Source organism: Pontibacter arcticus, assembly GCF_003284895.1.
GTDB lineage: Bacteria > Bacteroidota > Bacteroidia > Cytophagales > Hymenobacteraceae > Pontibacter > Pontibacter arcticus.
Window position 1 is genome coordinate 288,358 of the sequence record NZ_QMDV01000002.1, and the last position, 461,373, is coordinate 749,730.

Sequence of the window (461,373 nt, forward strand, 5' to 3'; positions counted from 1 at the left end):
TTTTGCAGGTGGAATAACTTTTACGCCTGTTTTAACAAACATGGGCGATGTAACCTTCAACTATAAAGTTAGAGATAATGATGGCGCTGAAAGTTCTGTGGCTACGATAACTATTCCAATTAATGGAGAACCGGTTGCCAATAATATTATAACTAACCCAATTCCAGGTAAACCTGTAACAGCTCCTATAAGCCCTTTAACAGCAAGTGATCCTGATGGAAGTATTGTGAGCTATACGCTTTCTACTTTGCCTGGTAACTGGCTAGGAACATTGTTTGTGAACGGCGTTGAAGCAACAGTAGGACAGGTGCTTACGCCAGCTCAGGCAGCTCAGTTAAGTTTCAGGCCGGCCATTAATTATAAGGAGAGTGTTACTTTTACATTTACAGCGACAGATACTGAAGGAGCAAGCGATTCATCTCCGGCTGTTTATACTATTCCGGTTGAACTTGATATTGACTTAACTGTTACACATACCATACTTACTTCAGCCCCGTATGTAAACGGGCAGGATATAGTTATAAGAATTACAGCAAGCAATATCAGCAATTATGATGTGTACGATGGCGCACAGGTAGTAAATCTGCTGCCGGCTGGCTTAACGTATGTTAGACATCAAACAGATAATCAACTAAATAACAATGCTCAAACGTATACCAATGGTGCCTGGCAACCAAACTGGGGAGTTATAAGGAATGGCACTTCCTTTTATATAGATATTACAGCCAGAATCAATACGACAAATGATATCACACAAACTGTTACAATCCAGTCACCTAACCAAATTGATTTTAACAGCACAAATAATAGTACCACCTATACTTTAAGAGTAAACATTGCGCCTGTTGCAGCTAATATTACAACGGCTGCTATGCCAAGTTCTGCTCCTGCTACAAGCATTTTTAATCTGAGCGCCACCGATGCCAAAGGAGACGTAACAGGTTTCAAATTTGTATCGCTGCCTTTAAGCACACAAGGTGTTTTAGCAGTTAACGGTGTGGCTGCTGATGTTAATAAGATTTATACATTGGCTGAAGTTAACAACTTACTTACTTTCGACCCTAGCGGAAACTCTTATGGTAACTTTACCTTCAGTTATGTAGCGGTAGATAGTGATGGGTCGGATAGTAACACAGCCACTTATACCATACCGGTTACCAATGTAGGGCCGGTAGCCGTAGCCGTAACAAACGCGCTGTTACTTAATACCGCTCCAGCAACCCTGCTTTCTTCGCTGAATGCTTCCGATACCGACGGGCCCATCTCGAAGTTCAAAATTAAAACCCTGCCAGCTGCTGCTGCAGGTGTACTAACTGTGAATGGTAATCCGGCTAATACAAGTACAGAGTATGATTGGGCAGATAGAGAAAAAATAAGCTTCGATCCGGCTTTCGCTAATAGTGCAGATGCTGTATTTACGTATTCTGTTATTGATAACGGTGGTCTTGAAAGTGCCGCAGTTAATTTTACCATACCTATTAATGTGGTGCCTATTGCGGTAAATATGATCAATAACAAAATGCAGAATACCTTTGGCAACACCTTGCTTTCAACAAATATCTTCGGTATCACTGACCCAGATGGTAGTATTGTTAGCTTTAGAATAACACATATACCTTCTGAAGCTCAAGGTAAACTCACGATAGGAGGAGTTGAAGTAGTTTTGAATACAGATTATCAGAATAACCAATCAGGTGCTGGAAGATTTGATCCGGATGTAAATAACTTTGATGATGTGATTATTCGCTATGTAATTAAAGACAACGAGGGGGCATTAAGTGAAGAAGCAACGATCACGATTCCGATTAACGGTACGCCAACAGCAAGTGCACGCACTAATGCCACAACGCTATTAGATACAGATGGACCCATACTTCTGGATGCCATCCAAGGCCAGGATTCTGACTCAGATCCAAAGTATGGCGGGTTTGTTTCTTCCTTTAAATTAAGTGTTTTACCAACATCTGGGCAATTAACTATAAATGGCGTAAATGCTAACTTAACTACGGATTACCCTTGGAGTTCGGCTTCCCTTATAAGGTTTGACCCGGCACCAGGTGTATCAGCTAATCAGACTTTCAGGTATACAGTTAAGGATAACGAGGGAGCTGTTAGTAATGCCGCTACGTTTACTATTCCGATTAACGCTGTGCCAGTTGCACAAAATATTATATATGAACCTGCTATACTTATGCCGGCAGGAGCGGCCATCTACACAACCTTAAATCCGTTAGCTGCTACCGATGATGTAACTACGACTACTTTTACTTTCAGCTTAAGCAACCTTTCTGCTTCCAGAGGTACCTGGATGGTAGGGAACGCCCTTGCTACGGAGGGACAGAGCTACCCTTGGTCAGCACGTAGTACTATAAAATTCAAACCTAATTCAGGCGATTTAACAGATGTAGTGTTTAACTATACAGTGAAGGACTCTGAAGGTGCTGTAAGCAATGTGGCTACTTATACAATTCCGCTTAATGATGAGCCCGTTGCGCAGAATGTAACCAATGCGAAACCCTTATCAAGTTCGGCTGGCAAAACTTTATTAAGCACATTAGCGGGTACTGATTCGGATGGCACTATACGGCAGTTCCAGTTTAAAACCCTGCCACCAGCATCACAGGGTATCTTATATGTAGGACCGGAAGTAGCTGTTATCAATAAAGATTATTCCTGGATGATAGGCTCGACTGTTTTGCAATTCGACCCGGCGTATGGCAATGAAAATAATGTGGTATTCACTTTCACTGTTAAAGATAACGACGATGCCTACGATGCGACACCAGCTACCTTCACTATTCCGATTATACTGGATTACGACGTAGATGGAATTGCAGATAACGTTGACCTGGATGATGATAACGATGGTATTCCGGATTCGGTAGAAGGCACCGGCGACAAAGACGGCGACGGCATACCTAACCACCTGGACCTTGACTCTGACGGAGATGGTATACTGGATGCAGTTGAAGCCAACAGTGGTATTGTGCCAGCTAACTTCAATATGGCAACAGGCAGATTCAGTGGTTCGGCCAACGCAAATGGCGTTGTATTTACCTTTACCAATATCCCTGACACAGATGGGGACGGCTTAGCTGACTACCTGGATATTGACTCCGATAATGATGGTATCTTGGATAACCTCGAAGCGCAGACTACCGGAAGCAGGCTTATGGCGAAGGGTACTGACACCAACCCGGATCGTAAAGATGGTATAGACGACAGCTTTAAAGGCACTAATGCAATTACACCAGTTGATACAGACGGTGATGGCATCGCTGATTACCTGGATCTGGATAGCGATGGTGACCTGATTTCAGATACGGCAGAAGCGTATGACCTGAACGGAGACAAATTCTCTGTAGACGATCTGAAAGCGTTGGTGAACAGTTTCATCAGCAGAGCAAACCTGGCCGGTGAAAGTCTGGTAGCTGGCTACTATAACTTAGCCGATGCAAACAAGAATTATACGCCGGACATGTTCGAAGACCCTAACACTACTAACAGGTTCAACTTCCTGACAAAAGGAAACAGTTATTACAGAGATAGCAATAACAATGGTTTGGTTGATCTTTTTGACACAAATACCAGAGGAGAAGATAACTCTTCCAGACTTAGTTACACTTTCCGTGATAAAGGCGTTGTCACACCACTACCGGTAACCCTGATCCGTTTTACAGCTACTGCACAGGGAGCAGCTGTAAGTATAAATTGGGAAACGGCTACAGAAGTAAACAACGACTACTTTATGGTAGAGCGCAGCCTGGATGGCAGTACATTCCGTGAAGTTGCAAAGGTGAAAGGTGCAGGTAACAGCAGCCAGAAACTAGCATACGCACACCTGGATAAGCAGGCACCTGCCGGCATCTTATACTACAGGTTAAAGCAGGTAGACTTTAACGGCACGTACAAATACAGCCAGATAGCGTCTGTAGAAAAAACGGAAGCGACTACTGCAAATGTGCTGCTTTATCCGAATCCTGCAACTGCTTATATTAAGCTTAACCTGGCCGGGATGCCGAATACTGCTTACCAGATCAGGTTACTGAGCATGGATGGTAGGTTGATACAAACGATTTCAACAAAAGACAATGCAGAACTTGAGATCAATGTGCAATCGTTAGCTACCGGCAAGTATATCTTCCAGATACAAAGCGAAAAAGTTTTAAAAACAGCGAGCTTCATTAAAAAGTAACTGCTTGCAAGTATAAATCTAAAAAGGCTCCTGTTTCAGGAGCCTTTTTTTCGTTTTGCGCAAACCTGGTTTATACTTTAGGAAGTAAAGAGGGAGTGCTGATATTACATTCACAAAGTATAATTCTAAAATTTATACGCTGCATTTCAGTCAAGTATAAAGCGTCTACATGCAGTTGGAACCGATAAGCTTTATGTTGTTGTTGGTGCTTTCAACTGCAACATAGCTACAAGCTCATTTTAGTATAAAGCCAAAGCTATACCCATCCATAAAGCCGTACACTTGGTAATATCGAAGTATGGTTAAGTTTACATAATAACTAAACTGTTGGCGAGGGTAAAGTATAAATTGAACCGAAGAAAAAAATATACGACCTTTGTCATCCTATGCAATTGTCAATCACCTCCTTAAACTCAGGTAGCAACGGAAACTGCTATTACATCGGCAACGACCGGGAAGCGGTGCTGGTAGATGCCGGTATTTCGTGCCGCGAAACCGAAAGCCGCATGAAACGCCTGGGCCTTTCCATGGCAAAGGTAAAAGCGATCTTTGTCTCGCATGAGCATTCCGATCACATCCGGGGCATTGCAGTACTGGCCAAAAAATACAGTTTGCCGGTTTACATTACGCCCATCACACTGCAAAGCTGCAACCTGCGCTTCGAGAATTTGGAGTTTATACCTTTTCAGGCCTACGAGCCTGTCCAGATTGGGAAACTAAGTGTAACAGCTTTTCCGAAGTGGCACGATGCCTCAGACCCGCATAGTTTTATAGTCGAAAATGAAGCGTTTAAAGTTGGCGTTTTCACGGATATTGGCTTGCCCTGCGAACATGTGATCCGGCAGTTTGAACAGTGCCATGCCGCCTTTCTGGAAGCTAATTACGACGAAGACCTGCTGGCACGCGGGCGTTATCCGTATCATCTCAAAAACCGCATAAAAGGGGGGAAGGGGCATTTATCGAACAGGCAGGCACTTGCTTTATTTGCAACTTATAAACCTGAATTTATGAGCCACCTGCTGCTATCGCATTTGTCAAAAGATAACAACTGCCCGAAGTTGGTGAAAGCGCTGTTTACCACCCACGCCAACGAAACCGAAGTAATAGTTGCCTCACGCTACCAGGAAACCCCTGTTTATACTTTAGGGCAGGTAAAACAAAAGCAACTGACGCTCTGGTAAAGTATAAGTACTATTCGTAAACAATCCGGCTGATCTTCACCTGCTCTTCCTGGCGGCCCAGGCGCAGCGTAACTATTTCGCCTGGCTTTTTTCCGGATACGGCACGTGCAATTGGTGCCACAAAGGCAATTTTACCTGCTTCCACAGAGGCCTCATCCACGCCCACAATCTGAAAAATACGCTGCTTTACTTTTGCAGCTTTATCCAAACTTGTAAGTGTAACGGTAGCGCCAAAGCGTACTTCGTCGGGTGGTTGGTTGCGTGGGTCTACGGGTTTAGCACTGGCAATACGCTGGTTAAGCGCATTTAATCTGCTGTTGATAATGGATAACTGGCGCGTACGGTTTGCCTCATCGTCGTGGTTGGCATCGGTTCTGGTACGTTCCGCTTCCAGATCTTCCAGCTCAGTGCGCAGGTCGGCCAGGCCTTGGGGCGTTACATAATTTGGTGTTCCGGGTGGCAACGCGGCACGGGATGGGATAATAGGCGGTTCGCCTGCGTCATCTTCTTTTACAAAAGCTCTGCTCATAAAATGAATTAACGCAGCTATTTATATGCAGGTTTTATGGACTTTATCCGGATGATGCAGGTGCGTTTATACTTTGGAAATAGGCCACTAAAGTATAAATGGACAAATTTGTAGCGTTAATTGCTGATTTCCAGAATAAAAGTGGTACCCTCGCCGGGTTTGCTGTCTACGGTAATTTTCCAGGCCATGGCTTTGGCCTGTTCCTTTACCAGGTATAATCCAATGCCGCGGCCCTCCACGTGGCTATGAAACCGCTTGTAGATTTTAAACAACTGCCCGTTTGTATCGGGCAGGTTCATGCCTACACCGTTGTCTGTAAAAAGTATACGTGTCGCGTCTTTCCCATTTTCCAGGCTTACGGTTACATGCAGCTTACGCTCCGGCGACCTGTACTTAATGGCATTGCTGAGTAAATTATGGAAGATGCTGTACACATACGCTTTGGTGGCCTGGGTTTCAAATGCAGGATCTATCAGGTTATCAACCAGGCTTCCGGAACTGTCTATTTGCTCGGTCTGGCTTTGCACGACTAGCTCCAATGCCTCCGACAGGCGTATGGTTTCGTTTAACCTGGCATGCCGTCCGTCCCTGACAGAAAGTATCTCGTTCAGGTCTTTTATCACCTTATCGAGTTGCAGTGTAGAGGTGGTAAGCAATGATAAGGCATGGTCGAACTGTGCTTTTGCTTTGCTGTCGCGCAGCAAGCCTGTAAGCCCCAGAATATTGGCAACCGGCGCACGCATGTTATGGGAAACAATATAGGCAAACTGCTGCAGGTCGCGGTTCTGATAAAAGAGGTCCCTGGAAAGTTGCTCCATTTCCTCTTCTTTCTTTTTCAGTTCGGTGCTGTCTTTAACCACACAAATAAAGTTAGTGAGGTTTGTGTCCTGATCGAAAGTAGGAGTAACATCCAGTATAAACCATACTTTGGTGCCATCCTTTTTATAAAGCAGCAGCTCTTCCGAAAACGGTAAGGTACTGCGCAGGTGTTGTTTGATACGGGCCAGCACGGCCGGGTTTGTTTCGGAGCCGGCCAGCAGGCTGGTTGGTTTTTTGCCAAGTATATCTTCACGATTATGGCCGATCAGGTTTACAAAACTGTCATTTACCCATTCCAGGTTGCCTTTCGGGTCCAGGATAAGAATGCCGTTTACCGTTTTGCTGGCAACAAGCGAAAGTTTTCTGAGTTCAAGTTCAGTTTCTTTTTGCTTTGTAACATCCGTAAAAAATACGGTGACGCCTTCCTGGCACTGAAAAATATTGTAGTTCAGGATCACATTATGGGAAGGGATGAATTCATCGAATTGTGCCGGCACGCCAGTGCGGGCCACTTCAAAACAATGCTCCTGAAACTTACTGCCAACAGATTCCGGGAACAACTCCCACACACACTGCCCGATATAACTTAACCTATCCTGGCCAACCTCTTCTGCAAAGGCTTTGTTTACAAATACATAACGCCATTGTTTATCAAGCACGAAAAAAGGCTGTGTTATACTTTCAAAAATATCAGAAAGCATCTCAGACTGTACCTTAATCTTCTGGTTGGCATCCCTGATCTGGGTAATATCCTTGCCGATGATCTGTATCCCTTTCACCACATCACCCAGCATGATCGGGATAACCGTAAAATTCATGTAAAAAGGTATTCCGCTTTTGTTTTGAATTTCGCCTTCTATTCTGGCAGTGCTGTTTTTATTGATGTTCTTGAAAACCTGCAGAATCTCCTGGTGAAAAGCCGGATGTATTAAATCCGAATAATGCCGGCCTATTATTTCAGGTCCGTAACCTGTTATGGTGGTAAAGCTCTCGTTTATTTTTTCGAACCGGCCATCCAGGCTCAGCGAAAAAACGGCATCGGGATGGTATAGAAAAAGGGATTTATACTGCGCTTCGTTTTCTTCGAGTTGCTGTTTGGCCTCAATCAGTTCGGTTACTTCTCTTGATATGGCTACAATGCCTTTAATATCGGGATCGTCTAACAGATTACTTGCTCTCACATCCATCCATATCCAGTTGCCTTCTTTTGATTTATAGCGGAAGGGGGGCGAGTGAAAGGTGGCTTCTGCCGTAAAATTCCGGAACGCAGCATTGGTCATTTCCAGGTCATCAGGATGTACAAAGTCAAAAGAGCTCTTCCCGATAAGTTCTTCTGGCTCAAAGCTAAGTATGGAAGTAACAGCGGGGTTTACATAGATATAAATTCCGTTGCTGTCCAGAATGGAGATCATATCTGAACATTTATAAACCAGCGAGCGGTAATTTTCTGATGAGTGGAAAAGCTCTGACATGTAGATGTTGCCGTAATGCACGACGTTTGGCCATACTTAGTTGCACGTTTTTGTATGCATGGCAAAGTATAAAATACACCTTATTAAGGATTACCACCCTAACACTTACATTTATGGCTTTACTAGCAACATTAACTTTAGAAATTTACTTATTTATAATGAATACTGGAAATTTGGACACAAAAGATAATACAGATTTTACAAAAAAAATATTTTAATGTAGTAACTACTTGTAATACTTGCTGATATAGTATAGAGGGATAGGGGGTTAGTAAAATCAAAGTTTATACTTTAACCTCATTATGATTTTATTGAAAGGTGATTTCAAGCAGGTGGATGCTCTTTAAGCAAAAATATATAAGTTAGAATTGCCAAGGTGCTTGCCGCTACTGGTGGATGATAGAATTTTACTGTTAAAGGTAGTGCTGCAGCATGGAAATCAGCCTATGGCAAAAGCAAAAAAGCCGTTAAGCAAAGCCAACCAAACAGGCCCGCACTTAACGGCTTTAGCTAAATCAGTTGGAAATTATCTTACATCGCTCATCCATTTCCGGATCAGCGGACTCAGCAACATCAGTACAACCCCTATCGCTAACGAGTAAAACCCGATCTGGCTGATGATGTCGGCATAATACGGCAACGATAGGACGGGATTTTCGACCACATCGGCAGGTACGCTCATCAGCGATCCGATCTTACCAGCCAGAAACTCCCCAATTGCGCTTGCAAAAAACCAGATACCCATCATCATAGAAACAATTTTAGCAGGCGATAACTTGGTAACCATGGATAAGCCGATCGGGGAGAGGCACAATTCCCCGCAGATGATAAAAAAATACCCGAACACAAACGCCGTAAGCGAAATAAGGCCGGAGCCGGCATCTGCCTGGCAAGCCAGGTAAAAAACGCAGAAACCAATACCTAAAAGTATAAACGACAGTCCGAATTTAAGTGGTGTAGAGGGTTCCCAACCTCTGCGGTTAAGGGCAGGCCAGAGCCAGGCAAAGAAAAAGCTAAGTATGATTACCCAGGCTGGCGGCAGGAAATTGTTTACCGATAAGGCCGGCAACTCATATCCGGCCACATGCATATCCACGTTGCGCATGGCAAACAGGTTAAGCGAGCCGGCATTCTGCTCATAAAATGCCCAGAACAACGTAGAAAACACGATCAGGACAAGCGCGGCAAACAGTTTGTACCGCGCCTCATGCTCTAACTGGAAAGCGATGTATAAGATATATCCCAGCGATAAAGCACCTAACCCGAACATGATATAATCCATCAGCTCATACTCATGAAACAATGCCACCACAGCCGGCACAACCAGTAATGTAGCACCATAAATAAAATATTCTGTCGGGATGCCTGCAAAGACAGGTTTTCTGAGCGCTTCCGGGTTTGGTGGCAAGCCACGGTGCTCCAACGATTTTTTGCCGAAGTAGAAAACCACCAGGCCCAACACCATAAATATACCAGCCAGCCCGAAGCCATAATGCCAGTCGATGCGCTGGCCCACGTAGCCGCATAGCAAGCCACCTAAAGCCGCCCCTACATTTATGCCCATATAAAAAATAGAAAAGCCACTGTCTTTGCGCGGGTCGTTATCGGCGTAAAGCGTACCTACCAGACTGGAGATATTGGGTTTAAAGAACCCGTTACCACAGATGATAAAAGCCATCCCGTAAAAAAAGCTCCAGTCTTCAGGCACAGCCAGTACCAGGTGCCCCACCGTCATCAGTATACCGCCAAACATCACAGCTTTCCGGTAACCCAGAAAACGATCGGCCATAATACCGCCAAACATCGGCATGGTATACACCAGTGCAGCATAAGAGCCAAGTATAGCGTAGCCTTTCGGTTCGTCAAACTTAAGCTGCGTCACCATGTAGGCCAGCAATAGGGCTTTCATGCCATAGAAAGAGAAGCGTTCCCACATCTCAGCAAAAAACAGCATATAGAGTTGCTTTGGGTGGCCCTGTTGCGCAGGGAGCTCTGGTGTTTTAGGTTCGGTCAGGTCCATGTAAGGTAAAGGGGTTTAATAAATAAAAACTGTAACGATTTGGTTTTCCTACAGCCCGGCTAAAGTAATAAATATATTACACTGCACCCCAACCTCCCGGTATTTTCCCGAGAACGCGCAGGCGCTGCAAGTATAAATCAGGTGGTGATAGGATTAGGTAAAGGTGGGTAATGTAGTGCAATACTTTTTAAAGGTATATGTGCTTCAGAATCAATGGTTTTAACTGGAATAGTTCTGAATTACACACTTTGTGGAAATATTTTTTCAGTTACTGAAATATGATTCTGGCAGGCAAAGCAGCGTTAAATAAGCTTATACTTGGTTTTGCAGTTTGATAATGTATTGATTTTTAAGGAATAGGGTTTCCGAAATATGATCCGAACCTAAAATATATTCCGAATCTGTATAACCAAAAAAGGCCGTTAAAGTATAAGTACTCAGTTTAAATCAGTACAAGTTTTTACGTTGATGTTCTTAACCTTTTACGCACTTGCTTCAGTAAACTAAAGCTGGCGCAGAATTTTTACAGCTCGCACCACTTTCAAACCTGGAAACGGAAACGAGGCTTCCTGAAAATTCAAGACTAAGTATGACTGAAACAGCCCACCCTTCACCTGCTTTCCTGCCTAACCGGAAAGTATCGAGAACAACAGCTTCCCCACAAACAACTTCACAATTTTTGATAATATAAACTGGCAGCACCGTATAAAAACAGCTGTTAATGTACAGGTTAGCTTAAAAACTCAGCCCGGTCAACATCTTCTAAACCCAATTATATGAAAACAACTTTTACTCTTTCACATTTCATTTTCAACGCCAACGCTTTAAAAAACAGGTTACACTACTTCGTGTTAGCCTTCGTGCTGGTAGCTGCAACTTATACAGGTGCGCAGGCGCAGACCAAACTATGGGATAAAACCTATGGCGGCAACGATTACGATGACCTCCAGAAAATGGTAGCCTTGCCAGACGGTGGTTTTTTGCTTGCCGGCGATTCATACTCCGGTAAAAGTGGTGATAAAACACAGCCGTTGATGGCCCCTTGCAGCGAGTACGAAGGTTGTAAAAACGATTTCTGGATCATCAGGACAGATGCCAACGGCAAAAAGCTGTGGGATAAAACCATCGGCACAACCAATTTCGAAAGCTTCACTTATGATAACCTAACCACTGTAGTAGCCACTCCCGACGGAGGCTTTCTGCTGGGCGGTTCCACCCAATACGACTGGTACGATTCCAATTACCTGGTTATTAAGATCGATGCAAACGGCAACAAGCTGTGGGAAAAGCAATATGGCGGCACAGATACAGATGAGCTTCGTGCCATTGTCGCTACGCCGGATGGCGGATTTATGCTGGCAGGTTCTTCGGTATCAAGTATAGGCCGCGATAAAACAGCCAACAACAAAAGCGGGGTATGCGACTCTTTTGATGGTAACTGCCCTTTTGATAACTGGTTGGTGAAGATAGATGCGAAAGGAAACAAAGTATGGGATAAAACTATTGGGGGCGCAAACAGCGACGATCTGGCAACGATTGTGGCTACCCCGGATGGCGGTTACCTGTTAGGAGGAACATCGGGCTCCTCTAAATCAGGAGATAAATCGGAAGCACGTGTGGGCGGCGCCTGCGACGAATATGGCAATTGTCCCCTCGATTATTGGGTGGTGAAAGTAGATGCGACCGGCAAAAAAGTATGGGATAAAACCATTGGCAGTACGAATAATGATAACCTGAATGCGCTTACACTGGCAACTGACGGTAGTTTTTTAGTAAGCGGAACATCAACTACAGGTAAAGGCGAAAGTATAACCCATACCATCTGGACAGTTAAGTTAACCAATACAGGAGCCAAAGTATGGGAGCAGCATTTTAAGAAAGAAGCAGGTGCTAAATTTGCAGCGCAAGTGGCTACAAAGGATGGCGGCTACCTTTTAGGCGGCTCTTATTATACAACGGAGTGTGAAGACTACACCGAATTTTGCAGCGACGATTACTGGGTTATAAAGCTATCTGCAACGGGAGCGAAGCAGTGGGAAAAAGCCATAAAAGGTAATTCAGGCGACATACTTTCTACGATGATCGCTACCAACGATGGGCATTATCTTTTAGGAGGCCGGTCGGTATCTGGTGCAGGCAATGACAAATCTGAAACGAATAGGGGCCAGGCCGATTACTGGGTTGTAAAACTTAGCGGTACTGTTACTGAGCCGGCTCCGCAAATCGCTTCTTTCTCGCCGGGCGCGGGTTTGCCTGGTGCTAAAGTGACCATTACAGGAGCTAATCTGGGATCGGCCACTTCGGTATTATTTAATGGCGTAGCTGCTAAGTTTAAAGTTATCAGCAAGACCACCTTAGAAACACTGGTTCCGGCAACAGCCAAATCAGGTAGAATTCAGGTTAAAACGGCAGGTGGCAGTAGCATCAGTAAAAATACCTTTACCGTATTGCAGCCAAGCATTGTGAAAATTAACCCGATGGCAGCTAAAGTGGGCAGTACCGTGTTAGTTACAGGCACGCATTTAAATACAGCCAAAGAAGTTTCGATTAATGGGACTTTAGCTAAAAGCTTTACGGTTTACAAAAATAATGTACTTAAAATTACTGTGCCTAAGGGTGCTACTACAGGTAAGGTAAGTATAATCTTGGCCGGCGGCGCAAAAGTAACCAGCACACGCGATCTGAAAATCATCAAAGCCACTGTAAATGCGCTGGCTGTTACCACCGAGCCTACCGAAATTGTTGCTTATCCAAATCCGTTTAGTACAAGCGTAACCATATGCTTAACCCTCGTAAAACCTGAAAATGTGCATATGGTTGTGTACAACAGCGCAGGGCATATTATAAGATCGGTTGCGTTTGGTAAGCTGGAAGCAGGTTCGCAACGCCTCCTTTGGGACGGTACCAATAACCAGGGCAACCTGGTAACAGACGGAATTTATTTTTATAAGCTCACGGCTAACGGCAACGTAACAACCGGAAGGCTTTTAAAAAGTAATTCGGCCAGGTAACAAAGTATAAATTCTCGATTAAAACTGAAAGTCCGGGGCATGCTATATACGTAGTGTGCCCCGGACTTTTTATACTTTAGAGCCAGAGTAAAAGGAAAGAATAAAACAGTAGAGAGCTGGGGTAAAGTTGTTTTATACTAAAGCTGTGAACTATAATAAAGTATACTTCACAGCTTTATTTCTGAATGTATAGCTGTTGTTAAACCGAATGTAGCAGCAAAATCTTCGGTTTCGCATACCTGGCCGGGCTCCAGCTTGTCCAGGATTATACTTCCGATGCGCACGCGTATTAACCGCAGGGTCGGGAAGCCAACCGAGGCTGTCATTTTACGAACCTGCCTGTTTTTTCCTTCTGTTAACGTAATCGAAACCCAGCTGGTGGGCCCATGCCGGTCGTCGCGTATTTTGCGGCTCCGCTCCGGAAAGTCAGGGGCCTGATCCAGCTTAAAAGCCTTGCACTGCCTGGTGTTATACTTAATGCCTTCAAAGCCAATTTCGACGCTTTTTTGCAATTGCTCAATCGCTTCCGGCGTTATAATCCCGTCTACCTGTGCGTAGTATTCTTTCTCCACTTTATTGCTCCGCACCAGTTCGCTTAATTTGCCATTGGTGGTAAGCAGGAGTAAGCCTTCGCTGTCTTCATCCAATCTCCCAATCGCCATCGTGCCTTCCGGAAAAGCATACAGGTCGCCAAGTAGCTTCTTTCTTTTTACATTGGTAACAAACTGGCTGATGTACCCATAGGGCTTATGAAGTATAAAATGTCTGTGCATCTGGTAACAAGTAATGTGGTGGCAAATCAGTGGGTGTAGCGGTAGCCTTTCAATTTAAAAACCAGCTTAAAATTAATTATTTAAAGTATAACCCGCCGCTAAACCGGTTATAAAAGCGATTTATTTCTGCCTGAGATTAAAGAGCTAAGCTATAACCTGTGGTTAAACTTTAATAGAATAACCCTAAAGTATACTTTACTGTTAAATTGTATAATTTTATATATTTGTTATTTAAAATATAGATGTTAAAATATGATTTTGCTGGATTAGCAAGTACCTTTGTCACAATAAGAAATTGCACTATAAATCAAAATAATGGATACGATTGCTACACTAGCGGAGCCGCGTTTTAAAATTGTAACATATGATGAAGCTACGCCGGAGGTAAAAGCTATTTACGAAGATACGATGCAGTCGCTGCAACTGCCATTCATACTTAACTGGTTTAAATGCCAGGGTAGCAACGCTACTTTGTTGCGCGGCAACTGGGCTAAGCTAAAGTCCACTTTGCTGGAGGGCCAGGTTCCTAACATCCTGAAGCAACTTATCATCTACAACGTATCCAAGCAACGCGGCTGTAATTATTGCGCACAGGCGCACGGCATTTTTGCAGATAGCATGAGTTCGTTAATAAGCAGCGAAGAAAACTTCAGGGTTACGCAGCACATGGATTCAGCCGTATTGCCAAACAGCTACAAAACTGCTATCCGTATGGCCTCTAAAGCAGCCCTGGATACAGCCTCTATCACAAACGAAGATTTTCAGGAGCTGAGCGAAGTTGGTTTTTCCGATGCCGAAATTCAGGAGTTAATGGCGCAGGCCGATCTGGTGAACATGTTGAATACGATCGCGACCGTATCGGGCATCAGACTGGATAACGAGCTACTGGAAGCAGAATTTTAATCTCTGCTTACAACAACAGCTGCCGTGCTCAACTCCGAAGATCAGGTTAACAGAATTACATACGAGGCTTTTTCCAAGTTCTCGAATGCACTTATCCGTTGCCGGTCCTTTGAAGAAGTAGGAGAGTGCCTGAAACTTAACCTGAAGTATTTGTTTAACTTCCATGTGTTAAGAGCCAGTTATACGCGCGGAAGCCAGCATGTACATATTACTGTAAAGGCCAACCATGCTGCCATCTGCCTGATAGGTAAGCCTGATTTGCTGGCATATGAAAAAACGCTGCTCGCAAAGGGAATCCCCTTGTATTGGAAAGCAGGAGAACTACCTGCGTTGCCGGCAGTTTTTGATTTGCCAGCCCAGGAACAGGCAGAACTCTGGGGCTGGCTTTTTAAAAGTGATGGCCGTCAGATTGTGGTATCCTTGCTGGCAGGCAATAGCAAGCCCTTTACACGCCGCGAAGTTACGTTTGTAAAGCTGGTAGCCGAAACACTGGAATCGAAATTACTGGAGCTTTGCCTGTACCGCGAACTGGATGAGAAAAATGCGATGATCTTATCCATTAACCAGCACCAACAGGAAATAATTACCAGCAGAACACGCGAAATCGCCGATAAAAATAAAAAGCTATTGGATATCTCGATTCTGAATGCGCATGATGTGCGGGAACCGTTAAGCAGAATTATGGGGTTATTGTCTTTGGTAGATCATGTAAAATCTCCGGACTACCTTAAAGCAGAAATACTGCCTCGCCTTAAAACATCTTCCTCTGACCTGGATGCGGCTCTGAAAGATGTTATAGCGCAGGCAACTAACGATTTACTTGACCTAAAAGCATAGCGCTTAGCTATACAAGTATGATAAACAAAATTGTATTGGTTGATGATATGGAAATCAGCAACTTTATTACTTCCAGTATTGCCAAAACCATAGACCCCAGTCTTTCTGTTTATGAGTTTACTGATGCAGAAGTTGCACTAAACGAAATAACTGACATTAACCCTGATGTGGTGTTGCTGGACCTGAACATGCCAGGTATGGACGGGTGGGAGTTTCTGGATGAAATGTCGGCTCGTAACCTGAATTTTAAAGTATTTATACTTACCTCTTCTACCAGCGAACTGGATAAACGCCGCTCTACGGCATACGCGCAGGTTGCTGGATTCCTGGTAAAACCAATGGAAGAAGAAGTATTAACACAGCTTTTACAAAGCGCTTAAGTAGAGTTTCTTGTTTTTCTAAGCTTAAAACTATCAGGAAAATATCCATCAGAACTTCGGCTGCGCTTACTGCAATTTTTAACGGCAAGCTGCCGCAGGTACAAGTAATAAAAAGGGGAAAGCGAAGTATAAACGCTTTCCCCTTTTTATTAAGTATACTTTTCAGTAATCTAAAGATTTACGATTTAGCAAGTATAGCTGCAATCAGAATACCTACAACAGCAGGTTAAATTATATAAAGCAAACTATTAGGCTGCCAAGTATAGAGCAGCATTTATAAAGCCTTTGGCTTTCTTAACATAGTTCCCGCACGTTCTTTACTGAACTGTTCGCCTTCTTTCACAATTTGCCCATTCACAATTACATACATGAAGCCGGTGGCAAGTTGCTGGGCGTTTTCGAACGTAGCGTTTTCCTTTATTTCTGCCGGATCAAAAATCAGAAGATCAGCTTTGAAACCATCCTGTATTTTGCCTCGGTCGGTTATGCCAATGGTGTCTGCGGGCAATCCGGTCATCTTTCGGATTCCTTCTTCAAGTGGCAACAACTGTTTTTTCAGCACATACGTCTCAATCATTTTAGCAAAGGAGCCGAAGCTGCGCGGGTGGTTCATGGCGGGGCTTCCGTCGGTGCAAAGCATGGTATGCGGGTCCAGCAGCAGGGTTTCCTGCAGGTCGTCGTCCATGATAAAGTAAGCGCCAAATGCTCCGTATGGCCCGATATCTTCCAGCAGTACCTCCTCAAAAGGTTTATTCAGTTCCTCGGAAAGTTGTTTAAGTGTTTTGCTTTTGTAAGGGCCTGTTCCGATCATGGTAGCATCCGGCCCGTTGCGGTGCTCTATTTTGTTTTTCAGGAAGGTTAGTAATTCGTCGCGCCTTGTTTGTTTTACTTCCTCGTAATTGTTCGGTTTTTTTGCCCACTCCGGAAACAGGATCTCAATGGAAGTATAACTGGCAGAGTAGGGGTAAAAGTCGGCTGTTACTTGTATACCCTTTGCCCGGGCATCGTTTAACTGTTTTCTGATTTCTTCGCCACGCGCTTTGCCTTTGCCATACACCACTTTTATATGCGATATCTGAACCGGACAGTGTTTGCCCTGCGTGAGCAATTCTGCAATGGCTGGTTGTATGGTGGCATCGTCTTCGCTGCGCATGTGGCTCATGATTAAACCATTGGCAGCGCCTACGGTTTTGGCCAATCTTTCCAGTTCTGCTGAATGTGTATGGAGTCCGGGATTATACTCGAGTCCGGTGGTCATGCCGAAGCAGCCATTCTCCATATCCAGCTTCAGCAGCCGCTCCATTTCGAGCAGGTTTTCTTCTGTTGGGATGGGTTCGTACCTGGTCCCGGAAAGCATCCGGATGGTGTTGTGGCCGGCAAACATGGCAATGTTCACATCTGGCCTGATCGCCTCTACCTGCGTCATCCATTCCTGCAAGGGCTGGCCGGATTGGTAAGAATCTTCACCCAGATCGGGGGCAAAACCATCCTGGCCCAGGCAAATGGTGGTTACACCCATCGCCAAGAAATTCTTGAATTCCGGGTTTTTAAGCGGTTCTCCGTGGGCGTGTGCATCTATAAAACCCGGGGTTACAACCAGTCCGGTTGCGTCAATGGTTCTGTGGGCAGTTGCTTGTTCTTTGGGGATTTCGCCTTTGTCTATGGTGATCGTGTTCGCTGCTACCCAGATATCAGCCTGAAAAGGAGCAGCACCGGTACCATCTATGATAAGAGCGTTTTGTATATGTAAATCGTAAGTCATCTAGGATCAAAGTATAAATCAGGTTTGGTACAGCAAATAAGCGCTTTTTTCAGAACTTCAATAAAAAAACTGGCTATACCTGCAGTACCAAAGCATAAAGTTATACGAATGGCGATAAGGGGAGTAAAGATGTGTTTGTAAGATAAAGTTGCTGATTTCCAGATACTTTATACTTGCTAAAGCCATCGGTTTTAATTATTGGTTTGAACGATAAACCCCATTAGCCAAGCAGTTACCTTTTCGTTTACAAAGTATAAATTGTTAATCTACTTCCACATACTTTTTATCTTCGTTCATCCGTACGATTTTTGGATAGAACGTACCCACTACTTCTACCAGATCTTTTTGATACGCCATTACCTGGTGGATGTCTTTATAAGCCCGTGGAGCTTCGTCTAATCCGGCCCCGATCAGGGCTACATTTGCCTGCTTTAAGTAGTCGCTCATTTCGTGCTGCGAGAGCGTTTTTATTGCCTGTGTTCTGGACATGGTTCTGCCAGCCCCATGTGAGGCAGAATTAAGCGAGGCAATTTCGCCTTTGCCTCTTACAATAAAGCCGGGTGTTGCCATTGTGCCGGGTATAATCCCCATCACGCCTTTGCCAGCCGGTGTGGCGCCTTTCCGGTGTACGATCACTTCCTTGCCTGTTGCATCTTTTTCTTTCCAGGCAAAATTGTGGTGGTTTTCGATGCGGGCAAGGGGCGCTTCTCCGAGTTTGGCAGCCAGGCGTTCGTGTATCTGGTGGTGGCAGGCAGAGGCGTAATCACCGGCCAGGTTCATGGCCAGCCAGTATTCCTGACCGGCTTCGGTATCGAGGCCGAGCCATGCCAGGTGTTTGGCCTCCTGTGGCAGCGGGCACGCATCCATTGCTACTTTTGTATAGTAACCGGCAATGTTGGCACCTAACCTCCTGGAGCCCGAGTGCGAAAGTATGGCCAGGTAACTTCCGGGTTTCAATCCAAATTCATTATCGGCACCGTGCAGCTCCACTTCCCCGAACTCAACAAAATGATTGCCACCGCCCGAACTGCCTAATTGCATGTAAGCGCGTTCCTTCAGTTCGCGCACCACCGGTATTTCAGAAAACTCGGGCCGGCTCATTATTTCATGGTCCATTGGTTTCTTAAAGGCATTGTTGCCAAACCGGGTACTGTCGGTAAGCATTTTAATCAGTTTGTCGCGGTTGGCTTCAAGATAGCTGGTGTTGATCGCAAAGATGCTCATGCTCATACGGCAGCCAATATCCACCCCTACGCCATACGGAATAACAGCATGGTGTGTGGCCAGCACGCCGCCTACGGGTAACCCGTAACCCTGGTGGGCATCGGGCATTAAGGCGCCGCCTTGCGTTACAGGCAGCTGCATGGCAATATCCATCTGGCTTAAAGCGCCTTGTTCTATCCCTTCCGCACCGTAAATAGTATATGGTAACTTGGTTTCGTTCAGGCTGATAGGCGCACTTTCTTTGCGGTGCAGTATGGCCTGGGCAAGTGGCGCCAGGGTAGCGTGCAACTGGTATTGGTCCGGCGCAGCGAGTACATCCTGCAGCAGTTCGATCTGATGAAGGCGGGGCAGTTCCGTAAAATAAGTATGAATGATGTTGAGTGCAGTACCTGTGGGCTTGCCCGACGGAAAGCCGAGTTTTACCAGATCCTGTGCAGTCAGCTTACCGGTAAGGTTAGGCCGTCCTTTTTTAATTTTTTTCTGTTTCATAGTGATACCTGTTAAGCGAAGTATACTTTACGGTACCGGCTAACGACAAGGACATACCTTTTTTTTAAGATCTGAACAACAAACCTTAGAAGAAAAATGAAATTATAGGTGCGGTAAAAAAGTTATGTACATATTGCTACCAGAAATTTAAAAAAGCCATGACTGAAGAAGAATTTGCCCACCGTTACGTACATGCCCTGGATACGGTGCTGGAAGCGCTGGCCGAAAATGAAGAAATTGCTCCTGAAAAATTTTACAGTGTGGCTTGTCTTATAGAAAATCTGCGGTTCTTTAGCCCGGTGCTCTATGCCACTCTCCTTAAAAAATAAGCGGTTTGCCCGCATTATTATTTGTATTGAAAGTATGAAATCAAAGTATAAAACAGGATTAAAACCTGCCGTTGTTGGTGTTTTTACCGCCAACTATACGTTAGCCTGATGGGGGTGCTTGCCAGTGAAAACACACAGCTATGGCAGCCGGAATAGTTTTCTTTATCGCTGTCAACTTTAAAGTATCAACGTAGCGTCTTAAGTTCTTTTAACTGCCCAGCCAGTTAATGGCTTCATCCTTATCATTAAAATTCTGGACGTTGCAAATGCCTTGCAGCGCTTCTGCTACTTTTTCAGCAGCATACTCCCGGAAACCCTGTCCGGTAGTCAGGCGTGCAAACCTTTCGAGGCGTGTATCCATCAGGTCTTTTGTAAACTGATCTAAAATCATTTCGTATTCAGCTGGATCAAGCGTTACAACTGATTTTGTAGAATCAGCGAGGACTTTCTTCACATCGTAGCTCCGGATCGTGTTGATTACTTCGCCAAGTATAAACTTAAGTTCGGGAGAGCTGAATTCATAAATATCAGGCCACTCTACGTACAAAATATCTGTTGCCGGGTTATACTCCAGCTTTAAAAATTTACTAGGTATAATCATTTAGATTTATCCTGTTTAATGGATGCCTGTAAATATAGTAAAAACAGTAGTATGAAGGTTATTGGAGTAGCAAAAGCCAACTGACCGAAACTATTTTAAGCACTAACGAAGTATAAATCAGCTTGTATATAAAAAATAGGATATTTGCTTTAGCTGAAATTATGTAGCAGAATGCCATGTTTTTTTTCAAAAAATGTATCTTGCATGTACGAAATTAGCTTTGTGTTACTTTAACCGGGATTGCGGTAGTATAAGCGGCAATTGTTTTACCCTCAATTATATCCGAAAACTCTATTTTGGAAAGTATATAAAGTTTGTGAAAGTATAAACAATAGCATGTTTGTACAGGTTATAATTCGTAAAGCAATGGTTCTTGTACTTTGATCGTTGTACAGGATACAACTTTATTACCACATTAATTAGTAAAGCAGTGCAGGCTTTTTTATCGTTGATTCTTACCCAGTTCCGGTAGCCGTTTGGTTAATCAGAGATTGTAAAGCAACCCAGAAATTTAGAAGATAGAACGCCTTCCGGGCAATACAATTTCAGAGAAAGAATGGAGCAGAAGACAGCACCCCTAAACGTAACCATCGAAAAGAATTACGATTCCGAATTATGCGGAAGCATTCCTTTACACTTAGTTAATCTTATTCAGCCGCATGGCATGTTGCTGGTACTTGATAAAGTTGATTATACCATTATCCAGGTAAGTGAAAATGCTGACAGGTTTCTGCACCTGCAGGCGGAGCAATTGCTGTCGCAGCCGCTTTCCGTTTTTATACCTGAGAACCAGTACCGCGAGGTGCTTCGTAAAATAAAATCACAGGGCATACACGATAAGATTCCGTTTACATTAACCTTTAATGTAGGTGGCAACGATGTGGTTTTCACGACGCTTATACTGGTGCATGAAAATTATATCCTGGTTGAAATGGAACTGAGCGACCCGTCGGAGCAGGAATCATTCACCAGCTTTTACCAGCACATCAAATACATCACAACACTTTTAAAACAAGCCGTTTCTATAAAGGAAGTGGCACAGGTGGCAACCGACGAACTCAAGAAGTTTACCAGCTTTGATAAAGTAATGGTCTACCAGTTCGACCCAAACTGGAACGGCATCGTGATCGGGCAGGCCAAAGAAGACGATATGGATGATTACATGGACCTTCGGTTTCCGGCCTCCGATGTGCCTAAGCAGGCACGCGAACTATACTTTAAAAACCCGTACCGCCTGATCCCGACGCGCAGTTACACACCGGTACGTTTGGTGCCGATTATCAACCCGAAAACACAACGCTTTACCGATCTTTCGGATTGCAGCCTCCGCAGCGTAGCCAATGTGCACCTGGAGTACCTGGCCAACATGAAAGTAGATGCTTCCATGTCGTTGCCTATTATTATCGATAACAAGCTTTGGGGTTTGATCTCGTGCCACCATAAAACGGCCAAGTATACCAGCTACGAAATGCGCTCCGCTATGGAACTGGTATCAGGTATACTTTCGGCCCAACTGGAAGCACGCCAGAAAGAAGAGAACATGGGCCTCCGGGTAAAGTTACGAAGTATACATGCCTCCTTAATGGAGCAATTGTACAGCAGTTCAAGCTTCGCGGATGGCCTTCTGGAAGGGAATGTAGACATACAGCAACTGCTGGATTTAAGCGGTGCCGCTGTTATGTTTGAAGGAAATATCTGGACGAGTGGCGATACCCCCACCGATCAGGAAATTAAGGAGCTTGTATCTTGGTTGCGGCGCAACAAAGCAAACGGGCAGTTTGCCACGGCATCGCTTCCAACGGTGTACCCGCACAGCAAACGCTACATGGATAAGGCAAGCGGCCTGATCGCGATGCCTATTAACGCCGAGCAGGGAGAATTTATACTTGGCTTCCGGCCGGAAGTGCAGCAGACGCTGCAATGGGGGGGCGACCCGAATAACGCCATCCAAATGGAGCAGGACGGAAAAAGTTATCATCCGAGAAACTCCTTTGCCACTTACATCGAGACTGTGAAGTATACTTCTCTTCCCTGGCAGCAGGAAGAAGAGGATGCAGCCGAAACATTACGCAGCGCTGTCCTGGAAAAAATTATCAAGGAAAGATAACAGCAGGTATAACCCGCTAGGTTAACGCAGCCATTGCCGTATGAATACAGAACAGGAATTAGTACAGATGCCAAAAGATTCTCCTTCGGAAACTGAAAAAATAAAGCCCACCGATCATTATTTAGTTGGGATCGGGGCTTCTGCAGGTGGTTTGGAGGCGATCCATATGTTGTTCGACCACTTCCCGAATAACTCCACTTTTTCATTTGTTATCATCCAGCACCTTTCTCCGGACCATAAAAGCCTGATGGCCGAGCTGCTTTCGAAACATACCAGCATGCAGGTGCTGGAAGCGGAAGATAAAATGTTTACCCGGCCCAACTGTGTGTATGTTATGCCAAGCGGCAAACAGCTTACCATAGAACATGGCCGCCTGCGCTTAGCCGATAAAACCCGGAACCGCGAACCTAATTTTGCGATCGACCTGTTTTTTGAGTCGATGGCTAGAAGCAGGGGAAGGTATGCCATTGGTGTGGTACTTTCCGGAACCGGAACAGATGGCACCAGAGGAACGATGGCCATAAAACGGGCAGGCGGCATGGTAGTGGTGCAAGACCCCGAAACAGCTAAGTTTGACGGGATGCCCCGGAGCGCCATTAATGCAGGTTACGCAGATTATATACTTGCGCCGGAGCTGATGCCCGATGAAATAATTGAGTTTACGCGTAAGATTCCGTTGGTAAAATCTTTAATAGAGCAAAGCAAGGAGCTGGAAGAAGACCTTATTTTGAAAGATATCCTGGATCTGGTTTGTACCCACACCCAAACGGATTTTACAGACTATAAAAAAGCCACGATCAACCGCAGGATCAGGAAACGAATAGATTTTCTGCTACTGAACGACCTGGGTGATTACCTGAACTACCTTCATGAGAACCCTGCAGAAATAAAGATCCTTTGCCAGGAGTTTTTCATTAACGTTACCAACTTTTTCAGGGACCCCGATGCCTTTGAATTGCTGGAAACGAAGGTGGTACCCGAACTGATCGAGGAAAAAACGGACAAGGATACCATAAAAGTATGGGTAGCTGCCTGCAGCACCGGCGAGGAAGTATATTCTATTGCCATGTTGTTTTGCGAGGCTTACGAGCGCAATGGCCTGCAACCCAATGTAAAGCTGTTTGCAACCGATATCGATCAGCAGGCCATTACACAGGCATCCAAAGCGAGTTACCCGCTTACCATCACAAAAGATGTTTCGGCAGATCGGTTAAACCGTTTTTTTATATTGAAGGGAAACCGGTATCATATTAAAGAAGACCTCCGGAAGCTGGTGGTTTTTGCCCAGCACGACCTTCAGAAAGACCCGCCTTACAGCCGCATCGACCTGATTACGTGCCGTAACATGCTCATCTACCTGAACGCTGAGCTGCAGAACAAAGTAATCTCCTTATTCCCGTACGCGCTTAATATGGGTGGCTACCTGATGCTGGGCCCAAGCGAACATATAGGAGATTTTAAGTCCTTTTTTTTAGAGGAAAACCGCAAATGGAAATTGTTCCGGAAAATAAAAGAGGGAAGAGGCATCAGCAGGCAGCAGATGTACGGTATTTCTGATTTAAGTATTAGCCTGAACCAGTTAAGCCAGTCTACGATCCAGAAAAACTTCTCGCTTAGCAAGTATAACGAGTCGTTTATGGATGCGATGGCCGAAGATTATAAGGTTACCGCCCTGTATGTGGATGAACAATACCAGTTGCTGCACGGAATCGGTGATATTAACCGTTACCTTAAATTTCCGGATAAGCGCCTGCACTTTAATCTGATTAAGATGGTGCCCGAAGAACTGGCTGTAACCCTGAGTGTAGGCATCCGGAAAGCAGTGAAGCAGAACCGCAAAGTAGTGGCCAGGCAGGTAACTGTTAAACTGGGTAAAAAAGATAAGCTGGTACACGTTTCCATCAGGCCCATAACCCTCGATAAAGGGCAGGAGAAAGTTATCCTGATCCTGTTCCAGGAAATGGGCGAAGTAACGCCTTTGCCAAAATTATCAGACCTGTCGTACGTATCGGACTCTGATTACTACCAGCAGCTGACAGCCCTGGAGATGGAGCTGAAAGATGCCCGTGAAAGCCTGCATTTAACTGTACAGGACCTGAGCACCTCCAACGAAGAACTGCAGTCGAGTAACGAAGAGCTGATGTCGTCTAATGAGGAGTTGCAGAGCTCAAACGAAGAAATGCAATCCCTGAACGAGGAGCTGCACACCGTAAATACAGAGCATCAGCTTAAGATAAAAGAACTGCAGGAACTGAACGAGGACCTGGATAATTACATCCGGAGCTCTAACATCGGGCAGTTGTTCATCGATCATAACCTGTCTATCCGCAAGTATACGCCAGCTATCAAAGGGCTTATTAATATTATTGAAAGCGATATGGGTAGGCCTATTCACCATTTATCGCACAACATCATTTACAATTCGCTGATTGAAGACATCAAACTTGTAAACAACACGTCGGCTGATATTGAGAAAGAAGTTGAAACGCTGGAAGGTAAATTTTACCTGATGCGCATTATTCCATACCTCAAGCACAACGGCAACAAAGACGGCGTTGTGATCAGTTTTGTAGAAGTAACTACCCTTAAAACCTTAAGCAATGTAGTGCAGGGCGTTCTCAATAGCTCCCTTAACTGCATTATGGCTTTTAAAACTGTTCGCGATAAAAAACACGAGATTGTAGACTTTGCCTGGACACTGGTAAACAAAAAAACAGAGGCTATACTGGGCAGTACGGAAGCAGAATTATTAGACACCAGTGTTTTACAGGAAATGCCTTTCATGAAGAAAAGCGGTATTTTCAGGAAGCTGGTTAAAGTAGTGGAAGATGGGGAGCCTTTCCATATCGAGCAGCAGTTAGAACTGAAAGGCAATAAGGCCTGGTACGAAATAGCCGCTGTAAAAATGGGGGATGGCGTGACCATTACCATGGATGACATCACCGAGAAAAAGAACAGCGACGACCGGGTACTGATGGCCTACGAAGAGCTCAAAGTTGTGGAAGAAGACCTGATCAAACTTAACAACGAGCTTGAAAAGAGGGTTTCGGAACGTACGCAGGCGCTTGCTGCCAGCGAAGAACGGTTCAGGTTAGTTTCGATGGCGACAAACGATGTGATCTGGGACCTGGACCTGGTTACAAATGAGATATGGTGGAGCGATAGTCTGCGGGCAATGCTCAACTATAACCTCGAGGATATGGGCAAGGGCATAAACGGCTGGGCAGACCTGATACACCCCGATGAAAAAGAGCAAATTCTGGATGGCCTGAACAAAGCGATCAACTTCGGGAAAGACCAGTGGACAGCGGAGTACAGGTTACGAAGAAAAGACGGCACCTATGCTTACGTATCCAACCGGGCCTACATCATGCACAACGAGTACCAGATGCCGTACCGAGTGCTGGGCTCTTTTATCGACCTGACGGCTTTAAAGCAAACGCAGGAAAAACTGCTTGAAACAAACGAACACCTGCTGCGCGTGATCGAGGACCTGGATACCTTTGTTTATACGGCTTCCCACGACCTTAAATCTCCGATCGGAAACATTGAAGGGTTAACGCTGTTGCTGGAAGACCAGATAGCAGGAGCCGGGCCAATACCGGGAGAGCCGACCGAGCCTGTTTTTGAAATGATAAAAGGCGCGATCGGCCGCTTTAAAAGCGTGATCCAGGATTTAACGGATATTGCCAAAGTGCAGCGCAACATCGACGGGGAAGCCGAATATGTGAACGTGCAGGAAGTATTTGATGAAGTCAAGAACAACAACCAGGAGCTGATCACAAACGGCAACACAACCATTACCGTTGATTTTAAGGACGCGCCACTGGTTAGTTTCTCAAAGAAAAACCTGTATAGTATACTTTATAACCTTGTCAGCAATGCCATTAAGTATAAAGCTCTAGACCGGGAACCCGTTATTTCACTTAAAACCAGGAAAGGGGATGGGTATGTAATCTTAACGATTGCAGACAATGGCCTTGGCATCAGCGAAGACAACCAGGCCAAGCTTTATACTTTGTTTAAGCGTTTCCATACGCACGTAGATGGTACTGGCATGGGGCTTTACATTGTGAAGCGCCTGATTGATAATGCCAATGGTTTAATTGAAGTGCAGAGCGAACTGGGCAAAGGAACTACATTTGAATTATACTTTAAAGAACCAGAAAATTAAAGGTTGTACATAAAAAGAAGCGATTCCCCGGTCATACTTTATAAAGGCCGGGGAATCGCTTTTTTGTTTTAAGATAAAGCAGATGGCTTTATACCTTACAGCTTCCGGAAGTATATTTTGTCTTCGTTTTCCCAGACGCACAGTGTTGCTTTGTCGGCCAGTTCTACGGTTTCTATGTAGCTGCCTTTGCCAAGTGTGGTTTCTTTGCCAGTGTTCAGAAATTTTACTTTAAGCATTTTGTTATTGTCCCGCCAGGCAATTACCGGATTTTTGGTTCCGCTAAGCCGGCAGTTTCGGCCTTGCCCGATTTCGGTTTCCGTTGCCCCAGGAGTTACGTGGTAAATTTTACCATCGCGCTGCCACACGGTCTGTATTTTATTATGCTGATCGATGGTCAGGCCGCCGCCATCCATGGGGCAGCCTTTTAGTTGCCAGGTTCCTTTTCCGAGTTTTTGGGCCTTCGAAAAAGTTTTGCCACCGTCTTTTGATGTTGTCAGGTAAAAATCTCTGCTGCCATCTATCCAGTTCCGGAACATCAGCGTAACCTGTTTTCCCTGTACCGTTATACTTGGTTTGCAGCATTCGCACACGGTTTCGTCCGGTGACTGGTACACTACTTTATTATCAGACCAGCTGGCCGCATTTTTTGAAGCAGAAGCCAGTACGATCTTGTTTTGCTTGGTATCCCGCACATCAAGCCAGACTGCGTAAAACGTGTCTTTCTCATCGGCAGCGAGGCTCATCAGCCCTTCCGGAGCAGAGCCTGTTACATTGTTTACCGTAGCTGCTTTTGTCCATTTATTTGTTTTATGCTGCAGGCTGTAGGAGTGAATATTTCCGCCTTTATCAATCGCTGTCACTACTGAGTATAGCGCAGAACTGGCAATTTGCGGCCCCATCGACATGCCAAGGTATAAACCGCTTAGGTGGGCTACCAGCACAGGTTCGGAAAAAGTATGGCCGTTATCAGTAGAGGTAGCACAGTAAATATTTTCGGACTGGCCGTACACAATTCGTATCGTTCCGGCTATGTCTGTGGCTACCTGGGGTTGCCGGCCCGCAGCAAGCAAAGTTGGGGCGGCAATAGGATCAGCTACTGCAACTGTCAGGCAAAAAGCTGCAAGTATAGAAAGTATAAATCGTTGTAAAACAGTGCGCATAGCCAGGCTAATTGGTTTTCCTTAAATCTGTGCCGAAGGTACTTGTAAAAGCTGAGTTCTCTGCCTGAAAACAGGAATTCATACACTGGGAAAAATGCTTGCAGTAACCAATTACCGGAAACTACAGTTAGTAAACCTTTATCAGATTTATTACTATGGATACGACAAGTTTAATTGAATGGGGCGGTTTCCTTTTAATCGTTATACTGATATTTGCCGAAACAGGCTTGTTAATAGGGTTAGTTGTGCCGGGCGGCGAAACGCTGGTTTTTACGGCAGGGCTTTTGGTGAGTACTGGCACGCTGAAGATTCCGTTGGCAGTACTGTTGGTTGCTCTGATCATAGCCAGTATAATCGGAGATAGTTCGGGTTATTATATCGGCAAGAAATTCGGGAAGAAACTGTATAATAAAGAAGATACTTGGTATTTCAAGAAAAAGTACCTGCACCTGGCTACAGATTATTTTAGCAAACACAGCAAAGCGGCTATCATTTTCGGTAAGTTTCTGCCTATCATCAGGCCATTCAGCCCGGTAGTTTCAGGTACCACGGACATAAAGTTTACTAACTTTATGTTCCTGACAGTTACCGCCAGTATACTTTATATGTGCACCTTTGCTTTAGCAGGTTATTTGTTGGGCAGCCAGTTTCCGGCTATTAAAGATTACCTGGGCTGGATCCTCCCGATCAGTATCATAGTAGCCTTGATTCCGGTAATAAAACAGGTAAGAAAAGCGAAAGACGAATAGCTTTTAAAAGTATAGCCAGCTTCACAGATCAGCATAAAAAAAGCCTTCCCTGGGTTTATACTTCCAGGGAAGGCTTTTTAAGTTTAGTTGTATTTTGAATATGAAAGGCTTTACTCCGTAACCGCTTTCTTTTTAAATAACGGACGTACCAACGTTACAATCTTATCGATTACAAAGCCCAAGAGCAAGCCGCCGATCATGCACGAAAAGGCTTTTGCAAACCAGGCAAGCGCCGGTATATCAGCCAGGGCATGTTCCAGGTTGTGCAGCAAATGGCTTGTAAACGGAATGTTGTGAGCAATTATTTCGGCACCTACCCATAGCATAGCTGCCGTACCAATATAACCAAGCCACTTCAGGAAATGCGGCATGAATTTCACAATTCCCCTGCCTATACCCTGTACGTTACGATGAAACCTATCTTTAGCCAGGTGTACACCAAAATCATCCGCCTTCACGATCAGGCCGACAAAACCGTAAACAGCAACCGTAATAAAAATTGCCACACTGATCATTACCGCAATCTGGGTTAACAGTGGCTGGTCGGCTACAGTGGAGTAGGTGATGGCTACAATTTCAGCAGACAGGATCATATCTGTGCGAACGGCACCTTGAATCCTTTCTTTTTCAAGCTCCTCCGGTGTAATAATTTTTATGCCTTCCCCGCTTTCCGGATCTGCTACATCATGCGACTTGCTGAACATTGAATGTACTTTTTCATACCCTTCGAAGCATAAATAAGCGCCACCCAGCATCAGAATAGGCGGAATGGCCCAGGGCGCAAAAAAACCAAGTATAAGCGCTGCCGGACTTAAAATAAGTAACTTGTTGAGCGCTGACTTTTTAGCGATCTGAAAAATAATAGAAAGCTCCCGCGATGGATCGAGGCCTACAACATACTTAGGCGTAACGGCTGTATCATCAATCACGATACCTGAAACCTTGCCTGTCGTTTTCGCTACTTGTGCCGGAACATCGTCCAGGCTTGCCGCACTTACTTTTACAAGTGCCGCCACATCATCCAATAAAGCCAGTAATCCTGAAGCCATTTAGTTTGCTATTGTATAAGTATGAATTCGTTTTTAAGGCAGCAGGCGGCGTTACTTTGGAAAGTAAAATGCAGAGCCACCGCTTGCTTTGGTAAATAACGCGAAAACCAGTGTATCAAAGCAAATCTATAAAGAGAATGCGCTGCTTCTTTTTACATAAATGCTTCGGTTTATACTTTCTGTTTTTGATAAAGGCAGTAACGTATACTTTTTGCCGCAGTTCATCACTTCAAAGGCTACTTCCGTCACAAATAGTTTTGCATGTAAGCCCGCCGCTTTATACTTGCGCTACCTAAAAGTTTGAAACTAAGATAAGCTATGTATAAACAAAACCAGGCTTCCGGGCCAGAGAGCAACCGGACCCAACGTACAAAGTATACTTTCCGGAAAAGTAAGTGGCTGCTGCTGGTAGTAAGTATGGCTTTTGGCTGCCAGCCTTATGCAAGTACAGATTTTCAGAAAGAACAAAAAACTACAGAATCTGAAATGCCAGCCACCGCGTTTTTCAAAAGTATAGGTAACCTGATAGATGCCTTTGCAGGGTTATAAACACCAACTGCAAATACATTGTAAGCGCCTAATTATTAAAGTATAGCTAACTAGCGCATCAGGAATTTAAACTTATCGATGTTTTTCAGGGCTACACCTGTACCCTTGATCACAGCCAGTAAAGGGCCCTCTACCACATGCACCGGCAACCTGGTTTTAGCAGCCAGCCTGTTATCGAGTCCGCGCAGCAGTGCACCGCCACCGGTTAAGTAAATGCCCGATTGGTGAATATCTGATGAAAGTTCGGGTGGCGTTAACTCCAGCGTGACCAGAATGGCGTCTTCAATTTTAGTTATGGACTTATCGAGGCAGGAAGCTATATCTTGATAAGTGACCGTTACTTGTTTAGGCAACCCCGTCATCAGGTCCCGTCCCTTTACGGCATAGGGCTCAGGCGCTTCCGGCAGATCGTAAACAGCAGCGCCAACCTCAAGCTTAATTTTTTCGGCTGTACTTTGCCCGATCAGGATGTTGTGTTGCTTGCGCATGTACTGCATGATATCGTCATCAAAAACATTACCTGCCACACGTACTGTTTGTTTGCATACAATACCACTCAGAGCAATTACGGCAATCTCGGTAATACCGCTTCCGATGTCGATGATCATGTGCCCGTTTGGTTCCTGCACGTCCAGGCCAATGCCAATGGCGGCTGCAACCGGCTCGTGTATCAGGTATACTTCTTTGGCGCCCGCTATAACGGCAGAATCGCGGATAGCTCTTTTCTCAACTTCGGTAATACCAGCCGGCACACACACCACCATGCGGTAAGAAGGAGAGAAGCCACGTCGCTCCGGAAATGCTAATTTCAGCATACCCTTGATCATGTGCTCTGCCGCATGGAAATCTGCGATCACGCCATTCTTAAGGGGGCGGATGGTGCGGATGTTTTCGTGCTCTTTGCCTTCCATCTGTTCGGCTTTGCTGCCCACAGCCAGTACCTGGCCGGTGGCACGGTTAAAAGCGATGATAGAAGGTTCGTCCAGTATTATTTTACCATCCTGTAGCACCAGGAAATTTGCCGTTCCTATGTCTATTGCGATGCCTTGTGTCAGGAAGTTAAAGAGACCCATAGTAAAAAGTATATTGGTGAATAGCTGCTGTTTAAAACAGCATGGTTTGTAAATGTATCTGAAATTAAGAACTGAAGAAGTTACCAGAACTGTAAAGTGCTTTACCTGGCTTTCGTACTACAGGTTTAAAGCTAAAAGCAAACTGTGGTAATAATTGTGTGGTGAGTTGCCGGTTGTACGGCTTACCTGTTAAAGGCTTTCGGTACCGATAGAAAGTACAGGCGGTAACCTGTAAGTTCATCGCAGAGCGTAACATGGTGAGATGATGCTACAAAACCAGTAACCGGCTTTAAACAAGAAAAAGGAAGTATAGCTGGTGGCAACAAGGTAATTTATAATGTTAAGTTGTAAAGTTCGTGAATAGGGGCCTGAATAGCAACCTAAAGTATAAACCACGGCCTATGCTGGCATTATCAGGCACGTTTTATACATTGCTAAGATCTCTCCCAGATGGATTATTTACTGATCAGGAAAACTTTTATACTAAATTATATGTATATACATTAAATGTACATACATTTGTAATATTATCACGAATCATTAAAACGTTAACATAAAAAATCATGGCAACAATTAACTGGGCAGTAGACCCAACCCACAGCGAAGTTCAGTTTAAAGTAAAGCACCTGATGATCACGACCGTGACGGGGTATTTCAAAAATTTTAATATTGAGGCTGTTACCGCGGACGAAGATTTTACCAAAGCAGAGCGCGTTGTTTTTACGGCTGATGTAAACTCGATCAGCACCAACAACGAGCAACGTGATACGCACCTTAAATCGCCGGACTTTTTCGATGCAGAAAAGTATAGCGAAGTTCGTTTTGAAGCGTCGCGTTATGAGGCAGCAGGTGGTAACGATTATAAGCTGCACGGCAACCTGACAATCCGGGATGTGACCAAGCCTGTAACCGTGAATGTAGAATTTGGCGGTATTGTAGTAGACCCTTATGGGCAGACCAAAGCAGGTTTTACCGTTAATACAAAGATCAGTCGCAAAGAATTTGGCCTTACCTGGAACGCCGTGACCGAGGCGGGCAGCGTAGTAGTAAGCGACGAAATAAAGCTGCAGGCAGAAATACAGTTAGTAAAACAAGCCTGAGGTAGCTGCGGTCCCGGTTTCGAAGTATAAACTGGTAACGGATATAGCAATATAAAGTATGATCAATATGGAAAACAGAATAGAAGGCTTGCACCACATCACTGCCATTGCAAGTATGGCCAAGCGCAATCTCGATTTTTATACCAAAATACTAGGCCTGCGCCTGCTTAAAAAAACGGTAAACTTTGATGATCCGGGCACATACCATTTATACTTTGGGGATGAGCGCGGAAGTGCCGGCACCATCCTGACCTTTTTCCCATACGAAGGTGCACGCAGAGGCAGCTCGGGAACCGGTATGGTTACCAATATTGCTTATTCGGTGCCGGAAGGCAGCTTTGATTTCTGGATAGAGCGGTTCGAAAAGCATAACGTGATTTACAACAAGCCTTCCGAAAAATTCGGCGAAAAGTTCCTGACCTTTCTGGACCCGGATGGGTTGAAGCTGGAGTTAGTTATACCGAAGAACGGCGATAGCAGAACTCCCTGGGAAACCGAAGAAGTAAAAGCAGCAGTGGCTACCAAAGGCTTTCATGGCGTTACCTTAACCCTGCAAAACCAGAAAGAAACAGCCCGCATTTTAACAGATATTTTTGGCTATACCCTGGAGGAGCAAAGCGGAAACCGTTACCGTTATGTTACAGAAGCGGTAACTTCTGCTAATATCGTAGACCTGGTGGAATTACCAAACGAGGCGCGTGGCATAGGCGGTGCCGGTACCAACCACCACATTGCTTTCCGGGTGAAGAACGAAGAGGTACTGATGCAGTTTCATGATAAGATTGCGAGCCTTGGCTACAACATCACCAACAAAATAGACCGCAATTATTTTTATTCGCTCTATTTCCGGGAGCCGGGCGGTGTGCTGTTCGAGATCGCTACCGATAATCCTGGTTTTGGAATTGATGAGCCATGGGATAAGTTGGGCTCAAGCTTGCTGCTGCCACCTCAGTACGAATCGCGCAGAGCACAAATAGAAGCTGTGTTGCCCAAAGTAGACTAAGCAATTATAAAACCTGAGGCATACATTTTATACTTTTATAATTACCGATAAATGTATACGCATACTACAAACGTGATAAGCAGCGGTAAACCGTTAGCAGAAACAGGAAAAGCCCTTATTCTGGTACATGGTCGCGGCGCTTCGGCGCAAAGTATACTCGACCTGGCCAATTACCTGCCTGTTCAGGACTATACTTTGTTTGCACCGCAGGCTACGACAAACAGCTGGTACCCCTACAGTTTTATGGCGCCGGAAGTACAAAACCAACCGGCACTGGATTCGGCGCTGGAGCAGCTGGATGCCTTGGTTAAAAGTATACTTGACCAAGGCGTTAAAACTGAGAATTTATACTTAGGCGGGTTCTCGCAAGGGGCTTGTCTTACTTCAGAATATGCTGCTCGTAATGCCACTAAATATGGCGGACTGCTGCTATTTACCGGCGGTCTTATTGGGGAGCAGCTGGTCGCAACCAGGTATAAAGGCGACTTTGCCGGAACGCCCGTACTTATCACCACCGGCGATCCGGATGCGCATGTGCCGGTTAGCAGGGTAGAAGAAACTGTAGCGGTCATGGAAAAGCTCGGCGCTGTCGTTACTAAAAAGATATACCCTGGCAGGCCGCATACCATTTTGCAGGAAGAACTCGATCTGGCCAGTAAGCTCTTTCAGTAAATTAATACCAGCTAATTTATTGTTTTGCTATCGGCAAAGAAAAGAGTAGTGGAAACAATCAGATCATAAAAAAGGCATCTATCGTGTTTATAGATGCCTTTTTTATGATCTGATCAGCAAATTGGTTTGTGCAGCCTTTATCTGAAATTGCTGAGGCTTGTTTGTGGCAGCTATTTCTATACTTTGTTTATAAAAATCGAGGTAATTTCAGATGATAACTTATCACCTAGTATTGTACTTACTGCGTGATATACGTAAGCTTTGTTACAAATCCGTAAATAATTGTATAAACCCGGTAATTACAAATGCTGCGCTACATAATTAAAACCAACTATCGTACATAGTTAGACAATACTTTTTATGGAATGCAGCTCGTAGAAGGTATTTCATTACCCAACTGGTACGAGCGGAACCTCCCTTATTAGGTGCTGAGGATGGTTCCGCTCGTTTTGGTGCTTACTGGTTTCTCAGTTAGTTTTTATACTTTGAAAGTTAGTTGTCATTGAATCATATTAAAATCATCAGCTCAGAAAATACAAATGGAAGAAATCAAACACGTTAGGGTTATCATTACAGAGGATCATATGATCTTACGGCAAGGCCTTAGAATGTTGCTTTCCGAAGACAGCGAGATTGATGTAGTAGGGGAGGCCGGCAATGGTGTTGAGTTACTGGAGCTGCTTGCCCAGACACCTGCCGATGTGGTACTGATGGATATTAATATGCCGGAAATGGATGGTTTTGAAGCTACAACGCGCGTGGTGTCAGCATTCCCGGATACAAGGGTTATTGCACTCTCGATGCTGAACAGTTTGCCTTATGTGCAAAAAATCATGCAGTGCGGCGCTTCGGGTTATCTCCTCAAAACAACGGGCAAAGATGAGTTGCGCTCTGCCATAAAACTGGTTGCCGGCGGCACCACCTACATCTGCAGCGAACTAGCTGTAAATATGCTGTCTAACGCGATGGCACCGGCACAGCCGGCTAACGATTCGATAACACATGTGGGGTTATCGAAGCGCGAAGTGGAAGTTTTAGCATTGATTGCCGAAGGCTACACAAATGCCCAGATAGCAGACAAGCTTTTCAACAGCAAACGAACCATCGAAACCCACCGCCAGAATATTCTGGAAAAAACTGGCGCAAAAAATACAGCCAATCTTATCAAATATGCCATCCGCCATAAGATTATTGATCTGGGCGCATCAGACTAAAAGCGCTTATTCCTGCGTCTTGTTTTGTGCCATACGCTCCAGCGTTCCCTGTGTATTCAGTAAGCTTTTCAAGGTAAGGTATTCGGGTGAGTTGTGTACAATAACCTTGGTATCGGAGAGGAATATTTCAAAGGTCAAAAGTAACTCAGTACTTAAATCTATACGTTGGGAAGCTGATGCAAGACCGGGTTCCGGCTTAATATGCAGGCTATCAGTAAAAATCTGAACTGTAAAGGTTTCAATCTCACCTGCTTCCTGCTTTTGCTCAAATTCCTGAAGCAACAGCTGCACTTTTTCTATCATCTAATCCCTTTTATATAGTTTGCCTGAAATTGGCGGTTACTTTGCCTATATAAAAGTACGGAGATTGAATAGCATTTTCAAGCGTAACAATACGTAAATAAGCTAAGTATAAACAGCAAGTTAACTATTCTGGATTTTGCATACAGAAAGCTCTTTGCCTGTATGCCGGCCAGGTTAAGAAAGCAGGCAGAGCCAGGTCGTAACAGCTGGAATAAAGGAAGCTACTGCCCGGATCAGATAACGTATAACCGAGCAGTAATTTGTTTTTATTTTATAGCGAGGCTCGGGTTAAACGAGATCTCTATTCTGCAGCCTTTACCTGGGGCTGTCTGGATGTCAAACTTTCCATCCAGCAGGTTTACCCGGTTCTTTATACTTTTTAGACCGACACCGTCTTGCTTCTGAAGGTCATCCTCGGCTATGCCTTTACCGTTATCCTGTACTCTCAGAAGTATATTTTCGCTTTCCTGAGTTAGTGCTATTGTTGCTCTGGTGGCACCCGAATGCTTTACAACATTGTTAAGCAACTCCTGTATGATCCGGTACAAGGAGAGGGATGTATTATAGTTTAGCGTCGCTTCAGGAATCGCGAAAGAGGACGTAATTTTCAGGTGCGGGTTCTTGAAGCGGGCGAATATTTCTTCCAGCGCTACTTTCAATCCAAATTCCTTCAGTACGGAGGGTGTGAGCTCAAAAGAAATATTACGGGTAATCTGGATGCCTTCTTTCAGGAATTGGTCCACGCTTTCTTTTACCTTTTTCTGCTGAACTGTAGCTGGTGCCAGGTTATCGAGCCTGAGCTTTGCTGCATACAATATCTGGCCCAGGCCGTTGTGCAGCGCCTCAGATATCCTGCTCCGCTCTTCTTCCTGTGTCTGAAGTATGGTATTAAGGGTGCCGCGCTGCTGCGATAGGTTAAGTCTTATAGTAGCCTGTTCTGCGTCTTTCTGATCCTGTATGTCTGTAGCCGTCCCGATCCAGAGGGTTATTTCACCGTTATCATTCTTTACAGGTACATCTTTTATCAAATGCAGGCGGTACTTGTTATCAGCTTTACGAAGGAGGCGCGCCTGTGCATTGTGTACTTTACCGGTTGCAAGGCAATGTTTGAAATCAGGCATAATTTTTTTCAGATCATCTGGGTGAAAAACCTTCTGCCAGCCCCAGCCTTCCGACTCTTTTTCCGAAAGGCCCGTGTAATCATACCATAATTTATTAAAGGAATTGTTCTCACCGTTGGGTTTATTTGTCCAGGTAATATGCGGTACAGCTTCCAGTAATTCTTTAAACCTGTCAGCGCTTTCACGCAGCTCTTCCTGTTGTGTCAGTAAAGCCTGTTCATTCAGCTTACGATCGGTTATATCCTGCAGGGTAAGCACCAGGCCATCGCCAAACTTAACGGCCGTTACATGTAACCATACCTGCTTCTGGTTTATCTCCTGCAACATTTCCAGATCAATAGCCTTTCCAGAGTTTACAACCTCTACCATCTCCTCAAACATGCCTTGTTCCATTAACTTAGGGTAGGTATTCCAGAGGGTGCGGTCATTCAGTTTACTTTGGGGTTTATCAAACAGGTCTTGTGCTTTCTGATTTACCGTACTGATGCCGAAATCTATCACCTGGTTAATAGCAGACCTGACCGATTTTAACGCAAGTATGGCATTGGGCGAGCTCTGAAAGATACCGGCATGCAGCAGGTGCATGGTCTTAAGTTCGTTTATCTGAACAAAAATGATGATGGCTCCGTCAATTTTACGATCCTGGGTAATATAGGGCAGCATGCGCATCTGGTACCAGACGCCGTTCTTATCCTGCAGTTCTCTTTCTATTACCTGGTTGTTGTTTATAACCAGCTTTATATCATCCGTTAATTTGTCGTAACGCAGGTTGTTGGATATATGGTCGATTGAACGCCCTATGTCGCTTTCTATCAGGTTGATGAGACGTGTGGCGGAAGGAGTGTACTTTCGGATAATCAGTCTGCGGTCAACAAAAATCTGCCCGATATCGGTACTCCTGAAATAATTGTTCAGGTCATCATCGAGCTCAATCAGCGCTTTAATTTTGTACTGATGCTCGGTGTTGATGGTGTGCAGTTCCTCGTTCAGCGACTGTAGTTCTTCGTTGGTACTTTGCAGCTCTTCGTTCGAGGAAAGCAGTTCTTCGTTAGTACTTTGCAGTTCCTCGTTTGATGTTTCAAGTTCTTCCACTACAGCTTGCAGGTCGTCTTTGGTATACTGCAGTTCCTGCTCCAGCTCATCCACGCGGCTCTTGTACTGGCCTTCGCTCACGATCACGACCTGTTCCGGCTTCAGCGGAATGCGTGGTTGCTCTTCCGAAAACAAAACAAGTATATAACGCTGCAACTGCTTTTTCTCTACCAGATACGGCTTCACCACCACATTTATATACCGGAGTTGATTTTCCTGGTGCACCTGAATGTTATGCGCTACTACTTTTTCTTTTTCGGTGATGGCTTTGCGCAGCATGGCACCCAGGCTAACGGCCAGGTCCTGGGGTACAAGTTTCAGGAGGTTAAAGGTAAAGCTCTGTTCAGGCAGGTCCAGAAATTTTTTGAACTTGCCGGCAGCGTGCAGCACATCAAAGCTCTCATCTACATAAACAGCCGCATAGCCATACTCTTCCAGCACCGTTTCGCTTAGCAGTTCGTTAAAACTATGCTGTAAGATCTGCTTCGCCGTCAGGTCCCTGGATTGAGAAGGAAGTGATGTTACAAGCGGCCGCTTGCTCAGGTTACCGGTAAACGATTCTGAAAGCCCCAACGACCGTGCAGGTTCAGCGCTCCGGAAGACCTTCCATTTCTTGTTTACTTCTTCAAAGCTTTTCAGGTCGCCCACACTTTCGCTGGAACCCAGGAAAAGGTAACCATGCAGCGATAAGGCGTAATGGAATTTCCCGATCACTCTTTTCTGTAGCATCGGATTGAGGTAGATGAGCATGTTGCGGCAGCTTACCAGGTCAATTCTGCTGAAAGGTGGATCGTTGGTAACATTGTGCGGCGAGAATATCACCAAGCGGCGCACGCGCTGTGCAACTCTGTACTTGCCTTCTTCTCTCACAAAATAATCATGGAGCCTGTCTTCCGAAACATCTGTTAAACTGCTTTTGGTGTATAAACCTTTACTGGCAAAGTCCAGCGCTTCGCGGTCTATGTCGGAGGCAAATATCTTAACTTCGAGCTCCTTTTTTACTTTATCCATATACTCCCGCACCAATATGGCAATAGAGTATGCTTCCTCGCCGGTAGAGCAGCCGGCCACCCAAATGCGCAACTGGTCGTTGGCCCGTTTGCGGTCGATAAGGTCCGGTAAAATAGTGCTGTCCAGAAAGGAGTAGGCTTCCTCATCCCTGAAAAATTTGGTAACCCCGATCAGAAATTCCTTGCCAAGCGTTTCCACTTCTTCGGCGTTCATGTTCAGATAATCCAGGTAATCGCTGAAATTATTGATGCCTTTAATGTTCATGCGCCGGCTGATGCGCCGTATAATAGTAGGTTGTTTGTAGTTGCTGAAATCAATGCCGGTCTGCCCGTTAACCAGGTCCAGAATCTGGAAAAAAGTAGCTTCGGCTTCGCTGTCTGCCAGTTCTATTAGTTTGCCGTTAAAAGGGCCTAGTTTTATGTAATCCAATATTTCTGCGGACATCAGTTCTGGTGGGAGAATATAATCGACATAACCCGAGTTGATGGCACTGCGTGGCATCCCATCGAACCGGGCTGTGGTAGGGTCTTGCACAAGCACAAGGCCTCCTTCTTTTTTAATGGCTTCAATGCCTTTTGTGCCATCGGTACCGGTACCCGAAAGTATAACACCAATAGCACGCTGCTTTTTATCCTGTGCCAGCGACATAAAAAAAGTATCGACCGTCTGGGTGCGGTTCAGGTTTGTTTTATCCTTTAAACTGAACCGGTTATTTTCGATGGTAAGTTCTTTTGTGCTTGGAATAACGTAAACGCGATTTGGTAAAAGGGGCGCATCGTGTTCTGCTTCCTGTACTTTCAGGGCCGAGTATTGTTCCAGTATTTCCGTTAACAGACTGCGGTATTCCGAGGAAATATGCTGTACGATAACGTAGGCTACATTATCCTGCGGAATAGTACTAAACATGGCTTCGAGGGCTTGCAAGCCGCCGGCAGAGGCTCCGATGCCGATCACGTATAATCTATTATCCCTACTTTTTGCCTCCTGTTTTTCCGAACCTCTATCGTTCGTTTTTTTAGTTGCTTTTGCCATGCCCTGCCTTTAACCCAATTACATTTTATAGCTGCCAATTTACCAAATTATACTATACAAAAATGGGCGGGCCACCAGGTAGCTGAAGTACTTTACGGATTAATACGTAGCCATTTTGGTTTAACACTTCATTTTAAAGCCCGTACACTAGTGAACTTTCCACTAAACTGGTGCTGCTACAGGTAAACTAATAGCGAAGTATGAAAGAACACAAACCAAAGATTATTGTTGTAGGAACATCAGCGGGAGGGATGCAGGCTTTACTTAAGTTATTTGCTCCATTACCCCAAAACCTGCCTGCTTCCATTTTTATAGTGCAGCACATCAGTTTAGATTCATCTGCTCCATTTCTGGTAGATCGCCTGAACAAACACACAAAGCTTACCTGCAAAGTGGCTGTGCATGAAGAAGAGTTCGAGCCGGGCACCGTTTACTTTGCACCTCCAGATAAGCATCTGTTGCTAAACGGTACCAGGATGCTGGTTGTAAAAGGGCCACGAGAGAACCAGTTCAGGCCTGCTATCGATCCTTTATTCCGTTCTGCGGCGGCACACCACGGGGCCAATGTAATGGGCATTATTTTAACGGGCTTTATGAGTGATGGCGTAATTGGGATGGAATGTGTGAAGAGGTGTGGCGGCCTGACCATAGTACAGCACCCCGACGATGCCGAGTTTCCTGTATTGCCTGAAAATGTGATCCGGCAGGTAGAACTGGACTATGTAGTGCCCGTAAGCGAAATGGGAATAATAGTGGAAGAATTGGCAAGCCAGCCTTTACAGGAATCGTTAACAGTGCCGGCAGATATACGGCAGGAGGCTTTAATTGCAGAACGAGTTATGAGCAGCGCAACACAAACCAGCATAGAAGATTTAGATAAAGCAGGAAGCCGCACAGCCTACAGTTGCCCTGATTGTGGGGGCGGTTTGTGGGAGCTATCCCAGGAAGGTACTATTGTGCGGTACAGATGCCACTCCGGCCACGCTTATTCCCAGGAATCCCTGTTAACGGGTATGTCTAATTCGTTGGAAGAAACGCTTTGGGTTGCCTTAAGAACCCTGGAAGAGCGACGGAATATTTTACAGAAAATGAGCCAGAATGAATTTCTGAAAAATAACCAACGATGGAGTGCGATGCAGGACGAACGCATTGATGAAATGAAGGTGCACATTGAGCGCTTACGGCAACTGCTTTCCAGGTCTGCTGAAGAAGATGAAGAACATCTGACTGAGCTGGGCTAAATAGTATAAAAGTAAAAATGACAAACTATATAAGTTGCCAGGTACTACGTATTTTTTTCAGGGAAGAAGTAGTAATACGTGTTTAATGCGTAAAACCCTCAAATCTGCGTTTTATGTGGGTATTTATAAACCGTAGGTTGGTTGAGAAGTATAGCTGTGCGTATATCATAAAGCATTGCATCAGGCGAAGTATAATTTTGGCAGAAGGGAAATATATAAAATATTTTCATGCCGGAATCTGAAGCTGTTCATGCAAATGGAATTTATTCCAAAACGCCATATAACGGTAATTATAGCTACATCATGGATACCTGCCGCACCCAGCTTTTAAAGGAGTTGCACCAATTGTCTCTAGCATTTTGTGATAACAACACACTTTTGCTTAAAAAAACTGAGGGCGTGTTACACTGCCAGTTTTTGTATCATGGGCTTGCAAATACAACCGTCACGGTTAAATCAAGTGTGCTGGCTCAGGCACTCTGGCATATCAGCAGCCTTGGTATTATTGAAGGTGCCGACTATCTTGTTGTTAAAAACGGATTCAGTAAATTTTGCCTGCATGTTAAAACGCTGCAGCTTTACGCAGAACTTAGCTCTCATCATCCTGCTCTTACACTTGCACCACAAAACCTGCTGGTAGCATAAGGATTTATACTTAACTAGTTAGATTTGGCCAGCGAAAGTAAAAAGGTTGCCTCCATCAGGAAACAACCTTCTCATATTTTTTAAATTACGCACGCTTATTTTTACTTGTGCATACTAGAGATACCCAGACCTGCCAACACACGGCTTCTTACATTTAAAGCACCTATAATACGGTTAACAGGGGTAGGCATCATTCTGATCAAGGTAGGAATAGCTATAATTCCAGCTTCTTCGGCTTTTTCCGGATATTCTTGTATATCAATGATTTCCAGGTCATAATTGTCATTTAAATTTTCTTTACAGATCTTAAGTAGGGTGTCCACGGCCTCAACAGAATTGGGGGTGTGTCCGTTTATAAAGAGCTGAAATACATGCATGCTCATTTTTTGTTTTGGCTAATAGTGCCGGCACCTGCCGGAAAGTTTAAGGATGAGCTAAAAGGAATATTATTCAAGTTTAATGAGCATCGGGTTGCCTGTCAGGATGCCGCTGATACCTTCAAATTGGTTGCCGATTTCGGCGCCGCTATCTGTAATACAAAATTTACGGATCGAGGTATCGTGTTTGGAGCCGCGCATTTTAAGTACGGCTATACTTCGCTGCATTTCCCCGGACATTTCTACATAACGCAGCAAAATGATGGTATCCGTGATGGGAGAGATGTTGCCTTCCGTATCCGAAGTTCCGCCTGCCAACAACGGCGTATTTGAAGTAAACATGCCTGTAATCTGCTGGTGTTTTAAGTAGGCGGTAAAGGCAATAATAAACTCCCGGAAACCTTTATCAGACGATGTGCGCGATAAAGCAGAAAGGCTGTCGATGGCAATTCTGTCCGGCTTAAAGGTTTTGACAATGTCTTGTATATTGATAAAATGATCTTCTAAAGAGGAAACTTCCGGGTACACGCAAATAACCTTCAGCAGTCCTTCATCTTCCAGTTGCTTGAAATCGATGCCCCAGCCGGCTGCGTTGCGGAATAATTGCTCGCTGCTTTCCTCGAAGGCCATAAGCAGGCAGCGTTCATTATTCTCGCGGATACCGTTTACAAAGTTGGCAACCATCAGCGTTTTACCAGCGCCTATGGCTCCTGATACCAAGTTAATAGAACCTTTAAAGAAACCGCCATTTATCATCTTATTAAGTGCAGCAATGCCGGAAGTTACACGCTCATCAGATGATGTATGCTTCAGGTTCATGGCTGACAATGGGATGATAACGATAGCTTTTTCCACGTTGATTGAGAATGGGTTTTCGCCTTTCTCGTGGTTGCTTCCTCTGAACTTTAATATCTCGATGGTTCTGCGGCGCTTTTCGTTATGCAGCACATTCCGAAGTAAAACCACGTTGTCGGTTAAAAATTCTTCTACCCCAAAACGTGTTATTTTGCCATACTCTTCCAGTCTTTCGGCCGTGATAATAGAAGTGGCGCCTAATCGCGACAAAGTTAAGGCAACCTGGATCAGTTCGCGGCGGATAGTGTGTATCTCTTCATGAAACTGCGTAAAGATGCTGCCGATCGAGTCGATCACAACCCGCTGCGCATTGCATCGTTTCACGGCTCTCTCCAGTCGTATCCTGAAAGCGCTCAGATCAAAATCGCCTACTGCTATAATAATTTCTTCTTTGGGAGCTGCATCCAAGAATATCCATTTCCCTTCTTTTTCCCAGGTATCGATATCCCAGTTAAAGCTTTTCAGGTTTTTACGGATATCATCTACCTGTTCTTCAAATGTTACAAAAACACCTGCCTGCCCGAACAGTTCTATGCCCATTGCCAGAAACTGTGCTGCAAATAAAGTTTTAGCGCTACCAGAGCTACCAGCCACCAGCGTGGTTCGGCCTAAAGGTAATCCGCCATGCGAGATATGATCGAATGATGTATTTCCGGTTTCTAGTTTTTGAATGGTCATAGGTATTGGTAAGCTGTTTTTTTAAGGAAAGATAGTGGACCGGGAGTTCATGTCGGGTTGTTATTAAGCCAGGCGTTACGAGTCGATATAAAACTTCCGGTTCAAACCTGGCCTGACCGTTATTCGCTATAATTGCTACCCTTGCAGGAAATAGAAATGTATAGAATTTCAGAAGTTGAATATAAAGTATACGTCTGCGTTAAACGCTCATTGTAATGGGCTTAAAGAACGCACAAAGGTGGTAAGTATAAAGTAGGGAATCTTTATAGACTTAATCAGGTATGTTGCAAATGTTACAGGTTTTCGAGCACGCCTTCGTGTTTCTCTTTTAAGTGCCTGTAAAAAGACGGCGATATACCTGTTACCTTTTTAAACTGACTGGATAAATGCGAAACACTACTATAGTGAAGCTGATCGGCAATAGCGGTCAGCGAAAGTTCATCGTAAAATAAGAGCTCTTTGGCTTTCTCTATTTTATGAATGATGATGAATTGCTGTATGGTGATGCCTTTCACTTCTGAAAAAATGCTGGCCAGGTAATTATAATTATAGCCCAGTTTTTCGCTGATGTAAACAGAATAATTTACTTTTGGCTGCTCTTCTGAGGAGCGAATCAGGTCTGTGATAAGCTTTTTGATTTTTTCGATCAGCTGGCGCTTGCTGTCATCCAGCATTTCGAGGCCGGTCTTGCTGAGGTTCTCTTTTAGCTGCTCTAACTGTAGATCGGTTATCTCTTTGTGCAGTTCCACTACGCCGAGGTCTACTACCACATACTCTGCCTGCAATCCCAGCCGGATCAGTTCCTGCTGGACAAGTGCTTTGCAGCGATTACTGACCATGTATTTAATGTATAATTTCATGTAGCGGAATTAATGTATACTCAGAACCGGAAGAATGAAAGGGCATTGCTGCCAAAAAAAGAACCGGTAAAAGGCGTGTGCAGAGAATTAAGTTGCTTAAGTAAAATAAGCTGTTGTATAGATAACTGAAAGACTATAGTTGGCTTGGAATGGTTCAGCTTGTTAAGCAGAGCAATTCCAATAGTTAAAAGGAACCTGCTTAAAAAAACCGGTTTTCTATTTACTCTAATTTACTACTAAAAAATGGTCTTCTCTGTAAATACAACTAATGTTTATATCATAACAAAGAATCAGGCTGTAATCGTACAGTTATAAAGTTAAATTATACTTTCTCAACCAATTCCGAGCACCTTAAGAGATGATATTAAAAGCTGAAAACATTTCCCGAAAAGAGTAATTTTATTTCATTTATCCTTTCAGCAGCCGCCTTATCTTTCTTTTTTAAAAGTATAAATCGGTTAGTTTATCACATTCCATTCTGTAGACTTTAAATAAATTTTGTAGTTTTAAGCATGCTACAGAAAATTAACATCGCAACGTTTAAAGATTTCTTCAGGTCCGGCTCAGCTGGCGGGATTATCTTAATGGCCTGTTTACTTATCTCTTTGCTGATCGCAAACTCTCCTTTAGGCCCCGGATTCGAGAACTTACTGGCCCAGCAGGTTGGCTACGAATCTGACTTTTTGCAACTCCGCTATTCCGTACTTTTATGGATAAACGACGGTTTGATGGCGATTTTCTTTTTGCTTGTCGGGCTCGAAATTAAACGTGAGCTGGTAGAAGGGGAGCTGTCTTCGTTTAAACAGGCAGCACTACCGGTTTTCGCTGCAATAGGGGGTATGCTGGTTCCGGCACTGGTATATGTCCTCTTTAACCAGGGAACGCCTACAGCAGGCGGCTGGGGTATTCCGATGGCAACAGATATTGCTTTTGCCATTGCCGTAATTTCTTTGTTAGGGAAAAAAGTACCACTGTCACTTAAAATTTTCCTGACGGCCCTGGCCATTGTAGATGACCTGGGCGCTATACTGGTCATTGCTTTTTTTTACTCAGCAGAACTGCACCTGAATTACCTGCTTTATGCGGGCGGTGTTTTTGCTTTCCTTATACTTTTAAACCGCTTAGGTGTTAAACAGATCTGGGCGTACCTGATACCGGGTGTTTTTATCTGGTATTTTATACATCACTCGGGTATACACGCTACCATTGCCGGCGTGCTTACAGCCTTAACGTTGCCAACCACACCAGACGAAAAAGAATCGCCGCTGGAAAAACTGGAGCACATGTTAACCAAACCTGTCAATTTCCTGATCATGCCTATTTTTGCGCTGGCCAACACCAATATAAGATTTGAAGCCGGTATGGTGGATGGACTTACAAGCAGCCTGGGGTTAGGGATTATTTTCGGCTTACTGTTAGGCAAGCCAATCGGTATCGTTTTCTTTTCGTGGTTATCGGTTAAGCTCGGCATCAGCTCCTTGCCCATCGGTACCAGATGGATACAAGTAGTAGGGCTGGGCTTGATTGCAGGTATTGGCTTTACAATGTCTATCTTTATCTCCTTGCTTTCTTTTGAGGATGCTGCTTTTCAGACGCAGGCTAAGTTTGCCATCCTGGTAGTTTCGCTTGTAGCTGGTTTAGCAGGCTTTGTTTTCCTGAGAACAGTGGCAAAAGCTAAGCTGCCCGAGAACGAACTTTAAAACTTTATACATAATAAGAACGCCTGCTTAAAACTTTTTAGGCAGGCGTTTTCTTTTTTGGGGTACAGGCAAAGTATGGCTCACCATTAAAAATACCTTAAAGTTGATTGGTAGAAGAGATTTAAACCCTATTTCCTTGAGCGTTTCACTCGTAAGAAGAGGATACTTGCAATTTCGGTCTGATCAATACTATGCTTTTGAAACCGATGCGTTTTAAAATGATTCCGAAAGGTAGTTTTGCCTTAGATCTCCGGAACAAATTCTTGTTACGACCATAATATTACAAATCCTGTCGCCTTTCTGAAGATTACAGATTGGTTACAGATTTGGTTTATAGCTTTAGACCCTATGAAGATCTTGGTGATAGAAGATGAACCCGATATGCTGGATAACATGGTCCGCTCGCTGGAAGAGGAAAAATATGTGGTTGAAGTAGCAACCACGTTTGAAACTGCTTCTGAAAAGATACACCTCTACCAGTATGATTGCATCCTGCTGGATATCGGCCTGCCCGATGGCAATGGCTTAACGATTCTGGAAGAGCTTAAGGTTTTGGATGCGACACAAGGCGTAATCATCGTATCGGCCAGGAACGCGGTGGATGACAGAGTGGCCGGGCTTAACCTGGGGGCTGATGATTACCTGCCCAAACCTTTCCATATGGCAGAACTGCATGCCCGCGTAAAATCGGTGCTGCGGCGCCGTAAGTTTGCCGGAAATCAGCATATAGAACTGGGTAACCTTAAGATCAACCCCGAAGAAAGAAATGTTTTTATTGACGACGAACTGATCACGCTGAACCGCAAAGAGTACGATATACTTTTATACTTTATTTCGAACAAAAACAGGTTAGTCAGCAAAACAGCCCTCGGCGAACATGTGTGGGGAGACCAGGTAGACGAAGCCGATAGCTTTGATTTTATTTATTCGCAGATCAAAAATTTACGCAAAAAACTAAAAGAACACGGCTCCCAACTCGAGATTCAGGCCATTTATGGCATCGGTTATAAACTGGTACAGGCATGAAACTGCTAAACCATACCATTTCGTACCTGGCAGCCATCCTTTTTGTGGTGATAACCGGGTGGGCTGCGCTGCTCTATTATAACCTGCTTGATGAGATCTACGATAGCCTGGATGACGGATTAGGCAACTACAAAATGCTGATCATACAACGCCTGGAACAGGACAGCACCTTGCTGGATAGACAGGGCTTTGGTGAACACAATTATGCCATTAAACCAATTAAAGCACCGCTGGCACTTGCCCAGAAAGATGTGTATGCCGACACGCTCATGTTCATGGAAAACGAGCAGGAACTGGAACCGGTACGCATGCTCCGGACGACGTTCAGGGTGGCAGATGATTTTTATGAGTTGCGGGTCATCAATACCATGATCGAAACAGACGATCTGATCGCCGATCTGCTGTATTCTATACTTTGGTTATACCTAGGTTTGCTGGCCAGCATCCTGGTGCTCAATAATATCCTGCTTAAAAATACCTGGCGTCCGTTTTACCGGCTCGTAGAGCAGCTCAAAAACTTCAGGCTGGAGCGGCAGGAACCTATCACATACGAGAAAACGGCTGTTGTAGAATTTAAGGCCCTGAACCAGGCCGTAGCACGGCTCATTAAAAACAGCACCGACGCTTACCTCAGCCAGAAACAGTTTATCGAGAATGCAGCCCACGAACTACAAACACCACTCGCCATCAGCCTGAACAAACTGGAATTACTGGTAGAAGAAAATAACCTGACCGGAGAACAATTACGCTTGTTGTCGGGCGCTATCAATAACCTCGAGCGGATGGCCCGTCTTAACAAATCGTTGCTGTTGCTATCCAAGATCGAAAACAAACAGTTCAGCGACGAAGAAAAGGTTAATATCAATGCGTTGACCAAACAGCTAACAGAAGATTTTGAAGAGCAGCTTACCTACAAAGAACTGCAGATAACCTTGCAGGAAGAAGGACAGTGCGAAGTACGTATGAATCCCGGATTGGCCAACATACTATTAACAAACCTGATCAAGAATGCGCTTATACATAACCGGCAGGGGGGCTTTGTAAACATAACCATCACACCGGACCAGTTGCTGGTAGCCAATAGCGGAAGCAATAAAACGCTGCATCAGGAGCAAATGTTTTTACGCTTTAAGCACGAAAGTGCAAACAGAAACTCTACCGGGCTTGGCTTACCTATTGTAAAGGCCATCGCGGATCTGTATGATTTTAAAGTGCGGTATTCGTTCGAGGAGCAGCACCATTTTACGGTAGTATTCAACCCTGCATCCACAGAAAAATAATTTCAAATTTTGTTGCTGAACCACTTGATTCCCATTTCTTTCCAGAATCGGACTATACCTTCGTGTTATAAATTAACTATAACACTAACCTAAAAGCTTATGAAATTATTGGCATTATCAGTAATCGCAGCTTCCACATTTTCATTTTTAAATTTTGGTGATCAGGATATACCGCAAAACGAAGTTCCATCCGTTGTTCTGAATGCGTTTACCCAGGCTCACCCTAATGCCGCCCAGGTAGAATGGGAAAAGCAGCATGATATGTTTGAAGCAGAGTTTGAGAAGGATTCTATAGACTATACAGTACAGTTAAACGCTGCAGGAGAGGTATTGCAAACCAAACATGATGTAACTGAAACCGAGCTTCCGCAGCAGATCAGAAAGATGATAGCTGAGTCGTATGCAAAGTATAAAATTGATGATGTAGAGCTGGTTGAGAAGAAAGGCACCCTGTATTACCAGATAGAACTGGACGGCACACTGCAGGACAAACAACTGGTGCTGGATGCAAACGGTAAAGAACAGAAAACTGTGAGCTACTGGGACTAACTTTCTTGTCTGAAAAACGAATATAGCTTACCACTGCAAAAACAACCGAAACAAAACCTGAAATAAATAAAGCTATGAAAAAAAGACTCATCACGAGCTATACGTTGGGGCTGCTGAGTGCTGGCATCCTACTGTTAGGGACAAGTGAAAGCGAAGCCAAAAGCAGCACCGGAGAACTTACCAAACCCACCGCCCAGTGGACACTTCCAGCCGAACTGCGCGAAGTATCGGGCATCGCCTGGCTTGGCAACAACCTGATGGCCTGTGTGCAGGATGAGGAAGGGGTGATTTTTATTTATGACCTGGAGAAAAAAGCGATCAAAGAAAAAATTTCTTTTGCAGGCCCCGGTGATTACGAAGGCATCGTTGTAAACGGAAATACAGCTTATATACTGAGAAGCGATGGCGCCATTCTGGAAGTGGAAGATTACATGAACCAGAAAAAGGTGAGTGTACATGCAACTGTGCTAGCATCCACGCAAAATACGGAAGGGCTGGCATTCGATAAGAAGAACTACCGCCTGCTGATTGCCTGCAAAGGGTATGATGAGGCCTTAGGCGATACCAAAGGTATTTACGCTTTTTCCCTGGATAACAAAACGATGCAGGAAAAACCAGTTATTTCCATTCCGTTGGCGCAACAGCAGCTTACTGCAACAGAGAAGAAGAAAAAATCGAAGTATGATGTGTTGCAGCCTTCCTCTCTCGAAGTGCATCCGAAAACAGGTGAGTTATACTTGCTGGATGCTGTAAATAATAAGCTTCTAATATTGGACGAACAGGGTAAAATTGGGAAAGCGACAAGCTTGGACAAAAGCATCTTTAAGCAGGCAGAAGGCCTGAGCTTCGGGGATGATGGCGCTTTGTACATAGCCAGCGAAGGAGGTAAAAAAGGGAACGGCGTACTGGTTAAATATGACCAGGGATTAAAATAAAGCAATATAAGCAGCTTTTGGATTATACTTATTTGGTAACTTCCGTGTTATCAGGAAAGTAAAAATACCATCTTGTAGCAATGCCATTTTCTGGTTTGGGTTTATACTTCAACAGAAATGACGTTTCTATGAGATGGTATTTTTTTTCGTTAAATTTAAATTGTGTACGTACAAGGAAATAATACCTACATCAAAGTACACGATCAGCCGTCATCTGCTGCTTCATAGGCAGGTATCTATCAGAATTTTGAAATGAACTACTTTATAAATACCAATATTATTCCTGAAAATGATTCGGGTCGGATAGCTAAATTACAAAGCTTGCATGTACTTAATACCCACGAGGAGAATGGTACTTTTAAGCACATCGCGGCGATGGCTTCCCATATGTTTGATGTGCCGATAGCGCTCGTTAATTTTGTTGACAAAGATTTTGTGATCACGAAAGCGCAGATTGGTTTAGATAACAACCCGGTAATAGACAGGGGCATTAGTTTGTGTTCGCTTGCTATTCTTCGTTCTGATGTAACCGTTTTCGAGAATGCGCGCGAAGAGCCGTGCCTGTTGTCTAACCCGATGGTGGCCGGCGGATTTGGTCTTCAGTTTTACGCGGCAGCTCCGCTTGTTACAAAAGATGGTTATAACATAGGTGCTGTTTGTATAGTTGATAAAAAGCCCCGTACTTTTTCGGAAGCAGACCAGAAGATGCTGGAAAACCTGGCTACCATTGTGATGGACGACATAGAAAAGTAAAATTTGGTACTACATCTAACGTATAAATCACTAATTTAAAGTTGATTTTATAGTGACATTAAAATTCATCCCGTGCTAGAAAGAGTCCTTTACCTACAGCCCTATATTACAATTTCTTACGATTTTTTAAATGATGTGATCATCGCTTACTGGAAAGGTGAGCAAACCCTCGAAACTGTAAAGGAAGGATGCGAGCGCATTTTATACCATCTGCAGGACCAGCTCTCCAGTAAAATTTTAAATGATAATTCTGAAGTGGTCAGTGTTTGGGATGATGCTTCGGAATGGGTAGCAAAGGATTGGTTTCCGCGCTTACGTGTGGCCGGTTGCCGCTTGTTTGCCTGGGTAGAATCGCCGGATGTGTTCAGCCAGCTCTCCAAAGAAAAGACGTTAGATTTCGGCGTGCGCCAGATCATTGTAACATCTTTCCAGAACAAGGAGCCCGCTATGGCCTGGCTAAAGGCTATGCGTTAAAAGGATATGCTTTTATATGATAGGTATAAAGATTATTAAACCCTATGCACCTATTGCGCTATGAAAAAAAAGCAGACTTTGGTTGATAACGATTGTGTTACAATCTCATTAAATGAAGAAAAGAATCTCATAGAAACCACCTGGCTCAGGCAACCGACCAGTGCTGAATTCAGAAAGTATATCTCTTTAATAGTAGCCATAGCCATCGAGCACAAATTACCAAGTTTACTGTTTGATATTAGAAAGCGTAATTACATTGGGTTTGCAGATCAGAACTGGTTAATAGATGATATTTTTCCTCAACTGACCGGGACGCTTAAAAAAGTTGCTTACCTGACGGAGGTCGAAAGTTTTAAGCTATTTGACACGATGCGGCTCCAGGAGGTAATGGCCTCTAATTTTGAGTCAAATAGCTTTTTGATCGATCATTTTTTAGACGAAAAGCAGGCATTCGACTGGCTGCTAAGCTGACGTTTAATAAAAAAGCTTAGAACCGAATTTCCTGCCCGGTTTATACTTTGTTAACTCCCTGTACAAAATGGAAGTATAGCTGTAAATAACCGGAGCAAGGGTTTTACCACCCATCCCGATAGCAACGGCAGCAGGTGCCGGAGTAGAATACACCTACCTCAAAAAGATAAGTATGGTCACAGTGCCCGGGGGAGCTTTGCCCTGATCCATGCTTCTCTCTAAAGCCAGCATTGTTACGCATCCCATCCCAGCTTAGAACCAAAGCACCTGTTTATTTAAAGTCTACGCCCATACCTGGTTTTACAAGGGGCACATTTGTATTGATAGTTGTAAATGTTCAGGTATACATAGCAGCTAAGGGTCTGGGGTTTGCGCATTTAACATCCTTTGTTACCAGACAGAACAGTTCGTTTTAGCACCTGTTATGAGCACGTTGCTAAAGTTGGCAATCCGGTTTCCTGTTAAAGCGCGAAACAGCCTTAAAGATTCAAGCGGTTGGGTTAACTCCTGTTAGTAAGTATAAAGCTTTGTCTCGGTTATTTAAGCTGCAACAATTTGCTTTTAAACTTGAACACAGCTGCAAGAAAACGGATAATTTTAATTAAAGATTTACCTTAAATATTTTCACTTTTCAATTAAAGAACCCTCTGGCAGATTTCAGGAAATCAAAAATTTAAATTAAATTTAAATTTTAAATTAAATGCCCGTCTTAATAAGTGCCCTTCGTCCGTCTCTTGTTATAGAAAACCGTTCATGATCAACATTGCAAACAAATTATCAAAAGAAATAGAAGCAGTAAAGCAAATCCCGATGGTGCCCCACATGCTTCATATGCTCTGCCAGACTACCGGTATGGGTTTTTCAGCAGTAGCCCGGGTAACAGAAGATAAATGGATAGCCTGCAGCGTGCACGACCAGGTGCAGTTTGGCCTGGAAGCAGGGGGAGAATTGCCTATCGAAACCACGCTTTGCAATGAAATAAGAGACCATCGCCAGCCTGTAATTATTGATAACGTAGCCGAAGATCCAATTTATAAATACCACCATACACCCCGGATCTACGGCCTGCAAAGTTATATATCGTTTCCGATTATACTGCGGGATGGTTCGTTTTTCGGGACACTCTGCGCCATTGATACGGAAACAGCTAAAGTAAACAATCCAAACACCATTGCCTTGTTTAAAATGTTTGCCGATCTGCTGGCGTTTCATCTGGAGAGCCTCGACCTGCTGGACCAGAGTGAAAAGCTGCAGGCGAAACTGCTCAACCAAAACAAGAACCTGGCAAACGCTAATTTTAACCTCGATAATTTCGTTTACACTGCTTCCCATGATCTGAAATCTCCGGTAAACAACCTGCAGGGCTTACTGGATGTACTGTCCGAGTCTTTTTCGAGAAATGAGATTAACCGGGATGAGATACGGGAAATTATACAGATGATGCAAAGTTCACTGGCTCGTTTCTCGCATACCGTTCAGGACCTGACCACCATTATTATGGTAGAGAAAGATATGGAAGACCACGGCCAGGAACTGAATGTGCTGGAAGTAGTGGATGATGTAAAGCAGGAAATCTCGCATCTGATTGACGAAGCAGCAGCCGTTGTGGAAGTGAAGTATACCGAGGAAATTGTCATCAACTTTTCAAAGAACAACTTTAAAAGTATACTTACCAACCTGCTGACCAATGCCCTGAAGTACCGCTCCTCCGAAAGGCAGCCTAAAGTGGTCGTGAACCTGGAAAAAGTAGCTGAAAAAGTACAGCTTTCAGTTACAGATAACGGCTTAGGTATACCACCCGATAAACAGGATAAAGTTTTTTCTATTTTTAAGCGTTTCCATACGCACATAGAAGGTACCGGGGTCGGTCTCTACATCGTGAAAAGAATTATGGATAATGTAGGCGGAGAAATCCAGTTGGACAGTGAAGTTGACAAAGGCACTACCTTTACCCTGGTTTTTTAGTTTGATTAGCCAGAAGTATAACGCACAGCTTTTTTTAAAGATGAACTCATAGCTGTATCCTTTGGCCATGCCGCAGTTGCTGGTGTTTGCACTGGCAACTTTACTTATCAGAAAGCCCGCTTATTTTCCGGAATAAGCGGGCTTTTAAGTTTTCAGGGAAAGCATAAATTCACCTGTTTTATACTTTTTAACTTAGATAAAAGCAGGTGGTATATAAGTTGATTAACAGCCGCGTACTTCAATAATATTAGCTATTTGAAAGTATAAAATCTGCCGTTACTTAAAATAAAAGCTGTACTTTAAAGTGAAAAGTATACTTTCTTAAAACTTCAGGAATCGGATAATCCTTTACAAACTAAACTATGCGCAAACCTTTGATCCTGCTTTGTACTTTACTTTTACTTGCACAACATATGCTGGCGCAGGTAAGCCCTCCGGAAGTATACCTGCTGCTAAAACCTGACAGGGTATTTGATGGGGAAAAACTACACGACAACTGGCAGGTACTGATTAAAAACAATAAAATAGAAGCGGTTGGTATGCAGCTTCAGGTACCTGCCTCGGCCCAAATTGTAGAACTTAAAGGCACTACTTTATTGCCCGGGCTTATAGAAGGGCACAGTCACTTGTTTTTACATCCTTATAACGAAACTTCCTGGAACGACCAGGTACTGAAAGAATCGCGGGTGGAGCGCGTAGCTCGGGCAACGGTACATGCCAGAAATACCCTGCTGGCTGGTTTTACAACCGTACGAGACCTGGGTACAGAAGGAGCTGGTTACGATGATGTGGGGCTGAAAGAGGCGATCCATAAAAAAATAATCCCAGGCCCGCGCATGCTGATTGCAACCGAAGCTATTGTAGCCACCGGCAGTTACGGCCCTAAAGAGCTGACCTACGATATCCAAACGCCCCTTGGTGCCGCAGCCGCCGATGGTATTGAAGGCTTAACAAAGGAAGTGCGCAAGCAGATAGGCAAAGGAGCCGATATAATTAAAGTATACGCGGATTACCGTTGGGGCCTTAACAGATCCGCAGCACCAACATTTACAGAAGCAGAACTGAGAACCGTTGTGGAGGTGGCAGCCAGTGCAGGCAGACCAGTTGTTGCGCATGCATCTACGGAAGAAGGCATGCGACGCGCGATTATGGCCGGGGTAAGTACCATAGAGCACGGAGATGGCGGTACGCCTGCTATTTTTAAGCTTATGAAAAAAAACAATGTAGCACTGTGCCCTACGGTAGCAGCAGGCGATGCCATTGCGCAATACAGTGGTTGGCAGAAAGGCGCACAACCAGAACCGGAGCGTTTGCAGAATAAACGCAAGAGTTTAAAAGCAGCCCTTGCAGCAGGCGTTACCATTAGCATGGGAGGCGATGCAGGCGTGTATGCGCACGGCGATAATGCCCGCGAAATGGAGTTGTTGGTTGACTATGGTATGAAACCGATTGATGTTTTAAAAGCTGCGACTTCCGTTAACGCAGATGTCTTTAAAATTAACAACGAAGTGGGCCGTATTAAAACAGGTTTGTTAGCCGATCTAATAGCGGTAGAAGGAAACCCACTGGAAAATATAGCGCAGGTCAGGAAAGTAAAGCTGGTCATGAAGGATGGTGTTATTTATAAGCCATAGCCTCCTGTTTTTAAGCCGGTATCTAGATTTATAAAGTATAATTACATGGATGTTAGCTGATTATACTTTCATGAAACGCTTCTGTAAAGGTTATTTGCATCCAAGTGAAGTGGCCTGCCGTTATACTCTGTAATTAGCAGTAAAGCTATGAAGGTAGGCTAATCGGAAAAGATCTGTTAAGCTACCATATACTTCCTAAAATCAATGGCTTATGAAATGGCAAGGCAGAAGAAAAAGCACTAACATAGAAGACCGCAGGGGGCAATCGGCAGGTGGTTTCGGAGGCAGCGGAGGTATCAGCCCGATGCTGCTTATTCCTTTGTTCCGGCTTCTTTTCTCGAAAGTGGGCTTAGTAATTGTAGCCATATTGGTCGTGCTGATGCTTGTAACAGGTATTAACCCGATTGCTTTTATACAGCAGTTTGTGGGGGGCGAGCCGCAGTATGCACAATCCACTACCTACCAGCCCAGCCCCGAAGAACAAAAGCTGGCCGACCAAACAGCTGTAGTGCTGGCCGACACAGAAGATGTCTGGCAAAATATGATACAAGGGTACCGCGAACCTACACTGGTGCTTTTCTCGGGGCAGGTTAGCTCGGCTTGTGGTTCGGCTACGGCTGCATCCGGCCCTTTTTACTGTCCGGGAGACGAAAAACTTTACATCGATCTCAGCTTTTTCGGAGACATGGAACGCAAGTTAGGTGCTGGCGGCGATTTTGCCCAAGCCTATGTGGTAGGCCACGAAGTAGGGCATCATATACAGAACATAACCGGCACCATGGAGCAGGTAAATGCCATGCGGGGTAAATTATCCGAAGTTGAATTTAACAAACTGATGGTGCGTGTAGAACTGCAGGCTGATTTTTACGCCGGCGTGTGGGCACATCATACCCAAAGGGCAAAAAACATCATGGAACCCGGCGACCTGGAAGAAGCCCTGAATGCGGCCAGTGCCATCGGCGACGACCGCCTTCAAAAGCAAGCCACCGGCAGGGTAGTACCAGACTCTTTCACGCACGGCACATCAGCCCAACGGGTGCGCTGGTTTAAAAGAGGCTTCGAAACCGGCGATATGGCCCAGGGCGATACTTTCAATGCTACGCAGTTATAAGGATATGAAATCAAAGTACAGGAAAGCCGCTTCAGAAATGGAGCGGCTTTCTTTTTAAATTTACATTATACAAAGTTTTATCACCGGGGAAGTATAAATCATACTTCCAGAAAGTAAGTCAACTTAAAAGTATAAAATTTAGCTTAAAGAGAAACTTATAATCTTTTGACTGGTTGAAGATTTAGGGTCTTTCAGTTTTAGAATTATTCAGTATTTATAAAAGATGCTGCCATTTGGCTGGCAGGTATAACCAGGACCTGTAACATACTCAAATCAACTACATGCTCTCATTAAAAGTAAACGCGTAACTATGAAAAATGAAAACTTGCTTACCAGAAGAAAAGTAATTACCGGAATCGGGGCGGGGCTGGCGGTAGCAGCTATCGCGCCGGTGCTGTCGGTGCAGGGTGCAGGAGGCGCTCCAGAACAAGCATCGGCTCAGTTGCAGGACCCCACCAGTAAGTATCCGAAACCTCCTTTTAAAGGGCAGTCGCAGCCGTGGCCGGGCCTCGCCAGTAAAATGGACCCGAAACCGGACCACGGTGAAAAAAGCTACAAAGGATCAGGAAGGTTAAAGGGCAGAAAAGCATTGATTACGGGCGGGGATTCCGGCATGGGCCGTGCGGCCGCCATTGCCTATGCCCGTGAAGGCGCGGATGTAGCCATTAATTATCTGGCCGCAGAGGAAGAAGATGCCAAAGAAGTGATCGCTCTGATCAGAGCAGAAGGCCGAAAGGCCATTGCCATACCCGGCGATCTGAGGGAGGAGGCATTTTGCCAGAAACTGGTAGCCGAAGCTGTGCGCGGTCTAGGAGGATTGGATATATTGGTAAATAATGCTGCTCGGCAGCAAACCAGGCCTACCATTACGGAAATATCCTCAGAAGACTTCGACAGTACTATGAAAACCAATGTGTATGCCCCTTTCTGGCTTACCAAAGCAGCACTTCCTCACCTCAAGCCCGGTTCCGCCATCATCAGCACTACTTCCGAGCAGGCTTACGACCCCTCTGCCGAGCTGCATGATTATGCCCAGACCAAAGCGGCCAATATGAGCTACGTAAAGTCTTTAGCAAAGCAGCTGGGCCCTAAAGGCATCAGGGTAAATGGCGTGGCACCAGGCCCTATATGGACCCCGCTGCAAGTGAGTGGTGGCGCAACGCAGGAGAAATTAAAGCAGTTTGGTGGCGATACCCCTTTGGGGCGGCCGGGCCAACCGGTAGAGTTAGCTTCAATTTATGTACAACTTGCCGCCAGCGATGCCAGTTACGCAACAGGCCAGATCTATGGCGCTTCAGGCGGTAGCGGAAATCCGTAAGTATAACCTGAGCGCTAAATGTAAAAGTATAAAAAGTGTATTTATACTTTCATCCACATTAAACTGACATAAAAAAGCGTGAATCTATACTTTAGATTCACGCTTTTTTTGATTAATATATTACTGCTTCGAAACGCGGTAAATTACCCCATTCGTATCATCCGAAACCAGTAGTGAGCCATCTGCATGCACAGCCAAGCCAACCAAACGGCCAAAATGCGATTGGTTTCCGTTAACCAGGAAACCTGTTAGAAAGTCATCAAACCGAACAGGCTGGCCGTTCTCGAAATGTAAACGTACCACCTTATAACCAACCGGCTTGCTTCTGTTCCAGGACCCCCGCATCGCTACAAAGGCATCTCCCTGGTAATCGGCCGGAAACTGGTTGCCCGTATAAAACTCCATTTCCATGGGAGCAGCGTGCGCCTGGTAAGTAAGAACAGGCAAGGTTGTTTTTTGCAGGTATTGCTGGTATGTAGTATCGCCTTTAGGCCTGTCGCCTGGGTTATACTTGCCTTCGCCATAAATATACGGCCAGCCGTAATCAGCGCCTTCCACCAGTTTGTTTACTTCTTCTTTTTGCTCATCATCGCCCAACCAGTCAATGCCATGGTCCATGCCCCACATTTCGCCGGTTTGCGGGTGCCAGCCAAAACCAATTGTGTTGCGCAGTCCTTTGGCAAATACTTTCATATCCGAACCATCCGAATTAACCCGTACAATGGTAGCATTTAAGCGGTTAGGCTCCGGGCACGAATTGCAGGTACTTCCAATGGTGATATAGAGTTTCCCATCAGGGCCAAAAGCAAGGGTACGGTTAGGGTGCTGGCCTCCGTCGGGTAAGTCTTTTATAAGGAGCCGAGGCTGGCCCAGGGTACCATCCATGTTCATATCGGCAACATACACCTCACGAACAGTAGCAATATAGAGCCGGCCATTTTGTATGGCAAGCCCGTGTGCCTGTTTTATGTTTGCTACCGTTTGCTTGTTGTCTGCAACGCCATCTCCGTTTGTATCCACAAGCAGCATCACGGTACCAGCCTCCCGGTCAGTGGCGTATACCTGGCCTGTGCTGTTGGTTACCAGAATGCGGGGCTTGCCCAGGTCTTCGGCAAATTTAGTAACTGTAAAGCCTTCCGGTACTTTTAACTGGTTTACATTGGCATCCGAGGCGGGCATAAGCCCGGGCCTGAATATAAAGCCCTGAAACTGGGCTGAAGTTGGCGTATCGCCTTTTTCGGGTACGGTAGTATCCCACAGATCGTCGTCATCATCGCAACTAACCATGGCAGTTGCCATTACAGTTAAAAGTAAAATTGAAAGTAAGCTCTTTTTCATAGTAGGGTTGTAGGTTTTATGATTTATACTTTACAAGAGATCATCCACTGCGTGAAATGTGATATTGCCATACTTTACCACTTCCGGTTTAGCAAGAAAGAAAGTAATCAGTTTGCTGTAAGCTTCAGTTGAGGCAGACGCTCTTACCAATGTAAATAGTTGCTTACGTATAAGTTTCGCTTTCAGGATAAGCAAAGTATAAAATAACCTTAAACTAATGTGGTAAGGACCAGCTACTTGCCTTGAACTCTGAAACGTAGCTCATTTAGCGTGTACTTTATTTGTAACATTTCCAATAGTCTGATTACACGTGCCTCCGTAAAAGGAAATTTGTTTTAACCGTAACGTATAAAAACTTACCAAAAGCTGCGCCCACATGATAAATGAACTCTGGTATAAAAATGCTATTATCTACAGCCTCGACCTTGAAACATTTATGGATCTGAACGATGACGGCATCGGGGATTTCGAAGGGCTTTCGCGCCGCCTGGATTACCTGCATGCCCTTGGGGTTGATACCGTCTGGCTGGCTCCGTTCCATCCTTCGCCTAACAAAGACAATGGCTATGATATACAGGATTATTATGGCGTAGACCCCCGGCATGGCTCCAGCGGCAATTTTGTTGAGTTTATGCACCAGGCCTCGAAGCGTGGTATTAAAGTAATTATCGATCTGGTTGTAAACCACACTTCAGACCAGCATCCCTGGTTTCAGGATGCCCGCAGCAGCGAAAATGCCAAACACCGGGACTGGTATGCCTGGTCGGATAAAAAGCCGGACGACTGGAACGAGGGAATGGTTTTCCCGAATGTACAGGAGGCCACCTGGACCTACGATAAGAAAGCAAAAGCCTATTACTTTCACCGTTTTTATAAGTTTCAGCCGGATCTAAACATCGATAACCCCGAAGTAAGGGCAGAAATTAAAAGGATCATCGGGTTTTGGCTGGAGCTGGGGGTTGCAGGTTTCCGGGTTGATGCGGTTCCTTTTATACTTGAAAAACAAGGCCCGAACATATCTGACCGGAAACTTAGATTTGAATACCTGCGGGAGATGCGCAGATTTTTACAGTGGAGGAGGGGCGATGCCATTCTGTTAGGCGAAGCCAATGTGCTGCCCAAGGAAACAGAAGAATATTTTGGCGAGGAAGGAGATGGCATCCACCTGATGTTTAATTTCTACGTGAACCAATACCTGTTCTACGCGCTTGCTACAGGCGATACCGAACCGCTGAAAGAGGCTTTGGAAGCTACCCGGATTAAATTTCCAACGTCGCAGTGGGCACATTTCCTGCGGAACCACGACGAACTGGACCTGGCACGCCTCTCGGAAGAGCAGCGCGAAAAAGTGTTTGCCCGTTTCGGTCCGGAAAAGTCTATGCAATTGTATGACCGTGGTATACGGCGACGGCTTTCTCCGATGTTAGGTAACCGCCAGCAAACCGAGCTTGCTTACAGCCTGATGTTTTCACTGCCTGGTACACCTGTGATACGGTACGGCGATGAGATTGGCATGGGTGAAGACCTGAGTCTGAAGGAGCGTGAAGCTGTCAGGACCCCCATGCAATGGACAGATGGCTTCCAGGCCGGGTTCTCTAAATCTGAAAAGCTGGTTCATCCCATTATTTCGGAGGGGCCATACGCCTACAAACATGTAAATGTAGAAGCACAACGCCGCGAACCTCATTCGTTGTTAAACTGGATGTCGACCCTGATCCGGCTGCGGCAGGAATGTGCCGAAATAGGCTGGGGCAACTGGCAACTGCTCGATACAGGCGTACCGCAGGTATTGGGCATGCACTACAACTGGCAGGAGAGCTCCCTGGTTATACTACATAATTTTGACGAAAAGGCGCATGAAGTAAGCCTCAAACTAAAGCAAACACAGGAAACCACCTTAGTCGATCTGATGATCAATTCTGACAGTGTAACCGATACAAAAGGAGTTCATAAAATAACGATTTCGGCTTACGGTTACCGCTGGTTCCGGGCAGGCGACCTGAGCCACCTGTTTCGCAAAAGCTGAGCTGTAAATTTTGTAGAAGGCGCTCATTAACTCCCTAGCTGGTTAACGTTTTAATTAAAAAAGTTTAGGCTGAACTGCTTTGTTCTTCACTGCCAAACGTAGGTTGGCAAAGTTTAATTATGGGTTAAATAACCACTAACGTCGGTTTTTTTGACACTTAAGTCTGAAAAACTGCACAGCTTTAAAGTATAAACAGAAGACAGCTACCAAGTAAGTGTCGTAAAGTATAATAAAAAAACGGGCCCAGTTTTCCGGAAACGTAACGGCCCAAAATAAGACTCTAAATTGCTTATGAAAGAAAATCAGAACCAGTTCATCTGGTGGCAAAAAGGAATAATTTATCAGGTATATCCCAGATCCTACCAGGATAGTAATAATGATGGAGTTGGCGATTTAAAGGGCATCACCTCCAGGCTCGATTACCTGAAATGGCTGGGCGTAGAAGCGCTCTGGATTTCCCCGATCTTTCCGTCGCCAATGGCAGATTTTGGGTACGATATAGCGGATTATTGCGATATACACCCACTTTTTGGTACCATGCAGGATTTTGACAAACTGCTGCAGGAAGTACATGCCAGAGAGATGAAACTGATCCTGGATTTGGTGCCCAATCATACTTCTGACCAGCATCCCTGGTTTCTGGAAGCACGCTCGTCCCGCGATAACCCAAAACGCGATTGGTACATCTGGCACGATGCGAAACCCGATGGAGCTGAGCCCAACAACTGGCTGGCCATGTTTGGCGGCAGTGCCTGGGAGTGGGATGAGAAAACGGAGCAGTATTATTACCACGCCTTCCTGAAAGAGCAACCCGACCTGAACTGGAGAAACCCCGAAGTACAGGAGGCTATGTTTAACGTGATGCGTTTCTGGCTGGATAAGGGCGTGGATGGCTTCAGGGTAGATGTGATGTGGCATATGATCAAAGATGAGCAGCTGCGCAACAACCCGAAAAATCCCGATTACAAACCACACATGGCTACTTACGAGCAACTTATACCTGCTTATTCCACCGACCAGCCAGAGGTGCATGCTATCGTGCAGATGATGCGACAGGTAACTGACAGCTACGAGGAGCGGTTGTTAATTGGTGAAATTTACCTCCCGATAGAAAAACTGGTTACCTATTATGGTACCGAGCAGCAGGAAGCACACCTGCCTTTTAACTTTCAGTTGCTTACTTTACCCTGGGATGCTACTGAAATTGCAGCAGCCATTGATACGTATGAAGGTACATTGCCTCCGGACGGCTGGCCAAACTGGGTACTCGGCAACCATGATCAGCCACGCCTCGCCAGCCGTATTGGGCCAGAACAAGCTAGGGTTGCGGCTATGTTATTACTCTCTTTGCGTGGTACGCCCACCATCTATTATGGCGAAGAAATTGGCATGTGCAATGTAACCATTCCAAAAGAAGAAGTGCAGGACCCGCAAGGCTTGAATATGCCGGACCTTGATTTATCGCGCGACCCATCGCGTACGCCTATGCAATGGGATACAAGTATAAATGCTGGTTTCTCAGACGGTAAGCCCTGGCTCCGGCTAGCTTCCGATCATAAAGAGGTTAATGTAGCACTACAACAGGATGATCCTAAGTCGTTGCTTTCGTTATACAAACGTCTTATAAAACTACGCCAGCAGGAGCCTGCTTTACATATCGGAAAGTATGCGCCGATCCATGCGGACAAGCAAGTACTGGCCTATGTTCGGGAGGCAGCAGAAGGGCAACGGTTCCTGGTAGTACTGAATATGTCGGCTGAGCCGTGTAAGTTCGAGTCAGCACATTTCGAGTTTAATGGCACAATAGAAATTGCCTGCGATCCAGAAAAAGAGCGAGTTGCAGTTAGTAACGCTATAAACCTGGAACGTAATGAAGGCCTGATCATCAGGCTTACTGCATAAGAACTTATACTTTAATTAACGGATTTTTGAGCGGCAGATATTAACCTGATACGTAAAAAAGTTAACTGCTTCCGGATGTTGAACAGCCTGCTAATTATAAAACGGGTTATTGATGAAACGAAGAAGCCTTGTTTCCTTTATATGCCGGTATTAATCAGCGTAGAGTTAATGGCGCGCAAAATACAACCTCGATTAGAAGCTAACTGCAGCATGTTATACAAGAAACTGACTCTTTTTTCCCCAAGATCGCTCACCTACAGGTATAAAGTTGTGGCTATACTTATACTTGTTTTATGTTGGCATACACCTCAGCTACATGCGCAGGAGGCGCCTGCTGATACGGCAGAGATTGTGGTGCCGGTTTGGCCTGAAGACTCGTTAGGACGACGCACGCCGCGCGGAACGGTACAGGGTTTTATATCAGCTGTGGCAGACCAGAATTATAACCGGGCAGCCCATTACCTGAACATGGATACTACCCTGGTTTCTGTGCGAAACGGGCCGGTGCTGGCAAAATCCTTACAGGAACTCATGGACCGGAGCGGAAAGCTGATGCCTTTCTCCTGGATGAATAATACTTACAACGGCTTTGCAGAAGATAATCTGGGCCCCAACCTGGACCGGGTTGGCGCTATCTCGATCAACGCCGAAGAGATCGACCTGATGGTGGAGAGAACAGAAGGCCCTGAAGGAGGACCAATCTGGCTTTTTTCTTCCCAAACAGTACAACGTATCCCGCTTCCGGTAGAAGAAAACATAAAGAGTACCTTAGTAGAGAAAGTATCGCCGGAGGCACTCGAAGATAACAAATGGGGAGGTGTGCCCATCGGGCATTGGTTAAGTATCGTGTTATTGATTATAGTGGCCTACTTGCTGGCCAAAGGGATAACGGCACTCATACTCTTGCTGATTCCGAAGGTATGGGCCAAAGCCCGCCAGGAAACAACAGCCGGTATTATCCGTGCCTTTGCGCTTCCTGTACAGCTCTACCTGGCAATCTGGCTATTTGTTTTTGCCAGCCGCTACGTGGGTATTTCCATCATTGTGCGCATGCGCCTGAGCGAAATAACCGTTATTGTTGGCTTAATTGCCATGCTATTGCTTGTGTGGCAACTGCTTGATTTTCTGTCGAGGTTTTTTGAGCGGAGGCTGGCGCTTCGGGGTAACCAGGCAGGTGTATCGGCAGTGCTTTTTCTGAGGCGTGGTATTAAAGTGGCCTTGCTGGTACTCGGTATTATCTTAGCACTGGATACCTTCGGATTTGATGTGACAGCCGGATTAGCAGCTTTAGGTATTGGAGGTATTGCCTTAGCCCTTGGTGCCCAGAAAACTGTGGAGAACTTTGTAGGGAGCGTTACGCTGATAGCTGATCAGCCCATCAGGGTGGGTGATTTTTGTAAAGTAGGCAGTGTAAGCGGCACAGTAGAACAGATCGGGATGCGCTCTACCCGTATCAGAACCGCAGACCGCACTATCGTTACCATCCCGAACGGGGAATTTTCTTCCCAGCAGATCGAAAACTTTGCTCCCAGAGACCAGTTCCTGCTCAGTTCCATACTTCGTTTGCGGTATAGCACTACCCCCGACCAGATCCGTTATCTCCTGAAAGAGATCAGAGCAGCGCTTCTGGCCCACGAAAAAATTGACTCGAAGCAGGTACGTGTGCGCTTTACGGAATTTGGCCAGGACTCCCTTAATTTGGAGATCTATACTTATATAAATGCAAAGGATTACAACAATTACCTGGAAATTAAGGAAGAATTATTTTTGCAGATAATGGACATCATACAAGCCAGCGGCACAAGTATTTCCCTGCCTTCCCAAATGTTGTACCTCGCCAAAGAGAATGATCAATCTGATGATACCGGGGAGAAAGAAGTATAAGTATGTGCCTATACTTAGAATGCGATGGAGAAGATAAGCATTAATTGAAATTTGCCACTTGGCTGCCAGCTCTTATAACTTTTTGCCTGAGCCTTGGTTTACAAAGTATAAATAGAGTCAAATCTAAACGTATGAAAGCATTTGTAGTAAACAATCCGGGCAGTCCGGAAACCCTGGAATTAACCCAACTCGACCAGCCCTTAATTAAAGCGGATGAAGTACTGGTGAAAGTTAAGGCCATCAGCATCAACCCTGTCGATACCAAAACCCGCGAAGGCAAAGCGTTTTATACTACTTTACAGGAAACGGCACCAGTTGTTATTGGCTGGGATATTTCGGGGGAAGTGGTGGAAACCGGAGCGCAGGTAACCGCTTTTAAGCCAGGCGACGAAGTGTTTGGCATGGTAAATTTCCCGGGCCATGGCAAAGCCTACGCTGAATATGTAGCCGCACCCGAAGCACACCTGACCCACAAACCTGAAAACATAAGCCATCACGAAGCAGCCGCAGCTACATTAGCTGCTTTAACAGCTTGGCAAGTGCTGGTGCATGAAGCTTCCATTAAACCGGGCCAGCGCGTGCTTATACATGCGGCAGCAGGAGGGGTAGGGCATTTTGCAGTGCAGATCGCTAAACATTTTAAGGCATATGTTATAGGTACTGCTTCCAGAGAGAACCATGATTTTATTCGGAGTCTGGGTGCCGACGTGCAGATAGATTACAAAGAACAAAAGGTAGAAGACGAAGCAAAAGATGTGGACATTGTATTGGACTCGCTTGGTGAGGAAAACGCATTACGTTCCTTAAACTGCCTGAAAGAGGGGGGCAAACTGGTATCTATACTGGGTGGCGCAAAAGAAGCCGTGCAGCAGGTAGCGCAGAAGCGTAACATCGAAGCCAAAAATTACCTGGTGCATTCCAGCGGCGAAGACATGGCAAAAATAGCCGGCCTGATGCGTCAGGGAATCATTAAGGCGCATGTGTCCCATACTTTTAAATTCGAAGATATGGCCAAAGCACACGCGCAGGTTGAAACACATAAGACCCGCGGCAAGGTAGTGGTGCAGATAACCTGATCGTAAACGCTAATTTATACTTTGCCAGTTAGTTAAGACTTCGATGTGCGTTTAGCTGATGCCTTATATGGTTTGGACGATCAATTATAAAGTATAGTCTTAATTAGTACGCATCAAAGCCAGAAGAATACCAGATACTTTGTAAAAATGCAGCTTGTTTCACACCTAAAAGTCAACGGATTTTTAGGTGTGAAAATAAATTCAGGGTAAACGTGTACAAGTTTTATAGGAAGCATCTAATTTTGTGCTACAAAACAAAGACTTGTGAAGCGATTTTTATTTTTTCTGCTTATGCTTATTACCTGCTTTAACCTGGCAGGTGGTTATGCTATTGCAGCATCTGTCATATCGCAGGCAAGCAGTAAGGGTTTAGCGATACAGCCTGGTAGCTCAAATCAACAGATCCTTAAAAAGTCGACGGTAGATCTGCAGGTAGTACAGGTAAACAAAGAAGATTCAGAAAATGATGAGTCGCTTTTTCCTGACCTGAGTCACCTGGCAAACTATCAGGTCTATAGTTATATCCCCGATTTTAAATTACTCAATAAGCACTTTCTGTTGCATTATGGTACATCCATAAAAGATAAAGAGCGTGCTGCCTATATCCTGCATCAAAATTTCCGACTATAATTTTTTTTTCCGGTTGCTACTCCTCCTCTAAGCCTGAACCAAGGCTAATGGCAACTATCCATTCCCGCTTTCTTAAGCGCTAAATTCAATTATCAGATTTTTTTTTAGTTAAGGGTTAACTACTTATCCGGGTAGTTAGTCGCACCATTTTTTATGCCTGAACTGGTAATTCCCAAAGGTATAGCTGTTGCCCTGCAAAAGGTAGTCAAGGTTATTGATTTACACAATGCAGCCCCTCCTGTAAAGAAATCACATGTTATGCACCTTGCTGGTTAATGCAGCCGCCATGTGTGTTGCCATCTAATATCCCTTATAAGTTCAACACCTATCTTTTTTAATTTATTATGAAGAGAATATTCATGCTGATGGGCCTTTGTGCCTTGTTGTGCCATACTGGTTGTACATTTTCAAACGGAGAAGAGAAAAAGGAAAAAGAAACTACGTTTTTGGTTAGCAGTCCGATGAAAATGGATACAACCATTATGGAAGATTATGTGAGCCAGATCCAATCCATACGCCACATCGAGTTAAGAGCGCAGGAGAAAGGCTACCTGCAGAAAATTTTTGTAGACGAAGGGCAGCTTGTAAGAAAAGGGCAATTGCTGTTTCAGGTTATGCCGAACCTGTATGAAGCCGAGCTACAGAAAGCACAGGCAGAAGCCAACTTTGCTAAAATCGAATACCAAAATACGGCTTCGTTAGCCCAAAGAAACATCGTAGCTCCAAGTGAACTGGCTATGGCCAAAGCTAAACTTGATAAGGCAAAAGCGGAAGTTTCACTGGCAAAAGTTCATTTGCAGTTTACCGAGATCAGAGCACCTTTTGATGGTATAATTAATCGTTTTCATGTTAGGCTTGGCAGCCTGGTTGAAGAAGGCGAGTTACTTACTGAGTTATCCGATAACAGTAAAATGTGGGTGTACTACAATGTTCCGGAAGCCAATTACCTGGATTATAAAACTTCGGCAAATAAAGAGGAAATAACAAAGGTAAATCTGGTATTGGCAAATAATAAGCCATTTGATTATCCGGGAATAGTAGAAACTATTGAAGCCGATTTTAACAATGAAACCGGGAATATTGCTTTCAGGGCTACATTTCCTAATCCCAAAGGGCTGTTAAGGCACGGCGAAACCGGTAATATACAAATGCGTGTGCCCCTGAAAGACGCCCTTATTATCCCACAGAAAGCCACCTTCGAAGTTTTGGATAAAAAGTATGTCTTTGTTGTAGGGAAAGACAATGTCTTACGATCGAGGGAAATTACGGTAGCAGCTGAAATGCCGCACATTTATGTGGTAAAAAACGGGTTGGCTGAAAATGATAAGATTCTTCTGGAGGGCTTGCGCCTTGTAGGTGAAAACGAAAAAGTGCATACCAAGTACGTGGAGCCCGGCACGCTCATGTCTCAGCTGGATTTATATGCGGAGTAATTTAAAATCTTAAAAAGCAGCAGACATGTTTAGTAAATTTATAAAAAGGCCCGTATTTGCTATTGTCATATCGGTCATGATTGTTTTTGTAGGGAGCCTGGCTATTAAAAAGTTACCTATCTCTCAGTTCCCTGAAATTGCTCCTACCACTGTAAGTATATTTATTGCTTATCCCGGGTCCAGCGCTGATGTATTGGTGCAATCCACACTGATAACTTTAGAGCAGGCCATTAATGGCGTGGAAGGCATGCGTTATATCGCTACAGATGCCACCAGTGCTGGCGAGGCTACCCTTAAAGTAATCTTTGAACCAGGCACAGATCCCAATGATGCCGTGATACGGGTTAAAACGCGGGTAGATCAGGTAATGCCACTTTTACCGGAACTGGTGCAGCGCGAAGGGGTTGTAATTACGCCTATTCAGCCCAGTATGCTGATGTACGTCAACCTTTACTCTGAAAATAAGAGCATGGACGAAAAATTCCTGTTCAATTACGCCACTGTTAAGATGATCCCCGAAATACAACGGACCAAAGGGGTAGCCAGGGCGCAAATTTTAGGTAGCCGGAGATATGCCATGCGTATTTGGTTAAATCCGGATCGTATGCGCGCTTATAACCTCTCCGTTGAAGAAGTTATGAAAGCGTTAGGCGAGCAAAGTATCATAGGTCGTCCGGGCAGGTTGGGCCAAAGCTCAGGCATTGCTGCCCAGTCGCTTGAATATGTGCTTACTTACAAAGGCAGGTACAACAAACCGGAAGAATATGAAAATATTATTGTTCGGGCTAATGAAGCAGGTGAAAGCATCCATCTGCGCGACATCGCTACGGTAGAACTGGGAAGTGAATTTTTTGATATTTATTCTAACCTGGATGGTAAGCCTTCTGCAGCCATTGTTCTGAAGCAGAACTATGGCAGTAATGCCAGCGATGTAATTGCTGAAGTAAAAGCCAAACTGGAGGAGATGAAATCAACGTTCCCTCCGGGCATGGATTACAAAATCAGCTATGATGTATCGCAATTCCTGGATGCTTCTATTGAGCAGGTACTCCATACTTTGCGCGATGCTTTTATACTTGTTGCTATCGTAGTTTTTATATTCTTAGGCGATTGGCGCTCTACGCTCATTCCGATCCTGGCCGTTCCGGTTTCTTTAGTGGGTGCGTTTTTTGTGATCCAGTTCTTTGGGCTTTCCATCAACTTGGTGACACTTTTTGCACTGGTGTTAGCCATAGGTATAGTAGTAGATGATGCCATTGTAGTGGTGGAAGCTGTGCATGCCAAAATGGAAGAAGAACCACACCTTTCACCTTATAATGCAGTTAAAAAAGTATTAGGTGAGATTAGTGGTGCCATTATCGCCATAACCGCTGTGATGGTATCCGTATTTCTTCCGATCTCTTTTATGTCGGGTCCGGTTGGTACATTTTACCGGCAATTCTCTATTACGATGGCCAGTTCCATTGTAATTTCTGCTGTGATAGCCCTTACACTTACTCCGGTGCTGTGTGCCATGTTGTTAAAGAACAATCATGGGAAACAGAAAAAGAAAAACCTGCTGGCCAAAGCTTTAGATAGCTTTAACAGTGGCTTTGATAAACTCACAGGAAAATACGTCGGGCTGTTAAAATTGATTGTGAGTAGAAGATGGCTCACATTCGGCATACTTCTGGCCTTTGGGGCCGGGATATTTTACGAAAACCTGATCCTTCCTTCCGGATTTATACCTAATGAAGACCAGGGCACTATCTATGCAATTATCCAGACCCCTCCGGGCTCTACCCTCGAAAAAACGAACCAGGTATCCCAAAAGCTTCAGAAAATCTGTGAAGAAATTGAAGGGGTAGAATCAGTGTCTTCTTTGGCTGGATACGAAATCATGACCGAAGGCCGGGGATCTAATGCAGGTACATGCCTTATCAACCTAAAAAACTGGTCTGACCGTGACCATACCGTGAAGGAAATCATGGAAGAACTGGAAGAAAAATCGCATGGGCTGGGAGCTGTCGTAGAATTTTTTGAGCCACCGGCTATTCCTGGGTTTGGTTCTTCGGGCGGATTCTCGATGCGTTTGCTGGATAAAAATACCGATACGGATTACCATGAGTTCGATAGAATTAACCAGGAGTTTATGGATAACCTGGCAAAGCGAAAAGAGCTAACGGGCCTGTTTACATTCTTCGCTGCTAATTATCCGCAGTATGAACTGGAAATAGACAATAGCCTGGCCATGCAAAAAGGAGTTTCTATTGGGGCAGCCATGGAAAACCTCAATATTTTAATCGGTAGTACCTATGAACAAGGCTTTATCAAGTTTGGTCAGTTCTTCAAAGTATACGTGCAGTCTGACCCTAAATTCAGAAGGTTGCCTTCCGATATTTTGAAGCTTTACGTCAAAAACGACCAAGGCGAAATGGTGCCTTATTCGGCTTTCATGAAGCTTAAGAAAACGCAAGGGCCAAACGAAATAACACGTTTCAACTTGTACAATTCGGCAGCCATTCAAGGTCTGCCGGCAAAGGGATATACCACAGCAGATGCCATCGAGGCTATAAAGGAAGTGGCAGCCACTACTTTGCCAAAAGGCTATGATATCGCTTGGGAAGGCCTTTCTTATGATGAATCTACCAGAGGCAATGAGTCGCTTTATGTATTCCTGATTGTATTAGTGTTTGTATACTTTGTGTTAGCAGCCCAATACGAGAGTTTCATAATTCCATTGGCGGTGGTTTTCTCGTTGCCTGTTGGTGTCTTTGGTTCGTTTTTATTACTGAAGCTCATGGGGTTGGAGAACAATATCTATGCGCAGGTCGGACTCATTATGTTAATTGGTTTGCTGGGAAAAAATGCTGTTTTGATTGTGGAGTTTGCCGTTATGAAGCGCCAGCAAGGTGCCTCTATTCTTGATGCCGCCATAGAAGGTGCCAGGGTGCGTTTCCGGCCTATTTTGATGACATCTTTTGCCTTTATTGCTGGTTTGATTCCGTTGATTATTGCTACGGGGGCAGGCGCCATTGGTAACCGTACAATCGGAGCTTCTGCTTTAGGAGGGATGTTATTCGGAACAATTTTCGGCGTAATCATCATCCCGGGGCTATACTATATCTTCGCCCATTTGGCAGATGGTCGCCACCTGATCAAAGATGAAGAGGAATCCCCTTTAACCGAAGATTATGTTCATGCCCTCGACAATTTTCCCCTTACAGTAGAAAGTGAAAACCATGTATAAAAACAGCATATTCAATTGGTTGGGGATAGCTTGCATCGCCTTAACCTATACAGCCTGTAGTTTACCTGCTGTAGTTCAAAGATCGGCTAGTGCGGCTGTACCTGCAAGTTACAATCACTCTCAGGACACCACTAATGTGGCAAAGATTACCTGGAAAGCTTATTTTACCGATACGTACCTGACTAGCCTGATCGACTCCGCATTACAGCGCAACCAGGAACTTAATATTACTTTACAGGAAATCCAGGTTGCACAAAGTGAGGTACGAGCCAGAAAGGGGGAGTACTTACCGTCTGTTGGCATCCAGGCCGGAGCTGGCCTTGACAAGGTAGCCAGATACACCAACATAGGTGCCATGGAAGCTACGACCAATATTGACCGCGAAAAAGAAATGCCGGAACCGCTTCCGGATTTTATGGTAGGAGCTTATGCTAAATGGGAAGTAGATATCTGGCACAAACTGCGCAATGCTAAAAAGGCTTCGGTATTACGGTATCTTTCTTCTGTAGAAGGCAAGAATTTTATGGTGACAAACCTGGTTGCCGAAGTTGCTACATCTTATTACGAATTACTGGCACTCGATAACCAGTTGGAGATAGTAAAACAGAACATCGGTATACAAACCAATGCGCTGGAAATAGTAAAGGCCCAAAAAAAAGCGACCCGGGTGAATGAGCTGGCGGTGCGCAGGTTCGAAGCCCAGGTACTTGGCACCAGAAGTTTACAGTATAACATTCAGCAAAGTATAGTCGAAACTGAGAACAAAATTAATTTCCTGTTGGGCAGATACCCGCAGCCTATCCCCAGAAATTCGCAGGCTTTCAATGATTTTGTTCCTGCAGCAACCCATGCCGGTATTCCGGCACAACTGTTAGAGAGCCGGCCAGATATTAAGCAGGCTGAACTGGATCTGGCTGCAGCTAAACTGGATGTAAAAGTGGCCAAAGCAAATTTCTATCCTTCACTGGGTATAACTGCAGGTTTAGGGATTCAAGCTTTTGATCCGTCTTATCTCCTGAAATCACCGGAATCGTTGCTTTATACGTTGGCCGGAGATCTGACAGCACCATTGCTTAACAGGAATGCGATCAAAGCAACGTATTATACTGCCAATGCAAAACAGTTGCAGGCTGTATACAACTACGAACGTACCGTTTTAAAAGCATATTTAGAGGTAGCAAATCAGTTGGCTAATATAAATAACCTTGAGAGAAGTTATGATCTGAAATCGAAGCAGGTGCAGGCGCTCACACAATCCATTACTATCTCAAATGAGTTGTTTAAATCAGCGCGGGCGGATTACATGGAAGTATTGCTGACGCAACGAGAAGCACTCGAATCGAGGTTCGAACTTATCGAAACTAAAATGCAGCAACTAACTGCGCATGTGGCTATGTACCAGGTATTAGGTGGCGGTTGGAATTGATTACATGCAAAGTTTAAGCTAGAAAGATGAACTCTTTATGAGTAGATCTAAAAAGCCATTTTACATTTTTGTAAAATGGCTTTTTAAATCTTAAGGAATGCAAGTAGCCTGAAATAGCTTAAACTACAACATGCTTCATAAGCAACTGAGGGAAACTGCTAATCCGGAAATTTAGAAATTATAACTATTTTCAAGGCCTGTATGGGAAGTTATTATCTTGAAATCCACTTCTGCAAATACATCCTTCTGTCTGGAATATGCTAAAAATGAAACAAAGCCTCACCTATTATATCACCCTTTCAATCCTTAAGCTGAAAGGTATTAAGAATGACTTTAGTAAAGATCCTATAGATTTCGGAAAAATTAGAAAAGCGGATGTTAAACATCCTACAGGTAAAATTTTAAAACAAAACCAGGTTCGGACATTTCAAATAGCAACTACTCTCATCACAGAACTAAAACAAAAGAATACTTCAGGGGAGTTACTGTTATTTATTCCTGGAGGAGCTTTTATAAGCGGACCTGCAAACCATCATTGGGATACCTTGCACCAAATAATAAAGCAGACCAACCACACCGGTTGGATGTGTGATTATCCAAAAGCGCCTGAACATAAGATTCTAGAAATATCACATAACATCGATTTGGTTTACGAGGCTGCACTAAAAATATACCCATCAAAACAGATTACTTTGATTGGTGATTCTGCAGGAGGAACTTTGATAGCGGCATTAACCCAACGATTAATTCGCGACAAGATAGCATTACCCAAACAACTTATACTTGTCTCCCCGGTAATGCACGCTACTATGTCTAATACCCAGATCAAAGAAATTGAACCAGTTGATCCTATGTTGTCCAGAACAGGAGTATTTAGCGCCAAGAAAATGTGCGCAGACAATGGAAATACAGAACACCCCATGATCTCGCCATTAAACTTGGGCTTTGATGGGTTTCCAAGAACAATACTTTTCCTTGCCGAAAACGACATCACTTACCCCGACCAGTTATTATTCATTCAGAAATTACAGGAAGCGAAAGTGGAAGTTAAAACCTATATTGGTAGCAACATGCCTCATATTTGGCCATTACTTCCGGTAATGAAAGAAGCTAAAGTAGCATTAAGCAAATTAATAAATCACCTAAAGACGAACCTCGCCGAAACCCAATTGGCATTATAATACAGTGAAGTTGAGCCGTTACAAACTCTGTTATTATCCTTATTTCAAGATATGTTTATTTTATGATAAGACAAAAAATGGGTGTTTTGATCCGCCAGCTTAAGCTTGAAGTATAGGTGAATGAAGAATAATTTATTAACTGGATCAGTAGTTTATAAACTTAAGTTTCCCATCAAAAAACTGATTTTGATAAAGGTTATTGAACTGCCGAACAGAATAAGCATTATATTTTTATTATTTCTGCTTCTTTGCTCTTGTTATACTTTATGTAAGGGCATTGTTTGAATGCACTATTACTGATCAGAGCTGTCAGAATAGAATTTTTAAGTATAGGACCTCATCAGTTATTAAAAAAGCAACAAAAAGAAGTATAGTACTTTCTCTTTACCGTATCAGGAAGTATTATGTTTGGAGTAAACGACATACCGAAATTCTTTCTGGCCTTCTTCCTGGTGCTTCCGGTTATTTCGTTTATACACGAGGCTGGGCATGTCTTTTTCGCTTGGCTGATGGGTGGAAGGAGCATTAAAGTTACCGTAGGCAGCGGAGATGTACTGTTTAGAGCCGGAATGCTGGAGGTGCGCAAGTACTATTTCTGGTACGGCCAGTGTTCCTTCGATAACCTAAAGCGCAACCACCATTTGGCTAATATTCTCATCTTTTCAGGTGGCGCACTTTTCAATGCTATAACAACTGTAATTGTTATCTACCTGATAGAGAACCAGACCCTGGACCCTAATATGGCCACGTACCAGTTCACCTATTTCTCGCTTTATTATATGTTTTTCGCGCTTCTGCCAATGCCATACCCAGACGGAAGCTATAGCGACGGCAAAATTATACTTGACCTGATCCGAAACAAAAAACAATCAGGGGAGCAAACGTACCGCGTACAGTGGAACGAAGAACAGAAGCAGTGGTGTGTGCTAAACCATGATGGGGAACTGGTACAGACGTTTGAAGAGGAGGAAAAGGCGCTTGCCAAAGCACATGAAGTAGCCCAAAGCAACCGTCCCAGCCGCTTAGTCAACAGTAAAAATGATAAAGAAGTGGAGGTCCGGAACTATCCAAGAATTCCACTGTAATCCTTAACCTTAAAACCTGAAGTTAAGCTTAAGATGTAGTTTAAAATGCTAGCTTCCTGCCATACCGGCTTTGCTAATCCTAAACAAAATTACGCTTCTAAAAACTTATTTCCGTAAAGTTCTATAGAGACTAGATTACAAACTTATACTTCTGTTTATGATTGCAGCTATTTTCAGTTTCCTGGTTATGCTGAACCCTTTTGCGCTTTTCCTATACCTCAAGCCTGTGATGAACGATCTGTCGGATGCAGATTTCCGGTCTGTATTTTTGAAAGCATCCATGATCTCATTCTTTATATTTCTGACTTTTTTGCTTTTTGGCGACATCGTTTTCCAACAGGTGTTTCGCATTAACTTCGAGTCCTTTCGGATCTTTGGCGGAATCGTACTCTTTTCTTTTGCCTATATTTTTATTGTGCAGGGTAAAAAAGGTTTTATTCAGATCAAAGGCGACCTGCATGATCTGGCGTCGGAGATTGCCTTGCCGTTTATGGTGGGTGCAGGCACGATATCGCTTACTGTGCTCATGGCGGAGCAGCTGGTGCTATGGGAAGGTATACTGTCGCTGGCAATCATCATGCTCATTAACGTTGCTATTATCATGGGCATGAAAAACATACGCCGCGGCATGCGTTCCAAAAAGCTACAGATCGCTTTTGACAAGAATATGGAACTCCTGCTGCGCATCAACGGCTTTTTTCTGGGAGCAATAGGTGTAGACATGGTGGTGACAGGAATAGGAAATCTGGTGTCAGCGGGGGTGGTATAAGAGCACTTGACTGTCCTGCTTTTTTCTAATTCCTGTCACAGCTTTGGTTTAACTTATTGAATGGCATCCTCTGAGTACACCAGCCAAAGCGGTACATGGATATCGGTGTTATACAATTCGGTCGGGACACTGCCTAGGCTAAGCGTTGGCAACGGGTTGTTCCCCTTCAGGCCCAGTACCAGCAGGTCGTGATTGCCTTTTTCCAGGTGCAGGATTATACGCTCTGCTATACTCTTATTGGCAGCCCTTACCAAAGTATAAGGAACACTACTCATCTCCTGGTGTCGTTTTTGCAGTTCGGCAAACTTGCTTTTTACCACTTCTTCCGCTTTTTTAACGGCTTTCTCTTGCGATATCAACGGGAAAAACTGCCTTGGCAAGCGATACACATGCATAATCTCCAGCTGAAGCCTTAGTTGGTCCGACAGATTTTTACTTAGCCTGAGCGCATGCTCTGAGGTATCCGAAAAGTCTATCGGCACCAGCACTTTTTGTATGTTGAAACGGGCTGTTTCAGGGAACACAAGCACGCTGCACGGCAGAATACGTAATAATTTTGTACCTAGAGCACCCGTACTTTTGTCGCTCATCTTCTTGCCAAGCACAGTAAGTTTGATTTTGTAGCGCTTTACCAGGTCGGCCAGTATAACTTCTGTGTTCGGCTCTTCGCTAACAAGGATTTCATGCTCGCATCCACCTTCAAAGTGTTCGGCTACAATGTCCTGTATATTGCCCTCAATTTCGCTGGCAAGGTCCACATCTCCGAACCATTCTTTAAAGTCATCGCTCAGCTCGTATACTTTGATGTTGTGTACAAAGTATACTTTCCGTATTTCCATGCGGTCACAGATAGAGCGTGCAAAGGCAACCAGTTTTTCGTCTATGTCGCTAAGGTCAAGGCAGACCATCATGGCATCAATCTTAATCATAGTGCATCAGGGTTAGGGGATGTAGAGTTATCTTTTCTTGCTCCGGTAGTTCCAGTGTCCTGTTTCATGGCACGCTTGGCGAGCATTTCACCAACAAGCTGCTGATATGCTTTCCGTTGTTGTGCTTTGCCTAGTTTTGATTCTTCTGCGGCTTCCTCGTCAAGGCCCCGGTACAGGCTGTAACACATCAGCAAAAGTATGATGGCAAAAGGAAGCCCCGTGATGATAACAGCCGTTTGTAATGCTTGCAAGCCCCCGCCAAGAAGGAGCACAGCAGCAACAGCGCCACCTGCCAATGCCCAGAAAACGCGTAGGCCTACTGATGGGTTGGGGTTACCGCCAGAGGTAAGGCTTACGACAACCAATGAGCCGGAGTCGGAGGAGGTCACAAAAAAACCTGCTACTAAAATTACCCCGACCACGGAAAGTACAGTAGAGAAGGGCAGTTGTTCGAAGAAGACAAACAGGGCAGTAGACATATCCGCAGCTACAGCATTGGCTATTGTTGCATCACCTGCCAGTGTTTCGCGAAGCGCTGTGCTGCCGAAGGCGGTCATCCAAAGGAAGGAGAGAAGCGTCGGGGCGATCAACACGCCAAGTACAAACTCTTTAATGGTCCTGCCTTTGGAAACCCGGGCAATGAAAATACCTACAAACGGAGCCCATGAGATCCACCAGGCCCAGTAGAAAACTGTCCAGGAGCCCTGCCAGTTGTTAGATGAGTAAGCCTCGTTCCAGAAGGAGAGCTGCATGAAGTTACCGATATAGGAGCCGGTGTTCTGCACATAGGAACCAAGTATAAATACCGTCGGCCCCAGCACCAGCACCGCCACCAGTACAAACAGGGCAATGCGAATGTTCCACTCGCTCAAAATGCGTACGCCTTTATCTACACCAGTTACCACTGAGATCGTGGCGATACCCGTGATAACGGCTATAAGTATGATCTGCGTAGTGATATTATTTACGATAGCGGGGAATACGTGATGTAGCCCGGCCGCCACCTGCTGCACCCCAAGTCCCAGCGAGGTAGCCAGACCGAAAAGCGTGGCAATTACAGCCAAGGTATCGATCACGTGCCCAATTACGCCATGAATCCGCTCGCCCAAAAAAGGGTAAAACGCCGAGCGCACAGTTAAAGGCAGCTGACGGTTATATGTAAAGAAAGCCAGCGCCAGCGCCACCAGCGCATAAATAGCCCAGGCGTGCAATCCCCAATGCAGGAATGTGAAGTTCATGGCTTGCCTTGCCGCGGCGGGTGTGCCAGGCTCCCCGAGCGGGGGTGTTTGAAAGTGGTTGATGGGCTCAGCAATACTCCAGAAAAGCAGGCCTATCCCCATACCTGCACTGAAAAGCATGGCAAACCAGGCCGAGGTGGTGAATTCTGGCTTAGCGTCCTTGCCTCCCAAACGAATCGTGCCAAATCTGCTGAAGGCTATGTACAGGCAGAAAGCCACAAAGAGGTTTACGCTAAGTATAAATAGCCAGCCCATACTTGAAGTTACGGCTACTTGCACCTCACTGAAAAATACTTCGGCACTCTCCCGGAAAATAAGTACCAATGCGATGCTGATCACCAGAAATGTAATAGACGACCAAAATACAGGACCATTTACCTCCAGTCCCAACGATTTGTGTGTGTTACTTCTTACTTTACTCATATATATTGTGTTAAAGAATCAGAAATAGTATCCCATGTTTATATTAAAACGCATGTGCCAGTCTGTGTCCCCGGTTGTGCCTGATGCAAGTGCGTTTGCCCACTCGGGGCCAAGCCAGGGTTGGTTGTAGCCAAAAGCCGCATCGGTGTAGATGTACATGGGCCCGGCGGTCCAAAGTGCACCCAGTACATTCATATGCGTGTTCTCAAAACCGCTGACACGCTTGTTGTAGTAGCCATAGTTGTTATAGAAGGTGATCCCCTGCAGCAGGCGCGTGTCGATTGGGACGTGATAGGCTATGTTGGCGGTATACATCTCGCCTCTGTTGGCCACATTGTAATTTGCACCGTAGGCTCCCATCTCCACAAAGTCCAGTTCTGCCCCGGCAGCATATTCAGGATTTATATTGTAGAGCATAGCCTGCAACTTCACGTTCCAGGGGCTGTGGGTAGGTTTATACTCATAGTGTATGGCAGCGGCGTACCTGGTGCCATTACGCTCCGTATCCAGGTTGTAAAGCAGCCCGCCCTGAAGGGAAGCGCCGAGCTCATGGGCAAGGCTATCGTCCAGACGACGAACCAGCTTAAAGTTTAGTTGATTGTTTTCTTTGTTGCGCCCGGTAATATCGTAGGAGTAGCGGTTGGGGCTGGCCTCTTCTGAACTGAACACAAACTCCTCGGCACTTTTATAGTAGGCGGCCTGCCATTGCCATTGACCGCTGTCGTGTATGTACTTTACCCCCATGTCATGGTCATCTTCGAAACCAGCATAATAAGTGATGTTAAAAAACCAGTTGTTGGAGTTGTACTGCTGTATACCGAAGGGCACCTGGTTCAGACCAACCTGTAGCTGCGACCTTTCCGAGAAATCGTACTGGAACCAGCCCTGCTTCAGGAAACCGCCACCAAAAGCCTGCGAATACTGCCTGAATTCGGCAATCAGTTTAATGCCCTTGTACGCCGACTCCACATTAAGCCGGAACATATCATAGCCAAAGTCGCCGCCCCGCTCCACCTGATCATCTTTCCAGGTGGATAGGTTATAGTTAAAGCGCAAGGCCCCGCCTATCTTCAAGGTCGGTTTCTCTTCGGGCTTTTCTTCCGGGTATTGTGCGTAACATAAGGTGCTGATGAAACAGGCAATGAACAGTAAAAGTGTTCTTATCATGTAAATAACGTGGTAACACATCTGGAATCCTTCATAAGTTGGACGGGTTTAAAACTGAAATGTTGCCCAGAGGAAGCATTTCGCTTTTTACTTACATCCACTGGGAGGTAATTTTTTGAGCAAGGTGTAATCCAGGTAGAAAAACCCTTCGCGCTTATAAAGAAATTATCATCAGGCTGTTTTGCATTTAGCTCTTAGGAACAAAATGCCGTACCTATAAGCTTTAAATGAATTTAAACAAGTAGTTAAAGTATGAACAGAATAGCTTTAGTAGTAGGTGTAAGCGGGATAACGGGCAGCAACCTTGCAGAAGAGCTTGTTAAAGAAGGATGGATTACCTATGGGCTGGCCAGAAACCCTAACATTAGCTTGGAAGGTTTACAGCCAGTTGCCGCAGATCTGCTCCGCCCAGAAAGCTTGTCTGTCGCCCTTGCCGATGTTGCTCCTACGCATGTGTTTTTCACCAGCTGGATGCGCATGGAAACGGAAGCAGAAAACATTAAAGTGAATGCGGCAATGGTTCGCAACCTGCTGGATGCTTTGGCTCCGAAGCAATCGGTGCAGCACGTGGCACTTGTAACAGGACTCAAGCATTACCTGGGGCCTTTCGAGGCATATGCCAAAGAAGGGTTTCTGCCTGAAACGCCTCTGCGTGAGGAGCAGCCCCGGCTGGATATAGAGAATTTTTATTATGCACAGGAAGATGAAGTGTACGCCGCTGCCGCCCGTGATGGCTTCACCTGGAGTATTCACCGACCGCACACAGTGATTGGAAAGGCTGTAGGCAACCAAATGAATTTGGGCACTACCCTGGCCGTCTACGCTACTATTTGCAAGGAGACGGATCGTCCTTTTAAGTTTCCAGGGTCTGAGGCACAGTGGAACGGGCTGTCGGATGTGACCGACGTAAGGGTGCTGGCCAAGCACCTGGTGTGGGCAGCAACCACGCAAGAAGCTAAAAACAAGGCTTTCAATGTTGTTAACGGTGAATTCTTTCGATGGAAGTGGCTTTGGCAACGATTGGCCGATTGGTTCAACGTTGAGCCTGTGGGCTTTGATGGCACCATTCATCCTCTTGAAGGCGAAATGGCGCAGGACGGTACTTTGTGGCGTGAGATTGCTGAGCGTTACAAGCTGGTTGAGCCGGACCTGAGCCGACTCGCTTCGCCCTGGCACACTGATCTTGATTTGGGACGGCCTATTGAGGTAATGACCGACATGTCTAAGAGTCGCAAGTTAGGATTCCTGGTTTACCAAAACACCGAAGAGTCATTCTTCGACCTGTTCACGCAACTGCGCCATGATCAGTTGATCCCCTGACACTCTTTTATTACGTAATACTGGTATCAGCATCTAGAAAGAAGGTGGAAAGACTTTGTCCTGTTTTAAATATGGGAAATAGTATAGATTTTTTAGCTGTATTGCTGTAGCAAAGTACAAATAGACTCACAACCTTTATGATCCAACTAAAACCAAAAGAAATAAATTGAGTTTTATCGAATTAAATAAGCCGTTCCATTTTACATGAAGCGGCTTTTTTTATGGAAGACAGAAGGATTGAATTGTCAAACTTTATTCACATTGATTTAACTACTTTGGGTGAGCATTTATAGTTGAGATATTAAAGATATTAAAGAAATAAATGATTGACTATGGGCTGGGCTATTGATAGAAGAAGCTGACCTAGGGGGCATTATAGTAAGTTGTTCTTTCAACTGCTTCTCAGTGGTTATTCTTGTTATGAGAAAAGCGCCGGAAGCTGTTTTAACAATGTATAGCCCCCCATCCAGGCCATTAAGAGCACTACAAATACGCCGAAAATAGTAAGCCAAACCGGATGTTTGTAATCCCCGACAATTTTTGTTTTATGTGCCGCGATAAGAATGGTGCCCAATGTTATCGGTAAAATAAGCCCGTTTAACGAGCCAGCAAGTATAAGCAGCTGTACCGGCCGGCCTATGGTTACAAAGATGATCGTAGACAAAAATATAAAGGCTATGATCACCCAGTTCTCATACCGATCAATATTTTTATTAAAAGACTTGATAAACGAAACCGAAGTATAAGCCGAGCCAATAACGGAGGTAACAGCAGCCGATAACATCACAATGCCAAATAATTTATACCCTACCTTTCCAGCTGCCAATTGAAACACGGAAGCAGGTGGATTGCTTTCATCCAACAAAAGACCTTTCGAAATTATGCCAAGCGCAGCCAGGAAAAGGAAGACCCGGATGATGGAAGCAACTGTGATACCTGATACCGCACTGGTAGTCACTTCTGGTAAAGCAGCTTTCCCTTTTATACCTGCATCGAGCAGGCGATGCCCTCCGGCAAAAGTTATGTAACCGCCTACAGTACCCCCAACTAAAGTAATGATGGCCATCACATCTATTTCTTCGGGTACAAAAGTGCGCAAAACAGCTTCTCCAATAGGAGGGGATGAGCTGATGGCCACATACACTATCAGCAGGATCATGAGCAGGCCCATCACCTGTACAAATCTATCCATCACCTTACCAGCCTCTTTTATCAGGAAAATGCCTACTGAAATACCAGCTGCCAGTATAGCACCAGCCTCAGCTGAAATGCCGAACAATACATTAAAGCCCAGCCCGGCCCCGCCCACATTTCCAATATTAAATGCCAGTCCGCCTAAAACTATAAGTATAGCTATACTTAAACCAAGCCCCGGAAGTACAGCATCGGCGATGTCCTGTGCCCGTTTTTCTGACACTGCAATTACACGCCACACATTTAACTGCACACCTATATCCAGTATAATAGAGATAAGTATAACAAAGCCAAAACTGGCAGCCAGCGTCTGCGTGAATACAGTAGTTTGTGTCAGGAAGCCGGGGCCAACGGCAGAAGTAGCCATCAAAAAAGCAGCACCTAACAGCACGCTCCGGTTTTTAATTTTTTTCATCAGCTTTTGATTGGCTGTACGACTATACTTTCGTTTTCAAGTGTTTGCCGAATAAAGCGGGCAAATGCCAGGGCATGTGGCCCATCACCATGTATGCAAACAGTATCTGCCTGTATGGTAAACTCAGTACCTTGCTGCGAAAGCACTTTACCTTCCTTTACCATTCTGATCACCTGTTTAACCGCCTCATTTTGATCTGTTATCAGTGCGTTGGGTAACCTGCGTGAGGTGAGGGTTCCATCTTGTTGATAGGTTCTGTCAGCAAATACCTCATTGGCAGTTCTCAGTCCTACGTTTTTTCCCGCTTTGGTGAGTGCACTACCAGCCAGTCCATACAGCACAGCCTCGGGGCATACCTTATAAACTGCTTCTGCAATTGCTTCCGAAAGACCTGCACTTAATGCAGCCATATTATAAAGTGCCCCATGTGGTTTTACATGATGTAACTTTCCGCCTGCCGCTTTTACAAATCCATTGAGCGCACCTACCTGGTATACAACCATATCGAAAGCTTCCTGGTGCGTAATCGTCATTTCACGGCGGCCAAAGCCTACGAGGTCAGGTAACCCCGGATGAGCACCAATGGCTACGTTCTTTGCCAAGGCAAGTGCTACCGTTTTTCGCATAATGGCAGGGTTGCCCGCATGGTAGCCACAGGCTATATTTGCTGAAGATACATGATCAAGTATAGCCTCGTCATTTCCTAAAGTATAAATGCCATAACTTTCACCCATATCGCAGTTAAGGTCTACGGTGAGGTGCCCGGTATCTAGTGGTTTATTTTGAATTGCAGTGCCCATTTCAGCTGTTCTATTTTCTGTTCCTGTTCTATGAATAATTGTTGTGCCTTTTCCAGTGTTGTTTCCTCAAATCGGATGAACTTACCCGGTTGTACTTGTGCCAGTTGAGATAGATCAGCTGTAATAACCTGCGCAATGCGCGGGTAGCCGCCGGTGGTCTGGTGATCAGCCATCAGTATGATAAGTTGGCCTTGAGCAGGTACCTGTATTGTACCAAACGTAACAGCACTTGAGAGCATTTCTTTGTTTTCGGTAAGTGAAAGTGGCATGCCCTGCAAGCGGTAACCCATTCGGTCTGATGCTGTTGTTATCATAAACTTCTCGGTCCAGAGGTACTCCTGACTGCTACTGGGAAATAACTCATAGTCTGGGCCTTTTACCGCGCGTATAGTTGAGTTATGTTCATAAGTGGGGTAAAGTTCAGGAGATGGTGACCAGGTAGTTTGAGCATAATCACCAATACCTATAGTTTCCTGTAATTGCTCCCAATGGAGTTTCGGATTTCCTACTGGTTTGCAACATGTCAGTATATCGCCAGTCTGCAACGCTCTGCCTTTAAAACCGCCAATGCCAGCACGTAAATAAGTGGCATAACTTCCCATTATTTCCGGAACATCAAAACCTCCTCCTACTGCTATGTAGGCGCGGCAGCCGCGCACTGGGGCACCAAAGGCAAGAGTGCTGTTTCGCTTCACTAAAGTAGGCCGCCAAAGTTTTACAGGTTTTCCGTTTATACTCGGCGATAGATCAGCACCGGTAATGGCAATCAGGCAATCTGCTTCAAAATATAAGGTTGGTCCAAGTAGGGTAACTTCGAGAGCGGCTGCTTGCTGGTCATTTCCGATTAAAAGGTTAGCAATGCGAATGGCTACTTCGTCCATGGCGCCACTTACCATAATGCCCTCTTTCTGGTAACCGTATCTGCCTGTGTCCTGGATGGTAGAGAGGAGGCCGGGCTTAAGCACTTTAATACTCATGTTGCTGCTCCTTTCGCTGTAGAAATTCTTTTGGAGTAATGGCTGCAAACTTTACCCTATCGCCGGCCTGTAGCAGGCTGGGTTGTTTAATGCTAGGGTTGAAGAGTAAAAGGGGCGTTCTTCCTATAAGTTGCCATCCTCCGGGAGTTTCTATAGAATAAATGCCGGTTTGCTTGCCGGCAATGCCTACTGAGCCTGCAGGAATAACTGCTCGTGGTGTTTCTTTACGAGGTGTTGCAATTTGTTCATCCAGGCCACCTAGGTAAGGGAAACCAGGCGCAAAACCAATCATATATACCTGGTAGCTGCCACTTGTATGTACAGAGATAACTTCTTCCGGAGTTAGTTGATTATGCCTGGCAACAAACGCAAGGTCTGGGCCATAATCTCCTCCATAACACACAGGTATTATTACTTCACGTGAAGTATAAGTCTGCGTAGCAACGCTGCAGAGAAGCAACGCATTTTGTAATATGATCAGGACATGTGCATACGGATCTTGCCTGCCCTGACGGGAGAGTGCTACAGGGTTGTAATAGATAGTTACCGTAGTATAAGCCGGTACATACTCTATTAACCCTGTAAAGGGATGGCACTCCAGGTAATGTGCAAAATTTTGAACCCGAGTATAAGTCGCCAGGTTAATATCGTCTCCAAACTGTACTACAATAGCTGCATCACCGAGCGGGTAAATCTGCAGGTAGTCCAGGTTCAGGTCTTTCATAGGTTAGGCTGGCTTATTCCCAAATCGTTAAGTATAGGCTTGTTTACCCTAACTTACTACATACTTCCTGTTAACCAAAATTTATTATTTATTGATTACAGAGCATTATTCCCAGTGCTCGGCTTAAAGTCTTTTCGGCCTGCTTTGCAACAAACTAATAGGTTGCAGTTTCATCAGCTAGAGGGAGAGAAGTACAATTAAAAGCCACATAAGCGTGATTTCTTCATGCTGCTTTTGTTTGAGAAAGGGAGCAGTTCCCTTACAATCGATTTTAAGAAATAGATGGAAAATAGATCAGCTATTATTTCAATGCTAAGTTAACTTGGAAGCATCATACTGGCAAAGGAGGGAGATTCTTTTATTTTTTTAAATTATTTTTAGCTAAATTAGAACTAAAACTATCTTAAAACCATTTCCCTACTTAAACAACTTAACTACAGATGATGAGATTAAGAACATTTACAATGGCACTGCTTTGCGGTGGAGTTACGTTCCTGACTGTTTCTTGTGAGAATGAGATGGAGCAAATGGACATGAAAGCAACGTCATCGCAGAACAAGGTGAGTCTGGCTACAGGCCATGATAAATTTGCCCTTAAGCTGCCAACGGATGCTGGTCCGATTAGCGAGAACCTCAGAAATGCCATTGTAGGCGAGGCTGTAGCTCCAAGCGAATGCTATAACACCCAATTTGTGGCTGTTCAGCGCAAGTATGCAGCGCCTCTTGTAGCTGATCCGATCGCCTTCGGTAACTATAGCTTGTATACCCAGGTTAATCAACTCTACTCCATATACTTTGATAGGGGAGAGCAGTACTTTGGTGTAGAAGGTGAGTATACCCAATTAGTGAACAAGCGTGAACGTGAGCTTGCAAAGTTCTGGAATATGCCGAACGAAATCACCGTGAATGGCCAGCATGGCGCTACGTTGGATAACCGGGAGGCAATTGCTGATGTTTTTGAAAACTTTGGTGTAGGCGTAACTTCACGTGAGCAGGCATATGCTATTGCTGATGAGTTTCTGGCAGATAATGCCAAATCGCCCCTTCTACCTGAATCGCCCTACTTCTCACTCGATGGCTTCGCTACCTCTTACGATCAGCTGATTGTGATAGGTGATGGTCTGGTACAAATGGTGTCTGAGTCAGGTGTAGAAGCTGACATTGTCTGGACAGGTATTCTGGCGCATGAGTGGGCGCATCAAATCCAGTTTAAAAACAGTGGTAAGTGGTATCCTAATGGCGGCGCTGCAAGCGATCCTTCGGAAGATACCCGTTACACAGAACTGGAAGCCGACTTCCTGGCCGCTTATTACATGACACACAAGCGTGGTGCCACCTATAACAGCAAGCGTGTAGAGCAGTTCTTCAACCTTTTCTTCCAGATTGGTGACTGTGGATTTGCTAGCCCCGGACACCACGGCACGCCTGCACAGCGTATGGCTGCTGCCCAGCTTGGCTTTGGCCTGGCTGACAGTGCCCAGAAGCAAGGCCATATTATGAGCATTGAAGAAGCGCATCAGTACTTTGTAGCTAATGTTGGTAAAATCGTAACTCCTGCTACAGTTTATGTACCCTAGTCTATAGGCAGATATAGAAAAGGCTGGCCTCTAAGGTCAGCCTTTTTTTGTGTCTAAACTTGTCAGTATAATGAAGCGTTTGTAAAAACTGCATGGTTGTTTCCGCTTTTGGGAAACAGGTGCTGAGCCCTGGCAGCAACAGGTTCTCCCTTAAACAGGAACATCAATACTTAAGATAAACAAGGTGCCATATTTGTGCTGCATTAGCACCTGGGTGAAGGTATTAAAAGGTGTTAATCGCTTTGGGAGAGCTGCCTTTCTAGTTTTAGAATTCGTTTTAATGTATAGCAATTGTCTTGTCAGAAACGCACAGTTCTGACAAGACAATTGCTATAAGACTGAGAAGTTATATAACAGATGTATACTGCCTCTTCGGTTTGATAATCTGCTGGTTATAATTAAATAAGTCTTTATAGCTGCTTTGGATATAGCACTTTAAATGCATTTGAAACAGCTTGGTGCATAATGGTGGCATGGTCTTGCTCAGGTAAGTAATCAAAGTACACATTGACACTTTTACTTTTTGTGCTCTTTATCTTTTCTGCTAACAGGTTTGCATCTACTTCCATTACCCTGGGAATTTGCGTGGGTGTCAGCCCTTCCTTACCAACGCCAATATAAATACTAATTGGCTGATTAAAGCTGCCTTGCAGCATCTTTGAATCTTGTTCGAGCAAGGACCCATTGTCCCACCACAAACTCGGGCTGATGATGATGTAATTGTTGAATAAGGATGGCTTTTTGAGTAAGATTTCTGTTACTAGAAGCCCACCCATCGACTGTCCGATTATCGTTTTGGAACTGTTCGTTTTATAGTGCTTCCCGATGTAAGGTTGCAGCTCTGTTTCTAAAAAGGCGATGAATTGATCAGAGTGGCCTGTGGTAGGGTATTTTTTTTGATCATCTGCTATGCGTGTCGGGTAGGTGAAGTCTCTTCTTCTGTCCACAGTGGCGATGCCTACAACAATGGACTTCGGCACCTGCCTGATCCAGTCAAAGCTATTGAATTGAACCAATCCTACGACATGAATAAAATCTTCTTCTGCCGAGCCGTCCAGCAGGTAAATAACAGGATATGTTAGCGTGTCATTTTTGCTGTATCCTTCAGGAAGATAAATGTTCAGTATTCTTTTCTCGCCTAATATTCTGGAGTGAATTTCCTCTATTCGTCCAAGTACAAAAGGCTTGCTGTTATCTTTCAGCTTCTTCCTGCTTATCTGTCCAGAAGCTAACGTAACAGAAAAAGTTAAGAGAATAAGTAGAAGTATTTTTTTCATCTCTTTTATAGTTTTTATCTATTTTTTATATCGTCTTTTCTCTAACGCCCCCATCTGAAAAAGGTAACGGTAGCAGGTAGCCTTTGTGAAACACAGAATCTGTGAGATCTCTTCTACTGAGCGTGTACCTGCCTGAAAGAGCATGTTTGCTGAATAATATTTGTCTATCGCAGGTTTCGTAGAGGGAAAATACAATACATGTAAGAGCTTTTGGAAAGGAAAAAATGGTGAGTAACAATAGGGAATATCTTTTCTGTTACTCAGAAAACAAAAAACCCACTTCGTTAGCTAACGGAGTGGGTTTTTTGTTTTACTGTGTAGTCCGTAGGGGAATCGAACCCCTGTTGCCAGAATGAAAATCTGAAGTCCTAACCCCTAGACGAACGGACCGTACTACTGTTTTGATGCTGCAAATATACAGCCTCTTCTTTGTTTTGCAAATACTAAATCGCTGTTTTTTTGAAGCTATTAGTAAGAAGCTGAAAATCAGCTGAAAATTTTTTGTGTTAATTTAATGCCGGGCCTTTTTAACAAACACCTTATTTATGCGTTATAGAGGTAATTGTTAAACATTAAACAGAGAGGCACTATGGCCAAAGTACAATATGCAGGAATAAGCCCGGAGGCATTTGAGGCTTTTAAAAGCAAAATACAACAAGTGGGCGTATCGCTACAAGGTAATAATGGCAACTTCAGCGAAAAAGGAGTTTCCGGAGCTTATGCTTATAACCCTGAAACGCAAGAGCTTGTTATAGACGAACTAAATGTTGGTTTTCCGGCAAGTATGATGATCGGAACCGATAGCCTGGTACAGCGCATGACAGAGCTGGTGAAGCAAAACGGCGGCCGGATGGCTTAATAAATTTCAATCAGCTTTTTTAATTATATCCCGTATAAACCTAGCAATACATCAACCTTAGATATAAAAAATAAAACAATGGAAAATAATACAAACCAGAACACCGGTAATACAAACGATCAGAAACAGAAGCAGGACACAACCGGAGCGAATGATCAGAAGCAAGGCAAAAAGGATAGCGTATTGCAGGTGTTTCAGCCACACGATATGTCTAAAACAATAGAGTCGGCTATGCATGTATTTCAGGGGCGCCACGAAAAGTTACCTGATCTGATGCAGGATGTAGGAAATATCATACTGAAAGCTGCCAAACGCTTTACAACCACACAGCTTATTATTGGTGCCGGAGCCGTTACGGTTGGCGCTATTCTGTTGGCCAGATACGGAGAAGAACAAGGCTACTGGGATTTCGACGGCGAAGAAGAAGCAGCTTAATAAATAGTTTAGATAAAATTAAAGCCTTTAGCATCAGTTGCTAAGGGCTTTTTTTGTTTTAGGGGCGATGAAAAATCAAAAGGTGGTATAGCATTTGAATAAGCGAATATGAAGGCAATTCTATACTTTTAAATTATCAACCTTACAATGTCAGAAACTATGAAAAAATTATCCCTTATTGCTTTATTCTTTTTTATGATCGGCAACGTATTTGCGCAGCAGCAACCCATGCCTCCGTTAATTAGCGTGAATGGCATCGGAGAAGTAAAAGTAGAGCCAGACCACGTAGTGGTGAACCTGGGCATTGAGATGCGGGATAAAAACCTGGACCAGGCGCGGAAACTAACCGATAAAAAAGCGGCTGCCATTATTGCTTACCTTAAAAAGCAGGGGGTTGATGCCAAGGATATTCAAACCTCTTTTGTAAATGTACAACCCATTTTTAGCAACAACGAGTATGGACAGACCAACCCGGATGCGTATATGGCACTTAAGTCAATGACGATTCTGATCAAAAAACTAGACAAATTCGATCAGTTATTGGCAGGCTTATACGAGGCAGGCGTTAACCGCGTGGATGGTATTTCGTTTCAGGTATCGGATCTGGAGAAACACCAGGCCGAAGCCAGAAAACGTGCCGTTAAAGATGCGAAACAAAAAGCAACTGCCCTTACAGGTGAGCTTAACACAAAGATTGGCCGCGTGTACTCGATCAGCGAAAACTCTTATGGAAACCCTCGCCCGGCCATGTACCAGAAAAGTATGATGGTTGAAATGGCGCAGGATGCAGGCGGTCCGTCAATTGCCGGCGGACAGGTAATGATCAGTTCTAACGTAAGCGTAAGCTTTATTATAGAGCAATAAGTTAAACTTTGATAAACAGAAAAAGCCGGATTAAACGTCCGGCTTTTTCTGTTTTAAGCTGCTATACTTTATACTTTGCTGAAGGTCTGTAGGGGTTTAAAATTGTTCTGCTCATCAACAATAAAACTGAGTGGCTGCGCAGGGTTTTGCAGGATATCTTTTTCGCGGATGCTCCAGGGCTTTAACATTTCTTCCAGCATGTGCGCATAGGCAGTCATTTCCCAGGGGTTAAAAACTTCGGCCGTCACATCATCAATAAGCGTGTCCAGTATCAGTTGTTCGTCTTCTGGTTTGCCGGGTCTTATAAAGTAATCCGGCACGACATTAAAGATATAGGCAGCGTAAAACACACGGGCCTTAAACTCAGCTAACTGTACAGGATGCAATTTCTGGCCTTCGGTAATTTTGTAAAACTTGCCCAGCGCTCTTTTAATAATGCCGTTATCAAGCAAAGTACAAACAATGGCCACCGAACCCAGTTTTATGCTGAAAGCCATAGTGGTCAGTTCGTCCTGGTACTCGAAAGGCAGTTCGTCTTCGGTGGGGTCTATTTCCAGGAAAAAGAGGGAACAAGGCATAAAATCAGAGAATACCATCGGAATACGCAACGATTGCAGCACCATAAAAAAAGACTGGAACTTGCCCTGCATCTTCGGGTTTTCGCTGACAGCGTATTCGGGCATAATCAGTGGGTCGGCTTCTTTGATAAGCTCCATCACCAGCGTGCCGTAAAACATCTTCCCGATCCACTGGAAAAGCTTTTGCTCACTTAAATCTTTGAAACCGGTCATACCTTTTTCGGCGGCCTGCGCTATTTCCTGTTCTAAAGGAATAACGTGGTTAATGTTACAGGAATCGCAGCAGGGGATGGTCAGTTGGCTGAAGGTGCTCACGCTTTTATCCAGCAGCAACAGCTCTTTATGCTGTAAGTTATACTTTGTTTGCAGCCATTCAGCAAAAACGGGCGTGCGTTGGTCTGGTGTTATCGTGGTGCCGCATAGAAAACAATGCGCGTCACTAAACTGCATGTTCTCGAAGGGGTTATAGAGAGTCAGACTTTTCATCTTATACGTTGTAAAATTCTGCGCAAAGATAACAAAACCACCAACAGCGATTACTTGTTTAAACTTCGTTATTTTTGGTAGATGCCGTAGTGAGTGGAAGTATGAATCTATACTTTAAAGTATAAAAGGGGAGTGGAAGTATAAAAATTAACAACAAGCCTGTAAGCCGGGTCCTGTCGCTGGGCCGAAACCCAACGTCTTATCATTTATCTAGGCCTGCACTCGCGCACAGGCTCCATCGACCTACCCACTGACATCGGACGAGCAGCCCTTAACCCCGCCGAAGCAGGATGCTGCCAGCCTATTTGGTCTTTCAACTCCTAAGGTTTACCCAGCCGGACTGGTTGCCCAGCCGCTGGTGCGCTCTTACCGCACCTTTTCACCCTTACCAGCAAGCTGGCGGTTATTTTCTGTGGCACTGGCTGTATCTTTTCTGTCGCCGGAAAAGACCCTTCCCGTTAGGAAGTAGGATGCTCTGCGTTGCCCGGACTTTCCTCTCCTCTAAAAGAGCAGCGATAAGACGGCTTGCTGTTAAATTTTATACGTGCAAAGATAGGTATAATTCCGAAACTGCGTTTCGGAATTGAGTTCTGAGTTACGAATTCTGAGTTCTGAGTTAAAAAAGTATTGTAAAGAGACTCAGAACTCAGAACTTATTATTTTAGTTTAACCAAGGTAGCGCCGTAGCCGAATTTCTCTTTCTTGGCATCTTCGAAGTATTTAATGCCCGGCGTGCGGCTCAGTATTTTCTGAACTTCTTTGCGAAGTATACCATTGCCTGCTCCGTGTATGAACACAATTTCGTGCATGTTGGTGGCAATAGCGCGGTCCAGCGCATCCTGGAAGTGCTGCATCTGCAGTTTCAGCATGGCGCTATTGCTGAGCGTAGCAAAATCTTCGGTCAGTTTTTCGATGTGCAGGTCTACTTCGTGCTCGGGTGCTTTCAGTTTAAAGCTTTCCTGTTGCAACGGCGATGCGGCACCTACTTGCTCCTTTATTTTTTCGGTATCAACAGCAGTCGGTTTAAAATCCAGCTGAAACAGGTAAGCTTCTTTTAACAGAACAGGCGCTGTTTTTTTGCTCTTGTAAAACGAATTGGCTCTGAACTGCACGCGCTTGGTAACCGGTTCAAAAAGGGTAGGAGCGCCAGTGCGGTGCTGTAAAAACTGCACCAGTATACTTGGCCACTTCTCGAAATCCTTTAAATGGTAGTGGCTGATGACACGGGTTGCTTTTGGTGCTAATTTATCGCTTTGCAGGCCACGGTAATTGGTTTCGCGCTCTTCGCCACAGGTATAAAGTATATCATAATCGGTGTTGTTGATCATGGTAGCAGCCAGCAATTCTTCGGACTGATGCACCAGTGCCAGGTAAATACCTTTATCGGCCAGCAACGGAGCAACAGGCTCTCTGCGTGGTACGGCGGATGGTTGTACTTCATCCTGGCGCAGAAATTTGGCTTCATCCGAAGAAATAACCACTACCTCGCGGCGCGCTACCGGAATGGTAAAATCATTATCAATTGCTACTTCAACTATATTGTTATCCAGAATACGGGTGATAATGCCTTCCTCACGGCCCGACATTAATCTAACGCGATCTCCTACGTTCATGGTTTTGTTTGTTAAGGGTAAGGGTGAACTTATACTTTCAGGCTCACTTGCTATACTTTTTAAAGTATAAAGATACAGGTTTTTGACCAGCTGATTTGCTAAAAGTATACCGGGTGCAGCTTAAAGCCTTTGCCTGTTGCATACTCCAGGGTTGGTGCCGGAAATTTGAAGATACTGAGCACGTAAAAAGTGGTGTTCAGCAATTTACTTTTGGTTTTGATGCGGTGCAGGTTCAGGTCGGGGCTCAGGTAAAATTGCCGCCGCATCTGGTAGCCAAGCGCCTCGTTTGTTTCGATGTGGTTGTACACCATTTCCTCGGCTCCATAGCCCACCGACACACCCAGCCATTTCGGCCATTTACTTTCTTCTTTCTGAAAAGCGGCCACATCTACTGTAAGCCAATAAGTTTGTCCGTTATAATCTTTTAAAGCGCGCTCTGCCAGGTTGCTGCCCAGTACGTTTGGCCTAAGCTGCGCATACTTTGTCTTATGAAACGAGAATTTGGGCATAATCCTAACTTCGTTCCAGGCCAGTTCCTGTGCTACCAAAGCGGCAGAGCCAGCTGTATTGGCAACCAAATCACCAACAGATGCTCCATAATCTGCCTGGTACCCATCAAAAACCTCGATGGGTGTTTGCAGCACCACACCCAGCAGGCCGCCGTAAAGTATGGCTTTCCTGTTTGGTACACCGGCCCAGCGCAGCATGTCCACCCCAGCCCGGCTTTGCTGGAAAGCACCCCAGAAATGCCCGGCTTTATCTACTTGTTGCCACTCGCGGTTATCGTTAAAAAAATGGAAGCTTGTTCGTTCGCTGTTGTCGTACCAAGCCTTGTTCAACCCGACAATCATACCGGTATACCCAACCGTAAAACCTGAACCTAAAAGCAACAGCCTTTTTTTGTTTACAGCATCGGGTAAGGTATCATTTTGAGCCTGGCTTTGGCCTATAGCAGGCAAAAACACCATAAAAGACAGCAACAGGCAAAGTATAAATCTGTAGATTAACATGCTCCCAAAGATACACATTTAACTGCAGCAGTTTACAAGCTCAACCTTTACTTAAAGTATGAACAAGCACTTTTAAAGTATAAACCGATTTAAAAACTAAACCAACTTCTTAATTCCTTCAAACAATTTGCACTTTAGTATAATTTTAAGACCATACTTAATTTAATTAACCTGAGGCTATGTTTTTCAAAGTATAAATTCTGATTAACAGAGTGTTATGAAATGTTTAACGGTAACTGCTTAGGTAAGCAAGTATAAAGTAAATTGAATTATAACCTAAATTAGAAAAATACTGTATGAGGAGGGTTTTGAAACCAGGCCGTTTCTAGCGTTAGCTGGGCTCATAACAGCTTCAATGCACCATATAAGGCCGGGTTTCTAAAGTATAAACTCAACTTCCAAGTATAGAAAACAACACTACACCTTACACAGCCTCACTATATGAAAATCAAAAAAGTACTTGTCGCGAACCGTGGAGAAATAGCTATCCGGGTACTGCGGGCCTGCAGCGAACTTGGAATCAAGACGGTAGCCATTTATACCTACGAAGATCGCTACTCGCTGCACCGTTACAAGTCCGATGAAGCTTACCAGATCGGGAAAGACAACCAGCCCTTGCAACCCTACCTCAACATCGATGCAATTATCGCGATTGCGAAAGAGAACGATGTTGATGCCATACACCCAGGCTACGGTTTCCTGTCTGAAAACCAGCATTTTTCACAAAAGTGCGCCGACAACGGCTTGATTTTTATAGGGCCGAAACCAAATGTGATGGCCTCGCTGGGCGATAAGATCGCCGCTAAAAAAGTGGCTTTAAGCTGCGAAGTACCTATTATCCAAAGCAACGACCTGGACCTGAACACCTACGAAACCGCCAAGGAAGAAGCACACCGCATTGGCTATCCGCTGATGCTGAAAGCGGCTGCAGGCGGCGGCGGACGAGGCATGCGCGTGATCCGGGATGACGAGCAACTGGAAAAAGGTTTTTTTGAAGCGAAGAACGAAGCCCTGAAAGCTTTTGGCGATGATACTTTATTTCTGGAAAAGTATGTTGAAAACCCGAAGCACATCGAAGTACAGATCGTAGCCGATAATTACGGGGGCATTACGCACCTGTTCGAGCGCGATTGCTCGGTGCAGCGCCGTTTCCAGAAGGTAGTAGAAGTGGCCCCGGCCATCAGCCTGAACGAGGAAACTCGCCAGAAACTATATGATTACTCCATCCGCATCTGCAAAGCGGTAAATTATAATAACGTGGGCACGGTAGAATTTTTAGTCGAGCCGCACACTAATAAAATATACTTTATAGAGGTAAACCCGCGCATCCAGGTAGAGCATACGGTTACCGAAATGATCACCGGCATCGACCTGATCAAAACGCAGATATTTATTGCAGACGGCTACCCACTCGACCACGAAGAAGTACTGCTGGGCCCTGACCATAAAACGCGTGCGAACGGCGTAGCCATTCAATGCCGCATCACCACAGAAGATCCTGAAAACGACTTTAAACCGGATTACGGAACTGTAATTGCGTACCGCAGCGCCGGAGGTTTTGGTATTCGCCTCGATCAGGGCAGTGTGTACCAGGGCGCCAAGATCAGCCCGTTCTTCGATTCGTTGCTGGTGAAAGTATCGGCCCATGCGCCCACCTTGCGCCACGCCGCCATGAAAATGTCGCGTACGCTCGATGAATTCCGTATCCGTGGTGTAAAGCAAAACATCCAGTTCCTGCAGAATATCATCAACCACCCGCAGTTTTTGTCTTCGGAGTATACCGTTGATTTTATTAAGAGCCATCCGGAGTTGTTTGTGTTTCAGCAGCGCCAGGACAGGGCCACTAAAATGCTGACCTTCCTGGCTGATGTGATCGTGAATGGCAACCCGGATGTGAAGAACCCGGATAAAAGTAAGGTGTTACGCAAGCCGGATTTTACTGGTTTTAATGTACTGAAGCCTTACGAAGAAGGCACAAAAGATATCCTGACGCGCCTTGGCCCGGATGAATTCTCGAAATGGCTCCGCAACGATCCGTTGATTCATTACACCGATACCACTTTCCGTGACGGGCACCAGTCCTTGCTCGCGACGCGCATGCGCACCTTTGATATGATGAAAGTGGCACAGGCTTTTGCAAAGGACCACCCGCAAACCTTTAGTATGGAAGTATGGGGCGGCGCTACGTTTGATGTTTGCCTACGTTTTTTACACGAAGATCCGTGGGAGCGACTGGCTTCTATCCGAAAAGCGGTTCCGAACATACTGCTGCAGATGCTAATCCGTGGCTCGAATGGCGTCGGCTACAAAGCGTATCCGGATAACCTGATCGAGGCTTTTGTAGAGAAATCCTGGGAAACGGGCGTTGATATTTTCCGCATCTTCGACTCACTGAACTGGATGAAAGGCATGGATTCCTGCATCAACTTTGTTCGCAAGCGCACGCAAGGGCTGGCAGAGGGTTCTATTTGCTACACCGGCGATATACTCGATCCATCCAAAACAAAGTATACCTTAGAGTATTACCTGAACTTAGCGAAGCAACTGGAAGATGCCGGCTCTCATATTTTGGCTATTAAAGATATGGCGGGTTTGCTGAAGCCTTACGCAGCCACTTTGCTGGTAGAAGCCTTACGCGACACCGTTAAAATTCCGATCCATTTGCATACCCACGATACTTCATCGGTGCAGTCGGCTACATATCTAAAAGCGATCGAAGCGGGTGTGGATGTGGTGGATGTGGCCTTAGGTGCTATGTCCGGGTTAACGTCGCAGCCAAACTTTAACTCTACTGTGGAGATGATGCGCTTCCAAGAACGCCACCGCGAGTTTGATATGGCCAGCCTGAACCGCCACTCTAATTATTGGGAAACGGTACGCGAATATTATTACCCGTTCGAGTCTGATCTGAAAGCCGGAACAGCTGAAGTATACCGCCACGAGATTCCGGGTGGGCAGTATTCAAACTTACGTCCGCAGGCAAATGCGCTGGGCCTCGGCGACCGCTGGGAACTGATCAAAGAAACGTATGGCGAAGTAAACCAGATGTTCGGGGATGTTGTAAAAGTAACGCCAAGCTCGAAAGTAGTTGGGGATATGGCGCTTTACCTGGTATCGAATAACCTGACGACGGTAGATGTGCTGGAACGCGGCGATCAGATCTCGTTCCCGGAATCAGTGCAGTCGTTCTTTAAAGGGGAACTGGGCCAGCCGGTAGGAGGCTTCCCAAGAAAGCTGCAGAATATTATCCTGAAAGATGAAAAGCCATTTACCGATAAACCGAACGTACACCTGGAGCCGGTAGATTTCGAAAAGGAGTTTGCAGAATTTCAAGAGAAGTTTGGAAAGAACACCAAGTTCACGGATTTCCTGAGCTACCAGCTCTACCCGAAAGTATACGAAGCCTACCACCGCCATTATGAGCAATACAGCGATGTATCCAACATCCCGACGCGCCTGTTCTTTTACGGCATGCAGCCCGGCGAAGAAGCGATCATCGACATTGCAAAAGGTAAATCGATTGTCATTAAGTACCAGTCGTTGGGCCACGTAAACGAAAAAGGATTCAGGACGGTATTCTTTAAACTGAACGGCCAGACGCGTAACATCGAAGTGCGCGATACTTCGATTAAAGTAGAAAGAACGGAGAATGTGAAAGTTGACAAAGCCAACCCGAAACACATTGGCGCACCGCTGCAGGGGATGCTTTCCAAAATACTGGTTACCAAAGAGCAACCGATCAAGAAAAATACGCCGCTCTTTATCATCGAGGCCATGAAAATGGAAACTACGATCACCGCTTCGGAAGATACGCAGGTGGCAAGTATACATTTAACCGAAGGCTCGCTGGTAAACACCGATGACTTGGTACTGACGTTAAGCTAAGTATAAATTGAAAGTATAGCCGACATTAATGTTCTGAAGCCGGCTATACTTTTTTATAAATCAGGAATTGCTTGGAAAGTATAAACTCAACAAGTAATTCCTGATATTTACGTTTACAAAAAGCTGTGTACAGGCAGTACAAAGTATAAGAAAAGATTTTTTAAAGAGAAACGAGTAGCATGTTTATAGCACTGAGTACGTTTACAATTGCCAACGATATGGCCGCCGAGGTAAGAGAGGCTTTCAGAAAAAGGCCGCATATGGTAGATGAGGCAGCAGGGTTTATGAAGCTGGAGGTAATGTATCCCCAGGAAAACGAAAATGAGATCTGGCTGATGACGTACTGGACCGATGAGGAAAGCTACAAAGTATGGTTTGGCAACCATTACAAAGATTCGCATCAGGGCATACCCAAAGGGCTGAAGTTAGTGCCCGGTAGCACCAAAGTACGGTTTCTGGAGCACGTATGCGGATAAAAGTATAAAACAGAAAGGCAGCTGCAACCAGCTGCCTTTCTGTTTTATACTTCTTACCTAAAGTAAAGTATAAACTTTATGCGGGAGTACAGGTTTTTACCTGGCAGCTCAAAAAAACAGGCAAATTGTAAGAATTAGCTTGTTAATATGCTGCATGCATACTATTTTTGAAACAGCTACAAGCGCAGGCTTAATCATCTTCGTAATCCAGGCCCATCATTTTATTGTAGGCTTGTTGTAGCTCAGAAAACGCGTGCATGTTACCTTCCTGGCGGGCGATCAGTATTCCTTTTTTGTAGGTGCTTTCTGCTTTGTCGGGCTGCCCGAGCTCATTGTAAAGACTGGCAGCGTGGTAATAGGTACCCACGTAATTTTCGTGTGCAGCTAAAAGTTTTTCATAATATTCCATTGCCTTCTGCTTATCCTCCGTACGGTATTCAGTAGCGATGGCGTAAAGTGTGAAAGGATCATTGGGATCTTCTTCCAGAAACTGAAAGAGTTGCGCTAATCTGGTTGCATTCATTTCTAATTGCTATATTTTAATTAACTTCGCACAAATCTAAATTTAAAAAAGCTAACATTTCTAACCATGAAAATATTAGTTTGTATCAGTAACGTTCCGGATACGACATCCAAAATCAATTTCACGGGCGATAACAAGTCGTTTGATAAAAACGGCGTACAGTTCGTGATCAACCCTTGGGATGAGTATGCGTTAACCCGCGCCATTGAGCTGAAAGAAGCAAAAGGCGGTACTGTAACCGTATTAAACGTAGGCGAGGCAGATGCCGAACCAAATATCCGTAAAGCACTTGCCATTGGCGCAGACGATGCTATCCGTGTAAACGCAAACCCGACAGATGCGTTCTTTGTTGCCCAGCAGATTGCTGCCGTAGCCAAGGAAAACAACTACGATATGATCCTGATGGGCAAAGAGTCAATCGACTTCAATGGCTCGCAGGTGCATAACATGGTGGGCGAACTGCTTGGCTTGCCAACTGTAGTACCAGCTTCTAAACTGGATATGGTAGACGATGCAACTGCTCGTTTGGAGCGTGAGATCGAAGGCGGCAAAGAAGTAGTAGAAGTAAAACTACCTTTTGTAGCCAGCGCGCAGCAGCCAATGTCTGAGCCTCGTATCCCGAACATGCGCGGCATCATGACGGCCCGTACCAAGCCTTTGGCCGTAAGAGAGCCAGTAGGAGCGGAGGCAAAATCAGCATACGTTAACTTCAGTAAGCCAGAGAAAAAAGGCGGCGTGAAGATGATCGATGCTGAAAATGCCGGAGAGTTGATAACATTATTGAGAAACGAAGCTAAAGTCATCTAACCTATGTCTGTTCTAGTATTTGTAGAAGGTCTTAACGGAGAGATCAAAAAGTCCTCTTTAGAGGCAGCATCGTATGGCAGCCAGGTAGCTCAAACGCTTGGCACTACGGCAACAGCAGTTGCCATCGGCGATGTAAACGAAGAAGCTTTATCTAAATTAGGCGAGCAGGGCATCAGCAAAGTATTGTATGATGGCGACAGCCGCCTGAACCAGTTTGTTGCCGACGCTTATGTAAAAGTAATTGCAAAAGCAGCCCAGCAGGAAAGTGCTAAAGTGCTGGTATTTTCTAACTCTAACATCGGTGCATCTATCGGAGCTAAGCTGGCTGTTCGCCTGAACGGTTCACTTGCCACTAACGTAACAGCCCTGCCAAGTATAAACGGCGCTGATTTTACGGTTACGCGCGGTGTGTTCTCTGGTAAAGCTTTTGCTGATGTGGCGTTAACTGCTGATGTGAAGATAATCGCTGTAAAGAAAAACAGTTATGAAGTTTCAGCCAACGGTGGCACAACAGCTACTGTAGAGAAAATTTCTGCTGATCTGGCTGAATCAGATTTTGCGCTGCTTCCAAAAGAAACGATGATGCAGGATCTCGATGGTGGCGTATTGCTGCCGGAAGCCGAGATCGTGGTATCAGGTGGTCGTGGTTTGAAAGGCCCTGAAAACTGGCATTTAGTAGAGGACCTGGCCAAAGTGTTAGGGGCAGCCACTGCCTGCTCCAAGCCTGTTTCCGACATGGACTGGAGACCGCATCACGAACACGTAGGACAGACAGGTATCACTGTAAGCCCGAACTTATACATCGCCATCGGTATCTCTGGTGCAATCCAGCATTTGGCCGGGGTTAACTCTTCTAAAGTGATTGTCGTTATAAATAAGGATCCGGAAGCGCCGTTCTTCAAAGCTGCTGATTATGGCATTGTAGGAGACGCGAACGAAATTGTTCCTAAAATTATAGAAGCTGCCAGAGCTTTAGACAAATAGACTAAGAAGAAGATACTGTGAAGAAAATTCAGTTAGAGATACTTGGCCTCTCCTCAAGCCAGTCGCAGACAGGTTCGTTTGCGCTTGTGCTGGGCGAACGCGACGGAAACAGAAGACTCCCGATCATTATCGGGATGTTTGAAGCACAATCCATCGCCATTCAGATAGAAAAAATAAATCCGAACCGGCCGTTAACGCACGATTTGTTTAAAACATTTGCCGAACAGATGAATGTGGGCATCAGTGAAATCCTGATATCCGATTTAAAAGAAGGCGTGTTTTATTCTAAGATCGTTTGCTCGGACGGCACCAAGGATTTTGAACTGGATGCACGCCCATCCGATGCCATAGCCATTGGCCTTCGTTTTGGAGTGCCGATCTATACGGTAGAAAGCGTACTTTCGGAAGCTGGTATTATACTGAGCGACCTGGAAGATGAAGACGAAGAAAACGAGGATGTGACGCTTAAGAGTAGCTCCTCCAGCACCTCTACTTCTAAAGAAGCTTTAAACCAGACATCGGTGGATGAGTTAAATAAAATGCTGAACGATGCCCTTGAAAAAGAGGATTACGAGAAGGCAGCCAAGATACGCGACGAGTTAAATAAGCGTAACTGAAATATATAACATATCTTTACAAAAGTCCTGCGCTGGAAGAGGCGCAGGACTTTTTGTTTTATGAGATATTAAGTCTACTTTTGGCAAATTTTTTTCCTGATATATGTTTGATATTCTGAGGGGCGCAATAGGTCTGCTTGTGCTGTTGTCCATTGCTTTTTTATTTTCAAGAAATAGGAAAGCCATTGATTGGAGGCTTGTAGTATATGGCGTATTGCTGCAGATCCTGTTTGGTGTACTGGTTACCAAAGTGCCTTTTGTGGCGGATGGCTTTGCTTTTGTAAGTAAACTATTTGTTAAACTGCTGGGCTTTTCGCAGGAAGGCGCAAAATTTCTGTTCGGTAACCTCGCAGATCCTGCTCAGAATGGTGGCCTTGGCTTTATTTTCGCCTTTTCCGTTTTGCCTACTATCATTTTCTTCTCTACTGTTTCGTCGGGTTTATACTACCTGGGTATACTTCAGAAGATGGTGTACGGTATTGCCTGGATCATGTCGAAAGGCATGCGCTTATCCGGAGCAGAAAGCTTATCTGCAGCAGGAAATATATTTTTAGGCCAGACAGAAGCACCTCTGTTGGTGCGTCCGTTTATTGGCCGCATGACCAAATCAGAACTAATGTGCCTGATGACGGGTGGTATGGCCACATTGGCTGGAGGTGTACTGGCCGCTTATGTTGCTTTTTTAGGTGGAGATGATCCGGCACAGCAGGCCGTTTTTGCCGCACACTTACTAACAGCCTCTGTCATGAACGCACCGGCAGGTATTGTTTTGGCTAAAATTTTAGTACCGGAAACCGAGCAGGATAAAATCAATACAGGCTTGGAAGTGAATAAAGAGCAGTTAGGCGTGAATATTATTGATGCCTTATCGCGTGGTGCTGCCGATGGTTTAAAACTGGCCGTGAATGTGGGAGGGATGCTATTGGCTTTTATCGCAGTAATTGCATTGCTAAACTATATGCTGATCAAATTAGGATCGGTTACAGGCCTGAACGAGATGGTGGTTGCCAGCACAAACGGGCAATTCAGCGGGTTTTCGTTCCAGTACATATTGGGTCAGATCTTTCGGGTATTCGCCTTTATAATGGGGGTGCCGTGGGCTGAAACATTACAGGTAGGAAGTTTGCTTGGCCAGAAAACAGCCATCAACGAGTTTGTTGCTTACCTGGACCTGGCCAACATGAAAGCTAATAACATGCTATCGCCAAAATCAATTGTAATGGCTACGTATGCGCTTTGTGGTTTTTCAAACTTTAGTTCTATTGCCATTCAGGTGGGTGGTATCGGAAGTATGGCACCAAACCAACAGGGCAATATTTCCAAACTAGGACTGCTATCCCTTTTGGGAGCATCCATTGCCTGTATGATGTCTGCTACTATTGCAGGGGCTTTGTTTTCGGTATAAACTAAACAACCTATAAAGTATAAAAGGCCATGTATTCAGTTACATGGCCTTTTATATTTTATAGGTTTATACTTTAAGTCAGCTCAAAGTATAACTTACATACTGCTGTTGTCTTCTACCTTTTTTGCGTCGCGCATCAGCCTGTTCGAGAAGATAAACTCATTCAACTCTTTTACATCTGTATCCAGAATTTCGTCGCGCGTGCCTTCCCAAAGCTTTTTCCCTTCGAACAAGAACATGATCTTATCACCGATCTCAATTACCGAGTTCATATCATGGGTTACAATGATGGTGGTAATGTTATACTCTTGCGTGATCTCCAGAATCAGTTCATCAATCTTGAGTGAAGTTTGCGGGTCCAGGCCGGAGTTAGGTTCGTCGCAGAACAGGTAGGTACAGTTAGGCGCAATGGCCCGGGCAATACCGACACGCTTTTTCATACCACCACTTATCTCGGCTGGCATTTTTTTGTTGGCATTTTCTAAGCCAACACGTTGCAGGCAAAAGTTAACACGGTCCATGCGCTCACTCTTGTTCATGTCGGTCAGCATTTTCAACGGAAACTCCACGTTTTGTTCTACCGTCATGGAGTCGAATAAGGCCGACCCCTGAAATAACATGCCTATTTTACGGCGTATTTCCTGCTTGATATCGAGTTTGCTGTTCGTGAAGTAGGTACCATCAAAGGTAACACTGCCCACATCCGGCTTTATAAGGCCCACAATGCACTTTAGCAGCACACTTTTACCCGTGCCGCTGGCGCCGAGCAGCAGGTTGGTTTTACCTGCTTCAAACACGCCACTTACACCGTCGAGTACCTTCTTATCACCAAAGGTCTTTTGTATGTTATGTATTTCAATCATAAAGTAAAGTATAAAGCTTAAAGCAGCACCTGCGCCAGAATAAAATCAGCGATCAGCACGGCGATAACACTTGTTGTTACCGCGCTGGTACTGGCAGCACCCACTTCTAAAGCGCCCCCTGAAGTATAATATCCTCTGAAAGAAGAAATTGACGAGATCAGGAATGCAAAAACCACTGACTTGATCAGGGCAAATAAGATGTTGTAAGGAACAAAGTCACCACGGATACCCGTGATATACTGAACGGCTGTAATTTCGCCGGATAAAGTACCTGCTACGTAACCGCCTGCGATAGAAAGAAACATGGCAATAATGACCAGCATCGGGAATACAAAAAGCGAGGCAATTACTTTAGGAAGCACCAGGTACGAAGCAGAGTTAATCCCCATTACTTCCAGGGCATCTACCTGTTCGGTAATTTGCATGGTACCCAAACCGCCTGCTATACTGGATCCGACTTTACCAGCCAATACAATGGAGGTAATGGTAGGGGCAAGCTCAAGAATGGTCATTTCGCGAACCATAAACCCGATAGTAGAGCGAGGGATCAGGGCGCTTGTTAAGTTATAAGATACCTGTACACAGGTTACCGCACCTATAAAAGTGGATACGATCGCGACAATGACAATCGAGTTGATCCCGATCAGAATTGCTTCGTCTATGGTTCTGTTAAAGAGGATGCGGGGCGACTCTCCACGAAAGAAGAGACTGGACATAAAAAGGATGTACTTTCCGAATTGTTGCAACATAAGATGCCGTCAGGCCTGTTAAATGAAGGTTTTCGATGTTGTTTAAACTACATTTATAGTATTAATACCTATATTACGGTAAAAATTGCAAAACATATAAATCAATACATATTTATGCAGCGATACATACTGGTAACAGGCGGAACCAAAGGTATTGGCAGGGCAGTAGTAGAGCAATTTGCCAAAGAAGGTTTCCATATTATTACCTGTTCCCGAAACGAAAAGGAATTACAAAAGTTGAAGCTGGATATAGAGCAAAGCTATACTTTTTCTAAAGTTTTTTACCAGGCTGCTGATCTAAGTGATACGAATTCACTTAACGGCTTTATTAAGTATGTTAAAGGTCTTTCTGTAAAGATCGATATACTTGTGAATAACAGCGGGCTTTTTATTCCGGGCAAAATACACGAAGAAAATGACCAGGCGCTCCCTTTCATGATCAATACCAATCTGTACAGCGCCTATTATTTATCCAAGGCATTGATACCGGACATGATCAGGCTACGCGACGGACATATTTTTAACATGTGTTCTACTGCCAGTATCACGCCTTATACCAACGGGGGTTCTTACTGTATATCCAAGTATGCCCTGTATGGCATGACCAAGGTATTGCGCGAAGAATTAAAGGAACATAATGTGCGTGTAACGGCCATACTTCCGGGTGCTACCTTAACGGCCAGCTGGGAAGGGGTAGACTTGCCGCCGGAGCGGTTCATGAAGTCAGAAGACGTTGCCATGGCCATCTGGGGAGCCTGGAATATGTCGCCTAACAGTGTGGTAGAAGAGATTCTGATCAGGCCACAGTTAGGGGATATTTAATAAATTATTAAATCGTTGATTTTCAAATTGTTGAACTGATATAATGTTGTAATCAGAAGTTACTGTTTAACGTTCAACCATACTATATTATAATAATGGAGCTTAAAGATAAAATTGCCATTGTAACAGGCGTAAGTAAAGGAATCGGGTTGGCTACGGTTATAGCCTTACTGGATAAAGGAATGAAAGTAGCGGGCTGGGGTCGTACCGCACCCGATCTGCAACACGACAATTTCCTGTTTATAGAATGCGATGTTCGTTTTGCAGAGTCGGTACAGGCTGCTTTCGACCAGACAATCACGAAATTGGGTACGCATGTTTCGGTACTGGTAAATAATGCCGGCCTGGGTATTTTCGGGAAGCTCGAAGATATGGCGATTGAGGACTGGAAGCTGATGTTTGAAACCAACGTGAACGGCATTTTTTATAGTTCGCGACTCGTAATTCCGGGCATGAAGGAGCTGGAAGAAGGCCATATCATTAACATCTGTTCTATAGCCGGGACGACGGGCGTAGAAGGTATGTCTGGGTATAGCGGCAGCAAGCACGCTGTAAGAGGCATCTCCCAATCGCTTTACAAAGAAGTGCGGGAGTATGGCGTTAAAGTAACCTGCATCTATCCGGGCTCTGTTAAAACCAACTTCTTCGATAACATTGATAGCGTAACGGTAAGCGACAACATGATGCGCCCGGAAGATATTGCATCTACCATTGTGCACGCACTGGAATCGCATGCCAATTACCACCATGTGGATATAGAAGTAAGGCCGCTGATGCCGAAAGGAAGAAAGCAAAAAGAAAGCTAGTTCTTTTAGGGTTAGCTACCAGCCTGAATGAACAATTTGAAGTATAAAAATAAGCAGCTACCAATTTGTCAGTAGAAGTAAAAGATTTAACCAAGACTTTCGGGGCGCAGCATGCTGTAGATAATATTTCGTTTACAGTGGAGCAGGGGCAGATTCTGGGTTTCCTGGGGCCAAACGGTGCCGGTAAATCCACTACCATGAAAATGGCTACCTGCTACCTGCCACCCACTGCCGGAACCATACTTGTAAATGGTTACGATGTAGTGGAGCAACCGCTGGATGTTAGGCGCCATGTAGGCTATCTGCCGGAGCATAACCCGCTTTACCTGGATATGTATGTGCACGAGTATCTGCAGTTTGTGGCCTCGGTGTATGGTATAAAAGGCAGCAAAGCCAGCGCCCGTGTAAAGGAAATGGTAGACCTTTGCGGCCTCACGCTCGAACAAAATAAAAAGATCGGAGCCTTATCTAAAGGGTACCGGCAACGGGTCGGGCTGGCGCAGGCGCTGGTGCACGATCCGCAAGTGCTTATACTGGATGAACCAACCACTGGCCTGGACCCCAACCAGATCGTGGAAATCCGGGCGCTGATAAAACGCATCGGCCAGAATAAAACCGTTATTTTCTCCACGCATATTATGCAGGAAGTTACCGCTATCTGCGATCGGGTGATCATTATTAACCGGGGTAGTTTGGTAGCCAACAGTGATGTGGCCAGCCTGCAGGCCAGTGATAAGAGCGAGAAAGTAACGCTGGTTGAGTTCGAACAAACCATTGACCAGACTGCGCTGCAAAGTATACCGGGCGTGTTAAAGGTAAGTATAGCCGAGAATCATACTTACCGTATCACCTCCGATAAAAATGCCGACATCCGTTCCAGCATTTTCCGGATTGCCGCCGAGTATAACTGGCCGTTGGTTGGCCTGCGCCAGGAAGAAAATTCATTTGAAAAAATATTCCAGGATTTAACAAAAAATTAGAAGCAAAAATTATAGAATATAAATTAAAGTGGGACTGTAGCTGGAGATATAAGCTTAAAAACCCATTCGTAATTCGTAATTCATAATTCGTAATTAAAAAGATGCTTGCGATATTAAAAAAAGAATTTAACGGCTTCCTGAATTCCCTTATTGCTTATATTGTGATCACGGTATTTCTGGTGGCGATCGGGATGTTTATGTGGGTATTTCCGGAGAGCAGTGTGCTGGAGTATGGCTTTGCCGATCTGCAGACCCTGTTTAACATGGCGCCCTGGCTTTTCCTGTTCCTGATTCCGGCTATTACAATGCGCACTTTTGCAGAAGAAAAACGTGAAGGAACCATTGAGCTGCTACTGACTAAACCTATTACAGATCTGCAACTTATACTTGGTAAGTACTTTGCAGCTTTGTTGCTGGCTATTTTTGCCTTGCTGCCTACCTTGCTCTATTATTTTTCGGTTTATAAACTGGGCAACCCTGCCGGTAACATTGATTCTGCTGCAGTGGTAGGTTCATACTTGGGGCTGGTTTTTCTGGCGGGTGTTTTTTGTGCCATCGGTGTTTTTGCGTCCTCCGTTTCAGATAATCAGATAATTTCTTTTGTGATCGCGGTTTTCTTGTGCTACATCATTTATACTGGTTTTGATCTGATCGCGTCCGTTCCGGTGTGGGGCAGTTATAGCTATCTTATCAGCCAGTTAGGTATTGCCTATCATTACGATGCTATCAGCAAAGGTCTTATCGATTCTCGTGATGTTTTATACTTTTTGAGCGTCATCAGCCTTATGATTTTAGGAACCAACCTGGTATTGAGGAGCAGAAAATGGTAACGCAACAAGTAACTCCTGCCAAAAGCAACCGCCAGCGCGACCTGTTAAAATTTGCAGCCTGGATAATTGCCCTTATACTTTTAAATGTAGCGGCGGCTAACTGGTTTTTCAGGCTGGACCTGACCGAAGACAAACGCTATACCATTGCACCTGTAACCAAACAAATGCTGCAAAGCCTGCCCGATGAAGTGGTGGTGGATGTATACCTGGAAGGTGAATTTCCGGCTGGCTTTAAACGGCTGCAGCAATCCGTACGCGAAACACTGGATGAATTCCGGATTTACTCCGGCAATAACGTGCGTTTTAACTTTATCAATCCAAATGATATTACAGACGAAACGCAGCGTAACGAGTTCATCACCACACTGGCCAGAAAAGGTATAACACCAACCAATTTAAGGGCTACCGAAGATGGCAAACAAGTAGAACGACTCGTTTTTCCGGGGGCCGTGGTGCGTTACAAAGACAAAGAAGCTACCGTTAACTTCCTGAAAGGAAATTTATCCGCATCTGCAGAGCAACGCCTGAACCAGTCGGTGGAAGGGATAGAATATGAGCTGGCAACGGGCATCCGGAAAGTGGCTTTCCAGGGAAGTAAAAACATTGGGTACATCATGGGCCATGGCGAACTGGAGATGGAACAGGTGGCTGATCTGGTAGGTTCGCTTGGTCAGTTCTACCGTGTTGCGCGTGGCGATCTGGCTCAGATTCAATCCTTGCAAGGCCTCGATCTGATTATTGTTGCTAAACCGACCACCGCCTTTTCGGAGGCCGACAAGTATAAAATCGACCAGTTTGTCATGAACGGGGGCAAAGCAGTTTTCTTTGTGGATGCCCTGAATGCCAACATGGACAGCGTAGGAGCGGGTGGTATGTTTTCCATACCTTATAACCTGAACCTGGACGACCTGCTGTTCCGGTACGGTGTGCGCCTGAACGCAACCATGATCATGGACCTGAACTCCGGTTTTATACCAGTGGTAACAGGATACATGGGCGAAAAACCACAGACCGAAATGATCAACTGGCGTTTTTACCCGCTGCTCAACAATTTCAGCAAGCACCCCATCACCCGAAACCTGGATGCCGTGTATTCCCGCTTTATCGGCACCATGGATACGGTACGGGCCGATGGCATTCGTAAAACGCCGCTGGTTTATACTTCGCAATATTCGCGTATCATCCAGCCACCCGTACCTTTAGCGCTGGAAGAAGCCCGTCTGGAAGTAAATCCGGCCCTTTTCCAGGCAGGTCCGCAACCGGTAGGCTACCTGCTTGAAGGTAAGTTTACTTCTCTTTTCCGAAATCGTCGGGTGCCTGCAGGTTTGGCTGGTGCTCAGGTAAAGGAGCAGGGAGTTGAATCTAAAATTGCGGTGTTCCCGGATGGTGATCTGGTGCGCAATGATGTTAATGCGCGCACAGGCCAGCCTTATGAACTTGGTTTTGACCGGTACAATAACATTACCTTTGCCAACAAAGAACTGGCTTTAAACACCATTCATTACCTGCTGGATGCGGAAGGCCTGATAAATGTACGGAGCAAAGAAATTCAGTTACGCCCGCTGGATAAAGTGCGTGTAAAAGAAGAAAAGACCTACTGGCAGTTGTTAAACTTAATCATACCGATTGCTTTACTTGGTATATTTGGGTTTGTGCGGTTTTACTGGCGCAAGCGAAAGTATACCCGCTTCTAAAATGGTAAGTTTATACTTGGGCGATTGGTCAGGTTGAGCTGATTTCAGCTGAAATTTTAGAAATAATACATAAAACTGCGAAAAAGCACAGGCCAATCGCGTAGGAGAAATGCGAAAAAGTTATAACTTTGCCTGAATAACGTTATAGGTATACCTAATGAAATTTATCGTCTCTTCTTCTGCTTTACTTAAGCAGTTATCCAGCATAAACGGCGTGGTAACCAACAATCCGGTGGTGCCTATTCTTGAGAACTTCCTGTTCGAGATCAGCGACAGCAAACTGACCATTACGGCCAGCGACCTGGAAACATCCATGATCACGGAACTGGCTGTTGAAGCACGCGAAAACGGCCGCATTGCAGTGCCAGCCCGCATCCTGCTCGACACGCTCAAAAACCTGCCTGACCAGCCGGTAACGTTTACAATTGACGAAGAAACCTATACCATCGAAATCAGCTCTTCGAACGGCCGTTACAAGCTGTCTGGTGAGAACGCAACTGATTTCCCGCGTTTACCGGTCGTAAAAGGTGCCAGCGCAATCGAAATCCCATCGAACGTATTGGCCAGAGCGATCAACAAAACTATTTTTGCAGTAAGCACCGACGAACTTCGCCCTGCCATGACGGGTATTCTGGTGCAATTACGTGCAGATAACGTAACATTTGTAGCCACAGACGGTCACCGCCTGCTGCGTTACAGACGCACCGATATTACGACAAACCAGGAAGCTTCCCTGATCATACCACGTAAAGCGTTTACCTTACTTAAATCTACGTTGCCATCCGAAGCAACGAATGTAAGAGTAGAGTTTAACCAGTCTAACGCTTTCTTCAGCTTCGATAACATCCGTATGATTTGTCGTTTGATTGATGAGCGTTATCCTGATTATGAGAACGTGATCCCGGTTCAGAACCCGAACAAGCTTGTTATCGATCGTGCTGATCTGTTGAGCTCTGTTAAAAGGATTTCGATTTACTCTAACAAAACAACGCACCAGATTCGCTTAAAACTATCTGGTTCTGAGCTTCAGGTTTCTGCAGAAGATCTTGATTTCTCGAACGAAGCAAACGAGCGCCTGGCTTGCCAGTACAACGGCGAAGACATGGAGATTGGTTTTAACGCCCGTTTCCTGAGCGAGATGCTGAACAACATGGATTCTGATGAGATTACCTTCGAGCTATCTACGCCTAACCGTGCCGGCCTTTTAATGCCACTAGCCAACGAAGACAGCGAAAATGTGCTGATGCTGGTGATGCCGGTTATGCTGAACAACTACGTATAGATTCATACTTTATAAAACAGAAACGGCGGACTTTGAGGTCCGCCGTTTCTGTTTACAGGTGATTTGGCTGCGAATTTATACTTTGAAATTCAGCAGAAAGTACAGTTACTTATTTTTTCTGATCTTGATGTATACCGGAAAGTGATCGCTTGGCCCGCCGTAATAAGTGTTACCTGAATATGTTTGGCGCGGTGTGTTCTTAAACTTGCCGTACAGGTATTTTATACTTTCCGGATCGTGGATGTTAGCTGAACCGTGCAGGTACTGAAGGCCTTTGTTTTCGATCAGGGACTTGGAAACCAGAATCTGGTCCGGCATCTGGAAATCTCCCCGGTTATAAAAACTGCCCAGGCCATTTACATAAGCCATATAAAAAGTGTTGAACAGCTCTTTGTTATAATAAGGGTTAGGGCGGCCTGTAGCCAGTAAAACTTCTTCCATCGGTTTAGAGCGCGGTTCAGTTTTAAAATCACCCAGCACAATGATGTTTGCGTTTTTATCGGCAACCTGCATGGCGTTTATTTCTTTACGAAGCGTTACAGCGGCAGCTCTGGCTCTGGTATCGTTCCCGTTACTCCTTCTGCTTGTGTTGCTGGTTGGCCATTGCGTTACAAGTATTGTGACAGGCTCTCCTGAAAGTTCTCCTTTCACCTGCAGTATACCGCTGGATGAAAACCCATTTTCAGTATAGTTAACTTTTATGCTTGTACTGTTCGTTGGCTTAAAATATCGTGGCTTGTACAGAAGGGCTACGCCTAAGCCATTCAGATCGGGCTTATCAAAATGAATGATCTCATACTTCTGGCCGCGTAATTCTTCTGATCTTACCAGATCCTGTACTACTTTCAGGTTTTCCACCTCAGCTAAGCCAATAACTGCAGGACCTTTGCCGCCACCTATACTTTTAATGGTAGTAGCCAGCTTTTCGATTTTGGTAGTATACTTCTCGTCATCCCACTCTAGTTTGCCAGCGGGAGTAAAAGCATCATCAGCTGCACTGGGCGCATTTTGGGTGTCGTAGAGGTTTTCTACATTATAAAAAGCAACCGTCAGGGGGGTGTTGTTAGAGGTTAACGGGACTTTGGCACAACCGGCCAGCAGAGATAAGGTAAAAATTGATAAGAGGGTTTTGATTCCGTAGCGCATCGCGTAACTTTGTATCTATATATTTAATCAGCACTATTACGAGATTCCTATACTATAAAGTTTAACAATTGATAAAATGAAGAAGTCAGAAATATATTTTAGCATAGCTTTAGACGAAAATAAAATACCGGAGGCTATTAGCTGGAGAGCAACAGATGCAGGCGAGAAAATCCACTTTGCAAAAGCCATCAACATTTCGCTTTGGGACCGCGACGAAGCTGGCACCATGAAAATCGACCTTTGGACGAAGGACATGCCGGTAGATGAAATGAAGTATTTCTGTGTGGATACAATAGGAGCGATGGCGCAAAGTATAGCTACCGCTACCAGCGACACTGTAATGGCCCAGAAAATGCGCGACCTGTGCAAAGAACTGATGGACCATATCGAGCAGGACAGGTTGAAGAACGATAAGCAGTAATCTGTACTTACTGGTAAACAAAAAAGCCGCTCCTTATAAAGGAGCGGCTTTTTTGTTTAAGAGGTTTATACTTAGCGGATGCTGGCAGATGCTTCGTTGCCTGCTACCACATTATTTGTTGGAATGCTGGCTTTAGCTACAAACTCACGATCGAAGCTGTTAAAAGCTTTACGGTTTCCGAAGTAGTTGTTATACTGCACTGTGCTTAATACTTTTTCAAGTGCTACATCGCGCTTGCTGCAAACGTTTTTGCAAAGTTCATCAATCTTATTCTGATCTCCTGCATACTGCTCTTCGATCTCCAGCATCTGATCTGCCACTTCCAGATTGATCTCTCTCACTTTATTGGCCTGGAAATTATTAAGGCGTAACTCGCGGATCATCTGATCTGAAAGGTTTTTTGCTCTTTGTTCTGCTGTGATAGAGCTATTTTTTGCAGAAGATACTGTTACGAAACTGAACATTACGAAGGCAATTACTAATAGCTTTTTCATATTATATTTTCTTAGTTTTAGGTTTGGTCTTGTTGCTGTGTACTCTTATATAACGAACCTCAGAGGGTAAAAATTCCATCTGACTGGAAGTCTTTTTATACTTAGTCTTAGTGCATAAATGGTGCCAACTAAAAGGCCGTTCTATAGTCTACTATAAAACGGCCTTAAAAGGTTGCTATATATTTACGTGCTTAGAACTCGTTCTTCCACATCATGGACTCCACTGGTGTAATGGTGCGGTGGTTATACTTGGCGTTGGCTTTGGTATTGTAATAGTTCTCAATCTCGCCGCTTACCTCAAAATAAATCAGTTGCCCGATCGGCATGCCGTAGTAAATACGTACCGGTTGTGTAACGGAAATTTCAAGTGTCCAAGTATTGCAGAAACCCACATCGCCTTTGCCGGCAGTGGCGTGTATATCGATGCCAAGCCTGCCTACACTAGATTTACCTTCCAGGAAAGGAACGTGGGCCAGCGTTTCGGTATATTCTAAAGTTACGCCTAAGTATAAAGTTTCCGGACGCAGCACATAACCTTCTTCCGGTATCTCGAACACGTCAATTTCATTGTGTTTACGCGCATCCAGGATCTCATCTTTGTACGTAGCCAGGTATCGCCCCAAATGTACGTCGTAAGAGTTTGTGCCCAGGCAGGCACGGTTAAAAGGCTCTACGAGGATGGTGCCTTTTTCAATTTCACTTAAAATCTGGTTATCTGTTAGTATCATGGGTATGCTGAAAGGTTAGCAAAAGTACATAAAAGACTTTTGACAGCCAATATAAAAAAGCGGCAGACCTTATTACAGATCTGCCGCCTCGAACTTATACTTGGTTATACTTTTAAAGTATGGATTTACGCAATTTCTAATGCTTCCTGCAGCGCTTCGAAGTTGGCTTGTATATATTGGTCTGCCAGTTCATCGGTAATAGCTGTGGAAATAAACAAAGCTTCGTACTGAGAAGGAGCCAGGTAAATACCACGTTTCAGCATGGCATTAAAGTATTTCCCGAACAGAGCGGTATCAGAAGTTTTAGCACTTTCAAAATCGGTAACAGGCTTATCTGTAAAGAAAATACTGAACATAGAGCCAACGCGGTTGATCGTAAATTTAACTCCCAGTTTCTGCATATTGGCCTCCATACCTGCTACCATGCGTGCAGCAGTTTGTTCCAGTTGCGCGTATACTTCAGGGTTGTTTTTTAGGTGCGATAACATCGCCATACCCGCCGACATTGCGATCGGGTTACCGGATAATGTACCCGCTTGGTAAACAGGGCCAGCCGGCGCCACATAGTTCATAATCTCAGCCTTGCCACCGTAAGCACCAACGGGCATACCACCGCCAATAATTTTACCCAGCGTGGTCATATCCGGGGTTACGCCATACAACTGTTGCGCGCCACCTGAAGCCAATCGGAATCCGGTCATTACTTCGTCAAATATAAGTACGATTCCTTCTTTATCGCAGATGTCGCGGAGACCTTGCAGGAAGCCTTGCTCCGGAACTACAAGGCCCATGTTACCAGCCACAGGCTCCAGAATAATAGCAGCTATTTCGCCTTTGTTCGCATCTACCAGCGTTTGTACCGCATTGAGATCATTATAAGGGGCTGTCAGGGTATCGGCTGCGACGCCAGTGGTTACACCAGGGCTATCAGGTACGCCTAATGTAATGGCACCGCTACCAGCCGAGATCAGGAACGAATCGCCATGCCCGTGGTAGCACCCTTCAAACTTAATAAATTTGCTGCGGCCTGTATACCCTCTAGCCACTCTAACCGCCGACATGGTGGCTTCGGTACCGGAGTTCACCATGCGTACTTTTTCGATGCCGGGCACCATGCTCACGATCAGTTCAGCCATTTCAACCTCTTTGCGGGTAGGTGCACCAAACGAAAGCGAGTTCGGAACAGCCGCCATAACAGCTTCCTGTACCACTGCAGGCGCATGGCCCAGAATCATTGGCCCCCAGGAGTTAATGAATTCAACATACTGGTTGCCATCTTCATCAAACATATAAGGGCCTTTGGCAGAAACCATAAAACGGGGATTGCCACCAACTGCCCGGAAGGCTCTTACTGGAGAATTTACACCGCCCGGAATGGTATGCTGTGCTCTTTCGAAAAGTTCGTTACTTACTGGTGCTTGTATCATAAATAAGAAATGATGCGGATTAACTTTAATTAATAAACAGGATTTACGACCATCAGTTGCAGGTTTTCGAGCTTCGTGATGGGTACATATTGGTTATCTGGACTTATTTGCTGGTTGCGCTGACTCGGATCGTAGTAACCAAAACCTTTGTAAAAAACGACCGGCCGAAGTGCCGTTTGTACCAGCGATTCGCTAAACTGCGGCCCATACTTTTGCAGCAGCGTTCCGAAATAATACACCATCTCAAAACCGGTGTAGGCATACACAGAAGGGGGAAGGTTGTACTGGCTGGTGTAAGCTTTTTTAAATGCAGTAGCAGCCGGAGATTGTTTATCGATGTATTTGGGGTTGATAAAGTATACTTCCAGGTCATCCAGCTGGCGTAACGAAACCTGGTTTATATCCAACCATTTATCATAAGTAATAAGCGGCAGTTTTGGAGCTTTGCTTTGCAGCACGCTGGTTGCGTTTACAGCGGCCGGCATCTTATCCGAAAATACTGCCAGGTGGCCCACATCCTGCAAAATCAGCTTATTAAATGCAGCTGCCGTAGCTGATGCCTGAGCCGGGTTAATTTTCTGATAGGTCTTTACTTTACCACCCAGCTTTACAAACTGCTGCCTGTAATGGTAAGCAAAGGTGGTGTCGTCTTTGGCATTCTCGTAAATTATAACCGCCGTTTTTGGCATGAAATTCTGGTAGGCATAACTTGCCGCCTGTCTTGCCTTTGTTGCTACCGACGACTCAAACAGGAAAACATTGTTAAAGCCCTTTGCCATGTCAGCATCCTCGGAAAGCGGATTTACAAGGGCGATGTTCTGTTGAGCAGCATAACGGGCAGCAATTTTAGCGGGAGCTCTGTAAACCGGGCCGATGATCAGGTTCATTTGCTGCATTTCCGGCAAAGCCAGCGTTTTCTTCACAGCTAGCGTGTCCGTTCCTGAATCATAGGTATAAAGGTTCAGATTGATGCCTTGTTGTTTAAGCGAATCCTGCGCCAGTTTCATACCGGCATACATATCCGTAGCGAAGGTGTTTTTACGGGCTGTTGCCAGCGCATCCGGCGTTAACTGAAAGGGCAGGAGCACCGCCACATGGAAGCCCTGGTTCTGAAAAGCATTTTTGCTTAAATAACGGCTACGGTCCAGGTTAAATTTAGATACTATACTTTCCAGCAGTGGCCTGTCCTGCGGCCTGAACCAGCCAGACAATAATTTATCGGCAAAAGACTGCGCTACCACTTTATCCGAATCATACTTTGCAAGCAGTTTCTCAAAGGCAGCGCGGTCAGCTAATTTTGTTAAATAGAACCGTTTCAGGCCTTCGGCATCAGTCGCTAGTGCGGAGCCTTCCAGTTCCTTTAATTTGCTTAGTGCGCGGTCGTATTCTTTTAGCTCGAACAACGTGTTGGCTAGCAGGTAATCTGCGTCGGCCATGTTCTCCCAATTGCTGTGCTTGTTCTGCAGCTGAAGCAACATTTTATACGCTTCATCAGCCTTGCCTGCTTTAAGGGCAGCCAACGCATAAAAGTAAGATGCCTCCGGCGCAAACGCAGAAGTTGTCGTCAGGGGCAGCAGTTCTGCCATTGCCTGCGGATAACGTTGCTGCTGCACCAGTACTTTGCCGTTGTTGTAGGCCGTGGCGGCATCCTGTACCTGCGCCTGAACCGGAACAGCCAACAGCCCGGCTGCCAGAAGTCCGATCACATTTCTCCAGAAACAACTACTTTTTTTCATTTCAGATAACTTTATAAAAACAGACAAAGGACAAAAGACGACCATTTATACTTGCTCATCTTTCGTCCTCCATCACTTATATCCAGGATATACTTAAAATTATTCCCACTCTATGGTGGCAGGTGGTTTTGAGCTGATATCGTATACTACGCGGTTTACGCCTTTTACCTTGTTAATGATTTCGTTGGATACATCGGCCAGGAATTCATACGGTAAGCGGCTCCAGTCGGCGGTCATGCCATCTATACTTGTAACGGCTCTTAGTGCCACCACATTTTCATAGGTACGCTCGTCACCCATCACACCAACTGTTTGTACCGGTGTCAGGATTGCGCCTGCCTGCCATACTTCGTCGTACAAGCCTGTTTTCTTCAGGTTGCTGATAAAGATATGATCCACGGATTGCAAAATGTTTACTTTCTCCGGCGTTACATCACCTAGAATACGAATCGCAAGACCGGGGCCCGGGAAAGGATGGCGACCAAGAATGGCATCATCTATTTTAAGCGTTTTACCTACCAGACGTACCTCATCTTTAAACAAGGCTTTCAGGGGCTCTACCACTTTCAGTTTCATAAAATCTGGGAGGCCGCCTACGTTGTGATGCGATTTAATGGTAGCAGATGGTCCTTTCACGCTCATGGATTCGATCACATCCGGGTAAATAGTGCCCTGCGCGAGCCATTTCACGTCTTCTATGCGATGCGATTCTTCGTCGAATACCTCAATAAACACGCGGCCAATGGCTTTGCGCTTCAGTTCCGGGTCGGTTAAGCCGGCCAGTGCGGTATAAAATTTAGATTTGGAATCTACGCCTTTAACATTCAGGCCCATATGCTTGTAAGAGTCCAGTACATTTTCGAACTCATCTTTGCGCAGCAGGCCGTTATCTACAAAAATACAGTACAGGTTTTTACCGATTGCGTGATGGATCAGCATGGCAGCCACACTCGAATCCACACCACCTGATAAGCCTAAAACTACTTTATCATCGCCTAATTGTTCTTTTAACGCAGCAACGGTACTTTCAACAAACTGCTCCGAAGTCCAGTCTTGAATGCAGCCGCAGATATGCACCACAAAATTACGCAGCAGGGTTTTGCCTTCGTCAGAGTGCGTTACTTCCGGGTGAAACTGGATGCCGTACGTTTCCTGGCCTTTCAGTTTGTAAGCAGCTACGCGCACACTCTCGGTGCTGGCAATTACTTCAATGTTATCCGGAATCTCCTTAATTGTATCGCCATGCGACATCCATACAACCGAACCAATGGTAAGTTCTTTCAGCAAACGATCGTGGTTGTGGATCTCGTTCAGGCGGGCGCGGCCATACTCACGAATGGTAGAAGGAGTCACTTCGCCACCCAGTTCGTGGGCCATTAACTGCGCGCCATAGCAAACACCTAAAACAGGAATTTTGCCTAAAAACTGGCTGAGATCAATGGTAGGGTGGATTTCGTCGCGAACGGAGCAAGGGCTTCCTGAAAGGATAACGCCTTTTACATCTTCCGTAAGGGCTGGCACATTGTTGTAAGGATAAATCTCACAGTATACATTAAGCTCGCGCACACGTCTTGCGATCAGCTGGGTGTACTGGGAGCCAAAGTCGAGGATGAGTATTTTTTCTGGCATGCGCAAAGGTAAGGCACTTTTGCAGTATTTGGCAATAATAATGCAGGACTTTTAATTTTTATAAGCGGATATATTGTCTTAAAGTACAAACCCTACGCTTTTTATACTTTCAGCCAGCAATTCTGAAATTTATACTTCTGAAAATAAGGCAGCTATACTTTATTGCACCGGATTTCTGAAATTTTATTTGGATGCTGTTTGCACGAAAGATAAAAATGTCTACTTTTGTAACGGCAAATCGGCACGGCCAGCTCCCGCCGAACTCCCCCAGGAACGGAAGTTAGCAAGGGTAGGCGGTTGAGCGGCGCGATGTTGGTTTGCCACTTTTTTTTGCCCCTACCGCAACGGGAGTTTCTTCCCATACTTTCCATCTCACATTTCAAAGTATAAAATCAAGGCCAGATTTGGTACTTATCATACTTTATACTTTCTCCGGTTTATACTTGCTATTATTTGGCGTTTAACTTTTGACTTAGGTCAGATTGGGTTAGCTTTGCAGGTATAATCTACAATTCGCTGCATTATGAAATTCTTTATCGATACTGCAAACCTGCAGGAAATCCAGGAGGCGCAAGACCTCGGTGTATTAGATGGCGTAACCACAAACCCGTCATTGATGGCAAAAGAAGGCATCTTTGGCCACGACAATGTGATGGCGCACTACAAAAAAATCTGTGATATTGTAGATGGCGACATCAGCGCAGAAGTTATTTCTACTGATTTTGAAGGCATGGTGCGTGAGGGAGAGATCCTGGCTGAACTGCACCCGAACATTGTAGTAAAAATCCCGATGATCCGCGAAGGCGTGAAAGCCATCCGCCATTTCAGCGAGCAGGGCATTAAAACAAACTGTACACTGGTATTCTCTGCCGGCCAGGCTATTCTGGCTGCCAAAGCGGGTGCTACTTATGTATCTCCGTTTGTTGGTCGTTTAGATGATATGTCTACCGATGGCTTAGGCCTGATCGAGCAAATGGTTCAGATCTACAGCAACTACGGGTATCAGACACAGATATTGGCAGCTTCGGTTCGCCACGTCATGCACCTGGTACAGTGCGCCGAAATTGGAGCAGATGTAGTAACCTGCCCGCTTTCTGTTATCACCGGCCTGCTGAACCACCCATTAACGGATATCGGTTTACAGAAATTCCTGGCAGACCACGCCAAAGGAAACAAGTAAGTTAATTACGAATTACGAATTAATAATTAAGAATTATTTGTAATGTATGGGCCATTATACTTTCTCCCCATTCGTAATTCGTAATTATTAATTCGTAATTCTCAAAAAATGTACATCATCAAAGTAAAAGGCAAAGCCAAAATTCCGGATTACATCCAGTTGCGTGATGCAAATTTTGTGCTGATTGCCTATTTCCGTGCCGACCGGCCGCTTAAAAACCTCGACCGCTATGGCTTAGATGGAAAAGAGGGGGCGCTGGCTGCTGTAATAGAAGCGCTTGCGTTCGGTAAACTTCAGAAATTAGAGATTTAAGTATACATGAGTTTTTCATCTTCGCCTGTTGTGTCGCTTCGCGATGTGGCTATTTACCAGGATTCCAATACCATTCTCAGCAACGTTAATTTCGATATTGAGAAAGGGGAATTTGTGTACCTAGTGGGACGCACAGGCAGCGGGAAAAGCTCGTTGCTTAAAACCCTGTACGCCGACCTTAGCTTCCTGACGGGAACGGCGTCTGTGGCTGGCTTTATGATCAATAAAATGCCACGCCAGCAGGTACCGTTTCTACGCCGTAAAATCGCGATCATCTTCCAGGATTTCCAGTTGCTGTTTGATCGGAGCGTGGCCGATAACCTGTTTTTTGTGTTGAAAGCGACCGGCTGGAAAGACAAAGCCAAGATGAAACAGCGCGTTTCGGAAGTACTGATGCGCGTAGGCTTGAATGCAGCTGGAAGCAAAATGCCACATCAGCTTTCAGGCGGCGAGCAGCAGCGGATTGTTATTGCGCGCGCTTTATTAAACGAGCCGCTTATACTTTTTGCCGATGAGCCAACCGGTAACCTTGATCCCATGGTTGCCAACGAAATCATGCAGCTTTTCCTGGAGATCAACAACAGCGGAACAGCCGTCTTGATGGCAACACATAACTACGAGATCATCAACCGATACCCTAAACGTATACTTAAATGCGAGAATGGTAAAGTGTTGGATTCCAAAGTAAACGAGTTTAACCTGATCAACGGATTTTAAGCTGTTATCAACATAAAAAAGAAAGCCCGGTATACTTTACCGGGCTTTCTTTTTTAGCAACAAGTCTAAATTTATACTTTAAACGACCAACCCGGCAAGCCAATGGAAGACATAAAAATGACCGCTACCAAAGCTTTTTATGCCAAGCTTAAGCCCGAACTGGATGCTGCCTTTAGCGCTGTAATGGCAAGTATGGGCGAAGGTGCTGATGTGCATTCAAATAGATTGACAGATAACCTGAAATCATACTTTGGGCTGGGGTATGTGCAGCCTTGTGCGAACGCCCGTGATGCATTTCGGGTGATTCTTAAAGCGCTCGGATTGCCAACCGGCGCGGAGGTTATATTGCCTGCTTTTGGGGATAGCTATTTAGCTGAAGAGGTAGTTTTGGCTGGGCTTAAACCCGTATTTGCTGATGTTAATCCCAATACCTTTACGCTGGATGAAGCCTCGGTGGAGCGCGTGATTACACCAGCCACGAAAGTGATGGTACTGGTTCATGTGTTCGGGCAATGTGCCGAGATGGAAGCGCTGCTGTTGTTGGCAGAAAAGTATAACCTGCTAGTGATAGAAGACGCGACGCAGGCTTTTGGTGCAGAAGTAAGTATAAATGGGCGAATGATGAAAGCCGGAAGTATAGGCCACATCGGTATAACCAGCTTTTTCCCGACCAAAGCAACTGCCCACACAGAAGAAGGCGCAGCTATACTTACCCATGATGTTCAGGTTGCAGAAAAACTTATGGCAGCTAAAACCCTAACCCAACTGGATGCTTTACAGGCTGCAATGCTGGCCGTAAAAGTGAAACACATCGATACCTACAATGCAGGGCGTGAACCGGCTGTTAAATATTATAACCAGGCGTTAGCAGGGATTTCCGGATTACAGCTTCCAGTGGCGACAACTGAAGTCCCAAACAACCATCAGCATTTTCCAATTGTAGTGAAGGAAGGGAAGCGGGATGCGCTGCAACAATACCTTGCTTCACATTTTATTCCGAGTGTAATTCCTTTTCCAACTCCGGTTCATCTGCAGGAAAAAATGGGGGAGCTAAAGTATAAAATGGGCGATTTTCCGGTGGCTGAAATGTTGAGCGAAAGTATACTTTTGCTGCCACTACATTCCGAATTAAAAGAAGAACAACTGGCTTATATCTGTCAGCATATCAGGGGCTTCTTTGCGAAAATATAAAGTATAAAATATACGTTGCAGTGAGTAATTTATACTTTAGCGAGTGCTTAGAAATTAACGCGGATGCCGGTATACTTTAGAATGAGTTTCTGAAACCAGGCATTCATTTCGGGGAAAATTTTTAAGCCGATCATCAGGCCGCCGTAAATGAGCACAATCATCAGCGAGCGCACTGCCATGTCCACGTACCTGTTCCAGACAAAAGGCAGCAGGGAAGAAGCACCAAGCGCCACAGCGGCAATAACCAGTATACTTACCGTGCTCCAGGCAAACGGCTGAATCTTGTAAAGCCACTGTACCATAAATAAGCGCAGAAAATTAATCGTCATGTAGGATAACATGGAGGCAAATGCAGCGCCGTTGATGCCGTACAGCGGAATAAAGTAATAATTGGTGCCAATGGTAAGTATGGCCAGGCTGATGTTGAAAAGCAGGTCCCAGCGGTATTTATCGGAAGTGGCCAGTATAATACCGTTCAGGCCGGTTGCCAGATCCACCAAACGCGCCATCGCCAAAAACAAAACCACGTAGCGGCCGTCGCGGTAGCTTTCCGGCATAAAGGAATACAGGCTGTCGAGGTTCGCCCAGATGCCTACAAATAACAGCAGACCGATGATCAGGTTGATAACCGTAGTTTGTTTGTACAGCCCTTCCATGCCGGCCATGTCCTTATCTTTCCAGTAATCGGCCACCTGCGGAAAAGCGATCTTGAAAATAGCCAGACCAGGCGTGATGATGGCGCTCGTCATGAAAAAAGCAGTGGTGTAAATGGCGTTATCGCTGAGGCTGTACGAGCTGATCATGATCTGATCGATGTTCTTGATGAGCGTCACCGAAATATTGCCCATGAACGTGAACAGGCCGTAATACAGCATTTCCTTGATCGGGAAATTCCGCAAGCCCTTAAACGAAGGCCATATAAATAACTGCTTCAACCACAAAGTATAAAGTATCAGTACCAGCGCCAGGGCCGAGTTTATACCAATGTACAACAGCACAAACGTATGGAAGGGCATGCCACCGAACGCATAAGCTGTTATAAGCAGGGTAATAAGAATCCGCTGCAGGAAATCCTGAGCGAAGGAGGAAACAATCGTTTTATAAAGCGAACGCAGGTAGGCCGTGAAAAGCATGAATACCAGCGTGAAAAAAGAAAGCGGGATCAGGTAATAAAAGTAATCGGCTATCAGTGGCGACTCTTGGTAATAATCTAGCACCAGCGGTTTGCCCAGCAGGAACAGCAACGTAATGACTGTAAAACCAAGTATAGGCACAGCCAGCAGCAGAAACAGGAAGCCGTGGTGTTGTTTTTCTTTGTCGCGGAAGTAAGGGAAGTAGCGGCCGCTCATGTTCACAAAGCCCAGCGCCGAAAACTGCGCAAACATGGTTGCAATCGAAATCAGCAGACGCGTCAGGCCTACCTGTTCTTCATCCAGAAAATTAGGGAAAAGCAGTACCGTATTAACGTACCCGATCAGGATGCCGCCATAAGATATTACCGTGTTCCAGATGCCTTCGCGGCGTAATTTACTCATGTGCTGGGTGTGAGAACTGCAAAGGTAGCATAAACGGCCGGATGCTAAAGTTCCAGAAACTGTTCCAGATGCTGCAAGGCCAGTTGCCCGCTTTTTCCGTCGTATGGTATGCCCACAGTGGCGTTATAATATTGCGCGCGCAAGTATACTTCAGGGGTTTGTTGCTGGTTTTCTTGAATCAATTTAACTAATGAAGGATGATCCGGTGCGGTATCAACCAATCCGTTCCGGATGAAGCCGTAATAATCTGCCAGGTTTTCAGAAGGATTCATGTTATAGAAAATAGCCCATACGTTCAGCAAAACCGCCTCCAGGTGTATGCCCGAATTTCCGCTGATCAGCACATCCAGCTCTTTCAGAAAATCAAACGTTTGTACTAAGCGGCTATCAGAAATTTCTACAGTTGTATTATTATGTAAATCAGTTTTGAAATTGCGACTGTCGCGTGGGTGGGGGCGAAGTATGATTCTCAGTTCAGGGAATGCCTGGGAAAGTTTTGTAACCAGATGCGTTATCTCAGCAGTTTCGTCCATCAGGTTGCAGGCTAGCCCAATGGTGGTTACAGACCGCTGCGGTTTCCGGAAAGGTACAAACGCATCTGCTTTCGGCATTCCAATCAATTCAACTTTACCAGGTACAGGGCCGCATTGTTTATACTTTTCCAGCGCATCCTGGCCTTCCAACAGATTCAGATCGAATGCCAAAGGCGGGAAAATAGGGCTTACGCTGGCATGCTGCACATAAACCGTTTTGATGCCGAGCTGTTTGGCTGCCAAAAGCATAGCGCGCGCATCAGCATTATGGTCGTTGGCAAAAACAATACAGCTGGGTTTATACTTCTGAAGCTGGTGCAGGTATACTTCGTAAAAACCGACGGCGTCGTAAAGCACATCGTAAAACCTAATAGCCTGTTTTTTCCTGTTTTGAAGAAAGTATAGAAGCAGCGGAAAGAACTTGTAATAGTAAAGCAGTTTACGCCGGAGTGAAAGGCGGTTTACCATTTTGTTATACTTTCCGATGTCCTTGCTTTGCCCTGCTACGAACGCAGCATCAGATAAATTATTCTGTATAAAACTCAGGCTATCAATATTATTCTGGCTTACCACATAAAGCCATACTTTACCATGCAGATTTTCGGTTTGCTTAACGCCAGAAAAGATATTCCCAACCAGTCGCAGCAACGTATAACCCAGCAATTTAGCTAACCGCAGAAAAGGATTAGTTGGAGATACGGCATTTTTCGCACTTTCCGGTAGGGCATAAAACCCATCTGAAAAGTGCATGTACAGAATGTTTTTGTAAATGCTGATCCACTCCCTCATTTCTTACACCATGTCCCAGGTAATAGGCGTTCCGGCTTTGATTGGTTGCGCGGCAGGTTTTCCCAACAGCGCGTCGTAGTGTTTGGGAGCCAAGCCAAGTCCTGGCCTGATCACGCGGATATTTTCTTTGGTGAGCAGCTCGCCGGCAACAATATCTTTGGCCGCATACACCGACCGCTTGAACAGGCGGCTCTTTTCTTCGGCGCGCTGCACACCATACTGCACCTGCCCCAACGAGAGCCATGCCCGCTCTGATTCTATCACCAAGGCATTCAACTCTTCCGGCTCCAACGAAAAAGCCGAATCCACACCGCCGTCTGCCCGGCGCAGGGTAAAGTGCTTCTCTACCACCGTCGCGCCCAGCGCTACAGCGGCCACCGCAGCGCCTATGCCCATGGTATGATCCGATAAGCCGACCTGCACATTAAACAGCTGGCTCATATGCGGAATGGTGGCAATGTTGGTATTTTTCGGGGTGGAAGGATAGGTGCTGGTGCATTTCAAAAGTATGAGCTGCTCACATCCTGCCTGACGCAACACCCGAACAGCTTCGTCAATCTCAGAAAGGGTAGCGGCGCCGGTACTCATGATAACAGGTTTGTCGGTAGCTGCTACTTTGCGCAAGAGCGGGTGGTCAGTATTTTCAAATGAGGCGATCTTATGCACCGGTGCGCCTAGTTCCTCCAGAAAATCAACAGCAGTCTCATCAAAAGGCGACGAAAAAGCGATCATACCACGCTGTTTGGCGCGCTCGAACAAAGGCTGATGCCAGTCCCAGGGGGTATAGGCTTCTTTATAAAGATCATATAGTTCGCGGCCTTCCCAGAGTGAATTCTTGTCTTCGATCGTGAAAGCCCCGGGTAAGGTCATGGTGTCGGCGGTGTAGGTTTGCAGTTTGATGGCATCTGCTCCTGCATCAGCAGCGGCATCTACGATGGCGAGCGCCCGCTCCAGCGACTGGTTGTGGTTGCCCGACATTTCGGCAATAATAAATGGCTTATGGCTGCGGCCAACCAGGCGACCGGCAATGTTTATATCAGGTACGTTCATTTGTTCATTTCAAGTATAAAACGATGTGCTGTCGGGTAGTGGTCATCCGGAGTGCCGTAAGTGAAACCGGCTTTCTCAAATGCCCGCACCGAAGCGATGTTGTCCGGCTGCACCAGGCCTTCTATTAACCTTACCTCCGGCATCTGCCCCAATAGCTTTTTAACACCTTTTTGTAGTACAGTATGGCCTAGTCCTTTTCCTCTAAACTCTTTGGCTATCAGATAACTAATGGTAGCGGTTTGTTGCGTTACTTCAAACCGGATGTGGGCAGCGGGCTGGGTAGCAATTTCAGCTATGTATAGTTTTGCTGCTTTGTCTTGGAGTCTGGAAGTAAGCCAGCGGGTATGATTTTCTAGCGTGATCGGATCCGGGTTAAAGGAATGAGCGCGTACTTCCGGATCATTGGCCCAATCCAGCAACAAAAGCAGATCGTCTGAAGTTACGTCCCGCAGTTTAAGTTTCTGAGCCAGCTGAAGATTCCTAAACACTGACCGAAAGCGTTCATGGGATTTCCCATCAAAATAAGCTCGTTGCAGCTTCACTTTCTCCTCAAAATGTTGCGGATCAAATGCGATTGCTGCATCCCGGTAAGGCGAAGCAAGTCCGGTTTCGATCAGAAAGTTATATAAGCCTGCCTGGTTTTCTGCAGTTTGTTTGATATACAGGATTCCGCCTATCGCAGCATACTCATAAGCTACACCACTTGCAGATGTTACGGCCACCGGGCAAGCTTGCATCAATTGTGCCATCGCTTCTGCATCCAGATTCTGGTGCAGTTTACAGGCAGGCTGCTGCTTTATAAACTGCTTTAATTCAGATAGATGCCTGTAAGCGCTGCCCACAACAATTTCGAGTGATGTTATACTTTTGTTTTTAGAAAGCTCCTGGGCGATAGCTAAAGTATGATTTTCAGGATCGGCACCGCCTAAATTCAGTAATACTTTCTGTTTTTTATCACTTGAAAACCTGCTTTCAGATTTGGCTGCTTTCAGAAAAGGAGGACGGAGCAACGCATACTTCGGACCAAGTAACAACTTAGTATGAGGCGCTGTTTTATACTTTGCTGCTTGCAAGCCACCAGCCATATTTACGACCACATCTGCAACAAAAGGATAAGCGTGTATATCATCGATGCAAACAAGGCTGCAGCCGCTCGCTTTCAGGTTTTGCTGATAAGTAGTGTTAAAGTGATACCCATCCAGTACCACAATTTCTTCTTCGGATACATAAGCGCTGAGTTCATGTACAAACCGATCTTCTTCGGGAGAAGTAGCGGGGAGCAGAATCGAACCGTGGCAAACTGCTTTGATCTGTTGCTGCAGGTTTTCGTCGGGGGCCTGGATGGCAAAAATGCACTCAAATTCCTCGCGTAGCATTGCAGCCAGTGCCAACGAACGCACCACGTGGCCCAAGCCAATGCGGCTGTTGCCATCTGCCCTGAAAATGATGCGGGATTTTTGTGCCACTATTTATACATTACTAGGTAGAAGTTTATACTTGATCTCGGCCATTTCCCAGTCGGTGAGCGTGTCGATGTCCTGCACCTGCAGTTCGCTGAGCTCTACTGCACCGGTATTATCAGTAAACAAAGCCTGCTTTTGCATGAAGGAATCTACCCGGAAAAAATAAAACTGACCGGCATCGTGGTAAGCGGACGGCAGATCCTGCGAGCGGCTGCTTACGTGTTCGGGCCAGTTCATACTTGCCTTTCCCTCTTCCAGTTTCAGGCTGCGCCAGATGGGGTAGCTATACTTTAAAACCGGGATAACCGTGTCGTAATCTTTATTGGTAAGCAATTCGAAAGCTTTCTGCAACGATGCTGCCTGGAGCAAAGGAGCTGTCGGGTAAATGCAGCAGGCTACTTCATACTTATAGCCTAGTTGTTTATACTTTTCCAGAACTTCTGAAAGCACGGCCGCAGTTGTGGCAAAATCATCTGAGGTTGCAGGACTGCGCATGAAGGGCACACTCGCACCATACTTCCGGGCCAAGGCTGCAATTTCTTCATCATCCGTCGAGACCATTACCTCATCAAACAAGCCCGAATCCAGCGCTGCTTTGATGGAATACGCGATGATGGGCTGACCGCAAAAGTCTTTTATATTCTTGCGCGGGATGCGTTTGCTACCTCCCCGGGCCGGTATAATGGCAAGCCGCTTCACTTCACAAATTCCTTTACCTTGGCGATTACAAATTCCTGTTCTTCAGAAGTTAATGTCGGGTACATAGGCAAGCTCAGGCACTGGCTGTAATATAATTCTGCTTCCGGGAAATCTCCTTTTTTATAACCCAGATTACGGTAATAGGGCATGGTGTGCGCCGGAATGTAATGCACCTGGGCAAAGATATTGTGCTCCCGCAGGAAGTCGTAAAGTCCTTTGCGGTCCTGTACTTTGATCACGTAGAGATGATAGGCATGGCCGGTTTCTCCATCACTGCTTAGCGCCGCTGCATCTGTTCCGAGTACTTCTATACCTTCATAATTCCGGAAGGCTTCGTCATACTGAAGGGCAATTTGCTTTCTGCGGGCCAGGCCTTCGTCAGCACGGCTCAGTTGCGAAAGCCCCAGTGCGCATAGCATATCCGGGATGCGGTAGTTATAACCCAGTTCCTGCATTTCCATGTACCAGCCGCCGTGGTTTTCTTCCAGCAGGGCAGGGTCGCGGGTAATGCCGTGGGTGCGCAGTTTCAAAAGTTCCTGGTACAGCTTTTCATCATTGGTCGTGATCATGCCGCCTTCACCGGTGGCAATGTGCTTCACGGGGTGGAACGAGAAAATCGCCAGATCAGCGTAAGCGCCATTGCCGCATAATTGTTTATTACCTTTACTATCGGTAAAATAACCGCCGGGCGCGTGACAGGCATCTTCAATGATCCACAAGCCAAACTCATCAGCCAGCTTCCGGAAATCCTCTAAATTGACTGGTGCGCCCGCAAAATCTACAGGAATGAGGCCATGGTAATATCCTTTTGGCTTACTTTCGAGCATAGCGCGTACGTTGGCTACATCCAGTAAAGCGGTTTTAGGGTCTATATCAGCAAACTCGACTGTGCCACCGCAGTAGCGTATGCAGTTGGCTGAAGCCACAAACGTAATAGGCGTGGTGATGACACGCGTTTCTTCGTTCACGCCCAAAGCCAAAGCGCACAAGTGTAAGGCAGCCGTTCCGTTACTAACTGCTACGGCATACTTGGCACCTACATAGCGGGCAAAAGCCTGTTCGAACTCGGCCACCTTTGGCCCTTGCGTCAGGAAATCGGATTGCAGGGTTTCCACCACAGCGGCTATATCGGCTTCTGTGATGTGCTGCCTGCCGTACGGTATTGGAGTTTTGAGTTCTGAGTTCTGAGTCATGCGTTAAACTAAAGTATAAACTTAGCTTACAACTGAAAAATTCGGGTCTACGTGCTGGCGGATCTGCTCGCGCAATTGGTCCACAGAAAGCCACTCGGAATTGGTGCCGGAGTTGTATTTAAAACCGATCTCGACCATCTTGCCTTCGTGGGCTTTCAGGAAATCTTCTGTAGACCAGGTAGGCGTGGAAGGAAGGATCACGTAATACTTGTCAAGTTCTACCGTATTCAGCGAGTCGGTTTCGGTGATCATTTCTTCGTGCAGTTTTTCTCCGGGACGGATGCCTACAATTTCCTGCTCGCAGTCCGGAGCGATAGCCTCGGCAATATCGGTGATCACGTAAGAAGGAATCTTCGGTACAAAAATTTCGCCGCCCCAATGGTGCTCCAGCGCATGGAAAACCAACTCTACGCCTTCTTCCAGCGAAATATTAAAGCGCGTCATTTGCGGGTGGGTGATCGGCAATACGCCTTCGTGGCGTTTCTTCAAAAAGAACGGAACCACCGAGCCGCGCGAACCGATCACGTTGCCGTAACGCACCACCGAGAAGCGAATATCGCGCTTGCCTTTCATGTTATTAGCAGCTACAAACAGTTTATCAGAGCACAATTTGGTGGCACCGTACAGGTTGATAGGGGCAGCCGCTTTATCCGTGGAAAGGGCTACCACTTCTTTTACACCACAATCAAGGGCGGCATTTACGATGTTTTCAGCGCCCAGGATATTGGTTTTGATGCACTCCATCGGGTTATACTCGGCAGCGGGCACCTGTTTCATGGCAGCAGCGTGTACGATAATGTCGATGCCTTCGCAGGCGCGCTTGAAACGGTCGCCGTCGCGCACATCGCCGATAAAATAACGGATGGATTTATACTTTTCGTGCGGGAACGTCTGGGCCATTTCGAACTGCTTCAGCTCGTCGCGTGAGTAAATTACGAGGCGTTTTACATCCGGAAAACGGGCGTATACCATCTCTACAAACTTCTTTCCGAACGAACCCGTACCGCCCGTTACCAATATCGACTTATGGTTAAGATCTAATGCCATGCTGTTTTATACTTTATACTTCAGGCCGTGCGGTGCCGCCAGCTTTAGGCTGCAAGATACTTGTTTTTTGATACAAGAAATAGCGCTAAACTTACAAGGCATTAAGTTTAGAAATGGCAAATGAAGCATCTTCCTGTGCAGCGTGTTTTTAAAGTATGAAAGTGTAAGTTTTAAGGGCCCGAATTCAGATTATTTGTACCTTTCCGGTTGTACTGCTCCCTTTTATGCTGAAAAATTTACTGTTCAAGCTTTTATATAGTGCCGGGTATTATTTCCGGTATACTTCTGTTTTGCATCATCCTGCCAAAAAAACAATGGCAACTGCGCAGGTGATAACTTTTACCGAAGCTGAAAAAGCATTCCTGGAAAAATCGGCTCAGAGCTTTAATTATAGTATAGATTATGCGCTGGGTTACCGCCAGAAAGAGCAATACCTGGTCCCGTTGCGCATGGTAACTATACTTGGAAACTCGGGTGCCGTTGTGCTAGATGGAAAGCTGGTCGTTGAATCTGTTTTTGATGTGAGCCGGTTAGCTAAATCGCCGGCCTTTAAGACGCCAGCGTTGCTGCTGCCCAAGTATAAAAAAGGCCTTAATACGTCGGTGTTGCATTTGCCTTGGGCTGCCAACAACAACTACCACTGGTTTTTCGATTGCCTGCCGCGTTTATACTTTGTTTTGCAAACCGAAAAGCGCCCTTTTAACATTATCATGCGCCGCGACCTGCCGGCTTACCAGCACGAAACGCTTCAGTTTATACTTCAGCAGCATCCGCAAGCATGCGTTGTTTACATCGGCAACCATGAAAAGTGGGAGGTAGAAGAGTTTATACTTCCGGGTTTTGTAGCGAGTGCCCAGAGCGGCTACTTACCTGCTGAAATTGGTACATGGCTGCGACAGCAAGTATGGCAAGGCTACCAGGTACAGCAAAGGACACCAAAAAAGCGCATTTACATTAGCCGCAGTGGTGCTAAAACACGACGTGTATTAAACGAAGCTGCGTTATTGCCGCTGCTTGCCAAGTATAACATTGAGACTGTACAGGCCGAAAAGTTGAGTTACGCAGAGCAAGTGCAGCTATTTTATACTTCTGAACTGGTTATGGCTCCGCATGGCGCCGGCTTAACTAACCTGTTGTTTGCCGAACAATGCAAAGTGCTGGAGTTTCATCCGTCCAACCAAATTAAAACGCATTATTTCCTGCTCAGCAAAGGGCTTGGGTTCGATTATGCAGCCGTTATTGGTTCGGAAGGAGATCAGCAGGAAAATTATACAGTTGATGTCGCGGAAGTAGAAGCGTGGTTGGAAGCTAAATTTAGTTAAATGAACAACTATTTTAGCTCAGTTTTTGGCTTTATAGGGCTTATGACTTCATTTTAATTTAATATATTTATTTTTATATATTTTATAGAAATTTAGGCTTAGACTTACGCTTAAAACCATACATTTGTCAATATTGTAGTTCCATTTAAAGAAATACTATAAAATCTTTGATAGTCGCTTTCTTTATTTTAGCAAACTGCAGCGCTATAATACTCCTGGGTGGAAATTTAAATTTGACAAAATATAAAATCTAATATGGCTCGTAACCTACTTCTGGCTATTGCTTTCTTCATATCGTGCAGCATCTCAATTAGTGCGCAGCAATTAAACAGTCCGCAGTTGGATAGTCTGGTTAAGGCGTATGTTGCTGTTAACAAATTTAATGGTACTGCCCTGGTAATTAAAGATGGAAAAAAAGTACATCATAGAAACTATGGCTACCAGCACGCCGCATTTAAAAAAGAGTTTACCAAAAACAATATTTTCTCAATCGGATCGCTAACCAAATCCTTCACGGCGCTGGTTGTATTAAAACTGGCAGAAGAAAATAAACTGTCTATACAAGATCCTGTAAGCAAGTATCTGCCCGACTATCCCAGGGGAAATGACATACAGCTAAAACATCTGCTCTCCAATACAAGCGACATTTACGAGATCTTCAGAAACCCAAAATTCAGTTCTCAGTTATCCTCCGTCCATACTTTCAGCAATGAAGAAAAATTGGCTTTCTTCAAAAATGAACCATTGGATTTTGAACCAGGCACCCAGTTTAGCTACTGCAATTCAGGTTTTATCTTACTGGGAATTATTATAGAAAAAGTAACCGGCATTCCGTATTCTGATGCGGTGAACAACTATATCTTCAAGCCGCTGAAAATGACCAATAGTGGCTTTGACTTTCCTAACCTGGAAAACAAGCGTAAGGTCACGTCTTACTCTTTTGTATCAGCTACAAAGCAAGCTGAAACCAAGCCCTGGAACGCCAGTCTTATTTCATCAACCGGTGGGTTGTATAGCTCAGCAGAGGATCTTCTAAAGTTCTATAAAGGGCTTACTACCTTTAAGATCATCTCTAAACAATCCTATGATTCTGCTACAACACCCGTTTTAGGTGGCTATGGTTATGGCTGGTACATTGATAAAATTCATGATGAAAAAGTTATCAATCATGGTGGAAACGTGGAAGGAGCGACCAGCTACTTTTTAATGCAACCGGAGAAGAATATTTGTATTATACTTTTAAATAATATTACTTCAATCTCTCTTGAAAAACTAGGCAACACCCTGTATGCCGCTTTGCAAAACAAGCCTTACAGCCTTCCTAAGCCGAATATAGAAATTAGCTTGGAAGATCGTATACTTAAAAAGTATACGGGAACCTTTGAGGTTTCCGAAACTTATAAAGTAGAAATCTCGGCTGAGGCAGGTAGGCTCTTTATGAAGGTAAATACTGAAGACAGAATACCTATGTCAGCAGAAAGCGAGCAGGTTTTCTTTACAAATGAAGCAGATATTGTACTTGAGTTTATTTCTGAGAATGAAAAGGTAGTTCAGTTAAAGATCAGGCAGGGATTAGGAACAAAAGTAGCAGATAAAATAGGGTAGATGCTGGTCAGGATCGTTTTGCAAATACATTCTTCGTGATTTAGATATTCCGTATTCTGAAACTATTGACTTTTCTTCTTTATACAAGTTAGCAGAAGGAAAAACCAACAAAAAAGTGATTCCTTACTTTACCCAATCAGTTGCCTATGCAAAACCAGTTGCAATGGTTTCATCAGCTATAACCTGGGGGCTTAGTAGCCGGAATTTTCTTATCTCATAAGAATTGGGCAAGAGTGTTTGCTCAGATCTTGGCTGTGTTTTACCTGTTATTCTTTTGGTACCATATAATCCGTTTGACAATGGTGAATTTAGTGTAGAGCAATTTATCGGTATGCTGATATGGTCTGTTCCAACTATCTTCTTTATCGTGTATATAAACTCAGAAAAGGTAAAGAACCACCTTGCCTAACCACACCCATAAGGCAGCTAAATTGCTATATGGCCATTCCCGTTATACCAACGCTTGAATGAAAACGACTGTCTATTTTCTTACATATTTAGTAATAGTATTAGCGAGTTGTAAAACAACTGTACCGACCATTTCGAAAAGTTACAGCGAAGAAATTAATCCTGAGATAAAGGTAGAAGTACCAGAAGTGTATGAAGCATTGCAAATAGCCTTAAGTCTAACGGATACCTATCAAGCAGATCACAACCTGGTTAATAAAGCCACACCTTATTACAAGGAAGTAATTGGTCAGTTTGGCAACCATGCCCATCATCCGCTAGTATTAAAACTAAACAAAAAACTAAAGAAAGCCGGAGCATATAGCGAAGTAAATACCCTGATTCGGTTTCAGGCCTTAAATTATGATTTAGCAAACGGAAAGCTCGCAAAAAAGCATCGGTACAACATCCCCTTTATTTATAATGTAGCGCCTTATCCGTTGTTCCTTCTCCATAACAATAAGCGTTTGCTAAATTCTTTTGTGCAGCAAACCGCCTTTTCCAGCTTCTACAAGCAACACACAACTTACTACGATTCCCTTTTAGTCAGAAGCAGGCAGTTAAATGACTATGATGGGATGAAGCAATGGCTGGGGCGGGAGTTCCCGCAGGTGCAGAACGAGTCTTTTCTGGTTGTGTTTTCGCCGCTCACAGGAGGCTTACATAACATGAAGGAATTCAAAAGTAAAGACGGAAACCAAAAGCAAACCATACTTTTTGTAAGTGCCCCTAACTATGATACAGGTCCTTGGAAAGAATTGCCGGAACTTGAGAAATCTGCCTATGCATCGCGCATCGTTTTCACGGAAATTAACCACAGTTATGTAAACCCGGCCACTGCCCGGTATTTAGACCAGATAGAAGCAGCTATGGGAAACCTGAATGCCTGGAAAAATGAAAAAGTAACGGGTGGCTACAATTCTATCTCGCTCACATTTAACGAATACATGACGTGGGCTGTGTATACACTCTACGCTTACGATACCTTTCCGGAAGCTATTTTTGAGCGCGTAACAGAACGCCAAGTAGCGTTCATGGTTTCCAAAAAGGGATTCCCAAAGTTCAGGGAGTTTAACACTGAGTTGCTACGGCTTTACAGACAAAAGAAAGCAGCGCAGAGCGTAGCAGAACTTTATCCTGAAATCATCAGATGGATGCAAGCCAATAAAGCTACTGATCAGAATACAGTGCAGCCTTAACTTATACTTTATACTTATGATAAAAGTATAAACTACTTAACCAGCCTCTTTACAACACCTGCCAGTTCTTTCGTTAAGCCTTTGCGGGAGTAGCGCTCGTGGTTGATGAAAGGCAGATCGAGATTCGGGTTGATTTTCCAGGAGCGGCTCATCAGCTGCATGTGGTCGAGCATCAGTTCGTAGGCGGTATAATGGAACAGCCGGCCTGCGCCACATTCGTCAATAATGCGGTCAGTATCGGAGTGCACGGGGCCAAGCGCCACAATCGGTTTATTAGATGCCAAGTACTCGAACAACTTGCCCGGAACATTGGCATACACGCTCGGCACATCGGCAATGGCGAGTAACAGCATCGTACTTTCCATCATGTACTTAACGGCTTCCTGGTGCGGCACGTACGGTATAAATTCTGTCATGCCCAGCACACCCGCTTTCTCAATCCGCTCTTTAACGCCATCCGATACCTTGCCTACAAAACGCAGTTTATAGGTTATCTCGCTGTTAACCGAAGCTAAATGCGCCAGCACTTTCAGAAACACATCAATATTATAGGTCTCCGAAATAGTGCCTGTGTACGTGATCAAAAATGTATCCTGCGGCGGCTGAGACTGTACCTGAAAATCTTCGGCATCATACCCATTCGGAATCACATGAATTTTATCGGGGTCTATACTTACGGGTTTATTTAAGAACAGCCGTTTGGTATCTTCGCTGGTAACAATAATGGCATCGGCCTGCTGCAACACTTGCAATTCATACTTCTGATCGAGGCGTTTAGCTATTGGCGTGTGGTATAGCTGGTCGTAATAATGGATGTTCGTCCAGGGGTCGCGCAGGTCGGCAATCCAGGGCAGGTTATACTTCTTTTTTAACTTCAGGCCGATCAGCTGCGTGGAGTGCGGCGGACTGGACGTCAGGATAACCTGGTATTTTTTAGCATCCAGCAATTCGCTGGCTTTCTTTATAGCGTGCTTGTTCCAGCCAACGCGAGCATCAGGTATAAACAGGTTGCCGCGCAAAAACTTGAACACTTTATCGAGCAGCGAGTCTTTGGCCTGCTGGTTTACAAAACCGCCGTACGGTATCTCTTTTTTGCCTGAAAGCTTTTTATAATATTCAAATGGCTCCGAAGTAGCGGTTCTGTATACTTCCAAACCTTCGGGTATTTCCTTTTCGAAAGTTGGATCGAGCAGGGGGTAAGAGGCCTGTTTCGGGTCAACGGTCAGTACGCCTGCCTGCACGCCGTACACGGGCAAATACCGGCAGAATTTTAAACCACGTTGTACGCCCGGTCCGCCAGAAGGGGGCCAGTAATAAGAAATGTATAAGAGATTAGTCGTGTCGTAGTTTTCCAAGGATCGAGTTGCGGGTTTGCTTCCGTGTCAAATATAGAAATAAATCGTAAACTGAATAAGCTTTACGAAGTGTTACCGGACTAAGATTTTTAAGATTAAATGATTTCAGGATTAACTATTTTTTTGCTCAAGCTGTCAGTACAGCATAATCCATTATTCTATTATATAAACATGGAACCTTTAACTTCACGTAGAAAGGTCAAACCTAAAATCTTTTAATCAGAAAGTTTTAAGTCAGAATCCTTGCCCATCCTTTAATCTTAAGAATCCTAGTCATTATTTACGGAGATTTGTTTATTTTTGTAGGTAAACCCAGAAAAAGAGATGTTTGATAATTTAAGTAACAAGTTAGACCGCGCTTTTAAAACCCTTAAAGGCCAGGGGAGCATTACCGAAATTAACGTTGCACAAACTGTAAAAGAGGTGCGCCGTGCCCTTGTTGATGCCGACGTAAACTATAAAGTTGCCAAATCTGTAACCGATAAGATCAAAGACGAGGCCATGGGCCGCGACGTACTGATTGCAGTATCTCCGGGACAGCTGATGGTGAAGATTGTCTACGAAGAACTGACCCAGCTGATGGGCGGCGAGAAGCAGGATATCAACTTGAAAGGTGATCCGGCTATTATCCTGATTGCTGGTTTGCAGGGTTCCGGTAAAACAACGTTCACGGGCAAGCTGGCTTCTTATCTTAAAAAGCAAAACCGCAACATACTGGTAGCTGCCTGCGACGTGTACCGTCCGGCTGCGATAACCCAGCTGCAAGTTTTGGGCGAGCAGGTTGGCGTGGAAGTATACAGCGAACTGGAAAACAAAAACCCGGTTCAGATTGCACTGAATGCCGTTGAGTACGCTAAGAAAAATAACAAGAAAGTAGTCATCATCGATACCGCCGGTCGTTTGGCCGTGGACGAGGCGATGATGAAAGAAATAGCTGAAGTTAAAGCTGCAATCAAGCCAACGGAAACCCTGTTTGTGGTAGATGCCATGACGGGACAGGATGCTGTAAATACAGCTAAAACCTTTAACGAGCGCATTAACTTCGATGGCGTTGTCCTGACAAAACTGGATGGCGACTCGCGTGGTGGTGCGGCCCTTTCGATCCGTTCTGTTGTAGAAAAGCCAATCAAGTTTATCTCGACCGGCGAGAAAATGGAAGCCCTTGACCTGTTCTACCCGGACAGGATGGCCCAGCGTATTCTGGGTATGGGTGACGTAATCTCGTTAGTAGAGCGTGCCCAGCAGGCCTTTGATGAAGACGAGGCCAAACGTATTAATAAGAAAATACGCAAAAACCAGTTTAACTTCGATGACTTCCTGACGCAGCTGGAGCAGATCAAGAAAATGGGGGATATCAAAGACCTTGTTGGCATGATACCGGGCGTTGGCAAGGCATTAAAAGATGTGGAGATTGATGATAACGCGTTTAAGCCGATCGAAGCGATCATAAAATCCATGACGGCCGCTGAGCGCGAAAACCCGGATATGATCAACGGTAGCCGCCGTGCCCGTATTGCCAAAGGTTCCGGAACCGATATCACGCAGGTAAACAACCTGATGAAGCAGTTTAACGACATGCGCAAAATGATGCGCTCCATGAACAAGATGGCGGGCCAGCGTGGTGGTTTAAGCAACCTTGCCAAAATGATCAAGAAATAAGTAAATTGATATTACATAAAGAGAAAGGCCATACTTTAAAGTATGGCCTTTCTCTTTTACCAGGTTTATACTTCCGTACAAAGTATAAACAGCAAAGTATAAATTACTTATGTAGTACGTTTTACGTGGAGTTGCAATAGTTTGTAAAGGTCTTCGGGCTCGAACGGTTTGGAAAGATATGCATCGGCCCCAACAGACAGGCATTTAGCCGTTTCGCCGGGTGTATGGGCCGTTAGCGCAATAATCGGAATGGAGGAGATGGAAGTATCGGAAGCTCTGATCCTGGTTATCGTTTCATAGCCTCCCATTTCCGGCATCTGGATATCCATCAGCACCACATCATATGTATGCTGGCTCAGGTGTTCTAAAGCAAGCAGGCCATTCTCCACTGTATCAACCGTAAAATTCCAGCTTTCCAGAATCGTATTGATCAGGAATTGGTTTATTTCATTGTCTTCTGCCAGGAGAACACGCAGGTTACCTAGCTCATTTTTCGAAACATCGTTGGGTTGTGCCGGATTGTGTAAAGACGATTCCATGATCAAGTTGTTAGTAGGGGTTGCATGCCGCTGGTTAAGGAACAGCACTAAATAGCTCGAATAACAAGTATAGTAAAGTGTGAATAAAGTGATTTTTTCTGAATATAAAGCCAGATACTTTTAAAAATCGGCCAATACGTTAACAATAGAACTATGCGTGTGCTTTATCCTATAGTCAATCAACTTTATATTCAAAAGTCTTCTAAGCCGCTCACTAAAAAGTGTAATTTAATTGGATAGTAATGTTGCTTTGCCAGCTACTTAAAATTAAATAGCTTATACTCCACTTGTGCGTTTTTAATGCATACTCGGAATATAAGCTATTACTTTATCGGGTGCTTTTGATCTGGTAAATACCTGATTGTATATGAATTTCCTGTAAAAAACTTGCTTATAACAATTTGTACGTGAGGCGCTTAAATTGGTTTATACTTTTAAAGAATAGTACTAAGTTGCTAAAAATCTCGTTTTAAAGTATGAAAAATGGGTTAATCTAAATGGATAGTGGCCCGTATGAATTATTTTGAAACAAAAGAAAAACCAATGAGACGAACATCAAAATTCAGTATGTTGCTTTTATTTTTTGCCTTGATGGTGCTGGGTAGCTGTTCTACTACCAAAGAGTCGGACCCGTTGGTGCAGGACGAACTTAAAGACTTCCGGGATTGGGTAAATACACAAACAAATACTGTAGCCGAAAGAACCTCACAGGACTGGAAAAGGTCGAAAGAAGATTTCCAGATGCGGACTGCCGAACTGGACCATAAGCAGGAAAATTTTTCTGAAGAAGTGCGCGAGGAATACCAAACCCTGAAAGACAACTTTAACAGATTAGCTGAAAAAGAAGCGTCACGCCCTGCACAGGAAGCCGCTTTACCGGAATGGGAAGAACGCCTGCTGAGTACTTATTCCGATTACAGCACTATCACAAAGCAAAATGTGCGCGATGTGTATATTTATTTTATGGAGAATGTCCGCACCCAGCATACCAACTGGTCGAATGACGACTGGGACATGGCCAAGCTTGTTTTAGAAAAATTAAATACCCGCAAAGATGCAATAGACGATGGCCTGGAAACAGATGCTGAAGTAAAAATTAAGGCCCTGGAAATGGAATTCAGGACACTGGAAAACGGTGCTGACCTCAGTGGTAATTAATTGATGATCTGGCTCTGTGTTTTGCTATAATAAAGTATAAAGTGCCTTTAGTTCTTATACAAGGCTAAAAAAACATCAAACGGGAACTAAGTTCCGAGGGGTTGCTCTTAAAAGCACAAAGTTGCTGCCTGCCGGTATTTACACAAGCAGAGCAGCAACTTTGTGTTTATAGCTATAATCAACTCTTTATAGGAGTGGCTTTTTGTTAAAGTATAAACCAGTACGGGACAGCTACCGGTTTATACTTTCAGATCAGTTGGCGGCATACATGCCCGATACGTTATCCATGTATTTTTGTCCGGAGCCTGTATTCAGCAGAAGGATATGCTCATTTGGTGAAATAAAATTGCTGTTAATTAATTTGCGGGCAGCCATCCAGACGGCAGCACCTTCCGGAGCTACAAACAAACCCTCGCGACTGCCTAATTCCTGCATGCCTTCAATCATTTCGGCTTCTGTTATACTAATAGCCGTACCACCCGACTCAGACAAAACACGCAGCATCATCTGTTCCCCTATCGGACGGGGCACAGCCAGCCCGTTTGCAATCGTCGCTTTACCGTTGTATTGTTGCGCATTCAGTTGTCTGCCTTCCAGCGTTTCAACGAGCGGGCAGCAATTGGCAGCTTGTACTGCTACCATGCGGGGCAGTTTTATACTTTCAGGCAGCCAGCCCATTTCCTGCAGTTCTCCGAAAGCTTTCCAGATTCCGATCAGGCCTGTTCCGCCACCGGCCGGGTAAAGTATAACGTCCGGTAGTTGCCAGTTAAGTTGTTCGGCAATCTCGTACCCCATTGTTTTTTTACCTTCCAGGCGATACGGCTCTTTTAACGTAGACACATCCAGCAAGTGCCCATCCGCATTTAGTTGTTTTGCAAAAGCGGCACAGTCGTTTATCAGGCCATCCAATAAATGCAGTTCGGCTCCGTACCATAAACATTCTTCCTGAAAAGCTTTAGGGGTATGGCGCGGCATCACAACCACGGCCCGCATACCGGCTTTAGCGCAATAGGCAGCCATGGCCACACCTGCATTGCCGGCAGTCGGAATTATACAGCCTTCCGTCCCGAATTCTTTAGCTTTGGAAATTGCCATACTTAACCCACGCGCTTTAAATGAGCCGGTTGGGTTAAGCGATTCGTCCTTTAACTGCAGGTTAGACAGGTTATACTTCTGGGCCAGGTTGCTGAGGCTAAGGATGGGAGTGAAGCCCTCGCCAAGCGAAACTTTATGCTTGTTGCTGAATAGAGGTAGTAACTCCTGGTAGCGCCACATGGTAGCTTCGCGTTGCTGCAGCATTTCTTTTGTTAAAGGAATACTTTGCAGGTCGTAGGTGGCGGCTAGAGGCAAGTGGCAGCAAACCGATAACGTATGTGCTTCGTGTGCAGTATACGTTGTGCCGCAATTAGAACAGGCAAGCCCGTTTATGTTGGTAAGGGGTGATGTCAGCGTTTCCATATAAAAATTGTCTACGGCAAATAGGGCAACTGTTATGAGGAAACAAAATAGCAAAACGGAATAGGCTATTCCAGTTTGGAATACTGACGCTTGGTAAATTGAATGAAAGATTTGTACGGCAGGTTGTTTTCGGTGCCCTTGCGTTGAATGAAATTAAAGGTGCGCTTCACTGTCAGGTCCTGTATGGCAACTTCAACCAGTTCACCGGATTCCAGTTCTTTGCGCACCGACTGGCGTGGCAGAAATGAAAGACAGGTGTCCACCCGCACAAAGTTCTTCAGCGCTTCGGTGCCGCCCAACCGTATTTTAATAGGCAAATCGGCCAGCTTGATATTTTTTTTAGCAAGTGCTTCGTCTAAAACAGCCAGCGTACCGGAGCCTTGTTCGCGCAACGCAAGCGGAATATCGTAAAGGTCTTTGAGTTCGAGTTGCTGTTTTTTTAACGGGTTTTTAGAAGAGCAGACAGCAATCACATCATCCGTCAGGAAAGGGCTGTAAGTAACGTTACTCACTTTGTTAATGCCTTCCACAATGCCTAAATCAATTTCATGGTCGAGGAGGGCTTTGAGTATATTTTCTGAGTTACGGTTTTTAAGCGTGAAATGCACATGCGGGTTTTGCTGCAGATAAGCCGATAACACCGGCGGAAGTATGTAGAGCGAAATAGTTGTACTTGCACCAACTACCATCTGTACCTGCGGCGTAAACGATGTGTTTATTACCTGTATTTCCTGGTAAAGCTCTTGTTGCAGTTGCTTGGCTACCAGTAACTTATTGAAAAGTAATTTGCCTGCCTGCGTTAAGTTTATACTATTTCCCAGGCGCTCAAACAGGCCGGTCTTGTAAAATTCTTCGAGGGCTTTAATTTGCTTGCTGATAGCCGACTGGCTGATAAACAAGGTATGGCTGGCCTTGGAAAAACTGAGCAAACGGGCAACCTCAAAAAAGATTTCGTGCTTGTGCGATAGCATTTAAATAAAGCGTTAGCCGTTTTTTGGAATTAAGGCATTTACCTGCGGCATGTGGTGGTCAAAATGATCCTGCAGAAAAGTAAGGGTTTGGTTAATGGTAAGCATGCCCACTCTTGGGTGTCTGAAAATGGCTTTATCTAATACCTGAGCAGGCAGATCGGTGAGCATATCCTCTAACTGATACCGTACCTCATTCCATTTCTGCCGGAGCGTTTGCAGATCTTCTCCATAAGAAGCCAAAGTAGCAATACTGGACGGAGCCTTAAACTTCATCCCCGATTTTAAAGCCAGTTTTAAAAGTATCGTATAAAGTTCGCTGGAAAAAGATGCGGCCTTTAACTCATTTTCTTTTTTTACTTTGTGTTGAATGTAACTTAGCGTCAGTTCATCTACTTGGATCAAGTGGGCAATGATTTCCATAACCGACCATTTGCCTTCTGTTGGTTGTGCGGTCAGTATGGCTTCATCGTACACCTCCAGTTTATCAAGCAGCCGGTTTCTGGATTTTTCAAGTTGCAGATATTTTGCTTCGAGTCTGGGGTTCATAAACAGTGTAAGTTGGTTGTATAAAACGGTACTCATAAGCTAAACTTATACTTTGGGGTATGTTAAAGCTACATAAAAATATTGTGAAAACAAGTTATTGTATTCTGTTTTAAGCACTGCATTACTATAGGTAAGGTAGGTATGCAGGGTATACCGGCAAGTATCTATTTCTTTCAATAGAAGTATATATTATTTAGCTTAATTTTGAGTTGAAATCTGCTTAAAAGCCTAAAATATGTTAGCAAACGACCCAATCGGAACTGCCTTATCTGATTACCTGAAAGAAAAACAGGAAACAGAGATCATCGTTGAAAGTAATCTGACGGAAGATGATGTTATTCCGGTGCCTTACCTTTTCCGTTCCGAAGCCGAAATGCCAGAACTGGAGTTGCTGGCTTTGGATGAATGCCGGGGGAAGATACTGGATGTAGGAGCAGGTTCCGGATGCCACGCACTTGCCCTTCAGAAACGTAAAAAAGAAGTAACTGCACTGGATATTTCGGAAGGAGCCATACAAGTGATGCAGCAACAGGGTGTAAAACAGGTGCTGCACAAAAATATTTACGACCTTACCGATGGCAAGTATGATACACTCTTATTACTGATGAATGGCATTGGTATAGCCGGCACGTTGTTCGGATTGGACAGATTACTGACGCATGCCAAATCTATATTGAAGCCCGGCGGACAAATTTTGCTGGAATCGGCGGATATACTGTATATGTTTGAAGACGAGGACGGCTCTGTTTTACTTGACCTCAACGCGGGCTATTATGGTGAAGTAAAGTATAATATGAAGTATAAAACACACGAAAGCGGCTGGTTTAACTGGCTTTTTATCGATGCTGCCATCCTTCAGGATTATGCTAGCAAACACGGTTATGAGTTTGAAGTACTGTACGAAGGCGAAAACGGGAATTACCTGGCCAGACTTACCTTGACTAAGTAAATCTTTAATTTACAAGGTATAAAAAGTAAAAGGCGGCCCGGTTATGAGTCGCCTTTTACTTTTTATAGAACTAAAGCAATTATGCTTTTTTGTACATCACTTGTTTTACGGCTTCGATGGTACGGGCAACGTTTGGCAACGAAGCCTCGATCAGCGTTGGTGCATACGGAAGCGGCACATCGCGGCAGGTTACACGCTTAACCGGCGCATCCATATAATCAAAAGCGTTGCTCTGGATATGGTAAGCAAGCTCAGCAGAAATTGAGGCAAGCGGCCAGGCTTCTTCCACTACTACCATGCGGTTCGTTTTCTTAACAGACTCTACCAGCGTTTTGTAATCGATAGGGCGAACAGTACGCAGATCAATTACTTCGGCGTTGATACCGTCTTTAGCCAGTTCTTCGGCAGCTGCCAGAACAACTTTCATCATCTTACCGAAAGATACAATGGTAACATCCGTTCCTTCGCGCTTGATATCAGCTACGCCAATTGGAATCAGGTATTCTTCTTCAGGCACTTCGCCTTTGTCGCCGTACATCTGCTCTGATTCCATGAAAATAACAGGATCGTTATCGCGGATAGCAGATTTTAACAGGCCTTTCGCATCATAAGGGTTAGATGGAACTACTACTTTTAAGCCTGGCGTGTTGGCATACCAGTTCTCGAAGTTCTGGGAGTGCTGCGAAGATAACATACCTGCACTGCCTGTAGGGCCTCTGAAAACCATTGGCGCACTGTACTGGCCACCAGACATGGACATTACTTTGGCAGCAGAGTTAATCACCTGGTCAATAGCAACCAGTGAGAAGTTGAAGGTCATAAACTCGATGATCGGGCGTAAACCATTCATGGCAGCGCCAACACCAATACCGGCAAAGCCAAGTTCTGCAATCGGTGTATCGATCACGCGTTCTGCACCAAATTCATCCAGCATACCCTGGCTTACTTTGTAAGCGCCATTGTATTCTGCCACTTCTTCGCCCATCAGAAACACGCTTTTATCGCGGCGCATTTCTTCTGACATCGCTTCGCGCAGGGCTTCTCTAAACTGTATACTTCGCATATAACTATTTATCTCGATTCAGAAGGTAAAATTAAGAGAACTCCGGCAATTTACAAGATTTATAGCGCACGATTACCGAATCAACGCATCCTCGAAAGCCGGTTTTCCTTTGTAGGTCCTGAACTCGAGATCGTTGATGGCTTTCTGGACAAATGTATTATCGGCTTTTATAGCTTTTCGCAGGCTGCTTTCCAGTAAAGCTGCATCATTGGTGTGTGCACCTAGCACAGCAATGGAGTAGTTGGCCAGCGCATCATTTGGTTTTAATTCCAGTGCTTTCCCGTAATAGGCCAGCGCACCCTCGTAATTTTCTTTCAGCAAATAGCTTAAGCCCAGGTTCATGTTGGTCTGGTAACTGTTGCCGGCATATCGCAGACTGGCAATTGCATCATCATACTGGCCGATCTCAATTTCAAGGGCAGCTTTATCCGCGAACGTGCGTTGCAACATTTCCGGCTCGCCCCCTAACCGCAGGGCATAATCATAGTATTGTAAGGCTTCCAGCATTTCGCCGCGAATGTGGTAGGCGCTGGCCAGGCTATAGTAGACAGGCACTGTCGGGTTCCGGAAACCGGCAAAGGTCAGGTTATGGATGGCGCGCGTCAGTAACTCCTGTTTTGCTTTGGGTCTGTATTCTTTGCGTGCCATTTCCATGTAAACAGTGCCCAGGTTATAGTAAGCGGCCCATTTGTCGGTGGTTTTTACAGCTGCCTCGTACAGCTTGCGTTTCTCATTTAATAACGGGGTAAGCGTAGCAGCGTACTGCAGTTCGTCTTCGGTCAGTACGTCGGAGTCGGCTTTCTCTTCTGCAATGCGGCGGGCCAGCAAGTATAACTCGTAATCCGATTTGCGGTTGCGGTTATAATTGATCTCGATGTAGGCAGCGCGCATGCCAGGGTATACATAGTTTTCGAGGTACTCGGCAGCGGCCACTGTTTTAAGCGCAGCTGTTTTCTGAGCGTTATTTTTATCACTTTCAAGTATAGCTACAATCTCCTGCACATCTTTTTTAGGCAAGGCGGTCGCTTTTAACTTCCGGATGAGAATTTCGTCTGCTTTTTCCTGAGTAGGCTGGGTGGTAACGTTTACTTTTTTGCCTGAATAATCTAAAACATTTACGCGGTCGCGGTAATATTGTGCTACTGCCGTGGCGCGTTTCTCGGCCATGTTGGTGCCTGCTTCATCCGGCGATTGGCTACCTGAAACTTTTACTGTTTGCGAGGCTACATTATCCAGGAAATACTGCTCGAGCGTTTGCAGTTTAGAACCGGCATAATTCTGAAGCTTCGCCTGGTTTTCTTCGAAGTAAAAAGTAAGTACAGCAGGTTTGTTTGCCCCTTCGGAGTAGGTTTCAGGTATAAAACTGAAATCGTTGTTGCGTACCAGCAGCAGGGGAGTTGTGTTCAGTCCGATGGCTACTTGTTTTGGCTTACCATACTTTGTTTCGCCGCCTTTTTTAGCAATGGCAAGGCCCTGCACCATCAATTTGCCGTTTTGCTTCTCTGGTAAATACGGGAAAGTAAATACTTTGCTGATGGTAGGCTTTTCCTTTTCAAACAAAAACTCACCGAATTCAAAATTGAGCGAACCCAGGTTTTCACGCTTCTCGTCGTTGTTGTACAAATAAAACACATCCACTTTATAGCGTTGTTTGTCGCGCACGAGGCTGTTTGGTATTTGTCCTTTCAGCTCAAAAGTGATATTTTGGCCATTTGCAACTAGCGGGGAAGGCTCAACAGTTATGATTTGGTTTTTTTCAGCTTGCCGTACCATGCGTTGCAAGGTACAACCGCTGCTAAAAATGCTGCCAACTATTAGCGTAAAAACTAGCTTGTTTGTTTGATTTGTAAGAAATTGCATATCCAGTTGTGAGCCCCGTACGTAAAAGGTATAACAAAAACCACTTTAAAGCGTTATGGCTCTGCTATTTTCTGTTGTAAATTTTGATGGAATCGGTTTTAAAAATACTTTTAAGTTAACTTAACCAGGACAAATGAAAAGGCTCCAGTACTTTATCGAAACCCAGGCTTTTGGTGTATGTGCCATGCTGGGCGAGAAGCTCGGGATTGCCTCGAGCAGCATCCGACTATCTTTTATTTATCTTTCATTTTTAACCATTGGCTCCCCTGTCATCATTTACCTGATGCTTGCCTTCTGGATTAACATGCAGAAAAGCCTGCGCCGCGAACGCAATACAGTCTGGGATTTATAACTCCTGCACGGTTGTTTTCTGGCGCACGAAATACTCCCAAACAATACACCCCCTGAATACACCCGGCATCTCCGGGAAATTGCTTTTATATTGTTGTTCTTTACGCTTCAGCTTCCAGTAAGCGCGTTGCTGCCATACTTCGCGGTGGGCACTCATCACAGCTTTTGCATCCTGTTGCTGGCCGGCAACCAGCATTCTTAAAGCAGCCACCCAGTCAAGTATAATTCTGACCGCCATGGTACTATAAAATGTGTTAGCTGGCAAATTTTTATAAAGCAACGCTAAACCATTCCGGAAATTGAGAAACGTTTTCCTGGGGTTTGATTTGTGCAGGGTTCCGCCACCCACATGATATACTTCGCAGTGGCCGTTATACATTACCTTGTAGCCTGCATTTTTAACTCGCCAGCAAAAGTCGATTTCTTCCATGTGGGCAAAAAAGGCAGGTTCGAGGCCACTCAGCGCATGGTATACTTCAGATCGCACGACCATACAGGCGCCAGTCGCCCAGAAAATTTCCAGCACATCGTTGTACTGGCCCGTATCAGCTTCCAGGGTTTCGAATAAACGGCCGCGGCAATAGGGGTAACCAAACTGATCAATCAAACCGCCAGCCGCGCCGGCATATTCCAGAAACTGCGGGTGCTGCTGTGCTTTGATCTTGGGCTGGCAAACGGCTATACTTTTATCGGCGTGCATCAGATCCAAAATAGGAGCTAACCACCCCGGCGTAACGGCCACATCCGAATTAAGCAAAACGTAATATTCAGCTTCTACTTGCTGCAAAGCCAGGTTATAGCCTTCGCAAAAACCATAGTTCTGCGCATGGCAGATCAGCCGTACCTCCGGGAAATGCTCTTTTAAGAAAACAACCGAAGTATCAGTAGAAGCATTATCCGCTACAATTACTTCGTGGCCCAGGCTATGCGCTAAAACCGTTGGTAAAAACTCCTGTAAGAACCGCAGCCCGTTCCAGTTAAGTATAACAATGGCTGTATGACCTGGTTTATAAGCCAAAGTTGCCAAGGTCTAAGCCCGGGATGTTTGGTAGTAAGCCTTCGGTATGCTTTTTTAATTCCTGTTGTGCTCTTTCGCCGGCAGTAAGCATGGCATTATTCACGGCAGCAACTACCAGGTCGTTTACCATGTCGCGGTCGTTGGTATTCAGGATAGATTCGTCGATCTCTATTTTGAGGAGCTTTTTCTGGCCGTTTACCGTTGCTTTTACCAGCCCAGCACCCGACTCGGCGGTTACGGTTATGTGTTGAAGATTATCCTGGGCTTCTTTCAGTTTTGCCTGAACTTCTTTCATCTTGCCCATCATGCCTAACATATCAAACATAGTTTTCTCTTTTAAGATTGATGTTCCGGAAAGCACATCTGCGCATTTCCAGTCCAAATATAAGCAAATTATAAGTGAGGGATAAAAAGCACTACCGGTTAAGGTACAGAAATTACGCGCGTACTTTAACCGGAAGTATAAAATGATTAGCGGAGAAGTGTAATAGTGCCGGTTTGGCGTTTGGCTACGCCTGCCGCAGTAGTATAAGTAGCATCGTATGTATAAACACCAACCGGTGCGTTCTTCCCTTTAAACGTACCATCCCAGCCAGTTGCCTCGCCATCAGATTGAAAAACCACGTTACCGGAGCGGTTATAAATAGTCAGCTGCAGGTTAAAATATTGCTGGCCTTTCACTTCCAGTATATCATTCAGGCCATCGTTGTTAGGGGTGAAAGCGGTTGGTACAAAAAGTAACAGATTCTGCTCTACAGAAGCTATGTTCGAGTAAGAAACCGAACCATCAGATAAAGTCACTTTGATACGGTACATCACCTGTTCTTCGGGCCGTTGTGGCTTTTCTGAAAGCGATGTACCCGATATTGGCCGCGAACTGATTACCTGTTTGCTGGGGTCAAGTAACTGGAATTCATACTTTTCTTTTCCGTCTGCTTTAACATCCTTAAATAAATTCCAGGTGAAGTCGATATCGGTGCCGCCACTTGGCTCAGCGATAAGCACAACCGGGCAGGACACAGCGCTAACACCTGAAACATTACCGCAAAAGTTGCTTCCGCTGGCCCGGTAACAAACCGGTGCGATGGGGTCCAGGTCGTCGTAGTTAAGCAGGCCTGTAGATGCGGTTATACTTTCGAATGCACTGCCGTTTATACTGCGCTCAAAAAGCACCTGGCTTATGTTTTGCCCTTTCGGGTCGAAGGTTAACTCAACCTGGTTATCATCATTGAAAGTGGAGAACAACGTACCCGGCTTTGGGGCAGGTACATTCGGAATAGTTTCAGAAACTGGCGCAGAAACAGACGTAGAATTAGACATATAGTCCACGCTTATAACGTAAGAGTACGTATCGGTGCAGGTAATATCGGCATCCAGAAACTGGGTATCTGTTTTATCGATATTCGGATTTGTTACGCCGTTTATATCCACCAGAATCCTTCGGATCGACTTTGTATCAATATCCCAGGTCAGTAATACGCCTCTGTCCGTAAATTCTGAATCCAGGAGCACATTGGTAAGGGTCGTAGATACATCGCTGCCAAGCGTACCACATGCATCTTTTGTCCGGATTCTGTACCTGCTTTTACGGGCTGTATTGATGTTATTTAGCACGTAAGTTTCTGTAGCGGCCGTTACGTTTTCGATGGTTGCGATCTGGGTATAAGGAGAACCCTCCGCTATACTTTGCTCAATTACATAAGACAGTCCGGGAATCTTAGTTTCGATGGTAAACTGGAGCTGGCCGCTGGAGGCATTCTGGTTCAGGACACGTAGCCTCCTGAAAACCGGCGCGTCAAAGCCCCGGCGTGCCGATACCTTTAGTTCGGCGGTTCCGGAGCAGGTTGCGCCTGTATAAGATCCGGTGAGTTTGGTAGTGTAATCGAGGCCTTCTTTATAGGTATACGCTATCGTTTGCCCGCTTTTAAGTCCTGTTCTGGGCGTACTTCCGTCCCCGAAATCTAGGGTATAGCTAGTATACTTTGTATCTGTAATCTTAAAATTTACAACCCTGTTTGCGCAGCTTTGTGCTGTATAAGTAGGAGCAGGGGCATCTTTTACTTCGATAGTCAGTTCTTTGTAAACGTTGCCGATCGTGCCTCCCAGGTTTGCCAGCTGGGTTACTGTGTAAGTGCCGGGCTTTGTATAGGTAAAGGACTTTGCTTTCGCTTCGGCTGAAGTATGATCTAAACCGTTGCTTTTGTCATAGTCATAATATTCTTTATCTGCTTCTGCAGCAGGAGACGAGCAATCTTTAAACGTAACTTTCTCGCCCACGCAAAAAACCAGCGATTCTTGGTTTTGCGCGTTGTAAGCCTTGAAACATTGTTGCGCATTAACTGCCAGACCGGAAAGAAGAAGTATGAAAAGTATAAAGTAGAAGCGCATTAGCAGGAAAGTATAGCTTAGCAAAAATATATAGTCAACTGACTATACGTAAGCGTAACATGAAAGTATAAACTCTAACTCAAATTTATTAGGTTGACCAAAACGACACGCCCTTACTAGCTGGCAGTCTGAATTTTGAGTGAAATTTATACTTTGTACAACGCAGTGCAGGCTGTACAAAGTATAAATCTGAGTTTTATAAACCAGATGGCCCTGTTTTATACTGGCGCAGAAACGCGATGCTCTGCATGATATCGAAGTGTAACACCCTGTCTGTTGATACAAACGGAACGGACCCACGATATGCGCTAAAAAGTTGCTCCAATACACCAGAGGTTTTTAGCGGGCGTCTGAATTCGAGTGCTTGAGCTGCATTCATCAGTTCGATGGCGAGTACACGTTCTACATTAAGAACGACGTTATACAATTTAGTAGCAGCATTAGCGCCCATACTGACGTGGTCTTCCTGACCGTTTGATGATGGAATGGTATCAATCGATGCAGGTGTGCAGTATTGTTTTGTCTGGCTTACAATAGAAGCAGCCGTGTACTGACTGATCATAAAACCGGAATTCAGGCCTGGTTCTGCGACTAAAAAATCCGGCAAACCACGCGAGCCTGAGATAAGCTGATACGTTCTTCTTTCTGAGATGCTGCCAAGCTCTGCCACGGCAATAGCCATAAAATCAAGCGCTAAGGCGAGCGGCTGCCCATGGAAGTTTCCGCCGGAAATAATCTCGTCCTCGTCCGGAAAGATATTCGGGTTATCGGTTACAGCATTAATTTCAGTCAGGAAAACTTCTTCCGCGTAGCGGATGGCATCTTTGGAAGCGCCATGCACCTGCGGAATGCAACGGAAAGAGTAGGGGTCTTGTACATGCTTCTTTTCCTGCTGGATCAGTTCGCTGCCATCCAGTAAACTTCTGAAAACTCGCGCCGTTTCCAACTGTCCTTTGTGCGGCCGTACTTTATGGATTAGCTCGTTAAACGGTTCAATTCTTCCGTCAAACGCATCCAAAGCGAGTGCCCCGATCATATCGGCCTGCTTCGACAGCCTTTTGGCCTGCAGCAAAGTATAAACTCCGTAGGCGCTCATAAACTGGGTACCGTTCAGTAACGCAAGGCCTTCTTTTGCTTCCAGCGCCAGTGGTTCCCAGCTAAACATTTCGAGCACGTGCTCGCTTGCCAGTTTAAAATCCTGAAAGTATACTTCGCCCAACCCGATCAGCGGAAGGCAAAGGTGTGCTAAAGGAGCCAGATCGCCGCTTGCACCCAAGGAGCCCTGTTGGTATACCACCGGGTAAATATCGCGGTTATAAAAATCGATGAGGCGTTTTACAGTTTTAAGTTGCACGCCACTGTGCCCGTAAGCCAGCGACTGTACTTTTAAAAGCAGCATCAGTTTCACAACTTCAGCCGGAACTTCGGCGCCGGTACCGCATGCATGCGACATCATCAGATTGCGCTGCAACTGACCCAGATCTTTGTCTGATATCTGGTTTTTGTAAAGTGATCCGAAGCCGGTATTTATGCCATAGATGGAGCGTGATGTACCAGTGATTTTGGCATGCAGGTAGTCATAGCAGTTGGTAATGCGTGTTTCAGCTTCCTCAGAAAGAGCTAACGTATACTTCTCAGAAAGTATAGTTTCAATATGTTCTAAGGTCAGGAATTCGGATGAGATGTAATGTACGCCGGCCATTAGTGCTGCTTCTTGATCTGGGAAATTATTTCTTCAATTGTCTGGTCGGATTGTTCGCCGGTTTTCATGTGGCGTAGCTTCAGTTTGCCTGTCTGCATTTCTTCCGAGCCGATAAGTACCACATACGGGATGTTTTTCTGGTCTGCGTAGCTCATCTGCTTTTTAAGCTTGGCCGCTTCCGGGTACAGCTCTGTCGGGATTCCGGCATCGCGGAGTTGTTGCAACAGGGGCAAAGCATACAGTTCGGAAGCTTTATCGAATTGAACCAGCAATACCTGCGTTCCTACTTCCGCATTGTCCGGGAACAGGTTTAGCTCATCCAGCACATCGTAAATACGATCCACGCCAAACGAGAACCCAACACCAGACACATCCGGCATCCCGAACATTCCGGTCAGGTTATCGTATCGTCCGCCGCCGCTTATACTTCCCATGGCAACGTTGTTCACCTTCACCTCGAAAATACAGCCGGTATAATAAGAGAGGCCGCGTGCGAGTGTAACATCCAGCTGCAGGCGGGCATTACCAGATTCGTTTTGAGTTGTTAGTGCCTGGCTTTGCAAAGCAGCCAGGTATTGCCATACTTCGTGCAGATCTTTCAGGCCGCGTTGTCCTTCGGCAGTTTCGCCAAGTATGGTTTGCAGTTGTTGTAATATCTCTTCGTTTGAGCCGGACAAAGTATAAAGTGGCTCCAGTTTATCTACAGCGCTTTCAGAAATGCCTCTGCCCAGCAGTTCTTTGCGAACGCCTTCTGCACCAATTTTATCCAGCTTATCAATGGCTACGCAAATTTCACCTTCCTTCCCTTTTTCGCCAATTGCTTCGGCAATACCAGCCAGAATGCCGCGGTGATTTATTTTGATGGTGAAATCGGTCAGGCCTAAATTGGTGAGCGTTTCATTGATCATCTGCACAATCTCGGCTTCGCAAAGCAGCGAGTTGGTACCTACCGCATCGGCATCGCACTGGTAAAACTCGCGGTAACGGCCACGCTGCGGACGGTCGGCGCGCCAAACGGGTTGTATCTGGTAGCGCTTAAATGGGAAAGTAATCTCATTGCGGTTCATTACTACGAAACGCGCAAATGGCACCGTTAAATCATAGCGCAACGCTTTCTCTGAGATTTTGCGGATCAGGTTTTTAGAGCCTTCGGCTATATCAGCAGGAGTAGTCTTGGCCAGAAAATCGCCGGAGTTCAGGATTTTAAAGATCAGCTGATCGCCTTCATCGCCATACTTTCCAGTCAGTACAGAAAGCTGCTCCATAGCAGGGGTTTCCAGGGGCAAATAGCCGAACTTCTCGAATGTTCTGCGGATAATGCTGAAAATGTAATTGCGTTTTACCACGATTGCCGGGCCAAAATCGCGGGTTCCTTTCGGTATAGACGGTTTCTCTTTGCTCATAAGTTATACTTTGCGGGCGAAGTTACTAAAAGCAGCCGAAAACCGGGAAAGGAATTGTAAGGGTTTACTTTAAAGTATAAAAAAGGCTGCTAATGAGTTATAAACTAGGAGTGATAAGAAAGATAATATCCTTAAGGATTATACTTTGTGATTTATACTTTGATAAACAGCCTTGCTTTAAAAAGCATGTTCATCGCCATAAATGACATTATAAACAGTGTAATAAATGATTTTCAGATCTAATATAAACGACCAGTTTTCCAGGTAAAAAATATCGAGTTTGATACGGCCTCTGATCTGATATGCTTCAGATGTATCGCCTCTGTAGCCTCTCACTTGAGATAAACCTGTGATACCGGGCTTTACAAAATGGCGAACCATAAATTTATCAACTGTCTGAGAATATTCTTCTGTATGCTTCAGCATGTGCGGCCTGGGTCCTACCACAGACATATGACCTGCGAGAACATTAAAAAACTGAGGTAATTCATCTAAACTGGTTTTGCGCAGGAAAGCACCTACAGGCGTAATGCGTTTGTCGCCTTTGCGTGCCTGGTGCAAGTTTGCCTCGTCGTTCACGTACATGGTGCGAAGTTTCCAGCACTTAAAAACGCTATTATCTAATCCTGAACGCTCCTGTTTAAAGAATATAGGCCCTTTTGAGTCTAGTCTGATTAAAATAGCCAGAATAGGAATCAGCCATGAAAGTATAAAAACAAGCACCAATATCGAAAACACAATATCGAAAGTGCGCTTTATTGTCTTGTTTATTACATCATCAAGCGGCATCGACCGCATGATAAGTACAGGCAAGAGATCGTTAAAGTCTATTTTGAACTTTCCGTCAGGCATACTTCCAACTTCAGGCAAAAACTTCATCCTCACAAAGTGGTTGTCAACAAAATCTATGAGCCTTTCCAATTGAGTTTTTTCTAACTCCATGGGGCAACAATAGATTTCATCTACATCTTCTTTCAGCACAAAGCCATAAATGTCTTCTATAGTACCTACAACTTCCTTTTGGTCTGTGCGGTAATCATCAAAAAAACCAAGAAATCTATACCCGTACTCGGGGTGTTTTTTAAATTGATTCCGAAGTTCGATGCCAGCCTGCCCGTAGCCTGCAATAATAATTCTTCTATAATTGTAGCCTTTCCTGCGAAGTAACTTGATAATTGAAAAAACGACCAGCCGCCAGGCAAGCACAATGAATGCAACAATCGTATAATTTATATTAAGGTATAGGCGAGGAGGGAAATTGCTATGACGCAGGTAATTGCTATCAAATATATTAAGTGTTGCTTCTACAAATAAGATGTACAAGAACAACAACTTCAGCGCATTTAAAATGATTGTGCTTGTATTAATTACCCTGCTAAACCGATAAGTACCCAATAAAGCAGCGCACAAAAACCAGGCGACAAGCGAAAACAGGAAGAACTTGGTGTAAAGTAATGTTAAGAAGCCTGTTAGCTCACCTTGTGCAATATAGTAAGCTGCCATAGCTGAAACAGCAATAGCTACAAAATCTCCTAAAGCATGGGTAAATTTGATGTATTTGGAATAAAGTCCAGGCACAAAGTTTTAATTATAGTCCGATTCTGAATTAAAATAACGGTTACTACGCAAAGATATAAATAACAAAAATACTTTATTTGCTACATTATAATACTGTACTTTAAGAATTATATTTAATACTAAGAACTTCAAGTCGCTAATTAATAAAGATGGTATATACCTGTTTTAACTATGAATTATTTACTACATTTTCATCTATTAGCGCTACCATTTTAAGACGGTTATTTTTAAAATTTCTGAATATTATAAGCCCTGCAAAGAGCGCTACATATTGCACGATCATATATAAAATCAGACCAGTTGTAAGCGATTCAAAGAAATAAAGGCCTATAACCAAAGCAACAACTGTTAAAATTGCTGTAATGATGGATACATGAAGAAAAGGTTCTACTTTAAATGCTCTTAAATAAACAGCTAAATTTCCGTAAATTAACTTAGGTAATTCTGCACATAAAAGTATACTCAATTGAAGTAATGTTAGGAACCTGTAATTAAGGGTGAAAATTGGAAAAATGTAGATATATATTAGCAGAAGTATAATTGAAATAACTATGAAAACAATAATGCTACTGGAGTGAAGAGAATTAAACTTTTGGTCCATTAAACCAAATTCTCTTTTAGATACAAGCATATTAAGCAAAGGCGTCTTTGTAGATATCCAAGCATGTGCAAGATGTAACATAGCAGTGGTTATAGAGATCGAAATTCCTAACCTGCCAGCTTCTTCTGCTCCTAAAAAATACATTGTGATTGGTACAGCGAAATAAAATACAAAATAACTCGATATCCAGCTTAAAGAAAACTTTATTTGAAGAGGCATAATCTCTTTAAACCAACTAAATTTTGTCTTTATTTTAAATTTAGAGATCTGAAAATACAGCGGACCCAGTTGATTTATATAAAGAACAAGCGTTGATATAATCAAAACAAACCCACCAACACTTAGAGCCCAAAGTTTAAGATTGAAATAAAGACTAATCCAAATTGAAAAAACACTGAGAAAACCGGATATAAGATTTATTTTTAGTACTTCTTTTACTTTATCTAAGCCTTGTAGTAATGCTCCCACATACGATACAAGTAAGGTTAATCCTCCTGTGAAGGCATAAACAATCCAAGCTAAAGTAATGGAAGAGTATGCATCATACTTACTAAAAAATAGTACGCCTACAAAAGAAAGTATTATTATTCCTAATGGTATGAGGTACGAATAAACTTTGAAAGTAAATTTAATCAATGAAATTATCTTCTCAAGTGCTTCAGATGATCCGGTTAACCTTTTATTTCTATTTAGTTCGAGATGGGCAAACTCGTGGCTTACGTATTGTGTAATTATTGTAGTAAAACCTAATTCTGCAAACACGGAAAGCGCACCCAGATTGATAAACGTGTACCAATATCCTTGCTCATCAATTGTTAGATACTGCGTTATAAAGTAAAAAGACAAGGGCGTTTTAATAACGCTCCAAAGCTTTAAAGCTATTGAATAAAGTATATCCTGATCAATATTAAGATATCTGCTTAACTTATTTAAATACATTTTTAAATATTAGGGAACGGTACGGCGTCAATAATTTTATATAGAGTATTTTCGGCCGGGAATTAATAATTATTCAAAATCCTTACAGCTTGCTAATCTTATTATTTTTTGATGATAGCATTCAACGGTTGTAAAATTATTATTTAGTAAATGTATTAAATAACCCGTTTTAATAAGATTTTATCTATAAACAAAATAGGGGCTTAAAGAATTTTGTGATTGCACTGTTGTATTTCTAAGCTGATTATTGGTTATTTATTATTAAAGAATCATACATATTTAAACAATCTCTGGCCTAAAATTAGGTAATAGGATTGCAAAGATACTTTAAATTATATTTTTAACTCAACTACATAACATACTATTGTACTAGCAAGCAAATCAATTAACTTTGTATCACATTTAAATAAAAAAGAGTTGTGAAGCGTTAATTATACTTTTAAAATTAAAATTTATTAAATCTGAACTTAAAACAGCTAAATTCCACAACAAGTAAGATCACAAATTTAATCATCAATATTTTGTACTTATTTGTTTTAAATAAAATGAAATGAATGCAGTATTTACCATTGTAGCTAAAAACTATTTATCTCTTGCCCGTACTTTAGGTGATTCTTTAAAAACCCTTCACCCTGATTTAGACTTTTATATTGTTATCGCAGATGCAAATGATGGCTATATTTCTATTGAGAACGAGAAATATAAAATTCTGGAGGCAGATAAATTAGGTGTTCCTAATCTGAAAGATTTAGCTTTTAAATATAATGTAACGGAGTATTGCACTGCTATTAAGCCATTTGTTTTCAGTCATTTATTTGGGCAAGGATATAATAAGCTAATATACTTTGATCCGGATATATATGTCTTTAATAAAATTGATCACATTTTTGAAATCTTAGACAATAATTTCATTGTATTAACACCGCATTTTATAACCCCTGAGCTCAATTATTCAGGTACTGTTCCTGAAGGAGGTATTCTTTTCTTAGGAATGTTCAACCTTGGGTTTGTAGCCATTAAAAATTCTGATGAGGGGAGGTATATAGCAAGTTGGTGGGAGCACAGGCTTATCGATAAATGTTATGCTGATAAGATTGATGGCTTTCATACAGATCAGAAATGGATGGATTTTATACCTGTCCTTTTCGAAAAGGGTGTTCACATTTCCCGAAATTTAGGCCATAATATGGCTTTTTGGAATATACATGAACGTGCTGTTGTAAGAATTAACCAAACTTATAATGTAACTCACAAATTAGATAGTAAGAAAGAAGATAATCCTTTAGTCTTTTTTCATTTCGCAGGTTTTGATCCTAATAACTTAACATATGTGCATAAATATCATCCTGCATTTACGTTAGAAGATTTTCCTGATCTAAAGCCGTTGATGAATCTTTATAGAAATTCTGTATTAGCCAATGGCTTTGAAGAAACAATTAAATGGCCTTATACTTTTGCTCATTTTGATAACGGTAAGAAAATCAATAATTTCCAAAGGCGATTATACCGTAGCTTAACAGAAGAAGGTCTTAAATTTACAGATCCTTTTTCAACTTCTCATGACTCTTTCTTTAATCTTCTAAAGAAAAGCGATTTGATAACATCTGGCAATACAAATATCGACCGTCTAAATGATCGTAACATAGCAGGTTTCGATAGGAAACGGAAAATTCTCAATCGGATGATGAAGACATTGAAGTTAACTTTAGGCTTTGAAAAATATGTCCTGCTGATGAAATTCGCTATGCGCTATGTAAGGCCTGAAAATCAAACCTTCTTAATCAAAGGTTTACATAAAGAAATAGGATTTAAGCACGAAGGTATGCTTAAAAAAAATCAGAAATAAGATTATTGTAGTATTTTAATTATGGCTTTCAAAGTAATTTTAATATCAAAGGCTATGCTGGTAAGTTCTACGCACAGCAAAGCTGAGCTTATCGGGAAGTTTGTTGACTTAACACTGATTACGCCTTTTAAATGGCCTTATTATGTTGAGGAGGAATTAAAGCCCCCTGGTAGTTTTAAGCATATTAAAGTTAGAACCACCCTGGAAGGTAAAAACCACTTACATTTTTATTGGGGAATTGAGAAAATAATAAAAGATATAAATCCTGATATAGTTCATATTGACGAGGAGCCCTTTAGTTTAGTAACCGGCCAGATTCTTAGGATTTGCAAAAAACTGAATATTAAAACCTTATGTTTTACATGGGAAAATCTGTTCCGGAATTATCCATTTCCATTTAATCATCTTAAGCAGTATGTATTAAATAACATAGATTATGTGATTGCTGGTAATGAGGAAGCTGTTGAAATAGTAAAAAAGAAAGGATATAATAAAAATATTTCTGTTATACCTCAGTTTGGAATAGATACTACAACTTTTTATCCGCGCGCAATTAAAAAGTATACAGTTTGTCCTGATTTTAAACTGTCTGTTGGTTTTGTAGGTCGTGTTATTGAAGAGAAAGGAATTCAGACAGTTATTAATGCTATGAAGAATTTACCATCTGTTCATTTAACAATAATAGGAACCGGACCCTATCAAACTGAACTACAAAAAATTTTAAAAAGAAATCATATAGAAAATCAAGTGAAGTTTTTGGGGGGTGTATCTTCTACTGATGTAGCTGAACACATCGCCTCTTTTGACACATTGATTCTCCCTTCATTAACTGGTAAGAAATGGAAAGAGCAGTTTGGAAGAGTATTGCCAGAAGCTATGGCCTGTAAAGTAGCCGTAATTGGATCAAGTTCAGGCGAAATTCCTAACGTAATCGGAAATGCGGGTTTGGTATTTGAGGAAGGCAACGTTGCTGAGTGCAAGAAATGCATAAATTCATTATTAAATAGTGAAACATTACATACTTATCAGGAAAAAGGCTACCAAAGAGCTTTGGCATATTATACACAGGAGTCAATAGTAGACCAGACTATTAAAGTTTATAAAGAGATTGTCTAAAATACATAACACTAATTATATTCTATTCTGTGCGCTGTTGCTTTTGTTCATGGCAAGCGCTCTTGTATTAAATAATACTGGCTTTGCTGTTGTAGGTGCTATATTGGGTCTTTGGACTTTAATATCTGGCATTTATACTTATAAAACTGAAAAAATAGTCAACGTTCCAGATCAACTTTATTTTTTTATATTTTTTACCCTTTACATTCTTATCGCCATAAATTATTGGGAGGTATCCTATGATTATAAAGACATAATTGCTACATACTTGTTTTTTATAATTATACCGTTACTGCTAGTTAGCTTAGATTATACTTATCCAAGCTTTTGCGTTGCAGCTCATCATGCACTTAACGCATTCTTTGTTATTTTCTCGGTTTTAATGTTTGGTCATGCGTTGCTTTATGGAGTAGACTGGGAGCGTTCCTATTTATTTAACAATGGAATGCTACACAAAAACGGAATCTCATCCATTTATGAAATAGTTTACATTTACGTTTTATACTCCAAAGCTAAGACATCTAAAAACCTGCTGTTTTATTCTATCATATTAACTGGTGGTATCTGTTTAATTTTTATTGGGAGTAAAACTTCCATTGTATTAGCTTTTATATTCACACTTGCATTATTTTCTAAAATTCTCTTTTTCTTTTTGCTGATTCTTATCTTAGTTGTACTAACCTATCTTGTTTTTTTTCTTAATGATATTAATACATCTCCGTTTAGAACTGCCTCTTTCAGGGGAATGCTTTGGGAACAGGCATGGGAGGAAATTACTTTTTCCAAAACGAGTCTGCTTTTAGGAAACGGTCCTGGAACTTTCATCTCTAAAATAAAGGAGTACGGACTCTTCAAAATAGAAGGTACACATAATTTTATACTTCAAATCTTACACAATTTCGGTATTGTTGGGTTGGGCCTTTTTTCGAAGTACTTCTATAGAATTGCCAGGCAATTTAAAATTTTTAGCAGTCCTGCTGCTGCTGCATTTTGGATGTTTAATATGCATGCCCTCTTCGACGTGGGTTGGGTAAAAGGAGCAGGTTTTTTTGCAAGTCTTTTTTTTGGTTTGGCAATAGCAGAGGCTAAAAAGCAAGTTAGGCATGAAGAGTTATCTTAATCAAACAAATGTGGAGTAGCCCTCTTGATCATAATGTTGGATAAATGAATAAACAAAAAATATATATCAATGGCCGTTTTCTCACGCAGAGAACTACAGGTGTTCAGCGGGTAGCTATTGGCTTGGTTAAAGCATTAGATGGCATTCTTTCTGAAGATGAATGCCTAAGTAGTAAATATGAAATTATACTTATCTGCCCTAGTTATGCCATATTTACCATGTCTTTTAATAAGGTTAAAATTTTAAAACGAGGTTTTTTAACAGGTCATTTATGGGAGCAATTTGAGTTGCCTTTCTATTCTTATAACTACCTGCTAATTAACCTTTGTAATGTATCTCCTCTAACCAAGAAAAATCAGCTTGCAATAATACATGACAGTGCCGTTTTTGCTTACCCAGCTGCATATAGTTTCATTTTTAGATTATGGTACAAAATAAATTACTTCGTAACATCAAGGAGAAGTAAAGGCATTATAACTGTATCAGAATTTTCTAAAAAGGAATTAGCTAAATTTTTAAGTATAAATGCAGATAGAATTGAGGTAATATATCCTGCATCGGCTTTTAAAAGTATTGAGCGTGTACATCAAAGAAATACAGCACACCAAAAACCTTATGTTTTAGCTGTTAGCAGCTTGAACCCACAGAAGAATGTGAGAGGTATAATTTCTGCCTTTCATCATCTACAGGATATTAACATTAATTTGTTTGTTGTAGGAGGAGATAACACGCAAATATTTAAGAGCATAGGTATAATAGAGGATTTGCCGAATGTAAAATTTTTAGGTTATGTTTCTGATGAGCGTTTAACAGATCTATATCAGAATGCTTTATGTTTTGTCTATCCTTCATTTTATGAAGGCTTCGGATTACCTCCACTTGAAGCAATGGCATATGGATGTCCCGTTATTGTCTCTAATAGAGCCTCGTTACCTGAAGTTTGCGGAGATGCTGCTTTATATTGTAACCCAGATGAACCTGCCAATATTGCAGAAGCAATACGAAAGTTGTATAAAAGTGATGAACTACAAGAGGAACTAATAAAAAATGGCTTCGAACAACTAAAAAATTTCTGCTTCAGGAAAGGTGCCAGCTCTTTGTTAAGTCTAATCAAACAACATACACCAACAGCGTAACTTTGTGAACCAACTAAAGTCCCTTGTTTACAAATACCATAGTTCCGTTTTCTTTTTACTATTGGTAGGTATAAGTATTACGCTTCCTTTCTCAATAAAGTATAATAGCTTGCTAATTATACTATTTGTGCTTTATTGGATTTTGTTTTTGTATAGTTCAAATTCCGTTACTATCAGAAATCCGAAGTTATTTAGTTCGATTTTTTTATTTTTTCTAACTTACATGTACGGTGCACTCATTTCCAGTGATATACAAAGTGCAATAAAAGATATTGAGCAAAAGCTTTCTTTATTTATTTTGCCTTTAGTTTTAGCATCTATACCTGTTCTCTCACGAAAAAAACTACACCTAATTGTCGTTTCATTTATAGTATCGTGTTTTGTTATTTCGATTTTAACATTCAGGAACGGATTAAGTTTTCTTGAAGCTGAACATCGTGTTTGGGCCATGCAAGACCTCATACTCATGCACAGACCTATGTTAGGTTTATATTGTGCATCTTGTATATTCTTTATACTTGCTTTGATATTTAGCATCAGGAAGCTGTACTTACAAATCTTAGGAACTAGCCTGGCTCTATGGTTCTTCTTTTTCTTGATAATTATAAATGCTAAGATGTCGTTTTTGGCTTTTGCTATCAGCTCATTTATAGTATTCCTGATTTACCTGTTTCAGAGAAGAAATAAATGGATTGGTACTGTTGTGATACTTGCTTTTATTGCCAGTTTCTATGTACTATTCTTAGTAAACGATGCTGTAAACAGTTTTATCACAGCTTTAATTAATTTTGAGCCCTTTTCTTACGAGAAGTATAGTTCTATGATGGTTGATAGTTTCAATGTCAGGTTTGGTATCTGGAAATGTTGTAAAGAAGTCTTAAATACTGATTTGACATGGTTAACAGGAACTGGGACAGGTGATTCAAGGCTTTTATTAATTGACTGTTATAACCGTAACAACTATACAGTGCAAGCTCAGGAAATGTTAAATGCACATAACCAGTACTTAGAGTCGTGGTTAACAATGGGACTTATTGGTTTGGTAATATTAATAAGTGTACTTCTATTTGCTATAGTTGATGGTATAAAACAAAAACAGTTTATATTCTATAGCTTTGTAATCCTATACATGATCTGTGCTATCTCAGAATCATTATTTGATACTCAAAAAGGAGTTGTGATTTTTACTCTTTTCTATTCTCTTTTTGCTTTCCATCTGCAGGTCGGCAATAATGTTTATACGGCCAATAAAAATATTAAAATATAAATGGCTTCTTCAACTAATACAGCAATTATTCATGATTGGCTTCCGCTTATTGGGGGAGCCGAGCGAGTGTTGGAAAGTATTCACAGAATATATCCGAGTCCGATTTATACGATAATAAAAAATGAAGAAGCTTTAAGAGGTAGTTATTTTGATACTAAAAGTATAAAAACGAGTTTTATTCAAAATCTTCCTTTTGCTAAAACCAAGTATAGAAATTATCTTCCTTTTTTCCCATTAGCTATCGAACAGTTTGATTTAAGAAAGTATGATATTATAATTTCTTCGTCTTACGCTGTTGCAAAAGGAGTTCTTACTAATGCAAACCAATTACATATTTGTTATTGCCACTCACCTGTTAGGTATGCATGGGATCTTTATCATCAGTACTTAGAAGAGGCGAATCTACAAATAGGGCTGAAAGGACTTTTTGCTAAAGTTATTTTACATTATTTAAGAAACTGGGATGTAGCATCTATTAATAGAGTTGATTATTTTATTGCAAATTCAAATTACATTGCACGCAGAATCAAAAAGCTTTATAACAGAGAAGCAATTGTGATTTACCCTCCGGTGGCAGTAGAAAACTTCAAACTATGTGAAGTGAAAGAAAATTTTTATTTGACTGCTTCTCGGATGGTCCCCTATAAGAAAATTGATCTTATTGTAGAAGCTTTTGCTCTGATGCCTGACAAAGAATTAGTTGTAATTGGTGATGGTCCAGATTTTAGTAAAATAAAGAAAAAGGCAACTGCAAATATAAAAATATTGGGTTATCAGTCTTTTGAAGTACTAAGGGATCATATGCAACGAGCAAAAGCTTTTGTATTTGCCGCAGAAGAAGATTTTGGAATTATCCCTGTTGAAGCACAAGCATGCGGAACTCCAGTAATTGCTTATGGGAGAGGGGGAGCTTTGGAAACAGTAAAGAATAATGAAACTGGATTATTTTTTTATGAGCAAACAACCAGTAGTCTCATTGAAGCAATTAGGGATTTTGAAAAAAAATCATACGATTTCGTTCCTGCTTTGATTCGAAACCACTCTGAGAACTTTAGTACCGAAAAATTCGAAGCTAAGTTTAAAGCTTTCATCGAGGATAAACGTGGGGATTTAAATTTATAGAGTTATTTGCCCTGTTTTAGGAAGTATAATTTATAAGTGTAAGATATTTAAAAACAGTGTATTGAATCTTAACAGAAGATTCAAATTTTTCGCAGAAAGTTTATTATAAAATGTACAAAGAAAAAGAGAATAAGGATAGTTATCCAAAGAAGTATACAAGAGAAGATGAAATTGACATATCCGTTATCTTCAGTAATCTAAGAAGTGCAGCCAATTCAATAAGCCATGGCTTCAAATCGTTTCTTCTTTTAATTGTGAGGAAGTTTATTTTTTTAATAGCTTTTTTTTGTATTGGCTCATTAGCGGGCTACGCAACCTATAGCGTTACCAAACCTTATTATACTTCCTCTATGACCTTGGTATTAGCTGAAATCAGGAATCAATTCGTGGAAGATGAATTAAGCAAGTTTACAGTTATGGTAGATGATGATAACTTCAATGCAATAGCTGATAGATTGGAAATATCTGTAGAGGATGCGAAGCAAATAAAGAAATTAACCTTTTCTAACCTGGATCAGGAGCGGGTGTCAGAGGATAGTATTTTGACTGGGTCACCTTTCAGGATTGAACTGCAACTCTACGACAGAAAACTTTTTGAAAAAATGGAGCCAGCTATCACAAGCTATCTTGAAAACAATAGGTTCTTTGCAAAGCAAAAGCGCATTAAGCAGCGGCAGATTGAAGGAATGATCACTAAGTTGAAAAAAGAAATCTCTTCAATGGATAGTATCAAAGCTGAAATTTCAGCTCCACGCGGTCCTGTTAATGGGTTTGTATACGGTGAACCTCTTGATCCATCAAACTTATTTCGTGAAAGTATAAGTATGTATGAGCAACAGGCAGAGTTGGAGGCTGAATTAGAACAATTGGACAACATGCAGGTTGTAATCGGTTTTTCGCCGCAATCACGGCCTACTGGCCCTAACTTGCTTAAATATCTGGCATTAGGCGGCTTAATCGCTTTTGTAATTGGTTTACTGGTTGCTTTAAGGTTGGAAGCAAAGAGGAAGAGAAAATTAGCTTAAATACCAGGTATAAAAAAGGCCGCTGCTCTATTAAGAACAGCGGCCTTTTTTATACTTTATACTTTTTACTCTTCCTTGCGCATCACCCAACTCAGGTTGTACAAGTCTCGGCGGCGATCTTTCAGGTTGCGGACGCTGCCTGCGGTGTTCAGGTCTTTCAGCAGATCCAGGTCCAGATCGGCTATGAGCGTCATCTCTGTGTTTGGCGTTGCTTCTGCTATCACAGCATCATGCGGAAAAGCAAAGTCAGAAGGAGAGAAGACAGCCGACTGCGAGTATTGGATGTCCATGTTCTCTACTTTTGGCAGGTTACCTACGCTACCGGTTATCGCTACATAACATTCGTTTTCGATGGCACGCGCCTGCGCGCACAATCTAACACGTAAGTATGCGTTTTTGGTATCGGTCCAGAAAGGTACGAACAGAATCTTCATGTCCATGTCAGATAGCATACGAGCCAGCTCCGGGAACTCTACATCGTAGCAGATCAGGATGCCAATCTTTCCGATATCCGTATCAAATATTTTGAGTTTATGGCCGCCACGCATCCCCCAGTAATGCGATTCGTCGGGGGTTACATGCAGTTTGTATTGCTTGTCATAGGTACCATCACGGCGGCACAGGTAACTTACGTTATATAGCTTATTGTCGTAATACTCCGGCATACTACCGGCTATGATATTGATGTTGTACGACAGTGCCAGGTGAATCATGCGCTCGCGGATTTCCTCGGTGTATTCCGCCATACTTCGGATCGCTTCGGAAGGAGAGTCCTCTTTGGTAAGTGCCATCAAGGGGGCGTTGAAAAACTCCGGAAACAAGACCACATCAGATTTATAGGAGCTTACCGTATCCACATAAAACTCGATCTGCTGCATCATATCATCCAGCGATTTTACGGCACGCATCTGCCATTGCACAATCCCTATCCGGACAACCGTTTTCTTGCCGCCAACCAGTTTTTCTTTTTCCTCAAAGTATACATTTATCCACTCGAGGAGGGTAGCGTAGGCTTTGGATTCGGTATCGTCGGGCAAATAACCCTTTAATATCTTACGAACGTGAAAACCGTTACTAAGCTGAAAAGAAAGTACCGGGTCTGACAGCTCTTTGTTCCGAACCATCTCAATATACTTGGCTGGCGTTAACTTATCGGCATAATCCTTATAACCAGGAATTCGGCCACCGGCAATAATGCCACGCAGGTTCAGGTTCTCGCAAATCTCTTTACGTGCATCATACAAACGACGACCCAGGCGCAGGTTTCGGTACTCCGGGTGTACAAAAACATCGATGCCGTATAAGGTGTCGCCGTCCGGGTCATGTGATTTGAACGTACCTTTATCAATGATCTGCTCATAAGTATGTTTGTCGCCGTAGGCCGTGTAATCGATAATCAGGCTCAGGGCAACGGCAATAACGCGGCCTTTGTCTTCGATACAGATCTGGCCTTCCGGAAATTTTTTGAGTAGGTTAGAGAATTCTTTTCTGGTCCAGGCACCGTCTATGTTCGAGTAAACGATGTCCATTATTTCTTTCAGCTCTTTGTAATCTTTTAACTCCAGCTGACGGAGTAATAATCTATGTTCTGTGTGATCGTCGCTTTTTTCACTCATGGTAATCTACATCTTTGTTTGGTAAGGAAGTATACTTGCAAGTCTTTTAGTATAGCTATTGCATCTGGATTGGCCATTGTATACTTTATACGAATTGAAAAAGCGCAGTCTTGGAAACTGCGCCCCCTGGTTTATACTTTTTAATTACGCTTAGAGTTGTACTTCCGGAATTTCTCCTTCCACAATCAGGTGGCCTTCGGTTGCTTTCTGGATGTCTTCCACACTAACGCCCGGTGCGCGCTCCAGTAGTTTAAAACCTTTGTCGGTCACTTCAATTACAGCTAAATCGGTTACGATCTTTTTTACACAGTTAAGGCCAGTAATGGGCAATGTGCAGTTCTTTAACAACTTAGACGACCCATCGCGGGCGGTATGCTGCATGGCAACGATGATGTTCTTTGCTGATGCTACCAAATCCATCGCACCGCCCATGCCTTTTACCATTTTTCCTGGTATTTTCCAGTTGGCTATATCGCCGCGCTCCGAAACCTCCATCGCTCCAAGTATAGTTAAATGCACGTGCTCGCCTCGTATCATCCCAAAGCTATCAGCCGAACTGAAGATGGAAGAACCAGACAATGTTGTAATGGTCTGCTTACCCGCATTAATAAGGTCGGCGTCTACTTCGTCTTCCGTTGGGAAAGGGCCCATGCCCAGCAACCCGTTTTCGGATTGCAGCACTACTTCTATACCTTGTGGCAGGTAATTCGCAACCAGCGTCGGGATACCGATGCCGAGGTTAACGTACATGCCATTTTCTACTTCCTGTGCGATGCGTTTCGCTATGCCGTGTTTATCAAGACTCATTTCTTTCGTAATTTGGGGATTTGGAAATTTGCAGATATGAAGATGTTAAGCTATAAATTTTATCTTCCTGCTTTAGTTTATACTTTGAGCTTATGATGATTTTGTTTTGCTATAGAGAGAAACCCACCCCTAACCCCTCCGAGGAGGGGAATTAATTATTCGTTCTAAAAACTTTACATTCCGCACTAGCAAATCGAATTCCCCTCCTTGGAGGGGTTAGGGGTGGGTATAATAGCGCAGAATATAAATAGTAGCAAACTAAAAATTAGCACATTAAACCGTGCGAACCGTTTTCTGCTCGATGCGCTTTTCATACTTTTCGCCCTGGAAAATGCGCTGCACAAAAATGCCTGGTGTATGAATTTCGTTCGGATCGAGCTCTCCGGCCGGTACTAATTCCTCTACTTCGGCTACAGTTATTTTGCCAGCAGTCGCCATCATCGGGTTAAAATTGCGGGCTGTACCTTTGTAGATCAGGTTGCCCGCCGTATCGCCTTTCCAGGCTTTCACAAAAGCAAAATCTGCTTTCAGCCACGATTCCATTAAATACATTTTTCCGTTAAACTCGCGACTTTCTTTGCCTTCGCCTACTTCGGTGCCATAACCGGCTGGCGTAAAAAAGGCAGGAATTCCAGCGCCGCCGGCACGAATACGCTCTGCCAGTGTGCCCTGTGGGGTTAATTCTACTTCCAGTTCTCCGGATAAAAGCTGGCGCTCAAATTCTGCGTTTTCGCCAACATAGCTGGAAATCATTTTTTTAACCTGGCGCTTCTGCAGGAGAAGGCCAATCCCGAAATCATCAACACCGGCGTTATTCGAAATGCAGGTCAGGTCTTTAACGCCCAAACGCAGCAATTCCTGAATGGCATTTTCCGGGATACCGCACAAACCGAATCCGCCCAGCATCAGGGTCATACCATCTGTTATACCTTGCAGGGCTTCCTGTGCATTTTTTACAGTTTTATTAATCATAGTTGAATATGTATTAGCGAGTAAGTCTTTTTTTAAATGAAAGTATAAAGTATACTTCTAAAGCTAAATTATACAAAAAAAGCCATAATGAAAGTATGGCTTGCTGTTTTGAGGTAGGAAGATGTCGTTTTATACTTTGTTAGTTCTGAAGACTTGGATGGTGGCATCTTTGTCGCGTTGCAGTTGTGCTTTAAGCTGGTCCAGGTTTTCGAATTTCTGCTCGAGGCGCAGCTGCTCTACAAACTCAACCGTTATGCTTTGCCCGTAGATATCCCGGTCAAAATCAAGTATGTTTACCTCCAGGCGAAGCACTTTACCTGCCACTGTGGGGCGCATCCCGATATTCATCATGCCGGTATATTGCTCATCACCAATTTTAACCCGCACGGCATACACGCCATTTCCGGGTATCAGTTTGTGTTTTTCATGTAAGGCTAGGTTGGCGGTAGGGTAGCCGATGGTGCGGCCAATTTTATCGCCTTCTTCTACCACTGAAGTTAAGGTATAAGGCCGCCCCAGGTATTGAGAAGCGGTATGTACTTGGCCGTTTTCCAGCGCCTTCCGGATCTTGGTAGAGCTTACACCGATCTCATCCACATCTTCGCGCGGAATTTCTTCTACTTCAAACCCGTATTGTTGCGAGCGGGCTTTCAGGTGTTCAAAGCTGCCTTCGCGGTTTTTGCCGAACCGATGGTCGTAGCCAATCACCAAAACTTTTGTGCCGATCGCTTTTACAAGGATATCGGTTATAAACGTGCGGGAGCTGGTTCTGGAAAATTCTTTTGTAAATGGAATGATCAGAAGATAATCAATGGCGTAGCTGCGGAGTTGCGCGATGCGTTCCTCGATTGTAGAAAGCAGCTTGAGATTGTTGTCTTCAGGGAAGAGCACCAGGCGCGGATGCGGCCAATAGGTAATCACAACACTTTGCCCGTTACTTTGCTTGGCACGTTCTGTTACACGCTTTAGTATTTTCTGGTGGCCTACGTGCACGCCATCAAACGTGCCGCTGGTAACAACGGCATGGCTCAGTTTCGGGAAATCTGCTATATCACGAATTACTTTCATTCGCGGCCAGTTGTTGTTTTCTTATTTCCTGGATATCCTCAATGCTCAGGGCATCATCTGCTTTAAAATCTCCGATGCGGGTACGGCGGAGCGAGGAAAGATGTGCACCGCAACCTAATACCTGCCCCAGGTCATGGGCTAAACTGCGGATGTATGTCCCTTTCGTGCAGATCACTTTAAAGTATACTTCGGCGCCTTCAATAGCGGTAATATCAAACGCTTTAATTGTTATGGTACGGGCTTTAAGCTCTGCTGATTTGCCTTTGCGGGCCAGGTCGTAGGCCCGTTTGCCATCTACCATCACCGCCGAATAAATAGGAGGGATCTGCTCTATGGTTCCTACAAAAGTTGCGGCGGCGGCTTGTATGGCTTCCGGTGTCAGGTGACTGATATCGCGGGTTTCGGTAACTTCTGTTTCCCGGTCATAAGACGGCGTAACTTCGCCTAAGCGTATACTTCCGGTGTATTCTTTTTCCTGGTTCTGAATTTCTTCGATGCGCTTGGTATACTTGCCGGTGCAAAGTATAAGCAGGCCGGTTGCCAGTGGGTCCAGGGTGCCGGCGTGGCCGATCTTCTTTTCGCGGATGGTGTTGCGTACTTTTTTTACCACATCAAAAGAAGTCCAGTTGAGGGGCTTATCGAGCAATAATATTTCGCCGGCGGCAAAATCGTAGGTTTTCATACTTATACTTTTAAATCAACGCCCATAGCCAGTAAGGCCAGCAAAACAACACCTAACGCAATACGGTAATAGCCAAACATCTTAAAGCCATACTTGGTCAGGAAGCTGATAAAGAACTTTATAGCGAACATCGCCACTACAAAAGCAACAGCATTTCCGATAAGCAACAATTCAATATCGTGGCTCGAGATAGCCATAAAACTCTGCTGAATCTTCTCTAGGTCAAATGTAAGTACATCAGAAATTTCTAACTTAAGCAGGTCTTTCACAAACTTATAACCGGCTGCGGCCAGCATCGTAGGCACCGCCAGGAAAAACGAAAACTCAGCAGCCGTTTTACGATCGATGCCCTGTGCTAAACCTCCGATAATAGAAGCTGCAGAGCGCGATACGCCCGGAACCATGGCCAGGCACTGGAACAGGCCAATAAAGAAAGCGTTTTTATAGGTGATCTCCTGCTTCTCAGCATGTCTGAACCACTTATCTACAAACAAAAGGATAACACCGCCAATAACCAGCATCGTGGCTGTTACGGCCACACTTTCAAGCATGGCATCAATGATATCCATGAGAAAAAAACCAATTAGCACCGTTGGGATGAAAGCGGCCAGTAGCTTTTTGTAAAGATCTATACCTGTAATAAAACGCCTCCAGTATAAAACCACCACCGAAAGTATGGCGCCGAACTGGATGTTTACTTCAAAAATTTTGGTGATCGGTAGCTCGTTTATGCCCATCAGGCTGGCGGCTATGATCATGTGTCCGGTAGAAGAAACCGGTAAAAACTCTGTTAATCCTTCAATAATCGCTAAAATAATAGCTTGCCAAATGCTCATTTATTTCTGCGATTTATCTTTAACCAAAATAGCAAACAACTCTATTCCAAAACCTGCCAACACGACCAACGGGCCAAGTGTGATGCCCATAAAGCCCAGGCCGTATGGTTCCGTATCGAGGGTCATGATAAAGAAACCCACTGCAAGTACAAGTATACCGGCCAGCATCAGGATGTAATTTAATCTACCGAAGGCAAGTTTGTTTTTCTCTTCCATGTTCAGCTTAATTCTGTTTTATAAATTTCAGGTGGTAGCAAGGCACAAATACCTGCTTTGATTTATACTTAATACAACTCGTCTAACGACATGCCCAGGTACTTTCGTACAGCCCGGTAAGAACTTAAAAATCCGATTACGCAGCCAATTACCAGCAAAGCGCCCATTAATAAATAGGTTTGTTCGTCGTTGCGGAGCAGTTGCATTTCGGGTACCTGGATATAAGCGTATTGCAGCAAAGCAAACAGCATCACGGAGGCAATTACGCCACTCATAATGCCCTGCCAGGTGGCACGGTTCAGGAAAGGTTTCTGAATAAAATAGGAGGTAGCGCCCACCAGCTGCATGCTTCTAATTAAAAAGCGCTGCGAATAAAGGGCAAGTTTAACGGTATTGTTTATCAGGATAATAACTACCAGCACCAAGATGGCTGCAAAGCTCACCAACACGATACTGATTTTCTGAATGTTGCTGTTAATGGATTCGATCAGGCTTTCGACATACTGTACTTCGTGTACGCCTTCAATTTTTTCGAGGTCTAGTTTTATACTTTTAAGCTCTGGAGAACTGGAATGGTCTGCGTCGATGCGTAACGTATAGGCATCCCGTAAAGGATTTTCGCCCAGAAAAGCCGTGAAATCTTCGCCGGTTTCATCGATAAACGCTTTGGCTCCTTCCTCTTTCGACACAAAACGTACCTGTGCTGTATCGTTCTGGATGGCTACGTAATCTTTTGCGCCGAAGGCTTTTTTAAGTTTGGCCAGCTCTACTTCCGATAAATTACGGTCCAGGTACACCTGCATTTCGAGGCTTTCTTTTACTTTATCGGATAGTTTACTGGCGTGTATCAGCAGCAAACCAAATAAACCGATCACGAACAGGGCCAGCGAAATGCTGAAAACCACCATCAGATGGGGGTAATTACCTAATTTCTTTTTCTTAACAGACTTCTTTGTATTTGCCATAGCGGATGCTTCCATCACAAAATTAGGAATATATTTTAAATAAGCAGAAAGAGATAGAAAGCAGCACGTTTATACTTTACAATCATACTTTAGGAGTTTAAACTTTTAGCTGCTTAAAATTCGCGCCGCTGCTCTGATTCAAGTATGATGCGCTCTCTTTCCTGCTCTCTTCGCTCGATGCGCCTGTTTCGGCGTTCGCTCCTGAAAAGCTCTGCAAACGTGTCGAATCGTTTGGTATGCAGTAAGCTGGCACTCTGGCTGTTGGTTCTTCTGTTATCAAAACCGCGTAAGGTATTGTATTCCAGCCTGGCCCGTAATTCGCCGCCTTGCGTAATGTAGTATTCCAGAAACCAGTCGCCTTCATAACCGCCGCGATCGAGCCCGGTCGTGGTGCCACCGAACCCGGTCTGGTTTGTAATGCGTAACCGGCCTTCCAGGAAAGTATAACTCAACCTAACCTGTAAAGCTGATAAAGCGTCGCGATCGAAAGTGCCCAGGCCAATATCAATTTCGAGGTTGCTATCGATGCTGTTAAAAAAACTGCTGAGCTGACCTGAAAGTAAGCTGCCCAAACTGCCGCCCACTGCCCCGGCTGCCGCGCCCTCCGTTGAGAATGTACCTACCGGCGATAAACGCTGCAATACCAGTAAACTGAAAACCTGCCTGTTGCGCTCTGCTTCGTCGTTGCGGATGGAGTTGATGATGGCTTCGGTTTCTGGCACCTGTGGTACCTGGTCGAAGTTAATGCCGAGGTCAATTTGTGGTGTAAGCAGCGGGCCTTTTAAGTCTATTACAGCCGTGATCGGGTAACGGCCCTGTAGTGCGGTTGTACTTCCGGTTGCTCCTAAAATATTAGAAAGGGAAGCCATTTGTGTGTAATTTCCGGTCAGAGCCATTTCGCCGGCCAGCGGGTCGCCGTTCCAGGTGATGGTACCGCCGGGCTGCACATTAAATTCACGTGATACCAGGCCTTCCAGCAGATTCAGGTTATAAGCGCCCTGCTCAATCTCGAAAGTTCCATACATGTTAAATTCACCCCGCGTATCAATCGTCATCCGGATATCGCCGTTACCGGAACCTCGAATCACATCACCGGTGGTGCGGTCTATAATGATTTCGAAATAGGCATCGTCGGTTACGTCCAGCTCAAAATTCAGGTTGATACCCGAAAGGTCAACTCTCTCATCTTCAGCGGCTAAAGTTAATTTGGTGCTGTCAATATTTTCAGGGTTGGTGTTCACAAACCGGATATAGTCTTTGCTGGCAACTTCGGTCTGGTTATCAAGCGGAAGTACGATGCGGGTATTTTCGTTGCTGCGCGCATCAATATTTACACGCAGATTGTTGGTGGGGCCTAAGATGCTGGCTGTGCCCGTGGCAAAGGCTGTTCCGTAAAAAAGTTCGTTCTGCTCCTCGGTGGTATTCAAAACCATAAAGTTGCGGTAGCGGGCTTCCATATCCAGTACCATATCCTGAAAACCATCGTGTGCAATACCTCCCGAAACTGTTCCTACATTGCCGTAAATATCTGTTAAGCGGGCACTTCGGAAACTGATGCTGTTCGGGCCCAGGTAAATTCTATCTGAAAAACGGTAGGTTGTATTAAGGTAATCAAAGGTAAACTGGCCGTTATTCACCATCACAGAGCCTTTCAGGATCGGAGAGTCGAGGCGGCCAAGCACACGAATGCGGCCTTCCATTTCACCTTTCAGATCAGACATTATCGTGTTAAGGACGGGCTCTACCAGTTTCAGGTTGGTTTGGTCTAGTACGGCCAGCAGGTCGAGTTGGTCTTCTTCTGCATTTGGGTTGTAGTTGCCCGTTACTGACAATACCTTTTTGTTTTCGCGCTCGATCCCGACATCAACCACCGCCTGTTTAATGGCATTGTTCCAATTGCTTTGGCCGGCAATATTACCGATATAAATCTCATCGAGGTAAAAAGAATCAACCTTCATCCCTGCATTCAGGATCGCTCTGTCGTAAATATCCTGTGCCGAAACCGTGGCATTAAGTGTTCCGCCAATTTTCATGGAAAGCAGCGGGTTCAGGTTGGCCAGGTTAAAATTCTCTGTTTCGAGGTTTAGTATACTGGCCGGGTCATCGGAAACTTCGCCTTTGGCACGGATGGTCTGGTTCTGGTTGGTTATGGCAAAATTCTCGAAGACCAGCGTTTTGCCGGCATCGCTTATATAAAGGGTGTTGCCTGGCGTAAAAGCCCAGGGAGTGTTCTGTAGCGTGATGTTTGATTTATCAAATTTGATCTGAAGCTGATCCTGCAAAAAAGTAAGGTCGCCGGTAATCAGGGTGCGGTTGTTTTGCATTTGCTGGCGCAGGCTGGTTGCAAAATTTATCGTTCGCTCGCTCCAGATGCCTTCCAGGTAAAAGTTTTCGGTCTTCAGATTGTTTGTCAGTTGCTGCTTTTCAGAAGTAAACAGGGTGGCTGCCAGTACATCCGGGTTATTCTGCAGTTTGGAGGTGTTCAGTTCCAGGTTATTATCTTCCAGTAAGTATGCATCATACATTATCGTATCGATGTGCGAGTAAAGTTCCAGGATAACTGTTGGCCCGTGCCGGAAAGATCCCGTAAGGCTGGTATTTTCGGAGATGGATACTTTTGGCTCAAATAGTTGGATAAGCGGATTGGCATCCCGCAAGTTAATGGCATAGGTTAAGCCATACTCCGGACCGTTGGCTGCAGGTTTTCTCTGGTAATATGCTGCTGTTGCGGCTTCGTTGCTCTCGAAGTTCAGTTTGTATTCGTCTATCAGTTTCTGAAGATCGCTGATAAGCGTGGAATAATTAAAGTCGCCGTCAATTTTCAGGTCGAGTGGGGCGGAGCGGAGTGTCAGGTTGCGGCTGCCCGGATTTATACTGGAGTCTATCAGGACCGAATCGAGGGCTATATTTTTGCCTTCGTAGGTCAGGGTTGCACAGTCAAGGCGGGCGGTGCCTACAAAATCATCCAGCTTTAACCCACTGAAGTTTAGATCAGCTCTGGCACTGATGACAACAGGCTTGGCCGTCATTTTTAAAGCCTGCAAGTCGATGCGTTGCACATCAGCAATCAAATTAAAAGCCTTGTTATTATCTGATAAGTTAATGGTGCCGTCTGCTGCCAATTTCATATTCGGGTCGTTGATGGCCACTGTCCCTACAAATACCTGGTTGCTCAGGGTGCCGTCAGCTTTGATGTTTCTGTAGTTATAGCCATTCAGTTGCACCTGGTTAACAGTAACATCTACATCGGTATCGGCATTCTGCAGCGTGAAACCTGAACCGGCAATGCGGCCGCTCATCGAGATTGTCTTTATAATCTTTTCCTGATTGAGGAGGCGCCCTAAGTTAAAGCCATTCGTTTTCAGGAATCCTTTGTACACCGAGCTGCCGGTTCGCTCATTTATTTTCAGGTTGATATCGGATTCCACCTTACCGAGGGCAGTGGCAAACTTACCGTTCGCTACAAAGTCATCATAAAAGCCCAGGAAGCGGCCATCCAGTTTTACAGTACCGAGTCGCGCCACAATGGTATAAGCGTTCTTCGGAAGTATAGCTTTTAAATCTGAGGCGTCAATAGAAGAAGGCTGCAGCCGCAGGTTGATAAATGTTTCTTTCACTTCAGGTAAACCTTCTGCCGAGGCATTCCCTACAATGTGCGTATTTTTACCATAAGTCAGGTCGAGATTGCGGGCCGTAAAGTTACCGACCTTGCCTTTCACATCCCCGGATTTGATAAAGACCGTTTCGTTATATTGGCTGAGGGCAGTGGCAAAGGTGGCTATGTCCTGGGAGTATAGCTTGGAGTCTTTTATACTTGCCGTTACCCGCACACTATCTATAAACTCCGTAAAATTGCCAAACCTGTTGTAATCAAACCGGACGTAATTGGTCAGATTGCTTTTGTTGAGCTGCAAATCCAGATTGTCCCATTCCCAGAAAGTAGGGGCAAATGTAATTTTAGAATCCAGTTTGTGCAGCGCTGTTTTAGAACGGGTTTCGTTGGCGCGCAAGCCTTTTACTTTTACGGCCAGTGTATCTTCCAGCAAAAATTCACTGAAGTGCCCGTAAATGCTATCCACTGTCATGTGCCTGTAATCCATGCTGGCAGAAGCGGGTGCTATATTAAAATCATCGTAAGTAAAGCGGCCATTCTGCAACACTACTTCATCAATCGAAAACTGAAAAGGCTGGGTTGATTTTTTAGTGGTGTCCTGGGTTATCAGCTTTTGAAGGGAAGTGATAAACGTACTCAGGTTAAGCGAATCAGTACCGGCATACTTTACCAGGTTTGCCCGCGGCTGCTGCAATGTAAGCGAACTGATGTATAAGGTATTGGGGTTGAAGATGGAAAAAGTGTTGATATCGGCTTTCAGCTGGCCCACATAAAACAATTCGTTCTTCCGGATATCCAGGACGCGTACTTGATCCAGGACCAGTTCGCTGAAAAAATCGATATCTACTTTGCCAATGGTAACCTGGTGGCCGATGGTGCGGCTCAGGTAAGCGGCTGCCTTCTGGGCTACTTTTGTTTGCACCGCCGGAAACCTGATGGCTACAAAAATTCCTGCAAACAACAGTAAAAGCAACAGGATTAGCCCCAACACTATTTTTAGAAGTGCTTTTCCTATAACTTTGAAATAATTTACTGACTGTTCGTTTTCCAAAGATGATTAACCCTGTAATTTTAGCGATAGAATCTTCCTGCGATGAAACTTCTGCATCTGTGATAAAAGATGGCAAAGTGTTATCCAATATTATTGCCACACAGGCCGTACACGAGCAATATGGTGGTGTTGTACCCGAACTGGCTTCCAGAGCGCATCAACAAAACATTATACCAGTTGTTTCGCAGGCCTTGCTTACGGCAAATGTAACAAAAAGTGAGCTAAGTGCAGTGGCTTTTACACGGGGCCCCGGTCTTTTAGGCGCGCTCCTGATCGGCTGCTCTTTTGCCAAATCTTTTGCATTGGGCCTGGGCATTCCGATTATCGAAGTAAACCACATGCAGGCGCATATCCTGGCACATTTTATTGAAGACCCTAAGCCTGAATTTCCGTTTCTGTGCCTGACTGTCAGTGGTGGCCATACCCAGATCGTGCTTGTAAAAAGCCCTTTGGATATGGAAGTAATAGGCCAGACAACTGACGATGCCGTAGGAGAGGCCTTTGATAAAACGGCTAAAATGCTGGGCCTGCCTTACCCGGGCGGGCCGATGCTGGATAAAGCTGCGGCGCTGGGCAACCCGAAAGCCTTTGCGTTTCCGGTGGGGAACATGCCGGGCTACGATTATTCATTCAGTGGCATTAAAACTTCGGTTTTATACTTCCTGCAGAAACAGGTAAAAGAAAACCCGGCTTTCGTACAGGAAAACATCAATGATATCTGTGCCAGCGTTCAGTTTACACTGATTAAAACGCTGCTGAAAAAGCTGGTGCAGGCTTCCAAAGACTTAAACATTAACCAGATTGCCATTGCAGGCGGCGTTTCGGCCAACTCGGGTTTGCGCCATACTTTGCAGGAGTATGCTAAAAAGTATAACTGGCAGGTGTATATTCCGGCTTTCCAGTACTGTACCGATAATGCAGCCATGATTGCAATGGCCGCACATTTTCAATTTTTGGAAGGCGATTTTGCCACCCAATACGTGAGTCCGGAACCGCGCATGAAAATCTGAGCAGTTAGAACGTTTGGAAGTTAAAAGTTAGAAAGTCGAGTTTTCGGAAGTATACTTTTAGAATTCAGCTTTAACTTATTCTGAAAATTTAAAATTTTATACCTGACGAATGATCAAGCCGGGCGATACCAGGGTTTATTCAAAAATTGTAACAGCAGCCGATTTTGCGCGTTTCGAGGATGGGTTGGTACATGCCGTTTGTTCTACGTTTGCACTGGCGCAGGCTGCTGAATGGGCCGGAAGGTTATTTGTGTTGGAGATGAAAGCGGAAGATGAAGAAGGCATCGGTACGATGCTAATGATCAACCACAAAGCGCCGGCATTTGAAGGTGATACTATTAAGATAACAGCCATACTTGAGAAGTATGAAGGCAATGAAGTTACCTGCAGCTACACCGCTACAGCAGGCGACAGACTAATTGCGGACGGCAGGACAGGCCAGAAGATTTTGAAAAAAGATAAATTAGCCAAAATTTTGGCTCCAAATAAAGTATAAATGGCAAAAGACAAAGACAGGATTCAGAAGCATGTGAACATCGTAAACCGCAGGGCTTCCTTCGAATACCAGTTTCTGGATAAATATACAGCCGGTGTAATGCTGAAAGGCACCGAGATAAAGTCGATCCGCGAGGGCAAAGTGAACATGCAGGACGGCTATTGCATTTTCCAGGATGGCGAGTTGTTTCTGCATAACATGCATATCTCTACCTACACCGAAGGCACGCATTATAACCACGAGCCCATGCGTGCGCGCAAGTTGCTGCTAAACAAACGGGAGTTGCGCAAGCTTGCCAAAGGAGCAGAGGAGCAAGGCGTAACCATTATACCAACGCGGGTTTTTGTAAGCGAGCGCGGCTTTGCCAAAGTAGATATTGCCTTAGCCCGTGGTAAAAAACTCTACGACAAACGCCAGGACATCAAAGAAAAAGACGTGAAACGCGAAATGGAGCGGGGCTACTAAATCTTTAATTAGGAATTAATAATTACGAATTACGAATGTTCTCACAAGTATAAATCATGCAAATTTAACTCACCGCTTATTCTTAATTCTTAATTTCTAATTCTTAATTTAACAAAGTATGGACTACGGAATTTGTCTGCTTGCGCTGGTACCTATGCGGGCCGAAGCTTCTAACAAAGCTGAAATGGTGACGCAGGTGCTTTTCGGGGAATGCTACCAGGTTATTAGCCAAAAAGATAAATGGCTGCAGATACAACTTGCCACCGATAATTACCGCGGCTGGATCGACCTGAACCAGCATAACTCCGTTTCAGTTGCTTATTTTGAAAAGTGGCAAGCCGCAGCACATGCCCGTGTAACAGATCTGCTTTCTTTTGTTGAAAATGAGAATATTCAGATTCCGGTAAGCAGGGGAGCGTATCTGCCATTTTATGAACATGGCACCTTTGCCATCGAAAACAGAAACTATACGTTTGCAGGCAATGTATCTTTACCGGATTCTGAAATAAGTAAAGAAAAGCTTACATCCCTGGCTGTTAACTTCCTTAAAACGCCATACTTATGGGGTGGGAAGTCCGTCTTCGGGATTGATTGCTCAGGCTTTGTGCAACAGCTATACGGGCTTTGCGGGTATCAATTGCCACGCGATGCTTACCAGCAGGTAGAACATGGTCAGGAAGTACATTTTGCAACCCAGACCCAACCCGGCGACCTCGCTTATTTTGCTAACCCCGAGGGCCGCATTATTCATGTGGGCATGCTACTCGAGAACCAGCAGATCATACATGCTGCCGGCGAAGTCCGGATCGATACCCTGGACCATATCGGCATTTACCGCTCCGACCGTAAGGCCTATTCCCATCAACTCCGCATCATTAAAAGAATTAATTAGAAAAGGGCGCAAACCGTTATTTCGCTATATACTTGACTGTCAGATTATCCGTACAAGTATAGCGTTAAAACCGTAAGCACCCATGATAGATAAAGTTCTGATCCTGAACCAAGACTTCAGCGCCATTGCAGTTTGCTCGGTGCCGAAGGCTTTTCTGCTTGTTTACCTCGACAAAGCCGAAATGGTAGCCAAAAGCCCCGGTAATTTCCTGCACACGGTATCTATTGCCTACCCAGTACCCTCCGTTATCCGGTTACAGCATTACGTACGCGTGCCCTACTATGGCATTGCCCTGAGCCGGCACAACGTAATGCGCCGCGACCATTACAGCTGCCAGTACTGCGGTACCGCTAAAAACCTGACCTTAGACCATTTGCTGCCGCGTTGCAGGGGAGGTAAAACAATCTGGCAAAACCTGGTGACAGCCTGCTCACGCTGCAACTCCCGCAAAGGCGACCGCACCCCCGAAGAAGCCGGTCTTAAACTGAGCAAGGCACCCCGCAAACCATCGCTGCAATCTTTCCTGCAACTGCACGTAGATACCCACAACCAGGATTGGCGCAGCTACCTCGGGATGGAAGTATAATGGCATTAAAGCGCTACTAAAAATATTAGCTTATACTTTATACTTAACTAATATTCAATTATATAAAGTATAGGTTGAGTAGCTATACTTTAAGTTTATACTTTAAATGATTTAGCTATACTTTTACTATTACTTACCTGCCTCATAAAGTATAAATCCGGTATTTTACGTTAACTGTTCTATGCAAAATTTCGATGTCATACTTGTCTTTACCAGCTGATTACTGGTTTATACTTTGATTTATAGTAGGATCATCACCATTCGTTAGTATTTGCCGCAGATTATACTTAATTTTGCGGCTCATCCAGGTGGGTGGCCTGTTGCCTGGCAGCAGGAAATGTTAAACTAAATCAAATCAGCTAATTGCTCTAGGCTGGTGGCTAATCAGAGCAACTTATTTATTATGAGTAATTCTCCAGAAAATTTCGATTGGGACAAGTTTGAGTCTCAAGGTTTCGGTGGCGGCTACAGCAAAGAAGACCGCGCTGAAATGGAAAAAATGTATGACGACACCCTGACTACCGTACAGGAGCAGGAGGTTGTTTCAGGAGTTGTTGTGGGTATCACTGAGCGTGACGTGATCCTGAACATCGGCTTCAAATCTGACGGCCTGGTGCCAGTTTCTGAATTCAGAGACCTTCCAGAGCTGAAAATCGGTGACACTGTTGAGGTGTTTATCGAAGACCAGGAAGATCCGAACGGTCAGCTTATCTTATCCCGTAAGAAAGCGAAGATTGTTTCTGCCTGGGCTAAAATTTACGATGCACTTGAGAATGACAACATTCTGGAAGGCGTTGTTAAGAGAAGAACAAAAGGTGGTCTTATCATCGATATTTACGGTGTGGAAGCGTTCTTACCAGGTTCTCAGATCGACGTGAAGCCAATTCGCGATTTCGATGTGTTTGTAGGTAAGCGTATGGAAGTAAAAGTTGTGAAAATCAACGCTGCTTTCGATAACGTAGTAGTATCGCACAAAGTATTGATCGAGAAAGACCTTGAGAAGCAACGTGCTGCCATCCTGAACAACCTTGAAAAAGGTCAGGTACTGGAAGGCGTTATCAAGAACATGACAAACTTCGGTGTGTTCATCGACCTTGGTGGCGTAGACGGTCTGCTTCACATTACAGATATTTCATGGGGACGTATCAACCACCCGGAAGAAGTATTGCAGCTTGATCAGAAAGTGAACATTGTTGTGCTTGACTTTGATGATGACAAGAAGCGTATTTCTCTTGGTATGAAGCAGCTGACACCACATCCGTGGGATGCACTTCCTGCTGAGATCGAGGTTGGTTCACGTGTGAAAGGCAAAATCGTTAACGTAGCAGACTACGGCGCGTTCCTGGAGTTAATGCCAGGCGTTGAAGGTCTGATACACGTTTCTGAAATGAGCTGGTCACAGCACCTGCGTAACCCACAAGACTTTATTAAGCAAGGCGACGAAGTAGAAGCAGTAGTGCTGACACTGGATCGTGCGGAGCGTAAAATGTCTTTAGGCATTAAGCAGCTGACTGAAGACCCTTGGACGAAAGAAGATGTGTTATCGAAATATGCAATTGGCACCAAGCACACTGGCGTAGTTCGTAACCTGACTAACTTCGGCTTGTTCTTAGAGCTTGAAGAAGGTGTTGACGGTTTAGTACACGTTTCTGACCTTTCCTGGACTAAGAAAATCAAGCACCCATCTGAGTTTGTTAAAGTTGGTGAAAACCTTGATGTAATCGTTCTGGAGCTTGATGTTCCGAACAGAAGACTTGCATTAGGCCATAAGCAACTGGAAGAAAACCCTTGGGATACGTTTGAGTCTGTATTCAACATCGGTTCTGTACACAAAGCAACTGTATTAGAGAAATCTGAGCGTGGCGCTGTGTTAGAGTTACCTTACGGTATCGAAGGTTTCGCATTCCCGAAAGGCCTTGCGAAAGAAGATGGTTCTCAGATCGAAGTTGGCGAAAGCATCGACTTCCGTGTAACTGAGTTCTCTAAAGACGACCGTAAGATCATCCTTTCTCATACTTCTACGCACACTGAAACTGCTGATGCTGCCCGTGTAGCCAAAGCAACGAAGAAAGCTGCTCCGGCAGGCGATAAGAAAGAGAAAGCTCCTAAAGTACAGAAAGAAGCAGATCGTTCTACATTAGGCGACCTGGATGCACTTTCTGCGCTGAAAGAGAAGATGATGGGTAGCGAGAAAGAAGCTGGCGAGAAAAAATTAGCTGCAGCTGCTGCTAAAAAATCTCCTGATGCGAACGAAGAAGAGACAAACGAAGGCGAAACTTCTGAAGAAGAAAACGCATAGTTTTAACTTTCATCCATAATGAGAAAGGCCCCAAGCAATTGGGGCCTTTTTTGTTTCAGCAATTATTACAGTTACTTCGCTTAGGTACGCATGTAGGGCTGGCGGTTTACGATCAGCACTTTTTCGTCATCAAGCAGTAAATAACCGTAATCGTAACAAAAATAATACGTATTGCCCTTCTGCGTCCGGAAGAGGTTGGTAAAATACCTGAAATCAAAACCTGCCAGCTCTAATACACTTCGTTTAAGAGTTGTTTTGCCTTCCGGGCTTGTTCGCTGCAATAACAACCTGTTCTGGCGCAATATTTTGTTTACCTGTACCATAAGCTGCTCGCCTGCATCTTTATGCTTTTTCAGATTGCCCGCTCTGGCGCGGCACTGATCGGAACAAAATTTCCTGTCTGCACGGCCATACATAGCAGCACCACATTGCCGGCATTTCATGTTGCTATCCATACGCAAGTATGCTTTAAACTTATCCGAATATATACGGGTATATCCGGACATATACGGGTAATATACGGCTAACAAGTTGGTTACCGGTAATTTAGAGTGTTAAATTACTGCTATGCCTTTTAAAAACGCGTCTACACCGATTGTATACCTGAATACCCTTGATCACGAAGGCAGGAAGTATATCAGGATCTGGTATAAAACAGATAACCGTATCAGCAGCAGGCTGAAAGGATGTGCTTTTGTAAAATACAGCGCCACGTATAAATGTTATGTTACCCATAAAACAGAACAAAGCATAGAATTGCTGCACCAGGCATTTCAGGGTATGGCTATAGTAGATACCCGGTACCTTGACCGGCCAAAGCGGCTGAGGCCTGCAGAAAATACGCCTGTACTTGCCAGAAGCCATGTTTCTGATCCATTGGCCAAACTGCCTGTACTGCCGGTTGTGCGCCTGCAGCCACTTGTGCATGATGGCAAAACGCTGATACAGTTAGCTTTCCAGTTTAACAAAGAGATCTACACTTGTTTATGGCGTTTTAAAGGATGTACCTGGCTTAAAGAACTGAAGTGTTTTGCCATGCCAGCCGAAGGCCGTTATTTTATGGAACTGCTGGATGCCCTGGAAGGAGTGGCGCAAGTATGGCTTGCCCAAACGCTGCAGGTGCGGGACTTAAAACTGCAGATCAGGTTGTGGGAGCAGAGCTATGTGAAAGAGAAGGATTACATAGCTTGCCCACTTGCTTACGTCGAAAAGCTTTTTTTGCTAAACTATTCAAACAACACCATTCGTACCTACCACTCCTTATTGTTGCGTTTCCTGAACGGGCATAAAGCAGATGGCCTGGCTAGTATAGTTAATTTTACAGCAGAAGAAATCAACAAGTACCACAGAGGCATGGTACAGAGCCAGAAATATGCTTACTCCACGATCAGCCAAAGTATAAATGCTGTTAAGTTTTATTACCAGCGTGTGTTAGGCCGGCACAGCGTAAAACCTGAAGACGTGGAAAGGCCTGATAAACCGCGCCGGTTACCGCAGGTATTAAGCAAACAGGAGGGACAGCGTATATTGACTGCAACTGAAAACCTGAAACACCGCTGCCTGATGCAGTTACTTTACTCAGGCGGTTTACGGATAAGTGAAGTCATTAACCTGCGCATCAGTGATGTACGATCAGACCGGAATGTATTGTTTATACAGGGCGGAAAAGGCAAAAAAGACCGCACTACCTTGTTATCGCAGAAACTACTGGAAAATCTGCGATCGTACTTTAAACAGTACAGGCCAAAAGTATGGCTTTTTGAGGGACAAACGGGCGGACAGTATACTGTAGAAAGAATAAGAAGTGTGTTTAGGGCAAGTATGGTGAAGGCAAACATTAAAACAAAAGCAACACCACATACCTTACGCCACTCTTTTGCGACACATTTACTTGAACAGGGCACTGACCTGCGCTATATACAGGCACTATTGGGGCATAGCTCCAGTAAAACAACTGAGATTTACACACATGTAACCAGTTATGCTTTGGATAAAATCACGAGCCCACTAGATTGTTTGTAGAATAATGTTATATTAGAAGAAATAAATATCAGTTGATGGGAAAAGGTAGACCTACAACAATTTATAGGTTGGCTTTGCTAACAAAAGCCCAGTTGACCTTCGGACATAGCGTCAATAACCGTATGTTTACGCTTTTCCAGTAGTTACCTGTCATTTAAAATAATAAATAATGTGGCCTTTAGACGACATCACAGTTTACTCCACCGGTATGGAGATCAAGGACACTCCTTTTGATTGGGAATTCAGAAAAACGGTAAACTTTGTATCAGACTACTACCACAATTCTTTGGAAGGGTATAAGCCTCCAAAAACAGGAAGAATCTGTATCCAGATAAACAAAGATAGCGTTTCGCAGGAGCCTTCCTACTTTGGAGCTATTTGCACACTCTACACTACAATGGATGAAGAGCTCTATCTTCGACTCAGTAAAGTTGGGCAGTACCGATATCTCCTTGACCTGATCCATCATACTGTAATGGAAGCAGCAGATAAGTTAGGCTGGGACAAATCAGTTTTTGAATCAGCTTACCAAACTGTTCTTGGCTCTGACTTTGTGTTTGAGAAGCGCTATAAAGGAAAGAAATCGAGAGACAGGAAAAGCACAGGAGTAGCAATACTGGCAAAAACAGAATGTAGAGCTACCCTAAAAGTAGGTGTAGCAACAGGAGACTCCACAAGAGAAGCGGTTTTGTTCGATAAAAAGAATTGGTGGTGGGGAGACAGCTCGTACGAAATTGCAGCAAAGTGTAAATGGATTGACCAGGATAGTTTCGGTTATGAATCCAAGTCCACAAATAAATTTGCCTATTATTCGGTCACAGAAGATAAAGTGAAAACGAACATGCACTTTGAAGGTTCTGTCTTCTAAATAAGAATAACCAGCAGGTAACAAGGTATACAAGTCACACTTCGGCTACGCCTCGTTCGCCTTTTATACAAGACCGTTAGGTGTAAATGATTAATTTTTTAAACTAGAAAGAATTGTGATTTTAGTTAAGTCCAAGCCAAGTATATTTCTACTTTTCGTTTACTTTGGTCTCCTTATTATCATGGTATCCTGTGGCCCGAACGAAGAAATAGTTTATTATGATAATGGGAACCCGAAGACTGTATCGGAGATGCATCAAGGGAAGCGAGAAGGATTGACAACTAGCTATTATGAAAATGGAAATCTACAGGGCAAGATTCTCTACAGAAATGATGAAGAGAATGGAAGAGCAACCTACTATCATCAGAACGGAAATGTTATGCAGGAAGTTGATTTTGTTGACGGTCAAATTCATGGGTTTCTTATAGAATACTCTGAAGATAATATTGAGAAGATTCTCACTTCTTTCCGAGATGGTGTACCACATGGTAAGTTTGTAAAGTTTTTTCCTAGCTCAGGTAAACCAGCAATGGAAGGAATTCATGAAGAAGGAAAGATGGTTGGCACACTCAGCTATTATGATAGGGAAGGAAGGAAATTAAGAGAGTGTTATTTTGATAAGAATGAAATAAGTACTAGTTGCAAAGACTTATAATTTATCCTAGTCACAAGCAGGTTTATACTTCAATTTTAAAACGTATTCACCTAACCACACCTATAAGGTAGCTATGCCACCTTATAGCCAAGTCCGTTATCTAAAATAAGAAGTTAATGAAGAACCTGTACCTCGTCTTATTCCTAATTTTAGTCTCATGTGAGTCAAAGGAACAAATTGATATTACTGAGTTTAATTTTAAGGAGCCAAGGGATTTATACAAACAAGGTGATAGTACTCCTTACGTTATTGCTACACGTGAGCGAGTAAGGCTCAACAGCGGAGACTGGTACAGAGCAAAAGTATACTGGGTAAATGATAACTTCCCTGCTGAATATTCTGACAGTTCAGTGGTAAAGTACTTGCCTGACAGTGCGTCATATGATGAAGTTCTGAATAATGGTATCAATGCGATAATGATAAAAGATACTGCATATGTTAAATTCAAGGCACATCAAGCTGATTTAGCTTATGGTGATTCTGTCACAAAGTTGTGGACAGCAATCATTCTAAATCCCGCTCAGCCAAAGCATTATCAGTATATTGTACATACAGAATACATTCTATATAAAAAGTAAAATTAAATTAGATAACCACGCCTTTACCATAACTACGTCATGGCAAAGCCAAGACCGTTAGGCTTCATGCAAAGAATATGAACTTCTTTAAAAACTTATTCAAGACAGAAAATAAAAAAGAACACAAAGGAGCATTCTTTGGAGCGACTGAATATGAATTAAGAAATTTACTTTGTGGAGTCGGTAAGTCAAGCATTAATATCTCAACTATTCACATTACCGAATATCCATTTAAGCCTTCAATTGCTTATCCTGAGAAATTGATTGCAGTAGATTTGATAGATGCAGTTTGCTTGGACTCTTATCCTCCTTTTCTTAAAATAGGAAATGAAGCAATTTTTATTTCCAGAGAGCGGTTTCCTGAATTAGAAGATTTTGTCGAAAGAAATCAAATCTCAACTTTTCAGCAGACAAATAATTGGGCTTGGATATTAGAACCATATTTGGATACTGAATATACCGATGAAACGCACAAGAATTTAATTGGCTTGCTTTCAAAGAATGGAATCACAGAAGTTGAAATTAATACTATCAGAGCAGAAGTTAAAGACCAAATGTATAAATACAACTTTGATACTATGTTATGGGAATGGGGCGGACTTGGACTATCAGACGTATTAGCAGCTATGAAAGTAAAATATAATGAAGAGCAGTTCAAGGACTTTTATGAGCGCGCAATGGAAATAGAATTAAGAGAAAATAAAAGCACGAGAGCCTAACAAAGTGCATAATTTAGGTGCGGCTACGCCTTCCCCACATTATAGCACCAGCACGTTAGGGGCAAGAAATCAAAAGAAATAGGTAGATGAACTTCGAATTATTATCATAATGTATCTTGGTTCTATCTTCACTTGTCATCTTTGGCTGTAAAAGTGCTGGAGGGCAGCAGCAGTGTCTAAGAAACTATATCAGCGAACTAAAAGACACACCTGAATATAATTCAATAAGAAGTGCAGCAAGGGATACAGTAGCTCATTGGGCGACCTTAAACATCAAGAATTTCTACGGAATAAACAGAACAAAATGGGAAATCGATAGTGCTATTTTTTTCAATGAAGATAAAAATAAAGCACTATTACTACTCTTGAAAGTTGATACAGTCTCAACGGCAAAGCTGGACTATGTTCAACTAATGGCAGCGGAGAAGAAAGAAGGTATGTGGTATTTCTATGTTCAGACTTTGAACTCTATTATTTATGACCGAGGCAGGTATAATAAAGGAAGACCTTTTACTTTTGAAGAGCTAGCCCAAAATGCAAGGTATGAACTCATTGAAGGAGGCTACTATGATAAATGGTCATGCAATGTTAATTATGCCTATGTTGATGATTGGTTTGATAACCCGTTATCTGACTATCATAGATTCTTCCTCCAGAACCAAAGAGCTAAAACCCCTAACAAGACCTATAAGTTGGCTACGCCACCTTATAGCAGAGACGTTAGCGGTAAGCTTAAATAATAAAATGATACAAGATTCTTTGATTGTCAAGCAACGACACGAACGGTTCATCAAGAAGATTTGCGAAACAGAAATCGTAATCGGACTAGAAAGTAAAGAAGGATTTGCTACCTCCAGCTCAAACAATTACGAAGACGAAGTTGATAATCCTATCCAGATGATTTGCTTTTGGTCAGAAAAGGCATTAGCAAAGGCATGCGTTAAGGACGGATGGTCAAACTATACTCCGACAGAAATTCCACTTTCAGAATTTTTGGAGAATTGGTGTGTAGGAATGAACAATGACGGACTTCTGATAGGGACTAATTTTGACCAGAACATGTTCGGCCATGAAACTGAGCCATTCGACCTAATCCTCGAAATAATAACGGAATTGAAAAACACTGACAAGAAACTCGACTTGCAAAAATTTGAAGGCATAGAAGACCTAGAGAAGCAAGTCAAAGAATTGTAAAAAAGTCTACCGCTAACAAGGCATAAACGTCACCTCGGCCGACGGCCTTCATCGTCGTTTATACTAGTCCGTTAGCTGTAACTCAAATAATAAAACTTATGAAACCAATATTCGACAGGAATGGCCGAACAATAGCTTGGAATAAAGATAAATACATTTATGATTTAACAGACCGACAAGTGTTGGCATTTATAAACAGAGAATCGGTTTTCAATTATCGAGGTAAATATCTTGGACGATTTACTAACGGCTTTTTTAGAGATTTAGAAGGCTATACAGTTGCATTCGTTAAGGGGGCTTCTAACGGGCCTATTAAACCTATAACTCAAATTCCGCCGATTCCTTCAATTCCACCTATCCCACCAATTCCCCCTATCCCACCGATTCCTCCAATAAATAGTCTCTCTTGGTCAAACTTGACTTGGGATAAATATGTAAATTAATAACAGCAAAAATTATGGCTAAGAAAAAAGAATATCAAACTGGAACAGCAACTGCAGCCCAAATTGAAGAAGGCTTCCTAAGCAAGTGGTTAGTTGAACGCTCAAATACGGGCTGGACATTAAAGTCAATTCAAAAATATTTCAGTAAAAAGCATGATGAAGATGAATTCTTGTGGATTCTTGAAAGAGATTATGAACTTAACGAATAAAAAAGCTACACCCAACATTGTGTAAACATCATGCTACGGCCGACGGCATTGCACGCCTTATGCACTAGACGTTGGGCAGCATTAAAATAATGATGAAGAATGAACAGATAAGAAAGAAGCTCATAGAAAAGTGGGGTGCTGAAGGATTGTGGACACCTTTGAATGGAGAATTAGCTACTGATACAATCGACTACTTTGAATTTGATGAATTTGAATCTGCATTCGGACTAGATAATCTCAAACAAATCTTAGAGGAGAGTAAACCTGGACTTGTTTACGAAATAAGCGAAATCAACGAAGATAAAGCCATAACTGTCTCTGAAATTGAAGAATATGAACTAGTAGAAAAATTCTTCACCGACTCTGAGGCAAACTGGGTAATTTACCTATCACACGAAAATACAATTACAATTGCAGGCGCAAAACTTCTTGAAGCTTTAAAAATGAAGTGGAGCGATTATAAGGAATACAACAAACCTTGGGAGAAAAAATAACGCTGCCCAACATTGTTTAAACGGCATCTCGGCCGACGGCCATCGCCGCTGCTTACACGAGTCCGTTGCAATTTAATAATGAAACCTATACATCTGATCCAAATATGTATCGCACTTCTCTTGTGATATAAAGCTGCCCAGAGGCGAGGAGTACCCGATAATTGATTATGTTACAGTAAGTCAGCAATTAGAAACCACTGGGGCTCTGTATGAGATCGACTTAAAAAAGGGAAGCAAGCGATTGCTGTACATCGGGTGCGGCCATACCCGTGATAACGTCCAGTGAATTTACTATTATAAAACGTTATTTAAAGAGCTTCAGCCTCAGGTTATCTTTAATGAAGGCGGCTAAATCCCTGGAGCAGTAACATTTCAGTCCAGAACGAAGCATTTTCTAGGAAAGGAGAAACCGGCCTGCTTATATACTTGTCTGCCGCATCGGACAAGCAACTCTACATACATGCTGTTAAATTTAGCTTAGTGAAGGCTATACTACGAAAAAAATAATACAGTTTTTTCATCAATGCTTAGTGAAAAATCAGGTTTTAGCTTATTTTTCTAAACCGATTCATAAGACCGTCACCTTATCCGATTCACCTGTTAAATACCTTTATCAATGAAAGCCCTTATAACTTCTTTTTTTATACTTCTGGCAACCATGTTTGCTAATGGCCAAAGTATTTACACTAAAACTTTTGGAAACAGTAAAAGCAAACCAGTCATATTTCTTCATGGAGGGCCGGGTTATAATAGTGCAAACTTCGAAGCAACAACTGCCCAAAAGCTTGCAGATGAAGGCTTTTATGTGATAGTTTACGACAGACGCGGCGAAGGCCGTAGCGAAGCTGCTAACGCACAATTCACATTCAAAGAAACATTCGACGATTTAAACGCTATCTATCAGAAGTACGGACTAAAAAAGTCGATGCTGATCGGTCATAGTTTTGGTGGGGTAGTGGCTACGTTATTTGCAGAAAAGCATCCTGAAAAAATTCAATCGATTATCCTGGTTGGAGCACCGGTTTCTTTACAAGAAACGTTTACAACGATCATCGCAAAGTCCAAAGAAATTTATCAGGCAAAAAACGACAAGGTAAATCTTAACTATATTGCCATGCTTGAAAATATGGACAGGGGTTCTATTGAGTACAGTTCTTATAGCTTTATGCATGCCATGCAAAATGGATTTTACACTCCTAAAAACCCTACAGAGGAGGCAAAAGCTATTTATGCAAAATTTAAAACAGATACACTTATAACAAAGCATGCCTCCCAGATGTCGTACCAGGCACCACAGGGCTTCTGGAAAAACGAAAAGTATACGACACTGGATTTAACAGCTAATCTAAAAAACCTGAAAGCAAAAAACATAAAAGTACGAGGCCTGTATGGCAAAGACGATGGACTTTATGCTGTCAGCCAGGTTAAAGCACTACAGAGTGAAATAGGAGAGAGCAACGTAAAATACCTTGATAATTGCTCTCATAATGTTTTTATTGACCAGCAATCTCAGTTTAAAGAAGCAATTAAAACGTGGTCGAAATAAAGAAACTATTCTCATGCTTTTGTAAGGATTGGAGCCTAAAGCAAATAAAAGTTTAATTTTAAAGTTTTGAATTTGGTCACTATCGGTTGTACAACTCAATGTAAGCTTTTTGGCTAGCTGATTCCTAAATAAGATCTATCATTCAGATAGAAAAGCAGGAAGCCCGCTTTATGTTGTCAAAAGGTTAAATAGCTTCACGGATGAGGAATTTTTTATACTTCTAAGTTCTTTAAAGCCAACTGTTTTGAGATCTGGCAACGTAAAAAGTATAAAATATGAAGCTTAAAATTTGACTTAGCTACATCTCTGTGTATATTTGCATTCCCAATCACGGTAACGTGGCCGAGTGGCTAGGCTCAGCTCTGCAAAAGCTGCTACAGCGGTTCGAATCCGCTCGTTACCTCTTCCTGAATCCCGATAGGCTCTAGCTTATCGGGATTTTTGTTTTCATACTTTAAGGTTCCGTTTCTGCTTCCAACAGCAGACATCGTTTTTAGTTTAAAAAAGCAAAAAACCGGCCTATCTCCTCAAAAAGGTATCTTTTATACTTTTTAACCGTATGCTTCGGTTATTAAACCAAACTATACCTGATCTTCACCAGCACAAAGTATACTTATAGGAGCATCTTAAAGCTAACTATTATGCCTGTTATAACCATAGCTGCCATAATAGCGGAGTAGCTTCCTTGCCAGGCAGGGGGCTGCAGCCATACAACTTCTCTCAGAACTACTAACTATACGTTTTAGCGTAACCAACCCATGAAAATCATAGAGCTGCGCGTTATGCGTGGGCCAAATTACTGGTCAGTAAAACACCCTAAAATTATTGTAATTAAACTGGCGCTGGAAGAGCAGAGCCATACCTTAACCAATGCTGATCCTTTGTTTCTGCCCCGTCTGAAGAAGATGTTCCCGGGCATGGTCAGTCACCGTTCTTCGGTGGGCGTAGAGGGCGGCTTTTTTAGCATGGTGGAAGAAGGTACCACGTTTTGCCATGTAGTACAGCATATAGCGCTGGAATTACAAACGCTGGCTGGTATGGAAAGCGGTTACGGCCGTTGCTACGAAACCGCTGAAGAAGGCGTTTACCACATCGTGTTTTCGTACCAAGAAGAGCGTGCCGGCAAATATGCCGCCGAAGCTGCCGTACGCATCACCCAAGCCCTTATCCGAAATACAAAGTATAAAGTAGCGGAAGACATCAGCAGGCTGCACGAGATCAGGGAAGACGAATATTTTGGCCCAAGTACATTCTCTATCGTCAGCGAAGCTGTGAGCCGGGGCATCCCTTACATCCGCCTGAACCGCCATTCGCTGATACAGTTAGGCTACGGCGTAAACCAGAAACGCATACAGGCAACGCTTACCAGTGGTACCGCTTGTTTTGCCGTAGAGATAGCCGGTGATAAAAATGCAACTAAAGAAATGCTGGAAGAAGCTGGCATACCTGTGCCGAGGGGCGCAACTGTTTACTCGCTGGAAGAATTAAGGAAGGCTACCGAGAAACTGGGATTTCCATTAGTAACCAAACCATTGGATGGTAACCACGGAAAGGGGGCCACCATCAACATTCAAAACCTGAAAGATGCCCAGAAAGGTTTTGCAGAAGCGCGTAAATATTCCTCGGCCGTGATGGTGGAGCAATTTATTGAAGGCTTCGATTTCAGGTTACTCGTGATAAACGGCAAGTTTGTAGCTGCTGCCAAACGTACGCCGGCTATGGTTACCGGCGATGGCACATCTACCATACAACAACTGATCGAACGTGAAAACAAAGACCCGCGCAGGGGAGTAGGCCACGAAAAAGTGCTTACCCAGATCAAAATCGACAAGCACACGCAAAGTATACTGAAAAGCCGCAACCTGACCTCTAAATCTATACTGGCACCCGGCGAGATTTTATACTTAAAAAGTACAGCCAACATCAGCACGGGCGGTACTGCCACCGATGTAACCGACTTGGTTGACCCATACAATATTCTGATGGCGGAGCGCATAGCCGGCCTGATCGGGCTGGATATCTGCGGCATCGATGTGATGACGACGGACATTGCCATCCCATTAAACGAAGCCCGTGGCGCGGTGCTGGAAGTAAATGCGGCACCTGGCTTCAGGATGCATATTTCGCCTACTTATGGCCTGGCGCGTAACGTGGCCGAGCCCGTAATTGATATGTTGTTCCCACATGGTACCCCGTCCCGTATTCCGATCATCGCTGTAACAGGCACGAATGGTAAAACAACAACCACCCGCCTGATTGCGCACATGGTAAAAAGCAAAGGCTACCAGGTAGGGTTCACGACAACGGATGGCATTTACATTCAGGATAAGTTACTTGAAAAAGGTGACACCACCGGCTCTTACAGCGCTGAGTTTGTTCTCCGCGATCCGACTGTAAACTTTGCAGTGCTGGAGTGCGCGCGGGGAGGTTTGTTGCGTTCAGGCCTGGGTTTCCAGCAATGTGATATCGGTATCGTAACCAACGTAAGCTCCGACCATTTAGGCCTGAAGGATATCCACACGTTGGAGGATCTGGCAAACGTAAAAGCCGTTATCCCGAAAAGCGTAAGCAAAGATGGTTATGCCGTTTTAAATGCCGATGATGACCTGGTTTACGCGATGGCCGATGAGCTGGAGTGCAAAGTGGCTTTCTTTAGTATGGATGAGAACAATCCGCGCATTTTAAAACACATTGCAAAAGGCGGTTTGGCTGCTGTGTTCGAGAATGGGTTTATCTCTATTTTCAAGAACAGTTACAAGATCCGGATTGATCGTGTGGCGGATATACCGCTTACTTTCGGTGGTAAAGCTAAATTCAATATCGAAAACATTCTGGCGGCAACGTTGGCTGGTTACATTTCTCACTTCGAGATCGAAGATATAAAAACGGCCCTGCGCACCTTCCTGCCATCACCGAGCAAAACGCCGGGACGTATGAACCTGTTTAAGTTTCCGGATTTTGAAGTGCTCGTGGATTATGCCCATAACGTTGGCGGCATGAAAGCGATCGGTACTTTCTTAGAGGAAGTTGAAGCCACGCGCAAAGTAGGGATTATTGCCGGCGTAGGAGACCGCAGAGAAGAAGATTTTTATGAACTGGGCCAGGTTGCCGGGCAAATTTTTGATGAAATCATTATTCGTCTGGATGAAGACCTGCGTGGCAAAACCCCAGAGCAGATAACCGAACCGCTTATACAAGGTATTAAAAGTATAGCGCCAAATAAATCTATCCGGATCATTCCGCAGGAAATGCGCGCGATAGCGTATGCACTGGAGCTGGCCACACCAGGGTCTTTTATTTCCGTGTTCACAGAAGATATGCAGGAAGCCGTTAAAATGGTGGAAAGCTTTAAAGTGATCCAGGACAGAAAAGTACTGGCCGATTAAGCTAAACATTATAACGCAATAAAAAAGCCCTGCCAGCAAACTGGCAGGGCTTTTTTATTGAAAGTATACTTGCTTATTTCAGTGTGAACGATGTTTTCCCGATCAGGAAGCCATCTGCATAAAGCTCTACGGTATGCAGGCCTTTTTTGTAGGCAGCATTTTTATCGTACACAAAATTTAGTTGCTGCTGCGTGTTGTCGAATACAAAATCGCGCTTGGCCGTGTAATACATATCTTCGCCCTCTACCTGGAACGAGCCAGAGCCTGTTGAAAGGTTATAAAGTGCAGCGCCATCCGGCTCGATCATGCGCAGGTAAACCGATTTGGGCTCTTTGGTAGATACTTCGTTTTTAGCCAGCTGGAAAGCCACTCTGATTTTATCTACACGCTTCGCTCTGAATTCGTTATCGTTATCGTCTTTCGTTTTGCCACGCTCGTTAATAATGTTTACGCTGATGTTCTGTGCTTCCAGCCTGGCTGCAACACGTACTTTATCGGAAAGGTCGCGGGTAGCGGTCTTGAACGTTGTTAAACTATCGGCCAGCTTGTTTTGCTTTTCTTTAAGTTCGGTGTTTTCTGTAAATAACACTTCATTATCGGCCTTTAGCTTGGCAATTTCATCGTCTTTTTGCTTTAGCTGTACTTCAAACGCTTTGGCTCTGTCGCGGAAACGGCGCTGGTCAGATAACGTATAGCTGCTCTTACGGAAACCACGCAGTTCGCTCAGATCACTCGAAATGGCTGCAATTTTAGCTTCCAGCGAGTCGTTTTCCAGGCCCATTGCCTGTAGCTCCTGGCTCTGGCGCTCGAAATCAGCTTTCAGGGCTTCGTATACTTTTATCTGGTTTTCGAGTTCGCTGTTCTTCACCTTGATAATTTCGGCCTGCTCCTCCGTTTTTTCCTTTTTCTGATAGTTCATGTAAATCAGAATACCGTTAATACTGGACAGGATCACGATCAGGCCCACAATTAACAGTTTGCGATTGTTTCTATTTTCAGGAGAATTCACTGACATAGTTTTGCGGTTTAGTTTAGTATGTCGATTTGAAAGCGTTAATTTAAAAAATTACCGGATTTAACCACTTTACAAAAATCAAATATAAGACTTTTGCGCTTTAATAACCGAAGTATGAACCAAGAATTTAACGCGGCTTACTGGGAGCAGCGCTACCAAACCAACCAGACCGGCTGGGATACCGGAAGTATAACGACGCCACTGAAAACATATTTCGACCAGCTAACTGATAAAAACCTGCGCCTCCTGATACCCGGATGCGGCAATGGCTACGAAGCAGAATTTCTTTCCCGGAATGGTTTTACGCAAGTATACTTAGCCGATAGTGCCCCGGCGCCGCTTGCAAATTTTAAAAAACGCGTGCCCGGTTTCCCGGAAGAGCAGCTGCTATTGCAGGATTTTTTTACCCTGGACGGCACCTATGATCTGATCGTAGAACAAACTTTTTTCTGTGCGTTGCCACCAGAACTTCGCCCTGCTTATGCCCGCAAATGTGCCGAATTACTGCCTGCTGGCGGAAAGCTGATGGGTTTGTTGTTTGATACAACTTTTGAAAAGGAGGGACCGCCCTTTGGAGGAAACCGGGAAGAGTACCGTTTATACTTTGCGCCATACTTTGATTTCCTGGTATATGAAACGGCAACCAATTCCATTGCGCCACGCCAGGACAAAGAGCTGTTTATACTTTTACAGAAGAAATAGTTTATACTTTCCGGCGCGGCTTTAAAGCAGGGCAACAGTTTATAAAGTATAAATCCGGTTTTCCATCTCCAATATTACCTGTTTTAGTTACCTTTGCCTTGCAAAACAAGTATAGAAATACCATGTTCGATATACCTAAATTAAAACATACAACGTCCGGTAACTTTTTTCTGATGGCCGGTCCCTGCGCGATAGAAGGCGAGGAAATGGCTTTGCAAATTGCTGAGCGACTGGTTGCTATCACCGATCAGTTACAGATTCCCTTTATATTTAAAGGCTCTTACCGCAAAGCAAACCGCTCGCGCCTGGATTCTTTCACCGGCATCGGCGATGAAAAAGCATTGCGTATACTTCAGAAAGTAGGCGAAACGTTTGATGTACCTACCGTTACCGATATTCACGAATCTGATGAAGCGGCGATGGCTGCTGCTTATGTAGATGTGCTGCAGATTCCGGCTTTCTTATGCCGCCAAACTGATTTGCTCGTAGCTGCTGCTAAAACCGGTAAAGTAGTAAATATTAAAAAAGGCCAGTTTTTATCCGGAGAGGCTATGCGTTTTGCTGTAGACAAAGTACGCGAATCCGGAAATGATAAAGTTATTCTAACAGACCGCGGCAACAGCTTTGGCTACTCGGATATGGTCGTGGATTTCAGGAACATACCTGAAATGCAGGCAACCGGTGCACCCGTTGTGATGGATATAACACACTCATTGCAGCAGCCAAACCAAAGTTCCGGCGTTACGGGTGGCAAACCAGCCCTCATCGAAACCATTGCGAAAGCGGCTATTGCCGTAGGTGCAGACGGCCTTTTCATCGAAACACATCCGCAGCCAAGTGTGGCAAAATCGGATGGCGCCAATATGCTGGCCCTGGATCAGATGGAAAATTTATTACGCAAATTAGTTCGTATCCGTCAGGCCATCAGCTAACGTATATACCCTTGCAAGGCACCGCGGCTTGTTGTCTGCGGTGCTTTTTTATGTAAAATTCAGCATGAGCCAACACCATACACCAGCCTGGGAAGTATATTTTTGCCATATAGAAGAGTTTCCTGCATTTGTGAGCACAGATCTGGGCGTTGCAACTGTTGCCCCGCTTAAAGACAAGCCGAACCTGATCGAAGTAGTTGTGGCTTTAAAAACCACTGACGAAACCGGTTTTCCGGAAGCAGAGGAGTGGCACATGCTCGAGAAGATTGAAGATACGCTGGTGCAGTTGCTGGAAGCCAAACTCAATGTCACGTTTGTAGGCAAGACCCTGTATAGCGGAAAGCGCAGTTTTTATTTTTACGGCGACCGCATTTTATTGCTGGATGGTTATGTAAGCGAGGTAATGGAAAAATACCCGGATTACATGCTGTTAGCGCAGGCAACCGAAGATCCGGATTGGAACATCTACTTCGGTTTCCTGTACCCGGATGCCGAAAGTATGCAGCGCATCCGCAACAGCCAGATGTTGCAGCTGATGGAGGAGCAGGGCGACCAGCCTTTTGTGCCGCGTAAAATAACGCATTGGTTATACTTTAAAACGGCTTCGGGCCGCGATGCTACCTGGAAAGCCCTCCAGCAGCAAAACTTTAAACTCGAAGAACGCGCCCAGCGCACCGATACGCAAAAAGGACTGGAGTATAAACTGGTTGTTTACCGCGACGATAAAGCCGATGAAGAATCCATCGAAGAGATCAGTTCCATTTTATGGCAACTGGCTTCTCAGCAAAACGGCGAGTATGATGGGTGGGAAGCGCTTACCATCCCGGAAAATGCCTAAGTTAATAGGCCAGCGTAAAATGCTCTTTAGGCTGCGTTGTCCGGAAAAAAACAAGACCGATAAAGTATAAATCTACGGTTTGGCGCACCTGCGGGTGCTGTTTTATACTTTCCCAGGCTTGTTTCATTTCATCGGACCAGTAAATATCATCCATCACAAAAACGCTGTCTTCGTGGTGCCTGGTCAGGCAGGCTTCAAAATAGCGCATAGTAGGCTCGTAGCGGTGGTTGCCATCAAAAAAAACGAAATCAAGCTGCTTTATAGGTTGCAGTTGTTTAGCTAAGGTATGATCCAGGTTGCCGATAACCTGATTTATATTGGCCAGGTTAAGCTGTTCAAAATTGGCTTTGGCAGTTTGCGCGATAGCCGGGCAACCTTCAAATGTATAAATATTGACTTCTGAGTTTGCTTTAGCCAGATAGGAAGTTGTGATGCCAAGTGAAGTACCCAACTCAAAAACAGTATTTGGTTTAAAATGCTGTACCAACCTGTAAAGCAACTGGCTATACTTGGCTGGCTTGGCTGAGTTGCGCGCAATTTCATTTATACTTCGCTCGCGCTGGTTCGTTACTTTAGAGCCTGCCCCAAAATCGGTTACGTTAATTTTCCGTTTATCCTGCAGCAATTCCTTTCGCAGCGCTTCCACGGAAGTATAACTTTCATACTTTTCCTTATCGAGTATGACGTTTTGGTAAAGCTGGAAAATGAAAGGGGAGTGCACGCCATGCAGTTTTAAGGCACGAAGCCGGTACTGCAAATAATCGAAAGCCTGGCTAAAAACTGACACGTAAGGGAATTGTAAAGGGCGATAGCAGCCATACTTTATACTTTAAAACGAATCGGGCAAAGTATAAAATGCAGGCTTTAGTTTAGTTTATAAGGTACGATCAGGGTGAACTCCGGAATGGTGGCGTCAAACTGTTTTCCGTCCAGCAAGCGCTCCATCAGGTAAGTGCCGCGCATTTTGCCCAGGCCGGTTTTCAGGTTACAACCAGATACGTATTCATGCAGTTCGCCGGGCTCTAAAACGGGCTGTTGCCCTACCACGCCTTCGCCTTCCACTTCTCTCACCACGCCGGTCGCATCATGAATATACCAGTGTCTGCGAAGCAACTTTATGGTAAATTCACTTTTATTTTCTATTTTAATCCTATAAGCAAAAACAAAGTGCTGCTGGATGGGGTTAGAATAATCGGGCAAATAATTCATGGTAACGCTTACCTTTACGCCTTCAGTTGTTGTAGTTTCCATAAATCTGGTATGTTAAAAAAGTAATCGAAACCATTTAATATAGTTAATTTCTGGGTAGTACGTGGTTTCCAAAAAGTATAACTGATTTCCCTACGATGTTATGAATGTAAAGATAGAAGAAAGCTGGCAAACTGTCCTGCATGAGGAGTTCGAAAAGCCTTATTTCAAGAATCTCGTTTCATTTGTTAAAGACGAGTACACTACGCAAAAAGTTTATCCGCCGGGTAACCTGATCTTTAATGCTTTTCAGAAATGCCCGTTTGATAAAGTAAAGGTAGTTATACTTGGTCAGGATCCCTACCACGGACCCAACCAGGCAAACGGGCTGGCTTTTTCTGTGAGTGATGCCGTTCGTATTCCGCCGTCACTTCTCAACATATTCAAAGAGATCAAAAACGACATCGGCAAAGACATGCCCTCCACCGGAAACCTGGAACGTTGGGCCGAGCAGGGCGTACTTTTACTAAATGCTACTTTAACTGTACGGGCAAGCGATGCCGGCTCGCACCAGAAAAAAGGATGGGAGCAGTTTACGGATGCCGTTGTCCAGAAAATTAACGAGGAGAAAGAGCACGTCGTATTTATACTTTGGGGCGCTTATGCCCAAAAGAAAGGCGCTTTTATAGATGAACGCAAGCATTTAGTTTTGAAAGCAGCTCATCCATCCCCTTTTGCAGCCGACCGCGGTTTTTTCGGAACGCATCATTTCAGTAAAGCCAATGCGTATTTAAAAGAACACGGCGAAAAGCCGATTGAATGGTAAGAATGTTTTATAACAAAAAAAGCCGGCAAGTATAGCCGGCTTTTTTGTTAGTGGTAAGTATAAGTTTCTATTCGATCATGTTGAACAGGCGGTTCCAGCGGATGCTGTTTAAGAAACTGCCATTCGCATCCGAAGACATCCAGATCAATACAGCCTTTCCTACGATGTGGTCTTCCGGTACAAATCCCCAATAGCGTGAATCAAGTGAGTTGTGGCGGTTATCGCCCATCATAAAGTAATAGTCCTGCTTAAATGTATACTCCGTAACGTCTTTGTTATTCATATACAACCTGCCATCTCTAACTTCTGCATTTTCGTTGTGCTCATAACCAAGTATAATCTTCTCGTAAAAAGGAAGCGATTCAGGTGTTATGGCTACTGTAACGCCTTCTTTCGGGATATAGAGCGGTCCGAAATTATCTTTGTTCCAGGCATATTTGCTAGGTACCTGCGGAAACACGGCAGGCTCTATTTCGCTTGGCTGAGAGATGTTTGCAATGACCTGCTTTATAAAGTCAAGTTTCTCCAGCTCTGCTGCTTGTGCAGGTGTGGTGTGTACGGCATAACCGCCCTGTATCGGCTGGATCAAGGTGATCTTACGGTCGTCGAAAAACTTGTTGCCCAACTGGCTGTCAGTCACAATTAAGTAGCTGGATTGCATCTCAGTCGGGTTTTCCATTGGTTTCCCGTTAAAGTAAACCTGTGCGTTACGGATGCTGAGTGAATCTCCTGGCAAGCCTACACAACGCTTGATATAATTGGTGCGCAGATCGGCTGGATGATGTTCTTCCGGCGGAAAATTAAATACCACTACATCGCCACGGCTAACTTCCGAAAAGCCCGGCAAGCGGTAAGAAGGTAACTGGATAGCATCCGAATAAGAAGGAATGTTGGTACCCCAGATAGTCTGGTGGGTAAGCGGAACCTGAAGCGGTGTAATAGGCGTACGCGGGCCGTAGTGCAGTTTGCTTACAAACAGAAAATCACCCACCAGCAACGACCGCTCCATGGAAGGAGTAGGGATGGTATAGGCTTCAAATGTAGCCCAACGGATTAAGCTGGCAGCAATTACAGCAAACAGAATGGCATCGCCCCATTCGCGTAAAAATCCTTTTTTCTTTTTCGGTGTTCTGGTTTGGGGGGCTTTCTCCCAAAATTTTACGTTCATCTGCACTAACTTAGGTTACAGGTTTAGCATGTCTTTCATCCCGAATACGCCTTTGCGGTTCTGGATCCACTCGGCTGCCATAACTGCACCTTCAGCAAAACCAGTCCGGCTGTGGGCAATGTGGGCAAGCTCAATTTGGTCTACTTCGGAGCTGTACGTTACAATGTGTGTACCTACTACATCAGGCTCCCGCTCCGAAGCAATGTTCAATTTAGTTTTTTCTTCCGGATTATCTGCAATCCAGCCATCCAGGTTTGGGTAATGCGCTAAAATTCCTTCGGCTGTGGTAATACCGGTGCCGCTTGGCTTATCTACTTTCTGTAGATGGTGTATTTCCCGGATACCAGTCTGGTACTCCTTATAGGCCTGCATGCGGCTGGCAATATATTCATTAAAATGAAAGAACAGGTTTACACCAACGCTGTAGTTGGAAGCGTAAAAGAATGCCCCGCTATGCGCCTGGCAAAGTTTTTCTGCTTCGTTATACTTATCGAGCCAGCCGGTAGAGCCACTCACAACCGGAATACCAGCCTCCAAACAATAGGAAATATTGACAAATGCAGCTTCGGGATGGGTAAATTCAATCGCTGCATCAGTAATAGCAGAAGTATAATTTTGCAGTGTTTCTGCGTTCTGATGGCTGATTTTACCTACGATGGTATGGCCTTTGGCTAAGGCTGTCTGCTCAATGGTTTTGCCCATTTTGCCGTAGCCTATTAGTAAAATTCTCATTTGGTTGTATAAAGCGTAAAGGTGATGCCGGGAACGAGGCCCGTTTTATAAGCAGGGGAAGCATAAACCGGAACCAGCGTAGGCTGCACGTTAAAGCCCAGGTCATCACTCACATCAAAGGTTTTGAGGTGGGCATGTACGTATGCTTCCGCTATATTCAGGCCATAGGCAAGTATAGACAGTAAAACAGTCAGGTCGCGGTTGCGGCGGTAAAAGTCGCGGCTCGAGCGCAGGTTTTCTTTGCCTCTCGGGAAAGTTTCGGAATAGTAAACAGGTGATGCAGCATACTTATCGATCGTGTTCGGGTCGCCGTCGTTTCGGATAAGTAAAGCTTTCCTGAAGTCCTGGTACTTGTTGTTGTTATCGATCAGAAAGTAACCTAAAACGCCGCCTGCTGCATAAATGATCGGTACTTTCCAGATAGCTTTGTTATATACTTGGCCAGCTCCCGGAAGTAACGCAGAGTATAAAGCGGCTTTTGCCGGTCTGTCCCAGGTGCTCAGAAAGAAGCCGCCGGCTGTATCTGCAACAGGTACTTTAGTAGCGAGCGTAAGCGTATCCGGCAGGGTTGTCGTTTGTACCGCAACAGAATCCGGGCCGGCCGTAATAACCTGAGCCTTTCCGGCTATCGGCAACAAATACATGCCTGCACTTATGATTGCTACAACTATGCCCTGTGTCAGCTTCATGTATACTTAGTAATTAAGTAAATCCAGGATTCGGTTAAGCTCATCTACCGATACAAAAGGAATCTTGATCTCGCCTTTGCCGTCGTTATTAGCTTTCACCATAATTTTGGTTCCGAACTGGGAAGAAAGTTTGGTCTCCACGGTTTTCAGTTCCTGATCATACTTGTTAAAGGAAAGCTTTTGCTGGGGATCTGGTTTCTTATTGGCATTCTGGACGTTACGCACCAGTTCCTCTACCTTCCGAACCGACAATTCTTCAGCCACTACCTTTTTATAGATCTCCAGTTGGTTTTCTACGGTATCGATATTGATCAGGGCACGGGCGTGGCCCATAGAGATTACATTGTCGCGCAAACCAATCTGGATAGCAGGCGGCAACTTTAACAGGCGCAGGTAGTTGGTTACGGTCGTTCTTTTCTTGCCAACACGGTCGCCGAGTTCTTCCTGTTTCAGGCTGCATTCGGTTAACAGGCGCTGATAGGATAAAGCGATCTCGATCGCGTTGAGGCTTTCACGCTGGATGTTCTCGATCAGGGCCATTTCCAGCATTTGCTGGTCGTCGGCCTTGCGGATATATGCCGGAATAACCGTAAGCCCGGCCATTTTAGAGGCCTGATAACGACGCTCACCAGATATCAGCTGGTAGGTGTTCTGGTCTAACTGACGAACAGTGATCGGCTGAATAATGCCTTGTATGCGAATGGAATCAGCCAGTTCTTCCAATGCAGCCTGATCGAAATGGGTTCGTGGCTGAAAAGGGTTTGTCTGGATCTGATCAATGGCTATATCTGCGATGGTATTTAAAGCATTTAAGGTTGTCGAATCAATTTTGCCCGTGTATTTGTTGCCTTCCAGTAAAGAGGAAAGGCCACGGCCGAGGCCGCCCGAACGCTTTGCTGCTGAATTGTTTTTGTCAGACATGTAAAAATAAAATTATTTTTCCAGCGCTACTACGCTGTTCTTCTCTGCAATCTCCCTTGCCAGGTTCAGGTAGCTCATGGCACCTTTGCTTTCCGCATCATGCAGAATGGCAGGTAAACCAAAGCTTGGGGATTCGCTCAACTTCACATTTCGGGGTATGATCGTATCAAAAACCATTTGCTGAAAGTGGGTTTTCACTTCTTCCACTACCTGGTTAGATAAACGCAGGCGCACGTCATACATTGTTAACAGGATACCTTCAATTGCCAGATCCGGGTTAAGCCGCGACTGAATGATCTTAATCGTATTCAACAGTTTGCCTAATCCTTCCAAGGCGAAATACTCGCACTGCACCGGTATAGCTACAGAATCTGCTGCTGTTAGTGAGTTTACAGTGATCAAACCAAGCGAAGGAGAGCAGTCGATGATAATGAAATCATACTTCTCGCGCAGCGGAGCCAGGGCTTCGCGCATTTTTTCTTCGCGGTTAGGCAAATTGATCATTTCCACTTCGGCACCAACCAGGTCGATATGCGAAGGAATCAGATCCAGAAATTCGATCGTGGCAGACTGAAGTATAATATCTTCGGCTTTCACGTCTTCTACCATGCATTCGTAAATGCTGCTGGTAATGGTGGCCGGATCGAAGCCAAGGCCGGACGTGGCATTGGCCTGCGGATCAGCATCCACTAAAAGTGTTTTAAATTCGAGGGCTGCTAAACTGGCGGCCAGGTTTATAGCTGTTGTGGTTTTACCCACGCCACCTTTCTGATTAGCAACTGCAATAATTTTTCCCATCTATACTTTATAGGCTTATGGTTTGGCCTATCTCCATCAAAATAAGTTCTTTATCTGCCATTCTGGCTACGTCCTTCACTTCCTCATGGTCAATCTCGATGTAAGGGAAGGTATCATAATGCATTCCGATCACTTTATCTACCTGCACAAAATCTGCTGCGATCATGGCATCCTGTATATCCATGGTAAAGTTATCACCGATAGGAAGCAAGGCAAAATCCAGGTCAAAAATCTCCGGGATCAGCTTCATATCATAAGTAAGCGCGGTATCACCGGCAAAGTAAAAGGTTTTCTCAGGTGATTCTACCACAAAACCGGCTGCAGCGCCCCCGTACGTACCATCCGGCAAAGAATTGGAGTGGATCGCATTTACCATTTTCACGGTTCCGAAAGGCAGGGATACCTTTCCGCCGATGTTCATCGGGTGTGTTTTCTCAACGCCTTTGTTACCAAACCAATCAGCAATTTCGAACGATGCTACTATGGTGGCATTGTTATTTTTTGCAATTTGCTCAGCGTCAGCTACGTGGTCGGTGTGGCCATGTGATAACAGGATATAATCAGCCTTGATGCTGTTAACGTCTATATGCGAGGCAAGCTGGTTGGGCGAAATAAAAGGATCAAATAAAACCTTGTGTTCACCTATTTCAAATAAAAAGCAGGACTGTCCGTAGTACGTTATTTTCATAATCTGTGTAGTTTTAAAGCTCCAAGGTTAGTTATACTTGCACAAAGATACGTTATTTTACCTACTTTACCCGATGCATTCCAGAACCGTTTCTATATTTTTATTCACACTTTCGAGCCTTATTTTTTCCTGTTCTGATGGCAGTAAAGAGCAGGACGGCAAACAGGTTTTCAGGTATAATCAACCTGAAGCTTTGTCTTCGCTTGACCCGGCATTTGCCCGTAACCAGGCCAATATCTGGGCAAGCACGCAACTTTATAACGGACTCGTGGAACTGGACCAGCAACTAAAGACCGGGCCAGGTATTGCCAAAAGCTGGCAGGTATCCGAAGACGGAAAAGTTTATACTTTCAATTTAAGAGACGATGTATACTTTCATGACAGTGAAATATTTAACGGAGGTAAGGGTAGGAGGGTAACTGCCAAGGATTTTGAATACAGCTTTAAACGCATCGTAGATCCGGCTTCCGCCAGCACGGGCGCCTGGATTTTTAACGATAAGGTTTTAAGCGATAAAAATGGCGTGATCTCGGATACGGCTTTCCTGGCGGTAAACGATAGCACGTTTAAAGTATACCTGAACGAGCCATTTATCGCTTTCCTGGAAATACTGACGATGCCATATGCTTTTGTGGTGCCGCAAGAGGCTGTAGCAAAGTATGGCAAAGATTTCCGGGCAAATCCGGTGGGTACGGGGCCGTTTATGTTTAAGCTCTGGGACGAAGGCAACGCCATTGTTCTGCACCGCAACCCGCGCTACTGGAAAAAGGATCAGCAAGGCAAACAATTACCTTACCTGGATGCAGTGCAGATCTCATTTATAACAGACCGTAAATCTGAGTTTCTGACGTTTATGCAGGGCAAACTGGATTTCCTATCGGGAATACGGGAAGGCTCCCGTGATCTGATCCTGAAAAATGACGGCACCGTGCAGGATGATTTTAAAGGAAAGTTTACCGTACAGAAAGTACCCTACTTAAATACCGAGTATATCGGCTTTCAACTCGACCCAGCTAATCTGAAAGAAACTAACCCGGCGCTGCAGAATAAGAAAGTACGGCAAGCCCTCAACTATGCCATCAACAAAAAAGAAATGCTGGCTTACTTTCGGAACAATGTAGGTATTCCCGGCCATTCAGGTATGGTACCGCCGTCATTGCCATCTTTCAGCCAGGAGAATGTGCCCGGCTATACGTATGATCCAAAAAAAGCAGCAGCATTACTGCAGGAAGCGGGTTATACTTCGGCTAAGCCGCTTAAAATGCGCTTAAGTACCGTTACTGATCAGAAAGAACTGGCAGAATACTTACAAAAGAAATGGGCAGAAATAGGAGCACAGGTGCAAATTGACATTAACCAGTCGCCTGCCCACCAGGAAAGCGTGGACAACGGCAGAGCGCCATTCTTTATGAAAAGCTGGCTAGGCGATTACCCGGATGCGGAAAACTACCTGGCTTTATTTTACAGTAAAAACTTTTCGCCGGCAGGGCCAAATAAAACGCATTTCAAAAACGAAACCTTTGACCGCTTATACGAGCAGGCAAACCTGGAACAAGATATTACAAAGCGCTGGAAGCTTTACCAGGAAATGGATAAGATTGTGGTAGAAGAAAGTCCCGTGATCGTGCTTTTTTATGATGAAGTAGTTCGTCTTACGCAAAATAATATTGAGGGCCTGGAAGCAAACCCGATGAATACCCTCAAACTGGAGCGTGTCAGAAAAAAGTAAATAAAACAAAGTATAAAAAAAGGCCAGCAACTATAATTAGCTGCTGGCCTTTTAATTAGATATACTTAATTCAATTAAATATTCTCACCTGGTTTGCGTGGTGGCATATTTTCCGGTCTGCCTGTAGTATCAGTTCTACCTGTATTGTCTGAGTTAGTAGGGTTTGTTTTATCAACCTGCACATCTGTTTTGCGGACAGTGCCACGAACAGTTTCGTTGTGCTCTTCAGTTGTTTTATTTACCCTGATCTCTTCTACAACACGAGCTTCTTTATTTACGATCGGCACTTCTTTGTGCTCCGTAATATTAAGTTCGCCTTCTTTAAAGTTAGCGAAGTCTTTATCCGTAGCAGGGCGGTTTACAGCGTTACGCTCAATGTTAATGTGCTCTTCGCGTAAACGCATGTTTTCCTGAACTGGCTTTTCGATGATGCGGCTTCTGATACGCGCTCCACCGGTTTCAACCTGACGCTTTCCAACCTGCATATTTTCTTCGATAATCGGAATAGACATATCAGAACCTCCGCGCTGATTTGTATTGCCTGGTGTCTGCGTAGTTTGTCTGGATGTCATATCCGTACCTTGTGCAGTAGTTGATTGGCCCATGTACTGTTGTGCGCGCTCATCTACATCTACTGCACCGCTGTTATCTAAGATCTCTGCTACGCGTTCTGCTTCCTGCTTGGTATTGGCATGTACTGTTACTACCCAGCCGCGCCTGGCAACTTCGGTGTGTTTTTTGGCATCGTCGTTGCCACCAAATAGGTTAGAGAAGAAGTTACTTACCCCATCTGTGTTTTCAACAGTACCACTTTGTACTCGGTCGCTGGTTGCAGATGGGTTGGCTATATCTATGTTCTGGCGAGAAATGCTGCTGCTTTCTAATTTCTGTACTGCTGTCTGGGCATCAATGCCTTTTTCAAAAATTCCTATTACTGTCTGTGTCATAGCTTTACTAATTAAATTTAAGTTTGTGTTAAAAAAGGGTTGCGAAATAATTGTGTTACTAAATATTTAAGAATCAGTACGATTAATCTGTACTTCTTCTTTTAAAACGGTAATTCTTTGTGTTTCGTTGGATTGGATTCGCTGTTTGGTCACATGGATTTCTTCCACCACCATCAGTTTTTTTTCTACGACCAATACTTCACGCACGACGGGTATAATCATCGTTTCACCTTCGTGCCTCACGCCTGGAACTGCATCCACATACTGGTTTACCTGTACGCGCTTTACATCAACTTCTTCGTGGGTAGTAGGTATATCAACTAATACTTCTTCCTCGCGCACATTTTTGCTGATATTTACGGTAGCTGATTCAACCACTTCCTTGTCAATAGAAATCTGTTCTTCGATAACAGGGATGGTCATTTCCTTTTCTTCGGAATGTATGGTTTGATGCTGTTCAGCTACCGGACCAGTTTGTTGTACAGGTTCGGTTTTTTGTGTACTTGCCTGAAGCTTTTGCTCAAACTCGGAAAGTTGTATTTTATCAGTTGATTCAGCCATTACATGAATAAATTAGCATTTTAAAATATAGTTTTATTTAGACTATAGTGCTAAGTGTTTTTATTTTTACGGTCGAAATTCCTATAAGTTCGGACTAGGTAGCAATTAAAAGTTCAGTTAACTGCCAGCATACCTGCGTAGTCTTGTATTAAAGCTTAGGCGTACTAAGTTGGGTGAGAAGGGAGAAAAAAAAGATGTTACAGATTAGCTAAATGCAATCTGTAACATCTTTGAGGAAATTAGAGCGAAAGGAAAAGTATAACTATTTTAAATTAAGCCAATCAATTACCTCTTGCTTTTGCCTGAGCTTCCAGTGCTTTCAGTTCATGTTTGGCAGCGCTTAAACGGTCTTTCGCAGCTTTTTCGCGTTGTTCAGCTTCTTCTTTATAGCGTTCGGCTTCTTTTAGTTCCTGTTCCAGGTATTCAACTTGCTGCTGCTGCGCCGCTACAGCCGGATTGTTCGATAGACTGCTACCTCCGCCTAACATGCTGCAACTGCTCATCAAAAGAATAGCTAAAGCAGAAAGACTGGATTTATAAAAGGTGCGTGTAGTAGTTTTCATAGGGTAGCATTTGTTGGTTTCCTTATATTACGGGCATACCAATGCATTAGTTTATAAAGCAATTGGTATTACAACAGGTTGCACCCTGCTTACAGGTTACTTTAAGATGCAATTGATTGGATTAACTAAAGTATAAAAGCGTGCTAAGGCTTAGAAGTATAACTTATAATAGTTGAGAGTGCCAACGCAATTATATAAACGATCAAAAACCAATTAAAAAACTTCTTCCTGTTAACCGATCTTTTCAGGAGAGGGTAAAAAAGGAAAGAAGCTACGCCGATAGCTGCAAAAATATAAACGATCGCTTTTACCACTTTAGTTAAGTTAATCCGGTTTCCTGCAAACCACGAAATATTATGGAAGTTTTACAAATTTGCCATTCTCAAAAACCAACGTTTCGGGTTGACAACCTGTGCACTTGGTGTAGTCAATAGCATAATCGGTTGGGTTGATCGTGAAGACACGGCTGTTTTTGGTAAATGCCGCGCCGTATGTACTCTGAATTTTATCCAGCACTTTGCCGCTTTGTGCATCCATTACATAATGCGTGTGGCAGTTAGTGCCGCAGTTTATACTTACCACCGCGTACTTTCCGGCAAAATTAACGCCTTTTGCTAATCCGGCCTGCAGTTCAGTTTTAAACTGAGCGGCATCTTTATGGCTGGCCACATCTAACACAGCCGTTTTTCCGGAGTATATTTCACCAACGGCATACTGTGTATTGTTTTGATATTCGTCCTGGGTTATGCGGTAGCGGCTGTAAAGGGCCGTGTCTTTCCCGGATTCCGCCGGAATGGTCAGGGAGTCTTTTGCCAGTTGCTCTTCCAGTTTAGGGTGTGTACTGGCGATGGTTTTTCCTTCGTCTGACCCGGATTGGCAGCTGAAAATGCCTAGTAATGGAAGTATGAACAGGTATGAAGTTTTCATTATTTTCATTTGAATAAGCATGTGAATGTAAGTTGATCTGATTTTAAGTATACATTTTCAATTATTTAATCTTATTGTATACTTTAAAAACCATTCATAGATCCTCATACGGCAACATGCATATTTCAGTAAAACAAAAAGCCTTTCCATACTTTGGAAAGGCTTTTTTAAAAGTATAAATGGTGCTTATTTTTTGGCTTTGTTGCGTTTTTGCTGTTCTTTTTCCTGAGCGGCGCGCATCGCTGTCTGCATACGCTCTGAGAAAGACGGGCCACTTGTTGCCTTCTTTTCCTTTATCTTATCTTTGTTGGCATCCAGTTTAGCGCGCACTTTGCCTTCATCCACAAACTTACGGATAATGGCCTGCTGCCCGAAAGATACCATGTTCGATACAAAATAGTAGAACGATAAACCAGCCGGGAAGGAGTTCAGTACAAACAGGAAGATAACCGGCATCAGATAGCTGTAGAACTTCATCGGCCCCTGCATCTGCGCATTCATCTGGTTGTTAGACCAGGTAAAAAGTATGGTAGAAGCCGTCATCAGCAACGTGAACATACTTACGTGGTCTCCATAGAAAGGAATCGTAAACGGCAGTCTGGCAAATACATCGTAGGTCGAAAGGTCGTTTGCCCACAGGAAGGCTTCCTGGCGTAACTCGATCGAGTTTGGGAAGAAATTGAACATCGCAAAAAGGATCGGCATCTGCAACAGCATCGGAATACAGCCACTCAGCGGGTTAACACCCATTTCAGAGTATAGCTTCATGGTTTCCACCTGCGTTTTCTGCATATCGCCGTCGTTGCGCTCTTTTATCGCATCTATCTCCGGCTTCAGCACTTTCATTTTAGCCATCGATAAGTGCGACTTGTAAGTAAGTGGCAACAAAATGGTTTTAATGTAAAATACCAACAGGATAATAATGATACCGTAGCTGGCAAAATAGTTCTCCAGGAAATCAAACGCCGGGATAATGATCCACTTGTTTACATAGCCAAATATGCCCCAGCCCAAGTCCAGGTTCTTGTCAAAATCATGTCCGATCTTGTTCAGGATCTTGTAATCGTTTGGTCCGAAATAGAACATGAACTCCCCTTTACCGGAAAGCACATCCTGCGTCGGAATCAGCATCTGGGAAGAAAGTGTTTTAACAATCAAGCTATCAGCCGGATCAACTTTGGCTTCCAATTTAGCGCCGGCAAAGCTGTTGCTCGCAATGATACCTGCTGTAAAGAAGTTCTGCTTGTTTGCTACCCATTTAACCGGCTCAGCTAAGTTATCTGCCTCCGTTGTTTCAGAGATAGACAGGTAATCGTAACCATCTTCAACTGTAGCGTAGTTGATCGTAGATTTAGCGCGGTTTTGCTTCAGGTCTTTTTCAAGCTGCTTTAACTGGTCGTTCCAGGTCAGGGTAATGTTATCGCCACTGATCTGGTTGTTCAAGCCATTAAAATTAAGTTTATATCCTAACTGAAAGCTCTCGTCAAACAAGGTATAAACCTGCTCAATGTACTGGCCATTGCCAAGTTCGGCACGGAAAGAAATTGTCTGGGCAGTAACTTTATCAGCTTGTGTTTTCTTTACAGCAGAAGGCGTAAAGTATAAATCTGATAAAAGAACATTCTTACCATCGTTCGTTTTAAAAGCTACATCCGTCTGGCTGCTTTCGCTGTCGAATAAGATCAGCGGCTTGCCATCATAGGTTTTGTAGTTTTTTAGTAAAACTTCTTCCACCTGTCCGCCTTTTGTGTTAAAAGTAACTTCCAGGTTTTGGTTATTCAGAGCGATCGTAGAGGCCTGGCCAGTTGCAGCTGCGCCAAAAGAACCTAAAGAGGCAGCTCTGCGCACCTGTGCCAGCGAGTCGTCCGGGGCAGGTGTAGTTGCAGTTGCAGTAGAGCTAAGTTGCTCTGTTTTGGCTTTTTGTGTTGCATCCTGCGCAGGTTGTTCAGGGCTCGCGAAAAAAAACGAGTATGCCAGCAGCAGTACTGCAATCAGGCCAAAGCCAATTGCTTGATTTCTATCCATTTACTTGTTGTGAGAAGTGTATTTATTTCTTGAGTTAGTTTTTTGTGTAATTGATGGCAGCTTTTACAAACTTAACAAAAAGCGGGTGCGGATTAAGAACCGTGCTTTTTAATTCCGGGTGATATTGCGCCGCTACAAACCAAGGGTGGTTGTTCAGTTCGATCACTTCTACCAGCCCGGTGTCCGGGTTAATGCCGGTTGCCATCATGCCTGCGTTCTCAAAATCAGTTAAGTACTTGTTATTGAACTCGTAACGGTGGCGGTGGCGCTCCGAAATACGCGACTTCCCGTAAATAGAATAAGCTTTAGAACCCTTTTTTAGTTCACAGATGTACGCTCCGAGTCGCATGGTGCCACCCATTTGTGTGATCTGCTTCTGGTCGGCCATCATGTCGATGATCGGGTGAGGCGTTTCAGGGTCCATTTCAGTAGAAGCGGCGTTGTCAAGTTTCAGTACGTTGCGGGCAAACTCTACGGCAGCGCATTGCATACCCAGGCAGATGCCCAGGAACGGGATGTTGTTTTCGCGTACATATTTAATGGCCTCCAGTTTCCCTTTAAAGCCACGTTCACCAAAACCAGGGGCAACCAATACACCGTGTTTATCCTGCAGCAAAGAAGCTACGTTTTCTTCGTTGATAGTTTCTGACTGGAACCATTTGATATTTACTTTGCATTCGTTTGCCGAACCAGCATGTACAAAAGCTTCGATGATGGATTTATAAGCATCCGGAAGCTCTACATACTTTCCAACCAAAGCAATGTTCACTTCAGCAGTCGGGTTTTTTAAACGCCCCAGGAAATCTTTCCAGCTATCCAGGTTCGGGTCTGCGCGGTGTGGTAGTTTCAGTTTACCAATTACACGCTCGTCCAGCTTTTCTTTGCGCATCAGCAGCGGTACATCGTAAATAGTATCGGCATCTAAAGATTCTATAACAGAGTTGATCTTTACGTTACAGAACAAGGCGATTTTCTTGCGCAGGTCAGCCGGAATAGGGTACTCGGAGCGGCAAACCAGGATATCAGGCTGCACGCCAGCTTCTGAAAGATCGCGTACCGAGTGTTGTGTTGGCTTGGTCTTGAGTTCGCCGGCAGCTTTCAGGTAAGGTACCAGCGTCAGGTGAATAACGCAGGTTTCGTTTACGCCCAGTTCCCAGCGCAGCTGGCGCACGGCTTCCACAAACGGCAACGACTCAATATCGCCCACGCAACCGCCAATTTCCGTGATGATGATATCAAACTCACCGGATTCGCCTAGCAACAACATACGGCGCTTAATCTCATCGGTAATGTGCGGAATAACCTGTACGGTTTTACCCAGGTAGGCACCTTGTCTTTCCTGTGTGATAACGTGATTATAAATGCGGCCGGTGGTTACGTTGTTTGCCTGCGATGTCGCAACATTCAGGAAACGTTCATAATGGCCAAGATCCAGATCCGTTTCAGCACCGTCTTCGGTTACATAGCATTCGCCATGTTCGTAAGGGTTCAGTGTGCCCGGATCAATGTTAATGTAAGGATCAAATTTTTGAATGGTGACAGAAAAGCCTCTCGCCTGAAGTAATTTAGCAAGGGAAGCAGAAATAATGCCTTTTCCAAGGGATGAGGTAACGCCTCCGGTAACAAATATATATTTAGCAGCCATAAGTTGGGTTAGTCTTATGGGCTGTAAAGTTACAGCGAATTATTTGATTTTCGGTAATAAGAGCGGATTCTTATCTTGATTGGTACACTATAACTTTAAAATAGGGAAGTATAAATCAGGAGGGAAGGAGAGAAATTTATACTTAAAAATCCAGGGTAAGCTGGTAGCCCTGTAGTTTATCGTGGGGGTAAAGCAGGCTCGAAACCGAAATGCCCAGCAACCTGACCGGGTAGTTAGGTAGGTGTGGCGTCCGCAATAACTCCCTGGCAATGGTGTAGATAACGTCGGTTGCGCTGAAGTCGCTCAGGTATGTTTTGCTGCGTGTGTTTTGCGTAAAATCGAAATATTTGATCTTGAGCGTAACCGTTTTGGCCGTAGCCTGCAGCCGTTCCATATCATGGGCCACTTCTTTAGCCAGAAAATCGAGTTGGGCCAGCATTTCTTCTTCTTCTGCAATATCCGTTTCAAAGGTTCGCTCCGAGCCAATGGATTTACGGATGCGGTGCGGCTGCACTTCGCGGTCGTCCTGGGCGCGGGAAATGTGGTAATAGTAATGGCCTGTTTTACCAAAGTGCTGCACCAGTTCCTGTTCGGTACGCTGGCGGAGATCAGCGCCGGTTAAAATGCCCATTCGCTGCATTTTAGCTGCCGTTACTTTACCAATTCCATGAAACTTTTCGATGGCAAGGCTGGCAACCAGCGCTTCGGCTTTATCAGGGGTTACAAGTGTAAAGCCGTCGGGTTTGTTCAGGTCTGACGCAATTTTAGCCAGAAATTTATTGAACGAAACGCCTGCTGAAGCGGTGAGTCCGGTTTCTTCTTTAATGCGTTTCCTGATTTCCTGGGCAATGATGCTGGCCGATGGCATTCCGATCTTGTTCTCGGTCACATCCAGGTAGGCTTCATCCAGCGAGAGTGGCTCTACAAGGTCTGTATAGGCAAAGAATATCTCTCGGATCTGCCTGGAAACGGCGCTGTATACCTCGAAGCGGGGCTTCACAAAAATGAGCTGCGGACAACGCTGCGCAGCGATCTTGGAAGCTAACGCAGAATGCACGCCAAATTTTCGGGCTTCGTAACTGGCAGCCGCCACCACTCCTCTTGCCCTGGAGCCGCCCACAGCCACAGGTTTTCCGCGCAATTCAGGGTTATCCCGCTGCTCCACGGAAGCAAAAAAAGCGTCCATATCAATGTGAATGATCTTGCGAATCGGGTTTTCCAAGTGCTTCCAAAGTATAAATACAAAGATACGAATCTTAATTGAGGAGATTTCTTTCTGATTTGTTATTGCTCTTTTTTAAGGTTAAGTATTAAATAATCAGTTTATTACCATCGCAAAAAGAAGGCTTAGAAGTATAAGTTCAGGTCAGATTTTACAATTTAATAATTTACTTATTTGGAATTAATCTAAATAGTTAATTGCTTTGTCGGATATTTAAAATCATTCTAAATAAGACTATGAAAAAATTATACCTGCAACGCTTTACTGTAAAGCAGCTTGCCCTGATTGTGTGTTGTTTTATACTTTCCGTAACGGTTGCCTTTGCGCAAACCGGCACAATAGAGGGTATCGTGAAAACAAGTGATGGCAAACCAGCCGGGTTTGTGAATGTGGCGCTAACCGAGCTTAACAAGGGAACTATGACAGCCGAGAACGGTACTTTCAGTATCAAAGGTGTGAAGCCCGGAAGTTATACGTTGAAATGCTCTTTTATCGGGCTCGAAAGCCAGGTACAGACTGTTACTATTGAAGCAGGACAGACCGTAAATGCTCAAATAGCCTTACAGGAAAGCGCTTCCGAATTATCCGAAGTGGTTATCACGGGTGCCCGCACGATCAACCGTAAGCCTGTAGAAGTTGGCAAAATAGCTATTAACCCGATCGATCTGCCACAAAGTATAACCATTGTAGGCAACGAAGTGATTACCAACCAACAGGCTTCCCGCATGAGCGATGTGATCAGGAATGTAAACGGTGTAGCGCTGGGGACTACAAGGGGAGGTACGTCCGAAACATTTTTTGCGCGTGGCTACAACCTTGGGGCAAACAGTATGATGAAAAACGGCTCGCGGTCTAACTCAGCAGTAATGCCGGAAGCCAGCACACTGGAGCGTGTAGAAGTTTTGAAAGGAAGTGCAGCCCTGCTTTACGGCAATGTATCGGGTGGAGCGGTTGTGAACATGGTTACCAAAAAGCCTAAGTTTGAGTATGGCGGCGAAGTTTCGATGCGTTTTGGAAGCTATAATCTCTTTAAACCTATTGTCGATCTGTATGGCCCCATCTCTAAGAATCTTGCCTTTAGAGTAGTAGGCACTTATGAGAATGCAGAAAGCTACCGCAACAGCGTTAAAACAGAACGCTTTTATGTTAACCCGTCTTTGCTCTATAAACTAGGTTCTAAAACCGATATTATAGTGCAGGCTGATTACCTGGACCATAGTGCCAATCCTGATTTCGGTATTGGAACTGTAGCCGGAAAAATACCGACTTCAATTGATCGCTCAGCTTATTTTAACACCCCCTGGGCTTTTAATGATGTAAAACAGACTTCCGTTTCGACTGATATCAATCACCAGTTTAACGACAACTGGAAGCTTAACTTTATAGGCTCACGCATGGAGATGAAGCGCGACTATTTCTCTTCAGAAAGAATACAGGCGCAGGAGAATGGTAACTGGCCCCGTTCCTTAACCCGTTCCAGAATTTCAGAAGATTATTATAATGCCCAGCTTAATTTAACCGGTACGTTCCAAACGGGAAGTATAAAACACCAGCTATTGGTTGGCACAGATGGCGAGCGTTACATCAATACAAGCGATGCCTTTAAAATCAACCTTGACCGGGACAAATCTTATATCGTAAAAAATCCAAATGGGACTGAGACACTTTTCTATGACCTCTTTAACGTATTTGACCAAAGCGTAAACCAGGTAAATACTTATCAGCCTGGAGCAGTGCATACCGCAACAACAGAAGCACCCCGCTACCGGTTTGGTGCCTTTGCCCAGAACCTGATCAGCCTGAACGAGAAATTTAAAGTGCTTGCCGGCCTGCGCTGGTCTTATGAGGAAGCTGCATCTCCAACAATAGCTTATACCAGCCCAGAGTTTGTACCTAACACACCGGCAGTTATGGCTGTTCCCAAGTATGATAAAGCATTTTCGCCACGCCTGGGCTTGGTTTACCAGCCTATGGGTAACCTGTCTTTCTTTGCAAGTTACTCCAATAATTTTTCGCCAAACTCAGGGGTTGATATAAACAACCAGGCACTGGAACCCTCTATTATTGATCAGTATGAAATAGGCGTGAAAAGCGATCTGCTCAAAGACAAATTATCGGCAAATGTTACGGTTTATAAAATCATAAATGATAACCTGGCTCAGCAAGCCCTGGATGCCTCCGGTAACCTGATTCCGAATGTACGCGCTTTGGTTGGCGAAACAACCAGCGACGGCGTAGAAGTAGATCTGAGCGGAACCATCGTGAACGGTTTATCTTTTATGGCCGGTTACAGCTACAACGATATGCGTTTTACGAATACACCTGGTGGCAAAGGCAGCAACATAGAAGGGGAGCGCCTGGTAAGTATGCCTGCGCACACGGCTAACGGCACGCTGTTTTATACTTTCAGTTCCTCGTTTCTGAAAGATGTAAAAGTGGGATTCTCCGGGTTTTATACCGGAGAGCGTAATGCCGGCTGGAACAACACTGTAGCGCAGGTTCAGCCTGGTTCGCGCCTGATTCCGGTAAGCGGTTTTGCGACATTCGATATATCGCTTGGCTATACTTACAAAAAACTTGCCCTGCTAGGAAAGATATCCAACATCACAAACGAGCTCAATTACTATGTACACGAAAACTACAGTGTTAACCCGATCCCGCCGCGCCAGTTCGTAACAACGCTTTCGTATAAATTTTAATTTACAATAGCACTTACATCAATTATAATGTAAAAACCAAAAGTCCTGTCGGTAGTAAGCCGGCAGGACTTTTTTATATGAAGATTTTTTAGTTTTAAAAAGTATCCAACTGATGCCCTCGCAGCGTGTTTTCACCTGCAAGCGTACAGGACACCAACAAGGGCATGTAGTTACTAACTAAACAGAGTGACTTTAAAGCTTAGGGCTACCTTTGAGCAAGTATACTTTCAGGTTGATAATTGAACGGCTGCCTGTGATGCTACTTTAAAGTATAAGTCTGTTAGGTTCATTACTAAGCATGAAGTTACACGTAATTACAGTTCAGCAATTCAGGAATAAACAAAGTATACGTATACTTGTTAAATTGATGTACATACATTAAATTGAAGTATAAATTAAAATCGACCCCATGCTCAGAAGTATAAAAAAACTACACAAAGCTATTGCCGCACCGATTGATGACCTGGTAACTTACCGGGCTATCCCCACGCAATCCATCGAATACCTTGATCCGTTTCTTTTCCTAAATCACCACGGTCCGCAAACTTACGGACCAAACAACAGGGGTTTGCCTTTTGGGCCGCATCCGCACAGGGGCTTCGAAACGCTTACTTTTATACTTGCCGGTGATATTATGCACCAGGATACAGGCGGCGGACAAAGTGTGATCGAAGCAGGCGGCGTACAATGGATGACAGCGGGCAGCGGCCTGATCCATGCTGAAATTTCTTCGGATAAATTCAAGAAAACCGGTGGCCCTTTAGAAATTCTGCAGTTGTGGTTTAACCTGCCGGCCAAGTATAAAATGGTAGCACCAACCTACAAAGGCCTTACCAAAGAAGAAATTCCGGTGGTGGAAGAAGACGGAGGCAAGGTAAAAGTGAATGTGGTCTCAGGAAGTTGGGGAGATGTACAGGGCGGCATGCAATCGCTGAGCGATATACACATGGCAAGTATAAACCTGGAAGCAGGCGGCAGCTTCACCACAAGTATAGATGCGGCGCGCACCGTATTTTTTTATGTGGTAAGTGGGCAAGTGCAGGTAAACAATAAAGTTGTTCCTAAGCTTAACCTGGTGGAGTTCGGGAATGATGGTAATGAAATAAAAGTGGAGGCTAGTGAAGATGCGGTTATACTTTTAGGACATGCCTTGCCTTATAACGAGCCGGTCGTGAGCCACGGTCCTTTTGTGATGAATACAGAGCAAGAGATCAGGGAAGCGTTCCGGGATTACCAGTTGGGTAAAATGGGAACATGGGAGGGATGATTATACTTTATAGAACCTATTTGCTGCAAACCTGAGTATAGAGAAGCTTATTTTAGTAAGTACGCTCTAACCAGTTCACATTTTAACCCATTACATGAAAAGTTTAGTTGATTTTATTGGCAATACGCCGCTTATCGAACTTAAAAATATATCACCCAACCCGGCCGTAAAGCTTTTGGCTAAACTCGAAGGCAATAATCCGGGTGGCAGCGTAAAAGACAGAGCCGCTTATAGCATGATAAAAGGTGCGCTGGATAGAGGAGAACTAACACCGGGCACTAAACTGATCGAAGCGACCAGCGGTAACACAGGCATTGCCTTGGCGATGATTGCCAATTTGTTTGACGTTGAGATTGAACTGGTGATGCCGGCCAGTGCTACCAAAGAACGCGTGTTAACCATGGAAGCTTTTGGTGCCAAAGTTACGCTTACACCAGCCGAAGGCTCCATGGAAGCTGCCATTGACTATGTTCATCATAAAGTAGCGCAAGGTGGCTATTTGATGCTGAACCAATTTGCAAACCCGGATAATTACGGAGCACACTACCAGACAACCGGCCCCGAGATCTGGCGCGATACCCAGGGCACGGTAACACACTTTGTTTCGTCGATGGGCACGACCGGTACCATTATGGGCGTATCGCGTTACCTGAAAGAACAGAACATTGCCATACAAATTGTAGGAGCACAGCCTGTAGCCGGTTCTCAGATACCGGGCATCCGCCGTTGGCCCGAAGAATATTTACCTAAGATTTTTGATAAAAGCAGGGTAGACCAGACCATAGATGTGAGCCAGGCGGAAGCCACCGCCATGACGCGCCGGCTTGCCCGCGAAGAAGGCGTTTTTGCCGGCATGAGTAGCGGCGGTGCCGTACATGTTGCTACTAAACTGATAGAAAACTTAGAATCTGGAGTAGTGGTTTGTATTATCTGCGATCGCGGAGACCGCTACCTTTCTTCTGACCTTTTCGGATAAGCAGCTTATACTTTAAAATGAAAAATCCCTCTGTACATAAAGCACAGAGGGATTTTTATGTATAAAACTAACGTGTTATCTTTTCTTGGATGCGCCTCGCTGCGGGCCGGAGGAGCGTCCGGAACCACCTTTAGCAGCCCCGCGGCTGCCGGATGCGCTTTTCGATTTGCTTCTGAAATCGCTGCTTTTACCTGGCTTGGATGTATTACCAAAATCTTTGCTTTTGCCGGAGCTGCTTTTGGTATTGCCTTTCCCGAAAGCACCTGTTTTACTGCCTGTTGCTGTTCTGCGCGGTTTAAAAGCATTGCTTCTGGCTGGTTTGTCAGGAGTATTGCTGGCGGCTTTTTTCTTTCCGATTGAGCCTTCCTCCGTCTTCGTAGATTCGGAAACCATACTATGCAGCACTTCTATTTCAGATTCGGTTAAATAGCGCCACTGGCCCAAAGGCAGTTTGGTAAGCGTGATGTTCATGATCCGGATACGCTGCAAGGCCACTACTTCGTAATTTAGCGCTTCGCACATGCGACGTATCTGGCGGTTCATGCCTTGGGTAAGTATGATCCTGAATTTGAAAGGCGTTTCCTGGGCTACAAAACACTTTTTTGTGTTCACACCAAGTATGGATACGCCGCTTCCCATCTTCGTAATAAAATCCGGGGTAATCGGTTTATCAACTGTTACGATGTACTCTTTTTCGTGCTTGTTGCCAGCCCTTAGGATCTTGTTTACAATGTCGCCGTTGTTGGTCAGGAAAATCAGTCCTTCCGAATCTTTATCAAGTCTGCCGATCGGGAAGATGCGCTCCGGGTAATTTACAAACCGGATAATGTTATCGCGTTGCGAAAGGTCAGTTGTGGTTTCGATACCGGCCGGTTTATTCAGCGCAAGGTAAACAGGCTCCACTTCGTTAATATTGATTTGTTTGCCGTCCACCATCACCTTGTCGCGGTTGGTAACTTTGGAGCCAACTCCCGGAATTTTGCCGTTCACCAGCACACGGCCCTGCTCGATCAGTTTATCGGCTTCGCGACGTGAACAGGTACCGGATTCACTTATAAATTTATTTAATCGGATGGGTTCCATATAGGGCGGCTAGCGTGGTAATGATGTGGGAGCAGGAATAATCTGCGAAACAAGTATAAACTCAAAATTACAAAAATCCGGAGACTTTAGCAGGGAAGTATAACGGATGGTTTTACAAGGATCAGTTAACGAAAACTAAAAGTATAAAACTGATGCTTTTTTAATGATGAAGCTGTTTAGCGTTTTCAATAATAGTAGCTTAACCTGCCGTTGTTGGTGTTTTCACCGACAACTATACTTTCACTAACAGGAGCTTGCTGGTGAAAACACGCAGCAAGGGCAGCAGTAATTTATTTATTTAAATTCTTAACAGCCTCAATATGAAAAACTCAGATTTTATACTTTCGTGCAGTACTTATCTTGGTTTTCTGGATGTGTTTTTCGAAGAAGCACTTCGGTTAGTAGCCGGTTTTGATGCTGTATTTCTGCCCGCCCCTTTCGGCGCATCCTTACTGAACGTTCTTTTGGATTCCGGTTTCGCAGCTGCGTTTCTGGGAGTGCTTTTAGAAGCGCTTGCGGCACGTTTGCTGTTTACTCTTTCCGTTTTTGATTTGGAAGTGGCAGGTTTTCCAGCTGATCTGTTTTTATCGAATGTCTTGGTTCTGGCGGCCAGCTCTCTTCTTCGGGCTTCCGCAAATTCATCCTGGTTTGCTTCCTGCTTGCGGCTGCTTTTACCGGAAACAGTTTCAATCAAAACATCAATTTCAGGCTGAGACAAGGTACGCCAATGCCCGTTAGCCAGTTTAGCCAGCGATATGTTCTGAATACGGGTGCGCTGCAAATGCACCACTTTATACCCCAGCGTTTCGCACAAACTCTTAATATGATGATCAGCATTTGGCTCGAGCAAAATCCTGAACTTTGAAGGGCCTTCTTTGGTAACTGTATGTTTGCGTTGTACTTCGCCTGGTTCCGGCGGACCCATATAACTTATCTTATCCAGAAATTCAGGGGTGATCACCTTATCTACTTTCAGGATATATTCTTTCTGAAGCCTGTTATCGCCTCGCACCAGCTTGCGCACCAACTCCGTATCGTTACTCAGAAAGATAAGACCTTCGCCGTCGCGGTCCAGCTGCCCGATTGGTTGCAGGGAAGCAGGGTAGTTAAGAGCGCGGATAATGTTATTCTTTACCGAATCGTCTGTTTTGGTAGAAATGCCAGCGGGCTTGTTAAAGGCCAGAAAAACCGGAACTTCCTCGCGTACGCGCAGCATCTGGTCATCAATCCGTACTTTATCTTTTGGTGTTACTTTCGTACCGGCATCGGGAAGTTTGTTGTTTACTGTTACGCGGCCTTCCTCAATCAGCCTATCGGCCTCGCGGCGGGAGCAGAACCCGGTGTCGCTTATAAATTTGTTTAATCTCTTCGGTTCCATGTAGTTAGGGCGCCAGGTATAGTTACTATCCTGTAAATACCTGTTTTAGATGCCGCTGGTTTAATTCAAAAATCAAAATTACGTAAAACCGTTGATTTCTCAACCTGAACCCGGTATCTCCTTAAATGAAAAGAGGCTGCCTGTTATGGGCAGCCTCTGAAAAGGTAAGGTATATTTTTAAAGTATAAGGCTAGTATAAGTAACCTAAAGCAGTTTTATCATTTGTATTGAACGGACGATTCTGCCCGGAACCGATACATGCCAACATCCAGGAGTTTGGATCAGCTGATGCTGGTGTTCCCGGGACCTGGATAGCACCCACTGTGCTGGCTCCTTCGTTGGTATAACCGCCACCACAAGAGTAGCTTCTGTCCATGTAATCTGTATGGCGGAAACCAATGCAATGGCCTATCTCATGTGCCAGAATTGTAGCCAGCCAGCTTCTGTTAGGGTTGGTACCAATATGGCGTGTAGCAATTTTAACTTCGTTATGAGGCTGACCAGCAGAAGTAGGGAAGCCAGCTGAAGCTAGGTACTGTGCATTTTTAGGCGCAGCAACAAGGTTAATAGAAGCACCTGATGTAACACGCTGGAATGTAAGCTGAATTCCTTCTGCATTATAACGGGCAAGCGCTTCATCTACCGCAGCAACATAAGACGCAGGCAATTTCGGATCAACTGAAACAGTGATTACCCTTGGCAACCCTGTTACTAAATTTGTGGTGCGGTATTGCTCTGCTTCGCCAACACGCAGTGCCTGCACTTTACCCGCATCCCGCAGATCACTCTCTTTTAATATAATATCACCCTCAACCAGGTAACCCCCTTCAGCACGTTGTACATTTTGTGTACTGAAACCCATTGTTTTTATGGCGTTTATCGTTTGCTCAGATATTTCACTGCTGCTGGTAACTTCTTCTTCATTCTGGCAGGATGTAAGGCTGAATGATGCTGCCATAAAGGCAAATACAAGTACACGGTTAAATTTCATCTGTTTTAAGGTTTAGGGTTTCACATTTGTTCAATGTAGCAATAAATATGGGTAGTAAAAAAATATTAACTAATTATTAATCAGGATATTATAAAATATTAACCACTATCCAGCTATACTTCTGCTTTATTGGTACAGGAGACAATGTTTCTTCTGAAAAAGAATAGAAGAAATGATTTTAAAAATTTTAAGTGCAATAGATGAGGTTGGTAAATTAGATAGGGGATTTAACGAAGTCAGATAACATAGGTTGCACGTAAAATGGGTAATAATGAGAAACATAGCTAAGAGAAATCTGGAAATTATGAAAACGGAGATGAGGCAAATCAATATCACACGGTGCTCTGCTGGATTTTCCAAATAAAATAGCCACTACCCGCAAGGCAGTGGCTATTTATAGAGTACTAGTAAACTTCTAATTAATTGGCATAGGTATCGTCTGTGAGCGTCTGCAGAAAGGCAATAATGGCTTGTATCTCGTCCTCGCGCAGGTTAAGCGGATCAGAAGGAAGTGTCTGGTTTTCCAGTATCAGCCCCATGCCAGCGGCGCCTCCTTTGTTATAGAAGTCCATTACCTGTTCCAAACCAGTATAAGCACCGTTGTGCATGTAAGGTGCGGTTTTAGCTATGTTTCGCACAGTTGGCGTCTTAAAAGAGTAACAGAGTTCGGCCAGCTGGTTCTGGACATACCGCCCTTCATCAGCATCTAGCTTGGGCAAAGCTGCGTTTGGGTTTTGCAGTACACCAATTACTTCCCCTTCGGTATTGTTAAAGGCAGGGGCAGCTGTGCCGTTAAATACAGGCATAAAATGGCAGGTACCACATTTGGCTTTGCCCATAAATAAGTTAAATCCTTTCACCTCTTCTACTGATAAAAGCTCTTTTTCTCCGCGCATGTGCCTGTCGAACCTGGAGTTGAAGGGGGCCAACGACCTTACATAACTGGCCAGTGCTATCATAACGTGCTTTGGCGTTACTTCCGCCTTTATTTCCGGAAAAGCCTCCTGGAAAGCCTGCAAATAGTTTTGCTGTCGGTTCAGTCGGTTGGCAGCTTCCGTTACCGAACCATGCATTTCCTCTTTATTCAGAATAACCGCTTCTGCCTGGCTCTCCAGGGAAGTCGCACGCATGTCATAAAACTGGGCATGTTGCAGACCGGCATAAAGCAGGGTGGGTGCATTGCGCTGCACAACTTTACCTGCCTCTATGGCAGCGCTTTTTGGCATACCATCTGTAAAAGCCAGCTCTGGTCTGTGGCAGGTTCCGCAGGTACGTGTGCCACCCGCTACCACCGGATCAAAGAATAACATTTTACCTAACTTTATTTTAGCAGGAGTGGCCTGAGCTTCTGAGGATCCGGCAAAATAATTTATGTTTACAGCATCCTGATCAAAGAGGGTAGTGGCTATGGGGTTTAGAACAGATTGTGCATCTGCTGCTGGAATGTTTAGCTCTGTCTGCCAGTTTGTTAAGGATCGTGTAATAGGGTTTGCAAAACGCATGATAAATGCCATCCTATCGAAGCTATCGAAATTATGCTGCTGCGAAGTATAAACGATGGCTTCGTATAACAACTTTTCCAGTTCCGGATTTTCTCCAAAAAAGCTTAGCACTTCTTTAACAGCTGTTAATGCTACAGATGCTTCCTGAATGCCGGTAGCTGCAAGCGGTGTGTCAAATCCTGCCATTCCCAGAACCATGATCCGGTAGATTTCCTGTTTGCAGGCACTCAGCAGATGCGCTTCTGTAAATTCTGTACTTTCCAGCACATTGCGGGCGCGACCAAGTATGGAAATGAATTTTTTAATTTCCCGCACCAGCTCTTTGCGGTTACTTTCTTCATAAACCGGATACAAGTGTTCTTCTATCACCTGCAAGCCGGATGGCTCAAACGTTTTTGTTTCTTCTACTTCAATCTCAGGCAGCGCCGCACCATTCAGTTCTTTACTTGCAGTAGGGGCATAATATTCTGTAAAGAGCTCTACCTGCTTATAAGCCATCCGCGTTTCAGCAAATGCTATACGAATAGAGTCTGAAGGACCAGCACTCGCAAGGCGCAGCAACTTGTGTTCGGCAATATGAGCTAAGGTATCCATTTCGGCCAGCACATAAGTTTTCGCTTTTTGCGAAGGGGTGAGAGGGGCATCGGGCGTGCAACACAGCAAGATTAAATTCAAAAGAACTGCAGCGGTAAGTATAAACTTTTTCATTGAGGCAAATCAATTAAACCAGAAAGCAAAGCCCTCCCGAGACCGGTAAGGCTTTGCTTTGATAACGGGTATGAAGTATGAAATTAGCGTGGTACGTTGGTCAGGATTACTGTTTGGCCGCCTTCTTTATTAGAGGAAAGTCCGCTGCCATCGGCATTCAGGAATTTGTTATCCTGCCAGGTATGCGGGTGAATGTTTACGATGAAAGTACCGGGTTTCCCAGTCAGGTCCGAAATATCAACCATGGCCCCATACTCCCAGGAGCTGAGTTTGTTTGAGTTGGCAGTATTATACTTGGCATTGAAAGTAGCATCCTCACGTCGGTGGTTCATTTCCAGCATTGGCTTCAGGGCCTTGGTTCTCAGGTCGTATTGCCAGATGCGGCCATCGTGGTTGTTGGCGTTATAAAAAGAGTCGCCATCTTCCTGGATGTACACATAATTTTCGGTTACGCAGATATTGTCAGGGTTTACAATGCTGTTGCCCGGGTTCTCATTGCCATCAATTAGCGCCGTGATTTTGCCTTTCAGTGGGTTGCTGGCATCCATTTCGAGTTTGTAAACGCGCCCCCACATGGTCAGGCCAGGGGCAGGATTAGTTTTGTCGGGGCTCACGCCAGTAGAGGTAAAGTATAAATTACGGTTATTGGCCGCACTGCCTTTTCCATAATCCAGGTCTTCTACGCGGGCAAACTGGATGGCTTTCTGCTCAATTGTTTGTGCTACTAACTGTGATCCTGTGCTGGATTTCACATCTTTATACTTTACAAATTCAATATCATAGCTTTTGCCAACCTCCATGTCGGTTTCAGTAACGTTGAGGTCTGAGCGGCGCAGCATGTAAAGTTCTCCGTTATTCAGGTCGCCGGGAGTTTGGCCAAGGTACAGGTTTACCTGCCCCATGCTGTTAGCCGGATTGCTCTCATCTTCACCTACAAAAATGACTGTTTTACCAGGATAAGCATTTTTTGGAAGTGGTACGGCATTTTCGGCACTGCACTTACCCAGTGCAGGAAGGGTGCGGTCGTTGCGGCTTCTGTCGCCAATACTTCCAAGCGGATCAATTGCATGGATCATCGATTCGACGCCACTCTCGCCAGCTGTCAGGAAAACCGGCCCGAAACCGTGCTCCTGCGGAGTGGCCAGTGTAGCAGAGCAAAGCCGCCACATACCGCCTGCACCGTTCACAATGTATTCTCCTTTCTTGGGTTTCAGGTTTTTATCTAAATATACCCGCGAAACAGCTTGCAGAATCTCGTGGTTGGTTATCATCAGAAAGCCATCGCTGTTCGGGTCTTTCATCAAACCGGCACCATCAGGCTGCGCGCCATACACAAACTCAGGCGATCCTTCCAGGCGGTCGTCGCTGCTGATGAGCGTGGTAATTTTAACCCCATCAAAACCAGTCAAAGTCTTTACCAAGGAGGGGTTAACAGAATAGTCTTTGATGGCGATTTCCTGAAGATTGCCGTTTTCTAACTGGTCGTCATCATTTTTACAGGATGTAACAAACATAGTGGCAGCCAGCGTAAGGGCCAGTCCAAATGTAGGAAGTTGTGAGTGCTGCATAGCAAAGGTCTTTTTCATGATCCAAAACTAGGGCAGCACTGTTAGTAGAGGGTTAATGAAAAGTTATGATTCCGTTAAGTTGCTTCAAAGCTATACAATACCTATAAAGTATATATATAAATAAAGTATAAATCTCTATTTTAAAGGAGTGAAGTATACATTGTAGAGTAACCTACTGGTAGTTTATCATTTTATTAATCAGGGGAAGTATAAACTAATAAATTACCTGCTGTATCAATCTATAAAGTATGATTACGCCCCTGCTAACTAAGCTAACAGGGGCGTAATCATACTTTATAGGCAGAATTCTGTGTTACTCACAGCCCATCGTTTCACTGCTTCCGATCGGAGCTCCGGGTGGTAAGTCGATTTGTTTGGCAGGTTTGATGTCTTCCGGATTTTCTATTCTGGCTAGAATAAAAGCCAGATGCGCTTTATAAGCTGCATTTCGGGTTCTGCGTTCTTCGCGGCTTGCGAAACTCTTAATAGCCTGTAGCGAAGCATTTGCAACAGCACGGGCCTGGTAAGACGCGTTCGCGTTTTGCGTTAAGCCCATTAAATGGGTAACATACAGCTGCTCCGTCAGGAATTGTAGTTGCCCTTCCATGCCGGATTTGCGGTTCGCTTTAAACGTCTGATCCATTAGTTGCTCAGTTACTTCATGCAGGCTAAGGTTATTGCCTCTTGCGCCCAACTCTACCAAACGAGAAGCTCTTTCAGGATGCAGCAAAAAAGAGAACGTAAAATCTGCAGACGCTTCAGCCGCAGCCAGTGGGTCGAATGTCACACCGGTTCTTTTGGAGAACAGCTCACGGTTATTTCTAAGACCGGGCGCACGGGGCGGAATCAGATTAATAATTTTTTCGGGTAACATCAGTACATCCGGCGAAATGGTTTGCAACAAAGCATCAAGCGCTTGCTGCTGGTCTTTTTTAGGCACAACCTCAGTAACTACCTGCTTATCGCCACGCACGGCATACGTATAATTTACGCCACCTACCAGTTTGGCTGCCGCTTCGGTCTGGTAGCGGTGGTAGTTATAGATCGGTACCAGTACATCTTCCAGCGTACTCATGGCAGCACCTGTTTTGATATTATCCTCTGAAAACTTCTTAAGCGCCTCTTTTCTCACTTTAAGCACATGCAGTAGTTCGTCTGTTGCATTGCTGCCATTGTCCCAGAGGTGAGCTGTTGGGTGCGCACCGCCGGCTGCGCGTGCATCCCTGTCAGAAATAAAAGCTAAGCCACGTTTTCTACCGTCTTCCAGAATCTGGTCTAACGCTTTTTTCTCGTCAGTACGGTTTCCGAAATCCTGGTAACCGTAAGCAACCGCTACTTTGTCCCATTCTCCAATACCGGTGCCGTACGCCTGGCTGAGGTCGATGTTGCCGGCACGATCCAGTTTAACCTGCGGATGCGGGTAATCCATCACAGAAGCATTGTTGTTGGCAGCGTAGTTGTGCATGATACCAAGCGTATGGCCCAGTTCGTGTGCTGAAAGCTGTCTGATGCGCGCAATGGCCATGTCCATCATTGCTTTGTTGCCGGTTTTGTTGTTTCCGTAAGGAGCCAGCAATCCTTCCGCAATCAGATAATCCTGGCGAACGCGCAATGACCCCAACGACACATGCCCTTTAATAATTTCGCCTGTACGTGGGTCCTGCACAGTAGCGCCATACGACCAGCCCCGCGTGCTGCGGTGCACCCACTGAATCATATTATAGCGGATATCCATTGGGTCAGCGGAGTCGGGCAATATTTCTACCTGGAATGCATCTTTGTAACCAGCAGCTTCAAAAGCCTGGTTCCACCAGCGGGCACCGTCCAAAAGGGCAGAGCGGATGGGTTCCGGTGCGCCGTTATCTACATAATAAATAATGGGCTTAACCGCCTCGGATATTTTAGCATTGGGGTTCTTCTTTTGGAGGCGGTGCCGGGCAATAAAGGTTTTGTTGATAGGCTCATCAACAGGCGTGGCATAATCAAAGTAGGAGAGTCCGAAATAACCGGCGCGCGGGTCGGCTACTCTGGGCTTATACTGCGCATCGGGCAACTGCACAAAAGAATGGTGCTGGCGAAGAGTTAACGCCTGCACATCAGGAGCTACTTCGCGCACAAAGTTTCCGGCATCATCGCCTCCGGTAAAGGTAAGTGTGGCTTCAAACTCAGTGTTCTTCGGAAAATTTTTGGTGCGGGGCAAGTATAGCGCAGACCGGCTGGCATCCATTTTATAAGTGCCCTGGCGGCTGCGTTTTATACTTCCGGTTACATCGTGGGCATCGCGCAGCAAAAAATCTGTGGCATCAACCAGCACTTTATTACCGTCGGTAGCTTCGGCTTTAAACCCCCAAAGTATGGATTTGGCAAACGATTCGTCAACAGCTCTTTTTTCGTTTTTATTTTCGGTGATGGCCCGGTAGTCGAGGTTGGGTTGCACCAGCATCACTTTCGGGCCTACTTTTTCGAAGTAAACCAGCCGTTGCCCGCCCAGCTGGCCTCTGTCCAGGCCAATATCATTAGAGCCCAGCCCGCCCGGAAGCGAATTTATATACAGGAAATCCTGGTTAAACTTATCGATCTCGAGCCATACTTTGCCGGCAGCTTCATCCCAGTAAAAAGTATAAAAACCATCGTATTTCTTAAGTCCGGCTGTTTTACTGGCTATGTCGGGGAATTTTTGTGCAAACGCCATGTGCGAAAGTAAAGGCAGCAACAGTAATAGCCAACGCTTCTGGGTAAGGATGGTTTTCATTTATTTCGTTTGTTGAGAGATAAAAATTGTGTTTTGAATAGGGTAAGATAAGAATTTTAAAATATAGTCGTATATAAGTGAAGCTATTAAGTTGAGCAGGAGATCTAACAAGAGTTTCTAATTGGCAGTTGAAATGAAGATTTGTAGCAAGAAATGATTAAGACCGAAATATCACTGGATTTCTAAAATTCTGATAAACTTACTAATAGCAAAAACAAATAAATATAGACGTTAAGTGTTTATATTCATATCTTTAAGATCTGTTAATCTTGTTTAAAAAATGAATAAAAATTTACTACTATTACTGTGTTGTGTTCAGTTTTTGCTAATAGCATGTGAGAAAGAGGATGCTGCTAGCAAAATGAAAATTAAATTTTCTGATCCTCAAGCTATTATTTACAAAGAAGCAGGTGCAAATAGTACTGCTTCTAACAGCACAACTACCAATGCCTCTCAGGCAGATGATGCATCAAAACTATTTCAGATTGATAAGCAAGGTAATGTTACAGCTGTCATTGAGGGAGTAGATGTTTCATTGGTTTATCCCTTTTCTGATGGGTTAATCATTTACCTTAGCTCTGGTGAAATATACAGTGTTTATCTGGACAATTCTTACCTGCAACTACCTTCTAATGTGGGGGACTTCAGTGGAGAGAATGATAACGGCGACTTGTTTTTTTCAAATGGATATTTTTTGAGAAAATCAAGCCATGCGATTGAAAAGGTTCAAACAACTTTAACTATGCCTTATATACAATATGTTACCGGCAACTTTGCTATATTAAGCGGGGACAATATTACACAGGCCTTCAATACGGTTAGCAATGAGCGCTTTAATATTGGTAATTGTTCATCCCAATTAGTTGCCTTAAGTAGAGAACGGGCTTTGGTGAAGGGCTGTGAGGGAACCTCTGTTATGGACATGAAAACCGGAAGTAAGTCTGAGGCAGACATTTTTACAATGAATGGCGAAGCAATTTATACTGGTAATGGTGCTATTGTCCTAACTCCAGAGGCTGCAAATATGGCAAACATTTATGATCAGGGTGTGTACGGCTTAGGGTTTATAGATACAAATGGAAAGATGGTCCTTTTATCAAATGAAGGGTTTAAGCCTGGTTCCATGTCTTGCATGAATTGTGGTGAACCTAACACAGTTTTATTTGCTTCCGGGAATTATTATATTGTTAGAGAGCTTGATAAAGTTTCGGTTGTAAGAAAAGGAGATATTAGCAAAAAAGTAATTCTGACTGGTTATAATGTTACAAGTGTTTCGATAAATAATAATAAAGTTTATTTCATTGCAGAAGATAAGTATGGAGTTAGGATAGCAGGTGTTTATAACCTATTAGACAACTCTACTCAGATGTTGGAAACACAGGAAGAATTTGATCGGGTTTTCACCCTAAAATAAAATATACTGATTAAGTTCTTTTATATAGAATTCCAAATTATTTGATCTTTATGATTATAAGTTCTGAAGGGGATTGTAATTAAAACTGTGTTACTTCACTTTTTTATTTGCTGGTCCTTTTGCTGTTACGGCGTGAGTCCTAATGGCAAAAGGATCAAACCCTGAAGTACTATTCCCTTTAATACCTACCTTCTCGAAGTATACCAGTCGTTGGCCGCTCAACTAGCCTCTGTCCAGGCCAATATCATTGGAGCCCAGCCCGCCCGGCAACGAATTTACATACAGGAAATCCTGGTTAAACTTATCGATCTCGAGCCATACTTTGCCACCGGCCTCATCCCAGTAAAAAGTATAAAAGCCCATATATTTTTTAAATCCTGCCGTTTTACTGGCGATATCTGGTAGTTTCTGTGGCATTGCCTGCACCGTAAGCAGCGGAAATAGCAAGAGCAGCAGCCAATTGTTGTAGCGTAAGACTTTTTTCATTCGTTCAGGTTAGATTATGAGTGGTCTAAGATAATGAAATACCCAGTTGCCCGTACACCCTTTTAACTTTCTTATGCTTTGACCTAAAAAAGTATAAGCGCTCATAGTATAAAATTTATAATGGAGACTCCTAACAAACAGGCAATGAGTTCAGATCAAGAAGCAACATGCATTTTAAAAGAGAACGCCATACTTGGCGAAGGCGCATTGTGGCACCCGATAGCGCAGGTATTATATTGGGTTGATATCGAAGGAAAGGCCCTCCATATCTATGACCCCGAAAAACAGGAAGACAGGCTATATGATGTAAATTCCCGCATCGGAACGGTGGTACCAGTAGAGGAAGGAGGCGCGATTGTAGCTTTGGAAAGCGGCATTCATCACATCGATATCAAAACGGGTAACTTAACATTGCTGACTAACCCACTTAAAAAGCAACCTGGCATCAGGTTTAACGACGGCAAGTGCGGGCCCGATAACAGATTCTGGGTGGGCACCATGGCACTGGATAAACGCGAAGGAGCTGCCGTACTTTACAAAATGGAGGCCGATGGAAGTATAAAACAGATGCTGGATAACCTGACCATATCGAATGGCATTGCCTGGTCTTTGGATGCCAAGACTATGTACCTGTCCGATACGCCCACACAAACCATTTTTGCTTTCGATTTTAATTCTGAAAAAGGGGAGATCAGTAACAGAAGGAAATGTATTGAAATCCCGAAATCTGAAGGCTCTCCTGACGGTATGACTCTGGATGCAGCCGGTAACCTCTGGATCGCTTTGTTTGGTGGAGCTGCCGTAGCCTGTTATGCTCCGGAAACAGGTAAAATGATTTCTAAAGTAAAAGTACCCGCCCCCAACGTAACCTCCTGTGCATTTGGCGGGCCGGAACTTGATGTACTTTATATAACAACAGGCTGGGAAGGCTTAAGCGATGAACAACTGCAAAAGTACCCGGATAGCGGCAATTTATTTTCTGTAAAAACGGGGTCAAAAGGGATAGCAGCCAATTTTTATAAAATGGAGAAACAGGTCTCTTAAACTAATTCTGAAGTATAAATTATAGATTTGCCCCTACTTTATTCAGGCATCCCATAAACATTTAAGGAAACCAGATGTTAACTCCAGCAGTATTTACTTAACGCGGTTCTCCGAATGATAAAATGGTAACTGCTGTTAACTTTAATACTACCTTACTATGAAAAAAATACTGAGTGCCTTAAGCATATGCATCGTTCTTGGTTCTTGTAACAGCAATAAGTCAGAATACGAGAATGTGTATGAAAATAAAAACCAGGCTGCTGCAGAAGTGGAAGCCGAAGTCGAAGTAACTGATAAAGACAATGCCAAAGTTGTAGACGAAGCAACGCCAGTTGTAAATGCCATTGCGAAAGGCGAAAAACTCATCAGCCTATCGGATTGTATGTCGTGCCACAACATTGAAAATAAAATTATAGGCCCCGGCTACAAGGAAGTTGCTCAAAAGTATGAGAACACGCCAGAGAACATCGATTACCTGGCTGGAAAAATAATAACCGGCGGCAAAGGTGTCTGGGGCGAAGTACCCATGACGCCACACCCTGATCTGAGCCGGGAAGATGCCAAGCAGATGGCGCAATACATACTTTCGCTTCGCTAATACAATCCAGCTCAGACGCTTTCCGGATTCAAATATCAACGTATAAATTCTATCATTTCCATATAAAAAGACAAACTATGATACCAGCTAAAGCATACGCAGCTTTTGATGCGACAAGCCCGCTCGCGCCCCATACCCTGGAGCGAAGAGAGGTAGGAGAATTCGATGTTCAGATCGAAATATTGTTTTGCGGTGTATGCCATTCTGATCTGCACCAGGCGCGCAACGAGTGGGGCGGCTCTATGTATCCGCTTGTGCCGGGCCACGAAATTGTAGGCCGTGTGAGCAAAGTAGGAACAAAGGTTTCTAAATTTAAAGAAGGAGACTTTGCCGGTATTGGCTGCTTTGTAGATTCGTGCCGCGAGTGCCATAGCTGCAAAGAAGGCCTGGAGCAATACTGCGAAGTACATAACGTAGGTACTTACAACAGCTATGAACTCGATAATAAAACTATTACCTATGGCGGTTATTCTTCGCAGATTGTGGTGGATGAAAAGTATACGTTAAAGGTATCAGAAAATATGGACCTTTCGCGTGTTGCGCCTTTATTGTGTGCCGGTATTACCACGTATTCGCCTATTATGCAATGGAACATTGAGGCTGGCCACCGGGTAGGAATTGTTGGTTTGGGCGGATTAGGCCACATGGCTGTTAAAATTGCAGCTTCCAAAGGCGCAGATGTAACCGTTCTGAGCACGTCGCCTTCTAAAAAGCAGGATGCCCTGGATTTAGGTGCACACAATTTTGCTGTTACCAAAGATCCGGAAGAGCTAAACAAACTGCGTAACTCCTTCGATTTTATCATCGATACCGTGTCAGCGCCACACGACTATAATTTATACTTATCAATGCTGCGACGCGATGGAACGATGATCTTGCTTGGTGCGCCGCCGGAGCCATCTACCGTTGCTGGTTTCAGTTTAATTGCCCGTCGTAAGCGACTGGTTGGTTCTATGATCGGAGGTATTGCTGAAACACAGGAAATGCTGGATTACTGCGCTGCGCATAACATACTTTCTGATGTGGAAGTTATTCCGATCCAGGAGATCAATACAGCTTATGAGCGCATGCTGAAAAGCGACGTGAAGTATAGATTTGTGATCGATATGGCCAGTCTGAAAGAGTAAGCTGGTTAACTTTTTGACAAAAGAGATTTTGCCTAAGGATTAAAGACAAAGTATAAATATTGTATAAAAAAAGCCCGGCAGGTATACTTGCCGGGCTTTTTTATTGGATGATATTAAAAGTCTTTTGTCAAGAGTTCAAAAATATCTTTTGTCAAAATTAACCAACCACTGGCCTTGCGTAGGCTTTAGCATCCTCAGCCGTAATTTCAGTGCCGCTCATAATAACGAGGCGTTCTACCACATTGCGCAGTTCGCGCACGTTGCCACGCCAGTCCAGGTCCTGTAAATAGGCGAGGGCATCTTTGGTGATGGTTTTCGGTTTGTTACCGTAGTCCTTGGCAATGTCATTCAGAAACTTGCTGACCAGATCCGGAATATCTTCGCGACGTTCGTTTAAAGGCGGCACGTGCACCAGAATAACACCCAGACGGTGGTAAAGGTCTTCGCGGAAAGTGCGGGCTTCAATTTCTTCGAGCAGGTTTTTATTTGTTGCTGCCAGCACACGCACATCTACTTGTATATCCTTATCGCCGCCTACGCGCGTAATCTTATGCTCCTGAAGGGCACGCAAAACTTTTGCCTGCGCCGACAAACTCATGTCGCCTACTTCATCCAGAAACAAGGTACCACCGTGTGCCTGCTCAAACTTACCGATGCGTTGCTTTACTGCCGATGTAAAAGAGCCTTTCTCGTGCCCGAACAATTCACTCTCGATCAACTCGCTTGGGATGGCGGCGCAGTTTACTTCAATTAAAGGTCCGTGGGCGCGGTTGCTTCCTTCGTGCAGGGCGCGGGCAACCAGTTCCTTACCCGATCCGTTGGGGCCTGTTATAAGTACGCGGGCATCAGTCGGAGCCACTTTATCAATAGCCTGTTTCACCCTGGAAAGTGCCGGCGAATTGCCCACCATCTCGTAGGTTTTAGAAATCTTTTTCTTGAGGATCTTGGTTTCCGTTACCAAACTTGCTTTATCTAGAGCATTGCGCACACTGATCAGCAAACGGTTCAGGTCGGGCGGTTTCTGCAGAAAATCATAGGCACCTTTCTTGGTGGCTTCCACAGCGGTATCAATGGTACCGTGCGCCGATATCATAATAAAAGGGGTGTCAGGTACGAGTTCCATTGCTTTTTCGAGCAGTTCGATCCCATCCATGCCCGGCATTTTTATATCGCAAAGCACCACATCATACTTTGATTTACCTAGTTGGTCCAAGCCACGTGCTCCGTCTTCAGCTTCGTCTACCGCATATCCTTCAAATTCAAGAATCTCCTTTAAAGTGCTGCGGATTGCGCGTTCATCATCTACAATTAATATTTTAGGCATAAAGCGCTCTTAGTTTTATCTGTGGCGAAGTATAAACAAAAAACAGCCACTTGTCAAGGTGGCTGCTGATTAGTACGGTAAAACGGAAAAAGTATAACCGGGTTCTGAGATTCTAAATAAGTATACTTTTAACGTTATTTTGTAAAGGTTATTACGCTGTAAAGCTCCGGCTCCAGAAACGGACCGCCCGGGTAAGAGGCGGTATAATCGAAGTTGATCCAAAGGTCGCCGTTGGTTTCGTGGAAGTGAATTTTTCCGCCTGCCACTTCATCCGGGAACAAGGTACGGATGGCATAAGTCACTTTTTCGATATCCTCGGTGGTGCCGACTTTTACTTCGGTGTACATATGCGATGGCGAAACAACCACACGGGCCTCGCCGCCAATCGCCATCACAGAAGACGCCATCAGAATCGCATAATCATCGCAGTCGCCGGCAAGCAAGCCCATACTTTCGGTGGGAGGCGAGTAGTAATCCATGCCCAGCGGGTCGTTCACATACTTCCAGTTAAGCCGGATATGCTTGAATAAGGAAAAGTAGCGCGTCATTTTATTGAACTTGCTGTAATACTCGTCATTAAAGTAGCGTGTAGAGTTCTCGACAGCAAATGCACGCACTTTGGGGTGTGTTGGTTGCATGGCACCTTTCACGCGTTGGTTCTGAAAGTAAGTACCACGAACAGGCTTGAAGTAAGATACATTATGGGCGTTACTGGTCATGTTTACCAGCATGGCGTTATAATCCCCGTAAATGCCATCCAACGTTTTATCTTTCAGGGTGCTGTTATAGAATAGCGTACCTAGTATTCCAAAAAACATGAACACGATCAACTTGCGGCTATACTTGGTTACCAAAACAGAAATGGTCGTAGCCAGCAACAGGCAAAGCAGGAAGTGCATCTCGTACTCCATGGAGTTGTACGGTGGCAGGTAAAAGCTCAGCAATACGGCCATCGGCAATACAATAATGATCTGTATGAACCGAACGGCAAAATTAACAAAAGGCGAAAATTGTAAAGAAGGCGTCATGTAAACCAAAATTAATGGTGGTGGCGCTAAATTTTTCGGCAAATCTTATGATGAAAGATCAGGCAGAAACGCTCTTAGTTGAGTAACGCAAAAGCCTTGCCTTTTAAATCCTTTTCAGCCAAAAAAATATTTATTATTATTTAGCCCTAATCTCAGAATGGTTTAATACCATATTTATACTTTGAACAGGCTAAACAGCGTCTGATTTGTTCTGAAGATACAAAAATTCTACGTCATACTTTGGTTTAATCTTTAAAAGTATGATAGCCTGGTATCGTTAAAAAATCGTTGCTGGTTAAGCATATTTTTGGTCTGGATTTATACCTGGTTTTTAAAAAGTTGTCACTTACAGTAGCTTTATACTTTTAAATCTGTTCATCCGGAAGCTGAAAATCTTAACTTTTGTAAAATCTGAACCGCTTTTCTTCTTAACTTTGTCTTTCGTATAAGATATTTATGAAGAACATTCGCAATTTCTGCATCATCGCCCACATCGACCACGGTAAAAGTACTTTGGCCGACCGCCTGCTTGAGTTTACTAGAACGGTGGCGGAGCGTGAGATGCAACACCAGTTGCTCGATAACATGGACCTGGAGCGCGAGCGCGGCATTACCATCAAGAGCCACGCCATCCAGATGAACTACTTTTACAAAGGCGAAGAGTATGTGCTCAACCTGATCGATACACCAGGCCACGTAGACTTTTCGTATGAGGTTTCCCGCTCGATTGCTGCCTGCGAAGGTGCGCTTCTGATCGTGGATTCGTCGCAGGGAATTGAGGCACAGACCATTTCTAACTTATACTTAGCAATTGGCAACGACCTTGAAATTATCCCGGTTCTGAACAAGATCGACCTCCCGCATGCGATGCCCGAGGAAGTTTCGGACCAGGTAATTGAGCTGATCGGTTGCGACAAAGACGATATCATTCATGCATCAGGTAAAGCAGGTATTGGCATCGAAGAAATTCTGAACGCCATATGCGACCGTATTCCGGCACCGAAAGGCGATCCGGAAGCACCCTTGCAAGCCCTTATATTCGACTCTGTTTTTAACTCTTACAGAGGCATCGAAGTATACTTCCGTATTTTTAACGGTACCCTTAAGAAAGGCGAGAAAGTAAAATTCATTAACTCCGGTAAAACGTATGAAGCCGATGAAATCGGCGTGCTGAAGTTAAACCAGGAGTCCCGTCCTGTGATGGGAGCGGGCAACGTGGGGTATCTGATCTCCGGAATTAAAAATGCCAAAGAAGTAAAGGTTGGCGATACGATTACACACGTAGAGCGTCCCGGCGAATCCATTCAGGGTTTCGAGGATGTGAAGCCGATGGTTTTTGCCGGTATTTATCCGGTTGAAACAACGGAGTACGAAGAACTGCGTGGTGCCATGGAAAAGCTCCAACTTAACGATGCCTCACTGGTATGGGAGCCTGAGACTTCAGCTGCACTCGGCTTTGGTTTCCGTTGCGGCTTCCTGGGTATGCTGCACATGGAAATTGTGCAGGAGCGTTTGGAGCGTGAGTTCGACATGACGGTAATCACAACGGTACCAAGTGTGCAGTTCCATGTGTTTACCACCAAAAACCAGATGATCAAGGTGAGTGCACCTTCCGAGATGCCCGAGCCAAACTACATCGACCACATCGAAGAACCGTTCATCAAAGCGCAGATCATTTCCAAATCAGAGTTTGTTGGCCCGATCATCACACTTTGTATGGATAAGCGCGGTATCCTGAAAAACCAGACCTACTTAACCAGCGATAGGGTAGAGCTAACGTTCGAAATGCCGCTTGCTGAGATCGTTTTCGACTTTTTCGATAAACTGAAGACGATTTCGCGCGGGTATGCTTCCCTGGATTATGAACTGATCGGCTTCCGACAGTCGAATATGGTAAAACTGGATGTGATGCTGAATGGCGAAGCGGTTGATGCACTATCCGCCATCGTGCACCGCGATAAAGCCTACGATTGGGGCAAGCGACTTTGCGAGAAATTACGCGAGCTGCTGCCTCGCCAGATGTTCGAAATTGCGATACAGGCTGCCATTGGTCAGAAAATTATTGCCCGCGAAACAGTGAAGGCACTACGCAAAAACGTATTGGCCAAATGCTACGGAGGTGATATTTCGCGTAAACGCAAGCTCCTCGAGAAACAGAAAAAAGGAAAGAAACGCATGCGCCAGGTAGGCAACGTGGAAATTCCGCAGGAAGCCTTCTTAGCTGTGCTAAAACTAGACTAAAACAACAAGCCCCAATGTGCCCTGCGCGTTGGGGCTTGTTGTTTATCAGACAAAAGATTTTTTTGACGTAGGACAAAAGATAAATATTGAGGTTGTCCTTTAAAATTTCTCAAAGTCCTTTGTCAATCAACCCAATTCGTAATTCATAATTCGTAATTCATAATTAAAAAGATGACCCTTCTTGACGGAAAAAAAACATCCGAAACCATTCAGCAAGAGATTGCTGCTGACGTAGCCGAGATAAAAGCAAATGGAGGCAAGGTGCCGCACCTGGCAGCCATTCTGGTTGGCAATGATGGCGGTTCGGTAACGTATGTAACGAACAAAGTGCTGGCATGCGAACGCGTAGGTTTTGGCTCTACGCTTATTCGCTATGAGGATGATGTAACAGAAGATGAATTGCTGGCTAAGATTGAGGAGTTAAATAACGATGATGAAATTGATGGCTTTATTGTGCAGTTGCCGCTTCCAAAGCACATCAACACAGATAAGGTTCTTGAAGCGGTAGATCCTAAAAAAGACGTAGACGGTTTTCACCCAACGAACGTAGGCCGCATGGTAGCTGGTTTATCTGCTTATTTACCTGCCACGCCGGCAGGTATTCTGCAACTGCTTGCCCGTTACGAGATCGAAACAAAAGGAAAACATTGCGTGGTCGTTGGCAGAAGCAATATAGTAGGCTCGCCTATGAGCATCCTGATGTCGAAACCAAATTACCCGGGCAACTGCACCGTTACCCTTTGCCACCGCAATACCGTTAACCTGGCTTATCATACGTTACAAGCCGATATTATTATTGCAGCCGTTGGCATACCGGGTTTAATTACAGCGGAAATGGTAAAAGAGGGTGCCGTAGTAATTGATGTGGGCACAACGCGCGTAGCGGATGAAACCCGAAAAGCTGGTTACCGGTTACGCGGCGATGTGGATTTTGACAATGTAGCGCCGAAGTGCAGCTTTATTACCCCGGTACCGGGTGGTGTGGGGCCTTTAACGATTGCCATGTTGCTTAAAAATACACTCAGAGCTGCCAAACGCGAAGTATACGCTTAATACAAAAGTATAAATCACAAAAAAGCCTCCTGCTAGCTAAAGTATGGAGGCTTTTTTTATAGATACGATTAGGTCAGGAGCCGGATAGAAATAAGGGAACACAACACACTATAAACTATGTTGCTTTTTTAATTAACTTTGTAAGTTAAAGGCTGATTCAATCTTAAAATTAAGAGTTCAGCTTAATTAACTATTTTTCAGAAGGTTATACTTTTAAAGTAGACCGTAGCAGTACAATTTTGGAAGTAACGAAAGCATACAAAACAGCCTCCATACACCAGGTGCCAAAAGATGGCAGCGAATTACCGTTGATGGAAGCTTTTTATACCATACAAGGCGAAGGGGCAAATACAGGCACAGCCGCTTATTTTATTCGGTTGGGTGGTTGCGATGTAGGTTGCCATTGGTGCGATGTTAAAGAAAGCTGGGACGCCGAGTCTCATCCTTTAACTCCTACAAGCGAGATAGTAAGTATGGCTTCCCCTTTTCCGGGAAAAACGGTGGTGATCACGGGCGGCGAGCCGCTGCTTTACAACCTGCTTCCGCTTACCTCACAGTTGCAGCAACAAGGTATCCGCACCATGATCGAAACCTCAGGAGCGCACCCGGTTAGCGGGCAATGGGACTGGATCTGCTTATCGCCTAAAAAGTTTAAAGCGCCTGATTTATCAGTTTACCCGGTTGCAGATGAACTGAAGGTGATCATCTTCAATAAAAGTGATTTCGCCTGGGCCGAAGAACATGCAGCCAGAGTGGGCGAAAAATGTAAATTATACTTACAACCTGAGTGGAGCAAAGCTACCGAGCTAACCCCACTTATAGTTGAATATGTAAAGAACAACCCGCAATGGCGTGTTTCTTTGCAAACGCATAAATACATGGATATTCCGTAACACTTGCTTATGCTCTACAGATCTTTGCTTTTATGGGTGGCGCTGCTTTTGAGTACGGCCGCTTTTGCACAACAAAACAGCCTATCAACCAAATCTAAAAAAGCAGAGAGCTTATACCACAAAGCTGACGAGTATACACGTGCCCGCGACTTTGACCGCGCTTTGGAGGTGCTGGACGAAGCATTGGCTAAAGATCCGGCCTTTGGCGAAGCCTACCTGCGTGCTGCAAACCTCAACAAGATTTTAGGCCGAAACTCAGTGGCGCAATCTCAGTTGGAGAAAGGCTTAGCACTTTTACCTTATAGCGCAGCGTACACCAACTTTTACTTTGATCTGGCTGAGTTATCGTTTGACAAAGGCAATTACGAGCAGGCAAAAGCAAATTACCAATCCTTTCTGAAAGGCAAAGCAAAAAACACCAAACAGATCGAATGGGCTAATAGGCAGCTTAAAACTATTGAATATGCTTTAGTGGCTATTCAAAAGCCCGTTAACTTTAGCCCTTCTTTGCTACCTGCTACCATCAATAAATTTGGGCTGCAATACTTTCCGTATACCACCGCCGACCAGCGTTCTTTTATTTACACGGCCCGTGCCGGCATCAATCCCACTCAGGACGAGAACATTTTTATCAGCAAAAAGAAAGGCGAAGACTGGCAAAATCCGGTTTCAATTTCCGAAGTGATCAACACATCAGCCAACGAGGGCGCTGCTACTATTTCCGGAGACGGACGAACACTGGTTTTTGCATCCTGTAACCGACCTGACACCCAAGGTGATTGTGATCTTTACATTTCCCTAAAAACCGGTGAGGAGTGGAGCAAGCCAGTAAACATGGGTACAACCGTCAATTCAAAAGCCTGGGATTCGCAGCCAAGTTTGTCCGCTGATGGTCGCACGTTATACTTTACCTCTACCAGAGGTGGTGGCGTGGGCAAAGAAGATATCTGGGTCACATATATGGCTGCTGACGGAATTTGGCTTAAACCCGAAAACCTGGGCCGCAATGTAAATACCACCGCCCGCGACATGGCACCATCTATCCATAGCAGTGGCTCTACGTTATACTTTGTAAGCGATGGCCATTTGGGATTTGGTGGGCTGGATGTTTTTAAAACGACACGTACTAAAGGCAAAAACTGGAGCGAACCGGCCAATATGGGTTATCCGCTTAATACCTTTGCCGATGAAGGTTCTCTGTTCATTTCTCCGGACAATAAAAAAGGCTTTTACTCACGCCAGGTAGGGTCCGATATGGCTACAGCAAGCATACAATTGTACAGCTTTGATGTGCCTGCCGAATGGCGCAGCCTGGAAAACAGCACCTACGCGCAAGGCCGTGTATTTGATGAGGCTACTAAAAAGCCATTAGGCGCAGTGGTACAGCTTTACGATGTTGCTTCTGACTCCTTGATCCAGCAGGTTAGTTCCGATAAAGTATCCGGAGAATATACGGTAGTGCTGACAGAAGGAAAACAATATGCCCTTTATGTAAGTGCGCCTAAGTACCTGGTTAACAGTTTAAGTTTTGATTATACTTCGGCTAAAGCTTTAACTCCTGTTGCGCTGGATGTATACTTAAAACCTGTAAAATCCGGGGCGGCTGTTGTATTGAGTAATCTGTTTTTTGATACAAACAAGTATAAACTCGACCCGAAATCGAAGACAGAACTGGACAAACTGATCAGCTTTATCAAACAGAACCAAAGTATAAAACTGGAGATTTCTGGCCATACAGATGATGTGGGTTCAGACCAGGCCAACCTCGAACTTTCAAGTAAAAGAGCACAGGCAGTAGTAGATTATCTGGTTAGCCAGGGAGTTCCGAAAAACCTGATCGTATCGAAAGGCTACGGCGAAAGCAAACCTGTAAAACCGAACACATCCGAAGAAAACCGACAGCTTAACCGACGAATAGAAATGCGGGTTTTATAGCCAGATTTATACTTTGTAAAAATCAATTTATACTTTAAAACAAGAAAGGCCGGTTACAGTAACCGGCCTTTCTTGTTTTTATACTTTCAGAATTACTATCTGTTAGCGATATCAATATAATCACGCTCCGTAGCACCGGTATAAACCTGACGCGGACGGCCAATTGGCTCTTTCTGCTCACGCATTTCTTTCCACTGTGCGATCCAGCCTGGTAAACGGCCAAGGGCAAACATCACGGTAAACATATCAGTCGGGATGCCGATAGCACGGTAAATGATACCAGAGTAAAAGTCTACGTTCGGGTATAATTTACGATCTACAAAGTATGGATCGTTCAGTGCAGCTTCTTCCAGTTCTTTGGCAATGTTCAGGATCGGATCGTTTACACCAAGGGCAGTTAACACATCGTCAGCTGCTTTCTTAATGATAGTTGCGCGTGGGTCGAAGTTTTTGTAAACGCGGTGTCCGAAGCCCATCAAACGGAACGGATCGTCTTTATCTTTTGCTTTGGCAATGTATTTCTTAGAATCGCCGCCATCAGCTTTAATAGCTTCCAGCATTTCGATTACCGCCTGGTTAGCGCCACCGTGTAGTGGTCCCCAAAGAGCGTTAATACCAGCAGAAACAGAAGAGTAAAGGCTTGCGTTAGCAGAACCTACCAGACGAACCGTAGAAGTAGAGCAGTTTTGCTCGTGATCGGCATGCAGGATAAGCAGTTTGTTTAATGCGCTAACAACAACCGGGTTGATTTCATATTCTTCCGTTGGATAAGCGAACATCATGTGCAGGAAGTTCGAGCAATAATCCAGCTTGTTTTTTGGGTAGTTAACCGGGTGGCCGATCGAGTTTTTATAAGACCAGGCAGCAATCGTAGAAATTTTAGCGATCAAACGGATAATCGAAAGATCAACTTCTTCTTTTGGCTGGTTCGGGTTAAGCGACTCCGGGTAGAAAGCAGTTAAGGAGCTGATCAGGGCAGATAAAATACCCATCGGGTGCGCTGCAGATGGGAAACCGTCTAAAATTTTGCGCATATCTTCGTTTACCAAAGTATGCATTTTGATCTTGTTGCTGAAGTCTTCCAGTTCCTGTATCGTTGGAAGCGAGTCGTAGATCAACAGGTAAGCAACTTCTAAAAAGTTTGATTTTTCAGCTAATTGCTCAATCGGATAGCCTCTGTAGCGTAATATACCCAGTTCGCCATCCAGGAAGGTGATCGCGCTTTGCGTAGCGCCGGTGTTCTTATATCCTGAATCTAATGTGATGTAGCCACTTTCTGAACGAAGATTAGCAATATCAATTGCTTTTTCGTTTTCTGAACCTACTACTACGGGTAGCTTGTAGGATTTTCCCTCTAAAATAATCTCAGCGAAATCTGACATTTTGTATTTGGTTTATGTCTGTTGTTTGTGTCTCGGAAAGCGAAATTATATAAAAAAGTAAAAAAAAGAAATCTATTGTAAGTTAAACTCCTCAATTAACAATTAGATAAACTTGCTTATGCAAAACCTTACTTATTAACGGCTGCTAAATAAAATGTTACAAAAAAATTATAACTAACTAATTACCAGTTTCAAACACCGGTTTTTAAAATTATAATCCTGAAGCGGCCACTATAAGTTTAAGTAAGATTTACCTTAAAAATATACTTTATGTTAAAAATAACCTACACTCAGCAGATAATCGAATAGTAATATTTATTATGCTAATTAAACCGAATGTATGTTTCTGGCTTAAAATCTTAACATCCGGTTCATTTTATACTTTGAGGCTGTTTAGCGTTTAAACAAATAAATTACTGCTGCCCTTGCTGCGTGTTTTCACTAGCAAGCTACAGTTGGTGAAAGTATAGTTGTCGGTGAAAACACCAACAACGGCAGGTAATTTACCGCCTTCATCTTTTAAACATAGCACTCCCTTTTATAAGTGGCTTGTTATTAACAGTAAGCAACTTGGTGTTTAAATTGTTTTTGAAAATTCAGGTTTTGCGAAAATTCTTCGTCGTAACTTTATGATTTCAGGTAATCAGCCTTCATTAAAAGCAGGTTCTTTTACTATCTAAACTTAATTTATACTTTAAAATGTATACAAGAGAACAGGCATCCCAATTAAGGCAGGCTTTCTGGACGGCGTTCGGGCAGTATATAGCCCCGCATCTTTCGGCAGAAGGTATAAAAGTTAGCTGGCTTAATTACAACACGGGGTTCAAGCATGTTTACTTCCGGATGCAGGCCGATAAAAAAACGGCTTCTATCGCCATTGAACTTACGCACCCCGATACCGAAATGCAGCAGTTGTTTTTCGAGCAGTTCGAAGCCCAGAAAAGTATACTGCACGATCAGTTGGGCGAAGCTTGGGAGTGGGACCTGCATACCGAAGACGAAAACGGGAAAACGATCAGCAGAATTTACAAAGAAATAAAACCGGTAAATGTATTCAATAAAGAAGACTGGCCAGCTATAATCTCGTTCCTGAAACCCCGGATTATAGCGCTGGATGAATTCTGGAGTATGGCACAGTATAGTTTTGAAGAACTGAAATAGAAGTATAAAAAAAGCCCTGCCAAACGTAATTGGCAGGGCTTTTTTTAGGATAAGCTGGGCTTAGTTACCAGGCCACGCGTTCCAGGGAATACGGGCAAGTATAAGAATCAGACCGATGCCGTAAAAAATGTAAATGTTACGGAAGCCTTTATTACTTCCGATCGAGCGTTTTGCTCGCGCATAACCAATTGTAATCAGTATAACGGCCAGGATCATCATCAGTGGGTGCTCCAGCATATAAAGTCTGGCTACCGAATCTTTCATGTTTGGCCCTGAAAAATTTGACATCCCAAGCGGAGAAACAAAGTATAAAATCAGGCCGATAACCCATTGCAGGTGCGTCGGGATCAAACCTAACAAAGCCATTTTGCGGTTGCTGTCGGTAAATGGTTTGTTGCCGGAGCTGCCCATAAAGGCACCGATAATGGCAACCAGAAGGCCTGCAATAACCAGATAAGCCAGGTACGAATGCAGATGCTGTAAACCTGTATACATTTTTTAATAGTTTTAAAGGTGAAAGAAGAGTTTCTAAGTCAGGCAAAAATACACCAATTTCCGAATATTACGCCTGTTGCCTGTATTGCTTTGGTAAGAAGTATAAAAACCTTTCCACCCGAATCGGCTTATACTTTATTAAACGCAAGTATAAAATGGCAGAAGAATCAGTAAACCCCGGAGTTGTAACGGTACGTGTGGCAGGCAACAATGCCCTAGTAGCCAATATTGCAGTTGGCAACCAACGTATACAGATAGATGAATCAGTAGAAGGAGTACAGCATGGAAGCTTAAACCCTTACGACCATATTCTGAGTGCCTTGGGTGCCTGCACAGCCATAACGGTACAGATGTATGCGCAACGTAAAAACTGGCCGCTCGAACTGGTAGAAGTATACTTAAGCCACGAACGCCGCCACCCCAATGACTGCGCCAATTGCCAGGACGACAATGCAAAGCTCAGCCATATTAAAAAGCAAATTCGGTTTGTAGGTGATCTTACGCCAGAACAAAAACAGCGTTTAGAACAGATTTCGTCGCGTTGTCCGGTTCAGAAAACATTGCAGGCCGGTATTGCCATTTCATCTGTTTTATTGGATGAAGTATAAAACCGGAATCTTGAAGCCATTCGTATTTCAGCGCAACATTTTCTTATCTTAGCTGCAAATCAAGTATATGTTCCTGCAACCAGACCGGTGTGGGAAACAGCAATTCAGCATGACACACAAAAAACTTTATACCTATTTACTGGCATCCATACTTGCCGGTGGCCTTTATGGCTGCGTTCCGATTGAGCAGCAGGGGCAAAGCAGCAGTGGTGTAGCCCAAGTGCCGCTTCGCTATGAAGATTATACTTATAACCAAAGTATAAAATCGGTACAACTGTATGCAGCCACCGGCGGACAAGAAGAAGTTTTGGAACCAGCCGTGATCTCGATAAGCCAAGAGCGACCTGTCATGCTGGAGTTTGATAGGTTGAACATGGGGCCGCAGCGTTTGGTAGCTAAACTGATTCACTGCAACGCCAACTGGACACCATCGGGCTTAAACGAAACACAATACCTGAACGATTTTAATGAGTTTTTCATCACCGATGTTCAGAATTCAGTGAACACGCGTGTGCCGTTTGTGCACTACCGGTTCAGGTTGCCGCGCGTAAAATTAAGTGGCAATTACCTGGTTCAGGTGCAGGAAGAGGGCGGCGGTTTGTTGCTAACCAAGCGGTTTATGGTCTATGAAAAAGCGGTATCGGTAACAGCCAAACTAGGCGCACCGGTAGGGCCGGGTGGCCGGGAATCTCGCCAGCAGGTAGAGTTTAATATCTTTTATAACGATTACCCGATCGTAAACCCATCGCAGGAAGTGAAAGTAGTGATGCGCCAGAACCACCGCTGGGACAATGCTAAAAACTACCCACGTCCCACTTTTGTACGGGATGCGCAGCGCAGGCTGGAATATGTGTTCTTCGAGCCAAAAGAGAATTTTAAAGGCTTAAGCGAGTTCCGCCCATTCGATACCAGAAGTATACGCTACCGTGGCATTGGCGTAAGCAACGTAAACCTGGAAGTAAACCCGGTGCAGGTAACATTAGAGCAAGACCAGAGCCGCCAGAGCGAGGTATACAGCCAGGACCCGGACATCAACGGCAAGCAGATCTTTGGTAACCGCGAGTATGGCAATGCCATCGTAAATGCAGATTATACCTGGGTTGATTTTGAGTTGAAATCAGAAAGCGAAGCGCCGGGCAGCGTGTATATTTTAGGCGAACTCACCAACTGGCAACTGACAGAAGAAAGCCGTATGAAGTATAACGCAGAATCACAAACTTACAACGGCCGCATGCTCCTGAAACAAGGTTACTACAATTACTATTATACGTTGAAACCAAGCGGCGCTGGCGAAGCCGACGCCAGTTACTTTGAAGGCAGCCATTTCCAGACAGATAATACCTACGATATATTAGTATACTACCGCCCACCCGGAACAAGAGCAGATCTGCTGATCGGGTACGAAGAGTTTTTCTTCAACAGGAAATAGCTGCACGTATAAAATAATTGTCTTAGTTGCCCTTGCTGTGTGTTTTCACCAGCAAGCACCTTTTTGTGATAGCATGGTTGTCGATGAAAACACCAATAACGGCGGGTTTTTCTTCAACAGAAAATAGGAATCAAGTATAAAAGAGAAAAGGCCGGTACTTAAACCAGCCTTTTCTCTTTTATAAAGTATGAGTTATAAACTTACACGTTGAAACGGAAGTGCATGATATCACCATCCTGTACCACGTATTCTTTTCCTTCTACGGCCATTTTACCGGCTTCTTTAATTTTCGCTTCTGATTTGTATTCCTGGTAATCAGCTAGTTTAATAACTTCCGCACGAATAAAGCCTTTCTCAAAATCGGTGTGGATGACGCCGGCAGCTTGTGGAGCTTTCCAGCCTTTTTCAATTGTCCAGGCGCGTACTTCTTTTACACCAGCGGTAAAGTACGTTACCAGGTTAAGCAATTCGTAAGAGGCCCGGATTAGTTTATTTAAGCCAGACTCTTTCAGGCCATACTCTGCCAGAAACATTTCTTTTTCTTCCGGCTCGGTTAGTTCTGCAATCTGTGCTTCGATAGAGGCCGAGATCAGTACTACCTGCGTGTTTTCATTCTTCACGTGTTCGGCAAGCGTTTTAGAAAACTCGTTGCCATCGTTCATCGAGTCTTCGTCTACGTTAGCTGCGTAAATCACTGGTTTTTCAGTCAGTAAGTTCAGGTCGGCAACGGCTTCTTTGTCGTCTTCGGTCACATCCAGGCTGCGCACGTTCAGACCGGCTTCGAGGTGGTTTTTATACTTTTCTAAACTCGCGAATTCTTTTTTTGCTTTGGCATCGCCGGCTTTGGCCGAACGCTGTACTTTTAAAAGCTTTTTCTCTACAGAATCCAGGTCTTTTAACTGCAACTCGGTATCAATAATTTCTTTGTCAGAAATAGGATCAACTTTACCGGCTACGTGTACAATATTCGGGTCTTCGAAGCAGCGCACCACATGTATAATGGCATCAACCTCCCGGATGTTTGCCAGGAATTTGTTGCCCAGGCCTTCGCCTTTGCTTGCGCCTTTTACAAGGCCTGCAATATCCACAAACTCGATGACGGTTGGCAGCACGCGTTCCGGGTGTACCAGTTCTTCCAATATCTGCAAACGCTCATCGGGCACGGTAATAATGCCTACGTTTGGTTCTATGGTGCAAAAAGGATAGTTGGCAGATTCTGCCTTAGCGTTCGAAATAGCGTTAAACAGCGTAGACTTGCCTACATTTGGCAATCCTACAATTCCGCATCTTAGTCCCATTGATATTTAGCGTTAATTTACAGGCCGCAAAGATACGGTTTTTGTTTATTCTTCTAAGTATAAAACCAAAACCTTTCCATCCGAAATCGCCATTCAAAGTATAAAACAGCTTCGAACAAAGTATAAACGGTCATCTATATACTTTGCAGGAAGGGTAGGAGCAAGTATAAATCTGAAACCAGTTGGTTATACTTTGGTACAGCAACTGGAAAGTATAAAACTAAAAAAGCCCATGGTGATACCACAGGCTCCGTATTTATAAGGGATGCGGGAGGGTTATTCCCACTTCAATTCTTCGTTGAAAGAAGTTGCTGGTTCCACTTCCACTTCTTCGCCGATTGGCAGCGGATTTTCTAGCGAGGCGAGGGCTTCTTCCGTTAGCAATTCAGATTTAACGTGCTCCACAGTTTCCTGCAGGGCTTCCAGAAATTTGGCAAAATCTTCTTTGTACAAAAAGATCTTGTGTTTCTCATAAGAGAAAGTCTCATCTTTAAACTTTCGCTTGCTCTCTGTTATGGTCACATAATAGTCGTTTGAGCGAGTTGATTTTACATCAAAGAAATACGTTCTCTTCCCGGCTCTTACTCTTTGGGAATAAATTTCTGCTTTTTCGTTGTTCTCTTCCACCGTTTAATAGACGTTAAATTCAACTTAATGAACCTAAAAGTAGGATATAGTTCTGATATATAAAAATTTTTGAATTTAAAATTGGTTAAATTATTTTCTCTTATATTTGCCGATGTACCAAACTAGTATAGCATGAATTTATGTTCAATTCTATTACTTTTATGGCTTTCGGTAACCGGTAGTTCGGCCAGTTATATAGCAGAGGGCAAGGCCTCTTTTTATTCCGATCGGATGCAGGGACACCGCACCGCAAACGGCGAACGCTACAACAAAACATTGCTTACGGCCGCGCACGCCACCCTTCCTTTCAATACCAAAGTGCGTGTTACCAACCTTAAAAACGGCAAAAGTGTAGTAGTTAAGATCAACGACCGCATGGCCCGCAACCGTCACAACATCATCGACCTTTCCAAAGCAGCAGCCAAACAGATCGATATTATCAGGGCTGGCTACGGCACTGTTAAACTTACACATGCAATAGGAGAGGAAACCGAACAACAAGCTGCGCCGCCAGCCGTTACGGAAGGAGACGCTATTACCAAATAATTTCCTCCGGACATGAAAAAGCCCCTTACCCTTGCCGATGTGCAGCAATTCGAGAACATGGAATTTCTGGCAAAGCAACTGGTAGAGGGCTTTATTACAGGTCTGCACCAATCGCCATACCACGGGTTTTCGGTGGAGTTTTCGGAGCACCGCCTTTATAACAGCGGCGATAGCACCCGCCACATCGACTGGAAAGTTTTTGCCCGCACCGACAAGCTTTTTGTAAAACGCTACGAAGAAGAAACCAACCTGCGCACGCATATTCTGCTGGATGTGTCGGCTTCGATGTATTACCCGACCGAGAATAACGGCAAACTAACTTTTTCGGCACTTTGTTCTGGCGCGTTGGCTACGCTTTTAAGAAGGCAGCGCGATGCCGTAGGCCTGGTTACCTTTGCAGATGCCATTCAATTGCAAACTCCGGTTCGTTCTACTTCCTCACATTTGCATACCTTGTTGTTATTGCTGCAACAGCAATTGGAGCGCCAACCGGTAGCCAGCGATACCAACGTGGCCGACGTAATCCACCAGATCGCGCAGCAAATTCCGAAGCGCTCGCTGGTTATACTTTTCTCGGATATGCTGAGCCACCACGACGACAGCGAAGCCATTTTTGCAGCCCTACAGCACTTAAAACACCAGAAACACGAAGTACTTATTTTCCATGTGATGGACCGCAAAACAGAGGAGGAGTTTGATTTTGCCGAGCGGCCTTATGTATTTGTGGACATGGAAACCGGCCAGGAACTGAAATTGCAACCATCCCAGGTACGCGACCATTACCGAAGTGCCGTTGAGAAGTTTAAACAGGATTTCGCGCTGAAATGCGGCCAGTATAAAATCGATTTTGTACCCGTTGATATCAGCGAACCGTTTGATAAAGTGCTGTATTCCTATTTGGTGAAGCGGGCGAAAGTGAGATAGGCTACCCATGCTATTGCAAATCCAATAACATAATATGCTGCTGCTCTCAGACCAGCTTTTATAAATTCTTTTTCCAATTCATAACTGTTTTCACACCAACAGTACTCGTACATGAGGTGAGCGAGGCTTTCAGCTGAAGCTTTGCTCATGTGCTTTGTTAAGCGATTGTTTTCTACCCTTCTTTTAGAACTTAATAGAATCGAAAATTTTCATCAAAGTGTCTTCATTTTTGATGTCTCTACCATAAAGACTCAATTTGTTCTGGCTATCTACTTGAATGAATACACCTATAATGCCTTTTCCTTTCTCTATAGGTTTTACTATCAAGGCAGGCTTTCCATCAATGGTAGTTGTAATTCGAATATGTGTAGCTGTGGTTTCATTCTTGAAATTATAGGAATACCAACCATAGTCATAGTCTAATTTATCCTTTCCATTCGTTATGCCTCCAGTTTTTGAATCAATACCCTGGCTTGTAAAGCTTTCCCAGTTAGATGGTACATCAATTGTAAACTGCTCAAAGTCTAAGGTCTTACTCAATTCTTCTTTCTTACAACTCAAGAGCAGTAGCGATAGGAGACACACTAACTTTAATTGATTTTTCATAATTATTATCTTTTATAATTACTGAGCCTATATATTAATAACTGGTTGCACTGTAATCTAACTACAGCACAACGGTTAGTATAAAAAACGTGCAAGGCCGTCGGCCGAAGCATGATTTTTATATAATGTTAGCAGTAGGCATTTCTTTTTAGTTTAGTGAGCAAAGACGCCCATTTTCTATTTCTTGATAAGCTGTTGGGAAAGCATAAATTTCTTTTTTCCCTCTGGAGTCATTGCATCTTGGAATTTGTGTCGCTTCCATTTTAGCCATGCGTTTCAGTTTATTCCAGAACTTCTCCGTCGTTTTGTCGGCACCGTTTCCGATTATCCTGTAGTGATTGCCTATCCAACCAAAGTTAGATATAGGAACTTCGCCTTCGTCCGCAATTTTGATTTCAAGGTGAATTACACCAGGATAACCCGCGCCGAAATAAGGAATAGCAGTATTGGCTCCTGGCCTTATTTCTGTCCATCCTGCCCACGGGTCTGTTATTTGTGTGCTTGCTTCTGAATACAAATCCAGAAGTGGTAACGGTCCAGAAGGTACATGCCACAATTTATACTCTACATAGCCCAATCCTGATTTCTGGGAGGCTAAATCTGTACTTATGCCGTGTTCTTTTTTGGCAACCCATTTTCTGTTTCCGTTTGAAATGAGAAATGCCAGCTCCTCTGCTTTATTGAGCCAGTTGTTTAGTAGCTCAACGTCTTGTTGCGCCAAATACATTGGTAACCATGCCATTCTTTTGTTCTTATTGCTTGCTGCCAACTACTGGAAAAGCGTAAACATACGGTTATTGGCATTATATATAGCCTTAAAAGCTTATTATGCCTAATCCTTTTTACTGCAGAAGAAATATAGAAAATTATTCTTAACCCTAAAAGTCTAAATTTCTTACTTCGGCATGTTATCCAAGGACTGCCACAAATATTTGCTGGCAATGGTGCGGTAAGGGCGCCAGTTCTCGGCAATTTCTACCATCTTCAGGCGCAAGGCTTTTCCGGTTTCTTCCAGTTTGTAGTGGCGTTTCATAGCGTTTTGTATACCCAGGTCATCCACTGGGAAAACGTCTGGTCGTTCCAGCGCAAACATCAGCAGCATTTCTACGGTCCAGCGGCCTACGCCTTTAATTTGTGTCAGGTGCTTAATTAAAGGCTCATCTTCGAGCGAGCTGATGGTGGTATGGTCCAGGTTTCCGGCTTGGGCAAAAGCGGCTACGTTACGCACATACCCAATCTTTTGAAACGACAAACCGGCACCGCGAAGCGTCTCATCGGGCGCTTGCAGCAAAAGTTCGGGATGTGGGTAGTTGTCCGGAAATAAAGCTGTAAAACGCTTAAAAATAGTAGCGGCCGCTTTGGTACTCAACTGCTGCGAAACAATAGAACTCAGCAATTGAAAGTATAGATCTTCGGATGCGGAAGAAGTAAGCGGTTTACCGTCCCTGATAATGGAAAGTATTACCGTGTCTTTACTAAGTACTTCCATTATTTCAGGAGAAGAGGTAAACGCCATAGTTATAGATTTATTTGTAGGGACAGGTCGCGACCTGTCCGAATCGTTCCTGATAATTTTCTATCTTTATCAGGGTACCTTCCCCAGGATTTTCAGGATAAAAAAGATACACAGAATTTACCCGAATGTATAATTTATGCTTTGTAAAACAGTCATCGTGCGGACAGGTCGCGACCTATCCCTACAAATGCCATTCTACAGTTTCTTCAACATTTCCAGCGTGCGCTCCAACATGTCATCGGAAATATCGAGGTGCGTTACAAACCGGATCATTTGCGGACCAAAACTTGAAGCGGCTATACCTTGCTGGGCCAGTGCGGCTACAAAAGCGGCATCGGTATACTTCTCATTCAGCTTGAAAATAACAATGTTGGTTTCTACGGAAAGTACGCTCTCTACATAACCAGCTTCCAGCAGCGTTTTTTCTAAAAGCTTTGCTTTCGCATGGTCTTCAGTGAGGCGTTCTACATGATGGTCTAAGGCGTAGATTCCCGCTGCGGCCAGGTAACCGCCCTGACGAATGCCGCCTCCTAAAACCTTACGGATGCGCTTACTTTGCTTGATAAAATCCTTGGTGCCCAACAAAACAGAACCTACCGGCGCTCCCAAACCTTTAGACAGGCAAATGGAAATGCTATCAAAATATAAACCGTAATTTTTTGCGTCCTCACCGGATGCAACCAACGCATTAAAAACACGCGCGCCATCTAAATGCAGCGCCAGGTTATGGCATTTGCATACGTCGGATATGGCTGCAATTTCGGGTAATGTATAAAATGCGCCGCCGCCTTTGTTACAGGTATTTTCAAGGGCCACCAATCTGGTTTCCGGGAAATGGATATTATCCGCCGGGCGAATATGGGCTTCTACCTGCTGTGGTGTTATTTTTCCCCTGTTACCGTGTATCAGCGCTACCGATGCGCCGGAGTTAAAAGAAATGCCACCGCCTTCGTACTGGTAAATATGGGCTGTTACGTCGCAGATCACTTCGGTAAGCGGTTGCGTATGTGCTTTGATGGCGATCTGGTTTGTCATGGTGCCGGAAGGGCAGAAGAGGCCGGCTTCCATCCCGAACATAGCGGCTGCTTTGGCCTCCAGTGCATTAATGGTCGGGTCTTCGCCATACACATCATCGCCCACCTGTGCGGCAAACATGGCCTCCAGCATGGCAGGCGTTGGTTTGGTTACGGTATCGGAGCGGAAATCAATTACGTGTTTCATACTTTAGTTCGTTGAGCCGGTTTAGAAGGTGAGGCAGTATAGCCTCCGGGAACGAAATTTAAACATACTCCCGGAAATACTTTACTTTGTTAAAATAAAAACTTACTTTTGCCCATCAAATTTAAACATTGCACCGATGGGAGTTACTAGACTTAAAAGAAAAGACCGTAAAAATAAGGCAAGAGCAAACAACAGAGTAGCGAGAATTAAGCAATTGTTGTTAACGCCAGTTATCAAAAACGTTGACATGGACGAGCTGCGTGCTCAGTTCGGCGAAGCTCCTAAGAATAAGCAAGTTGAAGAAGAAGCTGCTGCTTAATTCTGTTTTTACGACAAAGTAAAACCATCTGCCTGCCAACGCTGTGAAAGCTTCGGGTGGTGGGTTTTAGAAAGATCTTCAGAAGTATGCTTGTTCCGCAGGCATACTTTTTTTATGCCCTTTTCCCCAGCTCGATTACCTGCAAATCCTGTATCTTGCCGTCGATAATCGAGAAACGCATCATGGTCCGCACCTGATGGAAGCCATGTTTGCCCGCTGCACCCGGGTTCAGATGCAATAAACCGATACTTTTATCCGGCATCACTTTAAGTATGTGTGAGTGGCCGGTGATAAATAATTTCGGAGGATTGTCTTTTATACTTTGCCTTACGTCCGGGTGGTATTTGCCGGGATAACCGCCAATGTGCGTCATCAGCACGTCCAGTCCATTGGCATTAAACCGAAGCACTTTTGGATGAACCACCCGCACATCCTGCCCGTCAATATTGCCATATACGCCACGTACTGGAGCTACCTTACTTAACCTATCCGATACCTCAATCGTCCCGAAATCGCCGGCATGCCATACTTCGTCGCAGCCATCCAGCAGCCTTAAAATCTGGTCGTCGAGGTAAGAATGGGTATCGGAAAGCAAGGCTATTTTCATGTTCAGGACTTTTATTGTTATATGGCTGATTGTTGAAGTATAAACCTAAGTTCTGCAGCAAGTTTTAGCACAGCGGCAACTTGTGGTTGTGTATGGCTAGACGTTTTCAACTTCTTTGCTTTTGCAAAAGCAAGTATGGCAGATGCTTATACTTTAGTTATTGCTCCTGAAGTATAAGAACTGGATTTCCCGTTTCGTCATCCTGAAAGGATCCTGGTAGCAAGTTGCAATACAGCACGACCAAACTCAATAACGATTTCTGCACGCGTAATTTTCTGCTCTGGCAGAAATGTCGCAGATCCCGAAGGATTTCGGAGCAAGTAGAATACTTGCGTAATGCACCACCACAAGTTACCGCTGCGCTCAAACTTGCGGTAGAACTCTATACTTCAACCATTAAGCCTTCAACAATTCCATCATCCATCAAACACCCCAGGTTTCAGGAGATGTACGCCATTTGGCCAAAGCCTCCATTTCAGCTTCTGCAATATATCCGTTCTGCAGCGCAGCTTCGGTAAGGGCATTGTAATTACTCAGGCAGTAAAGCGGAATACCGGCCTTCTTAAAGTTCTCTTCAGCAAGTATAAATCCGTAGGTAAAAATAGCAGCCATCCCGATTACTTCGGCACCCGCAGCACGTACCGCTTCAGCAGCCTTCAGCGAGCTTCCACCCGTCGAGATAAGGTCTTCTACCAGCACCACTTTTTGGCCAGCCAGCAGCTTGCCTTCTATCTGGTTGCCCATGCCATGTTTCTTTGGCTCAGGCCGAACATACAGGAACGGCATTTCCAGCAGATCGGCTACTAATCCGCCTTGTGCAATACCAGCCGTGGCTACACCGGCAATGGCATCGGCCTCCGGGAAATTAGTTTTAATCAACTCAGCCAACTCTTGCTTGATGTAACTGCGTATATATGGGAAGGAGAGGGTAACGCGGTTGTCGCAGTAAATAGGCGAATTCCAGCCGCTGCTCCACTTAAATGGCGTGGCAGGACTAAGTTTAACGGCCTCCGTTTCGAGCAGGAAAGAGGCTACCTGGTGTGCTGTTGTCGTAGAATCCATGGCCGAATTTACAGAAATATTCAGGCTTTTTAAGCTGCTATGTTTTCTTTAACCCGATTTATTTATTCATTTGTGAGATTATTGACTTAACCGAGGCACCCGAACGTATGAACGTTTTCATTAATGACATTCCTTTGATCATCAAAAAAGCCACGGAAAAGGTTTACAAACACGAATACGACCTTATTCTGAAGTCTTCAGATACGTTTACTTCCAAAGACCTGATCGGCGATGTGCTGTTAAAAGACGTTGACAATGCTATGATCGACCGGATCGTGCGGCTGATGGAAGTTAAAAAGCTTAAAAAGCTGAATTCCCTGACCCTTGTTACTGATAAAAACAAAAAGCTGGCAGATCACCTCAAAGATCAGTTCAAGATCGTGAAAGCTGCCGGCGGCCTGGTGGTAAAAGATGGCAAAATCCTGATGATTTACCGCCTGGGCGTTTGGGATTTACCGAAAGGGAAACTCAACAAAAAAGAAGATACAGACCTGGGTGCGCTGCGTGAGGTAGAGGAGGAGTGCAACATTCAGGTAGAGATTCTGGATAAGCTGCCCACTACCTGGCATTCGTATGCTTACAAAGGCAATAAGATTCTGAAGAAAACGAACTGGTTCTTGATGAGCTGCTCCGACGATAGCCTGATGAAGCCGCAAGCCGAGGAGTTTATAGAAGAAGTGCGCTGGATGACACCCGAAGAAGTAGTGGAAGTTTTACCGGATGCTTATACTTCTATCCGATTTGTGGTGCGTCATTACCTTCAATCTCTGAAAACCGGAAAGGTATAAAATCATCCACGTTGCCGCCAAACCGGTGAATTTCACGGATAATAGTGGAGCTGATCGCGGCCAGTAACGGCGAGGTAATGATAAATATACTTTCGAGGTCGGGGTTGAGGTGGCGGTTGGCCTGGGCAATGGTGTTTTCGTATTCGAAATCGGTGGTGTTGCGCAGGCCTCGCAGTAAAAACTGCGCGCCAACTTCCTGGGCAAACGTAGCGGTCAGGCCTTTAAAAGACTGTACTTTGATATTCGGCTGGTCCTGGAAAATGCGGGCGATCACTTTTTCCATTTTATCCACGGGAATATATCTCTGCTTGCTGCTGTTGTTTCCGATCGCTACAATCACTTCATCAAATAGCTTCGCTCCACGCATCACAACATCGTAATGGCCGTTCGTAAACGGATCGAAAGAACCTGGAAAAAGCGCTATTCTTTTCATGTTGATCTGATTTATACTTGGATTATTCGCAAAGGTGCAGGCTGTATAGCTCAAAGTAACGGTGCTCGAACAGATCGTTAAATTTGTAGCTATACTCAATGGCCGTAGGGCGTTCCCCGAATTTTACGTGCCGGATGTACTTTTTAAGGATATTGAAAAGCGCAGAATCATGCATGATGTCGCCCCACACCGTGACCGTTTCCTGCTCCGGGTTTAGCTTCTGTTCCTGCATCACAAACACAATGTAGTAGATAAAATCTTCGGGGCTCAGGTAATGAAAAATATTACAGAACTCCAACCCATCTGTGCCGATCACTAAGATTGTAACATAATTAGTTTCTACAAAAGCATACAGCTGCGGCTGCGTTACTCTGCCCACTGCGTGCAGCATACTTCTTATAAGCGGACTGGTTTGATGTACCAGTTGCAGCGGCGCATCCAGGAAAGCCTGTTGCAAAGCTTGGTAAACAGCACTGTCTACAGCAAAAATGTTAACTGCTCCTAAACTATTATGCCGGTACGATAAGACCAGATCCTGCTTTTGGTTGAGGTTGCTGTGCAGCTTTAAATAATCAGATTGATGCAGCGGATCGTAGAGCGTTTCGGGTACCAGTGTAAAATGCAGGTTGCTAATGGATACCCGAACCAACTGCCAGCGCTGTTCCTGCAGCAAAGGATTTTCTGCCGCGATCAGCCTGATCTGTTCGGCCAGTTGCTGCGGCGTAAAAATGGAGAGCAGCTCATAATCCTCTAATACCACAAACTTGTTGCGCTCCATATCAGCAACTGCCAGCCGGATACTTTTTAGGCTTACAGACAAGTATAAATTACATTTACCGGCCTGCGACAAAGTAAAAGCTTCGTCCTGGATCTGATGTGCTAAGCGGAAATACGTATTGGTCTTGTTCAAGGTACTGGATTATAAGCAGGAAAAAAGCGCTGTTGAAAGTAGCTGCAAGTATAAAAAAAATATGCCAATCGGGCAGCACGAAATCAGTTACTGAAATAATGGCTCATGCCAAACAGATCATCAAAGGAAAATAAATGCTGCAGAATACGGTGCTTGTCGCTGGTTGGTATTTCGCGGAGCTGGGGCAGGGTTAGCAGTTGCACGTTTTCAATCAACTGTTCGTCCTCAGCGGCTTCCGGGTCGGTTCCGGTAATTATTTTTCCGCCCGTAGCCCGCACCTCAAAAAACAGTTCGATGGCGTGCAACGGATTTTCCAGAAATTCATTTACGAACAGGAAACGTACCACTTCTACTTCAATGCCGGTTTCTTCTAAAAACTCCCGTTTCAGGCAATCGTGTACTTTTTCGCCAAACTCCAGTCCGCCGCCCGGAGGTGCCCAGAATGCTTTATTATTAATGGTCTTGCCATGTTTGGCCAGCACAAGCTTCTTATCGATCACGCAGATACCGCTGACACGCACGCGTAACTGATGGGCATATGGGGCAACTGGGGGAGTTAGTTCATTCATAAAATTGTGCACAAAAAGTAAACTGGGTAACTTTGCCTCATGATACAAACGTACAACCCGGATTTTGAAGCCGACATACGCGAGAAATTAGAGCGTCAGGAATTCATGAAGCTCATGGGCTTCGAAGTTACTAAAATAGAAGCAGGAAGAATAGAAGGCCAGTTAATTTTAGAACAAAAGCACCGCCAGCACAAAGGTTTTACGCACGGTGGGGTAATTGCCTCGCTAGCCGATATTGTGGCGGGCTTTGCCGCAGTTAGCCTTGTTCCAAAAGATCACCACGTGGTTACAGCCGAAATCAAAGTATCTTATTTTCATCCGGGGATAGGGGATAAACTGCTGGCAAAAGGCTATGTAATTAAGCAGGGGCGCAAGTTAAATTTCTGCGAAGCCGAAGTATACAGTGTAACAGGTGCAGGCGAACCGCTGTTGATTGCAAAAGCCAGCGCCTCGATGGCGACCATAACCCCGGAAGATATTAAGCGTAGAGGATAATATTGCTTTATTTTAAGGATGCGTGTGTGGCAATCTTCTTTCCAGTAACCGCCCGTACAAATTATTTAAATTTAAAGAGGAAGTCTCAGCAGGATTTTATATTTTTGAATAACTAAATTAATAAAATGAACAAAGGCGTAGTAAAATTTTTTAATGAGAGCAAAGGATTTGGCTTCATTAAAGAGGAAGGTTCTGGAACAGAATATTTCGTACATGTAACTGGTCTGGTAGATCAGATCAGAGAAAACGATGAAGTAACGTTTGAACTGAAAGAAGGAAAAAAAGGTATGAATGCAGTTAACGTTAAACGCGCTTAGTTTAACCTGACTTGTTTTTAAATTTTTAAGCCTTACCTCGTGTAAGGTTTTTTTTTGCCCATTACTGATGCAATCGTTTTATTTATACTTCCGACAATCAAGTATAAAGTATAAATAAGAAAGTCTGTAAAAATGATTTCTCTTACTGACTCATAATTCTTAACTCATAACTCATCCAAATGCGTCCTGCAGAAGCATTAAAAGCTAATTTCCCGTTCGAGCCTACCCAGGACCAGGCCATGCTCTTCTTGAAACTCGACCAGTTTATACTTGAAAAACAGGAAGAAAGGCAGGTTTTTTTATTGAAAGGATACGCCGGTACCGGTAAAACAACGGTTGTAACCTCGCTCGTAAAGATTCTCAACAAGTATAATTACAAGTATGTGCTACTTGCCCCAACAGGTCGTGCAGCCAAAGTAATGGCCAGTTACAGCGGCAAGCCTGCTTTTACCATTCATAAGAAGATTTACCGCCCATCTTCCAACCCCTACGCCGAAGGCCTCGCTTTTACCCGCCAGCCAAATAAAGCAGATAATACGATTTATATTATCGATGAGGCATCCATGATTTCGGATGACAGCGGGTTCGGCCAGAACGGTTTGCTGCAGGATTTACTAAACTTTGTATTCGATAAAAAGAACAACAAACTGTTACTGATAGGTGATACCGCCCAGTTACCGCCTGTCGGGCAAACGCTGAGCCCGTCTTTGGATGCCGGTTACCTGAGCCAGAACTTTAGGAGCTTTGTGCAGGAAATGGAGCTGAAGCACGTCATGCGCCAGGCCGAGCAATCCGGTATTCTGATGAACGCCACCAACCTGCGCAACCAGCTGAAACAAGAACCGCTCAATATCCAACTCATCACCAAAGGCTGGCGCGATATCTACAAAATTACCGGCGAAAAACTGGAAGACGGCTTGCGCTATGCTTACGATAAATTTGGTGTAGAAGGCAGTATCGTTATCTGCCGGTCAAATAAAATGGCCAACCAGTATAACCAGCATATCAGGCGGCGCATCTTTTTTTCGGAAGATGAAATTGGCGTGGGCGATTACCTGATGATCGTGCGGAATAACTATTTCTGGCTGGCAAAAGATTCGGATATCGGGTTTATGGCGAACGGGGATTTTGTGGAGATCACCAAAATTATCCGGTACGAAGACATGTACGGTTTCCGGTTTGCCGATGTGCGGTTGCGCTTTGTTGATTACCCGGATGCGCAGGAAGAAGAAGTAAAGATCATGCTGGATACACTTTACACCGATGCGCCCGCTTTGCCCGCAGATCAGAATAAGAAATTATACGAAGAAGTTTTAAAAGACCATGCTGATATAACGAACAGGCGCGAAAAAGCTAAAGAGATAAAGAAAAGCCCGTACCTGAATGCCCTCCAGGTAAAATTTGCGTATGCCTTAACCTGCCACAAAGCCCAGGGCGGCCAGTGGAAAGCCGTATTCGTAGACCAGGGTTTCCTGAAGGAAGACATGATAAACGAAGAGTTTGCCCGTTGGCTTTACACAGCTTTAACCCGATCATCGGAAGAGCTTTACCTTCTGAACTTTAACCCGCAGTTATTAGTTAATTAAGCAGCTAAAAATGTATATTGCGGCATTAAATTTGAATACGCTTTTCACCATTCATAAAACACATACAAGATCATAAAATGAAAAAAGTTATCCTTTCATTTGCTTTCGCAGCCCTTGTTGCTGGTGGAGCAGCAGCCCAAACTAAACCGGTATCTCAGGTTAGCGAACTGAACAAACAAAAAAGCGGTCCGGCCCTTACGTTTGAAGAAGCCGAGTATAACTTTGGTGATATCGTACAAGGCGATGTGGTAGAACATACGTTCAAATTCAAGAACACAGGAACGCAGCCACTGGTTATTAAGGATGTAATTGTTTCGTGTGGCTGCACTACGCCAAGCTGGACAAAAGAGCCTGTAATGCCAGGTAAAACCGGAACATTGGTTGCTAAATTTGATAGCGCCGGCAAACTGGGCCAGCAGAAAAAAGCAATCACGATTATGTCTAACGCTGCGGAAGGTGCCAAGTATGTGTACATCGTAACCAACATTAATGAGAAAGGTGCTCCTGCATCTGCTAAACAATAAGTTTATACTTTGATACTATAAAAAAGGCTCCTTTAAGAAGGAGCCTTTTTTGTTAGGTAGTACCTGCTTTAAAACTGCTTAAAATAATAAAGCTGTTTAGCGTTTTAAAGTAAACGGTTTTTGCGGCCTTGGTCGCCGTTGTTGGTGTTTTCACCGACAACTATACTTTCACGAAAAGGTGCTTGCTGGTGAAAACACACAGCAAGGGCAGGTTTTGCTTTCAATAGCGCTATTAAAATATATATAGTTTTTATAATGTAAATTTGGTAGTTTAGTTAGCTTAGTATTTACGCTATTAGCCTTCATATTTGCCTTATGAGACCAGCCATACTTTGTTTACTGCTTTTCTTCTTTACACTGAGAGAGGGGGCAAAAGCGCAGGGACTACCTATAGAGCAACCAGAAATCCGACGCCACGAAGTTTCTTTAGGTTATGGTGTGCTGGGCACTCCTCAATTAGTGTCCGGCTTAGGGGATGTTTTTACCTTTTTCATTTTCTCCCAAAACACAGAAAGACATACAACCGGCCCGGCTATATTTGGCTACCATTACCGCCTGAGCCAAAAGGTTAGTCTAGGATTTTCTGCCTCTTATACACAACTCAAATCGAGGTATAGAGATACCGGCGAGAATGCCGGCCAGGTTGATTATTATACTTTTTTGCCACGCTTTTCTTACTACTGGGCAAGAAATCCGGCGGTGGAAGTATACTCTGGCATTGGGCTGGGCGCTAGTTACCTCAACAGAAACAGCAACTATGAACCAGATGAGCCGAACGAATTTGTCTTTACAACACAGCTAACAGCCATGGGTATTAGGGCAGGCCGTAAAACAGGTTTCTTTATGGAACTGGGCCTGGGTATGAATGGACTTCTGAATGCGGGCATGGACAGACGATTTTAAACAAAAAAGGCTCCTTTTAGAAGGAGCCTTTTTTGTTAGAGTACTTTAGAGATGGCGTAGAACAAAGCGCCCCAGCCGGCTATCAGTAAGGCGCCGCCGATGGGCGTAATGGCACCAAGCCAGGTTACTCCCGTAAGGCATAGCGTGTACAAAGAGCCTGAAAAAACGAGTACACCTAATATAAAACACCACGCTGCAACCTGTAAAGCCGGATGCTCGATTTTAAAAAGCAACAAGCCAACAACCAGTAAGGCCAGCGTATGGTACATCTGGTATTTTACCGCGGTTTCATACGTTTCGAGGCGGTTGCTGGCACGCAACATCGGCCCGAGCGCATGTGCCCCGAAGGCACCAAAAACAACTGTTAAAGCACCAAGTAAACTGGCCAGTAAAAGTATGATCTTCTGTGTCATGTAGTTCTAAAGTATAAAAGCTTGAATTAAAATTAAGCTTCTTCCTCGCCGCCTTCCAGCGCTTCCATTACCTGTTCTTCAAACTCCTGCTGGCTATCGTACTGCGTAAATTCAAGTTCTTTGCCTTTGGCTTTCAAAGCATTAACTACTTCCATCGCAATTTCCAGGGGTTCTACTTCTGTGCCTGTTAAATCAGCGTTCCAGTTCGGGCCAACTAAAAGTGCATCGCCATACATACCCACGCACCAGTTTTCCAGAAATTCGACCAACGTAATTGACTCTGGTTTATACTCCTGCCAATCGTCTTCGGCACAGGCTTTCGCACCTTCTTCCATAGACCAGAAAAGTATAACTTCTGTGTCTTCGAACTCAGCAGAGCTCGATGTGGCCCAGGTCTCGTCTTTTGTAAGCCCCCATACTTTGTTTGTTTCTACGATCGTTGAAATAAAAGCAGCGGAGCCATTCTGATTATTTTGGTTATTATCTGTCATGTGATGTATTTCTAAAGTTATGTTTTACTTAGCTATTCTGTTTCAGCAAATATACTACTTCCTGCCCGATAAAGTATAGCAATTGGAAGCTGGCAGGTTTTGTTACAATTAAAGTATTAATGCTTACATTATTAACTTTATACTTTCAAAAAGCTGGGGCAAGTATGAATTTACTTTTGATAGGTGCGTGTTCCGAAAATACCGCTGCCCACGCGTAACAATGTACTGCCTTCTTCCAGGGCCAGTTCCCAGTCCGAGGTCATACCCATCGATAGCTCGCTAAAATCCTGATTGGCAAAAAAGAAGGTCTCTTTTAATTTCTGAAAACAATCACGCAGATACCGGAACTCACCGCGTAATTTGTCCTGATCATCGGTGTTGGTGGCAATGCCCATCACACCAGTTATCCGGATATACTTCATGGCTCTGTATTCTTCTGATTGCAGGAAGGCCACTGCCTCTTCGTAATCCATGCCATACTTAGTTTCTTCATCGGCGATAGAAATCTGCAGCATGCAGTTTATCGGCAACGTACGGTTATGCATTTCGGCGCGCTTGTTAATTTCCTGCAACAACTTCAGGCTGTCCACAGACTGGATGGTATCGATAAACTCGGCGATATACTTAACCTTGTTTGTTTGCAAATGGCCGATGAGATGCCAGGAAATATCATGTGGCAGGACCGGGTATTTTTCAATCAGCTCCTGTACTTTATTTTCCCCGAAAAGGCGGTGGCCGGCTTCATAGGCTTCCATGATCTTGTCGGGAGCGTGTGTTTTAGAAACTGCTACCAGGCGGCAGGGTGTGTTTTTTAATCTTTCATCAAAAAAAAGAATATTGTCTTTTATGCTCATAGTTATAGGTTTGGATAGGCAGGACATTTGTACTTACAGGTTAAAGCGCAAAAGCGTTATGTTCCGGCGATCTTTATACTTCTAAAAGTATGATTTAGCTTAATCTTCCAGCACATTGGTAACGAACGTATTTTTAAGAAACATCCAGAAAAGCAGCAGCAGCAAGGCCCATTTAAGGTAAACCTGGTAAAAATCGCGCGTATCCCGAAAACGCCTGACCGATATTTCGGTTTTTTCGAGGGTGTTGATGCGCTGAAAAACATCTTGTAATGCCGTTTTGCTGTCTGCGCGGTAAAATTTTCCTTCGCCAATTTCGGCTATACTTTTCAGAGAGGTTTCGTCGAGTTCCGTTGTGATATAAACCGTTTTGCCGGTCGAGTCTGGGTCCAAAGCAACCTGCCCGTCTTTGCCAATGCCGATAGAATAAAGTTTTATCGAATAAGCTGCGGCCAGGCGGGCTGCCATTTCCGGGTCTAAACTTCCGGCTGTGTTTTCGCCATCGCTTATTAGGATGATCACTTTACTTTTTGCAGTTGACTCGCGCATTCTGTTAACAGCTACCGCCAGCGCACTCCCGATGGCGGTGCCATCGTTGGGTATCATTTTTAGTTGGATGTTATTTATACTTTCACGCAGCAGTTTATAATCGGTGGTAAGCGGGGCAAGGGAGTAGGCATCTCCGGCAAAAACCACCAACCCGATGCGGTCCTGTACGCGGCCGTTTATAAAATCGAGAGCCACTTCCTTGGCAACTTCCAGGCGGTTGGGTTTAAAATCCTGCAGCTCCATCGAGCCCGAAACATCCAGCACCAGCACAATATCTATTCCTTCGGCAGACTGCTCTATCTGTTCGTTTATGCGTTGCGGACGGGCCAGTGCCACCAATACCAGCATGATGAAAAGTATAAAAACCAGCGTAGGGACAAAGCGCAGCAAACTGCTCCACTGCCAGGCAATGTGGCCTTCGAACATGGCCATATCCAGTTTGTTTCTGGATTTTTGCCTGAGCCAGGTTTTAATTACATAAATCAAAGGCACCAACAGCAATGCATACAGCACCACCGGGTATACCCAGTCGAAGGAGCGGAGTGTGTTGTAACTGAACCATTCCAGGCTCAGCCAATCCCAGGTTTCAGCGCTGCTTTCTAACATTCTTGGTTATCTCTCTTCTTATTTTATAGCGGCTTTTTGCAAACTTGCGTAGCTCCAGCAAGGCCGTATTTGTCTCGGTATCAGGTTCGTTTACCAGGTTGCCGTAAATGGCTTTATCGCATAAACGCAGGGCAGTACTCACGTCTTCATCGTCGTGGTAATATTCTACAATTTCTTTTGTGGTGAAGGAGTTGATAGCACTGCGCTCCAGTTTGGTCAGGTAGTTTTTCCAGAGCGAAATGGCCTTTTCTATACTTTGCGAAGCACCGGATTTTGCAAACCGGTCGATGTGGGCGTTGTAACGGGAAGTAAAGAAAGAATGATCCTGGCGCAGGCGGTACAGTTTATACTTGGTAATAATGCTTTGCCCGAAAATAAACCAGATCAGACTCAGGAAAGTAGCGCCTGCCACAATCCAGATCAAGAGCACAGGCCAGTCGAAGCGCTCTTCAACCGTTGCCAGGCCGGTTTCAGCTTTCACGGCCAGCGGCTCTGTTACTGCGTTTACCAGTTGCTGCACTGCCACCGAGTGTGCTTCCGAGAAAACCTCTATGGTATCTGCATCCTGAAGTATGTAAACAGGCAAAGCCAGTTGCTGCACCGGGTAAGTTTCGAAAGTGCGCACGGTATATACCACGCTGTCGGTGCTGATGCCGGCGCGCGTGGAAGTAGGGTAGAACTCTTTCCGGACAAACTCGAACGGCGCAAAATTATAGCTGGTATCAGGCAAGATAACTTCCTGGGTTGGGGCATGTCGCAATACCAGCGTATAGCGCAGCAACTCACCAATTTTAACCGTATCGGAGCTGAAACTGCCTACCGGTTTCGGAGCCTGTTGCCCTAAAACCAATGTCTGTGCCAGCCAGCAAAGTATAAAAAGTATAAACTTACGCACTCTTTTTTATTGATCTGTTTCGGAGCCTGAACAGGTTAACCAGTTGCGGCACATAATCTTCGTTAGTCTGGATGGCGAGGTAATTTGCCTGGTATTTCTGACACACACGCGTTACCATTTCCTGGTTTTGGGCATATTGGGCCAGGTATTTTTTCTGAAACTCCGCACCCGAAGTGTTCAGCCAAATCGTTTTGCCGGTTTCTTTGTCCAGCACGGGCGCAATGCCCATTGGTGGCAGTTTTCGTTCACGCACATCCAGCAGTTGTAGCACGATCAGGTCGTGGCGGCGGGCCAGCATGGTTAATTCTTTCTCGTAATTCACATCAATAAAATCAGAAATGAGCAGAATAATGCTGCGCCTTTTAATTATATCAAGTGTTAATTTAATGCCGCTTGCCAGGCTGGTTTTAGCTGATTTGGGTTCGAGCTCGCTTAAAGCTTTGATAATAGTATAGGCCTGCTCAATGCCTTTGGCGGGTTTAATGTATTTTTCTTTCTGATCGGAAAAGCAGATGATGCCGATCTGGCTTTGCTGGCGTGCAGCAGATAGTGCCAGTACACCGCAAATCTCTTTGCCCACATCCAGTTTATGTTGCAAACCGGTACCAATACGCTGCGAGGCGCTTACATCCAGCATCAGAAAGACGGATTGTTCTTTTTCTTCGCGGTAGGTTTTTACGAAGGTGCCATGCCCTTTAGCTGATACGTTCCAATCAATGGAGCGCACATCGTCTCCGTACTGATACGCGCGTACGTCGTCGAACTCCAGCCCGGTTCCTTTAAAAACAGAATGGAAATCGCCGTGCATCTGCGACGTAATAGCTTTACGGATGCGTATTTCAAACTTTCGTAGCTTTTGAACGAGCTCTTTCATAGCTTTGCACGTAACCTCAGTTTTAAAATTATCACATATTCCGTTAACATACACCCGTGAAAAGACTTTTCTGCATACTTTTTTGTGTAAGCCTATGGAGTTGCTCCGAAAAGGAAGCTGATAAACCGGCCGGGATGGTGCCACAGGAAAAAATGGTTCAGATTTTAGCAGATGTGCATACGGCTGAGGCTCAGATTGAACAGCGCATAAACTATCCCGATACAGCCATGATGGCCTTTAACGCTGAACAGGCCAAAATCCTGAAAAAGTATGGCGTACAACAAAATGCTTTCCGGGAAACGTATAACTATTATATCAGGAACCTGGCTGAAATGGACAAGCTCTACGAAATTATTGTAGATACGCTTACGGTCCGGGAATCAAAAATGAATGCGAAAGCTGGGATCGAAAACCTGGAAACAGACGAAGGCAGACAGGAAGACCCGTATATCCCGGACGAGTCGGAGCTTGAAATGCAGAACTAGATCAGCTTGCTTCCGTTTGGTACTTTCGAAGCTGGCTGGGCAAGTATAATATCACCGTTCTCATCAGCAAAACCCGTCACCAACACCTCCGACATATAAGTACCAATTTGTTTTTTACCGAGATTGGTTACACACAACACCTGCCTGCCGATTAACTCTTCTGGTGTGTAATGTACCGTTACCTGCGCGCTGGACTTTTTTATTCCCAAAGGCCCCAGGTCAACTACTATTTTATAAGCCGGTTTTCGCGCGCCTATAAAGTCTGTTGCTTCCAGTATAGTGCCAACGCGAATATCTGTTTGCTCGAAATGCTGCCAGGTGATTTGTTCCATTGTATTTTGAGTGATGCGTGCTATTGTAGTTATAGTAACGGTCAGGCTAAAATGCGATTAAATATTTTTTAGTTTGCGTTAGCTGCTCTTATTTTCAAATTAAGTATAAAACCAAATAGGTTGTTAAAATAGCTCCTTTATTTCAACAACCTATCAATGAGAATTAAAAATATTAACCGTAAATCTTTGCTATAAATTGGTTCACGCTGGCTGGCTTTCTTCCTAATAAAGATTCTAAAGTGTTGTCTTCCAGATCCATCATACCTTCGCCTAAAGCAGTGCCCCACATAATAAACATACCTATGTACATTTCCGGAACACCAGCTTTTTCAAGAATGGTTTTAAACGTTTCCACCTCTGGGGTAATATAACTTACTTCTTTACCTAAAGCTTCCGAGATATAGGTAGCTATTTTCTCAAAACCTACCGATGTATTGTTAGTCAAATTATAGGTTCTATTTTCATGCCCTTGTGTTGTTAGTACGTTTACTGCTACTTCAGCAAGTTCTTCACGGAGTACCCAACTCGCTTTACCATTTTGGGCCGGAAATAAAATAGTACCTGTTTCGGCAACTTTATCGCCTACGAAGGCAAGAATCATTTCCTGATAAATACCGTTTTGCAGAATAGTATAGTTTAAACCACTTTCTTTTAAAAACTTTTCTGATGCAACATGAGAATTCTGAAAACCAGCTATAGCAGAGTTTTCATAACCATTCTTCCTTACAAAAGAGGTATAAACAATATGCTTAACGTTAGCTTGTTTAGCAGCTGTAATGGCATTGATGTGGTGTTTTGTACGGTTTTCAATAGCACCCCGGTCATTACTGGAAACTAATAATAGTTTATCCACTCCTGCAAAAGCTTTTACCATAGAATCAATATCAGCATAATCGCCTACTCTAATATTAATCCCTTGTTCTTCTAAGGCTTGGTAATTTTCTTCATTTCTTACCAATGCTGCAATATTGGTTGCGGCTACTCCCTTTTTTAATAAATATGCAATGGCTTTCGAACCATAGTTTCCTGTTGCACCTGTAACTAAAATCATAATTATTTATTTTGGTTAAGTGCCAAAGCTACGGAGCTTACTATACTTTTTATACTTTGTTCTTAATAATAAGTAGTATACTTTTGTATAGTGAATTAGACAAACTGATAAAGATGAGTGATTTTAAGGGAATTATACAGCAAGCAGGAGCAACGGAGCGATGTCCGCAAAACTATGTATTGGCTTTAACAGACACGATGAATGTTATTAGCGGCAAGTGGAAGTTGCCTATTATTGCTTCTTTGTTACGTGGCAAAATCCGGTTTAAAGATTTACTGGATAATATAGAAAAGATTACTCCCCGCATGCTTTCTAAAGAATTAAAAGAACTGGAGATAAATAGTATTGTGGTGCGTAAAGTATACAATCAAACCCCGGTTTTAATTGAATACCAACTAACAGAATCTGGTAGAAGCTTGCTTAATCTTATTGATACTATGATTGACTGGGGGTTGACGCATCGAAGTAATGTATGGTAATAGAAACTTTTGCCGTTCGAAATTTTCTGCTAACGTTCCGCGGCAATGGCGCAGTTTATACTTTTACCTTTTTCTGATTCAGCCTTCTGTTTTTTATGTTGCCTAAGGCTATTTCTATCAAACAGCAATATTATAAGTCATAACCATACTTCAAAAGAAACGCTTTTCTGAGGTTAGCCACTGTTCCGGAAAAACTCCTGTCGTACCAAATGTAGTGCGGCGCACCATCTAAAGTATGAAATTCGAATGTATTGTTCAGTCGCTTCATTTCATTTGAAAAAGCTTTCGCAGAAGTATAAGCTACACTCTGGTCGTTGGTACCGTGAATGATTAATGCCGGAGGAAGGCCAAGTGTAAGCAAATGTTGCGGCGATATCTTTTTAACGAGCGTTTTATCTTTCTGTCCTTTGCTGATCCAGTCTGTGCTTCCGTCAGCATATAAATTATAAACTCCACTATTAACCAGCAACAGGTCAGGCACAGCGCTAATCGCCTGGTTGTCTGTTTTCTCATTTATTTCGCTGGATAAGGCTGCTGACAATACCAGATGCCCGCCAGCAGAATTACCTGAAGCAACTATTCTGCTGGGGTCAATAGTATAAGTTGCTGCATGCTGGCGTAGCCATCTGATCGCACTTCTGGCATCCTTAACAGCTTCAAACGGAGTGGTTTCGTGCCGGTCTGCCACCCTGTATTCTACTGCCACAGCTACCCAGCCTTTTTTAGCGTAGTTCTCACAGTTATAAAAATCCCATTCGGGCGTTCCTTTCGTCCAGCTGCCTCCGCTAAAATAAACCATGACTGGCCTTTTTGTAGTTCTGAAGGCACTGTCAGGCAGGAAAATATGCAGGTCCAGCTCAGAACCGTCTACTGTTTTATAGGTCTTAATTATGTGCCCTTTATAAGTACTGGCACTTGCTGTATAAATGCTGTCTACGGTTTTTTTATACTCTGCATTGGTAGCAGTAGCCAGAAATGATTTAACAGCCTTTTCGGTATTCTTACTTCCCCAATCATCGAGGTGTGCTATTAGGTAATGGTATTGCCAGTATTCCTTGCACGTCTGCTTTTTAAAATATGCAGGAATTAAGCTGAGATATGCGTCTAATCGTTTGTTATCTGATTTTCTGTACTTGGGTTTATTAACTTCTATAGTAGATTGATGTCGTAGGAATGCTTGAACGTAGCCCTTGAAATCGGAACTGGATAAGAGTTCAGGGGTATTAAAATCCTTTACATGCTGGTCTAACCTGGTTTGTTCTGCTTTCGATAATTTTACTTTTCTACCGGTATGGTTTTCATGAAAGTAGGGGTAGTTCACAATGATCTGATCGAAAAAGTAACCGATATCACGTTTTTCATGAAGTATAAAATCAGCATCTACCGATTGAAATCGGGATGAATACTTATCCGTAACAGCAACGAATGGTTTCTTTAAAGCTTCTACTTTCTGAAGAAATGGCTTTTCGGCTAATGAATAAATTTCTGGTCTGTTAAGATAGAATGCTTCTGTAAATACATCACTCGCCACTTTCATTTCTGATAGGTAGGCATTCTTTAAGGAATCAGCTTGCCCACTGGCCTGCCCAAAACAAGTTAAAAAGGAGAAAGTAAACAAAAATGCCAGCAGAACCTTCATAGTTTAATCCCGATTAATATTTTACAAGTAAAGTACAGAAATAAATCAGCCGAATATAGAGAATCTAATGATATTATCATTATTCTAATACTATTCTATACTTTAACGAGCCCGAAATCTGGTTTTAGCAACATAACCAAATACACGCCGTACTCCTAATTCAACATGCTTTAATCCTTATCTGCATGTAATCTAGACACAAACAGCCGCTATAAAACTATGAAAAGAGAATCCGGAGCAAGTTTATCAGTATGGGTGGATGAAGTTAGTATGCCACCAACCACCACCCTTACAGAAAACATAACATGCGATGTGTGCGTGGTAGGGGCCGGTATTGCAGGCCTTACGACAGCCTATCTGTTAGCAAAAGCAGGAAAACGCGTGGTGGTGGTAGAATCGAAACAGATCGGAGCAGGCGAAACAGCTAGAACAACAGCTCACCTTTCCAATGCTTTGGACGACCGGTTCTCTGAACTGATAAGATTATTTGGAAAAGATGGTGCCCGCCTGGCTGCGCAAAGCCACGGACAAGCCATTGACAAAATAGAGGAGATCGTTAAAGACGAAAAAATAGCCTGCGAATTCAAGCGCCTGGACGGCTACCTGTTTGCCAATAACAGCGATCAGGAAACTCAATTGCTGGATGAGTTGGAAGCCCTGCAGCAAATTGGCTGGCACAATGTGGTGCTGCGCAAACGAAGCCTGCTTGATACTATTACCCGGTTTCCGTGTCTGCATTTTCCGAAGCAGGGCCGTTTTCACGCTCTTAAATATTTAGCTGGTTTAAGCGAGGCCTTCATGCAACTTGGCGGTCAGATCTTCACGGCTTCGCACGTAGACGAATTTAAGACCGGCGCTGTAACTACCGTAATCACAAAAGAAGGGCACACAGTGTCTGCAAACCACCTGGTTGTGGCTACCAATACGCCGGTAAATGATATGGTAACGATGCACACCAAACAGGCACCTTACCGTACCTATGTTATAGGCATCGAAGTTCCGAAGGGCTCTGTGCCGGATGCGCTTTATTGGGATATGGAAGACCCGTACCATTATGTGCGCTTGCTGCGCGATACCGCAGATACAGGTGCAGGTGCCGATGATACATACAAACCGGACGGACTGACAGATATCCTGATAGTTGGCGGGGCAGACCATAAAACCGGACAGGATGATACCAACGGAAAACAGTTTATGGAATTAGAACGCTGGACGCGTGAGAAATTCCCGATGGCCGGGGATATAAAGTACCGCTGGTCTGGGCAGGTGATGGAACCTGTGGATGGCTTGGGCTACATAGGCCGAAATCCGGGAGATACCGATAACGTTTATATCGCTACGGGCGACTCAGGGCATGGCATGACGCACGGTACCATTGCCGGTATGCTTATTTCTGATCTGATTCTGGATAAAGTTAATCCGTGGCAGAAACTATATGATCCGGCGCGTGTGAGTTTGAAATCGAGCGGCGAATTTCTGAAAGAAAACATGAACGTGGCTGCCCAGTTCAAAGACTATCTGACAGCCGGCGAAGTAGAAGACCCGCAGGAAGTGCTGCCTGGCACTGGTAAAATCATGCGGAAAGGCTTGAAAAAGGTGGCTGTTTATTGTGATCAGGATGGCGTACGCCACGAATGTTCTGCGGTTTGCACGCACTTAGGCTGTGTTGTAAACTGGAACAACGTCGAAAGCTCCTGGGATTGTCCTTGCCACGGCTCACGATTTGATCCGTTCGGGCGTGTAATAACCGGCCCGGCCACCAAAGACTTGGGTCCGGCAGAGTAGAAGCCAAGTAAGACAACAAAAAGGTCAGGATTTATACTTCATAAAGTATAAATCCTGACCTTTTTTAGTTCAAATCAATTTACTTATAGGCTTCCAATGCTGTTAAGCGCGCTATAATATTTTCTTCCAATGCCGTCTGGGCTTCCAGATCAAGTCCGTGGTTAGATAGCTTGTCAAATTTTTCCTGTTCTGCTTTCCAGTCTTTAAAAGCAGCGGCTACGGTCAGGTTCATTTTATCTTTTACAGTTGTACAGGATGCGCCTATACTCTTCAGATTCTTACGGAGTGTGCGTGCGTGTACTTCCGTCAGATCGAAGTGCAGTTGCTCGTGGTAAAGCAGTTTTGCAGACTTCTTATTTTTTGTCCAGGATTCGGTAGGCAGGAAAACGCAACGCACTTCGTAAACAAAGGTATTGTTCACGCATTTTCCGTTCACGGCCAGGTTAGCGGCAGTAAGGGCGTGGTGTGGGTTGGCAGCATCCGGAACAGCTCTGAAATCGTCCCAGGAAAGGCGTCTGTCAGTTGACCAGCTTAGTTGCTCGCCAATGGTACCGGTTGATTCTTTTTTAGAAGTTTTGCTGCCATCTGTTGGAATAGCAGGGTTTAAGGCGCTAAAACCGGAGGCGATCAGGTTGGCCCACAGCGATAGCAATACAGGAAAAGTAAACATTTATGCTTCGGCTAAAAGTATAAAAAGTAAGTATTCGACTCGGGAACGCATTCCGTTATACTTTAGTGCCACGAGTTGTACTTTTACTTTTAATCTCTGATCAGCTTAGTGCTTAACCACTTGAATCTCAAATACATTAGAACTGCTGCTACTGTTAAGCCTAACAGGAGCCCGGCCCAGATGCCACTTGCTCCGAAGCCAGCTTTAAAGCCCAGTACATAGCCAACAGGCAACCCTACGGCCCAATAAGCCAGCAACGAGATCAAACTAGGTATCTGCACATCTTCCAGCCCACGCAAGGCACCCAGGCCAACCACCTGCACTCCATCCGAGATCTGAAACAAAGCTGCTATAATTAACAGCACGGAGGCAATTTGGATTACTTCCGGATCATCAATGTATAAACCAGGTATAAAATCTTTGGCAACTACCATTAGCAAACCACTAATAATCATAAAAATAATGGCCATTACAAAGCTGCTGATGCCTGCCATGCGCATATCAAAATAGTTGCGCAATCCCTTCAGGTTACTCACCCGGATGGTGGCCGCCGCTGCAATGCCGCTGGCCATCATATAAGTTACTGAGGCAACGTTGATGGCAATCTGGTGTGCAGCGAGTTCTTTTGTTCCGATCCAGCCGATCATGATGGCAGAGAAACTGAAAGCACCCATCTCAAAGATCATCTGACCCGAAATGGGCAGGCCCAACTTAAAGATGCGGTACATGTGCAGAAATGATAAGTGACGCAAGCGCAGGAAATGCCAGAAGATCTCAAACCGTTTGTTGTATAGTACCCAGCCGCCCATCATCAGCGCCATGATCACCCTGGAAATAAGGGTTGCCCAGGCAGCACCCACCATGCCCAGTTCCGGTAAACCGAATATACCCCAGATAAGAACATAGTTTAAGAATACATTAAGCACGTTTGCCACAATACTGATGTACATGGCCTCCCGGGTAAGCGAAAGTCCTTCTGCAAACTGCCTGAAAGCCTGAAAAACCATAAGCGGCACCATCGAGAGGAAAAGTACATTCATGTAAGGTATGGCGAGTGCAACCACATCTTCCGGCTGGTCTAACAAGGTAATGTAAGGAGAAAAGAAGTAGCCAGCGATAAATAAAAATACACCTACCAATACATTTGAAACCAGTCCGTTAAGCAGCAACAGCGAAATGCGCGTGTAATTTTTCCGGCCCTCGGCTGCGGCAATAAGTGGGGTGATGCTAAACGATATTCCCAGGCCAAACACCATCGTAATCATGAAAATACTGTTGCCCAAAGAGGACGCAGCAAGCGGTGTAGTGCCGAGCTGGCCTACCATTAAACTATCAGCTACACTTACCAGAATATGGCCCAGCTGGCTCATTATGACCGGATAAGCCAGGGTAAAATTTTTGGAAAAATGCTCTTTGTATGTGTTTGTATTCATTTGGGAAACTGCAAAGCTAAGGAAATGCAAAATTAGCCTTTTATACTTCAGGTTGCTCTACAAAGTGTGTTGTGTTTTTCAACGAGCAGGTTTGGATGGCTTTTTTGAAGTATAAAATAGTAGTCAAGCATTTATACTTTGGAGTTGGTGGGCTTCTAAACAAAACTGATGCAGGCTATCTTTCCTTCCTTCATGTTTTCACTAGCTAGTATATAGTTGTGAAAGTATAGTTGTCGGTAAAAATACCTACTACAGAGGGAAAGTATATATTGATAAATTGTTAGAATGTAAATAGTTAACTCATCACAGTTATACTTTGAGTTGATCTAAATAACTAAACTTGCTAAAGCAGTTTTTAAACGTATGATGGCTTCTTTCAGATCGGGTTCCTCTATGGCAAAAGAGAGACGCGAAAAACCGGGCGCACCAAAATAATCGCCAGGCGAAAGCTCTAGTTTATACTTTTCTTTCAGGAAATTGCAAAGCGCAATGCTGGTGGTGAACTGTTCTCCGGTTGGTGTTGTGCAGTCGAGGTAGGCGCTGAAATCAGCAAAAATATAATAGGCACCATCCGGATGAAAAAAGTTTAGGCCCGGAATCTGATTTAATCCACCCGCTAGTATACTTCGGTTAGATTTTAAAATAGCCAGCTTGGCAGGTAGATCATCGGCAGCAAACTGTAAGGCCGCCTTGGCACCGTCCTGTACAAACTCGCTGAGCCCGGAAAACGTACTTTTCTGGAAATCGGAACACATAGCAATAACTTGATCAGCCGCTACTATGTACCCGATCCGCCAGCCGGACATGGCAAACGATTTTGAAAAGCCATTGATTACGATGCATCGGTCCGTTTTCCCCTGGCAGGAAAGGAGAGAAGTAACAGGCTCGCCGTAAGTAACAAGGTCATAAATTTCATCGGAGATAATGTATAGGTTTGGGTAACGCGCGGCTACCGCTAATAACGCTTCCAGCTCTTGCCTGGTATAAATACGGCCGGTTGGGTTAGCCGGATTCGAGAGTAACAAAATGCGCGTATTTTCATTTAAAGCTGCTTCTAAGGCTTCCGGAGTCAGGTTATACTTTTCAGTTGATAATGTTTTGATTGTAACCAGTTTACCTTTGCTATACTTCATTAACTCATGAAATCCGAACCAGGCCGGCGTAGGCACCAACAGTTCGTCGGTACCTTTGGTTATGAGCACCGAAAATAAATTGAAAAGCGCCTGTTTTACGCCCGGAGTAACCAATATATGTTCCGGTTTTATACTTGCTTGAGTCTGGTACCTGGCAGCAATGGCTTCTCTTAAGCTTATGGTTCCTGCTACTTCGCTGTACTTTGTTTTGCCTTGCTGCAAAGCCTGTATGGCTGCCTCGGTAGCGGTAGCGGGACTAGCAAAATAACTGGCCCCGGATGCCAGGTTCAAGTACTTCATGCTTACTTAACGGTAAAAAGCACATCCGCAAATTGGCTGGCTTCATCCTGGAAAACTGCTTCTACAGTAAATCCGCATGTCAGCCCCAGTTCCTCTACCTGCTTTAACGAATACTTATGGGAGTTTTCGGTATGGATGGCTTCCCAGGCGTCGAATGAGAAGGTTTTATTTAGCGCTTTGATGTGCACTTCCTGTGCTTTTGTACTAACCAGGTAACTCTTCATGACGCCCTTTTGCGGATGATAAATTGGGGAATGCTGAAAGGCTGTGAGATCGAAATTGGCACCCAGCTCTTGGTTGATGCGTTGCAGCAAGTTCAGGTTAAAAGCTGCCGTTACGCCTGAAGCATCGTTATAAGCCGGCAAGATCACGTCCGGGCTTTTGCGAAGATCGACTCCCATAAAGAGCTTGTCGCCGGTGTTCAGGTAGCTGCGTATTTTTTTCAGGAAATCTATACTTTCATCGTCCTCGAAATTGCCAATGTTGGAGCCCAGAAACAGCACAACTTTGCGTTCGGCTTTATTTTCGTGGAGCCATTCGAGCGCTTTAAAGTATTCGCCCACCACCGCCTGCACTTCGATATTGGGGAGTTCCTGCTGCAAGTTTTCGTTTAACTGGTGCATCGCATCTCCCGATATATCAACAGGTACATAATCAAACTGCTTTTTTTGTTTATCCAGTTCGCGCAGCAAAATTTTGGTTTTAAGTGCATCGCCGGCACCCAGATCAATCAGATGAAAAAAGCTGTCTCCCGCAAATTTTGAAATAATATCCTGCTTGTTACCGGTCAATACTTCGTGTTCGCAGCGCGTAGGATAATACTCGGACAGGTGCATTATTTTCTGGAACAGGCGGCTGCCTTCCTTGTCATAAAAATAGCGGGAAGATAATTTCTTATTGGTTCTGCTCAGGCCTTCCAGCACATCTTTGGCAAATGCAGCTGTATCGGCAGTGCCATCCTGTTTTATACTTAAGTCGATGGGAAGGAGCGTCATAGTAACGGTCATAATTTTAAAGTAGGGCCAGCCTTATTCCAGTGAATTGCCAGCGTTTATCAGGGTGAAAAAAATTACGGTAAGTTGTACGGATATGGGTTTCGGAAGTGGTGCAGGAGCCGCCGCGCAGCACCATTTGGTTCAGCATAAATTTACCGTTGTATTCGCCGATGGCGCCCGGTGCTTTTGTAAACCCAGGGTACGGGTGGTAGGCGCTATAGGTCCATTCCCATACATCGCCATATAGTTGCTGCATCCCTTTTATAGGCAAAGCAGGTTGCGGTGCCAGCAGTTCCCACTCCAGGAAATTGCCTTTTTGCGGTGGATATACCTGTGAAGCAGCTTCCCATTCAAATTCGGTGAGCAGTCGGTTACCGCTCCAGTTGGCGTAAGCATCGGCTTCGTAAAAACTGATGTGGGTAACGGGTGCGTTCCAGTTGATAGACTGGAGTCCGTTTAAAGTATAGTTTTGCCATTCTTCCCCCTGTTTTACCCAATACAAAGGTGCTTCCAGGTTTTGTGTGTTTACCATCGCCCAGCCTTCATCCAGCCAATGCCTGAAATCCTGGTAGCCGCCATCCAGCATAAACTCCAGGTACTCGGCGTTGGTTACCAGCCGGTTCATCACTTTAAAATCATCCAGCAAAACCTGGTGAACGCCCAGCTCATTATCAAAACAGAAATCTTCGCCGGTATGCCCGATGGTGTAAATACCTCCCGGAACATCCAGAAATTCGGCCTCCACTTTAAGAGATTTGGCAGCGTTAGGTTGCTGATCAGAAGTATAAACCGGCATCAGCGGATTGGTGCTGAGAATATACTTGATATCGGTCAGGAGCAGTTCCTGGTGTTGTTGTTCATGTTGCAGGCCAAGTTCCAGTACAGGAGTTAGTTCGGCTAAAGTAGCTTCATCCAGCGCATCGAACAGGTAGTTGAGTTGCTCATCCACATACTTTCTATACTTGTAAATATCGCGTAGCGGCGGGCGTGTAAGTGTGCTGCGTTGGTCGCGGAGTACACGTTTGCCTAATGTGTTGTAATAAGAATTAAAAAGATAAGCGTAATCCGGATGGTAGATTTTATACTTGGGCAAGTAAGGTTGCAGTACAAACGTTTCGAAAAACCAGGTCGTATGGGCCAGATGCCATTTCGGGGGGCTCACATCCACCATGGGTTGCACCACTGTGTCTTCGGGCTCAAGCGGCTGGCAGATCAGCTCGGTACGTGCCCTGATCTTTTGGTAGCGTAACTGGGTAGCTTGTGCAAGGGAAGCAGCAAGTTGGCTCATAGAATTGTTGTAAAGTATAGCTTCGAAAGGCTGGTTATCTACTTAAACTGTTCAGAACTTGTATTGTTTGGCAACAGGTACTCCAGCTCAGCGATACGCAAACAGTTAACTTTCTTCTGGTGTTTTGCTGTCCTTTACGTCAGTTTTACAGATATTGGTTTATATTAGGTCAAAACTTATTAAAATGGCTTTCACGCTTCGTTATACTTCCCATACACTACAATTTAAGTTTGATGCCCGTACCTCACGCGGTGCCATCTCAACGCACCAGGTCTATTATCTGCAGTTGAGCCATACTTCAAAACCAACAGTATCGGGCATAGGAGAGTGCGCCCCGCTGGCTGGTTTAAGTATAGATTTCCGGTCGGACCTTGAGAAAAAAATTGCAGAAGTATGCCAGTTGGTTACTGATTTAAAAATTAAAGAAACAGTTGATATCAGTACACTTAAAGAACTAGCATTAAGCGATTGGCCTGCTTTAAGATTTGCCCTGGAAACAGCTTTTTTAGATTGGCAGAATGGCGGCAAGCGCCTGCTTTACGACAACAGCTTTAGCAGGAGCGAAGCAGGTATCCCGATAAACGGGCTAGTCTGGATGGGCGACAAAACCTTTATGCAGGAACAGATCAGAAAGAAGCTCTCTGAAGGATATGCGTGTCTGAAACTGAAGATCGGAGGGCTTGACTTTAGTTCTGAACTGGAACTCCTGCAGCAGATACGGGAAGCAGCCGGACCGGAAAAGTTAACGATCAGGGTAGATGCCAATGGCGCTTTTAGTGTGCCGGATGCTTTTAAGAAACTGGAGAAACTGGCCCGTTACGAACTGCACTCCATCGAACAACCCATCCGGCAAGGCCAACCCGAAGAGATGGCTCAGCTTTGCGCCTATACGCCCGTACCTATTGCTTTAGACGAAGAACTGATCGGTGTGCAGGATGCTACTGAAAAAGTAAAATTATTAGACCAGATCAAACCCCACTACATCATTCTTAAACCCACACTTGTGGGTGGCCTGCAGGCTAGTGCTGAGTGGATCGAACTGGCCGAAGATCGGAGTATAAAATGGTGGATGACTTCGGCTTTGGAAAGCAACATCGGCTTAAATGCAATCAGCCAGTTTACGGCAAATTACGCAGTGCACATGCCGCAGGGCCTTGGTACCGGGCAATTATACCATAACAATATAGCGTCGCCTTTAACTATAAAACAAGGGGCTTTGTGGTATGATGCGCAACAGGCATGGGAACCTGTAAAGGCATAAAAAAAACAGCCACCTGCATACACAAGTGGCTGTTTTTAATTTGATTAATTACTTCTAGTTGCTGTAATCCTTCATTACATAAAGGGTTTTGATACCCGCTTTTTTAGTCGAGAACAGAATGCTTTTACCATCGTTCAGGAAACCGTAAGCTTCTTCAGTAACATCGTTATCAGTTAGGCGCTCTACATTCGAGCCATCCAAATCCATCAGGTATAATTCTGAACTTTGGTCCGTGCTGTGGTCTTTGTTGCTAGAGAAAAGTATCTTTCTGCCGTCCGGCGAAAATTCAATAGGGGAATTTATACTTTCAAAAGATGTTACCTGCTTAATGTTGGAGCCATCCAGGTTCATGGTAAACACCTGGATCGTTGATTTGTCATTCACCATTACATTGCGGTGAGCCAGAATTGTTTTGCCATCCGGCGAGATAGCTACCGGCGTCATGGTTGCGCCTAACTGGCGTAGGTTGTTTCCATCGATCTGCATGGTATACGTACCACCCAAAACGTTTGTGAACAGAATAACACGCTCATCCGGCGTCAGGTCTTTCAGGGTAGCATCATGGGTTGGCATCAGGTCCGTTTTCTCGTTCAGCCTTACCTCATTTTTGCCATCCGGATCAATTTTCCAGATCGTGTTACAAGAACATTCCCCGGAGTAGTTACCGTGCCTGTTAAAAAGTATTTTTCCGGAGCTCAGGATCATATAAGGCGTTTGCTTGTAGAGTTTTGTATGCTCTAATCTGAATTTTACTTTACCATTTATATCGGTAACGATCATTTCAGATTCGTTGGCATTGTTGTTCTTGTAATTACTTGCAAAAGCCATCATGCTTTGTTTGGTACCAACAACCAGGTTTGAAACCGTACCCTTGGCCGTGATCAGTTTCCTTTCGTTGGAGGCATCATAATTGATAACGCTGATATTAGAAGTTATAGCGGGCTCTGCGCCAGACTTGCTATTGGCAGCAAAATATACTTTAGAACCGTCCTCGGAAATACGCACAGTACTAACATTGATGCCATCTTTTGTAAGCTGCATGATGTTAGTTTTGGTAGTTTTCTGACCATCAGTATCCTTTTCAGGGTCGTTGCTTTCGCAAGCAAAAAGGAATGTCAGTAAGAAGGGGTAGAGTAAAAGGTTTTTTTTCATATCGTGTAAGTTGATGCGAGTTTGTACGTTGGTTGTTATACGCGAGTTATCTACGTACTTGCATAATTTACCCCTTCTTACGCATGATTTTGAATACTGTTAAAATGATATGAAATAAAATGCAAATATATGATCTAAACTATCTAAAATTTATTTGATAAAGCTTAGATAGTCAGCTTTTTACACTTTAATGTTCTCCTGGTTAATACTTAAAATTTTCGAAAGTAGTGCATTTTAAAACTGATAAATGTAGTCGAACTTAATTTGATGGTGCCGTCGAGTTTTATACTTTGCTGCATGCGATGGCATCAAAGTATACAGTATAAACCATCATTCTATCTGCAGCCTTAGAAATTACCGAATGTGATGCCAAAGAAAACTGTTCTCGGTCGTGCCGGGCCATACACGTAATTGCTGTCGCGGTACCGGCCTCTGTCAAAATCCTGCTGGTAGGCATTGAAAATATTCTGGACACCGGCGTGTAGTTGTATATCCTGCTTTATACTTGTCAGGTTGATTTTATAAGCTAGTTTCAGGTTGTTTTCCAGGAACGTTGGCGAAGTATAAAGCTGATCTTCTGTTACGCCTTCCGCACCTCCAAAATGCGGCACCTGCATCGGGCCAGTCAGCACACCGGATAGAGCCGCTGTAAACCGCTTCTCCGGAAATAAGCTCAGTACATAATACCCATACATTTCCGGGTTTCTTAAGTAAGCTTTTGTACCAGGTGCGCTCTCAGACCAGGCAATAGCTTGTTCATATTGGGCACTTTGCAGGGTAATGCCTGTTTCCAGCTGCGCTTTTTTATCGTAGTTAATCCGGCCTTCCAGTGTAATCCCTTTTACGGTAGAGTTGCCGCCATTTTTCCGGAACAGTTGCTGGTTTCCGTTGGCATCAGTCCCTTTTTCTTCCAGCACAAACGCATGATATAAGCGCGTATGAAAAAGGTCGGCTGTAAAGCCATAGATCATCAGCGCGCTGGCTTTGTTATAATCAACCGACAAATTCATACTTTGTGAGGTTTCTGCTTTCAGGTCAGGATCAATTTGGATAAAGGAAATGCCGCCACTGGCAAGGGCAATGTGCATATCCGCTTCAAAAGCCTGTGGCGCTTTAAAACCTTTGGCAAACGAAGCCCGGAGTTGGGTGGTTGTTCCAGCTTTGTACAGCATACTGATGCGAGGCGTAAGTACCGGTTTGGCCATTTTATTATGCTGGTTCAGGCGCACACCAGATAGGAGGGTAAACGCCTGTGTCAGTTCCCAGTCGCTTTGCAGAAATGCCCCGGTCAGGTTGGTTTCCTGATCGATGAGGTAATTATAAGCTGGTATTTCATCGAAAGTGGATTCGTATAAATGCTCTACACCAGTTGTAAAGGTGTTGCTGCCAAGTATAAAATCAGTTGGTGTATAGTTTAGTTGTACCCCTGCCTGCACCGCTTTGTTTAGCGAGTTTCCCCAGCCGTCTGCACCGTCGATACCGGTATAATGCGTGCGGGTGGTGTGCTGCGCTGCGCCGTATACACTATAAGAAAATCTGTTGCCTTTGGAAGTATGGGTATAGTCTAGTCCTCCGATCAGGATGTTGTGCAAACGGTATTCCGCCTGGTCTGCTTTATCGGCCTGCAAGGTTAACTGGTTGCCTCCACGCCGGTTCTCGTAAATGCTCCAGCCATTCACCTGCAGCTTGTCCTGCTCAGTCAGGTGGAAGAATGAATTGAATCCGAAAGAGTTATTCTTAAGCTGCGTTAATTCAGAAAATCCATCTCCGTTCGCGTCATAGGCTTCTTTATCGCGGTGCGAAGCAAAAAAACTGACGCCTGCACTGGCATCTGGATTAACAGCATTGATATTTGCATTTAAACTATGGTCCCAGGCTTGGCCATCAATCAGGGCTGAATTGGTTGCGATGGTGTAGCCACTTATCTCCGGCTCTCTGGTAATGATGTTAACCGTACCCGCAATCGCGCTGGAACCATATAAAACCGACCCGCCGCCTCTCACTACTTCTACCCGCTCAACCATGTTCGCTGGAATCTGCTCCAGGCCATACAAACTTAAAAGCGATGTAAAAACAGGCCGGCTATTGATCAGGATCTGTGAATAGGAGCCACCCAGGCCATTCATCCGGAGTTGCGTGTAGTTGCAGGTCTGGCAGTCGGTTTCGACGCGCAGGCCTGGCTGAAAACACAAGCCCTCTGATAAGGTTGTGGATTGCGTTAAGCTCAGCGTTTTACTATCCAGGATATTTACAGCAACAGGGCTTTCCAGCTTTCTGCGGCTTGTTCTGGTACCCGAAATCACGACCTCATTAAGCGACGACGGCATTTCTTCGAGTTCGATGTTAAACTCTAAAGCGGTATTTGCATCCAGAATTATACTTTGCTCATATCCCCTGAATCCGATAGCTGAGACTTTGATCTGATAGATGCCCGGCGTAACATCCTTAAGTATGAAATTGCCGCTTTTATCAGTTGTAGTGCCCCATTTAGTATTTTTTAACATAACGGTAGCATACCCAACAGGCATTTCCTGTGAGGTAATTGTGCCTTTGATCTGCTGCCCAAAACACGTTATTGGCAACAGCAATAGAAGTATAAATCGAACCATATCTAATTTTTTTTACAAGACTAGTAAATTTTATTTAGATACGGTAGTGTTGGTGATTTAGATTTATCTAAAAAATTATTTAAAGCTGGTATTCTTTATAGGAATTTCGAAATGAGCAAATCTTTTACTTTCATTAAACCTGTAGAAGCCTTTTCTTCGAACAAGTATAAATTCTCGCGTTTTGGAATGGCAGGCAGGTTAGGGTCCACTACAAACAGTGGTACTTCTTCTGAAACATAATCCACCAGTCCAGCAGCCGGGTAAACCACCAATGACGTACCAACCACCATAAAAATATCAGCTTGTAAAGCTTCGTCCATGGCCTTTTCAATCATCGGAACAGGTTCTCCGAACCATACAATGTTAGGTCGTAACTGAGAACCTCGTTCGCATTTATCACCGATATTCAACGCCCAGCCTTCCATTTTATAAACCAGCGAAGGGTCTAAAGTGCTTCTGCTCTCGAAAAGTTTGCCATGCAGGTGCAGCACGCTTTTAGAACCAGCCCGTTCATGCAGGTCGTCTACATTTTGCGTAATAATCTGCACATCAAAGTATGATTCGAGCTCGACCAGAGCAAGGTGACCGGCGTTTGGTTTGGCTTCGTGGGCATTCTTGCGCCGTTTGTTGTAAAAGTCGAGTACCAGTGCCGGGTTTTTACGCCAGCCTTGCGGCGAGGCAACTTCCATCACATCATGGCCTTCCCAAAGTCCGCCACTGTCCCGGAAGGTGGCGACGCCGCTTTCTGCGCTAATGCCGGCGCCGGTTAAAACAACTAAGCGTTTCTTCATGTGTCGTTATTTTGTTGAAATCTATACTTCAAATTAAGGTAAACAAGTATAATTCAGAAGGCAAATTGCTGAAAACAAAAAAGCCATCGGGTTAGGATGGCTTTTTATACTTCTATTTTTTTGCTGTTGCTTTCTTGGCAGCAGCAGCTTTGGTTGGTTTGGCTTTGGCAGCCGTTTTTTTAGCTGCTGTAGTTTTTGCCGTAGTTGCTTTCTTGGCTGGAGCCTTTTTAGCTGCTGGTTTTTTTTCTGCAGCGGCATCGGTTTCTGTTTTCTTCTTAAAACCGCCTCGGCCTTTTTTCTCCGGTGTGGCTTCCGCCAGTTCCAGACATTCCTGCAGGGTCAGTTCGGTTGGCTCTTTTCCTTTCGGGATTTTCACGTTCTTTTTGCCAGCCACAATGTAGGGCCCGAACCTGCCGTTTAATACCTGTATATCCGGGTTCTCCGGGAAAGACTTGATCAGCTTTTCAGCATCGCTTTTCCTTTTTGCCTGGATCAGTTCAACTGCTTCATCCGGCGTTACCAGCATCGGGTCCAGTGTTTTAGGCAAGGAGTAGAATTTGCTGTCGTGGCGGATATAGGGTCCGAAACGGCCGATAGCCGCTGTCATATCTTTCTCTTCAAATACACCAACCACACGCGGAAGCTTAAATAAATCCTGGGCTTCTTCGATTGTTAAATTACCGATAAACTGGCCTTTGCGCAGGCTGGCATATAGTGGTTTTTCACCTGTTTCGGTATTTTCTTCCCCGAGCTGCACATAAGGTCCGAAGCGGCCCAGTTTAGCGATCATTTTCTTACCCGAAACCGGATCAGTACCAAGCTCGCGGGCACCCGAAACATCAGCACGGTTCAATGTTTCGCTGTTCTCAATTTTCTGATGGAAATCACCATAGAAATTTTTCAGCATTGCTTCCCAGCCTTTCTGGCCTTGCGCAATCTCATCAAACTCAGCTTCCACGCGCGCTGTAAACGAATAATCGATCACATTAGGGAAATGATCTACCAGGAAATCATTTACCACCATCGCCGTATCCGTCGGAAAAAGCTTCGCTTTTTCGGCTCCGGTTATTTCTGTTTTGGTTTGAGATGTGATGTTATCGCCTTTCAGCGTCAGCACCTGGTAGGCACGTTCTTTTCCTTCGCGCGTGTCTTTTTCTACATAACCACGTTTCTGTATGGTGGAGATGGTTGGTGCATACGTTGATGGTCTACCGATGCCCAGTTCTTCCAGTTTTTTTACCAGGCTGGCTTCCGTATAGCGGGCTGCAGGGCGGGAGTAACGTTGCGTGGCCAACATCTGGCGTAAGCTGATTTGCTGGCCAACCGATAAGGGAGGCAACATACCTTTTACATCATCGTCTTCCAGTTCTTCGTCATCCTTCGATTCGATGTATACTTTCAGGAAGCCTTCAAACTTGATTACCTCGCCGGTAGCAACCAGCTTTTCAGGTTTTGTTGAGATTCCGATCGTTACAGTTGTCTTTTCAATTTTGGCATCCGCCATCTGGGAGGCAATTGCGCGTTTCCAGATCAGTTCGTACAGGCGTTGTTCGTTCCGGTCATCGCTGGCCGTCATCTTCGAAAAATCCGTCGGGCGGATGGCTTCGTGTGCTTCCTGCGCTGAAGATGATTTCGTTTTGAAACGACGCGTTTTTACAAACTTCTCACCAAACGAAGTTTCAATTTCGCGGCTGGCCCCTTGTATCGCTTCTTCAGAAAGGTTAACGGAGTCGGTACGCATGTAGGAAATCTTACCGGCTTCATACAAGCGCTGTGCAACAGTCATGGTCTGGGCAACAGAAAAGTATAACTTCCTGCTGGCTTCCTGCTGTAAGGTTGAGGTGGTAAAAGGAGGAGCAGGGCTGCGCTTTAACGGTTTCTTTTCGAGGTTATCGATGGTATAATTTGCGCCAATACATTGCTGCAGAAAAGCCTGTGCGTCTTCTTCGGTTTTATACTTGGTTGGCAGTTCGGCTTCCAGTGTTTTGCCTTCTACATCAAAAGCAGCTGTAATTCTGAAACTGGCTTCGGCTTTAAAGTTATTGATTTCACGCTCGCGCTCTACTACCAAACGCACCGCTACAGACTGCACACGGCCGGCAGATAAACCGGTCTTAATTTTTTTCCAGAGCACCGGCGAAAGTTCAAAACCTACCAGCCTATCCAGTACACGGCGTGCCTGCTGGGCGTTTACCAGGTCCATATCAATGCCGCGGGGCGTATCAATCGCGTTCAGGATCGCATTTTTTGTGATCTCCCTGAAAACGATACGGCGCGTTTTAGCATCATTCAGATTTAAGGCTTCGCTCAGGTGCCAGGAGATGGCTTCTCCTTCACGGTCGTCGTCCGATGCCAGCCATACCACTTCAGCTTCTTTGGCTAATTTGCGGAGCTGTGCTACAATATCTTTCTTATCGCTTGATATCACATAGGTAGGTTTAAACCCATTGTTAATATCGATGGCATTATTGTCTTTAGGCAAATCGCGAACGTGCCCGAAACTTGATTTAACGATGAAATCTTTTCCCAGGTAACCTTCTATGGTTTTCGCTTTGGCCGGGGACTCTACTATTACTAAGTTTTTAATCATTCTATATTTTTACAGGCAGTCTGAAGCACTAAATAAACTCATGTATAAAGGCAGCAAGTATAGAAGCCGTTGATTGGAGAGGCTGGTTATAAACTATATAACCAAATTTTTTTGCCAGAAAATTCCTTTAGTATGAGCCGGAAGTATTATATTGGATCCCAAAGTACAAAGTTTTAACAGCGCTTTGGAATTAATTTTCGCTCAAAGTTCAAATTTTTTTTTCAATAATTACAACCTCTTGTTTATAACATAGGTTTAACACCAAAATATTATTTCAAACTCAAACTCCGGAATCTATACTTTAACCTATACGCAAGCATCATAAAAATATGCAACGCACGCTACTTATATGCCGCCACGCCACAACCCAGGAGCCCTTCCCGCTGCAACCTGATTTTGAGCGTGCCCTTTCGTTCGGAGGCATTAAAGAAGCTCATGCAACAGGCCAGTGGATAAGAGAAAATTTCATTAAGATTGATGCGCTTGTAGCTAGCCCGGCCCGCCGAACGACAGCTACAGCACGCATACTTGCCAGCCGCTTATACTTTCCGGAAGAAAAGATCAAGTTTAACCCAACGCTTTATAACGGTCACGAATCGCATTTGCTTAACTGCCTGGGCGAACTGCCTGATGAGGTAAGAACGGTTTTGCTGGTAGCCCATAACCCGGGTGTAACCCGCCTGGCCCGCGAACTTACTTCGCAGCAAATTGCTTACCTCGAGCCGTCTTGCGTGGCTGCCGTATCGCTTAACATCGCTAACTGGCAGGAAATACACGTGGCTACCGGCACTTTGCTGGAGCATAAATTAGAGCGAATTTAATCAGAATTAGCCCATCCCTTCCCGTAATAGCTTTCAGGTTCGTTTTTTTTTAATAGCTTAGTGGCTTCACGGGCTGCTTACGCCTTATAAGCTATACTTTATTTATGAAGACAACAGTTGTAGCCGTTATCAATCAGAAAGGCGGCACAGGTAAAACTACAACAACCATAAACCTGGGAAGTGCGCTTAGCAAATTGGGCAAAAAAGTGCTCTTGCTCGATCTTGATCCTCAAAGTAATTTATCCTATTCTTTGGCAGTACCCACTGATGAAGGCAACTTAGCAGATGCTTTTCAGGAAAACAAAACCTTGGAAGAAGTGCTGGTTGAAAAAGATGGTTTGTGGATAGCGCCCGGCTCCAACGAGCTGGTAGATATTGAAATATCACTTGTAACGCAGCCAGAACGTGAAAGCTTCCTGAAAAAAATGCTGGCAAAAACAAAAGGGTTTGATTACGTTCTGATCGATTGCCCGCCATCCTTATCTGTACTTACGCTAAATGCTTTAACCGCTGCAAATGAAGTCCTGATACCCTTGCAGATGGAAGTGCTTACCTTGCAGGGGCTTGATCAGATCATGAACACAGTTGAAAAAGTAAAAAAGGCCTTTAATCCGAAACTTAAAATTAAAGGAATCGTAGTGGTCATGTTTGATATCAGGCGCAAGCTTAGCCAGGAGGTTTTAAATTATTTGCATGAAAACGTCAAAGAACGAATTTTTAGTAGTCAGATTCGGTTAAATGTAAAACTAGCTGAAGCACCGTCATTCGGAACAAGTGTGTTGGATTATGACGGCTCTTCGAATGGAGCAAAAGATTATAAAGCGCTGGCTCAGGAATTTTTAGACGCATAACAGGGCTTCATAAATAAAAGAACGCATTTTTTGCATTGCTTTTATTTCTTTAAATTGCATTCAGTAGTTTCCAATCATCTATCTACAAAGCGCTTTTAAGCGCTGTTACAGCATGGGATTATTGAGGTACCCAACTCAAGCTAACACATATGGCCTTAGGTAAAAATCTGAAGTTGAGCAAAGACAAGCTCATTAGTGACGTAGAAGCCAAACAAGAAAAAACGGCTGCCCCCCGGGCAAAATCTGATGCCGCACCTGCTGCTTCCATTGTTTTGGAAGACGTAGCACCGGCAACAAAACCTGATGAGCAGGCTGTAGATAACGTTGGCAAAATAACTGCTTCTACAACACCTGTTTCCAAAAACGGTACAAAATCAAAAGACGAAAAAGTGCAGATACTACCTGACAGCCCTACCTATATTGGAGAGCAATTAAATAAGGTGTTATATGCACTCGATGCCTTTAAAAAGGGCGATATCTCGGTTCGCCTGACCAAACAGAACAACGATATTTTCGCTGAGATAGCTGAAGCTTATAACTCGATGGTGGAAATGATCGGTGGTGTGGGTGGCGAAGTATCGCGTATCTCGAAAGTTGCCGGAGTAGAAGGTAACCTGAAAGCCCGTGCATCAGCTGAGAACGCTTCCGGTTTCTGGAAGGATATGATCAACAACATCAACGGTCTGGTAGATTCGATTGCGGTACCGGTACTGGAAGTAGGCAAAGTACTAAAGAACATCTCGCGCGGTAACCTGGATGAAACATTCCAAATCCCTGTTTCCGGTGACTTTAAGGTGATGGCCGAAACAATTAACCGTACCATTGATAACCTGAACCTTTTTGCCGGTGAGGTAACCCGTGTGGCGCTGGAAGTAGGTACGGAAGGTAAACTGGGAGGCCAGGCATCTGTTCCGAACGTAGCCGGTGTGTGGAAAGACCTGACCGACAATGTAAACACCATGGCCGCTAACCTGACACTTCAGGTACGCGACATTTCTAACGTGGCTACCGCTGTTGCAAAAGGTAACCTGACCCAGAAAATTTCGGTGGATGTTCGCGGTGAGTTTGCGCAGCTGAAGGACAATATGAACCAGATGGTGGACTCACTCAATATCTTTGCAGATGAGGTAACCCGTGTGGCACGTGAAGTAGGAACCGAAGGCCGCTTAGGTGGACAGGCGAAAGTGCCGAATGTAGGCGGCGTTTGGAAAGACCTGACTGACAATGTAAACACCATGGCCTCTAACCTGACCTCTCAGGTACGCGATATTGCCAACGTGGCAACTGCGGTGGCGAAAGGTGATCTGGCGCAAAAAATAACAGTAAATGTGAAAGGCGAAATGGCCGAGCTGAAGGATATCATCAACCAGATGGTGGACTCACTTAACATTTTCGCTGGTGAAGTAACCCGCGTTGCACGTGAGGTAGGTACGGAAGGAAAACTGGGCGGACAAGCTGATGTGCCTAATGTTGAAGGAACCTGGAAAGAACTTACCGATAATGTAAACCTGATGGCCGGTAACCTGACCAACCAGGTACGCGATATTGCTAATGTAGCAACAGCCGTTGCGAAAGGTGATTTAACCCAGAAAGTATCTGTTGATGTGAAAGGAGAGCTTGGCGATCTGAAAGACATCCTGAACGAAATGGTGGACAGGCTGAACGTGTTTGGGGCGGAAGTAACCCGTGTGGCACGTGAAGTGGGTACAGAAGGTATTTTGGGCGGACAAGCTGCCGTACCAAACGTAGCCGGTATCTGGAAAGACCTGACCGACAATGTAAACTACATGGCTTCTAACCTGACACTACAGGTTAGGGATATTGCCAACGTTGCAACTGCCGTGGCTAAAGGTGACCTTAGCCAGAAAATATCAGTTAATCTGAAGGGTGAGCTTGCTGACCTGAAGGAGAACCTGAACCAGATGGTAGATTCACTCAACATCTTTGCAGATGAGGTAACCCGAGTAGCACGCGAAGTGGGTACGGAAGGTAAACTGGGAGGCCAGGCTACTGTACCGAATGTGGGCGGTGTTTGGAAAGACCTGACCGACAACGTGAATACAATGGCCAGTAACCTGACCTCTCAGGTACGCGATATTGCTAATGTGGCAACTGCAGTGGCGAAAGGAGATCTGGCTCAGAAAGTATCCGTGGATGTAAAAGGCGAGCTTGGTGAGCTGAAGGAAAACATTAACCGCATGGTGGACTCCCTGAATATATTCGCTGGTGAGGTAACCCGTGTGGCACTGGAAGTAGGTACCGAAGGTCGTTTAGGTGGCCAGGCAACAGTGCCGAATGTAGGCGGTGTTTGGAAAGACCTGACTGATAATGTAAACACCATGGCCAGTAACCTTACTGCGCAGGTGCGTGGTATTGCGAAAGTAGCTACTGGTGTTGCCAAAGGAGACTTAACGCAGAAAATTACGGTTGAGGCCCGCGGCGAAATTGCAGAACTGAAAGAGAACATCAACTTCATGGTGGACTCGCTCAATATATTTGGAGATGAGGTAACCCGTGTGGCACGTGAAGTGGGTACGGAAGGTAAACTAGGCGGACAGGCAAATGTGCCGAACGTAGGAGGCGCCTGGAAAGACCTGACCGAAAACGTAAACTACATGGCGCTTAACCTTACTTCTCAGGTACGCGACATTGCTAAAGTAGCAACTGCGGTTGCGAAAGGTGACTTAACCCAGAAAGTATCCGTGGAAGCACGCGGTGAAATCCTCGATCTGAAGGAGAACCTGAACCAGATGGTGGACTCGCTCAATATATTTGGAGATGAGGTAACCCGTGTGGCGCGTGAAGTAGGAACCGAAGGAAAACTGGGCGGACAGGCTAATGTGCCGAAAGTACGCGGAACCTGGAAAGAACTGACTGACAACGTAAATACTATGGCTTCCAATCTTACCTCCCAGGTAAGAGATATTGCCAAAGTATCAACAGCTGTTGCAAAAGGTGACCTAACCCAGAAAGTATCTGTGGATGTGAAAGGTGAAATGGCTGAGTTAAAGGAAAACATCAACAGAATGGTGGATTCGCTTAACATCTTTGCCGGTGAAGTAACCCGTGTGGCGCTGGAAGTAGGTACCGAAGGTAAGTTAGGTGGACAGGCTGTTGTGCCGAATGTGGCCGGTGTTTGGAAGGACCTGACCGACAATGTAAATACCATGGCGAGTAACCTGACCACACAGGTACGAGGCATCGTAAAAGTAGTAACAGCTGTATCAAAAGGCGATTTAACGCAAAAACTGACTTTAGAAGCTCGCGGTGAAGTTGCTGACCTGGCTGATACGATCAACACCATGGTTGTTGACCTGAACAGACTGGCTGGTGAAGTAAGCCGTGTGGCCAGAGTAGCAGGTGTGGAAGGTAAACTGACTGAAAGAGCAACATTACAAGGCGTTGGTGGCAGCTGGAAAGAACTGGTAGATACGTTGAATGATCTGTTAGAGTCTATTGTAACGCCGGTTCTGGAAGTATCCAGAGTTGTACGTTCGATATCCGAAGGCGATCTGACCCAGAAAGTTGAGATACAGACAGCAGGCGACATACTGGATATGTCGAATGCGCTAAACCTGGCGGTAGATAACCTTAATTCACTGCTAGGAGAAATTAATGATTCATCCCTCATTGTGGGCAGCTCTTCTGAAGAAATGGCCGGACAAGGGTTAGAGATGAATAAAGTTACCCTTGATGTGGCACTTGCTATGCAGCAAATGGCGGAAGGTGCTCAAAACCAGGCATTAAAAACTGACCAGGCCTTTAAGCTGATTGAAGAGATCATGAAAGCGACAAAGGAAACTGCTAATAGGGCACAGGTAGTGAACCGTTCTGCCAACATCGGTGAAGAAACTTCCCAGTTAGGTTTGAAAACAGTAGCCGAAGTGGTAAAGAACATGGAAGAAATTTCAAGCTCTGCAGCCCTTACTGCTAAAACCATTGAAGTATTAAGTACCCGTTCGCAGGAAATATCCAAATCACTTGGTGTAATTACGGACATTGCTTCTCAGACAAACTTACTTGCCCTGAATGCTGCTATTGAAGCAGCTCGTGCAGGTGAGGCCGGTCGGGGATTTGCCGTAGTAGCCGAAGAAATCAGAAAGCTTGCAGAAGGATCACGTAAATCAGCCAGCGAAATCAGTACGCTTGTAGATGATGTGAAGAAAGATACGGCATCTGCTGCAACTGCGATATCTACTATGGAGGGCCGTGTATTGAAAGGAAAAAATGCAACGTTCGAAGCATCAGGTGCCTTTAAAAACATTGCAGCTTCCAGTGGCGAAACACTTCGTACTTCCCAGGATATCTTAACAGCAACAGAAGTTCAGAAACTTTCTATCGGCGACGTGGTTAAGTATGTGGAAGAAGTAGTTGCCATTGCCGAACAAACAGCATCCGGCACGCAGCAGGTAGCAAGTACAGCAAAGCAGCTTTCAGCTTCGATGCAGGAACTTACCTCATCTTCTCAAAACCTGAACAATATTGCTGCTGATCTCCAGATAAGTATATCTGCCTTTAAACTGATTGACGGTAACCTGATTTTCAGTACCGGAAGTGGTAATCGCAGAATCGCAAGTATGCCAGTACAACGTAAGCAGATCAGAAATGCGACTGGTAACAGCCGTTTGTCTTCTGAGTCTATCATAACTAAATCATCTAAATCCGGCGAAGGCAGAACTAAATAATGTCAAAGCAAGGTAAAAAAGAAACAGATAGCGTCATACTTTCACAAGCTGAGAGTGTGGCGTCACCTGCCCTCACTGATCCGAAAGAAAGCCCTGCACCCGAGGCTGCAAAAGTGTCTGCCATTACAGAAATGGTACACCTGATTGTTTTTAAACTGGGCGCAGAAGATTATGCCATCAAGATTGATCAGATTAAGGAGGTTACTGTAACGCCAAGTATAACCCGGATGCCGCGTACACCTGGTTTCGTAAAAGGTGTTGCCAATATCAGGGGGGATATCATAGCGATCATGAACCTCGAGGAAAGGTTTGGTATCAGGCAAGTCGCTGAGCAGGAGGGCGCAGGTTCCGGCGTAACTTATACATTGGTGATTGAAGCCAAAGAATACAGCATTGGCGTTATTGTTAGGGAAATGCCACAATCTTTAAACCTGGCTGTATCCAAAATAGATAAAACGCCAGCTTTCCTGCAGGATATCAATGTGCATGAAAATTACATAGAAGGAATAGCAAAAGTCGATAACCGGCTGATTATTGTGCTTGATATGTATAGAATCCTGACAAGCGATGAAATAAGCCAGCTGTCAGTTTAGGTCTAAAGCGAATGTAACTTTAAGTATACATCATGAAAAAAATATTGATTGTAGATGATTCCTTCTACATGCGCACCATGCTGAAAAATATGCTCACCGATGCCGGGTATGAAGTAGTGGGAGAAGCTCCGAACGGGCAAACAGCACTTGAATTAGCAAAAACAACCAACCCTGATCTTATCACACTGGATGTTATACTTCCCGATAATACTGGTCTGGATGTGCTGAAAGGAATTAAAGCGGATCAGCCTGACATGAAAGTGGTGATCGTGAGTGCTGTTGGACAGGAGGTTATCGTGAACGAAGCGATCGAGTTTGGTGCTCTTGCCTATATTGTTAAGCCTTTTTCAGAAGAAAAAGTACTGGAAGTAGTAAGTAAAGCTCTGGCCGAATAAGCATTCTTTTCTTTAGTATAATTTCTAATAAACCAGAAAGTATTAAGTGCCACACTTGCTGATCAAAGTTCAGGAAGCAGGCCTTTTTATACTTTAATATTATTTAGTGATCAGTTAACGTGCAGCATCAGATAAAGAAGATAGAGGTACTGGTCGCAGACAAATCTAACTATACAAGGTTAGTGCTGGAGGATATACTTTCGAGTGAGCCTGATATTCAGGTTAGCGCACATGCCAGTGATGGCGACCAGCTCATCAGTATACTTCTGAAGCAGAAGTCCGATGTAGTTATAGTAGATTACGATTTGCCTTTAAATAACCAGAACCTTACGTTGAAACGTATTTTCAGCGAAGCTCCAACGCCTGTTATACTTTTAATTCCGAAGGAATTAATAACGCTGGCACTGGTAGCTGAGGTAAATGAGTTAGGCGTTTACGCCATTATTGCTAAACCGGGCCACGGGGATTATACCAATTACAGGTCTGTAGCAGCAGAAGTTATCAGTAAAGTACGCGCTGTAAAAGGTACGTTGATATGGGATGTACAAAATCGGTTGGAAATGCAGCAATTAGTGATGCAAACATCAAAACCGGTTTTACCAAAAAGGTATAAAATAGCTGAAACAGTATTTGTAATAGGCGCATCCACAGGCGGTACGAAAGCAATTGAGTCTATTGTAAGCAATTTGGCTCCGGATTTGAATGCGACCATTTTGATTGCTGTGCATTTACCGCAGAGCTTTACCAGGACCTTTGCAAAAAGACTTCAGGAAATAACAGCCTGGCGCGTTAAAGAAGGCCGTTCAGGCCTGATGCTGAAGCCGAGCAAGATAATTGTAGCGCCTGGCAACCGCAACATGATCGTACATGCTGTAATGGGCGATCCTAACAATATCCGGATAGGTTTTAGTGATGAGCTCACGGGTTTTGATCAGCCGAATATTGACTTGTTAATGCAATCGGTGGCTGCAAGTAAAGTAAAGAATGTAGTTGGTATTTTACTGACTGGCATGGGGAAAGACGGCGCATTAGGTGCCGCCAGGATTCGGGAAAGAGGTGGCTACATAGTGGCGCAAAACGAAGAAACATCTGCCATATTCGGAATAGCAAAAGCTGCTATTGATACCGGAGTTACAAACGAAGTGTTGCCTTTAGCGGAGATACCGCATTTTATTAATAATTACAAAGCGCAGCATCTTTCTGTCAGTGAAGCTGACGAAAAAGTATGAAATCGAGAGAACAGGAATATAAAGAAATATTTATTGCAGAGGCGCTCGAATACTACGATGCGCTCAACAGGCATATCAGCGTACTGGAGAAAAATCCCCAGGATGATCAGGCGCTTGCAGAAACTTTCCGTTTACTGCATAACCTGAAGGCTAATGCCAAGGCAATAGGCTATTTACAGATTTCTGATGTATCGCATAAACTGGAGACAGCCTTTAGCCTTATCCGGAGTAAAGAGTTAAGCTTTAGCCAGGAAGTAGTAGCTGTTCTTTTTGATGGCATCGATTTGTTAGGCGATCTGATCACCAACATTGATAATGATACCTACGGCGAGCCAGACCCGGTGCTGATGCGTAACCTTGATATTATTGTTGATAGTTTATCAGACAGTACCATTGAGCTGGCAAAAGTACAGAAGTATAATACGGCTAAAAGTTTATCATTATCAGACCTCATTTACATCCCGATCAAGAAGCTGGACCACATGCTGAACCTGGTTGGTGAGTTGATGATAGACCGGGACCGTATTATCTCGCTTAGCCGCGAACTGGATAATGATGAGCTCAAAAACGTAAGTTCCCATTTATACCGCATCACCGAGGATCTGCAGTACAGCGTAATGGGGGCCAGGCTGGTAAACATCGGCTCACTTTTTAATAAGTTTCCGAGGATTGTACGCGATATAGCCATCGCCGAAAACAAGGAAGTGAACCTCGTGCTGGAAGGCCAGGATATTCAGATTGACAGAAATATACTTCAGATCATCACCGACTCGTTGTTGCATCTGGTGCGTAACGCTGTAAACCATGGGATAGAAAGTGCTGCCGAACGTGTAAAAAAAGGAAAACCCTCTACAGGGCAGCTTTCTTTAATTGCGCGTAACGACCGTGATAATGTGATTATTACGCTGGAAGATGATGGCAAAGGAATTGACCTGAAACAAGTTCGGGATGCCGCCATCGAGCGTAAACTTATTATGCCGGATGTGGCCAAAGCTTTGCCTGACACCGAGATGCTTTCTTTCTTGTTTGAGCCGGGCTTTTCGCTTGCCAAAGAGGTAACTGAATTTTCTGGCAGAGGAGTTGGTCTGGATGTCGTGAAAAACGCGATAGATTCGATGGGGGGCCGTATAAGTATAAATTCTGTTAAAGGAAAAGGTACTACGTTTATACTGCAGTTACCAACGTCTATTGCCGTTAAAGGCGCGCTGCTATTTGAGGTAGATAATATCTTTTATGCCATTCCACTTATTCATACGGAGCAGGTGGTAGCGATCACAACAGATGAACTGCACGAAGTAGGCGAAGTAATGGTGGCTGATATTAAAGGCGAAACCGTTACAGTAGTTTACCTGCACGAATTATTGAATGCCGAAGAAGCTGACATGCGTTTGGGTGATAAATCAAAGCTAAAAGGTCAGATTCAGAATATAATAGTTGTATCTTACAATAACAGAAAGCTAGGGCTGATTGTAGATAAGTTGTACAGGCAACAGGATATTGTAATTAAACCGCTTAGTAAACCATTGGATACCATTGATTTATATGGCGGCGTTACATTGCTTGGAACTGGTAAAGTATGTTTGGTTTTAGATGTACCAGCCATCACACGATTTTTTATTACTAGAAGGTAAGTGGAGGAAGGGATGGGACATAAAAATGTTAACACGACGACACTCATGACAGAAACTCGTGCATCAGAGTTAGAACTTGATATAATTAAGGAGATACTTAATATAGGCCTGGCCAGAGCTGCAGATTCGTTTGCAACTGTAGCCAAGGACAAAGTGCTTCTTAAAGTTCCTGACATACAGCTGATCAAAGTAGAAGACCTGCTGAAGTTAGTAGCCAAGTATGAAAATACACACACCATTATACAGTCTGATATCAAAGGTGATCTGAATGGCGCTACCCTTATGCTTTTCTCTCAGGAGCACATCGTACGGTTATCAGAAGTATGCCTGAACCTGAAAAATGTTAAAAAAGGTGAGCTGAATAGCATGCAGGAGTCTTTGCTCTTGGAAATCAGCAATATTATTACAGGCGCACTTGTAACGCAGTTAGCCAACATTTTAAAAGCCAATATCTATGGCTCGCCTCCTAAAGCGCCTAAAAACTACGTCGCTGATTCGCTTAAAGATATTCTTGTTCAACACCCTCTTTTCCAGCCTCTTGTATTTACTGTAATTACGCAGTTTACCAATAATTCTAAAGTTATTCAGCTTCCTTTGCTGCTGTTTTTTGATACTTCCACGCTCCTGAAAATCCTGAATATCATTAAAACATTTGAGTTTACGAAGAGTAATTTCCTGGATAAATAATTATCTAACTTATTCGTTCTAAAGTAAATCGCTGGAATATATACTTTTAGTAAGCACATACTTTTAACAATTCCTTTCTTTGTAAATAGGATGTGCTTTAAAGTATAAAAAACCTTGTTTAATGTTCTTTTTCAAATCAGGATTAAAGTATAAACCTCAATTAAGGTAATAATTTTTAGCTTTCTCTTTTCATATTTTCCAGTTCGCCTAATCTAAAGTATACCTTCTTTTATACTTTTGGGCACTTCTATCAGCTATCCCTGCTGCATTTATACTTTGGCAAGCAAGTATAAAATTCTCGCTCAAACCAACTTCCCGTAACAAAGTATAAATATTTAAGTAACTGATAAGCATACTTTTATACTACGGCATACATATCAATTTTTGATTATACCTGTAGTTTCGCTTTTTTTGCATCTTGCTTACTTTTAACTTTTCAAACTCCTTTAATGAACGCTTTAGGAAGACACATTCTAGTTGAATTTTACGAATGCTCGCCAGAGCTGATGAACGATGTTGTTCATATAGAAAACAGTATGGTGGCTGCAGCCGAAACAGCTGGCGCCACTGTTATTAACAGTACCTTTCATCATTTTTCTCCTTATGGCGTATCAGGTGTCGTGGTTATCCAGGAAAGTCACCTGGCTATTCATACCTGGCCGGAATACGGTTATGCTGCAGTAGACCTTTTTACCTGTGGCGATTCCGTTGATCCCTGGGTATCTTATACTTTCCTGAAAGAGGCTTTTGAAGCAGGACATGGCTCTTCGATGGAGCTGCGTCGTGGCCAGCTTAACCTGATGAAGCGCAACGACTTTAATTTGGAAGGTTTACGGGATGTATCTCCGAAACCAAACGAGAAGATCGGGACTATCACACGCGATGTATGGTTCACGGAGCGCGACGAAAATATTGCCCTTTCTCTGAAACACACTGGCGATCAGCTTTATAAAAAAGAATCTCCATACCAGCGTGTAGAAGTAATTGAAACGCTGGCTTACGGCAACATGCTGACACTGGATGGCATGGTGATGTGCACCCAGAAAGACGAATATGTGTACCACGAGATGATTACGCATATTCCGTTGTTCAGCAACCCGAAAACAAAACGTGCGCTTGTAATTGGTGGCGGAGATGGCGGAACGGTACGCGAGCTTTTACGCCACGAGCAACTGGAGGAAGTTACGTTGGTTGAAATAGATGAGCTTGTAATAGAAGCCTGCAAACTGCACTTACCAGAAACTGCTGTTGCTTTTGACAACCCACGCCTTAATTTACTTGTGGAAGACGGCATCAACTATATTAAAGCGTGTGAAGATGGCCGTTACGATCTGATCATTGTTGATTCTGCTGATCCGGTTGGCCCAGGCGAAGGCTTGTTTACCGCTGAATTCTATAAAGAAGTATACCGTTGCCTTACTCCGGATGGCGTAATGGTAACGCAAAGCGAATCCCCGCGCTTCAACAGCGAAGTTTTTGTAGAGATTTACGATACTTATAAGCAGATATTCGGGTCAAATAAAGTGCATTGCTATTTAGCGGCTATCCCTACATACCCGACCGGTACCTGGAGCTTCTCATTCTCCTCAAAAGGAGAGGCTCATCCGTTAAAGTTTGATCAGGAACGCGCCGCAGCTTTCTCGAAAGAGCAAGGCCTGAAATATTATAACGAAGAAATGCATACGGCAGCATTCGCGCTTCCGAACTTTGTAAAAGACCTCTTAAACGGTTCTTCCGAGCAATAATAAGCAGCTTATGAATTCAAAAGAACAGAAAATTGCCAGCTTCGACCCGAATGGCGTTGGCGATATAAACGGTGGTTTGTTTGGCCTGCCTTTCAACATCGAAGAATCTGAAGTTGTCTTGATTCCTGTGCCCTGGGAAGTAACTGTATCTTATAGTGCCGGTACGGCGCAAGGCCCTCAAGCTGTAAAAGAGGCATCCCCGCAACTCGACTTGTTCGAGCCGGCCATTAAAGATGCCTGGAAACTGGGCATTGCCATGGAAGAAATTTCAGAAGAGTGGGCAGCTACCAGCGATGAACTGCGCCAGAAAGCAGAAGCTTATATTAACTGGCTGGAAGAAGGAAGCCCGGAAGCCGGACATGCTGAATTTGCTGATTTACCAACTGAGGTAACAGCAAAAGGACAGGAGCTGCTGCAGTGGCTGAAACAAAAAGCGTTAACCTACTTAGACCAGGGCAAAATGGTGGGCGTTTTAGGCGGCGACCATAGTACACCGCTTGGCCTGATGCATGCACTTGCCGAGAAGCACGAAGAATTTGGTATACTCCAGGTGGATGCGCACGCCGATTTGCGGGATGCGTACGAAGGTTTTGAGTTCTCGCATGCTTCCATTATGTTCAACGCGCTTAAATTGCCACAGGTAAAAAAACTGGTACAGGTTGGTATCCGTGATATTTGCCAGGCAGAAGCAGAGTTAGCAGATCAATCGAATGGGCGTATTGCGATCTTCTACGATGCTGTGCTGAAAGAGAACATGTATGAAGGCGACTCCTGGAAAAAAGAATGCAAAAAGATCATCGCGCAGTTGCCTCAGAAAGTATACATCAGTTTTGATATTGATGGATTGGATCCGAAGCTTTGCCCGGGCACAGGAACACCGGTACCCGGCGGTCTTGAATTTGAGCAAGCTGTTTACCTGATCAAGCAGTTAGTTAAATCCGGGCACGAGATCATCGGTTTCGACCTTTGCGAAGTAGCTCCGGGCGATACCGAATGGAATGGTAACGTCGGGGCCAGGCTTTTATACAAGCTTTGCAACTGGATGGCTGTTTCTCAGAAAAAACTGGAAGTATAAATCCACTAAATCTAACTTTATACTTTACTCACAGCCATGAAAGGATTTTTTATTAAAGTGATCTTAACAGGTGTTGCTGTTATTATTGCGACGTACCTGTTGCCGGGCGTAACAATAACCGGTAGCTTTTTCACAGCTTTTATCTTTGCCTTTGTGCTTGCGCTGCTAAACACATTTGTAAAGCCGGTCCTTACTTTTTTAACCATACCCATTACAATCCTCACTCTTGGGATTTTCCTGATCATTATTAATGTAGGGATGGTGTTGTTAGCAGATTACCTGGTTTCCGGTATCGATATAGCTGGTTTTTTTGCTGCATTGATCTTTGCCATCGTGATCGCCATCCTGACCTGGATTTTAGATCTCATTTTTTAAAGTATTCAAATCATAAAAAAGGCCAGCCTGGAAGTACAACCAGGCTGGCCTTTTTTGTAAAGTATAAATTTAACTGCTTATTTATTCATCCAAGCTTCACAGGCATCCGCGCATTCTTTGCAGATGTCTGCACAATGTTGGCAATGTTCATCATCGTGCTTGCGGCACTCCGCCTCGCAGGCTCTGCAAATCTCGATACATTCCTTCATTACATGTTTGGCATGTTCCGAATTTCTGGCGACGAATCTGGCTGTTAACATACAGATGTCGGCACAATCGCGGTCCAGCATAATGCAGCGCACCATCATTTTTACGTCGTCTTCCTGGAGGCACATGGTTGCACAGGTTTCGCAGGCGGCAATACATTTAATTAATACATGTTCAAGTTCGTTTGTTCGCTCTGATTTCATAGTTCTTAGTTTTAGTTATGCGTGTATATAAGTACGCCACTGGTAGTATCAGGTTATTTTATACTTTGCTAAATGCTGATAACCATACTTCTTGCTGACTTTTATTTTATCTTTGCAAGACGGTACCATATTGAAAAATAAGGTGTACTTTTTAAAACAGTAGCGGGTAAGATGGAAATCAGAGAGGCAAGAGAGGCATTAAAATTATACTTCGGTTATGACCAGTTCCGGCCCATGCAGGAGCAGATCATTTCAGAAGTATTACAGAAAAACGATGTAGTAGTTTTAATGCCAACCGGAGGCGGTAAGTCCATTTGTTTTCAGGTGCCAGCCGTTGTTATGCCAGGTGTCTGCGTAGTTATTTCGCCGCTCATTGCTTTGATGAAAGACCAGGTTGATGCGTTGTTGGAAAACGGCGTGCCTGCTGCCTATATGAACAGTTCGCTTACCGCCGAACAACAGTATACAATCGAAAACCAGTGCCTGGCAAATCAACTGAAGCTACTTTACGTTTCTCCTGAAAAGCTTTTATCCGCTGGTTTTTTATCGTTTCTTAAAAGGCTGAATATTTCTTTATTTGCCATTGATGAAGCGCATTGCATCTCCGCCTGGGGACATGATTTCCGGCCGGAGTATACCCAGTTAAAAGCTCTGAAACAGCAGTTCCCGCAGGTGCCGGTTATTGCCTTAACCGCAACAGCTGACAGGTTAACGAAGAAAGATATTCAGGAGCAACTGTATCTTCGCAATCCAAAAGTCTTTATTTCCTCCTTCGACAGGCCCAACATCAACCTGACCGTAAAACCGGGCCGGGATCGTTTTAATAAAATAACAGAGTTCCTGGAGCGCCACCGTGGCCAACCCGGCATTATCTATTGCCTCAGCCGGAAGGCCACAGAAGCGATGGCATCCAAACTGAAAGCCAACGGTTTTAAAGCTACTTTCTACCACGCCGGTATGCCAGCGCCTCAACGTGCCAAAGCGCAGGAAGAATTTTTGCGGGATAATGTGCAGGTAGTTTGTGCAACAATTGCCTTCGGAATGGGCATTGATAAATCTAATGTGCGCTGGGTGATCCATTATAATCTCCCTAAAAACATTGAAAGTTATTATCAGGAAATTGGTCGAGCGGGTCGTGATGGTGCCGTGGCAGACGCCTTGCTTTTTTATAGTTATGCGGATGTGATGAACATGCGCAGTATGCTAACCGAAAACGAAACCAAAAAAGAGCAGACGGAACTGCAGTTGGTAAAACTGGAGCGCATGCAGCAATTTGCTGAGGCTGCTGCCTGCCGTAGGCGTATACTGCTGCAGTATTTCGGTGAGAGTATGGAGCAAGATTGTGGTAACTGTGATATCTGCCGAAACCCGCCAACTACATTCGATGGCACCCTGATCGTACAGAAAGCGCTTTCGGCCATTGCCCGTACCCAGGAACAGGTAAATATGGGATTGCTGGTAGATGTTTTGCGTGGTTCCAGAAACTCACAGGTACTGGAAGCAGGCTACGACAAAATAAAGACCTACGGTGCCGGCCGCGATACCAGTGTGATGGATTGGCAGCGGTACTTGCACCAGATGCTTAATTCAGGATTGGTGGAGTTGGCTTATGATCAGAATTATACTTTAAAACTGACCGAACACAGCCGCAAGGTTCTTTTCGAGAATCAGAAAGTGGAACTGGTTAAGTTTGAAGAATCCAAAGCACAGGAGACTGAAGTTGTTAAAGCGCGCCCTAAACGCGAGTTGGTAAAAGATGCCTTGTTTGAGCGCCTGCGTGTACTGCGAAAATCGATTGCAGATGCGCATAATGTGCCACCTTACGTTGTTTTTACCGACAGCACGTTACAGGAAATGGCTGCCGAAAAACCCACGAACCGGATTGCCATGCTGGCCATTTCAGGCGTTGGTTCTCAGAAGTATGAACGTTACGGCCATGATTTCATCACCGAGATCATGAATTTCATGACAGAGGAACAGAGCAAAGGCACCAAATTGAAAGGCGCTACACATCTGGTTACGTTGGAAGCACTTCAGAAAGGCTTATCGCCTGACGAAATAGCTATGCAGCGTAATTTAAATCCGGTTACGGTTTACTCGCACATGGCTACGCTGTATGAACAGGGGTATGCTATTGATATCAGTAAATACGTTACAAAGGACGAGTATACCATTATTGCCAAAGCAATAGAAAAGCTCGGAACAGAATCTAAACTGAAAGACCTGTTTGAGCTGCTCGGCGAAAAGTATGAATACTTTAAAATCAGGTTGTCGGTAGCTATCTACAAGAAGCGATCAAACTGGTAAACGAAATCACAAAACACTTAAAAGCAAAACGAGCTGTCAGAATCTGGCAGCTCGTTTTGCTTTTTTAAAGTATAAATTATTATTCCATACTTGCCAACGGATCAGGTTTTGAATCTTTATCATCCGAAACGGTTCCTCTGGAAAAGACTTTTCCGCGCACTAAAAGTATACCGGCAACGTGCGGAGCTGCATAGGATGTACCTGTATGGCCATGCCCAATACCGCCACCTTTGGTGGTAGAAGTTAGGCCAACGCCTGGCGCAGCAAAATCCACGGCGAGGCCGTAGCTGGAGCTTACCCAAAGTTTATCGTATTTATCACTTGCCGACACAGTATAAACGCCATCCGCATCCACACGGGCCGGCGAAGAATCTATACAATCGACAGGTGCGTTACCGGCTGCTATCGAAAATAAAATTCCTTTGGCAGCTGCAGTTGTTACAGCATTATCAAGTGACAAAGAAATACCACTTCCCAGACTCATATTAACAACGTCCCCTGGAGCTGCATTTTTGATCACATGGTTAACTGCCTGCAACGCTCTGGACAACGATCCCTTACCTGCATTATCGAAAACACGCAGAGCCACAACTGTCGCACCCGAAGCAACTCCTAAAACACCGGAACCGTTATTTTTTGCGGCAACTATCCCAGCCACAATTGTACCATGTCCGAAACCATCTTCTACTGAATAAACACCATAAATAAAGGATTTGCTCCTGGCAAGATCAATGTTAAGGTCAGGATGATCGGTATCTATACCTGAATCAATAATCCAGACTGTTTTGCCGGTTCCATCGCCATAGCCCGTCCTGTCTATGTTCCAACTAATTAACTCGCCTTCCAGTGGTATAACTTTGGCATAAGCCGGTACCGGATTCACTATTGGCTCCGGCTCGGGCGTTGGAGCTGGGGCTGGCGTAGGTTCCGGTTCTGGGGCTGGCGTAGGTGCAGGTGCAGGCTCCGGAATTGGTTCCGGTTCTGGGGCAGGAGCAGGTTCGGTAGGAACAGGAGCAGGGGCAGGATTTGTTTCTACAAGCGCGGGTGAAGGAGCAGTCTCACTGGGAGGAGAAGGAGCAGGCGTTGGCAAGCTTTTTCGTTCCCATACCTTCGTAATCCTGTCCGGTATTAGATTAATGGTTCTATCTTTCTCAACATACGCCACATTAGGGTCGCGCTGAAGCCTTTTTACCTGAGCATCAGATAACTTAGCAGCAAATCCGTTAACATGGCCATCCAGTTCTTGTAGCACATCCGACTTTGAAATACCAACGTTGGTTAAAAGCTGTTGTCTTTTCTGGGTTACTGCTTTATAAGTTGCATTAGTTAAATTACCTGTGGCGCTAGCTTTTAAAGCAGCATCAGATTTTAGAATAACTATGAACTGTCCTGGTATAACCTGGCCGTTCTCCATATCGACATGAAGTTGCTGCTGTGCATTATGCTCTTCAAAAATATCTTCCTGCTGGCAACCGGAAGCTACTAATGCTGCTAAAATGAGGATTGAAGAAACAGTAAGCTTTGGCGTAAAAGTAAATTTCATAGAAAAGGGGCAAAAAGGCGAAAAGTTAAAATTGTTCTATAAAGCTATTTTTAATTTCGATGTAACCTTGTTAATATTCTATAAGTTCAAAATAACTTAGTAATATTTTATTTCATTAAGTTAGATCCAATAACAAAAAAAATTAATATTTTTTAAAGTTTGATAAGGTTAAACCTATGTAATTGGCTTATAATTAATATTTTATTGTAATGGATATACTTTAAAATGAATGTACTCGCCTCAATTCATATTTTCAAATATACAGATCAGGTAAAATAAGTACAAATTTAATGATATTGATATAAAATGCTTTAATAGAACATTATAAAGTATTTTCTTGATTATAATATATACATAATTCTATATTTAAGCCAAAAACTAAGATGTTATGCATTTAGAAAAATAAATGCTAATTAAATTAGTTATTATAAAATATTTTAGTAATTTTACAAGGCAGAATATTTGAATTCTGAAGGTTAATTCATACTTCATTAAAAAGTATAGCAGTGCAGACAGTAACATCTAATCTTAGGTATTTGCGCAAAAGCGCGGGCTTTACACAAGCACAGCTTGCTGAGAAGCTCGAAATAAAACGCTCACTAATTGGTGCATATGAGGAGGGAAGGGCAGAACCTAAACTTAGTACACTTATCAATATTGCCCAATTGTTTAATATCACACTTGATAGCCTTATTACCAACGACCTGACTACCGGCATACCGGCTGTTTCGGAAAATAACGGTGGGGCAACTTCCGGTAAATTGCGGGTACTGGCCATTACAGTGGATGAGGATCAGCGCGAAAATATAGAACTGGTGCCTTACAAAGCCAGTGCCGGATACTTAAATGGCTATGCCGACCGTGAATTTATAGAGGAGCTGCCGCGCTTCAGGTTGCCGATGTTAGGTAATACCGGAACGTTTCGTGCCTTTGAGATAAGTGGTGACTCTATGTTGCCGATCGCATCCGGAACCGTCATTGTAGGCCGGTACATTGAAGACTGGAACACCATTAAAGACGGTACGCCCTGTATTATCGTAAGTCAGAAAGAAGGGGTGGTTTTCAAGCGGATTTATAACAAACTGCAACAGCCTTCAACACTTCGCCTGCATTCTGATAACCCGGTTTACTCACCTTATGAACTCCATATGGAGGATATTCTGGAGATATGGGAAGCGAAGTCTTACATCAGTTCAACTTTCCCGATTGCTGATCTATCACTTGATAAGTTATCATCTATCGTTTTGGATCTGCAAAAACAGATGCAGACCTTAAAAAAAGCAGAGTAATTATACTTTTAGTTCGCAGTAAAAGCCCTGATTCATACTTTGGATCAGGGCTTTTTTGTTCTTTTTGATCTATAAGAAATCTCCTTTATTAACAAGATGCCGGATTATGCGTAAAGTCAGCATACAGTATTATTTTTATACTATACCTTAATAAACCCTCGTAACAAGACCCAACGCTATGATCAAAGTCATAAATGCTGCAGAACGGCACCAAGCCAACATAGGAGACTGGCTACAATCTTTTAACTTATTTTCTTTTGCCGATTATTATGATCCGAAGAATGTACAGTTTGGCCCGCTACGTATTTTAAACGATGATTATGTAGGTCCGCAATCCGGCTTCCCTTCCCATCCGCATTCGGATATGGAGGTTGTGACCATGGTTTTGTCAGGCTCTATTACGCATCACGATAGCTTGGGCAATGAAACCGCCGTTACACAAGGCCAGGTTCAGCGCGTTACGGCAGGTACAGGCCTCACGCACTCGCTGCATAACAACACCGACGGCGAAGCGCATCTGCTCAATCTTTGGTTTATTGCCAACCAAAAAGGTCTAGCTCCCTCATATGAGGTAATGGACATGGATTTTACCTCAGCCGATGGCAAGCTCATACCTGTTATCACCGGGCAGAAAGTGCTGGAAGATGTGGCTTTCATGAATTCTAATTCGACTGTATATTATGGCAGCCTGAAAAATGGAAATGAAACAGATTTCCAGACGTTTAAAATTCGAAAAACGTTGGTGTATGTATTAACCGGTAATTTATTAGTTAACAATGTTGAGCTGGAAGCCGGAGACCATGTGCGCCTTGAAAGTATGGATGTGATTTCGTTGCATGGCGCAACAGATGCTACGTTTATATTGGTTGATGTACCTGCTACAGAAGCAAATTACTAATGCAGTTTTATACTTTAACAACATAAAAAAGGAGCTGAATAATATCTTCAGGCTCCTTTTTTTATACTTCAGGAAGTATACTTTACATGGTATACTTTCTGCCTTTGTTTTGTTGTTTTAAATACTCCATTAGCGGTTCAAAGTAAGCTACCATCGCGCGGGCACTTAAGTCTTCTCCTGTTTTTTCTTTCAGCATTTTGCGCCAGTCAGCGGATGCGCCCGGGTACATGATATCACGCAGGAAATTGCCAACTTCTTTATTCCCATAATAATTGGTTGCGTGCGGGTTCTGTTTCAGTATATTTTTAGCAATATGGTCGTGTAATTGAAACAAAATGACATAAGATAAGGCATAATCATAGTATTGTGCCGGGTCATCGTTCACGTGTGTTTTAGTGGCTGCATCGGTAAACTGCTCTCCGCGGGTGGCAGATGGCACAATGCCCTGGTATTTTCTAGTCAGATCCCACCAGCGTTTGTTAAGTTCCTGCTCAGATAAGTTGCTCGCATAAAAATCATGTTCCCACTCGCTCATCGTACCAGCCGCAAAGGGAATAAAAGTAACATAACTCAGCGCTTCTTTTAACAGGCTTTGTACCTGGTCTGTTTTTGCATTCGCATTGACCAGGTTTAGCTCTACTAAAAATGGTTTCTGCATGGCAGCAAGCCCCATTAAACTACCAATTCCTTCATGGAAAGCGCGGTTGGCGCCACCTCGCAACAGAACAGGCACATCCGGGTTAGTATAGCTGATATAGTAATAAATATGGCCAAGCTCATGGTGCGTTGTTTCGTACCATTCCGCGTTAGGTTCAACACTCATCAGGCAGCGCACATCGTTCTCTAAGTTCATATGCCAGGCCGAAGCATGGTTATTTTTCTTATAACTAGCGTTAGCCGGAAGTGGGTATAAGCTTGATTTAGTGTAAAATGTTTCCGGTAATTTCGGGAAGCCAAGGCTTACATAAAAACGCTCGGCCTGCTCGATCATCCACTTATCGCCTTTTGGTTTCAGGGCACCATCCAGGTCAAGTCCTTTCACCTCTACCATCGAACTCCAGTCCTGGCCCCAGCGGTTTGGCAGCCAGTGCGCCGGCAACTGATCCGGTACTTGTTTTATGCCGTATTGCTTGGCCAGCTCATAACGTGCGTAGGTATGCAATTCGCGGTAAAGCGGCCGAAGCTCTTCGTTCAGTTTCGTCATAAGCGCCATCATTTCTTCGCGGCTCATATCGTAATCAGATGCCTGGTACGAAAAATAATCGCTGTAGCCGAGGCTTTGAACCGTTTTGTTGCGCAAGCCGCGCAGGTTTAATAAACCACCTCGAAGTTCTTTACCAACTTCTTTGCTTGCATTCCAGGCTGCCAGGCGTTTCTTTTCATTCTTTTCAGTTTTAAGAATTTTGTCTATATCGTTGGTCGTAACTGATTTGCCGTTCAGCTTAAAATCGTACCCATACAATTTTTCGGTCTGTTCGGTTTCTGCTTTGATGCGGGCATTTACTACTTCACTGATCGTTTGCGGGTTATTGGCAGCTGCGTAAAGTATGGCTTCAAACTGCTTTACCTGGATATCGGTTAATTTATCTTTCTGGCCTAAAAATTTTCGGGCTTTATCAATGTTGGCTATACTCCCTGTAAAAGCTGCAAAAGCTTCGTTTGCACGACGTGTATTGGTTGCATTGGTGGTGTCGCCTTCTACAATTCTTGTATTAGATTGCCATTCTGCTTCCGCAGATCGGGTATAAAGTTCCTGGAATTGTTTTGAGTAACTGTCCAGGAAAGCCTGCGCTTCTTCTGATACGGAAGGCGTCTGAGCTACAGCCGCAGTTGTCGTTTCGGAAGCTGGCGTTGTCGTTTTTTGGCTGGAACAGGAGAAAAGGAGCGCGGCTGTTATACCACTTAAGAGTATTTTTTTCATAGCGTTTTATCGTGATACTGTTAAAATAGATATGAAGCTGTTTAGAGTTTTTAAACAAATAAATTTCTGCAGCCCTTGCTGTGTGTTTTCACCAGCAAGCTCCCAGTAGTGAATGTATAGTTGTCGGTGAAAACACCAACAACGGCGGGTTGAGCCCCTGTAATTGAAAACTCTAAAAAGCTTCTATATGGATATGAATTCCAAAGTATAAATTAAGCACAACAAGTTATACTTTACTGCTTTGTAAAAAAAAATCTTTGAATCTAGCTCAAACCTATACTTCAAAAGTATAAATGAAATGTTAGAAAAGTATGGGCTGATCTATACTTACCAAGTATAACTTATACTTGGTTTTCACCTTCGATTTTGAGGGATTGAGCTTCCAGCAGCAAGGTGTCGTCAATTGATTTGCTTGTTTTAGCGCCCAGCTCTTTTAGAATTTCCACCCTCCGGATCAGGTTGCCTTTGCCTTCGGTGAGTTTATTCATGGCAGCGTTATAGGATGTCTGGCTGTTATCGAGGTGGCGGCCAATGGTTTTAAGGTCATCTACAAAGCCCACAAACTTATCGTATAGCTTGCCGCTTTCTTCGGCGATGCGTAACACGTTGCGTTTCTGGTCTTCCTGGCGCCAAACACCTGCTATGGTACGCAGTGTAGCCAGTAACGTAGATGTTGTTACCAGCACAATATTCTTATCAAATGCATCTGTGAACAGATCATGATCGTGTTGCAACGCCAGGTTAAAGGCGGGCTCGATCGGGATGTACATCAGCACAAAATCCGGCGAGTTGATACCATTAAGGCGATGGTAGTTTTTTCTGCCAAGGTCTGTAAAATGGGTCCGGATAGAATGGATATGCGAGCGTAAGTATGCTTCCAGTTGCAGATCATCTTCGCAACTGCAATAAGCTTCGTACGCTACCAACGACATCTTGGAATCGATCACCAGATGCTTTGTATCCGGCAAGCGTACAATTACATCAGGCCGGTAAATTTTATTATCATCATTCTGCAACACTTCTTCTCTCTCGTAATGCACGCCTTTGCGCAACCCGGATTTTTCAAGCAAACTTTCCAGCAGGTATTCGCCCCAGTTCCCTTGCGTTTTGCTTTCGCCTTTCAGGGCTTTGGTCAGGTTAAGGGCATCTTTACTCATTTGCTGGTTAAGCGAAGCTAGTTGCGTAATCTGTTCTTTCAAACTGACACTTTCCTTCAGCGTTTTTTCATACGTCGAGTCCACTTTGGCTTCAAATTCCTTAATGCGTTCTTTAAGCGGGGCAAGTATAAGTTCGAGGTTATCGGAAGATGCTTTCTTGAAATGCTCGGCATTTGTCATCAGTACCTGGTTGGAAATACTCTGGAACTGCTGCAGAAATTTTTCGCGAAGTTGCTCTAACTCCAGGGCCTGTTCGTTTAATTTCCGCTGAAGGTGTTCGTAGTCTGTTTCGGTTTTGGTGAGGGCATTGGTGAGTTCCAAAGTTTCGGTCTGTGCTTCGCGCAACTGCGATTTAAGTTGCTCGCTTTCATCGCTTTTAAGTTTTGCTTGTCCCTCAAGCACGCCTTGCTTCACGGCAAGCTCGTTTAACGCCTGCTGCAAAGAAGTTTGCTTGCCTTTCAATGCAAAAAAAGCTACTACCAACCCTACCAGAAAAGCCGAAACTGCAATAAGTATCTCCATGTAGTAAAGGTATGGTTTTTTAGTATTTTAAGCTAGATGCTAAGTTTATTAGTTTAAAAACCAGCTTGTTTATACTTTTAAATGGAGTGGCTTTATTAAACTTGCTTAATTAAATAAGTCTTCTTTCAAGCTAAACAACCTATATGTTCCTGTTTATTTTGCAGCTGTTCTTACTATTAAGTCTTTTATTGCGTAAACGTATTCTAGTTACCAAAAAAACCAAGCTATGAACAAGAAGATGATGACAGGGGCTGCGATAGCCTTTTTTAGTTTAACGATCCTTTCAGGATATACCAATAATAACAATAAGACTGTAAAAGACCAAGGTCAAACTACCACAACAGGTACAACAACCGCAGGCGGAACTACATTGGATACAACCAGTGGCACCACCACAATGGGAACAACCACCGGCACTACAAGCGGAACAACGTCTGGCACTACTACCAGAACAACTTCTGGTACAACAAGTGGAACAACAACCAGAACGACCTCCGGTACAACTACCGGCTCAACTACGTCCGGGACGACTACAGTGGGTACAACGACAGGCACTACAACGGGTATGACGACCGGAACAACAACTGGCACTACCAGCGGAGTAACGACCGGTACGACAACATCAGGAGTAACAACAGGAACGACAACAGCTGGTACTACTTCCGGAACAACCACTTCAGGCGTAACGACCACTGGTTCAACCACGATGGGTACCACCACCGGAACTACTACAGGAGGGACTACAGGTACCACTACTGGAAACAGATAATTTTATAACAAAAAAGGCCGCTATACTTTATATAGCGGCCTTTTTGTTTACTTGATTTAGCTTATTCTTTTTCCTGTTTCTGAGCTGCGATAACCCGTTTTTCTTCGAACAGTTTATTTTTTCGGAAAGATTTTAACTCACGTTTCAAGGCCTTCTTTTCTGCTTTGGGCAATTTGCCATCCATCAGTTTGTTCAGGTCTGGCTTTCCGCCATCTACCCAACATGTGAACCAGAAGTTAGAAACCATTTGCGCCGATGCTTCCATGCGTTGTGCTACTGTAGGGCCGAGCAATTCTGCATACTTTTTCGCGAAATCATCTGAATAATATTGGCGCGTTCTGCCGTTACGTTCTACCGTTACAAATTTTGTTTCAGGTGTAAAGCCTTTACTTGCTTCCAGCTCCATGGCCAACACTCCCGGGAAAAGCTTGTGCGAAGCACGCACAACGTCCCAAATGGCAAGCTCCGTATCTATTAAGTAAACAGCTTTTTTGTTTTGTAATTTATACCCCTGCGCCTGCATTTCCGGTACTTTAGATTCCCAAAGGCTGTGCAGCCCTTTCTGGTTGGTCAGTTGCCCGTCGTAGTTAACGGTGGTATGCAACGGTACGTGCGCATCGGCAATATAATGGCCTAAATCGGCTGCATAAAAAAGAATACTGTCAGGGTTCTGCTGCTTGAAAGCGTTAGTTAAACGTGCTTTCATTTTTACAACATGCCACGGCACAATACCATACTTTTCCAGGGTGTCTGCGGTATATTTTGCTGCAGCAGCTTCCCAATCCTGGGGCATGGTATGCACAGCATCCTCACCAAACACATCTATATCTATAAAATGGCGGGGTGCTTCTTTTGGATCTGAGTTACGGCGTTCATCCGGCCGAACAGATTTTTGTACCATGTAATCCTGGTTCTTGTAGAAGAAACCCTGCATCTGTTTAGGTAAGCCATAGATAGCAAGCTGGTGCACGACCTTGTGCCCGAAAAATCCCCAGCCGTAGGAGAGAGCCGAGCACGCAAAAAGTGCCACGACAACTAACGATAATTTTTTCATGTATGAGAGTGAGCTAAAATTGCCCTGCAAATTTATAGAATAGCAATGCTAAAAACGAATAGAGCCTGTTATTTGTGCGTACAAATTTAAGTATACTTCTGATTACTTAACTAGGTGCACTTTATACTTTCTGCCCTTAATTTTGCCTTCAGATAATTTTATCAAGACATGCTGACTTACGGCTTCGGGTACGGCCACAAAACTGCTTCTGTCCTGAATTTCGATCTTCCCGATCTGGTCTGCTTTTAAACCTGCTTCGGCAATAACAGCGCCTACCACATCGCGCGGGCTTAACTTATCTTTTCGGCCACCATTAATGTGCAGCGTTACAAATGCATTGGCCTGAACTGTTTTAGATGCAGCTTTCGCCCTAAAAGAAGAAGCAGAAATCCATTCATCCATCCGGACCTGTTCCCAGCTATCCAGTTTATTTTCGTCGCGGGAGGTAGCCAAAGTATACACTACGCCGCTTTTGCCCGCTCGTCCGGTGCGCCCACTGCGGTGCTGGTACGATGCTTCATCATCAGGCAACTCGTAATGGATAATTGTTTTGAGTGCGGCAATATCAAGGCCTCTGGCAGCCAGGTCAGTTGCAATTAAGATCTGGGTGGTACCGTTCCGGAAAAGCGTCATGGCTTTATCACGGTCGGGCTGCTCCATGCCGCCGTGCAATGCTTTGGCAGATAAACCTTCTTCCTGAAGCTGCGTGGTTAACTCGTTTGCGGTAACGCGGGTATTGGCAAAAACAACGGTACCGGCATGGTTTATACTTTGCAGCAACCTGGTCACCACAGCTGATCTATCTGTATGTTCCACCTTAATCCCGATCATCTTTATCTGGTCCGGGTTTGCAGTTGCGGATGCCTTAACAAAATGGGGGTCTTTCAGCGAGTTTGCGATCAGGCGCTTTACATTATCTGGCATCGTGGCCGAAAAAAGCACTGTTTGCCTTTGCGTTGGAAGTGCATGGATTACCTGGTCGAGTTCTTCTTCAAAACCCATTTCCAGTAACTTGTCTGCTTCATCCAAAACAAGGTGAGCCGTGTTGTGCAGGTCCAGTGTCTTTCTGTTTAAGTGGTCCGTCAGGCGGCCCGGCGTACCAACCAGAATCTGGGGCGGGTGGGCCAGCGAAGCCCGTTCCTGTGAGAAAGCGTGCCCACCATAAAAAGCACTGATCTTCAGGCCTTGTATATGCTTGCCATAAAGCTTCAGTTCCTGCCGCACCTGAACAGCCAGTTCGCGGGTGGGCACAATAACAAGGGCCTGTACCTGCTGCAATGCAGGATCTATACTTTGTAACAGTGGCAAACCAAAAGCAGCTGTTTTACCGCTTCCGGTTTCAGCCTGGCCTGCTACATCTTTGTACTGCAAAAGCAGCGGTATGGCACTTTCCTGGATAGGAGTAGGCGATCTATACTTGAGTTCCTGAAGGCTTTGTAAAAGGGCAGGATGTAAGCGAAGTTCTTTAAAAGAAGGCATAATTACTGTTTTCGAAAGTATAAAGATACGCAGTTTTACGTTCGTACACGAAGTATAAATTACACCCTCTGCCAGCTGGCTATTTTAGCCTGCTTTAAGTAGTCAGTATTGTAAGCACGTTTTTATACTTTCAGTTTCCTACCTTAAAACTTTTTACGCCAAACCGCCTCTGTTACGTTTTCCAAAGTATACTCTTACCATCACCTGCACGCCGGAATTTAATTCCTGTAAAATGTACTGATCGCTTTAAAGTACACGCACTGGTTTTTTGTTTTCGTCGATGGCCACAAACGTAAACTGTCCCGAAACAGCTTTCATTCGGGATTCGGAATACATTTCTTCTACATAAATATCTACCCGCACGTCTAAGCTTTTATTTCCGATCTTGGAGATGATGCCTACCAGTTCGATGATCGTGCCGGCCTGAATGGGCATTTTAAAATCAATACGGTCGGAGGATACGGTAACCATGCGTTTACGGCTGAACCGAGTGGCTGTAATAAAGGCAACTTCATCCATCAGTTGCATGGCGGTGCCGCCAAACAGGGTATCGTAGTGGTTTGTTGTATTAGGGAAAACTGCTTTAAAGATCCGGGTTTCGGATAGCGCCATGCGCTGTTGTAAGTCCGTGAGGGACGTAGCCGTATGGAACTGGTTTTCTTGGTTAGCCTGCATTTACTTTTGATTAAGTTTCCGATAAATTCTGTTTAACAGGAGTTATCGCAGGCAGTAAAACACCAGGAACTGGAAGCAAAGCAAAGCAGGAAAAATAGAAAACCTGCCTTTACCAAAACAACGAAGCCTGATGATACTCTAACCCGCGAAAGTATACATCCGTCCGTTTAAGGCAAGTCTCCTGGCTTGTAACATGGCAACCGTCCTTCTCATCTTCTCAGACAATGGACCTTCTGTTGGCTGCAATTTACTGTTACTTACAGTTGCGCGACAGCCCGTGATTTTAACACGGTTCCTTTTTAAAGCTGGTATTACCCGGCTACCTCAAACGCTGCTGCAAGTATAAGTATAAATGCCCGATGAGCCAAAAGCGATTGCCTTCCGGCAAAGTATAAAGCAGGTAAAACCCGCTTAACTTGTTTGGCCTGCGAACAAAGAGGGCATAAAAAAAGGCTTACATTTCTGCAAGCCCTCTTTTTACGCAACCTTAAAAACTAGTTTCTGCCACCGCCCCAGTTGCCTGGTCGGTTGTTGTTCATAGTGGGTGCTGCACCGCCGTTAAATTTGCGGATGTTGTAGCTGAACGTCAGCATAAAGAAACGCTGTAACACCGTTGACTGCACATCTTCCACATAAGACTCTGTTACGTTACGCTGCACGCTCACATTCTGCTTCAACAGGTCGTTTACGCTTAAGCTGATTTCCCCTTGCTGGTTCTTGAACACTTTTTTACCGATGCTCATGTTCCAAAGCAGGTAGCTGTTATCTACACCCGCCGATAAACCGGAGTTATACTGGTGCTGCAGTTCGGTGCGGTAAACCAGGCCTTTCCAAAGTATCCAGTTATAGCGCAGGTTTGTGTTCTGAGAGAAAAAGTTGTTGTTCTGATTTGTGCTCAGGGTGTTTTCCACTACGGTGTAGCTGGAATTGGTTGAAACCGTGAAATCTATTTTCTCGCTGATGTTACTGCTGATGTTGGCGCCGATACCATAATTGATGTTGTTGGCATAGTTTACAACTTCGTTGATCATCCCTGGTATTCTGCTGTAGCCCACCGAACCGTTAATGCCTATGTTAGAGCTGATGACGTTTAGCGGCTGGCCAAAATGGAAGAACGAGCGTACGTTCCAGTAGCCATCCATGTTAACCGGGCGCGATAACCTTGCGCCAGACTGTAACTGGTAATCAGCTGGCAGATCGGCCGGAACAGAGCCCGCTGTGTAAATACTGTTGGCAATATAATTCTGGGTCATATTACCGAACACGCCGATAAAGAACACGCGGTTTGTTTCAGCATTAAACTTACGGAAACGAACTCTTAACCTGTTATCATAATCCTGGTCAAGTCTGGAGTTACCGATGCTTGGCTGTAATGGGTTCGAAATATCCAGCACATCCTGCAGTTGCTCTACCGAAGGCACATTGGTAGCTGCACGGTAATTAATGTTCAGGTTCGTAGATTCTGAGAACTTGAACTCATATTCTGCAGAAGGCAGGAAGTTGGTAAAGTTACGCTTCAGCGGGAACGTGGTCGGGTAGGTGTTTTCGCTTTCGAGGGTGGCGTACTGGTAGCGCGCATTTGCCTGGAAACGAACTTTCTCGGTTCTGTACTGATAGCTTGGCCCGAAGTTCTGAGCCAGGTAATTGCTTGTAAACGTATTGCTCAGCTGCGGATTTGGTACTAACGTATTGTCTTCTTCAATATCGTTTGCTCTTCTGTCCGAGTCATTTTCCTGGTTGTTGATGTTGTACTCTACCTGCCAGCGCGATTTTTCTCCTAATTTCTGAGAATAATTCAGGTTACCAGACCAAGCCATGTTCGTACGGTCGGTGCTGGTATACTGGTTACGAAGCACGTTACGCTCTGGTCTGCCGATGTTATCGGTGTTCTCGCGTTGGTAACTATCGCCATCCGAATCGTTGTAACTCGTGTTTAAGCTCGCAGTCAGGATGCGACCCGAACTACCAAAACGGTGCGAGTACAAAATATTGTTATTAAAATTAAGCGAGGCGTTATCGAAACGGTTCGAGTTTAACGAGTTCAGCGCAATCGTACCATTTCCGATCGTATTGGCATCGCGTTCGGTCAGGCCGTCGTTGCGTTGCACGGTTATACTTGGCGTAACCAATAACCTGTTGTTGGCATTGATATTATACTGTAAACGAAAGTTTAAGCGGTGGCTCTCGTCGGTGCTGCGGTTGATGCTGTTCTCGGTATAAGTCGTGTCGCTGTTCACGAAATCGCGGAAACGGTACTGGTTATTTACGATATCGCGGTTAGAGTAATTGTAGTTGCCGCTCACTTCCATCTTTTTGCCCCAGGTATCCTGGTAGTTTATTCCGAAGGTGTTGGTGTTAATGATTCCGTTCGGAGATCCGCCTCCCCATCCGCCTCTACGGCCTCGCATACCACCTCCCGGCGTTTCGCCTACCGAGAAATCAAACATGTTGATGTTATTGGTAAGACCAGTTACTGTAATGCGTTGGTTGTTATTAAAGATGTTGAGGGCAGCACCGACCATATAGCGGTCATCGGTACCATAACCAGCTGATACTTTACCCATGTAACCTTGGCGGGCTTCTTTTTTTGTAGTGAAATTCAGGGTTTTCAAACGGTTGCCATCTTCAAAACCACTGAAAGCTGCCTGGTCGCTTTGTCCGTCAAATACCTGCACGCTTTCAATCATATCGGCGGAAAGATTCCGAACAGCTGCATTCACATCCTGGCCGGTATAGCGCTTGCCATCGATCATGATCTGACGTACATCTTCGCCTTGCGCCTGTATGGTTCCGTTGGTAATGGTTACGCCTGGCATTTTAGTTACCAGATCTTCGGCACTGGCATCCGGGGCAGTTTTAAAAGCCTTGGCATTAAACTGCGATGTATCGCCTTTCTGCTCGCCAAGTGGCGCACGGCCTATCACCTGTACTTCCTTAATAGCAGTTGATTCATCTTCAAGAGATAAGGTACCCAGGTTTATAGTTGCACCTGTCATCTCAAATGAACGAGTATACTTTTTAAAGCCGATGTAATTAACTTCGACCGTATAACTGCCTGGTGTTACACGCTCAAAAATAAAGCGGCCTTCCAGATCGGTTGGTACACCTGTTTTAGTGGCTGTAGCTGTTTTAGTAAGTACAACGCTGGCAGCAGGTAAGGCTGAGTTATCAGATAAACTTTTAACAGTACCGGTTACAGTTCCGGTTTGGGCATAGAGTTGGAAAACACTGGCAAACAGAGCCAGTAAAAGGAGCAATTTCCGCATGGGTTAGACAATTTTTATCAATTTCAGAGCTTAGACAAGGAACATTCCTATAAGTTTAACCCGGGTATAATTATTTTTTTAAGAGATAGGAGGCAAGCGCTTATGCCGGTTTGGAAAGTATAAATTTGAGATAACAGCCTTAATTTATACTTTGCTGCTGAACATTATTTTGAGGTTAGGGTTACAAATCTGATCCGGGAGTATAAACGGAAAGAAGTTTCAAATTCTATTCGGTTCCTGCAACTTATCTGGCCTGTTCGGGGTCATAGTGTTACTAATTCATTTAATTAAAGCAGCTGCTTTCACCATCCCAATGCAACGTATACTTCTTGGTTTTTTCAGGAAAAGATTAATCAGGCCGGTCACCAATCTGTTAAGCCAGGGCATGACGCCCCATAAGCTGGCTACTACCGTGGCAGTGGGCACGGTGGTGGGTATTATTCCTACGTTTGGGCTGGCTACTATTCTAGGCACTGCCATTGCCGCACGGTTCAGGCTGAATGTGGCCGCCACTATTTTAATTGTATACTTAGTGCAGCCGCTGCAACTGATCTTTTTTCTTCCGTTTATCAAGGCTGGCATTTATGTATTCGGATTATCAGAACTGAAACTTTCGTTGGATGAGATCACCATGCTTTTTAAAACTGACTGGCTGGAAGCGCTGCAAATGCTCTGGATCGCTGACCTGGTTGGGATTCTGGTGTGGGTGTTTGTTGCGGTGCCGGTGGGCTTTGGTTTATACTTTGTAATGCTGCCGGTTTTAAGAAGAGTGCTTCCCAAGCCAATCGAAGTGGCCTGACCGCTAATTTATACTTGAAAGTATAAACCAAAAAGCCAGCTCCGAAAGAGCTGGCTTTTTGGTTAGGTAAAGTTATACTTGCTTAAGCATTCTCCAGGATCTGGAACAGCTCATCTAATTTAGGAGTAAGTATGATTTCGGTGCGGCGGTTCTTCTGGCGGGCCTCTTTTGTAGTTGCCTGGTCTAAGGGCACATATTTAGAGCGCCCGGAAGGCGTTACGCGCGTCGGATCAACGCCTGTACTGGTTGTCAGGATGCGGGTAATTTCGGTGGCGCGCAGCACACTCAGGTCCCAGTTATCCTGCATGCCCACGGTACCTTTGGCAATCGGAACATCATCGGTATGGCCTTCCACTACTACATTTACATCTTTCTGTTCTTTCAGTACGGCAGCCAGTTTTTTCAGGGCATCCACACCTTTGGGGTCTACTTTGGTAGACCCGGAATTAAACAGCAACTGCTCTGCCAACGACACATATACTTTACCATTACGGATGTTTACGGTCAGGTCTTTATCGTTAAAGCTTAGCAGGGCATTGCTCACTTTACTGCGCAGGTTTTTAACGGCTTTGTCTTTTTCATCGAGTATGCGCTGTAATTCGGCCAGGCGCGCTTCGCGGGCTTTCAGGTCAGCGTTCAGTCTTTCAATCTGCGATTTGCTCATGTTCAGGTTATCGCCCAGCGTTTTTCCTTCGGTCAGCGCTTTCTGCAAACTTGCCTGGTATTCAGCTTTCTGCTTTTCAAGCTCCGCTTTCATGGTTTCGAGGTTAGCCTTTTCTGCTTCTAAAGCTGCTTTCTCTTGCTCCAGGGTTTGCTTTTGCTGCTCCAGGCCAGATTTATCAACTTCCAGTTCGTTTTTACGCGACAGCAAATCTTCGTACTTCTTTTTAGAGACAACACACGACGAAAGTGCCATCGTGCCAGCCAGCAGGTAGACAGAAGCTTGTAGTAAATTCTTTTTCATATTCAAAACTTAACTGATTTCTGAGGTAACTGAACAAATATACTAAAATCCGGAAAGGCGAAAAGGCGGATTTCAGGATTATCAATACATCACAATTTTATGTTCTTTTTGCTATGTAAATTAGCGCAGGAGGCCTACCACAGTATGGTAACCAGCCTGCTTTATACTTTAGCAGAAGGCTTTATAAAAAAACAGCCCCTGTTTTTGGCAGAGGCTATTTCTAATTAATTAGAGGATGTAGTATTAAAGAAGCCCTGTGGGTCGGGCATTTTGGCCATCAGCTCGGTCAGGAAATTATAATCGAACTGCGTCATATCTATCGAGCGGCTTTTGTGCAGGTAATCCCAGGCTTGCGTATAGTCTTCTTCAAAATACTTTACCATTGCCATACTGGATAGGGCGTATGCGTTTGCTGCATCCGTAGCGATAGACTGGCTCAGGTACGTGCTGGCTTTCTTCAGGTCCTTTTTCTTTTTATTGTCCCGGAAGTTTTTCAGGTAAGAGGAAGCCACATCGGTAAGTAACACCGGGTTTTTTGGATCATACACCAGCGCTTTTTCATAAAAGCCAATCGCTTTCTGCTGATCGCCCTGGCTGGCGGTTACCAATCCGAATGCCCAGTAAGTATCCTTGTTATCCGGGTTCAGGAGCCAGGCCAGGTTAAAGCGGTACACAGCTGTATCCAGTTGTCCTTCGTTCAGGTATTCCCAGCCGCGCTCCATAAAAAACTGACTTGCTTCCTGGCGGTTGCTAAAGCTTTTATCACAGCTCGATAAAAATTTCTCGTCTTTGCGCTGCTGTGCTTCCGATTTGGCTTTATTGCCAAACATAGGCTGCACAAGCGGGTTAGGCTCCGGTTTGGCAGCTGCTTTATCCTGGGCAAAGGAGAGAGAGGTAACCAATAAAAAGGCAATTACAAATAACTTCTTCATGATAAGGGTACAATACTAAGTTGGTTGCGATTCCTAAATATAAGCTTGTTCCGGGTAGTTTGCAAGTATGTTGTTTTGCACTGTTATCCAGCAGGTTTTATACTTACTGGCGGTAAATGTGCATCGGGTCTTTCTGTTTTTCGAGCAAAGCCGAAATAAAGACCTTGTCTGCCATCTTCTTATCCTGTTTTATACTTTGGTGCAGGTACTTCCAGGCGTCGCGGTAATTGCTCAGGTAGTAATTATTGATAGCAAGTTTGTAGTAGGTATCGGCCTCGTCGGGTTTTAGCTGCTGTGCTTTTTCGAGTAGCTTTTTACTTTCTACCAGATCCGATACATCTTTTTGCTTGTAGTAACGGCCCAGGTGGCTGGTGGCAATTGCTTTAAGCAGGTGCGGGTTCGCAGCGTCTTTCTCCAGCGCGTGGTAAAGTATAAATAAGGCTTTGTCGAATTTCTTCTGTTTGCCATACACCAGCCCGAACCCCCAGTAAACATCGGTATTCAAGCTATCCAGCTGCCAGGCTTTGCCAAACAGGTAAGTCGCCGAATCAAGTTTGTTCTCGTTTAAGGTGCGCTTGGCCTGAGTTACATAATAGGCTGCCGCGGAAGGTTGGTCTTTAAACCGTTTCAGGTCTTTTTTTATCCTGCTTGCTTCCAATGCTCTGGCTTTTGCGGTGGCGGGTTTTGTAACCGGTATTAATTCTTTAAGTGTAAGCGCAGGTAATTCAGGGTGGGTGTTATCCTGGGTGATTTGTTGGGTAGTACAGGCTGTTATACTTAAAAGCATACTCGCCCCGATAATCCATTTAAACATAAGTTAGTTTGTGTTCGTCGGGTAAGTAACGCCTGTAGCCTTTAAAAAGTACATTATCCCTAAATCAAAAAAGCCGCAGCAACTCTGTCCTTGGTTGCTGCGGCTTAATTTATTTACTATATACTTTATCTGCCTGGCAAATAGATCTGTAAACCAATGCCAACCGATAAACCTGTATCGCCGGATCCAACATCAATGTTAGCGCGCGAACGGGTTAATCTTAAGACACCTTCCAGGGCCACGTTACTTGCTACAAAATGAGCATAACCTGCGCCAACACCATATACCGACGAGAAAACCGAATCATCGTCGCTGTCGCTGATAGAGCTGCCTGCAAAACCTACGCGGGCTTCACCAAACCAACGGTGGGTAGGGGCAGCACCTTCCGGAAAGTAGTAGCGTGCAAAAGGAGTTAAGCCATACAAAAAATTAGTACCGCCATCATAAGCCGTTAAGCCAAGTTGTACCTGGGCACCAATTACTGCATTCTCGCTGATAAAATAACCAGCCTGCGGCATGATCTCAAGATTGAAAAGATCAGATTTAAAGTTGAAACCGATAGAGCCGATGCTGGCACCTACAATCCAGTTTCCTTTCTGAACAGCTTCGCTTGCGACTGCTGCTGTGGTTTGTGGTCTCGTAATTTCTGTTGAACCCTGATCCTGGGCAATGCCATCAAAGGTCAGTGCCAGTAAACTGAGTGATAGTAAAAGTATTTGTTTCATAGCTGTACATTTAAATAGTATAAAATGGAATTAAGTTGTACTATTTAAATTTACGACCTTAGATACTATATGTTTGTTTTTAAACGAAATTTTATTGTTTAAACACGTATATCTATTACTCCTGGCTCATGGCTTACCTAATCGTATTTTGGCTACATACAGGGTTTTAAAACCCATCTATCAACTGGCACATTAACCGCATCAGCGTGTTTTGTAGTCGTCCAGTATTCCTTCGGCAATCCAGTTGGCCAGTGCCTGCCTGTTATCCGGTATTACAAAGCGCTTTTGGTCCAGGTCGTTCTGGATGTTGCCCAGTTCTATAAAAACGGTAGGCGGGTGGGTATACTTTATCACGTACAAACTGCTGCGGTGCGACACATTACCGGAATATTCGCGGTTGGGCTGGTAGCGTTTATACTTTGAGGTAAATTTCTGATGGATCGTTTCTGCCAGTTTCTGGCCGGCGTCGCTGTTTTCGTGGTGGTAAAAAAACACATCGATCTTCTGACCTATGCTTCGGCTGTCTACGTGGATGGCCAGCATGCGCTGATACGCTCCTTTGTGCTTCTTGTAGAGGGTATTGATCGCTTCGGTACGTTGGCGGAGCCGCTGTTTCTGGCTTAGCGATATTTTGGTGTTGGGGTAATGGACTTCATCCGTATCCATTTTAAGAATGGTCTGGTCGCGGATACCGTCATTGGGGTCCTGCACGATCATGTAAACCGTTGCGCCGTGTTCCATCAGGCTCTTTGCTAACCGGATGGTGACATCATAGGCATATTCATCTTCTGCTAAGGTGTGCGGTCCGTAGCGGCCAAGCGCACCCGGGTCGTAACCGCCATGGCCCGGCGATAAATAATAGACCGCGCCTTTCAGCCTCTGACTTTTCATATCCAGGCGTGCATGTTTCTCACCAAATAAAGCTACCGTATTTCCTTTAGAGGGCGAGTTGGGTACGCTTGGATTTGGTTCAGATCTTGTTGTTTCCGGTGGGGTTTCTTTACCGGTGGCAGCTACCTTTGGCGGAAGCATGTACGTTTTTCCGATCAGCAGGCTGTTGTCTTTTCCGAGGTTGTCTTTGTTCAATTCCAGAAAAGGAGCGAGGTGTTCCGAAGGATTCAGGCCGTGGCGGCGCAGTAAAGTAAAAACGCCATCACCGGTTTTAGCAACCACTTTCTTATAAGTAGTTTGGCTATATCCCTGAATTGAAAATAAGATAAGTATGCTAACAAGTAAAAGTGAACGCACGGTTTTTTAAATTAATCAGCAAGATAATCGGTAACAGGTTCTGGTACTAAACTTAAACTTAATTCTGAATCGAAATTTTGATGCTTCACCTAGTAAAGCATAAGATTGCATGTGTTACAAATACTTAAATATCAGCTGTTTATAATAAGTACATAACATAAACAGAGGTGTACTAACAAAACTAAGAATCCTTACCCTAAGTGTTTTTAAAATATAGTTTTGTTTTAAAAGCTTACACTTCTGGCGTCATACTTAATTTTTATGATTTAGTTTTTAAATTTTAGCTAGGCAGTGCTGCCGCATCAAACTTATCCGTACCCGAAAAGCTTTTATATGGCTCTTCGTTAAAACTGTGCCTGACTTTAACCAATGTTCGGCCCGGCCGTAGCGCTTTAAACAGAACGGCTTTTGAGTAATGATCGTGTTTACTGTAGGGGCATTTATATTTTTACCAGGTAACGCAGCAGCAACCCAAGTATGATGGTAATGGTAAAGCTGATGAGTGTTCCGATGAGTACATATTCCGTTTGCTTTCTGGGCTTTTGCTCTGATCTGTCCCCAAACCGAAGTATGGATTTGGCCGCTATCAGGAAACCGATTGCTTCGAATTGGTCTGCTAACACAAAGATCAGCACAAGTACGCGTTCCAGCATGCCGATGTACATGCCCGCCCGGTCGAGGCTGTGTTTTGCGCCGGATGCCTCTACTACCGTTGCTATACTTGTAACAGCCAGCCTTGCTGCGTCTGCGTTAATGGCATCTTCTACTTCCTGGCGCCATCGTTCGGTTGCTTTTCCTATCAGGTAACTCGATGGCCAGATAATAAAAGCGAACCCCACAGTTAGCAGCATATAATCCGTGTTATTCAGCCAACTGCTCAGTACTGGTACCACTTCCCGAAAGCCATCCGTTAAGTATAACCACGCCACGAACAGCACCAGTAAATGCGCCACCTGATCGTAAAGAAAAGTCGCCAGGTTATCTTTTAAGTATAGTTTGCCGGCATCCAGCAGGGTATGGGTAACTGCAATAAACATCGGAACCTGGTAATTTTGCCAGTCGCCGAGGAGCAGGTACGCTACAAGCCCTGTTAAAATGCCATGCAGGTATAAGTACCCCGACCTTACCTTTTCTTCTTTTTTGCTGCGCACCCATTTATCCGGTTGCAGTATAAAATCTGTTATAATATGCGCCAGCACCAGCCGCAGCAATAAGATTATACTTGCTTCCATGCGCTAAAAAGTTTTGTTTATAACGGAAGTATACCTTTGCAGCATAAGCTCGATTGCTTCCCAGCCGGCCACTTTTTTGCGTGCATGTATGGCTGGCTGGCTGATGCCTAATTTTGCAGCGATCTCCACATCTTTCAATCCTTTCAGCAGCCAGAAAACTACTTCCGCAGACGAAGCCGACCATTTATCCAGCAGCACATCCAGAAACCGGCAGGCAACTTCGAATTCTTCGTTTATATCTGTATTATTTGTTCGGATGATAAGTTTCTGACCGTGTTTTTTCATCGTATCCAGTGATCTGCCCGAGAGCCGGTAGGCTTCGCCATCTGCTTCCACAACGCTGCCTTGTTTCCGTTCTGCCTCTCCAATACCAACCGAAAGCCGGATATCTGCAAATGGCTTTCCCGGTACCAGCTGTTTTTTTTTACCCGTAGCCAGCTTCTGAAGTGCTGCTCTTAAAAGGATGGCCAGCCGAAGTGCCTGTTCAGGTTCCGTTACTTCAATCTGGATGCTGTCGCCGCGGTACATTTCAAAGCGTAACCACTGTTTATCAGCAACATCATTTGCTTCAGTAAGCGTTTGCTTTAATGTTTTTATTACTTCCTGCCTTTGTGCCGGTTCGTATTGCGATGAATTTATCAGGTCGCCTGTAATAATCCCTACTTTCATTTATAGTTTGTATAGGATCTAAATATAAGGCTATGAACTTATAAAGTCAAGTAATAAGGCTACAGGCTTATATATTAACAGAAGTTAAAGTAGATATATGGGCATACATCAATAACCTAATCAAAGCTGTAACGAATAATAATACAAGTGCTGATGTATGAAACTACAGCATAAATTATACTTAAACCAAACGCCCCATCCGGTTCTGGATGGGGCGTTTGGTTTAAGTATACGTTAGACAGCGTTATTTTTCCACTACTTTGATCAGCGTTCCTTTCTCGATGCGATCGGACAATTGCATACCGTTCAGGATAGCCATTTCTTCGCGACGTTGCTGCGGCACGTTGTAGTTCTGTAAGATCTGGGCAAGCGTGGAGCCCTGGCCAACCGTTTTAATACGAACGCGTTCAGGTTGTCTGTTTAATTTATCAGGAGCAGTCAGCACCGCAAAATTCTGCATGGTATTGCTAAAAGCAGGCGCATAGGTATTAAAATTTGTTGCCGTACTGATGCCCATGATGTTGTAAATATTAGTGCCATACTTGATCAGGTAGGTCATCAACCGGATAGCAGGCTGCTGTTGCTGTTGCTGCTGCTGGCCTTCCTGTGGTTTTTGGTCGGCTATAAACGCAATGGCCTGCAACCCATTAACCGTTGTATTTTTAGACTCCAGTACCTGCAGGTTGTATTGCTGTACCATTTGCTGTGCGGCTGCCTCCAGTGTTTCGCCGGGCGCCAAAGAGAGCGACATCATGGCTTTGCCATCCTGTGGGGCCATCTGGAATTGCTGCGGCGAGTTCATGTGCTGCCAGTTGGCCGGAATCGGGAAGCTGAACTTTAACTCCGGATGGTAGAAAACGTTATTCTCAACAAAACCTTGTTTCGGGTCTTCGCCATACACAATACCATCAATCATTTTTAAATAATTGTTGCGGTTTACCTGTGGGTTGGCAAGGCTCAGTTTCTGTTTCCATTCGGCAGCCAGCTGGTGTACGGTTTCGTAGCGGTCGCCTGGGTTTGGGTGAGACGATAACATATCCGGAATGCCCTCGCTGCCGCTTGCCTGTTGCTGCCGTTGCAGGGTCTGGAAAAAATCAGCCATTTCAGAAGCATCATAACCGATCTTGCTCGAGTACTCTACGCCCAACCTGTCAGATTCGCGCTCATCATCGCGGCCAAATTTCAAAAATAACAAGCCCAATCCTTGCGAGGCTGCTTCGCCATATTGTGCTAAACCCGGTAAAGCGATCATACCGGCAATAAGACCTACCTGGCCCAGCATTGATTTGGTTTGCTGCTGCACCGAATGGCGTGCCGTGATATGACCGATCTCATGGCCAAGAACACCGGCAAACTGTGCCTCGTTGTTGAAATGAGCCATAATACCGCGCGTAAAGTATACATAGCCGCCCGGCAAAGCAAAGGCATTTATTACCGGAGAGTCTACTACTTTAAATTCATACTCTAAATTACTGCGATGCGACACGGCTGCCATGGCCTGGCCTTTCTGCTGAATAAACGCCTGCATTTTCGGGTCTTGGTACAGGCCAAACTGCGCCAGAACGGCCGGGTCACTTTGGGCACCCAGGGCAATTTCCTGGCTCTCCGACATCAGCACAATATCTTTTTTACCGGTTACCGGGTTGGTAGCACAGGCATTAACCAATAGCAGCGAGGCCACGGTAAAACCTGTTAATATTATTTTTTTCATAGTGTAGCGCGTAAGGTTTTATTTCCTTGCTTTCCGGCAAACATATGCAGAAATCGATGGAAGGAATATGGTTGCTTGAACGAAGCAGGAATACTGATAGTTGCAGGCGGTAAAATTAGCAGAACAACTTAATCATTAAAATATTGCCTAACCTTACCGCGCGCAAATGCCCCGGTACGGGCACCACTGGCACACATCCAGGTCGGTTGTTTTCCGGATCGGGTCATTTACATCCAGCATACGGTGCACAAATGTGCTAAGCAGTTCTTCGGAGGCAGTTACAAAATCTTTTGGCGTTACATTATCTGTTTCGGTAAAATTGAATTCGGAAGTGAGCACGCCCGCATCCAGGTTCCGGAATGAAAGTATACCGGATTTCGGGGTTATACTTTGCACATCAATTTGGCTGCCTTCCGGAAGTATAGTTTGCGGTGATTTGCGTAGAGTCTGCTGCAGAATATACTGGTAGAGCCACAACTGGCGCGCTTTATCATACTTCGAATCAGTGGTGAAATGCAGGGCTACATCTTCTGGCTTTACAACGAGTTGGTTGCGCTCTACTTTGCCGGTTTTGTAATCGATTACGCGCAGCTCATTTTTGGTCATATCGATGCGGTCTGCTTTGCCGGCAACCCGAACCGGTATCAGTTCATCATCAACCTGCACGTGCAGCACGGTATCCAGAGTATCTTCCAGGCGAAGTATAAACAGGGGCAATTCATCCGAATTTTTCAGGTTAAGCAGGTATTTTTCGAGCACCTGGATGGCCACTTTGTAGAGCAGGTAATTCATGCCACGGTCCGGAGTAGCACCGCGCGTAGCCGAGATAAATTCTTTGCGTACCTGGGCCGGCAGGTTCTGCAACATCGCTTCCACATGCTGCTTTTTGATGGGCTCGCCGCTTTGTGCAAACTCTTTAAAAAAATCTTCCAGCACCTGGTGCACCAGCGTCCCGAATTTATCTGTTCCGAGCTGTTCTTCCACTTCATCCATCTCCCGTATCTTCGCAATCCGGCTGAAATAATATTGCAGCGAACAGTTAATATACATATTGATATGCGAAGGATAGAGGCCGCGCTGCAGTTCTTTTTTCAGTTGTTCCAGCGTCTGCGCATCTTTTTGAATCACGATGTCTTCGTTATACTTCCTGGTTTCTTTTTGCTCCACAGCAGCTGTCAGGTCCCGGAATTTTATTTTCGGATTACGAAGTGCCAGATCATTTTGTAACTGAAGTATAAACCTGCTTTTTTCGCCGGAGCCATAGGTATCGGAAGGCAACACATAAAGCAGATTTACGCGCTTGGCTCGCTGCAGCAAACGGTAAAAATTATAGGCCATCGCGCCTTCGGTTTCGGAGTACGTAGGCAAGCCAAACTCACGCAACACATCGTAAGGCATCAGCGACTCGTGGCGTTTCGGGGCGGGCAAGGTATTCTCGTTTACCGACAGTATGATCACGTTTTCGAAGTCTAGGGCACGGGTTTCGAGCATACCCATGATCTGTACTTCCGAGATCGGCTCGCCGCTGAAAGGTAAACGGGTAGAAGCAATCAATTCGTACAAAAACTTCCGGAAACTGCGCACTGATATCTTCTGTTCGCGGCAATCGAAAATCGTATCAAGCCGCTTTACCAACGTATAAAATATGTACAGGTACTCGGTTTCGATGGTGTTGGGCTGGTGGCTGTATACTTCGCGCAGCATTTCGATGAGGCTGTACATGGCCGCAATAATATCATCGCAGTCGCGCCACGTCCGGAAAAGCGTTTCGAAAAGCGGCTGGTGTTCCGATAGCTCCAGCAGGTCCTGCGCTGTGATCAGTACGCGGTTATCTGCTACAATTTTATCGAGTACTTTCTGGATGAAATTGTGGTATTTTGCCTGGTCAGGCTGCTCGTTTAAGTATAGCTCATACTTCCGGATAAAAGGATGCGTGAGCAGTTTAGTTACCGATAAATGATGGTACTGGTATACTTTATAGCCCGATTGCTGCAACTGTGTAACGCCGGAAAGATGCACTTCAAATAACAGATCGATGAGGTTAAAAAGCGGCGTACCTTTAAAACTAAGGCCCATCGTTATGTTGTAGTTCGGCACACTATCGGGTATGGAATGTAGCACAGGCAGGAGCAAGGTTTCGTCGGGAAGTATAATGGCAACCTGCCCGTGTTTGTCCTGGTTTCTTATTTCCTGCAGCAGCTGACCGGCCAGTTTGCCCTGCATGCTGGCGTTGGCCACACCGATTACATTTATCTCTTTTTCGTCGGTTAAAAGTAAGTTTTGCTGCCAGCGCCATTCCGGTAGTTTCCAGGTGCTTTTATACTTGCGCAGAAAGGCGCCGGCACGGTTGGGCGTTGCTTCCTCCATGTAAAAATCATCGCTGTCGAAAAGCACTTCGGCACGGTTATGTTTCAGCAACGATTTGATGATAACTTCTTCGGATGTGGTAAGCGCATTCAGGCCAATGAAAATGTATTGCGCGCAGCCGGGTTCTTTGGCAATGCTTTCGATATCTTCCGCCACTTTCCGGAACGCCATACCGGTGTAAGCCTGTTTGTTTTTTAAAAGACGTTGCTGTAGTTGCTGGTAGGTTTTTTCAATGTTATCCCAAAGGCTGAAGTACTTTTTTAGCGTAGGAGAGAGCGTCTTGCCCAGGTATTGCGGGTCCCAGCGCTCCAGTGCCTTGGCTTCGGTCAGGTAATCGAACAGTTTACTGGTATCTACCATGTTCTGGTCTATCCTGCTGAAATCGTCAAGGAGGGTGCCGGCCCAGGTTACAAACTGATCGAAATCCAGGGTCGGGTCCTGCTCGCGCATCAGGTCATAGAGTTCGAGCTGCAGGTTGATGGGCTCCAGCACATCGGTTTGCGCCAGGCGGCAGATAAAATCCTCCATTCCCGACACTTCCGGCGACCAGATGGGCTCGGGTGCAGCCTGGGCCAGCGCATTTTTAAAGAAGAAACTCGCCCTGCGCGACGGAAGGATCACGCACAGTTCGCTGATGTTCTCTTTATACTTTTCGTAAACGTATTTGGCTGTTAGTTCTAAGAAAGTCTGCACTGGAAATCAAAAATATAAAGTATAATACAGGCTGAAAACCTGAACTTGTTTTAGAATGATGGCTTACTTAATGGATGGAGTCGCTTGTGCTTCCTGCATTATCCAGCGGCAGAAACGGGTTATACGCAATCTCCCAAAGGTTATCATCCGGATCGGCGATATAGCTACTGTAGCCTCCCCAGAAAACTTTCTGCGGTTGCTTTAATACACGAACACCTTTTTCCTCAAGTGCCGCTACCAGTTCGTCTACTTCTTTCTCCGACCGGACATTATGAGCAAGCGAAAATCCCCGGAAACCGTTTCCTTCTGCGGGCACGCCGGCATCATCGGCCAACGACTCCTGCGGAAATAGTGCTAACTGCAGGCCGTTCATCTGGAAAAAAACGATGCTTTCGTTGCTGCTTTCCAGTGGTTGCCAGCCCAGTTTATTCTGATAAAAATCTTTAGAGCGCTGCAGGTTTTTTACACCCAAAGTTATAATGGTAATGCGTTGTTCCATGGTATAAGTTACTTCCAGCTAACCCCCTCCTAAAAACAGGAGAGGGAATTGGATATTAGTTTATAGGTTTTTCTTGATTCATGATTATAAGGCCAGACCGACCTGCATACTTTTTCCGCCGTAATGCCACTCTAAAACCTGCTCCGTATCGAAGTAATAAAGTATACATTTTACCTGCTCGAAACCTAGTTGCTTAAAGCGCACGGCATAATGATCGAGTTTGTTACGGTGCTCTGGTTCGGGTGGCGGCAACTTGAATTCGATGAGCATTACCTGGTTTCCGTCAAAAACGACGCGGTCTGGTTTGTAAAGGTAAGCGCGCGCATCGAGCAGTTCTTTTTCGTGCTCGACCACTACTTTATCAGAGAAATAATGCTGTAGTTTCGGGTGCTGTACAACTTGCTGTACACGTTCCTGAAGCGCAGGCTTTTCTCGGTCGCTGATGATGCCTTCGTAAACCATCTGGCGCAGCACGGTATCCATATTTTCTGCCTTAATAATACGAGCCAGGGCGTAATGCAACTTCTTGTTGAGCGCGCGTTGCTTGGTCTGAGTTTCAAAATCGAACACGTTATTGGCGTGTTGTTTCAGTTGCAGCCGCTTAGCCCAGTCCGAAGTTGTTAAGTAGGTAAGATTAAAAGTATTCTCCGAATTTATACTTGCCTGTTGCTGTTGCAAACCGCCTTTGTGCAGCTGGTAACAAAACTGCCCGGCATTCCAGACTTGGTTGTGCACCAAAAAACGATACAACAGATGGCTAATGTTTTTTGCACTTCCCTCAAGCGCACGCGCTGCTTTTTTATCGTCCTGTAGGTCTTTGCTGTTGCCTATTAAATAGAGTCGGTCTATGGGGCGGGTGAGGGCCACATACAGCATGTTTAGGTTTTCGATAAAAGTCTTCTCGATTTCAGTTTTATACTTTTCAGCAAGTATGGTTTGGTCCAGTTTCGAGCTCACGTTTACGGCTACGCTGCGCAGCTTTCCGGTTACGGTGATATCGTCGGGCAGGTGGCTCCACATCAGGGCGCGTGTCATGGGCTCGGTGCTCCAGTCCGCAAACGGAATGATCACGATGGGGTAGGCCAGGCCTTTGGATTTATGAATGCTGGTAATGGTAATGGCGTTGCGGTCTTTGGGGGTGTTGATGCTCAGCTTCTCTTTCTGCACCTCCCAATACCCCAGGAAATTATTCAGGTTGTTACTGTTCTTTAAACTATACTCCAGCACCAGGTCCAGGAACCGGAAAAGGTATTCGCTTTCGTTGTTATGGTCCAGCAGATCGAAGATGCGGATGAGTTGTTCGGTTAATTCGTAGATGGAAAGGTTGCCGGTTTCGCGTTCCTTTACATCGAAGCCAAACAGGCGCAACTGGTCGTAAAAAGCCTGCGGATCTTTATCATTAGCGATCTGGGCAATGCGCTGCGTGGTTTCCGTATCCGGAATTCTTTCCAGGGCAACGGCGCAAACCAGGTACAAAGCTTCGGATTTTGCCAGCGTATCGTTGGGCCGGTTAAACACCCGGAAAAGCGCAATGATAAAGTTAATCACTTCGGCAAACTGCAAGGATAATGAGTCTTGGGAAATGATATCATACTTGCGCTCTTTCAGGAAATTAGCGATCAGCTTACTTTTAGCATTGGTCCGGCAAAGTATGGCCATATCTTTCAAACTATAACCATCTTCCAAACCCTGATTAACGAGCTGCAGCACCAGTTGCAGCATACTTTCATCGTAGGTCAGGATTTTTTCATGCGCATAGTCTTCGTACAGTTCGGTAGTGCGTGTACAGTCATTCAGGTTATACTTGTAATTGCTATCATCAGGGTGCGTGAACATGATCTGGATATGACCACCCGTGTTGGTGCTGCCTTCCGGTGAAAGCTGCACAAACTTCTCATCATAAATGGAAGTAAACATACCGAATTCCTGGTGCGTGTTGCTGATGTAAGTAAACAGCGCGTTGTTAAAGTCGATGATCTCGGTGCGGCTCCGGTAGTTTTTGTTGAGTTCCTGCGGGCTCAGGGCATGGTCCACGGATTCGTATCGCTCCCGGATCATACTTCCGTGGCGGCGATTTTCGTAAAGTTTCTTGGTGTTGCCTTTGTAGAGGTGCAGAATTTGTTCCATCTCGCCGCCGCGCCACCTGTAAATGGCTTGTTTGGCATCGCCTACCACCATACTAAAATGCCCCGAAGCCAGCGCATTATCAACTAAAGGCAATAAGTTATTCCATTGTAAAACGGAAGTATCCTGAAACTCATCGATCAGGATGTGGTTATACTTTTCGCCGAGCCGCTCATAAATAAAAGGCACCGGTTCCTGCATCACAATATCAATAATGCGCTTGTTAAATTCAGAAATATGAACCGTATTTTTATCGCGTTTAATTTCCTGCAGGCACTTTTCCAGCTCGTTCAAAACCGATACTTTGTACAGGTGCGGAACAATGGAATTTATCAGCGTCAGCGTTTTGCCAAACTGCTCTTTTATACTTTCAAGGTGATAGTACAGTTCTGTTAAAGTTGGCTTTATACTATCCACCTGGCTTTTGGTAAATGCGCTTGCTTTGCCGGCGTACCACTTATCATCTTCTATGGTCTGGCGGGCGTAGTTGTTGCCATAGGTCAGGTCTGTCTCTCTCGAAAACTTTGTAAAATACCCATACAAACCCCGCGTGCTCTGGAAAAAATCAGCAGGAGAGAGGCCGGCATCATTTATACTTGACAGGGCTTGCTGCGCGGCTTCCTGCGTAGCTTCTTCAATCTTCTTTTTTGTATCGAGTAACTCAAACCGGATGGTTTTAAAATCTTCTAAACTAAGGTTCTGGATATCCGTTACTGCTTCGTATACTTGTTCGTTCAGCAGGTTTTTGGCAAAGTCGGAGAGGTCATCAGGTAAGGTATTCCAGCTGCGGCCTTCACGCGCTTTTTCCAAGGCATACTGCTCCAGCGTTTCCGATAACAGATCATCTTTGGAGTTTGATACTTTATCTAACAGCAACTGCACCGCCGTATTTACCAGCGTCTGCGAATCCAGGTCAACTTCAAAATTATAGGGGATGTTAAGCTCGCGGGTAAAAGCCTGCACGATCTTGTTCACAAAACTATCAATGGTACTCACACTAAAATCAGAGTAGTTATAAAGCACCTGCGTAAACAAAGTGGCCGCGCGAAGGCGGATATCTTCAATCTCCAGGTTTTCTTCTGGATAATCTTCCTGTAAATCCTCTGTTATACTTTGCAGCAATTGCTCACTTTTATACTTTGCTTTTTCTGATTGCGTGGTATCGTTAAAGCCACGCAAGGCACCCAGGATACGTTCCTTCATTTCGGCGGCCGCATCATTTGTAAATGTTATGGCCAGTATGGAGCGGTAATAGTCCGGGTCGGGGGTATGAAGTGCGAGCTTCAGGTACTCTTTGGTAAGGTGGTATGTTTTACCGGAGCCGGCAGAAGAAGAATATATTTTGAAGCTGGATGGCATAAGCTGCTGTTATCGTATTGGCACACGAAAGATACAAGCAAACTGCCGGGAATGGAAAAATTATCTAAAGAATCGGAGCCGGAAATGCAAGGAAAACAGTTGATGTGTGCAACTTGATTTACTTACAGCAAAGTATAAAACGCAGGTAAAACCCCGGCCTTTTATAAGACCGGAGTTTAGTATTATATGGTAAGTCAGCCTAAGCTAACGTGTTTTCTTCGTAGCGTTTTTCTACTTTACGGGCAGGTGCCGACACGAAGTCTTTCACGCAAACATGGTACATGATGCGGGCCATCGAAATGGAATATTCCGTAATCATACAATGCTGCTGTTCAGTGCTTACCAGCGCTTTCCCGCCACCCAAAGTAAGTTTGTTCAGTTCGATTACTTCATCAAAATTCTGGCGAAGCATCTTCAGGGCCTTAAAGGATGGCTCATTATAATACATCGGGATAACCTGGCATACGGCATAACTTCCGTTAGCACGCTCCTTGCTGATCATTTTGCAGAGTGCTTCGGTGTTCAGCTTGTCCAGGTCTGAGATGATCACAAAGAAAACTTTTTTCTGTGCGCCGGCAGGTTTGATAGCGGTGCTGCCAAGGAGCATGTTGCGGCTGATTTTGGCATTGGCTATAAAGCTTTCGTCTTTCAATATCTTGTTATGGATCTTAAAAGCAAGCGCGCCAGACGCGATCAGATTAAAGTCTTTGCCCTGAGACGAAATTTTGGAGAAGTGCAACATAGGTCAAGGTGTTGGTTGTGTTTGGTTTATACTATTTACTAAGCTTCATAACAAGTTGCAGGAGCAACCAAAAGTTAAGTCTCATTAGCTTTAATGTTAAGTCTCATTAGCTTTAATAAAGAAGGGCGCGGTAGGTGCAGGGTATTGGTAAACGGTAATCTGGTTGCATATTTAACCAGGTAACTGCGCTAGTATTTATACCACAATTCAATCTGAGTGGATTAAATGATGCAATTACGCCTGATAGTAAAGGAGGTAAAATAGATACCGTCGCTTTGATTCAGCTAATGTCAAATAACGCTTCTGTTTGTTTAAGATGGAGTTAGTAACGCACAATTAGGGTATAAGTTACCTTAATCCAATATTAAATTAAACTATACTGTTTTATTTATACCTTTAATCATAAAATGAGAGAATTATATTAAAATAGTTCTATATTATTAAAAGATCATCACTGTTGCTCCCTTAAAATTAAAAAGGCACTCCTTTTAGTTATATTCCTTATTTATGACTACCTTTGCATTTGATTTGGATCAGTCTGATTTGCTGCATAGAGGTTATCCCTACAGATGGTTACCCTGGGTGTTTAGTGTCGTTCGCTCTCTGGCAATGAGAAATGGTTTTTTAGAGCAGGCTGCCTCCAGATGTAAGTAATATTGTAGATAAGTAATTTAGATGAGCAAAATCAGATTTGACGAACTTTCGCTTTCGCCGGAAGTTCAGCGAGCAATCGCAGACATGGGCTTCGAAGAAGCTTCCCCCATCCAGACACAGGCAATCCCGGTTGTATTAGAAGGAAGAGATATTATAGGCCAGGCCCAGACGGGTACAGGCAAAACGGCCGCGTTCGGTATTCCGGCCATCGAAGGCATTGACCCAGACGACCGTAGTGTACAGGTATTGATCCTTTGCCCTACTCGCGAGCTTGCCATCCAGGTTTCAGGTGAGATTCAGAAACTTTCAAAGTATAAAACAGGCATCAGCGTAGTTCCCATTTATGGTGGACAGCCTTATGAGCGTCAGCTACGTGCTTTAAAGCAGGGTGTACAGATCGTGATCGGTACACCAGGTCGTGTAATGGACCACATCGAGCGTGGCACGCTTAAACTGGATAAAGTTACCAAAATCATATTAGACGAAGCAGACGAAATGCTTGACATGGGTTTCCGTGAAGACATTGAGTATGTTTTGGAGCGTATCCCGGAAGAGCGTCAGACAATCTTCTTCTCAGCTACCATGTCGAAGCCGATCATGGAGATGACTAAGCGTTATCAGAAAGATCCGGTTATCGTGAAAGTGGTACACCAGGAGCTGACTGTCAGTAACATCGAGCAGGTATACTTCGAAGTAAGAAGCAGCGCCAAAATGGAAGTGCTATCCCGCTTACTGGATATGTACAACCTGAAAGCGGTGATCATCTTCTGTAATACCAAGCGTATGGTGGATGACCTGGTAGCAGACCTGCAGGCACGCGGCTATTTTGCTGACGGCTTACACGGCGACATGAACCAGAACCAGCGTTCAAACGTGATGGCCAAGTTCCGTAATGGAACATTAGAAATACTGGTAGCAACAGATGTGGCTGCCCGTGGTATTGATGTAGACAACGTAGAAGCCGTATTTAACTACGACCTTCCGCAGGACGAAGAAGCTTACGTACACCGTGTTGGCCGTACAGGTCGTGCTGGTAAATCAGGTAAAGCTTTCTCGTTTGTAGGTGGCCGTACGGATGGTTTCAAACTGAAAGACATCATGCGCTTTACCAAAGCGAAGATCGTTTTACAATCCGTACCAAGTATGGAAGATGTAAACGAGATCCGTACAAACCTTTTCTTTACAAAAGTGAAGGAAGTACTGGAGAAAGGCGCTTTAACCAAGCATGTAACGCGTATCGAGCGTTTCGTGAACGAAACAGAAGGCTATACACCACTTGATGTTGCTGCAGCGCTCCTTAAAATGAGCATGAAAGAAGCCAAGGTTAAAGAAAAAGGTGCCGAAGCCGAGAAAAACCTGAACCGTACCAAAGAAGGTTTTGATCGTTTGTTTATCACTATCGGTAAAAAAGACCGCGTTCACCCACGCGACCTGATCGATCTTTTAGCCAGCAACAGCAATATACCGGAAGGTAAAGTTGGCGACATCGACCTGTACGATAAGTTTAGCTTCGTGGAAGTACCAACCGAGTACACTGCAGATATCCTAGCGCGTATGGGCCGTATCGAAGTGGAAGGACGTATGGTTATTGTAGAGAAATCTGATAAGAAAAACTCCGAAGGCGCAAGCCAGGAAAGAAAAGGCGAAAACTTTGGCTTTGGCGACAGAGACCGTGGTGATCGTGATAGACGTTCCGGCGGTGGCGGTGAAAGACGCAGCTTCGGTGGCGGCCGTTCTGGTGGCGAGCGCTCTTACGGTGGTGGCGGAGATCGCGACCGTGGAGGTGATCGTGGCGGACGTTCTTTCGGCGGTGATCGCGATAGAGGCGGAGACCGTGGAGGACGCTCATTTGGTAGTGGCGGTGGAGACCGTGACAGAGGTAGCGACCGTGGAGGATTCCGTAAAAGAAGATTCTAGAAACCTGCAACCTCTACAAATGAGGTTCGTATAACCAGGTATACAGTTTGAAGTATAAAAACTTCAATTAATGTTTAGAAAAGGCTGACTTGAAACGTCAGCCTTTTTGCATTTAAGGCCTTTCAAAAAAAGTATAACTGTATACTTTCCTAATCCGTTAAAGAACTTATAAATATAATTAACTGCGAAAGCAGCTGATTTTTAACACGGGTTACATCAGACGGATGTAACCCGTGTTTTTTTATGCAATCCTTTTTCAAGAAGTATAGGCAAAAAAAAAGGAGCCGAAGCTCCTTCCTTTCCAAAGTATAAATTAAGCGTTGCGGGCTGCATCGCGTAAAGAACGGATATGATCGTGTGCATTTTTCACATCATGGTATTGCTGCTGCACAACTTGTTTTATTTGTGCCGGTAATTCTGTGGCTAAGGCTTCTTCGTACGCTTTAACAGCATAGTCTTCGCCACGCTCACATTCTTCCAGCACGCGCTTTCTGTCTCTGGATGTTAAAGCAGATTTCAGATCGATCCAGGCACGGTGTACTGCGCCTTCAATAGAGCTGGATTCGCTATCGGTTTTGCCCAGTTTGTGCAGTTGGTCCTGTAACTCCGTGATCATGCTGTCGCGTTGTACGGCATATTTTCTGAACAGGTCTTTCAGGTCCTGATCTTCTACATCCTCGGCGGCCGTGGCGTATCCTTTAGCGCCATCTTTGCAGCGTTCGATCAAATGATGTATTGTCGGGAATAATTCGGTATTAGATTCCATAGTTATTTAGGTTATGATATGTTCTGTTTAGCCATCATACTATATTTATAACTTTTTGGTTACTGCTCTTTATTTTAGGTTTACAAGAGATGCAGCCATCGCGTTTCCGGCCAGGTAAGCAGTCGTCCAGGCTGCCTGAAAATTAAAGCCTCCGGTTACGCCATCAATATCAAGCACTTCGCCGGCAAAGTATAAACCGGGCACTAGTTTACTTTCCAGGGTTCGCATGTTTACGGAGCTCAGATCTACACCACCGCAGGTTACAAATTCCTCTTTAAAAGTAGTCTTGCCTTTTACTTCTACCTGCGCCCTGATCAGCGCTTCTAATAGTTTATTTGTATTTTTTGCAGGAAGATCTGCCCATTTCACTTCTTCATTAATATCTGCGAGCAAAGTCATGCTGCGCCAAAGCCGTTGCGGCAAACCAAACAAGGGGTTCGTGCTCACCACTTTTCTGGGATGTGCCTGCCTGTACTGCTGTAATTCGGCACGCAACGCTTCTTCCGTAAAATCCGGTATCCAGTTGATGAGCGCTGTAAAGGTATACTGCTGATCGTGAAAACTGCGCGCCCCCCAGGCCGATAACTTAAGCACAGCTGGCCCGGAATAACCCCAATGGGTGATCAGCAACGGCCCTTCATTCTCAAGTTTCTGGCCGGCAATCCGGACTTTAGCGCGTGGCACCGAAATGCCCTGTAGCTCTTTGAATGGGGAAGCAGGTACATTAAACGTGAATAAAGACGGAACAGGCTCCTGTATGGCATGGCCCAGTTCACGCAGCCAGTTATAGTTTTCTGACTTTGGATTACCACCAGCGCACACCAGCACTTTATCAGCCACCAGCGTCGAATTATTGCTCAGCGAAAGTATAAATTGCTGCGAGCCGGAAGCAGCTTTCTCAGGTTGAATTCTGTTTACGCCTACGCCGGTTTTGATCTGTACGCCAGCCTGACGGGCAGCTTTTAATAGGCAGTCGATAATGGTTTCGGAGTTATCTGTTACCGGAAACATGCGGCCGTCTGCTTCGGCTTTTAGCTTTACACCGCGTTGCTCGAACCACGCAACCGTTTCTGCAGCACCAAAAAGTTTAAAGGCTTCTTTTAGTTGCTTGCCACCGCGCGGATAGTTCTGTGCAAACTGCGAAGGCACAAAGCAATGGTGCGTTACGTTACAGCGACCACCACCTGACACGCGCACTTTAGAAAGCAGCTTCGTACTTTTTTCCAGTAGTATAACTTCTGCTTCCGGGGCTTTTTCGGCGCAGGCAATAGCCCCGAAAAAACCGGCTGCGCCGCCACCAATTACAACAATTCTAGACTTTATTTGGGATTCAGGATGCATGTTAAAAGAGCGTAACGAAGCAGAGTGGTAATGGCAAACTATACTTTAAACGGTCAGTTACCGGCTGCAAAGATACTAAAAGAAAGTCATCGGGTCGGGGTATTGAAAAACGAAGGACAGTTCATCTTTCAGTTTCTGGCTGTTGATCAGTTTAAAGTTTGTTTCGGTCATGAGATTAAACTGTGGCGGTTCCAGGCCTGCGGCTAAGGCTGCAGAAGTATAAAAATCTTTGCGTAGCGGATGCTGATCTGAACAGGCATTGTATACCTGACCCCATTTTTCGAGCTCCAGGATTCTTAAAAAGATGGCGATGCAATCATCCAGATGTATCAGATTAACCGGCGCATCGCCGTTGGGCACCTGCTTTTTGCCTGCAAAAAAACGGCCGGGTTGTCTGCCCGGGCCAACCAAACCTGCAAAACGAACTACAGTAGCCAGCCACTCCTCACATTCCTGAAACAGTTTTTCAGCCTGCAGCAACGCGTTTGATGCGTCTTTTTCAGACAGGTAATAACTGTCTTCTTCGGTCACAACGCGGTTCAGGTCAGGGTAAACAGACGTAGATGAAACAAACAGTAGTTTACTTACCGGAGATTTTAAAAGCGCATTTCGTAACAAATGCAGCTGCTCCAGGTAGCCCGCTCCGCCATCAGAACGCAGCTTGGGCGGAATATTTACCAGCAGTAGATCAGCATTCAGAAAATCATCCAAGTCTGCCGGGTTCATATCAGCATCCTGCAGGTTGATCAGGTAAGGATTGATGTTCTTTTCCTCAAGAATTGGTAGTTTTTCGGTCCGGGTAGTGGAGCCTTTTACCTGGTAGCCTTTCTTTACAAGTTCTTCTGCAAATGGCAACCCCAGCCAGCCGCAACCCATTATACTTATATCTGCTTTAGCGCGCATAATTTCTATTTATACTTTATAACAAATGGCCCGGCATCCGGTTAAAGTTTCCTGAAAGAGGATAGCAGCATGATATTACAAAATAACACATAAATGCGGTATGATGTGATCATTATCGGTTCCGGTTTCGGCTCGCTCACAGCTGCTGCGCTTTTATGCAAACAAGGCCTGAAAGTTTGTATCCTGGAACAGGCCAAATACCCCGGAGGTTGCGCCACAGCTTATAACCGTAAAAACTACTGGTTTGAAACGGGAGCCACCACGTTGGTTGGCTTAGATAAACACATGCCGCTAAGTTATTTGCTAAAAGAAACCGGTATTACGCTGCCAAACCTCCGCAAACTCGAAACGCCTATGCAGGTGCATCTTACTAACGGCCAAATAGTAACCCGTTACCAGGATCTGCAGCAATGGATACAGGAAGCTGAGCGTGTTTTCGGGAAAAATAAACAGCGGGAGTTCTGGGAGCATTGTTACCGCATCAGTCAGCAGGTATGGAAAGTATCGCTACAGCAGCAGAATTTTCCTTTTTCTAACCTCAGCGATCTTTTTCAGGCCATTGCAGCTTTCCGGCCCGCTCAATTAAAGCTGATTCCCGGTGCTTTCCGGACAGTGCAGGATTTGTTAAAACGCTACGGCCTGCTTGATAATAAGCTGTTTGTGGATTTTGTGAACGAACAACTTTTAATAACGGCTCAGAACCACATCGGTGAAGTGAACGAGCTTTTCGGAGCGACGGCCTTGTGTTACACGCTTTACTCTAACTATTACATCGATGGCGGTTTGATCAACCTGGTTAGTCCGGTGCTTAACTATTGCTTGCAGAATGACGCAATGATCAAGTATGGCCAGGAAGTAAAATTTATACTTCCGGAAACAGGAAAGTATAAAGTAGTTACGCAGAAAGAGGAGTTTGAAGCCCGGTTTGTGCTAAGTGGCATTCCGCTAAACAACACCCTGGCCATTTTTGAAAGCGAACCGATACGAAAAAAACAGCAGCCTAAAACGCTTAAGTCCGAGCAACTGAACGGAGCGTTTACGATGAGCCTTGTCCTTCAGAAAAAAGAGCAGCTTCCAGTGCTGCACCATCAGCTGCATGTACCTGGCGGATTACCGATCATCGGCAGCAAAAGTATCTTTATCAGTTTTAGCCATACACAAGATACATTGCGTGCACCCGAAGGCGAACAGGTAGCCAGTATCAGTACACACGTTGCAAACCCGGCAGCTACTTTTATTGAGGATAAGGAAGTAATCGAACAAGCCATACTTACCCAATTAAACCAAGCAGGACTTGTACTGCCGGATCAGCTTATTTCCTATCAGTCTGCTACACCGGGGGCCTGGCATTTCTGGACAAAACGGTCGTTTGGGTTTGTAGGTGGCTACCCGCAATACAAGCGCATTAGACCCTGGCAAATGAAAGACGCACGCCTCGACCACAGAGGCGCGTATGTATGCGGCGATACGGTATACCCGGGCCAGGGCATTGTAGGCGTGTGCTTAAGCGGCATAATAGCCGCCCGTAAATTGCTGCAGGACCATTACTAAACACTAAATCAGGTTTCGATCACCAGTGTTTTTAAGCCGGCTATTGTTCCATCAGCTGTCTTCCCAAGTATAAAAACACTGATATTACGCTCGCCTACACGGTATACTTTTACATCAGTCAGCAAATTTTGTAGCGTATTCTGCAGGTTGCGGAATCTCTGTGCCTGCTCTGCTTTTTGGGGTTCTTCTGCATCCGAAAGGTTGGTCATATTCCTGAAAAAATAATCCAGCTCTTCTACTTTCACGCCATAATCGGAGGGCTTGCCGGCAAGCTTTACTATATCATCATGTGTCAGCTCGTTTCCGGCAGGCTGCTCATGAACGAACACTTCAAAAGGTGCATCTGTTTCGCTGAGCATCAGGAGGCCATCACTTGCGCGGTTTAATTCTTGTTCCAGTTGTTCTGTTGTCATAGTTTACAGGATTATTTGAAATTGATTCCGGTTTCAGGTTTATATTCCAATGGATTCTTATCTTTAGAAAAACATGGCGTGTTCGTGTTGTACGTGATCATTCAAAATAAATAAACAAATTATACGATGAATGCAGAACCAATGCTAAGGGAAAATGCCCTGCAAGGCAAAACAATAATTGTAACAGGTGGCGGAACGGGTTTGGGCCGCTCGATGGTAAAATACTTTCTGGAGTTGGGAGCCAATGCCGTTATCTGCAGCCGAAAGATGGATGTGCTGGAACAGGCAGCCCGCGAACTGGAAGCCGAAACAGGCGGACAAGTGTTGCCTTTTGCCTGCGATGTACGCAAGTATGACGAGATAGAAGCGATGCTGAAAGCTACTTTAGCGCGTTTTGGCAGGGTAGATGTGCTGGTAAACAATGCAGCCGGCAACTTTGTAAGCCCAACCGAGCGCCTTAGCCATAAAGCCTTTGATGTAGTAACCGATATTGTTTTGAAAGGAAGTTACAACTGTACCTTAGCGCTGGGCAAGCACTGGATAGCTCAAAAACAGCAAGCTGCCATCCTGAATATTGTTACGACCTACGCCTGGACCGGTTCCGGTTACGTGGTGCCTTCGGCGTGTGCGAAAGCCGGTGTACTCGCACTCACACGTTCGCTGGCATCGGAGTGGGGCAAGTATGGCATCCGTTCGAACGCCATTGCACCGGGCCCGTTCCCGACCGAAGGGGCCTGGACGCGCCTGTTCCCGAAACAACTGGCCGATAAGCTGGACCCGGTAAAGCGTATTCCGGTGGGTAGGTTTGGCGAGCACCAGGAACTGGCAAATTTAGCTGCTTACCTGGTTTCTGATTTTGCATCTTTTGTGAATGGCGAGGTGGTTACCATTGATGGTGGCGAGTGGCTGTACGGTGCCGGTGAGTTTAATGGCTTCGATGAGATCCCGCAGGAAATGTGGGATGGCATGGAAAAACAGATGCGCGGCAAAGGCCAGTAAGTTATACTTTATCTGATACCAAAAAAGCAGAGGCGCTGGCTTCTGCTTTTTTGGTATCATGAAAGTATAGGTTTCGTTTAAATAGTCAGAAAGAAGGACGTTTAAGTATGTAAAATATTGATTATCATTAAACCAACTTGCAAGTTTAATTTTATGCTATCTTAATTCCTGCTACTTAGTTGGCCAGTGCAATAACTAAAGCCAGGTTTACGCCCAAGGCAATTCCCCAGTTTTTCCATACTTTACGGGATTTTATTTTCTTCGCTTCGTTTGCATAGCTGGTGAGGTACGCCGGGTCGTTGAATAGTTCAGGCGAAGGAATGTTAAGATTTGAAGTCTGCGGCTCCGTAGAAGAACAGATCACTGCCGGTACCAGCCCGATAAGCGGCGACAATAAACTAACTGCCAGCGTTCCTGTGCCTGCACCTGTATAGCCTTTATAGTGCAACCTGGCGTCAGCTCCGCCTTTTGCCATCATGTTGAAATAATTGTTTGCGCCTGTTGCTGCTGCAGGCACCGAAGGTGGAACAGAAACGGCAACTTCCTGCGTTTCGAAAGCTTCCGTTGTTTTATCAGCATATGTTATGATCGTTATGTCTGATTTTGCTACCGTATAAAGAGGCCCTTCCTGATTATCGAAGCGCTTGTACTTTACTTCAGAAGGTGTAATTTCTAAAACTTTGGATTGGATGCTTTCTCCTGTCTTTTTTAAGATAACATCCTGTGCCATACTTGTAAAGCTAATTAAAGTACAGAGTGTGCATAAAAGTAGAATTTGTTTCATTTGGCTAAAAAGTAGATTATAGTTTAAGCAAATGTAAATATTCTATCTCTTATATAGCACATACCGTATGTATATATTTTCTGGCTTAAAATATATACATACACAAGGATATAACCTGCTAACCAATTAAACAGCAGATTTGTAGCATTCAAACAGAGCCATCACAAAAAACTGATCATAACAGGTCACAAATTAACGATCAATTCTTCCAGCTTTTTAGCGTTCAGCACGGCATTGCCAAGTATGGTGTTGTTAAAGAATACCCATACTTCTTTTCCGTCTTCGAGGTAATCTTTCAGCATAAAAGCGTAGCGTTCCAGTTGTTCGTCTGTGTAACTGGAGGTATACATTTTTTCGTCGCCGTGCAGCCGCAGGTAAACCAGGTTGCTGGTTACAGCTTCGGCACCCGGGAAGCGCTTGCCCGCACTGGCCATCACAAACGATATTTCATACTTGCGCATCAGGTCCAGTGCTTCATCAGTAAACCAGGAAACGTGTCGGGCCTCCAGGGCAAAAGGCTGTTCGGGATAATGCTCTCTCAGTGTTTTGTAGAAATCCTCCGCCACGATAGGATCGAACCTGAAACTGCCGGCTATCTGTACCAGCACCGGCCCCAGGCGGGTGCCCATTTTTTTATATCTGGACATAAACTTTAGCAGCGGCTCCTCTATATCCACGAATTTGCGTTTGTGCGTAATCTCCTGGTTCAGCTTGGGTGCATACTTAAAATAATCGGGTGTGGTGGTCAGCCATTTCTCAATAGTCTTGGCCATCGTGAAATGGTAAAAACTACTGTTGATCTCGACGGCTTTAAAGTGGGTAGCATAGTAGGCTAAAAACTCCGCAGATTTAAGTTCAGGCGGGTACAAAACTTCCTGCCAGCGGTAGCTCCAACCTGAGGTGCCAACGTATAAATTAGGGATGTGGTGCATAAGTAGCTTTCTATAAAAGCATCTTATACTTTGGCTATCGTGTAAGGTTATATTGGGCTCAGGTAGCCGGTATAAAATCTACTCCGGATAGCTTCGCGGCAACCCGTTTTATACTTCGGCCTGCTCTGCCCTGTATAAAGTATGGTACTAACCCAATTAATAAACCTGAAACACAGATCACATAACTGAGCATAAGCTGCATAAACGAGAGCTGTATACTTACCAGAACTAACCCGAAACCTGCCAGCCAGATTAGCAGCATCTTGAAGGGATTAGTTTGAGGAGCTGGTAAATAAGTAGAAGGAAAACCAGCGAGCGGTAAAAATTTGCCAGCATCAGCAAGCAGCAGTATAAGATTGAGAACCAGTAAACCACTCACCACATACGGCGTGCCTACCCAGTTCTGAGAAACGGTTACCAGTAAAATACTGAGTACCATTGGTACTAATATAATAGCACCCAATGTCCGGTAACGCAGGGTTAAAAGTATAAACCCGGCAATGATCTGGGAATAGGCGATATAGCGCGCAAACAAAGCCAGGCCGTATTCAGCTAACTTATCTTCGAGCCACACCGGACCGATCAGACCAGGAAATTTATGACCGGCGTATACTTTCGCCATGCCTGCCGTAAAAAAGATCAGCCCCAGGAAAATGCTGATGCCGTTCAGGAAAAACTGTTTTTTGTTCATAGTCATGGAGAAGGCGCGTTTGCAAAGTATAACCAAGATACAAAACGCTAAAGATCAATACCATACTAATCTACTAACAGCTTCATTTTATAGATGATGAGGTAATTTATACTTCTGACAATGCAGGTAGTGATTTAAAATAATTTATAAAAAAACAGCCCCGACCAGAAGCCGGGGCTGAAAAAAAACAAAAAACTATCTTAAGAGATTAGGCGTGCGGATTTACATAAGCAGGATCGCCGCCATCATCATTGTCATTTTCAGGTTTATAGTTAGCCTGTAATTCTTGGAGTTTTGCTTTGCCGTAAGCCAGCCTTGTGATAACCACATAAAGCACCGGCACAAAGAAGATAGCCAGGAACGTAGCAGCCAACATACCTCCAATTACCACCCAACCAATTGTCTGGCGCGATACAGCCCCTGCACCGGATGCCAATACCAGCGGCGTTACACCAAGTATAAAGGCAAGCGAAGTCATAATGATCGGGCGCAGACGCAGCTTAACAGCCTCAATGGTTGCAGCCAACAACTCCATACCGCGGTCTACACGCTCTTTTGCAAATTCCACGATCAGGATCGCGTTTTTGGCAGCCAGACCGATCAGCGTAATCATACCAATCTGTGCGTACACGTTGTTATCTAATTTAGGCAGGAACGTAAGCGCCAGAATAGCCCCAAACATCCCCAACGGAATCGCAAACAGAATAGAGAACGGCACCGACCAGCTTTCGTAAAGTGCAGCCAGCAACAGAAGTACCAGTACAATGGATAACGCGAAAATGTAGATCGTGCTGTTACCTGCTGCCAGTTCTTCGCGGCTCAAGCCTGAGAAGTCGAAACCGTAGCCAGCCGGTAAGGTTTGGGCGGCTACTTCTTCCAAGGCTTGCAGCGCCTGTCCGGAACTGTAACCCGGTGCCGCACTACCCGAAATCTCTACGGATCGGAACAAATTGTAATGTGAAATTACAGCTGGGTTCTCAACCACTTTGGTACTTACCACAGCACTAAGCGGAACAGATTCGCCTTGGCGGTTCAGTACGTAAAACTGGTTCAGGCTCTGGATATCCATACGGTACGCGGTATCCGCCTGTGCTACCACACGGTAATTTCGGCCGTAGCGTGTAAAATCGTTGATATACCGGCTACCCATGTACGACGACATTGCTCCGAAAACATCTGTCAGGTTAATGCCAAGTTTCTTCACTTTTTCGCGGTCAACTTCTACGTGGTAACCCGGGGTGCGGGTATTGAAGAAGCTATAGGCCATCGCAATTTCGGGGCGCTGATTAGCGGCACCCAGGAACTGACCCATTACACGCTCCAGCTCTTTAATATCGCCGGCAGTGCGCTGCTCCAGCATAAAGCTAAAACCACCTGACTGGCCCAGACCCGGAATTGCCGGCGGTGCCACCACAATAATATTCGCTTCTTTGATAGCGGCAAAACGCTGGTTTAGTTCAGCCATTACGCCCTGTAATTGCAACGATTCTTCCTGTCGTTCATCCCACGGGTGCATCTGAATAAAGAACGTACCACTGTTCGATTTAAACGAGAAGTTGATCGCATTCAGACCTGAGATGGAAGTTGCATTCCGGATAGCCTTCACATCACCCAGGATACCTGCCATTTGTTCCAGGATAGCCTGCGTTCTGTTTGCAGAGGAGCCTTCCGGTAACTCAACCGAGATAAATAAGCGGCCTTCATCTTCCGTCGGAATAAAGCCTGATGGTTTTTTAGCAAATAAGCCTACTGTACCGATGTAAAGACAAACTAGCAGGATAAGCGCTAACGGTGCCGCTTTTATACTTTTGCGAACTCCAACAGAGTAAGATTCGGTGGTGCGGGCAAACCAGTTGTTAAACTTGAAGAAGAACTTGTTCAGGCCTTTCGAATCCCGGTTCACGTTCATCGGTTTCAGCATGATCGAGCAGAGCGCCGGCGTAAGCGTTAAGGCAACAAAGGCAGAGATTAATACGGAAATAGCAATCGTGATCGCGAACTGCTGGTACAAACGACCCACAATGCCCGGTATGAAACCAACCGGTATAAACACTGCCGCCAGTATAAGTGCAATGGCAATTACCGGAGCCGTAATGTCTTTCATGGCCTTGCGCGTGGCATCTTTGGCCGATAATTTTTCGTGGTCAATGTAATGCTGCACAGCTTCCACCACCACAATGGCATCATCCACCACAATACCAATCGCAAGTACAAATCCGAAAAGGGTAAGTGTATTGATGGTAAAATCGAGCGGAATAAAGAAGATGAAAGTACCAATGATCGACACCGGTATAGCCAGGATAGGAATTAAGGTAGCGCGCCAGCTTTGCAGGAACAGGAATACCACGATGATCACCAGTATCAGCGCTTCCACCAGTGTCCGGATAACTTCATTGATCGAAACCTCTACTACCGATACCGACTCAAATGAAACGATATAGTCCACATCAGCCGGGAAAGAAGCTTTCATTTCAGCTAGCGCGGCATAAATACCATCGGCGGTGGCTACCGCGTTAGAGCCCGGTGCCTGGTAAATCAGCATCATGGAAGCCGGGTTACCGTTGATCGTTGCCTGTCGGCCGTAGTCAAACTGACCGAACTCTACACGCGCTACATCTTTCAGGTACACTAAAGAGCCGTCTTCCGGATTAGTGCGAATGATCACATTCTCAAATTGCTCTTTTGTAGACAGACGGCCGCTTACCGTGATCGGGTACTGGAATGCCTGGGTATCATACTGCGGACGCGCACCAACCGTACCGGCTGCTACCTGCATGTTCTGCTCCTGAATGGCAGCTATCACCTGGTTTGCACTCATACTATACTGCGCCATTTTATCAGGCTGCAGCCACAAACGCATACTAAAATCCTGACCAATTGCGGTTACATCACCTACACCAGGCACACGCAGCAAGGCATCTTTTACATAGATGTTGGTGTAGTTATCCAGGTACTGTACATCGTGTGTTTTCTTTGGTGAGTAAATACCTACCACCATCAGTATACTTGGGTTACGCTTTCGAACGGTTACACCTAAACGTCTAACCTCTTCCGGTAAGCTTGGCTCGGCTACACTGGCACGGTTCTGCACATCCAGCGTCGCGATGTCGATGTCAGTACCAACTTCAAAGGTAACGGTCATGTTCATCTGGCCGGTACTGGTGTTGGTAGAAGTCAGGTAAGCCATACCAGGCGTACCGTTGATCTGCGTCTCGATGGGTGTTGCCACCGTTTGCTCTACCGTCTGCGCATCGGCACCTGTGTAGTTTGCCGAAACCGATACCGTAGGCGGAGAGATCTCCGGGTACTGCGTAACGGGCAGGTTCATCATGGCCAGTGTTCCTACCAACACGATCACAATCGAGATCACGATGGAAGTAATAGGCCTTTTTATAAATATATCCGATATCATACTTGTTCTGAAAAGCTGCTTTTAACGATTGATTATTTTCCTGCTGCCGGTGCAGCGCCCGCTGCCTGTGGGGCACCAACCTGTACTTTGGCTCCCTGGCGCAGCTTCTGAATACCTTCCACTACGATTACCTGGCCGTCTTTCAAGCCTTCGCGGGCCACTATCTTATCCTGGAAACGGGTACCTAACTGTATGTTCTGCTGCTGTACAGAGTCGCCTTGCACTACATAGACAAAATATTCGCCTAACTGTTCTGTTACAGCTTTAAATGGTAAAGTGATCTGTTTGCCGATATCCTGATTCAGCACATTTACGCTCACTGTCATACCGGAAACAAGCATACGGTCCGGGTTAGGGAAGCTTACACGAACCGTAATTGTTCCGGTCTGAGTACCTATGGCGCGGTCGATAGCAGTAAGTTTACCTGTATGCTTATAGGTAGACCCATCCGATAATTTAAGCGTAAAAAGTGAATCGGGCTGGTTGCCTTGCTGCAAGCGGTTAAAACGTGGCAGCTCCTGTTCATTTATCACAAAATCAACTCCGGTAGGGCCGTCAGAAGAGATCGTGTTTAACAGCGTCTGGCCCGGGCTGACCTGGGAACCCACCCTTACCTGCGAAATACCGATTGTACCGCTGAACGGGGCACTGATAACAGAGTAACCCAGATCTGTAGAAGCGCTGGCCACCTGTGCCTGTGCTACGGCTACCTGTGCACGGGCTGTTTCTACATCCGCTCGGGCATAATCTACGCGCTGTCTTGCAATAGCATCCTGCTTCGCCAGGTTCTCGTAACGTACCAAGTCCTGCTGCACACGGTTTAAGTTAGCCTGTGCACTTCTTACATTGGCCTGTGCCTGGTTGTAGGCTGCCTGGTATTTGGTGCGGTCAATTTCATAGAGTTTCTGGCCTTTGGTTACGCGCTGGCCGTCTTTTACAAATATCTGGCTGATGTAGCCACTTACCTGTGGGCGCAGTTCTACTTCGCTAAGCGGAACAACTGTACCCGGATACGAATCGGTACCCACTACATATTCTTGTTTTACAGTATAGGTATTCACGGGAACAGCTGCCGCCATTGGGTTTTGCTGCATTCCCTGGTCTTCGTTGCCGCAGGAAACAAGCAAAGCGCCGGATAAGCTAAGCGCCGCTACGATGGATAAATTTAATTTCATGGTGCTTATGGTTTTCTCTGTTTAGTTATTGGACTGTAATGGTACCCAGTGCGCGCTGCACATCCAGTTTGCTGGAAAGTACATTGTACAAGGCATTGTAATAATTAAGTTGGGCCGTTCTGAGGTCTGTTTCGGCTACGATCAGGTCAAGGTAGGTTTTAATGCCTTCGTTGTACTGCAGCTTGATCACATCATATACTTCCTCTGCTATTTTTACATTGCTTTGCAGCGTCAGCCAGTCGTTGTAATCGCTTTTATAGCTGGCCATGGCTGTCTGGTATTCGGTGTTGATGCGGCGCTCCAGATTCTGCTGTTCCACATCCAGGCTTTGCTGCTGCAACTGCGATATTTTTACATTCTGTATTCTGCGGCCTCCCTGGAAAATAGGAATACCGACCTGTAAACCAACTGCCGAAGTAGGGTAGGACTGGTTGTACAGATCAGAGAACTCGGCACTGAAGAAGGTAGGGTTGTAGTTAATAAAAGCAGAGGCGGTCGGCAGAAATCCCCAGCGGTAATAGCGGGTATTCAAGTCCTGTAGCTGCTTTTGCGTTTGCAACTGACGAAACTCCACGCGGCCGCCATACGCTACTTGCTGGGTGGTATCTACCAGTATATTTTCTTCCATCTGCTTGTAATCGTAGGCCAGCGTGAGGGGAGCACCTAACGGAAGGCCCATCAGTTCCTGCAGGTAAGCGGTGCTTGCCTTAATTGTTTCCTGGGTACGCTTGCGGTCGGCGCGAATGCTGTTAAGCGTAATGCTGGCGCGCTGGTAATCTGTTTTATCTACCAATCCTTGTTCGTATTGCGCGCGGGCATCTCTGTATTGCTTTTCCTGGCGTGAAATGTTCTCGTTCAGGATACGAAGCTGCTCCTGGCTTAACAGAATATTGAAAAATGCTTTGCTTACTTCTACCACCGTATTGATCTGGGTGGCCTGCGTGTTCAGGTCAAGGGCTGTTCTGGTAAACCTGGAAGCACGCGAGGCAAGGAGCAGGTCGTTGCTGTAAAGCGTCTGGTTAGCCTGTAAATTAATGTTGGAGTTATACTTTTGCCCGATCGTGATGACCTGATCGCCGAATACACTTTGCTGGCGCCTGATGTTGTGCGAAAAAGCGTAATTGGCTGCGATCTGCGGTAGCCACCCCGATAAATTTGCTTTGATCTCGCGTTCCCCGATCTCTTCGTTTAAGCGCGCCTGTTGTACAGCGGGCTGGTTTTCCAGCGCAAACTGAATGCATTGTTCCAGCGTGAGGTTTTGCGGGGCTGTGCTGTCTTTTACCTGCGCATGCAATAAAGCGGGGTATAGTAACCCGACGAGCAGCAGCAATCTTATGTGTCGTATAAAATTCATGAAATGGAAAAGGATAGTATAAAGTTGATATAATGTAGTATAACTATTTGAAGTACAATGGTTAAGGAACGTCAAATCCGGTTAGGGGTTTTGCCATTCATACTTTTTAATATTGTTTAAACATCAATACAGGCAAACAGTAAAACCTATACTTTGTTATGAATTAATCTCGCTGGTTTTCTGCGACATCCCGTCCCAGAGAATCTGTACTACCAGTTCCAGGTCGGCAGTGGCCAGGTTTAATTTTCCGATGCCGTATACTTTGGCCAGTGAAATAGCATTGCCATGCGCCAGCATGCTTAAGATCTGGGGGGCAACCGGACGCAGCTGCCCTGAGTTAATACCTTCCTCAAAAAAAGCATGCAGCAGTTCATCCAGCTCCGAAGGAATTGACTTTGCTTTTTCGGCGTAAGGAGAATTCACAAACTGCTCAAAAAAACAAAGTACGCTGGGGTTGCTGGTGTAGTACGTATAAAAGGCAAACCACAGCGCAAAAAACCGTTCCTGATAGGTAGCATCCGGCTTCTGGCTTTCTCTTACCACCTGTATAGCCTGCTGCTTCAGGTAGGAGTAGAGCTCGAAAATCAGACTATCCTTGCTTTCGAAATAATGGTAAATGGTGCCCGCTGCAACGCCTGCTTTTTTGGCTACCATACTCATGGGCGTGCCATGAAAACCATTTACTTTAACCAGCGCAAGGGTACTTTCAAGTATCGCTTTTTTCTTTTCTGCTAAGTTTTCCATCCCACAACCTGTCTTAATTGAATGTTCATTCGGGAGCAAAGGTAGTTTTATTTTAGGATACAGAATCTCTTTTCAGGAAAAATAATGTAGATACACAGGTTGTGTCAGGTTAATTTCTGTGTAAGAAACTGCATGTGAAGGCCAACCGGCAGCTTAAATTTTAGAAATTATGGACTTCAGGGGTAGCGTTTTCCGGAAACAAATGCGTTAACCCGGTAGCTGGCTTGCCCGGAAAAAAAGGCGCAGTAGAAGGATTGCCCGGGTACATAGTGCCGGAATACTGGAGCTTGTGCATTTTGCCATTATGCGATACCAGCAGATCGAGATACCCATTCGTTTTGGTATCCGCAATAATAAAAGGGCCGCCCGAAACCGAAAAATCGCCCAGCACTTTGCCACTGTTATCAATTAAAAGATACGTGCAGCCCCCAGAACCGCAGAAGTATGAACTCTGGAAACCGATCAGGTATTCCATACTTCCATCGTCGTTCAGGTCGGTGGTGGCGTACTGGAATTTGCGTTGCTCGGAGGTCATGTCTTTCAGATCTTCTTTTAGGAGGTTGTTGCGCAGATAGCCTTGCAACTTCTGAATTTCTGCTTCGCGGGCGGCCATACTATCCGCAGGCTGGCTTGCAGCTGAATCAGGAAGTGTAATCGGGTTTTCGGATTCTTCGGGTTGCGCGCCGTTCTCTAGTTTCCGGGAATTATCGCAGCCGGCAAGTATAAACAAGCAAAGGAAGGCAGAAAGTAACTGTTTTTTCATAGTGTGGTGTATGCGGGTAAAGTATAAAGTTAAGCTGAAAGTAATGGTTACGATTTAAAAGTATAGTTGGAAGCTGTATAGCGTTATATAATGCTATTGTTTTAGCTGCCCCTGTTATATGTTATCATCAGCAAGCAATTAAAGGTTAAAGTATAGTTGTCGGTGAAAACACACAGCAACGGCAGGATGTACTTTTTACGATTTAAAAGTATAGGCTTATAGTACTAACTGCTGAAATAACTGGTTGATCTTTTCTTCGGGATCTTCGCAGAGGCCGGGGTGAACCGGTGAAGTTTGCACGATGGTACTGCGGGTAGCCGTTAACCACCTGAAACGCGAGGCAATTGGCAACTGCCCAATGGTGCCACCTTCCGAACGGCCTTTGCAGATACGGTCGAAAGCCTGTAGTCGTTCCTGCAGCTCGTCCATATCCAGTTCCGGAGAAAATGCCTGTACGCGGGCTTCGTTCAGGGTGCATCTGGTTTGCAGAAAGCCTTTGCCTGCACAGTACAATATAACGCCCACGTTCATAAACTCTTCGCGCTCTACCCGGGGTACCACCCGGATAACGGCATACTCAAATAAGTGCTTTTCTTGCATCTTGGGCGGCATTTACAAAAACTTCGGAATGGGAGAGTCGGGTTGTCAGAAAATCGAGGTAAGCCTGGCGATGCTCTTCAGGGGTTTCGAAAGGGGCATCCACCAATAACCAATGGTCCGGAATAAGGGCCACAATGGCTTTCAGTTTCTCCGGCGAAAGTATGGCTTTAAAGGCTTCGTCTGTTTCGGAGAGGGCTTCGGCGCGGGGCAGCAGCACATGGTCTTTTACCTGCGCAAAAGGTTTTTTCGCCTGCTCTACCCAGTTGTGCCAGGAGTGATGAAAGTATAAAGCCGCGCCGTGGTCGATCAGCCAGAGTTCTTTGTGCCACATCAGCATGTTGGTATTGCGGGCGGTGCGGTCTACGTTATTCAGAAAGCAATCGAGCCATACAATGCGCGAAGCCAGTTCGCTGTCTACTTTGGTAACCAGCGCATCAAAGGTAATGGCACCGGAAAGGTAGTGCAATGCTAAATTTAAGCCTTCGCTGGCGCGCAATAGGTCCTGAATTTCTTCGTCGGGTTCGGTGCGGCCAAAGGCTTCATCCAGCGTCATGAACACAATTTCCGGTACTTTAAAGCCCAGCAAGCGCGCCACTTCGCCCCCGATCAGTTCAGCGATCAAAGCCTTTACGCCCTGGCCGGCTCCCCTGAATTTGAGCACATACATAAACGTATCGTCAGCTTCCACGATGGCAGGCAGCGAACCGCCTTCGCGCAGCGGCGTGACATACCGCGTTACATCCACTGTCCGGAGTTCGGGTTGGTTATAGGTCATGAATTGGTCGTACGGATGATTATATAGTTATTGTTGCTTGGTTTTTTGCTGGCTAACATTTTATTTTTCTTGTTTTCTGCAAGTTATTAGCCAGAATTTTTGTGAGGGTCTGTCCCCCATATTCTTGGCAGGTTCCTCTATCTCTTTTAAATCAATTATGCCATACTTGCCAAATTCTTCTTTTATAGAATCTGAATTATATAAGAATAACTGAACACCATGCCTGGTTTCAAATCTGTCCTTGCTTAATTCTACCCCATTCCCATAAGTAGCATCATTTTTTGATATTGTCACAAAAACCATGTACCCATCAGGCTGCAGTTGATTGTAACAATCGGTAATGAGCTTAACCCGCTCTTTTTTATCTAACAGATGGATTAAAGCATAGCAAAAAATCCCATCGTAAAATTCCTGGTCAAATGGCATCGCACTAACAGAACCGTGGTACACTTTTACATTCTTACCATAATGCTTTTGGGCCAGGGCAATGGCGGTTTCTGAAATCTCGATTCCGGTTACGTTGAATCCAGCATCGGTAAATACCTTTGCATTTCTGCCATAACCAAACCCAGGTATTAAAATCTTGTTAAGCCCTTTTTCTCTAAATAAGCTTAGGGTTGCAATAGCAGCATCTGCAGGCTCAAAGCCCCACATAGTGTTTTTATCTCTAAAGCTTAATTCCCAAAATTCTGCCATAATATTTCCTTAAAATTCAAAATAAGAAGATATTTATTTTTGCTTGTAGCTGCTGATGTTCTTCTTACGTTTATTTGACGCATAGACAATTAATGTGTCCTCAAATATATTGTCATTGTATGGAAATTATGAAATATCAGAAATATGACAACTATCGAAATATAAAACCAGCGTCTATAGGGCAGATTTAAATAAAATGAATTTCCGATCAGTCCGATTCCTGTTAACCATAACAATGGGGTGTATGCAGGTGCCATAAAACCAAAGATGTTACTACTCCATCTGCTGTCAGGAAAGTAAATCAAGACAAGCCAAGAGCTAAAGTATAATATTGTCCCGCACACATATAAAATAAGTCCCCGTTTCTGCGTCGATGTTGAAAAGCTTAAAGGCATCAGTAAAGTAAACACGAAAACCAATGTCCTTGAAATATTTTCAGCATATGCTAACAAAGCAGGAATGTCTTTCCAAAATATATCGGGTTGATAGTCTTTGGGCAATTTGTTTGTGAAGGCAATATTCCATATCATAATTGGAAGTATCAAGAGGAAACAGCTATGCAAATATTTATTTATAGCGTCAATATTCATTCTATCGTCAATTATGTCGTGTCTGTTGTGCACGGCTGTTGTTGTCTTACACCTCGCGCTAACGTACTGGGAGAGGTTATCGGCCGAGACTGCAATTTACACAAGTCAGTTAGTCAAAGTTTTTCTATATTTCTAGTTTTAAGTAGCTATAATATTCTTGCTTGGGAATACCGTTTATTTCCAGCACTCTGTCTACAGGAATAATCTGGATTATTATTGAACTTGGCGATTCCCAGTAGAAATCATTAGGTGGTCATTCCTGCTGATTTATCTCAATGAACTTGGATAGGTTCTGTCCATTTTCCTCTATTCTAAATATCTGAATCCCGAGGGGAGTCCCTTCCAGTCCGTATGGCATTGAAAGACTGACTGACATTTTTTTGTCGCGGGAGATATAAGGCCTAGTCCAAGTAGTATCTATTCTGCCTGTTGCTTTGTCAAACAGAGAGCATTCATAATGCTCTCAGAAGTAGCCCTCTACAATAAATTTATTGATTGACTTAATTTGCCCAGCAAACTTGTATTTCCTTATTTCATCATCATCGGATTCGGGGCTGTTCAATTTGTCTTTGAAAGCTGTTAGAGGTTTCCACTTTCCGTTTTTCAAGACTTCAATTATACCGTTTCTCTTCCGTGAATTGAGAGTTTCTGGTGTCAGCGCGTCTGAACTTGCCTTTTAGCCTAATCAAAATCTGCTTTTATCGCCTTATCAACAGAGTACTGATCAGCCGCTTCTTCCTTAACATCGGCTGGATTTTCAATTTCGCTGGTTACCTGAATATTTTCTTCTGCCATTGCAGTTTCAGCTGGTTTGTTACTACAGCTAAATACGAATGTCAATAACAGCAAATGCAGAATTTTTTTATTTTTAAAAGTGTGTTAACAATTAGGCTAAACAACGGGCTAGGACGTCGGCCGAAGAATGGCGATTAGGTGTTGTTGGGCGTAGTACGTTATTTTATAAGGTTGTCATAAACTCTATCCATTATGTCACGAACCAATTGGCCATTTTGATGATTCGACAGTACAACTATAGCAATATCATGTTTTGGAGAATATCTGATTAGTGTTGAGTTTCCAAATGTGTCGCCATCCTTTTGAAAGTATTCTTCAGTAATTTCCCAACCCAAACCAATTCTTTTATTCAAATCATGGTAGTACGTAAGTTGGGTGAGTTCAACCGCTTCACGTATCTCTGAGGCTTGAAGGTGCGCTTTCAAATACTTTAATAAGTCCACAGCATTTGATCTTAATCCCCCTGCAGGATTTACATGATTTAAAATTATATCATCTTGTACCTTGCCTCTCTGGTCATATAATCCTGCTCTATTTTGTTTATTAGAGGCAATTTGAAAAGTTGTGTATGACATGTTGAATGGTTTCAAAATTTCATCCTCAACCAAAAGTTCGTAATCCCGGTGGTTTCTTTTTTCTATTATGAGGCCCATCAGGCTAAAAGCGTAGTTATTATATTGATAAGTACGGTAGCTCGCTAAAGTATCTGTATGTTTTAGAATAGAATAGAGATACTTTTCAGTAACAAACCGATAGGGATTTTTTGAATCCCTTGTAAGTAACTCAGCCAAGTATTTATCACTGCTTAGATTAGGAAGACCTGACTGGTGAGAAACCAAATCGGTAAGTTTAATTCTTTTCTGAAGATTGCAAGCAAGTAATACAGAATCTGGAAGGTATAGATCTAAGAAATCGTCTTTTGAGAAGTGCCCTTTAGCAATTTCTTTTGCTAATAGGAGTCCTGTAAACGTTTTAGTGGCAGAACCTATCTCGAAAATAGTTAAACTATCCAATTTGGCTTTACCGTTTTTATAGCGGTTACCTGATTCATAATATGAATTTTTACCATTTTTAAAGACTCCTACAACTATTCCAGTTTCGGGATATTTTATTTTTGTGACCTTAATAACTGAATCAATGCTATTACCTTGAGAAAAAGCATTTGTCAGTATAGAAATTAGGATAATTGTTAATAGGTAATATTTCATTTTAATATTTTTGGATAGATGGTGTTCTCGGTTCATTCATTATTACATCTAACGTCTAGTAGAAACGAAGCCGTCGGCCGAGGTAAGGTTTATACAGTGTTCTCAGTTGTTATTTTATAAAGTTCGAAGAGATGTAAACTATCAGAATTAGTATTGAGATGATGGTGAGTGTATATTTCCTTTGTCGATGTTTTGTTATGTATCCGTCTTTCTTCATATCCCAGTCACAGAGCATTTCAAGCAGCACATGGTGAAAGTCGAAGATGAAGTCATGCCACTCAAAGGCTTCTTTTGCTCTTCTCTTGGCAGCTATTACCTTTTTCTTTTTGTCATAGCGGTTTAGCACTGCTCCCTTATTATTCACATAATTAACTGGAACATTCCTAATCAACAATTCCTTCTTTGCCTGTTCAACGGCCAATGGGTTCCACTTATCCGGAAAGTTGGCAATCCTGATTAATTCGTCTGTCGCGCGGTCGCTTATTGGAGGTTTGAATTCCATAAATATTACTTACTACAACGGTCTCGGACAGGCAACGGGTGAGGCATTAGCCGAACATGATGCCTGTGCTGTGTTGGCAGATTTAATTTTTAATACGTTTCCAGAAATTCATCCAGCACATCTTCATCGTCAAAGTTCAGCACAGCTTGAGCTATTTTTATTTGTCTTTTTGATGCTGCTAACGCTGACAAGGCTGCTATTGTAAATTCCAAGTCCCATTCTCTTTTCTTTGCTGAATCTACGAGTTCAGGTATTTCATTTAAGGAATCTAAGTATGACTCCACATATTCTTTAGGTATTTGTGGATTCTTCTTGTGCCTTTGAACTTCAATGACCGCTATTAAACCCAACATATTCGCACTAATCATACCTTTGTCTTTAGCTATTCTGATTAAATGAGGAACAGCAAAATAAGAAGCTAAACCAACATTTCCCTGATGATGCAATTCGTCCCATAGCTCTGCAAGTATATCATCTACTTCTTCAGAGCTATTCGTCTCTTCCAGTCTTCTTAGGGCAATAGAAGCGTTGTAAGGCGTTCTGTATCCACCTTCAAGCTCTTTCCACTCTGGGTCATTTAGCTGAATCATTTCTAATAGTTCTTATACCTGCCAACGTACTGGTATAGCAGATGGTAAGGCGTAGCCGAAGCATAACAGCTATACTTTGTTGTGTGTTGTTGTTCTTAGTCCAGTTCCCGATAGTAGACTTTTTCCCTGACAAATCTATCAAAGCTTGGCAGGTTCATACCCAACGGCTCATGATTGTCCTGAAACCAAGCATGCAGTTCCCTTACCTTCTTATTCTCTGGCTCCAACTTCATCATGTGCTGCACCAGAAAATAGGCATCGTCCGTGATGTTGTTCTCATAGCGAAGCTTTGCCAATAGGAACATCGCTGCCACATTTGCAGAATCGGCTCTCAGGCTTCCCCGAAGGAGCATATCATACACATTGTTGTGGGAGTTGTACCTATTCTCAAGAAAGACTGCTAATGGAACAATATCATAAGTGTTAGTATAGTCATAGACAAACTCTCCTACTTCAGCAAGGTACGGTTCATATCCAGGTCCTTCTGACATTCCAGGAGCCACGTCTATTTTGAATATGGCTGGGTATAGTTTCTCCGCTGCTTCAAACTCGTTGTTGAGTACCAGGTTCACAAAGGCTAAGGATGAATCCCTTTTAGCTTCTAACGCCTCGGGCGATGCATAGTCTTGGAAGCAAAAATCAGGAGCTTGCTTTTGTTGAGCAGAACTGCAACCATTCAAAGCAGCAAGAAAAATGATTAGGGTAAGTTTAATCTTCATTGAGGTATTTTATTTTTGCTATTGCACACAACGGCCTCGTGTAAAAAACGTGTGAGGCCGTCGGCCGAAGCATGCTTTTTACATATTGTTATGCCCTGTGTTTTTATTGGTTATACTTAAAGAATTTTAGTGTTCTTGTTACTAAGTCTAATTTAACAATACCACCTCTTATTCCTAAATAAACATTTTTGTCGTCCAAAACAGCTATTGAGTTTGGGTATAAGCTATTCCAGAAAGTATCTTTGAGTACTAATTCTTTCTTTAAGTCTTGGATTATGTAGAAATTACTGTGAGCAGCAATAAGAATTATGTCCTTATCAAATGCTACTGCTTCTGGCGCATCTTCAAACTCAAGCACTTTCCTATATTTGAACTTTTTGTTTGAAAACTCAAGCTCAAATAAAGCTCCCTCACTGATTACTCCATGCGCAAGTCCTTCGATAAAGTATATTTTATTGTTGAAGTGAAAAATTGAATTAATGTTTCCTTCTTTTATTTTCGTTACCTTCTCTGGGGTGTTATTTGGTCTATAAATTAATTCTCCGCCCCATTCTCCATTATCAGTACCTATAAGTGTTCCGCCTTTAATTGATAACTCATATTTTGGTGTATCCTTTGCTCGAAATATTTGAGGACTTCCATTTACATTTTTTACCTCAAATTCATGTTTTGAATGATTAAGATTATACCAATTAGGGCTTGATACTTCTGGGAGATTTGTTTCTACAAATTCTGTTAGCTTATAAGTCTGTCCAGTTGCAACCAAGCTAAAAAGTAAGAATGGTAGTATTGTAAATACGGTTATAGTTTTCATTTCATTTTTAGCATTGGGCATAACTACTGGAAAAGCGTAAACATACGGTTATTGGCGCTATGTCCGAAGTCGTCTATAACTTTTTGAAATGCTATTAACATCTTCCAGAATGGATTAAAGGCTATTTTCATCTGTTTTTGTATTTCAGTTATCTAATATAGCCATTTCTTAATAAGCATGAAACGTGTTTCTAAAATAGTCACGCCATGTAAAGTATAAAGCATCATCCCAAAAAACAGGTACTAAATCCGTTCTCCCGCACCAATTCTCTCACTATAGCAACTAAGCTGTAATTTGCAGGAATAGAAAGATAGTAACTTTTAAATAATTAGTTTACTTAAAATAATATTAAAGTTAAAAACAAAGAAATAGCTTAACCGATTATATCCGTATATACCCGGTTATATTCGGATATAATCGTCTAAAACAAAAACACCCCGACTAGACCATAGACGGGGTGTTTTTAAAGTATAAAAACCAGCTTAGTTAACTAGTTCGGCTTTCTCTTTTTTCTCACGCTTTTTGCGCTCTTTGCGGGTTTCCTTTTTAGCAGGCTTGGCTTCTTCTTTCGAACGAGCATCTACCTGAGCTAAGCCGGAAGTATTATCTGTTACCAGAGTCATCTCTTTAACGAGGTGCCCGGCACCGGCAAATTTATCAACAATAAATAGCATGTAACGCGCATCAATAGAAATATTACGTACCTGCTCCGGGTTGTACACGATGTCGCTCATGGTGCCTTCCCAGTTGCGGTCGAAGTTGGTGCCAATCAGCTGGCCGTTGGCATTGATAACCGGAGAACCAGAGTTACCACCTGTGGTATGGTTGGATGCTATAAAAGCAACCGGCATTTCGCCATTTACACCGTAAATACCGTAATCCTTTTTCTCGTACAGTTCCTTCAGCTTGGCAGGGATGGCGTAATCTTCGGCAGCACCAGTTTCAGCTTTTTCGATGATGCCTTCCAGGGTAGTGTAGTAGTTATACTTCACGCCGTCCAGCGGCTCGTATGGTTCTACTTTGCCGTAAGCTACACGCAACGTAGAGTTAGCATCCGGGTAAAACTTCTTATCGGTCTGCATTTCGCGAAGGCCGGCTACGTAGTTTCTGTACAGCAAACTCAGGTTATCGTTAACCGAAGTATAAGTTGGCAGCACGTTGGTTCTATAGTAAGCACCAATGCTGGCAGCCAGTTGAATGGCAGGGTCAGCTTTCAGCGATGCAGTTTTACCGGCTCTCACATCAGCTATCAGTTTTTTAACACCGGCCTCTGAAGTTAAAGCAGATTTGCTGTACACGTCGTCCGCATACTTGGCAAAATCGCCTTTATACTTCTGCGCGAAGGTTTTAAACGCTTCCGGGTGCATTTTAGCGTCGATGTTCTTGTAGTACAGGTCCAGCAGGGCAGCAAACACTTTTTTATCGGAAGGGGCATTGTAGTTCTTAAAGAAGCCGGCAGCGCCTTTTTCAGTTCGGTCTAACAACGCGTTTATTTCTTGCTGCGGCGCTTTGCTGTCTACCATTTCCTGGAGGCGCACAAAGTTGTTGGCGTAGTTAATCAGTTCCACACCGTAGGCTGCTTCGGTAATATAATCCCTGGAGATGGTGATACCTTCCAGCGCCTTGTAGTTCTTCTCGAAATCAGCTAACAGGTTGCCATACTTTTGCTGGCGTGCCGGATCGGCGGCTACCCACTGGGCAAACTGCTTTTCGAGTTGCTGCTTTTTCTCGATGGCGTTGGCCTTGCGTATGCCACGGTTCTCACCGATCCACTTTTTCCAGTAGTTGGCGATACTCGCATACTTGGCCGCATACTGAATACGAACGGCGTCAGAAGCTTTCATGTCCTTGTCTAGGATGTTGAGCTTGGTTTCGCGGATGTTAATTTTGGCCGGGTTCGATACTTCGTACAGCTCTTTTACAGCATGGGAGGTAAGGTACTCGTTGGTGCGTCCCGGGAAACCAAATACCAGCGTAAAGTCATTTTCCTTGATGCCACTTAATGAGATGGGCAAATGGTGCTTTGGCTTGTAGGGTTTATTATTAGGCGAGTAATCGGTGGGTTCGTTGTTAGCTCCGGCGTAAATACGGAAAAGCGCAAAGTCGCCGGTATGGCGTGGCCACATCCAGTTATCTGTATCCCCACCAAATTTACCGATAGAGGACGGCGGCGCACCTACCATGCGAATATCCTTGAATGTTTCGGTTACATACATATAATACTCCTTGCCAAAGAAGAACGGGCGGATAACCGTATTATAGTGTGTGCCCGCTGTTGCCTGCTCGCTTACTTTGGCAATATTGCGTTGCACGATGGCTTCGCGTTCTGCTTCAGTTTTTGCATTGCCTGTGCCTTCCAGAATCTGCTTGGTCACGTCTTCCATGCGCACGATAAAGGTAGCAGTCAGGCCCGGGTTTGGCAGTTCTTCGGAGCGGTTCATGGCCCAGAAGCCGTTGGTCAGGTAATCTTTTTCTACGGAGCTGTGCGATTGTATCTGGCCGTATCCACAGTGGTGGTTCGTAAGTAAAAGTCCTTCCGAAGAAATGATCTCGCCGGTGCAGCCACCACCAAACTGTACGATGGCATCTTTCAGGCTTGATTGGTTTATACTATAAATATCGTCTGCAGTGAGCTTGAAGCCCCTTTTCTGCATATCCGATTCGTTTAGCTGCTTCAGGAGCAAAGGCAACCACATCCCTTCGTCGGGGCCGGCAGTTGTCAATCCCAGGCTCAGGCAGGCAGCTGCAAAAAAAGCTACTATGCGTTTACTGATCATGATTTAGTTTAGCGTTAGTCTTAAAAATTTGCCTCAAGTTAATGAAAAATAATTTGAAGAATTGGAGATGAAGAAATTTGGAAATTGGATGGATCAGGAAAGAGCAGCTGCTTTTTGCGCGTAGTAAAGTATACTTTAATGATTTTGAATGGCCAAAACAGATTTTATTTTAAACTGCCCTCGCTCGCGTCCCGCGCGCGAGGGCGAAGGTTTTAAAAAATAATTCTTTAATAGAATCCTGTCAATCTCATTAGTATACAGATAACTTTTACGCAGCTTCAGTTCATACTTTTAAGAGATAAAAGTTTACCTTTACAGCCATGAGACCACTAATTGCACCTTCTGTACTTGCTTCTGATTTTGCTAACCTGCAATCTGAAGTAGAGATGCTTAACCGCAGCGAAGCCGACTGGCTGCACATCGATATCATGGATGGCCGTTTTGTGCCGAATATTTCGTTTGGTTTTCCGGTAATGGAAGCGATCAAGAAGCACGCCCAGAAACCGATGGATGTGCATTTGATGATCGTGGAGCCGGAGTTGTACATCGAGCGTTTCCGGGCAGCTGGTGCTGATGTGATTACGGTGCACCTGGAGGCCTGCCACCACCTGCACCGCACCTTGCAGCAAATTAAAGCGACTGGTGCCAAAGCGGGCGTGGCCCTCAATCCGCATACTTCCATCAATCTGTTAGAGGATATTATCACCGATGTGGATGTGGTTTGCCTGATGTCGGTTAACCCGGGTTTCGGCGGACAGAAATTCATCGAAAATACCTACCGTAAGATAGAAGCATTAAAGAACCTGATTATTTCGAGAAATGTTGATACGTTAATTGAAATTGACGGTGGTGTGAACAAGCAGAATGCACCTTTGTTACTGAACAGCGGAGCCGATGTGCTGGTGGCTGGTAACTTTGTGTTCTCTTCCGAAGACCCGATCCGAACTATTGCCGATCTCAAGAAGCTATCAAACTAATTTATACTTGCTGATGCTGAAATACCTGTCGGTGTGGTTGTTTATACTTTTGCCCTTCGGTATTTCAGCCCAGCAGCTTACTATTTCTGGCACCGTACTAACCCCGGTACGCGAGCCGCTCGAACTTGCCACTGTCGGCATAAAAGGAACTACAACCGCCACCCAAACTGATGCTTCCGGCAAGTATAAATTAACGGTTCCAACTACCAGAACTGTGGTGCTGCAGGTGCGTTACCTCGGCTACAAAGACCAGGAGCGTTTACTTGAAAGTATAACTCAGAACCAACCGATCGATTTTATACTGGAGCCGGACCCGCGCCAGCTCGGAACAGTAGACGTGGAAGGCCGCAAAGACCTCTCGTCGCGCGACCAGGTTAGCGTTACCAAACTCGATCCGCGCCAGACCAAAAGCCTGCCTTCTGCCTTCGGCGATTTTAACAAGATCCTGGTTACACTTCCTGGCGTCAGCAGCAACAATGAGTTATCTTCTACCTACTCGGTGCGCGGCGGCAATTATGACGAAAACCTAGTGTATGTAAACGGCATCGAAGTATACCGTCCTTTTCTGATCACGGCAGCACAGCAGGAAGGCCTTAGCTTTGTAAACCCCGACCTGGTCAGTAACATCGAATTCTCGTCTGGGGGCTGGCAACCAAAGTATGGCGATAAGCTCTCGTCGGTGCTGGATATCAAGTATAAACAACCCAAAACATTTGCAGCTTCTGTAACAGGCAGTTTAACAGGCGGCGCCTTGAATCTGGAGTCGGCCTCAAAAAACAAACGCATTTCGTATCTGCTTGGTGTTCGGCACAAAAACGGGCAATACCTATTGCAGGGTTTGCCCCAGGACGGCGACTATCAACCCATATTCTCGGATGCGCAGGCTTTTGTAAGTATTGATCTGTCCAAAGATACGCTGCAACGTGGCCGTACAACCTTAGGAATCTTAGCCAATTACGCACAGAACAATTACCTGGTAGAACCTACTTCCCAAACTACCACTTTTGGCACGCAGCAAACACCGCTTCGCCTTTTTGTTGGGTTTGATGGGAGGGAACTGATGGAGTATAAAACAGTACAAAGCGGGTTAAATCTTTCGCATCAGTTTACCCGCAACTTTGTATCTGAACTCATCTTATCAGTGGTACAATCCAGGGAGCGCGAATTCCGTGATCTGGAAGCAGGGTACAGGTTGTGCGAACTCGAAAATGGCTTAACCACCTCAGCAGAGTGCCAGCAAATAAGAGGCATCGGAAGCCAGTATGACAATGCCCGCAACACCTTGCTGGCAAGAATTCTGACGCTTGAAAACCGGAACAGCCTGCAGTTAAGTGCGCGCAGCCAGTTGCAGTTTGGCCTTAAAACGAGTTCGGAAAGTATAGAAGACCAACTGGCAGAGTATGGCTTCACGGATTCGGCTGATTTTGTAACGCCTGCTTACTTTCTGAACTCCAGCCTCAACCTGAATTCGGTGCGTTTTAACGGATATGTGCAGCATACCTACCAGCTCGATTCGCTTAAAACCCTGACTTATGGCGTACGGATGAGTTACTGGGATTTTAACCGGGAATTTACTTTTACGCCTCGCGTTCAGTATTCCTTTATCACGCGCCGGAACCCGGATCTTTCCTTTAAAGCGGCCATCGGTTTATACTATCAGCCACCATTTTACCGCGAACTCCGAAACCAGCAAGGCGAACTTAACAAAGAATTGAAAGCCCAACGCTCGCTGCACGCTATCGTAGGTTCGGATTATTTGTTCACAGCCTGGTCGCGCCCTTTTAAACTGACATCCGAAGTATATTACAAGCACCTCACCAATGTTATTCCTTACGACATTGATAATGTGCGCCTGCGTTATAATGCCCTTAACAATGCCAAAGCCTATGCTGCCGGCCTCGATCTGCGCGTGAACGGTGAGTTTATTCCGGGTACAGAATCGTGGCTTAGCCTGGGAATCCTGACAACAAAAGAAAATGTACAGGGAGATTCTGTATCAATTTATACTTCAGGGCAACAGCTGGTAGGCAAGAAGGAGCAAGGCTATATTCGCAGGCCATCGGACCAGTTACTGAACATCGGTGTTTTCTTTGAAGACCATTTGCCTAACAACCCTACGATCCGCATGAACCTGAATTTGGTGTATGGGAGCGGTTTGCCGTTTGGGCCGCCACGCAATCCGGAGTATCGCAATGCCTTTGATGGCAAATCGTATAAGCGTGTGGATATTGGCTTTTCGAAGTTGCTGGTAATTGAAGGCGACCTGGAATCGAAAAACAAAGCTTCGCTTAAAAGCCTTTGGATCGGGCTGGAAGTCCTGAACCTGATCGATGCGCAGAACAGGGTATCATACTCGTATGTCGAAGATTTTAACGGGGTAACTTACGCTGTACCCAACTACCTGACCGGGCGCAGGCTTAATGTCCGTTTTATAGCGCGGTTCTAAGTATAAAGTATAAACAGAAACGGGCAACCATAAGAGGTTGCCGTTTCTGTTTATACTTTCAAAAAGCTTAATTCATTTTGTGCTTCTTCCAGTCGTTGTAAGCAGATTCTATATCCGGTGCGTAGGTTTTATACTCTTCCGGATCGGTGCTACCCAAAGCAATGGCCTTTGCTGTTAAGGTTGCCGCCATCTGGAATTCGTTGTTCTGGGCATATAACCGGGCTTTAATCCAGTTATTCAAAAATGTCTCTTTTATCGCAATCGATTTGTTGATCCACTCCAGGGCTTCCTGGTGGTGTTGCTTGCGGGGCAGCATGTATTCAGCGCATTGCGCCAAAGTATACCAATCATCTGGCTTTGCTTTTGCGATGGCCTGCTTGATGTTGGCCAAGGCTTTCTTTTCAATTTCGGTCTCAATTGGTACGGATACTTTGGTGCTTTCCCATATCAGGTTCAGGTTGCCAGTATTGGTATTGATCTCAGAAAAATTGAATTGCATAGTTTCTGTAAAAGTATGCTGTTGCGGCTTCACCGTGAAATAAGCCACATCATCCAGTTCGTTATAGCCTTCCAGACCCCAGAGCGTGGTGTCTTTGTTCAGGACGATGTTCCAGGTAGAATCATTATCCGGAATAACAAAAAGCGAGTAGGTTCCGGCCGGTACACGTTCCTGGTTAAAGAAAAGATCATCGGTAAAACTGATCAGGGTTGCTTCGTTTGCGCCGGCTCTCCAGATTTTGCCATAAGGTACAAGTCCGCCAAAAATCTTTCGTTTTTTTACGCTGGGGGCATGGTAGCGTACTATAATATCCGTAAGGCCGATGGTTTGTTTCAGGTAAGCGGCTGGGCTGGCCTGCGGAAGCTGCACCTGTGCTATGCTTTGCCCGAATGGGGTAAAACAGAGTAAAATAAAGAAGCAAAGGCAAAACTTTTTCATAGTAACCGGGTATATACTTTTGTTCAAATCAGTTTTCTGAAACTAATGGCCTTTAAAAATGATGCCATTTAATAGTAAACGCTATGTTTTTTTGTAAAATTATACTTAAAAAACTTTTTAAGCTAATATCAGCCTGAGCAATAGCCTTTTGAAACACTTGGCGTAATTAAATACAGCCATTGTGTTAAGGAAATAGCTAAAAAGTTTTTTTATCTGAAGAAATCACTTTCCTTTGCAGGAAGTTAATGAACACCTCTCTCGTACATAGCGCTCTTCTTTTGCCGGCCACGCCAGTTGCCGCAGTTGCTGCTGTACATTTTCATCACATCCATCATTCCTCGTAAGAGGAATAATAAGATCATATCGCCCCCGTGGGTTTTGCCCATTCGGCCTTTGTTTAAAACAATAGGCTGGTCCTTTTTGTATCTATCTTTTCTATCCTATATTATCAAACCGTATGCTTCGTTTAGCAATTCAAAAATCCGGACGCTTAAGTGACGATTCGCTTAATTTGATCCGTGAGTGTGGTATTTCTTTCGTTAACAGCTCCCTAAAACTTAAAACAGAATCAACTAATTTTCCGCTGGAAATCCTTTTTCTACGCGATGATGACATACCGGGCTATGTAGCTGATGGTGTAGCAGATATCGGAATAGTAGGCGAAAATGTTCTGGTAGAAGAAGGCAAGCAGGAACTGGTTGTAGAACGGCTGGGCTTCTCCAAATGCCGTTTATCGCTGGCCGTGCCAAAAGGCACCGACTATACTTCGCTACAGGACCTGCAGGGCAAAAGCATTGCCACATCCTATCCAAACTTGTTACAGGCTTATTTACAGGAGCAGGGCGTAGAAGCTCACATTCACACCATCAGCGGTTCAGTAGAAATTGCGCCAAGTATAGGCCTGGCCGATGCGATCTGCGACATCGTAAGTTCGGGCAGCACCTTAATTAGTAACGGCTTACGCGAAGTAGAGCGCATCTTTAAATCAGAAGCGGTACTCATCTCTAATAGTAACCTGAGCGAAGAAAAGAAGGAAATACTGGCTAAACTGATGTTCCGGGTGCATGCCGTACAGCGCGCGCAAAAAGCAAAGTATATCCTGTTAAACGCTCCCAACGACCGCATCGACGAGATCAGCCGCTTACTGCCGGGTGCAAAGTCGCCGTCCATACTTCCGTTAGCAGAGGAGGGCTGGAGCTCCTTACACTCTGTTGTTAATGAAGATGATTTCTGGGAGATCATTGAGAAGCTTAAAGGTGCCGGTGCACAAGGCATCCTGGTTGTTCCGATTGAAAAAATGATCATATAACGATGCAGCGTATACTTAACCCGAACCCATCGGAGTGGGCTGCCCTTACCAAACGCCCCACCCAAAACCTGGAAGACCTGGAGCCCGGCATCCTGGAAACATTTCAGTTGGTAAAAGAAAAGGGCGATGCTGCTTTACGAGAACTTGCAATAAAGTATAACGGTGTTATGCTGGATAACCTGCTTGTAACAACAGAAGAAATTGCAGCTGCAGAAGCGCAACTGGAACCTGAACTTAAAAGCGCTATTCTACAAGCTTACAGCAACATACAGCTTTTCCATGCGCAGCAAGCCGAGCCCATCAAACAAATCGAAACCATGCCCGGCGTAACCTGCTGGCGCAAAAGTGTTGCCATTGAGAGAGTTGGTCTTTACATTCCGGGTGGTACGGCTCCGTTGTTTTCTACGCTCCTGATGCTGGGCATACCGGCAAGTATGGCAGGTTGCCAAGATATTATACTTTGCACGCCACCATCCAAAGACGGCGCTATACATCCGGCTATACTTTACACGGCTTCGTTACTGAACATTTCACGCATTGTAAAAGCAGGCGGTGCTCAGGCCATTGCGGCACTTGCATTCGGTACCGAAAGCGTTCCGGCGGTCTACAAGATCTTCGGACCCGGAAACCAGTATGTAACTGTTGCCAAGCAATTGGTTAGCAAAGCCGGTATTGCCATCGATTTGCCTGCCGGCCCGTCTGAAGTTCTAGTGATTGCCGACGAAACTGCAAACCCGGCTTTTGTAGCAGCAGACCTGTTGTCGCAGGCAGAGCACGGCCCGGATTCGCAGGTTATACTTTTAACAACTTCTAAAAGTATACTCGACCAGGTAGAAACAGAGCTGAAAGCCCAGCTGGAAGTATTGCCCCGTAAAGAATTTGCAGCCAAGGCGTTAAGCAACAGTTTAGGAATTGTGTTACGCGATACCGATGCTATGCTGGCCTTTTCTAATCAGTATGCACCCGAGCACCTTATACTTTCTATTTCCGATTTCGAAAGTGTACTGGATAAGATCGTAAATGCCGGTTCGGTTTTCCTGGGTAATTACAGCCCTGAATCTGCCGGCGATTATGCTTCGGGTACCAATCATACGTTGCCAACAAACGGCTATGCCCGTGCCTATAGTGGTGTTTCATTGGATAGTTTTGTGAAAAAGATCACGTTCCAATACATCTCCAGAGAAGGGTTGCAGCAGATTGGCCGCACGATAGAAGTAATGGCCGAAGCAGAAGGATTGCAGGCTCACAAAAATGCAGTAAGTATCAGGCTAAAAGAGATTTCAGATGTTTAACTTAAAGGAAATTATACGCCCGAATGTGCTGAAGATGAAAGCCTATTCTTCGGCACGCGACGAATTTAAAGGCACTGCAGAAGTGTTTTTGGATGCAAACGAAAATAACCTTGGCAGCCTGGCCGGCGAGAATTATAACCGCTACCCGGACCCGCAGCAAAAGGCCTTAAAAAGCCGTATCGCTGAAATTAAAGGCGTGCGTCCGGAGCAGATCTTTTTAGGTAATGGCTCTGATGAAGCAATCGATTTGCTGTTCCGGATGGTATGTACACCGGGTCAGGACAGCATGCTGCACCTACCGCCCACGTATGGCATGTACGAGGTTTCGGCTAACCTGAACGATGTTCAACTGGATGCCGTGCAGCTAACTTCTGATTTCCAGATACCGGTGAAAGAAGTACTGGCAAGTATAAAACCTACCACCAAGCTCCTTTTTATTTGCTCGCCAAACAACCCGACAGGCAACCTGATCGAGCCTGAAAGTATAGAAACGCTGCTGGATAACTTCGACGGTTTAATTGTGCTGGATGAAGCTTATGCCGATTTTGCAAATGCCGGCAGCTGGACAAAACGGCTTGATGAATTCCCGAACCTGGTGATCCTGCAGACTTTTTCGAAAGCATGGGGAATGGCAGGCTTACGCCTTGGTCTGGCCTTTGCTTCCGAAGAAATAATTAGCTTTTTAAATAAGATCAAGCCTCCTTATAACATCAACGAAGCCACGCAGAAATTGGCTTTGCAAGCGCTTCAGCATACCGAAGGCTTGTGCGATATGGTGGAAGAAATTGTTCAGGAACGCGAATTGCTGATGCTGGCATTGCCAGGTCTAGCTACTGTTGAGAAGGTTTATCCATCTGATGCCAACTTCATTTTGATTAAAGTAAAAGATGCAGATGGGCTTTATAATTATCTATTAGACAAAGGTATCGTTGTCCGAAACCGCTCTACCATAAAAGGGTGCGAAGGCTGTCTGCGCATTTCGGTGGGCACGCTGGAAGAAAACCAACAACTTTTACAAGCAATCTCGGAATTTAGGTAAGCTAACAATCTAACACATGAAAAAAGTATTATTTATAGACCGGGACGGGACGATCCTGGAAGAACCTAAAACCGATTTCCAGGTAGATTCTTTCGAGAAGTTTTCTTTTCTGCCTAAATGCATCAGCAACCTGGCTAAAATAGCTGCCGAGCTGGAGTTTGAATTAGTGATGGTAACCAATCAGGACGGACTGGGCACAGCATCTTACCCCGAAGAAACTTTTTGGCCTTACCAGAACAAGATGCTGGAGATCCTGCAAAGTGAAGGTATCGAATTTACAGATATCCTAATCGACCGCAGTTTTGAGCATGAAAACCTGGAGACCCGCAAACCAGGCATCGGTATGATGACAAAATATTTGTCCGGCGAATATGATCTGGCAAACAGCTATGTGATCGGTGACCGACTGACCGATGTGAAACTGGCTGAAAACTTAGGTGCAAAAGCCATCTTTATAGGTGAAACGCCTGCGGAAGCAGCGGCGTTGACAACAACCAGTTGGGATGAAATTTATACTTTCCTGAAGCTGCCGCAACGTACGGCCACCATTCGCCGCCAGACTTCCGAAACCGATATTCTGATCAACCTGAACCTGGACGGGACAGGCAAAATGAACATCATTACCGGCCTTGGTTTTTTCGACCATATGCTGGAGCAGCTTGGCAAGCACGGCAAACTCGACCTGGATATTCAGGTAAAAGGCGACCTGCACATAGACGAACACCATACCATTGAAGACACAGGCCTTGCGCTAGGGGAAGCATTCTTACAGGCACTCGGCGATAAGAAAGGCATTTACCGTTACGGCTTCTTACTGCCCATGGACGAAGCGCTGGCACAGGTTGCCATCGATTTTAGCGGGAGGCCGTGGATTGTGTGGGATGCAGAATTTAAGCGGGAGAAAGTAGGAGATATGCCTACCGAAATGTTCTTTCACTTTTTCAAATCTTTCAGCGATACCTCCAAATCGAACCTGAACATTAAATCAGAAGGACAAAACGAGCATCATAAGATCGAATCGATTTTTAAAGCTTTTGCGCACGCTATACGCAATGCTGTGCTCCGTAACCCACAAGACCAAAGTATACCCAGTACGAAAGGTACTTTGTAAGAATTGAAAGTATAAAAAGAAAGCCTGCTGTAAAATTAACGGCAGGCTTCCTTTTTATACTTTGTTTAATATTTAAGATACTCTCAACCAGTCTTTTGCCAGGTCAATATCATCGAAAGTCTTAATTAAATCAGGTCTTTCGGTGTTTTTGATTGTTTTATCAGTAGATAAGCGGCTTAAAATGCTCGGAGAATAGATCCAGGCAAACTGTTTTAAACCAGCTTCCTGTAAGGCCGGAAACCATACTTCGCCAACCCATCTGGCAGCTGCCGACCAAATACCTTCTACCAGCGTATTATCATTTACAATCCTGGTAACCTTATTCTCCTTTACGTAATACAGTATTTTTTCGCACTCTGCTACTACATTCTGATGTCCTACTATGCCACGCCATTCCACATACAACCAATCATCCTCCAGGTTCAATTCGATTGTTATGTATGAAGTAGCGTAGAGCAGTATTTTATCGTGCGAATCCATTATGCTTAAATAGTGATTTCAAAACTAAGCATAAAACAATTATGAGTCTACTAATTCAGAAAAAAAGGATATTTAATTGGTACGACAACGCGTTTTTAAAGACAAACTCCAAGCTTCATCCAAACATAAAACCAGTCAATCTGTTAGCTTTTATAGTTGATCTGGCTGCGTGTAGTATAAAGTATAAACTTGATTTGACAGCTTATTGAAATAAAAAATAAAATAAAGTATAAATAAAGTTTGCACTTAACGTATCAGCTTTTACATTTGTGAAATCGGGGAGTAAAAAAGCCCTGCTCTTAAAACAGAAACAATGGTTCAGAATCTTCATATGGCATGGTGGTGGCACGTTACAAAAAGTATCGTGAACAGCCGTGCTATGGATAGGAAGAACTAAACCGACACCTATATACCATCAAAGGAATTTAAAAGCCTGCTGTTCATCGGAACAGCAGGCTTTTTTTGTTTTTACAGGATTTTGTTAAACCATGAAGTATAAAATTACCACCACTTATAAAAGGCTACTTGCAGATACCCTGACGCCGGTAAGCGTTTACCTGAAGCTGCGCGACCGCTATCCGAACAGCCTGCTCCTGGAAAGCTCCGATTATCATGGCTCCGAAAACAGCTTTTCGTATATCTGTTGCAGCCCGATGGCAAGTATAAAAGCTGAAAATGAAGTGCTGACGGCTACTTCCCCGGATGGTTTTGTAAAGCAAACCCCAATCACAAAACAAGTAAACGTGCCGGAACAACTTTCCCGTTTTACAGGCAGTTTCGAGACCGACAGTAATAAATTCAGCTTCATCAGCAACGGTTTATTCGGGTACATGAACTACGATGCGGTGCGTTACTTCGAGGATATTGAGTTGGCAGAACGCCTGGACCGACAGCAGATCCCGGATATTTACTATGCTATTTACCGCTATATCATCGCCATTAACCATTTCACGAACGAGGCCTTTATTTTCGCGCATAGCTACAATGAAACGGACGAAAACGGCATTGCCCAACTCGAAGCGTTACTGAACAGTCGCAACATTCCGAGTTATACTTTCAAAACAACAGGCCAGGAAGGTTATAACATCAGCAGCCAGGCTTTTCTGGAGAACATCAAAAAAGCAAAAGCACACTGTTTCCGGGGCGATGTTTTCCAATTAGTATTATCGAGGCGGTTTGTGCAGGCGTTCCGGGGGGATGAGTTTAATGTGTACCGGGCCTTGCGTTCTGTTAATCCATCGCCTTATCTTTTCTATTTTGATTATGGCAGCTTTAAGATTTTCGGTTCATCGCCGGAGGCACAACTGGTTATAAAAGACGGGAAAGCCAGCATTTTCCCGATTGCAGGTACTTTCCGCAGAACAGGAGACGACGCCGCAGACGCCGCACTGGCCGATAAACTGTTAGCCGACCCAAAAGAGAATGCCGAACACGTGATGCTGGTAGACCTTGCCCGGAACGACCTGAGCCGCAATGGCCACAGCGTGCAGGTTGAGACGTTTCGCGAAATTCAGTTTTATTCACATGTCATTCACCTCGTTTCCAAAGTATCCGGAACGTTAAATAATCAAAATGATGCCTTGCAGATGGTGGCCAGCACGTTTCCGGCAGGTACACTTTCGGGCGCGCCAAAACATAAAGCCATGCAATTGATTGATACTTATGAAACCACAAGCCGAGCTTTTTACGGCGGCTGCATCGGGTTCATGGATTTTGAAGGCAATTTCAACAGCGCTATTATGATCCGGTCGTTTCTGAGCAAAGATTACAACTTATTTTACCAGGCTGGCGCTGGCATTGTTGCCGCCTCCGATGAGGAAAGCGAACTGCAGGAAGTTGACAATAAATTAATGGCCCTTCGTAAGGCTTTACAATTAGCACAGGAGATTAATTAAAATGCAGGTTCTGGTAATTGACAACTACGATTCGTTCACTTACAACTTGGTGCATTTGCTACAGGAACTTGAGGCAGAAGTAACAGTGCGGCGCAACGATAAAATCACGCTGGAAGAAGTGGATGCTTATGATAAAATCATGCTCTCGCCTGGCCCTGGCATTCCGGATGAAGCCGGTTTGCTCAAGCAGATCATTCAAACCTATGGCTCAACTAAAAGTATGTTTGGTGTTTGTTTAGGACATCAGGCAATAGGCGAGGTATACGGTGGCAAGTTATTTAACAGCAATGAAGTATGGCACGGTATTGCCTCACCTGTAAGTATAGTTAAGGAAGATGAACCACTCTTTCAGAACCTGCCAAGCTCGTTTGCAACAGGCCGTTACCACTCCTGGCTGGTAAGTCAACAATTACCAGATTGCCTGGAAACAACAGCCGTAGATGCTGCCGGAAACATCATGGCGCTGCGCCACAAAACCTATGATGTGCGGGGCGTACAGTTTCACCCGGAATCAGTACTGACGGAGCATGGGAAGGAGATGCTGCGAAACTGGCTCCTTATTAGTTAGAAAGTTAAAAAGTTGCAAGTCGTGCTACATGTGTCGTGATACCTGATACTAAAAACAAAAATGAAAGAAATATTAAATCACTTATTCGAACATAAAACACTTACAAAGGAGCAGGCTGAGGAAGTACTGGTGCAGATAACGGCCGGAAAGTATAACCAGAGCCAGATTTCCAGTTTTCTGACTGTTTTTATGATGCGAAGTATAACCGTGGATGAACTTGAGGGTTTCCGGAATGCACTGGTTAACCTTTGCCAGCGCGTAGACCTGGACGCGTACGACCCAATGGACCTCTGCGGAACGGGCGGAGACGGCAAAGACACTTTTAACATTTCTACTTTGTCGTCTTTTGTAGTGGCGGCTTCGGGCATTAAAGTAGCCAAGCACGGTAATTACGGGGTGTCTTCTTCCTGCGGTTCGTCTAACGTGCTTGAGGCGTTGGGGATCCGGTTTACTACAGATTCAGGCAAGCTGGAGCGAAGTATAGAAAAGCACAACATTTGTTTTCTGCACGCGCCACTGTTTCATCCGGCCATGAAAAGCGTTGGGCCTATCCGAAAAGATTTATCTGTAAAGACATTCTTTAACATGCTTGGCCCGATGGTGAACCCGGCCTTTCCGAAAAAGCAATTGGTTGGCGTTTTTAGTCTGGAACTGGCGCGCATGTACGGTTATTTGTACCAGCAACAACCCGATGTGCAGTATACTATTCTGCATACGCTGGATGGTTACGACGAAATTTCCCTGACAAGCCCATTTAAAGTAATTTCAAATAACAGAGAAGCTATGTTGGATGCTGGTTCGCTGGGATTGCCTCAGTTGCAGCAAGAGCAGATCAAGGGCGGATCGGGCATTCAGGAATCAGCGGAAATCTTTATAAAAGTATTGAAGGGTGAAGGAACAGCAGCCCAAAATGCCGTGGTAGCCGCCAACGCGGGTACAGCCATTCACTGCGCCAGAACGGAAATTGGTTTGAAAGACGCAGTAGCCGAAGCGAAAGAAATACTTGAATCCGGCAGGGCTTACAGCTTATTTAACAAACTGATAGCAGACGAAAAGCTGGTGACGGCTTAAGTCAAAATTCATTCTTAGAAAAAACATAACCATGAATATACTCGACGAGATCATTGCCAGTAAATACAAAGAAGTTGCTGAACGCAAAGAACTGTATCCGGTGAAGCTGCTGGAGAAAAGTTTATACTTTGAAACGGCTTGCCTGTCCCTGGAGCGGTACCTGCTACGCCCCGACAAGAGCGGGATTATTGCAGAGATCAAGCGCAAATCTCCTTCCAAAGGCGACATTAACCCCTATGTTTCGGTTGAACGCACTTCGATCGGCTACATGCAGGCAGGCGCTTCGGCTTTGTCTATATTAACCGATGGGCCATACTTTGGCGGAAAAAACGAAGACCTCGTAACTGCACGCAAGTATAATTACTGCCCGATCCTGCGCAAAGATTTTATGGTGGATGAATACCAGATCGTGGAAGCAAAGTCGATCGGTGCTGATGCCATACTTCTGATTGCGGCAGCTTTGGAGCCTGCACGCTTAAAAGAACTGGCCGCCTTTGCCCGCTCGTTTGGCCTGGAAGTGCTGCTGGAGGTACACAACCTGGAAGAATTGCAGCAAACCCTTTGCGACGATGTAACGGTAGTAGGCGTAAACAACCGCAACCTCAAAACTTTTACCACCGATATCGCTTTATCTTTTGAGTTGGCAAACCATATTCCGGCTGGCATTACCAAAGTATCGGAAAGCGGCCTGAACCAGCCTGAAAAACTAATCGAACTGAGAGAAGCTGGTTACAACGGCTTCCTGATCGGGGAGACCTTTATGCAGCACAGCAGACCAGAACGCGCCGCAGCCGAATTTATGAAAGAGCTCAAAATGAAGCAGGAACAAAAAGCCCCGGTAGCATGAACATAAAAGTATGCGGTATGCGCGACCCCGAAAACATGCGGCAGGTAGCAGCCCTGCTGCCTAATTATATGGGGTTTATTTTTTATGAAGGATCGAAACGCAACTGTGCCGGATATATTACCCCTGAATTACTGGCAGAGCTTCCGGCAAGTATAAAAAAAGTAGGTGTGTTTGTGAATGAAACGACTGAAACCATACTTGCCACCGCACAAAAGTATAAACTGGATGTGATACAACTGCATGGCCGCGAAACACCAAGACAATGCCAGCAACTACAGGACACTGGTTTAGAGGTAATTAAAGCTTTTTCGGTGGATGATAACTTTACATTTGAAAACACCTTGTTATATGAGCGCAGCTGCAATTATTTTTTGTTTGATACGCGCGGCAATAATTACGGAGGCAACGGCACTGTCTTCGACTGGGAAATTCTGAAAAATAATTTATCTGTAAAACCATACTTCCTGAGCGGCGGCCTGAACCTGGAGAATATCCAAAGTAAAGAGTTTGAAAAGCTCAGACCAAAGCCTTTTGCCATTGATGTTAACAGCGGCTTTGAATCGGAACCAGGGATGAAAAAAGTGGAAGAATTAAATGAGCTGATGGTGTTAATCAGAGTAGAAAATAAATCGACAGGTTAACCCACCGCTAACCCCTCCAAGGAGGGGAACATGCTCTAAAAATAATAATGTAAGGTATTAAATCGAAATTTCCCTCCTTGGAGGGGCCAGGGGTGGGTAATTTTAAAATAAAGACATTCAAAATGAACTATAAAGTTGATGAAAATGGGTTCTACGGCAAGTTTGGTGGGGCTTATGTGCCAGAAATGCTGTACCCGAATGTAGAAGAACTTCGCCGGAATTACCTGGAGATTATATATGAGGCAGGCTTCCAGGAGGAGTTGCAGGCACTGCTGAAAGATTATGTGGGCCGTCCAACGCCTTTATACTTTGCCAAGCGCCTCTCTGAAAAGTATAACACCAACATTTACCTGAAACGCGAAGACCTGAACCATACCGGCGCACACAAAATCAACAACACAGTCGGGCAGATTTTGCTGGCACGGCGCTTGGGCAAAACACGCATTATTGCAGAAACCGGCGCAGGACAACATGGTGTGGCAACAGCTACTGTTTGTGCTTTAATGAACATGGAGTGCATCGTTTACATGGGTGAAGTTGATATTGAACGGCAGGCACCTAACGTAGCCAGAATGAAAATGTTAGGCGCTACTGTCGTACCCGCTACCAGCGGCAGTAGAACATTAAAAGATGCTACCAACGAAGCCATTCGCGACTGGATAAACAACCCGGAAGACACTTACTATATCATCGGTTCAGTGGTTGGTCCGCACCCGTACCCGGATATGGTTGCGCGTTTTCAGGCCATTATTTCTGAAGAGATCAAGGCACAGCTCAAAGAGAAAACCGGCAACGAAAACCCGGACTATGTGGTAGCATGCGTGGGCGGCGGAAGCAATGCAGCTGGCGCTTTTTATCATTATTTGGATACGCCGGAAGTAAAACTGGTGGCTGTGGAAGCCGCTGGCTTGGGCGTACATTCCGGAGAGTCAGCTGCCACATCGGTGCTGGGACGCGAAGGAATCATACATGGCAGCCGCACCTTATTAATACAAACCGAAGATGGCCAGGTAACGGAACCTTACTCCATCTCTGCCGGACTGGATTACCCGGGCGTTGGGCCCTTACATGCGCATTTGCACCAGACTGGCCGTGCCATTTTCGAAAGTATAACCGACGAAGAAGCGCTGCAGGCTGTACTCGAACTGACCAGACTCGAAGGCATCATCCCGGCGCTTGAAACGGCACACGCCTTAGCCGCTATTTCCCGCATTGGCGCAAAAGCAAATGAAGTGGTCGTAATTAACCTTTCCGGCCGCGGCGACAAAGACCTGACCACATACTTAGAGCGATTCGACTTAAATGGAAAATAGAATAAAGACACTTTTCGAGCGGAAGCCTGATAATCTGCTTTCGGTATACTTTACGGCCGGCTATCCAACCCTGGAGGCTACAGTTCCAATCATTCTGGAGCTGGAAAAAAATGGCGTAGACTTAATTGAGATCGGTATGCCGTTTTCTGACCCACTCGCCGACGGACCCACCATCCAGCAAAGCAGCGAAATTGCCATCCGCAACGGCATGACGATTCCAAAGCTGTTCGAACAGCTGCAAGAAATTAGAAAGCATACACAATTGCCGTTGGTTTTGATGGGCTACCTGAACCCGGTGATGCAGTACGGGGTGGAGCGTTTCTGCCAGCAAGCGCAGGAGGTAGGCATAGACGGCATCATACTTCCCGATTTACCTTTAGCAGATTACGTGCGGGAGTACAAAACCATTTTCGAAAAGTATGGCCTGTGCAAAATTTTCCTGGTAACACCGCAAACACCCGAGCAGCGCATCCGCGAGATCGACAGCCATACCAATGGGTTTATTTATATGGTTTCGTCGGCTTCGGTTACGGGCAGTACCAACGGGAATGCAGTTATCAATACCGATTATTTCCAGCGCGTTAAAAGTATGGAATTGCGCAATCCGGGCATCATCGGTTTCGGTATCCATAACAACGATACCTTTACCGAAGCCTGCAAACATGCCAGCGGCGCCATCATTGGCAGCGCTTTCATTGAGGCACTTTCAAAAGAAGGAAATCTAGAAGAAAATATCAGCACATTTATCCGGGGCATCAGAGAGAAAGTATGATCATACAATTGCAACAAGGCATTCCCGCCGAACTGAAAGATACCATCCTGCAACACGTAAAAGAAGTTGGCTTTAAAGCGAACGAGGTCAAAACACAAGAAGGCCATTACATTGTAGGCATCGGCAAAAAGGATTTTGATATTCGGACGCTGGGCCAGTTACCGGGCGTGGCCGATATACACCGCGTTTCGGATGAGTATAAACTGATTTCGCGCAAATGGAAAGTAGAACCAACCCGAATTGATCTGGGGGAAGGTGTGGTGATAGGCGAGGGGCAGTTCAGTATTATGGCCGGACCTTGCTCCATCGAAAGCGAAAAGCAGATCGAATTGGTGGTGCAGCACCTGGTAGAGAACAATGTTAAGATTATGCGGGGCGGCGTTTTCAAACCGCGCAGTTCGCCATATGCCTTCCGTGGGCTGGGCTTGGATGGTTTACAGATGTTCCACCGCCTTTGCCGCGAAAACGGCATTAAGATCATCACCGAAGTCATGCAGGTTTCGCAGATAAAGGATATGGTTGAATTTGTAGATGTTTTCCAGGTAGGAGCACGCAACAGCCAGAACTTTAATTTGCTTGATGCGCTCGGTGAAGCGCAGAAACCGGTTTTACTGAAACGCGGCATTTCCGGAACCCTGGAAGAGTTGTTGCAGGCAGCCGAGTATATTTTCTCGAACGGGAACGAGAAAATCATACTTTGCGAACGGGGCATCCGCTCTTACGAAAATGCCTACCGTAACGTACTCGACCTGAATGCAGTGCCGGTTTTGAAAGCCAAGACACACCTTCCTGTAATCGTAGATCCATCGCATGGCATTGGGCTGCGCGATTTTGTAGAAGAAATGTCGTTGGCAGCGGTTATGGCTGGAGCCGATGGTGTGATTTATGAAACACATCAGAAACCCGAAGAAGCCTTCTCTGACGGACAGCAAACCCTAAATTTTAAGGAATCCGAAAGACTGATAAAACGTATGCTCCAGACGTATGTGTTACGGGAGAGTTTTTAGCCTCCTTGATTAATTAAAATATAATTATACCGCAAGTTTGCAACTTGTGGTTGTGCATGAAGCAAGTTTGCAACTTGCGAATCTTTAACATAGGAATGCCCAAGTTACAAACTTGCCCTATTGTAGCTCCAAATTGCAAACTTGAAGCATGTAAAGTATAAAAAAGCCCGATGCTTAACTGCACCGGGCTTTTGTACTTTATACTTCAGAACACTTATTTCTTCAACGTTTCATCGAGCCATTTAAAGAATTCGTGTTGCCAAACCAACGCATTCTGCGGTTGTAACACCCAGTGGTTTTCGTCTGGTAAGTATAACAAGCGGCTTTTCAGGCCTTTTAACTGTGCCAGCTGGAAGGCCTGTAAACCCTGTTCGATGCCTACCCGGAAATCCTGTCCGCCCTGTACGATCAGGATCGGCGTGTTCCATTTGTTTGCATACTCGATCGGGTTAAACTGCTTGTAGGCTTCCGGTGCTTTTGTATCCCAGTAAGGGCCTTTCAGTTCGTTGTTGGCAAAGAAAAGCTCTTCAGTAGTACCATACCAGCTGCGCATATCAAACAAACCATCATGCGAGATAAAGGTCTTGAAACGGTTTTCGTGCACACCGGCCAGCATGAAGATAGAATAACCACCGTAGCTCGCACCAACTGCGCCCGAACGGTCCTTATCTACATACTTTTCTTTAGCTAAATCATCAAAAGCCGACAGGTAATCACGGATCGGTTGCCCGCCCCAGTCGCCGCTGATCTGGCGGTTCCACTCGTCGCCGTAGCCCGGCATGCCGCGTCTGTTTGGCGCAATTACGATATAGCCTTGTGCTGCCATTAACTGCAGGTTCCAGCGATACGAATAAAACTGGGTAAGTGCAGATTGCGGGCCGCCCTGGCAATAAAGCAGTGTCGGGTATTTTTTGTTCGGATCGAAATCAGGCGGATAAACTACCCACGAAAATAGGTCTTTGCCATCGCTTGCTTTGGTGATGCGCGGCTCCACTTTGCCCATCTCCAGCTTATCGTACACGTTTTTGTTTACCGAAGTCAGCTGCGTCATGTTACCAGATTTCAGATCAAGGCGGTAAAGCTCTGAGGCGTGGTTCATGTCGTTACGCGCTACTACCAGGCTGTTGCCCGATTGGCCTGCAATACCGTTCACATCAAACTGCCCTCTGGAAACCTGCTTTATACTTTTAGCTGAGAATTTGTTCAGGCTTTTCGGAAGTGCAATCTCATATACATGCTGCGTACCTTTACTGGCTGCTATAAACCAGATCTTGCTGCCGTCTTTGCTCCAGGTAAACGAGTTAATGGTTTCGTCCCAGTCTTTGGTCAGGTTATACTTCTGTCCGGATTTCTGGTCGTATACCATCAGGTCGTTCTGGTCGGCTTCGTTACCGTCTTCATCCATACTTAGCCAGGCCAGTTTCGAGCCATCTTCCGAGTAAGCAGGAGCGGTATCATAGCCGTTGTTGCCTTCGGTAAAGTTGGTGGTTTTGCCGGTTGCGATATCGTAACGGTAAAGCTCGGTGTTAGTGCTGACAGCGTATTCCTTGCCAAACTTCTTTTTGCTCACATAAAGTATACTTTTGCTGTCGGGGCTCCAGATCACGTCTTCGTGGCCACCGAAAGGCATTTGCGGCGAATCGAAGGGCTCGTTCGGCATAATGTCGGTGGCTGTTCCGATCTTGCCGTTATCATAGCTGGCAAAAAATACGTGTTGAAATTTACCATCTTCCCAGGTATCCCAGTGGCGGTAGTTCAGGTCGTCGTATACATATGCATTCGATTTTTTCAACTCCGGATAAATGTCGGTGCTGTGCATCTTTTTAACTTCCACTTCGCGCGTGAAAAGTATGCGCTTGCCATTCGGCGAAAAACGCGGGTTGCTCAGGCCGCCTTCAACATTCGTCAGCTGCTTTGCTTCGCCGTTTGCCGGTAATTGCCACAGCTGGCCTTTATGCAGGTAAATAACAGTGCCGTTCTTATCGATATGAACAACGCTTTCGCCGCCTTTGGAAGTAGTGAGCTGCGTAGGCTGGCCACCCGCTACCGGCATTCGGAACAGGTTGCGCTCGCTGCCGTTCTCTTCCATATTTACAAAGCTAACGCCGTAGATAACAGATTTGCCATCCGGCGTAACAGCTTCAGCCGAAACGCGGCCCAGTTTCCAGAGCAGCTCCGGGGTCATGCGCTGTTGTGCGTGCGCCATACTTACAGCAAACACCCCAGCAAGAATAAGTATCTTTTTCATACCCCAAAAATAACCTAAATACCGACATTCTGAAACCAACTCACCGCGTTAGCGTTCCTGGCTTGTATTAATTATGAAAATTGTTGCCGTATTATTCGGTTCAACTGTTATATTTGCCTCCATGTATAACGCACCGGCTCATTTGCATCATCATCATGCACGAAATGCAACTTTCGGAGCCGTCTGCCTATGGATTAGATAATCGTATACTTTTATACTTCCAAAAGCCTGACTCCGAAACGAGTCAGGCTTTTTTTGTTTTAGATCGGGATGAACAGAATCCATACTTGTGTGTTCATCTGTAACTTTTAAATCATACTTTAAAATGAACCTAGTTATAGTGGATTACAAAGCCGGAAACGTGCAGTCTGTGCTTTTTGCGCTGGAACGGCTGGGCGTGCAGGCAAAACTGAGCAGCGATTTCGAAACGATAAAAGCGGCAGATAAGGTGATCTTTCCGGGCGTTGGAGAAGCATCTGCCGCCATGGCGCAATTAAAAGCCCGCAACCTGGATAAACTGTTGCCCGAGTTGGAGCAGCCTTTTTTTGGCGTTTGCCTGGGCATGCAGTTGCTTTGTCAGCATTCTGAAGAAAGCGACACGGATTTGCTAGGAATTATCCCGTTACCAGTAAAGCGTTTTCAGACTGATCTGAAAGTACCGCACATGGGCTGGAACCAGCTCGCAAACCTGAAAACGCCTTTATTTGAGGGCGTGGCCGAGCAGGATTTTGTATACTATGTGCACAGCTTTTATGTACCCCTCAGCGAGTATACGATTGCCCAAACGTCATACCCGGATGCGTTTTCGGCAGCCTTACAGTATAAAAATTTCTATGCGGCCCAGTTTCACCCCGAAAAAAGCGGCGCAGCCGGTTCTCAGATACTTCAAAACTTTTTAGCATTATGATGGAAATTATTCCTGCCATAGATATAATCGGAGGCCAGTGTGTGCGCCTGTCCGAAGGTGATTTTGCCCGCCAGACTACTTACAATAGCAACCCGCTGGAAGTTGCCAAAATGTTTGAAGCCAATGGCATTACACGACTGCATTTAGTTGACCTGGATGGCGCAAGAGCCAAAAAGCCGGTAAACCTGGCCGTGCTCGAAAGTATAGCTACCAATACAAATTTAACAATTGATTTTGGTGGCGGTTTGCAATCAGATGAAGCGGTGCAGCAGGCATTTGATGCGGGTGCAAAACAGATCACAGCCGGAAGTATAGCCGTACGCGAACCGGAAAAAGTAAAAAGCTGGCTGATAAAGTATGGCGCGGAAAAGATCATCATCGGTGCTGATTTTAAAGGAACGAACATCGCAATTGCCGCCTGGACCGAAGAAAGCCAGTTTTCGTTGCAGGATTTTATGGCTGGTTATGTTAAAACCGGAGCTAAGTTATTTATCTGTACCGATGTAAGCAAAGACGGCATGCTGCAGGGCCCCTCCATGAACACATACCGACACCTGCGGCTTACCTTACCTGAAGCAGGTCTGATTGCCAGCGGCGGCGTTACCACCATCCAGGACCTGGAAGAGCTGCAGGAAATAGGTGTAACAGGCGCCATCATTGGCAAAGCCATTTACGAAGGAACGATTGATCTGAAAGACTTAGCGCGATTTTTATGTTAACCAAACGCATTATTCCCTGCCTCGATATTAAGAATGGCCGCTGCGTAAAAGGTATCCAGTTCGAGAACATTCGCGATGCCGGCGACCCGGTGCAACTGGCCAAATGGTATGCCGAGCAAGGCGCTGACGAACTTGTTTTTCTGGATATTACCGCCACAAACGAAGAGCGCAAAACCTTTGCAGAACTGGTACGCGATATTGCCCGCCACATTGATATTCCGTTTACAGTGGGTGGTGGCATCAGTTCTGTGGCAGATGTGGAAGTGCTACTAATGGCAGGTGCCGATAAAGTTTCGATCAACTCATCGGCCATAAAAAATCCGGCGCTGATCGAGGAACTTGCCAAACACTTCGGGAGCCAGTGCGTTACCGTAGCCATCGACACCAAGTATACCGAAGCAACCGGCTGGAAAGTATACACCCGCGCCGGCACCATCGAAACCGAACATGCTACCGTGGACTGGGCTAAAAAAGTAACAGAACTGGGCGCAGGCGAAATTCTTTTAACAAGTATGAACAACGATGGCACCAAAGCAGGCTTTGCCCTGGATATAACCAAAGCCGTTTCGGAAGCCGTTACAGTGCCGGTTATTGCTTCGGGTGGCGCCGGTACAATGCAGCATTTTTCGGATGCTTTTAAAGAAGCCAATGCCGACGCAGCACTTGCCGCCAGCCTGTTCCATTTCCGTGAACTGGAGATTCCGGTACTTAAAAACTTCCTGAAAACGCAGGGAGTTGATGTAAGAATTTAATTGTTGAATGAGTGAATGTGTGATTGAGCGATTAAATCTCAGAACTCAAAACTCGAGACTCAGAACTAAAGTATGAATTTAGATTTCGATAAAATGGAGGGGCTGATGCCTGCCGTGATACAGGATAATACCACCGGCCAGGTTTTAATGTTGGGTTACATGAACCAGGAAGCGCTGGAGAAAACACAGCAGGAGGGTTTGGTCACGTTCTTCTCACGTTCCAAAAACCGCCTCTGGACCAAAGGAGAAACATCAGGCAACACCATGCAGGTGGTCAGTATAAAAGAAGATTGCGACAATGATTCGTTGCTGATTAAAGTGAACCCGAACGGACCGACCTGCCATACCGGCGAAACAAGTTGTTTCGGGGAAGAGGCAAGCAGCAAAAGAACAAAAGCGATCCAGTTTATCGCGCAGCTGGAAGAAGTAATACAGCAGCGAAAGCTAAATCCGGCGGAGGGTTCTTATACCAACTTTCTGTTTGATAAAGGTATCAACAAAATAGCACAGAAAGTAGGCGAAGAAGCTGTTGAAACAGTGATAGATGCCGTAGCCGGTAAAACAGAAACCATGAAAGGCGAAGCTGCCGATCTGCTCTACCACTTATTGGTATTACTGGCAGCCAGCAACCTCGAACTTGCCGATGTGGTGGAAGTGTTGCAGGAACGACACAAAAAATAACGAAAATGCAAAGTATAAAAGCAGGGTAATTAGGAAATAATATGCCCTGCTTTTATACTTTTAATCTGCTTAGTGCTTATATATAACATTATAAGGTCCCTTGCAGCATGTAATTTAGATGCTAGCATAAGTATAGTTTAAACTACTCTATAATTACACGCGGAATATTAAGCGGGAGCCGGGTTAATAATTCATAATTCAGTTGGGTGCTGAGCTCACCGAAAGAGGCTACCGTTATACTTTCATTTCCCTGTTTCCCTAACAAAACCACTTCATCCTCTTTTTGTACATCGGCAATGTGCGTTACATCCACCATCATCACATTCATGTTTACGTTGCCTACTACAGTGGCGCGTTGCCCCCTGATAAGTACATGGCCCAAATTGCTGAGTGAGCGGCTATACCCCCAGGAATAGCCAACAGGGATGATGGCAACGGTCATATCCCGGGATGCCTGATAGGAAGTGCCATAGCCAATATATTCTCCCTGCGGGACAGACTTCAGACTCATGATGCGGGTCTTCCAGTTGATCAGCCGGCGTAAGGGGTCCGTTTTTTCTTTATGCTGTCCGAAATACTGGCTGTGCGTTTCCGGGCTGGGCCACAAGCCATACTGCATGATCCCTACCCGAACCATATCCATATGCGTTTCCGGATATGCCATTACAGCTGCAGAGCAGGCAGAATGTAACTGCCTGGGTATTATATTATGTTGAAGTAACTTGTCTACCTGTTGTTTAAAGCGTTGCTGCTGTGCCATAACCCTGTCATGGTTCTGCACACTTTCGGCACCGGCATAGTGGGTGCATAGCCCCTTTAGCTCTAGATGCTCTTTATTTGAGATTAAAAAGGAGATCACGTTTTGCAGAGAGTTCAGATCAAAACCTGTGCGGTTCATACCTGTTTCCAGCTCCACGTGAAGCCTGGCTCTTTTATTTATACTTTTTGCAACAGCTACAGCCTGAATAAGTCGTTCCGGTTCAAAAACAAAAAACTCGATCTCGTTTTGGATCGCCCATTCCAGCTCCTCGTTATCCAGGTAGCCCATGATCATGATGGTTGTAGGCGCAGGTGCAACCGATGTAAGGCGCAATGCTTCATCGGCACTGAAAACAGAAAAGTGCGTAACACCACATTCCTGAGCAAGGGGTGCAAACTGCTCAATTCCGTGCCCGTAGGCATTTCCCTTAATCACAGAAGAAAACTGCACTTGCGGACCTGTTACCTGCTTCAGGAAATCAATATTATTCTGGAGTGCTGATCTGCTTATTTCAATAAAAGAGCTGTTAAACATAGGAAGTTACTGGCGTAGTATTTTTTGGAGGATGCCATAAAACAAGGCGGCACCCGTAGGAATAAGTTCATCCGGGAAGTCGTAGTCGGAGTGGTGGAGTTGGGGCTGCGCGGTGCCGGCTCCCAAACCAAACAAGGCTCCTTTGTAACGTGCTGTAAAGTGCCCGAAATCTTCTGACCACCTGAAAGGCTGTACGGCTTCTTCTACAGCTAGTTCCAACTCACGTGCGGCACTTCGTACTATTTCAACTTCAGTGTTATGGTTTTGGGTGGCCGGGAATTCTTCTGTAAACTCAATCGTGTGTTCCAGTTTATGAGCAGTGGCTATGGCCAGAACCTGTTGTTTTGCCAGCTCTTTCAGTTTCTGAAGATCATCCGGCTGATAGGAGCGAAGCGTGGCCATAACCGTAGCAAAACCGGGGTTCGTGCCAAAAGCAATTTCGCCAAGGCGAGCGTGTATGATAGTGAGCAACGTAAGGTCCTGAAACTGCTTTTTATTTTGAATGATTTCCTCGAAAGCAAGTATGGTTTCAGCCATCGCCGGTCCCGGATTGAGGCCGTTTTCAGGTTCGGCGGCATGAGAAGGTTTTCCCTGGTAAGTTACGATCATGCCGGTAGAGGCAGCTGCAAATACATTGTGCCGAATCACAACCTGGTGCAATGGTTTGCCCGGCAAATTATGCAAGGCAAACACATAGTCGGGTTTTATTTCTTTCTCAAAACGCTTATCCTGCAAAACAGCCCAGGCACCCGCGCCGTTTTCTTCGGCTGGTTGGTAGAGCAGCACAACTTTACCACGCGCAGGCCGCTGCTGGTGCAGCATACTGCCTAAAGCAGTTAAAATTGTCATATGCCCGTCGTGTCCGCATTTATGTCCCTTGCCTTCATACTCTGAAAGGTGCGCAAGATCAGTATTTGTTTCAGCAATAGGCAAGGCATCCAGCTCAGCCCTGAAAAGTATGGTCGGGCCACCGGGGTTTTCACCGTGAAAGATGGCAGCCACGCCTGTTCCTCCTAAACCAGTCAGAAGCTGGTCCGGTTTATACTTTTGCAGGTGAGTTCCAATACGATGTGCCGTCTCTGTTTCCTGGCCTGACAGCTCCGGATAGCGATGCAAAGTATGGCGCAAAGCTAGTAACTCGGGTAAATCGGATAAATTGGAGTAAAGCATAAGTTTGAAAGTATAAATTTATTCTTCTTTAGATCCCTTAGTGATAAAGCATCCAGTAAAGTCATATTTCAGGAAAGCAATATTGCGCTGTCGTTTAAATGCGCTTATTTTTATTGTACTGATCAGAATAAATTATTCCTAAATAAGCTGACCAAAACAATCATTTGTTTTAGTAGTCATCGCACTTTAAATTTTTTAACAAATAAATAATTGCATTTCCCTAACCTCGGTATCGTTTTAGATGTTTAATAGAAGGGTTATTTTAAATCTATATGTTGCACTTAAAAAAATCGAAAGCGAACAGCCGTTCTTCGGAGCAGTTTAATTTAGAGCTGCCTGATAGCCATGGGCCTTTCCATATTATCGGAGATGTGCATGGGTGTTTTGATGAACTGGTATGCCTGCTTCAGAAATTAGGGTACAGCATTACTTTTGATCAAAAGAAGCAAGCTTATAACATTGAAACGCCTGGCAACTTTAAAGTAATCTTTGTAGGCGATCTGGTAGACCGAGGCCCCAATTCGCCTGAGGTATTGCGACTTGTGATGGATATGATGACGCAAGGCCTTGCCTACTGCGTAAGCGGAAACCACGACGATAAACTATTCCGTAAACTACAGGGCCGGCACGTTAAAATACGCCATGGGCTCGAACTCACTGTAGAACAACTCGAAAAGTATGATAAAGCTTTTCATGAACGCATCCTTGATTTTCTGGGATCATTACCGCACCATATCATACTGGATAACGGCCGCCTGGTAGTAGCGCATGCCGGCCTGGAAGAGCGCTTACACGGGAGCAATACCAAAGGAGTTCGCGAACTATGCCTTTACGGACCCACAACCGGAGAAACAGACAGCTATGGCTTACCTATTCGCTTAGACTGGGCCGCAGATTATTGCGGTAAAGCCATTGTAGTTTACGGTCATACACCGGTACACGAACCAAACTGGCGAAACAACACCATTAATATTGATACTGGTTGTGTTTTCGGAGGTCGCTTATCTGCCTTAACCTATCCCGATCATGTTATCACTTCTGTAAACGCATTCGAAGTATACGCAAACTCAATCCGCCCATTTCTGAAAAACTACCATCACCAATAAGTACTTACCTTATCAGCTCCTAAAACAGCTCCAGTTAAAAATAAGTCATGCTGGTATCAAGCCTTTCGATTGCCACTCAGCTAGCGGTAATTCAATATCCTTGATCTGTCCGCATTGTATATCGAGCACCCAGCCGTGTACCTGCGGATACTTTCCTTTTTGGTGGGCACTGTGCATGACCGAAGAAATACAAATGTTTTTAACCTGAGCGATCACATTTAGTTCGGCAAGCTTATTAATGCGGTCATCCTCACTTGGAAGCGCATCAATCTCTGCCCGGTTATTCAGGTATATTTCACGGATCGGGTTTACCCAGTTTCCTACCACACCGGTAGCTGTACCGCTGTAAGCTGCTGCAACGCCACCGCAGCGGTAATGCCCGCAAACTACAATGTGTTTTACTTCCAGTACATCCACTGCATATTCCAGCACAGCCAGCAGGTTCATATCGGTTAATGATACCTGGTTGGCTACATTCCGGTGAATAAAAAGCTCGCCCGGTTCTGTTTTCGTGAAGTTATTTAAAGGCATCCGGCTATCTGAGCATCCAATAAACAGGAAAGGTGGTTTCTGGCCTTCCGAGAGTTTATCAAAGTATAAAGCATCGGTTTGCAGCCTTTCAGAGGCCCACTCTTTGTTGTTCCGGATCAGGTCTTCGTAGTTGTGGTAGTGCATCGCTTTCTGGTTTTAAATTAAAATTTTTAGAATTGAATTTAAAGGATCTCCTTTAACCTGGTGCATCAGTTACAACCTCTTTGCTGATATACCGGGAGTTGAGTAAGCTGAGCGCGCCCATATACCGGAGCCCGAATTGCAGCGTATCGCCCACTTTATACTTGTCTGCATTCTTACCCAACTCAATCACGAGCATATCCGAACTGGCCCCCACAACAGTTTGCTCATCCTTCATGATCAAAAACTTAGGATTGATATCCAGCAGTCCCACATCTAAAATAGCGCGGTGAGATTTTTTGCCATAAAGCGATTCATCAATCTCGTAGCTGTCGCCACTTGGGTTTTCTGCCATAATTCCGTTGGGCACCATAGGCTTTTCGGTGAGTTCTATAATTTCGGCGCTGAGTTCAAACACATCATGGTGCATGCCTTCAAAAGTTTCTCCGGTAAAAAGGTTAAGCCCGAAAAAGAGCGCCTCCCCAACCCTGAAATGGTTGATCCCTTTGGGTAACTGGTGTGTGAACAGAAGCGGAATAGTAACGGAAGTGCCACCAGAAATCCAGGGAATTTTACGGTTAAATTTTGCCTCGATGATCTGGGTATAAAGGCTCAGCTGTATCAGCTTATCCTGGGTTGGCATAACGCCGTGCAGGCAATTAAAATTAGCGCCAAGCCCAATCACGGATATACCCGGCAGCTCAAAAACCTGTGCATAAAAGTTTATCAGTTCTTCACCCATCACACCTTCGCGCAGATCGCCCATCTCGATCATGATGATGATCTTGTGAATTTTTTGCTGCCGTACAGCTTCCGCTGATAAGAGCCGGATAATATCCAGTTCTGTTTCAAAACTAACGTCAGCAAATTTGATGATATCGGGTATACTTTTTTTGGGAGCCGGTTTTATGTAAACGGTCTGTACATCAGGTGCAATTTTCTTGATCGCTTTGAGGTTGCTCACGCGCGAATCGTGTACTTCCTTCACACCCAGATCAAGTACTTCGCGCAGGAATTTCTCTTCCCCGCACAGTAGTTTGGTCACGATGCCGTAATCAATTTTGTGGGCTTTAAAGACCTGTTCCAGGTGCCGGTAGTTGTGTTGCAGTTTATTGCGGTAAAGCTTTAAAACAGCCATTTTTTATCGTTGTAATCTGTATTCCAAATATTTATTTGTGAAACCCATTTTCTCATACAGGTGCCGTGCGGGGTTCTGAGGTTCTACGTGCAGGGCTATACTTCCAGATACGGTTTCGGTTGCCAGTTCCACCAGTCTTTTACCAACACCTTTGCCGCGCTGGCTACTATCAACCGCTACATAAACCAGTATGTTTTCCGGTATGTAGCCGCTCATGCCGGTGTTGTTCAGAATAAGCGCCCCTACTACACGGTCGTTTTCGCGGGCTACCAGTACGGCGCCGCCTTTACCTTCCGCTTCTGACAAGGCATAATCCATGCATTTGGAAATATCTGCACGTGCATCGCCATACTCATCCAGGTGCTGAAAAAGAAAATCGATCACCTCATCGCGATTCATGTTATGCTGTTCCTGAGGCGTGTAACTCGTGTAGTGTAGGCTGTTTTCTTCTGCCATGTTAGCTTTATTTTTTGTTTGGATATAGGTACGTAAACGTGATATACAATAAGAAGGACACTGTTAGGCCAAAGAAATTAGGGTCTAACTGATACGGGAGCCTGAAACTGATACCAAGCAGAGGCACTTGTATCAAGCTGTTTGCTGCTATGGTTTGGCTAACTAGTGTATGCAGTTGCGACCCGCTCAGGTTAGTCCATGTAGCCTGCAGGTCGGCCGGAAAATAGGATTGCAAAGTACTTGCCTGTGCCTGTATGTCAGCGGGATCGGCTACAGTAGTTACCATCCATACTTGTAACAGCACTGTAACCGAGCCACCTGCCAGCATGGCCCAGAAAGCACCTGTACTGCTCCGCCTTTTCCAGAAAAGTGCTCCGATAATCGGTACAAATAAACCAGAAACCATAAAAGCATACGAATACAGCATCAGGTCCAGCACGTTTGTCATCATGGAAGCCAGCCAAAGCGCCAATATGCCAACCAGTAAAGTTACAAGTTGTGATAAGCGCAGCGTAGAGTGGGCGTCGGGATCAATTTTACGGAAATGGCTTAAAATGTCGGATACAATGTTGCCTGATGATGCCATCAGGCAGCTGTCTGCTGTAGAAAGTATAGCAGAGAAATAAGCGGACAGCATAAGGCCTGTAAGGCCAATAGGCAGTACCGTTCGTAACAGCATCGGAAGCCCGGTTTCAGGATCAATAGCTGCGCCGCCGGTTAAACTATCGAACATACCCTGCTCAGCAGCTACCCTCGAAAGCAACCCAAGCAGAACGCCCATAAATGCCATCACCGGCCACTCAAAAAAGCCGGCCAGGTACCAGGCACGACGCGCAGTTGCTGTATCGCGGCTGGCATAGATACGTTGATACAGCGTCATGCCTACAAACCAGATCGGTATAATCGTAATAGCCCAGTTAACTACCTGCTGCCAGGTTATATTAGTAAGGGAGAGAAAATCGGAAGGAAGTGTTGTACGGATGGCTGCCATACTTCTTTCAGACTGAGCCGATAGCCATTGTGTATCAGTAATATTAGCGAAGGTAAGCTGCTCCAAACCACCTACAGCCAGAAAAGAGACCGGCATCCCGATAAAGATCAGGCCACCCATCAGTATGGCCCATTGTATGGTGTCGGTATAAATAACGGCTTTCATGCCACCCATCACCGTGTAAACCACTGCAATTACCCCCATAATAAGCAGGGCAGTAGTCAGGTCTAAATTCTGGATAGTGCCGCTGGCCAGTTTCGCACCTGCCAGAATCTGAGAACTGGTAAAGCCTGTGTAACCAATGGCGGATATAATACCTGCCAGCAGAGCCACACGCCTGTTAAAGTAATACCCGAACAGTTGCGGAAAAGTCAGAAACTTACTGAAAGCAGGATTGTCTTTCACTTTCGGGATCAGAAACACTGCTGCGAGCCAGGCTCCGAGCAGGCCAGTAAAAAGCATCCAGGAACCTGAAAGGCCCATAGTAAAACCAAGTCCGCCTAACCCGATCGAAAAGCCGCCGCCCACATCTGTCGCAACAACGGAAAGGCCTATGTGCGTGCTTCCCATTTCTCTGCCCCCTACATAGTAATCATCGGCTCCGTCATTTTTTTTGAGAAAGTAAAAGCCAAAACCGAGCATGGCCAGCATATAGAGGGCAAAAATAGTTAGATCTACAAAATGCATTTATTAGTAAAGTATAATTTATAAATAAAGATTTAAATTGGGTTATACTTTAAGTTAATAAAAAAAGAGTCAAAATGCATCAATTTAGGCTATAAACATACTTAAAATGTAGTTAATGCATATTTTACGCTAAAGGTTTTATACAAATTACTTAAAAATAGACCTGCTATACTTCAGAATCTGTTGCTACTATTCTTAAAGAAAATTATAAGGAGGGTACAATTAAAATCTGTTCTGTGAAGAAGCTTTGAAAAGTGAAGCCTAAAGGAATTAGCAATTTACAAAGCGACACAAACTTGAAAACCAAATATTGGCACTGAGTTTCCAAAGCAAAAGCTAAGGAGAGTCATTTTACACTTAGCTTTCAAAAATTAGTTTAACCGATAACTGTTTGAATTTTAGGTATTTTAATTGTTTGTTTCTGATATTTTGCGTATACTTAGAGAAGTAAGAGCATGCTTATGCCACTAGCTTTCTGTGTTATGGTACGCATCGGTTTCCTTTTTCTGCTTTTCATTTTGCTGCTCCCGCTTCCCGGCCTTTCGCAGCAACTACCGTTCGCTGATTCGGATACTGTATATTTTAGGGGCAACCGAAAAAAAATAACCATTCCATTTAAGCTTGTTCATAACCTGATCATCATTCCGGTACAGATCAATAGCTCCAATTCGCTAAACTTTATACTTGACAGCGGTGTAAAACATACGCTCATTACCAAGTTATTCTACACCGATTCGCTTGATATTAACAATGCCCGCGAAATAGAAGTGAAGGGTTTGGGAACAGGGTATACGATTAAAGCTTTGTACTCTGCCGGCAACCGCCTGGTAATGCCCGGAATTGAAGGAAAAAACCAGCAGGTTTATGTGTTGATGGAAGATGTTTTCAATTTATCGACCCGTATGGGTATGCCGGTGCATGGCATTATTGGCTACGATATCTTTAAGAACTTTATTGTAAAGATTAATTACAGCAGCCAGGAACTGACACTTTACAGGCCGGATACTAAAGTTAAAAAACATAAACGAGCAGAAGAATACCCGCTTTATATAGAGCAAAACAAAGCCTATGTGTACGGAAAAGTGAGCCAGCACAACGGCGATACCATCAGCGTAAAACTGGTAATTGATACAGGTGCCAGCCATACCTTATCGCTTTACCTGCCATCGCATAACAAACTGGCTTTGCCGCCAAAAGTAATGCAGGCGTACCTGGGCCGGGGCCTGAGTGGCGATATAAACGGCAAAATAGGGCGGCTGAACAGTTTTACCTTAGGCAAATATGAACTCACCAACATGCCGGCCTCTTACCCGGATACGGAAGCCATACAAGCCGCTTTAAATCTATCCAATCGTAACGGAAGCCTGGGTTCTGATGTGTTAAAACGCTTTACCGTGGTGCTGGATTACCCGCATAAACGCATGATGCTGGTGCCCAACCGCAAGTATAAAGAACCTTTCCAGTATAACTTAGCTGGTTTTGAACTGACAACGCCTTTACCTGGGACCAACTTTTATGTGGTTTCGAATGTGATAGACGGCTCACCGGCCAAGTTAAAAGGGCTGATGCCCGGCGACCAGCTCATAAACATCAGTGGGCGCGATTGCACCGAATTGGATTTAAACAATGTACTGAAATTAATGGAAGGCAGGCCAGGAAGCAGATTAAGGATGCAGCTGCGCCGCGATTCCAAACTGATTAATGTAGACCTGGTGCTGCAAAGCGCTATTTGAAACTAGCCTTTTACAGGCGCATTCTGAAAATCAAAGTATACCTGTAATAGCAGAAGGGCTACCGCCAGTACCATCAATCCTATTCCGATATACATCCTGACGGGTGGCACTGGTTTTAACACATTATTCCCGGCTGCATCCACTGTATTGAACTTAAAAGTAGCCAGCATAAGCCCGTTTCCGAAACTTAACCAGATCGCAGCCATCATAATATCCCGCGTCAGGAACAACGAAACCGTACCTACTGCCGAAAAAAGTATACCGAAGAAGATGGGAAGCGAAAACTGTTTCATGAACTTTTGAAGCGAATCTGTAAGCTGCAAATATACACAGGAACAGGCAAGGTATAAATTTTAGTTTTAAGCCGCCAAGTTTATACTTTACATTGGCTTTACAAAGTATAAATAAGAAGCTGGCAAAGTATAAACTTTCTCATAAATTTAAATTAATTATTGTTTATTAAATTTTTATTCTGAAAACTTTGCAGCGAACTGGGACGAAACCATAAGCCCATATTTACATAACTAAGAAAATGCAAAAAACTATTTTATCATCTGACATGATAAAACACTCTTTCCAGAAGAGTGCTGGTTTTTCTATCCTCCTCTCAGGCCGGATAGTTTTAAGGCAGGCCCTGCTTTCATTGCGCCTCAGGCCCTAGGCCGACGTGCTTCCTGATCGCTTACGCAGCGGTTATCTTTTCTCCCTACATATTTATTTCATGCGCTACCTGTAAGGCTGGGCTCGTTTGTATGCAGACAGTCGCTTTAAGGTTTGCCGCTCTTGTATCTATTTAGCTTTATGGCTGCGCTTCGCGTGGCTCAGGTATTCTGTTATTTTTTTATGAGCGATCAACCTGCTTTCAACATTCTAGTTGCCAGTGCGCAACATCACCTATACGCTGCACAGATCTGTGCCGAAATGGAAGCTTCAGCTAAAGCGCGCGGTACCGGCATTGCCAAACGTTCGCCTGACTATATCACCCAGAAAATGCTGGAAGGCAAAGCAGTTATTGCTCTACACCAGGATGGCAGATGGGCAGGCTTTTGTTACATCGAAACCTGGAGCCATGGCAAGTACGTCGCCAATTCTGGCCTTATTGTGTCGCCGGAGTTACGTAAAAGCGGGCTGGCCAAAAGTATAAAACAGTGTATTTTTGAGCTTTCGCGCACTAAATACCCGGATGCTAAAATTTTCGGATTAACTACGGCGCTCGCTGTGATGAAGATTAATTCCGATCTGAACTACCGGCCGGTAACATACTCCGAACTGACTGATGATGAAGCTTTCTGGGCGGGCTGCAAGAGCTGCGTGAACTATGAGATCCTGATGAGCAAGCAGCGCACCAACTGCCTTTGCACGGGCATGCTCTACGACCCTGAACGCGAAAACAAAAAAGCTATCGCGCAGCCTGCACAGGCAACTATTTCCATTTTACAAGCTGAAGCGCAGCATTAATTTAACTCTGAATCAGATATAAAATCATGAAAAATAATAAAGTAGTGCTGGCTTTCAGCGGCGGTCTGGATACCTCTTACTGTGTGAAGCACCTGAAAATAGACAAAGGCCTGGAAGTGCACGCCGTACTGGTAAATACTGGTGGCTTTTCTGCGGAAGAGTTGCAAGAAGTTGAAAAACGCGCCTATGCGTTGGGCGTGGAAAGCTACGAAGCACTGGATGAAGTGGAGCATTACTACCAGAGCTGCATCAAATACTTGGTTTTCGGCAATATCCTGAAAAATAACACGTATCCGCTTTCGGTTAGTGCCGAGCGCATTACGCAGGCAATGGCAGTTGCAAAGTATGCCAAAAAGATTGACGCAGCTTATGTAGCGCATGGCAGCACTGGCGCAGGCAACGACCAGGTCCGATTTGATATGATCTTCAATATCATGATACCGGGAGTAGAAATCCTGACGCCGATTCGTGACAACCAGCTTTCACGCGAAGAGGAAATTGAATTCCTCAAAAAACATGGCGTGGAAATGGATTTTACCAAAGCCCAATATTCTATTAACAAAGGTATCTGGGGCACTTCGGTTGGCGGCAAAGAAACGTTGACGTCGCACCAACCTTTGCCTGAAACTGCTTACCCGACGCAGGTTACAAAAGAGGGGCAGGAGCAGATTTCGCTTCAGTTTGAGCAAGGCGAACTGGTAGGAATTAACGAGCAAAAATACGCATCTCCGGTGGCGGCTATCCAGGCGTTACAAGCAATCGCTGCTCCTTATGGCATTGGCCGCGATGTGCATGTTGGCGATACCATCATTGGTATAAAAGGACGGGTTGGGTTTGAAGCGGCCGCCCCAATGGTCATCATAAAAGCGCATCATACCCTGGAAAAACACGTGCTCACCAAATGGCAACTTTACTGGAAAGAGCAACTGGCTACCTGGTACGGCAACTGGCTGCACGAAGGCCAGTTTATTGACCCTGTGATGCGCAACATCGAAGGTTTTCTGCAGGAAACGCAGCAAAATGTAACAGGCACGGTGCATGTGCTATTGGCGCCTTACCGTTTCCAGGTGCAGGGCATCGAGTCTAAGTATGATCTGATGAGCAGCGCTTTCGGCAGCTACGGCGAAATGAACAATGGCTGGAGCGGCGAAGATGTAAAAGGATTCTCAAAGATATTTGGCAACCAGGCCATGTTGTACCACCAGGTAAACGGAACGGAGTTTTAGTATGGCCACCCGCATGAAAGCCGGAATTATAGGCGCAGCCGGTTATGCTGGCGGAGAACTGGTGCGCCTGCTATTGCTGCACCCTTACGTTGAACTTGTTTTTGCACAAAGCAACAGCCAGGCAGAGCAGCCTATCACAAATACGCATACGGATCTGGTAGGTGAAACTACCTTAACGTTCAGTAGCGACATGACCGCAGAAGTGGATGTGCTGTTCTTATGTGCCGGACACGGCGCCGCCCGAAAGTTCCTGGAAACGACTTCAGTAGCAGCCACAACAAAGGTCATTGACCTGAGCCAGGATTTCCGTTGGAATGAGCAGACCTCAGAAAGTATAGTTACAACCGGAGAGAGAGCATTTGTGTACGGCTTACCGGAATTGCAACGCGAAGAAATTAAAAAAGCGCAGCACATTGCTAACCCGGGTTGTTTTGCTACGGCTATCCAATTGGCTTTATTACCGTTGGCACAGGAAAGTATACTTACCAGTGAAGTGCACGTTAGCGGCATAACAGGCAGCACCGGCGCAGGGCAGCAGCTCAGCGAAACCTCACATTTCAGCTGGCGCACCGAGAATATTTCGACTTACAAAGTGATGCAGCACCAGCACCTGCATGAGATCAACAGAAGTATAAAACAGCTACAGCCTAATCAGCAACCAGCCATACATTTTGTTCCGTACCGCGGGCCGTTTGCGCGTGGTATTTTTATAACTGCCTATACTTCTTCAGACCTTACATTGGCTCAGGCTACTGAATTGTATCAAAGCTATTATGCGCAGCATCCTTTTGTAATCATCAGCGCGCAAAACCCGGATCTGAAACAGGTGATCAACACAAACAAATGCATCCTTCATCTCCAGAAACACGGCGAGCAACTGGTGATTACAAGTATGATCGATAACCTGCTGAAAGGCGCATCCGGCCAAGCCGTCCAGAATATGAACCTGCTGTTCAGGTTAGATGAAACAACGGGCTTAAAATTAAAACCGAGCGCTTTTTAGAAGCTTCAGACTTTATACTTCAGATAACTATAATACAACATCTTAGCAATCAACAATATGTACGTCAAATACTTTATTTACTGTCTCACTTCATATATCTAATCCGAAAACTATGAACCTGTTTGATGTTTACCCGCTGTTCGATATAGAACCCGTAAAAGCTGAAGGTCTCTACCTTTGGGACAAAGAAGGCAAAAAGTACCTCGATCTGTATGGCGGTCACGCTGTCATTTCCATCGGCCACAGCCACCCGCATTATCTCAAGCGCATTGCGCGCCAACTCTATACCATCGGCTTTTACTCCAACGCTGTTCAGATGCCCTTACAGCAGGAACTGGCAGCTAAATTAGGCCAGCAGAGTGGCTACGATTCCTACCAGCTTTTCCTGTGCAACTCCGGCGCCGAAGCTAACGAGAACGCGTTCAAGATCGCTTCTTTTCATACAGGACGTAAGAAGATCATTTCATTTTCAGGTGCTTTCCATGGCCGCACATCTGCTGCGGTTGCCGCTACCGATGACGCTTCGATTTTAGCGCCGGTTAATGCAACTGAAAACATGGTTATACTTCCTTTTAACGATGAAGCTGCTTTTGCTGAGGCGTTAGCAAAGTATGGAGATGAGCTGGCTGCTGTGATTGTGGAAGGTATTCAGGGAGTAGCGGGTATACAATTGCCAGATGCTGCTTTTATGAAACAGGTAGCAGCGGGTTGCAAAAGAACAGGGGCTTTGCTGATTTTGGATGAGGTACAGTCAGGCTACGGGCGTACAGGTAAATTCTTTGCGCATCAGCATTTAAACATCAAACCGGACCTGATCACAGTTGCCAAAGGTATGGGCAATGGTTTTCCGGTAGCAGGTGTGCTCATCAGCCCTGAAATTGAAGCCAGACACGGCATGCTGGGCACTACATTTGGCGGCAATTACCTGGCGTGCGCTGCCAGCCTGGCGGTTCTGGAAGTAATGGAACAGCAAAATCTGGTACAGAACGCAGCTGAGATGGGAGCGTATCTTATAAAGGAAATCCAGCAGATAGAAGGTGTAAAAGAAGTGCGCGGCCTTGGTCTGATGATCGGAATAGAGCTGTATGAACCATGCGCGGCCATCCGTCAGAAATTACTGAAAGAGCACCGCATTTTCACAGGTTCATCCTCCAATAAAAATACGCTTCGGTTGCTACCAGCCCTTTGCCTCGCCAAAGAAGAAGCGGACAAATTCCTGAAAGCCTTTACATCCATCCTTACAACGGTTCCTGCCTGATGAAACACTTTACTTCCGTACACGATGTGCCCAACCTGGAAACACTTGTACAAGATGCGTTAGCGCTTAAAAAAGCTCCGTATCAGCATAAAACATTAGGTGAGAACAAAACGCTGGGCCTCATTTTTATGAACCCAAGTTTGCGCACACGCCTGAGTACACAAAAGGCCGCCATGAATCTGGGCATGCAGGTAATGGTCATGAACCTGGATAAAGAAGGCTGGGCAATCGAAACCAAAGATGGCGTAATCATGAACGGCACGACGGTGGAGCACATCAAAGATGCGGCCGGTGCCATGGGCCAGTATTGCGATATCATCGGGTTGCGCTCGTTCCCGAAACTGCAAAGCCGCGAAGAAGATTATGCTGAAGAAATGCTGACAATGTTCAAGCAATACGCCGGCGTGCCTATCCTAAGCCTTGAATCTGCTACGCGGCACCCTTTGCAGAGCCTCGCCGACCTGATGACGATCCGGGAAAATGCGCCGCAAAACAAACGTCCCAAAGTAGTTTTAACCTGGGCGCCGCATATAAAACCAATTCCGCAATGTGTAGCCAATTCGTTTGCAGAGTGGATGGGTAATACCGATGTGGAACTTGTGATCACGCACCCGGAAGGCTATGAACTAAGCGAGGAATTTACTGCTGGCGCAAGTATAGAATACAACCAGGACAAAGCGCTGGCGGATGCTGATTTTGTGTACGTTAAAAACTGGTCGTCTTACCAGGACTATGGCAAAGTGCTGAGTGCGGGTGAAAACTGGATGATCACGAATGAGAAAATGGCGCTCACCAACAACGGAAAAGTTATGCATTGCCTGCCTGTAAGAAGAGGATTGGAATTGAGCTACGAAGTGCTCGATGGTCCGGATTCGCTGGTGATGAACCAGGCCGAAAACCGCCTGTATGCCGCACAAGCCGTCCTGAAATCCATACTTTCTGATCTGTAACCTGGTTTGTGATGGAAAAATTATATGTTATCAAAGTAGGTGGGAATATACTGGATGATCCGGAGCAACTCTCAAATTTCTTAACTGCTTTTGCCAGTATTTCAGGCTCTAAAATACTGGTGCACGGTGGAGGCAAAATTGCGTCTGCTATCGGTCGAAAGCTAGGAATTGAGCCCGTATTGGTTGACGGCCGCCGCATTACAGATGCGGAAACACTGGAGCTTGTAACGATGGTGTACGGTGGCCTGATCAACAAAAACCTGGTGGCTACGCTTCAGAAAAACGGTTGCAACGCAATCGGTTTAACAGGTCCGGACGCGAACATTATTCCGGCTGTAAAACGACCTGTACAAAGTATAGATTACGGTTTTGCCGGCGACATCACAAATCCTGAAAGTATAAACAGCGATGTATTGGAGGTTTTGCTGGATGCCGGTTTAACGCCCGTTTTTGCACCGCTCACACACGATGGCAAGGGTACCATGCTGAACACAAATGCTGATACAATTGCTGCTGCACTGGCTACCGCTTTGGCCCAAAAGTATGAAGTAGAGCTGCTTTATCTTTTCGAGAAAAAAGGCGTGCTACGCGATGTGATAAACGAAGATTCTGTCATTCCGAACATCACCGAAACAAAGTATGAGCAGCTGAAAAATGAAGGAATAATTGCGGCCGGCATGCTACCAAAACTGGACAATGCGATGCTGGCGCTCAGGCAGGGCGTAAAACAGGTTCATATCTGCCACGCATCCGCAGTAGAAGCGCTTGCACAGGGCCATAAGTTTACCGGAACAACTTTATCTCTTTAGCTTAAAAATACAAGCATGTACCAGACCATCATCGAAACGGAAACGCTTTACAAACAAGCGGTTGCACTGCTACAGCAACTCATCGCCATTCCATCGTACAGCAAAGAAGAAGACGCAACTGCCACTGCCATTTATACTTTACTGGAGGCGCGTGGCGTAGCAGTTTACCGCCAGAAAAATAACGTTTGGGCACGTAACAAGCACTACAATGCAGCGCTGCCTACCTTGCTTTTAAACTCGCACCACGATACCGTAAAGCCAAATGCCAGTTATACCCGCAACCCTTTCGAGGCAAGTATAACGGACGGTAAATTATACGGTTTGGGAAGTACCGATGCCGGTGCCAGCCTGGTGTCTTTAATCGCTACTTTTTTATACTTCTACGAGTCTGAAGACCTGACTTATAACCTGATATTAGCAGCCACTGCCGAAGAAGAAATATCAGGTAAAAACGGCCTGGAACTGCTTTACCCGGAGCTGGGCCAAATTGACGTTGCGATTGTAGGCGAACCCACCGAAATGCACCTGGCCGTAGCCGAAAAAGGCCTGCTGGTGCTGGACTGTGTAGCCGAAGGCAAAGCAGGACACGCAGCCCGCGAGGAAGGTATCAACGCCATTTACAACGCCCTGGACGATATAAGCTGGTTCCGGAATTATACTTTCCCAATCCAATCCGAGCATCTCGGCCCGATAAAAATGAGCGTGACATTAGTGAATGCCGGTACGCAGCATAATGTGGTGCCGGATGTTTGCCAGTTTACTGTAGATGTACGCCTGACCGATGCTTACACCGCAGAAGAGGTGCTGGAGATCATCCGCAAAAATGTGAAAGCCACTGTTACGCCGCGCTCAACCCGCCTGAAGCCGTCTTCTATCCCGGAAACGCACCCGTTGGTACAAGCTGGTCTGGCGCTTGGCCGAAATACGTATGGCTCGCCTACCACTTCAGATCAGGCATTGCTGCCCATTCCCTCGCTTAAAATGGGACCGGGCTTTTCAGGTCGTTCGCACATGGCCGACGAATTTATATACCTTGTCGAGATCGAGGACGGAATCCGCCTGTACATCGAGTTATTGCAGCAGGTTATACTTCAGAAATAAACAGTCCATTTATACTTTAATTCCCCTTCACCAACCATGAAACTCTGGCAAAAAGACACAAACGTAGAAACAGAAATCGAGCAGTTTACTGTTGGCCGGGATCCGGAATTTGATTTACAACTGGCTGCCTTTGATGTGCTGGGCTCGCTGGCGCACACGCGTATGCTGGAAAGTATAAACCTGCTCACTGAGGAAGAACTGGCGCTGGTACAAACCGGATTAAAGTCGATCTATGCAAGTATAAATGCCGGTACGTTTGCCATTGAGCCGGGTGTGGAAGATGTGCATTCGCAGGTAGAGTTGGAGCTGACGCGCAAAGTAGGGGAGGCCGGCAAAAAGATTCACAGCGGACGCTCGCGCAACGACCAGGTTCTGCTGGACCTTAAATTATACTTCCGCGATGAGTTAAAGAACACCGTAGAGCAGGTACAAACGCTTTTCGTCTTACTGCAAGCACAAAGCGAAACGTATAAAAATGTGCTGTTGCCGGGCTATACGCACTTGCAGGTAGCTATGCCCTCGTCGTTTGGTTTGTGGTTTGGCGCTTACGCCGAAAGCCTGGTGGATGATATGGAAATGCTGCTGGCTGCCTACAAGATCGTCGATAAAAATCCGTTGGGTTCTGCTGCAGGCTATGGTTCTTCCTTCCCGCTGAACCGCCAACTTACCACCGATCTGCTGGGTTTTGAAAGTATGAATTACAACGTGGTGTATGCGCAGATGGGCCGCGGCAAATCAGAGAAAATTGTCAGTATGGCGCTTGCTTCGGTGGCGGCCACGCTGGCAAAAATGGCGATGGACCTGTGTTTGTATATGAGCCAGAATTTCGGTTTTGTGACGCTTCCTGCCAACTTAACAACGGGCTCCAGCATCATGCCACACAAAAAAAACCCGGATGTTTTTGAGCTGGTACGCGGAAAATGCAACAAACTGCAGGCCCTGCCCACTGAAGTTTCGATGTTGCTGATAAATTTGCCATCCGGTTACCACCGCGAGTTACAGCTATTAAAAGAATGCCTTTTCCCGGCTTTTGCGACGCTCTTGGATTGCCTCCAGATCATGGCCTTTATATTGCCGCAGTTGCAGGTAAAGCAGGATATTCTGAAAGACGAAAAGTATAAATACCTCTTTAGTGTGGATGCTGTAAATGCGCAGGTGCTGGCTGGTTTGCCGTTCCGGGATGCGTATAAAAAAGTAGGGGAAAGTATAGAAAACAACAGTTTCGAAGTGCCTGATGCCGTAACGCACACCCACGAAGGAAGTATAAATAACCTATGCACAGATCAAATCAAGGTACAAATGGACAAGGTGATCAGCCAGTTCAACTTTGAAAAAGTAACGAAGGCTTATGAAGCTTTACTGGCTTAATTCCAGTGGAACTGCTGTGGTTTTATCTTTTTAATCTTGCGGTTAGTTTGCAACAAGGTAACGATCAGCAAAGCAATAATTACAGCCAACCCAATAATCAGGTAAGACAATATCTGGAGCGTTTTAACCTGCTTTTCGGCGGAGGCATATAATACGTGCCCAACTTCGCCCTGCAGTTTGCTGAGCGCATGCAACGGCTTTAATAAATCTAAAAAAGCGGTCTGGCTAGTGCCGTTGTAGTCGGCCAGCGCCGCTTCTTTATTTCCGGCACTACTTTGTACAAGTATGGCTTTTTGTAAAGTTTCCAGTTTTGTTTTGGTCAAGAGCAGCTCATCCAGGTCAAGCTTTTCCTGAGCGGTCAGTTCGGTTGCTTTAAACTTAGTCAGAACAGAATCAATATCGCTTGCATTCTGCGCCATTCCGTTTTCAAATGCTTGCATCTCATCGGTTTCGGATGTCAGGATATGTTCTTCCAGTAAAAGGCGGTTTTGGTAAAACCGTTCCTGTATGGTAGCAATATCCAGGGCGGGCACCAGCCTGTCGTAATACACCGATTTAAACTGCGATCCCACCTGGTTTACAGTGTAACTCACAAACCAATAGGCCATTGTGATGAGTATAAAAGTAGCACCTAGTGCCAATGCGATTTTACTTCGTTGCTCAATCCTGAAACTCCAGCTCATAAACTCCCGCAATTGCTATTAAGCTCAATATAAGCAAAATTTTTAAAATTGTAAAGGCCTCGTATTGTGCACGTTCACTTCAGGCGTTGCAAATCGTATAACTTAAATAACCGGGCGCGTATAAAAGGGGCATTAATTGTTTTCAGAAGCTAATGCCATTTGCCCGTGATTCCGATTAAAATTCATACCCAACCCGACGATTCGACCTGCGGCCCTACCAGCCTGCACGCCGTGTACCGCTATTTCAACGACCCGATCTCGCTGGCAGAAGTGATCAAGGAAGTCCCGGCGCTGGATGAAGGCGGAACACTGGAGGTTTTACTGGCTTGCCATGCCCTGAAACGCGGTTACCGGGCCACCATCTATACGTACAACCTGCACATTTTCGACCCGACCTGGATCGGGCTCAGCAATGCCGCCATCATTGATAAACTGGAACAGCAGATTCTTTATAAAAAAGGCACCAAATTCCATCGGGCCACACATGCTTATATCGAGTTTCTGAGGTTAGGAGGCGAACTCCGCAGCCACGACCTGAACAACACCTTGCTGAGCCAGTATTTTGAGAAAGGCATTCCGTTACTGACAGGATTAAGCGCCACTTATTTATACTTAAGCGCACGCGAGTTTTCTGATGATGCCGGCAATTCGGTGTACGATGATGTGCGTGGGTATCCGATGGGGCACTTTGTGGTGCTCTGCGGTTTTGCCGGAGACGAAGACCGCATTGTGGTGGCAGATCCGTACCCGGAAAATCCATACTTCCAGAACAATTATTATGAAGTAACTTCTACCCGGCTGCTGAATGCCATCATGCTGGGCATGGCTACTTTTGATGCCAATCTGCTGGCCATAGAGCCGGCTCACCCTGAAATTCCCGAAGAATAGACCATGCGAAAGATAGTTGTTGTCGATCATCCCAAAGACTGGGGTGTTGCGATAGATGAGGTAGAAGTGGTGGATGCGCAAACGTATTTAACCGATACAAACTACACTGATATTAAAACAGCGCGCATATTTAACCTTTGCCGCTCGTACCGCTACCAAAGTGCGGGGTATTATGTATCGTTACTGGCCGAAGCGCGCGGCCACAAAGCCATACCCAGCGTTACCACCATGCAGGACCTGAAAAGCCCGACCATTGTGCGCGCCATTACTGTCGAGATCGAAGACCTGATCAAGAAAAGCCTGGCTACCATCAAGTCCAAAACATTTACGCTAAGCATTTACTTTGGGCAGAACGTGGCCAAGAAGTATGAAAAGCTGTGCAAGGCCCTGCACGATCATTTTCAGGCACCGTTGCTGCGGGCGCAGTTTGTGTTTAAAGAAGAATGGGTGCTGCAAAGTATATCGGCTGTGCCCGTAAACGAAGTACCCGATCATCATTACAAATACCTGAAGCGCTTTGCCAAAGCATACGTGGCACGGCACCGTTTTGCGGGCGCACGCATCACGCGCAAAGTATACGACCTGGCGATACTCGTTGACCCAAAAGAAAAAGCCCCGCCCTCAAACGAAAAAGCAATCCAGCTTTTTGTGGAGGCCGCCGAAAGTATGGGATTCTATACTGAGCTGATCACCAAAGACGATTACCGCCGTTTGCCTGAGTTTGATGCCCTTTTTATCCGGGAAACGACTTCTGTAAACCACCACACGTACCGTTTTGCGCGTAAGGCGTTTGCCGATGGTTTGGTAGTGATCGATGACCCGACTTCCATACTTCGGTGCACAAACAAAGTATACTTAGCCGAACTTTTGACCAAAGCTAAAGTGCCCGTTCCTAAAACGATGATCATCCACAAAGATAACCGGGAGCAGGTAGAGGCAGAGCTGGGTTTGCCCTGCGTGCTTAAAAAGCCGGACAGTTCGTTCTCGCAGGGAGTTGTAAAAGCAAAAGATAAAAAATCGCTGAAAAAAGTGCTGGATGAAATGCTTGCTGATTCGGAGTTGGTGATCGGGCAGGAGTATACGCCCACCGATTTTGACTGGCGCATCGGTATTTTGGATAAGCAGCCGCTTTTTGCCTGCAAATATTACATGGCAAAAGGCCACTGGCAGATCTATAACTGGAACGGCAAAAAGCAGGACGAAGAAGGCGAAGATGAGATTGTACCGTTCGAGCAGGTGCCGTTTCATGTGCTGCATACCGCTTTAAAAGCCGCCAACCTGATAGGCGACGGGCTTTACGGCGTAGACCTGAAAGAAATTAATGGCAAAGCCTATATCATCGAAGTGAACGATAACCCAAGTATAGATGCCGGTTGTGAAGACAAAATCCTGAAGAAAGACCTTTATACTTCCATTATCAAATCCATCAAGCGCCGCATCGAAACAAACAAAAACATCAGCACAAATGAATAAGCCGCACATAGAGCCGCTCCACCTTTTCGCAGGTTTTGGCGTGGAGATGGAATACATGATCGTGAACCGCGATACGCTGGAAGTGCTCCCCATTACTGATAAACTGATTTACGACGAGGTAGGTGCATACGTATCGGATGTGGAGTTTGGTGAAATTGCCTGGAGCAACGAACTGGTGCTGCACGTAGTGGAGTTAAAAACACAGGGACCAGTACCAAGTATAACTGGTTTGCACGCCAGGTTTCAGGAGCATGTAGTTAAAATAAATGGCATGCTGCAAAAGTATAACGCTATGCTTTTGCCCACCGGAGCGCACCCGTTCATGCACCCGGAAACCGATACCAGGCTCTGGCCACACGAGTATAACGCCGTGTACGAAGCTTACAACAAGATATTCGATTGCCGCGGACATGGTTGGGCAAACCTGCAAAGTACGCACCTTAACTTACCTTTTTACGATGATGAGGAGTTTGCAAAACTCCATGCCGCTATCCGGATGGTGTTGCCAATTATCCCGGCCATCAGTGCTTCATCGCCCATTTTGGATGGCAAAATAAGCGGCTACCAGGATATGCGTATAGAAGTTTACCGCCACAACCAGGAAAAAATACCGAGTATAGCAGGCAGTGTCATTCCGGAGGCAGTTTTTTCGAAGGCGGCTTACGAGCAGGAAATTCTGCAGCGCATGTATCAGGATATTGCACCTTTTGATGAGGCTGGCGACCTGCAGGAAGAATTTCTGAATTCAAGAGGAGCCATTGCCCGCTTCGAGCGCAACACCATCGAAATTCGCCTGATCGATATACAGGAAAGTCCACTGGCTGACCTTGCCGTGCTGAACGCCGTTGTAGCGGTTATAAAGGCTCTGGTAAGCGAGCGTTGGGTAAAGCTGGAGGAACTGAAGAAATGGGACGAGAAAACGCTGGCCGGTATACTGCTGGATGTAGTTAAAAACGGGCAGCAAACCATGCTGACCAACTATGATTACATGAAATGCTTTGGTTTTAACTGCATGGAGAATTGCACCGCCGGCGAAATCTGGAAACACCTGGTAGCAGAAACCCTTACATTGGAAGATGAACCGGAAATAGCCTTTGCACTGAATATCATACTTTCGAGGGGCAACTTAGCCAGGCGCATTTTGGAAGCAACCGGCGCAAATCCATCCCCTGAAAGTATAAATAAAGTATACCATCAAGTAGCCAACTGCCTGCACAAAGGCGGAGTTTTTATACCTGAGAAACCATGCTAAAATTACTGTTAACCTGCGAGCACGGCGGCAACCAGATCCCAAGTGAGTATGCGTCTTTATTCAGCGGTGAAGAACCAATCTTAGCCACTCATAAGGGTTATGACATTGGCGCTTTGGAACTCTTTAACAGGATGCAGGAGGTGGCCGATCACCACTATCATTCGGAAGTTTCGCGGCTTTTAGTAGAGCTGAACCGGTCCATTAACCATCATAATTTACTTTCCGGTTTCACGAAAGCACTTACGCCAAAAGAAAAGGAAAAACTGCTGGATACTTACTATTTTCCGTACAGGCATAAGGTCGAAAAAAAGGTAGACAAACTGGCAAGCGCCGGCCGTAAAGTGTTGCACATCGCTGTGCATACGTTTACACCCGTTCTGGATGGCGAAGAACGGCAGACGGATATTGGTTTGCTTTATGACCCCAAACGAAAGCAGGAACAGGAAATCTGCAAAGTATGGCGCAGCAAAATGCTGGAGAAAGACAGTAACTTGCAGGTGCGTTTTAATTACCCATACTTAGGCGTGGCGGATGGGTTGCCCACAGCCTTGCGCCGGCAGTTCGGGGAGGATGAGTACTTGGGCATCGAATTGGAAGTAAACCAGAAATTTGCCCTCGGCGACCAGCAGGTATGGCAACAACTACAGGAAACGATTACATCAGCCTTACGAGAAGTTTTAAAACCACTGCGCGTAGATAATGAGTACAGTGAATTGTTTTAAATACATTTTTATAACAAAACATTACAAAAACGAGTAATGTACAAATATTAGATATTGTAAGTATAGCACTGTTCGATATGTGCTGATTACGCTTAACATCTGAAACCCATTATTATTTACTTATACTTATACTAAAACTATGAAGATCAAAGGTTTACTTAAATTCGTGATGTTACTGGTGATCGGCCAGGTAATGTTTGCCTGTAATTCGGCTAAATATTATGAGTTTGCTGCAAACAAGCCTGAAGCTTATAACAAAGTAGCTCAGAAGCCTGCACCGGTAGCAGAAGCCACTCCAACGATGACGGAAGTTGCCTTAGCAGCTGCAGATGAGAAAGCTGCTGCTGAAGAAGCTGCTCCGGCTTTGGAAGCCAGCACTAAGCCAGCACCGGCTGTAAAAGCTGTTAAGCCGCTTGTTGTGCCAACTGCAGAGGCTGCTCCTGCAAAAGCCACTGTAACCGAAGCCGAAGCAATGGCCATGGTAAAAGAGAAAATGGCTACCATGACCAAATTCGAAAAGAAGGCCATGAAGAAGGAAATGAAAGAGGCACTTCGCCAGAGCGGTAGCGCTACTAATGTAGTGGAAATCATCCTGGCCATTTTACTGCCGCCTTTGGCTGTATTCCTGCACGATGGCATCGGCACTTCGTTCTGGATCAATATCATCCTGACGCTGTTATTCTTCCTGCCAGGTATTATACATGCCTTACTGGTTGTAACAGATACGATCTAAAAATCATTCTCATAAATAAAAAAAGCACCGCTACAAACGGTGCTTTTTTTATTTAATACTATGTTATACTTCTGAATTTTCTGTTCGTATCTTTCGTATACAGACGTATTAGCACCCAAATAACCCTTATTTATAAAGCTGAAAACCAAAATGGAGTATAAGGATTATTACAAGATTTTAGGAGTAGATAAAAAAGCGTCGCAAGCCGATATAAAGAAAGCATACCGCAACTTTGCGAAAAAGTATCATCCCGATAAAAACAAAGACGATAAAACTGCCGAAGAAAAATTCAAGAATATAAGTGAAGCCTACGAGGTACTGGGCAACGACGAAAAAAGGGCGCAATACGACCAACTAGGCTCTAATTGGCGGCAATACCAGCAAACCGGCGGCCCCGGGTACGGCAGCAGGCAGTATCGACAGGAAGGCGGCTTCGGTGGCGGGTTTAACGGTGGAGGTGGCTTTTCTGATTTTTTTGAGCAATTTTTTAGTGGCAGCGGTGGTGCAGGCGGTTTTGGGAACACAGGTGGTGAAAGTTACGCTCCGAAAGGGCAGGATTACGAAACGCACATCAATTTAACGTTACAGGAAGCTTACCTGGGTGCCACCAGGCTGATAGAAGTGAATGGCCAGCAGCTGCGCATCACAACAAAACCGGGCGTTTCTGATGGCCAGGTGCTGCGCATAAAAGGCAAGGGCGGCCCGGCGATGGGGGGCAGAGGAGTGGCCGGCGACCTTTTTGTAAATATCACCATAGCCCCGCATCCGGTACTGGAGCGAAAGGGAAACGACCTGTACATCACCTCTAAAATTGATATGTACACAGCCATCTTGGGCGGAGAAGCGCATGTAAACACACTCGATGGCCAGTTAAAACTTAAAATCCCGGGAGGTACGCAGCCCGGCAAAACATTGCGTTTGCGCGGCAAAGGGATGCCCGTTTATGGCAGCGCAGGGCAGTTCGGAGATTTGTATGTACAGATAGAGGTAAGTCTGCCAACCATTGTATCGCAGCAGGAAGCAGATTTACTGCTAAAACTCCGGGATCTGCAAAAACATACTGCCAGCTAATGGTACTGTTAAACACTTTAAATTGGAAGCGCTATGCTGATGACCTTAGAGTATACCAGATCACAGAATACAATCGACCAGTTTGTAGACAGTGTTGCAGAGAAAAACCTGACCTATTACGCCAGTGATCTGTTAACGGCTGATGCCTGTAAAAGTATGGCTGAACTTGGCAAAGCTATCCGGAAGGCAACCCGCGTTTGCAAAAAGCTTGACCTGCCTTTAAAAGAAAATTTCAAGCTTGTTTTCCGGGCACAGGGTTCGGAAGTCGTACAGGACTGGAAACTTTCACCGATGGCCTACATGCTGTTAATTCTCAACACCGATTCTAAAAACGAGGTTGTCGCGCAACTGCAGGTAGAAATGGTGAAACGGCTACTTCACCAGGAAGACAAGACACATGCCTGAGAAGGTCCGTTAAAAACAAACAGGCCAGTTAAAACGCTCGCAAACAGCTTTCATCTGGTCTGGTATGGCTGCTTTTATTTTAACAGGCTGTAACGTATACGGATGCTCAAAACCAAGCTCAGCCGAATGCAGCAGCATAGTGGGGGAGTCCAGTTCTTCCAGAAACATCTTGTTATGGCGCCAGTCGCCGTGCTTTTTATCCCCGATAATGTAATGCCGGATGTGCGCAAAATGTTTCCGGATCTGGTGCATGCGCCCGGTTTCAGGGTATACTTCTACTAAACTGTAACGTGCCGTTTGGTAGCGCCCAACCGGGATCGGCAGCTCTATAATAGCAAGCTGTTTATACTTTGTAAGGGCTTCCTGTGCTTCTTTATGGGCATGGTCTTTATCCGGCCTGATCGGGCTATCAATAATACCAGAAGCCGGAGTGTAACCCCGCACAATGGCTAGGTATACTTTATGTACCTGTTTGCTTTCGAACTGTGTGCTTAGCAACGCTAATGCTTCAGGATCTTTGGCAAACAATAATATACCGGAAGTGCCCCTGTCCAAACGGTGAACGGGGTATACGCGCTGCCCGAGCTGGTCGCGGAGCAGTTGCAGGGCAAATGCCTTTTTTTCTTCTGCAATGCGGGTACGGTGTACCAGTAATCCATTTGGTTTATGGATGGCTACATAATGTTGATCTTCAAAAAGTATATCCAGCACGAAGTATAAAAGTATGGTTTGTTAAAGTTGCAAAGATACACCAGGAAAGTATAGCGGGTATACGCATATTTGGTGGCGCTGCCTGCTTTCTGTAACTTGTAAAAAAAATTAGAGAAGCCTATGGCGATGTCGATTGATAACCTGCGGAAAGGGAAGAAGTACAGGCTTTTTAATTACGGCGAAGTGTTTGATTTTCAGGTGATGGATATGCCCGAAGAAGGAGATTATAAGCTAAAAGACCTGCACACCCTCGAAAAGTATACATTGCAGGAAATAATAAAGTATGGAAAAGGCAAAGACTTTGATCTGCAGGAGTTAAGTTAACTGTTCATATTTTAGTTCAGGAGCGGGAAACTTTCCCTTTCAGTTCCCAATGGCTTTTGAGGAGTTCGTTGCTGTTTGGCTTTCTTATGATCCTGCGTACATAGCGCTCGCCGTTTATGGCTCCATCGGGCTGGCGTTTGCCTATAAAAAGTGTTTCGGGCTCCCCAAATTCGTTTGTGACAAACGTAACATCCTTCCCCAGTAACTTTTCATCCAGACGGGCGTTTGGAGCAAATATTTTCTGCAGATGAAGTTCGATTTTTTTATTTAGAGCCATAATAGAGCTTTAATGTTATTCTGCAGATTTATGCAGCAATACGTCATCTTTTTCAAATGGTGCTTCTACAGTACTGTATAACCAGGCCATAGCCACTGCTTTGTTAGAGAAAACTTTAAACTTTGCTGAATCAGTAAAAACACCAAGTGTATGGTCAGCGATCTTGTAAGAAACCATTTCCTGAAAAATATCCAGAGGTACGATGCGGGCATACTTTTCAATCACCATATCTTTCATCGCACCTGCATTTTCTATAACTGAACGCTGCGTTCCCATATCCATCTGTACGCCTATAGAATTATCAGCCAGCACATACTTTGCTTTATACTTTGCAATAAGGGAAACGCTTAACTTAAAACATTCCAGCAAATAATCCATTGGCGGATGCGCAAGCCATTTAAACTCTATTGTACGTGTCTCAGTATCAAAAACGATTTGGCTAAACTGATCTTTATGTAACTGCATGGCGCTTATTATCGACTATATGATAAGTAGGAACTGGCTTCTACTGTTTTTTTATAATTAAGTATACAAAATTATTCATTCTTCTGCATAAGTTTCCATGAACAGAAAAAGTGAAAAAGTGGTTCGTTTGTCTGTTTTGAACATTAAATCGGTTTTTGAGCTCATGTATTAGTCAATAACCTACAGGAGTAGTAAATTTGGAGGATGCCTGTATACAGGGCAGGCATCTAATTTTACAGCGCACAAAACAAGTATGGTGATCAGAGTATTTAAGAAACAACGGGAAAGTGTGCGCTTGCAAATGCTTGTTGTATTGGTAGGCATAGTCTTGCTGGCCGGCAAATTCATCGCTTTTTTCCTGACCGGTTCCAATGCCATTTTAACAGATGCTCTGGAGTCGATTATCAATGTAGCTGCCGGTGCTTTTTCATTATACAGCCTTATTCTTTCAGCACGACCGCGCGATGCCAACCACCCGTACGGCCACGGTAAAATAGAATTTATAGCAGCCACTTTTGAAGGTGCCCTGATTGTGGTTGCCGGAAGTATAATTCTGATGAAATCGGTCTACAATTTATTTGAGCCGGTAGCCTTACAACAACTCGACCTGGGTATACTACTGATAGCCATAGCGGGTGTCATAAATTATATAGTAGGCCTGATAACTGAAAAGGAAGGTAAAAAAAGCAATTCGCTGGTGTTGATGGCGGGCGGAAAACACCTTAAATCTGATGCTTATTCTACAGCCGGGATCGTAGCTGGCCTGGGCCTTATTTACTTAACCGGCCTGGTTTGGCTGGATAGTGTGGTTGCGATGCTGTTCGGAAGCCTGATTGCCTACACAGGGTATAAAATACTGCGAGCTTCGGTGGCAGGGATTATGGATGAAGCTGATTATGAATTACTAAAACGTATCGTAACTGTACTTAACCGGCACCGCCGCCCCAACTGGATTGATATCCATAACCTGCGGGTTATAAAGTATGGTACTACGCTGCACATCGATTGCCATTTAACAGTGCCCTGGTATTTAAACGTGCAGGAAGCGCACGACGAAGTTGAAGCAGTGGGCAACCTGGTGCGCGAAAAGATCGACCCAGGCATCGAGTTATTTGTACATACCGATCCATGCGTTCCGCAGTCCTGCGCTATTTGCACCAAAGCGGATTGCAATGTTCGGCAGCATCCATTTACCCAACGCATTGAATGGGATTTTGATAAAGTTATATCTGACCAGAAACATAGTTTAGAGTAAGCTGTTAGTCCTATATGCAGAGCTCGTCTACCAGACAGGAGCTGCCGGAAAGTACGCTTCCAAATCCGTAGCACGTTTTATTCCGTACTAAATAGCAACCCCTTACTAATTGCTTATGCTTCGCCAATCTATACTTTTTATTATTCTCTTACTCATCATCGTATCCTGCTACGAACCCAGCGCTTATACAAACACGGCGGCGTTAGCGCAGCCAGAAGGGCAGGAGCAAGCCCTGGATACGATGGGAATGCAAAAAGCTATATTTGCCGGAGGTTGTTTCTGGTGCACTGAAGCCTATTTTGAGCGCGTAAACGGTGTAAAAGCAGTCGTTTCGGGCTATGCAGGTGGCACAAAAAGAAACCCCACTTATGAGCAGGTGAGTGCAGGCTTAACAGATTATGCAGAAGCAGTGCAAGTATATTATGACTCTACACAAGTAAAGTATAACACCTTGCTCGAAGTATTTTTTGCCACTCATGATCCCACCACACTGAACTGGCAGGGACCTGATGTCGGAAAACAATACCGTTCTATCGTATTTTACAAAACTCCCAAAGAAAAAACGCAGATCGAACACTATATAGGACAGTTAAACGAAGCTGGTACTTTTCCCAACAAAGTTGTTACGACCGTAGAGCCCTTCAAAAAATTCTGGGTGGCTGAAGGTTATCATCAGGATTATTACCGACTTAACCCGGACGACATGTACGTAGTATCGGTGGCGATGCCAAAGGTTAAGAAATTCGAGAAAAACTTCCAGCATTTATTAAAGCCGGCATACAAAGCCAGGTAATCTGTAAATCCAATTTATCCTTTACTGCAATTAAGCGTACTATAGTTTTTCAGATGTTCTACTAAACACAAAAACTATGGATTTTATTATTGACTTACTTGTAAGTGCAGGTGTTATCCTGTTGCTTAGTTATATTTTGCCAACCGTTCACGTTAAAAGCTTCTGGACTGCATTATGGGTTGCTTTTTTAATTGGCTTACTTAATGCAACCATTGGCTGGATATTGGGTGGTATACTTAATCTGGTTTCCTTTTTCCTGCTCGAAACTATTATTAGTCTTATCGTAACAGCTTTAATGATAAAACTGGTTGATATGATGGTCAGTAATTTTAAAGTGGATGGTTTTTTACCGGCTATCATTATTGCCGTAGCTACTGCACTTGCCATTGCAGCAGTTGGCTGGGCAAGAGGTGATCATGAAAATGAAGAATATGCTTTACAGCAAACCATTACTACAGAACAGTTATTAGCTGTAGCCAAGTAAAAAAAATCCCTGTCAGGAAATTAAACCTGACAGGGATTTTTTTTGATTTAAGTGGGAGAGGGCACCTCCAAAAAATAACAGAGCCTCTTTTATTTCACAGCTTCCAGACCAGCCTGTGCTACGGTGTGATCATTTTCTACGGTGCTGCCTGAAACGCCGATTGCCCCGATGATTTCACCATTCGTATTTTTAATCGGGATGCCGCCCGGAAAAGTAATTAAGCCGCCATTGGAGTGCTCGATGTTATAAAGCGAGCCGCCTGGCTGCGAAGCCTGACCAAGATCACCCGTTGGCATATCAAAAAAACGAGCCGTTCGCGCTTTACGGATCGCAATATCAACCGAGCCCAGCCAGGCATTATCCATCCTGGCAAATGCTACCAGGTTAGCGCCGGCATCTACTACGGCAATATTCATTTTAACCTGTACTTCTTCAGATTTTTTCTTTGCGGCTGCAATAGCTGCTTCTGCTTGTTCTAATGTAATTCCCATCGTATAAAGTTTGTTTGTACAGTTGTTTATACTTTGATTCTCATGCATTAGATATGTAATATGTGATTTGATCGTATATTTAAAACATAAACTTATACTTAACATAAAGTATATTATAAGTGACAATTAAAAAAGATGTTTTACATCGTATATTTTAAGTCTTATAATTTATATTATGTTAAGCAATAGATGTAAATACAAGCTGCATATAGTTTCATCGCTTAATATGATAGCTTATACTTTTAATAAGTTAATGCCCCTACGCTGCCAATTTGCTAAAAATAAAAAAGGAAGCCGATTGGCCTCCTTTTTTATTTTGGTGCTTCAGATCATTATTTCTTCAGCATCTTGTTAATACGCTCTGCATCAGCTGTACGCTTTAGACGTGTATACACAGCGCTCAGGTTTCTTAACGTAGACTCATCATTTGGCTGTAACTCCAGTGCTTTCTCAAAATATGGCACCGATGCTTCATAATGCTTCTTAGATTGTGCTTCTAAAGCTTTACCTTTTTTCTGGAATGTAGCATAATCCATTTTCGCAGCTTTGTTGTTAAAGTCACTGCCTTTGTTGTATTCCATAACGGCTAAGTTATAGTGTGCATCAAAGTTTTTAGGATCAAGCTCAATTGCTTTTTTATAGTTGGCATAAGCGCCATCCAGGTTGTTCTTGCGCTCCTGTAAATTACCCAGTACTGCATATAAGCTGGCATTATTCGGATCAGCTTTGATAGCGGCTTCCAGTTTTGCCAATGCTTGGTCAGCACGGTTGTTTTTCAGGTAATATTTCAGTTCTTCCTGCATCAGGTACACGCTATTCGGATGCTCTTTCAAACCAGCGCTTAGTGCAGCTAATACCTGCTCATCGCTCGCTTCGGAAGCCTGCATTAACTGGATTTTGTTTTTGAAAACATCTTCCGTTTTATGGCCAATACCAATCAGCTGATCATAATATTTGATAGCGCCTTTGTAATCCTGCTTGGCGGTAGATGCATAAGCAGCGTAAAGTACAGCGGTTGTATCAGTTGGGTTGATCTTCGAAGCCAGCTCATACTTCTTGATAGCATTATCCCAGTTCTGGGCGTTATGGAATTCAACTGCCTGGTTCAAAACCTGTCCGTAAAGCATGGTTAAGCGCTCCGGAACCTGCTTGCCAAACTCGCTGTCTTTGCCTTCCAGCTCTAATGTTTTGTTAAATGATTCCAAAACAATAGTTGGCGTATTGTCATTTGTTAATTTCCCGTAGATCGGGTTGCCCAGCATATCCTGGTAAATAACACCACGGTAAAACCAGGTTTTTGCTTTGCCTTTGGTTTTGTCATGTGCAATTGCTTTCTCTATATCAGCCTGCGCTTTATCTAATGTGCCATTTTTGTGGCTCAAGACGGCACTGTTTACTGCAGCATTCTGTGCGCTTGCCACTGTAAATGTAGCTGCTGCAAGGGCTGTAAGAACTATTCTTTTCATACTCAGTCTTTAGAATTGGTTAGTGTTGATTTAATGCTAAACGCTTATAAAGTTAAAATAAATCCGTTTATACTTCTGTTTCGATTTCAGGATCCACCATGGTGTCTGGCTGTAACGATTCTTCCGGCTGCAGTTCCGACTGATCTAAAACAGCTTCTGCTACTACTTCCTCATCGTCCATTTCAATTTTCGCAACCGAAGAAATCTGGTCAGCTTCATTTAATTTGATCAGCCTCACTCCTTGCGTTGCCCGGCCAATTACCCTGATCTCACCTACTCTCAATCTGATCGTTATACCGGATCGGTTGATGATCATCAGGTCATCTGTATCCACTACACCCTGTATAGAAACCAGTTTACCAGTTTTATCAGTTACATTCAGTGTTTTCACACCTTTGCCACCGCGGTTTGTAATACGGTATTCATCTAATAAAGAACGCTTCCCGAAACCGTTTTCTGATACAACCAGAAGCTCCGTTTCCTGGCTCTGTACACAAACCATACCAACTACTTTATCATTGGCATTAGCAAGCGTTACGCCTCTTACACCAGCTGCATTACGGCCCATCTGGCGAACCTGAGTCTCGTTAAAGCGAATCGCTCTCCCCGACTCCAGCGCAATTACAATCTCACTGTTACCGTTGGTCAGTTGCACATCCAGTAAGCGGTCGCCTTCATTAATTGTGATGGCATTGATACCGTTGGTACGCGGTCTGGAGTAAGATTCCAGTATGGTTTTCTTAATGGTGCCTTTCTCCGTACAGAATACCAGGTTATGGTTCAGGATAAAGTCCTGGTTCTTCAGGTCGCGCACATTTAAAACGGTACGTACTTTATCTTCCTTCTCGATCTGGATCAGGTTCTGAATAGCGCGGCCTTTGGTTGTTTTGCCACCCTCCGGAATCTCGTATACTTTCAGCCAGAACACTTTACCAAATTCTGTAAAGAACATCATGTGGTGGTGTGTGTTGGCAATAAAGATGTGCTCCGTAAAGTCGTTTTCTCTGGAGGCAGCTACACCACGCGAGCCAACGCCACCGCGGCTCTGGCTACGGTATTCGTTCAGCGAAGTACGCTTTATATACCCTTCATGCGAAATGGTGATCACCATGTTCTCTTCCGGAATCATATCTTCGTACGAGATATCGCCGGTGCTTACTTCGATGCTGGTGCGGCGCTCGTCTCCGTAACGCTCTCTAATTTCGATCAGCTCATCTTTGATGATCTGCTTACGCAGTGTTTCATCATTCAGAACAGAAACCAGGTAATCGATCAGTTTCATGATCTCCTGGTACTCGGCCTGAATCTTGTCACGCTCCAGGCCGGTCAGGCGCTGCAGACGCATATCAAGTATGGCACGCGCCTGGATCTCGGATAAACCGAAACGCTCCATTAAACCATTACGCGCAATTTCAGGGTCTCTGGAAGAACGGATCAGGTTAATTACTTCGTCCAGGTTATCCAGCGCAATCAGCAAGCCTTCCAGAATGTGGGCACGCTTTCTGGCTTCATCCAGTTCGAACTGTGTTCTGCGGATTACTACTTCGTGGCGGTGCTCTACAAAATAATGGATCAGCTCTTTCAGGTTCAGCGTCATCGGGCGGCCTTTTACAAGGGCCACGTTGTTTACACCAAACGAAGACTGAAGCGCTGTATACTTGTACAGGTTATTTAAAACCACATTCGGGATAGCATCACGCTTCAGGTCGTACACAATACGCAAGCCGTCGCGGTCAGATTCGTCCCGGAGATCCGAGATGCCTTCAATTTTCTTTTCATTTACAAGCTCCGCTGTTTTCTCGATCAGCGATGACTTGTTTACCATGTAAGGAATTTCCGTTACAATGATTTGCTCTTTACCGGATGGCGTTGTTTCGAAAATAGCACGGCCACGCATCAGCACACGACCACGGCCGGTTTCGAACGCAGCTTTTACACCATCATAGCCATGTATAATACCACCCGTCGGAAAATCCGGGGCAGTAATGAACTGCATAAGCTCAGAAATGGTAATTTCCTCGTTATCGATATAAGCGATGGTACCATTAATGATCTCGGTAAGGTTGTGCGGCGCCATGTTGGTTGCCATACCTACTGCGATACCGGATGTACCGTTTACCAGCAGGTTAGGAAATTTAGCAGGCATCACGCTAGGTTCTTTCAGCGAGTCGTCGAAGTTGGAAACAAAGTCAACGGTATTTTTCTCTAAGTCTGAAAGCAGCTCATCGGCAATACGCTTTAAACGCGCTTCTGTGTAACGCATGGCAGCCGGGCTATCACCGTCAATAGACCCGAAGTTACCTTGACCATCTACGAGCGGGTAACGCAGCGACCAGGGCTGCGCCATACGCACCATGGCTTCGTATACTGAGGAGTCGCCGTGCGGGTGGTACTTACCCAACACCTCTCCTACGATTCTGGCAGATTTTTTATACGCTCTGTTATAAGATACCCCCAGTTCAGACATACCGTAAAGCACACGGCGGTGAACCGGCTTTAGTCCGTCCCGAACATCAGGTAAGGCTCTGGAAATGATAACAGACATTGAATAATCGATATACGCACCGCGCATTTCGTCTTCAATGTTGATCGGTATTATTCGTTCGCCTTCATTCATGTTTATCTACTAAATTTTTGGTTAGATTAAATCTGATTGTCTTGGTTTAAAAAGAAAATGCAAAAAGAAGTTATTGCTTGTTCCGGGCTTTAGAGTTGCGGTTCTTTACTTTCTCCTGCGATGTTTTAGGAAGCTTCTGTCCATACTTGGGGTTCTTGTTTCGTTTCCAGAAAGGGACGCCTCTAAACTCCTGATCACCGTGCGGGTGCATCATGCGTACCTGGCACGAAACAATTGGGCAGGCCGTTTTGCAGGAAGAAACTGAAAGTATAAGGAAAGTGCAGCCTGCAAGCAGCATCACGTATTTTTTTGCTATCCGCGCCGAAGTATAAAGGGCAGAACTGCTTGCTTTTTCTTTTGAAATCATATCTTACAAAAGTAACCCTTTTTATGTTAAAAAACCACCTTTTAACGCTTAGATTTAGCATTTACCAGGGTCTGGCAGGTATTAAAAAGGGTGAAATCCGTTAATCGTGAAACCGCCATCCACAGCCAGCGTCTGGCCGGTAATATAAGCGGCGGCGGGCATACATAAAAAGGCCACTGCGGCTGCAACATCTTCGGGCTCACCGATTTTGCGCAAGGGTGTGCGGGCGAGCACGGCGCTCTTAAATTCTTCGTTCTGAAGCACCGTTTGTGCCAGTGGTGTACTGATATACCAGGGCGCTACCGCGTTTACTCGGATGTTAGCAGGTGCCCACTCACCTGCCAGGTTGCGGGTTAGCTGCGTGAGTGCGGCCTTGGTCATACCATACACGCTGCCCGTGCGCACATGCGTTAAGCCCGCTACGGAGGTAACATGTATAATATTGCCCTGCTCACTTAACTGCAGCAACGGATATAATAACCGGTTTAGCTCAAAGGCTGACCGCAGGTTGGTGCTCATGATAAAATCATACTCGTCAGAAGAATATTCAGTGGTAGGCTTGCGGATGTTGGTGCCGGCATTGTTTACCAGTATATCCAGTTTGCCCCAGAGTTTTTCGGTGGCGGCTTTTATACTTTCTCTTCCCTCCGGTGTGCTCACATCTGCTACCAAGGTATGAATCGGCCGGGCAGCATTTGCTTTCAGGTTATCCAGGTCTGCTTGTTTTCGGGCAACTGCTAATACCTCAGCGCCAAGCGCTACAAAATCATCTACAATGGCTGCGCCAATGCCTTTTGAGCCGCCTGTTATAACTGCTTTTTTACCGGTTAGTAACCACCTGTTTTCTTTCATAGTCTGCTGCATAGTAAGTATGAAATCTGTTTAAAAAGATCAATTTATACTTTAATCAGACTTTTCGCCTTTTATTCTGTTCAGGTACGAGGTCAAGTAGGCTTTATCTGGTTTTGGCCTGTAGTTCAGCTCCTGAAACTGCAGCTGGCCTTCCTTGTTTTTCTGGATGTGATAGACAAAAACATACTTTCCTCCCTCCTTGCGCCAGCCATCAAATTTACCAAAACGTAAGTCGTTTATAAAGATTCCATCGGGCGCAGGCACAATAGTAAAATAGCCTTTGGTTATACTTAACAAACGCTCAATTTTGGGGTTGCCCAGATACGGATTCAGCAATTCTTTTTGCTGTGGTTCATACTCAAACCGGACTGTTTTATCAGCATCCAGCAATGAATAAAAACCTGTGTAAAAACCCTCTTTTGTTTGCGCAGTAACAGCCCACAAAAGTGTATTAAGCGGCGTTGGTTTGCTGATGTAGGAAGTATAACCAATGCCCTGCTTTTTAAAACTGGCTTCAAATACTTCATCGGCCTTTGCTTTGGCTGCAAAAGAGAAAACAATGTAAAGCGAACTTACAACCAGACCTGCATAATTTAATTTGCTGCGGATACCGGATTTGCGGTTATAGAAAGCTGCAGCTGTTACAAGTATAAGAAAGGGTACTGTATACAGCGGATCGATAACAAAGATGTTGTAAAATGCTACGCCATACGTACTGAATGGCCAGAAAAGCTGTGTGCCCCAGGTGGTAAAACTATCGAGTATGGCGTGTGTGGTAAAACCCAGGAAGAAGAGCCAAGTCCAATCGCGAAAAGTGGCCGTTTGGTTGCGGTAAAACCGGTGCAACAGCCACCCCAGCACCGGCGACATCACAAAAGCAAATAGAAAGGAATGCGAGAAAGAGCGGTGGAAACTTAGCTGCTGCACCATATCCAGCCACGGGTTAAACAGGATATCCAGATCCGGGATAGTACCGGCAATAGCCCCCCACAACATGGCTTTATTCCCGATCTTCCGACCGCAGACAGCCTCGCCCACTGAGGCACCCAATACAATCTGTGTTAATGAATCCATACTTTACTAAGTATAGCCTACCTTTATACTTAGCTAAGTATAAAGGTAGGCTACGCTGAAATGTGAAATCTATCTGATGATCTTCATGCGGTGAAACTCTTTCTCACGATCGAACAGGTAGCGGAACGTGGCATGGGTCTTGTAAATTCGGCCCCCGATCTGCTCAACCAAATGCATCATCTTCGGGTTGAAGTCTCCGATCCAGTTCATCTGCAGATCTACGTATGGAATGCTTTTATCTACCTGAATCACCTTGCCAGCCTCTACGATCATGGCAGCTTCCACGCCTTTACTCTGATGCTCTGGTGTAATACCGAACACAATGCCGTACATTGTTTTACAGGCACCTCGCCAGCGGTGGAAAGCAAACTTTAATTTTCCCCAAAGGTCCATTTCGCCGTTAACGTACCTGAAAAGTCTATTCAGTTCCGGAATAGCGATAAAGAAACCAACAGCCTCATTGTTGTAATAGGCAAACCACATAATGCGCTCATCAATTACAGGTTTCAGGGTACGCATTACAGTCTGGGCCTGCGCTTCGCTCATCGGCTTTACACCTTCGTGCTTTGCCCATCCTTTGTTATATACTGACCTGAAATCTTCTGTAAATTTCTCCAGGTTGGCCTTATCCATGTGCTTAAAGCTATAAGCGGGGTTTGCCAGAATACGTTGTGCTTTTTCGTTATACTTTTCAGGGATCGGATCGAGCACTTTTCTGTAGTAAGTATACTGGTTAAAGTATAACCCGAAGCCGTACGTCTCGAAGAGGTGCTGGTAGTATGGGTAATTGTAGTGCATGCCATAGTTTGGCGGGTAAAAGCCATCAATCAGCAAGCCCCACCATTTATCGCGGTCGCCAAAATTGATCGGCCCGTCCATTGCCTCCATGCCACGCGCCTGCAGCCAGGTTTTACAGGCATCCAGTAAGAGGTTGGCTGCTTCCTGGTTATCGGTACAATCAAAGAAACCCATACCACCGGTTGGTTGATCGGTGGTATTAACGGTTTTTTTATTGATGAAAGCAGCTACCCGCCCTATGGTTTCGCCTTTTGTGTTTTTGAGGATCCAGCGCACAGCTTCCCCTTCGCGGAGCAGCCTGTTCTTTTTCGGATCGAATACAGCTCGGATATCTTTAGAAAGCGGTTGAATGTAGTTGGGGTCTTTTTTATAAAGCCTTACCTGCATCTGAATAAATTCATTCTCCAGCTCAGGTGATGTTACCTCTATTAGTTGCATAGGATTGTTTAGCGTCTAAGCTTCAAATTAAAAGATTATCTGCAATAAAACATAATGTACCAGTTATTGCCACCACGAACGGGATCAACTGAAAGGATAGAATTGCAGGGAAGTATGGTCGGAAATGAAAAAAGGTTTCCAGACGTATATCTGAAAACCTTTTGAGATGAGCCCCCAGTCGGAATCGAACCAACGACCTACTGATTACAAGTCAGTTGCTCTACCAGCTGAGCTATGGAGGCTTGTACTTTTATTTTTGAAATAACAGGTGCAGTACACTCACAAGTTATTTTAGGAGATGAGCCCCCAGTCGGAATCGAACCAACGACCTACTGATTACAAGTCAGTTGCTCTACCAGCTGAGCTATGGAGGCTTACTCTATTGTTGTGCTTTAGAGTTCCAAAGCGATGCAAAGGTATATCTAAGTTTTAAATCTTCAAATATAGCATCCACTTTTTTTAACGCGCTTTAGTAAGGAATTGAAAGTCAGGCTTAAAATTTTATCCTCTGAACGCCTGCAGCTGTTTATTAAGCAGATCTATGCGTTTCTGAGCCTCTGCAATTCGTCCTTCGTACTCTTCGCGCAGTTTATCAGCGTTCTTAGAGCGCGCAAAAAACTCAATGTTCGTACGCAGTGTCTGGATGTCGTTTTGCAGATGCGATACTTCGCGGCGTATACCCTGCTCGCGTTGCTGCAACTTCTGGCCGGCATCCGGGCTTTGCTTTAAACGCTCTACCTGCAGCTTCACGATAATCTCGGTGCGTTCATCGTAGCTAACGGTAGGCACACGCTCGAGGTATTTCTCCATCAGGGCCACAAACTTTTCTTCGGCTTTAGCGCTATACTTTCTTCCGGCTGCCGCGTCCAGCTGTCGCCATTGGTTTGCAAACGCGTTAAACTCTTCCAGTGTAGCCGGTGCATTCGGCTCAGCCAATATGCCGGCTAAATGGTCGCAAAGCTCCATTTTTTCTGCAGAAAGTTTATCCAACTCAGCGCCGCGTTGCTGCTCCACTGCCTGTTTCTTATCAAAAAACTCGTTGCAGGCTGTACGGAAACGGTTCCAGATTTTATCAGAAAACTTATCCGGCACACGGCCAATGGTTTTCCATTTTTTCTGAAGCTGGATCAGTTTTTCTTTTGTTGCATTCCAGTCTGTGCTCTCCTTCAGCTGTTCGGCTTGTTCGCACAATTCGGTTTTTAAACGCAGGTTTTGAGCTTTCTGCTCGTCCAGGCTCTTGAAGAACTGGTTTTTGTGCTGGAAAAATCCTTTATAATTACCCCAGAAAGCTTTGTTGATTTCTTCGGCATGTTCTTTTGGTACTAAGCCAGCCGCATCCCATTCTTCTTTCAGTTTCTGGATCTCGTCTGTCTTATCGCGCCAATCGTTAATACGGTCTGTTGTGAAGCCCTGGAAAGCCTGCAGACGCTCCAGTAAAGCTCTTTTCTTAACCAGGTTTTCGTTTTCGCGCACGCTGCGCTCCTGATGGAAAGAGCGGCGTTGCTCGTGTACTTTTTCTGAAGCGGCAATAAAGCGCTCCCAGATCGGATCGCGCTGGTCGTTCGGAACCGGTCCGATATTCTTCCATTCTTCGTGCAGATGGCGGAGTTCTTCCAGTGCTTTGTTGATCGACGTTTCGTTTTGAAGGGCTTCTGCTCGCTCTACCAAATGCAGTTTTGCATCCAGGTTACGCTTGCGGTCGAGCTCTTTCATCTCGAAGAACATGCTGCGGTTGTTATAGAAAATATCGAGCAGCGCGTGATAAGAATCCCAAAGTTCCTGCGCTTCGCCCGGAGGCACAGATCCGATCGTTTTCCATTCCTGCTGTAGTTTCTTCAATTCGTCGCTGCTGCTTTTTGTTTCAGCAGATTCTACCAATTCGCGCAGTTTCTGGAGTAAAGCTTTCTTACGGGTAAGGTTTTGCTGGCGTTGCTGTTCAGCGCTCTGGCGGTCCTGGTGCCTGGAATCGCGGTAAGCGGTTAGTAGTTTCTCTAAGTCCTGGTGTTCCGAAGAAGCGTGGTAATCGAAATCTTCGTCAGCGCCACCCTCTTGCTTAAACTTATCAAGCGCTTCGTGGCGCTCTGCCTGGAAACGCAGGTCGTAGAAACGCTGCATTTCATTGATGATCTTATACTTGGTTCGGGCATCAGCCCCTTTTACTGCAGCAATTAACTGCTGACGAAGCTGGTCGATGGAAAGCTGGCTGTAATCCTGGCTTTCGTCTTCAAATGTATCTTCTTCTTCAGCCTCCGGGGCAGCAGTAAATGTTTCTGTAGTAGAAATATCAGAAGTAGGAATTTCGTTGGATTGCCCTGTTTCCCCGGCTGCGGTACCCTCAGAAGATTCAGCGCTAACGTCAGCATCCACCACATTGGTATTCGCTTCAGCAAAAACCTCCGTTATGTTTTCAGTTTCATGGGCTTCCTGGTTATCCTGCAAAGAAGGCTGCATTTCAGGTTGCTCCTCTTTCGGTACCTCTGTATCAGATGCCTGCTGGTTGCGGTTGCTAATTTCAGCGAGACGCTGCTCCACTATACTTTGCGGCGAGTTAGTGCCTTCTGGTGTATTAGCAGCCTGGTTTTGCTCTGGCCTGGTGTTCTCAGCTCCGGTGGTGTCCATATCTTTAGAATTTGTTATCATAGTATTAAAATACGCTATTTAGTTCAGGCGCGGGTCTTCAGGGTAGTTCGAAAGCACTTTATACTTGCCGCCCATTTGCCGGAGTATGCTACGCCATAGTGTATCTGTCTCCAAATTAAATAATTTATTTGCAGCATTGTTATTAACGATCCAAACATTTTTATCAATCTCCTCCTGCAGCTGCCCCGGCGTCCAGCCAGAATAACCTAAAAAGAATTTAATATCGTCTGTATTGATCAGCCCTGCCCCTATTTTGGTGCGCAGCATTTCAAAATCGCCGCCCCAATACAAATCATCAGAAAGCTCCACGGCTTCCGGTAAATCTTTGAGGCGGTGTATGTAGTGCAGTGTGTTATATTGCATGGGGCCGCCTATACCTAGACCGGCATCAAAGGCATTATCATATACATCCACAACATCAGAAAGCAGCAGATTAGACATTCTGTTGAGAACAAGGCCAAATGTACCGGCCGTTTCTTCGTGGCTGCAAAGCAGCACCACGGTACGCTCAAAATTAGGGTCGCCTAAGTATGGCTCAGAAATAAGTATGCTACCTGCCTGCGGTTTTATCAGCTTTGCTTCTTCCATCGGTCTTCTTCTTTTGCTACTTAGTAAGAGGTAAACAATAATTTAATAACGATGTTCGGACTTATATCATGTGTTTAAGCCATTATTACTACTTACGGAAAGTGGGCAATATGGTCGTAGAGCCGCTGGATAAACACTGTTTTTTTGCTTCCGGCAGAAATGCATACCAATTTCAGTTTAAAGTATAGAATTGAAATTTTGTGTTATACCCCACTGATAATTTTTATAATTTTGAGCATAACAAAGAAACCACGATGGCCCTAACCCATAACATTGCCGACATCCGGATAAATTATTCAAAACAGGAATTAACCGAAGCATCTGTGGCTGGCAACCCGATCGACCAGTTTCAGGTTTGGCTGCAGGAAGCCATACAGGCGCAGGCCGACGAGCCTACGGCACTGGTTTTATCAACTGTAAATGCGGCAGGAAAGCCATCGGCACGTGTTGTTTTACTGAAGGGTGTGGATGCACAGGGCTTCACTTTCTTTACCAATTACGAAAGCCGCAAAGGGCACGAACTGGCTGAAAACCCGTTTGCTGCCCTTACATTTTTCTGGCCAGCGCTGGAGCGACAGGTGCGCATCGAAGGGCGTGTGGCAAAAGTAAACCCAGCAGTTTCGGATGCCTACTTCCAGAGCCGCCCAAAAGGCAGCCAGATTGGCGCATGGGCTTCGCCGCAAAGCAAAGAGATCGAAAGCCGCACAAAGTTAGAGGAAGCCGACAAGCAATACACAACTCAGTTTGCTGATACGGAAAGCATACCGCGGCCTGAACATTGGGGTGGCTATGTGCTGCAACCCGAAGTTATTGAGTTCTGGCAAGGCCGGCAAAATCGCCTGCACGACCGCATCGTGTACAAATTATCCGATACCGCCTGGAAACTTAAAAGGTTGGCTCCCTGATACCTGCACATATAGTTTATACTTTATAGCAAGCTTAACTTAACCGAAACAGGCCGGTTTATACTTTTAGCCTATCCTGTTTATACTTTATACTTTAGATGGCTGAGATACTTCCGTTAAAAGCGTGGCGCTACAACGACGATTTGCATTTAAACATTGCCGAACTAACCTCTCCTCTGTTTGATGTGGTGTCGGAGCGGCAGCGCGAGGCCTTGTACCGCAATAGTTTTAACAGCATCCATCTATCGGTGCCTTACGGCGAGAAACCAGCCAGCAACGCCGCTTTGTTATTACAGACCTGGAAAAAACACGGCATTCTGCACCAGGATGCGTTGCCAGGTATTTATGTGTATTACCAGTATTTCCAGTTGCCGGGCAGCGATAAAGTATATTGCCGAAAAGGTTTTATCTGCCATATCAAAGCCTACGACTGGAGCGAAAACGTACTGCTGCGCCACGAGAACACCATCCCATCCGCTGTAAACGACCGCATCGAACTGCTGGAGAAAACGCAGCTTAACTCCAGCCCTACCCACGGACTTTATACCGACCCCGAGTTTATACTTGAAAAGTACATGGATGAAAGTATAAAATCGCCGATCTACGAAACCGAAGATTACCAGGGCGTGCGCGATGTGCTTTCCGTGATACACGACCATGAAGTTATAAAGCTTTTTCTGCAGACGCTACAGCATAAACAGGTACTGCTCGCCGATGGCCACCACCGTTACGAAGGCTCTCTGGAATACCGCAAAAAGATGATGCAGGAGAATCCGGATCATACCGGTTTCGAGGCGTACAATTACCATTTGATGTACCTGACCAACTCCGAGCACGATGATCTACGCATCCTGCCTACGCACCGCCTGGTAGAAAAAATAGAGTTGACAGACGAGGAATTTCTGCAGAAGCTCGCGCCATACTTTGTTATCACGCCCAAAGAAGACCCCTATGAGCTGAACGAAGTAATATTGGGCAAGCAATGGGCCTTTGGTTTATACTTAAGCGGAAATGCCTACAAACTGAGATTAAAACCCGAAATACACGAACTCATCAACTGGGAAATTCCGCAGCAGGTAAAAGACCTTGATTTGACGGTGCTGCATTTTTTTGTATTTGAGAAAGTACTGGGCGTGTACCAGGAAGCGCAGCGCAAAATGCCCGGCTTAAGCTACGAGCGTAACTTTACGGCCTGCATCAGCAAAGTAAATTCCGGTACGACACGGTTGGCGCTTATCACAAATGAAGTATCAATGGAACAGGTAAAACGCGTATGCCACAGCGGCGCTGTTATGCCACAAAAGTCCACATTTTTTTACCCCAAAGTTATCTGCGGATACTTGTTTAGCTCTATCAAAGAAGATGAATTCTGTTCGGCCACTGCTGCTTGCCTCTAACTCCCCACGCCGCAAAGAACTGCTTGCCGGTTTGGGCCTGAATTTTACAGTGCGTGTAAAAGAAGTAAACGAAGATTATCCTGCCCACCTGAAACGCGCTGAGATTGCCGAATACCTGGCATCGCATAAAGCTTCAGCTTACTTAGATGATTTGCAGAACGAAGCTCTGATCACAGCAGATACGATTGTTTGCCTGGCCGATGCCGTATTGAATAAACCAGCAAATTATGAAGAAGCGTTTGCTATGCTGCGCTCCCTTTCCGGCACCAGCCACGAAGTTATTACCGGCGTCTGCATCCTGACAAAAGAAAGCAAAACAGTGTTTCATGATACCACCAAAGTATACTTTAAAGCGCTCTCCGACTTCGAAATAGATTACTACATCACCACTTATAAACCCTACGATAAAGCAGGCGCTTACGGCATTCAGGAGTGGATCGGGATGATAGGGATCGAGCGCATTGAAGGTTCTTATTTTAATGTGGTGGGCCTGCCCGTACAAAAGCTTTACGCAAAACTGACGGAGTTAGGGATTGTTAATTGTTGATTGATGATTGTTGAAAAACTACAAAATCCGGAGATCAGAACTGAACTTCAAAACAACAATTTAGCAATTTAACCACCCAACCATTTGGCAATCCATTACCTTTGCAGTCTGGATGTGATTTAACTCATCTGAAAAGTCAGCAAGCAACAATTAACAAACAGCAATCAACATGTCATTCATAAAATTATACTTAGCTCCCGGTAAAGAACACTCGCTTAAACGCAGACACCCCTGGGTTTTTTCCGGGGCAATACGCAAAGCAGACGGCGAACCGGCAGAGGGCGAAATTGTAGAAGTATATTCGAGCAAACACGAGTTTCTGGGGATGGGCCATTATGCCCCGGGCTCTATTGCCGTGCGTATTATTTCGTTTGAGCAGGTAGAGCCGGATTATACTTTCTGGCTGAACAAAGTACAACAAGCTTATACTTACCGCAAAGGTTTAGGTTTGGTCGATAACCCACAAACCGATGTGTACCGTTTAGTGTATGCCGAAGGCGATGGTGTGCCGGGCCTGATCGTGGATATGTACAAAGATACGGCTGTGGTGCAGGCGCACTCGCTGGGTATGTATTATGCGCGCGAGCACGTAGCTAACGCCCTGAAAGAAATTTACGGCGACAAACTAAAAGCGATCTACGATAAAAGTGCGGAATCCTTATCAACCAAATCGCCGGTTGATGCAGTAAACGGCTATTTGTACGGAGAATCTACGGGCGGCGTAGTGGTAACCGAAAACGAGAACAGGTTTTTTATTGATTGGGAAACAGGTCAGAAAACAGGCTTTTTCATCGATCAGCGCGAAAACCGCGAGCTGCTGGCCCGTTATATCAAAGGCAAATCAGTGCTCAACACGTTCTGTTATACTGGCGGATTCTCAGTTTATGCTTTAAATGCCGGAGCCGCGGAAGTACACTCCGTGGATGTCTCTAAAAAAGCGATCGAGCTGACCGAAAAGAACGCCGAACTTAGCAACCACCCCGAAAACCACGAAGCCTGGGCCGTGGATACCTTTGAGTTCCTGAAAGGCAAAGAAGAACGCTATGATGTCATCGTACTAGACCCTCCTGCGTTTGCCAAAAGCCAGAAAGTACGCCACAATGCGCTGATGGGCTACAAACGCCTGAACGCCGAAGCACTGAAGAAAATAAAGCCGGGTGGTATACTTTTCACGTTCTCGTGCTCGCAGGTTGTAGACAAATACCTGTTTAACAGCACCGTGATGGCAGCCGCCATTGAAGCAGGCCGGAACATCAAGATCATGCACCACTTGTCTCAACCAGCCGATCACCCGATTTCCATTTTCCATCCGGAAGGCGAATACCTGAAAGGCCTGGTTCTTTTCGTAGAATAGAAATGAAACAAAAATCCCCGGCAAGTATAAATGCCGGGGATTTTTGTTTTAAAGTATAACAAGCTCCAGGCCTGCAGTTAGTATTTGGGGCAACTCCATCCGGATGCGCCACTCTTTGGGGTAATAATTATTGATGCGATTGCCAATCTGTTTGGCCCAGCCCAGGGGCAGGTTCTTGTATTGCATTAGTACCCAGTCGTTGCCGCTTGTGCCGAGGCTGATGTCTTCCTTTCGTAAATAGCGCAGCGCGGTTTCCAGGTCGAGTTCGGCGGTGTTAAACTGCGCTTTGTTGAGGTGCTGCGAAAGTGCCAGCGCATGCAGCGGTTTTATCTTTTTACCGTTCACCTCGGCTACTTCTGTTCCGGCGTACACCACATACAGTTTCTGGTATACTTCATCAGCAGCTTCAAACAAACTGGCAGGTATGGCAGAAATGATCTCGTTGTGCTGCAGCCATTCATACTTTTCAGGTGCTAGCAGCCAGTTTTCTACCAACGCTTTTTCTTTTTTGCCGGCCAGGGTCAGTTTATACTTTTTCTTTTTGGAGGAAGTATGGTTTTCTGTTGCTGTGCCGCCTTTGCGCAACACGGCCATAAAAAAGCCTTCGCCCTGTACCAGGTGCGGATAAAAACGGTAGCCCTGTATACTTTCCATACTTGATTCGGTAATGCCCCAGGCCGGATCGAGCGCCAGTTTTATACTTTGGGCATCTTCGCGGTCGGCAAGCCAGGCCATATTTTCTTCGTTTTCGGCTTCGTTCCAGGTGCAGGTGCTGTAAATTAAAATGCCGCCCGGTTTCAGGGCATCCCATACTTCCGTCAGGATGCGTTGCTGGCGCTGGGCACAAAGCTTTACATTATCCTCCGACCATTCGGTAATCGCGCCCGGATCTTTCCGGAACATACCCTCTCCGCTGCAAGGCGCATCCACCACCATTACATCAAAAAAAGCAGAAAACTTACTTAAATCGCGTGGGTCGTTGTTGGTTACGAGCACGTTGCCACTTCCCCATTTGGCAATATTTTCGGCCAGGATATGGGCGCGGCTTCGGATCACTTCGTTGGCAACTAGCAAACTATCCTCCGAAATTAAACCGGCCAGCAACGTCGATTTACCGCCTGGTGCCCCGCAAAGATCAAGTACATGCAGTTGTTGCGAAAGATCGGTGGACTGCTGCAAAGCCTGCTCTATAAACATCGAACTGGCTTCCTGCACATAATAAGCACCACCGTGCAAAACAGGGTCGAGTGTGAAAGCCGGGCGATGAGGCAGATAATAACCGGAAGCGGACCAGGGCACGCGGGGCAGATCGGTTGGTAACTGCGCTTTAGCGGCGTTTACCCGAATACTGACAGGGGGCGTTTGCGTTAAAGCCTGCTCGAATTGTGGGTACGCGGCACCAAGTTGCTGCTGCATACGGGTTGCAAAAGAAGTAGGAAGATTCATCAGCCGCTAAAGGTAACAGAAAAATAAGCCGAAGTAAAATGCCGCTACGCGTTTGTATGTTGCTTCAATTCCAGGTACTCATTCAGCACAGGTATATCAGCCGGACACCAATCATACTTTTTAAGATCTGACAAGGTAGACCATTGGTACGAGCGGTGCTCTGTTAAGCTTACATTACCGCCTTTGTAACGGCAGATAAAAGGGATCAGTTCGATGACCAGGTTATCCGGAAAAGTATGAATGACAGAAGTAAGGCGGAAAACAGGTTCGATGGCAATATTAAGCTCCTCCTTAATCTCGCGGACAAGGGCTGCTTCTTCCGTTTCGTTGGGCTCGAGTTTGCCTCCGGGATATTCCCATAAAAAAGGCTGCGACATTTTGCCACTTCGCTGTGTCACTAAAACCCGGCCCTGCTGTTCAATAATGGCGCAGGTTACTTTAATCATAGTTTGTGGTTTGTACTATCAACTTTATTTTTTTTAAATAAAGTACTAAGCAAAAGCACAAATGGTTTTTCGACCTGAAAAAATAAATAACCCGAAGCCAGGCAGATGAACAGGTTGTAATACAGATCGCCATACTTTTCGACGAGGCCAAAGTACAAAACCTGGACTAAAAAAATGTGATACGAGGCTTTGCCTAACGCAGCAAAAAACACCAGTATTACATTATTAGATGTTGATGGCAGCAACCAGACCGCAAGGGCAATAAGGAACGCCGCATACCCGAACGTACCCACATGCTGCATGCGCCATTCCGGACGAATAAAATCCAGGGCAACTTTAGTTTCCTGTAACTGAAACATGAAGATAGCAGCCGCTGCGGCAAGTATGAAAAGTATAAACCTTGTTGAAAAAGCAAATCCGTTTTTAATGGGAACTGCCAAGGCAAGCCCAAAAGCGATAGCCGAAAAATAGCGCGGAAAAGCCGCATCGTAGATATATTTATTTTGGCTAAACAAGCCGAAATGCTTTACGCAAAGTATAAACCCGACTTCCAGCAATACTAACAACACAAGCGTTAGAGCCGGCTTGCGTGCAAAGCCAAAACCGATAATAGGCAGCACGAAAACCGATTGCAGCAGAAGCGTTAAAAAGTAATTTCCTTTTCCGGAGATGGGCAGCAAACCAAACCAGGTATAGCTGTTAAATGTAAAAACGTCTTCTTTGTAAAGTATAAACCAGGCCCAGCCAATCAATAACGAGAGCAGAAAAACGAGCAGGAAAGGCACAAAAATGCGGCTTCCTTTTTTCTGAAAGTATGATTTACTGTATAGGCCATTTAGCTTTAGTGTTTTACCAGCAGTTGCTAACCCCAGATTCAGGCCCATGATCACCATAAAAACTGGTACAGCCTGCCAGATATGAAGTATGGCATAGGAGCTGATCAGGTCTATTTTAGGAAGCGAATGCAGCAGCAACACCGCTAGAATAGCGAGGCCTTTTAACACATCTATTTGCTGAAAATGCTGCTTCACCAGGTATACTTTATTGTTTGTTCTGTTTAAAGTTTGATGCAAATATAGGATATCCGGAACTGAATCAGCATAAAAAAAGCCCTGCATTGCTGGCAGGGCTTTTCATACTTTAAAAGTATACTTAGGTTAACTTTTCTTTCAGGATCTCAAACTCCATGGTGGGTGAAATACGATCGTATAAAATCAGGTAGACGGCATTCGTGATGGGCATCTCTACTTTATACTTTTTATTGAGCTCATAAATGCTTTGCACCGCATAATAGCCCTCTGCCACCATGTTCATTTCTACCTGCGCTGATTTAACCGTATATCCCCGCCCGATCATGTTACCAAATGTACGGTTGCGGCTGAACTGCGAATAAGCTGTAACCAGCAGATCACCTAAATAAGCTGAACCGGTTAGCGCACGGTGTTGTGGCATGATGGCATCCAGGAAACGTTCGATCTCGAACATCGCATTCGAAACAAGCACTGCCTGAAAGTTATCGCCATAGTTCAGGCCGCGCGCAATGCCGCATGCAAGTGCAATTATGTTTTTCATCACGGCACAATACTCGATGCCATCCAGGTCTTCGAGTGGGTTCGCCTTTACGTAACGGTTGCGAAGCAAGGCACAAAAACGCTCGGCTGTCGGCAAATCGTAAGAGCCAATTGTTAAGTAGGATTGCTTTTCCAGGGCAACTTCCTCGGCGTGGCAAGGCCCGGCAATTACCAGCTGGTGTGTGTTGGGCACCTGGTACTGGCGCGCCAGGTAATCCGTGATCAGGATATTTTCCTTCGGGATCATGCCTTTTATTGCCGAGACCACTACCTTGCCGGCAAAAGCATCTTCCGGTAAATCAGCAAGCGCCTGCTGCACAAACGCAGCAGGCACAGCCAGTATAATCCAGTCCGCAGCTGCCACCACTTCCTGTATGGCAACTGATGGTTTTACATATTCCAGGTTAAAGGAAATACCGCTCAGGTAACGCGGATTATGTTTGTAAGTATGCAGGTGCTCTACATCCTGTTTGTTGCGCATCCACCAGTGTACCTCCGATTTATTTTCCGAAAGAATCTTCACCAGAGCGGTTGCCCAGCTTCCGCCTCCTAATACTGCTACTTTTTCCAAATCAGTGTTTATTCGTTAATCTTCGTCTTCATTTGTCTCGGCTGCAATAGCCGCCTTGTCCAGCGATTTAGCATCTTTTACCGCTACGATCGCTCCGTCTTTTAGTGTTTTAGATACCGCTCTGAAAGGACCTGAAACAATTTGCTGCCCGGCTGTCAGGCCCGACAAAATCTCCATGTGCTCGAAGTCACTGATGCCGGTTTTCACTTTTACAGCTTTCACTTTATTTGTGGCCTTTTCATACACAAAAACAACTTCCTCTACTTTTGCAGCCGGTTTGTTTTCGTCTTTTTCTTCTGTAGCGTTGGTATTGGCTTCGCCTTCCTTCGCAGTTTCGCCGCCTTTGTTGTCTTCAGAACGAGTAGTTACAGCAGATAACGGCACACCAAGTACATTATTCTTTTTCTCTGTGATGATGTCTACAGAAGCGGTCATGCCCGGACGGAAAGGATGCGTATTGTTTTTTGCCAGATGGCTGTAAGAATCGTTGATCAAACGGATGCGCACTTCAAATTCGGTTACGGCTTCGAGTGTCGTGGCGTCTTTGGCCGTGTTGGCAATAGCTGTTACAATTCCTTTGAATTTTTCATCGCGGTTTGTATAAGAGTCTACTTCCACTTCCACCGAGTCGCCCATCGTTACACGTACAATGTCATTCTCGTTTACATTTACGCGTACTTCCATGTTGTTCAGGTTAGCGATACGCATGATCTCGGTACCGGCCATTTGCGATGTACCTACCACACGCTCGCCGCGCTCCACATTTAATTTAGAAACGATCCCGCTAACCGGTGCATAAATGGTTGTTTTGTTGAGGTTTTCGCGAGCATCTTTAAGGGAAGCCTGGGCATTCTGTACACTGAAACCTGACGCACGCACGCTCTGGCGCAATGATTCGATCTCCTGTTTAGTCGCTTCGTAGGTTGCCTTGATCTGCTGCCACTCCTGCTGCGAAATTACTTTCTGGTTAAACAGGGCTTCGTTACGGGCATAATTTTGTTCTACCTGCTTAAAGTTAGCTTCTGCCTGGCCTAAACGGGCTCTGGATTGAGCTACGTTGGCGCGAGCCGTGTTTACAGCAGCCTCCTGGGCATCTACCATCGACTGGTAGTTATCCGGGCGGATACGTAGTAAAAGCTGGCCTTTTACTACCGAATCGCCTTCTGCAACATTTAATTCTGTGATCTCACCTGAAACGTCCGGGCTGATCTTCACTTCTGTTTCCGGCTGAATTTTTCCGGAAGCGCTTACTTTTTCAACGATCGTAACATTTTTGGCATCTGCCAGCACTACTTCAGTTCCAGACTCTTTGCCAAGCCAGCCAGCTTTTTTCGCAACCAGCACACCTACCAGCAACAGAACAAGAACACCGATCAGAATCGGAATGAGTTTTGATTTTTTCTTAGCCATAGTTTTTAGAAAGAAAGGTCTTTACCCTGATAGAAATCAAGTACTTTTAGTTTAAAGGTATATTCGTATTTAGCCTGCAGCAAGCTTGATTGTGCACTGCGATAGGTGTTGCCTACAATGTTAAAATCCACTGTATTGATCACGCCGCTATTCAGGCGAAGCTCTGCATTGCGGTAGTTCTTTTCAGCAGCGATCACCTGGTTTTTAGCTGCAGTATACTTGCGTTGCGCGGCAATGGCATCTACGTGCGCCTGCTCAATCGTCTGCCTTAAATTATTGCGGGCAATATCGGTATTGATGCGGGCATTTTCCTGATCCAGTTTGGCGCGCTGCACCCCTAAACGGGTTTGCAAGCCATTAAAAACCGGCACCTGCAACGAAAACCCAAACTGCTTGCCCAGGTTATTATTGAACTGATCAGCAAACGGGTAATCATTTTGGATCGGCGTTCTTACCACATTCGGCGTGTATACTTCCAATGGAATCGTACCACCAGCATCTGTATACCCCAGTACCTGCCTGGTAAAACCTCTGTTCTCGGTTTGGTAAGTCAGCAGGAAATTATCTGTGTTGTAGAACGTATTTAACCCGCCATTCATACTTAGTGTCGGCAAGTAAGCGCCTCTGGCTACATCAATTGCTTTGCTTGCACTTTGCAGACGCAATTCGGCACTTTTAATAGCAGGTAAAGTTTGCAGGGCCGTTTCATACACCACGGTGGCATCTGTTAATGCCGGGCTTTGGTCGGGCTCCGGAATTTCCGGTATCTCAATCTGGAAGTTAGAGGATTCTTTCAGGTTAAGCAACTGCACCATGTTCAGGTGGGCAATATCGCGCTGGTTCTGGGCATTGATCACATTCAGCTCATCCGTTGCCAACTGCGACTCCAGGTCAAGTACCGAGTTTTCTGCCACACTTCCGGCCCGGAACAAGATGTTTGTCCGGTCTAATTGCTGACGCGTTAGTTCCCGTTGTAACTCATTGGTTTTGATCAGTTCCTGCGCAAAAAGTATGTTCAGGTAAGACGTGATCAACTGAATGGTGATATCGTTCTGTGCCGATAAGATATCCTGCTCGCTTGCCTGCAAAGCCAGGCTATTCTGCTTTATCTGGTTTACGGCCTGAAAACCCATAAACAAAGGCACAGACGCGTTAAGCGAAAAGCTGTTACTGCGGTATTGTTCGTTCCGCAGTTCGCCGATGGTCTGGTTAAGCGTGGTACCATAACTATAGTTGTGGTTGGCATTACCGTTCACGCGCGGTAACCTTGAAAATCTGGACTGGTTAACGTTTACTTTGTTCAGGTCGCGGTTTACTTTGCTTTGCTGTACCTGCAGGTTGTTGGCAGTGGCATAATTAATAGCTTCTGCCAGCGACCAGATACCGTCTGAACCGGCACCGGTAGCCGGCTGGTCTTGCGCATTTGCGGCGCCGGCACCTGCCAGGGTAATGCCGAGTGCCAGCAAAAGTGTTTTAGAGGTTTTATTCATAGTTTGATGTTCGGTTACAGGTCGATGTTCGGGATGTAAACCACATTTTTTATCCAGCTGAGTTGTTTCAGGTATTCTAAGGTAATGGGCTTTATACCAGAGTCCATTTCAATGAACTGGCGCGCCATCTCGTTCCGGCCTTTCCGGGAAACGCTCATGGTAGCAATGTTGCAATCGTCATGGGCCAGCACCGACGATACAAAAGCTATACTTCCCTTCACGTCATCCGCATCAATAATCATGGTATGGAGCGTAGCCGAGAAATCTGCCGTAAAGCCATCAACCTCCACTATTTTGATCACGCCACCGCCCCTACTTTGCCCGATCACTTCTACCTCGCGGCCGGCAGCCATCAGGTTCAGCTTAATGGTGTTTGGGTGCATGGTGGAGGCATTGCCCACCGATTTGAAAGTATACTTTAAGCCTTGTTCAGCTGCATGGTCGAAGGCTTCTTTAATGCGTTTATCGTCCGTTTTGAAATCCAGGAGGCCGGCTACAATGGCGCGGTCGCTTCCGTGGCCTTCGTAAGTGCGGGCAAACGAGTTATAAAAAGTAATAATGGCTTCTTCGGGTTTTGCACCCAATATCCGGATGGCAGCGCGGGCAATCCGGACCACGCCGGCAGTATGCGAGCTGGAAGGTCCGATCATCACAGGTCCGATCATATCAAAAACGCTACTTTTCTCAGCCATAAGGTCTTATCTATCTAAGCAATATCGTAAATATCAAATTTAACAATTCTGAACTAGTTTTATATACTTTCCACCTATTTTTGGGATTATTTCTACCAATACCGCATAAGCCTCTACCAAACCAATCAAAGCACCTTATCTACCGGCAATTGTCTGGTATGCCAGCAGATGGTAAATTATCGTAAAAAGAGTAAGGCAGCCTTCCTTTTGAAAACCAAATAAGTACCTTTGCGCCCAGGATTCATTTGTCTTTAAAACTGAAAAAATGGAGTATAATTTTAAGCCGGAAGTGCTCGAACAACTGAAACGCCTGGAGGCAAAGTATGTGCCCCTGGGTCAGGACCTTGCCGCTTACCTGGAGGGCCTCTACCACACCGACTTTCTGAATTACTGGGATTATATTCACCTGGACACCCTCCTGAGCCTTCAGAATCCGAAGACCACAATTCCGGATGAAAAGATATTTATCATGTACCACCAGATAACAGAGTTATACTTTAAACTTTGCCTGGAAGAGTACCGACAGATTGGTGATGATAAGGAAATTACAGTAGAAATATTAATGCGTCGCTTGAAGCGCATTAACCGGTACTTCGACAACCTGATCAACTCTTTTGATGTGATGGTGGATGGCATGGAACCGAAGCAATTTCTGCAGTTCAGGATGGCGCTGATGCCGGCCAGCGGGTTTCAGTCGGTACAGTACCGCATGATCGAAATTGCCTCCACAGACCTCCGGAATTTAGTGGATAAAGACAAACGCGCTGCGCTTGGTTTGCAGAGCACCCAGGAAGAAATGATAGGCTGTATTTACTGGAAAGAAGGTGCAACCGAAGTAGCATCCGGTGCCAAAACGCTTACCCTGCTGCAGTTCGAAGAAAAGTATACTTCCCAGCTTATCCAGTTTGCCAAAGCGTACGAGCATAAAAACGTGTGGGCAGTATACAAACGCCTCCCCGAAGCCGACCAGCAAAACCCGGATCTGATGCAGATGCTCCGCGACCTGGACAGCAACATTAATGTGAACTGGCCTTTGATGCACTACAAATCTGCGGTGCGCTACCTGCAGCGCGACCCGGAAGTAATAGCTGCAACCGGCGGTACCAACTGGATGAAATACCTGCCTCCGCGTTTCCAGAAACGCATTTTTTACCCGCTCCTTTGGGACGAAACACAAACAAACGAATGGGGCAAAGGCTGGGTAGATAAAGTGCTGAAAGGCGAAATCTAAGTATAAGTTGCTGAGTTTTTCAGATTATATAATACAGTCGTATAATTTATACTTATACTTTGAATTCAGGCTGACAGAAACGTGTTAGGAGTATACTTTATACTTTGCTGAAGTATAAAGTATAACTAAAAGATCAATATAACATTTTCCCCATTCAGCTATTAAACAATTAATTAAAAAGTTTAAGGTTAACTACCTTACCTGTTAGTAATGAGAAAGAAAGAATTAGAAATAGTGCTTGATCCGGAAGTAGCTTTTGATGCTGCGCAACTGGAACAGGAACTGATAAAGAGTGCCCAGGTTCAGCCCGACCAAGTAAAGTATATCCACCGGTTAAAGCGCTCGATTGATGCGCGTGGCCGCCAGGTACTTGCCCGCGTCCGCGCGGATATTTACCTCGACACCCCTCCTACAGAAGTTCATTCGCCGGTTTACAAGTATCCGGATGTTTCAGATAAAAAGGAAGTCATCATTGTAGGTGCTGGTCCGGCCGGTTTATTTGCTGCCCTCCGCTGCATCGAACTTGGTTTAAAACCTATCGTGCTCGAGCGTGGTAAAGATGTCAGAAGCCGCCGCCGCGACCTGGCCGCTATCAACAAAGAACACATCGTAAACCCGGATTCCAATTACTGTTTCGGGGAAGGCGGTGCCGGTACGTATTCGGATGGCAAACTGTACACGCGCTCCAAAAAACGCGGCGACCTGCAACGCATTTTACAGATATTTGTGCAGCACGGTGCTACGCCAGATATACTTTTTGATGCGCATCCGCACATCGGTACCAACAAACTTCCTAAAATCATAGAAGCCATCCGTGAAACAGTCCGGGCAGCTGGTGGCGAGGTACTATTTGATAAGCGCGTTACATCTTTCATACTGGAAAATAACGTGATGAAAGGCGTGACAACCCAGGACGGCCAACGCTATACCGGCGAATCTGTTATACTGGCTACTGGCCACAGCGCCCGTGATATGTTTGAGCTTCTGCACCAGCAAGGCATCACCATCGAAGCCAAGCCCTTTGCGATGGGCGTGCGCGTAGAACATCAGCAGCAGTTTATAGATAGTGTACAGTATAAGTGTGAAGACCGTGGGCCATACTTGCCGGCCTCGTCTTATTCGCTGGTGCAGCAAACAGTTTATAATAACAAACAGCGCGGCATTTTCTCGTTCTGTATGTGTCCGGGTGGGTTTATTGTGCCATCGGCTACAGCGCCCGGTGAAGTGGTAGTAAATGGCATGTCGCCGAGCAGGCGCGATTCTAAATTTGCCAACTCCGGCATTGTGGTGGCGATTGAGCTCGAAGATATGGAACTGGAAAAGTATGGCCCGTTGGCCGGATTGCACATGCAGCAGGAGCTTGAGCGCAAAGCCTGCGAAATGGCAGGTGGTACGCAAGCTGCCCCAGCCCAGTTACTCCAGGATTTCACCAATAAAAAAGTCAGCAAAAACCTGCTCGAAACCTCTTACCAGCCTGGCCTGGTGGCAGTAGATATGAACAAATTGTTCTCAGAGGATATGGCTTACCGCTTACGGGAAGGCTTTAAAGCGTTCGGTAACAAAATGCGCGGTTTCCTGAGCAACGAGGCGCAGATAATTGGCGTGGAAAGCCGTACTTCATCCCCGGTTCGTATTCCGCGTAACAAAGAAACACTAGAGCATATACAGGTCAGTAACTTATACCCTTGTGGCGAAGGCGCTGGTTATGCAGGTGGTATTGTGTCGGCGGCTATGGATGGTGAGCGTTGTGCTGAAATGGTGGCTATTAAAGTTAATCAAGCTTCTTAAAATGCACCTGTTGCGCGTGTAGTGTAACGTTACAGCTGTTTTTTCAGTTTATACTTTTATACTTTATGTATGGCTTAAACCGAAATTATGAAAAAGACACTTGTATTAGGAGCAACTGATAACCCATCCCGATTTGCTTACAAAGCAGTACATAAGCTGCAGCAACACGGCCACGAGGTGGTTCCGGTTGGTATACGGAGAGGCCAGGTTGGCGGGCAGCAGATCATTACAGATAAAGAACAACAGGTTGAAAGTATAGATACCGTTACCTTGTATGTGGGCCCGCAGAATCAGCCGTCGTGGTACGATTACATACTTTCCCTGAACCCGAAACGCATCATTTTTAACCCCGGCACTGAAAACCCTGAACTGGAAAAAAGAGCCGCTGAAGCGAACATCGAAACGCTGCACCATTGCACCCTCGTGATGCTGGCAACTGATAGTTATTAATTTTTTTCAGGAGAGTTAAAACCTGCTTAAAAACTTTCCCGTATAGGTTAGTATTATTGAACAGATGGCATTTGTTGTCTATGTTCTAAAAGAAAAAGGGATCTTGTATAAGATCCCTTTTTTGTTTTTAAGCCTCGCGGCGCAGCACTTCAAGCGGTGGCCGGTTCAGGATGCCACGGCTGTTGAGTAGCCCTACTCCTACGGTTAGCAATGTTACTACACCCAGTATAACAAAGAGCGGCCACACCAACAACGTAAACTCTACTTCGAAACTAAATACGGCCAGCGCCCAGGCAGCCGCAAATGCAATCACCAGGCCTGTGGCGGCAGCCAGCAAGCCTAACAGTATATATTCTAAAAATGTGATGGCGAAAATCTGTTTGCGACTGGCACCCAGTGTGCGCAGCAAAACACTTTCCTGTATCCGCTGGAATTTACTCACGTTTACCGAGCCGATCAGCACCAGCAAGCCCGTAAAAATACTGAACAGCGCCATAAACTGAATTACAAACGAGATCTGGCTCACCACTTCGTCCAGTGTTTTAAGTATGAGATCAAGGCCGATGGTAGAAATATTCGGGAACTGCTCCACGATCTGGCGCTGAAACTGGGCTGCCTGCTGGTCGTTGGCACTACGCGTCATGAGTACATGAAACTGTGGCGCATCTTCCAGCACACCGGCCGGAAAAACAACCAGGAAATTACTCTGCACCCGGTTCCAGTCTACTTCGCGCAGGTGCACGATCTGTGTGGCGATAGGCGCGCCTTGGACATTAAATAACAGCGTATCGCCTATTTCAGCTTTGATGCGCTCGGCATAGCCTTCTTCCAACGAAATGGGCACCAGTTCGCTTTTGCCATCATATGTTCCGGTCCAATTGCCTTTCACTGTTTTTTCAGCCTCCGATAACTGATTGCGGTACGTTACGCGGTATTCGCGTGTAAATGTTCTCGGAGAAATATCCAGTGTCGTATCGGCCCGAACAGCAGCACCGGTCAATTCATTTATCTGCTCCAGGCGCATCGTTACAATCGGGTCGAGTTGCAGGATTGGTAAACCCTGTGCTTTGGTGATGTTAATGACTTCATCGCGCTGGGCATTCTGGATATCAAATAAAACCAGGTTTGGCTGATTTTCGCTTCCTGCAATCGAGACTTCGCTTAACAACGTGCGCTGCACCAGGTATAACGTACCGATGAGCGCCGTACCCAATCCGATCGATACCATCAGAAGCAGTGTCTGGTTATTAGGCCGGTACAGGTTTGCCAAACCCTGGCGCCAAACATAGCCCCAGTTAACCGGGAAGTATCTTTTCACTAAAAGTGATAACCCTTTGGCAAGCAGCGCTAGCACCAGGAATGCCGCGATCACGCCGCCTGTAAAGGAAAGCGCCTGCCACCACGTGCCCATCTGCCACCTCGAAAACACTAGTATAAACAGGAAAATCAAGCCATAAACCGCCCAACGTAGCGGGTCGCGTTGGTTGGTGAGGTGTTCTATACTTGCCCGCAACGTGATAAGCGGCGACACCAAACGAATAGTAAGCAAAGGTAGCAATGCAAATAATACCGAAACCACTACCCCTAATAAGATTCCCTGAGCAACGGCCGCAATCGAGAAATAGGCATCCACCTGAACCGGCAAAAAGGTTTTGAATAACTGCGGCAACAGCAACTGCACGGCACTCCCCAGCACTGCGCCAGCTATACCGCCTAGTAAACCCATGCCCATCACCTGGAACAGGTATACCAGGAAAGCCTGCTTCCCGCTCATCCCCAGGCAGCGAAGTATGCCAATGGTTGCCAACTTATCGCGCATATACACGTGCACGGCACTCGCCACGCCAACACAGCCCAATAGCAAGGCTACAAAACCAACCAAGGCCAGGAAACGCGCCAGCTCATCGTAGGCATCGCCCATACTTTCTTTGCGGGTTTCTACGGTATCGTAAAACATGCCATACTCTTCGAAACGCGATTCCAGCCTTTTACCTAACGTATCAGGTTCTACGGTATCGGGCAGATCAAAATAATAGTAATACGAAATGCGGCTACCGCGCTGCAACAAGCCAGTTTCATCTACATACTGCCTCGGGATATAAACCGCTGGCGCGATGGTAGAGGTTAGCGCAGTCTGGCCCGGTATCTTATGGAGTTCGCCTTCGATAACAAAGCTCTGATTACCGATCCGGATCGAGTCGCCGGGTTTGGCTTCGTATTGCAGCATCAGGTTATGGTCTACCAGCGCTTTGCGGCCTTCCCGGAACGTGCGGCTGGCGGATTCCGGTATTGTTTCGATGGCGCCAAAGTATGGAAAACCTCCTTCCAGCGCCCGCACCTGCACCAGGCGGCTTGCATTGGATTTTGGGAAGTATAACATCGAGGTCAGGCGGTTTTCATCCGAGCGATCACCTAATGCTTTAACCGAATCCACGATGGCCAATGCCAGCGAATCCGGTTCCTTGTTCATGCCGATAACCAGATCAGCACCAATCAGCGACTGCGCTTTGTCATCAATGGCGTGCTGTAAACTGTACCGAAAAGAATTAATGGCCACCAGCGCGGCTATACCCAACACAATCGACGATAGGAAAAGAACGAGTTTCCCACGGTTGCGGCGGGTATCGCGCCAGGCCATTTTAAGGAGCCAGCCTAAGCGCAGCTTTTGTTTTGGTTCTGTATGTTCAGGGTGATTTTCTTTCACGTTTATTTAGACGTTAGATGCCAGACGTTAGATATCAGACTATATATCTTGGTTTGTTAGAAATATGGAAACGTGGATATAAGATGTGTTTGATTTAAGAAGTAAGGTGCTACTTACAAAAAATCTAAAATCTAATGTCTAGCTTCTGAAGTCTGATTTGTAAGTGTATCAGAGATAACTGTTCCTCCTTTAATGCGGATAATGCGGTCGGTGCGCTGGGCCAGTTCCAGGTCGTGGGTAACCAAAACCAGCGTAGTGCCCATTTCGCGGTTAAGATCAAATAAAAGTTTCTCGACACGCTCGCCGGTTTCTTCATCCAGGTTTCCGGTAGGTTCATCGGCAAACAAAATTCGCGGACGGTTGGAAAAAGCCCTGGCCAGCGAAACACGTTGCTGCTCGCCACCCGAAAGTTGTGTGGGGTAATGATCGTGGCGCTCAGCCAGGCCAACACGCTCTAACAACTCCATGGCCTGCTGTTTTACGTTTCGTTCGCCGCGCAACTCCAATGGTACCATCACGTTTTCAAGCGCCGTCAGCGTCGGTATCAACTGGAAATTCTGGAAAATAAAGCCCACATACTGGTTCCGGACATAGGCTCGTTTATCTTCTGAGAGGTTATCGAGCGCTACGCCATTAAGTATAACAGATCCGGAGCTGGCACGGTCGAGGCCGGCGCTCAGGCCCAGCAACGTTGTTTTACCGGAGCCGCTCGGGCCCACAATAGCACAGACATCGCCTGCCTGAATGGTAAAGTTTACATCGTGCAGCACCGTAAGATGGCGGTTGCCGCTGTGGTATGTTTTAGTCAGATCCCGTACTTCGAGCATGCGTGGCTTATTTTATAGTTCAGTTGAAAACCTATAAACAGAAACAACTTGGTATAGGTTTTTAAAGTAGCAACGTATAAATTTAGAAACTAAAACTATAACTAGTGAATAAAAAAAGATTCTTATACATCCCGTTAGGCCTTGCGCTTAGTTTTTATGGCTGCAACCAGGCCACCCAGGAAACCGAAAAAGTAACAGAACAGCTGGCTACCACACAGGCAGCGCCTCAGGCAAAAAAACAGGCAAAAACCAAAACCATCGTATTTTTTGGTAACAGCCTGACTGCGGGCTTGGGCCTGGAACCTGATCAGGCTTTCCCGGCGCTTATACAGCAACGCCTCGACTCGCTTAACCTGCCTTATAATGTTGTGAATGCCGGGGTTAGCGGCGAAACATCGGCTGGCGGTAAAAGCAGAATATACTGGCTCCTGAAACAACCAATCGATGTTTTTGTACTGGAACTGGGCGCTAACGATGGACTGCGCGGGATTGATCCGGCTTCCACGTACCTCAACCTCGGCGAAATTGTAGATAAGGTGCGGGCTAAAAATCCTGACGTAAAAATTCTGCTGGCCGGTATGCAGTTGCCGCCAAGTATGGGCCAGAAGTATACCACCGCCTTTAAGAACGTGTTTACCAGGCTTTCCGAAGAAAAAGACCTGATCCTGATTCCTTTTTTACTTGAAGGCGTAGGCGGCGTACCGAAACTTAACCAAAAAGACGGCATCCACCCGACAGAAGAAGGGCAGAAAATTCTGGCTAATAATGTATGGGAACATCTCGAAGAAGTGGTTTCAGAACCTGCCGGTGAACTATAGACCATCATCAGAAAATTTTTTTTAATTATTTTTAGTACCAACGTAACCTTCTTCTGAAGTGGCCGTTCATACAAACGGCTAAAAGTTGAAAAGTTAATTTTCATACAAAAAAGGCTCCCCGAATTCGTTCGAGGGAGCCTTTTTTGATTTTATACTTATCTTGAGAAGTTTTATACTTGAAAAGAAACTGCCTTGGCCAATATTATACTCACTTCATTTGTTCAACTTGCAATAATTTTACCTATCCTTTTTTTCTTCATTCGAGAGAAAAACAAAAGCGCCTACTTCAGACTATTCCTGTTTGTGGTTATATTTATTGTTTACTCCATTGTATTGCACTTTCCACGCTATTACGACCAGGCAGATTTTATAGGAGGTACCTGGAATTGGAGCGGCAAAATATTGGCAACACTTTTTGGTATCGTATGCTACATCTTATTCAAAAGATATTTTACTCAACATAATTACTTCACACTTCGCCAAAATAAATCAACAATTAAATCAACAGTGCTAGCTTCACTTGCACTTGTAGTTATTGCTATAATTTCAGGTTATACTTTAAAGCAAAAAGAACTTAACTTCGAAACACTTGCCTTTCAGTTAACGATGCCCGGGCTGGATGAAGAAATCCTTTTCAGAGGAGTTTTGCTAGGTTTACTGTTGACCATACTTTCTGACAAAAGCGCTATAGGGAAATTTAACTTCGGAAACCCAAGCCTTCTGATAATTTCAATTCTTTTCGGACTTGTACATGGGCTCGGTTTCGAACACGACCAGCAAATCTATTTTCATTTTTTTAATATATTCAGTACTGGGTTAACTGGTTATGGTTTGGGTTGGATAGCGATAAACAGCAGAAGTATACTTTTGCCCGCTGTAACGCATAACCTGTTCAATTTCCTCTTAAATTTTATAAGTATGATATAATGATCAGTAGTAACATAGTTACGATTTAAAAACCTTGTGAAATTATCAACCCACCCTTGGCTTGTAATATTACTGAAGTATAAATATTATGTATTTATACTTAAAATCTCCCTCTGTAAGGCTTGTAAGTATAATTTTTTAGTTGAAAAGCGCAATTAACTAGTTGTGGTATATAGCTACATCAGTTTTTTTACAGAAATTTATACTTGCTAGGCAACCTCCCCTCCTTTTGCTGCATCTAACGTGTAAAGAAAAGGAAAACAGTGCTTCCTGTAGCGACTAAAACAAACTGAAACATTTGAGAAAATTTTACACAGCGTGACAGAAGCAGAACTAATAGCAGGTTGCCAACGGGCAGAAAGCAAGGCGCAGAAGCTGCTCTACGAGCGGTTTGCCTCGCAGATGTACGGCGTCTGCCTGCGCTACCTGAAAGCAGAAATGGATGCCGAAGAGGCTCTTTTAAACGGCTTTATGAAAATTTACCAGAACATCGGCAAATTCGAGAATAAAGGCAGCTTTGAAGGCTGGGTTCGCCGCATTATGGTAAACGAAGCCCTCGCCTTTTTAAGGAAAAAAGAACCACTGCACCTGGCCATAGAAGATGGTGGCACCATGCAAGTAGCCAGCCAGACCGGCGCAGACCACGACCTGGCAGAAGGCGAACTGATGCAGCTGCTTTATACTTTGCCGGCCGGTTATAGAACAGTTTTTAACCTGTATGCCATCGAAGGATATTCGCATAAAGAAATTGCGGAAATGCTAAGTATAACAGAAGGCACTTCCAAATCGCAGTTAAGCAAAGCACGTGTTATGTTGCAGCGCCGCCTTTCGGGGCAAAGTGTTATGGCAGATTAATTTAAAGGAGATCGCAAAATGAGACCAGAAGATATAGATAAGTTATTCGGAGACCGGTTAAAGAATGCTGCGCCAACACCGCCCGCAGACCTTTGGAGCCGATTGCAGGAACGCATCGAAACAGAAATGCCGGAAACGAGACTGCAGATTAAACCGGAGCAGGAAGAAAAGAAAAAAGGCTTTATGTGGATGTATTCGTCGGTAGCGGCTACACTCTCGTTGCTGCTGGCTACAGGGCTTGTTTTCTATAACCTGAAAACCGGCACGCCGGAAGTACAGGAAATTTTAGCAGCGAAAGAAGAACCTGTTCTAGTAGAAGAACCGGTTTACACGCAGCCAGCGCCAACCGAAACAACCATACTTGCACAGGCCGAAAAAAATTCTGAAAAAAATATAGAAGCCCAGGCAACCGAACCGGCAACCCTTGCATCTAACAACACAGAAGCAGTTACCAAAGCAGAAAGCCCGGTAGCAAAAGCTGAAACAAGAAAAGCAAGTATGAAGCCAGCCCCTGAAAGCGCAACCTTAGCAAGCACCGGCACAAAGTATAAAACACCGGACACAGCCAAACAACCTGCTGCTGTTACTGCGCCTGAAATGGAACCGGTTACCTCTGCTGCAACCCTTGCCGCAGCCGAAGTAGCCCCGGCTAACCTGAACGCTGCTCCTGTAGAGATTACCATTACTCGCGCTGTGGCCCAACAGGCTGCTCCTGCAGAAACCCAGGAGCCAACCGGGTTCGATAAAAAGAAGACTTTGGCAAAGAACATTTTTAAACAAGTACGCAACCTTTCAAACGGAGAACCTGTCGAGCTGGCCAGCATTGTACGCGCAGATAAAATCTCCCTCAATACCCAGATCGGAAAACAGAAATTCACAAAAGTCATTCAACTCTAAAAAATAAAACCATGAAACGTTTACTTCTACTTATGGCCATTTTCATGGCTACCGCTACCGGTGTGTTCGCTAAAGGCGGTTTAACTGTGGCCCAGCGCCTCGGCACCCAGGATACCATCGTCGTAAAAATGGCCAACGGAGCCAAAATGATCCTTCAGCTCCAAAACAAAGAGCAACTGAAAGCTTTCGAAAATTATAGCCTGGATTCGTTGATGCGCGTGCTGAATGTGTATGTGCAGCGCGTGGACAGCATGGAAGCCGGAAGTATGGATTCCAAAGAAATGACCGTAACATTCGATGCCAAAGAAGGCGGAAAAGGCCAGGCAGAGCAAGTGACCATTACCATGCAGGAAACAGGGAACCAGAATAGCAAAGGCAAAAAAGAGAAGCACGAGATCCGCATCAACAGAACCTTTAAAATTGATGTGGAAGTAGAAGAAGACGGCGAAAACACGCAGGTAAACGTGAACGTGCCGGATAAAGCCGAACGCGATAGCATCCGCCACGCCAAAGCAGAAGAAAACTATAAAGCCACTAAATTTGGATTTGGCGTGGACCTTGGCCTGAACACCTTCCTAAATAACGATCTAGTAGATTTGAAGCCTTGGGGATCAAGATATGTAAGCCTTAACTGGACGCTGAACTCGCAGCTGGGTGGCCGTAAAAGCCCGTTATTCTTGGTTTCTGGTCTTGAGTTTGCCTTTAACAACTACATGTTCGATGATAACTATGTGATCCAGGACATCGACAACCAGACTTCTTTTGTGGTATCGGAGCGTAACCTCGAGAAAAGTAAACTGACGCATTCTTCCATCAATGTTCCGCTTATCGCTGAATTCAGATTTAAGCGCGACAAAGGTAAAACCGGCTTTATACTTGGTGCGGGTGGTTTTGTTGGCTACGGTTTAGGCTCGCATGCCAAACTGAAGTATGACGAAGACGGTAAAACACAAAAAGACAAGATCCGCGACAGCTACAATTTATCTGATTTCCAGTACGGCCTGAAAGGTACCATCGGATATGGTTCACTTAACTTGTTTATGAAGTATAACATGAACGACCTTTTCAAGGAAAACCGTGGCCCTCAGGCAAATGTCATCAGCTTTGGTATTACAATTCTAAACTAAATTGAATTTTAGGAGTATAGAAAAATGTGTTTGTAATAATGGTGAGTAACGAAAGAGCCCCCTCCAGGGCTCTTTCTCTGTTATACTTGGTTGGTTTATACTTTGGCTTTACCCGTTCCTCCGGAAATTATCGATAATAATAGCCGTAGCCGTTGCCACATTTAAAGACTCCGCCTGCCCGTAAGCCGGAATTTTAACCAGCGTGTTGATGTGGCGCGCCACTTCCGGCCGGATGCCGTTTGCTTCGTTACCCATTACCACAATGCCGGCGGGCTGCAAGGTCATTTTATGAATATTTTCGCCTTCTAGCGAGGCACCGTATATGGCATGTGTGCTGCTGTGTTCGGAAATCCATACTTCCAGGTTAACATAATGCACCTGCAGTCTGATGAAAGAGCCCATTGTAGCCGATATTACTTTCGGGTTATAAAAGTCGGCGCAGTTTTCGGAACAGATAATTTTCGTGATGCCATACCAGTCAGCAATCCGGATAATGGTACCCAGGTTACCGGGGTCGCGGATATCATCGAGGGCAATTACAAAATCGGTTGGTTTAACTTCCGGAACTCCGGGCTGGCGCATACGGGCAACAGCAAGTGCAGCGTTGTTACTGGCAAAGGTGCCAGCTTTTACAAGTTGTTCTTCCGTTACAATAGCGTAGGTATAACCTTTCGAAAGTATAGTGGTATGTTCCCTGTAGAAAGCTTCGGTTATAAATAAATGCTCCAGTTCGAAATTAGAATGCATCAATTCCAGCACACTTTTAGCTCCCTCTACCACAAAGGCTTGGTGTTGGCTGCGGTATTTTTTTACTTGCAGGGAGTTTATATATTTTGCAACTGCTTTAGACAACATAGCTGGTGAACGGTTTTAAATCACGAGTATACATATCTGCCCTGTTAATTACAATTTTTTGTATGGGAGGATGTGTGCCCACCCGTTACCTGGCCGAAGACGAAAACCTGCTGGTGAGTATTAAACCGGTAGGCCTCCAAAACGTGGATCCGGTTACTATTCAGGCACTTTACCAGCAAAAGCCCAACCGCATGGTGTTTGGCTCTACCCCTTATTTATCGTTGTATAACTTCGGTAAAAAGTTTTATAACCCGGAGCGCATCGATAAGCGGATTACAGAAAAGCGGGCCCGGATGAGAAGTAAGATCAAAGAAGAAAACGACTCGCTGAAGATACGCGACATCCGCACCAAGTATGATAACCAGATCGCAAACCTCACGGAAAAGAAAAAAAACGGAAATTTTGTGATGCAGCTCGGCGAGCCGCCCGCCATCTATGATTCTGCCCAGATGGTACGTACCATGCAGCAGATCGATGTGTACCTTGACTCGAAAGGCTACTTTAACCACACGGCCAGTTTTACCGAAAATGTAAAAGGTAAACTTATGTACGTTACCCTGAACATCCAGGAAAATACACCTTTCCGCTATTCGGAATTAACGTACGGTATTACGGACACGGCCCTGCTGAATGTAGTTCAAAAGGGAAGCCAGTGGTCGTTGCTGAAGCCAGGTGATGTTTACGATGCCGATGTGTTATCCAAAGAGCGCGACCGGCTGAACAACCGCATCCGCAACTATGGCTATTATGATTTTGCCCGCGCTTACATTGTTTTTGATGTAGATACCAGTTACGCCGAGAACACGGCCCGCATCAAAACCATTATTCAAAATCCTGAAAACGACTCGACGCACAAAGTATATACCATCCGGCAAGTATACTTTAAAACCGATAACGACCGCTTTGGTATTCCGCGCGACACCACACACTTCCAGGATATAAACTATATTTCGTATAAGCTGAAATACTCTCCCCGCGTACTGGATACGAAAGTTGATATTTACCCGGGCCAGGTTTACAGCCAGCTGCGCACCAATACCACCCAACGCAAACTCGCTAATCTGGATGTTTTCCAGTTCAGTAACGTAACCTACAACAAGCTGGTAAACGAACAGGATTCTACTGCTACAAACGAGCTGAATGCGTTTATCAATGCCATCCCTTCCAAAAAATTCCAGGAAACGGCTGAGCTGGGCTTAACCTATACAGAGCGTATTCCGGGGCCATTCTCTAGCATCCGGCTCCGTACCCGTAATGTATTTGGCGGCGCCGAAAACCTGGATATAGGCCTGCGTGGCGGCTTTGAAGGCCAGGTTGGTTTGGTTGGCAAAGAGACTACTACGATCAAGGAATTCGGCGGCGATGTGTCCTTATCTTTCCCCTTGATTTTATTACCGTTCACGGGCCGCAATCTTTTATCAGATAGCAGCCCGCGCACCCGCATTTACACCGGCTATACCAGCCATTCGCGCAGCGAATATAAGCGCTCTACTTCGGAACTGGGCATTGATTATATCTGGCAGAAGGGCCGGAATGTGTTGCTGCCCCCTACCACGCAGTTCATCGTATCGCCGGTTAATTTGAATGTGGTGCAGGTAGACAGGCTTTCAGACGAATTCCTGAGAACACTGCGCGAGTACAGCCAGGACAGCCGCTCTTTGGAGGAAAGTTTTAAGAGCGCCTTTATTTCCTTCATGTCCTTTAACTTCATCTACAACACCAACGACTTTACTCAATCCAGGGATGCGCGCTATTTCAGAAGCCTGGTAGAAGTGGGCGGTTTAACGCAGGAACTGGGCATTCAACCAAAATTCGGAACGCTGCGCACGTTTCAGTATGCCAAGATCAACCCCGATTACAGGCGGTATATTCCCCTGGGTGGCAAGCGGTTCTTTATTTATAAAATAAATGTTGGCGTTGGCAGCCCGATCTTCAGTTCGAATGTAATGCCTTACGACAAGTACTTTTTTGCAGGCGGTGCATCCAGTGTGCGGGCCTGGCAATCGAGGCGTTTAGGGCCGGGGTCTTTCGCTACGGTAGTGGCAAATCCGGATATTCCGGAAGGCGAAGAACAGCAGCTGACCCGGGATTTTACAGCCGAACAGCCTGGTGAAATCTTAATAGAAGGTAGCGCCGAATACCGTTTTAACATGTTCAGTTTCCTGAACGGGGCGTTGTTTGTAGATGCGGGCAATGTGTGGCTGATGCGGCCAGACCAGGGACGACCGGGCGCAGATTTTGCCTTCAACCGTTTCTACAAAGAACTGGCCGTTGGTACGGGTTTCGGCTTCCGGTTCGATCTGTCGGTGCTGGTATTGCGTTTTGATCTTGCTACCAAAGTATACGACCCGGCTGGCGTAGATGGCAAGAAGTTTATATTGAACAATTTCAGGTTCTCGGACTTCTTTACGCAGAGCAACCAAAGTACGCTTAACATCGGTATCGGGTATCCGTTTTAGAAATTCATCTTAGCTGAAATTAAGCTGGAAAAGTTGCGTAAGATTGTTCCAGCAAGAAGTCCAACCACCCCCAGCCCCTCCTTATCCAAGACGGGGAGCTTTACTTACTGTTTCATACTTTATCAAAGTATAGCCTTGGCTTTTTATACTTTAGTACGTAACAGAAACTATGAAACTCATACTTTGCTGCAGTAACAACATACTCCCCGCCTTGGATAAGGAGGGGCTGGGGGTGGTTGGAACCCGGACTGCATACTTTAAACCTACTTTTACCCGCCGTTGTTGGTGTTTTCACAGACAGCTATACTTTACCTGATTGGTGCTTGCTGGTGAAAACACGCAGCAAGGGCAGCATATTCTATTTATTTTTAATATGATATAAAAAAAGGCTTACCGTTACTTGGTAAGCCTTTTTTTATACTTTATACTTTATACTTTATAATTGATTAATAATTCAGGATTTCCTCCAACATCGCAGCTACTTTATCAGCATTCGGCAACATCATTTTCTCCAGCTCCACATTAAGCGGAATAGCAGGCAGGTTAGATGCTCCCAACGTATAAACCGGCGCATCCAGCTTCTGGAAACAATCTTTGGATAAGCGACCGGCTAACGATTCGGCAAACGAGTTCATGAGCGGTTCTTCCGTTAAAACCAACGCTTTACCGTGGCGCTCAACCGATGCGCGTACAGTTTCGTAATCCAGCGGGTTGAGCGTGCGCAGGTCAACTATTTCTATACTTCCCGGGAATTGTTTGGAGGCCGTTTTTGCCCAATAGACACCCATGCCGTACGTAATAACAGTTAAGCTGTTACCCATGCGCATTTCTTCTGCTGAAGCCTGCTGCACGATATTCGCTTTCCCTAACGGCAAAATGTAGTCCTCGTCCGGCTCCACGGTTTTAGCATCTTCGGTTCCGGCCACTTTAGACCAGTAAATGCCTTTGTGCTCCAGCATCACCACCGGGTTCGGGTCCAGGAAAGCAGCTTTCATCAAACCTTTCATATCAGCAGCATTGCTCGGGAACACCACTTTTATTCCTCTGATGTTGAGTAGTGTCGATTCTATACTTCCCGAATGGTACGGTCCGCCTCCACCATACGCACCGATCGGCACCCGGATAACAGACTGAATCGGGAACTGTCCATTTGACAAGTAACAGCTTTTCGATAATTCTTCAACCAGCTGGTTGATGCCCGGCCAGATATAATCCGCAAATTGAATCTCCACAATTGCTTTGGCACCTACCGCCGACATACCGGCTGTAGAACCTACAATGTAAGCTTCCTGAATGGGCGTATTGAACACGCGGGCATCGCCATACTTTTTAGCCAGCAAAGCCGCTTCCCGGAATACGCCGCCTAATTCGCCGCCTACATCCTGGCCGTAAAATAAAGCCTCCGGGTAGGTACGTAAAATATCATCCACTGCGTGCAGCGCCGCATCCACCATAATGGCTTTCTCGGCACCGGCCGGGCTGCGTTGGCCTTTTTCTTCTGTTACAGGGGTTGGTGCAAACTCGTGCAGGTTAAACGTAGACGGGTCCGGGTTTGGAGCGGCTAATGCTTTCTGGTAATCTGCGGCTACAGTTGCTAGTGCTTCCTGCTCCAGTACCTCAATTTCTTCCAACGATACTTCTGCCTCCAGCAGCGCTTGTCTGAGTACAGGCAACGGATCGTTTACGCTGTGCTCGTTCAGGTTTTCGCCTCGGTACCACTCGCGGCGCACACCCGAAGTATGGTGGCCCAGCAACGGAACTTTAGCATGCACTAATATAGGCTTGCGCACTTTGCGCACATAATCAAAGGCCACGCGCATTCCTTCATACGACTCTGCAAAATCAGAACCGTTCAGGCGCAAGCGTTCCATGCCTTTAAAGCCAGCCGCATATTCGTACGCATCCATGGCGCGCATTTCTTTGCCGGTAGCCGAAATTCCCCAGTCGTTATCCTGCACCAGGTAGATGATCGGCAGGCCTTTCAGAACAGCCATCTGGAATGCTTCGGCCACTTCGCCTTCGGTAACAGAGCCATCGCCTAAAGAACAAAGCACAACAGGTTTCTCATCGCCATTTAGCAAGCCTTGTCCTTCTAAGTATGCGATGCCATGCGCCATACCGGTAGCAGGAATTGCCTGCATGCCCGTAGCCGAACTTTGGTGCGGGATGGTAGGGAAACCTTCGCGCTTTAAAGAGGGGTGCCCGTAATAGGTTCTGCCGCCCGAAAAAGGATCATCGGCTTTGGCCATCAGCTGAAGCATCAGTTCATAAGGCTGCATGCCGATGCCTAAAAGTATAGAATCATCGCGGTAATAGGTGGCAGCATAATCGTAGTGCTTTAGCTGAAAAGCTGTTGCCAGCTGTATTGCTTCGTGACCCCGCGAGGTGCTGTGTACATATTTGCTACAGATCGTTTTGTTTTCTTCGTAAGTATCTGCCAGTGCTTTGGCAGTATGCATGAGTCGGTAGGCTTTTTTAAGAATGGCAACATCAACCTTAAAATCCTCCAGCGTATCTTTTGACATGGTTTATACTTTAGTCTTGCCCGAAATTACTAATTAATCCGCTTTTTCTAAAATGAAGATTGCGTTCGGTAGAACGATTGTTATTTGGTATTTTTGCGCAGCTCTAAATCGCTTTAAGCGTTGTAAAACCGGGCATTTTATAGTAACATTAGCTCAAGTTTATACTTTGGATCTGTATCAAACCATCAGTCCAAAGGTAAACTCAAAGTATAACTTCAATCAAGAGATCATGTTCAGAGAAGAAGTAGAAACGTTTATGCGCCAATTTCAGCGCGACTTGTGCCAGGCCCTCGAAACCTGCGACGGCGGCGCCACTTTTACCGTGGATGAGTGGAAACACGAAGAAGGCGGCGGCGGAATTTCGCGCGTGATCGAAAACGGGGCGGTGCTGGAGAAGGGCGGTGTCAACTTTTCGGCAGTACATGGGCAGCTTTCACTGCAGTTCCTGAAGATGCTGGAAATGCCGGACCCGAATTATTTTGCGACAGGCGTATCGGTGGTGATGCACCCGCACAGCCCGATGGTACCGATCACGCACATGAACGTGCGCTACTTTGAAGCCGGAAACGGACAGGCCTGGTTTGGCGGCGGCATCGACCTTACGCCTATTTACCTCAACTTAGAGCAGGCAAAGGAGTTTCATGCGCAGATGAAAGCCGTTTGCGACAAACACCACCCAAGCTATTACCCGGAGTTTAAGAAGTGGGCCGATGATTATTTCTACAACGTACACCGCAACGAAACCCGCGGCGTAGGCGGCATTTTCTTCGATAGGCTGATGGCGACCGATGAGATAAGTATAGAACAGCTTTTTGCCTTTGTGCGCGACGTGGCTTATGCCTTCGCTCCTTTTTATACTTCGATCATCAACCAGAACCGCAATCTCCCTTTCGGCGAAAACGAGAAAAAATGGCAACTGATACGCCGTGGCCGCTACGTAGAGTTTAACCTGGTATACGACCGTGGTACCAAATTCGGGTTACTGACCAATGGCCGCATCGAGTCTATTTTGATGAGTTTGCCAACGCATGCTTCCTGGGTATATAACCACAAGCCGGAAGCAGGCAGCGCTGAAGAAAAGACGCAGGCTTACCTCAAAAAAGAGATCGACTGGCTTAACGTGCAATAACATACTTGGAAACTTTAGCGCAACTCGACCAGGACCTTTTTATTTATCTGAACCGACAGCACAACCCGTTCTGGGATGCGGTGATGATTTTTGTATCCAATAAATACGTCTGGATTCCTTTTTACCTGGGTCTGATCATTTATATCATTTACCGTTACCGCCGCCAAAGTTTAGCCATGCTGTTGCTGGCTGTTGCTGCGGTGGGTGCAGCCGATTATATTGCCTCCGGCATCTTTAAACCATACTTTGCCCGCCTCCGCCCCTGCCACAACCCCGATTTGGCGCAGGTAGTAAATATTGTGGAAGGCTGTGGCGGTAAGTTTGGTTTCCTCTCTTCGCATGCATCTACTGGGTTTGCACTGGCTGTTTTTTTCAGCCTTATACTTTCGGGTAAGTATAAATACTTTAAAGCAGTGCTCATACTTTGGGCTTTTGTAGTTTCGTACAGCCGTATTTACCTGGGCGTGCACTATCCCGGTGATCTTCTGGGCGGCGCTTTAGTTGGTGCTTTATGTGCTTACCTGTGCTCGTTGCTATACTTTTATGTGGTCAGAAAGTATAAATTATCAAGATCTGGACTTTAGAATAAAGAAGTAGTTATGTAGCAATTAACAAACTACTTAAATACTGAATTTCCGGAACAACAATCTAACAATCAGCAATTAAGCAATCCAAATTACTTCCCTAGCAAACGCGCTACATACTTTCCGATAATATCAAACTCAAGGTTTACGCGTGTGCCCGGCTTAACGTGCTGCAGATTGGTATGTTCGTAAGTATAGGGAATGATGGCTACCGAGAACTGGTTTTCCTTGGAGTTCACCACCGTCAGGCTGATGCCGTTGATGCAGATCGAGCCTTTTTCTACCGTTACATTTCCGGTGCTGCCATCATAGCTAAATGTAAATAACCAGCTTCCGTTCTGGTCTTCCACAGATTCGCAAATACCCACCTGGTCTACGTGTCCCTGCACTACATGCCCGTCGAAGCGGCCATTGGCCTGCATGCAACGCTCCAAATTTACGATGTCGCCTTCTTTTAAGTCATTCAAGCTGGTTTTCTGAAGTGTTTCATCAATGGCGGTTACCGTATAGGTATCGTTTTCGATGGCAACTACCGTTAAGCAAACGCCGTTGTGCGCCACACTCTGGTCTATTTTTAACTCATTTGTGAAAGGCGCTGTCAGGTTAAAATGCTTGTTAGTGCCTTCGATACGGATGCCTGTTACGGTACCCAATGTTTCTATAATGCCGGTGAACATAGATCTACTTCTAAATTTATACTTACAGAATGTTGCGTTTATACTTGCTATAACCAAAACAACAGGCCAAAGTTAAGACGAAAGATAGAGTAATGCTGCCTATACTTTAAAATCAGCTAACTAAAAAGTCTTGTTTTTAAACGGGTATGCTTAAATTCGCAAACAACTTCTGAAATGGCCTGCCAGTAAATTTAAAGAAGGCCGATGTTAAACGTTACTAAGCTACTCATGCAAACAGACACGTACAGACACAAAGGCATGCGCCGCGCACTGATCCAGATTCTCCGCGAAAAAGGTATCCGGGACGAGCGGGTGTTACAAGCCATCGAAGCTGTACCGCGTCATTTCTTTTTTGATAAAGCGTTTGTAGAACAGGCTTACCAGGACAAAGCCTTCCCGATTGGCGAAGGCCAGACCATTTCACAACCCTACACGGTCGCCTTCCAAACAGAACTACTCAAGCTGAAATCAACAGACAAAGTACTGGAAATTGGCACTGGCTCAGGTTACCAATGTGCTGTGCTGCTGCAAATTACGCCTTCTGTGTATACCATAGAGTACAACCGGGCTTTATACGAAAAAGCTGTTCTCTTTTTCAGGAAACATGGTTTACGGCCGCATACGTTTCATGGCGACGGCTCTGAAGGATTACCACAATATGCTCCTTTCGATAAAATAATTGTAACCGCCGGCGCACCCGCCGTTCCTAAAAGCCTGGTGCGGCAACTGAATGTGGGCGGCATCCTGGTTATACCTGTCGGGGACGAAAACAGCCAGAAAATGCTCCGGATCACGCGCGTTTCCGAAAACGATTTCACACAAGAGGCTTTCACCGATTTTAAGTTTGTGCCGCTGCTTGGTAAGTCCGGTTGGGAAGCCGATAATTTATAAGCCTATCCAAAGTATAAAATCCTATATAAGAAGTATACCTTAAGTATAACCTGATGCTCTTTTTTGATTGAACTGCACGCTGTTTTAAGTTTATTTTAGGAAATGGCCGCTACGGAGTATCTTTGCGCCAACTTAAGTATAAAGTATGCGCAAACAGAAAAAAGTAAAAGACTCTTACGTTATCATGACGGAACTGGTATTGCCCAATGATACCAACACACTGCACAACCTGATGGGTGGCCGTATGATGCATTGGATGGACATTGTATCAGCAATTGCTGCCCAAAAACACTCTAACCGGATCGTGGTAACTGCATCCGTAGACAATGTTTCTTTTTCTGAAAGTATAAAATTAGGCAATGTTGTTACGCTTGAAGCAAAAGTAACGCGTGCCTTCAGTTCATCGATGGAGGTGCACATTGTAGTATATGCAGAAGATATCCCAAGCGGTAAAAAAGTAAAATCGAACCAGGCCTACTTTACTT

General features: G+C 44.8%; 403 protein-coding genes, 4 tRNA genes, 2 other RNA genes and 1 riboswitch (2 of these 410 cut by a window edge). Of the genes, 204 read left to right on the top strand and 205 right to left on the bottom strand.

The genetic code is table 11. The annotated features are described in order from the left end of the window. Positions 1 to 4,195 carry the 3' portion of a lectin-like domain-containing protein gene (locus DP923_RS06415; RefSeq protein WP_262510387.1) on the top strand. It extends 3,479 nt beyond the left edge of the window, so 4,195 of the gene's 7,674 nt are visible here — the last part of the coding sequence; the start codon falls outside the window, past its left edge; its stop codon occupies positions 4,193 to 4,195. A 386-nt stretch (positions 4,196 to 4,581) separates the two neighbouring features. Continuing rightward, positions 4,582 to 5,376, top strand: coding sequence for an MBL fold metallo-hydrolase (locus DP923_RS06420; protein WP_112305028.1), 795 nt, complete (start codon positions 4,582 to 4,584; stop codon positions 5,374 to 5,376). Positions 5,377 to 5,386: 10 nt separating this feature from the next. On the opposite strand, the gene DP923_RS06425 is transcribed toward DP923_RS06420, so the two are convergent. The 3 genes from DP923_RS06425 to DP923_RS06435 all read right to left on the bottom strand — a co-directional run bounded on the left by DP923_RS06425 (position 5,387) and on the right by DP923_RS06435 (position 10,216). Beyond that, positions 5,387 to 5,905 (bottom strand): GreA/GreB family elongation factor, encoded by a 519-nt coding sequence (locus tag DP923_RS06425; protein ID WP_112305029.1) that lies wholly within the window; start codon positions 5,903 to 5,905, stop codon positions 5,387 to 5,389. Positions 5,906 to 6,021: 116 nt separating this feature from the next. After that, entirely contained in the window at positions 6,022 to 8,196 is a 2,175-nt protein-coding gene (locus DP923_RS06430; RefSeq protein ID WP_112305030.1) for a PAS domain S-box protein, read from the bottom strand. Between the two features lie 526 nt (positions 8,197 to 8,722). Then, entirely contained in the window at positions 8,723 to 10,216 is a 1,494-nt protein-coding gene (locus tag DP923_RS06435) for a peptide MFS transporter (protein ID WP_112305031.1), read from the bottom strand. 776 nt (positions 10,217 to 10,992) lie between these two features. Here DP923_RS06435 and DP923_RS06440 point away from each other — a divergent pair. Continuing rightward, positions 10,993 to 13,227 carry an IPT/TIG domain-containing protein gene (locus DP923_RS06440; RefSeq protein ID WP_112305032.1) on the top strand — a complete coding sequence of 745 codons (2,235 nt, stop codon included), beginning with the start codon at positions 10,993 to 10,995 and terminating at the stop codon, positions 13,225 to 13,227. Between the two features lie 167 nt (positions 13,228 to 13,394). On the opposite strand, the gene DP923_RS06445 is transcribed toward DP923_RS06440, so the two are convergent. Next, on the bottom strand, positions 13,395 to 14,000 hold the full coding sequence (locus tag DP923_RS06445; protein WP_112305033.1) for a pseudouridine synthase: 606 nt from the start codon (positions 13,998 to 14,000) through the stop codon (positions 13,395 to 13,397). Between the two features lie 315 nt (positions 14,001 to 14,315). On the opposite strand from DP923_RS06445, the gene DP923_RS06450 reads away from it, so the two are divergent. Genes DP923_RS06450 through DP923_RS06460 form a run of 3 tightly spaced genes read left to right on the top strand, consistent with a single transcriptional unit; the run spans position 14,316 to position 16,120 of the window. Further along, complete coding sequence (locus DP923_RS06450; protein ID WP_112305034.1) at positions 14,316 to 14,903, top strand: carboxymuconolactone decarboxylase family protein; 588 nt, start codon at positions 14,316 to 14,318, stop codon at positions 14,901 to 14,903. Between the two features lie 24 nt (positions 14,904 to 14,927). After that, positions 14,928 to 15,740, top strand: coding sequence for a hypothetical protein (locus tag DP923_RS06455; RefSeq protein WP_112305035.1), 813 nt, complete (start codon positions 14,928 to 14,930; stop codon positions 15,738 to 15,740). Between the two features lie 17 nt (positions 15,741 to 15,757). After that, a complete protein-coding gene (locus DP923_RS06460; protein WP_112305036.1) occupies positions 15,758 to 16,120 on the top strand; it encodes a response regulator in 363 nt (120 codons plus the stop codon). A gap of 274 nt (positions 16,121 to 16,394) precedes the next feature. Here DP923_RS06460 and DP923_RS06465 read toward each other — a convergent pair whose 3' ends face one another. Next, positions 16,395 to 17,882 (bottom strand): N-acyl-D-amino-acid deacylase family protein, encoded by a 1,488-nt coding sequence (locus DP923_RS06465; RefSeq protein ID WP_112305037.1) that lies wholly within the window; start codon positions 17,880 to 17,882, stop codon positions 16,395 to 16,397. 261 nt (positions 17,883 to 18,143) lie between these two features. After that, positions 18,144 to 19,595 (bottom strand): RtcB family protein, encoded by a 1,452-nt coding sequence (locus DP923_RS06470; protein WP_112305038.1) that lies wholly within the window; start codon positions 19,593 to 19,595, stop codon positions 18,144 to 18,146. 158 nt (positions 19,596 to 19,753) lie between these two features. On the opposite strand from DP923_RS06470, the gene DP923_RS16660 reads away from it, so the two are divergent. Beyond that, a complete protein-coding gene (locus tag DP923_RS16660) occupies positions 19,754 to 19,924 on the top strand; it encodes a hypothetical protein (RefSeq protein ID WP_165838157.1) in 171 nt (56 codons plus the stop codon). A 208-nt stretch (positions 19,925 to 20,132) separates the two neighbouring features. Here DP923_RS16660 and DP923_RS06475 read toward each other — a convergent pair whose 3' ends face one another. After that, positions 20,133 to 20,525 carry a hypothetical protein gene (locus DP923_RS06475; protein WP_112305039.1) on the bottom strand — a complete coding sequence of 131 codons (393 nt, stop codon included), beginning with the start codon at positions 20,523 to 20,525 and terminating at the stop codon, positions 20,133 to 20,135. Positions 20,526 to 21,081: 556 nt separating this feature from the next. Between DP923_RS06475 and DP923_RS06480 the strand changes: the two genes are divergently transcribed. After that, entirely contained in the window at positions 21,082 to 22,632 is a 1,551-nt protein-coding gene (locus tag DP923_RS06480; RefSeq protein ID WP_112305040.1) for a GAF domain-containing protein, read from the top strand. Positions 22,633 to 22,672: 40 nt separating this feature from the next. Then, positions 22,673 to 26,806 (top strand): chemotaxis protein CheB, encoded by a 4,134-nt coding sequence (locus tag DP923_RS06485; protein WP_112305041.1) that lies wholly within the window; start codon positions 22,673 to 22,675, stop codon positions 26,804 to 26,806. 95 nt (positions 26,807 to 26,901) lie between these two features. On the opposite strand, the gene DP923_RS06490 is transcribed toward DP923_RS06485, so the two are convergent. Next, positions 26,902 to 27,966: a sialidase family protein gene (locus DP923_RS06490; protein ID WP_239020955.1), complete on the bottom strand. Its 1,065-nt coding sequence runs from the start codon at positions 27,964 to 27,966 to the stop codon at positions 26,902 to 26,904. 155 nt (positions 27,967 to 28,121) lie between these two features. Here DP923_RS06490 and DP923_RS06495 point away from each other — a divergent pair, with 155 nt between their 5' ends. After that, entirely contained in the window at positions 28,122 to 28,715 is a 594-nt protein-coding gene (locus DP923_RS06495; protein ID WP_112305042.1) for a DedA family protein, read from the top strand. Positions 28,716 to 28,825: 110 nt separating this feature from the next. On the opposite strand, the gene DP923_RS06500 is transcribed toward DP923_RS06495, so the two are convergent. Further along, on the bottom strand, positions 28,826 to 29,764 hold the full coding sequence (locus DP923_RS06500; protein WP_112305043.1) for a DUF808 domain-containing protein: 939 nt from the start codon (positions 29,762 to 29,764) through the stop codon (positions 28,826 to 28,828). Positions 29,765 to 30,082: 318 nt separating this feature from the next. Here DP923_RS06500 and DP923_RS06505 point away from each other — a divergent pair, with 318 nt between their 5' ends. Then, on the top strand, positions 30,083 to 30,313 hold the full coding sequence (locus tag DP923_RS06505; protein ID WP_112305044.1) for a hypothetical protein: 231 nt from the start codon (positions 30,083 to 30,085) through the stop codon (positions 30,311 to 30,313). Positions 30,314 to 30,363: 50 nt separating this feature from the next. Here the strand turns inward: DP923_RS06505 and DP923_RS06510 are convergent, their stop codons facing one another. Then, complete coding sequence (locus DP923_RS06510; RefSeq protein WP_112305045.1) at positions 30,364 to 31,386, bottom strand: rod shape-determining protein; 1,023 nt, start codon at positions 31,384 to 31,386, stop codon at positions 30,364 to 30,366. 563 nt (positions 31,387 to 31,949) lie between these two features. Here DP923_RS06510 and DP923_RS06515 point away from each other — a divergent pair. From DP923_RS06515 to DP923_RS06530, 4 genes are all read left to right on the top strand, one after another. Continuing rightward, a complete protein-coding gene (locus DP923_RS06515; protein ID WP_112305046.1) occupies positions 31,950 to 32,486 on the top strand; it encodes a YceI family protein in 537 nt (178 codons plus the stop codon). A 67-nt stretch (positions 32,487 to 32,553) separates the two neighbouring features. Further along, complete coding sequence (locus DP923_RS06520) at positions 32,554 to 33,489, top strand: ring-cleaving dioxygenase (protein WP_112305599.1); 936 nt, start codon at positions 32,554 to 32,556, stop codon at positions 33,487 to 33,489. A 51-nt stretch (positions 33,490 to 33,540) separates the two neighbouring features. Continuing rightward, on the top strand, positions 33,541 to 34,161 hold the full coding sequence (locus DP923_RS06525) for an alpha/beta hydrolase (protein WP_112305047.1): 621 nt from the start codon (positions 33,541 to 33,543) through the stop codon (positions 34,159 to 34,161). A 539-nt stretch (positions 34,162 to 34,700) separates the two neighbouring features. After that, positions 34,701 to 35,375: a response regulator gene (locus DP923_RS06530; RefSeq protein WP_112305048.1), complete on the top strand. Its 675-nt coding sequence runs from the start codon at positions 34,701 to 34,703 to the stop codon at positions 35,373 to 35,375. Positions 35,376 to 35,381: 6 nt separating this feature from the next. On the opposite strand, the gene DP923_RS06535 is transcribed toward DP923_RS06530, so the two are convergent. Both DP923_RS06535 and DP923_RS06540 read right to left on the bottom strand, forming a co-directional pair. After that, positions 35,382 to 35,678 (bottom strand): hypothetical protein, encoded by a 297-nt coding sequence (locus DP923_RS06535; protein WP_112305049.1) that lies wholly within the window; start codon positions 35,676 to 35,678, stop codon positions 35,382 to 35,384. 266 nt (positions 35,679 to 35,944) lie between these two features. Further along, positions 35,945 to 39,934: a chemotaxis protein CheB gene (locus tag DP923_RS06540; protein ID WP_112305050.1), complete on the bottom strand. Its 3,990-nt coding sequence runs from the start codon at positions 39,932 to 39,934 to the stop codon at positions 35,945 to 35,947. Between the two features lie 200 nt (positions 39,935 to 40,134). On the opposite strand from DP923_RS06540, the gene DP923_RS06545 reads away from it, so the two are divergent. Together DP923_RS06545 and DP923_RS06550 are read left to right on the top strand one after the other, a co-directional pair. Next, positions 40,135 to 41,175: a chemotaxis protein CheB gene (locus tag DP923_RS06545; RefSeq protein WP_112305051.1), complete on the top strand. Its 1,041-nt coding sequence runs from the start codon at positions 40,135 to 40,137 to the stop codon at positions 41,173 to 41,175. 228 nt (positions 41,176 to 41,403) lie between these two features. Further along, a complete protein-coding gene (locus DP923_RS06550) occupies positions 41,404 to 41,820 on the top strand; it encodes a hypothetical protein (RefSeq protein WP_112305052.1) in 417 nt (138 codons plus the stop codon). Positions 41,821 to 41,921: 101 nt separating this feature from the next. On the opposite strand, the gene DP923_RS06555 is transcribed toward DP923_RS06550, so the two are convergent. The 3 genes from DP923_RS06555 to DP923_RS06565 all read right to left on the bottom strand — a co-directional run bounded on the left by DP923_RS06555 (position 41,922) and on the right by DP923_RS06565 (position 44,590). Continuing rightward, positions 41,922 to 42,203 (bottom strand): circadian clock KaiB family protein, encoded by a 282-nt coding sequence (locus DP923_RS06555; RefSeq protein ID WP_112305053.1) that lies wholly within the window; start codon positions 42,201 to 42,203, stop codon positions 41,922 to 41,924. 63 nt (positions 42,204 to 42,266) lie between these two features. Continuing rightward, complete coding sequence (gene kaiC, locus DP923_RS06560) at positions 42,267 to 43,730, bottom strand: circadian clock protein KaiC (protein WP_112305054.1); 1,464 nt, start codon at positions 43,728 to 43,730, stop codon at positions 42,267 to 42,269. Between the two features lie 293 nt (positions 43,731 to 44,023). Continuing rightward, positions 44,024 to 44,590 carry a helix-turn-helix domain-containing protein gene (locus DP923_RS06565; RefSeq protein WP_112305055.1) on the bottom strand — a complete coding sequence of 189 codons (567 nt, stop codon included), beginning with the start codon at positions 44,588 to 44,590 and terminating at the stop codon, positions 44,024 to 44,026. 512 nt (positions 44,591 to 45,102) lie between these two features. Between DP923_RS06565 and nhaA the strand changes: the two genes are divergently transcribed. The 8 genes from nhaA (at position 45,103) to DP923_RS06605 (ending at position 51,778) form a co-directional block, all read left to right on the top strand. Next, the gene (nhaA, locus tag DP923_RS06570; RefSeq protein ID WP_112305056.1) at positions 45,103 to 46,290 is read left to right on the top strand and encodes a Na+/H+ antiporter NhaA; all 1,188 of its coding nucleotides are present in this window, start codon (positions 45,103 to 45,105) and stop codon (positions 46,288 to 46,290) included. 348 nt (positions 46,291 to 46,638) lie between these two features. Next, positions 46,639 to 47,316, top strand: a complete 678-nt coding sequence (locus DP923_RS06575) for a response regulator transcription factor (RefSeq protein WP_112305057.1) — start codon at positions 46,639 to 46,641, stop codon at positions 47,314 to 47,316. After that, positions 47,313 to 48,596, top strand: a complete 1,284-nt coding sequence (locus DP923_RS06580; protein ID WP_112305058.1) for a sensor histidine kinase — start codon at positions 47,313 to 47,315, stop codon at positions 48,594 to 48,596. Before DP923_RS06575 ends, DP923_RS06580 begins: the two co-directional genes overlap by 4 nt. 99 nt (positions 48,597 to 48,695) lie before the next feature. Beyond that, a complete protein-coding gene (locus DP923_RS06585) occupies positions 48,696 to 49,145 on the top strand; it encodes a PepSY-like domain-containing protein (protein WP_112305059.1) in 450 nt (149 codons plus the stop codon). Between the two features lie 74 nt (positions 49,146 to 49,219). After that, a complete protein-coding gene (locus DP923_RS06590; protein WP_112305060.1) occupies positions 49,220 to 50,080 on the top strand; it encodes an SdiA-regulated domain-containing protein in 861 nt (286 codons plus the stop codon). A 252-nt stretch (positions 50,081 to 50,332) separates the two neighbouring features. Further along, entirely contained in the window at positions 50,333 to 50,833 is a 501-nt protein-coding gene (locus DP923_RS06595) for a GAF domain-containing protein (RefSeq protein WP_112305061.1), read from the top strand. A 72-nt stretch (positions 50,834 to 50,905) separates the two neighbouring features. Beyond that, positions 50,906 to 51,307 carry a hypothetical protein gene (locus DP923_RS06600; protein ID WP_112305062.1) on the top strand — a complete coding sequence of 134 codons (402 nt, stop codon included), beginning with the start codon at positions 50,906 to 50,908 and terminating at the stop codon, positions 51,305 to 51,307. Between the two features lie 60 nt (positions 51,308 to 51,367). Further along, positions 51,368 to 51,778 (top strand): hypothetical protein, encoded by a 411-nt coding sequence (locus DP923_RS06605; protein WP_112305063.1) that lies wholly within the window; start codon positions 51,368 to 51,370, stop codon positions 51,776 to 51,778. Between the two features lie 3 nt (positions 51,779 to 51,781). On the opposite strand, the gene DP923_RS16665 is transcribed toward DP923_RS06605, so the two are convergent. Next, positions 51,782 to 51,931 (bottom strand): hypothetical protein, encoded by a 150-nt coding sequence (locus DP923_RS16665; protein WP_165838158.1) that lies wholly within the window; start codon positions 51,929 to 51,931, stop codon positions 51,782 to 51,784. 600 nt (positions 51,932 to 52,531) lie between these two features. Here DP923_RS16665 and DP923_RS06610 point away from each other — a divergent pair. The 4 genes from DP923_RS06610 to DP923_RS06625 all read left to right on the top strand — a co-directional run bounded on the left by DP923_RS06610 (position 52,532) and on the right by DP923_RS06625 (position 57,806). Continuing rightward, entirely contained in the window at positions 52,532 to 53,743 is a 1,212-nt protein-coding gene (locus DP923_RS06610; RefSeq protein WP_112305064.1) for a sensor histidine kinase, read from the top strand. Between the two features lie 362 nt (positions 53,744 to 54,105). Beyond that, on the top strand, positions 54,106 to 55,377 hold the full coding sequence (locus tag DP923_RS06615; protein WP_112305065.1) for a metal-dependent hydrolase family protein: 1,272 nt from the start codon (positions 54,106 to 54,108) through the stop codon (positions 55,375 to 55,377). Positions 55,378 to 55,588: 211 nt separating this feature from the next. Beyond that, positions 55,589 to 56,488, top strand: a complete 900-nt coding sequence (gene ypfJ / locus DP923_RS06620; protein ID WP_112305066.1) for a KPN_02809 family neutral zinc metallopeptidase — start codon at positions 55,589 to 55,591, stop codon at positions 56,486 to 56,488. 310 nt (positions 56,489 to 56,798) lie between these two features. After that, positions 56,799 to 57,806: an SDR family oxidoreductase gene (locus DP923_RS06625; protein WP_112305067.1), complete on the top strand. Its 1,008-nt coding sequence runs from the start codon at positions 56,799 to 56,801 to the stop codon at positions 57,804 to 57,806. A 120-nt stretch (positions 57,807 to 57,926) separates the two neighbouring features. Here DP923_RS06625 and DP923_RS06630 read toward each other — a convergent pair whose 3' ends face one another. Further along, positions 57,927 to 59,144 (bottom strand): PQQ-dependent sugar dehydrogenase, encoded by a 1,218-nt coding sequence (locus DP923_RS06630; RefSeq protein ID WP_112305068.1) that lies wholly within the window; start codon positions 59,142 to 59,144, stop codon positions 57,927 to 57,929. A 376-nt stretch (positions 59,145 to 59,520) separates the two neighbouring features. On the opposite strand from DP923_RS06630, the gene DP923_RS06635 reads away from it, so the two are divergent. The 11 genes from DP923_RS06635 (at position 59,521) to DP923_RS06685 (ending at position 75,785) form a co-directional block, all read left to right on the top strand. Beyond that, the gene (locus DP923_RS06635; RefSeq protein ID WP_112305069.1) at positions 59,521 to 61,170 is read left to right on the top strand and encodes an alpha-amylase family protein; all 1,650 of its coding nucleotides are present in this window, start codon (positions 59,521 to 59,523) and stop codon (positions 61,168 to 61,170) included. Positions 61,171 to 61,461: 291 nt separating this feature from the next. Next, positions 61,462 to 63,072: an alpha-amylase family glycosyl hydrolase gene (locus tag DP923_RS06640; RefSeq protein WP_112305070.1), complete on the top strand. Its 1,611-nt coding sequence runs from the start codon at positions 61,462 to 61,464 to the stop codon at positions 63,070 to 63,072. Between the two features lie 210 nt (positions 63,073 to 63,282). Continuing rightward, positions 63,283 to 64,956: a mechanosensitive ion channel family protein gene (locus DP923_RS06645; RefSeq protein ID WP_112305600.1), complete on the top strand. Its 1,674-nt coding sequence runs from the start codon at positions 63,283 to 63,285 to the stop codon at positions 64,954 to 64,956. A gap of 131 nt (positions 64,957 to 65,087) precedes the next feature. Beyond that, entirely contained in the window at positions 65,088 to 66,032 is a 945-nt protein-coding gene (locus tag DP923_RS06650; RefSeq protein ID WP_112305071.1) for an NADP-dependent oxidoreductase, read from the top strand. Positions 66,033 to 66,323: 291 nt separating this feature from the next. Further along, positions 66,324 to 66,662, top strand: coding sequence for a hypothetical protein (locus DP923_RS06655; protein ID WP_112305072.1), 339 nt, complete (start codon positions 66,324 to 66,326; stop codon positions 66,660 to 66,662). A gap of 344 nt (positions 66,663 to 67,006) precedes the next feature. After that, positions 67,007 to 68,095 (top strand): efflux RND transporter periplasmic adaptor subunit, encoded by a 1,089-nt coding sequence (locus DP923_RS06660; protein ID WP_112305073.1) that lies wholly within the window; start codon positions 67,007 to 67,009, stop codon positions 68,093 to 68,095. Positions 68,096 to 68,120: 25 nt separating this feature from the next. Next, positions 68,121 to 71,324 (top strand): efflux RND transporter permease subunit, encoded by a 3,204-nt coding sequence (locus tag DP923_RS06665; protein ID WP_112305074.1) that lies wholly within the window; start codon positions 68,121 to 68,123, stop codon positions 71,322 to 71,324. Continuing rightward, entirely contained in the window at positions 71,317 to 72,750 is a 1,434-nt protein-coding gene (locus tag DP923_RS06670; protein ID WP_112305075.1) for a TolC family protein, read from the top strand. The genes DP923_RS06665 and DP923_RS06670 overlap by 8 nt, the downstream gene beginning before the upstream one ends. Positions 72,751 to 73,016: 266 nt before the next feature. Then, positions 73,017 to 73,931, top strand: a complete 915-nt coding sequence (locus DP923_RS06675; RefSeq protein ID WP_112305601.1) for an alpha/beta hydrolase — start codon at positions 73,017 to 73,019, stop codon at positions 73,929 to 73,931. Positions 73,932 to 74,335: 404 nt separating this feature from the next. Then, positions 74,336 to 75,016: a site-2 protease family protein gene (locus tag DP923_RS06680; RefSeq protein WP_112305076.1), complete on the top strand. Its 681-nt coding sequence runs from the start codon at positions 74,336 to 74,338 to the stop codon at positions 75,014 to 75,016. Between the two features lie 157 nt (positions 75,017 to 75,173). Next, positions 75,174 to 75,785: a MarC family protein gene (locus tag DP923_RS06685; protein ID WP_112305077.1), complete on the top strand. Its 612-nt coding sequence runs from the start codon at positions 75,174 to 75,176 to the stop codon at positions 75,783 to 75,785. Positions 75,786 to 75,838: 53 nt separating this feature from the next. Here DP923_RS06685 and DP923_RS06690 read toward each other — a convergent pair whose 3' ends face one another. Genes DP923_RS06690 through DP923_RS06700 form a run of 3 tightly spaced genes read right to left on the bottom strand, consistent with a single transcriptional unit; the run spans position 75,839 to position 79,542 of the window. After that, complete coding sequence (locus DP923_RS06690) at positions 75,839 to 76,714, bottom strand: universal stress protein (RefSeq protein ID WP_112305078.1); 876 nt, start codon at positions 76,712 to 76,714, stop codon at positions 75,839 to 75,841. Next, the gene (locus DP923_RS06695) at positions 76,711 to 78,375 is read right to left on the bottom strand and encodes a BCCT family transporter (RefSeq protein WP_112305079.1); all 1,665 of its coding nucleotides are present in this window, start codon (positions 78,373 to 78,375) and stop codon (positions 76,711 to 76,713) included. Before DP923_RS06695 ends, DP923_RS06690 begins: the two co-directional genes overlap by 4 nt. Positions 78,376 to 78,393: 18 nt before the next feature. Continuing rightward, the gene (locus tag DP923_RS06700; protein WP_112305602.1) at positions 78,394 to 79,542 is read right to left on the bottom strand and encodes a hypothetical protein; all 1,149 of its coding nucleotides are present in this window, start codon (positions 79,540 to 79,542) and stop codon (positions 78,394 to 78,396) included. A gap of 252 nt (positions 79,543 to 79,794) precedes the next feature. Here DP923_RS06700 and DP923_RS06705 point away from each other — a divergent pair, with 252 nt between their 5' ends. Beyond that, on the top strand, positions 79,795 to 80,862 hold the full coding sequence (locus DP923_RS06705) for an SDR family oxidoreductase (RefSeq protein WP_112305080.1): 1,068 nt from the start codon (positions 79,795 to 79,797) through the stop codon (positions 80,860 to 80,862). Between the two features lie 418 nt (positions 80,863 to 81,280). Here the strand turns inward: DP923_RS06705 and DP923_RS06710 are convergent, their stop codons facing one another. The 4 genes from DP923_RS06710 to pxpB are packed head-to-tail and all read right to left on the bottom strand — an operon-like array spanning position 81,281 to position 84,972. Beyond that, entirely contained in the window at positions 81,281 to 82,471 is a 1,191-nt protein-coding gene (locus DP923_RS06710) for an NRAMP family divalent metal transporter (protein ID WP_112305081.1), read from the bottom strand. After that, positions 82,471 to 83,271: a LamB/YcsF family protein gene (locus DP923_RS06715; RefSeq protein WP_112305082.1), complete on the bottom strand. Its 801-nt coding sequence runs from the start codon at positions 83,269 to 83,271 to the stop codon at positions 82,471 to 82,473. The genes DP923_RS06710 and DP923_RS06715 overlap by 1 nt, the downstream gene beginning before the upstream one ends. Beyond that, positions 83,241 to 84,248 carry a 5-oxoprolinase subunit C family protein gene (locus DP923_RS06720; RefSeq protein WP_112305083.1) on the bottom strand — a complete coding sequence of 336 codons (1,008 nt, stop codon included), beginning with the start codon at positions 84,246 to 84,248 and terminating at the stop codon, positions 83,241 to 83,243. Before DP923_RS06720 ends, DP923_RS06715 begins: the two co-directional genes overlap by 31 nt. Then, the gene (pxpB, locus tag DP923_RS06725) at positions 84,238 to 84,972 is read right to left on the bottom strand and encodes a 5-oxoprolinase subunit PxpB (RefSeq protein WP_239020956.1); all 735 of its coding nucleotides are present in this window, start codon (positions 84,970 to 84,972) and stop codon (positions 84,238 to 84,240) included. Before pxpB ends, DP923_RS06720 begins: the two co-directional genes overlap by 11 nt. Before the next feature lie 440 nt (positions 84,973 to 85,412). Here pxpB and DP923_RS06730 point away from each other — a divergent pair, with 440 nt between their 5' ends. Beyond that, positions 85,413 to 86,549 (top strand): neutral zinc metallopeptidase, encoded by a 1,137-nt coding sequence (locus DP923_RS06730; RefSeq protein ID WP_125047662.1) that lies wholly within the window; start codon positions 85,413 to 85,415, stop codon positions 86,547 to 86,549. A 410-nt stretch (positions 86,550 to 86,959) separates the two neighbouring features. Here DP923_RS06730 and DP923_RS06735 read toward each other — a convergent pair whose 3' ends face one another. Continuing rightward, positions 86,960 to 87,826 carry an alpha/beta hydrolase gene (locus DP923_RS06735; protein ID WP_112305085.1) on the bottom strand — a complete coding sequence of 289 codons (867 nt, stop codon included), beginning with the start codon at positions 87,824 to 87,826 and terminating at the stop codon, positions 86,960 to 86,962. Between the two features lie 318 nt (positions 87,827 to 88,144). Next, positions 88,145 to 88,216: transfer RNA gene (locus DP923_RS06740), tRNA-Glu, on the bottom strand. A gap of 199 nt (positions 88,217 to 88,415) precedes the next feature. On the opposite strand from DP923_RS06740, the gene DP923_RS06745 reads away from it, so the two are divergent. From DP923_RS06745 to DP923_RS06755, 3 genes are all read left to right on the top strand, one after another. Beyond that, the gene (locus tag DP923_RS06745) at positions 88,416 to 88,685 is read left to right on the top strand and encodes a hypothetical protein (protein ID WP_112305086.1); all 270 of its coding nucleotides are present in this window, start codon (positions 88,416 to 88,418) and stop codon (positions 88,683 to 88,685) included. Positions 88,686 to 88,763: 78 nt separating this feature from the next. Next, on the top strand, positions 88,764 to 89,120 hold the full coding sequence (locus tag DP923_RS06750; RefSeq protein WP_112305087.1) for a hypothetical protein: 357 nt from the start codon (positions 88,764 to 88,766) through the stop codon (positions 89,118 to 89,120). Between the two features lie 159 nt (positions 89,121 to 89,279). Then, on the top strand, positions 89,280 to 89,984 hold the full coding sequence (locus tag DP923_RS06755; RefSeq protein ID WP_112305088.1) for an SIMPL domain-containing protein: 705 nt from the start codon (positions 89,280 to 89,282) through the stop codon (positions 89,982 to 89,984). Positions 89,985 to 90,052: 68 nt separating this feature from the next. Here DP923_RS06755 and DP923_RS06760 read toward each other — a convergent pair whose 3' ends face one another. The 4 genes from DP923_RS06760 to DP923_RS06775 all read right to left on the bottom strand — a co-directional run bounded on the left by DP923_RS06760 (position 90,053) and on the right by DP923_RS06775 (position 93,671). Next, on the bottom strand, positions 90,053 to 91,048 hold the full coding sequence (locus DP923_RS06760) for a hypothetical protein (protein ID WP_239020957.1): 996 nt from the start codon (positions 91,046 to 91,048) through the stop codon (positions 90,053 to 90,055). 146 nt (positions 91,049 to 91,194) lie between these two features. Next, positions 91,195 to 91,580, bottom strand: an RNA gene (rnpB, locus tag DP923_RS06765) — RNase P RNA component class A. 124 nt (positions 91,581 to 91,704) lie between these two features. Next, positions 91,705 to 92,661 (bottom strand): DUF2027 domain-containing protein, encoded by a 957-nt coding sequence (locus DP923_RS06770; RefSeq protein ID WP_112305089.1) that lies wholly within the window; start codon positions 92,659 to 92,661, stop codon positions 91,705 to 91,707. Between the two features lie 98 nt (positions 92,662 to 92,759). Beyond that, on the bottom strand, positions 92,760 to 93,671 hold the full coding sequence (locus DP923_RS06775; RefSeq protein ID WP_239020958.1) for a DUF2279 domain-containing protein: 912 nt from the start codon (positions 93,669 to 93,671) through the stop codon (positions 92,760 to 92,762). 441 nt (positions 93,672 to 94,112) lie between these two features. On the opposite strand from DP923_RS06775, the gene DP923_RS06780 reads away from it, so the two are divergent. Next, positions 94,113 to 97,556, top strand: coding sequence for a pyruvate carboxylase (locus DP923_RS06780; RefSeq protein WP_112305091.1), 3,444 nt, complete (start codon positions 94,113 to 94,115; stop codon positions 97,554 to 97,556). A 179-nt stretch (positions 97,557 to 97,735) separates the two neighbouring features. Continuing rightward, positions 97,736 to 98,032, top strand: coding sequence for an antibiotic biosynthesis monooxygenase family protein (locus DP923_RS06785; protein ID WP_112305092.1), 297 nt, complete (start codon positions 97,736 to 97,738; stop codon positions 98,030 to 98,032). A gap of 190 nt (positions 98,033 to 98,222) precedes the next feature. On the opposite strand, the gene DP923_RS06790 is transcribed toward DP923_RS06785, so the two are convergent. Continuing rightward, positions 98,223 to 98,555 (bottom strand): tetratricopeptide repeat protein, encoded by a 333-nt coding sequence (locus DP923_RS06790; RefSeq protein WP_112305093.1) that lies wholly within the window; start codon positions 98,553 to 98,555, stop codon positions 98,223 to 98,225. 66 nt (positions 98,556 to 98,621) lie between these two features. Here DP923_RS06790 and DP923_RS06795 point away from each other — a divergent pair, with 66 nt between their 5' ends. From DP923_RS06795 to DP923_RS06810, 4 genes are all read left to right on the top strand, one after another. Next, positions 98,622 to 99,362: an electron transfer flavoprotein subunit beta/FixA family protein gene (locus DP923_RS06795; protein WP_112305094.1), complete on the top strand. Its 741-nt coding sequence runs from the start codon at positions 98,622 to 98,624 to the stop codon at positions 99,360 to 99,362. 3 nt (positions 99,363 to 99,365) lie between these two features. Continuing rightward, the gene (locus DP923_RS06800) at positions 99,366 to 100,346 is read left to right on the top strand and encodes an electron transfer flavoprotein subunit alpha/FixB family protein (protein ID WP_112305095.1); all 981 of its coding nucleotides are present in this window, start codon (positions 99,366 to 99,368) and stop codon (positions 100,344 to 100,346) included. A gap of 17 nt (positions 100,347 to 100,363) precedes the next feature. Then, positions 100,364 to 100,963: a bifunctional nuclease family protein gene (locus tag DP923_RS06805; protein ID WP_112305096.1), complete on the top strand. Its 600-nt coding sequence runs from the start codon at positions 100,364 to 100,366 to the stop codon at positions 100,961 to 100,963. A 103-nt stretch (positions 100,964 to 101,066) separates the two neighbouring features. Beyond that, positions 101,067 to 102,368: a NupC/NupG family nucleoside CNT transporter gene (locus DP923_RS06810; RefSeq protein WP_112305097.1), complete on the top strand. Its 1,302-nt coding sequence runs from the start codon at positions 101,067 to 101,069 to the stop codon at positions 102,366 to 102,368. Positions 102,369 to 102,463: 95 nt separating this feature from the next. Here DP923_RS06810 and DP923_RS06815 read toward each other — a convergent pair whose 3' ends face one another. Next, positions 102,464 to 103,231: an ABC transporter ATP-binding protein gene (locus DP923_RS06815; RefSeq protein WP_112305098.1), complete on the bottom strand. Its 768-nt coding sequence runs from the start codon at positions 103,229 to 103,231 to the stop codon at positions 102,464 to 102,466. Between the two features lie 17 nt (positions 103,232 to 103,248). Then, positions 103,249 to 103,980 carry an MlaE family ABC transporter permease gene (locus DP923_RS06820; RefSeq protein WP_207801949.1) on the bottom strand — a complete coding sequence of 244 codons (732 nt, stop codon included), beginning with the start codon at positions 103,978 to 103,980 and terminating at the stop codon, positions 103,249 to 103,251. A 114-nt stretch (positions 103,981 to 104,094) separates the two neighbouring features. Between DP923_RS06820 and DP923_RS06825 the strand changes: the two genes are divergently transcribed. From DP923_RS06825 to dnaN, 6 genes are all read left to right on the top strand, one after another. Continuing rightward, a complete protein-coding gene (locus tag DP923_RS06825) occupies positions 104,095 to 104,802 on the top strand; it encodes an SDR family oxidoreductase (RefSeq protein ID WP_112305099.1) in 708 nt (235 codons plus the stop codon). A 95-nt stretch (positions 104,803 to 104,897) separates the two neighbouring features. Next, positions 104,898 to 105,608 carry an SDR family oxidoreductase gene (locus DP923_RS06830; RefSeq protein ID WP_112305100.1) on the top strand — a complete coding sequence of 237 codons (711 nt, stop codon included), beginning with the start codon at positions 104,898 to 104,900 and terminating at the stop codon, positions 105,606 to 105,608. A gap of 65 nt (positions 105,609 to 105,673) precedes the next feature. Continuing rightward, positions 105,674 to 106,588, top strand: a complete 915-nt coding sequence (gene gldA, locus DP923_RS06835) for a gliding motility-associated ABC transporter ATP-binding subunit GldA (protein WP_112305101.1) — start codon at positions 105,674 to 105,676, stop codon at positions 106,586 to 106,588. A 101-nt stretch (positions 106,589 to 106,689) separates the two neighbouring features. Beyond that, positions 106,690 to 107,418, top strand: coding sequence for a gliding motility-associated ABC transporter permease subunit GldF (gene gldF, locus DP923_RS06840; RefSeq protein WP_112305102.1), 729 nt, complete (start codon positions 106,690 to 106,692; stop codon positions 107,416 to 107,418). Next, entirely contained in the window at positions 107,412 to 109,112 is a 1,701-nt protein-coding gene (gldG, locus tag DP923_RS06845; RefSeq protein ID WP_112305103.1) for a gliding motility-associated ABC transporter substrate-binding protein GldG, read from the top strand. The genes gldF and gldG overlap by 7 nt, the downstream gene beginning before the upstream one ends. A 157-nt stretch (positions 109,113 to 109,269) precedes the next feature. Further along, positions 109,270 to 110,394: a DNA polymerase III subunit beta gene (gene dnaN, locus DP923_RS06850; protein ID WP_112305104.1), complete on the top strand. Its 1,125-nt coding sequence runs from the start codon at positions 109,270 to 109,272 to the stop codon at positions 110,392 to 110,394. A 105-nt stretch (positions 110,395 to 110,499) separates the two neighbouring features. On the opposite strand, the gene DP923_RS06855 is transcribed toward dnaN, so the two are convergent. After that, positions 110,500 to 111,540, bottom strand: coding sequence for an endonuclease/exonuclease/phosphatase family protein (locus DP923_RS06855; RefSeq protein WP_112305105.1), 1,041 nt, complete (start codon positions 111,538 to 111,540; stop codon positions 110,500 to 110,502). 76 nt (positions 111,541 to 111,616) lie between these two features. Here DP923_RS06855 and gldC point away from each other — a divergent pair, with 76 nt between their 5' ends. Then, positions 111,617 to 111,961, top strand: a complete 345-nt coding sequence (gene gldC / locus DP923_RS06860; protein WP_112305106.1) for a gliding motility protein GldC — start codon at positions 111,617 to 111,619, stop codon at positions 111,959 to 111,961. A 71-nt stretch (positions 111,962 to 112,032) separates the two neighbouring features. Here the strand turns inward: gldC and DP923_RS06865 are convergent, their stop codons facing one another. The 5 genes from DP923_RS06865 to guaA form a co-directional block, all read right to left on the bottom strand. Beyond that, positions 112,033 to 112,455 carry a hypothetical protein gene (locus DP923_RS06865; RefSeq protein WP_112305107.1) on the bottom strand — a complete coding sequence of 141 codons (423 nt, stop codon included), beginning with the start codon at positions 112,453 to 112,455 and terminating at the stop codon, positions 112,033 to 112,035. A 191-nt stretch (positions 112,456 to 112,646) separates the two neighbouring features. Continuing rightward, positions 112,647 to 113,183 carry a dCTP deaminase gene (gene dcd, locus DP923_RS06870; protein ID WP_112305108.1) on the bottom strand — a complete coding sequence of 179 codons (537 nt, stop codon included), beginning with the start codon at positions 113,181 to 113,183 and terminating at the stop codon, positions 112,647 to 112,649. A gap of 125 nt (positions 113,184 to 113,308) precedes the next feature. Then, positions 113,309 to 114,610, bottom strand: coding sequence for a glutamate-1-semialdehyde 2,1-aminomutase (hemL, locus tag DP923_RS06875; RefSeq protein ID WP_112305109.1), 1,302 nt, complete (start codon positions 114,608 to 114,610; stop codon positions 113,309 to 113,311). Between the two features lie 29 nt (positions 114,611 to 114,639). Next, a complete protein-coding gene (locus tag DP923_RS06880; protein WP_112305110.1) occupies positions 114,640 to 116,346 on the bottom strand; it encodes an ABC transporter substrate-binding protein in 1,707 nt (568 codons plus the stop codon). 99 nt (positions 116,347 to 116,445) lie between these two features. Further along, a complete protein-coding gene (guaA, locus tag DP923_RS06885; RefSeq protein WP_112305111.1) occupies positions 116,446 to 117,975 on the bottom strand; it encodes a glutamine-hydrolyzing GMP synthase in 1,530 nt (509 codons plus the stop codon). A gap of 230 nt (positions 117,976 to 118,205) precedes the next feature. Here guaA and ffs point away from each other — a divergent pair. The 5 genes from ffs to DP923_RS06910 all read left to right on the top strand — a co-directional run bounded on the left by ffs (position 118,206) and on the right by DP923_RS06910 (position 121,375). Next, an RNA gene (gene ffs / locus DP923_RS06890) (signal recognition particle sRNA small type) lies at positions 118,206 to 118,302 on the top strand. 196 nt (positions 118,303 to 118,498) lie between these two features. After that, positions 118,499 to 119,155, top strand: a complete 657-nt coding sequence (gene fsa / locus DP923_RS06895; protein WP_112305112.1) for a fructose-6-phosphate aldolase — start codon at positions 118,499 to 118,501, stop codon at positions 119,153 to 119,155. A gap of 108 nt (positions 119,156 to 119,263) precedes the next feature. Next, positions 119,264 to 119,467 (top strand): fructose-6-phosphate aldolase, encoded by a 204-nt coding sequence (locus tag DP923_RS06900; RefSeq protein WP_112305113.1) that lies wholly within the window; start codon positions 119,264 to 119,266, stop codon positions 119,465 to 119,467. A 6-nt stretch (positions 119,468 to 119,473) separates the two neighbouring features. Next, positions 119,474 to 120,184: a cell division ATP-binding protein FtsE gene (locus DP923_RS06905; protein ID WP_112305114.1), complete on the top strand. Its 711-nt coding sequence runs from the start codon at positions 119,474 to 119,476 to the stop codon at positions 120,182 to 120,184. Positions 120,185 to 120,286: 102 nt separating this feature from the next. Beyond that, positions 120,287 to 121,375 (top strand): DegT/DnrJ/EryC1/StrS family aminotransferase, encoded by a 1,089-nt coding sequence (locus DP923_RS06910; protein WP_112305115.1) that lies wholly within the window; start codon positions 120,287 to 120,289, stop codon positions 121,373 to 121,375. 47 nt (positions 121,376 to 121,422) lie between these two features. On the opposite strand, the gene DP923_RS06915 is transcribed toward DP923_RS06910, so the two are convergent. From DP923_RS06915 to pseB, 7 genes are read right to left on the bottom strand one after another with little or no spacing between them, the layout of a single operon-like run. Then, positions 121,423 to 122,910 carry an oligosaccharide flippase family protein gene (locus tag DP923_RS06915; RefSeq protein WP_112305116.1) on the bottom strand — a complete coding sequence of 496 codons (1,488 nt, stop codon included), beginning with the start codon at positions 122,908 to 122,910 and terminating at the stop codon, positions 121,423 to 121,425. Between the two features lie 44 nt (positions 122,911 to 122,954). Beyond that, positions 122,955 to 124,193 carry a hypothetical protein gene (locus DP923_RS06920; RefSeq protein ID WP_239020959.1) on the bottom strand — a complete coding sequence of 413 codons (1,239 nt, stop codon included), beginning with the start codon at positions 124,191 to 124,193 and terminating at the stop codon, positions 122,955 to 122,957. 42 nt (positions 124,194 to 124,235) lie between these two features. After that, positions 124,236 to 125,282 (bottom strand): pseudaminic acid synthase, encoded by a 1,047-nt coding sequence (gene pseI / locus DP923_RS06925; RefSeq protein WP_112305118.1) that lies wholly within the window; start codon positions 125,280 to 125,282, stop codon positions 124,236 to 124,238. After that, positions 125,279 to 126,748 carry a UDP-2,4-diacetamido-2,4,6-trideoxy-beta-L-altropyranose hydrolase gene (pseG, locus tag DP923_RS06930; protein ID WP_112305119.1) on the bottom strand — a complete coding sequence of 490 codons (1,470 nt, stop codon included), beginning with the start codon at positions 126,746 to 126,748 and terminating at the stop codon, positions 125,279 to 125,281. Before pseG ends, pseI begins: the two co-directional genes overlap by 4 nt. Before the next feature lie 3 nt (positions 126,749 to 126,751). Then, positions 126,752 to 127,444 carry a pseudaminic acid cytidylyltransferase gene (pseF, locus tag DP923_RS06935; protein WP_112305120.1) on the bottom strand — a complete coding sequence of 231 codons (693 nt, stop codon included), beginning with the start codon at positions 127,442 to 127,444 and terminating at the stop codon, positions 126,752 to 126,754. Then, a complete protein-coding gene (gene pseC / locus DP923_RS06940; protein WP_112305121.1) occupies positions 127,441 to 128,637 on the bottom strand; it encodes a UDP-4-amino-4,6-dideoxy-N-acetyl-beta-L-altrosamine transaminase in 1,197 nt (398 codons plus the stop codon). The genes pseF and pseC overlap by 4 nt, the downstream gene beginning before the upstream one ends. 21 nt (positions 128,638 to 128,658) lie before the next feature. Further along, a complete protein-coding gene (pseB, locus tag DP923_RS06945; RefSeq protein WP_112305122.1) occupies positions 128,659 to 129,684 on the bottom strand; it encodes a UDP-N-acetylglucosamine 4,6-dehydratase (inverting) in 1,026 nt (341 codons plus the stop codon). A gap of 224 nt (positions 129,685 to 129,908) precedes the next feature. On the opposite strand from pseB, the gene DP923_RS06950 reads away from it, so the two are divergent. The 3 genes from DP923_RS06950 to DP923_RS06960 all read left to right on the top strand — a co-directional run bounded on the left by DP923_RS06950 (position 129,909) and on the right by DP923_RS06960 (position 134,257). Continuing rightward, positions 129,909 to 131,006: a glycosyltransferase family 61 protein gene (locus tag DP923_RS06950; protein WP_112305123.1), complete on the top strand. Its 1,098-nt coding sequence runs from the start codon at positions 129,909 to 129,911 to the stop codon at positions 131,004 to 131,006. 255 nt (positions 131,007 to 131,261) lie between these two features. Beyond that, positions 131,262 to 132,611: a serine hydrolase gene (locus DP923_RS06955; RefSeq protein WP_112305124.1), complete on the top strand. Its 1,350-nt coding sequence runs from the start codon at positions 131,262 to 131,264 to the stop codon at positions 132,609 to 132,611. A gap of 467 nt (positions 132,612 to 133,078) precedes the next feature. Continuing rightward, positions 133,079 to 134,257 carry a DUF4932 domain-containing protein gene (locus DP923_RS06960; RefSeq protein WP_112305125.1) on the top strand — a complete coding sequence of 393 codons (1,179 nt, stop codon included), beginning with the start codon at positions 133,079 to 133,081 and terminating at the stop codon, positions 134,255 to 134,257. A gap of 32 nt (positions 134,258 to 134,289) precedes the next feature. Here the strand turns inward: DP923_RS06960 and DP923_RS06965 are convergent, their stop codons facing one another. Beyond that, complete coding sequence (locus DP923_RS06965; RefSeq protein ID WP_112305126.1) at positions 134,290 to 135,612, bottom strand: glycosyltransferase family 4 protein; 1,323 nt, start codon at positions 135,610 to 135,612, stop codon at positions 134,290 to 134,292. A gap of 324 nt (positions 135,613 to 135,936) precedes the next feature. On the opposite strand from DP923_RS06965, the gene ffh reads away from it, so the two are divergent. Next, positions 135,937 to 137,271 carry a signal recognition particle protein gene (ffh, locus tag DP923_RS06970; RefSeq protein ID WP_112305127.1) on the top strand — a complete coding sequence of 445 codons (1,335 nt, stop codon included), beginning with the start codon at positions 135,937 to 135,939 and terminating at the stop codon, positions 137,269 to 137,271. Between the two features lie 107 nt (positions 137,272 to 137,378). Here ffh and DP923_RS06975 read toward each other — a convergent pair whose 3' ends face one another. Beyond that, positions 137,379 to 137,810 carry a response regulator gene (locus DP923_RS06975; protein WP_125047664.1) on the bottom strand — a complete coding sequence of 144 codons (432 nt, stop codon included), beginning with the start codon at positions 137,808 to 137,810 and terminating at the stop codon, positions 137,379 to 137,381. Positions 137,811 to 138,353: 543 nt separating this feature from the next. Here DP923_RS06975 and DP923_RS06980 point away from each other — a divergent pair. After that, the gene (locus DP923_RS06980; RefSeq protein WP_125047666.1) at positions 138,354 to 138,968 is read left to right on the top strand and encodes a hypothetical protein; all 615 of its coding nucleotides are present in this window, start codon (positions 138,354 to 138,356) and stop codon (positions 138,966 to 138,968) included. A gap of 252 nt (positions 138,969 to 139,220) precedes the next feature. Here the strand turns inward: DP923_RS06980 and DP923_RS06985 are convergent, their stop codons facing one another. From DP923_RS06985 to DP923_RS06995, 3 genes are all read right to left on the bottom strand, one after another. Continuing rightward, positions 139,221 to 140,426, bottom strand: a complete 1,206-nt coding sequence (locus tag DP923_RS06985; RefSeq protein WP_112305130.1) for a threonine synthase — start codon at positions 140,424 to 140,426, stop codon at positions 139,221 to 139,223. 65 nt (positions 140,427 to 140,491) lie between these two features. After that, positions 140,492 to 141,397 carry a LysR family transcriptional regulator gene (locus DP923_RS06990; protein WP_112305131.1) on the bottom strand — a complete coding sequence of 302 codons (906 nt, stop codon included), beginning with the start codon at positions 141,395 to 141,397 and terminating at the stop codon, positions 140,492 to 140,494. Positions 141,398 to 141,409: 12 nt separating this feature from the next. Then, positions 141,410 to 141,943 (bottom strand): DinB family protein, encoded by a 534-nt coding sequence (locus tag DP923_RS06995; RefSeq protein ID WP_112305606.1) that lies wholly within the window; start codon positions 141,941 to 141,943, stop codon positions 141,410 to 141,412. A 235-nt stretch (positions 141,944 to 142,178) separates the two neighbouring features. On the opposite strand from DP923_RS06995, the gene DP923_RS07000 reads away from it, so the two are divergent. Continuing rightward, positions 142,179 to 142,892 (top strand): class I SAM-dependent methyltransferase, encoded by a 714-nt coding sequence (locus DP923_RS07000; RefSeq protein WP_112305132.1) that lies wholly within the window; start codon positions 142,179 to 142,181, stop codon positions 142,890 to 142,892. Positions 142,893 to 142,971: 79 nt separating this feature from the next. Here DP923_RS07000 and DP923_RS07005 read toward each other — a convergent pair whose 3' ends face one another. Then, positions 142,972 to 143,955, bottom strand: coding sequence for a pyruvate dehydrogenase complex E1 component subunit beta (locus DP923_RS07005; protein ID WP_112305133.1), 984 nt, complete (start codon positions 143,953 to 143,955; stop codon positions 142,972 to 142,974). Positions 143,956 to 144,027: 72 nt separating this feature from the next. After that, positions 144,028 to 145,728 carry a tetratricopeptide repeat protein gene (locus DP923_RS07010; RefSeq protein WP_165838159.1) on the bottom strand — a complete coding sequence of 567 codons (1,701 nt, stop codon included), beginning with the start codon at positions 145,726 to 145,728 and terminating at the stop codon, positions 144,028 to 144,030. 220 nt (positions 145,729 to 145,948) lie between these two features. Between DP923_RS07010 and DP923_RS07015 the strand changes: the two genes are divergently transcribed. After that, positions 145,949 to 146,167 (top strand): PspC domain-containing protein, encoded by a 219-nt coding sequence (locus DP923_RS07015; RefSeq protein WP_112305135.1) that lies wholly within the window; start codon positions 145,949 to 145,951, stop codon positions 146,165 to 146,167. On the opposite strand, the gene DP923_RS07020 is transcribed toward DP923_RS07015, so the two are convergent. From DP923_RS07020 to DP923_RS07050, 7 genes are all read right to left on the bottom strand, one after another. Continuing rightward, positions 146,162 to 147,184, bottom strand: coding sequence for a glycosyltransferase family 2 protein (locus DP923_RS07020; protein WP_239020960.1), 1,023 nt, complete (start codon positions 147,182 to 147,184; stop codon positions 146,162 to 146,164). The genes DP923_RS07015 and DP923_RS07020 overlap by 6 nt on opposite strands. Continuing rightward, complete coding sequence (locus DP923_RS07025) at positions 147,174 to 147,509, bottom strand: YbaB/EbfC family nucleoid-associated protein (protein WP_112305608.1); 336 nt, start codon at positions 147,507 to 147,509, stop codon at positions 147,174 to 147,176. Before DP923_RS07025 ends, DP923_RS07020 begins: the two co-directional genes overlap by 11 nt. A 146-nt stretch (positions 147,510 to 147,655) precedes the next feature. Next, positions 147,656 to 149,572 carry a T9SS type B sorting domain-containing protein gene (locus DP923_RS07030; protein ID WP_112305136.1) on the bottom strand — a complete coding sequence of 639 codons (1,917 nt, stop codon included), beginning with the start codon at positions 149,570 to 149,572 and terminating at the stop codon, positions 147,656 to 147,658. Between the two features lie 196 nt (positions 149,573 to 149,768). Beyond that, positions 149,769 to 151,274: a histidine ammonia-lyase gene (gene hutH / locus DP923_RS07035; protein WP_112305137.1), complete on the bottom strand. Its 1,506-nt coding sequence runs from the start codon at positions 151,272 to 151,274 to the stop codon at positions 149,769 to 149,771. Next, the gene (gene hisS, locus DP923_RS07040; protein ID WP_112305138.1) at positions 151,274 to 152,677 is read right to left on the bottom strand and encodes a histidine--tRNA ligase; all 1,404 of its coding nucleotides are present in this window, start codon (positions 152,675 to 152,677) and stop codon (positions 151,274 to 151,276) included. Before hisS ends, hutH begins: the two co-directional genes overlap by 1 nt. A gap of 177 nt (positions 152,678 to 152,854) precedes the next feature. Next, positions 152,855 to 154,255 (bottom strand): undecaprenyl-phosphate glucose phosphotransferase, encoded by a 1,401-nt coding sequence (locus tag DP923_RS07045; RefSeq protein ID WP_112305139.1) that lies wholly within the window; start codon positions 154,253 to 154,255, stop codon positions 152,855 to 152,857. A 169-nt stretch (positions 154,256 to 154,424) separates the two neighbouring features. After that, a complete protein-coding gene (locus tag DP923_RS07050) occupies positions 154,425 to 155,795 on the bottom strand; it encodes an MATE family efflux transporter (protein ID WP_112305140.1) in 1,371 nt (456 codons plus the stop codon). 550 nt (positions 155,796 to 156,345) lie between these two features. Here DP923_RS07050 and DP923_RS07055 point away from each other — a divergent pair. The 7 genes from DP923_RS07055 (at position 156,346) to DP923_RS07085 (ending at position 164,427) form a co-directional block, all read left to right on the top strand. Further along, positions 156,346 to 157,641 carry a glycosyltransferase family protein gene (locus DP923_RS07055; protein ID WP_112305141.1) on the top strand — a complete coding sequence of 432 codons (1,296 nt, stop codon included), beginning with the start codon at positions 156,346 to 156,348 and terminating at the stop codon, positions 157,639 to 157,641. Between the two features lie 21 nt (positions 157,642 to 157,662). Then, the gene (locus DP923_RS07060) at positions 157,663 to 158,757 is read left to right on the top strand and encodes a glycosyltransferase (RefSeq protein WP_112305142.1); all 1,095 of its coding nucleotides are present in this window, start codon (positions 157,663 to 157,665) and stop codon (positions 158,755 to 158,757) included. After that, the gene (locus tag DP923_RS07065) at positions 158,750 to 159,877 is read left to right on the top strand and encodes a hypothetical protein (protein ID WP_112305143.1); all 1,128 of its coding nucleotides are present in this window, start codon (positions 158,750 to 158,752) and stop codon (positions 159,875 to 159,877) included. The genes DP923_RS07060 and DP923_RS07065 overlap by 8 nt, the downstream gene beginning before the upstream one ends. A gap of 44 nt (positions 159,878 to 159,921) precedes the next feature. Further along, complete coding sequence (locus DP923_RS07070; protein WP_112305144.1) at positions 159,922 to 161,013, top strand: glycosyltransferase family 4 protein; 1,092 nt, start codon at positions 159,922 to 159,924, stop codon at positions 161,011 to 161,013. A 223-nt stretch (positions 161,014 to 161,236) separates the two neighbouring features. Then, a complete protein-coding gene (locus DP923_RS07075) occupies positions 161,237 to 162,280 on the top strand; it encodes an O-antigen ligase family protein (RefSeq protein WP_112305145.1) in 1,044 nt (347 codons plus the stop codon). Beyond that, the gene (locus DP923_RS07080) at positions 162,281 to 163,402 is read left to right on the top strand and encodes a glycosyltransferase family 4 protein (protein ID WP_112305146.1); all 1,122 of its coding nucleotides are present in this window, start codon (positions 162,281 to 162,283) and stop codon (positions 163,400 to 163,402) included. It abuts the gene before it with no gap. A 110-nt stretch (positions 163,403 to 163,512) separates the two neighbouring features. Beyond that, positions 163,513 to 164,427 carry a chain length determinant protein gene (locus DP923_RS07085; RefSeq protein WP_112305147.1) on the top strand — a complete coding sequence of 305 codons (915 nt, stop codon included), beginning with the start codon at positions 163,513 to 163,515 and terminating at the stop codon, positions 164,425 to 164,427. A 65-nt stretch (positions 164,428 to 164,492) separates the two neighbouring features. Here the strand turns inward: DP923_RS07085 and DP923_RS07090 are convergent, their stop codons facing one another. The 9 genes from DP923_RS07090 to DP923_RS07130 all read right to left on the bottom strand — a co-directional run bounded on the left by DP923_RS07090 (position 164,493) and on the right by DP923_RS07130 (position 176,193). Beyond that, positions 164,493 to 166,043, bottom strand: a complete 1,551-nt coding sequence (locus DP923_RS07090; protein ID WP_112305148.1) for a carbon-nitrogen hydrolase family protein — start codon at positions 166,041 to 166,043, stop codon at positions 164,493 to 164,495. A gap of 150 nt (positions 166,044 to 166,193) precedes the next feature. Continuing rightward, a complete protein-coding gene (locus tag DP923_RS07095) occupies positions 166,194 to 166,850 on the bottom strand; it encodes a 3-oxoacid CoA-transferase subunit B (protein WP_112305149.1) in 657 nt (218 codons plus the stop codon). Positions 166,851 to 167,123: 273 nt separating this feature from the next. Then, positions 167,124 to 167,822, bottom strand: a complete 699-nt coding sequence (locus tag DP923_RS07100; protein ID WP_112305150.1) for a CoA transferase subunit A — start codon at positions 167,820 to 167,822, stop codon at positions 167,124 to 167,126. A gap of 129 nt (positions 167,823 to 167,951) precedes the next feature. Next, a complete protein-coding gene (locus DP923_RS07105) occupies positions 167,952 to 168,890 on the bottom strand; it encodes a bifunctional riboflavin kinase/FAD synthetase (protein ID WP_112305151.1) in 939 nt (312 codons plus the stop codon). Next, on the bottom strand, positions 168,874 to 169,572 hold the full coding sequence (gene truB, locus DP923_RS07110) for a tRNA pseudouridine(55) synthase TruB (RefSeq protein ID WP_112305152.1): 699 nt from the start codon (positions 169,570 to 169,572) through the stop codon (positions 168,874 to 168,876). The genes DP923_RS07105 and truB overlap by 17 nt, the downstream gene beginning before the upstream one ends. A 2-nt stretch (positions 169,573 to 169,574) precedes the next feature. Beyond that, complete coding sequence (locus tag DP923_RS07115) at positions 169,575 to 170,408, bottom strand: undecaprenyl-diphosphate phosphatase (RefSeq protein WP_112305153.1); 834 nt, start codon at positions 170,406 to 170,408, stop codon at positions 169,575 to 169,577. Beyond that, positions 170,409 to 170,624 (bottom strand): DUF3098 domain-containing protein, encoded by a 216-nt coding sequence (locus DP923_RS07120; protein WP_112305154.1) that lies wholly within the window; start codon positions 170,622 to 170,624, stop codon positions 170,409 to 170,411. It lies immediately after the preceding gene. Positions 170,625 to 170,692: 68 nt separating this feature from the next. After that, entirely contained in the window at positions 170,693 to 171,589 is an 897-nt protein-coding gene (locus DP923_RS07125; protein ID WP_112305609.1) for a cell division protein FtsX, read from the bottom strand. Positions 171,590 to 171,702: 113 nt separating this feature from the next. After that, positions 171,703 to 176,193 carry a translocation/assembly module TamB domain-containing protein gene (locus tag DP923_RS07130; RefSeq protein WP_449421203.1) on the bottom strand — a complete coding sequence of 1,497 codons (4,491 nt, stop codon included), beginning with the start codon at positions 176,191 to 176,193 and terminating at the stop codon, positions 171,703 to 171,705. A gap of 62 nt (positions 176,194 to 176,255) precedes the next feature. On the opposite strand from DP923_RS07130, the gene tsaD reads away from it, so the two are divergent. The 6 genes from tsaD (at position 176,256) to rpsA (ending at position 182,001) form a co-directional block, all read left to right on the top strand. Further along, a complete protein-coding gene (gene tsaD / locus DP923_RS07135; protein WP_207801950.1) occupies positions 176,256 to 177,263 on the top strand; it encodes a tRNA (adenosine(37)-N6)-threonylcarbamoyltransferase complex transferase subunit TsaD in 1,008 nt (335 codons plus the stop codon). A gap of 109 nt (positions 177,264 to 177,372) precedes the next feature. Beyond that, entirely contained in the window at positions 177,373 to 177,759 is a 387-nt protein-coding gene (locus DP923_RS07140; RefSeq protein ID WP_112305156.1) for a thioesterase family protein, read from the top strand. Next, the gene (gene smpB, locus DP923_RS07145; protein ID WP_112305157.1) at positions 177,760 to 178,224 is read left to right on the top strand and encodes an SsrA-binding protein SmpB; all 465 of its coding nucleotides are present in this window, start codon (positions 177,760 to 177,762) and stop codon (positions 178,222 to 178,224) included. It abuts the gene before it with no gap. Positions 178,225 to 178,342: 118 nt separating this feature from the next. Next, positions 178,343 to 179,116, top strand: coding sequence for a C40 family peptidase (locus DP923_RS07150; RefSeq protein ID WP_239020961.1), 774 nt, complete (start codon positions 178,343 to 178,345; stop codon positions 179,114 to 179,116). An 82-nt stretch (positions 179,117 to 179,198) separates the two neighbouring features. After that, positions 179,199 to 179,702: an HNH endonuclease gene (locus DP923_RS07155; protein ID WP_112305158.1), complete on the top strand. Its 504-nt coding sequence runs from the start codon at positions 179,199 to 179,201 to the stop codon at positions 179,700 to 179,702. A gap of 403 nt (positions 179,703 to 180,105) precedes the next feature. Beyond that, the gene (gene rpsA / locus DP923_RS07160) at positions 180,106 to 182,001 is read left to right on the top strand and encodes a 30S ribosomal protein S1 (RefSeq protein WP_112305612.1); all 1,896 of its coding nucleotides are present in this window, start codon (positions 180,106 to 180,108) and stop codon (positions 181,999 to 182,001) included. 80 nt (positions 182,002 to 182,081) lie between these two features. Here the strand turns inward: rpsA and DP923_RS07165 are convergent, their stop codons facing one another. Beyond that, a complete protein-coding gene (locus DP923_RS07165; protein ID WP_207801951.1) occupies positions 182,082 to 182,456 on the bottom strand; it encodes a hypothetical protein in 375 nt (124 codons plus the stop codon). A 112-nt stretch (positions 182,457 to 182,568) separates the two neighbouring features. Between DP923_RS07165 and DP923_RS07170 the strand changes: the two genes are divergently transcribed. From DP923_RS07170 to cphA, 13 genes are all read left to right on the top strand, one after another. Then, on the top strand, positions 182,569 to 184,023 hold the full coding sequence (locus tag DP923_RS07170; RefSeq protein ID WP_112305159.1) for a tyrosine-type recombinase/integrase: 1,455 nt from the start codon (positions 182,569 to 182,571) through the stop codon (positions 184,021 to 184,023). 169 nt (positions 184,024 to 184,192) lie between these two features. Then, positions 184,193 to 184,891, top strand: coding sequence for a hypothetical protein (locus DP923_RS07175; protein ID WP_112305160.1), 699 nt, complete (start codon positions 184,193 to 184,195; stop codon positions 184,889 to 184,891). Between the two features lie 250 nt (positions 184,892 to 185,141). Beyond that, complete coding sequence (locus tag DP923_RS07180) at positions 185,142 to 185,546, top strand: toxin-antitoxin system YwqK family antitoxin (RefSeq protein ID WP_165838171.1); 405 nt, start codon at positions 185,142 to 185,144, stop codon at positions 185,544 to 185,546. A gap of 116 nt (positions 185,547 to 185,662) precedes the next feature. After that, complete coding sequence (locus DP923_RS07185) at positions 185,663 to 186,124, top strand: hypothetical protein (RefSeq protein ID WP_112305162.1); 462 nt, start codon at positions 185,663 to 185,665, stop codon at positions 186,122 to 186,124. Positions 186,125 to 186,201: 77 nt separating this feature from the next. Next, positions 186,202 to 186,843, top strand: coding sequence for a hypothetical protein (locus tag DP923_RS07190; RefSeq protein ID WP_112305163.1), 642 nt, complete (start codon positions 186,202 to 186,204; stop codon positions 186,841 to 186,843). A gap of 116 nt (positions 186,844 to 186,959) precedes the next feature. Continuing rightward, on the top strand, positions 186,960 to 187,583 hold the full coding sequence (locus tag DP923_RS07195; RefSeq protein ID WP_112305164.1) for a hypothetical protein: 624 nt from the start codon (positions 186,960 to 186,962) through the stop codon (positions 187,581 to 187,583). A 4-nt stretch (positions 187,584 to 187,587) separates the two neighbouring features. Continuing rightward, positions 187,588 to 188,037 (top strand): DUF2750 domain-containing protein, encoded by a 450-nt coding sequence (locus DP923_RS07200; protein WP_112305165.1) that lies wholly within the window; start codon positions 187,588 to 187,590, stop codon positions 188,035 to 188,037. Positions 188,038 to 188,135: 98 nt separating this feature from the next. Then, the gene (locus DP923_RS07205; protein WP_112305166.1) at positions 188,136 to 188,480 is read left to right on the top strand and encodes a 4-fold beta flower protein; all 345 of its coding nucleotides are present in this window, start codon (positions 188,136 to 188,138) and stop codon (positions 188,478 to 188,480) included. 14 nt (positions 188,481 to 188,494) lie between these two features. Beyond that, positions 188,495 to 188,689 carry a hypothetical protein gene (locus tag DP923_RS07210; RefSeq protein WP_112305167.1) on the top strand — a complete coding sequence of 65 codons (195 nt, stop codon included), beginning with the start codon at positions 188,495 to 188,497 and terminating at the stop codon, positions 188,687 to 188,689. A gap of 89 nt (positions 188,690 to 188,778) precedes the next feature. Further along, entirely contained in the window at positions 188,779 to 189,183 is a 405-nt protein-coding gene (locus tag DP923_RS07215; protein ID WP_112305168.1) for a hypothetical protein, read from the top strand. Between the two features lie 616 nt (positions 189,184 to 189,799). Then, positions 189,800 to 190,729 (top strand): alpha/beta fold hydrolase, encoded by a 930-nt coding sequence (locus DP923_RS07220; protein ID WP_112305169.1) that lies wholly within the window; start codon positions 189,800 to 189,802, stop codon positions 190,727 to 190,729. A 332-nt stretch (positions 190,730 to 191,061) separates the two neighbouring features. Then, a tRNA-Cys gene (locus tag DP923_RS07225) sits at positions 191,062 to 191,132 on the top strand. A gap of 355 nt (positions 191,133 to 191,487) precedes the next feature. After that, positions 191,488 to 194,115 (top strand): cyanophycin synthetase, encoded by a 2,628-nt coding sequence (gene cphA, locus DP923_RS07230; protein ID WP_112305170.1) that lies wholly within the window; start codon positions 191,488 to 191,490, stop codon positions 194,113 to 194,115. A 73-nt stretch (positions 194,116 to 194,188) separates the two neighbouring features. Here cphA and DP923_RS07235 read toward each other — a convergent pair whose 3' ends face one another. Continuing rightward, positions 194,189 to 195,130 carry a hypothetical protein gene (locus DP923_RS07235; protein WP_112305171.1) on the bottom strand — a complete coding sequence of 314 codons (942 nt, stop codon included), beginning with the start codon at positions 195,128 to 195,130 and terminating at the stop codon, positions 194,189 to 194,191. Positions 195,131 to 195,244: 114 nt separating this feature from the next. Here DP923_RS07235 and DP923_RS07240 point away from each other — a divergent pair, with 114 nt between their 5' ends. The 3 genes from DP923_RS07240 (at position 195,245) to DP923_RS07250 (ending at position 197,602) form a co-directional block, all read left to right on the top strand. Continuing rightward, a complete protein-coding gene (locus tag DP923_RS07240; protein ID WP_112305172.1) occupies positions 195,245 to 195,832 on the top strand; it encodes a methyltransferase domain-containing protein in 588 nt (195 codons plus the stop codon). A gap of 122 nt (positions 195,833 to 195,954) precedes the next feature. Next, complete coding sequence (kdsA, locus tag DP923_RS07245) at positions 195,955 to 196,764, top strand: 3-deoxy-8-phosphooctulonate synthase (RefSeq protein WP_112305173.1); 810 nt, start codon at positions 195,955 to 195,957, stop codon at positions 196,762 to 196,764. Positions 196,765 to 196,828: 64 nt separating this feature from the next. Then, positions 196,829 to 197,602 carry a DUF695 domain-containing protein gene (locus tag DP923_RS07250; protein ID WP_125047672.1) on the top strand — a complete coding sequence of 258 codons (774 nt, stop codon included), beginning with the start codon at positions 196,829 to 196,831 and terminating at the stop codon, positions 197,600 to 197,602. 1 nt (position 197,603) lies between these two features. Here the strand turns inward: DP923_RS07250 and DP923_RS07255 are convergent, their stop codons facing one another. Continuing rightward, the gene (locus DP923_RS07255) at positions 197,604 to 198,389 is read right to left on the bottom strand and encodes an O-methyltransferase (RefSeq protein ID WP_112305175.1); all 786 of its coding nucleotides are present in this window, start codon (positions 198,387 to 198,389) and stop codon (positions 197,604 to 197,606) included. A gap of 77 nt (positions 198,390 to 198,466) precedes the next feature. Further along, complete coding sequence (apaG, locus tag DP923_RS07260; protein WP_112305176.1) at positions 198,467 to 198,853, bottom strand: Co2+/Mg2+ efflux protein ApaG; 387 nt, start codon at positions 198,851 to 198,853, stop codon at positions 198,467 to 198,469. A 100-nt stretch (positions 198,854 to 198,953) separates the two neighbouring features. Between apaG and ung the strand changes: the two genes are divergently transcribed. After that, entirely contained in the window at positions 198,954 to 199,616 is a 663-nt protein-coding gene (gene ung / locus DP923_RS07265; protein ID WP_112305177.1) for a uracil-DNA glycosylase, read from the top strand. Between the two features lie 67 nt (positions 199,617 to 199,683). Here ung and lepB read toward each other — a convergent pair whose 3' ends face one another. Genes lepB through DP923_RS07295 form a run of 6 tightly spaced genes read right to left on the bottom strand, consistent with a single transcriptional unit; the run spans position 199,684 to position 204,612 of the window. Then, complete coding sequence (lepB, locus tag DP923_RS07270) at positions 199,684 to 200,784, bottom strand: signal peptidase I (RefSeq protein WP_112305178.1); 1,101 nt, start codon at positions 200,782 to 200,784, stop codon at positions 199,684 to 199,686. Positions 200,785 to 200,799: 15 nt separating this feature from the next. Further along, positions 200,800 to 201,516 (bottom strand): 4-hydroxy-tetrahydrodipicolinate reductase, encoded by a 717-nt coding sequence (gene dapB / locus DP923_RS07275; RefSeq protein ID WP_112305179.1) that lies wholly within the window; start codon positions 201,514 to 201,516, stop codon positions 200,800 to 200,802. Next, positions 201,513 to 202,205 carry a DUF5683 domain-containing protein gene (locus tag DP923_RS07280; protein ID WP_112305180.1) on the bottom strand — a complete coding sequence of 231 codons (693 nt, stop codon included), beginning with the start codon at positions 202,203 to 202,205 and terminating at the stop codon, positions 201,513 to 201,515. Before DP923_RS07280 ends, dapB begins: the two co-directional genes overlap by 4 nt. A 6-nt stretch (positions 202,206 to 202,211) precedes the next feature. Further along, the gene (locus DP923_RS07285) at positions 202,212 to 203,126 is read right to left on the bottom strand and encodes a ParB/RepB/Spo0J family partition protein (protein ID WP_112305181.1); all 915 of its coding nucleotides are present in this window, start codon (positions 203,124 to 203,126) and stop codon (positions 202,212 to 202,214) included. A gap of 12 nt (positions 203,127 to 203,138) precedes the next feature. Beyond that, positions 203,139 to 203,924, bottom strand: coding sequence for a ParA family protein (locus tag DP923_RS07290; protein ID WP_112305182.1), 786 nt, complete (start codon positions 203,922 to 203,924; stop codon positions 203,139 to 203,141). 7 nt (positions 203,925 to 203,931) lie between these two features. Then, a complete protein-coding gene (locus DP923_RS07295) occupies positions 203,932 to 204,612 on the bottom strand; it encodes a metal-dependent hydrolase (protein WP_112305183.1) in 681 nt (226 codons plus the stop codon). 73 nt (positions 204,613 to 204,685) lie between these two features. Here DP923_RS07295 and DP923_RS07300 point away from each other — a divergent pair, with 73 nt between their 5' ends. Further along, on the top strand, positions 204,686 to 206,341 hold the full coding sequence (locus DP923_RS07300; protein WP_112305614.1) for an ABC transporter substrate-binding protein: 1,656 nt from the start codon (positions 204,686 to 204,688) through the stop codon (positions 206,339 to 206,341). 74 nt (positions 206,342 to 206,415) lie between these two features. On the opposite strand, the gene DP923_RS07305 is transcribed toward DP923_RS07300, so the two are convergent. The 7 genes from DP923_RS07305 to dinB all read right to left on the bottom strand — a co-directional run bounded on the left by DP923_RS07305 (position 206,416) and on the right by dinB (position 214,231). Beyond that, positions 206,416 to 207,288, bottom strand: coding sequence for a YsnF/AvaK domain-containing protein (locus DP923_RS07305; RefSeq protein ID WP_112305184.1), 873 nt, complete (start codon positions 207,286 to 207,288; stop codon positions 206,416 to 206,418). A 66-nt stretch (positions 207,289 to 207,354) separates the two neighbouring features. Further along, positions 207,355 to 207,849: a YsnF/AvaK domain-containing protein gene (locus DP923_RS07310; RefSeq protein ID WP_239020962.1), complete on the bottom strand. Its 495-nt coding sequence runs from the start codon at positions 207,847 to 207,849 to the stop codon at positions 207,355 to 207,357. Positions 207,850 to 208,130: 281 nt separating this feature from the next. Then, entirely contained in the window at positions 208,131 to 208,412 is a 282-nt protein-coding gene (locus DP923_RS07315; RefSeq protein ID WP_125047674.1) for a hypothetical protein, read from the bottom strand. 354 nt (positions 208,413 to 208,766) lie between these two features. Further along, the gene (locus tag DP923_RS07320) at positions 208,767 to 209,339 is read right to left on the bottom strand and encodes a hypothetical protein (protein WP_165838160.1); all 573 of its coding nucleotides are present in this window, start codon (positions 209,337 to 209,339) and stop codon (positions 208,767 to 208,769) included. 186 nt (positions 209,340 to 209,525) lie between these two features. Next, a complete protein-coding gene (gene yidC, locus DP923_RS07325; RefSeq protein ID WP_112305187.1) occupies positions 209,526 to 211,364 on the bottom strand; it encodes a membrane protein insertase YidC in 1,839 nt (612 codons plus the stop codon). A 34-nt stretch (positions 211,365 to 211,398) separates the two neighbouring features. Continuing rightward, complete coding sequence (locus tag DP923_RS07330) at positions 211,399 to 213,009, bottom strand: CTP synthase (protein ID WP_112305188.1); 1,611 nt, start codon at positions 213,007 to 213,009, stop codon at positions 211,399 to 211,401. Positions 213,010 to 213,151: 142 nt separating this feature from the next. After that, a complete protein-coding gene (gene dinB / locus DP923_RS07335) occupies positions 213,152 to 214,231 on the bottom strand; it encodes a DNA polymerase IV (protein ID WP_207801952.1) in 1,080 nt (359 codons plus the stop codon). A gap of 236 nt (positions 214,232 to 214,467) precedes the next feature. Here dinB and DP923_RS07340 point away from each other — a divergent pair, with 236 nt between their 5' ends. From DP923_RS07340 to cysM, 3 genes are all read left to right on the top strand, one after another. Next, positions 214,468 to 216,930: a TonB-dependent receptor gene (locus DP923_RS07340; protein ID WP_112305189.1), complete on the top strand. Its 2,463-nt coding sequence runs from the start codon at positions 214,468 to 214,470 to the stop codon at positions 216,928 to 216,930. Between the two features lie 409 nt (positions 216,931 to 217,339). Further along, a complete protein-coding gene (locus tag DP923_RS07345; RefSeq protein ID WP_112305190.1) occupies positions 217,340 to 218,197 on the top strand; it encodes a pirin family protein in 858 nt (285 codons plus the stop codon). Between the two features lie 94 nt (positions 218,198 to 218,291). Further along, positions 218,292 to 219,173, top strand: coding sequence for a cysteine synthase CysM (cysM, locus tag DP923_RS07350; protein WP_112305191.1), 882 nt, complete (start codon positions 218,292 to 218,294; stop codon positions 219,171 to 219,173). A 75-nt stretch (positions 219,174 to 219,248) separates the two neighbouring features. On the opposite strand, the gene rluF is transcribed toward cysM, so the two are convergent. The 6 genes from rluF to DP923_RS07380 form a co-directional block, all read right to left on the bottom strand. After that, entirely contained in the window at positions 219,249 to 220,256 is a 1,008-nt protein-coding gene (gene rluF / locus DP923_RS07355; RefSeq protein ID WP_112305192.1) for a 23S rRNA pseudouridine(2604) synthase RluF, read from the bottom strand. A gap of 355 nt (positions 220,257 to 220,611) precedes the next feature. Continuing rightward, the gene (locus tag DP923_RS07360) at positions 220,612 to 221,634 is read right to left on the bottom strand and encodes a pseudouridine synthase (protein ID WP_112305193.1); all 1,023 of its coding nucleotides are present in this window, start codon (positions 221,632 to 221,634) and stop codon (positions 220,612 to 220,614) included. 190 nt (positions 221,635 to 221,824) lie between these two features. After that, positions 221,825 to 222,625 (bottom strand): M57 family metalloprotease, encoded by an 801-nt coding sequence (locus DP923_RS07365; RefSeq protein WP_112305194.1) that lies wholly within the window; start codon positions 222,623 to 222,625, stop codon positions 221,825 to 221,827. 419 nt (positions 222,626 to 223,044) lie between these two features. Further along, positions 223,045 to 224,802 carry a cytochrome c peroxidase gene (locus DP923_RS07370; protein WP_165838161.1) on the bottom strand — a complete coding sequence of 586 codons (1,758 nt, stop codon included), beginning with the start codon at positions 224,800 to 224,802 and terminating at the stop codon, positions 223,045 to 223,047. A gap of 116 nt (positions 224,803 to 224,918) precedes the next feature. After that, positions 224,919 to 226,421 (bottom strand): hypothetical protein, encoded by a 1,503-nt coding sequence (locus DP923_RS07375; RefSeq protein WP_239020963.1) that lies wholly within the window; start codon positions 226,419 to 226,421, stop codon positions 224,919 to 224,921. A gap of 295 nt (positions 226,422 to 226,716) precedes the next feature. Beyond that, the gene (locus DP923_RS07380; RefSeq protein ID WP_112305196.1) at positions 226,717 to 229,155 is read right to left on the bottom strand and encodes a zinc-dependent metalloprotease; all 2,439 of its coding nucleotides are present in this window, start codon (positions 229,153 to 229,155) and stop codon (positions 226,717 to 226,719) included. Between the two features lie 280 nt (positions 229,156 to 229,435). On the opposite strand from DP923_RS07380, the gene DP923_RS07385 reads away from it, so the two are divergent. Beyond that, a complete protein-coding gene (locus DP923_RS07385) occupies positions 229,436 to 230,569 on the top strand; it encodes a hypothetical protein (RefSeq protein ID WP_112305197.1) in 1,134 nt (377 codons plus the stop codon). A gap of 222 nt (positions 230,570 to 230,791) precedes the next feature. Here DP923_RS07385 and DP923_RS07390 read toward each other — a convergent pair whose 3' ends face one another. Beyond that, positions 230,792 to 231,055 (bottom strand): DUF5118 domain-containing protein, encoded by a 264-nt coding sequence (locus tag DP923_RS07390; RefSeq protein ID WP_239020964.1) that lies wholly within the window; start codon positions 231,053 to 231,055, stop codon positions 230,792 to 230,794. A gap of 144 nt (positions 231,056 to 231,199) precedes the next feature. Here DP923_RS07390 and DP923_RS07395 point away from each other — a divergent pair, with 144 nt between their 5' ends. The 3 genes from DP923_RS07395 (at position 231,200) to DP923_RS07405 (ending at position 233,824) form a co-directional block, all read left to right on the top strand. Continuing rightward, entirely contained in the window at positions 231,200 to 232,099 is a 900-nt protein-coding gene (locus tag DP923_RS07395; RefSeq protein ID WP_112305198.1) for an SMP-30/gluconolactonase/LRE family protein, read from the top strand. 157 nt (positions 232,100 to 232,256) lie between these two features. After that, a complete protein-coding gene (locus DP923_RS07400; RefSeq protein ID WP_112305199.1) occupies positions 232,257 to 232,697 on the top strand; it encodes a c-type cytochrome in 441 nt (146 codons plus the stop codon). A 77-nt stretch (positions 232,698 to 232,774) separates the two neighbouring features. Beyond that, on the top strand, positions 232,775 to 233,824 hold the full coding sequence (locus DP923_RS07405) for an NAD(P)-dependent alcohol dehydrogenase (RefSeq protein WP_112305200.1): 1,050 nt from the start codon (positions 232,775 to 232,777) through the stop codon (positions 233,822 to 233,824). 157 nt (positions 233,825 to 233,981) lie between these two features. On the opposite strand, the gene DP923_RS07410 is transcribed toward DP923_RS07405, so the two are convergent. Together DP923_RS07410 and DP923_RS07415 are read right to left on the bottom strand one after the other, a co-directional pair. Next, on the bottom strand, positions 233,982 to 235,148 hold the full coding sequence (locus tag DP923_RS07410; protein WP_112305201.1) for a sigma-54-dependent transcriptional regulator: 1,167 nt from the start codon (positions 235,146 to 235,148) through the stop codon (positions 233,982 to 233,984). A gap of 134 nt (positions 235,149 to 235,282) precedes the next feature. Then, positions 235,283 to 236,176, bottom strand: coding sequence for a transglutaminase (locus DP923_RS07415; protein WP_112305202.1), 894 nt, complete (start codon positions 236,174 to 236,176; stop codon positions 235,283 to 235,285). A 456-nt stretch (positions 236,177 to 236,632) separates the two neighbouring features. On the opposite strand from DP923_RS07415, the gene lepA reads away from it, so the two are divergent. The 4 genes from lepA (at position 236,633) to DP923_RS07435 (ending at position 242,298) form a co-directional block, all read left to right on the top strand. Continuing rightward, complete coding sequence (gene lepA, locus DP923_RS07420) at positions 236,633 to 238,417, top strand: translation elongation factor 4 (RefSeq protein WP_112305203.1); 1,785 nt, start codon at positions 236,633 to 236,635, stop codon at positions 238,415 to 238,417. Positions 238,418 to 238,588: 171 nt separating this feature from the next. Then, a complete protein-coding gene (locus DP923_RS07425) occupies positions 238,589 to 239,470 on the top strand; it encodes a bifunctional 5,10-methylenetetrahydrofolate dehydrogenase/5,10-methenyltetrahydrofolate cyclohydrolase (protein ID WP_112305204.1) in 882 nt (293 codons plus the stop codon). A gap of 239 nt (positions 239,471 to 239,709) precedes the next feature. Next, positions 239,710 to 240,363, top strand: a complete 654-nt coding sequence (locus DP923_RS07430; protein WP_112305205.1) for a 7-carboxy-7-deazaguanine synthase QueE — start codon at positions 239,710 to 239,712, stop codon at positions 240,361 to 240,363. A 9-nt stretch (positions 240,364 to 240,372) separates the two neighbouring features. Next, complete coding sequence (locus tag DP923_RS07435; RefSeq protein WP_112305206.1) at positions 240,373 to 242,298, top strand: OmpA family protein; 1,926 nt, start codon at positions 240,373 to 240,375, stop codon at positions 242,296 to 242,298. Between the two features lie 95 nt (positions 242,299 to 242,393). Here the strand turns inward: DP923_RS07435 and DP923_RS07440 are convergent, their stop codons facing one another. Continuing rightward, positions 242,394 to 243,680: a citrate synthase gene (locus DP923_RS07440; RefSeq protein ID WP_112305207.1), complete on the bottom strand. Its 1,287-nt coding sequence runs from the start codon at positions 243,678 to 243,680 to the stop codon at positions 242,394 to 242,396. A gap of 699 nt (positions 243,681 to 244,379) precedes the next feature. Between DP923_RS07440 and DP923_RS07445 the strand changes: the two genes are divergently transcribed. Further along, entirely contained in the window at positions 244,380 to 244,841 is a 462-nt protein-coding gene (locus DP923_RS07445; protein ID WP_112305208.1) for a DUF4268 domain-containing protein, read from the top strand. Between the two features lie 60 nt (positions 244,842 to 244,901). Here the strand turns inward: DP923_RS07445 and DP923_RS07450 are convergent, their stop codons facing one another. Further along, a complete protein-coding gene (locus DP923_RS07450; RefSeq protein ID WP_112305209.1) occupies positions 244,902 to 245,336 on the bottom strand; it encodes a hypothetical protein in 435 nt (144 codons plus the stop codon). Between the two features lie 155 nt (positions 245,337 to 245,491). Between DP923_RS07450 and DP923_RS07455 the strand changes: the two genes are divergently transcribed. Both DP923_RS07455 and DP923_RS07460 read left to right on the top strand, forming a co-directional pair. Next, complete coding sequence (locus DP923_RS07455; protein ID WP_112305210.1) at positions 245,492 to 245,944, top strand: OsmC family protein; 453 nt, start codon at positions 245,492 to 245,494, stop codon at positions 245,942 to 245,944. A gap of 109 nt (positions 245,945 to 246,053) precedes the next feature. Then, positions 246,054 to 247,373 carry a type IX secretion system plug protein gene (locus DP923_RS07460; protein WP_112305618.1) on the top strand — a complete coding sequence of 440 codons (1,320 nt, stop codon included), beginning with the start codon at positions 246,054 to 246,056 and terminating at the stop codon, positions 247,371 to 247,373. Between the two features lie 200 nt (positions 247,374 to 247,573). Here the strand turns inward: DP923_RS07460 and ychF are convergent, their stop codons facing one another. Both ychF and DP923_RS07470 read right to left on the bottom strand, forming a co-directional pair. Then, positions 247,574 to 248,671, bottom strand: coding sequence for a redox-regulated ATPase YchF (ychF, locus tag DP923_RS07465; protein ID WP_112305211.1), 1,098 nt, complete (start codon positions 248,669 to 248,671; stop codon positions 247,574 to 247,576). 276 nt (positions 248,672 to 248,947) lie between these two features. Next, positions 248,948 to 249,298, bottom strand: coding sequence for a DUF3276 family protein (locus DP923_RS07470; RefSeq protein WP_112305212.1), 351 nt, complete (start codon positions 249,296 to 249,298; stop codon positions 248,948 to 248,950). Between the two features lie 132 nt (positions 249,299 to 249,430). Here DP923_RS07470 and DP923_RS07475 point away from each other — a divergent pair, with 132 nt between their 5' ends. Together DP923_RS07475 and DP923_RS07480 are read left to right on the top strand one after the other, a co-directional pair. Continuing rightward, the gene (locus DP923_RS07475) at positions 249,431 to 249,844 is read left to right on the top strand and encodes a septal ring lytic transglycosylase RlpA family protein (RefSeq protein WP_112305213.1); all 414 of its coding nucleotides are present in this window, start codon (positions 249,431 to 249,433) and stop codon (positions 249,842 to 249,844) included. Positions 249,845 to 249,856: 12 nt separating this feature from the next. Then, on the top strand, positions 249,857 to 250,768 hold the full coding sequence (locus DP923_RS07480; protein WP_112305214.1) for a DUF58 domain-containing protein: 912 nt from the start codon (positions 249,857 to 249,859) through the stop codon (positions 250,766 to 250,768). A gap of 183 nt (positions 250,769 to 250,951) precedes the next feature. Here DP923_RS07480 and DP923_RS07485 read toward each other — a convergent pair whose 3' ends face one another. From DP923_RS07485 to DP923_RS07500, 4 genes are all read right to left on the bottom strand, one after another. After that, positions 250,952 to 251,374, bottom strand: a complete 423-nt coding sequence (locus tag DP923_RS07485) for a hypothetical protein (RefSeq protein WP_112305215.1) — start codon at positions 251,372 to 251,374, stop codon at positions 250,952 to 250,954. 148 nt (positions 251,375 to 251,522) lie between these two features. Further along, the gene (locus tag DP923_RS07490; protein WP_125047678.1) at positions 251,523 to 252,116 is read right to left on the bottom strand and encodes a hypothetical protein; all 594 of its coding nucleotides are present in this window, start codon (positions 252,114 to 252,116) and stop codon (positions 251,523 to 251,525) included. 153 nt (positions 252,117 to 252,269) lie between these two features. Further along, positions 252,270 to 252,890, bottom strand: coding sequence for a DNA-3-methyladenine glycosylase family protein (locus DP923_RS07495; protein WP_239020965.1), 621 nt, complete (start codon positions 252,888 to 252,890; stop codon positions 252,270 to 252,272). A gap of 195 nt (positions 252,891 to 253,085) precedes the next feature. Then, complete coding sequence (locus DP923_RS07500) at positions 253,086 to 254,111, bottom strand: threonine aldolase family protein (RefSeq protein ID WP_112305218.1); 1,026 nt, start codon at positions 254,109 to 254,111, stop codon at positions 253,086 to 253,088. A gap of 136 nt (positions 254,112 to 254,247) precedes the next feature. Here DP923_RS07500 and DP923_RS07505 point away from each other — a divergent pair, with 136 nt between their 5' ends. Then, a complete protein-coding gene (locus DP923_RS07505; RefSeq protein ID WP_112305219.1) occupies positions 254,248 to 254,430 on the top strand; it encodes a hypothetical protein in 183 nt (60 codons plus the stop codon). Positions 254,431 to 254,542: 112 nt separating this feature from the next. On the opposite strand, the gene DP923_RS07510 is transcribed toward DP923_RS07505, so the two are convergent. Both DP923_RS07510 and pyrE read right to left on the bottom strand, forming a co-directional pair. Beyond that, positions 254,543 to 255,037: a metallophosphoesterase family protein gene (locus tag DP923_RS07510; protein ID WP_112305220.1), complete on the bottom strand. Its 495-nt coding sequence runs from the start codon at positions 255,035 to 255,037 to the stop codon at positions 254,543 to 254,545. 423 nt (positions 255,038 to 255,460) lie between these two features. Then, positions 255,461 to 256,099, bottom strand: a complete 639-nt coding sequence (gene pyrE / locus DP923_RS07515; protein WP_112305221.1) for an orotate phosphoribosyltransferase — start codon at positions 256,097 to 256,099, stop codon at positions 255,461 to 255,463. A 107-nt stretch (positions 256,100 to 256,206) separates the two neighbouring features. Here pyrE and DP923_RS07520 point away from each other — a divergent pair, with 107 nt between their 5' ends. Then, entirely contained in the window at positions 256,207 to 256,887 is a 681-nt protein-coding gene (locus tag DP923_RS07520) for an NUDIX hydrolase (protein WP_112305222.1), read from the top strand. On the opposite strand, the gene coaD is transcribed toward DP923_RS07520, so the two are convergent. The 3 genes from coaD to DP923_RS07535 all read right to left on the bottom strand — a co-directional run bounded on the left by coaD (position 256,832) and on the right by DP923_RS07535 (position 258,799). Then, positions 256,832 to 257,320 (bottom strand): pantetheine-phosphate adenylyltransferase, encoded by a 489-nt coding sequence (coaD, locus tag DP923_RS07525; protein ID WP_112305223.1) that lies wholly within the window; start codon positions 257,318 to 257,320, stop codon positions 256,832 to 256,834. The two genes, DP923_RS07520 and coaD, sit on opposite strands and share 56 nt — an antisense overlap. Before the next feature lie 22 nt (positions 257,321 to 257,342). Beyond that, entirely contained in the window at positions 257,343 to 258,230 is an 888-nt protein-coding gene (locus DP923_RS07530) for a DUF3822 family protein (protein WP_112305224.1), read from the bottom strand. Positions 258,231 to 258,313: 83 nt separating this feature from the next. Beyond that, positions 258,314 to 258,799, bottom strand: a complete 486-nt coding sequence (locus DP923_RS07535) for an NUDIX domain-containing protein (RefSeq protein ID WP_112305225.1) — start codon at positions 258,797 to 258,799, stop codon at positions 258,314 to 258,316. A 39-nt stretch (positions 258,800 to 258,838) separates the two neighbouring features. Between DP923_RS07535 and DP923_RS07540 the strand changes: the two genes are divergently transcribed. The 5 genes from DP923_RS07540 (at position 258,839) to DP923_RS07560 (ending at position 262,624) form a co-directional block, all read left to right on the top strand. Further along, positions 258,839 to 259,294 carry a PaaI family thioesterase gene (locus DP923_RS07540; protein WP_112305226.1) on the top strand — a complete coding sequence of 152 codons (456 nt, stop codon included), beginning with the start codon at positions 258,839 to 258,841 and terminating at the stop codon, positions 259,292 to 259,294. Between the two features lie 125 nt (positions 259,295 to 259,419). Continuing rightward, positions 259,420 to 259,611 (top strand): cold-shock protein, encoded by a 192-nt coding sequence (locus DP923_RS07545; RefSeq protein WP_112305227.1) that lies wholly within the window; start codon positions 259,420 to 259,422, stop codon positions 259,609 to 259,611. A gap of 179 nt (positions 259,612 to 259,790) precedes the next feature. Continuing rightward, positions 259,791 to 261,197, top strand: a complete 1,407-nt coding sequence (locus tag DP923_RS07550) for an ATP-dependent DNA helicase (protein ID WP_112305228.1) — start codon at positions 259,791 to 259,793, stop codon at positions 261,195 to 261,197. Between the two features lie 77 nt (positions 261,198 to 261,274). Next, positions 261,275 to 261,721, top strand: coding sequence for a DUF1573 domain-containing protein (locus DP923_RS07555; RefSeq protein ID WP_112305229.1), 447 nt, complete (start codon positions 261,275 to 261,277; stop codon positions 261,719 to 261,721). A 315-nt stretch (positions 261,722 to 262,036) separates the two neighbouring features. Then, on the top strand, positions 262,037 to 262,624 hold the full coding sequence (locus tag DP923_RS07560) for a hypothetical protein (protein ID WP_112305230.1): 588 nt from the start codon (positions 262,037 to 262,039) through the stop codon (positions 262,622 to 262,624). 35 nt (positions 262,625 to 262,659) lie between these two features. Here DP923_RS07560 and DP923_RS07565 read toward each other — a convergent pair whose 3' ends face one another. The 6 genes from DP923_RS07565 to DP923_RS07590 form a co-directional block, all read right to left on the bottom strand. Further along, entirely contained in the window at positions 262,660 to 263,037 is a 378-nt protein-coding gene (locus tag DP923_RS07565) for a DUF423 domain-containing protein (RefSeq protein ID WP_112305231.1), read from the bottom strand. Between the two features lie 32 nt (positions 263,038 to 263,069). Next, on the bottom strand, positions 263,070 to 263,528 hold the full coding sequence (locus DP923_RS07570) for a DUF2750 domain-containing protein (RefSeq protein ID WP_112305232.1): 459 nt from the start codon (positions 263,526 to 263,528) through the stop codon (positions 263,070 to 263,072). A gap of 170 nt (positions 263,529 to 263,698) precedes the next feature. After that, the gene (locus tag DP923_RS07575) at positions 263,699 to 264,382 is read right to left on the bottom strand and encodes a YggS family pyridoxal phosphate-dependent enzyme (protein ID WP_112305233.1); all 684 of its coding nucleotides are present in this window, start codon (positions 264,380 to 264,382) and stop codon (positions 263,699 to 263,701) included. A 99-nt stretch (positions 264,383 to 264,481) separates the two neighbouring features. Next, complete coding sequence (locus DP923_RS07580) at positions 264,482 to 265,534, bottom strand: vWA domain-containing protein (RefSeq protein WP_112305234.1); 1,053 nt, start codon at positions 265,532 to 265,534, stop codon at positions 264,482 to 264,484. Beyond that, the gene (locus tag DP923_RS07585) at positions 265,515 to 266,429 is read right to left on the bottom strand and encodes a hypothetical protein (protein ID WP_112305235.1); all 915 of its coding nucleotides are present in this window, start codon (positions 266,427 to 266,429) and stop codon (positions 265,515 to 265,517) included. Before DP923_RS07585 ends, DP923_RS07580 begins: the two co-directional genes overlap by 20 nt. Continuing rightward, positions 266,422 to 267,303 (bottom strand): DUF58 domain-containing protein, encoded by an 882-nt coding sequence (locus tag DP923_RS07590; RefSeq protein WP_112305236.1) that lies wholly within the window; start codon positions 267,301 to 267,303, stop codon positions 266,422 to 266,424. Before DP923_RS07590 ends, DP923_RS07585 begins: the two co-directional genes overlap by 8 nt. 56 nt (positions 267,304 to 267,359) lie before the next feature. On the opposite strand from DP923_RS07590, the gene DP923_RS07595 reads away from it, so the two are divergent. Then, the gene (locus tag DP923_RS07595; RefSeq protein WP_239020966.1) at positions 267,360 to 267,788 is read left to right on the top strand and encodes a DUF4296 domain-containing protein; all 429 of its coding nucleotides are present in this window, start codon (positions 267,360 to 267,362) and stop codon (positions 267,786 to 267,788) included. On the opposite strand, the gene DP923_RS07600 is transcribed toward DP923_RS07595, so the two are convergent. Together DP923_RS07600 and DP923_RS07605 are read right to left on the bottom strand one after the other, a co-directional pair. Then, entirely contained in the window at positions 267,785 to 268,120 is a 336-nt protein-coding gene (locus DP923_RS07600; protein WP_112305237.1) for a tRNA-binding protein, read from the bottom strand. The genes DP923_RS07595 and DP923_RS07600 overlap by 4 nt on opposite strands. A 172-nt stretch (positions 268,121 to 268,292) precedes the next feature. Next, positions 268,293 to 269,171, bottom strand: a complete 879-nt coding sequence (locus DP923_RS07605; protein ID WP_112305238.1) for an SDR family oxidoreductase — start codon at positions 269,169 to 269,171, stop codon at positions 268,293 to 268,295. A gap of 113 nt (positions 269,172 to 269,284) precedes the next feature. On the opposite strand from DP923_RS07605, the gene DP923_RS07610 reads away from it, so the two are divergent. Then, positions 269,285 to 269,650, top strand: a complete 366-nt coding sequence (locus DP923_RS07610; protein WP_112305620.1) for a winged helix-turn-helix transcriptional regulator — start codon at positions 269,285 to 269,287, stop codon at positions 269,648 to 269,650. Positions 269,651 to 269,780: 130 nt separating this feature from the next. Here DP923_RS07610 and DP923_RS07615 read toward each other — a convergent pair whose 3' ends face one another. After that, positions 269,781 to 271,289 carry an alpha/beta hydrolase gene (locus tag DP923_RS07615; RefSeq protein WP_112305239.1) on the bottom strand — a complete coding sequence of 503 codons (1,509 nt, stop codon included), beginning with the start codon at positions 271,287 to 271,289 and terminating at the stop codon, positions 269,781 to 269,783. A 219-nt stretch (positions 271,290 to 271,508) separates the two neighbouring features. Between DP923_RS07615 and DP923_RS07620 the strand changes: the two genes are divergently transcribed. Next, on the top strand, positions 271,509 to 273,074 hold the full coding sequence (locus tag DP923_RS07620; RefSeq protein ID WP_112305240.1) for an FAD-dependent oxidoreductase: 1,566 nt from the start codon (positions 271,509 to 271,511) through the stop codon (positions 273,072 to 273,074). Positions 273,075 to 273,153: 79 nt separating this feature from the next. On the opposite strand, the gene DP923_RS07625 is transcribed toward DP923_RS07620, so the two are convergent. The 5 genes from DP923_RS07625 to egtB all read right to left on the bottom strand — a co-directional run bounded on the left by DP923_RS07625 (position 273,154) and on the right by egtB (position 278,893). Further along, on the bottom strand, positions 273,154 to 273,744 hold the full coding sequence (locus DP923_RS07625; protein ID WP_112305241.1) for a DUF922 domain-containing protein: 591 nt from the start codon (positions 273,742 to 273,744) through the stop codon (positions 273,154 to 273,156). 89 nt (positions 273,745 to 273,833) lie between these two features. Further along, positions 273,834 to 275,177 (bottom strand): MATE family efflux transporter, encoded by a 1,344-nt coding sequence (locus tag DP923_RS07630; RefSeq protein WP_112305242.1) that lies wholly within the window; start codon positions 275,175 to 275,177, stop codon positions 273,834 to 273,836. Positions 275,178 to 275,503: 326 nt separating this feature from the next. After that, on the bottom strand, positions 275,504 to 276,610 hold the full coding sequence (locus DP923_RS07635) for a pyridoxal phosphate-dependent aminotransferase (protein WP_112305243.1): 1,107 nt from the start codon (positions 276,608 to 276,610) through the stop codon (positions 275,504 to 275,506). Between the two features lie 2 nt (positions 276,611 to 276,612). Then, positions 276,613 to 277,605, bottom strand: a complete 993-nt coding sequence (egtD, locus tag DP923_RS07640; RefSeq protein WP_239020967.1) for an L-histidine N(alpha)-methyltransferase — start codon at positions 277,603 to 277,605, stop codon at positions 276,613 to 276,615. Positions 277,606 to 277,621: 16 nt separating this feature from the next. Next, positions 277,622 to 278,893 carry an ergothioneine biosynthesis protein EgtB gene (gene egtB, locus DP923_RS07645; protein WP_112305245.1) on the bottom strand — a complete coding sequence of 424 codons (1,272 nt, stop codon included), beginning with the start codon at positions 278,891 to 278,893 and terminating at the stop codon, positions 277,622 to 277,624. Between the two features lie 184 nt (positions 278,894 to 279,077). Between egtB and DP923_RS07650 the strand changes: the two genes are divergently transcribed. Then, the gene (locus DP923_RS07650) at positions 279,078 to 280,154 is read left to right on the top strand and encodes an o-succinylbenzoate synthase (RefSeq protein ID WP_112305246.1); all 1,077 of its coding nucleotides are present in this window, start codon (positions 279,078 to 279,080) and stop codon (positions 280,152 to 280,154) included. Between the two features lie 54 nt (positions 280,155 to 280,208). Here DP923_RS07650 and DP923_RS07655 read toward each other — a convergent pair whose 3' ends face one another. The 4 genes from DP923_RS07655 to topA all read right to left on the bottom strand — a co-directional run bounded on the left by DP923_RS07655 (position 280,209) and on the right by topA (position 287,296). After that, positions 280,209 to 281,306, bottom strand: coding sequence for a PD40 domain-containing protein (locus tag DP923_RS07655; protein ID WP_112305247.1), 1,098 nt, complete (start codon positions 281,304 to 281,306; stop codon positions 280,209 to 280,211). Positions 281,307 to 281,653: 347 nt separating this feature from the next. Further along, complete coding sequence (locus tag DP923_RS07660; protein WP_112305248.1) at positions 281,654 to 283,915, bottom strand: TonB-dependent receptor; 2,262 nt, start codon at positions 283,913 to 283,915, stop codon at positions 281,654 to 281,656. Positions 283,916 to 284,010: 95 nt separating this feature from the next. Next, a complete protein-coding gene (locus DP923_RS07665; protein ID WP_112305249.1) occupies positions 284,011 to 284,706 on the bottom strand; it encodes an SIR2 family NAD-dependent protein deacylase in 696 nt (231 codons plus the stop codon). 112 nt (positions 284,707 to 284,818) lie between these two features. Then, positions 284,819 to 287,296 carry a type I DNA topoisomerase gene (gene topA / locus DP923_RS07670; RefSeq protein WP_112305250.1) on the bottom strand — a complete coding sequence of 826 codons (2,478 nt, stop codon included), beginning with the start codon at positions 287,294 to 287,296 and terminating at the stop codon, positions 284,819 to 284,821. A 329-nt stretch (positions 287,297 to 287,625) separates the two neighbouring features. Between topA and DP923_RS07675 the strand changes: the two genes are divergently transcribed. The 11 genes from DP923_RS07675 to DP923_RS07725 all read left to right on the top strand — a co-directional run bounded on the left by DP923_RS07675 (position 287,626) and on the right by DP923_RS07725 (position 301,383). Then, a complete protein-coding gene (locus DP923_RS07675) occupies positions 287,626 to 288,117 on the top strand; it encodes a SixA phosphatase family protein (RefSeq protein WP_112305251.1) in 492 nt (163 codons plus the stop codon). 104 nt (positions 288,118 to 288,221) lie between these two features. Further along, positions 288,222 to 288,968, top strand: coding sequence for a ParA family protein (locus DP923_RS07680; protein WP_112305252.1), 747 nt, complete (start codon positions 288,222 to 288,224; stop codon positions 288,966 to 288,968). Between the two features lie 149 nt (positions 288,969 to 289,117). Continuing rightward, positions 289,118 to 293,653, top strand: a complete 4,536-nt coding sequence (locus DP923_RS07685; protein WP_112305253.1) for a HAMP domain-containing protein — start codon at positions 289,118 to 289,120, stop codon at positions 293,651 to 293,653. Beyond that, the gene (locus tag DP923_RS07690) at positions 293,653 to 294,246 is read left to right on the top strand and encodes a chemotaxis protein CheW (RefSeq protein WP_112305254.1); all 594 of its coding nucleotides are present in this window, start codon (positions 293,653 to 293,655) and stop codon (positions 294,244 to 294,246) included. Before DP923_RS07685 ends, DP923_RS07690 begins: the two co-directional genes overlap by 1 nt. Positions 294,247 to 294,278: 32 nt before the next feature. Continuing rightward, the gene (locus DP923_RS07695) at positions 294,279 to 294,641 is read left to right on the top strand and encodes a response regulator (protein ID WP_112305255.1); all 363 of its coding nucleotides are present in this window, start codon (positions 294,279 to 294,281) and stop codon (positions 294,639 to 294,641) included. Between the two features lie 119 nt (positions 294,642 to 294,760). Beyond that, the gene (locus DP923_RS07700; RefSeq protein WP_112305256.1) at positions 294,761 to 295,870 is read left to right on the top strand and encodes a chemotaxis protein CheB; all 1,110 of its coding nucleotides are present in this window, start codon (positions 294,761 to 294,763) and stop codon (positions 295,868 to 295,870) included. Next, entirely contained in the window at positions 295,867 to 297,501 is a 1,635-nt protein-coding gene (locus DP923_RS07705) for a chemotaxis protein CheA (RefSeq protein ID WP_112305257.1), read from the top strand. Before DP923_RS07700 ends, DP923_RS07705 begins: the two co-directional genes overlap by 4 nt. Before the next feature lie 45 nt (positions 297,502 to 297,546). Continuing rightward, entirely contained in the window at positions 297,547 to 298,188 is a 642-nt protein-coding gene (locus DP923_RS07710) for a chemotaxis protein CheC (RefSeq protein WP_112305258.1), read from the top strand. 449 nt (positions 298,189 to 298,637) lie between these two features. Continuing rightward, on the top strand, positions 298,638 to 299,933 hold the full coding sequence (gene speE / locus DP923_RS07715) for a polyamine aminopropyltransferase (protein WP_112305259.1): 1,296 nt from the start codon (positions 298,638 to 298,640) through the stop codon (positions 299,931 to 299,933). Between the two features lie 10 nt (positions 299,934 to 299,943). Continuing rightward, the gene (locus tag DP923_RS07720; RefSeq protein WP_112305260.1) at positions 299,944 to 301,008 is read left to right on the top strand and encodes an agmatinase family protein; all 1,065 of its coding nucleotides are present in this window, start codon (positions 299,944 to 299,946) and stop codon (positions 301,006 to 301,008) included. Positions 301,009 to 301,044: 36 nt separating this feature from the next. Continuing rightward, on the top strand, positions 301,045 to 301,383 hold the full coding sequence (locus DP923_RS07725; protein ID WP_112305261.1) for a phage holin family protein: 339 nt from the start codon (positions 301,045 to 301,047) through the stop codon (positions 301,381 to 301,383). Positions 301,384 to 301,460: 77 nt separating this feature from the next. On the opposite strand, the gene DP923_RS07730 is transcribed toward DP923_RS07725, so the two are convergent. Further along, a complete protein-coding gene (locus DP923_RS07730; RefSeq protein ID WP_112305262.1) occupies positions 301,461 to 301,793 on the bottom strand; it encodes a four-helix bundle copper-binding protein in 333 nt (110 codons plus the stop codon). Between the two features lie 171 nt (positions 301,794 to 301,964). On the opposite strand from DP923_RS07730, the gene recQ reads away from it, so the two are divergent. After that, positions 301,965 to 304,100: a DNA helicase RecQ gene (gene recQ / locus DP923_RS07735; RefSeq protein ID WP_112305263.1), complete on the top strand. Its 2,136-nt coding sequence runs from the start codon at positions 301,965 to 301,967 to the stop codon at positions 304,098 to 304,100. Between the two features lie 79 nt (positions 304,101 to 304,179). Here recQ and DP923_RS07740 read toward each other — a convergent pair whose 3' ends face one another. Beyond that, a complete protein-coding gene (locus tag DP923_RS07740; RefSeq protein ID WP_239020968.1) occupies positions 304,180 to 305,643 on the bottom strand; it encodes a S8 family serine peptidase in 1,464 nt (487 codons plus the stop codon). A 506-nt stretch (positions 305,644 to 306,149) separates the two neighbouring features. Here DP923_RS07740 and DP923_RS07745 point away from each other — a divergent pair. Both DP923_RS07745 and DP923_RS07750 read left to right on the top strand, forming a co-directional pair. Next, positions 306,150 to 306,932 carry an XRE family transcriptional regulator gene (locus DP923_RS07745; RefSeq protein ID WP_112305264.1) on the top strand — a complete coding sequence of 261 codons (783 nt, stop codon included), beginning with the start codon at positions 306,150 to 306,152 and terminating at the stop codon, positions 306,930 to 306,932. A gap of 178 nt (positions 306,933 to 307,110) precedes the next feature. After that, positions 307,111 to 307,830, top strand: coding sequence for a pirin family protein (locus DP923_RS07750; protein ID WP_112305265.1), 720 nt, complete (start codon positions 307,111 to 307,113; stop codon positions 307,828 to 307,830). An 82-nt stretch (positions 307,831 to 307,912) separates the two neighbouring features. Here the strand turns inward: DP923_RS07750 and DP923_RS07755 are convergent, their stop codons facing one another. Next, positions 307,913 to 309,751 (bottom strand): M2 family metallopeptidase, encoded by a 1,839-nt coding sequence (locus DP923_RS07755; RefSeq protein WP_112305266.1) that lies wholly within the window; start codon positions 309,749 to 309,751, stop codon positions 307,913 to 307,915. A 341-nt stretch (positions 309,752 to 310,092) separates the two neighbouring features. Next, positions 310,093 to 311,430: a DNA recombination protein RmuC gene (rmuC, locus tag DP923_RS07760; RefSeq protein ID WP_112305267.1), complete on the bottom strand. Its 1,338-nt coding sequence runs from the start codon at positions 311,428 to 311,430 to the stop codon at positions 310,093 to 310,095. A 226-nt stretch (positions 311,431 to 311,656) separates the two neighbouring features. On the opposite strand from rmuC, the gene DP923_RS07765 reads away from it, so the two are divergent. Beyond that, positions 311,657 to 312,199, top strand: coding sequence for a hypothetical protein (locus DP923_RS07765; protein WP_207801953.1), 543 nt, complete (start codon positions 311,657 to 311,659; stop codon positions 312,197 to 312,199). Positions 312,200 to 312,260: 61 nt separating this feature from the next. On the opposite strand, the gene DP923_RS07770 is transcribed toward DP923_RS07765, so the two are convergent. From DP923_RS07770 to DP923_RS07785, 4 genes are all read right to left on the bottom strand, one after another. After that, a complete protein-coding gene (locus DP923_RS07770; protein ID WP_112305268.1) occupies positions 312,261 to 313,253 on the bottom strand; it encodes a zinc dependent phospholipase C family protein in 993 nt (330 codons plus the stop codon). A 102-nt stretch (positions 313,254 to 313,355) separates the two neighbouring features. Then, entirely contained in the window at positions 313,356 to 314,732 is a 1,377-nt protein-coding gene (locus DP923_RS07775) for a DEAD/DEAH box helicase (protein ID WP_112305269.1), read from the bottom strand. Positions 314,733 to 314,978: 246 nt separating this feature from the next. After that, positions 314,979 to 315,344, bottom strand: a complete 366-nt coding sequence (locus DP923_RS07780; protein WP_394341175.1) for an acyl-CoA thioesterase — start codon at positions 315,342 to 315,344, stop codon at positions 314,979 to 314,981. 217 nt (positions 315,345 to 315,561) lie between these two features. Further along, a riboswitch (cobalamin riboswitch) is annotated at positions 315,562 to 315,749 on the bottom strand. Between the two features lie 152 nt (positions 315,750 to 315,901). After that, a complete protein-coding gene (locus DP923_RS07785) occupies positions 315,902 to 318,673 on the bottom strand; it encodes a TonB-dependent receptor (RefSeq protein ID WP_112305271.1) in 2,772 nt (923 codons plus the stop codon). Between the two features lie 313 nt (positions 318,674 to 318,986). Here DP923_RS07785 and DP923_RS07790 point away from each other — a divergent pair, with 313 nt between their 5' ends. Beyond that, positions 318,987 to 319,472: a DUF2062 domain-containing protein gene (locus DP923_RS07790; RefSeq protein ID WP_112305272.1), complete on the top strand. Its 486-nt coding sequence runs from the start codon at positions 318,987 to 318,989 to the stop codon at positions 319,470 to 319,472. An 82-nt stretch (positions 319,473 to 319,554) separates the two neighbouring features. Here DP923_RS07790 and DP923_RS07795 read toward each other — a convergent pair whose 3' ends face one another. From DP923_RS07795 to DP923_RS07850, 12 genes are all read right to left on the bottom strand, one after another. Further along, positions 319,555 to 320,436 (bottom strand): OmpA/MotB family protein, encoded by an 882-nt coding sequence (locus DP923_RS07795; protein WP_112305273.1) that lies wholly within the window; start codon positions 320,434 to 320,436, stop codon positions 319,555 to 319,557. A gap of 224 nt (positions 320,437 to 320,660) precedes the next feature. Next, complete coding sequence (locus DP923_RS07800) at positions 320,661 to 321,368, bottom strand: tetratricopeptide repeat protein (protein ID WP_112305274.1); 708 nt, start codon at positions 321,366 to 321,368, stop codon at positions 320,661 to 320,663. Between the two features lie 103 nt (positions 321,369 to 321,471). Beyond that, on the bottom strand, positions 321,472 to 322,182 hold the full coding sequence (locus tag DP923_RS07805; RefSeq protein ID WP_125047680.1) for a tetratricopeptide repeat protein: 711 nt from the start codon (positions 322,180 to 322,182) through the stop codon (positions 321,472 to 321,474). Between the two features lie 125 nt (positions 322,183 to 322,307). After that, complete coding sequence (locus DP923_RS07810; RefSeq protein WP_112305276.1) at positions 322,308 to 322,907, bottom strand: hypothetical protein; 600 nt, start codon at positions 322,905 to 322,907, stop codon at positions 322,308 to 322,310. A gap of 201 nt (positions 322,908 to 323,108) precedes the next feature. Further along, a complete protein-coding gene (locus DP923_RS07815) occupies positions 323,109 to 324,080 on the bottom strand; it encodes an N-acetylmuramoyl-L-alanine amidase family protein (protein WP_239020969.1) in 972 nt (323 codons plus the stop codon). Positions 324,081 to 324,595: 515 nt separating this feature from the next. Next, a complete protein-coding gene (locus DP923_RS07820) occupies positions 324,596 to 325,387 on the bottom strand; it encodes a DUF3307 domain-containing protein (protein ID WP_112305277.1) in 792 nt (263 codons plus the stop codon). 3 nt (positions 325,388 to 325,390) lie between these two features. Continuing rightward, entirely contained in the window at positions 325,391 to 326,056 is a 666-nt protein-coding gene (locus DP923_RS07825; RefSeq protein ID WP_112305278.1) for a hypothetical protein, read from the bottom strand. Between the two features lie 244 nt (positions 326,057 to 326,300). Continuing rightward, entirely contained in the window at positions 326,301 to 327,767 is a 1,467-nt protein-coding gene (locus DP923_RS07830; RefSeq protein WP_112305279.1) for a M48 family metalloprotease, read from the bottom strand. A gap of 153 nt (positions 327,768 to 327,920) precedes the next feature. After that, the gene (locus DP923_RS07835) at positions 327,921 to 330,827 is read right to left on the bottom strand and encodes a PD-(D/E)XK nuclease family protein (protein ID WP_112305280.1); all 2,907 of its coding nucleotides are present in this window, start codon (positions 330,825 to 330,827) and stop codon (positions 327,921 to 327,923) included. A 67-nt stretch (positions 330,828 to 330,894) separates the two neighbouring features. Next, entirely contained in the window at positions 330,895 to 331,326 is a 432-nt protein-coding gene (locus DP923_RS07840) for a VOC family protein (RefSeq protein ID WP_165838163.1), read from the bottom strand. Positions 331,327 to 331,410: 84 nt separating this feature from the next. Then, the gene (locus tag DP923_RS07845; RefSeq protein ID WP_112305281.1) at positions 331,411 to 334,809 is read right to left on the bottom strand and encodes a UvrD-helicase domain-containing protein; all 3,399 of its coding nucleotides are present in this window, start codon (positions 334,807 to 334,809) and stop codon (positions 331,411 to 331,413) included. A 199-nt stretch (positions 334,810 to 335,008) separates the two neighbouring features. Next, a complete protein-coding gene (locus DP923_RS07850) occupies positions 335,009 to 335,551 on the bottom strand; it encodes a hypothetical protein (RefSeq protein ID WP_112305282.1) in 543 nt (180 codons plus the stop codon). 675 nt (positions 335,552 to 336,226) lie between these two features. On the opposite strand from DP923_RS07850, the gene DP923_RS07855 reads away from it, so the two are divergent. Next, positions 336,227 to 338,122, top strand: coding sequence for a DEAD/DEAH box helicase (locus DP923_RS07855; protein WP_112305283.1), 1,896 nt, complete (start codon positions 336,227 to 336,229; stop codon positions 338,120 to 338,122). Between the two features lie 313 nt (positions 338,123 to 338,435). Here the strand turns inward: DP923_RS07855 and DP923_RS07860 are convergent, their stop codons facing one another. From DP923_RS07860 to DP923_RS07870, 3 genes are all read right to left on the bottom strand, one after another. Further along, positions 338,436 to 338,888: a ferritin-like domain-containing protein gene (locus DP923_RS07860; protein WP_112305284.1), complete on the bottom strand. Its 453-nt coding sequence runs from the start codon at positions 338,886 to 338,888 to the stop codon at positions 338,436 to 338,438. A gap of 69 nt (positions 338,889 to 338,957) precedes the next feature. After that, a complete protein-coding gene (locus DP923_RS07865; protein WP_112305285.1) occupies positions 338,958 to 340,229 on the bottom strand; it encodes a BaiN/RdsA family NAD(P)/FAD-dependent oxidoreductase in 1,272 nt (423 codons plus the stop codon). A gap of 75 nt (positions 340,230 to 340,304) precedes the next feature. Then, positions 340,305 to 341,132: an SDR family oxidoreductase gene (locus DP923_RS07870; RefSeq protein ID WP_112305286.1), complete on the bottom strand. Its 828-nt coding sequence runs from the start codon at positions 341,130 to 341,132 to the stop codon at positions 340,305 to 340,307. 93 nt (positions 341,133 to 341,225) lie between these two features. Between DP923_RS07870 and DP923_RS07875 the strand changes: the two genes are divergently transcribed. Continuing rightward, positions 341,226 to 342,683, top strand: a complete 1,458-nt coding sequence (locus tag DP923_RS07875; RefSeq protein ID WP_112305287.1) for a phytoene desaturase family protein — start codon at positions 341,226 to 341,228, stop codon at positions 342,681 to 342,683. An 8-nt stretch (positions 342,684 to 342,691) separates the two neighbouring features. Here DP923_RS07875 and DP923_RS07880 read toward each other — a convergent pair whose 3' ends face one another. Beyond that, positions 342,692 to 343,096, bottom strand: a complete 405-nt coding sequence (locus DP923_RS07880; protein ID WP_112305288.1) for a nuclease A inhibitor family protein — start codon at positions 343,094 to 343,096, stop codon at positions 342,692 to 342,694. Positions 343,097 to 343,222: 126 nt separating this feature from the next. On the opposite strand from DP923_RS07880, the gene DP923_RS07885 reads away from it, so the two are divergent. Next, positions 343,223 to 344,095, top strand: coding sequence for an SDR family oxidoreductase (locus tag DP923_RS07885; protein ID WP_112305289.1), 873 nt, complete (start codon positions 343,223 to 343,225; stop codon positions 344,093 to 344,095). A 175-nt stretch (positions 344,096 to 344,270) separates the two neighbouring features. On the opposite strand, the gene DP923_RS07890 is transcribed toward DP923_RS07885, so the two are convergent. From DP923_RS07890 to DP923_RS07970, 17 genes are all read right to left on the bottom strand, one after another. Beyond that, complete coding sequence (locus DP923_RS07890) at positions 344,271 to 344,825, bottom strand: hypothetical protein (protein ID WP_112305290.1); 555 nt, start codon at positions 344,823 to 344,825, stop codon at positions 344,271 to 344,273. Positions 344,826 to 345,064: 239 nt separating this feature from the next. Next, entirely contained in the window at positions 345,065 to 345,811 is a 747-nt protein-coding gene (locus tag DP923_RS07895; protein ID WP_112305291.1) for a DUF72 domain-containing protein, read from the bottom strand. Positions 345,812 to 345,869: 58 nt separating this feature from the next. Then, the gene (locus DP923_RS07900) at positions 345,870 to 346,502 is read right to left on the bottom strand and encodes a hypothetical protein (RefSeq protein WP_112305292.1); all 633 of its coding nucleotides are present in this window, start codon (positions 346,500 to 346,502) and stop codon (positions 345,870 to 345,872) included. Between the two features lie 208 nt (positions 346,503 to 346,710). After that, positions 346,711 to 349,914, bottom strand: coding sequence for an efflux RND transporter permease subunit (locus DP923_RS07905; protein WP_112305293.1), 3,204 nt, complete (start codon positions 349,912 to 349,914; stop codon positions 346,711 to 346,713). Between the two features lie 32 nt (positions 349,915 to 349,946). Then, positions 349,947 to 351,089 (bottom strand): efflux RND transporter periplasmic adaptor subunit, encoded by a 1,143-nt coding sequence (locus tag DP923_RS07910; protein ID WP_112305294.1) that lies wholly within the window; start codon positions 351,087 to 351,089, stop codon positions 349,947 to 349,949. 25 nt (positions 351,090 to 351,114) lie between these two features. Then, positions 351,115 to 352,443 (bottom strand): TolC family protein, encoded by a 1,329-nt coding sequence (locus DP923_RS07915; RefSeq protein WP_112305295.1) that lies wholly within the window; start codon positions 352,441 to 352,443, stop codon positions 351,115 to 351,117. Between the two features lie 156 nt (positions 352,444 to 352,599). Beyond that, on the bottom strand, positions 352,600 to 353,187 hold the full coding sequence (locus DP923_RS07920; RefSeq protein ID WP_112305296.1) for a TetR/AcrR family transcriptional regulator: 588 nt from the start codon (positions 353,185 to 353,187) through the stop codon (positions 352,600 to 352,602). A 160-nt stretch (positions 353,188 to 353,347) separates the two neighbouring features. Beyond that, positions 353,348 to 353,950 (bottom strand): hypothetical protein, encoded by a 603-nt coding sequence (locus DP923_RS07925; protein WP_112305297.1) that lies wholly within the window; start codon positions 353,948 to 353,950, stop codon positions 353,348 to 353,350. Positions 353,951 to 354,166: 216 nt separating this feature from the next. Beyond that, a complete protein-coding gene (locus DP923_RS07930; protein ID WP_112305298.1) occupies positions 354,167 to 354,550 on the bottom strand; it encodes a DUF3037 domain-containing protein in 384 nt (127 codons plus the stop codon). Continuing rightward, positions 354,528 to 355,325 carry a HipA family kinase gene (locus DP923_RS07935; RefSeq protein ID WP_112305299.1) on the bottom strand — a complete coding sequence of 266 codons (798 nt, stop codon included), beginning with the start codon at positions 355,323 to 355,325 and terminating at the stop codon, positions 354,528 to 354,530. The genes DP923_RS07930 and DP923_RS07935 overlap by 23 nt, the downstream gene beginning before the upstream one ends. A 60-nt stretch (positions 355,326 to 355,385) precedes the next feature. After that, positions 355,386 to 356,021: a class I SAM-dependent methyltransferase gene (locus DP923_RS07940; RefSeq protein ID WP_112305300.1), complete on the bottom strand. Its 636-nt coding sequence runs from the start codon at positions 356,019 to 356,021 to the stop codon at positions 355,386 to 355,388. Positions 356,022 to 357,564: 1,543 nt separating this feature from the next. Further along, positions 357,565 to 358,650 carry a serine hydrolase domain-containing protein gene (locus DP923_RS07945; protein WP_112305301.1) on the bottom strand — a complete coding sequence of 362 codons (1,086 nt, stop codon included), beginning with the start codon at positions 358,648 to 358,650 and terminating at the stop codon, positions 357,565 to 357,567. Between the two features lie 73 nt (positions 358,651 to 358,723). After that, positions 358,724 to 359,116 (bottom strand): hypothetical protein, encoded by a 393-nt coding sequence (locus DP923_RS07950; RefSeq protein WP_112305302.1) that lies wholly within the window; start codon positions 359,114 to 359,116, stop codon positions 358,724 to 358,726. 89 nt (positions 359,117 to 359,205) lie between these two features. Beyond that, positions 359,206 to 359,706 (bottom strand): hypothetical protein, encoded by a 501-nt coding sequence (locus tag DP923_RS07955; RefSeq protein WP_112305303.1) that lies wholly within the window; start codon positions 359,704 to 359,706, stop codon positions 359,206 to 359,208. A gap of 95 nt (positions 359,707 to 359,801) precedes the next feature. Then, a complete protein-coding gene (locus DP923_RS07960) occupies positions 359,802 to 360,425 on the bottom strand; it encodes a hypothetical protein (protein WP_112305304.1) in 624 nt (207 codons plus the stop codon). Between the two features lie 103 nt (positions 360,426 to 360,528). Further along, a complete protein-coding gene (locus DP923_RS07965) occupies positions 360,529 to 361,260 on the bottom strand; it encodes a hypothetical protein (protein ID WP_112305305.1) in 732 nt (243 codons plus the stop codon). Positions 361,261 to 361,721: 461 nt separating this feature from the next. Next, positions 361,722 to 364,016, bottom strand: a complete 2,295-nt coding sequence (locus DP923_RS07970; RefSeq protein WP_112305306.1) for a S46 family peptidase — start codon at positions 364,014 to 364,016, stop codon at positions 361,722 to 361,724. Positions 364,017 to 364,336: 320 nt separating this feature from the next. Between DP923_RS07970 and rpe the strand changes: the two genes are divergently transcribed. Together rpe and DP923_RS07980 are read left to right on the top strand one after the other, a co-directional pair. Beyond that, positions 364,337 to 364,993, top strand: a complete 657-nt coding sequence (rpe, locus tag DP923_RS07975) for a ribulose-phosphate 3-epimerase (protein ID WP_112305307.1) — start codon at positions 364,337 to 364,339, stop codon at positions 364,991 to 364,993. Between the two features lie 13 nt (positions 364,994 to 365,006). Further along, positions 365,007 to 367,439: a TonB-dependent receptor gene (locus DP923_RS07980; protein WP_112305308.1), complete on the top strand. Its 2,433-nt coding sequence runs from the start codon at positions 365,007 to 365,009 to the stop codon at positions 367,437 to 367,439. Between the two features lie 67 nt (positions 367,440 to 367,506). Here the strand turns inward: DP923_RS07980 and DP923_RS07985 are convergent, their stop codons facing one another. Together DP923_RS07985 and DP923_RS16670 are read right to left on the bottom strand one after the other, a co-directional pair. Further along, entirely contained in the window at positions 367,507 to 368,376 is an 870-nt protein-coding gene (locus DP923_RS07985; RefSeq protein ID WP_112305624.1) for a DUF2911 domain-containing protein, read from the bottom strand. 242 nt (positions 368,377 to 368,618) lie between these two features. Beyond that, a complete protein-coding gene (locus tag DP923_RS16670; protein ID WP_165838164.1) occupies positions 368,619 to 368,762 on the bottom strand; it encodes a hypothetical protein in 144 nt (47 codons plus the stop codon). Positions 368,763 to 368,833: 71 nt separating this feature from the next. Between DP923_RS16670 and hisG the strand changes: the two genes are divergently transcribed. From hisG to hisB, 4 genes are read left to right on the top strand one after another with little or no spacing between them, the layout of a single operon-like run. Further along, complete coding sequence (gene hisG, locus DP923_RS07990; RefSeq protein ID WP_112305309.1) at positions 368,834 to 369,685, top strand: ATP phosphoribosyltransferase; 852 nt, start codon at positions 368,834 to 368,836, stop codon at positions 369,683 to 369,685. A 2-nt stretch (positions 369,686 to 369,687) separates the two neighbouring features. Next, positions 369,688 to 370,977 (top strand): histidinol dehydrogenase, encoded by a 1,290-nt coding sequence (gene hisD, locus DP923_RS07995; RefSeq protein WP_112305310.1) that lies wholly within the window; start codon positions 369,688 to 369,690, stop codon positions 370,975 to 370,977. Next, positions 370,970 to 372,016 carry a histidinol-phosphate transaminase gene (gene hisC, locus DP923_RS08000; protein ID WP_112305311.1) on the top strand — a complete coding sequence of 349 codons (1,047 nt, stop codon included), beginning with the start codon at positions 370,970 to 370,972 and terminating at the stop codon, positions 372,014 to 372,016. The genes hisD and hisC overlap by 8 nt, the downstream gene beginning before the upstream one ends. 16 nt (positions 372,017 to 372,032) lie before the next feature. Beyond that, entirely contained in the window at positions 372,033 to 373,127 is a 1,095-nt protein-coding gene (gene hisB / locus DP923_RS08005; RefSeq protein ID WP_112305312.1) for a bifunctional histidinol-phosphatase/imidazoleglycerol-phosphate dehydratase HisB, read from the top strand. A gap of 72 nt (positions 373,128 to 373,199) precedes the next feature. Here hisB and DP923_RS08010 read toward each other — a convergent pair whose 3' ends face one another. After that, on the bottom strand, positions 373,200 to 373,607 hold the full coding sequence (locus DP923_RS08010) for a hypothetical protein (protein WP_112305313.1): 408 nt from the start codon (positions 373,605 to 373,607) through the stop codon (positions 373,200 to 373,202). A gap of 488 nt (positions 373,608 to 374,095) precedes the next feature. Here DP923_RS08010 and DP923_RS08015 point away from each other — a divergent pair, with 488 nt between their 5' ends. From DP923_RS08015 to DP923_RS08050, 8 genes are all read left to right on the top strand, one after another. Beyond that, positions 374,096 to 375,502, top strand: coding sequence for an anthranilate synthase component I family protein (locus DP923_RS08015; protein WP_112305314.1), 1,407 nt, complete (start codon positions 374,096 to 374,098; stop codon positions 375,500 to 375,502). Between the two features lies 1 nt (position 375,503). Further along, a complete protein-coding gene (locus DP923_RS08020) occupies positions 375,504 to 376,070 on the top strand; it encodes an anthranilate synthase component II (protein WP_112305315.1) in 567 nt (188 codons plus the stop codon). 60 nt (positions 376,071 to 376,130) lie between these two features. After that, positions 376,131 to 377,141 (top strand): anthranilate phosphoribosyltransferase, encoded by a 1,011-nt coding sequence (gene trpD / locus DP923_RS08025; RefSeq protein ID WP_112305316.1) that lies wholly within the window; start codon positions 376,131 to 376,133, stop codon positions 377,139 to 377,141. Between the two features lie 31 nt (positions 377,142 to 377,172). After that, a complete protein-coding gene (gene trpC, locus DP923_RS08030) occupies positions 377,173 to 377,988 on the top strand; it encodes an indole-3-glycerol phosphate synthase TrpC (RefSeq protein WP_112305317.1) in 816 nt (271 codons plus the stop codon). Continuing rightward, positions 377,985 to 378,629: a phosphoribosylanthranilate isomerase gene (locus DP923_RS08035; protein ID WP_112305318.1), complete on the top strand. Its 645-nt coding sequence runs from the start codon at positions 377,985 to 377,987 to the stop codon at positions 378,627 to 378,629. The genes trpC and DP923_RS08035 overlap by 4 nt, the downstream gene beginning before the upstream one ends. Before the next feature lie 122 nt (positions 378,630 to 378,751). Next, positions 378,752 to 379,942: a tryptophan synthase subunit beta gene (gene trpB / locus DP923_RS08040; protein WP_112305319.1), complete on the top strand. Its 1,191-nt coding sequence runs from the start codon at positions 378,752 to 378,754 to the stop codon at positions 379,940 to 379,942. Next, complete coding sequence (gene trpA, locus DP923_RS08045) at positions 379,932 to 380,714, top strand: tryptophan synthase subunit alpha (RefSeq protein ID WP_112305320.1); 783 nt, start codon at positions 379,932 to 379,934, stop codon at positions 380,712 to 380,714. Before trpB ends, trpA begins: the two co-directional genes overlap by 11 nt. Beyond that, positions 380,711 to 381,721, top strand: a complete 1,011-nt coding sequence (locus tag DP923_RS08050; protein ID WP_112305321.1) for a bifunctional 3-deoxy-7-phosphoheptulonate synthase/chorismate mutase — start codon at positions 380,711 to 380,713, stop codon at positions 381,719 to 381,721. The genes trpA and DP923_RS08050 overlap by 4 nt, the downstream gene beginning before the upstream one ends. Positions 381,722 to 381,935: 214 nt before the next feature. On the opposite strand, the gene DP923_RS08055 is transcribed toward DP923_RS08050, so the two are convergent. Then, positions 381,936 to 383,969, bottom strand: coding sequence for a S9 family peptidase (locus tag DP923_RS08055; protein WP_112305322.1), 2,034 nt, complete (start codon positions 383,967 to 383,969; stop codon positions 381,936 to 381,938). 113 nt (positions 383,970 to 384,082) lie between these two features. On the opposite strand from DP923_RS08055, the gene DP923_RS16675 reads away from it, so the two are divergent. The 5 genes from DP923_RS16675 to hisIE all read left to right on the top strand — a co-directional run bounded on the left by DP923_RS16675 (position 384,083) and on the right by hisIE (position 387,028). Beyond that, positions 384,083 to 384,274 (top strand): hypothetical protein, encoded by a 192-nt coding sequence (locus tag DP923_RS16675; protein ID WP_165838165.1) that lies wholly within the window; start codon positions 384,083 to 384,085, stop codon positions 384,272 to 384,274. A 20-nt stretch (positions 384,275 to 384,294) separates the two neighbouring features. After that, positions 384,295 to 384,876, top strand: coding sequence for an imidazole glycerol phosphate synthase subunit HisH (gene hisH, locus DP923_RS08060; RefSeq protein WP_112305323.1), 582 nt, complete (start codon positions 384,295 to 384,297; stop codon positions 384,874 to 384,876). Beyond that, positions 384,873 to 385,595: a 1-(5-phosphoribosyl)-5-[(5-phosphoribosylamino)methylideneamino]imidazole-4-carboxamide isomerase gene (hisA, locus tag DP923_RS08065; protein WP_112305324.1), complete on the top strand. Its 723-nt coding sequence runs from the start codon at positions 384,873 to 384,875 to the stop codon at positions 385,593 to 385,595. The genes hisH and hisA overlap by 4 nt, the downstream gene beginning before the upstream one ends. Next, positions 385,589 to 386,347 carry an imidazole glycerol phosphate synthase subunit HisF gene (gene hisF, locus DP923_RS08070; protein WP_112305325.1) on the top strand — a complete coding sequence of 253 codons (759 nt, stop codon included), beginning with the start codon at positions 385,589 to 385,591 and terminating at the stop codon, positions 386,345 to 386,347. Before hisA ends, hisF begins: the two co-directional genes overlap by 7 nt. Before the next feature lie 72 nt (positions 386,348 to 386,419). Then, positions 386,420 to 387,028, top strand: coding sequence for a bifunctional phosphoribosyl-AMP cyclohydrolase/phosphoribosyl-ATP diphosphatase HisIE (gene hisIE / locus DP923_RS08075; RefSeq protein WP_112305326.1), 609 nt, complete (start codon positions 386,420 to 386,422; stop codon positions 387,026 to 387,028). A gap of 142 nt (positions 387,029 to 387,170) precedes the next feature. Here hisIE and alr read toward each other — a convergent pair whose 3' ends face one another. Together alr and DP923_RS08085 are read right to left on the bottom strand one after the other, a co-directional pair. Beyond that, positions 387,171 to 388,322, bottom strand: coding sequence for an alanine racemase (alr, locus tag DP923_RS08080; protein WP_112305327.1), 1,152 nt, complete (start codon positions 388,320 to 388,322; stop codon positions 387,171 to 387,173). A 6-nt stretch (positions 388,323 to 388,328) separates the two neighbouring features. Next, positions 388,329 to 389,492, bottom strand: a complete 1,164-nt coding sequence (locus DP923_RS08085) for an amidohydrolase (RefSeq protein ID WP_112305328.1) — start codon at positions 389,490 to 389,492, stop codon at positions 388,329 to 388,331. 272 nt (positions 389,493 to 389,764) lie between these two features. On the opposite strand from DP923_RS08085, the gene DP923_RS08090 reads away from it, so the two are divergent. After that, positions 389,765 to 390,598 carry a metallophosphoesterase gene (locus DP923_RS08090; protein WP_112305329.1) on the top strand — a complete coding sequence of 278 codons (834 nt, stop codon included), beginning with the start codon at positions 389,765 to 389,767 and terminating at the stop codon, positions 390,596 to 390,598. Between the two features lie 45 nt (positions 390,599 to 390,643). Here DP923_RS08090 and DP923_RS08095 read toward each other — a convergent pair whose 3' ends face one another. The 4 genes from DP923_RS08095 to DP923_RS08110 are packed head-to-tail and all read right to left on the bottom strand — an operon-like array spanning position 390,644 to position 394,542. Further along, positions 390,644 to 391,273 carry a carbonic anhydrase gene (locus DP923_RS08095; RefSeq protein WP_112305330.1) on the bottom strand — a complete coding sequence of 210 codons (630 nt, stop codon included), beginning with the start codon at positions 391,271 to 391,273 and terminating at the stop codon, positions 390,644 to 390,646. A 52-nt stretch (positions 391,274 to 391,325) separates the two neighbouring features. Next, positions 391,326 to 392,408 carry an alanine racemase gene (locus DP923_RS08100; protein ID WP_112305331.1) on the bottom strand — a complete coding sequence of 361 codons (1,083 nt, stop codon included), beginning with the start codon at positions 392,406 to 392,408 and terminating at the stop codon, positions 391,326 to 391,328. A gap of 3 nt (positions 392,409 to 392,411) precedes the next feature. Beyond that, positions 392,412 to 392,864, bottom strand: a complete 453-nt coding sequence (locus DP923_RS08105) for a GNAT family N-acetyltransferase (RefSeq protein WP_112305332.1) — start codon at positions 392,862 to 392,864, stop codon at positions 392,412 to 392,414. A gap of 7 nt (positions 392,865 to 392,871) precedes the next feature. Next, positions 392,872 to 394,542: a sodium:solute symporter family protein gene (locus tag DP923_RS08110; protein WP_112305333.1), complete on the bottom strand. Its 1,671-nt coding sequence runs from the start codon at positions 394,540 to 394,542 to the stop codon at positions 392,872 to 392,874. 461 nt (positions 394,543 to 395,003) lie between these two features. On the opposite strand from DP923_RS08110, the gene DP923_RS08115 reads away from it, so the two are divergent. Next, the gene (locus tag DP923_RS08115; RefSeq protein WP_112305625.1) at positions 395,004 to 396,275 is read left to right on the top strand and encodes an aspartyl protease family protein; all 1,272 of its coding nucleotides are present in this window, start codon (positions 395,004 to 395,006) and stop codon (positions 396,273 to 396,275) included. Between the two features lie 2 nt (positions 396,276 to 396,277). Here the strand turns inward: DP923_RS08115 and DP923_RS08120 are convergent, their stop codons facing one another. Next, positions 396,278 to 396,568: a hypothetical protein gene (locus DP923_RS08120; protein ID WP_112305626.1), complete on the bottom strand. Its 291-nt coding sequence runs from the start codon at positions 396,566 to 396,568 to the stop codon at positions 396,278 to 396,280. Positions 396,569 to 397,118: 550 nt separating this feature from the next. Here DP923_RS08120 and DP923_RS08125 point away from each other — a divergent pair. The 8 genes from DP923_RS08125 (at position 397,119) to argH (ending at position 405,448) form a co-directional block, all read left to right on the top strand. After that, positions 397,119 to 397,733: a GNAT family N-acetyltransferase gene (locus DP923_RS08125; RefSeq protein WP_112305627.1), complete on the top strand. Its 615-nt coding sequence runs from the start codon at positions 397,119 to 397,121 to the stop codon at positions 397,731 to 397,733. A 26-nt stretch (positions 397,734 to 397,759) separates the two neighbouring features. After that, positions 397,760 to 398,959, top strand: coding sequence for an argininosuccinate synthase (locus DP923_RS08130; protein ID WP_112305334.1), 1,200 nt, complete (start codon positions 397,760 to 397,762; stop codon positions 398,957 to 398,959). Positions 398,960 to 398,972: 13 nt separating this feature from the next. Further along, complete coding sequence (gene argC, locus DP923_RS08135; protein WP_239020970.1) at positions 398,973 to 399,962, top strand: N-acetyl-gamma-glutamyl-phosphate reductase; 990 nt, start codon at positions 398,973 to 398,975, stop codon at positions 399,960 to 399,962. A gap of 112 nt (positions 399,963 to 400,074) precedes the next feature. After that, positions 400,075 to 401,220 carry an aspartate aminotransferase family protein gene (locus DP923_RS08140; protein WP_112305336.1) on the top strand — a complete coding sequence of 382 codons (1,146 nt, stop codon included), beginning with the start codon at positions 400,075 to 400,077 and terminating at the stop codon, positions 401,218 to 401,220. Beyond that, positions 401,220 to 402,170 (top strand): Rossmann-fold NAD(P)-binding domain-containing protein, encoded by a 951-nt coding sequence (locus DP923_RS08145; RefSeq protein WP_112305337.1) that lies wholly within the window; start codon positions 401,220 to 401,222, stop codon positions 402,168 to 402,170. Before DP923_RS08140 ends, DP923_RS08145 begins: the two co-directional genes overlap by 1 nt. A gap of 11 nt (positions 402,171 to 402,181) precedes the next feature. Beyond that, the gene (gene argB / locus DP923_RS08150; protein WP_112305338.1) at positions 402,182 to 402,979 is read left to right on the top strand and encodes an acetylglutamate kinase; all 798 of its coding nucleotides are present in this window, start codon (positions 402,182 to 402,184) and stop codon (positions 402,977 to 402,979) included. A 15-nt stretch (positions 402,980 to 402,994) separates the two neighbouring features. Beyond that, positions 402,995 to 404,080, top strand: a complete 1,086-nt coding sequence (locus tag DP923_RS08155; protein ID WP_112305339.1) for a M20 family metallo-hydrolase — start codon at positions 402,995 to 402,997, stop codon at positions 404,078 to 404,080. Positions 404,081 to 404,116: 36 nt separating this feature from the next. After that, on the top strand, positions 404,117 to 405,448 hold the full coding sequence (argH, locus tag DP923_RS08160; RefSeq protein ID WP_112305340.1) for an argininosuccinate lyase: 1,332 nt from the start codon (positions 404,117 to 404,119) through the stop codon (positions 405,446 to 405,448). Here the strand turns inward: argH and DP923_RS08165 are convergent. Further along, positions 405,445 to 406,131 (bottom strand): MCP four helix bundle domain-containing protein, encoded by a 687-nt coding sequence (locus tag DP923_RS08165; protein WP_112305341.1) that lies wholly within the window; start codon positions 406,129 to 406,131, stop codon positions 405,445 to 405,447. The genes argH and DP923_RS08165 overlap by 4 nt on opposite strands. A 165-nt stretch (positions 406,132 to 406,296) precedes the next feature. Between DP923_RS08165 and DP923_RS08170 the strand changes: the two genes are divergently transcribed. From DP923_RS08170 to DP923_RS08200, 7 genes are all read left to right on the top strand, one after another. Next, positions 406,297 to 407,019 carry a C39 family peptidase gene (locus DP923_RS08170; RefSeq protein WP_112305628.1) on the top strand — a complete coding sequence of 241 codons (723 nt, stop codon included), beginning with the start codon at positions 406,297 to 406,299 and terminating at the stop codon, positions 407,017 to 407,019. 3 nt (positions 407,020 to 407,022) lie between these two features. After that, a complete protein-coding gene (locus tag DP923_RS08175) occupies positions 407,023 to 408,492 on the top strand; it encodes a RimK family protein (protein ID WP_112305342.1) in 1,470 nt (489 codons plus the stop codon). After that, positions 408,485 to 409,744, top strand: a complete 1,260-nt coding sequence (locus DP923_RS08180) for a carboxylate-amine ligase (RefSeq protein WP_112305343.1) — start codon at positions 408,485 to 408,487, stop codon at positions 409,742 to 409,744. The genes DP923_RS08175 and DP923_RS08180 overlap by 8 nt, the downstream gene beginning before the upstream one ends. Beyond that, the gene (locus DP923_RS08185) at positions 409,738 to 410,466 is read left to right on the top strand and encodes an N-formylglutamate amidohydrolase (RefSeq protein WP_112305344.1); all 729 of its coding nucleotides are present in this window, start codon (positions 409,738 to 409,740) and stop codon (positions 410,464 to 410,466) included. Before DP923_RS08180 ends, DP923_RS08185 begins: the two co-directional genes overlap by 7 nt. 139 nt (positions 410,467 to 410,605) lie before the next feature. Next, positions 410,606 to 411,199, top strand: a complete 594-nt coding sequence (locus DP923_RS16820; protein ID WP_239020971.1) for a YqaE/Pmp3 family membrane protein — start codon at positions 410,606 to 410,608, stop codon at positions 411,197 to 411,199. Between the two features lie 150 nt (positions 411,200 to 411,349). Next, positions 411,350 to 412,270: a DnaJ C-terminal domain-containing protein gene (locus tag DP923_RS08195; protein WP_112305345.1), complete on the top strand. Its 921-nt coding sequence runs from the start codon at positions 411,350 to 411,352 to the stop codon at positions 412,268 to 412,270. 33 nt (positions 412,271 to 412,303) lie between these two features. Beyond that, positions 412,304 to 412,675 carry a hypothetical protein gene (locus tag DP923_RS08200; RefSeq protein WP_239020972.1) on the top strand — a complete coding sequence of 124 codons (372 nt, stop codon included), beginning with the start codon at positions 412,304 to 412,306 and terminating at the stop codon, positions 412,673 to 412,675. Positions 412,676 to 412,684: 9 nt separating this feature from the next. Here the strand turns inward: DP923_RS08200 and DP923_RS08205 are convergent, their stop codons facing one another. Next, positions 412,685 to 413,386, bottom strand: coding sequence for a pseudouridine synthase (locus DP923_RS08205; RefSeq protein WP_112305346.1), 702 nt, complete (start codon positions 413,384 to 413,386; stop codon positions 412,685 to 412,687). A gap of 120 nt (positions 413,387 to 413,506) precedes the next feature. Here DP923_RS08205 and DP923_RS08210 point away from each other — a divergent pair, with 120 nt between their 5' ends. Next, positions 413,507 to 413,710 (top strand): hypothetical protein, encoded by a 204-nt coding sequence (locus DP923_RS08210; protein ID WP_112305347.1) that lies wholly within the window; start codon positions 413,507 to 413,509, stop codon positions 413,708 to 413,710. A 16-nt stretch (positions 413,711 to 413,726) separates the two neighbouring features. Here DP923_RS08210 and DP923_RS08215 read toward each other — a convergent pair whose 3' ends face one another. Both DP923_RS08215 and DP923_RS08220 read right to left on the bottom strand, forming a co-directional pair. Next, positions 413,727 to 413,987, bottom strand: a complete 261-nt coding sequence (locus DP923_RS08215; protein WP_112305348.1) for a hypothetical protein — start codon at positions 413,985 to 413,987, stop codon at positions 413,727 to 413,729. 15 nt (positions 413,988 to 414,002) lie between these two features. Continuing rightward, the gene (locus DP923_RS08220; protein WP_125047682.1) at positions 414,003 to 414,452 is read right to left on the bottom strand and encodes a hypothetical protein; all 450 of its coding nucleotides are present in this window, start codon (positions 414,450 to 414,452) and stop codon (positions 414,003 to 414,005) included. Between the two features lie 253 nt (positions 414,453 to 414,705). On the opposite strand from DP923_RS08220, the gene DP923_RS08225 reads away from it, so the two are divergent. The 3 genes from DP923_RS08225 (at position 414,706) to DP923_RS08235 (ending at position 416,984) form a co-directional block, all read left to right on the top strand. Continuing rightward, positions 414,706 to 415,707: a cation diffusion facilitator family transporter gene (locus DP923_RS08225; RefSeq protein WP_112305350.1), complete on the top strand. Its 1,002-nt coding sequence runs from the start codon at positions 414,706 to 414,708 to the stop codon at positions 415,705 to 415,707. A 115-nt stretch (positions 415,708 to 415,822) separates the two neighbouring features. Next, complete coding sequence (msrA, locus tag DP923_RS08230) at positions 415,823 to 416,500, top strand: peptide-methionine (S)-S-oxide reductase MsrA (protein ID WP_112305351.1); 678 nt, start codon at positions 415,823 to 415,825, stop codon at positions 416,498 to 416,500. 76 nt (positions 416,501 to 416,576) lie between these two features. After that, complete coding sequence (locus tag DP923_RS08235; RefSeq protein WP_112305352.1) at positions 416,577 to 416,984, top strand: phage holin family protein; 408 nt, start codon at positions 416,577 to 416,579, stop codon at positions 416,982 to 416,984. Between the two features lie 89 nt (positions 416,985 to 417,073). Here the strand turns inward: DP923_RS08235 and DP923_RS08240 are convergent, their stop codons facing one another. The 11 genes from DP923_RS08240 to DP923_RS08290 form a co-directional block, all read right to left on the bottom strand. Further along, on the bottom strand, positions 417,074 to 417,475 hold the full coding sequence (locus DP923_RS08240; RefSeq protein ID WP_112305631.1) for a GlcG/HbpS family heme-binding protein: 402 nt from the start codon (positions 417,473 to 417,475) through the stop codon (positions 417,074 to 417,076). Between the two features lie 332 nt (positions 417,476 to 417,807). After that, positions 417,808 to 418,941 (bottom strand): tetratricopeptide repeat protein, encoded by a 1,134-nt coding sequence (locus DP923_RS08245; protein WP_112305353.1) that lies wholly within the window; start codon positions 418,939 to 418,941, stop codon positions 417,808 to 417,810. A gap of 67 nt (positions 418,942 to 419,008) precedes the next feature. Continuing rightward, positions 419,009 to 421,558 (bottom strand): DNA gyrase subunit A, encoded by a 2,550-nt coding sequence (gene gyrA / locus DP923_RS08250; protein WP_112305354.1) that lies wholly within the window; start codon positions 421,556 to 421,558, stop codon positions 419,009 to 419,011. A gap of 70 nt (positions 421,559 to 421,628) precedes the next feature. Then, positions 421,629 to 421,925, bottom strand: a complete 297-nt coding sequence (locus DP923_RS08255; RefSeq protein ID WP_112305355.1) for a hypothetical protein — start codon at positions 421,923 to 421,925, stop codon at positions 421,629 to 421,631. 81 nt (positions 421,926 to 422,006) lie between these two features. Beyond that, complete coding sequence (locus DP923_RS08260) at positions 422,007 to 422,777, bottom strand: SDR family oxidoreductase (protein WP_112305632.1); 771 nt, start codon at positions 422,775 to 422,777, stop codon at positions 422,007 to 422,009. A gap of 51 nt (positions 422,778 to 422,828) precedes the next feature. Next, entirely contained in the window at positions 422,829 to 423,851 is a 1,023-nt protein-coding gene (locus tag DP923_RS08265; RefSeq protein WP_112305356.1) for a metal-dependent hydrolase, read from the bottom strand. Positions 423,852 to 423,920: 69 nt separating this feature from the next. After that, positions 423,921 to 425,087 carry a hypothetical protein gene (locus tag DP923_RS08270; RefSeq protein ID WP_112305357.1) on the bottom strand — a complete coding sequence of 389 codons (1,167 nt, stop codon included), beginning with the start codon at positions 425,085 to 425,087 and terminating at the stop codon, positions 423,921 to 423,923. Between the two features lie 169 nt (positions 425,088 to 425,256). Next, positions 425,257 to 425,329, bottom strand: a tRNA-Thr gene (locus DP923_RS08275). A 59-nt stretch (positions 425,330 to 425,388) separates the two neighbouring features. Continuing rightward, positions 425,389 to 425,461: transfer RNA gene (locus DP923_RS08280), tRNA-Thr, on the bottom strand. Between the two features lie 127 nt (positions 425,462 to 425,588). Next, a complete protein-coding gene (locus tag DP923_RS08285; RefSeq protein ID WP_112305358.1) occupies positions 425,589 to 427,727 on the bottom strand; it encodes a DUF349 domain-containing protein in 2,139 nt (712 codons plus the stop codon). Positions 427,728 to 427,745: 18 nt separating this feature from the next. After that, on the bottom strand, positions 427,746 to 428,315 hold the full coding sequence (locus tag DP923_RS08290) for a YqgE/AlgH family protein (RefSeq protein ID WP_112305359.1): 570 nt from the start codon (positions 428,313 to 428,315) through the stop codon (positions 427,746 to 427,748). 254 nt (positions 428,316 to 428,569) lie between these two features. Here DP923_RS08290 and pdxH point away from each other — a divergent pair, with 254 nt between their 5' ends. The 4 genes from pdxH (at position 428,570) to DP923_RS08310 (ending at position 432,518) form a co-directional block, all read left to right on the top strand. Next, positions 428,570 to 429,220 (top strand): pyridoxamine 5'-phosphate oxidase, encoded by a 651-nt coding sequence (gene pdxH, locus DP923_RS08295; RefSeq protein ID WP_112305633.1) that lies wholly within the window; start codon positions 428,570 to 428,572, stop codon positions 429,218 to 429,220. A gap of 98 nt (positions 429,221 to 429,318) precedes the next feature. Further along, on the top strand, positions 429,319 to 430,617 hold the full coding sequence (locus DP923_RS08300) for a DUF1015 domain-containing protein (RefSeq protein ID WP_112305360.1): 1,299 nt from the start codon (positions 429,319 to 429,321) through the stop codon (positions 430,615 to 430,617). Continuing rightward, positions 430,583 to 431,164, top strand: coding sequence for a Maf-like protein (locus tag DP923_RS08305; RefSeq protein ID WP_112305361.1), 582 nt, complete (start codon positions 430,583 to 430,585; stop codon positions 431,162 to 431,164). The genes DP923_RS08300 and DP923_RS08305 overlap by 35 nt, the downstream gene beginning before the upstream one ends. A gap of 169 nt (positions 431,165 to 431,333) precedes the next feature. Next, entirely contained in the window at positions 431,334 to 432,518 is a 1,185-nt protein-coding gene (locus tag DP923_RS08310; protein ID WP_112305362.1) for a class I SAM-dependent rRNA methyltransferase, read from the top strand. A gap of 48 nt (positions 432,519 to 432,566) precedes the next feature. On the opposite strand, the gene DP923_RS08315 is transcribed toward DP923_RS08310, so the two are convergent. From DP923_RS08315 to sdaAB, 7 genes are all read right to left on the bottom strand, one after another. Next, entirely contained in the window at positions 432,567 to 433,964 is a 1,398-nt protein-coding gene (locus DP923_RS08315) for a methyltransferase RsmF C-terminal domain-like protein (RefSeq protein WP_112305363.1), read from the bottom strand. A gap of 44 nt (positions 433,965 to 434,008) precedes the next feature. After that, on the bottom strand, positions 434,009 to 434,410 hold the full coding sequence (locus DP923_RS08320) for a (deoxy)nucleoside triphosphate pyrophosphohydrolase (protein ID WP_112305364.1): 402 nt from the start codon (positions 434,408 to 434,410) through the stop codon (positions 434,009 to 434,011). Beyond that, positions 434,407 to 435,441, bottom strand: a complete 1,035-nt coding sequence (locus DP923_RS08325; protein WP_112305634.1) for an acyltransferase family protein — start codon at positions 435,439 to 435,441, stop codon at positions 434,407 to 434,409. The genes DP923_RS08320 and DP923_RS08325 overlap by 4 nt, the downstream gene beginning before the upstream one ends. Before the next feature lie 121 nt (positions 435,442 to 435,562). Next, positions 435,563 to 436,552 carry an NAD(P)H-dependent glycerol-3-phosphate dehydrogenase gene (locus DP923_RS08330; RefSeq protein WP_112305365.1) on the bottom strand — a complete coding sequence of 330 codons (990 nt, stop codon included), beginning with the start codon at positions 436,550 to 436,552 and terminating at the stop codon, positions 435,563 to 435,565. Between the two features lie 15 nt (positions 436,553 to 436,567). Continuing rightward, positions 436,568 to 437,962, bottom strand: a complete 1,395-nt coding sequence (locus DP923_RS08335) for an efflux RND transporter periplasmic adaptor subunit (RefSeq protein ID WP_112305366.1) — start codon at positions 437,960 to 437,962, stop codon at positions 436,568 to 436,570. A gap of 5 nt (positions 437,963 to 437,967) precedes the next feature. Next, positions 437,968 to 439,452: a TolC family protein gene (locus DP923_RS08340; RefSeq protein WP_112305367.1), complete on the bottom strand. Its 1,485-nt coding sequence runs from the start codon at positions 439,450 to 439,452 to the stop codon at positions 437,968 to 437,970. A gap of 14 nt (positions 439,453 to 439,466) precedes the next feature. Further along, positions 439,467 to 440,144: an L-serine ammonia-lyase, iron-sulfur-dependent subunit beta gene (sdaAB, locus tag DP923_RS08345; RefSeq protein ID WP_112305368.1), complete on the bottom strand. Its 678-nt coding sequence runs from the start codon at positions 440,142 to 440,144 to the stop codon at positions 439,467 to 439,469. 265 nt (positions 440,145 to 440,409) lie between these two features. Between sdaAB and DP923_RS08350 the strand changes: the two genes are divergently transcribed. The 3 genes from DP923_RS08350 to DP923_RS08360 all read left to right on the top strand — a co-directional run bounded on the left by DP923_RS08350 (position 440,410) and on the right by DP923_RS08360 (position 443,613). Further along, entirely contained in the window at positions 440,410 to 441,375 is a 966-nt protein-coding gene (locus DP923_RS08350) for a tryptophan 2,3-dioxygenase family protein (RefSeq protein ID WP_112305369.1), read from the top strand. Between the two features lie 210 nt (positions 441,376 to 441,585). After that, the gene (locus tag DP923_RS08355) at positions 441,586 to 443,163 is read left to right on the top strand and encodes an NAD(P)/FAD-dependent oxidoreductase (protein WP_112305370.1); all 1,578 of its coding nucleotides are present in this window, start codon (positions 441,586 to 441,588) and stop codon (positions 443,161 to 443,163) included. An 87-nt stretch (positions 443,164 to 443,250) separates the two neighbouring features. Next, a complete protein-coding gene (locus DP923_RS08360) occupies positions 443,251 to 443,613 on the top strand; it encodes a CoA-binding protein (protein WP_112305371.1) in 363 nt (120 codons plus the stop codon). Between the two features lie 127 nt (positions 443,614 to 443,740). On the opposite strand, the gene DP923_RS08365 is transcribed toward DP923_RS08360, so the two are convergent. Beyond that, on the bottom strand, positions 443,741 to 446,317 hold the full coding sequence (locus DP923_RS08365) for an ABC transporter permease (protein WP_317047273.1): 2,577 nt from the start codon (positions 446,315 to 446,317) through the stop codon (positions 443,741 to 443,743). A 131-nt stretch (positions 446,318 to 446,448) separates the two neighbouring features. Continuing rightward, complete coding sequence (locus DP923_RS08370; RefSeq protein WP_112305372.1) at positions 446,449 to 447,144, bottom strand: ABC transporter ATP-binding protein; 696 nt, start codon at positions 447,142 to 447,144, stop codon at positions 446,449 to 446,451. Positions 447,145 to 447,248: 104 nt separating this feature from the next. On the opposite strand from DP923_RS08370, the gene DP923_RS08375 reads away from it, so the two are divergent. From DP923_RS08375 to DP923_RS08395, 5 genes are all read left to right on the top strand, one after another. After that, positions 447,249 to 447,962 (top strand): arylesterase, encoded by a 714-nt coding sequence (locus DP923_RS08375; RefSeq protein ID WP_112305373.1) that lies wholly within the window; start codon positions 447,249 to 447,251, stop codon positions 447,960 to 447,962. Positions 447,963 to 448,469: 507 nt separating this feature from the next. Then, positions 448,470 to 448,889 carry a CPBP family intramembrane glutamic endopeptidase gene (locus tag DP923_RS16575; RefSeq protein ID WP_125047684.1) on the top strand — a complete coding sequence of 140 codons (420 nt, stop codon included), beginning with the start codon at positions 448,470 to 448,472 and terminating at the stop codon, positions 448,887 to 448,889. Between the two features lie 318 nt (positions 448,890 to 449,207). Further along, positions 449,208 to 449,744 (top strand): RNA polymerase sigma factor, encoded by a 537-nt coding sequence (locus DP923_RS08385; RefSeq protein ID WP_112305375.1) that lies wholly within the window; start codon positions 449,208 to 449,210, stop codon positions 449,742 to 449,744. Positions 449,745 to 449,762: 18 nt separating this feature from the next. Further along, positions 449,763 to 450,641, top strand: a complete 879-nt coding sequence (locus DP923_RS08390) for a hypothetical protein (RefSeq protein WP_112305376.1) — start codon at positions 449,763 to 449,765, stop codon at positions 450,639 to 450,641. A gap of 11 nt (positions 450,642 to 450,652) precedes the next feature. Continuing rightward, positions 450,653 to 451,768, top strand: a complete 1,116-nt coding sequence (locus DP923_RS08395; RefSeq protein ID WP_112305377.1) for an outer membrane beta-barrel protein — start codon at positions 450,653 to 450,655, stop codon at positions 451,766 to 451,768. A gap of 108 nt (positions 451,769 to 451,876) precedes the next feature. On the opposite strand, the gene DP923_RS08400 is transcribed toward DP923_RS08395, so the two are convergent. Then, positions 451,877 to 452,623, bottom strand: a complete 747-nt coding sequence (locus DP923_RS08400; RefSeq protein ID WP_112305378.1) for a TrmH family RNA methyltransferase — start codon at positions 452,621 to 452,623, stop codon at positions 451,877 to 451,879. Positions 452,624 to 452,628: 5 nt separating this feature from the next. Between DP923_RS08400 and tamL the strand changes: the two genes are divergently transcribed. Continuing rightward, a complete protein-coding gene (gene tamL, locus DP923_RS08405) occupies positions 452,629 to 455,082 on the top strand; it encodes a translocation and assembly module lipoprotein TamL (RefSeq protein ID WP_449421202.1) in 2,454 nt (817 codons plus the stop codon). A gap of 446 nt (positions 455,083 to 455,528) precedes the next feature. Here tamL and DP923_RS08410 read toward each other — a convergent pair whose 3' ends face one another. Then, complete coding sequence (locus DP923_RS08410; protein ID WP_112305379.1) at positions 455,529 to 457,607, bottom strand: alpha-ketoacid dehydrogenase subunit alpha/beta; 2,079 nt, start codon at positions 457,605 to 457,607, stop codon at positions 455,529 to 455,531. Between the two features lie 229 nt (positions 457,608 to 457,836). Between DP923_RS08410 and hemF the strand changes: the two genes are divergently transcribed. Together hemF and DP923_RS08420 are read left to right on the top strand one after the other, a co-directional pair. Further along, positions 457,837 to 458,736 carry an oxygen-dependent coproporphyrinogen oxidase gene (gene hemF / locus DP923_RS08415; RefSeq protein WP_112305380.1) on the top strand — a complete coding sequence of 300 codons (900 nt, stop codon included), beginning with the start codon at positions 457,837 to 457,839 and terminating at the stop codon, positions 458,734 to 458,736. A 5-nt stretch (positions 458,737 to 458,741) separates the two neighbouring features. Continuing rightward, positions 458,742 to 459,320 (top strand): phosphatase PAP2 family protein, encoded by a 579-nt coding sequence (locus tag DP923_RS08420; protein ID WP_239020974.1) that lies wholly within the window; start codon positions 458,742 to 458,744, stop codon positions 459,318 to 459,320. A 92-nt stretch (positions 459,321 to 459,412) separates the two neighbouring features. On the opposite strand, the gene DP923_RS08425 is transcribed toward DP923_RS08420, so the two are convergent. Continuing rightward, positions 459,413 to 459,997: a riboflavin synthase gene (locus DP923_RS08425; protein ID WP_112305381.1), complete on the bottom strand. Its 585-nt coding sequence runs from the start codon at positions 459,995 to 459,997 to the stop codon at positions 459,413 to 459,415. 228 nt (positions 459,998 to 460,225) lie between these two features. On the opposite strand from DP923_RS08425, the gene DP923_RS08430 reads away from it, so the two are divergent. Continuing rightward, positions 460,226 to 460,888 (top strand): protein-L-isoaspartate(D-aspartate) O-methyltransferase, encoded by a 663-nt coding sequence (locus DP923_RS08430; protein WP_112305382.1) that lies wholly within the window; start codon positions 460,226 to 460,228, stop codon positions 460,886 to 460,888. 145 nt (positions 460,889 to 461,033) lie between these two features. Next, positions 461,034 to 461,373 carry the 5' portion of an acyl-CoA thioesterase gene (locus DP923_RS08435; RefSeq protein WP_112305383.1) on the top strand. 182 nt of this gene lie beyond the right edge of the window, so 340 of the gene's 522 nt are visible here — the first part of the coding sequence; the start codon lies at positions 461,034 to 461,036; its stop codon lies beyond the right edge, outside the window.

Coding starts and splice junctions, on each gene's coding strand:
- DP923_RS06705 (WP_112305080.1), top strand. CDS start 79,795: ATGAACAGAATAGCTTTAGTAGTAGGTGTAAGCGGGATAACGGGCAGC.
- DP923_RS07170 (WP_112305159.1), top strand. CDS start 182,569: ATGCCTTTTAAAAACGCGTCTACACCGATTGTATACCTGAATACCCTT.
- DP923_RS07545 (WP_112305227.1), top strand. CDS start 259,420: ATGAACAAAGGCGTAGTAAAATTTTTTAATGAGAGCAAAGGATTTGGC.
- DP923_RS07300 (WP_112305614.1), top strand. CDS start 204,686: ATGCATTCCAGAACCGTTTCTATATTTTTATTCACACTTTCGAGCCTT.
- nhaA (WP_112305056.1), top strand. CDS start 45,103: ATGCTACAGAAAATTAACATCGCAACGTTTAAAGATTTCTTCAGGTCC.
- DP923_RS06665 (WP_112305074.1), top strand. CDS start 68,121: ATGTTTAGTAAATTTATAAAAAGGCCCGTATTTGCTATTGTCATATCG.
- DP923_RS08335 (WP_112305366.1), bottom strand. CDS start 437,962: ATGGCTAAGAAAAAATCAAAACTCATTCCGATTCTGATCGGTGTTCTT.
- hisC (WP_112305311.1), top strand. CDS start 370,970: ATGTTTAACTTAAAGGAAATTATACGCCCGAATGTGCTGAAGATGAAA.
- DP923_RS07885 (WP_112305289.1), top strand. CDS start 343,223: ATGAATGCAGAACCAATGCTAAGGGAAAATGCCCTGCAAGGCAAAACA.
- DP923_RS07655 (WP_112305247.1), bottom strand. CDS start 281,306: ATGAAAAAAAACCTTTTACTCTACCCCTTCTTACTGACATTCCTTTTT.
- DP923_RS07820 (WP_112305277.1), bottom strand. CDS start 325,387: ATGGAAGCAAGTATAATCTTATTGCTGCGGCTGGTGCTGGCGCATATT.
- DP923_RS06500 (WP_112305043.1), bottom strand. CDS start 29,764: ATGGCTTCAGGATTACTGGCTTTATTGGATGATGTGGCGGCACTTGTA.
- DP923_RS06495 (WP_112305042.1), top strand. CDS start 28,122: ATGGATACGACAAGTTTAATTGAATGGGGCGGTTTCCTTTTAATCGTT.
- argC (WP_239020970.1), top strand. CDS start 398,973: ATGAAAGCCGGAATTATAGGCGCAGCCGGTTATGCTGGCGGAGAACTG.
- DP923_RS08110 (WP_112305333.1), bottom strand. CDS start 394,542: ATGCATTTTGTAGATCTAACTATTTTTGCCCTCTATATGCTGGCCATG.
- DP923_RS07725 (WP_112305261.1), top strand. CDS start 301,045: ATGAAAGGATTTTTTATTAAAGTGATCTTAACAGGTGTTGCTGTTATT.
- DP923_RS07380 (WP_112305196.1), bottom strand. CDS start 229,155: ATGAAAACCATCCTTACCCAGAAGCGTTGGCTATTACTGTTGCTGCCT.
- DP923_RS07415 (WP_112305202.1), bottom strand. CDS start 236,176: ATGACGCCTTCTTTACAATTTTCGCCTTTTGTTAATTTTGCCGTTCGG.
- DP923_RS07165 (WP_207801951.1), bottom strand. CDS start 182,456: ATGGATAGCAACATGAAATGCCGGCAATGTGGTGCTGCTATGTATGGC.
- DP923_RS07540 (WP_112305226.1), top strand. CDS start 258,839: ATGATACAAACGTACAACCCGGATTTTGAAGCCGACATACGCGAGAAA.
- DP923_RS06450 (WP_112305034.1), top strand. CDS start 14,316: ATGGATACGATTGCTACACTAGCGGAGCCGCGTTTTAAAATTGTAACA.
- DP923_RS07400 (WP_112305199.1), top strand. CDS start 232,257: ATGAAAAAAATACTGAGTGCCTTAAGCATATGCATCGTTCTTGGTTCT.
- DP923_RS06510 (WP_112305045.1), bottom strand. CDS start 31,386: ATGGGTCTCTTTAACTTCCTGACACAAGGCATCGCAATAGACATAGGA.
- rluF (WP_112305192.1), bottom strand. CDS start 220,256: ATGGAACCCATCCGATTAAATAAATTTATAAGTGAATCCGGTACCTGT.
- DP923_RS07955 (WP_112305303.1), bottom strand. CDS start 359,706: ATGATTCAGCTAAATGACCCAGAGTGGAAAGAGCTTGAAGGTGGATAC.
- DP923_RS07675 (WP_112305251.1), top strand. CDS start 287,626: ATGCAACGCACGCTACTTATATGCCGCCACGCCACAACCCAGGAGCCC.
- DP923_RS08370 (WP_112305372.1), bottom strand. CDS start 447,144: ATGCTCGAAGTACGGGATCTGACTAAAACATACCACAGCGGCAACCGC.
- DP923_RS08195 (WP_112305345.1), top strand. CDS start 411,350: ATGGAGTATAAGGATTATTACAAGATTTTAGGAGTAGATAAAAAAGCG.
- DP923_RS07770 (WP_112305268.1), bottom strand. CDS start 313,253: ATGAAAAAATTATCGTTAGTTGTCGTGGCACTTTTTGCGTGCTCGGCT.
- DP923_RS06695 (WP_112305079.1), bottom strand. CDS start 78,375: ATGAGTAAAGTAAGAAGTAACACACACAAATCGTTGGGACTGGAGGTA.
- DP923_RS06680 (WP_112305076.1), top strand. CDS start 74,336: ATGTTTGGAGTAAACGACATACCGAAATTCTTTCTGGCCTTCTTCCTG.
- DP923_RS07830 (WP_112305279.1), bottom strand. CDS start 327,767: ATGAAAAAAATAATATTAACAGGTTTTACCGTGGCCTCGCTGCTATTG.
- hisD (WP_112305310.1), top strand. CDS start 369,688: ATGCAGCGTATACTTAACCCGAACCCATCGGAGTGGGCTGCCCTTACC.
- DP923_RS07575 (WP_112305233.1), bottom strand. CDS start 264,382: ATGAGCATAAAAGACAATATTCTTTTTTTTGATGAAAGATTAAAAAAC.
- DP923_RS07560 (WP_112305230.1), top strand. CDS start 262,037: ATGAGACCAGCCATACTTTGTTTACTGCTTTTCTTCTTTACACTGAGA.
- DP923_RS07615 (WP_112305239.1), bottom strand. CDS start 271,289: ATGAAGGTTCTGCTGGCATTTTTGTTTACTTTCTCCTTTTTAACTTGT.
- DP923_RS06525 (WP_112305047.1), top strand. CDS start 33,541: ATGTATACGCATACTACAAACGTGATAAGCAGCGGTAAACCGTTAGCA.
- DP923_RS08175 (WP_112305342.1), top strand. CDS start 407,023: ATGCGAAAGATAGTTGTTGTCGATCATCCCAAAGACTGGGGTGTTGCG.
- DP923_RS07565 (WP_112305231.1), bottom strand. CDS start 263,037: ATGACACAGAAGATCATACTTTTACTGGCCAGTTTACTTGGTGCTTTA.
- DP923_RS06635 (WP_112305069.1), top strand. CDS start 59,521: ATGATAAATGAACTCTGGTATAAAAATGCTATTATCTACAGCCTCGAC.
- DP923_RS06690 (WP_112305078.1), bottom strand. CDS start 76,714: ATGATTAAGATTGATGCCATGATGGTCTGCCTTGACCTTAGCGACATA.
- DP923_RS07280 (WP_112305180.1), bottom strand. CDS start 202,205: ATGAAGCTGACACAGGGCATAGTTGTAGCAATCATAAGTGCAGGCATG.
- DP923_RS07660 (WP_112305248.1), bottom strand. CDS start 283,915: ATGGTTCGATTTATACTTCTATTGCTGTTGCCAATAACGTGTTTTGGG.
- DP923_RS07175 (WP_112305160.1), top strand. CDS start 184,193: ATGTGGCCTTTAGACGACATCACAGTTTACTCCACCGGTATGGAGATC.
- DP923_RS06445 (WP_112305033.1), bottom strand. CDS start 14,000: ATGCACAGACATTTTATACTTCATAAGCCCTATGGGTACATCAGCCAG.
- dcd (WP_112305108.1), bottom strand. CDS start 113,183: ATGATACTAACAGATAACCAGATTTTAAGTGAAATTGAAAAAGGCACC.
- DP923_RS06785 (WP_112305092.1), top strand. CDS start 97,736: ATGTTTATAGCACTGAGTACGTTTACAATTGCCAACGATATGGCCGCC.
- gldF (WP_112305102.1), top strand. CDS start 106,690: ATGCTTGCGATATTAAAAAAAGAATTTAACGGCTTCCTGAATTCCCTT.
- DP923_RS07850 (WP_112305282.1), bottom strand. CDS start 335,551: ATGTTGCACTTCTCCAAAATTTCGTCTCAGGGCAAAGACTTTAATCTG.
- DP923_RS07630 (WP_112305242.1), bottom strand. CDS start 275,177: ATGAATACAAACACATACAAAGAGCATTTTTCCAAAAATTTTACCCTG.
- apaG (WP_112305176.1), bottom strand. CDS start 198,853: ATGGAAACTACAACAACTGAAGGCGTAAAGGTAAGCGTTACCATGAAT.
- DP923_RS08265 (WP_112305356.1), bottom strand. CDS start 423,851: ATGGATTCATTAACACAGATTGTATTGGGTGCCTCAGTGGGCGAGGCT.
- DP923_RS06590 (WP_112305060.1), top strand. CDS start 49,220: ATGAAAAAAAGACTCATCACGAGCTATACGTTGGGGCTGCTGAGTGCT.
- DP923_RS07155 (WP_112305158.1), top strand. CDS start 179,199: ATGATAGATAAAGTTCTGATCCTGAACCAAGACTTCAGCGCCATTGCA.
- DP923_RS07765 (WP_207801953.1), top strand. CDS start 311,657: ATGAACAAGAAGATGATGACAGGGGCTGCGATAGCCTTTTTTAGTTTA.
- egtB (WP_112305245.1), bottom strand. CDS start 278,893: ATGAGCCAACTTGCTGCTTCCCTTGCACAAGCTACCCAGTTACGCTAC.
- DP923_RS07330 (WP_112305188.1), bottom strand. CDS start 213,009: ATGGCTGCTAAATATATATTTGTTACCGGAGGCGTTACCTCATCCCTT.
- DP923_RS07375 (WP_239020963.1), bottom strand. CDS start 226,421: ATGAAAAAGACCTTTGCTATGCAGCACTCACAACTTCCTACATTTGGA.
- fsa (WP_112305112.1), top strand. CDS start 118,499: ATGAAATTCTTTATCGATACTGCAAACCTGCAGGAAATCCAGGAGGCG.
- trpD (WP_112305316.1), top strand. CDS start 376,131: ATGAAAGAAATATTAAATCACTTATTCGAACATAAAACACTTACAAAG.
- DP923_RS06775 (WP_239020958.1), bottom strand. CDS start 93,671: ATGTTAATCTACAGATTTATACTTTGCCTGTTGCTGTCTTTTATGGTG.
- trpA (WP_112305320.1), top strand. CDS start 379,932: ATGGAAAATAGAATAAAGACACTTTTCGAGCGGAAGCCTGATAATCTG.
- DP923_RS07500 (WP_112305218.1), bottom strand. CDS start 254,111: ATGAAACACGTAATTGATTTCCGCTCCGATACCGTAACCAAACCAACG.
- DP923_RS06745 (WP_112305086.1), top strand. CDS start 88,416: ATGGCCAAAGTACAATATGCAGGAATAAGCCCGGAGGCATTTGAGGCT.
- DP923_RS07460 (WP_112305618.1), top strand. CDS start 246,054: ATGACACACAAAAAACTTTATACCTATTTACTGGCATCCATACTTGCC.
- DP923_RS07120 (WP_112305154.1), bottom strand. CDS start 170,624: ATGGAAGAGAAAAACAAACTTGCCTTCGGTAGATTAAATTACATCCTG.
- DP923_RS07915 (WP_112305295.1), bottom strand. CDS start 352,443: ATGAATTTTATACGACACATAAGATTGCTGCTGCTCGTCGGGTTACTA.
- DP923_RS06520 (WP_112305599.1), top strand. CDS start 32,554: ATGGAAAACAGAATAGAAGGCTTGCACCACATCACTGCCATTGCAAGT.
- DP923_RS06435 (WP_112305031.1), bottom strand. CDS start 10,216: ATGGACCTGACCGAACCTAAAACACCAGAGCTCCCTGCGCAACAGGGC.
- DP923_RS07755 (WP_112305266.1), bottom strand. CDS start 309,751: ATGAAAAAAATACTCTTAAGTGGTATAACAGCCGCGCTCCTTTTCTCC.
- DP923_RS08425 (WP_112305381.1), bottom strand. CDS start 459,997: ATGTTCACCGGCATTATAGAAACATTGGGTACCGTAACAGGCATCCGT.
- DP923_RS07215 (WP_112305168.1), top strand. CDS start 188,779: ATGATGAAGAATGAACAGATAAGAAAGAAGCTCATAGAAAAGTGGGGT.
- DP923_RS07935 (WP_112305299.1), bottom strand. CDS start 355,325: ATGACCTATAACCAACCCGAACTCCGGACAGTGGATGTAACGCGGTAT.
- DP923_RS08155 (WP_112305339.1), top strand. CDS start 402,995: ATGTACCAGACCATCATCGAAACGGAAACGCTTTACAAACAAGCGGTT.
- DP923_RS07535 (WP_112305225.1), bottom strand. CDS start 258,799: ATGAATGAACTAACTCCCCCAGTTGCCCCATATGCCCATCAGTTACGC.
- DP923_RS06440 (WP_112305032.1), top strand. CDS start 10,993: ATGAAAACAACTTTTACTCTTTCACATTTCATTTTCAACGCCAACGCT.
- DP923_RS07490 (WP_125047678.1), bottom strand. CDS start 252,116: ATGGCATGGTTACCAATGTATTTGGCGCAACAAGACGTTGAGCTACTA.
- DP923_RS07870 (WP_112305286.1), bottom strand. CDS start 341,132: ATGCGCGCTAAAGCAGATATAAGTATAATGGGTTGCGGCTGGCTGGGG.
- DP923_RS08410 (WP_112305379.1), bottom strand. CDS start 457,607: ATGTCAAAAGATACGCTGGAGGATTTTAAGGTTGATGTTGCCATTCTT.
- DP923_RS07390 (WP_239020964.1), bottom strand. CDS start 231,055: ATGAAAAAAGTCTTACGCTACAACAATTGGCTGCTGCTCTTGCTATTT.
- DP923_RS07860 (WP_112305284.1), bottom strand. CDS start 338,888: ATGGAATCTAATACCGAATTATTCCCGACAATACATCATTTGATCGAA.
- hisA (WP_112305324.1), top strand. CDS start 384,873: ATGATGGAAATTATTCCTGCCATAGATATAATCGGAGGCCAGTGTGTG.
- DP923_RS08120 (WP_112305626.1), bottom strand. CDS start 396,568: ATGAAACAGTTTTCGCTTCCCATCTTCTTCGGTATACTTTTTTCGGCA.
- pseB (WP_112305122.1), bottom strand. CDS start 129,684: ATGGCATTAGATCTTAACCATAAGTCGATATTGGTAACGGGCGGTACG.
- DP923_RS07070 (WP_112305144.1), top strand. CDS start 159,922: ATGAATAAACAAAAAATATATATCAATGGCCGTTTTCTCACGCAGAGA.
- DP923_RS06990 (WP_112305131.1), bottom strand. CDS start 141,397: ATGCTATCGCACAAGCACGAAATCTTTTTTGAGGTTGCCCGTTTGCTC.
- DP923_RS07385 (WP_112305197.1), top strand. CDS start 229,436: ATGAATAAAAATTTACTACTATTACTGTGTTGTGTTCAGTTTTTGCTA.
- DP923_RS07180 (WP_165838171.1), top strand. CDS start 185,142: ATGCATCAAGGGAAGCGAGAAGGATTGACAACTAGCTATTATGAAAAT.
- pdxH (WP_112305633.1), top strand. CDS start 428,570: ATGGCCCTAACCCATAACATTGCCGACATCCGGATAAATTATTCAAAA.
- DP923_RS07810 (WP_112305276.1), bottom strand. CDS start 322,907: ATGAAACAAATACTTTTACTATCACTCAGTTTACTGGCACTGACCTTT.
- hisIE (WP_112305326.1), top strand. CDS start 386,420: ATGAATTTAGATTTCGATAAAATGGAGGGGCTGATGCCTGCCGTGATA.
- DP923_RS07840 (WP_165838163.1), bottom strand. CDS start 331,326: ATGGAACAACGCATTACCATTATAACTTTGGGTGTAAAAAACCTGCAG.
- DP923_RS07590 (WP_112305236.1), bottom strand. CDS start 267,303: ATGAAAGAGCTCGTTCAAAAGCTACGAAAGTTTGAAATACGCATCCGT.
- DP923_RS07340 (WP_112305189.1), top strand. CDS start 214,468: ATGAAAAAATTATACCTGCAACGCTTTACTGTAAAGCAGCTTGCCCTG.
- DP923_RS08245 (WP_112305353.1), bottom strand. CDS start 418,941: ATGAAAAGAATAGTTCTTACAGCCCTTGCAGCAGCTACATTTACAGTG.
- DP923_RS07025 (WP_112305608.1), bottom strand. CDS start 147,509: ATGTTTGATATGTTAGGCATGATGGGCAAGATGAAAGAAGTTCAGGCA.
- DP923_RS07205 (WP_112305166.1), top strand. CDS start 188,136: ATGAAACCAATATTCGACAGGAATGGCCGAACAATAGCTTGGAATAAA.
- DP923_RS07030 (WP_112305136.1), bottom strand. CDS start 149,572: ATGCGCTTCTACTTTATACTTTTCATACTTCTTCTTTCCGGTCTGGCA.
- DP923_RS07320 (WP_165838160.1), bottom strand. CDS start 209,339: ATGAAAACTTCATACCTGTTCATACTTCCATTACTAGGCATTTTCAGC.
- DP923_RS08115 (WP_112305625.1), top strand. CDS start 395,004: ATGCCACTAGCTTTCTGTGTTATGGTACGCATCGGTTTCCTTTTTCTG.
- trpB (WP_112305319.1), top strand. CDS start 378,752: ATGAACTATAAAGTTGATGAAAATGGGTTCTACGGCAAGTTTGGTGGG.
- DP923_RS07900 (WP_112305292.1), bottom strand. CDS start 346,502: ATGAACAAAAAACAGTTTTTCCTGAACGGCATCAGCATTTTCCTGGGG.
- gyrA (WP_112305354.1), bottom strand. CDS start 421,558: ATGAATGAAGGCGAACGAATAATACCGATCAACATTGAAGACGAAATG.
- DP923_RS08290 (WP_112305359.1), bottom strand. CDS start 428,315: ATGGAAGAAGCAAAGCTGATAAAACCGCAGGCAGGTAGCATACTTATT.
- smpB (WP_112305157.1), top strand. CDS start 177,760: ATGGCAAAAGACAAAGACAGGATTCAGAAGCATGTGAACATCGTAAAC.
- DP923_RS06535 (WP_112305049.1), bottom strand. CDS start 35,678: ATGATAGAAAAAGTGCAGCTGTTGCTTCAGGAATTTGAGCAAAAGCAG.
- argH (WP_112305340.1), top strand. CDS start 404,117: ATGAAACTCTGGCAAAAAGACACAAACGTAGAAACAGAAATCGAGCAG.
- DP923_RS06490 (WP_239020955.1), bottom strand. CDS start 27,966: ATGCGCACTGTTTTACAACGATTTATACTTTCTATACTTGCAGCTTTT.
- DP923_RS08360 (WP_112305371.1), top strand. CDS start 443,251: ATGAAAAAGACACTTGTATTAGGAGCAACTGATAACCCATCCCGATTT.
- DP923_RS07775 (WP_112305269.1), bottom strand. CDS start 314,732: ATGCCTTCTTTTAAAGAACTTCGCTTACATCCTGCCCTTTTACAAAGC.
- cysM (WP_112305191.1), top strand. CDS start 218,292: ATGAAAAGTTTAGTTGATTTTATTGGCAATACGCCGCTTATCGAACTT.
- DP923_RS08320 (WP_112305364.1), bottom strand. CDS start 434,410: ATGATTAAAGTAACCTGCGCCATTATTGAACAGCAGGGCCGGGTTTTA.
- DP923_RS08200 (WP_239020972.1), top strand. CDS start 412,304: ATGCTGATGACCTTAGAGTATACCAGATCACAGAATACAATCGACCAG.
- DP923_RS08140 (WP_112305336.1), top strand. CDS start 400,075: ATGAACCTGTTTGATGTTTACCCGCTGTTCGATATAGAACCCGTAAAA.
- DP923_RS08180 (WP_112305343.1), top strand. CDS start 408,485: ATGAATAAGCCGCACATAGAGCCGCTCCACCTTTTCGCAGGTTTTGGC.
- DP923_RS06575 (WP_112305057.1), top strand. CDS start 46,639: ATGAAGATCTTGGTGATAGAAGATGAACCCGATATGCTGGATAACATG.
- DP923_RS07075 (WP_112305145.1), top strand. CDS start 161,237: ATGTACGGTGCACTCATTTCCAGTGATATACAAAGTGCAATAAAAGAT.
- DP923_RS06685 (WP_112305077.1), top strand. CDS start 75,174: ATGATTGCAGCTATTTTCAGTTTCCTGGTTATGCTGAACCCTTTTGCG.
- DP923_RS07925 (WP_112305297.1), bottom strand. CDS start 353,950: ATGAAAAAACAGTTACTTTCTGCCTTCCTTTGCTTGTTTATACTTGCC.
- DP923_RS07055 (WP_112305141.1), top strand. CDS start 156,346: ATGAATGCAGTATTTACCATTGTAGCTAAAAACTATTTATCTCTTGCC.
- DP923_RS06430 (WP_112305030.1), bottom strand. CDS start 8,196: ATGTCAGAGCTTTTCCACTCATCAGAAAATTACCGCTCGCTGGTTTAT.
- DP923_RS07365 (WP_112305194.1), bottom strand. CDS start 222,625: ATGAAATTTAACCGTGTACTTGTATTTGCCTTTATGGCAGCATCATTC.
- DP923_RS07720 (WP_112305260.1), top strand. CDS start 299,944: ATGAATTCAAAAGAACAGAAAATTGCCAGCTTCGACCCGAATGGCGTT.
- DP923_RS07125 (WP_112305609.1), bottom strand. CDS start 171,589: ATGGCAAATACAAAGAAGTCTGTTAAGAAAAAGAAATTAGGTAATTAC.
- DP923_RS16660 (WP_165838157.1), top strand. CDS start 19,754: ATGACTGAAGAAGAATTTGCCCACCGTTACGTACATGCCCTGGATACG.
- DP923_RS08085 (WP_112305328.1), bottom strand. CDS start 389,492: ATGCTTTACTCCAATTTATCCGATTTACCCGAGTTACTAGCTTTGCGC.
- DP923_RS07740 (WP_239020968.1), bottom strand. CDS start 305,643: ATGAAATTTACTTTTACGCCAAAGCTTACTGTTTCTTCAATCCTCATT.
- DP923_RS06800 (WP_112305095.1), top strand. CDS start 99,366: ATGTCTGTTCTAGTATTTGTAGAAGGTCTTAACGGAGAGATCAAAAAG.
- DP923_RS07985 (WP_112305624.1), bottom strand. CDS start 368,376: ATGAAAAAGTTTTGCCTTTGCTTCTTTATTTTACTCTGTTTTACCCCA.
- DP923_RS06865 (WP_112305107.1), bottom strand. CDS start 112,455: ATGAAAAAGCTATTAGTAATTGCCTTCGTAATGTTCAGTTTCGTAACA.
- DP923_RS06555 (WP_112305053.1), bottom strand. CDS start 42,203: ATGAGCATGCATGTATTTCAGCTCTTTATAAACGGACACACCCCCAAT.
- DP923_RS07580 (WP_112305234.1), bottom strand. CDS start 265,534: ATGTTAGAAAGCAGCGCTGAAACCTGGGATTGGCTGAGCCTGGAATGG.
- DP923_RS08285 (WP_112305358.1), bottom strand. CDS start 427,727: ATGATAACAAATTCTAAAGATATGGACACCACCGGAGCTGAGAACACC.
- DP923_RS07060 (WP_112305142.1), top strand. CDS start 157,663: ATGGCTTTCAAAGTAATTTTAATATCAAAGGCTATGCTGGTAAGTTCT.
- DP923_RS06460 (WP_112305036.1), top strand. CDS start 15,758: ATGATAAACAAAATTGTATTGGTTGATGATATGGAAATCAGCAACTTT.
- kdsA (WP_112305173.1), top strand. CDS start 195,955: ATGTTCGATATACCTAAATTAAAACATACAACGTCCGGTAACTTTTTT.
- DP923_RS06720 (WP_112305083.1), bottom strand. CDS start 84,248: ATGAGTATTAAAGTGCTTAAGCCCGGCCTCCTCTCTACCATCCAGGAC.
- DP923_RS08210 (WP_112305347.1), top strand. CDS start 413,507: ATGGCGATGTCGATTGATAACCTGCGGAAAGGGAAGAAGTACAGGCTT.
- DP923_RS07015 (WP_112305135.1), top strand. CDS start 145,949: ATGAAAAGGCTCCAGTACTTTATCGAAACCCAGGCTTTTGGTGTATGT.
- sdaAB (WP_112305368.1), bottom strand. CDS start 440,144: ATGGCTGAGAAAAGTAGCGTTTTTGATATGATCGGACCTGTGATGATC.
- DP923_RS06645 (WP_112305600.1), top strand. CDS start 63,283: ATGTTATACAAGAAACTGACTCTTTTTTCCCCAAGATCGCTCACCTAC.
- DP923_RS07455 (WP_112305210.1), top strand. CDS start 245,492: ATGGCAGAAGAATCAGTAAACCCCGGAGTTGTAACGGTACGTGTGGCA.
- DP923_RS07605 (WP_112305238.1), bottom strand. CDS start 269,171: ATGATTTTAGTTACAGGTGCAACAGGAAACTATGGTTCGAAAGCCATT.
- DP923_RS07005 (WP_112305133.1), bottom strand. CDS start 143,955: ATGCGAAGTATACAGTTTAGAGAAGCCCTGCGCGAAGCGATGTCAGAA.
- tsaD (WP_207801950.1), top strand. CDS start 176,256: ATGATTAACCCTGTAATTTTAGCGATAGAATCTTCCTGCGATGAAACT.
- DP923_RS08260 (WP_112305632.1), bottom strand. CDS start 422,777: ATGAAAGAAAACAGGTGGTTACTAACCGGTAAAAAAGCAGTTATAACA.
- DP923_RS06985 (WP_112305130.1), bottom strand. CDS start 140,426: ATGGAAACGCTGACATCACCCCTTACCAACATAAACGGGCTTGCCTGT.
- DP923_RS08225 (WP_112305350.1), top strand. CDS start 414,706: ATGGTGATCAGAGTATTTAAGAAACAACGGGAAAGTGTGCGCTTGCAA.
- DP923_RS06640 (WP_112305070.1), top strand. CDS start 61,462: ATGAAAGAAAATCAGAACCAGTTCATCTGGTGGCAAAAAGGAATAATT.
- DP923_RS08315 (WP_112305363.1), bottom strand. CDS start 433,964: ATGAATCTTCCTACTTCTTTTGCAACCCGTATGCAGCAGCAACTTGGT.
- DP923_RS06630 (WP_112305068.1), bottom strand. CDS start 59,144: ATGAAAAAGAGCTTACTTTCAATTTTACTTTTAACTGTAATGGCAACT.
- DP923_RS07695 (WP_112305255.1), top strand. CDS start 294,279: ATGAAAAAAATATTGATTGTAGATGATTCCTTCTACATGCGCACCATG.
- DP923_RS07905 (WP_112305293.1), bottom strand. CDS start 349,914: ATGATATCGGATATATTTATAAAAAGGCCTATTACTTCCATCGTGATC.
- DP923_RS07555 (WP_112305229.1), top strand. CDS start 261,275: ATGAAAAAAGTTATCCTTTCATTTGCTTTCGCAGCCCTTGTTGCTGGT.
- DP923_RS06830 (WP_112305100.1), top strand. CDS start 104,898: ATGGAGCTTAAAGATAAAATTGCCATTGTAACAGGCGTAAGTAAAGGA.
- hisG (WP_112305309.1), top strand. CDS start 368,834: ATGCTTCGTTTAGCAATTCAAAAATCCGGACGCTTAAGTGACGATTCG.
- DP923_RS08390 (WP_112305376.1), top strand. CDS start 449,763: ATGAGACCAGAAGATATAGATAAGTTATTCGGAGACCGGTTAAAGAAT.
- DP923_RS06470 (WP_112305038.1), bottom strand. CDS start 19,595: ATGAAACAGAAAAAAATTAAAAAAGGACGGCCTAACCTTACCGGTAAG.
- DP923_RS07495 (WP_239020965.1), bottom strand. CDS start 252,890: ATGGCGTTTACCTCTTCTCCTGAAATAATGGAAGTACTTAGTAAAGAC.
- DP923_RS08240 (WP_112305631.1), bottom strand. CDS start 417,475: ATGGGAATTACATTAGAACAAGCAGAAGCAGCTATTGCAGCCGCAAAG.
- DP923_RS06550 (WP_112305052.1), top strand. CDS start 41,404: ATGCCGGAATCTGAAGCTGTTCATGCAAATGGAATTTATTCCAAAACG.
- DP923_RS06980 (WP_125047666.1), top strand. CDS start 138,354: ATGAGACGAACATCAAAATTCAGTATGTTGCTTTTATTTTTTGCCTTG.
- dnaN (WP_112305104.1), top strand. CDS start 109,270: ATGAAATTTATCGTCTCTTCTTCTGCTTTACTTAAGCAGTTATCCAGC.
- yidC (WP_112305187.1), bottom strand. CDS start 211,364: ATGGATAGAAATCAAGCAATTGGCTTTGGCCTGATTGCAGTACTGCTG.
- DP923_RS08055 (WP_112305322.1), bottom strand. CDS start 383,969: ATGAAAAAGATACTTATTCTTGCTGGGGTGTTTGCTGTAAGTATGGCG.
- DP923_RS07970 (WP_112305306.1), bottom strand. CDS start 364,016: ATGATCAGTAAACGCATAGTAGCTTTTTTTGCAGCTGCCTGCCTGAGC.
- DP923_RS07095 (WP_112305149.1), bottom strand. CDS start 166,850: ATGAGTCTTGATAAACACGGCATAGCGAAACGCATCGCACAGGAAGTA.
- DP923_RS07115 (WP_112305153.1), bottom strand. CDS start 170,408: ATGAGCATTTGGCAAGCTATTATTTTAGCGATTATTGAAGGATTAACA.
- DP923_RS08310 (WP_112305362.1), top strand. CDS start 431,334: ATGTCATTCATAAAATTATACTTAGCTCCCGGTAAAGAACACTCGCTT.
- speE (WP_112305259.1), top strand. CDS start 298,638: ATGAACGCTTTAGGAAGACACATTCTAGTTGAATTTTACGAATGCTCG.
- DP923_RS08035 (WP_112305318.1), top strand. CDS start 377,985: ATGAACATAAAAGTATGCGGTATGCGCGACCCCGAAAACATGCGGCAG.
- DP923_RS07790 (WP_112305272.1), top strand. CDS start 318,987: ATGCAACGTATACTTCTTGGTTTTTTCAGGAAAAGATTAATCAGGCCG.
- DP923_RS07425 (WP_112305204.1), top strand. CDS start 238,589: ATGACCCTTCTTGACGGAAAAAAAACATCCGAAACCATTCAGCAAGAG.
- DP923_RS06770 (WP_112305089.1), bottom strand. CDS start 92,661: ATGAACGTAGGAGATCGCGTTAGATTAATGTCGGGCCGTGAGGAAGGC.
- DP923_RS07085 (WP_112305147.1), top strand. CDS start 163,513: ATGTACAAAGAAAAAGAGAATAAGGATAGTTATCCAAAGAAGTATACA.
- DP923_RS07295 (WP_112305183.1), bottom strand. CDS start 204,612: ATGAAAATAACGTACTACGGACAGTCCTGCTTTTTATTTGAAATAGGT.
- DP923_RS06780 (WP_112305091.1), top strand. CDS start 94,113: ATGAAAATCAAAAAAGTACTTGTCGCGAACCGTGGAGAAATAGCTATC.
- DP923_RS07290 (WP_112305182.1), bottom strand. CDS start 203,924: ATGGGAAAAATTATTGCAGTTGCTAATCAGAAAGGTGGCGTGGGTAAA.
- DP923_RS08350 (WP_112305369.1), top strand. CDS start 440,410: ATGGAGTATAATTTTAAGCCGGAAGTGCTCGAACAACTGAAACGCCTG.
- dapB (WP_112305179.1), bottom strand. CDS start 201,516: ATGAGAATTTTACTAATAGGCTACGGCAAAATGGGCAAAACCATTGAG.
- DP923_RS08015 (WP_112305314.1), top strand. CDS start 374,096: ATGAAGTATAAAATTACCACCACTTATAAAAGGCTACTTGCAGATACC.
- DP923_RS07950 (WP_112305302.1), bottom strand. CDS start 359,116: ATGGAATTCAAACCTCCAATAAGCGACCGCGCGACAGACGAATTAATC.
- hisF (WP_112305325.1), top strand. CDS start 385,589: ATGTTAACCAAACGCATTATTCCCTGCCTCGATATTAAGAATGGCCGC.
- DP923_RS07710 (WP_112305258.1), top strand. CDS start 297,547: ATGACAGAAACTCGTGCATCAGAGTTAGAACTTGATATAATTAAGGAG.
- DP923_RS07310 (WP_239020962.1), bottom strand. CDS start 207,849: ATGGCTGAATCAACTGATAAAATACAACTTTCCGAGTTTGAGCAAAAG.
- DP923_RS07360 (WP_112305193.1), bottom strand. CDS start 221,634: ATGGAACCGAAGAGATTAAACAAATTTATAAGCGACACCGGGTTCTGC.
- DP923_RS08185 (WP_112305344.1), top strand. CDS start 409,738: ATGCTAAAATTACTGTTAACCTGCGAGCACGGCGGCAACCAGATCCCA.
- DP923_RS06505 (WP_112305044.1), top strand. CDS start 30,083: ATGTATAAACAAAACCAGGCTTCCGGGCCAGAGAGCAACCGGACCCAA.
- DP923_RS07625 (WP_112305241.1), bottom strand. CDS start 273,744: ATGTTTACTTTTCCTGTATTGCTATCGCTGTGGGCCAACCTGATCGCC.
- DP923_RS06515 (WP_112305046.1), top strand. CDS start 31,950: ATGGCAACAATTAACTGGGCAGTAGACCCAACCCACAGCGAAGTTCAG.
- DP923_RS06485 (WP_112305041.1), top strand. CDS start 22,673: ATGAATACAGAACAGGAATTAGTACAGATGCCAAAAGATTCTCCTTCG.
- DP923_RS06475 (WP_112305039.1), bottom strand. CDS start 20,525: ATGATTATACCTAGTAAATTTTTAAAGCTGGAGTATAACCCGGCAACA.
- DP923_RS06955 (WP_112305124.1), top strand. CDS start 131,262: ATGGCTCGTAACCTACTTCTGGCTATTGCTTTCTTCATATCGTGCAGC.
- DP923_RS07895 (WP_112305291.1), bottom strand. CDS start 345,811: ATGCACCACATCCCTAATTTATACGTTGGCACCTCAGGTTGGAGCTAC.
- DP923_RS06760 (WP_239020957.1), bottom strand. CDS start 91,048: ATGAAAAGTCTGACTCTCTATAACCCCTTCGAGAACATGCAGTTTAGT.
- DP923_RS07475 (WP_112305213.1), top strand. CDS start 249,431: ATGAATTTATGTTCAATTCTATTACTTTTATGGCTTTCGGTAACCGGT.
- topA (WP_112305250.1), bottom strand. CDS start 287,296: ATGATTAAAAACTTAGTAATAGTAGAGTCCCCGGCCAAAGCGAAAACC.
- DP923_RS08355 (WP_112305370.1), top strand. CDS start 441,586: ATGAGAAAGAAAGAATTAGAAATAGTGCTTGATCCGGAAGTAGCTTTT.
- egtD (WP_239020967.1), bottom strand. CDS start 277,605: ATGACGCTCCTTCCCATCGACTTAAGTATAAAACAGGATGGCACTGCC.
- ffh (WP_112305127.1), top strand. CDS start 135,937: ATGTTTGATAATTTAAGTAACAAGTTAGACCGCGCTTTTAAAACCCTT.
- DP923_RS07965 (WP_112305305.1), bottom strand. CDS start 361,260: ATGCCCAATGCTAAAAATGAAATGAAAACTATAACCGTATTTACAATA.
- DP923_RS06595 (WP_112305061.1), top strand. CDS start 50,333: ATGAACTACTTTATAAATACCAATATTATTCCTGAAAATGATTCGGGT.
- lepA (WP_112305203.1), top strand. CDS start 236,633: ATGAAGAACATTCGCAATTTCTGCATCATCGCCCACATCGACCACGGT.
- DP923_RS06545 (WP_112305051.1), top strand. CDS start 40,135: ATGAAAGAACACAAACCAAAGATTATTGTTGTAGGAACATCAGCGGGA.
- DP923_RS08400 (WP_112305378.1), bottom strand. CDS start 452,623: ATGTTGTCTAAAGCAGTTGCAAAATATATAAACTCCCTGCAAGTAAAA.
- DP923_RS06915 (WP_112305116.1), bottom strand. CDS start 122,910: ATGAGTAAATTACGCCGCGAAGGCATCTGGAACACGGTAATATCTTAT.
- pseI (WP_112305118.1), bottom strand. CDS start 125,282: ATGAACGTACCTGATATAAACATTGCCGGTCGCCTGGTTGGCCGCAGC.
- DP923_RS06750 (WP_112305087.1), top strand. CDS start 88,764: ATGGAAAATAATACAAACCAGAACACCGGTAATACAAACGATCAGAAA.
- DP923_RS08300 (WP_112305360.1), top strand. CDS start 429,319: ATGGCTGAGATACTTCCGTTAAAAGCGTGGCGCTACAACGACGATTTG.
- DP923_RS06615 (WP_112305065.1), top strand. CDS start 54,106: ATGCGCAAACCTTTGATCCTGCTTTGTACTTTACTTTTACTTGCACAA.
- DP923_RS06480 (WP_112305040.1), top strand. CDS start 21,082: ATGGAGCAGAAGACAGCACCCCTAAACGTAACCATCGAAAAGAATTAC.
- DP923_RS07960 (WP_112305304.1), bottom strand. CDS start 360,425: ATGAAGATTAAACTTACCCTAATCATTTTTCTTGCTGCTTTGAATGGT.
- DP923_RS07750 (WP_112305265.1), top strand. CDS start 307,111: ATGATCAAAGTCATAAATGCTGCAGAACGGCACCAAGCCAACATAGGA.
- DP923_RS07405 (WP_112305200.1), top strand. CDS start 232,775: ATGATACCAGCTAAAGCATACGCAGCTTTTGATGCGACAAGCCCGCTC.
- DP923_RS07395 (WP_112305198.1), top strand. CDS start 231,200: ATGAGTTCAGATCAAGAAGCAACATGCATTTTAAAAGAGAACGCCATA.
- DP923_RS08090 (WP_112305329.1), top strand. CDS start 389,765: ATGTTGCACTTAAAAAAATCGAAAGCGAACAGCCGTTCTTCGGAGCAG.
- alr (WP_112305327.1), bottom strand. CDS start 388,322: ATGTTTAACAGCTCTTTTATTGAAATAAGCAGATCAGCACTCCAGAAT.
- DP923_RS07200 (WP_112305165.1), top strand. CDS start 187,588: ATGATACAAGATTCTTTGATTGTCAAGCAACGACACGAACGGTTCATC.
- DP923_RS07940 (WP_112305300.1), bottom strand. CDS start 356,021: ATGGCAGAATTTTGGGAATTAAGCTTTAGAGATAAAAACACTATGTGG.
- DP923_RS06660 (WP_112305073.1), top strand. CDS start 67,007: ATGAAGAGAATATTCATGCTGATGGGCCTTTGTGCCTTGTTGTGCCAT.
- DP923_RS06820 (WP_207801949.1), bottom strand. CDS start 103,980: ATGTTGCAACAATTCGGAAAGTACATCCTTTTTATGTCCAGTCTCTTC.
- DP923_RS06585 (WP_112305059.1), top strand. CDS start 48,696: ATGAAATTATTGGCATTATCAGTAATCGCAGCTTCCACATTTTCATTT.
- DP923_RS08255 (WP_112305355.1), bottom strand. CDS start 421,925: ATGATTTCAAAAGAAAAAGCAAGCAGTTCTGCCCTTTATACTTCGGCG.
- DP923_RS07050 (WP_112305140.1), bottom strand. CDS start 155,795: ATGTATTTAAATAAGTTAAGCAGATATCTTAATATTGATCAGGATATA.
- DP923_RS06825 (WP_112305099.1), top strand. CDS start 104,095: ATGCAGCGATACATACTGGTAACAGGCGGAACCAAAGGTATTGGCAGG.
- DP923_RS07450 (WP_112305209.1), bottom strand. CDS start 245,336: ATGTATACAGGTTTACAGCATCTGCATTCGTACCTGGCTTATCTGGTT.
- DP923_RS07855 (WP_112305283.1), top strand. CDS start 336,227: ATGAGCAAAATCAGATTTGACGAACTTTCGCTTTCGCCGGAAGTTCAG.
- DP923_RS07410 (WP_112305201.1), bottom strand. CDS start 235,148: ATGCCTAAAATATTAATTGTAGATGATGAACGCGCAATCCGCAGCACT.
- DP923_RS07690 (WP_112305254.1), top strand. CDS start 293,653: ATGTCAAAGCAAGGTAAAAAAGAAACAGATAGCGTCATACTTTCACAA.
- DP923_RS07910 (WP_112305294.1), bottom strand. CDS start 351,089: ATGAAATTAAATTTATCCATCGTAGCGGCGCTTAGCTTATCCGGCGCT.
- DP923_RS07795 (WP_112305273.1), bottom strand. CDS start 320,436: ATGAAAAAGAATTTACTACAAGCTTCTGTCTACCTGCTGGCTGGCACG.
- DP923_RS08235 (WP_112305352.1), top strand. CDS start 416,577: ATGGATTTTATTATTGACTTACTTGTAAGTGCAGGTGTTATCCTGTTG.
- DP923_RS07140 (WP_112305156.1), top strand. CDS start 177,373: ATGATCAAGCCGGGCGATACCAGGGTTTATTCAAAAATTGTAACAGCA.
- DP923_RS07620 (WP_112305240.1), top strand. CDS start 271,509: ATGAAAAGAGAATCCGGAGCAAGTTTATCAGTATGGGTGGATGAAGTT.
- DP923_RS07435 (WP_112305206.1), top strand. CDS start 240,373: ATGCTCTACAGATCTTTGCTTTTATGGGTGGCGCTGCTTTTGAGTACG.
- DP923_RS07980 (WP_112305308.1), top strand. CDS start 365,007: ATGCTGAAATACCTGTCGGTGTGGTTGTTTATACTTTTGCCCTTCGGT.
- DP923_RS08215 (WP_112305348.1), bottom strand. CDS start 413,987: ATGGCTCTAAATAAAAAAATCGAACTTCATCTGCAGAAAATATTTGCT.
- DP923_RS07880 (WP_112305288.1), bottom strand. CDS start 343,096: ATGACAACAGAACAACTGGAACAAGAATTAAACCGCGCAAGTGATGGC.
- DP923_RS07080 (WP_112305146.1), top strand. CDS start 162,281: ATGGCTTCTTCAACTAATACAGCAATTATTCATGATTGGCTTCCGCTT.
- DP923_RS07150 (WP_239020961.1), top strand. CDS start 178,343: ATGGACTACGGAATTTGTCTGCTTGCGCTGGTACCTATGCGGGCCGAA.
- DP923_RS07510 (WP_112305220.1), bottom strand. CDS start 255,037: ATGAAAATAGCCTTGCTTTCCGATACCCATTCTTACCTCGACGACCAG.
- DP923_RS08020 (WP_112305315.1), top strand. CDS start 375,504: ATGCAGGTTCTGGTAATTGACAACTACGATTCGTTCACTTACAACTTG.
- DP923_RS06655 (WP_112305072.1), top strand. CDS start 66,324: ATGCTTATTACCTGCTTTAACCTGGCAGGTGGTTATGCTATTGCAGCA.
- DP923_RS07805 (WP_125047680.1), bottom strand. CDS start 322,182: ATGTTTAAATGGATTATCGGGGCGAGTATGCTTTTAAGTATAACAGCC.
- DP923_RS06670 (WP_112305075.1), top strand. CDS start 71,317: ATGTATAAAAACAGCATATTCAATTGGTTGGGGATAGCTTGCATCGCC.
- DP923_RS06465 (WP_112305037.1), bottom strand. CDS start 17,882: ATGACTTACGATTTACATATACAAAACGCTCTTATCATAGATGGTACC.
- DP923_RS08050 (WP_112305321.1), top strand. CDS start 380,711: ATGATCATACAATTGCAACAAGGCATTCCCGCCGAACTGAAAGATACC.
- DP923_RS06675 (WP_112305601.1), top strand. CDS start 73,017: ATGAAACAAAGCCTCACCTATTATATCACCCTTTCAATCCTTAAGCTG.
- DP923_RS07480 (WP_112305214.1), top strand. CDS start 249,857: ATGAAAAAGCCCCTTACCCTTGCCGATGTGCAGCAATTCGAGAACATG.
- DP923_RS08095 (WP_112305330.1), bottom strand. CDS start 391,273: ATGCACTACCACAACTACGAAGACCTGATCCGGAACAACAAAGAGTGG.
- DP923_RS06920 (WP_239020959.1), bottom strand. CDS start 124,193: ATGCACTTTTCAGATGGGTTTTATGCCCTACCGGAAAGTGCGAAAAAT.
- hisS (WP_112305138.1), bottom strand. CDS start 152,677: ATGAGCAAAGAGAAACCGTCTATACCGAAAGGAACCCGCGATTTTGGC.
- rpsA (WP_112305612.1), top strand. CDS start 180,106: ATGAGTAATTCTCCAGAAAATTTCGATTGGGACAAGTTTGAGTCTCAA.
- DP923_RS06910 (WP_112305115.1), top strand. CDS start 120,287: ATGGAAGACATAAAAATGACCGCTACCAAAGCTTTTTATGCCAAGCTT.
- DP923_RS07780 (WP_394341175.1), bottom strand. CDS start 315,344: ATGGCGCTATCCGAAACCCGGATCTTTAAAGCAGTTTTCCCTAATACA.
- hemF (WP_112305380.1), top strand. CDS start 457,837: ATGTTCAGAGAAGAAGTAGAAACGTTTATGCGCCAATTTCAGCGCGAC.
- DP923_RS06810 (WP_112305097.1), top strand. CDS start 101,067: ATGTTTGATATTCTGAGGGGCGCAATAGGTCTGCTTGTGCTGTTGTCC.
- DP923_RS06900 (WP_112305113.1), top strand. CDS start 119,264: ATGTACATCATCAAAGTAAAAGGCAAAGCCAAAATTCCGGATTACATC.
- DP923_RS07520 (WP_112305222.1), top strand. CDS start 256,207: ATGAACGTTTTCATTAATGACATTCCTTTGATCATCAAAAAAGCCACG.
- DP923_RS07635 (WP_112305243.1), bottom strand. CDS start 276,610: ATGAAGTACTTGAACCTGGCATCCGGGGCCAGTTATTTTGCTAGTCCC.
- hisH (WP_112305323.1), top strand. CDS start 384,295: ATGAACCTAGTTATAGTGGATTACAAAGCCGGAAACGTGCAGTCTGTG.
- DP923_RS06650 (WP_112305071.1), top strand. CDS start 65,088: ATGAAAGCATTTGTAGTAAACAATCCGGGCAGTCCGGAAACCCTGGAA.
- DP923_RS16820 (WP_239020971.1), top strand. CDS start 410,606: ATGAAGATCAAAGGTTTACTTAAATTCGTGATGTTACTGGTGATCGGC.
- DP923_RS07105 (WP_112305151.1), bottom strand. CDS start 168,890: ATGAAAGTAATTCGTGATATAGCAGATTTCCCGAAACTGAGCCATGCC.
- kaiC (WP_112305054.1), bottom strand. CDS start 43,730: ATGACCATTCAAAAACTAGAAACCGGAAATACATCATTCGATCATATC.
- DP923_RS07440 (WP_112305207.1), bottom strand. CDS start 243,680: ATGTCAGATTTCGCTGAGATTATTTTAGAGGGAAAATCCTACAAGCTA.
- DP923_RS07185 (WP_112305162.1), top strand. CDS start 185,663: ATGAAGAACCTGTACCTCGTCTTATTCCTAATTTTAGTCTCATGTGAG.
- DP923_RS08270 (WP_112305357.1), bottom strand. CDS start 425,087: ATGCAACTAATAGAGGTAACATCACCTGAGCTGGAGAATGAATTTATT.
- DP923_RS07610 (WP_112305620.1), top strand. CDS start 269,285: ATGAGTGATTTTAAGGGAATTATACAGCAAGCAGGAGCAACGGAGCGA.
- DP923_RS16670 (WP_165838164.1), bottom strand. CDS start 368,762: ATGGGCAAAACCCACGGGGGCGATATGATCTTATTATTCCTCTTACGA.
- DP923_RS07945 (WP_112305301.1), bottom strand. CDS start 358,650: ATGAACCGAGAACACCATCTATCCAAAAATATTAAAATGAAATATTAC.
- DP923_RS06995 (WP_112305606.1), bottom strand. CDS start 141,943: ATGAACCCCAGACTCGAAGCAAAATATCTGCAACTTGAAAAATCCAGA.
- DP923_RS07315 (WP_125047674.1), bottom strand. CDS start 208,412: ATGAAAACTACTACACGCACCTTTTATAAATCCAGTCTTTCTGCTTTA.
- DP923_RS08145 (WP_112305337.1), top strand. CDS start 401,220: ATGAAACACTTTACTTCCGTACACGATGTGCCCAACCTGGAAACACTT.
- DP923_RS06815 (WP_112305098.1), bottom strand. CDS start 103,231: ATGATTGAAATACATAACATACAAAAGACCTTTGGTGATAAGAAGGTA.
- recQ (WP_112305263.1), top strand. CDS start 301,965: ATGGAAATCAGAGAGGCAAGAGAGGCATTAAAATTATACTTCGGTTAT.
- DP923_RS07825 (WP_112305278.1), bottom strand. CDS start 326,056: ATGAAAGTAGGGATTATTACAGGCGACCTGATAAATTCATCGCAATAC.
- DP923_RS07865 (WP_112305285.1), bottom strand. CDS start 340,229: ATGCATCCTGAATCCCAAATAAAGTCTAGAATTGTTGTAATTGGTGGC.
- DP923_RS06880 (WP_112305110.1), bottom strand. CDS start 116,346: ATGAAAAAAAGTAGTTGTTTCTGGAGAAATGTGATCGGACTTCTGGCA.
- DP923_RS07190 (WP_112305163.1), top strand. CDS start 186,202: ATGAACTTCTTTAAAAACTTATTCAAGACAGAAAATAAAAAAGAACAC.
- DP923_RS07485 (WP_112305215.1), bottom strand. CDS start 251,374: ATGAAAAATCAATTAAAGTTAGTGTGTCTCCTATCGCTACTGCTCTTG.
- DP923_RS06795 (WP_112305094.1), top strand. CDS start 98,622: ATGAAAATATTAGTTTGTATCAGTAACGTTCCGGATACGACATCCAAA.
- DP923_RS06790 (WP_112305093.1), bottom strand. CDS start 98,555: ATGAATGCAACCAGATTAGCGCAACTCTTTCAGTTTCTGGAAGAAGAT.
- pyrE (WP_112305221.1), bottom strand. CDS start 256,099: ATGGATTCTACGACAACAGCACACCAGGTAGCCTCTTTCCTGCTCGAA.
- DP923_RS06580 (WP_112305058.1), top strand. CDS start 47,313: ATGAAACTGCTAAACCATACCATTTCGTACCTGGCAGCCATCCTTTTT.
- hemL (WP_112305109.1), bottom strand. CDS start 114,610: ATGATACAAGCACCAGTAAGTAACGAACTTTTCGAAAGAGCACAGCAT.
- DP923_RS06565 (WP_112305055.1), bottom strand. CDS start 44,590: ATGAAATTATACATTAAATACATGGTCAGTAATCGCTGCAAAGCACTT.
- DP923_RS07730 (WP_112305262.1), bottom strand. CDS start 301,793: ATGAAATCAGAGCGAACAAACGAACTTGAACATGTATTAATTAAATGT.
- rmuC (WP_112305267.1), bottom strand. CDS start 311,430: ATGGAGATACTTATTGCAGTTTCGGCTTTTCTGGTAGGGTTGGTAGTA.
- guaA (WP_112305111.1), bottom strand. CDS start 117,975: ATGCCAGAAAAAATACTCATCCTCGACTTTGGCTCCCAGTACACCCAG.
- DP923_RS06425 (WP_112305029.1), bottom strand. CDS start 5,905: ATGAGCAGAGCTTTTGTAAAAGAAGATGACGCAGGCGAACCGCCTATT.
- DP923_RS07920 (WP_112305296.1), bottom strand. CDS start 353,187: ATGGAAAACTTAGCAGAAAAGAAAAAAGCGATACTTGAAAGTACCCTT.
- DP923_RS08010 (WP_112305313.1), bottom strand. CDS start 373,607: ATGGATTCGCACGATAAAATACTGCTCTACGCTACTTCATACATAACA.
- DP923_RS06605 (WP_112305063.1), top strand. CDS start 51,368: ATGAAAAAAAAGCAGACTTTGGTTGATAACGATTGTGTTACAATCTCA.
- DP923_RS07100 (WP_112305150.1), bottom strand. CDS start 167,822: ATGATTAATAAAACTGTAAAAAATGCACAGGAAGCCCTGCAAGGTATA.
- DP923_RS06960 (WP_112305125.1), top strand. CDS start 133,079: ATGAAAACGACTGTCTATTTTCTTACATATTTAGTAATAGTATTAGCG.
- DP923_RS06530 (WP_112305048.1), top strand. CDS start 34,701: ATGGAAGAAATCAAACACGTTAGGGTTATCATTACAGAGGATCATATG.
- hutH (WP_112305137.1), bottom strand. CDS start 151,274: ATGGCCGGCGTACATTACATCTCATCCGAATTCCTGACCTTAGAACAT.
- DP923_RS07600 (WP_112305237.1), bottom strand. CDS start 268,120: ATGGAACAAATCACCTGGCAGCATTTCGAGCAAACAGATATTCGCGTT.
- truB (WP_112305152.1), bottom strand. CDS start 169,572: ATGAAAACCTACGATTTTGCCGCCGGCGAAATATTATTGCTCGATAAG.
- DP923_RS08130 (WP_112305334.1), top strand. CDS start 397,760: ATGAAAAATAATAAAGTAGTGCTGGCTTTCAGCGGCGGTCTGGATACC.
- DP923_RS07705 (WP_112305257.1), top strand. CDS start 295,867: ATGAAATCGAGAGAACAGGAATATAAAGAAATATTTATTGCAGAGGCG.
- lepB (WP_112305178.1), bottom strand. CDS start 200,784: ATGAACGTAAAATTTTGGGAGAAAGCCCCCCAAACCAGAACACCGAAA.
- ung (WP_112305177.1), top strand. CDS start 198,954: ATGAATGTAAAGATAGAAGAAAGCTGGCAAACTGTCCTGCATGAGGAG.
- DP923_RS07800 (WP_112305274.1), bottom strand. CDS start 321,368: ATGAAGAAGTTATTTGTAATTGCCTTTTTATTGGTTACCTCTCTCTCC.
- DP923_RS06950 (WP_112305123.1), top strand. CDS start 129,909: ATGCTGAAAAATTTACTGTTCAAGCTTTTATATAGTGCCGGGTATTAT.
- DP923_RS07650 (WP_112305246.1), top strand. CDS start 279,078: ATGGCTTTCACGCTTCGTTATACTTCCCATACACTACAATTTAAGTTT.
- DP923_RS07240 (WP_112305172.1), top strand. CDS start 195,245: ATGAACCAAGAATTTAACGCGGCTTACTGGGAGCAGCGCTACCAAACC.
- DP923_RS07875 (WP_112305287.1), top strand. CDS start 341,226: ATGCGGTATGATGTGATCATTATCGGTTCCGGTTTCGGCTCGCTCACA.
- DP923_RS08165 (WP_112305341.1), bottom strand. CDS start 406,131: ATGAGCTGGAGTTTCAGGATTGAGCAACGAAGTAAAATCGCATTGGCA.
- DP923_RS07445 (WP_112305208.1), top strand. CDS start 244,380: ATGTATACAAGAGAACAGGCATCCCAATTAAGGCAGGCTTTCTGGACG.
- gldC (WP_112305106.1), top strand. CDS start 111,617: ATGAAGAAGTCAGAAATATATTTTAGCATAGCTTTAGACGAAAATAAA.
- DP923_RS07680 (WP_112305252.1), top strand. CDS start 288,222: ATGAAGACAACAGTTGTAGCCGTTATCAATCAGAAAGGCGGCACAGGT.
- DP923_RS07235 (WP_112305171.1), bottom strand. CDS start 195,130: ATGTCAGTGAATTCTCCTGAAAATAGAAACAATCGCAAACTGTTAATT.
- DP923_RS06540 (WP_112305050.1), bottom strand. CDS start 39,934: ATGGCAAAAGCAACTAAAAAAACGAACGATAGAGGTTCGGAAAAACAG.
- DP923_RS06420 (WP_112305028.1), top strand. CDS start 4,582: ATGCAATTGTCAATCACCTCCTTAAACTCAGGTAGCAACGGAAACTGC.
- DP923_RS07845 (WP_112305281.1), bottom strand. CDS start 334,809: ATGCCATCCAGCTTCAAAATATATTCTTCTTCTGCCGGCTCCGGTAAA.
- msrA (WP_112305351.1), top strand. CDS start 415,823: ATGCTTCGCCAATCTATACTTTTTATTATTCTCTTACTCATCATCGTA.
- trpC (WP_112305317.1), top strand. CDS start 377,173: ATGAATATACTCGACGAGATCATTGCCAGTAAATACAAAGAAGTTGCT.
- gldG (WP_112305103.1), top strand. CDS start 107,412: ATGGTAACGCAACAAGTAACTCCTGCCAAAAGCAACCGCCAGCGCGAC.
- rpe (WP_112305307.1), top strand. CDS start 364,337: ATGAGACCACTAATTGCACCTTCTGTACTTGCTTCTGATTTTGCTAAC.
- DP923_RS07090 (WP_112305148.1), bottom strand. CDS start 166,043: ATGAGTGAAAAAAGCGACGATCACACAGAACATAGATTATTACTCCGT.
- DP923_RS06905 (WP_112305114.1), top strand. CDS start 119,474: ATGAGTTTTTCATCTTCGCCTGTTGTGTCGCTTCGCGATGTGGCTATT.
- DP923_RS08125 (WP_112305627.1), top strand. CDS start 397,119: ATGAGCGATCAACCTGCTTTCAACATTCTAGTTGCCAGTGCGCAACAT.
- DP923_RS06700 (WP_112305602.1), bottom strand. CDS start 79,542: ATGATAAGAACACTTTTACTGTTCATTGCCTGTTTCATCAGCACCTTA.
- DP923_RS08100 (WP_112305331.1), bottom strand. CDS start 392,408: ATGGCTGTTTTAAAGCTTTACCGCAATAAACTGCAACACAACTACCGG.
- argB (WP_112305338.1), top strand. CDS start 402,182: ATGGAAAAATTATATGTTATCAAAGTAGGTGGGAATATACTGGATGAT.
- DP923_RS08395 (WP_112305377.1), top strand. CDS start 450,653: ATGAAACGTTTACTTCTACTTATGGCCATTTTCATGGCTACCGCTACC.
- DP923_RS07665 (WP_112305249.1), bottom strand. CDS start 284,706: ATGAAGAAACGCTTAGTTGTTTTAACCGGCGCCGGCATTAGCGCAGAA.
- pseC (WP_112305121.1), bottom strand. CDS start 128,637: ATGACTCAGAACTCAGAACTCAAAACTCCAATACCGTACGGCAGGCAG.
- DP923_RS08340 (WP_112305367.1), bottom strand. CDS start 439,452: ATGAATAAAACCTCTAAAACACTTTTGCTGGCACTCGGCATTACCCTG.
- DP923_RS08305 (WP_112305361.1), top strand. CDS start 430,583: ATGAATTCTGTTCGGCCACTGCTGCTTGCCTCTAACTCCCCACGCCGC.
- DP923_RS06715 (WP_112305082.1), bottom strand. CDS start 83,271: ATGGGCACTGCAATTCAAAATAAACCACTAGATACCGGGCACCTCACC.
- DP923_RS06625 (WP_112305067.1), top strand. CDS start 56,799: ATGAAAAATGAAAACTTGCTTACCAGAAGAAAAGTAATTACCGGAATC.
- hisB (WP_112305312.1), top strand. CDS start 372,033: ATGAAAAAAGTATTATTTATAGACCGGGACGGGACGATCCTGGAAGAA.
- pxpB (WP_239020956.1), bottom strand. CDS start 84,972: ATGAAAGACCTGAACCTGGACTACCTGCAGATTTACCCGCTCGGTGAT.
- DP923_RS07930 (WP_112305298.1), bottom strand. CDS start 354,550: ATGCAAGAAAAGCACTTATTTGAGTATGCCGTTATCCGGGTGGTACCC.
- DP923_RS07570 (WP_112305232.1), bottom strand. CDS start 263,528: ATGACAGATAATAACCAAAATAATCAGAATGGCTCCGCTGCTTTTATT.
- DP923_RS06975 (WP_125047664.1), bottom strand. CDS start 137,810: ATGGAATCGTCTTTACACAATCCGGCACAACCCAACGATGTTTCGAAA.
- DP923_RS06730 (WP_125047662.1), top strand. CDS start 85,413: ATGATGAGATTAAGAACATTTACAATGGCACTGCTTTGCGGTGGAGTT.
- DP923_RS06610 (WP_112305064.1), top strand. CDS start 52,532: ATGATCAACATTGCAAACAAATTATCAAAAGAAATAGAAGCAGTAAAG.
- coaD (WP_112305223.1), bottom strand. CDS start 257,320: ATGAAAAGAATAGCGCTTTTTCCAGGTTCTTTCGATCCGTTTACGAAC.
- DP923_RS07685 (WP_112305253.1), top strand. CDS start 289,118: ATGGCCTTAGGTAAAAATCTGAAGTTGAGCAAAGACAAGCTCATTAGT.
- DP923_RS07000 (WP_112305132.1), top strand. CDS start 142,179: ATGTTAGCAAACGACCCAATCGGAACTGCCTTATCTGATTACCTGAAA.
- ychF (WP_112305211.1), bottom strand. CDS start 248,671: ATGGGACTAAGATGCGGAATTGTAGGATTGCCAAATGTAGGCAAGTCT.
- DP923_RS07505 (WP_112305219.1), top strand. CDS start 254,248: ATGGGAGTTACTAGACTTAAAAGAAAAGACCGTAAAAATAAGGCAAGA.
- DP923_RS07250 (WP_125047672.1), top strand. CDS start 196,829: ATGAGCCAACACCATACACCAGCCTGGGAAGTATATTTTTGCCATATA.
- DP923_RS07285 (WP_112305181.1), bottom strand. CDS start 203,126: ATGTCTGACAAAAACAATTCAGCAGCAAAGCGTTCGGGCGGCCTCGGC.
- DP923_RS07220 (WP_112305169.1), top strand. CDS start 189,800: ATGAAAGCCCTTATAACTTCTTTTTTTATACTTCTGGCAACCATGTTT.
- DP923_RS06755 (WP_112305088.1), top strand. CDS start 89,280: ATGAAAAAATTATCCCTTATTGCTTTATTCTTTTTTATGATCGGCAAC.
- DP923_RS08220 (WP_125047682.1), bottom strand. CDS start 414,452: ATGCAGTTACATAAAGATCAGTTTAGCCAAATCGTTTTTGATACTGAG.
- DP923_RS08105 (WP_112305332.1), bottom strand. CDS start 392,864: ATGGCAGAAGAAAACAGCCTACACTACACGAGTTACACGCCTCAGGAA.
- DP923_RS07345 (WP_112305190.1), top strand. CDS start 217,340: ATGCTCAGAAGTATAAAAAAACTACACAAAGCTATTGCCGCACCGATT.
- DP923_RS07890 (WP_112305290.1), bottom strand. CDS start 344,825: ATGGCACAGGATGTTATCTTAAAAAAGACAGGAGAAAGCATCCAATCC.
- DP923_RS07010 (WP_165838159.1), bottom strand. CDS start 145,728: ATGGTACGGCAAGCTGAAAAAAACCAAATCATAACTGTTGAGCCTTCC.
- cphA (WP_112305170.1), top strand. CDS start 191,488: ATGAAAATCATAGAGCTGCGCGTTATGCGTGGGCCAAATTACTGGTCA.
- DP923_RS06855 (WP_112305105.1), bottom strand. CDS start 111,540: ATGCGCTACGGAATCAAAACCCTCTTATCAATTTTTACCTTATCTCTG.
- DP923_RS08430 (WP_112305382.1), top strand. CDS start 460,226: ATGCAAACAGACACGTACAGACACAAAGGCATGCGCCGCGCACTGATC.
- DP923_RS06735 (WP_112305085.1), bottom strand. CDS start 87,826: ATGAAAAAAATACTTCTACTTATTCTCTTAACTTTTTCTGTTACGTTA.
- DP923_RS06710 (WP_112305081.1), bottom strand. CDS start 82,471: ATGAAAAAAATTAAAAACCGGAGCGTGCTGTTAGGTGCTGCTTTTTTG.
- DP923_RS07785 (WP_112305271.1), bottom strand. CDS start 318,673: ATGCGGAAATTGCTCCTTTTACTGGCTCTGTTTGCCAGTGTTTTCCAA.
- DP923_RS07550 (WP_112305228.1), top strand. CDS start 259,791: ATGCGTCCTGCAGAAGCATTAAAAGCTAATTTCCCGTTCGAGCCTACC.
- DP923_RS07305 (WP_112305184.1), bottom strand. CDS start 207,288: ATGACACAGACAGTAATAGGAATTTTTGAAAAAGGCATTGATGCCCAG.
- ypfJ (WP_112305066.1), top strand. CDS start 55,589: ATGAAATGGCAAGGCAGAAGAAAAAGCACTAACATAGAAGACCGCAGG.
- DP923_RS07210 (WP_112305167.1), top strand. CDS start 188,495: ATGGCTAAGAAAAAAGAATATCAAACTGGAACAGCAACTGCAGCCCAA.